This window comes from Streptomyces siamensis (genome assembly GCF_039543605.1).
Classification (GTDB): Bacteria; Actinomycetota; Actinomycetes; order Streptomycetales; family Streptomycetaceae; genus Streptomyces; species Streptomyces siamensis.
On sequence record NZ_BAABKB010000013.1, the window covers coordinates 1 to 369,467 of the forward strand.

General features: G+C 70.6%; 318 protein-coding genes, 3 tRNA genes, 8 pseudogenes and 1 riboswitch. Of the genes and pseudogenes, 129 read left to right on the forward strand and 200 right to left on the reverse strand.

Annotated features, from left to right (window positions below; translation table 11 throughout):
• From ABEB03_RS18695 to glgB (ABEB03_RS18705), 3 genes and pseudogenes are all read left to right on the forward strand, one after another.
• A pseudogene (locus tag ABEB03_RS18695) lies at positions 1-99 on the forward strand (alpha-glucosidase C-terminal domain-containing protein); the annotation flags it as partial.
• An 84-nt stretch (positions 100-183) separates the two neighbouring features.
• Positions 184-1,611 carry a maltokinase N-terminal cap-like domain-containing protein gene (locus ABEB03_RS18700; protein WP_345650008.1) on the forward strand — a complete coding sequence of 476 codons (1,428 nt, stop codon included), beginning with the start codon at positions 184-186 and terminating at the stop codon, positions 1,609-1,611.
• Between the two features lie 73 nt (positions 1,612-1,684).
• Complete coding sequence (gene glgB / locus ABEB03_RS18705) at positions 1,685-4,294, forward strand: 1,4-alpha-glucan branching enzyme (RefSeq protein WP_345650011.1); 2,610 nt, start codon at positions 1,685-1,687, stop codon at positions 4,292-4,294.
• Positions 4,295-4,352: 58 nt separating this feature from the next.
• Here the strand turns inward: glgB (ABEB03_RS18705) and ABEB03_RS18710 are convergent, their stop codons facing one another.
• The 4 genes from ABEB03_RS18710 to ABEB03_RS18725 form a co-directional block, all read right to left on the reverse strand.
• Complete coding sequence (locus ABEB03_RS18710) at positions 4,353-6,680, reverse strand: HelD family protein (RefSeq protein WP_345650846.1); 2,328 nt, start codon at positions 6,678-6,680, stop codon at positions 4,353-4,355.
• Positions 6,681-6,824: 144 nt separating this feature from the next.
• Complete coding sequence (gene trxA / locus ABEB03_RS18715; protein ID WP_345650849.1) at positions 6,825-7,157, reverse strand: thioredoxin; 333 nt, start codon at positions 7,155-7,157, stop codon at positions 6,825-6,827.
• Positions 7,154-7,582: a MerR family transcriptional regulator gene (locus ABEB03_RS18720; protein ID WP_345650014.1), complete on the reverse strand. Its 429-nt coding sequence runs from the start codon at positions 7,580-7,582 to the stop codon at positions 7,154-7,156. The genes trxA and ABEB03_RS18720 overlap by 4 nt, the downstream gene beginning before the upstream one ends.
• Before the next feature lie 90 nt (positions 7,583-7,672).
• The gene (locus tag ABEB03_RS18725; RefSeq protein WP_345650017.1) at positions 7,673-8,188 is read right to left on the reverse strand and encodes an Lrp/AsnC family transcriptional regulator; all 516 of its coding nucleotides are present in this window, start codon (positions 8,186-8,188) and stop codon (positions 7,673-7,675) included.
• Positions 8,189-8,308: 120 nt separating this feature from the next.
• On the opposite strand from ABEB03_RS18725, the gene ABEB03_RS18730 reads away from it, so the two are divergent.
• Complete coding sequence (locus tag ABEB03_RS18730; protein ID WP_345650020.1) at positions 8,309-9,214, forward strand: NAD-dependent epimerase/dehydratase family protein; 906 nt, start codon at positions 8,309-8,311, stop codon at positions 9,212-9,214.
• A gap of 1 nt (position 9,215) precedes the next feature.
• Positions 9,216-10,139, forward strand: a complete 924-nt coding sequence (locus tag ABEB03_RS18735; RefSeq protein WP_345650023.1) for an aldo/keto reductase — start codon at positions 9,216-9,218, stop codon at positions 10,137-10,139.
• 56 nt (positions 10,140-10,195) lie between these two features.
• On the opposite strand, the gene ABEB03_RS18740 is transcribed toward ABEB03_RS18735, so the two are convergent.
• Together ABEB03_RS18740 and ABEB03_RS18745 are read right to left on the reverse strand one after the other, a co-directional pair.
• Positions 10,196-10,969, reverse strand: a complete 774-nt coding sequence (locus ABEB03_RS18740) for a DUF2127 domain-containing protein (RefSeq protein WP_345650025.1) — start codon at positions 10,967-10,969, stop codon at positions 10,196-10,198.
• A gap of 122 nt (positions 10,970-11,091) precedes the next feature.
• A complete protein-coding gene (locus tag ABEB03_RS18745) occupies positions 11,092-12,900 on the reverse strand; it encodes an MFS transporter (RefSeq protein WP_345650852.1) in 1,809 nt (602 codons plus the stop codon).
• A 216-nt stretch (positions 12,901-13,116) separates the two neighbouring features.
• Between ABEB03_RS18745 and ABEB03_RS18750 the strand changes: the two genes are divergently transcribed.
• A complete protein-coding gene (locus ABEB03_RS18750) occupies positions 13,117-13,734 on the forward strand; it encodes a TetR/AcrR family transcriptional regulator (RefSeq protein WP_345650027.1) in 618 nt (205 codons plus the stop codon).
• Between the two features lie 132 nt (positions 13,735-13,866).
• On the opposite strand, the gene ABEB03_RS18755 is transcribed toward ABEB03_RS18750, so the two are convergent.
• A complete protein-coding gene (locus ABEB03_RS18755; protein WP_425589263.1) occupies positions 13,867-15,279 on the reverse strand; it encodes a cation:dicarboxylate symporter family transporter in 1,413 nt (470 codons plus the stop codon).
• 164 nt (positions 15,280-15,443) lie between these two features.
• Between ABEB03_RS18755 and ABEB03_RS18760 the strand changes: the two genes are divergently transcribed.
• Both ABEB03_RS18760 and ABEB03_RS18765 read left to right on the forward strand, forming a co-directional pair.
• On the forward strand, positions 15,444-17,129 hold the full coding sequence (locus ABEB03_RS18760) for a sensor histidine kinase (protein ID WP_345650033.1): 1,686 nt from the start codon (positions 15,444-15,446) through the stop codon (positions 17,127-17,129).
• Positions 17,126-17,803, forward strand: a complete 678-nt coding sequence (locus ABEB03_RS18765; RefSeq protein WP_345650036.1) for a response regulator — start codon at positions 17,126-17,128, stop codon at positions 17,801-17,803. The genes ABEB03_RS18760 and ABEB03_RS18765 overlap by 4 nt, the downstream gene beginning before the upstream one ends.
• Before the next feature lie 13 nt (positions 17,804-17,816).
• On the opposite strand, the gene ABEB03_RS18770 is transcribed toward ABEB03_RS18765, so the two are convergent.
• From ABEB03_RS18770 to ABEB03_RS18790, 5 genes are all read right to left on the reverse strand, one after another.
• Complete coding sequence (locus ABEB03_RS18770; RefSeq protein WP_345650040.1) at positions 17,817-18,857, reverse strand: NAD(P)-dependent alcohol dehydrogenase; 1,041 nt, start codon at positions 18,855-18,857, stop codon at positions 17,817-17,819.
• Between the two features lie 37 nt (positions 18,858-18,894).
• On the reverse strand, positions 18,895-19,686 hold the full coding sequence (locus tag ABEB03_RS18775) for an SDR family NAD(P)-dependent oxidoreductase (RefSeq protein WP_345650043.1): 792 nt from the start codon (positions 19,684-19,686) through the stop codon (positions 18,895-18,897).
• Positions 19,687-19,691: 5 nt separating this feature from the next.
• Positions 19,692-20,387 (reverse strand): TetR/AcrR family transcriptional regulator, encoded by a 696-nt coding sequence (locus ABEB03_RS18780; protein WP_345650046.1) that lies wholly within the window; start codon positions 20,385-20,387, stop codon positions 19,692-19,694.
• 75 nt (positions 20,388-20,462) lie between these two features.
• A complete protein-coding gene (locus tag ABEB03_RS18785; protein WP_345650049.1) occupies positions 20,463-20,885 on the reverse strand; it encodes a hypothetical protein in 423 nt (140 codons plus the stop codon).
• A gap of 39 nt (positions 20,886-20,924) precedes the next feature.
• Positions 20,925-21,485 carry a hypothetical protein gene (locus tag ABEB03_RS18790; protein WP_345650052.1) on the reverse strand — a complete coding sequence of 187 codons (561 nt, stop codon included), beginning with the start codon at positions 21,483-21,485 and terminating at the stop codon, positions 20,925-20,927.
• Between the two features lie 71 nt (positions 21,486-21,556).
• Here ABEB03_RS18790 and ABEB03_RS18795 point away from each other — a divergent pair.
• The 5 genes and pseudogenes from ABEB03_RS18795 to ABEB03_RS18815 all read left to right on the forward strand — a co-directional run.
• Positions 21,557-22,405 (forward strand): annotated as a pseudogene (locus ABEB03_RS18795) (5'-methylthioadenosine/S-adenosylhomocysteine nucleosidase family protein); the annotation flags it as partial.
• A 15-nt stretch (positions 22,406-22,420) separates the two neighbouring features.
• Positions 22,421-24,478 carry a tetratricopeptide repeat protein gene (locus ABEB03_RS18800; protein WP_345650855.1) on the forward strand — a complete coding sequence of 686 codons (2,058 nt, stop codon included), beginning with the start codon at positions 22,421-22,423 and terminating at the stop codon, positions 24,476-24,478.
• Positions 24,479-24,552: 74 nt separating this feature from the next.
• The gene (locus tag ABEB03_RS18805) at positions 24,553-25,923 is read left to right on the forward strand and encodes an extracellular solute-binding protein (RefSeq protein ID WP_345650055.1); all 1,371 of its coding nucleotides are present in this window, start codon (positions 24,553-24,555) and stop codon (positions 25,921-25,923) included.
• Positions 25,924-25,958: 35 nt separating this feature from the next.
• Positions 25,959-26,852 (forward strand): carbohydrate ABC transporter permease, encoded by an 894-nt coding sequence (locus ABEB03_RS18810; protein WP_425589269.1) that lies wholly within the window; start codon positions 25,959-25,961, stop codon positions 26,850-26,852.
• A 1-nt stretch (position 26,853) separates the two neighbouring features.
• On the forward strand, positions 26,854-27,741 hold the full coding sequence (locus tag ABEB03_RS18815) for a carbohydrate ABC transporter permease (RefSeq protein WP_345650058.1): 888 nt from the start codon (positions 26,854-26,856) through the stop codon (positions 27,739-27,741).
• Here ABEB03_RS18815 and ABEB03_RS18820 read toward each other — a convergent pair.
• Positions 27,658-29,943 carry a tetratricopeptide repeat protein gene (locus ABEB03_RS18820; RefSeq protein WP_345650061.1) on the reverse strand — a complete coding sequence of 762 codons (2,286 nt, stop codon included), beginning with the start codon at positions 29,941-29,943 and terminating at the stop codon, positions 27,658-27,660. The two genes, ABEB03_RS18815 and ABEB03_RS18820, sit on opposite strands and share 84 nt — an antisense overlap.
• Positions 29,944-30,268: 325 nt before the next feature.
• On the opposite strand from ABEB03_RS18820, the gene ABEB03_RS18825 reads away from it, so the two are divergent.
• Positions 30,269-30,898, forward strand: coding sequence for an XRE family transcriptional regulator (locus tag ABEB03_RS18825; protein WP_425589270.1), 630 nt, complete (start codon positions 30,269-30,271; stop codon positions 30,896-30,898).
• A 164-nt stretch (positions 30,899-31,062) separates the two neighbouring features.
• Here ABEB03_RS18825 and ABEB03_RS18830 read toward each other — a convergent pair whose 3' ends face one another.
• Positions 31,063-32,088 (reverse strand): ATP-dependent 6-phosphofructokinase, encoded by a 1,026-nt coding sequence (locus ABEB03_RS18830; RefSeq protein ID WP_028804276.1) that lies wholly within the window; start codon positions 32,086-32,088, stop codon positions 31,063-31,065.
• 288 nt (positions 32,089-32,376) lie between these two features.
• Here ABEB03_RS18830 and pta point away from each other — a divergent pair, with 288 nt between their 5' ends.
• The 3 genes from pta to pyk all read left to right on the forward strand — a co-directional run bounded on the left by pta (position 32,377) and on the right by pyk (position 37,266).
• A complete protein-coding gene (gene pta / locus ABEB03_RS18835) occupies positions 32,377-34,467 on the forward strand; it encodes a phosphate acetyltransferase (protein ID WP_345650069.1) in 2,091 nt (696 codons plus the stop codon).
• Positions 34,464-35,759, forward strand: coding sequence for an acetate kinase (locus tag ABEB03_RS18840; RefSeq protein WP_345650072.1), 1,296 nt, complete (start codon positions 34,464-34,466; stop codon positions 35,757-35,759). Before pta ends, ABEB03_RS18840 begins: the two co-directional genes overlap by 4 nt.
• A 73-nt stretch (positions 35,760-35,832) precedes the next feature.
• The gene (gene pyk, locus ABEB03_RS18845) at positions 35,833-37,266 is read left to right on the forward strand and encodes a pyruvate kinase (RefSeq protein ID WP_345650075.1); all 1,434 of its coding nucleotides are present in this window, start codon (positions 35,833-35,835) and stop codon (positions 37,264-37,266) included.
• A 92-nt stretch (positions 37,267-37,358) separates the two neighbouring features.
• On the opposite strand, the gene ABEB03_RS18850 is transcribed toward pyk, so the two are convergent.
• The 4 genes from ABEB03_RS18850 to ABEB03_RS18865 all read right to left on the reverse strand — a co-directional run bounded on the left by ABEB03_RS18850 (position 37,359) and on the right by ABEB03_RS18865 (position 41,579).
• Positions 37,359-38,669 carry a hypothetical protein gene (locus ABEB03_RS18850; RefSeq protein ID WP_345650078.1) on the reverse strand — a complete coding sequence of 437 codons (1,311 nt, stop codon included), beginning with the start codon at positions 38,667-38,669 and terminating at the stop codon, positions 37,359-37,361.
• Positions 38,659-39,228 carry a DUF6114 domain-containing protein gene (locus ABEB03_RS18855; protein ID WP_345650081.1) on the reverse strand — a complete coding sequence of 190 codons (570 nt, stop codon included), beginning with the start codon at positions 39,226-39,228 and terminating at the stop codon, positions 38,659-38,661. The genes ABEB03_RS18850 and ABEB03_RS18855 overlap by 11 nt, the downstream gene beginning before the upstream one ends.
• 119 nt (positions 39,229-39,347) lie before the next feature.
• On the reverse strand, positions 39,348-39,980 hold the full coding sequence (locus tag ABEB03_RS18860; protein WP_028804271.1) for a DUF6230 family protein: 633 nt from the start codon (positions 39,978-39,980) through the stop codon (positions 39,348-39,350).
• Positions 39,981-40,601: 621 nt separating this feature from the next.
• Positions 40,602-41,579 carry a tetratricopeptide repeat protein gene (locus ABEB03_RS18865; RefSeq protein ID WP_345650085.1) on the reverse strand — a complete coding sequence of 326 codons (978 nt, stop codon included), beginning with the start codon at positions 41,577-41,579 and terminating at the stop codon, positions 40,602-40,604.
• Positions 41,580-41,892: 313 nt separating this feature from the next.
• Here ABEB03_RS18865 and ABEB03_RS18870 point away from each other — a divergent pair, with 313 nt between their 5' ends.
• Positions 41,893-42,519 (forward strand): TetR/AcrR family transcriptional regulator, encoded by a 627-nt coding sequence (locus ABEB03_RS18870; protein WP_345650088.1) that lies wholly within the window; start codon positions 41,893-41,895, stop codon positions 42,517-42,519.
• Between the two features lie 104 nt (positions 42,520-42,623).
• Here ABEB03_RS18870 and ABEB03_RS18875 read toward each other — a convergent pair whose 3' ends face one another.
• The 4 genes from ABEB03_RS18875 to ABEB03_RS18890 form a co-directional block, all read right to left on the reverse strand.
• Positions 42,624-44,324, reverse strand: a complete 1,701-nt coding sequence (locus ABEB03_RS18875) for an acyl-CoA mutase large subunit family protein (protein ID WP_345650091.1) — start codon at positions 44,322-44,324, stop codon at positions 42,624-42,626.
• Positions 44,325-44,398: 74 nt separating this feature from the next.
• On the reverse strand, positions 44,399-44,737 hold the full coding sequence (locus tag ABEB03_RS18880; protein ID WP_345650094.1) for a DUF3817 domain-containing protein: 339 nt from the start codon (positions 44,735-44,737) through the stop codon (positions 44,399-44,401).
• 176 nt (positions 44,738-44,913) lie between these two features.
• Positions 44,914-45,423, reverse strand: coding sequence for a MarR family winged helix-turn-helix transcriptional regulator (locus ABEB03_RS18885; protein ID WP_028804266.1), 510 nt, complete (start codon positions 45,421-45,423; stop codon positions 44,914-44,916).
• A 102-nt stretch (positions 45,424-45,525) separates the two neighbouring features.
• Positions 45,526-46,896, reverse strand: coding sequence for an MFS transporter (locus ABEB03_RS18890; RefSeq protein ID WP_345650099.1), 1,371 nt, complete (start codon positions 46,894-46,896; stop codon positions 45,526-45,528).
• Between the two features lie 83 nt (positions 46,897-46,979).
• On the opposite strand from ABEB03_RS18890, the gene ABEB03_RS18895 reads away from it, so the two are divergent.
• Positions 46,980-47,963: an ArsR/SmtB family transcription factor gene (locus tag ABEB03_RS18895; protein ID WP_345650102.1), complete on the forward strand. Its 984-nt coding sequence runs from the start codon at positions 46,980-46,982 to the stop codon at positions 47,961-47,963.
• Between the two features lie 127 nt (positions 47,964-48,090).
• Here the strand turns inward: ABEB03_RS18895 and ABEB03_RS18900 are convergent, their stop codons facing one another.
• Both ABEB03_RS18900 and ABEB03_RS18905 read right to left on the reverse strand, forming a co-directional pair.
• Positions 48,091-48,384, reverse strand: coding sequence for an MTH1187 family thiamine-binding protein (locus ABEB03_RS18900; RefSeq protein ID WP_345650105.1), 294 nt, complete (start codon positions 48,382-48,384; stop codon positions 48,091-48,093).
• A complete protein-coding gene (locus ABEB03_RS18905) occupies positions 48,381-48,725 on the reverse strand; it encodes a DUF3817 domain-containing protein (protein WP_095936710.1) in 345 nt (114 codons plus the stop codon). The genes ABEB03_RS18900 and ABEB03_RS18905 overlap by 4 nt, the downstream gene beginning before the upstream one ends.
• Positions 48,726-48,948: 223 nt before the next feature.
• Here ABEB03_RS18905 and ABEB03_RS18910 point away from each other — a divergent pair, with 223 nt between their 5' ends.
• The 4 genes from ABEB03_RS18910 (at position 48,949) to ABEB03_RS18925 (ending at position 51,599) form a co-directional block, all read left to right on the forward strand.
• Positions 48,949-49,581 carry an AIM24 family protein gene (locus ABEB03_RS18910; RefSeq protein WP_345650863.1) on the forward strand — a complete coding sequence of 211 codons (633 nt, stop codon included), beginning with the start codon at positions 48,949-48,951 and terminating at the stop codon, positions 49,579-49,581.
• Between the two features lies 1 nt (position 49,582).
• Complete coding sequence (locus ABEB03_RS18915; RefSeq protein WP_345650112.1) at positions 49,583-50,233, forward strand: AIM24 family protein; 651 nt, start codon at positions 49,583-49,585, stop codon at positions 50,231-50,233.
• Positions 50,230-51,030 carry an AIM24 family protein gene (locus tag ABEB03_RS18920; protein ID WP_345650115.1) on the forward strand — a complete coding sequence of 267 codons (801 nt, stop codon included), beginning with the start codon at positions 50,230-50,232 and terminating at the stop codon, positions 51,028-51,030. Before ABEB03_RS18915 ends, ABEB03_RS18920 begins: the two co-directional genes overlap by 4 nt.
• A gap of 92 nt (positions 51,031-51,122) precedes the next feature.
• Positions 51,123-51,599: a MarR family winged helix-turn-helix transcriptional regulator gene (locus ABEB03_RS18925; RefSeq protein ID WP_028804259.1), complete on the forward strand. Its 477-nt coding sequence runs from the start codon at positions 51,123-51,125 to the stop codon at positions 51,597-51,599.
• 46 nt (positions 51,600-51,645) lie between these two features.
• Here the strand turns inward: ABEB03_RS18925 and ABEB03_RS18930 are convergent, their stop codons facing one another.
• The 3 genes from ABEB03_RS18930 to ABEB03_RS18940 form a co-directional block, all read right to left on the reverse strand.
• Positions 51,646-53,019 carry an MFS transporter gene (locus ABEB03_RS18930; RefSeq protein WP_345650119.1) on the reverse strand — a complete coding sequence of 458 codons (1,374 nt, stop codon included), beginning with the start codon at positions 53,017-53,019 and terminating at the stop codon, positions 51,646-51,648.
• Between the two features lie 553 nt (positions 53,020-53,572).
• A complete protein-coding gene (gene meaB, locus ABEB03_RS18935) occupies positions 53,573-54,529 on the reverse strand; it encodes a methylmalonyl Co-A mutase-associated GTPase MeaB (RefSeq protein ID WP_345650122.1) in 957 nt (318 codons plus the stop codon).
• A 40-nt stretch (positions 54,530-54,569) separates the two neighbouring features.
• On the reverse strand, positions 54,570-55,772 hold the full coding sequence (locus ABEB03_RS18940; RefSeq protein ID WP_345650125.1) for an acetyl-CoA C-acetyltransferase: 1,203 nt from the start codon (positions 55,770-55,772) through the stop codon (positions 54,570-54,572).
• A 146-nt stretch (positions 55,773-55,918) separates the two neighbouring features.
• Here ABEB03_RS18940 and mce point away from each other — a divergent pair, with 146 nt between their 5' ends.
• The 5 genes from mce (at position 55,919) to ABEB03_RS18965 (ending at position 63,425) form a co-directional block, all read left to right on the forward strand.
• Positions 55,919-56,359 carry a methylmalonyl-CoA epimerase gene (gene mce / locus ABEB03_RS18945; protein ID WP_095936705.1) on the forward strand — a complete coding sequence of 147 codons (441 nt, stop codon included), beginning with the start codon at positions 55,919-55,921 and terminating at the stop codon, positions 56,357-56,359.
• 243 nt (positions 56,360-56,602) lie between these two features.
• Entirely contained in the window at positions 56,603-60,451 is a 3,849-nt protein-coding gene (gene scy / locus ABEB03_RS18950; protein ID WP_345650129.1) for a polarized growth protein Scy, read from the forward strand.
• Between the two features lie 182 nt (positions 60,452-60,633).
• The gene (locus ABEB03_RS18955; RefSeq protein WP_028804254.1) at positions 60,634-61,569 is read left to right on the forward strand and encodes a coiled-coil domain-containing protein; all 936 of its coding nucleotides are present in this window, start codon (positions 60,634-60,636) and stop codon (positions 61,567-61,569) included.
• Between the two features lie 114 nt (positions 61,570-61,683).
• Complete coding sequence (locus ABEB03_RS18960; protein ID WP_345650133.1) at positions 61,684-62,652, forward strand: ABC transporter ATP-binding protein; 969 nt, start codon at positions 61,684-61,686, stop codon at positions 62,650-62,652.
• Between the two features lie 2 nt (positions 62,653-62,654).
• Positions 62,655-63,425, forward strand: a complete 771-nt coding sequence (locus tag ABEB03_RS18965) for an ABC transporter permease (RefSeq protein WP_345650136.1) — start codon at positions 62,655-62,657, stop codon at positions 63,423-63,425.
• 118 nt (positions 63,426-63,543) lie between these two features.
• Here the strand turns inward: ABEB03_RS18965 and ABEB03_RS18970 are convergent, their stop codons facing one another.
• Positions 63,544-64,548 carry a hypothetical protein gene (locus tag ABEB03_RS18970; RefSeq protein WP_345650138.1) on the reverse strand — a complete coding sequence of 335 codons (1,005 nt, stop codon included), beginning with the start codon at positions 64,546-64,548 and terminating at the stop codon, positions 63,544-63,546.
• A gap of 169 nt (positions 64,549-64,717) precedes the next feature.
• Here ABEB03_RS18970 and ABEB03_RS18975 point away from each other — a divergent pair, with 169 nt between their 5' ends.
• The 3 genes from ABEB03_RS18975 (at position 64,718) to ABEB03_RS18985 (ending at position 67,968) form a co-directional block, all read left to right on the forward strand.
• A complete protein-coding gene (locus ABEB03_RS18975; RefSeq protein WP_345650141.1) occupies positions 64,718-65,599 on the forward strand; it encodes a hypothetical protein in 882 nt (293 codons plus the stop codon).
• A gap of 258 nt (positions 65,600-65,857) precedes the next feature.
• On the forward strand, positions 65,858-67,126 hold the full coding sequence (locus ABEB03_RS18980; RefSeq protein WP_345650144.1) for an ABC transporter ATP-binding protein: 1,269 nt from the start codon (positions 65,858-65,860) through the stop codon (positions 67,124-67,126).
• On the forward strand, positions 67,123-67,968 hold the full coding sequence (locus ABEB03_RS18985; RefSeq protein WP_345650146.1) for an ABC transporter permease: 846 nt from the start codon (positions 67,123-67,125) through the stop codon (positions 67,966-67,968). Before ABEB03_RS18980 ends, ABEB03_RS18985 begins: the two co-directional genes overlap by 4 nt.
• 83 nt (positions 67,969-68,051) lie before the next feature.
• On the opposite strand, the gene ABEB03_RS18990 is transcribed toward ABEB03_RS18985, so the two are convergent.
• A complete protein-coding gene (locus ABEB03_RS18990; RefSeq protein WP_345650148.1) occupies positions 68,052-68,324 on the reverse strand; it encodes a hypothetical protein in 273 nt (90 codons plus the stop codon).
• Positions 68,325-68,458: 134 nt separating this feature from the next.
• On the reverse strand, positions 68,459-68,797 hold the full coding sequence (locus ABEB03_RS18995) for an ATP/GTP-binding protein (RefSeq protein WP_095936696.1): 339 nt from the start codon (positions 68,795-68,797) through the stop codon (positions 68,459-68,461).
• A gap of 221 nt (positions 68,798-69,018) precedes the next feature.
• On the opposite strand from ABEB03_RS18995, the gene ABEB03_RS19000 reads away from it, so the two are divergent.
• A complete protein-coding gene (locus tag ABEB03_RS19000) occupies positions 69,019-70,047 on the forward strand; it encodes an LLM class flavin-dependent oxidoreductase (protein WP_345650152.1) in 1,029 nt (342 codons plus the stop codon).
• A gap of 102 nt (positions 70,048-70,149) precedes the next feature.
• On the opposite strand, the gene ABEB03_RS19005 is transcribed toward ABEB03_RS19000, so the two are convergent.
• The gene (locus ABEB03_RS19005) at positions 70,150-70,542 is read right to left on the reverse strand and encodes an SCO5389 family protein (protein ID WP_028804246.1); all 393 of its coding nucleotides are present in this window, start codon (positions 70,540-70,542) and stop codon (positions 70,150-70,152) included.
• Positions 70,543-70,786: 244 nt separating this feature from the next.
• Between ABEB03_RS19005 and nucS the strand changes: the two genes are divergently transcribed.
• A complete protein-coding gene (gene nucS, locus ABEB03_RS19010) occupies positions 70,787-71,458 on the forward strand; it encodes an endonuclease NucS (RefSeq protein WP_095936694.1) in 672 nt (223 codons plus the stop codon).
• An 82-nt stretch (positions 71,459-71,540) separates the two neighbouring features.
• Here the strand turns inward: nucS and ABEB03_RS19015 are convergent, their stop codons facing one another.
• The 4 genes from ABEB03_RS19015 to ABEB03_RS19030 all read right to left on the reverse strand — a co-directional run bounded on the left by ABEB03_RS19015 (position 71,541) and on the right by ABEB03_RS19030 (position 76,536).
• The gene (locus tag ABEB03_RS19015) at positions 71,541-74,084 is read right to left on the reverse strand and encodes an ATP-binding protein (protein ID WP_345650162.1); all 2,544 of its coding nucleotides are present in this window, start codon (positions 74,082-74,084) and stop codon (positions 71,541-71,543) included.
• A 236-nt stretch (positions 74,085-74,320) separates the two neighbouring features.
• On the reverse strand, positions 74,321-74,644 hold the full coding sequence (locus ABEB03_RS19020) for an STAS domain-containing protein (RefSeq protein ID WP_028804243.1): 324 nt from the start codon (positions 74,642-74,644) through the stop codon (positions 74,321-74,323).
• Between the two features lie 191 nt (positions 74,645-74,835).
• On the reverse strand, positions 74,836-75,684 hold the full coding sequence (locus ABEB03_RS19025; protein ID WP_095936692.1) for a 3-hydroxyacyl-CoA dehydrogenase family protein: 849 nt from the start codon (positions 75,682-75,684) through the stop codon (positions 74,836-74,838).
• 210 nt (positions 75,685-75,894) lie between these two features.
• On the reverse strand, positions 75,895-76,536 hold the full coding sequence (locus ABEB03_RS19030; RefSeq protein WP_345650169.1) for a TetR/AcrR family transcriptional regulator: 642 nt from the start codon (positions 76,534-76,536) through the stop codon (positions 75,895-75,897).
• An 81-nt stretch (positions 76,537-76,617) separates the two neighbouring features.
• Between ABEB03_RS19030 and ABEB03_RS19035 the strand changes: the two genes are divergently transcribed.
• Genes ABEB03_RS19035 through ABEB03_RS19045 form a run of 3 tightly spaced genes read left to right on the forward strand, consistent with a single transcriptional unit; the run spans position 76,618 to position 78,746 of the window.
• Positions 76,618-77,400, forward strand: coding sequence for an ABC transporter ATP-binding protein (locus tag ABEB03_RS19035; protein WP_345650172.1), 783 nt, complete (start codon positions 76,618-76,620; stop codon positions 77,398-77,400).
• A 10-nt stretch (positions 77,401-77,410) separates the two neighbouring features.
• The gene (locus tag ABEB03_RS19040) at positions 77,411-78,160 is read left to right on the forward strand and encodes an ABC transporter permease (protein ID WP_345650175.1); all 750 of its coding nucleotides are present in this window, start codon (positions 77,411-77,413) and stop codon (positions 78,158-78,160) included.
• Positions 78,161-78,173: 13 nt separating this feature from the next.
• Positions 78,174-78,746: a cob(I)yrinic acid a,c-diamide adenosyltransferase gene (locus ABEB03_RS19045; RefSeq protein ID WP_345650178.1), complete on the forward strand. Its 573-nt coding sequence runs from the start codon at positions 78,174-78,176 to the stop codon at positions 78,744-78,746.
• 145 nt (positions 78,747-78,891) lie between these two features.
• Here ABEB03_RS19045 and ABEB03_RS19050 read toward each other — a convergent pair whose 3' ends face one another.
• Genes ABEB03_RS19050 through ABEB03_RS19070 form a run of 5 tightly spaced genes read right to left on the reverse strand, consistent with a single transcriptional unit; the run spans position 78,892 to position 82,258 of the window.
• Entirely contained in the window at positions 78,892-79,083 is a 192-nt protein-coding gene (locus tag ABEB03_RS19050) for a hypothetical protein (protein ID WP_345650181.1), read from the reverse strand.
• A complete protein-coding gene (locus ABEB03_RS19055; RefSeq protein ID WP_345650184.1) occupies positions 79,083-79,469 on the reverse strand; it encodes a hypothetical protein in 387 nt (128 codons plus the stop codon). Before ABEB03_RS19055 ends, ABEB03_RS19050 begins: the two co-directional genes overlap by 1 nt.
• Positions 79,470-79,520: 51 nt before the next feature.
• Positions 79,521-80,984, reverse strand: coding sequence for a HAMP domain-containing sensor histidine kinase (locus ABEB03_RS19060; protein ID WP_345650187.1), 1,464 nt, complete (start codon positions 80,982-80,984; stop codon positions 79,521-79,523).
• The gene (locus ABEB03_RS19065; RefSeq protein WP_345650190.1) at positions 80,981-81,661 is read right to left on the reverse strand and encodes a response regulator transcription factor; all 681 of its coding nucleotides are present in this window, start codon (positions 81,659-81,661) and stop codon (positions 80,981-80,983) included. Before ABEB03_RS19065 ends, ABEB03_RS19060 begins: the two co-directional genes overlap by 4 nt.
• Positions 81,662-81,676: 15 nt before the next feature.
• Entirely contained in the window at positions 81,677-82,258 is a 582-nt protein-coding gene (locus ABEB03_RS19070) for a hypothetical protein (RefSeq protein ID WP_345650193.1), read from the reverse strand.
• Positions 82,259-82,411: 153 nt separating this feature from the next.
• On the opposite strand from ABEB03_RS19070, the gene ABEB03_RS19075 reads away from it, so the two are divergent.
• The 3 genes from ABEB03_RS19075 to ABEB03_RS19085 all read left to right on the forward strand — a co-directional run bounded on the left by ABEB03_RS19075 (position 82,412) and on the right by ABEB03_RS19085 (position 86,216).
• The gene (locus ABEB03_RS19075) at positions 82,412-83,596 is read left to right on the forward strand and encodes a sensor histidine kinase (RefSeq protein ID WP_345650196.1); all 1,185 of its coding nucleotides are present in this window, start codon (positions 82,412-82,414) and stop codon (positions 83,594-83,596) included.
• Entirely contained in the window at positions 83,593-84,234 is a 642-nt protein-coding gene (locus ABEB03_RS19080; RefSeq protein WP_345650199.1) for a response regulator transcription factor, read from the forward strand. Before ABEB03_RS19075 ends, ABEB03_RS19080 begins: the two co-directional genes overlap by 4 nt.
• Positions 84,235-84,380: 146 nt before the next feature.
• Entirely contained in the window at positions 84,381-86,216 is a 1,836-nt protein-coding gene (locus tag ABEB03_RS19085; protein WP_345650202.1) for a glycoside hydrolase family 18 chitinase, read from the forward strand.
• A gap of 83 nt (positions 86,217-86,299) precedes the next feature.
• Here the strand turns inward: ABEB03_RS19085 and ABEB03_RS19090 are convergent, their stop codons facing one another.
• The 26 genes and pseudogenes from ABEB03_RS19090 to ABEB03_RS19215 form a co-directional block, all read right to left on the reverse strand.
• Positions 86,300-86,746, reverse strand: coding sequence for a DUF2550 domain-containing protein (locus ABEB03_RS19090; protein WP_095936681.1), 447 nt, complete (start codon positions 86,744-86,746; stop codon positions 86,300-86,302).
• Between the two features lie 138 nt (positions 86,747-86,884).
• Entirely contained in the window at positions 86,885-87,259 is a 375-nt protein-coding gene (locus ABEB03_RS19095; RefSeq protein ID WP_345650206.1) for a F0F1 ATP synthase subunit epsilon, read from the reverse strand.
• Between the two features lie 128 nt (positions 87,260-87,387).
• On the reverse strand, positions 87,388-88,824 hold the full coding sequence (gene atpD / locus ABEB03_RS19100) for a F0F1 ATP synthase subunit beta (RefSeq protein ID WP_345650208.1): 1,437 nt from the start codon (positions 88,822-88,824) through the stop codon (positions 87,388-87,390).
• Positions 88,824-89,738, reverse strand: a complete 915-nt coding sequence (locus ABEB03_RS19105) for a F0F1 ATP synthase subunit gamma (protein WP_345650210.1) — start codon at positions 89,736-89,738, stop codon at positions 88,824-88,826. Before ABEB03_RS19105 ends, atpD begins: the two co-directional genes overlap by 1 nt.
• A gap of 21 nt (positions 89,739-89,759) precedes the next feature.
• Complete coding sequence (gene atpA, locus ABEB03_RS19110; protein ID WP_345650213.1) at positions 89,760-91,349, reverse strand: F0F1 ATP synthase subunit alpha; 1,590 nt, start codon at positions 91,347-91,349, stop codon at positions 89,760-89,762.
• Positions 91,350-91,476: 127 nt separating this feature from the next.
• Complete coding sequence (locus ABEB03_RS19115) at positions 91,477-92,298, reverse strand: F0F1 ATP synthase subunit delta (RefSeq protein ID WP_345650216.1); 822 nt, start codon at positions 92,296-92,298, stop codon at positions 91,477-91,479.
• Complete coding sequence (locus tag ABEB03_RS19120) at positions 92,295-92,840, reverse strand: F0F1 ATP synthase subunit B (protein WP_345650219.1); 546 nt, start codon at positions 92,838-92,840, stop codon at positions 92,295-92,297. Before ABEB03_RS19120 ends, ABEB03_RS19115 begins: the two co-directional genes overlap by 4 nt.
• A gap of 41 nt (positions 92,841-92,881) precedes the next feature.
• On the reverse strand, positions 92,882-93,112 hold the full coding sequence (gene atpE / locus ABEB03_RS19125; protein WP_028804225.1) for an ATP synthase F0 subunit C: 231 nt from the start codon (positions 93,110-93,112) through the stop codon (positions 92,882-92,884).
• Positions 93,113-93,186: 74 nt separating this feature from the next.
• On the reverse strand, positions 93,187-94,023 hold the full coding sequence (atpB, locus tag ABEB03_RS19130) for a F0F1 ATP synthase subunit A (protein ID WP_179332583.1): 837 nt from the start codon (positions 94,021-94,023) through the stop codon (positions 93,187-93,189).
• Positions 94,024-94,233: 210 nt separating this feature from the next.
• A complete protein-coding gene (locus tag ABEB03_RS19135; protein WP_095936674.1) occupies positions 94,234-94,671 on the reverse strand; it encodes a hypothetical protein in 438 nt (145 codons plus the stop codon).
• Between the two features lie 293 nt (positions 94,672-94,964).
• Complete coding sequence (locus tag ABEB03_RS19140) at positions 94,965-96,323, reverse strand: MraY family glycosyltransferase (protein WP_345650225.1); 1,359 nt, start codon at positions 96,321-96,323, stop codon at positions 94,965-94,967.
• A gap of 129 nt (positions 96,324-96,452) precedes the next feature.
• A complete protein-coding gene (locus ABEB03_RS19145) occupies positions 96,453-97,691 on the reverse strand; it encodes a serine hydroxymethyltransferase (RefSeq protein WP_345650228.1) in 1,239 nt (412 codons plus the stop codon).
• A gap of 110 nt (positions 97,692-97,801) precedes the next feature.
• Positions 97,802-98,449, reverse strand: coding sequence for an arsenate reductase/protein-tyrosine-phosphatase family protein (locus ABEB03_RS19150; RefSeq protein ID WP_345650231.1), 648 nt, complete (start codon positions 98,447-98,449; stop codon positions 97,802-97,804).
• Between the two features lie 52 nt (positions 98,450-98,501).
• Positions 98,502-99,149, reverse strand: a complete 648-nt coding sequence (locus ABEB03_RS19155) for an L-threonylcarbamoyladenylate synthase (protein ID WP_345650234.1) — start codon at positions 99,147-99,149, stop codon at positions 98,502-98,504.
• Between the two features lie 53 nt (positions 99,150-99,202).
• Positions 99,203-100,048, reverse strand: a complete 846-nt coding sequence (gene prmC / locus ABEB03_RS19160) for a peptide chain release factor N(5)-glutamine methyltransferase (RefSeq protein WP_095936669.1) — start codon at positions 100,046-100,048, stop codon at positions 99,203-99,205.
• Between the two features lie 52 nt (positions 100,049-100,100).
• Positions 100,101-101,177, reverse strand: coding sequence for a peptide chain release factor 1 (prfA, locus tag ABEB03_RS19165; RefSeq protein WP_345650239.1), 1,077 nt, complete (start codon positions 101,175-101,177; stop codon positions 100,101-100,103).
• Positions 101,178-101,350: 173 nt separating this feature from the next.
• Positions 101,351-101,572 (reverse strand): 50S ribosomal protein L31, encoded by a 222-nt coding sequence (gene rpmE, locus ABEB03_RS19170; RefSeq protein ID WP_028804216.1) that lies wholly within the window; start codon positions 101,570-101,572, stop codon positions 101,351-101,353.
• Positions 101,573-101,889: 317 nt separating this feature from the next.
• Positions 101,890-103,026, reverse strand: coding sequence for an LCP family protein (locus ABEB03_RS19175; RefSeq protein WP_345650242.1), 1,137 nt, complete (start codon positions 103,024-103,026; stop codon positions 101,890-101,892).
• Positions 103,027-103,239: 213 nt separating this feature from the next.
• The gene (locus tag ABEB03_RS19180) at positions 103,240-105,051 is read right to left on the reverse strand and encodes a trypsin-like serine protease (RefSeq protein ID WP_345650245.1); all 1,812 of its coding nucleotides are present in this window, start codon (positions 105,049-105,051) and stop codon (positions 103,240-103,242) included.
• Between the two features lie 149 nt (positions 105,052-105,200).
• Positions 105,201-107,180, reverse strand: coding sequence for a transcription termination factor Rho (rho, locus tag ABEB03_RS19185; protein WP_345650248.1), 1,980 nt, complete (start codon positions 107,178-107,180; stop codon positions 105,201-105,203).
• Between the two features lie 388 nt (positions 107,181-107,568).
• A complete protein-coding gene (gene thrB, locus ABEB03_RS19190) occupies positions 107,569-108,498 on the reverse strand; it encodes a homoserine kinase (protein WP_345650251.1) in 930 nt (309 codons plus the stop codon).
• Positions 108,499-109,064: 566 nt separating this feature from the next.
• Positions 109,065-110,123 (reverse strand): threonine synthase, encoded by a 1,059-nt coding sequence (gene thrC, locus ABEB03_RS19195; protein WP_345650254.1) that lies wholly within the window; start codon positions 110,121-110,123, stop codon positions 109,065-109,067.
• A 6-nt stretch (positions 110,124-110,129) separates the two neighbouring features.
• The gene (locus tag ABEB03_RS19200) at positions 110,130-111,422 is read right to left on the reverse strand and encodes a homoserine dehydrogenase (RefSeq protein ID WP_345650257.1); all 1,293 of its coding nucleotides are present in this window, start codon (positions 111,420-111,422) and stop codon (positions 110,130-110,132) included.
• Between the two features lie 228 nt (positions 111,423-111,650).
• Positions 111,651-113,042 carry a diaminopimelate decarboxylase gene (gene lysA / locus ABEB03_RS19205; RefSeq protein ID WP_345650260.1) on the reverse strand — a complete coding sequence of 464 codons (1,392 nt, stop codon included), beginning with the start codon at positions 113,040-113,042 and terminating at the stop codon, positions 111,651-111,653.
• 34 nt (positions 113,043-113,076) lie between these two features.
• The gene (gene nrtL / locus ABEB03_RS19210; protein WP_345650263.1) at positions 113,077-114,252 is read right to left on the reverse strand and encodes an ArgS-related anticodon-binding protein NrtL; all 1,176 of its coding nucleotides are present in this window, start codon (positions 114,250-114,252) and stop codon (positions 113,077-113,079) included.
• A gap of 485 nt (positions 114,253-114,737) precedes the next feature.
• Positions 114,738-115,280, reverse strand: a pseudogene (locus ABEB03_RS19215) (response regulator); the annotation flags it as partial.
• Positions 115,281-115,400: 120 nt separating this feature from the next.
• Here ABEB03_RS19215 and ABEB03_RS19220 point away from each other — a divergent pair.
• Positions 115,401-115,472, forward strand: a tRNA-Arg gene (locus ABEB03_RS19220).
• 196 nt (positions 115,473-115,668) lie between these two features.
• Here the strand turns inward: ABEB03_RS19220 and ABEB03_RS19225 are convergent.
• The 15 genes from ABEB03_RS19225 to ABEB03_RS19295 form a co-directional block, all read right to left on the reverse strand.
• A complete protein-coding gene (locus ABEB03_RS19225; protein WP_345650266.1) occupies positions 115,669-116,523 on the reverse strand; it encodes a nuclease-related domain-containing protein in 855 nt (284 codons plus the stop codon).
• 107 nt (positions 116,524-116,630) lie between these two features.
• Positions 116,631-118,004 carry a tyrosine-type recombinase/integrase gene (locus ABEB03_RS19230; protein ID WP_345650269.1) on the reverse strand — a complete coding sequence of 458 codons (1,374 nt, stop codon included), beginning with the start codon at positions 118,002-118,004 and terminating at the stop codon, positions 116,631-116,633.
• On the reverse strand, positions 118,001-118,171 hold the full coding sequence (locus tag ABEB03_RS19235) for a helix-turn-helix transcriptional regulator (RefSeq protein WP_345650866.1): 171 nt from the start codon (positions 118,169-118,171) through the stop codon (positions 118,001-118,003). The genes ABEB03_RS19230 and ABEB03_RS19235 overlap by 4 nt, the downstream gene beginning before the upstream one ends.
• A 20-nt stretch (positions 118,172-118,191) precedes the next feature.
• Entirely contained in the window at positions 118,192-119,481 is a 1,290-nt protein-coding gene (locus ABEB03_RS19240) for a replication initiator (protein WP_345650272.1), read from the reverse strand.
• A 152-nt stretch (positions 119,482-119,633) separates the two neighbouring features.
• Positions 119,634-119,927, reverse strand: coding sequence for a SpdD protein (locus ABEB03_RS19245; protein ID WP_425589271.1), 294 nt, complete (start codon positions 119,925-119,927; stop codon positions 119,634-119,636).
• A 16-nt stretch (positions 119,928-119,943) separates the two neighbouring features.
• Positions 119,944-120,138, reverse strand: a complete 195-nt coding sequence (locus ABEB03_RS19250; protein WP_345650278.1) for a hypothetical protein — start codon at positions 120,136-120,138, stop codon at positions 119,944-119,946.
• A 10-nt stretch (positions 120,139-120,148) separates the two neighbouring features.
• Complete coding sequence (locus ABEB03_RS19255; RefSeq protein ID WP_345650281.1) at positions 120,149-120,340, reverse strand: mobile element transfer protein; 192 nt, start codon at positions 120,338-120,340, stop codon at positions 120,149-120,151.
• Positions 120,340-120,540, reverse strand: coding sequence for a hypothetical protein (locus tag ABEB03_RS19260; protein WP_345650284.1), 201 nt, complete (start codon positions 120,538-120,540; stop codon positions 120,340-120,342). The genes ABEB03_RS19255 and ABEB03_RS19260 overlap by 1 nt, the downstream gene beginning before the upstream one ends.
• A 20-nt stretch (positions 120,541-120,560) precedes the next feature.
• Entirely contained in the window at positions 120,561-121,265 is a 705-nt protein-coding gene (locus ABEB03_RS19265) for a DUF2637 domain-containing protein (protein ID WP_425589264.1), read from the reverse strand.
• A 54-nt stretch (positions 121,266-121,319) separates the two neighbouring features.
• Positions 121,320-122,681: an FtsK/SpoIIIE domain-containing protein gene (locus ABEB03_RS19270; RefSeq protein WP_425589272.1), complete on the reverse strand. Its 1,362-nt coding sequence runs from the start codon at positions 122,679-122,681 to the stop codon at positions 121,320-121,322.
• A gap of 16 nt (positions 122,682-122,697) precedes the next feature.
• The gene (locus ABEB03_RS19275; RefSeq protein ID WP_266616567.1) at positions 122,698-123,048 is read right to left on the reverse strand and encodes an SCO3933 family regulatory protein; all 351 of its coding nucleotides are present in this window, start codon (positions 123,046-123,048) and stop codon (positions 122,698-122,700) included.
• A 219-nt stretch (positions 123,049-123,267) separates the two neighbouring features.
• Positions 123,268-123,870 carry a hypothetical protein gene (locus ABEB03_RS19280; RefSeq protein ID WP_345650300.1) on the reverse strand — a complete coding sequence of 201 codons (603 nt, stop codon included), beginning with the start codon at positions 123,868-123,870 and terminating at the stop codon, positions 123,268-123,270.
• A gap of 83 nt (positions 123,871-123,953) precedes the next feature.
• A complete protein-coding gene (locus tag ABEB03_RS19285) occupies positions 123,954-124,682 on the reverse strand; it encodes a GntR family transcriptional regulator (RefSeq protein WP_345650303.1) in 729 nt (242 codons plus the stop codon).
• A 107-nt stretch (positions 124,683-124,789) separates the two neighbouring features.
• Positions 124,790-125,173, reverse strand: a complete 384-nt coding sequence (locus ABEB03_RS19290) for an ATP-binding protein (RefSeq protein WP_345650306.1) — start codon at positions 125,171-125,173, stop codon at positions 124,790-124,792.
• Between the two features lie 349 nt (positions 125,174-125,522).
• A complete protein-coding gene (locus ABEB03_RS19295) occupies positions 125,523-126,263 on the reverse strand; it encodes a GntR family transcriptional regulator (protein WP_345650309.1) in 741 nt (246 codons plus the stop codon).
• 133 nt (positions 126,264-126,396) lie between these two features.
• On the opposite strand from ABEB03_RS19295, the gene ABEB03_RS19300 reads away from it, so the two are divergent.
• From ABEB03_RS19300 to ABEB03_RS19310, 3 genes are all read left to right on the forward strand, one after another.
• On the forward strand, positions 126,397-127,443 hold the full coding sequence (locus ABEB03_RS19300) for a DUF1152 domain-containing protein (protein ID WP_425589273.1): 1,047 nt from the start codon (positions 126,397-126,399) through the stop codon (positions 127,441-127,443).
• Positions 127,444-127,879: 436 nt separating this feature from the next.
• Entirely contained in the window at positions 127,880-128,233 is a 354-nt protein-coding gene (locus ABEB03_RS19305; protein WP_345650315.1) for a hypothetical protein, read from the forward strand.
• 68 nt (positions 128,234-128,301) lie between these two features.
• Positions 128,302-130,239 (forward strand): NACHT domain-containing protein, encoded by a 1,938-nt coding sequence (locus ABEB03_RS19310; protein ID WP_345650317.1) that lies wholly within the window; start codon positions 128,302-128,304, stop codon positions 130,237-130,239.
• Positions 130,240-131,229: 990 nt separating this feature from the next.
• On the opposite strand, the gene ABEB03_RS19315 is transcribed toward ABEB03_RS19310, so the two are convergent.
• Positions 131,230-132,105: a hypothetical protein gene (locus ABEB03_RS19315; protein ID WP_345650319.1), complete on the reverse strand. Its 876-nt coding sequence runs from the start codon at positions 132,103-132,105 to the stop codon at positions 131,230-131,232.
• Positions 132,106-132,968: 863 nt separating this feature from the next.
• Between ABEB03_RS19315 and ABEB03_RS19320 the strand changes: the two genes are divergently transcribed.
• On the forward strand, positions 132,969-133,457 hold the full coding sequence (locus ABEB03_RS19320; protein WP_345650321.1) for a hypothetical protein: 489 nt from the start codon (positions 132,969-132,971) through the stop codon (positions 133,455-133,457).
• Positions 133,458-133,787: 330 nt separating this feature from the next.
• Entirely contained in the window at positions 133,788-134,477 is a 690-nt protein-coding gene (locus ABEB03_RS19325) for a hypothetical protein (protein WP_345650324.1), read from the forward strand.
• A 620-nt stretch (positions 134,478-135,097) separates the two neighbouring features.
• Here the strand turns inward: ABEB03_RS19325 and ABEB03_RS19330 are convergent.
• A complete protein-coding gene (locus tag ABEB03_RS19330) occupies positions 135,098-135,598 on the reverse strand; it encodes an SMI1/KNR4 family protein (protein WP_345650327.1) in 501 nt (166 codons plus the stop codon).
• A gap of 164 nt (positions 135,599-135,762) precedes the next feature.
• On the opposite strand from ABEB03_RS19330, the pseudogene ABEB03_RS19335 reads away from it, so the two are divergent.
• Positions 135,763-136,317 (forward strand): annotated as a pseudogene (locus ABEB03_RS19335) (IS701 family transposase); the annotation flags it as partial.
• A gap of 46 nt (positions 136,318-136,363) precedes the next feature.
• On the opposite strand, the gene ABEB03_RS19340 reads toward ABEB03_RS19335, so the two are convergent.
• The 4 genes and pseudogenes from ABEB03_RS19340 to ABEB03_RS19350 form a co-directional block, all read right to left on the reverse strand.
• Positions 136,364-139,198, reverse strand: a complete 2,835-nt coding sequence (locus ABEB03_RS19340) for a DNA methyltransferase (protein ID WP_345650330.1) — start codon at positions 139,196-139,198, stop codon at positions 136,364-136,366.
• 196 nt (positions 139,199-139,394) lie between these two features.
• Complete coding sequence (locus ABEB03_RS19345; protein ID WP_345650333.1) at positions 139,395-139,805, reverse strand: DUF4357 domain-containing protein; 411 nt, start codon at positions 139,803-139,805, stop codon at positions 139,395-139,397.
• A 666-nt stretch (positions 139,806-140,471) separates the two neighbouring features.
• Positions 140,472-140,678: pseudogene (locus ABEB03_RS45360) on the reverse strand (tyrosine-type recombinase/integrase); the annotation flags it as partial.
• Between the two features lie 244 nt (positions 140,679-140,922).
• Complete coding sequence (locus ABEB03_RS19350; protein ID WP_345650336.1) at positions 140,923-141,096, reverse strand: helix-turn-helix transcriptional regulator; 174 nt, start codon at positions 141,094-141,096, stop codon at positions 140,923-140,925.
• A 249-nt stretch (positions 141,097-141,345) separates the two neighbouring features.
• Here ABEB03_RS19350 and ABEB03_RS19355 point away from each other — a divergent pair, with 249 nt between their 5' ends.
• Complete coding sequence (locus tag ABEB03_RS19355) at positions 141,346-141,519, forward strand: hypothetical protein (RefSeq protein WP_345650339.1); 174 nt, start codon at positions 141,346-141,348, stop codon at positions 141,517-141,519.
• Between the two features lie 211 nt (positions 141,520-141,730).
• Here ABEB03_RS19355 and ABEB03_RS19360 read toward each other — a convergent pair whose 3' ends face one another.
• The gene (locus ABEB03_RS19360; RefSeq protein ID WP_345650341.1) at positions 141,731-143,176 is read right to left on the reverse strand and encodes an FG-GAP-like repeat-containing protein; all 1,446 of its coding nucleotides are present in this window, start codon (positions 143,174-143,176) and stop codon (positions 141,731-141,733) included.
• Positions 143,177-143,870: 694 nt separating this feature from the next.
• Between ABEB03_RS19360 and ABEB03_RS19365 the strand changes: the two genes are divergently transcribed.
• Complete coding sequence (locus tag ABEB03_RS19365) at positions 143,871-144,257, forward strand: hypothetical protein (RefSeq protein WP_345650344.1); 387 nt, start codon at positions 143,871-143,873, stop codon at positions 144,255-144,257.
• A gap of 157 nt (positions 144,258-144,414) precedes the next feature.
• On the opposite strand, the gene ABEB03_RS19370 is transcribed toward ABEB03_RS19365, so the two are convergent.
• On the reverse strand, positions 144,415-145,173 hold the full coding sequence (locus ABEB03_RS19370) for a DUF6928 family protein (protein ID WP_345650347.1): 759 nt from the start codon (positions 145,171-145,173) through the stop codon (positions 144,415-144,417).
• A gap of 326 nt (positions 145,174-145,499) precedes the next feature.
• Here ABEB03_RS19370 and ABEB03_RS19375 point away from each other — a divergent pair, with 326 nt between their 5' ends.
• The gene (locus ABEB03_RS19375; RefSeq protein ID WP_345650350.1) at positions 145,500-145,877 is read left to right on the forward strand and encodes a hypothetical protein; all 378 of its coding nucleotides are present in this window, start codon (positions 145,500-145,502) and stop codon (positions 145,875-145,877) included.
• Between the two features lie 601 nt (positions 145,878-146,478).
• On the opposite strand, the gene ABEB03_RS19380 is transcribed toward ABEB03_RS19375, so the two are convergent.
• From ABEB03_RS19380 to ABEB03_RS19410, 7 genes and pseudogenes are all read right to left on the reverse strand, one after another.
• Positions 146,479-146,739 carry a hypothetical protein gene (locus ABEB03_RS19380; RefSeq protein ID WP_345650353.1) on the reverse strand — a complete coding sequence of 87 codons (261 nt, stop codon included), beginning with the start codon at positions 146,737-146,739 and terminating at the stop codon, positions 146,479-146,481.
• Between the two features lie 411 nt (positions 146,740-147,150).
• Complete coding sequence (locus tag ABEB03_RS19385) at positions 147,151-147,780, reverse strand: hypothetical protein (RefSeq protein ID WP_345650356.1); 630 nt, start codon at positions 147,778-147,780, stop codon at positions 147,151-147,153.
• A gap of 292 nt (positions 147,781-148,072) precedes the next feature.
• Positions 148,073-149,680 (reverse strand): hypothetical protein, encoded by a 1,608-nt coding sequence (locus tag ABEB03_RS19390; RefSeq protein WP_345650359.1) that lies wholly within the window; start codon positions 149,678-149,680, stop codon positions 148,073-148,075.
• A 405-nt stretch (positions 149,681-150,085) separates the two neighbouring features.
• Positions 150,086-150,403 (reverse strand): annotated as a pseudogene (locus ABEB03_RS19395) (helix-turn-helix domain-containing protein); the annotation flags it as partial.
• 437 nt (positions 150,404-150,840) lie between these two features.
• Positions 150,841-151,725 carry a snapalysin gene (snpA, locus tag ABEB03_RS19400; RefSeq protein ID WP_345650362.1) on the reverse strand — a complete coding sequence of 295 codons (885 nt, stop codon included), beginning with the start codon at positions 151,723-151,725 and terminating at the stop codon, positions 150,841-150,843.
• A gap of 1,013 nt (positions 151,726-152,738) precedes the next feature.
• Positions 152,739-153,092: a VOC family protein gene (locus ABEB03_RS19405; RefSeq protein WP_345650365.1), complete on the reverse strand. Its 354-nt coding sequence runs from the start codon at positions 153,090-153,092 to the stop codon at positions 152,739-152,741.
• A 274-nt stretch (positions 153,093-153,366) separates the two neighbouring features.
• Entirely contained in the window at positions 153,367-154,131 is a 765-nt protein-coding gene (locus tag ABEB03_RS19410; protein ID WP_345650367.1) for a hypothetical protein, read from the reverse strand.
• A gap of 1,034 nt (positions 154,132-155,165) precedes the next feature.
• Between ABEB03_RS19410 and ABEB03_RS19415 the strand changes: the two genes are divergently transcribed.
• Entirely contained in the window at positions 155,166-156,932 is a 1,767-nt protein-coding gene (locus ABEB03_RS19415; RefSeq protein WP_345650370.1) for a beta-ketoacyl-[acyl-carrier-protein] synthase family protein, read from the forward strand.
• Positions 156,933-157,024: 92 nt separating this feature from the next.
• Here ABEB03_RS19415 and ku read toward each other — a convergent pair whose 3' ends face one another.
• Positions 157,025-158,173, reverse strand: a complete 1,149-nt coding sequence (gene ku, locus ABEB03_RS19420; protein ID WP_459115352.1) for a non-homologous end joining protein Ku — start codon at positions 158,171-158,173, stop codon at positions 157,025-157,027.
• 58 nt (positions 158,174-158,231) lie between these two features.
• Here ku and ligD point away from each other — a divergent pair, with 58 nt between their 5' ends.
• A complete protein-coding gene (gene ligD / locus ABEB03_RS19425; protein WP_345650375.1) occupies positions 158,232-159,113 on the forward strand; it encodes a non-homologous end-joining DNA ligase in 882 nt (293 codons plus the stop codon).
• Between the two features lie 50 nt (positions 159,114-159,163).
• Here the strand turns inward: ligD and ABEB03_RS19430 are convergent, their stop codons facing one another.
• Positions 159,164-159,967, reverse strand: coding sequence for a nuclease-related domain-containing protein (locus ABEB03_RS19430; RefSeq protein WP_345650378.1), 804 nt, complete (start codon positions 159,965-159,967; stop codon positions 159,164-159,166).
• Positions 159,968-160,065: 98 nt separating this feature from the next.
• Here ABEB03_RS19430 and ABEB03_RS19435 point away from each other — a divergent pair, with 98 nt between their 5' ends.
• The 7 genes from ABEB03_RS19435 to ABEB03_RS19465 all read left to right on the forward strand — a co-directional run bounded on the left by ABEB03_RS19435 (position 160,066) and on the right by ABEB03_RS19465 (position 167,106).
• On the forward strand, positions 160,066-160,575 hold the full coding sequence (locus ABEB03_RS19435; protein WP_095936628.1) for a protein-tyrosine phosphatase family protein: 510 nt from the start codon (positions 160,066-160,068) through the stop codon (positions 160,573-160,575).
• A 350-nt stretch (positions 160,576-160,925) separates the two neighbouring features.
• Positions 160,926-161,765, forward strand: coding sequence for a hypothetical protein (locus ABEB03_RS19440; RefSeq protein WP_345650383.1), 840 nt, complete (start codon positions 160,926-160,928; stop codon positions 161,763-161,765).
• Entirely contained in the window at positions 161,762-163,021 is a 1,260-nt protein-coding gene (locus ABEB03_RS19445; protein WP_345650385.1) for an ATP-binding protein, read from the forward strand. The genes ABEB03_RS19440 and ABEB03_RS19445 overlap by 4 nt, the downstream gene beginning before the upstream one ends.
• A gap of 110 nt (positions 163,022-163,131) precedes the next feature.
• Entirely contained in the window at positions 163,132-163,632 is a 501-nt protein-coding gene (locus ABEB03_RS19450; protein WP_345650388.1) for an SH3 domain-containing protein, read from the forward strand.
• A gap of 114 nt (positions 163,633-163,746) precedes the next feature.
• The gene (locus tag ABEB03_RS19455) at positions 163,747-165,123 is read left to right on the forward strand and encodes an FtsW/RodA/SpoVE family cell cycle protein (RefSeq protein WP_345650391.1); all 1,377 of its coding nucleotides are present in this window, start codon (positions 163,747-163,749) and stop codon (positions 165,121-165,123) included.
• Between the two features lie 19 nt (positions 165,124-165,142).
• The gene (locus ABEB03_RS19460; RefSeq protein ID WP_345650393.1) at positions 165,143-166,600 is read left to right on the forward strand and encodes a penicillin-binding transpeptidase domain-containing protein; all 1,458 of its coding nucleotides are present in this window, start codon (positions 165,143-165,145) and stop codon (positions 166,598-166,600) included.
• A 44-nt stretch (positions 166,601-166,644) separates the two neighbouring features.
• Positions 166,645-167,106 (forward strand): DUF3291 domain-containing protein, encoded by a 462-nt coding sequence (locus ABEB03_RS19465; RefSeq protein ID WP_345650395.1) that lies wholly within the window; start codon positions 166,645-166,647, stop codon positions 167,104-167,106.
• Positions 167,107-167,154: 48 nt separating this feature from the next.
• Here the strand turns inward: ABEB03_RS19465 and ABEB03_RS19470 are convergent, their stop codons facing one another.
• Positions 167,155-168,261, reverse strand: coding sequence for a ferritin-like domain-containing protein (locus ABEB03_RS19470; protein WP_345650397.1), 1,107 nt, complete (start codon positions 168,259-168,261; stop codon positions 167,155-167,157).
• Between the two features lie 138 nt (positions 168,262-168,399).
• Here ABEB03_RS19470 and ABEB03_RS19475 point away from each other — a divergent pair, with 138 nt between their 5' ends.
• From ABEB03_RS19475 to ABEB03_RS19495, 5 genes are all read left to right on the forward strand, one after another.
• A complete protein-coding gene (locus ABEB03_RS19475) occupies positions 168,400-169,335 on the forward strand; it encodes an AurF N-oxygenase family protein (protein WP_345650399.1) in 936 nt (311 codons plus the stop codon).
• A 178-nt stretch (positions 169,336-169,513) separates the two neighbouring features.
• The gene (locus ABEB03_RS19480) at positions 169,514-170,239 is read left to right on the forward strand and encodes a TetR/AcrR family transcriptional regulator (RefSeq protein WP_345650401.1); all 726 of its coding nucleotides are present in this window, start codon (positions 169,514-169,516) and stop codon (positions 170,237-170,239) included.
• A gap of 28 nt (positions 170,240-170,267) precedes the next feature.
• A complete protein-coding gene (locus ABEB03_RS19485; protein WP_425589265.1) occupies positions 170,268-170,651 on the forward strand; it encodes a hypothetical protein in 384 nt (127 codons plus the stop codon).
• A 102-nt stretch (positions 170,652-170,753) separates the two neighbouring features.
• Positions 170,754-171,917: a C40 family peptidase gene (locus ABEB03_RS19490; protein ID WP_345650405.1), complete on the forward strand. Its 1,164-nt coding sequence runs from the start codon at positions 170,754-170,756 to the stop codon at positions 171,915-171,917.
• A 598-nt stretch (positions 171,918-172,515) separates the two neighbouring features.
• Positions 172,516-172,911, forward strand: a complete 396-nt coding sequence (locus ABEB03_RS19495; protein WP_345650407.1) for a hypothetical protein — start codon at positions 172,516-172,518, stop codon at positions 172,909-172,911.
• A gap of 135 nt (positions 172,912-173,046) precedes the next feature.
• On the opposite strand, the gene ABEB03_RS19500 is transcribed toward ABEB03_RS19495, so the two are convergent.
• The 5 genes from ABEB03_RS19500 to ABEB03_RS19520 are packed head-to-tail and all read right to left on the reverse strand — an operon-like array spanning position 173,047 to position 179,055.
• The gene (locus tag ABEB03_RS19500; RefSeq protein ID WP_345650408.1) at positions 173,047-174,300 is read right to left on the reverse strand and encodes a styrene monooxygenase/indole monooxygenase family protein; all 1,254 of its coding nucleotides are present in this window, start codon (positions 174,298-174,300) and stop codon (positions 173,047-173,049) included.
• A gap of 31 nt (positions 174,301-174,331) precedes the next feature.
• Positions 174,332-174,970, reverse strand: a complete 639-nt coding sequence (locus ABEB03_RS19505) for a GTP-binding protein (protein WP_095936613.1) — start codon at positions 174,968-174,970, stop codon at positions 174,332-174,334.
• Entirely contained in the window at positions 174,951-175,370 is a 420-nt protein-coding gene (locus tag ABEB03_RS19510; RefSeq protein ID WP_028802135.1) for a DUF742 domain-containing protein, read from the reverse strand. Before ABEB03_RS19510 ends, ABEB03_RS19505 begins: the two co-directional genes overlap by 20 nt.
• Complete coding sequence (locus tag ABEB03_RS19515; protein ID WP_345650414.1) at positions 175,367-175,870, reverse strand: roadblock/LC7 domain-containing protein; 504 nt, start codon at positions 175,868-175,870, stop codon at positions 175,367-175,369. The genes ABEB03_RS19510 and ABEB03_RS19515 overlap by 4 nt, the downstream gene beginning before the upstream one ends.
• The gene (locus ABEB03_RS19520) at positions 175,867-179,055 is read right to left on the reverse strand and encodes a sensor histidine kinase (RefSeq protein ID WP_345650417.1); all 3,189 of its coding nucleotides are present in this window, start codon (positions 179,053-179,055) and stop codon (positions 175,867-175,869) included. The genes ABEB03_RS19515 and ABEB03_RS19520 overlap by 4 nt, the downstream gene beginning before the upstream one ends.
• A gap of 355 nt (positions 179,056-179,410) precedes the next feature.
• Here ABEB03_RS19520 and ABEB03_RS19525 point away from each other — a divergent pair, with 355 nt between their 5' ends.
• Positions 179,411-180,199: a protein phosphatase 2C domain-containing protein gene (locus tag ABEB03_RS19525; protein ID WP_345650420.1), complete on the forward strand. Its 789-nt coding sequence runs from the start codon at positions 179,411-179,413 to the stop codon at positions 180,197-180,199.
• Between the two features lie 180 nt (positions 180,200-180,379).
• On the opposite strand, the gene ABEB03_RS19530 is transcribed toward ABEB03_RS19525, so the two are convergent.
• Positions 180,380-180,874, reverse strand: coding sequence for a MarR family winged helix-turn-helix transcriptional regulator (locus ABEB03_RS19530; RefSeq protein ID WP_345650423.1), 495 nt, complete (start codon positions 180,872-180,874; stop codon positions 180,380-180,382).
• Positions 180,875-181,150: 276 nt separating this feature from the next.
• On the opposite strand from ABEB03_RS19530, the gene ABEB03_RS19535 reads away from it, so the two are divergent.
• Positions 181,151-181,969: a lysozyme gene (locus tag ABEB03_RS19535; RefSeq protein ID WP_345650425.1), complete on the forward strand. Its 819-nt coding sequence runs from the start codon at positions 181,151-181,153 to the stop codon at positions 181,967-181,969.
• A gap of 106 nt (positions 181,970-182,075) precedes the next feature.
• Here ABEB03_RS19535 and lon read toward each other — a convergent pair whose 3' ends face one another.
• Positions 182,076-184,490, reverse strand: a complete 2,415-nt coding sequence (gene lon / locus ABEB03_RS19540) for an endopeptidase La (RefSeq protein ID WP_345650427.1) — start codon at positions 184,488-184,490, stop codon at positions 182,076-182,078.
• Positions 184,491-184,726: 236 nt separating this feature from the next.
• Entirely contained in the window at positions 184,727-185,569 is an 843-nt protein-coding gene (locus ABEB03_RS19545) for a rhomboid-like protein (RefSeq protein WP_345650430.1), read from the reverse strand.
• 357 nt (positions 185,570-185,926) lie between these two features.
• On the opposite strand from ABEB03_RS19545, the gene ABEB03_RS19550 reads away from it, so the two are divergent.
• The 7 genes from ABEB03_RS19550 to glgX all read left to right on the forward strand — a co-directional run bounded on the left by ABEB03_RS19550 (position 185,927) and on the right by glgX (position 196,994).
• Complete coding sequence (locus tag ABEB03_RS19550) at positions 185,927-186,604, forward strand: spermine/spermidine synthase domain-containing protein (protein ID WP_345650433.1); 678 nt, start codon at positions 185,927-185,929, stop codon at positions 186,602-186,604.
• A gap of 113 nt (positions 186,605-186,717) precedes the next feature.
• Positions 186,718-187,455, forward strand: a complete 738-nt coding sequence (locus tag ABEB03_RS19555; protein WP_028802127.1) for a response regulator transcription factor — start codon at positions 186,718-186,720, stop codon at positions 187,453-187,455.
• A gap of 35 nt (positions 187,456-187,490) precedes the next feature.
• Positions 187,491-188,636, forward strand: coding sequence for a HAMP domain-containing sensor histidine kinase (locus tag ABEB03_RS19560; RefSeq protein ID WP_345650439.1), 1,146 nt, complete (start codon positions 187,491-187,493; stop codon positions 188,634-188,636).
• 281 nt (positions 188,637-188,917) lie between these two features.
• Positions 188,918-192,712 (forward strand): multifunctional oxoglutarate decarboxylase/oxoglutarate dehydrogenase thiamine pyrophosphate-binding subunit/dihydrolipoyllysine-residue succinyltransferase subunit, encoded by a 3,795-nt coding sequence (locus ABEB03_RS19565; protein ID WP_345650443.1) that lies wholly within the window; start codon positions 188,918-188,920, stop codon positions 192,710-192,712.
• Positions 192,713-192,948: 236 nt separating this feature from the next.
• Complete coding sequence (locus ABEB03_RS19570) at positions 192,949-194,289, forward strand: NDP-sugar synthase (RefSeq protein WP_345650446.1); 1,341 nt, start codon at positions 192,949-192,951, stop codon at positions 194,287-194,289.
• Between the two features lie 20 nt (positions 194,290-194,309).
• Complete coding sequence (locus tag ABEB03_RS19575) at positions 194,310-194,765, forward strand: NAD(P)H-binding protein (protein WP_345650449.1); 456 nt, start codon at positions 194,310-194,312, stop codon at positions 194,763-194,765.
• 123 nt (positions 194,766-194,888) lie between these two features.
• Positions 194,889-196,994 carry a glycogen debranching protein GlgX gene (glgX, locus tag ABEB03_RS19580; RefSeq protein WP_345650452.1) on the forward strand — a complete coding sequence of 702 codons (2,106 nt, stop codon included), beginning with the start codon at positions 194,889-194,891 and terminating at the stop codon, positions 196,992-196,994.
• A 32-nt stretch (positions 196,995-197,026) separates the two neighbouring features.
• Here glgX and ABEB03_RS19585 read toward each other — a convergent pair whose 3' ends face one another.
• A complete protein-coding gene (locus ABEB03_RS19585; RefSeq protein WP_345650454.1) occupies positions 197,027-198,733 on the reverse strand; it encodes an ABC transporter family substrate-binding protein in 1,707 nt (568 codons plus the stop codon).
• A 126-nt stretch (positions 198,734-198,859) separates the two neighbouring features.
• On the opposite strand from ABEB03_RS19585, the gene ABEB03_RS19590 reads away from it, so the two are divergent.
• Genes ABEB03_RS19590 through ABEB03_RS19600 form a run of 3 tightly spaced genes read left to right on the forward strand, consistent with a single transcriptional unit; the run spans position 198,860 to position 202,901 of the window.
• On the forward strand, positions 198,860-199,843 hold the full coding sequence (locus ABEB03_RS19590) for an ABC transporter permease (RefSeq protein WP_345650456.1): 984 nt from the start codon (positions 198,860-198,862) through the stop codon (positions 199,841-199,843).
• Complete coding sequence (locus tag ABEB03_RS19595; RefSeq protein WP_345650459.1) at positions 199,840-200,688, forward strand: ABC transporter permease; 849 nt, start codon at positions 199,840-199,842, stop codon at positions 200,686-200,688. The genes ABEB03_RS19590 and ABEB03_RS19595 overlap by 4 nt, the downstream gene beginning before the upstream one ends.
• Complete coding sequence (locus tag ABEB03_RS19600) at positions 200,685-202,901, forward strand: ABC transporter ATP-binding protein (RefSeq protein WP_345650462.1); 2,217 nt, start codon at positions 200,685-200,687, stop codon at positions 202,899-202,901. Before ABEB03_RS19595 ends, ABEB03_RS19600 begins: the two co-directional genes overlap by 4 nt.
• A 34-nt stretch (positions 202,902-202,935) precedes the next feature.
• Here the strand turns inward: ABEB03_RS19600 and glgA are convergent, their stop codons facing one another.
• A complete protein-coding gene (gene glgA, locus ABEB03_RS19605) occupies positions 202,936-204,153 on the reverse strand; it encodes a glycogen synthase (RefSeq protein WP_345650465.1) in 1,218 nt (405 codons plus the stop codon).
• A 413-nt stretch (positions 204,154-204,566) separates the two neighbouring features.
• On the opposite strand from glgA, the gene ABEB03_RS19610 reads away from it, so the two are divergent.
• Positions 204,567-205,922 carry a helix-turn-helix domain-containing protein gene (locus ABEB03_RS19610; RefSeq protein ID WP_345650467.1) on the forward strand — a complete coding sequence of 452 codons (1,356 nt, stop codon included), beginning with the start codon at positions 204,567-204,569 and terminating at the stop codon, positions 205,920-205,922.
• 36 nt (positions 205,923-205,958) lie between these two features.
• Here ABEB03_RS19610 and glgB (ABEB03_RS19615) read toward each other — a convergent pair whose 3' ends face one another.
• The 6 genes from glgB (ABEB03_RS19615) to ABEB03_RS19640 all read right to left on the reverse strand — a co-directional run bounded on the left by glgB (ABEB03_RS19615) (position 205,959) and on the right by ABEB03_RS19640 (position 215,042).
• Complete coding sequence (gene glgB, locus ABEB03_RS19615) at positions 205,959-208,220, reverse strand: 1,4-alpha-glucan branching protein GlgB (protein WP_425589266.1); 2,262 nt, start codon at positions 208,218-208,220, stop codon at positions 205,959-205,961.
• Between the two features lie 160 nt (positions 208,221-208,380).
• A complete protein-coding gene (locus ABEB03_RS19620) occupies positions 208,381-209,814 on the reverse strand; it encodes a maltokinase N-terminal cap-like domain-containing protein (protein ID WP_345650470.1) in 1,434 nt (477 codons plus the stop codon).
• Positions 209,811-211,841, reverse strand: a complete 2,031-nt coding sequence (locus ABEB03_RS19625) for an alpha-1,4-glucan--maltose-1-phosphate maltosyltransferase (RefSeq protein ID WP_345650473.1) — start codon at positions 211,839-211,841, stop codon at positions 209,811-209,813. The genes ABEB03_RS19620 and ABEB03_RS19625 overlap by 4 nt, the downstream gene beginning before the upstream one ends.
• Positions 211,838-212,455 carry a DJ-1/PfpI family protein gene (locus ABEB03_RS19630; RefSeq protein ID WP_051370795.1) on the reverse strand — a complete coding sequence of 206 codons (618 nt, stop codon included), beginning with the start codon at positions 212,453-212,455 and terminating at the stop codon, positions 211,838-211,840. Before ABEB03_RS19630 ends, ABEB03_RS19625 begins: the two co-directional genes overlap by 4 nt.
• A gap of 2 nt (positions 212,456-212,457) precedes the next feature.
• Positions 212,458-214,134 carry a thiamine pyrophosphate-binding protein gene (locus tag ABEB03_RS19635; RefSeq protein ID WP_345650476.1) on the reverse strand — a complete coding sequence of 559 codons (1,677 nt, stop codon included), beginning with the start codon at positions 214,132-214,134 and terminating at the stop codon, positions 212,458-212,460.
• A 68-nt stretch (positions 214,135-214,202) separates the two neighbouring features.
• Entirely contained in the window at positions 214,203-215,042 is an 840-nt protein-coding gene (locus ABEB03_RS19640; protein WP_028802113.1) for a type 1 glutamine amidotransferase domain-containing protein, read from the reverse strand.
• 488 nt (positions 215,043-215,530) lie between these two features.
• Between ABEB03_RS19640 and ABEB03_RS19645 the strand changes: the two genes are divergently transcribed.
• A complete protein-coding gene (locus tag ABEB03_RS19645; protein WP_345650481.1) occupies positions 215,531-215,989 on the forward strand; it encodes a nuclear transport factor 2 family protein in 459 nt (152 codons plus the stop codon).
• Positions 215,990-216,324: 335 nt separating this feature from the next.
• On the opposite strand, the gene ABEB03_RS19650 is transcribed toward ABEB03_RS19645, so the two are convergent.
• Both ABEB03_RS19650 and ABEB03_RS19655 read right to left on the reverse strand, forming a co-directional pair.
• Positions 216,325-217,794, reverse strand: a complete 1,470-nt coding sequence (locus tag ABEB03_RS19650) for an MFS transporter (RefSeq protein WP_345650484.1) — start codon at positions 217,792-217,794, stop codon at positions 216,325-216,327.
• A gap of 59 nt (positions 217,795-217,853) precedes the next feature.
• Positions 217,854-218,543, reverse strand: coding sequence for an NADPH-dependent F420 reductase (locus ABEB03_RS19655; protein ID WP_345650487.1), 690 nt, complete (start codon positions 218,541-218,543; stop codon positions 217,854-217,856).
• A gap of 299 nt (positions 218,544-218,842) precedes the next feature.
• Between ABEB03_RS19655 and ABEB03_RS19660 the strand changes: the two genes are divergently transcribed.
• On the forward strand, positions 218,843-219,868 hold the full coding sequence (locus ABEB03_RS19660; protein WP_345650490.1) for an aldo/keto reductase: 1,026 nt from the start codon (positions 218,843-218,845) through the stop codon (positions 219,866-219,868).
• Between the two features lie 116 nt (positions 219,869-219,984).
• On the opposite strand, the gene ABEB03_RS19665 is transcribed toward ABEB03_RS19660, so the two are convergent.
• The 10 genes from ABEB03_RS19665 to ABEB03_RS19710 form a co-directional block, all read right to left on the reverse strand.
• Positions 219,985-220,617: a nuclear transport factor 2 family protein gene (locus ABEB03_RS19665; protein WP_051370789.1), complete on the reverse strand. Its 633-nt coding sequence runs from the start codon at positions 220,615-220,617 to the stop codon at positions 219,985-219,987.
• Between the two features lie 42 nt (positions 220,618-220,659).
• Positions 220,660-221,106, reverse strand: coding sequence for a nuclear transport factor 2 family protein (locus tag ABEB03_RS19670; protein ID WP_051370787.1), 447 nt, complete (start codon positions 221,104-221,106; stop codon positions 220,660-220,662).
• A 185-nt stretch (positions 221,107-221,291) separates the two neighbouring features.
• Complete coding sequence (gene fxsT / locus ABEB03_RS19675; protein WP_345650498.1) at positions 221,292-224,303, reverse strand: FxSxx-COOH system tetratricopeptide repeat protein; 3,012 nt, start codon at positions 224,301-224,303, stop codon at positions 221,292-221,294.
• Positions 224,304-224,441: 138 nt separating this feature from the next.
• Positions 224,442-226,178 carry an aKG-HExxH-type peptide beta-hydroxylase gene (locus ABEB03_RS19680; RefSeq protein WP_345650872.1) on the reverse strand — a complete coding sequence of 579 codons (1,737 nt, stop codon included), beginning with the start codon at positions 226,176-226,178 and terminating at the stop codon, positions 224,442-224,444.
• Positions 226,178-227,341 (reverse strand): FxsB family cyclophane-forming radical SAM/SPASM peptide maturase, encoded by a 1,164-nt coding sequence (locus tag ABEB03_RS19685; protein ID WP_345650500.1) that lies wholly within the window; start codon positions 227,339-227,341, stop codon positions 226,178-226,180. Before ABEB03_RS19685 ends, ABEB03_RS19680 begins: the two co-directional genes overlap by 1 nt.
• Positions 227,342-227,811: 470 nt before the next feature.
• On the reverse strand, positions 227,812-228,033 hold the full coding sequence (gene fxsA, locus ABEB03_RS19690) for an FxSxx-COOH cyclophane-containing RiPP peptide (protein ID WP_345650502.1): 222 nt from the start codon (positions 228,031-228,033) through the stop codon (positions 227,812-227,814).
• 50 nt (positions 228,034-228,083) lie between these two features.
• On the reverse strand, positions 228,084-231,569 hold the full coding sequence (locus ABEB03_RS19695; protein ID WP_425589267.1) for an SAV_2336 N-terminal domain-related protein: 3,486 nt from the start codon (positions 231,567-231,569) through the stop codon (positions 228,084-228,086).
• Positions 231,570-231,576: 7 nt separating this feature from the next.
• On the reverse strand, positions 231,577-232,605 hold the full coding sequence (locus ABEB03_RS19700) for an AAA family ATPase (protein ID WP_095936584.1): 1,029 nt from the start codon (positions 232,603-232,605) through the stop codon (positions 231,577-231,579).
• A gap of 148 nt (positions 232,606-232,753) precedes the next feature.
• Complete coding sequence (locus ABEB03_RS19705) at positions 232,754-234,877, reverse strand: VMAP-C domain-containing protein (protein ID WP_345650509.1); 2,124 nt, start codon at positions 234,875-234,877, stop codon at positions 232,754-232,756.
• Positions 234,874-235,374, reverse strand: coding sequence for a CU044_2847 family protein (locus ABEB03_RS19710; RefSeq protein ID WP_345650511.1), 501 nt, complete (start codon positions 235,372-235,374; stop codon positions 234,874-234,876). The genes ABEB03_RS19705 and ABEB03_RS19710 overlap by 4 nt, the downstream gene beginning before the upstream one ends.
• Positions 235,375-235,526: 152 nt before the next feature.
• Between ABEB03_RS19710 and ABEB03_RS19715 the strand changes: the two genes are divergently transcribed.
• Positions 235,527-235,709 (forward strand): DUF6104 family protein, encoded by a 183-nt coding sequence (locus ABEB03_RS19715; protein ID WP_005312030.1) that lies wholly within the window; start codon positions 235,527-235,529, stop codon positions 235,707-235,709.
• Positions 235,710-235,926: 217 nt separating this feature from the next.
• On the opposite strand, the gene ABEB03_RS19720 is transcribed toward ABEB03_RS19715, so the two are convergent.
• Positions 235,927-236,754, reverse strand: coding sequence for a hypothetical protein (locus ABEB03_RS19720; protein ID WP_345650513.1), 828 nt, complete (start codon positions 236,752-236,754; stop codon positions 235,927-235,929).
• Positions 236,755-236,920: 166 nt separating this feature from the next.
• On the opposite strand from ABEB03_RS19720, the gene ABEB03_RS19725 reads away from it, so the two are divergent.
• Positions 236,921-237,985: a DUF4097 family beta strand repeat-containing protein gene (locus ABEB03_RS19725; RefSeq protein ID WP_345650516.1), complete on the forward strand. Its 1,065-nt coding sequence runs from the start codon at positions 236,921-236,923 to the stop codon at positions 237,983-237,985.
• A gap of 1 nt (position 237,986) precedes the next feature.
• On the forward strand, positions 237,987-239,051 hold the full coding sequence (locus ABEB03_RS19730; protein ID WP_345650519.1) for a helix-turn-helix transcriptional regulator: 1,065 nt from the start codon (positions 237,987-237,989) through the stop codon (positions 239,049-239,051).
• A gap of 151 nt (positions 239,052-239,202) precedes the next feature.
• Here ABEB03_RS19730 and ABEB03_RS19735 read toward each other — a convergent pair whose 3' ends face one another.
• The 4 genes from ABEB03_RS19735 to ABEB03_RS19750 all read right to left on the reverse strand — a co-directional run bounded on the left by ABEB03_RS19735 (position 239,203) and on the right by ABEB03_RS19750 (position 242,784).
• Positions 239,203-239,784, reverse strand: a complete 582-nt coding sequence (locus tag ABEB03_RS19735; RefSeq protein ID WP_345650522.1) for a Clp protease N-terminal domain-containing protein — start codon at positions 239,782-239,784, stop codon at positions 239,203-239,205.
• A complete protein-coding gene (locus ABEB03_RS19740; protein WP_010984411.1) occupies positions 239,784-239,993 on the reverse strand; it encodes a helix-turn-helix domain-containing protein in 210 nt (69 codons plus the stop codon). The genes ABEB03_RS19735 and ABEB03_RS19740 overlap by 1 nt, the downstream gene beginning before the upstream one ends.
• A gap of 112 nt (positions 239,994-240,105) precedes the next feature.
• A complete protein-coding gene (locus ABEB03_RS19745; protein WP_345650525.1) occupies positions 240,106-241,071 on the reverse strand; it encodes a zinc-binding dehydrogenase in 966 nt (321 codons plus the stop codon).
• Between the two features lie 489 nt (positions 241,072-241,560).
• On the reverse strand, positions 241,561-242,784 hold the full coding sequence (locus tag ABEB03_RS19750) for an NAD(P)-dependent malic enzyme (RefSeq protein ID WP_345650527.1): 1,224 nt from the start codon (positions 242,782-242,784) through the stop codon (positions 241,561-241,563).
• 539 nt (positions 242,785-243,323) lie between these two features.
• Here ABEB03_RS19750 and ABEB03_RS19755 point away from each other — a divergent pair.
• From ABEB03_RS19755 to ABEB03_RS19765, 3 genes are read left to right on the forward strand one after another with little or no spacing between them, the layout of a single operon-like run.
• Positions 243,324-244,280 carry an ABC transporter substrate-binding protein gene (locus tag ABEB03_RS19755; RefSeq protein WP_345650529.1) on the forward strand — a complete coding sequence of 319 codons (957 nt, stop codon included), beginning with the start codon at positions 243,324-243,326 and terminating at the stop codon, positions 244,278-244,280.
• 28 nt (positions 244,281-244,308) lie between these two features.
• Positions 244,309-245,274, forward strand: coding sequence for an amino acid ABC transporter permease (locus tag ABEB03_RS19760; RefSeq protein WP_345650532.1), 966 nt, complete (start codon positions 244,309-244,311; stop codon positions 245,272-245,274).
• A complete protein-coding gene (locus ABEB03_RS19765; RefSeq protein WP_345650536.1) occupies positions 245,274-246,035 on the forward strand; it encodes an amino acid ABC transporter ATP-binding protein in 762 nt (253 codons plus the stop codon). Before ABEB03_RS19760 ends, ABEB03_RS19765 begins: the two co-directional genes overlap by 1 nt.
• Positions 246,036-246,149: 114 nt before the next feature.
• Here ABEB03_RS19765 and ABEB03_RS19770 read toward each other — a convergent pair whose 3' ends face one another.
• The 3 genes from ABEB03_RS19770 to ABEB03_RS19780 all read right to left on the reverse strand — a co-directional run bounded on the left by ABEB03_RS19770 (position 246,150) and on the right by ABEB03_RS19780 (position 248,315).
• A complete protein-coding gene (locus tag ABEB03_RS19770; protein WP_345650540.1) occupies positions 246,150-246,932 on the reverse strand; it encodes a hypothetical protein in 783 nt (260 codons plus the stop codon).
• Positions 246,929-247,417 carry a sigma-70 family RNA polymerase sigma factor gene (locus ABEB03_RS19775; RefSeq protein ID WP_345650543.1) on the reverse strand — a complete coding sequence of 163 codons (489 nt, stop codon included), beginning with the start codon at positions 247,415-247,417 and terminating at the stop codon, positions 246,929-246,931. Before ABEB03_RS19775 ends, ABEB03_RS19770 begins: the two co-directional genes overlap by 4 nt.
• Positions 247,418-247,544: 127 nt before the next feature.
• On the reverse strand, positions 247,545-248,315 hold the full coding sequence (locus ABEB03_RS19780; protein WP_345650546.1) for a class I SAM-dependent methyltransferase: 771 nt from the start codon (positions 248,313-248,315) through the stop codon (positions 247,545-247,547).
• A 100-nt stretch (positions 248,316-248,415) separates the two neighbouring features.
• Here ABEB03_RS19780 and ABEB03_RS19785 point away from each other — a divergent pair, with 100 nt between their 5' ends.
• On the forward strand, positions 248,416-249,045 hold the full coding sequence (locus ABEB03_RS19785; protein WP_028802091.1) for a CGNR zinc finger domain-containing protein: 630 nt from the start codon (positions 248,416-248,418) through the stop codon (positions 249,043-249,045).
• Here the strand turns inward: ABEB03_RS19785 and sodX are convergent.
• Complete coding sequence (gene sodX, locus ABEB03_RS19790) at positions 248,949-249,383, reverse strand: nickel-type superoxide dismutase maturation protease (RefSeq protein WP_345650877.1); 435 nt, start codon at positions 249,381-249,383, stop codon at positions 248,949-248,951. The genes ABEB03_RS19785 and sodX overlap by 97 nt on opposite strands.
• 145 nt (positions 249,384-249,528) lie before the next feature.
• Here sodX and sodN point away from each other — a divergent pair, with 145 nt between their 5' ends.
• The gene (gene sodN, locus ABEB03_RS19795) at positions 249,529-249,924 is read left to right on the forward strand and encodes a superoxide dismutase, Ni (protein ID WP_023546844.1); all 396 of its coding nucleotides are present in this window, start codon (positions 249,529-249,531) and stop codon (positions 249,922-249,924) included.
• 116 nt (positions 249,925-250,040) lie between these two features.
• On the opposite strand, the gene ABEB03_RS19800 is transcribed toward sodN, so the two are convergent.
• Entirely contained in the window at positions 250,041-250,967 is a 927-nt protein-coding gene (locus ABEB03_RS19800) for a hypothetical protein (protein ID WP_345650556.1), read from the reverse strand.
• A gap of 68 nt (positions 250,968-251,035) precedes the next feature.
• On the opposite strand from ABEB03_RS19800, the gene ABEB03_RS19805 reads away from it, so the two are divergent.
• From ABEB03_RS19805 to ABEB03_RS19815, 3 genes are all read left to right on the forward strand, one after another.
• Positions 251,036-251,683: a hypothetical protein gene (locus ABEB03_RS19805; protein ID WP_345650559.1), complete on the forward strand. Its 648-nt coding sequence runs from the start codon at positions 251,036-251,038 to the stop codon at positions 251,681-251,683.
• Between the two features lie 109 nt (positions 251,684-251,792).
• The gene (locus tag ABEB03_RS19810) at positions 251,793-252,665 is read left to right on the forward strand and encodes an ATP-grasp domain-containing protein (protein ID WP_345650562.1); all 873 of its coding nucleotides are present in this window, start codon (positions 251,793-251,795) and stop codon (positions 252,663-252,665) included.
• Positions 252,662-253,414 (forward strand): VOC family protein, encoded by a 753-nt coding sequence (locus ABEB03_RS19815; RefSeq protein WP_345650565.1) that lies wholly within the window; start codon positions 252,662-252,664, stop codon positions 253,412-253,414. Before ABEB03_RS19810 ends, ABEB03_RS19815 begins: the two co-directional genes overlap by 4 nt.
• Here ABEB03_RS19815 and ABEB03_RS19820 read toward each other — a convergent pair.
• From ABEB03_RS19820 to ABEB03_RS19830, 3 genes are read right to left on the reverse strand one after another with little or no spacing between them, the layout of a single operon-like run.
• Positions 253,411-253,749 carry a DUF952 domain-containing protein gene (locus ABEB03_RS19820; RefSeq protein WP_345650567.1) on the reverse strand — a complete coding sequence of 113 codons (339 nt, stop codon included), beginning with the start codon at positions 253,747-253,749 and terminating at the stop codon, positions 253,411-253,413. The genes ABEB03_RS19815 and ABEB03_RS19820 overlap by 4 nt on opposite strands.
• Before the next feature lie 54 nt (positions 253,750-253,803).
• Positions 253,804-254,097 (reverse strand): hypothetical protein, encoded by a 294-nt coding sequence (locus ABEB03_RS19825; RefSeq protein ID WP_345650570.1) that lies wholly within the window; start codon positions 254,095-254,097, stop codon positions 253,804-253,806.
• A 26-nt stretch (positions 254,098-254,123) separates the two neighbouring features.
• Positions 254,124-254,708 (reverse strand): dihydrofolate reductase family protein, encoded by a 585-nt coding sequence (locus ABEB03_RS19830; protein ID WP_345650575.1) that lies wholly within the window; start codon positions 254,706-254,708, stop codon positions 254,124-254,126.
• A gap of 115 nt (positions 254,709-254,823) precedes the next feature.
• On the opposite strand from ABEB03_RS19830, the gene ABEB03_RS19835 reads away from it, so the two are divergent.
• Positions 254,824-255,414, forward strand: coding sequence for a TetR/AcrR family transcriptional regulator (locus tag ABEB03_RS19835; RefSeq protein WP_345650579.1), 591 nt, complete (start codon positions 254,824-254,826; stop codon positions 255,412-255,414).
• A 4-nt stretch (positions 255,415-255,418) separates the two neighbouring features.
• On the opposite strand, the gene ABEB03_RS19840 is transcribed toward ABEB03_RS19835, so the two are convergent.
• From ABEB03_RS19840 to ABEB03_RS19850, 3 genes are all read right to left on the reverse strand, one after another.
• Complete coding sequence (locus tag ABEB03_RS19840; protein WP_345650582.1) at positions 255,419-256,021, reverse strand: GNAT family N-acetyltransferase; 603 nt, start codon at positions 256,019-256,021, stop codon at positions 255,419-255,421.
• A 253-nt stretch (positions 256,022-256,274) separates the two neighbouring features.
• Positions 256,275-257,405, reverse strand: coding sequence for a family 2 encapsulin nanocompartment cargo protein polyprenyl transferase (locus ABEB03_RS19845; RefSeq protein WP_345650585.1), 1,131 nt, complete (start codon positions 257,403-257,405; stop codon positions 256,275-256,277).
• A 112-nt stretch (positions 257,406-257,517) separates the two neighbouring features.
• Positions 257,518-258,924, reverse strand: coding sequence for a family 2B encapsulin nanocompartment shell protein (locus tag ABEB03_RS19850; RefSeq protein WP_345650587.1), 1,407 nt, complete (start codon positions 258,922-258,924; stop codon positions 257,518-257,520).
• A gap of 187 nt (positions 258,925-259,111) precedes the next feature.
• Here ABEB03_RS19850 and ABEB03_RS19855 point away from each other — a divergent pair, with 187 nt between their 5' ends.
• From ABEB03_RS19855 to ABEB03_RS19865, 3 genes are all read left to right on the forward strand, one after another.
• Complete coding sequence (locus ABEB03_RS19855) at positions 259,112-259,345, forward strand: hypothetical protein (RefSeq protein ID WP_345650590.1); 234 nt, start codon at positions 259,112-259,114, stop codon at positions 259,343-259,345.
• A 240-nt stretch (positions 259,346-259,585) separates the two neighbouring features.
• Positions 259,586-260,176: an N-acetylmuramoyl-L-alanine amidase gene (locus ABEB03_RS19860; protein ID WP_345650593.1), complete on the forward strand. Its 591-nt coding sequence runs from the start codon at positions 259,586-259,588 to the stop codon at positions 260,174-260,176.
• A gap of 774 nt (positions 260,177-260,950) precedes the next feature.
• A complete protein-coding gene (locus ABEB03_RS19865; RefSeq protein ID WP_345650596.1) occupies positions 260,951-261,901 on the forward strand; it encodes a 1-aminocyclopropane-1-carboxylate deaminase/D-cysteine desulfhydrase in 951 nt (316 codons plus the stop codon).
• Positions 261,902-261,940: 39 nt separating this feature from the next.
• Here ABEB03_RS19865 and ABEB03_RS19870 read toward each other — a convergent pair whose 3' ends face one another.
• Positions 261,941-263,536 carry a Na+/H+ antiporter gene (locus tag ABEB03_RS19870; RefSeq protein ID WP_345650599.1) on the reverse strand — a complete coding sequence of 532 codons (1,596 nt, stop codon included), beginning with the start codon at positions 263,534-263,536 and terminating at the stop codon, positions 261,941-261,943.
• A 62-nt stretch (positions 263,537-263,598) separates the two neighbouring features.
• Here ABEB03_RS19870 and ABEB03_RS19875 point away from each other — a divergent pair, with 62 nt between their 5' ends.
• From ABEB03_RS19875 to ABEB03_RS19885, 3 genes are all read left to right on the forward strand, one after another.
• Positions 263,599-263,859, forward strand: a complete 261-nt coding sequence (locus ABEB03_RS19875; protein WP_028802067.1) for a UBP-type zinc finger domain-containing protein — start codon at positions 263,599-263,601, stop codon at positions 263,857-263,859.
• A gap of 297 nt (positions 263,860-264,156) precedes the next feature.
• Positions 264,157-264,570 (forward strand): ATP-binding protein, encoded by a 414-nt coding sequence (locus tag ABEB03_RS19880; protein ID WP_028802066.1) that lies wholly within the window; start codon positions 264,157-264,159, stop codon positions 264,568-264,570.
• Positions 264,567-265,715, forward strand: coding sequence for an RNA polymerase sigma factor SigF (locus ABEB03_RS19885; RefSeq protein WP_345650605.1), 1,149 nt, complete (start codon positions 264,567-264,569; stop codon positions 265,713-265,715). The genes ABEB03_RS19880 and ABEB03_RS19885 overlap by 4 nt, the downstream gene beginning before the upstream one ends.
• Before the next feature lie 473 nt (positions 265,716-266,188).
• Here the strand turns inward: ABEB03_RS19885 and ABEB03_RS19890 are convergent, their stop codons facing one another.
• Positions 266,189-266,644, reverse strand: a complete 456-nt coding sequence (locus ABEB03_RS19890) for a hypothetical protein (protein WP_345650608.1) — start codon at positions 266,642-266,644, stop codon at positions 266,189-266,191.
• A gap of 149 nt (positions 266,645-266,793) precedes the next feature.
• On the opposite strand from ABEB03_RS19890, the gene ABEB03_RS19895 reads away from it, so the two are divergent.
• Positions 266,794-267,762 (forward strand): diacylglycerol/lipid kinase family protein, encoded by a 969-nt coding sequence (locus tag ABEB03_RS19895; protein ID WP_345650611.1) that lies wholly within the window; start codon positions 266,794-266,796, stop codon positions 267,760-267,762.
• A gap of 318 nt (positions 267,763-268,080) precedes the next feature.
• Entirely contained in the window at positions 268,081-268,338 is a 258-nt protein-coding gene (locus ABEB03_RS19900) for a WhiB family transcriptional regulator (protein ID WP_016639615.1), read from the forward strand.
• 214 nt (positions 268,339-268,552) lie between these two features.
• Here ABEB03_RS19900 and ABEB03_RS19905 read toward each other — a convergent pair whose 3' ends face one another.
• Complete coding sequence (locus ABEB03_RS19905; RefSeq protein WP_345650881.1) at positions 268,553-270,019, reverse strand: sensor histidine kinase; 1,467 nt, start codon at positions 270,017-270,019, stop codon at positions 268,553-268,555.
• Positions 270,020-270,425: 406 nt separating this feature from the next.
• Positions 270,426-271,112 (reverse strand): TetR/AcrR family transcriptional regulator, encoded by a 687-nt coding sequence (locus tag ABEB03_RS19910; protein ID WP_345650616.1) that lies wholly within the window; start codon positions 271,110-271,112, stop codon positions 270,426-270,428.
• 97 nt (positions 271,113-271,209) lie between these two features.
• Between ABEB03_RS19910 and ABEB03_RS19915 the strand changes: the two are divergent.
• A pseudogene (locus ABEB03_RS19915) lies at positions 271,210-271,981 on the forward strand (SDR family oxidoreductase).
• Positions 271,982-272,045: 64 nt separating this feature from the next.
• On the opposite strand, the gene ABEB03_RS19920 reads toward ABEB03_RS19915, so the two are convergent.
• The gene (locus ABEB03_RS19920; protein WP_345650619.1) at positions 272,046-273,116 is read right to left on the reverse strand and encodes an SIS domain-containing protein; all 1,071 of its coding nucleotides are present in this window, start codon (positions 273,114-273,116) and stop codon (positions 272,046-272,048) included.
• 244 nt (positions 273,117-273,360) lie between these two features.
• Between ABEB03_RS19920 and nagB the strand changes: the two genes are divergently transcribed.
• Entirely contained in the window at positions 273,361-274,146 is a 786-nt protein-coding gene (gene nagB, locus ABEB03_RS19925) for a glucosamine-6-phosphate deaminase (RefSeq protein WP_345650622.1), read from the forward strand.
• A gap of 404 nt (positions 274,147-274,550) precedes the next feature.
• Here the strand turns inward: nagB and ABEB03_RS19930 are convergent, their stop codons facing one another.
• The 4 genes from ABEB03_RS19930 to ABEB03_RS19945 form a co-directional block, all read right to left on the reverse strand.
• Positions 274,551-276,065 carry a glycoside hydrolase family 3 protein gene (locus ABEB03_RS19930; RefSeq protein ID WP_345650625.1) on the reverse strand — a complete coding sequence of 505 codons (1,515 nt, stop codon included), beginning with the start codon at positions 276,063-276,065 and terminating at the stop codon, positions 274,551-274,553.
• Between the two features lie 9 nt (positions 276,066-276,074).
• Entirely contained in the window at positions 276,075-276,959 is an 885-nt protein-coding gene (locus ABEB03_RS19935) for a carbohydrate ABC transporter permease (protein WP_345650628.1), read from the reverse strand.
• The gene (locus ABEB03_RS19940; RefSeq protein WP_345650631.1) at positions 276,956-277,942 is read right to left on the reverse strand and encodes a carbohydrate ABC transporter permease; all 987 of its coding nucleotides are present in this window, start codon (positions 277,940-277,942) and stop codon (positions 276,956-276,958) included. Before ABEB03_RS19940 ends, ABEB03_RS19935 begins: the two co-directional genes overlap by 4 nt.
• A 119-nt stretch (positions 277,943-278,061) precedes the next feature.
• Positions 278,062-279,348: an extracellular solute-binding protein gene (locus tag ABEB03_RS19945; protein ID WP_345650634.1), complete on the reverse strand. Its 1,287-nt coding sequence runs from the start codon at positions 279,346-279,348 to the stop codon at positions 278,062-278,064.
• Positions 279,349-279,784: 436 nt separating this feature from the next.
• Between ABEB03_RS19945 and ABEB03_RS19950 the strand changes: the two genes are divergently transcribed.
• The 7 genes from ABEB03_RS19950 (at position 279,785) to ABEB03_RS19980 (ending at position 287,808) form a co-directional block, all read left to right on the forward strand.
• Positions 279,785-280,549, forward strand: a complete 765-nt coding sequence (locus ABEB03_RS19950) for a GntR family transcriptional regulator (protein ID WP_345650637.1) — start codon at positions 279,785-279,787, stop codon at positions 280,547-280,549.
• A 205-nt stretch (positions 280,550-280,754) separates the two neighbouring features.
• Positions 280,755-281,078 carry a DUF3311 domain-containing protein gene (locus ABEB03_RS19955; protein WP_345650640.1) on the forward strand — a complete coding sequence of 108 codons (324 nt, stop codon included), beginning with the start codon at positions 280,755-280,757 and terminating at the stop codon, positions 281,076-281,078.
• Positions 281,075-282,673: a monocarboxylate uptake permease MctP gene (gene mctP / locus ABEB03_RS19960; RefSeq protein ID WP_345650645.1), complete on the forward strand. Its 1,599-nt coding sequence runs from the start codon at positions 281,075-281,077 to the stop codon at positions 282,671-282,673. The genes ABEB03_RS19955 and mctP overlap by 4 nt, the downstream gene beginning before the upstream one ends.
• A 146-nt stretch (positions 282,674-282,819) precedes the next feature.
• Positions 282,820-283,344, forward strand: coding sequence for a GNAT family N-acetyltransferase (locus ABEB03_RS19965; protein WP_345650649.1), 525 nt, complete (start codon positions 282,820-282,822; stop codon positions 283,342-283,344).
• Between the two features lie 74 nt (positions 283,345-283,418).
• Positions 283,419-283,557: riboswitch (cobalamin riboswitch) on the forward strand.
• A gap of 135 nt (positions 283,558-283,692) precedes the next feature.
• Complete coding sequence (locus ABEB03_RS19970) at positions 283,693-286,074, forward strand: ribonucleoside-diphosphate reductase subunit alpha (protein WP_345650652.1); 2,382 nt, start codon at positions 283,693-283,695, stop codon at positions 286,072-286,074.
• A 62-nt stretch (positions 286,075-286,136) separates the two neighbouring features.
• Positions 286,137-287,093, forward strand: coding sequence for a ribonucleotide-diphosphate reductase subunit beta (locus ABEB03_RS19975; RefSeq protein WP_425589274.1), 957 nt, complete (start codon positions 286,137-286,139; stop codon positions 287,091-287,093).
• Positions 287,094-287,352: 259 nt separating this feature from the next.
• Positions 287,353-287,808, forward strand: coding sequence for a hypothetical protein (locus ABEB03_RS19980; RefSeq protein ID WP_345650658.1), 456 nt, complete (start codon positions 287,353-287,355; stop codon positions 287,806-287,808).
• On the opposite strand, the gene ABEB03_RS19985 is transcribed toward ABEB03_RS19980, so the two are convergent.
• The gene (locus ABEB03_RS19985; RefSeq protein WP_345650661.1) at positions 287,769-288,008 is read right to left on the reverse strand and encodes a hypothetical protein; all 240 of its coding nucleotides are present in this window, start codon (positions 288,006-288,008) and stop codon (positions 287,769-287,771) included. The genes ABEB03_RS19980 and ABEB03_RS19985 overlap by 40 nt on opposite strands.
• A 94-nt stretch (positions 288,009-288,102) precedes the next feature.
• On the opposite strand from ABEB03_RS19985, the gene ABEB03_RS19990 reads away from it, so the two are divergent.
• Positions 288,103-289,068 (forward strand): helix-turn-helix domain-containing protein, encoded by a 966-nt coding sequence (locus ABEB03_RS19990; RefSeq protein WP_345650664.1) that lies wholly within the window; start codon positions 288,103-288,105, stop codon positions 289,066-289,068.
• Positions 289,069-289,092: 24 nt separating this feature from the next.
• Here ABEB03_RS19990 and ABEB03_RS19995 read toward each other — a convergent pair whose 3' ends face one another.
• The 10 genes and pseudogenes from ABEB03_RS19995 to ABEB03_RS20040 form a co-directional block, all read right to left on the reverse strand.
• A complete protein-coding gene (locus tag ABEB03_RS19995; protein ID WP_345650668.1) occupies positions 289,093-290,502 on the reverse strand; it encodes a bifunctional albaflavenone monooxygenase/terpene synthase in 1,410 nt (469 codons plus the stop codon).
• The gene (cyc1, locus tag ABEB03_RS20000; RefSeq protein ID WP_345650671.1) at positions 290,499-291,584 is read right to left on the reverse strand and encodes an epi-isozizaene synthase; all 1,086 of its coding nucleotides are present in this window, start codon (positions 291,582-291,584) and stop codon (positions 290,499-290,501) included. The genes ABEB03_RS19995 and cyc1 overlap by 4 nt, the downstream gene beginning before the upstream one ends.
• Positions 291,585-291,953: 369 nt before the next feature.
• On the reverse strand, positions 291,954-292,604 hold the full coding sequence (gene def, locus ABEB03_RS20005; protein WP_095936535.1) for a peptide deformylase: 651 nt from the start codon (positions 292,602-292,604) through the stop codon (positions 291,954-291,956).
• A 133-nt stretch (positions 292,605-292,737) separates the two neighbouring features.
• Entirely contained in the window at positions 292,738-293,718 is a 981-nt protein-coding gene (locus ABEB03_RS20010; protein ID WP_095936534.1) for a tetratricopeptide repeat protein, read from the reverse strand.
• Between the two features lie 219 nt (positions 293,719-293,937).
• Positions 293,938-295,206: an HD-GYP domain-containing protein gene (locus ABEB03_RS20015; RefSeq protein WP_345650685.1), complete on the reverse strand. Its 1,269-nt coding sequence runs from the start codon at positions 295,204-295,206 to the stop codon at positions 293,938-293,940.
• Positions 295,207-295,559: 353 nt separating this feature from the next.
• A pseudogene (locus ABEB03_RS20020) lies at positions 295,560-296,936 on the reverse strand (HD-GYP domain-containing protein); the annotation flags it as partial.
• 157 nt (positions 296,937-297,093) lie between these two features.
• Positions 297,094-297,396: a mycothiol system anti-sigma-R factor gene (gene rsrA, locus ABEB03_RS20025; protein ID WP_028802045.1), complete on the reverse strand. Its 303-nt coding sequence runs from the start codon at positions 297,394-297,396 to the stop codon at positions 297,094-297,096.
• Entirely contained in the window at positions 297,393-298,076 is a 684-nt protein-coding gene (gene sigR / locus ABEB03_RS20030; RefSeq protein ID WP_028802044.1) for an RNA polymerase sigma factor SigR, read from the reverse strand. The genes rsrA and sigR overlap by 4 nt, the downstream gene beginning before the upstream one ends.
• A 254-nt stretch (positions 298,077-298,330) precedes the next feature.
• Positions 298,331-298,960, reverse strand: a complete 630-nt coding sequence (locus ABEB03_RS20035; RefSeq protein ID WP_345650885.1) for an alpha/beta hydrolase family protein — start codon at positions 298,958-298,960, stop codon at positions 298,331-298,333.
• A gap of 52 nt (positions 298,961-299,012) precedes the next feature.
• Positions 299,013-299,828 carry an SOS response-associated peptidase gene (locus ABEB03_RS20040; RefSeq protein WP_345650695.1) on the reverse strand — a complete coding sequence of 272 codons (816 nt, stop codon included), beginning with the start codon at positions 299,826-299,828 and terminating at the stop codon, positions 299,013-299,015.
• 50 nt (positions 299,829-299,878) lie between these two features.
• Here ABEB03_RS20040 and ABEB03_RS20045 point away from each other — a divergent pair, with 50 nt between their 5' ends.
• The 4 genes from ABEB03_RS20045 to ABEB03_RS20060 all read left to right on the forward strand — a co-directional run bounded on the left by ABEB03_RS20045 (position 299,879) and on the right by ABEB03_RS20060 (position 304,018).
• Complete coding sequence (locus ABEB03_RS20045) at positions 299,879-300,601, forward strand: M50 family metallopeptidase (RefSeq protein ID WP_345650698.1); 723 nt, start codon at positions 299,879-299,881, stop codon at positions 300,599-300,601.
• A 490-nt stretch (positions 300,602-301,091) separates the two neighbouring features.
• The gene (gene aroA, locus ABEB03_RS20050; RefSeq protein WP_345650701.1) at positions 301,092-302,432 is read left to right on the forward strand and encodes a 3-phosphoshikimate 1-carboxyvinyltransferase; all 1,341 of its coding nucleotides are present in this window, start codon (positions 301,092-301,094) and stop codon (positions 302,430-302,432) included.
• 16 nt (positions 302,433-302,448) lie between these two features.
• Positions 302,449-303,459 (forward strand): ribosome small subunit-dependent GTPase A, encoded by a 1,011-nt coding sequence (rsgA, locus tag ABEB03_RS20055; protein ID WP_345650704.1) that lies wholly within the window; start codon positions 302,449-302,451, stop codon positions 303,457-303,459.
• Between the two features lie 235 nt (positions 303,460-303,694).
• Positions 303,695-304,018, forward strand: a complete 324-nt coding sequence (locus tag ABEB03_RS20060) for a DMT family transporter (protein ID WP_028802038.1) — start codon at positions 303,695-303,697, stop codon at positions 304,016-304,018.
• Positions 304,019-304,295: 277 nt separating this feature from the next.
• Here ABEB03_RS20060 and ABEB03_RS20065 read toward each other — a convergent pair whose 3' ends face one another.
• Positions 304,296-304,901 carry a TetR/AcrR family transcriptional regulator gene (locus ABEB03_RS20065; RefSeq protein WP_095936745.1) on the reverse strand — a complete coding sequence of 202 codons (606 nt, stop codon included), beginning with the start codon at positions 304,899-304,901 and terminating at the stop codon, positions 304,296-304,298.
• Between the two features lie 262 nt (positions 304,902-305,163).
• Between ABEB03_RS20065 and hisN the strand changes: the two genes are divergently transcribed.
• Positions 305,164-305,964 carry a histidinol-phosphatase gene (hisN, locus tag ABEB03_RS20070; protein ID WP_345650711.1) on the forward strand — a complete coding sequence of 267 codons (801 nt, stop codon included), beginning with the start codon at positions 305,164-305,166 and terminating at the stop codon, positions 305,962-305,964.
• Positions 305,965-306,120: 156 nt separating this feature from the next.
• The gene (locus tag ABEB03_RS20075; RefSeq protein WP_028802035.1) at positions 306,121-306,513 is read left to right on the forward strand and encodes a CBS domain-containing protein; all 393 of its coding nucleotides are present in this window, start codon (positions 306,121-306,123) and stop codon (positions 306,511-306,513) included.
• Positions 306,514-306,613: 100 nt separating this feature from the next.
• On the opposite strand, the gene ABEB03_RS20080 is transcribed toward ABEB03_RS20075, so the two are convergent.
• Positions 306,614-308,137 (reverse strand): catalase, encoded by a 1,524-nt coding sequence (locus tag ABEB03_RS20080; protein WP_345650718.1) that lies wholly within the window; start codon positions 308,135-308,137, stop codon positions 306,614-306,616.
• A 72-nt stretch (positions 308,138-308,209) separates the two neighbouring features.
• Between ABEB03_RS20080 and ABEB03_RS20085 the strand changes: the two genes are divergently transcribed.
• Complete coding sequence (locus tag ABEB03_RS20085; protein WP_028802033.1) at positions 308,210-308,626, forward strand: Fur family transcriptional regulator; 417 nt, start codon at positions 308,210-308,212, stop codon at positions 308,624-308,626.
• Positions 308,627-308,795: 169 nt separating this feature from the next.
• Here ABEB03_RS20085 and ABEB03_RS20090 read toward each other — a convergent pair.
• The 4 genes from ABEB03_RS20090 to ABEB03_RS20105 form a co-directional block, all read right to left on the reverse strand.
• A tRNA-Met gene (locus ABEB03_RS20090) sits at positions 308,796-308,869 on the reverse strand.
• A gap of 326 nt (positions 308,870-309,195) precedes the next feature.
• On the reverse strand, positions 309,196-311,055 hold the full coding sequence (locus ABEB03_RS20095; protein WP_345650722.1) for a tetratricopeptide repeat protein: 1,860 nt from the start codon (positions 311,053-311,055) through the stop codon (positions 309,196-309,198).
• Positions 311,056-311,283: 228 nt separating this feature from the next.
• Positions 311,284-311,357, reverse strand: a tRNA-Met gene (locus ABEB03_RS20100).
• Between the two features lie 43 nt (positions 311,358-311,400).
• A complete protein-coding gene (locus ABEB03_RS20105) occupies positions 311,401-314,340 on the reverse strand; it encodes a UPF0182 family membrane protein (RefSeq protein ID WP_345650890.1) in 2,940 nt (979 codons plus the stop codon).
• A 163-nt stretch (positions 314,341-314,503) separates the two neighbouring features.
• Between ABEB03_RS20105 and ABEB03_RS20110 the strand changes: the two genes are divergently transcribed.
• Entirely contained in the window at positions 314,504-315,049 is a 546-nt protein-coding gene (locus ABEB03_RS20110) for a PPA1309 family protein (RefSeq protein WP_345650725.1), read from the forward strand.
• Positions 315,050-315,143: 94 nt separating this feature from the next.
• Here ABEB03_RS20110 and ABEB03_RS20115 read toward each other — a convergent pair whose 3' ends face one another.
• The 4 genes from ABEB03_RS20115 to ABEB03_RS20130 form a co-directional block, all read right to left on the reverse strand.
• The gene (locus ABEB03_RS20115) at positions 315,144-316,241 is read right to left on the reverse strand and encodes a YlbL family protein (RefSeq protein ID WP_345650728.1); all 1,098 of its coding nucleotides are present in this window, start codon (positions 316,239-316,241) and stop codon (positions 315,144-315,146) included.
• Between the two features lie 72 nt (positions 316,242-316,313).
• Positions 316,314-316,511, reverse strand: coding sequence for a hypothetical protein (locus tag ABEB03_RS20120; protein ID WP_095936520.1), 198 nt, complete (start codon positions 316,509-316,511; stop codon positions 316,314-316,316).
• A gap of 125 nt (positions 316,512-316,636) precedes the next feature.
• Positions 316,637-317,098, reverse strand: a complete 462-nt coding sequence (locus tag ABEB03_RS20125) for a molybdenum cofactor biosynthesis protein MoaE (RefSeq protein ID WP_345650732.1) — start codon at positions 317,096-317,098, stop codon at positions 316,637-316,639.
• Positions 317,099-317,544: 446 nt separating this feature from the next.
• A complete protein-coding gene (locus tag ABEB03_RS20130; protein ID WP_345650735.1) occupies positions 317,545-318,657 on the reverse strand; it encodes an SDR family oxidoreductase in 1,113 nt (370 codons plus the stop codon).
• A gap of 190 nt (positions 318,658-318,847) precedes the next feature.
• On the opposite strand from ABEB03_RS20130, the gene ABEB03_RS20135 reads away from it, so the two are divergent.
• Together ABEB03_RS20135 and ABEB03_RS20140 are read left to right on the forward strand one after the other, a co-directional pair.
• Positions 318,848-320,278 carry a zinc-dependent metalloprotease gene (locus ABEB03_RS20135; RefSeq protein WP_345650738.1) on the forward strand — a complete coding sequence of 477 codons (1,431 nt, stop codon included), beginning with the start codon at positions 318,848-318,850 and terminating at the stop codon, positions 320,276-320,278.
• Positions 320,275-320,790 carry an NUDIX hydrolase gene (locus tag ABEB03_RS20140; RefSeq protein ID WP_345650741.1) on the forward strand — a complete coding sequence of 172 codons (516 nt, stop codon included), beginning with the start codon at positions 320,275-320,277 and terminating at the stop codon, positions 320,788-320,790. Before ABEB03_RS20135 ends, ABEB03_RS20140 begins: the two co-directional genes overlap by 4 nt.
• Positions 320,791-321,041: 251 nt before the next feature.
• Here ABEB03_RS20140 and ABEB03_RS20145 read toward each other — a convergent pair whose 3' ends face one another.
• The 4 genes from ABEB03_RS20145 to ABEB03_RS20160 form a co-directional block, all read right to left on the reverse strand.
• Positions 321,042-321,797, reverse strand: a complete 756-nt coding sequence (locus ABEB03_RS20145) for an AIM24 family protein (RefSeq protein WP_028802024.1) — start codon at positions 321,795-321,797, stop codon at positions 321,042-321,044.
• Between the two features lie 16 nt (positions 321,798-321,813).
• Complete coding sequence (locus tag ABEB03_RS20150; protein ID WP_345650745.1) at positions 321,814-322,494, reverse strand: AIM24 family protein; 681 nt, start codon at positions 322,492-322,494, stop codon at positions 321,814-321,816.
• 11 nt (positions 322,495-322,505) lie between these two features.
• Positions 322,506-324,215, reverse strand: a complete 1,710-nt coding sequence (locus ABEB03_RS20155; RefSeq protein ID WP_345650748.1) for a TerD family protein — start codon at positions 324,213-324,215, stop codon at positions 322,506-322,508.
• A gap of 126 nt (positions 324,216-324,341) precedes the next feature.
• A complete protein-coding gene (locus ABEB03_RS20160; protein WP_095936515.1) occupies positions 324,342-324,938 on the reverse strand; it encodes a M48 metallopeptidase family protein in 597 nt (198 codons plus the stop codon).
• A gap of 220 nt (positions 324,939-325,158) precedes the next feature.
• Here ABEB03_RS20160 and ABEB03_RS20165 point away from each other — a divergent pair, with 220 nt between their 5' ends.
• Positions 325,159-326,379, forward strand: coding sequence for a ThiF family adenylyltransferase (locus tag ABEB03_RS20165; protein ID WP_345650756.1), 1,221 nt, complete (start codon positions 325,159-325,161; stop codon positions 326,377-326,379).
• A complete protein-coding gene (locus tag ABEB03_RS20170; RefSeq protein WP_345650759.1) occupies positions 326,372-327,760 on the forward strand; it encodes an ABC1 kinase family protein in 1,389 nt (462 codons plus the stop codon). The genes ABEB03_RS20165 and ABEB03_RS20170 overlap by 8 nt, the downstream gene beginning before the upstream one ends.
• Before the next feature lie 58 nt (positions 327,761-327,818).
• Here the strand turns inward: ABEB03_RS20170 and ABEB03_RS20175 are convergent, their stop codons facing one another.
• The 5 genes from ABEB03_RS20175 to ABEB03_RS20195 all read right to left on the reverse strand — a co-directional run bounded on the left by ABEB03_RS20175 (position 327,819) and on the right by ABEB03_RS20195 (position 331,785).
• Positions 327,819-328,043, reverse strand: a complete 225-nt coding sequence (locus tag ABEB03_RS20175; RefSeq protein WP_345650762.1) for a hypothetical protein — start codon at positions 328,041-328,043, stop codon at positions 327,819-327,821.
• 109 nt (positions 328,044-328,152) lie between these two features.
• Positions 328,153-328,476, reverse strand: coding sequence for a hypothetical protein (locus tag ABEB03_RS20180; RefSeq protein WP_095936511.1), 324 nt, complete (start codon positions 328,474-328,476; stop codon positions 328,153-328,155).
• Entirely contained in the window at positions 328,473-328,841 is a 369-nt protein-coding gene (locus ABEB03_RS20185) for a WhiB family transcriptional regulator (protein WP_028802016.1), read from the reverse strand. Before ABEB03_RS20185 ends, ABEB03_RS20180 begins: the two co-directional genes overlap by 4 nt.
• Before the next feature lie 174 nt (positions 328,842-329,015).
• Positions 329,016-329,339 (reverse strand): hypothetical protein, encoded by a 324-nt coding sequence (locus tag ABEB03_RS20190; RefSeq protein ID WP_345650767.1) that lies wholly within the window; start codon positions 329,337-329,339, stop codon positions 329,016-329,018.
• Between the two features lie 163 nt (positions 329,340-329,502).
• Entirely contained in the window at positions 329,503-331,785 is a 2,283-nt protein-coding gene (locus tag ABEB03_RS20195; protein ID WP_345650770.1) for an ATP-dependent DNA helicase UvrD2, read from the reverse strand.
• A 131-nt stretch (positions 331,786-331,916) separates the two neighbouring features.
• On the opposite strand from ABEB03_RS20195, the gene ABEB03_RS20200 reads away from it, so the two are divergent.
• Positions 331,917-332,159 (forward strand): mycoredoxin, encoded by a 243-nt coding sequence (locus tag ABEB03_RS20200; protein WP_095936509.1) that lies wholly within the window; start codon positions 331,917-331,919, stop codon positions 332,157-332,159.
• Between the two features lie 6 nt (positions 332,160-332,165).
• Here the strand turns inward: ABEB03_RS20200 and nudC are convergent, their stop codons facing one another.
• From nudC to ABEB03_RS20225, 5 genes are all read right to left on the reverse strand, one after another.
• Positions 332,166-333,110, reverse strand: a complete 945-nt coding sequence (gene nudC / locus ABEB03_RS20205; RefSeq protein ID WP_345650779.1) for an NAD(+) diphosphatase — start codon at positions 333,108-333,110, stop codon at positions 332,166-332,168.
• A 95-nt stretch (positions 333,111-333,205) separates the two neighbouring features.
• The gene (locus ABEB03_RS20210; RefSeq protein WP_345650782.1) at positions 333,206-334,618 is read right to left on the reverse strand and encodes a dipeptidase; all 1,413 of its coding nucleotides are present in this window, start codon (positions 334,616-334,618) and stop codon (positions 333,206-333,208) included.
• A 10-nt stretch (positions 334,619-334,628) separates the two neighbouring features.
• Positions 334,629-338,333, reverse strand: coding sequence for an ATP-dependent DNA helicase (locus ABEB03_RS20215; protein ID WP_345650785.1), 3,705 nt, complete (start codon positions 338,331-338,333; stop codon positions 334,629-334,631).
• A 182-nt stretch (positions 338,334-338,515) separates the two neighbouring features.
• Complete coding sequence (locus tag ABEB03_RS20220) at positions 338,516-342,082, reverse strand: ATP-dependent helicase (protein ID WP_345650789.1); 3,567 nt, start codon at positions 342,080-342,082, stop codon at positions 338,516-338,518.
• Positions 342,083-342,393: 311 nt separating this feature from the next.
• Entirely contained in the window at positions 342,394-342,759 is a 366-nt protein-coding gene (locus tag ABEB03_RS20225) for an MGMT family protein (protein WP_257004945.1), read from the reverse strand.
• Positions 342,760-342,945: 186 nt separating this feature from the next.
• Here ABEB03_RS20225 and ABEB03_RS20230 point away from each other — a divergent pair, with 186 nt between their 5' ends.
• The 3 genes from ABEB03_RS20230 (at position 342,946) to ABEB03_RS20240 (ending at position 349,177) form a co-directional block, all read left to right on the forward strand.
• A complete protein-coding gene (locus tag ABEB03_RS20230) occupies positions 342,946-345,738 on the forward strand; it encodes a lysylphosphatidylglycerol synthase domain-containing protein (RefSeq protein WP_345650794.1) in 2,793 nt (930 codons plus the stop codon).
• Positions 345,739-345,949: 211 nt separating this feature from the next.
• Complete coding sequence (locus ABEB03_RS20235; RefSeq protein WP_345650797.1) at positions 345,950-347,506, forward strand: alpha/beta hydrolase; 1,557 nt, start codon at positions 345,950-345,952, stop codon at positions 347,504-347,506.
• Positions 347,507-347,620: 114 nt separating this feature from the next.
• Positions 347,621-349,177, forward strand: coding sequence for an alpha/beta hydrolase (locus ABEB03_RS20240; protein ID WP_345650800.1), 1,557 nt, complete (start codon positions 347,621-347,623; stop codon positions 349,175-349,177).
• A 98-nt stretch (positions 349,178-349,275) separates the two neighbouring features.
• Here the strand turns inward: ABEB03_RS20240 and moeZ are convergent, their stop codons facing one another.
• From moeZ to ABEB03_RS20300, 12 genes are all read right to left on the reverse strand, one after another.
• Positions 349,276-350,454, reverse strand: coding sequence for an adenylyltransferase/sulfurtransferase MoeZ (gene moeZ / locus ABEB03_RS20245; protein ID WP_095936501.1), 1,179 nt, complete (start codon positions 350,452-350,454; stop codon positions 349,276-349,278).
• Between the two features lie 63 nt (positions 350,455-350,517).
• Entirely contained in the window at positions 350,518-351,267 is a 750-nt protein-coding gene (locus ABEB03_RS20250; protein WP_345650804.1) for a spherulation-specific family 4 protein, read from the reverse strand.
• Positions 351,255-352,214 (reverse strand): NAD-dependent epimerase/dehydratase family protein, encoded by a 960-nt coding sequence (locus ABEB03_RS20255; RefSeq protein ID WP_095936499.1) that lies wholly within the window; start codon positions 352,212-352,214, stop codon positions 351,255-351,257. The genes ABEB03_RS20250 and ABEB03_RS20255 overlap by 13 nt, the downstream gene beginning before the upstream one ends.
• A 149-nt stretch (positions 352,215-352,363) precedes the next feature.
• Positions 352,364-353,785 (reverse strand): hypothetical protein, encoded by a 1,422-nt coding sequence (locus tag ABEB03_RS20260; protein ID WP_345650807.1) that lies wholly within the window; start codon positions 353,783-353,785, stop codon positions 352,364-352,366.
• The gene (locus tag ABEB03_RS20265) at positions 353,782-355,536 is read right to left on the reverse strand and encodes a DUF3492 domain-containing protein (protein WP_345650809.1); all 1,755 of its coding nucleotides are present in this window, start codon (positions 355,534-355,536) and stop codon (positions 353,782-353,784) included. Before ABEB03_RS20265 ends, ABEB03_RS20260 begins: the two co-directional genes overlap by 4 nt.
• Positions 355,537-355,796: 260 nt before the next feature.
• Positions 355,797-357,362 carry an ABC transporter ATP-binding protein gene (locus ABEB03_RS20270; protein ID WP_345650893.1) on the reverse strand — a complete coding sequence of 522 codons (1,566 nt, stop codon included), beginning with the start codon at positions 357,360-357,362 and terminating at the stop codon, positions 355,797-355,799.
• 215 nt (positions 357,363-357,577) lie between these two features.
• A complete protein-coding gene (locus ABEB03_RS20275; RefSeq protein WP_345650812.1) occupies positions 357,578-358,606 on the reverse strand; it encodes an ABC transporter permease in 1,029 nt (342 codons plus the stop codon).
• Positions 358,603-359,595: an ABC transporter permease gene (locus ABEB03_RS20280; protein ID WP_345650815.1), complete on the reverse strand. Its 993-nt coding sequence runs from the start codon at positions 359,593-359,595 to the stop codon at positions 358,603-358,605. The genes ABEB03_RS20275 and ABEB03_RS20280 overlap by 4 nt, the downstream gene beginning before the upstream one ends.
• A 4-nt stretch (positions 359,596-359,599) precedes the next feature.
• Positions 359,600-361,318, reverse strand: coding sequence for an ABC transporter substrate-binding protein (locus tag ABEB03_RS20285; protein ID WP_345650818.1), 1,719 nt, complete (start codon positions 361,316-361,318; stop codon positions 359,600-359,602).
• 174 nt (positions 361,319-361,492) lie between these two features.
• A complete protein-coding gene (locus ABEB03_RS20290; protein ID WP_324608112.1) occupies positions 361,493-361,585 on the reverse strand; it encodes an Ms4533A family Cys-rich leader peptide in 93 nt (30 codons plus the stop codon).
• Between the two features lie 56 nt (positions 361,586-361,641).
• A complete protein-coding gene (locus tag ABEB03_RS20295) occupies positions 361,642-363,114 on the reverse strand; it encodes a DUF3152 domain-containing protein (protein ID WP_425589268.1) in 1,473 nt (490 codons plus the stop codon).
• Positions 363,115-363,122: 8 nt separating this feature from the next.
• Entirely contained in the window at positions 363,123-364,112 is a 990-nt protein-coding gene (locus ABEB03_RS20300) for an alpha/beta fold hydrolase (protein WP_345650831.1), read from the reverse strand.
• A gap of 159 nt (positions 364,113-364,271) precedes the next feature.
• Between ABEB03_RS20300 and ABEB03_RS20305 the strand changes: the two genes are divergently transcribed.
• The 4 genes from ABEB03_RS20305 to ABEB03_RS20320 all read left to right on the forward strand — a co-directional run bounded on the left by ABEB03_RS20305 (position 364,272) and on the right by ABEB03_RS20320 (position 366,201).
• Positions 364,272-364,487, forward strand: a complete 216-nt coding sequence (locus ABEB03_RS20305) for a hypothetical protein (RefSeq protein WP_345650834.1) — start codon at positions 364,272-364,274, stop codon at positions 364,485-364,487.
• Positions 364,488-364,673: 186 nt separating this feature from the next.
• A complete protein-coding gene (locus ABEB03_RS20310) occupies positions 364,674-365,315 on the forward strand; it encodes a TetR/AcrR family transcriptional regulator (RefSeq protein ID WP_095936492.1) in 642 nt (213 codons plus the stop codon).
• A 135-nt stretch (positions 365,316-365,450) separates the two neighbouring features.
• Positions 365,451-365,678, forward strand: a complete 228-nt coding sequence (locus tag ABEB03_RS20315; RefSeq protein ID WP_028801993.1) for a DUF3107 domain-containing protein — start codon at positions 365,451-365,453, stop codon at positions 365,676-365,678.
• Between the two features lie 253 nt (positions 365,679-365,931).
• The gene (locus tag ABEB03_RS20320; protein ID WP_028801992.1) at positions 365,932-366,201 is read left to right on the forward strand and encodes a hypothetical protein; all 270 of its coding nucleotides are present in this window, start codon (positions 365,932-365,934) and stop codon (positions 366,199-366,201) included.
• A 125-nt stretch (positions 366,202-366,326) separates the two neighbouring features.
• On the opposite strand, the gene ABEB03_RS20325 is transcribed toward ABEB03_RS20320, so the two are convergent.
• Positions 366,327-367,094, reverse strand: coding sequence for a ferritin-like fold-containing protein (locus tag ABEB03_RS20325; RefSeq protein ID WP_095936491.1), 768 nt, complete (start codon positions 367,092-367,094; stop codon positions 366,327-366,329).
• Between the two features lie 268 nt (positions 367,095-367,362).
• Between ABEB03_RS20325 and ABEB03_RS20330 the strand changes: the two genes are divergently transcribed.
• On the forward strand, positions 367,363-369,467 hold a 2,105-nt coding region (locus ABEB03_RS20330; protein ID WP_345650843.1), incomplete at its 3' end, for a DEAD/DEAH box helicase.

Genomic DNA, 369,467 nt, shown 5'->3' on the forward strand with positions numbered 1-369,467 from the left:
GGCGGCGTGCGATTCCCGGCCATCGGAGAACTCCCCTACCTGCTCACCCTCGCCGGACACGGCTTCTACTGGTTCCGGCTCCGCAAGGACGCCCTCTAGGACCCGGGCGGCGGGGCGGTTTCCCCCGCCCCGCCCTGGGCACGCATCAGTAACACCCCGACTCCGGGGAAAGGACGCGACGCCATGTCGGAAGCCGCAACCCATTCTGCAACGGCCCCCGTCGCACGCCCCGAGCTTCTCGCGTCCCTCGATCCACTGCTGCGGGAGTGGCTGCCGCGGCAGCGCTGGTTCGCGGGCAAGGGGCGTCCGGTGACCGGATTCACGCTGGTCTCGGCGGTGGAACTGCTGCCGCCCGGGGCGAAGGCGGGCCTGCTCCACCTCCTCTTACGGGCACATCAGCCGCTCACTCCGGCGCAGGGGGCCGCCCCGCAGCCGGGCGACTGCTACCAACTGCTCGTCGGTGTGCGGGAGGCGCTGCCGCCACGGCTCGCGCCCGCGCTGATCGGGCATCCGGACGAGGGGCCGCTGGCCGGGCGCACCGTGTACGAGGCGCTGTACGACCCGCGCCCCGCCGGGCTGCTGCTGGAGGCGCTGCGCAGCCGGGCCCGGGTCGGCGAGCTGCGCTTCGAACGGGACATGCGCCAGGAGATCCGCGGGGACCTGGTGCCGCGCCTGATGACGGCGGAGCAGTCCAACTCGTCGATCGTCTACGGAGATACGTTCATTCTCAAGCTGTTGCGCCGGATCGTGCCGGGCACCAATCCCGATCTGGAGCTGCCGCTGGCGCTGTCCCGGGCGGGCTGTGCGCGTGTGCCGGCCCCCGCGGCGTGGATGCTCGCGGACCTGGGCGGGCAGACGTCCGTTCTCGGTGTGCTCCAGCCGTTCGTCCAGGGCGCGTCGGACGGCTGGGAGCTGGCGCTGCGCGAACTGGCCAAGGGCGAGGACTTCGCCGGTGAGGCGCGGGCGCTGGGCCGGGCCACCGCCGAGGTGCACACGGCGCTCGCCCGCACGCTGCCCACGGTGACGCTGGGCCGCGCGCAGATGGAGCTGCTCGTCGACGGCATGGCCGGGCGTCTGGAGGCGGCGGCGCAGGCGGTGCCCGCCCTGCGTCCGTACGCGCCCGGCCTGCTCACCGCGTTCGAGGCGCTGGCCGATCTGGCCGCCGAGGGACACACCTGGACCGCGCAGCGCATCCACGGCGATCTGCACCTGGGGCAGTGTCTGCGCTCCCCCACCGGACAGTGGTCGCTCATCGACTTCGAGGGCGAGCCGTCGAAGCCGCTCGCCGAGCGCCGGATGCCGCAGCCCGTGGCGCGTGACATCGCGGGCATGCTCCGTTCGTTCGACTACGCCGCCCACTCGGTCCCCGGCGCCCCGGGCGACGCCGACGCGCCCGCCCCTCTGATACCCGGCTGGGTCGACGCCTGCCGCGCCGCGTACTGCACCGGCTACGCGGAGGCCGCCGGCGTCGACCCGCGCACCGACCCCGTCCTGCTGCGGGCGTACGAGACGGAGAAGGCGGTCTACGAAGTGCTGTACGAGGCCCGGCACCGGCCCGACTGGCTGCCGGTGCCGATGGCGGCGGTACGCCGGCTGGCCGCGTCGCCCTGAACCCCGATCCCCTGGTCCCTTCGATTCACCTGGTCCCGCGATGTCACCCGATCCTGCCGAGGAGGCCCTGCCCGTGACGCCCCGCCCTCCGTCCGACGACAGTCCGAAGAAGACCGGCGCGAAGAAGTCCGGCACGAAGAAGTCGGCTGCCGCCAAGAAGACGGCGGCCGGCCCGGCGGCGGCCGGGAAGACCCCCAAGGCTTCGGGGACGGCGAAGGGCGCGGCGGGGGCTGCCGAGCCGGCCGCGGCCAAGGACGCGAACGGGAAGACCGCGGCCGAGAAGGGCACGGCCGGGAAGTCCCCGGCCCGGGCGGCGGCCGGGAAGCCCGCCGCGGGCAAGGCGCCGAAGACCGCGAAGACGCGGAAGTCCACGAGTTCCGCGAAGGTCCCCAGGCAGCTTCCCCGCCCGGAGGGGACCGCGGACCCGTCACCGGTCCCGGAGCAGGCCCGCATCCCGGAGCAGGCGCCGGGACCCGTGGCCGACCCCGCGCCCTGCTTCCCGGGCGTCGGCCCCGGTGACCGGGAACGGCTGCTCGACGGCACCCACCACGATCCGCACGGCGTGCTCGGAGCCCATCCGGTGCCGGACGGCGTGGCCTTCCGCGTCTTCCGTCCGTACGCGCTCGGGGTCACCGTCGTGACGGATCAGCTGCGCGCCGAACTGCACGACGACGGGGACGGTTTCTTCTCGGGACTGCTGCCGCTGCGTGAGGTCCCCGCGTCGTACCGGCTGCTCGTGGCGTACGAGGAGACGGTCCAGGAGACCGAGGACGCGTACCGCTTCCTGCCCGCGCTGGGCGAACTCGACCTGCACCTGATCGGCGAGGGCCGGCACGAGGAGCTGTGGCGGGCCCTCGGCGCGCAGCCGATGGTCCACCAGGGCGTGACCGGCACCCGGTTCACCGTGTGGGCACCCAACGCACGCGGTGTGCGTCTCGCCGCCGGCTTCAACTTCTGGGACGGCACGGGTCATCCGATGCGATCGCTCGGCTCCTCCGGGGTGTGGGAGCTGTTCGTGCCCGCGATCGGCGAGGGCGAGCTCTACAAGTTCGAGATCACCCGCCCGGACGGGACGCGCACGCTGCGGGCGGACCCGATGGCCCGGCGCACCGAGACCCCGCCCCGCACCTCGTCGATCGTCCACGCCTCCCACCACGAGTGGCGGGACGCGGAGTGGATGTCGCGCAGGGGGCTGCGGGCTACGCACGAGGCGCCGTTCTCCGTGTACGAGGTGCACCTGCCGTCCTGGCGCCCCGGTCTCACCTACCGCCAGCTCGCCGACCAGCTCCCCGCCTACGTGTCGGACCTGGGCTTCACGCATGTGGAACTGATGCCGGTGGCGGAGCATCCCTTCGGCGGATCGTGGGGCTATCAGGTGACCGGCTTCTACGCCCCCACCGCACGGCTGGGCACCCCCGACGACTTCAAGTACCTCGTCGACGCCCTGCACCGGGCCGGCATCGGCGTGCTGATGGACTGGGTGCCCGCACACTTCCCCCGCGACGACTGGGCCCTCGCCGAATTCGACGGGCGTCCGCTGTACGAGCACGCCGACCCGCTGCGTGCCGCCCACCCGGACTGGGGCACCCTCGAGTTCGACTACGGACGGCACGAGGTCCGCAACTTCCTCGTCGCCAACGCCGTGTACTGGTGCGAGGAGTTCCACATCGACGGCCTGCGCGTCGACGCGGTCGCCTCCATGCTCTACCTCGACTACTCCCGCGAACCCGGGCAGTGGGTCCCCAACGAGCACGGCGGACGCGAGAACCTGGACGCGGTCGCCTTCCTCCAGGAGATGAACGCCACCGTCTACCGCCGCAACCCCGGCGTCGTCACCATCGCCGAGGAGTCCACGGCCTGGGACGGTGTCACCCGTGCCACCCACCACAACGGTCCGGGCGGATTCGGCGGGCTGGGCTTCGGGCTGAAGTGGAACATGGGCTGGATGCACGACTCGCTGGGCTACGTGGCCCACGATCCGGTGCACCGCAGGTACCACCACGACGAGATGACCTTCTCGATGGTGTACGCCTACAGCGAGAACTACGTCCTGCCCATCTCGCACGACGAGGTCGTCCACGGCAAGGGCTCACTGGTCTCCAAGATGCCCGGGGACTGGTGGCAGCAGCGTGCCACGACCCGCGCCTACCTCGGCTTCATGTGGGCCCACCCCGGCAAGCAACTCCTGTTCATGGGACAGGAGTTCGCCCAGGGTGCCGAATGGTCCGAGGCGCACGGCCCCGACTGGTGGCTCCTCGACCCCGCCTACCCCGCCGAACCCGACCATCGCGGTGTCCGCGACCTCGTCCGCGATCTGAACGCGGTCTATCACCGCGAGCCCGCGCTGTGGCAGCGCGACACCGAACCCTCCGGGTTCAGCTGGATCGCCGGTGACGCCGCCGAGGACAATGTGCTCGCCTTCCTGCGGTACGACGCCGACGGCACCCCGCTGCTCGCCGTCTCGCACTTCTCCCCCGTCGTGCGGCACGGCTACCGCATCGGCGTCCCCGAGGACATCCCCGCCTGGCACGAAGTCCTCAACACCGACGCCGGCCGCTACGGCGGCAGCGATGTCCTGAACCCCGATCCCGTCAAACCCGAACCCCACCCGGCGCACGGCCGCCCGGCCGGCATCCGGCTGACCCTGCCCCCGCTCGCCACGATCTGGCTCCGGCCCGCGTAGCCGGATCGAGCGCCGGACGGCCTGGTTCAGGGCGTCCGGCGCTCGACGACGCGGCCGCTCAGGCCGGTTCGGGTGCGCTCAGGGACCGGGGCAGCGTCCCCGTGTGGAGCACGCCCAGCGACTGGGTGGCGCGGGTCAGCGCGACGTACAGGTCGCTCGTGCCGTACGACGCCGGGTCGACGACGAGCACGGAGTCGAACTCCAGCCCCTTGGCCTGGCGCGGATCGAGCAGCACCACGTCCCGTGTCAGGTCGGGCTCGGCCCCCGCGGTGACCCCGTCCAGCCGCTCGGCCAGCGCGCCGTGCAACGGGCGCGGCGCGATCACCGCGAGCCGCCCCTCGGCCGGGGTCAGTTCGGCCACCGCCTTGGACACGGCTCCGGGCAGATCGGCGCCGGCGTCCCGCACCCAGGGCCGTTCCCCGGTCGACCGCACGGACCGCGGCGGCTCGAAGCCGGGCTGCTCGGCCCGGACCACGGCCGCGGCGAGTTCCATGATCTCCGACGGGGTCCGGTAGTTGACGGCGAGCCGTGTGTGCTCCCAGCGGTCCTCCACGTAGGGGGCCAGGATCTCCTCCCAGGAGCCCACCCCGGCCGACTCCGCGGTCTGTGCCGGGTCGCCGACGAGGGTCATCGACCGGGTGGGGTTGCGGCGCATCAGCAACCGCCAGGCCATCGGGCTCAGTTCCTGCGCCTCGTCGACGATGATGTGGCCGAAGGCCCAGGTCCGGTCGGCGGCGGCCCGCTCGGCGGCGCTGCGGTGGTCGTCCTCCTCGTGTCGTTCCGCCATCCGTTCGGCGTCGATGATGTCGTGCGCGGAGAGGATCTCGGAGTCCTCCTCGTCCTTGTCCTCGAACTCGTACGTCCGCGAGGCGTACGACACGTCGAGCACGCCCTGCGCGTAGGCGACCTGGGTGCGGCGCTCCTGGTCGGCGAGGGCGCGGGCGACACGGTCGTCCTCGCCGAGCAGTTCGGCGGCCTCGTCGAGGAGGGGGACGTCCGCGGTGGTCCATTCCCGGGTGACGGGGCGGCGGACGGCGGCGGCGTCCCGTTCGCCGAGGTGGGTCTCGGGTGCGGCGAGGAAGTCCGCGACGACGCGCTGCGGTGTCAGCCGCGGCCACAACTGGTCGACCGCGGACCAGACCTCGGGGTTCTCGGCCAGCTCGTCGCGGATCTGCGTGATGTCGCTGGGGTCGAGGAGGTTGGACCCGTCGAACGGGTCCGTGCCGATGCGTTCGGCGAGCATGTCGGTGAGGGTGTTGAGGATGTGTCCCTCGAAGTGCTCGCGCGCCACGTTGTGCGGCAGCCCTGCCTCGCGGGTGCGTTCGCGGGCGACCTGCACGAGGCCCGCGTCGAGCATCAGGACGTCCCGGTCGTGCTCGATCGCGATGACCGGATCGGGCAGCGCCTGACGGTCGCGGACGACCGCGGCGAGGACGTCGGCCATGTCGGCGCGGCCCTTCACGGCGGCGGCCTCGGGGGTGTCGCCGGCCGTGGCGTGCACACCGGGGAACAGTTCGCCGACGGTCGCGAGCAGGACGCCCGTCTCGCCGAGCGCGGGCAGCACCTCGCCGATGTAGCCGAGGAAGGCCGGGTTGGGGCCGACGATGAGGACCGCGCGCTTGGCCAGCAGTTCGCGGTGCTCGTAGAGCAGGTAGGCGGCGCGGTGCAGGGCCACGGCGGTCTTGCCGGTGCCGGGCCCGCCCTCGACGACGAGCACACCCCGGTGCGGCGCGCGGATGATCCGGTCCTGCTCGGCCTGGATGGTCTGCACGATGTCGCTCATGCGGCCGGTACGGGCCGCGTTGAGCGCGGCGAGCAGTACGGCGTCGCCGGTGGGGTCCTCGTGTCCGGTGCGTTCCCGGTCGCCCAGGTCGAGGATCTCGTCGTGCAGGTCGGTGACGCGCCGCCCCTCGGTCGTGATGTGCCGGCGGCGGCGCAGGCCCATGGGGGTGTGGCCGGTGGCCAGGTAGAAGGGGCGGGCGACGGGGGCCCGCCAGTCGATGAGGATCGGTGTGTGCTCGGTGTCGTCGGCGCGGATGCCGATGCGGCCGATGTGGTGGCTGACCCCTGACGGGGGCTCCCCCTGCCCGGACGAGGAGGAGGGGTCGGGGGCGAGGTCGATGCGGCCGAAGCAGAGCGATCCGTCGACGGCGTTCAGCGCGGCGAGCAGGCCGGAGCGCTCGGCGACCAGCACGTCCCGTTCGAGCCGGGCCTGCATGGGCGTGTTGCCCTGGGCGAGGGCGTCCTCGACGGACGCCTCGGTGACCCCGCGCAGGGCGTCCACGCGCGCGTACAGCCCGTCGATGAATTCCTGCTCTCTCCGCAATTCATCGTCGGGAAATTCTGTGTGTGAGCCCCTGTTTGACAATTCCGCTCCCGCCCGGATATACTGTGGCCAGTGAACTTCTCCGCGACCCAATTCTCTTGAAGTCGCGAACCATCGAATATACGCAAAGAAATCCCCCGAGCGCAATCGCCAGGGGGATTTCTCGTATATCGGCCCGGACGCGGGCTCGTTCGCCGGGTGTGGTCAGAGCACGTCGGCGAGCTCTTCCAGCAGCCGTCGCTTGGGCCGGGCGCCCACCATCGACTTCACCGGCTCCCCATCGCGGAACACCATGAGCGTGGGCGTCGAGAGCACGCCGTACGCGATGGTCGTCCCGGGGTTCCTGTCCACGTCCAGCTGGACGATCTTGATCCGGTCGCCCTCCTCGAAGGCGATGTCCCCGAGCACCGGGGCGAGCTGCCTGCACGGCCCGCACCAGTCGGCCGTGAACTGCACGAGCACGGGCAGGTCCGCCCCGATCACCTCCGCCTCGAAGTCCGCGTCCGTCACCTCGGCCACACCCGCCGCCTTGATCACCACGTCTGCCCTCCCAGTTCGCATTCCGGTTCCGGGCCGCCCGGAACCCGCGACTCGGCCGCCAGCTCGTCGCGCGCCTGCTCCGCCCGCACCAGCTGCCCGGCGACCTGCGCGCGCACCGACCGCAGCTCATCGATCAGCGTGTCGAGCTCACCGAGCTTGCGGCGGTAGACCGCGAGCGACGCGGGACACGAGTCGCCCTCGGGATGCCCGGCCCGCAGACACTCCACGAAGGGGCGCGTCTCCTCCAGGTCGAACCCGAAGTCCTGCAGCGTCCTGATCTGCCGCAGCAGCCGCAGGTCGTGCTCGTCGTAGGTGCGGTACCCGTTCTCGCCGCGCCGCGCGGGCAGCAGCCCCCGCGACTCGTAGTAGCGCAGGGTCCGGGTGGTCGTCCCGGCGCGTGCCGCCAGCTCGCCGATTCGCATGCCTGCGACGGTAGTCCTTGACGCCGACGTCAAGGCAAACCCTCCGGGCGCCGGGCCGGCCGTCCGGTGCCGGCCCGGCCGCCGCGGGGTTCAGGCCGGCGGCAGCAGCGGCTTCCGCTCCACCGGGGAGGACAGCACGATCGACGTCGTCGTACGCCCCAGCGCGGAGGTCTGCTCCAGGATCTCCTCCAGGTGGATGGTGTCCTCGACGGCCACCTTGAGGATCCAGCAGTCCTCGCCGACGACGTGGTGGACCTCCACGACCTCGGGTCGCTCCAGCAGCTCCAGCGTCCTCGGGTGCTTGAGGGTGTAGCCGCCGTGCGGATTGACCCGGATGAAGGCCTGGATGCCGTAGCCGAGGCGGGGCGGCGAGACATGGGCGCCGTAGCCGGTGATGGCGCCGGCCGACTCCAGGCGGCGTACGCGTTCGGCGACGGCCGCCGGGCTCAGCCGGACGCGGCGGCCGAGCTCGCTGAGCTTGATCCGGCCGTCGCTCTGGAGCTGCTCCAGGATCTGCCGGTCGAGCGCGTCGAAGGCCACCGACGTTTCGTCGGCGGCTGCGCGCAGATGCCGTGGTTCCTTCTGTGCCGCGGCCTGATCTCCCATGACTCCCCCTTCAGACCTCCTGCGTACGACGGGAGAATTATCACCACAAGGACCGGCGCGCCGAAGGCTTCGAAGCACGCCGGGTTCCACGGAATACGAAACGGATCGGGGGCGTTCGTCATGCGCGAGATATGCGTCATCGGCGGAAACCGGTATTTCGGAAAGCGTCTGATAGCCCGGCTGCTGGCCGCGGGAGACCGGGTCACCGTGATCAACCGGGGGTCGTCGGCACCGCCCGCGGGGGCAATTCATCTCGTCGCGGACCGCAATGACGAGAAGTCCCTGGAGAACGCGCTGGGTTCGCGGACGTTCGACGTCGTGATCGACCAGGTCTGCTACACGCCGCGGCAGGCCCGGATCGCGCGGCGCGTCTTCGCGGACCGCACCCGGCGCTATGTGATGACGTCGACCGTGGAGGTCTACGAGTACGAGGACTCGGCGGACCTCGTGGGCGAGGACGCCGTGGATCCCCGTACCGTCGCCGTCGACCTCACGCTGCCCTGGGACGACCCGGAGTTCCTGGAGACGCACTACGGCGAGGGCAAGCGGCAGGCCGAGGCGGTCCTCGCGGCCGGTCCGGCCTTCCCGTACGTGGCTGTCCGCGTCGCCCATGTGCTGGGCGGCGACGACGACTTCACCGGGCGCCTCGACCACTACGCGGACCGCATCCGCACGGGCGATCCGATCGCCGTGCCCGCCGTGAACCGCCCGGCCACCTACGTCCATGTCGAGGAGATCGCGGACTTCCTCGTCTGGGCGGCGGGCCAGGACTTCACCGGCCCGGTGAACGCCGCCTCCCACGGGGTGCTCACCACCGAGGAGCTGTGCGCGGCGGTGGCGGTCCACGTCCCCGGGGGCAGGACCGTCTTCCGCGGCGTCGAGGTCGGGGAGGTCTCCCCGTTCTCGTTCGCCCGCTCCTACGGCATGGACAACTCCCGGGCCACGAAGCTCGGTTTCACCTTCGGCGGGACGGACGAGTGGCTGCCGCGCGCGGTCGCCGAGACACTCGGAAAGGAGAACGGCTGACATGCGCCAGCGCACTCTGGGAGAGGTGAGCGTCGGCGCGATCGGGCTCGGCGCGATGCCCCTGTCCATCGAGGGCCGCCCGGACGAGGCGCGGGCCCTGGCCACGGTGCACGCCGCTCTGGACGCGGGGGTGACCCTGCTCGACACGGCCGACTCCTACCACCTGCCGGGCGCCGAACCCGGCCACAACGAGCAGCTGGTGGCCCGCGCGCTGGCGACGTACGGCGGCGACACGGGCGACGTGCTGGTGACCACGAAGGGCGGCCGCGGCAGACCCGCCGACGGCAGCTGGACGGTGACGGGCTCGCCGCGCCATCTGAAGTCGGCCGCGCGGGCCTCGCTGAAGCGGCTCGGAGTGGACGCCATCGGCCTCTACCAGCTGCACAAGCCCGACCCGTCCGTGCCGTTCGAGGAGTCCGTCGGCGCCCTGCGCGAACTCCTCGACGAGGGCACGGTCCGGCTGGCCGGCGTCTCCAACACCACCACCGCCCAGATCCGCGCCGCCCACGCGATCCTCGGCGACCGGCTGGTCTCGGTGCAGAACCAGTACTCGCCCGCGGTCCGGGACAGTGAGGACGCGCTGCGGCTCTGCGCGGAGCTGGGCATCGCCTTCCTGCCGTGGAGCCCGCTGGGCGGGATCTCGCGCAGTTCCCTGGACGGCCCGTCCGGGGCGCGGCCCGCGTCGGGTGCCGCACCGGGGACCGGGCCGGAGTCCGGCCCCTTCGGGGCCTTCCACGCGGTGGCCCGCGAGCGCGGGGTCAGCCCCCAGCAGGTCTGCCTGGCCTGGTTGCTGGCGCGGTCGCCGGCCGTGATCCCGATCCCGGGCGCAAGCCGCCCCGAGACCATCCGGGACTCGGCCGCGGCGGCCGACCTGGTCCTGACCCCGCAGGAGCTGGTCCGCCTCGACGCCACGACGGGCCGGTAGGGGACGCCGGGGCGCGTCGCCCTGCCGGTCACCCCCGGACGACCTTCCCGGGGCCGCTACGAGTGGGCGGGTTCGAGGCCCGCCGACTCCTCCACCTCCAGCAGCGAGGCGCTGTGCCGCTCCGCCTCGAACGCCCGGTGGCCGCCGCGCAGTCCGAACAGCCGCTTGGCCAGGGCGATGTAGAGCACCGCGAGGATGTTGAGGACCAGTGTGGCGATCTTCAACCAGCTGACGTGCTCGGTGAGTTCGTAGATCTCCAGCGGGAGGAAGGCGGCGGTGGCGACGACCGTGAGGTATTCCGCCCAGCGCTTGGCGTACCAGAGGCCGACCGCCTCGACGAGCTCGATCGCGGCGTACACCAGGAGCAGCACGGCCACCAGCACCAGGGTGGAGTGCCGGTAGCCGAAGGTCTTCTGGACGGTGCCGACCACGGGTGAGTGGTCGAGGTCGTAGTGGAAGTGCCGGAAGACCGGACGGAAGACGTCGAGGTACTCGTCGAAGAGCCTGCGCACCGCGTCCTGGCTGTTGCTGAACTTCCACACGGCCGCCGCGACCAGCACGATGAACACCCCGCGCACGGCCCGCTCGACGGCGAGGAAGCGCAGGATGAACAGGTCGCGCAGGACCTTGCCGCGCGGTACGAGCGGGGCCTCGTCGGCGGGCCCGGAGCCGTGCGGGTCGCCGAGCGCGAAGTCGCCGCAGCGCAGACAGCGCCAGGCCTCGCCGAGACCCGTCTCGGCGCGCAGCCGCTCGCGCAGGGCCCGCTCGTCGGGGGCGTACGTGACGTGACCGCGCCGGGCGCAGGTGCGCCGGTCCCAGTCGATCTTCATGCTCCGTGTCCTTTGCCGAACGTGCCGTGCCGTGCCGGTCCGACCGGCACGGCACGGTGATGCATGTCCTACGAGACGGCGGCCCTCAGGGTCACGGTTCCGAACGGATGTTCAAGAAAGGGTCAGTGACGGGCTCCGCTCGCGGGCTCGGGAGCGTCCTTCTCCTCGGCCGCACCGTCGGGCGCGTCCTGCGCGGCATCGCCATCGGTCTCGGGCTCGGCCTCGGTCTCGGCTCCGGCTCCAACGCCGGCTCCGGCCTCGGCTTCGACTTCGGCTTCGGCTTCGGCTTCGGCTTCGGAACCCTCGGCCCCCGTACGCGCCTTCCGGGGCAGGAGGAAAGCGACGAGCACCGTGCCCACGCCCAGGATCACCGCTCCGACGAGGCTGGTGTGTGCCACCGCGTCCGAGAAGGACGAGCCCACCGCGTCCGCCATCTGCCGTGCGCCCACGGCGAGTTGATCGGCCTGGGCCTTCAGCTGCGCGGCCTGCTCGGGACTGCCCGCGTGGGCGGCCTGTTCACCGGCCTGGCGGGCCTTGTCCCCGATGCCCTGGGCGACGGCGTATCCGGCGCCGACCGAATCCTGCGCGGTGGACAGGGCGTTCGCCGGGAGCTTGCTGCCCGCCGTCGCGTCCGACAGGTGCGAGGAGTACGCACTCGACAGGACCGAGCCGAGGATGGCGATGCCGAGCGAGCCGCCGAGTTCCAGCGAGGTGTCGTTGACCGCGCCGCCGACGCCCAGCTCGGACTCGGGGAACGCGCCCATGATGGCGTCCGTGCAGGGCGACAGGGCGAGCCCGATCGCGAGTCCCAGGACCACGAGGGGCACGACGAGATCGCCGTACGACGATGCCGCGTCGACCCGGGTGAGCAGGGCGAGCGCCGCGGTGCCGCCGACCATGCCCGCGGTGACCGTGACCTTCATGCCGACGCGCGGGGTGAGGTAGCCGGTGAGCGCCGAGCCGACGAAGACGGCTCCGGCGAGCGGCAGCATGCGTACCCCGGTGTCCAGCGCGTCGTAGCCGAGGACGAACTGGAGGTGCTGGGTGAGGTAGTAGAAGGCGCCGAAGACGGCCAGGAAGAAGAGCGCGACGGCGAGGTTCGAGCCCGCGAAGCCACGACGGGCGAAACGGCGCACGTCGACCACCGGACGCGGGTGGCGCAGTTCCCACACCACGAACAGCGCGAGGCCGACGCCCGCGACGACCGCGGCGGTGACGGCGTTGACGCCCCAGCCGAAGTGCGGACCCTCGATGATCATGTAGACCAGCGAGCCGATCCAGACCACCGACAGCAGGCCGCCCACGTAGTCGATGCGATGCCGGTGCGCCGCCCTGGACGGCGGTACGAGGACGAGGGCGCCGACGATCGCGACCGCGGCGATCGGCACGTTGATGAGGAACGTGGACGACCAGCCGTGGTGCTCCAGAAGCGCCCCGGCGACCAGCGGGCCCGCCGCGATGGCGAGTCCGGCGGTGGCGGTCCACAGGGTGATCGCCTTGGCCCGCTCCGCGCGAGGGAAGGTCGCGGCGAGCAGGGAGAGGGTCGCGGGCATGATCAGCGCGGCTCCGACGCCCATCACGGCGCGGGTCGCGATCACCCCGGTGGAGTCGTCCACGAGCGACCCGGCGACGGCTCCGCCGCCGAAGACGACGAGCCCGAGGACGAGGGCGCCGCGACGGCTGTACTTGTCGCCGATCGCGCCGAGCAGCAGCATCAGCGCGGCGTACGGGACGGTGTAGCCGTCGATCACCCATTGCAGATCGGCGCTGGACAGGCCCAGGTCCTGGGTCATGTCGGGTGCCGCGACCGTGAGGGCGGTGTTCGCCATCACGATGATCAGCAGGCTCAGGCAGAGCACCAGCAGCGCCCACCAGCGCCGGGCGTAGGGACGCTCCATCCTCTCGACGGGTTCGTTCATGACGAGACGCATGGGCACGGGTCGCCCTTTCCTCGGTCGACGCGCACGGCGGTCGGCCGGCGCGGACGCGTGTACAGCGAGATCTACTTGCACAGCACTGTGCATTTGCTCAACGATGTGCAATGTACGGCGTTGCACAGGACTGTGCAAATCAAGGAGGTGGAGGCCTTGTGCCCGAGGACAGGAGGTCGGCGCACGACGGACGGGAGGCGGCGAAGGGCAGGCAGAATGGCAGTCATGACCACGGGTAACCTCAGCCGCGCGGACGTCAACCGCCGCCGCATCCTCGACGTCGCCCTCGCCGAGCTGCTGCGCGACCCCGACGCGTCCATGGACCAGATCGCACGGGCCGCGGGCGTCGTACGGCGCACGGTGTACGGGCACTTCCAGAACCGTGAGGCCCTGATCAGCGACCTCGTCGACGAGGCGGTGGACTCGGTGGCGGCGGCGCACGCGGCCGGCCGCGAAGGCGTCACCGACCCGGCCGAGTCGCTCGTCCGCTCCACGCTCGCCGTCTGGGAGATCGCCGACCGCTACCGGCTGCTCGTCGCCCTCGCCCAGCGCAGCGTCACCATGCAGGGCATCCGGGACCGCCTCACCCCCGTCCGCGAATCCTGCGCGGACATCCTGCGACGAGGCCTGGACCAAGGTGTCTTCGAGTCGCCGCTGCCGCCGTACGCACTGGCCTACGTGCACGAACAGACACTGTTCGCCCTGATGGAGGCGGTGAACGACGGACTGCTGCCCACGCAGGAGGCGGGCCGCTCCGCCGCGGTCACCATCCTGACCACGGCCGGCGTGCCCGCCTCGCGCGCCACCGAGCTGGTGGCCGAACTGAGCGCCTGACACACCGAGCGGCCGGGACCACGGGGGAAGAACCCGGCCGCTCGGCGACCTCGGGGGCGCACCCGATCGGACGGACGCCCCCGTCGGCAGGGCGCGCCTCGTTCAGGAAGGCACGCCCTGTTCACGGAAGTCCTACGCCTTCGCCAGCTCCTTCTCGCCGCCCTGCTCGGGCAGCTCGCTCCGGCCGGCACTGTCGTCGTCCAGCAACGTCCGCTCGTCGAAGGGCAGTTCACCGGCGAGGACACGGGTGACGCGGTCCTTGTCGACCTCACCCGTCCAGGTGCCGATGAGCAGCGTCGCCACCGCGTTGCCCGCGAAGTTGGTGACGGCGCGGGCCTCGCTCATGAAGCGGTCGATACCGATGATCAGACCGACACCGTCCACCAGGGCGGGCTTGTGCGACTGGAGACCGCTGGCCAGGACGGCGATACCGGAGCCCGAGACACCGGCCGCGCCCTTGGAGGCGACCATCATGAAGAGCAGCAACCCGATCTGCTGGCCGATGCTCATCGACTGGTCCATCGCGTCGGCGATGAACAGCGAGGCCATGGTCAGGTAGATCATCGTGCCGTCGAGGTTGAAGGAGTAGCCGGTCGGCACGGTGATGCCGACGACGGGGCGGCTGACGCCCAGGTGCTCCATCTTCGCGATGAGCCGCGGCAGCGCGGACTCGGACGACGACGTGGACACGATCAGCAGGAACTCACGGCCCAGGTACTTCAGCAGCTGGAAGAGGCTGACCCTGGCCACCAGCTTCGTCAGCGTGCCGAGCACGATCACGACGAAGAGGAAGCAGGTGATGTAGAAGCCGAACATGATGGTGGCCAGCGCCTTGAGCGCGTCCATGCCGGTCTCGCCGATGACCGCGGCCATCGCGCCGAAGGCACCGACGGGCGCCGCCCACATGATCATGCCGAGGACGCGGAAGACCAGCTTCTGGATGTGCTCGACGCCCCGCAGCACCGGCTCGCCCTGGCGCCCCATGGCCTGCAGGGCGAAGCCGACGAGCAGCGCGACGAGCAGCGTCTGGAGCACCTGACCCTCGGTGAAGGCCGACACGAACGTGGTCGGAATGATCCCGAGCAGGAAGTCGACCGGCCCCTCGGCCGCGGCCTCGGCCTGGGTGTGCCCGACGCCCTTCACGGCCTCGGTCAGGTGCATCCCGCTGCCCGGGTGGACGATGTTGCCCACGACCAGGCCGATGGCCAGCGCCACGAAGGACATGGCGATGAAGTAGCCGAGCGCGAGCCCGCCGACCTTGCCGACCCTGGCGGCCTTCCGTACCGAGCCGACGCCGAGCACGATCGTGCAGAAGATGATCGGCGAGATCATCATCTTGATCAGGTTGACGAAGCCCGTGCCGAGCGGCTTGAGCTCCACGGCGAAGTCCGGCGCGGCGAACCCGACGGCGATGCCGAGGCCCACCGCGGCGATCACGGCGATGTAGAGGTAGTGCGTACGGTCCCGCTTCACAGCGGGTGCGTCAGGTGCCGTTGGGGATGTACTGGCCACGGCTGCCCTCCTTGACGACGTCGTCGGCATCATCCGGCGTGCGGCTCACGTCCGGCGGAACCCGGCGTGCGGCTCACGTCCGGGGAATCCGGGAGGCGTGGACTCCCGGGCGATGCGGTGACTATCTCCCGGCCTGTGAGGGCGGTCACCCTTGCGTACATTTAGTTCACGCTTATAAGGCGAGGCAGACTGACGGCATGCGTTTCCTCCGCGCCCCGCGCCCCCGCAGCCTGGCGGGGCAGCTCTTCGCGATGCAGGCCGTGCTGATCGCGGTGCTCGTCGCCGGGTACGCGCTGTTCACCTATGTCAGCGACCGCAGCCAGGCCGAGGAGTCGGCGGGCCGGCAGGCCATGGGCGTGGCGCGCTCCGTGGCGGACGCGCCCTCGGTGCACGCGGCGATCCGCACGGAGGACCCCTCGAAGGACCTCCAGCCGTACGCGCTGCGGGTGCAGCGGCACACCGGCGTCGACTTCGTCACGATCATGGACCCGCGGGGCATCCGCTGGACCCATCCCGACGAGAACCGGATAGGCCAGCACTTCCTCGGCCACACGGGTCCCGCGTTGGCGGGCCGGTCGTTCACCGAGACCTACACCGGTACGCTCGGCCCGTCCGTCCGCGCCGTCACCCCGATCCGGGACGACGGCCGCATCGTGGGGCTCGTCAGCGCCGGCATCAAGGTCGAGGCGATCACCAAGCGGGTGCAGGACCAGGTCACCGCCCTCGTCGGGGTCGCGGCGGGCGCCCTGGCGCTCGGCGGCATCGGCACGTACGTCATCAACGCCCGGCTGCGCCGCTCCACCCACGGCATGAACGCCGCCGAGCTGAGCCGCATGCACGACTACCACCAGGCCGCGCTGCACGCCGTGCGCGAGGGACTGCTGATGCTGGACGGGCAGTTCCGGGTGGCGCTGATGAACGACGGCGGGCGGGAGCTGCTCGGGGTGGGTGACGACGCGGTCGGCCGTTCGGTGGCGGACCTCGGGCTGCCCGCCCCGCTGACCGGCGCGCTGCTGTCCGCGCAGCCGCGCGTCGACGAGGTGCACCTGACCGCGTCGCGCGTGCTGGTCGTCAACACGTCCCCGGTCTCCGGTGGTGAACGCCGTGGCACGGTGGTCACCCTGCGCGACGTGACCGAGCTCCAGGCCCTGACGGGTGAACTGGATTCGGAGCGTGGCTTCACCCAGGCTCTGCGGTCCCAGGCGCACGAGGCCGCGAACCGCCTGCACACCGTGGTGTCGCTGATCGAGCTGGGCCGTGCCGATGAGGCCGTCGACTTCGCCACGGCGGAGCTGGAGCTGGCGCAGGCGCTGACCGACCAGGTGGTGGCGGCGGTCAGTGAGCCGGTCCTCGCGGCGCTGCTGCTCGGCAAGGCGGCGCAGGCGAACGAGCGGGGTGTGGAGCTGGTGGTGTCGGACGACAGCGCCATCGACGACGGTCTCCTCCCGGATTCCCTGCCCTCCCGGGACCTGGTCACCGTCCTGGGCAATCTGATCGACAACGCGGTGGACGCGGCGCAGGGGACGACCGGCGCCCGGGTCACGGTGACGGCGTTCACCGACGAGTCCGTGCTGGTGATGCGGGTCGCCGACACCGGTGCCGGGGTGGATCCGGCGCACACCGAACAGCTCTTCCAGCGCGGCTGGACCACGAAGCCGGCCGGGCCGGGCGGACGCGGTCTGGGTCTGGCGCTCGTACGGCAGACCGTGGAGCGTCACGCGGGCAGGCTGACGGTGTGCGAGGCGGCCGGGGGCGGGGCGGAGTTCGAGGTGCGGTTGCCGTTGCCCGCGGTGCCGCCGGCCGAGCGGTCCACGATGTCCACCGTGCCCGGGCCCGCGCGGCCCGTGGCCGTCGAGCCCGCTCTGCCCGGAGGCGACGCATGACCGACCCGATCCGCGTGCTCGTCGTCGAGGACGACCCGGTCGCCGCCGACGCGCACGTCATGTACGTCGGGCGGGTGCCCGGGTTCACCGCGGTCGGCAAGGCCCACACGGGCGCGGAGGCCCGTCGCGCGCTGGAGCGGACTCCGGTGGACCTGCTCCTGCTGGATCTGCATCTGCCGGACGTGCACGGGCTGCAACTGGCCCGCTCGCTGCGCGCCGCCGGCCACCACGCGGACGTGATAGCGGTGACGTCCGCCAGGGACCTGGCCGTCGTGCGCGAGGGGGTGTCGCTCGGTGTGGTGCAGTACGTGCTGAAGCCGTTCACCTTCGCCACCCTGCGCGACCGGCTGGTCCGTTACGCGGAGTTCCACGCGGCGGCCGGCGAGGCGAGCGGCCAGGACGAGGTGGACCGCGCCCTGGCCACCCTGCGCGCTCCCGGTCCGGCCGCGCTTCCCAAGGGGTTGAGCGCCCCGACCCTGGAGCGTGTCTCCGTGGTCCTCCGGGACTGCGCCGACGGTCTGACGGCGGCCGGGGTCGCCGAGGCCGTCGGGATCTCACGGATCACGGCCCGGCGCTATCTGGAGCACCTGGTCGAGGCCGGGCGGGCGGCACGTGCTCCGCAGTACGGTCAGGTGGGGCGGCCGGAGCTGCAGTACCGCTGGGTCAAGGGCTGACCGGGCGGCGGGTTCAGCCGTTGGGGAGGATGACGGCTCGGCCGTTGACCTTGCCCGCGTGCAGGCGCTCGTAGGCGAGGGGGGCCTCGTCGAGGGAGTACGTCTCGGTGTGGACGGAGACGGCACCGGCACGCGCGAGGTCGAGGACCTCGATCAGTTCGCCGCGGGAACCCCAGTAGGGCGCGCTGACGGACACCTCGAAGGGCAGGGCCCCGAAACCGACGGGCAGGGCGCCGCCGCCGATGCCCACGATGCTGATGTCGCCCTCGACGGCGGCGACGGCCCCGGCGGTCCGTACGGTCGGCTCCGCGCCGACGAAGTCGAAGACCGCCTGGGCTCCGACGCCTGCGGTCAGTTCCCGGACCTTCGCCGCCGCGTCGGCGTCGGACAGGACGGTTTCATGGGCGCCGACCTGCCGTGCGAGGGCGAGCTTGTCCTCGCTGACGTCGAGGGCGATCACGCGGGCCGCCGTCATGGCGCGCAGGAGCTGGATGGCGACGTGGCCGAGGCCGCCGGTGCCGATGACCACGGCGGTCGAGCCGGGCAGCAGCCGGGGCAGTGCGCGCTTGATCGCGTGGTACGGCGTCAGTCCCGCGTCCGTCAGCGGCACCGCGGCGACCGGGTCGAGACCGTCGAGGGGCACGAGATGCCGGGGGTCGTCGACGAGGAGGTACTCGGCCATGGATCCGGGCGCGCCGAGTCCCGGGGGGCGGATGCCGAGTTCGTCGGCGCGCAGGCAGTAGTTCTCCTTGCCCTCCGCGCACTTGGCGCAGATCCCGCAGCCCCACGGCCCGTACACGGCGACCGCGTCTCCCTCGCCCAGTCCGCTCACGCCGGCGCCGAGTGCGGCGACGGTGCCGACCCCCTCGTGCCCGAGGGTCAGCGGCAGCGGGTACGGGAAGCTCTCGGCGGGCCAGCTCATCACCGCGATGTCGGAGTGGCACACGCCGGCGGCGGTGACCTTCAACAGGACCTGTCCGGGGCCGGGTTCGGGGTCGGGGACGGTGACGACCTCGGGGGCGGCGCCGATGGTGCGGTACTGAAGTGCCTTCATGATGGTGCTCCTTGCGGGGTTTCCTACGGCGGGCGGCTCAAACGGCGGTGTAGGCGCCGTCGACGAGGTGGTAGCTGCCGTGGACGAACGAGGCGCGCTCGGAGAGCAGGAAGGCGATCAGTTCGGCGACCTCCTCGGCGCGGCCGAGGCGGCCGGCCGGGTGCAGGGCGACCAGCCCGTCGTACTGGGTGCGGTCCATCCCCTTCAGCAGGGGGGTGTCGATGAAGCCGGGGCCGACCGCGTTGACCCTGATGCCCTTGGGGGCGTACTCGGCGGCGACCGTCTTGGTCAGGCCGACGACGCCGTGCTTCGCGGCGACGTACGCTGACGATCCCGCGGAGGCGACCGAGCCGAGGATGGAGGCGACGTTGACGACGGCTCCGCCCGTGCCGGCCGCCTCGATGGCCGGGAGTTCGTGGCGCAGCGAGTGGAAGACGCCGTCGAGGTTGGTGCGTACGACGCGGTTGTAGGCGTCGATGTCGTAGTCGCCGGTGGGGGCGACCGGGCCGCCGATGCCGGCGTTGTTCACGGCGAGGTGGAGCCCGCCGAAGGTGTCGACGGCGAATCGCACGGCTGCCTCGACCGACTCGGGGCGGGTCACGTCGACGGCGACGGCGGACGCGAGGATCCCTTCGGCCCGGAGTTCGGCGGCGGCCTTCTCGGCGCCCTCGGCGTCGTGGTCGGCGATGACGACGTTCGCGCCGCCGTGGCCGAGGCGGTGGGCGGTGGCCAGGCCGATGCCGGAGGCGGCGCCGGTGACGAGGGCGGTCCTGCCGGAGAACTCGGTGGAGTAGTCGGTGACGGGGGCGGCGGGTGCGGTGGTGCTCATGCTGGTCACTTTCCTGCTGTGCGATGGGTGCCGGGCGAGGCGGCGAGTTCCGCCTCGTCCATCAGGGCGTCGTAGGCCCGTTCCACGAGGGCGGCGAGGTCCGCGGCGGCGGAGTCGTCGGCGTGGTCGCGTGTGCCGCGCGCCCACAGGCGCAGTGCGGCGGTGAGCACGCCGGCGGCCGCGCCGACGACGACGGCTGGGCGTACGTCCTGGGCGTCGTCGGTGCCGAGCCGGTCGGCGATGATGCGGATCGACTCCTCCTGGGCGTCGACACGGATGCGCTCGTAGGCGGCGAACAGCGCGGGTTCGCTGTCGACGAGGGCGAGCAGTCTGCGCATGTCGGGGCGCAGGTGCCAGGCCGGGTTCTCCCGGTCTGCGAGCCAGTCGCGCACGGCCCGCCGGTAGGCGAGGAGCGGGGGCTCGTCGGCGGGCCGGTCCCGCAGGCAGGCGTTGATGCGGGCGCCGTCGCCCCGGACGAAGTCGAGGGCGGCGTCCTCCTTGCCCACGAAATGGCGGCTGAACGTGCGGCGGGTGACGTCGGCGCGCTCGGCGACGGCGGAGACGGTCACGTCCTCCAGGCCGTGCTCCAGGATCAGGTCGAGCGCCGCGGCGGCCAGCGCGTTGCGCGTCAGCCGCGCCTTGCGCGCTCTGCGGTCCTCGACGACGCCGTCGGCGAGCTCGGTGGGCTCGTTCGCCTTCATGGATCCGACCGTACACCCGAAGATGTCCCAGTGGGACATGAGGCTCACTGAGACATGAGTCCCATCGGGACATGACTACGGGCGTGCGGTTTCTCGGCGGTCGGGCAGGCGGGTGACCGCCGCGAAGGCGGCGAGGGCGACCAGGCTCCCGGCGGCGAGGGCGGGACAGTCGGCCCAGTCGGGATCGGCCGGGGCGGAGGTCGTCGCCCGCACGAGGACCACGGTTCCCCAGCCTGCCGCCAGACCGACGGCGAAGCCCGGCCACCGGTGCCGCACGCCCTTGAGCACGTCGTCGGCCATCGCGTACACGGGGCCGAGCGCCATCAGCACCACCTGGTCACCCCACCCGAGGGCGGCGATGCCCGCCCCCGCGGCAACGCTGAAAAGCCCCACGCGGGCCAGCGGCACGGCCGGCGCGGGACCTCGCGGGACCTCGCGCGGCCACCGGAAGAAACGGCGCACGCTCCCGGCGAACCCTCGCCCCTCGTCGTCCGGCATGAAGTCTCCCCCCAGACGCGCGAAACGGACCAATGGCCGTCAACTCACAGAAGATGGACTCGCCGCCGCGGCGAAAGGTTGTGCGTACAGCACCACTTGGACTCCGAGACCCGCGACCGCCAGCGCCTCGGCCACCGACAGCACCACCAGCCCGGCGGAGACCTGACCGCTCGCCCAGTACACGACCAGCCCCGCGAGCGGAACGAGGCAGAACGCGAGCAGGTCGACGCCGCACTGGATGACCTTGCGCGACGCCCTGCGCGCGTCGCCGCGATGGGCGGTCTCCCACCTGAAGGCGGCCTCGGCGCCGGTGAGTTCGGCGAGCCGCGGACCCAACTCGCCCCTGACGTACGCCCCGATCGCGGAGATCTTCTCGTCGTTGACCAGGTAGGTCCACCCGAGGACGACACAGACGGGCGGCAGCGCCAGCAGCATGGCCGCCTGCCTGGCCTGCGCGGACGCGGCGACGACGGCGGCCACCACCGCGAGCGTCACGTACAGCAGATTGTCCCGGAACCCGATCCGCGCCCGCTGCTCGTCCTTCACGCTCTGGTACTCGGCGAGCAGCAACTGCCCCCCGTTGACGCCCTGCTCCGACACGTGCGCCTCCCCCTTCTCCTCCGAGCACCAACACGCCCTCTGGGCAGGCGACTTGGCAGTACCTTAAGAGTGTGCCGGAGACAGAACCCACCGTCGTGGTCCTCACCGCACTCCCGTCCGAGTACGAGGCCGTGCGCCGTCGGCTCTCGGACGCGGAGGAACTGGAACATCCCGCGGGGACGCGGGTGGAGCGGGGCCGGCTCGCCGACACCCCTTGGTACGTGGCCGTGGCGGAACTGGGCGAGGGCGCCCTGAACGCGGCCGTGCTCACCGAGCGGATCGTGGCCTGGCTGCGCCCCGAGGCGCTGCTCTTCGTGGGCGTGGCGGGCGGCCTCAAGGACGACATCGAGATCGGCGACGTCGTGGTGGGCACGAAGGTGTACGGCATCCACGGCGGCAAACAGACCGACAAGGGATTCCACGTCCGCCCCGAGGCCTGGCGTTCCTCCCACCGCCTGGAACAGGCCGCCCGGTTCGCCCTGCGCGGCAAGGTGCACCTCAAACCGATCGCCGTCGGCGATGTCGTGCTGGCGGACGCGAAGTCCGACGTCGCCGAGCATCTCAGGGCCCACTACAACGACGCCGCCGCCATCGAGATGGAGGGCTCGGGGGTCGCCCACGCGGCGCACCTCAGCGATCGGCTGGACGCGCTCGTGATCCGCGGGATCAGCGACTACGCCGACGTGGGGAAGGCGGCGGCCGACGCGTCGGGGTCGCAGCCGCGCGCCGCCGACGAGGCCGCGGCGGCGATGGTCGCGATCCTGCGCAAGCACCGGCCCCTGCGCGACCGCACGGCCCGCCCGGGCACTCCGGACGACTCCGGCCCCCAGGAGGGCCCCTTTCCCCCTTCCGAGTACGGCGGCGACCACCTCGATTTCCGGGGCAGCACGTTCCACGGACCGTTCGTGGCAAAGTCGGTGGGAGGGCGAGCACCGATGCCTCCCGCCTCCCGCGACCCGGGGGCGCCGGATCGTGGCACCGGGCATGCCCATGGCCCGGTTCCGGTCGCGACTGCAGACCTCCCTGCCGCTCCCGCCGGATTCACCGGCCGCGAGGACGACCTGGCCCGACTCCTCCCCGCCCTGGACCCCACGGCCGACACGGACATCCCTGTCGTGATCTGCGCGGTCTCCGGCCTGGGCGGCATCGGCAAGACGTCGCTCGCTCTGTACGCGGCGCACAAGGCGGTCCGCGACGGATGGTTTCCCGGCGGGACCCTGTTCGTCGATCTGCGAGGTTACGACGACAACCCAGTCACTGCCGAGCAGGCATTGCTGGCGCTGCTCGACGCACTGGGCGTGCGCGGAACGGACCTGCCCCAGACCACATCCGCCCAGTACGCCCTGTACCGCACCTTGCTCGCACGACGTCCACCGATGCTGGTGATCCTGGACAACGCCTCCGACCCGAGACAGCTCACCCCGCTCGTCCCCGGTACCGAGGGACACCGCGTGCTGGTCACCTCTCGCGACCTGCTCACCGAACTGCCCGCCCGCCTGCTGTCCCTGGACACCCTGACACCGCAGGCCGCGGCCGACCTCATCACCCATGCACTACTGCTGAGCGACGACAGCGACGACCGCCCCAGACGTGAACCCGAGGCCCTGCGCGATCTGGCAGCGGTCTGTGGCCACCATCCACTCGCCCTGCACATCGCGGCAGCGATCCTGCGCAAGCGCCGGCATCGCTCGATCGCCGACTGCGCCGGCGAGGTGCTCGCCCGGATCAAGGCGTCCGACGCCCCGTCGCTCCGTCCGATCTTCGACATCGCCTACGGTCGCCTCCCCGCAGAGCAACAGCGACTGCTGCGTCTCGTCTCGCTGGCGCCCACGGCCGATTTCTCCACCGAAGTGGCGGCAGCCCTGGCCGGGCTTTCCCGGGACCGCGTTCTCACACTGCTGGAGGACCTGTCCTCCGCGCACCTCGTCACTCCCGTCACCTCAGCCGGCTCGGTCCGCTGGCGACTGCACGACTTGGTGCGCGCCCATGCCGCAGACCTGACCGCAAGCGAGCCCGGACCGGCCGAGGAGGTCGGGAGCGCACGGGGACGGGTGCTCGACCACTACCTCCAGTACGCGAGATCCGCCGATGCCCAGCTGGGCAGGTACCAACGGCATCCGGCCCCCGACCTCTTCACGAACAGAGCGGAGGCTCTTGCCTGGCTGAACGCTGAGCGCGCGAGCATTGTCGCCTCGTTCAAGTGGGAGGTGGACAGGTCTCACGCCGAGACGACCGTCCACTTGGCCAGAGCCTTGGACGGCTACTACCTGAACTGGCGTCATCACTACGACGACTGGCTCACGATCGGGACCACTGCTCGCGACGCCGCCTACCTCGTCGGGGACCCCGCCGAGGAGGCCGCCAGTCTGAACAGCCTCGGTTATGCCATGCGCATGCTGGGCGATGTCGAGGCCGCGGTCGACGCCCACACCAAGGCCCGCAGTTTGTACCGGACGACTCAGGATCCGTACGGCGAGGGTCAATCGTGGAACAACCTCGGCACGGCGCTGAAGGACCTCGGGAACCTTGCGGCATCGATCGATGCCCACACGCGCGCCCGCGACCTTCATCAGGCCTCGGGTTACGTGCATGGCGAAGCCATCGCGTGGGAGAACCTGGGCACGGCCTTGGAAGCCGCTGACAGCGTCACGGAGGCGATCGACGCCTACACCCGGGCTCGCGACCTGTATCGAGCGACCGACAACCTGGCCGGTGAGGCAAAGGTGTGGAGCTGCCTCGGTCACGCCCTGCAGGGGGCGAACCGGCCCGGCGAGGCGACAGAGGCGTACATCAAGGCGCTGTACATGCACCTGGAGTTCGAGTCCTGGCACGAGGCCGGCCGCATCGCGCACGAACTGGCCCTCATCCACAAGGCCGCCGACCGCCGCATCGAAGCGCGCACCTACTTCGAGAAGGCCGCCGACGTCTTCGCCCGGGCCGACGCCGACGACGAAGCCGCCCAAGCCCGAGCCGCCGCAAGGTCATTGACCTGACATACGCACACCTCCTAAGTTCACCGAGCAGACAACTCGGCTCGCCCGACAACGATGTCGGTCTGTAGGAGGTCGTGCCCGTGCGCCCCACCGCCGCCCCACTTCTGCTCGCGACAGTGCTCGCCGCCACCACACTCACCGCATGCGGATCCGGGTCGGGGAGTGACCCCGACACCGTGAAGATCTCCTTCAAACAGTCGACCGACAACTCGGTCCGGGTGATGGACACCTACCTGGCCGACATGAAGAAGCAGTTCGAGAAGGCCAACCCGGGCAAGAAGGTCGAGCTCGTCCCGATCAAGGCCCCGGACTCGGAGTACTACACCAAGCTCCAGCAGATGCTCAGGTCGCCCAAGACGGCCCCCGACCTGGTCTACGAGGACACCTTCCTCATCAACTCCGACATCACGAGCGGGTACTTGAAGCCCCTCGACCCCTATCTCGACAAGTGGTCGGGCTGGGGCCAGTTCATCGACACCGCGAAGGCGGCGGCGAAGGCGCAGGACGGGAAGACGTACGGCGTCCCGGACGGCACGGACACCCGCGGCCTCTGGTTCGACAAGGGGATATTCAAGAAGGCGGGCCTGCCCGAGGACTGGCAGCCGAAGACGTGGGACGACGTCCTCTCCGCCGCGCGCACCATCAAGAAGAAGGTCCCCGGCGTCACGCCCCTGAACGTCTACACCGGCAAACCCGCCGGTGAGGCCGCCACCATGCAGGGCTTCGAGATGCTGCTGTACGGGACGGGCGACGGACAGTCCGACCCCCTGTACGACTCCGCCTCGAAGAAGTGGATCGCCTCCGGCCAGGCCTTCAAGGACTCCCTCGGGTTCGTGGAGACCGTCTACAAGGAGAAGCTCGGCCTCGACGTCCCCGACGCCCTGGACCCCAACATCCAGACCCGGATCCGCGGCGAGCTGCTGCCCGAGGGCAAGCTCGGCATCAATCTCGACGGCAGCTGGCTCCCGCAGGACTGGCTGAAGGGGGCCGGGCACGAGTGGCCCGAGTGGTCCCAGAAGCTCGGCCTCGCGTACATGCCCACCCAGCACGGCCAGGCACCGGGCAAGGTGAGCATGTCGGGCGGCTGGACCTGGTCGATCCCGGCCAAGGCGGCCAACCCCGACCTGGCCTTCAAGTTCATCGAGACGATGCAGACCAAGGCCAACGCCCAGAAGTGGTACATCGCCAACTCCGGTATCGCGGTGCGCAAGGACGTCGCCGCCGACCCCGCCTACGTGCAGGCGCAGCCCGGTATCAAGTTCTTCACCGACCTGGTCGCGAGCACGCACTACCGGCCCGCTTACCCGGCGTACCCGAAGGTCTCGACCGCCATCCAGGAGGCCATGGAGAGCGTCACCACGGGTGACAGTTCGGTCGACAAGGCGGCGAGCGGCTACGACGAGGAACTGAAGGCTGCCACCGACAACCAAGTGATCGAGAAGTGAGCGTCGATGCGCACACGGCATCCCCGGTCGGCACGGTGGGCAAGACGTCCGCCCCCGTGCGCCGGGGAGGTCGGCTGCGCTCCCTGACCCGCGCCCTGCCGCTCGCCCCGGCCGTCGTCCTGCTGCTGCTCTTCCTCGCCGGCCCGATCGCCTACTGCGCGTACATCGCCTTCACCGACCTCCAGCTCACCGGCCAGGCCCAGTCGTCCTTCGTCGGCCTGGAGAACTTCCGTGCGGCGTTCCGGGACGACGCGTTCCGCAACGCCGTCTGGCTGACGCTGGTGTTCACGGTGGTGTCGTCGCTGCTCGGCCAGAACACGCTGGGTCTGGCGCTCGCCTCGCTCATGCAGCGTGCGTCCAAGCCCGTCCGCACCGTGGTCGGGGGGATCGTCATCACGGCCTGGGTGCTGCCGGAGGTGGTGGCGGGATTCCTGCTGTACGCCTTCTTCCGCCGCGAGGGGACACTGAACGCCATTCTGGACTGGCTCCATCTGCCCACCCAGAACTGGATGTTCACCCTGCCGATCCTCGCGGTGTCCTTCGCCAACGTGTGGCGCGGGACGGCCTTCTCGATGCTGGTCTACTCGGCCGCCCTGAACGAGATCCCGAAGGAGATCACGGAGGCGGCCGAGGTCGACGGGGCCGGTGGCTGGCGGCGCCTGTGGCACATCACCCTGCCGATGATCCGTCGCTCCATCGGCACGAACCTGATGCTCAACACCCTGCAGACGCTGTCCGTCTTCGGTCTGATCTGGGTGATGACGCGCGGTGGCCCGGGCAACCGCAGCCAGACCCTCCCGTTGTTCATGTACGAGCAGGCCTTCCAGAAGAGCATGATCGGGTACGGGACGGCGGTGGCGCTGCTGCTCCTGGTGGTGGGCTCGCTGTTCTCGCTGGTCTACATGCGTCTGCTGCGGACGGAGGTGTGAGATGGCCGTACCGACTCGCGGGACGACGCTCAAGTCGCGTCGCACCGGGCGGGGTGTGACCCTCAAGTCGCGCCGGACGGGCAGGAGGCTGGCCGCGGACGCCGGGCTCCTCGTCGTGGCGGCGGCGTTCTCGCTGCCGCTGGCCTGGGTGGTCCTGTCCTCGCTGGACGCGCACGCCGATCTGCGGGTGAAGGCGCCGGACGGCCTCACCCTGTCCAACTTCGACGCCGTCCTGAAACCGGACATCACCTTCACCCCCCTGCTCAACAGCCTGATCCTGTGCGGCGGAGGCACCCTGCTCACCGTGGTGTGCGCGGCGCTGGCGGCCTACCCGCTGTCGCGTTTCCGCTCGCGTCTGAACCGCCCGTTCCTCCTGACGATCCTCTTCGCGACGAGCCTGCCGATCACGGCGATCATGGTGCCGGTGTACGCGCTGTTCGTGCAGGTGAATCTGATCGACACCATGCAGGGCACGATCTACTTCTTCGCCGCGTCCCAACTGCCCTTCGCCATCTGGCTGATGAAGAACTTCATGGACGGGGTGCCGAAGGAGCTGGAGGAGGCGGCCTGGACGGACGGGGCGTCCTCCCTCCAGTCCCTGGTGCGGATCGTGCTGCCGCTGATGGGGCCGGGCGTGGCCGTCGTGACGGTCTTCTCCTTCGTCATGATGTGGGGGAACTTCTTCGTCCCCTTCATGTTGCTGCTGACACCGGACCAGATGCCGGCGTCCGTGAGCATCAACGAGTTCTTCGGCAACCGCGGCATGGTGGTGTACGGGCAGCTGGCGGCGTTCTCGATCATCTACTCAACGCCGGTCCTGCTCCTGTACGTACTGGTCGCCCGCCGCCTCGGCGGAGGATTCGCGCTGGGAGGTGCGGTCAAGGGCTGAGACGCCCGGAAAGCCGGGGAGCTGCGGACCGGGCCCGTGCGGGTATCCCCAGCCGGATTCGGCCGGTACGGGCGGTGCGGGCGGTGCGGGCGCCGGCACCTCCGCCTCGGCGAGAGCCCGCGCGGCCCGGTCGGGGGCGTCGGCCTCGGCGAAGGCCCGGGCGGCCCGGAGCCAGCAGTCGCGTGCCTGGTGCGGGACGCCGGCCGCTCCATGGGCCCGCGCGAGGTTCTCCAGGGCCCGGCCGGTGCGGTACCAGTCCTCGAACTCCTGGTAGATCCCCACGGCTCTGCGGTACGACTCGATCGCCTCCCGCACGCGTCCCGCCTGCATCAGCGCACTGCCGAGGTTGTTGCAGGCGATGCCCTCGCGGTGGCGGTCCCCGGTCGCCCTGAACAGTCCCTGGCTGCGGGTGTGGGCGTTGATGGCCGCCTCCGCGCGGCCGTCCTGGGCCAGCGCGAGACCGAGGGTGGTCCAGGCGATCGCCTCGCGGTGCCGGTCCCCGGCCGTGAGCTGGTACAGCGCGAGAGCGCTGTTGAGTGCGTCGATCGCGTCCGCGGGCCGGCCCTCGTCGCGCAGGGCCGCGCCGAGACTGCTCAGGGCGATCGCCTCGCCGTGCCGGTCGCCGGCCAGCTGATAGCGCTGCCGGGCGTGGGTGAGGGCCTCGATGGCGTCCGCCGCCCGGCCCGCGCCGCCGAGGGCGTTGCCCAGATTGCTCCAGGCGGCGGCCTCGCTGCGGTGTTCCCCGGCGTGTTCCGCGGCCTGCTGGGCGGCGCTGCTCACCACGATCAGGTCGTCGAAGTGGCGCCGCCAGTCCAGGTAGACGGCCAGCAGTTCGGCCAGCCGTACCGCCGCGGCGGCGTACCGCTCCTCCTGTGCCCACTGCACGGCCGCCACCAGTCCGGCCCGCTGCTCGTCCAGCCACTCCAGCGCCGCCGCCCGGTCGGCGAACAGCTCGGGCTGCGGCATTCCGTCCAGCCAGCGCAGCCGGGCGTCCGCGGCCTCCGTCCACCGGCAGAAGAACGCGAGCACCCGCGAGCGGGCCGCTTCTCCCTCCTCCGCGAGCGCCGGGTCCCGTCTCACCATGTCGATCCCGAACGCCTTCACGAGGTCGTGCAGCCGCCATCGGCCGCGCTGGGTGCCCCGTTCGACGAGATGGGCGCGAGCCAGTGCCTCCAGGGTCCGCACCGGTGGGCTCTCGGCGCCGATCAGCGCGTTGACGACCTGTGTGGTGACTTCGGGTCCGGGTGCGAGCGCGAGCAGTCCGAGGAGGCGGGTCTGTTCGGGCGACAGCCGGCGGTAGGACAGTTCGAAGGCGGCGCGGACGCTGCGCTCGCCGTCGTCGAGGGCGAGCGGGTCCCGTAACGCGGTCAGTTCGGCCGTGAGTTCGGCGACCGGCTTCGACCGGTCCAGTGCCAGGCGGGCGGCCGCGATCTGGAGGGCGAGCGGCAGGTGCTTGCAGAGGGAGGCGAGCTTCTCGGCGGCCCACGTCTCGTGACGGATCCGGTGGTCGTGGGGATCCGCCAGCCTCAGGGCCCGGTCGAGGAGGTCGAACGCGGCCCGGGGGGTCAGCTCGTCCAGGGGCAGGAGTCTGGCCCCGTGCTGGGGCAGGCGTTCGCGGGAGGTCACCAGGAGGCGGTGGTTGACGCCGCCGCCGGGAAGGAGGAACCGCACCTGCTCCGACAGGCCGACGTTGTCGGCCAGGATCAGCATCGGGCCCCGCTCGCGGGCCCGCTCGGCCAGCGCCGAGCGGTATAGCGCGGCCCGCTCTTCCGCCCTGCTCGGGATGTGCTGGGACGCGGTGCCCAGGGCCCGCAGCAGAGCCTCCAGGGCCTGTTCGGCGCTGACGGATTCCTCGTTGTAGTCGTATCCGTGCAGGTCGATGAAGAGCACACCGCCGGGAAACCAGCCCCGCTCGCACGCCTGGTGCGCCGCCTCCACCGCGAGCGCCGTCTTGCCGATGCCACCGAGCCCCGACACGGCGGTGACGACGACCGTCGCGGGACCGCCGGACGCGGACGGGGCCAGCACGTCCAGCAGCACCCGCAGCTCGCTGTCCCGGCCGGTGAAGCCGCCGACCCGCATGGGCAGCGCGTCCAGCGCGGTGGGCGCCGGCCCGTGCTCGTGGAATTCGGCCTTCGCCGTGAAAGGACCCGTGAAGTTCCCGCCCCGGAAGTCGAGATGGTCCCCGTCGTACTCGGTCATCGTGCTGTCCCCCGTGCCGCCCCCGAACCTCGCCCGACATCACAGTACGCCGCACCGGCCGACCCAACACCCGTGCTGGACAGGCGACTTGGCGATACCGTATGGAGCGCGCCACGACGGAACCGCCGCAGCGGCACCGGGGGGCTTCGGCCGACCCGACGACGGCCGGAACCGTATGTTCCTACAATCCGTGATTGTGGCCGAACAGCCCGTAGTCACCGCTGCACCGTACCCATACTTTGTGCGCGTGCAGCTACCGCAGGCCCATCAGCCCACCCCGCCCTTCAACGCCCCCGCCGCCCGCAGACTGCGGGCGGCGCTCGGCATGGGGCCCGAGCACGTCGCCTACGGCATGCGGGCCTCGTACGGACTGCCGTACGTCACTCCCGACCTGGTCACGGCCTGGGAGCGCGGGATCGCCGCCCCGAGCTCGCCCGAACTCACCGCGCTCGCGGGGGTGCTGTGGTGCTCGCCGGGCGAACTGATCGGGGCGCCGCGCACCCTGCGCGAGCACCGGGTCGCACGGGGGCTGGCGCAGGAGGACGTGGCCCGCGCGGCCGGTCTGGAACTCCTCGCGTACCAGCGGATGGAGGAGTCCGACGCGTGGCGCGGCAACGAGCGGCAGTCGGCCGCGCTCGCCGACATCCTCGAGCTGTCGCTGCCCGACTTCATCACCGTGACGGGGCGCGACGAAAAGCTCGCGGACCTGCTGCGCAGTGCCATGACGACGCGCTGGCAGGCCTATGTGCGACCGGTCGGGAAGATGGTGCCGCTGGACCGGCACCTCCTGGAGGTCGTCCTGGAGAAGATGCACACGGACTATCAGGGGCAGATGGTCGCCACCCTGAGCTGGGGCGGCGGTTCGGCCGCGGCCGACTCCAGCGAGTCGGGACGCGACTTCCTCGACCGGATCGTCGATCGTTTCTGGACGATGGTCCAGGGCACCACCGACTGACACACGCGCCCGCCGCCCCGTGACCGTCACAGCACGGGAACGCCGGAGCCGCGACCGTCAGGACATCGGGCTCACGGCCCGTTCCTCGGCCGCCGGCTCCCGGCTCAAGGTCCCCCGCTCACGGCTCAAGGCACCCCGGCTCCCGGCTCCCGGCTCCCGGACGATCAGAAGACCGACTCGGCCTCGTCCATGCGGTCCTTCGGCACGGTCTTCAGCTCGGTGATCGCCTCGGCGAGCGGCACCATCACGACCTCCGTGCCGCGCAGTGCCGTCATCCTGCCGAAGTCGCCCCGGTGCGCGGCCTCGACGGCGTGCCAGCCGAAGCGGGTGGCGAGGACACGGTCGTACGCGGTCGGCGTGCCACCGCGCTGGATGTGGCCGAGAATGACCGGCTTGGCCTCCTTGCCGAGGCGGCGCTCCAGTTCGCGGGCGAGGGCGGTGCCGATGCCCTGGAAGCGCTCGTGACCGAACTGGTCGATCTCGCCGTGGCCGTAGTCCATGGTGCCCTCGACGGGGTGGGCGCCCTCGGCGACGCAGACGACGGCGAACTTCTTGCCGCGCGAGAAGCGCTCCTCGACCATCGCCACCAGGTGGGCGGGGTCGAAGGCACGCTCGGGCAAGCAGATGCCGTGGGCGCCGGCCGCCATGCCGGACTCCAGGGCGATCCAGCCGGCGTGCCGGCCCATGACCTCGACGACCATCACGCGCTGGTGCGACTCGGCGGTCGTCTTGAGACGGTCCATGGCCTCCGTGGCCACGCCGACGGCGGTGTCGAAGCCGAAGGTGCGGTCCGTCGACGAGATGTCGTTGTCGATCGTCTTCGGGACGCCGACGACCGGCAGGCCGGCGTCCGCCAGCATGCGGGCGGCGGTCAGCGTGCCCTCTCCGCCGATCGGGATGAGGACGTCGATACCGAATTCGCGGGCCATGTCCTGCGCGTTGTCGCAGGCCTCGCGGAGCCGGTCGCGCTGCAGACGCGAGGAGCCGAGGATGGTGCCGCCGAGAGCGAGGATGCCGCCGACCGCGTCGAGGTCGAGGGTGCGGAAGCGGCCTTCGAGCAGGCCGGCGTACCCGTCCTCGAAGCCGATGACCTCGTCGCCGAAGTTGGTGACCGCTCGGTGCACGACCGACCGGATCACTGCGTTCAGCCCCGGGCAGTCGCCGCCTGCGGTGAGAACTCCGATGCGCATCGTGCTGTGTCTCCTGCTCGCTGTTGATGCCGGTGAGCCGATCCGATTGTTTCACGGCTCCCCGGCAGCGTCGCTTCCGTCCTGTGCATCCCGGTCTGCACCTCGTGACCTCGGGTCCGGCGGGCGCCTTATCCAGCCGCGGGGGTATTGTCAAGAGGGTTCTGCTCACCCCGGCGGGCCATTTTTCCGCGCCGTGAAGCGGGCAGGGTCGCGGAGAGCACAGACCGCGAAGGCCGCGAAGACCACGAAGCCCCGAAGTGCACGATCGGGATGAAACGGAGAGCACGCGTGACGCGCAGCGTGTACGTGACCGGAATCGACCGCGGTGACGGCCGCCAGGTCGTCGAGCTGGGGGTCATGGAGATCCTGACCCGCCAGGTCGACCGGGTGGGGGTGTTCCGTCCGCTTGTGCACGACGGCCCGGACCGGCTCTTCGAGCTGCTGCGCTCCCGCTACCGGCTGTCCCAGGACCCGGCGACGGTGTACGGCATGGACTACCACGAGGCGTCCGCGCTCCAGGCCGAGCAGGGCACCGACGAACTGGTGTCGACGCTCGTCGACCGTTTCCACGCCGTCGCCCGCGAGTACGACGTCGTCCTCGTCCTCGGCACCGACTTCGCCGCCACCCAGCTCCCCGACGAGCTGGCCCTCAACGCGCGGCTCGCCAACGAGTTCGCCGCCTCCGTGATCCCGGTCGTCGGCGGTCGCGGGCAGAACGCCGAGTCGGTCCGCGCCGAGACGCGCAACGCCTACCGCGCCTACGACGGGCTGGGCTGCGACGTGCTCGCCATGGTCGTGAACCGGGTGGCGCCCGAGGACCGCGCCGAGATCCTCGAACGGCTCGACTCCCGCCTGCCCGTGCCCTGTTACGTGCTGCCCGACGAGCCGGCGCTCTCCGCCCCCACCGTCGCGCAGATCACCCAAGCCCTCGACGGCAAGGTGCTCCTCGGCGACGACGCCGGGCTGGCCCGCGACGCGCTCGACTTCGTCTTCGGCGGCGCGATGCTGCCGAACTTCCTGCGCGCCCTGACCCCGGGCTGCCTCGTGGTCACCCCGGGCGACCGCGCCGACCTCGTCGTCGGCTCGCTCGCCGCGCACAGCGCCGGCACTCCCCCGATAGCCGGCGTGCTGCTCACCCTGAACGAGCGGCCCAGCGACGAGATCCTCACCCTGGCGGCACGTCTCGCGCCCGGCACCCCGGTCGTCTCGGTGGCCGGGACCTCCTTCCCGACCGCGGCGGAGCTCTTCTCCCTGGAGGGGAAGCTGAACGCCGCCACACCCCGCAAGGCGGAGACCGCGCTCGGCCTCTTCGAGCGGTACGTGGACACGAGCGATCTGCTGAAGCGGGTCTCCGCCCCGAGCAGCGACCGGCTCACGCCGATGATGTTCGAGCACAAGCTGCTGGAGCAGGCCCGCTCCGACAAGCGGCGCGTCGTCCTCCCCGAGGGCACCGAGGAGCGCGTGCTGCACGCCGCCGAGGTGCTGCTGCGCCGCGGGGTGTGCGAGCTGACGCTGCTCGGGCCCGTCGACCAGATCCGCAAGAAGGCCGCCGACCTCGGCATCGACCTCGGCGGATGCCAGATCGTCGATCCGCAGACCTCCGAGCTGCGGGACGTCTTCGCGATGAAGTACGCCCGGCTGCGGGCCCACAAGGGCGTCACCGTGGAGCTGGCGCACGACGTGGTCGCCGACGTGAACTACTTCGGCACGCTGATGGTCGAGGAGGGTCTCGCCGACGGCATGGTCTCCGGCTCGGTGCACTCCACGGCCGCCACCATCCGGCCCGCCTTCGAGATCATCAAGACCAAGGCGGACTCCAAGATCGTGTCGTCGGTCTTCTTCATGTGTCTCGCCGACAAGGTCCTGGTCTACGGGGACTGCGCGGTGAACCCCGACCCGAACGCCGAGCAGCTCAGCGACATCGCCATCCAGTCGGCGGCCACCGCCGAGCAGTTCGGTGTGGAGCCGAGGATCGCGATGCTGTCGTACTCGACGGGCACCTCCGGCTCCGGAGCCGACGTCGACAAGGTGCGCGAGGCGACCGAGCTGGTGCGGCTGCGCCGCACCGATCTGAGCGTCGAGGGGCCGATCCAGTACGACGCCGCCGTCGAACCGTCGGTGGCCGCGACGAAGCTGCCGGAGTCGGAGGTCGCCGGGCAGGCGTCCGTGCTGATCTTCCCGGACCTCAACACCGGCAACAACACCTACAAGGCCGTGCAGCGCTCGGCCGGCGCGATCGCCGTCGGGCCGGTCCTCCAGGGGCTGCGCAAGCCCGTCAACGACCTCTCCCGCGGCGCGCTCGTCCAGGACATCGTCAACACCGTCGCCATCACGGCGATCCAGGCCCAGACCCCCGACCAGAAGGCTTCCCAGCAGTGAGCTCCCATCCGTCGCCCACGACCGCCGCGTCCGGCGGGCCGCGCCCGGCCACCCGTGCCTCGCGCGTCCTCGTCCTCAACTCCGGCTCCTCGTCGGTGAAGTACCAGCTGCTCGACATGCGCGACAGCTCGCGACTGGCGGTCGGCCTGGTGGAGCGGATCGGCGAGGAGACCTCCCGGCTCAAGCACACTCCGCTGACCGGCGGCCGGACCCGCGAGCAGGTCGGCCCCATCGCCGACCACGACGCCGCGCTGAAGGCCGTCGCCACGGAGCTGGCCGCGGACGGGCTCGGTCTGGACTCCGCCGAGCTGGCCGCGATCGGCCACCGGGTGGTGCACGGCGGGCAGCGGTTCACCGAGCCGACGGTCGTCGACGACGCCGTGCTCGCGGAGATCGAGCGGCTCATCCCGGTCGCGCCGCTGCACAATCCGGCGAACCTCACCGGCATCCGCACCGCCATGGCGCTGCGCCCGGACCTGCCCCAGGTCGCCGTCTTCGACACCGCGTTCCACACGACGATGCCGGAGTCGGCGGCGCGCTACGCGATCGACGTGCGGACCGCGGACGAGCACCGCATCCGCCGCTACGGCTTCCACGGGACCTCGCACGCCTACGTGTCCCGCGAGACCGCGAGGCTGCTCGGCAAGGCGCCCGAGGACGTGAACGTCATCGTGCTGCACCTGGGCAACGGCGCCTCCGCGTCGGCCGTGCGGGGCGGCAGGTGCGTCGACACCTCCATGGGGCTCACACCGCTGGAGGGGCTCGTGATGGGTACGCGCTCCGGTGACGTGGATCCGGCCGTCATCTTCCATTTGCAGCGTGTTGGCGGGATGTCCACGGACGAGATCGACACTCTTCTCAACAAGAGGAGCGGTCTGATCGGTCTGTGCGGCGACAACGACATGCGGGAGATACGCCGCCGCGTCGACGAGGGCGACGAGCAGGCCCGCCTCGCCTTCGACATCTACATCCACCGCCTGAAGAAGTACATCGGCGCCTACTACGCGGTCCTCGGCCGGGTGGACGCCGTCGCCTTCACGGCCGGGGTCGGCGAGAACGCCGCGCCGGTGCGCGAGGCGGCCGTCGCCGGGCTGGAGCAGCTGGGCCTCGTGGTCGACGGCGACCTGAACGCGGTCCGCAGCGGTGAGCCGCGGCTCATCTCGCCGCGGGACGCGCGGGTCGCCGTCGCCGTGGTGCCGACGGACGAGGAACTGGAGATCGCCACACAGACGTATGCGCTGGTCGGGGAGAGCGGTGGGAGCGGCGCCGGACTCGGAGAGGGCAACGCCTGAGCGGCCGTCCGCCCATTTGTATCTTCCGCCAGACGGAATATTCCGTAGCGAAACAAACCGATAGGATCGCCCCATGCGCCGTTCGAAAATCGTCTGTACTCTCGGCCCCGCGGTCGACTCCCAAGAGAAGCTGGTCGCGCTGATCGAAGCCGGCATGAATGTGGCCCGCTTCAACTTCAGCCACGGCACGCACGAGGAGCACCAGGGGCGGTACGACCGCGTCCGGGCCGCCTCGGCCGAGACCGGCAAGGCCATCGGGGTCCTCGCCGACCTCCAGGGCCCGAAGATCCGGCTGGAGACCTTCGCCGAGGGTCCCGTCGAGCTGGAGCGTGGTGACGAGTTCACCATCACCGTCGAGGACGTGCCCGGCGACAAGCACATCTGCGGCACGACCTACAAGGGCCTGCCCGGCGACGTGGCCAAGGGCGACCAGGTCCTCATCAACGACGGCAACGTCGAGCTGCGGGTCGTCGAGGTCGACGGCACCCGGGTCAAGACGGTCGTCATCGAGGGCGGCGTGATCTCGGACCACAAGGGCATCAACCTGCCCGGCGCGGCCGTGAACGTGCCGGCGCTCTCCGAGAAGGACGTCGAGGACCTGCGCTTCGCGCTGCGGATGGGCTGCGACATGGTGGCCCTGTCCTTCGTGCGCGACGCCAACGACGTCAACGACGTGCACAAGGTGATGGACGAGGAGGGCCGCCGGGTCCCCGTCATCGCCAAGGTGGAGAAGCCGCAGGCGGTCGAGAACATGGAGGGCGTCGTCGCCGCGTTCGACGCGGTGATGGTGGCCCGTGGCGACCTGGCGGTGGAGTACCCGCTGGAGAAGGTCCCGATGGTGCAGAAGCGCCTCGTGGAGATGTGCCGCCGCAACGCCAAGCCGGTGATCGTCGCGACCCAGATGATGGAGTCGATGATCACCAACTCCCGTCCGACGCGCGCCGAGGCCTCCGACGTGGCCAACGCGATCCTGGACGGCGCGGACGCGGTCATGCTGTCGGCGGAGTCGAGCGTGGGCGCGTACCCGATCGAGACCGTGAAGACGATGTCGAAGATCGTCGTCGCGGCCGAGCAGGAGCTCCTGTCCAAGGGCCTCCAGCCGCTCGTGCCGGGCAAGAAGCCGCGCACGCAGGGTGGTTCGGTCGCCCGTGCCGCGTGCGAGATCGCGGACTTCCTCGGTGGCAAGGGCCTGGTGGCCTTCACCAAGTCCGGTGACACGGCCCGCCGGCTGTCCCGCTACCGCGCGGCCCAGCCGATCCTCGCCTTCACCACGGACGAGGGCACCCGCAACCAGCTCACGCTGAGCTGGGGCGTCGAGTCGCACATCGTGCCGTTCGTGCAGAGCACCGACGAGATGGTCGACCTCGTGGACCAGCAGCTGCAGCAGCTCAAGCGGTTCAACGACGGCGACATCGTCGTGATGACCGCCGGCTCGCCGCCCGGCGTCCCCGGCACCACCAACATGGTCCGGGTGCACCACCTGGGCGAGGGCGGCCACCACGGCTGACCGCCGGGCCCCGTACGCCGCTGAGGGCGCCCCCTGTGACAGGGGGCGCCCTCAGCGTCTTCTGCGGCTCCCGGAAGGGCTCTCGGCGGCGCTCAGTCGGTCGTGTACTGGTGCAGCCCCGGCACGGTCAGCGTGCCGCCGAACTGACCTGCCTGCACGACCTTCACCTTGGTGAAGTAGATGAGCGGGATGTTCAGCGGCGGCGGGTTGTCCGGGTCGAACGTGATCGGGATCAGACCGAGCAGGTTGCCGGAGATGCTCTCCGTGTACATGATCGTCTTGCCGTCGCGGATGGTGGACGTCGAGCCCTTGGCGGCCTGCACGTGGTAGGTCTTGCCGGACTGCTTGTCGTTCACCGTCTGGTGCAGGTCCCCGATGTCCGTGCCGTCGGAGATGACGTACTTCAGGACCCTCTTGGTGCCGCCGTTGGCCGTCTTCACCTTGACGATGCCCTTGTAGTCGGCACCCTTGAGCAGCAGCGAACTGGCGTTCAGGTACCAGGGGTCGTCCGGCAGGGCCACCGGGTTGTCGACACCGCCCTCGTCGTCGGTCGCGACCGGGCAGTCCGAGGCGTCGGTGCTCTCGCTCGCGGACGGGCTGGGCGAGGCGGTCGCCGCGTCGGCGGCCTCCTGCACCTTCTCCGTGGCGTCCGAAGCCGCCTTGGAGGCCGTGTCGGTGGTGTCCTTCACCGTGTCCTCGACCGTCTTGGTGACCTTGTCGGTCGTGTCCTTGACGGTGTCCGAGACGCTCTTGTCGTCCGACGCGGAGGAGTCCTTGCCCGCGCTCGCCGACGCGGACGGCGTGGGGGTGGGGCTCGCCGTGTCGTCGGGCGTGAGGAGGTCCTTGAGGGCGTCGCCGACACCCAGCGGGTCGAGCGGGTTCTTGCTGCTCTCGGACGCGGACGGGGCCGTCGTGGACGCGGCTCCGTCCGAGGAGTTCTGCGAGGCGCTCGCGGAGGACGAGGAGGCGGACGGCGTCGGCTCGGCCTTGTCGTCGGAACCTGAATCCGACGAAGAGGTCGTGTCCGAGGAGTCCGAACTCGACGAGGGCTTCGGTGTCGCCTGGTCCGCGGACTCGCTCGCGCTCGGCGAGGAGGAGGCGGAGGGCGACGCCGTGTCCGACGCGTCCTTGCCGTCCTCGGAGCCCGTCACGGCCTCGACGCACTTCTGGTACTCGTCGGCCGTCAGGCTCTTCGCGGTCGGGTGGTCCTCGGCCTGGGCCAGCGTGGGGGTGAGGCCCATTCCCATGAGGACAGCCGTGGGCATGGCCGCCAGCGCGATCGCCTTGCCGGCCGGCATGTGGAACCTGGTGAACAGCGGCTTCCTTGGGGCCGCGTGGCGCGGCCCGGTTCTCACACGGGACTCGTCCACCTCAGTCCCGTGGGTCACCTCGTCAGCCGGCACTGTGCCTCCCGTTCGCCCCGTTGGTCGGGCTCGTTCCTGACAGATCGTTCGGCTCACCCACACCGTTCGCGGCGATCGCGGGCTCGGCGTCCACGCCCTCCGGGCCGTCCCCCTTGGCGAGGGAGGCCGACGCGGGCCGCTCCTCGGCGGGAGGTGCGCCCGGGGCCCAGGAGACCGCCATCGCGCCGCCGATCATGGCGAACAGGAAGCCGATCAGGAAGCCGCCCAGGTTGGACACCGGGATGGACACCAGGGCCAGCAGGATCGCCGCCACACCAGCGAAGGTGCGGACGTGCTTCTGGAACCAGAGGCTGATGCCCAGCACGACGAGCAGAACGCCGATGATCAGGGAGCCCGCGCCGGCGGTGGTCGCCATCGCGAGCGTCAGGTGACCGATCTGGAGGTTCGCGTACGGGAAGTAGGCGATCGGGAAACCGCCGAGCAGGACGAACAGGCCGGCCCAGAAGGGACGGTCGCCCCTCCAGGTACGGAAGTTCCGCCGGAAGACCCGGAGGTAGTGCTCGTTGTGTCCGGGCGCGGCAGGGGTCTCGGCGCTCATGGAAAACAGCTCCCTGGAACAGCTTTGCTGTGAGAAGTACGCGTGAGTGGTCCGCGTACGGCGGTGCGGAGCGGGGCGGGCGAGGCTGCCGGAGCCTCCTCACCCGCCCCAGGGAGTGCCTAGTAGCACTCCTTGACGCCCTTGGACAGCGACATCTTCAGGCCGCTGAGCTTGAACGTGCCGGCGGTGGTCGCCCACGCCGTCTGCTTGACGTCGGTCAGCGTGGCCGAGTCGGCCTGCTGAGCGAAGCCGTAGGGGTTCGCCGTGTCGCCCTTGGCGATGCCCGGACCCTTGCTGGCGTCCTTGGCCGCAACACCGATGTCGATGCCGCGGAAGGTCGCGTTGGCCTCGAGGTCCTCGACGTCGATGTACAGGTTCTCGGCCTCGACCGGGGTGTCGCCACCGCCGGCCTTGAGCACGAGGCTGACGGACCCGAGCAGCGGGATGTCCGGGGTGACCACGGACTGGCACATGCCCTTGATCGTCGCGGACTTGAACGCCGAGACGGCGACGGGGTGAGCCGTCTTCTTGCCGTCCAGGGTGTAGCCCGAGTCGATGGCTCCGTACTGCGAGAAGCCCGTACCGTCGAGTCGGTCCGCCGTCACCTTGAACGACTGACCGGAAACGCTGAACGACGCGGCGAGAGCACCCTGCGCGAGGGCGACACCTATCGCTGCCGTGGCGGCCACGCTGGGCACCATCACGACCGCGAACCGCTTCCATCTGGTCCCGCCACGCACCTGGGACTCCATATTTCCTCCTTCTCGGACGTACATCTCCTGGCCCTGACTGCCCCGAAGTCGGCGGCTCAGCCGGGCAGGGATGGGAGAAGTGCTACGTCCTCGGGAAGGAGAGCGCCCGTACTCGGAGGTGCGTACAGCACCCGAATCACCGGCGATCACCCCCGAGCGACAACCACTGGTCGCGCCTGACACACATCACGCACAACCTGCTGGACAGGCTCCGCCGAACGGCAGAGACCCCCCTGTCCAAGAGCCGGCGCCACTGCCGTCGGCTCTACTCGGTGGGGACCCAGAAAATCCGTTGACCCGATTGGTTGTCGGGGTACGGGAATGGACCGAGCGTCGCCGATCGTGGTGCATTCTCGCCGCCCGCACAAGGGGGTTCGTTACTCGCTAGTAACGGCCGGATAACCGAACAACGACCCGTCGGTATCGGGCGACGACGCAGGGTGGCATCAGGTGGGGTGACACAACGGTTGATTAGTGGACGGAATCCGACAGATCAACGGCCCTGACTTACTCCAAGTAACAGCGGCCGCGTTTACCAAGATTTGGTAAAGCGCGGCCACGTGTCGACCTGTCGGCCAATCTTTCACCTGGGCATCACAAGCCCCGGCGTTTAGAGACTGGTCAGAACAGAGCCCTGGCCAACGCCCGGCGCGCCGCCACGACCCGCGGATCGTCGGCCCCGACCACCTCGAACAGTTCGAGCAGCCGCAGCCGTACGGCGTCACGGTCGTCACCCGCCGTGCGCTGCACCGTGTCGATCAGCCGCCCGAAGGCGTCCTCCACGTGCCCGCCCACCAGGTCCAGGTCGGCGGCGGCGATCTGCGCCTGCACGTCGCCGGGCTTGTCGGCGGCGTCCTTGCGCACCTGCTGCGGGTCGACGCTCTGCACGCGCTGGAGCAATTCGGCCTGGGCGAGACCCAGTTTGGCCTCCATGTTGGCCGGGTCGTCGCTCAGCACGTTCTTGTACGCCTGGACGGCACCCGCCAAGTCGCCCGCGTCCAGGGCCTGCACAGCGGCTTCGAGGAGCGCGTCGTACGGACCGGCGGGCACCTCGGGCGCGGCCTGGACGTCGCCGGGCGCGGCGTCCGGGTCGACCGTCAGGCCGGTGAGCCCGAAGCGCTGCTCGGCGACCTGGACGAGCTGGTCGAGGGTCCCCCGGATCTGTGCCTCTCCGGCGGCCCCCTGGAAGAGCGGCAGGGCCTGTCCCGCGACCACCGCGAAGACGGCCGGGATCCCCTGGACCCCGAACTGCTGCATCAGCATCTGGTTGGCGTCGACGTCGATCTTGGCCAGGACGAAGCGTCCGGCGTATTCGAGGGCCAGGCGTTCGAGCACCGGGCTGAGTTGCTTGCACGGCTCGCACCACTCGGCCCAGAAGTCGATGACGACGGGCACCTCGGTGGACCGCTGCAGGACATCGCGCTCGAAGCCCGCCTCGTCGACGTCGATGACGAGGCTGGCGGGGGACACGGCCCCTGTTCCGCCGCCCTGCCTGGCCGCTTCCGCGCGCGCCTGCTCCGCCTTCGTCTTGGCCTCCTGGGCCGCCTTCACCGCGGCGAGGTCGACGACTCCGCTCATGGACATGTTCCGTGGCTGCATGAGTACATCCTCCCCCTTCCGCGCGCACGTGTGAAAAGCGTGGTGAAAGCCAGACCTGTTACGTCTTGATCGGGTCCGCTCGGCTACGTCTTGATCGGGTCCGCTCGGCGCCGGGTCCCCACCTGGCGCCAGTGGTGTGTTGGTGTGTCACTGTGGTCGTCGCTCATGCGTGATCATGCTGTGCACGCTTTCGCTACGAGTCGTAGCGTAACTGTCCCGGGGCGCCGCTGTGCACCCTCCCCCGGTGATCTCCCTCACGGCTTCACACAACCGCCGGATTCGGCCATCGAGATTGCCGGATATGGTCACTGACATGCAGAGTCGCACTTCAGCCACTCGTACGGGGCGCCCGCGCAGCGCCGCCGCGGACGCCGCGATCCTGGAGGCGACGCGCGCGGCGCTGGTCGAACTGGGCTGGTCCAAGATGACGTTGGGGGATGTGGCGACGCGCGCGGGGGTCGCCAAGACGACGCTCTACCGCCGCTGGGCCGGCAAGAACGAGCTCGTCGTCGACGCGGTGGCGGTCCTCTTCGACGAGCTGGAGCTCCCCGACCGGGGCAGTCTCGCCGCCGACATCGAGGGTGTGGTGCTCCAGTTCGCGGCGATCCTGGACCGCCCGGAGACGAAGACCGCGCTGATGGCGGTGGTGGCCGAGTCCACCCGCGACGAGCCCCTGCGCGAGCGCATCCGCACCTCGATCGTGGACCGCCAGAAGCGGCTGGTTCTGGAGGGGCGCGCCCGCGCCACCGCGCGCGGGGAACTGCCCCCGGAGACCGACGCGGCCACCGCCGCCCGCACGGCCGACCTGATCTTCGACGTGGTCGCGGGTGCCGTGGTGCACCGCACCCTCGTCAGCGCGGAGCCCGCGGACGAGGAGTGGGTGCACAGCTTCACCCGGGTGCTGCTGCTGGGCCTCGCGGGCGCGTCGGCCCAGCCCTGAGGACTTCCCCGGAAACGGAGCAGGGGTGGCCGGGGGCCGAGCGAACGGCCCCCGGCCACCCCGGGGAAGGGAACCCCCGGCCGGGCCGGGGAGCGAAGAGTGGGTCAGAAGCCCGCCGGCTCCGTGTAGATGCCCCACTCGTCCCGCAGGGCGTCGCAGATCTCGCCCAGCGTGGCCTCCGCCCGGACGGCCTCCAGCATGGGGGCGATCATGTTCGACCCGTCGCGCGCGGCCGCGAGCATCGCGTCCAGCGCCCCGCGCACGGCCGCCTCGTCGCGTGCGGCCTTGCGCCCGCCGAGCACGCGCACCTGCTCGCGCTCCACCTCGTGGCTGACCCGGAGGATCTCCAGGTCGCCGGTGACGGAGCCGTGGTGGACGTTGACGCCGACGACGCGCTTGTCGCCCTTCTCCAGGGCCCGCTGGTACTGGAAGGCGGACTCGGCGATCTCGCCGGTGAACCAGCCGTCCTCGATGCCCCGCAGGATTCCGGAGGTGATAGGTCCGATCGGGTGCTGCCCGTCGGGGTGCGCCCGCAGGCCCCGCTCCTTGATCTGCTCGAAGATCTTCTCGGCGTCGGCCTCGATCCGGTCGGTGAGCTGCTCGACGTACCAGGAACCGCCCAGCGGGTCGGCCACGTTGGCGACGCCGGTCTCCTCCATCAGCACCTGCTGCGTGCGCAGGGCGATCTCGGCGGCCTGCTCGGACGGCAGGGCGAGGGTCTCGTCGAGGGCGTTGGTGTGCAGCGAGTTGGTCCCGCCGAGCACCGCCGCGAGCGCCTCCACGGCCGTGCGCACCACGTTGTTGTACGGCTGCTGGGCGGTCAGCGAGACTCCGGCCGTCTGCGTGTGGAAGCGCAGCCACTGCGCCTTCTCCGACTTCGCGCCGTACACGTCGCGCATCCAGCGGGCCCAGATCCGCCGGGCCGCACGGAACTTGGCGATCTCCTCGAAGAAGTCGACGTGCGCGTCGAAGAAGAAGCTGAGGCCCGGGGCGAAGACGTCCACGTCGAGACCGCGGGACAGGCCCAGCTCGACGTATCCGAAGCCGTCGGCCAGCGTGTAGGCCAGCTCCTGCGCGGCCGTGGCCCCCGCCTCCCGGATGTGGTACCCGGACACGGAGAGGGGCTTGTACGCGGGGATCGAGGAGGCGCAGTGCTCCATGAGGTCCCCGATGAGGCGCAGATGCGGCTCGGGCTGGAAGAGCCACTCCTTCTGCGCGATGTACTCCTTGAAGATGTCGGTCTGCAGGGTGCCGTTCAGGACGGCCGGGTCGATGCCCTGCCGCTCGGCCGCGACCAGGTACATGCAGAAGACCGGCACGGCGGGTCCGCTGATGGTCATCGACGTCGTGACGTCGCCCAGCGGGATGTCCTTGAACAGGACCTCCATGTCGGCGGCCGAGTCGATCGCGACACCGCAGTGCCCGACCTCGCCGAGCGAGCGCGGGTCGTCGGAGTCGCGGCCCATGAGCGTGGGCATGTCGAAGGCCACGGACAGGCCTCCGCCGCCGTTGGCCAGGATCATCTTGTAGCGCTCGTTGGTCTGCTCGGCGTTGCCGAACCCGGCGAACTGCCGGATGGTCCACGTACGCCCTCGGTAGCCGGTCGGATAGAGACCGCGGGTGAAGGGATACTCACCGGGCCATCCGATCCGCTCGAAGCCCTCATATGTGTCCCCGGGCCGGGGACCGTACACCGGCTCCACGGGGTCGCCGGAGAGCGTGGTGAAGTCGGCCTCGCGCTTGCGCGAGGCGTCGTAGCGGGCCTGCCAGCGGCGGCGGCCTTCCTCGATGGCGTCAGCGTCCATGTCTTCGAATTTACTAGGACGTCCTAGTAAATGTCGATGGGGAACCGCCGTACGGTGTCGTACGGCGGTGTGAACTATGCCTCGGCGACCGCGGGAGCGTCGTCCGCGACCCGCGACTCCAGCTCGCGCGAGATCCTGCGCTCCACGAAGAAGGCGGCCGTGGGGATCGTCCCCGCCAGCAGCACCCACAGCTGCTTGCCGACCGGCCACTTCGCCTTGGAGCCGAGGTCGAAGGCGAAGACCAGGTAGACGACGTAGAGCCAGCCGTGGGCGATACCGACGACGCGCGTGAAGTCCGCGGCACCGTCCATGTCGAGCACGTACTTGGCGATCACACCGAGGGTCAGCAGGACCAGCAGCACACCGGTGACGTAGGCCATCACGCGGTACCTGGTCAGCACGCTCTTCTTCATGGGTACGAGCGTAACCACCCCATTTGCGCGATCTTCGCGCGCCCCCGCCCCGTCCACCGGACGGGTGCCCCGCCACGCGCCCGCGGTGCCGTGCGCGCCCGCGCGGCCCCCATCGCTCCCCGTGCCGTACGCGGCGGTCCCGCTCGTCCCGCGGTGCCGTGCGCGCCGGTGCGGTCCTACTCGTCCGCGAAGTCGTGCGCCGCGACCCGCAGCGGCCGCAGCATCGCGAAGATCTCCGCGCACTCCTCCGCGTCGTACACCCCGAGGCCGAAGTCCATCGCCATCAGGTCGCGGGTGGCCGCGTCGCAGACCTCGCGGCCCTTCGCGGTGATGGAGGCGAGCGTGCCCCGCCCGTCGTTGGGGTTGGGCCGCTTGTCGACGAGCCCCGACCGCACCAGCCGGTCCACGGTGTTCGTGACGGAGGTCGGGTGCACCATCAGCCGCTCGCCGATCTTGGACATCGGCAGCTCGCCCGCCTTCGAGAAGGTGAGCAGCACCAGTGCCTCGTACCGCGCGAAGGTCAGTTCGTACGGCTTGACGACGGCGTCCACCTCGGCGAGCAGGATCTGGTGCGCGCGCATGATCGATGTGATCGCGGCCATGGACGGAACCGATCCCCAGCGCTGCTTCCAGTGTTCGTCGGCGCGGGCGATCGGATCGAAGGCAAGACTGAGGGGCTTCGGCACGCCAAAGACCTTACCGGCCGGTCACATCGTGGTCAGCCCCGTCTCGCCTTTCGGTCGCCGACCCCGGTACGACGGGGATTCCGGCCTCTCCGGCACGGGCCGTCACCGCTCTCCCGCGCTCCGCGCGACCTCCCGGTCCGCGCTCCGCACCCGCGCCGATTCCGCCCGCCGCGCCTCCACCACCAGCACGACGCAGCAGACGGTGCCCAGCACACCCGCGCCCGCGACCGCCGCCCGCACCCCGGCGAACTCCGCGGCGACGCCCGCCAGCGCCATCCCGAGCCCCTGGACGGTCATCAGCCCCGCCGTGTTCAGGGTCATGGCCCGCCCCCGCAGCTCCTCCGGAACGGCCCGCACGAACCACTGGTCGAGGCCGAGCGTGTAGGCCGAGCCGGCGCCCGCGAGCAGCAGCAGGACCAGCGACCAGCCGAGTCCGGGCCGCAGGGCGTAGCCCACGTAGGGAAGCACGGTGACGCAGACGAGCGGGAGGGCGAGCCGGGTACGGGTGGCAGGCCGCAGCCTCGCTCCGGCGTACAGCTCCCCCGCGATCGTGCCGACCGGCAGCGCGCACATCAGCAGACCGAGCCCGGCCGGACCGGCGCCCAGCCCGTCGGCGTACGGAGCGGCCAGCGCCTCGGGCGCCACGGCGAACATCGGTGGCACCCAGAACAGCAGGAGCAGCGCGCGCACACGCCGGTCGGCGAGCACGAGCCGGGTGCCGCGCAGCGAGTCCCGCACCAGGGCCCCCGACTGCCGGGCCCGCGCCGGGCGCCGCCGGGTGCCCAGACGCAGCAGTGCGGCGGACGCCAGGAACGTGCACACGGTGACGACGAGGGCGTGCCGCGGCGTGACGACGGTCAGCAACAGGCCGCCGGCCGCGAATCCGGCGAGCAGCGCGCTCTGCGAGACGATCCGCAGCAGGGAACGGCCGAGCACGAACAGGTCCCCGTCGCCGAGCACGTCGGCGAGGGTCGCCGTCCGCGTGCCCTGGAAGACCGGCGAGACCACGGCGAGCGCGCACCGCATCGCGAGCAGTACGGCCGTGGGCGCGCCCGGCGTCACCATCACGGCCACGCACCCCGCGCACAGCAGGTCGCACACCACCAGCACCCGCCGGGCCGGGAAGCGGTCGGCGACGCCCGCGAGCAGGGTTCCGCCGACGAGGTACGGCAGGAAGCCGAGCGCGAAGGTGAGGGAGCTCAGCAACGGTGAGCCCGTCAGGTCGTAGACCAGGACCGACAGGGCGATCTCGCTGACCACGAGCCCGAGCAACGACAGGGCGTGCGCGGCGAAGACGGCCCTGAACTCCCGTACCGCGAAGACACGGCCGTAGCCCGTGACGTCGGAGCCGGCGTCCGCGGCGGTCGGCACCGGGCTGCCCGCAGGTCCTGTCGGCCCCGTTCCCCCGGTGTCCTGCGCTTCCGTGTCCTGTGCTTCCGTGTCCTGTGCTTCCGTGTCCTGTGCTTCCCGCATGGGCAGCAGCGTGCCCGCACGCCGGCCGGAGCCGTAGAGTTTCGGCGTCAGCCGAATCTTCGAGATCCCGCGCGGGAGGCGCCGTGCCGTCCCTGCTGCACTTCGGGGAGGACGACCTCCTCAACTGCCGCTTCGCGGTGTCCCCGCTGTGGGAGACCCTGGAGGCGGTGCGGACCCTGAACCGTCCCGCGCGCCAGGGCTACCACGCGCACTGGCTGCGCCGGATCCGTGCCGCGGCGGCGGGGCTCGACCTCGCGCCCCTGTGGATGCTCATGCCGCACCGCGGCTACTCCCCCGACTGGCTCGGACGGCCGCCGATCGGTCCGGCCGCCGGATTCGAGGAGGAGATCGCCGCGGTCCGCGCGGCCGACCCCGAGGCGGCCCGCGAGGAGACCGCACGGTCACTCGCCGACACCCCCGGCGCCCTCGCGTCCGCCCGCGGGCGGGCCCTGCTGGAGGACCCGGTCCGCATGGTCGGGGAACTGGCCGACCTGGTGGAGGCGGCCTGGCACACCCTTCTCGAACCGGACTGGCCGCGGCTGCGGGCCCTGCTGGAGGCGGACGTCTCGTTCCACTCACGGCGGCTCGCGGAGGTCGGACTCGGCGGGCTGCTGCCGGAGATCGACCCGCGGTTCGGCTGGCGCGCCCGGACGCTGGCCGTCGAGTGGAAGGGGCTCCACGAGCGGGACCTCGCGGGCCAGGGGCTCGTCCTGATGCCCAGCGTCTTCATCTGGCCCGACGTGGTCAGCTCCTACGACCCGCCCTGGCAGCCCACGCTCGTCTATCCGGCGCGGGGCATCGGCGGTCTGTGGGCCGAACCGTCGGACCGGGCGCCCGACCCGCTCGTACGGCTGCTCGGGCGGGGTCGGGCCGCCGTCCTCACCGCACTGGCCGAGCCCGCCACCACGACGGATCTGGCGCGGCGTCTCGGGCTCGCGCCGTCCTCCGTGTCGGCCCACCTCGCGACGCTCCGCGACGCGGGCCTGCTCACCTCCCGCCGCTACGGCCACCAGGTCCTCTACGAGCACACACCCCTGGGCCTGGCGCTGGCGTCCGCAGCGGGGTGACCGCCTCCGCGCCCACGGGCGCAGGCCGGAGCGCGCCGGCCCGCGCGGGCCACCGGGACGAAGAAACCCCGGCCCATGGGCCGGGGTTCGACAAGGGACCCGTACGGAGGATCCAGGGGGCGCGGGCCTATGCGGACAGGTGCCGCTCCACCGTCTCCACCTTGGAGGTCAGACCGTCCGTGACGCCGGGGCGGATGTCCGCCTTGAGGACGACCGAGACGCGCGGCGCGCGTTCCTCGACCACGGCGACGGCGCGCTTGACGACGTCCATCACCTCGTCCCACTCGCCCTCGACGGAGGTGAACATCGCGTCGGTGCGGTTCGGCAGCCCCGACTCGCGGACGACCCGGACGGCGTCGGCGACGTACTCCCCCACGTCCTCGCCGACGCCCAGCGGCGTCACGGAGAAGGCGACGATCATGCGTTCACGATCCCTTCCTTGCGGGCGCGGGACGCGATCACCGCGTCCTCGGCCTCGCGCTTGAGCTTGCGCTCGGCGAAGAAGCCGCCGGTCGGCAGGACGGAGAGGACGAAGTAGAGGATGCCGGTCCCCGCGCTCCACTTGGCGCGGTTCCAGGCGTCCGCCCAGAAGATCACGTACAGGATGAACAGGACACCGTGGAGGGCGCCCATGACGGGCACCGCGTTGAAGTCCGTGGTCCGCTTGAGCACCGAGCAGACGAGCAGCAGCAGGAAGGAGACGGCCTCGGGGGCCGAGACCAGGCGGAGGCGGCGGAGGGCGGAGGCGGTCTTTATGTCCACGGTTCACCTTCGGTGAGAGATTCGCTGTCGACTTGATCGTCGCGTGGTGGTCGTGCGGGCGGCGCCGGGGCTCGCTTTGTGAACGCAAGCACAAGCGTCGGTCCATTGTGGCACCCGGACTCCGGACGCCCCGGCAGGGGGGTGTCGGGGTGTCCTCGGGGTCGGGATCCTCCCCGAGGACCTGTCGGCCGCCGCACCCTGCGGCTACCTTCACAGCGTGGCGATGTTCCGACTTCAAGGCAGCAAGGTGCTGGCCGTCGACATGACCGGGGACGCCGTGAAGGCGAAGAACGGCTCGATGGTCGCGTACGACGGCCAGATGGCGTTCAAGAAGCTGAGCGGGGGTGGTGAGGGGGTACGGGGGATGGTGACCCGGCGCCTCACCGGTGAGCAGATGACGGTGATGGAGGTGAAGGGGCACGGGACCTGCTGGTTCGCGGACCGGGCCTCCGAGATCAACCTCGTGAGTCTCCAGGGGGACAAGCTGTACGTGGAGTCGAGCAATCTGCTCGCGACCGACGCGGGGCTGCGGACCGGCACGACCTTCACCGGGCTGCGCGGCGCCTCGCAGGGCAACGGGCTGTTCACGACCACGGTCGAGGGGCACGGGCAGGCGGCGATCACGTCGGACGGGCCGGCGGTGGTGCTGCGGGTGAGCTCCCAGTACCCGCTGACGGTCGACCCGGGCGCGTACATCGCGCACCAGGGCAATGTGCGGCAGTCGTTCCAGTCCGGCGTGACGTTTCGCACACTGCTCGGTGAGGGCGGCGGCGAGGCGTTCCAGATCCGCTTCGAGGGCGACGGTCTGGTCTATGTGCAGCCCAGTGAGCGCAACACGATCGCGGGGGACGTGTGACATGCCGTTCCGTGAGGTGAACTCGAAGATGGTCGAGGCCACGGTGCTGCCGGGCCAACGGATGTTCAGTCAGCGCGGCGCGATGCTCGCCTACCGCGGCGAGGTCTCCTTCACCCCCAACATCCAGGGCGGTCAGGGCGGTGTGATGTCGATGATCGGCCGCCGCCTGGCCAACGAGGCGACCCCGCTCATGACCGTGGAGGGCTCGGGCACCGTGCTCTTCGGGCACGGCGGCCACCACGTCCAGGTGATCGAGCTCACCGGGGACACCCTGTACGTGGAGGCGGACCGGCTGCTCGCCTTCGACGGCACGCTCCAGCAGGGGACGATGTTCCTCGGCTCGCAGGGCGGCGTCATGGGCATGGTGCGCGGCCAGGTCACCGGCCAGGGCCTGTTCACGACGACGCTCAAGGGGCACGGCGCGGTCGCCGTCATGGCGCACGGCGGCGTCTTCGAGGTCCCGATCACCCCGCAGCGCCCGGTGCACGTGGACCCGCAGGCGTACGTGGCGCACCACGGGGACGTACGCAACAAGCTGTCGACGGCGCTGGGCTGGCGCGACATGGTCGGACGCGGCTCGGGCGAGGCCTTCCAGCTGGAGTTGAGCGGCAACGGCGCGGTGTACGTCCAGGCCTCGGAGGAGAAGCTGTGAGCGCGTACGGGACCCCGGGCGGCCCGGTCATCCACGACCCGATGACCCTGCCGGTCGACGACAACGTGAACAACTACACCTTCTGCGTGGAGCTCAAGGGGAGCCAGTGGTTCCTGCAGAAGGGGAAGATGATCGCCTACTACGGCTCGATGGAGTTCAACGGCGTCGGACACGGCCGGCTGGACCGTCTGGTGCGAACGTCCTTCCATTCGCCTCTGCACGCGAGCGACTGGGTCGTGGCGGAGGGCTCGGGCAAGATGCTCCTCGCCGACCGGGCCTTCGACGTGAATTCGTACGACCTCGACGAGGGCAATCTGACCATTCGCTCGGGCAACCTGCTCGCTTTTCAGCCAAGTCTCGCCCTCAAGCAGTCGATCGTGCCGGGGTTTCTGACCCTGATCGGAACCGGAAAGTTCGTGGCCGCATCCAACGGTCCGGTGGTGTTCATGGAACCCCCGATCCGAGTGGACCCGCAGGCCCTGGTCGGCTGGGCCGACTGCCCGTCCCCCTGCCACCACTACGACCATGGGTACATGACAGGTGTAATGGGCGGTCTACGTGCGATGACGGGCCTCGGCGGGGCCTCCGGAGAGGAGCACCAGTTCGAGTTCGTCGGGGCCGGCACGGTGCTGCTCCAGTCCACCGAAACCCTCATGGCCGAGCAGGCCACGGGGGTGGTTCCGCAGCAGGCCGGAGTGCCGGGCGCGGGCGGGGTGCCGGGTCAGCACGGGGCGCAAGCCGGCGCACCGCGTCTTCCCGGACAGCTGGGGGACCTCCAGCGTCGCTTCGGGCTGTGAGCGGTAGTCTGCGGAGTGTGACATCGAACGCGTGCGCACCGTCACACCACCGTCACTAGTTCGCCTTTCAACATTTTAGGTAGACTTCATTCATGGAGACCGAGACGGCCACGCGCTGGCTGACCGATGCGGAGCAGTGCGCCTGGCGCACCCACCTGGAGGTCAACAGGCTGTTGACGTACCAGCTCGAGAGGGACCTCCAGCCGTTCGGGCTGACGATGAACGACTACGAGATCCTGGTGAACCTCTCCGAGTCGGAGGGCGTACGGATGCGGATGAGCGACCTCGCGTCCGCCACCCTCCAGTCCAAGAGCCGGCTCTCGCACCAGATCACCCGTATGGAGAACGCGGACCTGGTGCGCCGCGAGAACTGCGAGTCCGACCGCCGGGGACTGTATGCCGTCCTGACCCCGCACGGCATGGAGACGATGAAGAAGGTCGCGCCCCATCATGTGGCGTCCGTGCGCAAGCACTTCATCGACCTGCTGTCCCCCGAGGCGCTGGAAGACCTCCACAAGTCGCTGCGGCCGATCGCCGAGCATCTGCGCGGACAACGCGGAAAGCCCTGACGGAGCGGGCGGACGGCGGGAACACCGTCCCGCCGCCCGCCGCTTCTCATCGGGACGAGGACCCCGCCGAGCCGCCGTTCGCGGAAGACGGCGCCGGACCCTGCGCGGCCGACGGTGCACCGGACGGCACGGCGGGCCGAGAGCGCCGTCCGCGGCCCGGCTCCGCCTGCCCGTCCCCCTCGCTCACCGGGCCCACGACGGGCCCCGCCCCCTCCGCCGCGGCCCGGCCGCCCCAGCCGGAGACCAGCGCGGCAAGCAGGGCCACGGCTCCCGAGATCGCGAAGCACACACTCAGCGGCAGCCACCCGACCAGCAGGCCGATCGCCGCCGTACCTCCCGAACTGCCCGCGTTCACGGCCGTGTTGACCCAGGCACCCGCCTGGGTCCGGGAACCCTCCGGAGCCGTCTCGTCCGCCAGCAGATACGCCGTGGTGAGCGCCGGAGCCACGAAGAAGCCCGCGCAGGCCACCGCGGCCGCCAGCGTGCCGAGGCCGGGGGCGAGTCCGGCGGCGGCCAGGGCCAGGCCCAGTCCGACGGCCAGCAGCGGCAGTCGGACGCGGGCGCCGGTCCGCCAGTCGACGGCGCCGTTCAGCAGGCCGCCGACCGCGCTGCCGGCCGACAGCGACGCGAGCACCCAGGCGACCACGTCGTCGCCGTGGTGCCGTTCCCCGGCGCAGGCCAGGACCAGCAGGTCGACCGCGCCGAGGGACAGCCCGACCCCGGCGGCGACGACGACGGGCCGCACCAGCGCCCGCGCTGCGCTCGGCCGGGCGGCGCCCCGCCCCGGCTTCCGCGCACCGGACGGCCGTACGTCGCGGACGGCCGGCGACGCGACGAACGCGAGCGTCCCGGCGCCCACCAGCAGCCCGCTGAGCGCGACGCCGGCCGCCGGGGGCGCGATCTGCACCAGCGCGCCGACCAGCAGCGGGCCGGAGACGAACAGCACTTCCTCGGCGACACCGTCCAGACTGTAGGCGCGCTGCAACAGCAGCCGGTCGTCGGCGAGTTCACCCCAGACCGCGCGCATCGTGGGGCCGAGCGGAGGTGTGCAGGAACCCGCCGCGACCGCGACGGCGCCGAGCACCACCGGGGGCGCGCCGGGCCGCCAGCTCGCCGCCGCGAGCGTGCCGAGGAGCGCGGCGTAGAGCAGGGCCATGGGGAGCAGAGCGGCGCGCGGACCGTGCCGGTCGACCAGGGCCGCACGCGCCGGGGACAGGAAGACGCTGGTGGCGCCGAACAGCGCCATCACCGTGCCGGCGACGGTGTACGACCCGGTGGCCCGGGTCACGGCCAGCATCACGGAGAGGGAGACGATCCCGTACGACAGGCGGCCCAGCAGGGCGGCGCCGAAGGTACGGCGGGCGTACGGGATCCGCAGTACGGCGGCATACGAGGGCCGCCCGATGGAAGGCGTGGACATGCTCGTGATTCCTCTGTCGAGGCGAAAAGGGGACACCGAGGGACCGCGACGCCGCAGCCTGCGTGCTGCCGACCGATCGCGGACCTGGGCGGGCCCTACGCACAGAGGAGGAACATGCGCCCTAACTTAACAGCGCACACGACGAGTTGACCACCAGGCCCACCACCCCTCGATCACCGCCTCGTCCGGCGCCCCTGAGAACGGGGGGCGCGCCTCAGCCCGTCCGGCACCCCTTGAGAACCGGGGGCACGCCTCAGCCCGTCCGGCACCCCTTGAGAACCGGGGGCGCGCCTCAGCCCGTCCGGCGCTTGAGGACGAGGCCGTCCAGGCCGATCCGGGGGTCTGGGGGCGGAGCCCCCAGGAACAAGGGACGGGCAGGGGCGGAGGGGGCGAAACACGTCGGCCCCGGATGCCGCTGGACAGCGGATTCCGGGGCCGGACAGGAACGGAGCAGGAGGGTGCACCCTCGGGCGGCCGTCCCACGCAGGAGGGGTCACCCCTCGGTCGGCCGACCCGCGCAGAACCTCGGTCGGCCCTTCCGCACAGGAAGAGGTCAGCCCTCGGTGAGCCCCTCCACCAGCGTGTCCGCGGCCCGGTACGGGTCGAGCTCCCCCGCCACGATCCGCTCCGCGAGCGCCCCGAGCCGCCGGTCCCCGTGCAGGTCACCGATCCGCTGCCGCAACGCGGTGACGGCGATCGTCTCGACCTCCTGCGCGGCCCGCGCCCGGCGCCGCTCGGCGAGCACCCCGTGCTCCTCCATCCACGCCCGGTGCTTCTCCAGCGCCTCGACGACCTCGTCGACCCCCTCGCCACGGGCGGCGACCGTCTTCACGATCGGGGGCCGCCAGTCCCCCGGCGCCCGCGACTCCCCGAGCCCCAGCATGTGATTGAGCTCGCGGGCGGTGGCGTCGGCGCCGTCCCGGTCGGCCTTGTTGACGACGTAGACGTCGCCGATCTCCAGGATTCCGGCCTTCGCGGCCTGGATGCCGTCACCCATCCCGGGCGCCAGCAGGACCACCGAGGTGTCCGCCTGGGAGGCGATCTCGACCTCGGACTGCCCGACTCCGACGGTCTCGACGAGGATCACGTCGCAGCCCGCCGCGTCCAGCACCCGAATCGCCTGGGGGGCCGCCCAGGCGAGTCCGCCGAGGTGGCCGCGGGTCGCCATCGAGCGGATGTACACACCGGGGTCCGAGGCGTGCTCGGACATGCGTACGCGGTCGCCGAGCAGCGCTCCGCCGCTGAACGGGGAGGACGGGTCGACGGCCAGCACTCCGACCCGCCTGCCCTGCTTCCGGTAGGCCGTGACCAGCGCCGACGTGGACGTCGACTTGCCGACGCCCGGCGAGCCGGTCAGCCCGACCACGTAGGCGTTGCCGGTGAGCGGCGCGAGCGCCGCCATGACCTCGCGGAGCTGCGGTGCCGCCCCCTCCACCAGGGAGATCAGCCGGGCCACGGCCCGCGGCCGGCCTTCCCTGGCCTGGGCCACCAGCGAGGAGACGTCCTGCATCACAGCTCCGTTCACGAGGGTTCTACGAGGAAAACGCGTGTCAGGCCTTGGGTACCCGCACGATGAGCGCGTCACCCTGACCGCCACCGCCGCACAGCGCGGCCGCGCCGACACCGCCACCGCGCCGCTTCAGCTCCAGCGCGAGGTGCAGCACGAGCCGCGCGCCGGACATCCCGATCGGGTGACCGAGGGCGATGGCACCGCCGTTGACGTTCACCTTTTCCGTGGACACGCCGAGGTCCTTCATTGACTGGACGGCGACCGCGGCGAAGGCCTCGTTGATCTCGATGAGGTCGAGGTCCTCGACCTCCAGGCCCTCCTTCTTCAGCGCGTGCAGGATGGCGTTGGAGGGCTGCGACTGGAGAGAGTTGTCCGGGCCGGCCACGTTGCCGTGGGCGCCGATCTCCGCGATCCACTCCAGGCCCAGCTCCTGCGCCTTGGCCTTGCTCATCACGACCACGGCGGCGGCGCCGTCGGAGATCTGCGACGAGGTGCCCGCGGTGATCGTGCCGTCGCGGGTGAAGGCGGGGCGCAGCTTGCCGAGGGACTCGGCGGTGGTCTCGCCGCGGATGCCCTCGTCCTTGCTGAAGACGACGGGCTCGCCCTTGCGCTGCGGGATCTCGACCGGGGTGATCTCCGCCTCGAAGATGCCGTTCTTCTGGGCGGCGGCGGCGCGCTGGTGCGAGAGAGCCGCGATCTCGTCCTGCTCCGGACGGGCGATGCCGAGGCGTCCGTTGTGCTTCTCGGTGGACTCGCCCATGGCGATGCCCTCGAAGGCGTCGGTGAGTCCGTCGTGCGCCATGGCGTCGAGCATCGCGATCGCGCCGTACTTGTAGCCCTCACGGGACTTGGGCAGCAGGTGCGGCGCGTTCGTCATCGACTCCTGGCCGCCCGCGACCACCACGTCGAACTCACCCGCGCGGATGAGCTGGTCGGCCAGCGCGATGGCGTCGAGGCCGGACAGACACACCTTGTTGATGGTGAGCGCCGGGACGCCCATCGGGATGCCCGCCTTGACGGCGGCCTGGCGGGCCGGGATCTGGCCCGCGCCGGCCTGGAGCACCTGCCCCATGATCACGTACTGCACCTGGTCGCCGCCGATCCCCGCACGGTCGAGGGCGGCCTTGATCGCGAAGCCTCCGAGCTCGGCTCCGGAGAAGGACTTCAGGGAGCCCAGCAACCGTCCCATCGGGGTGCGGGCACCCGCGACGATCACGGAAGTCGTGCTGTTCGTTCCAGACATGAGGTGCGATCCCCTTCCAGCTTGCACAGCTGAGGAGTGAACGAGGGTTTACTCGAATGTACTGAGCGGTAAGCCACGCGTCATCCGGCCCGCGGTGTGATCGCGCGCACGTTGCGTAACCACTCGCGGAGCGCTGCACTGACTCCATGCTGACGCGAATCGACCACATTGGGATCGCCTGTTTCGACCTCGACAAGACTGTCGAGTTCTACCGGGCCACGTACGGCTTCGAAGTCTTCCACTCCGAGGTCAACGAGGAGCAGGGCGTGCGCGAGGCCATGCTCAAGATCAACGAGACGTCCGACGGCGGCGCCTCCTACCTCCAGCTGCTCGAACCCACCCGCGAGGACTCCGCCGTCGGGAAGTGGCTGGCCAAGAACGGCGAGGGCGTGCACCACATCGCCTTCGGCACGGCGGACGTGGACGGCGACGCCGCCGACATCCGCGGCAAGGGCGTACGGGTGCTCTACGACGAGCCGCGGATCGGGTCCATGGGGTCCCGGATCACCTTCTTGCACCCCAAGGATTGCCACGGTGTCCTGACAGAACTGGTCACTTCGGCGGCTGTTGAGTCACCTGAGCACTGACCTCCGTATATCTGGGCCGGTAGGGTTGGGGGCGGCCGTCGCCTCAGTGCGGTGACGGCCGAGGTCCTGCCGCATTCCAGCGAGCAGGACCGAGGGCCGGGGTCCAGGTTTCGGGGGTCGAGCGTCGGGGCAGCAGCCCATGCTCCGCCGTTGATCTGACACCATTCCCCGGGGGCCCCGTTCGGAGGATGGACGGAGCTCGTTCGGAAAGACTTGCGACCAGGGGACGGATGGGACCGCGCAGTGCGGGGCTACGAACGCCAGGAGCGAGAGCCGGCGGCTGACGTCGACCACCTCTCTCGGTTCGAGGCCGAGATGGAGCGGCTGAAGACCGAGCGGGAGAAGGCGGTCCAGCACGCCGAGGACCTCGGCTATCAGGTCGAGGTGCTGCGCGCCAAGCTGCACGAGGCGCGGCGCAGTCTGGCGACCCGTCCTGCCTACGACGGCGCCGACATCGGCTATCAGGCCGAGCAGCTGCTCCGTAATGCGCAGATCCAGGCCGATCAGCTGCGCTCGGACGCCGAGCGCGAACTCAGCCAGGCCCGCGCGCAGACCCAGCGCATCCTTCAGGAGCACGCCGAGCAGGCCGCCCGGCTCCAGGCCGAGCTGCACCAGGAGGCGGTCAACCGCCGCCAGCAGCTCGACCAGGAGCTGGCCGAGCGCCGTCAGACCGTCGAGTCGCACGTCAACGAGAACGTGGCGTGGGCGGAGCAGCTGCGCGCTCGCAGCGAGTCGCAGGCCCGCCGTCTCCTCGACGAGTCGCGCGCCGAGGCCGAGCAGGCGCTGGCCACCGCTCGCGCCGAGGCCGAGCGGATCGCCGGCGAGGCCCGCCAGCGGCTCACCAACGACGCCGAGTCGGCCCGCGCGGAGGCCGAGGCGCTGCTGCGCCGGGCCCGCACCGACGCCGAGCGGCTGTTGAACGCCGCGTCCACGCAGGCCCAGGAGGCCACCGACCACGCCGAGCAGCTGCGCAGCTCCACGGCTACCGAGTCGGACACCGCCCGTCGCCAGGCCTCGGAGCTGAGCCGGGCCGCCGAGCAGCGCATGTCGGAGGCCGACACGGCGCTGCGCGAGGCCCGCACGGAGGCCGACAAGGTCGTCGCCGAGGCGAAGGATGCCGCGGCCAAGGCCCTGGCGAGCGCCGAGTCGACGAACGAGCAGCGCACACGGACCGCGAAGGAGCAGGTCGCCCGCCTGGTCAGCGAGGCCACCAAGGAGGCCGAGAACACCAAGTCCGAGGCCGAGCAGCTCGTCGCCGACGCCCGTACCGAGGCCGAGAGCATCATCGCGACGGCCAGCGAGAAGGCCCGCAGCCTCACGGCGGAGGAGACCGCCTCCCAGCTCTCCAAGGCGGCCCGTACCGCCGAGGACGTGCTGAACAAGGCGTCCGAGGACGCCAAGAAGACGACGAAGGCCGCGTCCGACGAGGCCGAGCGGATCCGTTCCGAGGCGGAGGCCGAGGCCGACCGGCTGCGCGGCCAGGCGCACGACATCGCCGAGGAGCTCAAGGGCGCCGCCAAGGACGACACCAAGGAATACCGCGCCAAGACCGTCGAGCTCCAGGAGGAGGCCCGTCGGCTGCGTGGCGAGGCCGAGCAGCTGCGTGCCGACGCGGTCGCCGAGGGTGAGCGCATCCGTGCGGAGGCGCGGCGCGAGGCCGTCCAGCAGATCGAGGAGGCGGCCAGGACCGCCGAGGAGCTGCTCGCCAAGGCGAAGGCGGACGCGGACGAGCTGCGGACGACGGCCACGGCGGACAGCGAGAAGGTCCGCACCGAGGCCATCGAGCGCGCCACCACGCTGCGCCGGCAGGCCGAGGAGACGCTGGAGCGCACCCGGGCCGAGGCCGAACGGCACCGCGCGGAGGTCGTCGAGCAGTCCGAGACGATCAAGGCGGATGCCGAGCGGGCCGCCGAGGGGCTGCGCGAGGAGACCGAGCGGGCCATAGCGGCACGGCAGGCCGAGGCCGCCGAGGGGCTGACCCGGCAGCACACGGAGGCCGAGGAGCGTCTCGCCGCCGCCGAGCAGGCGCTGACGGACGCGCGTGCGGAGGCCGAGCGGATCCGGCGCGAGGCCGCCGAGGAGGCGGACCGGCTGCGGTCGGAGGCCGCCGAGCGGATCCGTACGCTCCAGGCGCAGGCCGAGACCGAGGCCGAGCGGCTGCGCACCGAGGCGGCGGCGGACGCGTCCGCCTCCCGGGCCGAGGGCGAGGCCATCGCCGTACGGCTGCGGTCGGACGCCGCCGCGGAGGCCGAGCGGCTGAAGTCGGAGGCGCAGGACACCGCGGACCGCGTGCGGGCCGAGGCGCAGGCCGCGGCCGAGCGGCTGGCGACCGAGGGCGCCGAGACGCTGGCCGCCGCGCAGGAGGAGGCCGCCCGTCGGCGGCGCGAGGCGGAGGAACTCCTCGGCTCCGCGCGCCAGGAGGCCGACCAGGAGCGCGAGCGGGCCCGCGAGCAGAGCGAGGAACTCCTCGCGTCCGCCCGCAACCGTGTCGAGGAGGCCCAGGCCGAGGCGGTTCGCCTGGTCGAGGAGGCCGACCGGCGCGCCACCGAGATGGTCTCGAACGCGGAGCAGACCGCCCAGCAGGTGCGCGACTCCGTGTCCGGGCTGCACGAGCAGGCCCAGGAGGAGATCACCGGGCTGCGGTCGGCGGCCGAGCACGCGGCGGACCGTACGCGCGGCGAGGCGCAGGAGGAGGCGGACCGGGTCCGCGCCGACGCCTACGCGGAGCGCGAGCGGGCCTCCGAGGACGCGGCGCGCCTGCGCCGTGAGGCGGCCGAGGAGACGGAGGCCGCCAAGTCCCTCGCCGAGCGCACGATGTCCGAGGCGGTCGCCGAGTCGGAGCGGCTGCGTTCGGACGCCGCCGAGCACGCCCAGCGCGTACGCACCGAGGCGTCGGACACCATCGCGGGCGCCGACCAGGACGCCTCGCGCACCCGCGCCGACGCCCGTGAGGACGCGAACCGGATCCGTTCGGACGCGGCCACGCAGGCCGACACCCTGATCACCGAGGCGGTGTCGGAGGCCGAGCGGCTGGCGACCGAGACCGCCGCCGAGGCCGAGCGGGTCCGCGCCGAGTCCGTGGCGAAGGCCGAGAAGCTCATCGCGGACGCGACGGGCGACGCGGAGCGGCTGCGCGCCGAGGCCGCCGAGACGGTCGGGTCCGCGCAGCAGCACGCCGAGCGGACCCGGGCCGAGGCGGAGCGCGTCAAGGCGCGGGCCGAGGAGGAGGCCGAGCGGCTCACCTCGTCGGCGCGCGAGGAGGCCGAGCGGACACTGGACGAGGCGCGCCAGGACGCCAACAAGCGGCGCTCGGAGGCCGCCGAGCAGGTCGACACGCTCATCTCGGAGACGGCGTCCGAGGCGGACAAGCTGCTCGCCGAGGCGCAGCAGAGCGCGCAGAAGACCACGGCGGACGCCGAGTCGCAGGCCGACACGATGGTCGGCGTCGCGCGGGGCGAGGCGGAGCGCCTGGTCTCCGAGGCGACCGTCGAGGGCAACACCCTGGTGGAGCGGGCCCGCACGGACGCGGACGAGCTGCTGGTCGGCGCGCGCCGGGACGCGACGGCGATCCGGGAGCGCGCGGAGGAGCTGCGCGACCGGATCACCTCGGAGATCGAGGACCTGCACGAGCGGGCGCGCCGCGAGTCGGCCGAGGCGATGAAGACGGCCGGCGAGCGCTGCGACACGCTGGTGAAGGCCGCCGAGGACCAGCTCGCCGAGGCCGAGGCGAAGGCGAAGGACCTGGTCTCGGAGGCCAATTCCGAGGCGAGCAAGGTGCGCATCGCCGCCGTGAAGAAGGCGGAGGGTCTCCTCAAGGAGGCCGAGCAGAAGAAGAACTCGGTCGTCGCCGAGGCGGAGAAGATCAGGTCCGAGGCCATCCAGGAGGCCAAGGCGGCCGTCGAGGAGGGCAAGCGCGACCTGGAGGTCCTGGTGCGGCGCCGTGAGGACATCAACGCGGAGATCTCCCGCGTCCAGGACGTCCTGGAGGCGCTGGAGTCCTTCGAGGCGCCGTCCGGCGGCAAGGACAGCGGGGTCAAGGCGGGTGCCGCCGCCGGCGCAACCCGTTCGAGTGGCAAGACGTCAGAGGGCTAGCCAGAAGCACCGATTCCGTGCTTTGCCGGGACCTTTCCCACAGGCTCTGGCAAGCCCTCCGACAGCTAGCCACCCAAAAGGAGTGTCATTCTCCAGATCAAACACGTATCCGCTCGATGACACACCGCTTTGGCCCCTAGGATTCCCCTATCACCTCACCGGTCTCATTCGACAGGAACCCCATGAGCGACACTTCCCCCTACGGCTTCGAGCTTGTGCGGCGTGGGTACGACCGCGCGCAGGTGGACGAACGCATCTCGAAGCTCGTCTCCGACCGTGACAGCGCTCTGGCCCGCATCACTGCTCTGGAAAAGCGCATCGAGGAGCTCCACCTCGAAACGCAGAACGCCCAGGCCCAGGTCACCGACGCAGAGCCGTCGTACGCGGGTCTCGGCGCGCGGGTCGAGAAGATCCTCCGCCTCGCCGAGGAGGAGGCGAAGGACCTGCGCGAGGAGGCCCGTCGCGCTTCCGAGCAGCACCGCGAGCTCGCCGAGTCGGCGGCCCAGCAGGTGCGCAACGACGCAGAATCGTTCGCCGCGGACCGCAAGGCCAAGGCGGAGGACGAGGGCGTCCGGATCGTCGAGAAGGCCAAGAGCGACGCCTCCCAGCTGCGCTCCGACGCGCAGAAGGACGCGCAGTCCAAGCGTGAGGAGGCGGACGCCCTCTTCGAGGAGACCCGCGCCAAGGCCGCGCAGGCCGCCGCGGACTTCGAGACGAACCTCGCCAAGCGCCGCGAGCAGTCGGAGCGGGACCTGGCCTCGCGTCAGGCCAAGGCCGAGAAGCGTCTCGCGGAGATCGAGCACCGCGCCGAGCAGCTCCGCCTGGAGGCCGAGAAGCTGCGCACGGACGCCGAGCGCCGCGCCCGCCAGACGGTGGAGACGGCTCAGCGCCAGGCCGAGGACATCGTGGCCGACGCGAACGCCAAGGCCGACCGGATCCGTTCGGAATCCGAGCGCGAGCTCGCGGCCCTCACCAACCGCCGCGACTCGATCAACGCCCAGCTCACCAACGTCCGCGAGATGCTCGCGACGCTCACGGGCGCCGCGGTGGCCGCTGCCGGCACGCCGGCCGAGGACGAGCCGATCTCCCGTGGTGTTCCGGCCCAGCAGTCCCGGTAACCGCAGGACCGGCTGACGACGCCGCAGGCCCGCACCCTCTCCTCGGGGGTGCGGGCCTTCGTCGTGCCGGGAGCTCAAGTGGCAGGCCCCTGCACCCCGTCTTAGCGTGGCCGCATGATCGAACTCGTGGGGCTGACCAAGCGGTACGGCGAGAAGGTGGCGGTCAACAACCTCACCTTCACCGTCAGACCGGGCATCGTGACGGGCTTCCTCGGCCCGAACGGCGCCGGCAAGTCCACCACGATGCGGATGGTGCTCGGGCTCGACCACCCCACCACGGGCGACGTACGGATCGACGGCCGCCACTACGACCATCTCAAGGACCCGCTCAAGTACATCGGCGCCCTGCTGGACGCGAAGGCCATGCACGGCGGGCGCAGCGCCCTCAACCACCTGCTGTGCCTGGCCCAGAGCAACGGCATCCCGAGGGCGCGGGTGCACGAGGTCCTCGACACGGTGGGGCTCACCGCGGTGGCGAGGAAGAAGGCGAAGGGCTTCTCGCTCGGCATGGGCCAGCGGCTCGGCATCGCGGGCGCGCTGCTCGGTGACCCGCGGATCCTGATGTTCGACGAACCGGTCAACGGCCTCGACCCCGAGGGCATCCACTGGATCCGCAACCTGATGAAGTCCCTCGCCGCCCAGGGGCGTACGGTCTTCGTCTCCTCGCACCTGATGAGCGAGATGGCGCTGACCGCCGACCACCTGGTCGTCATCGGCCAGGGCCGGCTGCTCGCCGACACGTCCATGGCGGACTTCATCCAGCAGAACTCGCGGTCCTACGTGCGGATCCGCTCCCCGCAGCGCGAGCGGCTGCTCGACGTGCTGCACGGCGCGGGCATCACCGTCGTCGAGTCGGGCAGCGGCACGCTGGAGGTGGACGGCGGCAAACCGGAGCACATCGGGGAGCTGGCCGCCCAGCACCAGATCGTGCTGCACGAGCTCAGTCCGCAGCAGGCCTCCTTGGAGGAGGCCTTCATGCAGCTGACCGCGGAGTCGGTGGAGTACCACGCGCACGCGGACACCCCGCACGCACCGCCGGAGCCCCGCCGGGAGTGGGGCAGCGACTGGAAGAGGGGGGCCTGACCATGGCCGCGTCCCAGGTCCTACGGTCCGAGTGGACCAAGATCCGGTCGGTCTCGTCGACGGTGTGGACGCTGAGTCTCGCCGCGGTCGTCACGATCGCCCTGGGCATCCTGATCTCGCTGCTGTCGAAGAACGAGTTCGACCGGATGAGCGTGAAGGACCGGCTGTCCTTCGACCCCACGTTCATCAGCTTCGCCGGCATGAGCCTCGGGCAGCTCGCGATGATCGTGTTCGGGGTGCTGGTGGTGAGCAACGAGTACAGCACCGGCATGATCCGTACGTCGCTCGCCGCCGTGCCGCAGCGCGGCATGTTCCTGTCCGGCAAGATCACGGTCGCCGCGGTGCTCGCCCTCGTGGTCGGACTCGTCACCAGCTTCGTCGCCTTCTTCCTCGGTCAGGCCGCGCTCGGCCCGCACCGGGCGTCGATCGGTGACCCCGGTGTCCTGCGCGCGGTGATCGGCGGCGGGCTGTACATGACGCTGATCGCCGTGTTCTCGATGGGCGTCGCGACGATGCTGCGCAGTCCGATGCTCTCGCTGGGCATCCTGATGCCGTTCTTCTTCCTGATCTCCAACATCCTGGGCGCGGTCTCCGCGACCAAGAAGGTGGGCCGCTACCTGCCCGACCAGGCCGGCAGCAAGATCATGCAGGTGGTGACGCCGCTCGGCGACGACACCCCCTACGGGCCCTGGGGCGGCTTCGGGATCATGGTGCTGTGGGTGATCGCGGCGCTGCTCGGGGGGTACGCGCTGCTGAAGAAGCGGGACGCGTAGCGCTCACCCCGCGGCGGGCCGCACCGCCGCACGGGCGTACGGGTCCTCGCCGTCCTGGCGGGCTCCGGCGGGCCCCTCTCGGCCCTTCCGGTACTCGCCGTCCGGGCGGTCCCGGCCCTCAGTCCTCGGGATCCTGGCCGTCCGGGCGGGGCGCGTCAGGGTCCCGGCCGTCCGGGCGGGGCGCCAGCAGGCCGTCGAAGTCCGTCCACCCCTCCCAGCGCCAGACGTCCTTGTCGAGTTCGGGCTCGAGGGGCACGAAGCGGCCGAGCTCGAAGTCGCCGGCCTCCAGGTCGAACCAGCGCTCGTCGGCGACCTCGGTGCCCAGGCCCACGGTCCGCGCGGTCAGCCGCACGAGCAGTTTCACACCGCGGGAGTCCGACAGGTCCTTGCCCTGGATGTGCCGGAACGGCAGCTCGGACACCGGCGCCTGGACGGGTATCCACACGGTGAACGGCGCCCCGCGCTCGACCGCCAGCCAGTAGCGCTCGTCGGCCGGCTCGCCCTGCGCGTCCAGCACCTTCAGCCACTGTTTGTAGATCACGAGGCTGCCGTCGTGCGGGGACTCCTCCAGGTAGCGCAGGTGCGCCCGGGCCCGCAGGTCCACGACCGAGAGGTTGTCGAAGCGGTTGTAGAAGCGGACGGCGATGATCGCGTCGTCGCTGTGGGCGTGCCGACGCGAGTAGCCGGGGAAGTCCGCGGTCCAGGCCTGCGAGATGCTGGCCCGCTGCCGCCAGACGAAGGGCCGCAGCGCGAACAGCTTGATCAGGACGATGCCGAGGAGCACCGCGGGCGCCAGCGCGCCGGTGACGGAGGCGACCGTGGCGAGCAGCTGGTGCGCGGTGCTGTCCGGTTCGGGGTTGAGGTTGTCGGTGCCGACGCTGGCGCGCAGCACGGACAGGCTGAGGTCGAACAGCCGCTCGCCGTCCGAGAAGCGCTGCGCCATCGACCGCGCCGAGTGCTCGGTCAGGGTCCAGCCGACCGCGATGAGCACGGAGAGCCCGGCCAGCGCGCCGAGCGTCATGAGGACCAGGGCGTGGACCGTGCGGCCGGCGATCCACCAGCGAACGGACGTACGGAACCGCGGATGCGCCCGGCCTCGCCCCGAGCGCCTCAGTAAGCTCAACTCACATCCCCCGTAGCCGACTTGGTCCCACTCGTACAATGGGACGGCATCATTCCCGGTGTCCGTTCCGGCCAACCCCGTCCACGTGGGGAGACGAGCCCCCGCCCCGGGTACATCCCGCGTGGAAGGCTGTGCCCGTATCGCGCGACCACCCCCGAAGGGCGTCACCGTGACGACGAAGGACCGAAGCCTCGAGGCGCTGGGCCTGGACGACGTGCCCGCGAAGAAGCCGCTGACCTATCCCGGCCGCCCCACGACGGAGCCGTCCCTGCTGACCGGCGGGGAGCTGCTCCAGCTCGACGTACGGCCGCTGCGCCTGGGCGAGTGGTACGTGGAGGAGCGGCAGGAGCAGCAGCGGCTCGACGAGGCGCTCGCCGACCTCGGCCAGGTGGCCACGGGGCGCCGCCACCCGGTCATCGCCGTCGGCTCCAACGCCTCCCCCGGCCAGGTCGCCCACAAGCTGACCCGGCTCGGGATCCCCGCGACGGTGCCGATGGTCCCGGTGCGCGTGCACGGCATCGCGGTGGGCTGCTCGGGGCACATCAGCCCGGCGGGCTATGTGGCGGGGACGCCCTACGTGGACCGGGACGCCTCGGCCACGCTGGTGGTGACCTGGCTGGATTCGACGCAGCTGAAGGCGGTCGACGACACCGAGTTCCCCGACTACCGGCGGGCGATACTCCCGGGCGACGCGTTCGCGATGACGATGCCGTCCGGGGAGCGCCTCGGCGGCGCGTACATCTACTTCAGCGCGCACGGAGTGCTCGCCGACCCGGCCACCGGACGGCCGCGCGCGGGCGGCGGCGACCAGGCCGAGCTGCTCGCCCACCTGCTCGCGGACTCGGCGCGGCTGCGCGAGCTGCTCGGGCCCGACCCGGCCACCTGGGTGCGGCGCGCCGGCGCCGACCGGTCGCTGCGGGAGCGGGGCACGCGGATCTTCGGCGAGGAGGGCTGGGTCCTGCCGCAGACCGACTTCCTGCCCTACGTCGACGATTCGGCGGACCTGCGGCTGTACGACGACCTGCCGCCGTTGGGCGACTCGCTGCCGTAGCGCACGCCGGGCGAGGACCCAGGGGGCCGGCTTCCGCCGTGCCTCCGGGCCCTTCGGGACGTTGCCGGAACACGGCGGTTTCTGCCCCTCGGGGTTCCGTTTCGCCCCTGGCCTGCGAAGACGCGTACCTGACAACGCGAGCGTGTGACCTGCGTAGTTTTACTTTCCCTTGAGTGGAACCGTCAGCGCCCCGATATCCTCCTAACCCTTACGGGGGCGTGTGCCCCGACGTCCTGAACCTTTCGATGGGTGCGGAGCATGATCGAGGCAGTCGGCCTGACGAAGCGCTACGGCGCCAAGACGGCCGTGTACAACCTTTCCTTCCAGGTGCGGCCGGGCGCCGTCACCGGCTTCCTCGGGCCCAACGGCTCGGGCAAGTCGACCACCATGCGGATGATCCTCGGCCTGGACAACCCCACCTCGGGGCATGTGACCATCGGCGGCTTCCCCTACCGCAAGCTGCCGAACGCGCCCCGTCAGGTCGGCGCGCTGCTCGACGCCAAGGCCGTGCACGGTGGCCGCCACGCCCGTAACCACCTGCTGTGCCTGGCCCAGCTGTCCGGCATCCCCGCCCGCCGGGTGGACGAGGTGCTCGGTGTCGTCGGCCTCCAGGACGTCGCGAAGAAGCGCTCCAAGGGCTTCTCGCTCGGCATGGGGCAGCGGCTCGGCATCGCCGCCGCGCTCCTCGGCGACCCGCAGGTGCTGCTCTTCGACGAACCGGTCAACGGCCTCGACCCCGAGGGCATCCTCTGGGTCCGCAACCTGATGAAGTCCCTCGCGGCGGAGGGCCGGACGGTCTTCGTCTCCTCGCACCTGATGAGCGAGATGGCGCTGACCGCCGACCACCTGATCGTGATCGGCCGCGGCCAGCTGCTCGCCGACATGAACATCAAGGACTTCATCTCCCACAACTCGGCCGACTTCGCGCGGGTCCGCACCCCGGACACCGAGCCCCAGCAGCGCGAGAAGCTCACCGCCGCGCTGACGGAGGCCGGCGGCCAGGTGCTGCCCGAGCAGGACGGCGCCCTGCGGGTCACCGGTCTGCCGCTGCCCCGCATCAGCGACCTCGCACACTCCGCCGACGTGCGCCTCTGGGAGCTGTCGCCCCATCAGGCCTCGCTGGAGGAGGCGTACATGCGGATGACGCAGGGCGCCGTCGACTACCGCTCGACCATCGACCAGAAGGCCGGTCTCCAGCAGGAGCTGCCACCGGGCGCCGTGCCCCAGCCGCAGATGCCGGTCGCCGGCCAGGGCCAGCCGGGCTGGTACGCCCCGCCGCCGCCCCAGCAGGGCGGGCAGCCGTTCTCGATGCCGCAGGGGCAGCCCGGTCCCTACGGCGCCCCCGCGGGCGGCGCTCCGGGCCCGTACGGCGCTCCGTCCGCACCCGCGGGCGCGGACGCCAACCCGTACGCCCAGTCCGCGCCCCAGGCGCCCGCACAGGCCCCCGCGCAACCGCCCGCCGCACCGGCTGTTCCCGCCGCTCCCGCCGCCGCACCCGACCTGACCAAGCCCGAGGACGCCCGATGAGCACGCCCCAGCCCCCGATGCCGCAGCAGGCGGCCGCTGCCCCCAACTGGCAGGCGGCGCCCGGCGCTTCGTACACCTCGCCGATCCCGGTCACCCGTACCCACATCGGTCACGCGCTCACCTCCGAGTGGACGAAGATCAAGTCGGTGCGCTCCACGATGTGGACGCTCGGCATCTTCCTGCTTCTCGTGATCGGCATCGGCTTCCTGGTCGCCGCGCAGACCACGAACGAAGACTTCAGCGACGTCCCGTACACCATCCCGGCCTTCTTCGGCCTGATGCTCGGGCAGATCTGCCTGATCACCCTGGGCGTCCTGGTGGTCTCGTCCGAGTACGGGACGGGCATGATCCGTACGACCTTCACGGCCTCCCCGCAGCGTCACCGGGTGCTCGCCGCGAAGCTGATCATCTTCTTCGCGGTGGCGTTCGTCGTATCGGCCTTCTCGATCGCCCTGGTCGGCATGATGACCTCCGGGATGCACGGCGGCTCCTCGGGCGTCGGCTGGGGCGGTTCGGTGATCATGGGTGCGCTGTACGTCTCGCTGCTCGGCGCCCTCGCGCTCGCGGTCGGCTCGATGCTGCGCCACTCGGCCGGAGCGATCACCACCATGCTCGGTGTGGTGCTCGTGCCCGCGATCATGCCCGCGTTCCTGATGATGTCCGACAGCATGCGCACCATCGGCGAGAAGATGCAGGAGTACAACGCGCCCAACGCCCTCGCCCGGATCTTCCAGCTGGACACCGAGAGCGGTCACGGCGGGGCACAGCTCGGCCTGCTCGCCGGGGTCACGGCCGCGGCGATCGTCGGCGCGTTCGTGCTGCTGGAGCGCCGGGACGTGTGAGTCCGCCCCCGAAGAGGGGCGCGCGAAGGCGACGGGGCGAAGGTCGTGAAGACCTTCGCCCCGTCGCCTTTTCTCCGTGCCCGTCACACCCCGCCGTCGGTGGCACCCGCGTCCGCCCCGGCACGGCTGTCCGCGGGGGCCTGGTCGGCCGCACCTTGGTCGGTGGCGCCTTGGTCGCTCGCACCCTGGTCGGTCGCCGTCTGGTCGGTCGCGTCCTGCTCAGTGACGCCCTGCTCCTGACCCTGCTCCTGCTGCGCCGGGTCCGTGCCCTGCTGGCCGTCGGTTCCCTGCTGGCCGTCGCTTCCCTGCTGCGCCGCCTCCGGAGCCTCGGTCTTCCGGCGAGATCCGCACTTCAAGTAGGCCCGCATCCCGCGGCGGGGTCACGCTCCGAGGATTCGGGGCCCGACGGCACACGAGACCGCGGGTGAAAGCCGTGCCGACGACCCGCACGAGCCACCGGCACCTGCTTCGGCCGGGCTCTGGGGCCCCTCTAGAACCTGGGCGCGTTACGGGACCGCTGCACCCGCGAGGTACGGCGGTCCTTCGCGTTCCAGCAGGCCTTGTGCCAGTGGCGCCGCTCGTCGACGCCCGAGTGCTCCGGCCACGCCACCACATGCGGTACGCCCGAGGGGATCATCTGGTCGCAGCCGGGGCAGCGGTACGTCTTGCCCTCGGCGCTCGCGCCCGCGACGTGGCGCACGCTCCACTCCTCGCCCTGCCAGCTCTCCGTGGACTGCCAGCCGCCGTAGCGGTCGGCCCGGTCGTCCTCTGCGGACGCGCTGCGGCCAGGGCTGCCGGCGCCCTTCGAACGGTTGCGACGCGGGGACACGGAACACCTCACGGAGCTATACAGGGAGCAGCGGCCATGTCCAGCCTACGCGGCGCGCACAGGGGTACACGTACTCCTCCAACCCGCACAGATCCCCCACCGGGCGGCCCATTTCGCAGACAATCCGCAAATCTCTCCGCCAGGCCGTGACTTCGGCACGTGTCACGCGGTTATGCCGGGTGGGGGAGCTCCGTGTCGGAGCCGAGGAAGCAGGAAGTGCCATGCACGTTGGAAGTTTTGTACTGGCAGCGCAGTTCCCGGGACAGGGCCACGGGGAGGCCCTGCACCGCGCGGTGCGGTCCGCCGAGGCCGCGGAGGAGGCGGGCCTCGACTCGGTCTGGCTGGCCGAACACCACTTCGTGCCGTACGGCACGTGCCCGTCGGCCGTCACGCTCGCCGCGTATCTGCTCGGCCGCACCAGCCGGATCCGCGTCGGCACGGCGGTCAGTGTGCTGCCCACCGCACATCCCGTGGCGCTCGGCGAACAGGCCGCGCTGCTGCACCTCACGTCCGGCGGACGGTTCTCGCTGGGCGTCGGGCGCGGCGGCCCCTGGGTCGACCTGGAGGTCTTCGGCTCGGGTCTCGACGCGTACGAGAAGGGGTTCCCGGAATCACTCGATCTGCTGGTGCGCTGGCTGCGCGAGCCGGCCGTGGCGAGCGACTCCGGACGCTTCCGGTTTCGTGAAGTCCCCGTGGTTCCCCGGCCGTCGGAGGCGCTGAGCGGTGTCCCCGGTCCCGAGGTGGTCGTCGCCTGCACCTCTCCGGCGAGCGTGCGGCTCGCCGCGGAGCGCGGGCTGCCGATGCTCCTCGGCATGCATGTCGGGGACGAGGAGAAGGCCGAAATGGTGGCCCTGTGGCGGCAGTGCGCGCGTGTGGCGGGACGCCCGGCGGACGAGGTGTACGGGGCGGCCCATGTGTCCGCGGGTGTCTGCCAGATCGCGGACCGCCGTACCGACGCCGTCGAAACGCTCGTCAAGGCCATGCCGGGCTGGCTCAAGCACGGCCTGGAGGCCCATGTGACGGTCGACGGCCGCGCTCGCTCCATGCGCGACCCCCTGGCGTACACCGAACTGCTCTGCGGTCTCCACCCGGTGGGGACTCCACGCCTTTGCGCCGACCGGCTCGCGGCGACCTCGGAGCGCACCGGCATCACCCGCTTCGCCCTGCTGGTGGAAGGCTCGGGAGACCTCGCGGCGACCGAGGAGAACGTCCGCCGGCTCGGGGCCGAAGTACTGCCCCACCTCGGCTGACGTGACGCGGCCGGCCCCAAGGGCCGGACGTGCGGGGAGCTTGCCGCCCAGTACGAATGCACCTCCCGCGTACGGAGCGGCAAGCCATACGGCATCACCGTGTCAGCAGTCCCGGAACTCCGGGGACTGGTTCAGCACCTGACTGCGGACCGAGGTGAAGCGTGCCAGCGTGTCGTCCACCGAGGCGTCCAGCGGGAACACCGCCACCCGGTGGCAGTTCTGAAAGGCCAGCCGCACTCCGAAGTGCCGCTGCAGCGCGCCGCGAATCGCGTCACTCGCGAGCGCACGCAGCAGCTGCCCACGTGCCTGCTCGTCCGGCGGGGGCGTCTGGTTGTCGGCGAAGTTGCCGCCGTCCACCTTCAGCTGGGCCACCAGGGAGCTGATCATCTCCCACGCGTAGGGCAGGGAGGTCCGGACGCAGTCGACGAATTCAGCTTCGTCGACCTCGCCTCGCTCGGCCTGTTCGAGTAGGGCCGGTGAGACGTCGAGCGACATGGGTTCTCCTCTCGCACCCCCAGACCTCGGGGGTTGCCGGACAGGGACAGGGAATTCGCGATGTCGAACACGGTGAGTACACACACCGCGACCTCCCGTTTATACGGTAAGCAACGGACGGTGACGGCACCAGGAGAATGCGCACATAGCGAACTCCCAGTAGGCACACAATCAGCCACCGCGGAACATGCGCCTTCCAGGGCGAATCGCGTGCACCCGGGCCCGTCGAGTAGCGTTGCCGACCATGCGTCTCGTCATTGCCCGCTGTTCCGTGGACTACGCGGGCCGGCTCACCGCCCATCTCCCGTCGGCCCCCCGCCTCATCCTGGTGAAGGCGGACGGCAGCGTCTCGATCCATGCCGACGACCGGGCCTACAAGCCCCTCAACTGGATGTCGCCGCCCTGCACGCTGAAGGAGGGTTCCGGTGACGAGGAAGGCACCTGGACCGTCATCAACAAGGCGGGCGAGAAGCTCATCATCACGATGGAGGAAGTCCTCCACGACTCCTCGCACGAACTCGGCGTCGATCCCGGCCTGATCAAGGACGGCGTGGAAGCGCACCTCCAGGAGCTCCTCGCCGACCGCATCGAGACGCTCGGCGAGGGCTACACGCTCATCCGCCGCGAGTACATGACGGCCATCGGCCCGGTCGACATCCTGTGCCGGGACGCGGAGGGCCGGACCGTCGCCGTGGAGATCAAGCGGCGCGGCGAGATCGACGGCGTCGAGCAACTCACCCGCTATCTCGAGCTGTTGAACCGCGACCCGCACCTCGCGCCGGTGCGCGGTGTCTTCGCCGCCCAGGAGATCAAGCCGCAGGCCCGCGTCCTCGCCACCGACCGCGGCATCGGCTGCACGGTCCTGGACTACGACGCGCTGCGCGGCATCGAGGACGACAAGCTTCGGCTGTTCTGACCCCCTGAGGGTCCCGCCGGAGCATGGGAGAGGGCCCGCACCGTCCGTGGACGGTGCGGGCCCTCTCCCATGCCCTGTGCGGTCAGATCAGCGCGCCACCGGGCGACGCGGCGGTGCCGCTGCTCGCCGGCCCGCTGCTCTCGGGGGCGCTGGCCGTGGTGGTGGCCGGTGCGCTCGACGCGGGGCCGCTCGCGCTGTCCGACGTGGTCGGTGTCGTCGACGGCGTGGTGGTCGTCGGCGTCTCCGTCGGCGTCGGGGTCGAGGGCGTCGTCGGGGGCTTCGACGTGGACGTCGGAGGCTTCGAGGTGGACGACGGCGGCTTGGACGTGGACGACGGCGGCTTCGACGACGAGGACGGCGGCTTGGTCGACGGCTTCGAGCTGTGCGAACCGCTTGGTTCGTCGGACGGTTCACCGCTGTCGGTCGCCGACGGCGGCGTCGGGTCGTCCGACGTCCCGTAGGTGCCGTCGGGGCCCGGGTCGGTGGGCGTGGGCGCCGTCCCCGTGTCGGAGTCGCCGCCCTTCTTCGCCTTGTCCGCGCCCAGGCTGTCGTCGTCGCCGCCCTGGGTGGCCGAGGGGTTGACGCCGACCTTCTCGGACGGGGGGTTGTCCTCGTGGTTCGAGGTCGCGCCGAGCGTCACCACGGTGCCGAGCACCGCGACGAGGAGCGCGCCGGCCCCGGCCGCCACCAGATTGCGGCGGGTGCCGCTGACCAGACGGCCCGCGACGCCCATGGGCTTGCCCGCGGAACGGTCGGGCTCCACCCGGTGGGTGACCAGCGTGGTGGGTTCGGCGGGCGGCTCGGCGAGCACGAAGGCGGCCGGCACTCCGCCGGGCGGCGACGCCGACTCCTCGTAGCGCGCGCCGGACACCTCCTCCCCGGCAGCGGTGCTGGCGCCGGACCCGACGGTCCCGGAGCGGTCGGCGACCAGCGCGAGGGCGCGGCGGCCCGCGACGGTGCCGCGCTTGTCGGCGAGCGCGCCGCGCAGCCCGATGGACGCCTCCAGCTCGGCGCGGGCCCGGTCGAGCTGGCCCCCACAGAGCGCGAGAATGCCCAACTCGTGGTGGAAGTAGGCCTGTTCGGCGACCTCGCCGGAGAGCCGGGACGCCTCGGAGCCGGCCCGCAGCATGCGTTCCCAGGCGCTCCAGTGCAGGCCGGCGGCGAAGGCGGGCGCCGCGGTGCGGGCCAGCCGCACGCCCTGGTTCTCCTCGTCCTCGTCGTCGAGCGGAGCCGTGGAGAGCGGCACGAGCACGGTCAGGGCGGCGAGCAGGGCGTCGGCCTCGGCGCACACCCGTTCCGGGGTGACCGAGGGGTGGCCGGCCCACCAGGTGTAGTGCCGGGCGGCGGTGAGGGCGCGCTCCTCCAGGTCGTCCGTGTATCCGGCGGCCTCCAGCTGGGTGAGCACGCCGGCGGCGAGCCGGTAGCGGGAGCCGACCGGGGAGACCAGCGCGCAGTTCGCGAGCTCGGCGAGCGCGGCGTCGGCGTGGGTGTCGCCGACGAGTGCGGGCAGGTGTGCCTGGTGCGGGACCTCGCCGCCGAGCGCGACGGCGAAGCGCAGGGTGGAGCGCGCCGAGTCGCTCAGCCGGGACGCGAGCAGCGCGGCGGGCGCGGCCCCCTCGGCGAGCGAGGGCAGCGGTACGTCGTGGCCGTCGCCGGCCTCGAAGGGCGCGTCGACCGGCGCCTCCTGGAAGACGCCGAACTCGTCGAAGGCCTCCTCGCTGGCCCGCAGCCGGTCGCGCTGCCGCAGCAGCGCCCCGGCCTGCACGAAGCGCAGGGGCAGGCCCTCGGACTCGAACCAGAGGTCGCCCGCCCAGTTCGCCTCGTCCTCGGTCAGCTCGCGCCCCACGGCCCGTTGGAGCAGTTCCAGGCCGCCGCTGCGGTCGAGGCCGCCGAGGAGCACCTCTTCGAGGAGCGAGTCGGCGGTCGGCGCGGGGACGTCGGGGGTGGCGGCGATCAGGAAGGCGCACTCGGGAGTGGCGTCGAGCAGTTCGTCGAGCGCGCTGCCGCCGATCTCGGCGTCGTCGAGGACGACGACCGCGCCGATCTCGTGGACGTGCCGGAGCAGCTCTTCGTGCCCCGGGCGGTACAGGGGTGCGGAGTAGACGGCCGTGAAGAGGTCGTGCAGCAGGTCGGCCGCGGTGCGCCGGTGGCCGGAGAGGCGGACGACGCCGTCGGGGGCGAGATCCGCGCAGTCGTCGGCGACGGCGTCGAGCAGGCTTGTGCGGCCCGATCCCGACGGCCCGGTCAGACGCACCGAGCGTCCGCGCGCGAGGAGGCGTACGAGCCGCTCACGCTCCTCCTGGCGCTCCAGGAGCGGCAGCCGGGGCTGCGCCGGGCCGGGTGGCACCGGCGGCCGGCCGGCGCGGGCCGGCTCGGCCCGCTCGGCGGCGCTGAACTTCACCGGCGGCTGCGGCCGCTCGTTCGGCGGGCAGTTCTCTATCTCGCTGCCGTCGACGGGATTGACCGTGAGCAGGAAGTCGCCCGCGACGAGCTGGACGGTGCGGGCGAGTGCGGGCGAGTGCTGACCGAGGTCAGCGGTGAGCGGGTCACGAGGCGGGCGCGAACGAGGCGCCTGGCCGTCGTCTTCATGGCCGTACTCTTCGGGTCCCCGGTTGTTCGGGTCCATGTTCCAAGCCCCCCAAAAGCGTCGTGTGCCAAGCCCCTCCCGGCCTTGCTGCACACCGCGCTGTCGCTTCTGGTCCGGTGCCCGCTCTCAGGGTTTCGGGCGGCGGGCAGCCGAACCCTAAACCTTCGCACAGTATCTATGAACAGGCGGGGTACCGCGCCGTCCGAGACGTCACAGCTTCGTGAGGATTGTGCGCGTGGTGCCTTTGGTACGCCGGTCGGGACGGGTACGAGGGCTCACACCCGGGGCAGGGAGTCGACGCCGATGCCGCCCTCGATCGCCAGGATCCGGTGCAGCCGGGTGGCGACGAGCAGGCGTTGCATCTGTGGTGGCACGCCGCGCAGCACGAGCCGTCGCCCGCACCGCCCGGCCCGCCGGTGGGCTCCCATGATGACGCCGAGTCCGGTGGCGTCCCAGGAGTCCAGTTCGGACAGGTCCAGCACCAGGTCGCCGGCTCCGTCGTCGACGGCCGAGTGCAGGACGGTACGGGCGTCCGCCGCGCTGCGTACGTCGAGGCGGCCCCCGACGACCAGCTCGGCGTGGTCGCCCCTGATGTACATATGCGCTCCCCGAGAGTGCGTCTCGTACTCCGCGTTGTGTCTGTGTTGCATCGTCTGACTGGCTGAGGCCCGCAGAGGTTGCCGTCTGTAAGCGAACCGATACCGAATTCACCTCATGGAGTGATGCTCCAGAGGCTCGTGCGGATTCCGTGCCGGATGCGGCGCCCGGTGTCCGGACGCCGCGTGGTCGTTCAGTGCTTGTAGAAGCCCTGCCCGCTCTTGCGCCCGATGTCACCGGCGTCAACCATCCGGCGCATCAGCTCCGGCGGTGCGAACTTCTCGTCCTGGGTCTCGGTGTAGATGTTGCCGGTGGCGTGCAGCAGGATGTCGACGCCCGTCAGGTCGGCCGTGGCCAGCGGGCCCATGGCGTGTCCGAAGCCCAGCTTGCAGGCCAGGTCGATGTCCTCGGCGGTCGCCACGCCGGACTCGTACAGCTTCGTCGCCTCGACGACGAGGGCCGAGATGAGGCGCGTCGTGACGAAGCCGGCCACGTCACGGTTGACGACGATGCAGGTCTTGCCGACGGACTCGGCGAACTCCCGCGCGGTGGCGAGCGCTTCGTCGCTCGTCTTGTAGCCGCGGACCAGCTCGACGAGCTGCATCATCGGGACCGGCGAGAAGAAGTGCACGCCGACGACACGCTCCGGTCGCTCGGTGACCGCCGCGATCTTGGTGATCGGGATCGCGGAGGTGTTGGAGGCGAGGACGGCGTCGTCGCGGACGATCTTGTCGAGCGTCCGGAAGATCTCGTGCTTGACCTCGAGCTTCTCGAAGACGGCCTCGACGACGATGTCGGCGTCGGCGGCCGCGTCCAGGTCGGTGGTGGCGGTGATGCGCGCGAGCGCCGCGTCGGCGTCGGCCGCTTCCAGCTTGCCCTTGCTCACGAACTTGTCGTACGAGGCCTTGATGCCGTCGAGCCCACGGGTGAGGGCCTCGTCGGTGACATCGCGCAGGACGACGTCCCAGCCCGCCTGGGCGGAGACCTGGGCGATGCCGGACCCCATGAGTCCGGCTCCGATGACGGCAAGCTTCCGTGCCACTCCGACTCCCCTACTGCGTTTCCCCGGGGGACGCCCCCCGGACCCCCAGCCGAAAGAAAGGTCAGCTGGGTCGACCGGCGCTGACTTCGCAAGGCGACCCCGGGTAACCCTGAGTTGCCTCTCCGGCGGACCCTAGCGCTCGTGAGGGCCTGTGTGACCGGTAAGTAATGCGCGTCACGTCTCATCTGACGGACATCACACCGGCACGGGTCATTGCGCCCCCCGTACGGCGTAGTTGAGGACCTTCTCGCTCAAAAGGTCCTCCATGTCGTCGAGGAGGACGAGCACCTCGCGTGACACTTCGCCCGGATCGCGACCGGCCATCATCTTCCTGCCGATGACGGACATCACGGTCTGGTGGATCCAGTTGATCTGGCCGGCCACCAGACCGGGCAGCGGGTCGTCGTCGGGCACGCCGGTCTCCTCGCGCAGCGCCTCCTCCAGGTTGTCGAGGACCTCCTGGGAGATCGCCCACAACCGCGAGCGGAGCGCGGGGGCTTCATGGATGACATGCATGAAGCGGGCATATCCGGCCATCAGTCCGAGCCGGGGCGAGACGGCCTCCACCTCCTCGCGCAGTTCGCGCAGGACCGCCGCGGCGGCGGACTCACCCTTGTTCCGGCCGCGCACCCAGCGCGCCAGCCGGTCGACGACACCCTGGGAGCGGTCGAGGAAGAGGTCCTCCTTGGCCGGGAAGTAGTTGTAGACGGTGTTCACGGAGACGTTGGCCGCGTCCGCGACCTCCGCGACCGTGACCGCGTCGAAGCCCCGTTCCAGGAACAGCCCCGTGGCGACGTCCGAGATGTACTGCCTGGTCTGGCGCTTCTTCCGCTCCCTGAGCCCTTCAGCCATGCCCGCATCGTAACTTTCGCTGGAGCCGCTGAAACCTTGGAGTCATTGCAAAATTTCAGTGACTCTGTTTTTCTGGGCGGCATGGCAATCATCAGCACGGCCGGCCTGGCCCGTACCTTCCGGACGAAGAGCGGCCCCGTGGAGGCGGTGCGCGGCATCGACCTCACCGTGCGGCCGGGCGAGATCCTCGGATTCCTCGGCCCGAACGGCGCGGGCAAGACGACCACGCTCCGGATGCTCACCACCCTGCTCGCGCCGACGGGCGGCGCCGCCACCGTCGCGGGCCACGACCTGGCCACCGATCCGGCCGGGGTGCGCCGGGCCTGCGGCTACGTCGCGCAGTCGGGCGGCGTCGACGGGCAGATCACCGCGCGGGAGGAACTGATCACCCAGGGCCGCCTGTACCGCCTGCCGAAGGACCGAGCCGTGGCGCGCGCAGAGGAACTGGCCCACGACCTCGGCCTGACGGAGCTGCTGGACCGCAGGACGTCGGCGCTCTCCGGCGGGCAGCGGCGCCGCCTGGACATCGCGATGGCCCTCACGCACCGGCCCCTGGTGCTCTTCCTGGACGAGCCGACGACCGGTCTGGACCCGGGCAGCCGCGCCGACCTCTGGGACCTGATCCGCCGTCTGCGCGACGACCACGGCACGACGGTGTTCCTCACCACCCACTATCTGGACGAGGCCGACGCCCTCTCCGACCGCCTGGTGATCGTCGACCGGGGCGTGGTCGCCGCCGAGGGCACGCCGGACGCCTTGAAACTCGCGTACGCCGGCTCGGCCGACGCCTCGCTCCAGGACACCTTCCTCGCCGTCACCGGACGCGGGCCGGCCCCGGCCGACACCGCCCCCGTAGCCGTATAGGACCGCCCCGATGCTTCTTCACGACACCGCCCTCATCTACGGCCGCTACCTGCGCCAGTCGCTGCGCTCACGCTTCGCGCTGCTCTTCGGCGTGCTGATGCCCCTGCTCTACCTGCTGTTCTTCGGCCCTCTGCTCACCGGGCTGCCGCTGGGCGCGCGAGGCAGCTCGTGGCAGCTGCTCGTGCCCGGCCTGCTGCTCCAACTCGGTCTGTTCGGCGCCGCGTTCGCGGGCTTCTCCGTCATCATCGAGAACGGGCAGGGGGTGCTGGAGCGAATGCGGGTGACACCCGTCAGCCGGCTCGCCCTGCTGCTCGGCCGGGTGCTGCGCGACGCCACCGTCTTCGTCTTCCAGGCGGTGCTGCTGGTGCTGGCCGCGGTGGCGATGGGGCTGCGCGCCCCCCTGCCGGGCGTGCTCATCGGATTCGCGTTCGTCGCGCTGCTCACCGTCTCGCTGGGCTCGCTGTCGTACGCGATGGCGATGAAGGTCGCCACCCCGCAGGAGTTCGGCCCGGCGGTCAACGCCCTGACCATGCCGTCCATGCTCCTGTCCGGCCTGATGCTGCCGATGAGCCTCGCGCCGGGCTGGCTGGACGTGCTCTCCCACTTCGTCCCGTTCCGCTATCTGGTGGACGCGGTGCGCGACGCGTACGTGGGCTCGTACGCCACGGCCCACATGCTGTACGGCGTCGTCGTGGCCCTCGGCTTCACCGCGGTCTCCGTGACGGTGGGCACACGGGTCTTCCGGACGGCCGGAGCGTAACTACGCTGGTCCCATGGTCAATCTGACACGCATCTACACCAGGACCGGCGACCAGGGCACCACGGCCCTCGGCGACATGAGCAGGGTCGCCAAGACCGACCTGCGGATCTCGGCGTACGCCGACGCCAACGAGGCGAACGCGGTGATCGGCACGGCGATCGCGCTCGGCGGACTCGACGAGGAGATCATCACGGTCCTCACCCGTGTGCAGAACGACCTGTTCGACGTGGGCGCGGACCTGTCGACGCCGGTGGTCGAGAACCCGCAGTTCCCGCCGCTGCGGGTGGAGCAGTTCTACGTCGACAAGCTGGAGGCGGACTGCGACCGCTTCAACGAGCGGCTGGAGAAGCTGCGCTCCTTCATCCTGCCCGGCGGCACTCCCGGAGCGGCGCTGCTGCACCAGGCCTGCACGGTGGTCCGCCGTGCGGAGCGGTCCACGTGGGCCGCGCTGGAGGTGCACGGCGAGGCCATGAACCCGCTCACCGCGACCTACCTCAACAGGCTGTCCGACCTGCTGTTCATCCTCGCCCGCACGGCGAACGGCGAGGTCGGGGACGTGCTCTGGGTTCCGGGCGGCGAGCGCTAGCCTTCCGCGCCCGAAGTCATCGGGACGGCGAGGGGCGCCCCGGCCGGTCCGCGTCACGCGGACCGATAGGCCGTGGGCGCTCCTCGCCTTCTTCTTTCCCGCGCTCCTCGCCTTCTTCTTTCCCGCGGTCACCGGCCCGCGCCCGTCACCTGTCGGTGCGCGCGTCCCGGTCGGCCTCCGCCGCCGCCGACTCGGCGGCGTCCACCTTCTTCTGCATGTCGGCGTACCCCGAAGGGGTCGAGGACGGCGGCTCGTCCGCCGCCCCGTCGTGCGCCCCGCAGCCCACGGCGAGCCCCAGGGCGAGCAGAACCGCCGGCAGGACCCGCGGCGCCCGCATCAGCTCGCCCCGTTGTCGTGGTCAGCGCACCAGGTGCGGACGTCCTTCAGATCCTTCTGCCGCTGCTGAAGCGTCGTCACCAGCGACGTGCGGAAGGTCAGCCGGTCCTTCAGGTAGGTGGCGATCTCGTCGTGACCCGCCTTCTTGGCGTTGGCCACGCGCTGCTCCAGCCGGGCGACCGAGCCACGCCTGCCCGGGCCTGCCTGGAGGCGCTTGAGCGCCCGGTCGATCCGGTGGTCGATCTTCGGTGCCCGCTTGCACAGCGCCTGCGCCCCGTCGCCCGTCGGCCCCGCCGCGGGAGAGCTCTCCGCCGAGGCCGCGCCCGTGACACCCGCGAGCAGTGCCACCGTGGCCAGCCCCGCGATGAGCGGCCGTCGTACGTACATGTGCGTCTCCGTTCCCCGGACGGCCCCGTCGTCCGTCCGCCGCAGCGGAGGCTAGGAGGCGTCCTTGGGGAAACTCTGTGACCGGTTTGCCCCCACTGTGCCGATCAGCCAGTCCCTGCGTCCGGGCAGTTCGCCGCCCGCTCGCGGCAGCCGCACCTCGAAGCGCGCCCCGGTGCCGTCCGGGCCGTCGGCCACCGTGACGCTCCCCCGGTGCAGTGCCGTCTGCTGGGCGACCAGGGTCAGGCCGAGGCCGGAGCCGGTGCTGGCCGGGCCCCGCCGGAAGCGTTCGAAGATCTGGACACGGGCCTCGGGCGGCACCCCCGGTCCGCGGTCGTCCACCGTGATCACCACCTGTTCCCCCGCTCCCCGCACGGCCACCGTCACCTCGGCCGGCCGCTCCGCGTCCCGGCCGTGGGCGAGCGCGTTGGCGAGGAGGTTGTCGAGCAGCAGTCGCAGGCCCGGTTCCCAGCCGTGGACGGTGAGCCCGGGGGCCGCGTCCAGGGTGATCCGGGCTCCGGGGGCGCGCCGCCGGGCCTCGGCCACCGCGGCGTCGGCGGCCTCCGGCAGGTCGACGGTCCGCAGCGCCTCCGCCTCCACCAGGTCACCGCGCCCCAGTTCGCGCAGCATCACCAGCAGGCCGAGCAGCCGGGCGTGTTCGCGGCGCAGGTCGGTGAGGACCTCGGTGCGGTCCGGGTCGGGGAGGTCTGGATGGTCGGCGAGGATGTCGAGGTTGGTGCCCATGCTCATCAGCGGGGTGCGCAGTTCGTGCGAGGCCGCGGTGGCGAAGGAGCGCGCGGTGTCCAGGGCCTCACCGGTGCGCACGGCCTGGGCGTCGTAGCGGGCGAGGACCGTCTGCAGGGTGGCGGCCAGTTCGTCCACCTCGGTCAGCCCGGTCGGCTCGTGGTGCAGCCGCGCGGTGCTGGTCCGCGGGTCGAGGCCGGCGGCGCGACGGTTGAGGCGGCGCAGCGGGCGGCCCGCCCCGGCGGCGACACCCCACGCGAGCAGGCCGGAGAGCGGGGCCGCGAGCAGCGCGGTGGTGACCACGCGCCGGCGCACCAGATGGAGTTGGGCACGGTCGGCGGTGTCCTGCGCGAAGACCCACAGGGTGCCCGAGACACGGGCGCCCGCGACCGGCACGGACAGCGCCCGCCAGCTGTCGCCGTCGGCGCGGACGGTCACCGGAGCGGAAGCATGGTCCGGCAGCGGGACGGAGGGGTCCGGCTGCGGTCCGCCGCTGTACGTCGTCTCCGGTCCGACGACGCGTACGCCGACGTCGAGGGCGGCGCTGTAGAGCCGCCGTTCCCTGGTGTCGGCCGCCTTGGGGCGGTCGTTGGCGCCGGCCCGCAGCAGCGCGAGGGCGTCGGGGACGACGGCCGCGGCCCGCTTGCGCAGGTGGTCGTCCTCCACCCGGTGCAGGTCCCGGGAGACCAGCTGGAGCAGGAGCCAGCCGGAGGCCAGGACGAGCAGTGGCACGGTGAGCCCGACGGCGAGCCCGATGCGGGTCGAGAGCCTCACGCCTCCTCCCGCAGGACGAAGCCCACCCCGCGCACGGTGTGCACCAGCCGCCCTGCGCCGCCGGCCTCCAGTTTGCGGCGCAGATAGCTGACGAAGGTGTCCACGGTGTCGGTGCGCACATCGAAGTCGTAGCCCCACACGCGCTCCAGCAGCTGGTCGCGGGTGAGGACGAGCCCGGCGTTGCGGGCGAGCACCTCGAGGAGTTCGAATTCCCGCCGGGTCAGCTCCAGGGCTCTGCCGTCGCGCTCCGCGGTGCGGGCGGCCGGGTCGACGACCAGGCCCGCCACCCGCAGCACCTCGTGGCCCGTCGGGGGACGGCGGCGCAGCAGGGCGTGCAGCCGGAGCACGAGTTCCTGGAGGGCGAACGGCTTGACCAGGTAGTCGTCGCCGCCCGCCTGGAGTCCGGCGATGCGGTCGGCGGTCTCGTCGAGCGCGGAGAGCATGAGCACCGGCAGGTCCCGCCCGTCGTCGCGGAGCCGGGTGCACACCTCGATGCCGCTCATGCCGGGCATCGAGACGTCCAGGACGAGCACATCCGGCGGCTCTTCGCGGATCTCGTCGAGCGCCTCCGGGCCGCTGTCCGCGGTGCGGACCCGGAAGCCGCTCAGTCGCAGCCCGCGTTCCAGTGACCGTCGTATCGCCGCGTCGTCGTCGACGACCAGCACCGCACCACTCATGCGCCCCGCCCCTCCTCATCGCCCGGTCAGGGTACGGCCCTCCTTCTCGCGGGCGGCAGCGGTGGCCGTGCTCCTCTTGGGCCGGAGCAGGTAGGACAGGGCGATCAGCCCGTGGATCACGACGATCCGCAGGGCGACCCACTGCCAGGAGCGCAGCGGGCCGGTGTCGCCGAAGTCGCCCACGTACCAGACCGCGGACTGGAGCAGGGCGAGCGCGACGGCGGCGGCGGTCAGCGTGCGCAGCCAGAGCCGGCCCTCGTACCGGGCGCGGGCCGTCCCGTGGCGCGGCGGTCTCGGCGGGCGCGGGCCGCCGGCCAGCCGGTGGGCGGCGTGTCCGTCGAGCCATCGGACCGTGAAGTGTCCGTAGCCGACGGTGAAGCCGATGTAGAGCGCCGCCAGGCCGTGTTCCCAGCCCGGCTCGCCCCCGTTCCTGAGGTCGACGGCCGTCGCCACGAACAGCACCACCTCCAGCAGCGGCTCGCACAGCAGCAGCGCCGCGCCGGTGCGCCGCAGTCCCAGCAGGTAGCGGGCCACCAGGCCGGCGGCGAGCAGCACCCAGAAGCCCACCTCGCAGGCGATGACCAGTGCGACGATCACGGTTCGCTCCTCTCGCTCGTCGTTCCAGGCTCGTCGCTGCGGACGCGCGCATCGTCGTCGGCGGTGACGAAACGGCCGTACATCGAAAGATGCAGTCGGGGACCGTCCCCCGGGAGCACGCGGGCGGTCCGGCGGCCGTGTTGGATGGAGGGCATGGCCCAGACGCTCCCCCGCCCGCACCGCGACGACGTGCGCATCGCGGTCGGCGGGCTGCTCGGCGGGCTCACGCTGTGGGGCGTCGGTCTGCACAGCCGTGGCCCGAACGATCCGATGGCGCGCGTCGACCAGGGCTGGGCGGTCCTCGTCCCGCTGGTCGCCCTGGCCGGCTGTGAGCTGATGCGGCGCACCCGGCCGCGGACCGCCCTGCTCATCGGCACGGTCGCCCTCGCGGCGGATCTGCTGACGCGGGGCAACCTGGCCAGCGTGGTGATGTTCACCGACCTGGTGTACGCGGCGGTCCTGTACGGTTCGCCGGCCGCGGCCCGCCGCATTCCCTGGATCACGGGGCTGGTCACGGTGATCTCGACGGTGTGGCCGGTCGCCCTGTGGCGGAGGCCGGAGGGCCTGCTGATCGGGGCGTTCTGCGGTCTGGTGACCTTCACCCCGGCGGCCACCGGCTGGATCGTCCGCAATCACCGTGACACCGCCGTCGCGGAACGGCTGCGGGCCGAACAGACGGCGCTGCTGGCCGAGATGGACCGGGTCCAGGCGGTCACGGCCGAACGAGCCCGAATGGCAAGGGAGTTGCACGACATGGTCGCCAACCACCTGTCCGCCATCGCCATCCACTCCACGGCCGCGCTCTCGCTCCGCGATCCGAGGACGTCCGAGGACGCCCTCGCCGTCATCCGGGAGAACAGCGTCGAGGGGCTCGCCGAGATGCAGCGGCTGATCGGCATCCTGCGCGACGGCAGCGGGGACGACAGGCCGGCCGCGGCGCCCACCCTGGACGGGCTCGGCGCACTGGTGGACGGCGCCCGCGCCAACGGGCTGGACGTCGCGCTCAGCGCCGACCACGGCAAGGTGCCGGCGCCGGTCGAGCTCGCCGCGTACCGCATCGTCCAGGAGTCCCTGACCAACGCGCTCAAGCACGCCGGCTCCGGCCCGGTGACGGTCGCGCTGGCGCTGCGGGACGACTGGCTCACCACGCGGGTCACGAGTCCGTACGCCGACCGGGACCGTCCGCGGGCACCGGGCTCGGGAGCCGGCCTGGTCGGCATGCGGGAACGGGTGGCCCTGCTGCACGGCACGTTCGAGGCCGGTCCCGAGGACTCCCCCGCCGGGAGGGTCTGGACCGTTCGGGCCGCCCTGCCGCTGAACCGAGGAGAAGCCGCATGATCCGGGTGGTCGTCGCCGAGGACCAGTCCGCCGTGCGCGCCGGCCTCGTCCTCATCCTGCGCAGCGCGCCCGACATCGAGGTGGTCGGCGAGGCGGCGGACGGCGAGGAGGCGGTGCGGCAGGCTCGCCTGCTACGGCCGGACCTGGTTCTGATGGACGTGCAGATGCCCCGGCTGGACGGGGTGTCGGCCACCCGTCAGGTCGTCGCCGAGCGGCTCGCCGACGTCCTGGTGCTCACCACCTTCGACCTCGACGCGTACGTGTTCGGTGCGCTGCGCGCGGGCGCCGCCGGCTTCCTGCTGAAGAACACCGAGGCGCGGGACCTGCTGGCGGCGGTACGGACGGTGGCGCGCGGGGAGGGGATCGTCGCGCCGGCGGTCACGCGCCGGCTGATCGCGGAGTTCGCCGCCGGGCCGGTGCGCGAGCCGTCCGCCGATGCTGCCGTGCTGGACGTCCTGACCCGGCGGGAGCGCGAGGTGCTGTCCTGCCTCGGCGAGGGGCTGTCGAACGCGGAGATCGCGGCGCGCCTGGACATGGCGGAGGCGACGGCGAAGACCCACGTCAGCCGTCTGCTGGGGAAGCTTGAGATGCGGAACAGGGTGCAAGCGGCGGTACTGGCACAGGAGTTGGGCGTCTAGCGCGCCGTACTGACACCGCATCACTCTCACTGGTCCAGACCTATTGACCTATGGTCCAGACCTTTCTATTCTCGCCGCACTGCGCTTAGCCATGCCCACGACACCGCCTGCCCCCACAGGCGATCAGACTCAAGAGGAGAGGCATCATGCGCTTCCGGCAGAGAGCCCGACACAGAACCGTGGCAGGGCTCACCACCCTGCTCCTCCCCCTCGCCGCACTGGTCGGCCTCGCGGGCCCCGCCCACGCGGCCGCCGGCGCCAAGGCCACGTACACCAAGACCCAGGACTGGGGTACCGGCTTCGAAGGCAAATGGACGGTCACCAACACCGGGACCACCAGCATCAGTTCCTGGACCGTCGAGTGGGACTTCCCCTCCGGCACGTCGGTCACCTCGGCCTGGGACGCCGACGTCACCTCCTCCGGCAACCACTGGACCGCCAAGAACAAGTCCTACAACGGCACCCTCGCCGCGGGCGCCTCCATCTCCTTCGGCTTCAACGGCTCCGGCTCCGGCTCGCCCTCCAACTGCAAGCTCAACGGCGACAGTTGTGACGGCACCACCGTCCCCGGGGACGCGGCCCCCTCCGCTCCCGGCACCCCGACCGCCTCCGCGATCACCGACACCTCGGTGAAGCTGTCCTGGTCCGCGGCCACCGACGACAAGGGCGTCAAGAACTACGACGTCCTGCGCGACGGCGCCAAGGTCGCGACCGTGACCACGACCTCGTACTCGGACACCGGGCTGACCGCCGGCACCGACTACTCGTACACCGTCCAGGCCCGTGACACCGCCGACCAGACCGGACCGGTCAGCGGCGCGGTCGCCGTGCACACCACGGGCGGCACCACCGACCCGCCGCCCACCGGCGACAAGGTCAGGCTCGGCTACTTCACCGAGTGGGGCATCTACGGCCGCAACTACAACGTCAAGAACCTGGTGACGTCCGGCTCCGCCGCCAAGATCACGCACATCAACTACGCCTTCGGCAACGTCACGAACGGCCAGTGCGCCATCGGCGACTCCTACGCCGACTACGACAAGGCCTTCACCGCCGACCAGTCGGTCAGCGGCACCGCCGACACCTGGGACCAGCCGCTGCGCGGCAACTTCAACCAGCTGCGCCAGCTGAAGGCCAAGTACCCGAACATCAAGGTGCTGTGGTCCTTCGGCGGCTGGACCTGGTCCGGCGGCTTCGCGCAGGCGGCGGCCAACCCGACCGCCTTCGCCCAGTCCTGCTACAACCTGGTCGAGGACCCGCGCTGGGCCGACGTCTTCGACGGCATCGACATCGACTGGGAGTACCCCAACGCCTGTGGCCTGAGCTGCGACACCAGCGGGGCGGCGGCCTACAAGAACCTGATGCAGGCGCTGCGCGCCAAGTTCGGCTCGAACAACCTGGTCACCGCGGCCACCACCGCGGACGGCTCCTCCGGCGGCAAGATCGACGCCGCCGACTACGCGGGCGCCGCGCAGTACGTCGACTGGTACAACGTGATGACGTACGACTTCTTCGGTGCCTGGGCGGCCCAGGGCCCGACGGCCCCGCACTCCCCGCTCACCTCGTACAGCGGCATCCCGACGGCCGGCTTCACCACGGCCGACGCGATCGCCAAGTACAAGGCGAAGGGCGTGCCCGCGAGCAAGCTGCTGATCGGCATCGGCTTCTACGGGCGCGGCTGGACCGGCGTCACCCAGGACGCCCCCGGCGGCACCGCGACCGGACCCGCCGCCGGCACGTACGAGCAGGGCATCGAGGACTACAAGGTCCTCAAGACGTCCTGCCCCGCCACCGGCACCATCGCGGGAACGGCGTACGCGCACTGCGGCAGCAACTGGTGGAGCTACGACACCCCGGCCACCATCGGCACCAAGATGACCTGGGCCAAGAACCAGGGCCTGGGCGGCGCGTTCTTCTGGGAGTTCAGCGGAGACACCAGCAACGGTGAACTCGTCAGCGCCATCAACAGCGGCCTGTCGTAAGAAAGTCGGAACACCCGGGCGGCACTGACGCCCATCCCCGGACCCGGTCCGGGACATCTCACCCGGCGGGTGGACGTGACCTCTCAGGCCACGTTCACCCGCTGTCCGGGTGGAGCGGCCTCCAGCCACGCGAGGAATCCCGTCAGGGCGTCCTCGCTCATCGCCAGTTCGAGCCGTGTCCCGCGGTGCAGACAGGCGAGGATGATGGCGTCGGAGAGCAGGGCCAGCTCCTCCTCGCCCTCCGGGGCCCGGCGGCCGGCCACCTCGATCGCGGAACGCTCCAGCACACGACGCGGGCGCGGTGCGTAGGAGAAGACGCGGTACCACTCGATGCGGTCGCCGTTGTAGCGGGCCACCCCGTAGCTCCAGCCCTTGCCGCTGGGGTCACCGTCCTCCGGGACGTCCCACCGCAGGCTGCAGTCGAATGTGCCGCCGGAGCGCTGGATCAGCCGGCGACGGAGGCCGAAGACGAAAAGGCCCACGACCACGAGCGCCACTACCAACCCGCACACAGTCAGAGCGAGGACCATCGACACCGACCTCCTCGTCTCCTAGGTAAAGCAGGTAATGAAACGGAAAAAATCACCCGCATCGCCTCAGCCGCGGCCCGGTCTGGATGTCTCCAGTCCCGGCCGCGGCTGAGTCACGTCATTCCGTGCGCGCTGGGGTCAGCGCGCCGACACCGCCCGCAGGCGGACGTCCGCGCGACGCTCGGCGGAGGCATCGCCCTCCGCCTTCGCGCGCTCGAGCTCCCGCTCCGCACGCTGGACGTCGATCTCGTCCGACAGCTCGGCGATCTCGGCCAGCAGCGACAGCTTGTTGTCGGCGAACGAGATGAAACCGCCGTGCACCGCGGCGACGACCGTTCCACCATCACTCGTACGGATGGTCACCGGGCCCGACTCCAGCACACCGAGAAGCGGCTGGTGACCGGGCATGACGCCGATGTCGCCGGACGCGGTACGCGCGACGACCAGGGTGGCCTCGCCGGACCAGACACTACGGTCCGCGGCGACGAGCTCGACGTGCAGCTCAGCAGCCAAGGTGGGCTCCTCGGGTCACCACCCGGCGTTGCTGCCGGGTGTTGGGTCAAAGTCTAGTAGGCGTACGGAGGGGGACGGACCGCACCCCGCGAGGCGCGGCCGCGCCCCCCTCACTCAGAACACGAGGTTCAGGAGACGCCGAGCTCCTTGGCGTTGGCCTTGAGGTCCTCAATGCCACCGCACAGGAAGAACGCCTGCTCCGGGAAGTGGTCGTACTCACCGTCGATGATCGCGTTGAAGGCCGCGATCGACTCGTCCAGCGGGACGTCCGACCCGTCGACGCCGGTGAACTGCTTGGCGACGTGGGTGTTCTGGGACAGGAAGCGCTCCACGCGACGGGCACGGTGGACGGTGAGCTTGTCCTCTTCGCCCAGCTCGTCGATACCGAGGATCGCGATGATGTCCTGGAGGTCCTTGTACTTCTGCAGAACCGACTTCACCCGCATCGCAGCGGCGTAGTGGTCCGCGGCGATGTAACGCGGGTCCAGGATGCGGGACGTGGAGTCCAGCGGGTCCACGGCCGGGTAGATGCCCTTCTCGGAGATCGGACGGGAGAGAACCGTCGTCGCGTCGAGGTGGGCGAACGTGGTGGCCGGGGCCGGGTCGGTCAGGTCGTCCGCGGGGACGTAGATCGCCTGCATCGAGGTGATCGAGTGACCACGGGTCGAGGTGATGCGCTCCTGGAGGAGACCCATCTCGTCGGCCAGGTTCGGCTGGTAGCCCACCGCGGAGGGCATGCGGCCGAGCAGGGTCGAGACCTCGGAACCGGCCTGGGTGAAGCGGAAGATGTTGTCGATGAAGAACAGCACGTCCTGCTTCTGCACATCGCGGAAGTACTCCGCCATGGTCAGACCGGCCAGGGCCACGCGCAGACGGGTGCCCGGGGGCTCGTCCATCTGGCCGAAGACAAGGGCGGTCTTGTCGATGACGCCCGAGTCCGCCATCTCCTCGATGAGGTCGTTGCCCTCACGGGTGCGCTCGCCGACACCGGCGAACACGGAGACACCGTCGTGGTTGTTGGCGACGCGGTAGATCATCTCCTGGATGAGCACCGTCTTGCCGACGCCGGCACCACCGAACAGACCGATCTTTCCACCCTTGACGTACGGGGTGAGAAGGTCGATGACCTTGACGCCGGTCTCGAACATCTCGGTCTTCGACTCGAGCTCGTCGAAGCGCGGGGCCTTGCGGTGGATGGACCAGCGCTCGCCCTCGTACTTCTCGTCGACGTTCAGCACCTCGCCGAGGGTGTTGAACACCTTGCCCTTGGTGAAGTCGCCGACCGGGACCGTGATGCCGGTGCCGGTGTCGGTGACGGCGGCCTGGCGGACCAGACCGTCGGTGGGCTGCATGGAGATCGTGCGGACCAGGCCGTCACCCAGGTGCTGGGCGACTTCCAGGGTCAGCGTCTTCTTCTCGCCGGCGTTGGCCGGGTCGGCCACCTCGACGTGAAGGGCGTTGTAGATGTCCGGCATCGCGTCGACGGGGAACTCCACGTCGACGACCGGGCCGATGACCCGGGCGACGCGGCCCGTGGCAACGGCCGTCTCAGAAGTCGTCGTCATTACTTGTCACTCCCCGCGGTCGCGTCGGCAAGGGCTGCGGAGCCACCGACGATCTCGCTGATTTCCTGGGTGATTTCGGCCTGGCGGGCCGCATTGGCAAGTCGGGAGAGCGTGGTGATCAGGTCTCCCGCGTTGTCGGTCGCCGACTTCATCGCGCGGCGCGTGGCGGCGTGCTTGGAGGCAGCCGACTGGAGCAGCGCGTTGTAGATACGGCTCTCGACGTAGCGCGGCAGAAGAGCGTCAAGGACGTCCTCCGCCGACGGCTCGAACTCGAACAGCGGAAGGATCTCGCCCTTGGGCGCTTCCTCCGCGACCTCTTCGAGGCGAAGCGGCAGCAGCCGGCCGTCGATGGCCGTCTGCGTCATCATCGAGACGAACTCGGTGTAGACGATGTGGAGCTCGTCCACGCCGCCCACCGCCGTCTCCTTCTCGATGGCCTCGATGAGCGGACCCGCGACCTTCTTCGCGTCCGCGTAGGTGGGCTCATCGGTGAAACCCGACCACGAATCCACGACCTTGCGCTCGCGGAAGTTGTAGTGGGCCAGACCGCGGCGGCCGACGATGTACGTGTCGACCTCCTTGCCCTCGGCCTCGAGGCGCGCCGTCAGCTGCTCGGCGGCCTTGATGGCGTTGGAGTTGAAGGCGCCGGCCAGACCGCGGTCGCTCGTGAGGAGCAGCACCGCGGAACGGGTCGCCGTCTCCGCCTCCGTCGTCAGCGGGTGCTTGGTGTTCGAGCCGGTACCGACCGCCGTGACCGCGCGGGTGAGCTCGGTCGCGTACGGCGTGGAGGCCGCCACCTTGCGCTGCGCCTTGACGACACGCGAGGCGGCGATCATCTCCATCGCCTTGGTGATCTTCTTGGTCGCGGTGACGGATCGGATGCGACGCTTGTAGACCCGGAGCTGGGCTCCCATGAGTCAGGTCCCTTCCTTACGTCACTTGGCGGCGGCCGGAGCGTCCTCGCCGAGAAGCTTCCCGTCCGAGGTCTCGAACTGCTTCTTGAAGTCCGCGATGCCGTCCGCGATGGCGGTGAGGGTGTCGTCCGACATCTTGCCGCCCTCCTTGATGGAGGTCATGAGGCCCTGCTCCTTGCGGTGCAGGTACTCCAGGAGCTCCTTCTCGAAGCGGCGGATGTCGGCGACCGGCACGTCGTCCATCTTGCCGGTGGTGCCGGCCCACACGGAGACGACCTGGTCCTCGGTCGGCATCGGCTGGTACTGAGCCTGCTTGAGCAGCTCCACCAGGCGCTGACCGCGCTCCAGCTGCGACTTCGACGCGGCGTCCAGGTCGGAACCGAAGGCGGCGAAGGCCTCCAGCTCGCGGTACTGGGCGAGGTCGAGGCGGAGCCGGCCGGAGACCTGCTTCATCGCCTTGTGCTGGGCGGAGCCACCGACACGGGAGACCGAGATACCGACGTTCAGGGCCGGACGCTGACCGGCGTTGAACAGGTCGGACTCCAGGAAGCACTGGCCGTCGGTGATGGAGATGACGTTGGTCGGGATGAACGCCGACACGTCGTTCGCCTTGGTCTCGACGATCGGCAGACCCGTCATCGAACCGGCACCCAGGTCGTCGGAGAGCTTCGCGCAGCGCTCAAGCAGACGGGAGTGCAGGTAGAAGACGTCACCGGGGTAGGCCTCGCGCCCCGGCGGACGGCGGAGCAGCAGGGACACGGCGCGGTAGGCGTCGGCCTGCTTCGAGAGGTCGTCGAAGATGATGAGGACGTGCTTGCCCTCGTACATCCACTGCTGGCCGATGGCCGAGCCGGTGTACGGCGCCAGGTACTTGAAGCCGGCCGGGTCGGACGCCGGGGCGGCGACGATGGTCGTGTACTCCAGCGCGCCGGCCTCTTCGAGGGCGCCACGCACGGAGGCGATGGTCGAGCCCTTCTGACCGATGGCGACGTAGATGCAGCGGACCTGCTTCTTCGGGTCGCCGGTGCGCCAGTTGTCGCGCTGGTTGATGATCGTGTCGACGGCCAGCGCGGTCTTGCCGGTCTGACGGTCGCCGATGATCAGCTGACGCTGACCACGGCCGATCGGCGTCATCGCGTCGACGGCCTTGTAGCCGGTCTCCATCGGCTCGTGCACCGACTTACGGACCATGACGCCCGGGGCCTGCAGCTCGAGGGCGCGGCGGCCGGTGGTCTCGATCTCGCCGAGGCCGTCGATCGGGTTGCCGAGCGGGTCGACAACACGGCCGAGGTAGCCCTCGCCGACGGCGACGGACAGCACCTCACCGGTGCGCTGCACCGGCTGGCCCTCCTCGATGCCGCCGAACTCGCCGAGGACGACCGCACCGATCTCGCGCTCTTCCAGGTTCAGCGCGAGACCGAGGGTTCCGTCCTCGAACTTCAGCAGCTCGTTGGCCATGGCCGAGGGAAGGCCCTCGATCTTGGCGATACCGTCGCCGGCGACGGTGACCGTACCGACCTCCTCGCGCGAGGCCGCGTCCGGCTGGTACGACTGGACAAAGTTCTCCAGCGCGTCCCGGATCTCCTCCGGCCGGATCGTGAGCTCCGCCATCTGGGTTCCCTGCTCTCCTTGTTGGGCCCGAAGTTTCACTTTGGGGGGATGGGGACTCCCCCCTATGAGAGGTGAATCCTCTGCACGGCCCAACATGGGCCGTAATTGCGTACTGCTTATGGGGTTACTAGCTCGCCATGCGGCGGGCGGCGTCCTCGAGACGGTCCGCGAGGGAACCGTTGATGACTTCGTCGCCGACCTGCACCCGGATCCCGCCGAGGACATCGGGGTCCACGTCGAGGTTGAGGTGCATCGGACGGCCGTAGAGCTTCGCCAGAGCGGCGCCGAGGCGCTGCTTCTGTCCGTCACTCAGCGGCACCGCCGAGGTGACCACGGCCACCATGCGGTTGCGTCGCTCGGCGGCAAGCCTGGACAGGGACTCGAGTCCCGCTTCCAGGCTACGTCCGCGAGGCGCGGTCACAAGGCGCGTCACCAGACGCTCGGTCGTCACGTCGGCCCGGCCGCCGAGCAGGCTGCGCAGCAGCTGGCTCTTGGCTGCCTTGGCGGCGGCCCGGTCGGTCAGCGCGGCGCGCAGCTCGGTGTTCGAGGAGACGATCCGGCCGAAGCGGAACAGCTCGTCCTCGACGTTGTCGAGCGCACCCCTGCGCTGCGCCGCCGTGAGGTCGGCGGTTGCGGTGAGCTCCTCGAGGGCGTCCACCAGGTCACGAGGCTGCGACCAGCGAGAACGCACCATGCCGGACACCAGGTCGGCGGCGCTGCCGCCCACCTGGGCGCCGAGCAGGCGCTGGACCAGCTCGGCCTTGGCCTCGGCGGGCTGCGCCGGGTCGGTGAGGACCCGACGCAGCGACACCTCGCGGTCGAGCAGCGCGGTGACGGCGGCGAGCTCGTCGGCGAGCTGCGCCGCGTCCACGGACGCCGAGTCCGTCAGCGCGTCGAGACGCTCACGTGCGGCTGCGGTTGCCTCGCGGCTCGCTCCGTGCGCTGTCATCGAGCCGCCTCGGCCTTCTCCTCAAGCTCGGAGAGGAAACGGTCGATGACGCGGCTCTGCCGGGCGTGGTCCTCGAGGGACTCGCCGACGAGCTTGCCGGCCAGGTCGGTGGCCAGGTGGCCGACGTCCTGACGCAGTGCCTGAGCGGCGGCCTTGCGGTCGGCCTCGATCTGCGTGTGACCGGCGGCGACGATCTCCTCGCGCTGCCGCTGGCCTTCCGCGCGCATCTCGGCGATGAGCGTGGCGCCCTGCTCCTGTGCCTCCTGGCGCAGGCGCGCGGCCTCGTGACGGGCCTCGGCGAGCTGAGCCTTGTACTGCTCGAGAACGCTCTGGGCCTCGGTCTGAGCGGCCTCGGCCTTTTCGATACCGCCCTCGATGGCCTCGCGACGCTGCTCCAGAACCTTGTTGATGTTCGGGAGGAGCTTCCAGGCCAGGAAGCCGAAGACGATGACGAAGGCGATCAGGCCGATGACAAGCTCGGGGATCGGCGGAACGAGGGGGTTTTCCTTCTCCTCGGCCGCCAGAATGAGCAGGTGGCTCATTTCAGTGCCTTTCGTCTAGTGGGCTGTTGCTGATCGGTCGATCAGGTGCCGTAGACGAACGGCATGACCAGACCGATGAGGGCGAGCGCCTCACAGAAGGCGAAGCCGAGGATCTGGTTGGCGCGGATCAGACCGGCGGCCTCAGGCTGACGGGCGAGCGCCTGGGTGCCGTTACCGAAGATGATGCCGACGCCGACGCCGGGGCCGATGGCCGCGAGGCCGTAACCGATCGAGCCGAGCGAGCCGGAGACAGCGGCAAGGGTCTGGGACATGCCAGTTCTTCCTTTTCTTTACGGACCGGTGGGGGTTGGCCACCGGACGAGTGCGGGGTCGAGAGGGGCGGCGCTCAGTGGTGCTCGGCCAGCGCGCCCTGGATGAAGGTGCAGGTCAGCAGCACGAACACGTACGCCTGCAGGGCCTGGATGAACAGCTCGAAGGCCGTCATGACGAGCGTCATGATGAACGAGACACCCGCGTACGCGATGCCGATGCCGTTGAGCAGGTACCAGCTGGCGATCGTGAACAGCAGCAGCAGCGTGTGACCCGCGAACATGTTCGCGAAGAGTCGCACGGCGTGCGTGAACGGCCGGACGATCAGGTTCGAGAGGAACTCGATGAACATGGCCAGCGGGAGGACCGGGCCGAGCGACTTGTCGTAGCCGGTGAAGTTCTTGAGCGCACCGACGAAGCCGTGCCGCTTGAAGGTCAGCGAGACCCACAGGACGTAGACGATCAGTGCCAGAACGGCGGGGTACGCGATGATCGCGGTGACCGGGAACTGGGCGACCGGAATGATCGACCAGAGGTTCATCATCCAGATGAAGAAGAACAGCGAGACGATCAGCGGAACGTACTTCTCGCCTTCCTTCTTGCCGATCGTCTCGTAGACGACGCCGCGGCGGATGAAGTCGTAGCCCGCCTCGGCGACCATCTGCAGCTTGCCCGGGACGACCTTCGGCTTGCGGAAGGCGGCCCAGAAGAAGCCGATAACGATGATCGAGCCGAGCAGCGCCAGCAGCATCGTCTTGTTGAAGTACACGTTGCTGTCACCGTCGCCCCAGAGGGGCTCGAACAGGAACGAGTGCAGGCCGGGAGCCGGGAAGCCACAGCCGTCGAAGATGTGGCAGTCGGTCTCGAAGGCGAGCACCTGCGTCGGGTCAGCACTCACCGCGGGCTCCTTCAGCGTGGCGCATAGGTACGGCAACCTCGTTGTGTCGGCGCGGCGCGCAGCCGCGGTTCGGCACTGGACTGGTGTTACGGATGTGGGGGCGGCTGTGGGGCATCAAGCCTCGCGATTGAGCAGGCGTCAGCTCAGATGCCCGCGCCCGCGATGCCGCAGTTGGCACCGGACGATAGCAGGATCTCTTACGCGCACTTATCCCGGCCCTACCCCTCACGACGAGTGCCCCGACTTTTCGGGCTTGTCGCCCTTCGAAGAGTCGGGTTCGACGTAAAGGATCTTGGCCTTCATGTGGGCACGCGCCTGTGCGCCGATCCACACGAGCGTGGTGGCGACCAGGGTGAGTGCGAAGGCCTTGGGGTTGAACAGCGACGTGTTCTTGAACGCGGCGACGAAGACGAACAGCAGCAGGATCTGCGCCGTGTAGAGCAGCAGACCCATCGCCTGGAACAGGTGCGGAAGCGATTTGGCGGTGCGCTGCAGGACGTAGAGCCCGAGCCCCATGAAGAGGATCACGACCAGCGTCGCGACGACGGCCCCGATCGCTCCCTTGCCGCCGGCGACCACACCACTGACGACGGCGGCAACAGCGCCGACGGCAGCTGTGGGTACAGCGGCCTGTAGGAGGATCCGGGCGTCATTGGACGGCATGGCGGCAACTCCGCTTGTAAGGGGGGCGTGTCGTCATGGACGAGCGTAGTCCCGGGCTGAGAGAGAACCTCACGCCAAGGGACCGTCGCACTACGGTCCTTCGGCTCTATCCCGGGTTCTCGTGAACCGTATCACAAACTATTTGATGAGGTCTTTACCTGGTTGGTGTGCTCGCTGTCACACATGAGAGTGAACCTGCGCGTCTGTGCAAGAACAGCGTGGACTTGTCTGTTATTGGGGCGCTTTGCACCCCCACGACTTGGTCACGCGTTAGTCAGATTCTTACCTTCGCGTCAGCGCGACGACCCGGCGTTGCGCCCATCCAGGAAGCGCGAACGGGGGCCGATGGCCGTCGCTCCGTTGACTCCCGAGACACCTGCCACGACCGGCGCACGGTGCTCGCGCGCCTCGTCCGGCTCGTCGGCCTCCGCCGTCCCGTGCGTGACCTCCTGCCCCGCCTCGGCGGCGGCCGAGGAGGCCCCCCTGCGGCGCCGGTAGCGCGGCGGCACGAGACGCTCGGCCCACTGCGGGGCGCGCGGGGTGAAGCGCGGCAGCAGGAGCAGGACGAGGCCGACCGCGCTGAGCGCGGCGATGCCGAGCACGATCCACATGGACGCCGAGTTGACCGAGAAGGCGAGGGCGCCGAAGGCGATCAGCGCGGACCAGAAGTACATGATCAGGACCGCGCGGCTGTGCGAGTGCCCGACCTCGAGGAGACGGTGGTGCAGGTGCCCGCGGTCGGCGGCGAACGGGGACTGGCCGCGCCAGGTGCGCCGCACGATCGCCAGCACCAGGTCGGCGGCCGGCACCGCGATGATCGTCAGCGGGAGCAGCAGCGGGATGTAGACGGGCACCGTCTGGTGCACGGTGTTGCGCTCCGAACCGGAGAACAGGTTCATCGCGTCGGGGTCGATCTGCCCGGTGATGGAGATGGCGCCGGCCGCCAGCACGAGCCCGATGAGCATCGAGCCGGAGTCGCCCATGAAGATCCGCGCGGGATGCATGTTGTGCGGCAGGAAGCCGAGGCACATGCCCATGAGGATGGCCGCGAAGAGCGTCGCCGGGGCCGCGGCCTCGATGCCGTAGCTGTACCAGATGCGGTACGCGTACAGGAAGAACGCGGCGGAGGCGATGCACACCATGCCCGCGGCGAGACCGTCGAGGCCGTCCACGAAGTTCACGGCGTTGATCGTGATCACGACGAGGGCCACGGTCAGCAGCGTGCCCTGCCACTGGGTGAGCGCCACCAGGCCGACGCCGGGGATGGGCAGCCACAGGATCGTCAGACCTTGCACGACCATCACGCCCGCGGCGATCATCTGACCGCCGAGCTTGATCAACGCGTCGATCTCGAACTTGTCGTCGAGGACACCGATGAGCCAGATCAGCGCGGCACCGGACAGCAGTGCCCGCGGCTCGTTGGAGTTGGAGAAGACCGCGTTGAGGTTCTTCAGGTGGTCGGCGACCAGCAGTCCCGCGCACAGCCCGAAGAACATCGCGATCCCGCCGAGGCGCGGAGTGGGTTCCCGGTGCACGTCGCGCGCACGGATCTCCGGCATGGCTCCGGCCACGATCGCGAATTTCCGTACCGGTCCTGTCAGCAGGTACGTCACCGCGGCCGTGATGCAGAGCGTCAGCAGGTATTCACGCACGGGCTTCCCCACAGGTCTCGCTGGCCATCTCAGCCCCACACCCTAGCGATGCACGCATATGGTTGGGGACTTCCGGGTAGCGACGATGGTTGCACGAGTGGCTGTGCACGAGTGTGCGAGTACCCCCGCTCAGTCCGGATAGGGCGGAAATCTTCCGGTGAGCTCCCGCACATCTTCACGCGCGGTCCTGGCGTCGACGTCCTCGCGCAGCACCCCGGCGAACAGGTCCGCGATCCACACCATCTCCGCCTCGCCCATGCCCTGCGTGGTCAGGGCGGCCGTGCCCAGCCGCAGTCCGCGCGCGTCCCCGTGGGGAAGCGCACACGTGTCGAGGACCATGCCCGCCGCGGCCAGGCGTCCGCGCGCGGTACGTCCGTCGAGGCCGAGCGGCGCCGGGTCCGCGGCCAGCAGATGAGTGTCGGTACCGCCGGTGGTGATGTGCAGGCCCTGCGCCGCCAGCCGCTCCGCGAGCACTTTCGCGTTGGCGACCACCTGGTGGGCGTAGGCCGTGTAGGCCGGGGTCGCCGCCTCGCCGAACGCGACGGCCTTGGCGGCGATGGTGTGCATCTGCGCACCGCCCTGTGTGAACGGGAAGACCGCCCGGTCGACCCGCTCGGCCAGCTCCGCCCCGCACAGGATCATGCCGCCGCGAGGACCGCGCAGCACCTTGTGCGTCGTCGCGCACACGACATCGGCGTACGGCACCGGGTTGGGTGCGGCTCCCCCGGCCACGAGCCCGATGGGATGTGCGGCGTCGGCGATGAGATAGGCGCCCACCTCGTCGGCGATCTCGCGGAAGACGGCGTAGTCGATGTGGCGCGGGTAGGCGATCGAACCGCACACCAGGGCCTTGGGCCGGTGCGTCCTGGCGAGCGTGCGCACCTGCGCGTAGTCGATGAGCCCGCTGTCGGCCTCGACGCCGTATCCGACGAAGTCGAACCAGCGGCCGGAGAAGTTCGCGGGCGAACCGTGGGTGAGGTGGCCGCCGAAGGGCAGTCCCAGGGCGAGCACGGTGTCACCGGGCCGCAGCAGGGCGGCGTACGCGGCGAGGACCGCCGAAGACCCGGAGTGGGACTGCACGTTGGCGTGGGCGGACCCGAAGAGCGCCTTGGCGCGGTCCACGGCGAGACGCTCCGCGACGTCGACGATCTCGCACCCGCCGTGATGTCGGGCGCCGGGGTAGCCCTCGGCGTACTTGTTGGCGAGCGGCGAGCCGAGCGCGGCCAGCACGGCGGGCGAGGTGAAGTTCTCGGCCGCGATCAGCTGGAGCGTGGTGGACTGCCGGTCGAGCTCCCCGAGGATGATCTCGGCGAGCTCGGGGTCCTGGCGGCGCAGGACGTCCGCTTCGAGCGTTTGTGTGACCGGCATGGTGGACTCCGGACCTCGGCGGGGGGACGCTACGTCCCAATGTAGAACCGGGGCCGGTGGTGCGCCCGGTATCACCACCATTCGCACCGCGCGCGGTCGTTGCGTCAGGGCTAGGCCCGGGCCGGCACACCCGTCAGCGCGGTCACCACGGGGTCCAGCGCCTCGTTGATCTCGTCCCCGATCGACCGGAAGAACGGCAGCGGCGCCCCGTACGGGTCGTACACCTCGTCCGCCTCGGCGGTCGGGGCCAGCAGCCATCCGCGCAGCGCGGCGGCGGCCCGCACGAGGGCGCGGGCGCGTTCGACGACCCCGTCGTCCAGCGGCGGAAGCGTCGCCGGGTCTATCGCCCGTACGAGGCGGGTGAACTCCTTCAGGGTGAAGGTGCGCAGGCCCGCGGAGTGGCCCATCGAGATGACCTGGGCCCGGTGGTCACGGGTGGCGGTCAGGACCAGGTCGGCGCGGATGACGTGCTCGTCGAGGAGTTCCCGCCCGACGAAGCCGGAGGCGTCCGCACCGAAATCGGCGAGGACCGTCTCGGCGTTGGCCTCCATGGGCGCGCCCTCGTGGCCCCAGGTTCCGGCGCTCTCCACGATCAGGCCGCCCCACAGGGGGTCGCCGAGGCGGTCCGCCAGGGCATGCCGGGTCAGCCGCTCGGTGATCGGCGAACGGCACACGTTGCCGGTGCTGACGTGGAGGATGCGGAAGGACCCGCCGGAGAGCCCGCCGGCCTCCGTGATCCCCTCGCCTATGCCACGCATGGGGGTGCCCCCTGGTCGAGCGGAGCCGCGGGCCGGGAGGTGTCAGGGGCTGTCAATTCGCCACCTCGAGGTCGGGTACGACCTTCCGGAGCTCGTCCGCCGACAGTGCGCCCGCACGCAGCAGCACGGGCACCTTGCCCGTCACGTCGACGATCGAGGAGGGCACGTTGCCCGGGGTGGGGCCGCCGTCCAGGTAGACCGAGATGGAGTCGCCGAGCATCTCCTGCGCGGCGTCGCAGTCCTCCGGCGCCGGGTGGCCGGTGAGGTTCGCGGACGACACGGCCATCGGGCCGACCTCGGTGAGCAGTTCGATGGCGACCGGGTGCAGCGGCATGCGCACGGCGACGGTGCCACGGGTGTCCCCGAGGTCCCACTGGAGGGACGGCTGGTGCTTGGTGACGAGCGTCAGGGCGCCCGGCCAGAAGGCGTCGACGAGCTCCCAGGCCATCTCGGAGAAGTCCGTGACGAGGCCGTGCAGGGTGTTCGGGGAGCCGATGAGGACGGGGGTGGGCATGTTGCGGCCCCGGCCCTTGGCCTCCAGGAGGTCGGCGACGGCCTCCGAGGAGAACGCGTCGGCGCCCACGCCGTACACGGTGTCGGTCGGGAGGACCACCAGCTCGCCACGGCGGACGGCGGACGCTGCCTCACGCAGACCGGTGGTGCGGTCGGTCGCGTCGTTGGTGTCGTATCGCCGTGCCATTTAGCGGGCCTCCTCGTACACGTACTGCTGGCTGGGGAACGTGATGCGCGTGCTCACGGCATCGCCTTGCGGGCGGTCGCGAACCGCGGCCGGTTGTTGAGGTCCGGGTGGTCGGCCGCGTCGGCCCAGCCCCGCTCCTCGGTGAAGATCCACGGCACCTGTCCGCCCTGGGTGTCGGCGTGCTCGATGACGACGACGCCGCCGGGGCGCAGCAACCGGTGCGCGGTGCGCTCGATGCCGCGGATGAGGTCGAGTCCGTCCTCGCCGGAGAACAGGGCGAGTTCGGGATCGTAGTCCCGGGCCTCCGGAGCGACGTACTCCCACTCCGTCAGCGGGATGTACGGCGGGTTGGAGACCACCAGGTCCACCTGGCCGTCGAGGTCCGGGAAGGCCTCCAGTGCGTCTCCCTGGCGCAGGTCGACCCTGGACCCCTCGACGTTCTTGCGCGTCCACCGCAGGGCGTCCTCGGACAGCTCCACGGCGTGCACGCGGGAGCGCGGCACCTCCTGCGCCAGGGCGAGCGCGATGGCGCCCGAACCGGTGCACAGGTCCACGATCAGGGGTTCGACGACGTCCATCGCGCGGACGGCGTCTATGGCCCAGCCGACCACCGACTCGGTCTCCGGCCGGGGCACGAACACTCCGGGCCCGACCTGGAGTTCCAGATAGCGGAAGTAGGCCCGCCCGGTGATGTGCTGGAGCGGCTCGCGGGCCTCGCGGCGCGCGGTCACCTCCCAGTAACGGGCGTCGAAGTCCGCGTCCTTGACGGTGTGCAGCTCGCCCCGCTTGACGCCGTGCACGAAGGCCGCGAGCTCCTCCGCGTCGTTGCGCGGCGAGGGCACGCCGGCGTCGGCCAGCCGCTGGGTGGCCTGGGCCACTTCCGCGAGCAGCAGGTTCACGCTGGTCCTCCGGGGCTGAGCTGTTGTCGTGTGCTGGTTGCCGCCGCCGCTGTTACGCGGCGGCGAGCTTGGCCGCCGAGTCCGCGTCGACGCAGGCCTGGATCACCGAGTCGAGGTCGCCGTCGAGGACCTGGTCCAAGTTGTACGCCTTGAAGCCGACCCGGTGGTCCGAGATGCGATTCTCCGGGAAGTTGTACGTACGGATCTTCTCGGAGCGGTCGACGGTACGGACCTGGCTGCGGCGGGCGTCCGCGGCCTCCCGCTCCGCTTCCTCCTGCGCCGCCGCGAGGAGCCTGGAGCGCAGGATACGCATCGCCTGCTCCTTGTTCTGCAGCTGGCTCTTCTCGTTCTGGCAGGAAGCGACGACTCCGGTGGGAATGTGCGTGATGCGCACCGCCGAGTCGGTCGTGTTGACGGACTGGCCGCCGGGGCCCGACGAGCGGTACACGTCGATGCGCAGATCGTTCGCGTGGATCTCGACGTCGACCTCCTCGGCCTCCGGCGTGACCAGCACGCCCGCGGCGGAGGTGTGGATGCGGCCCTGCGACTCGGTCGACGGCACCCGCTGCACGCGGTGCACCCCGCCCTCGTACTTCAGACGGGCCCACACGCCCTGGCCGGGCTCGGTGGCGCCCTGGCCGCCCTTGGTCTTCACGGCGACCTGGACGTCCTTGTAGCCGCCGAGCTCCGACTCGGTGGAGTCGATGATCTCGGTCTTCCAGCCGACGCGCTCGGCGTACCGCAGGTACATGCGCAGCAGGTCGCCGGCGAACAGGGCGGACTCGTCGCCGCCCGCGCCCGCCTTGATCTCCAGGATCACGTCCTTGTCGTCGCTGGGGTCGCGCGGGACCAGCAGGAGGCGCAGCTTCTCGGTGAGCTCCTCGCGCTGCTTCTCCAGGTCCTTGACCTCGGCGGCGAAGTCGGGGTCGTCGGCGGCGAACTCCTTCGCCGTCTCGATGTCGTCCCCGGCCTGCTTCCAGGAGCGGTACGTCGCGACGATCGGGGTCAGCTCGGCGTAGCGCTTGTTGAGCTTGCGCGCGTTGGCCTGGTCGGCGTGCACCGACGGGTCAGCGAGCTTCTTCTCCAGGTCGGCGTGCTCGCCGATGAGTTCCTCGACCGCCTCGAACATCTCCGGCTCCAATGGACTGTCCCCAGCTCCATCATGGGCTCGGGACGTAGGTACGGCATGGGGGTCCCCCCTGCTCGGGCGTGTGCGCGAGCTCGGGGGAGGGGGCTGCACCGCAAAGCGCCGGTCCCGGCGCCCCCGTGCAGGGGACACCGGAGACCGGCGCTGTGGGCTCGCTACTTCTTGGCAGCGGCAGCCTTGCCGAAGCGGGCCTCGAAGCGGGCCACGCGGCCACCGGTGTCGAGGATCTTCTGCTTGCCCGTGTAGAACGGGTGGCACTCGGAGCAGACCTCGGCACGGATGGTGCCGGATTCGATCGTGCTACGCGTGGTGAACGACGCGCCACAGGTGCAGCTGACCTGCGTCTCGACGTACTCGGGGTGGATGTCGCGCTTCAAGGTGTCTCCTAGTTTCGGGAGGGCGCCGGGTCGCCGCCGCGGGATGCGGGAGCGTGAACCGGAGCCGACGTACCAGTCTGCCAGGACTGGGCGCATCCCCCAAAACCGGGGTGGTGGAGGATCTATTCCCGAGCCGTCCCGGGACCGCTTCCGAGCGCTCCCCGGACCGCTTCCGGGCGCTCCCCGGACCGCCCCCGGCCTTCCCCTGACCGCCCCCGGAACCCTTCGCGGCGCTTTCACGGGCCCCGGCGTACGCCTCGGGAGCCCGGCGGACCGCGGCGGACCGCCGGGGTCCGCAGGCGGGCGCCTCAGGAGCCTCAGGAGGTGACGACGCCCTTGGCGGTGCCCGTGGCGGTGCCCTTGGTGGCCGCCTTGGGGATCGCCCGGTCGTTCTTGAGGGCGTCCCACACCAGCTTCGACTTGGCCTTGTCGACGAGGACGCGGTTGGCGTCCGCGGCGTCGTACTGGACCGGCATCGTCACCATCGTCATGTGGGACGAGTTGATGCCCTTGAGGCCGTCGGCGAAGGACGCGAGCTCGGCGACCGAACCGATCTCGGAGTCGGTGGTGACGGTCTTGGTCGCGGTGTCGGCGAGGTCGTACAGCTTCTTCGGGCTGGTCAGCACGCCGACGTCCTTGACCTGCTGCACCAGGGCCTTGATGAAGGCCTGCTGGAGCTGGATGCGGCCGAGGTCGGAGCCGTCGCCGACGCCGTGCCGGGTGCGGACCAGGCCGAGTGCCTGCTCGCCGTCGAGCGTGTGCGGGCCGGCCTTCAGATGCAGGTGGCTGTCCGGGTCGGAGATGTCCTTGGTGGTGGTGATGTCCACCCCGCCCAGGTCGTCGATGAGCTTCTGGAAGCCGCTGAAGTCGACCTCGAGGTAGTGGTCCATGCGGATGCCGGTCATGGACTCGACGGTCTTGACCGCGCAGGCGGCGCCGCCGGTCGAGTAGGCCGAATTGAACATCACGCCGGAGGCCGCGTCGTGGGTGACGCCCTCGGGGTCGGTGCAGGAGGGCCGCTCGACGAGGGTGTCGCGGGGTATGGAGACGACGCTCGCCTTCTTGTGGCCCTTGTACACGTGCACGATCATCGCCGTGTCGGACCGGGCGCTGCCGTCGTCGGCGCCGCCGCCGAGCTTCTTGTTGCTGCCGGAGCGTGTGTCGGAGCCCAGGACGAGGATGTTCTCCGAGCCGTTGTCGACCTTCGTGGGCCGGTCCGTGCCGAGGGCGCCGTTGATGTCGACGTTCTTGAGGTTGCCGTTGAGCTTGAAGTACAGGATTCCCGCGCCGGTACCCCCCAGCACGACCACACCCGCGGCCGTCCAGGCCGTGATCAGGAGGGCCTTGCGCCGCGCGCTGCGCGTCTTGCGGCGTCGGCCCTTCCCGCGTTGACGCGGGGCGCTGGTGCCGGGCTCCCCCGGTATGCCGGGTTCCGGCGTGCTCTCGGCAGGCATGTGCTCCTCAGTCCTGTGTCTGCGGTCGGTTACCCCCTGCTTTCAGGGCCAAGCCCATCAGGTCGTGACTACGGGTACCGCTCCATGGTCACTCCGTACGGTCAGACGGGGAAACCCGGGAAAGGGTTGCACAACGCAATGTGCCCACCGCGTGGCGCGGTGGGCACGTTGCGTCACCGGCGAAAGCGGGCGAACCCGCGTTCACCTGCGATTTCAGCCGAAGATGTCGTACTGCTTGAAATCGGTGCCGACCGAGATTCTTGTGGCGAAGATCTCCGTGGTCGCCTTGCCGGTGCCCGGGTACAGGTAGAGCGTGCCGCCGGGCGTGCGGGCCAGGAAGTCGGCCTTGCCGTCGCCGGTCACGTCGCCGGGGGCGTCGAAGGCGTTGTAGCCGCTCCAGGTGCGCACCTTGATGCGGCTGGAGAAGGCCTCGCTGCCGGTCTTGCCGGTGCCCTTGTACAGGTACACGTACGAGCCGGTCTTGCTGCGCGCGATCAGGTCGGCCTTGCCGTCGCCGGTGAAGTCGCCGTGGCCGCGGATGGAGTTGTACTGGTTCCAGCCGGTGCGGACCTGGATGCGCGCGGAGAAGGTGCCGTTGCCCTTGCCCGGGTACTCCCACATCGCTCCGGCGGAGTCGACGGAGAGCATGTCGGGCAGGCCGTCGCCGGTGATGTCGCCGGGGGCGATGATCCGGGTGCGGGTGCCCCAGCTGCTGAAGATCTTGTCGGTGGACCAGCTCTCGCTCGCCGGGACGTAGTGCGACCAGTAGACGTTGCCGTTGCTGCTGTCGCGGACCACGAGGTCCTGGTAGCCGTCACGGTTCAGGTCGGTCTGGAGCACGACGTTGACGCCGTTCCAGTTCCCCCACGACTGACGGGCGGCGAACGAGGTGCCCTTGGAGTCCTTCTCGTACCCGGTCTTCGTGGAGGAGTTGCGCACCCAGAGGTCGGCCTTGTGGTCGCCGCTGAGGTTGGTGTCCTCCACCCGCGGCCAGGCCGCGCCCACGTACGTGCTCACCTTGGAGAAGACGCTGTACGCGCCCTTCTCGACACAGTCCTTCACACCCCAGGAGACGACGCCGACGATTCGGCCGCCGACGATCAGCGGGCCGCCGGAGTCGCCGTTGCACGCCGTGGTGGTCCCGGTGTCGCTGCCGGTCGCCGCGTCGCCCGCGCAGACCATGTGGCCCTTGACGAAGTCGCTGCCGTAGTAGCCGGCGCAGGTGGTGTCGGACTTGATGGGCAGCGTGGCCGTCTTCAGCGTCTCGGAGATGTCCTCGCTGGTGGAGCTGGTGCGGCCCCAGCCGTACAGCGTGGCCTTGGTGCCGGACGCGTACGAGGTGGTGTCACCGGACGTCGTCATGCGGATCGGCTTGGCCTTGACGGGGCTCGGCAGCGTGATGACCGCGATGTCGTTGTCGATGGTCGTCGAGCTGTACGAGGGGTGGTTCCACTGCCGCCAGACACCCGAGACGGTGCCGCCGTGCAGGTCGGTGTTGCCCGAGGAGTCGGTGGTCGGCAGCTGCGCGGTGCCCGTCACGACGGCGCCGTTGGCGTGCCAGTCGTAGCCCTTGACGCAGTGCGCGGCGGTGAGGATCTTCGTCGGCGACACGACGGAGCCGCCGCAGAAGAAGCCGAGGTCGTCGCTCTCGCTCGTGGTGCCCTTGTCGTCGTAGTACCAGAGCTGTGCCATCCACGGGGCGGTGGTGATGGTGGTCTGGCTGCCACCGATGATCTTCGGGTCGACGCTCGCGCTGTCGGTGCTCGCGCTCAGCGACGACTTCTTGGTCGTCTCGCCCGCGGTGTCGTCGCCCGCCACGGCTCCCGCGACCCGCTTCGTCAGCTCGCTCAGGGAGGGCGAGGACGTGCTGGGCTTGACGGTCGGCGTGGGCAGCGCCGTGGCGGCGTTCGCGGACGACATCAGGAGCGCGCCGGCGACCGCTGCCGCCAGGCCTGCCGCCGCGACGGGTATGGCGATGCGTATCCGACGTCTGTGACGACCCCGGCCGGATATGGATGTATCCACTCAAGTCCCCCCTGAGACAGGTGAATTCAATGCTGGAATTCAGTGAATGCTGAAAGAAGCGAGATCGTACACCTGCCCCAGGCAGCGCAAAGGGCCGCCCCCGTCACCTGCGTGACGGGGGCGGCCCTTGTCTTGCTTGTCCTACGGACTCAGTCGTTGCCGTTGCCCGGCATCGGCGTCGTCTTCTGGATCTGGAGCAGGAACTCGGCGTTCGACTTCGTCTGCTTCATCTTGTCGAGCAGCAGCTCGATCGCCTGCTGCTGGTCGAGCGCGTGCAGCACGCGGCGCAGCTTCCAGGTGATGGCGAGCTCGTCGCTGCCGAGCAGGATCTCTTCCTTACGGGTGCCGGACGCGTCGACGTCCACCGCCGGGAAGATGCGCTTGTCGGCGAGCTTCCGGTCGAGCTTGAGCTCGGCGTTGCCGGTGCCCTTGAACTCCTCGAAGATCACCTCGTCCATGCGGGAGCCGGTGTCGACGAGCGCGGTCGCCAGGATGGTCAGCGAGCCGCCGTCCTCGATGTTGCGCGCGGCACCGAAGAAGCGCTTCGGCGGGTAGAGGGCCGTCGAGTCGACACCACCGGACAGGATGCGGCCGGAGGCCGGCGCGGCGAGGTTGTACGCACGGCCCAGACGCGTGATCGAGTCGAGCAGCACGACGACGTCGTGGCCCAGCTCCACCAGGCGCTTGGCTCGCTCGATGGCGAGCTCGGCGACCGTGGTGTGGTCCTCGGCCGGGCGGTCGAAGGTCGAGGAGATGACCTCGCCCTTGACCGACCGCTGCATGTCGGTGACCTCTTCCGGACGCTCGTCGACGAGGACGACCATCAGGTGGCATTCGGGGTTGTTGTGGGTGATCGCGTTGGCGATCGCCTGCATGATCATGGTCTTGCCGGTCTTCGGCGGGGCCACGATCAGACCGCGCTGGCCCTTACCGATCGGCGCGACAAGGTCGATGATGCGGGTGGTCAGCACGCCCGGGTCGGTCTCCAGGCGGAGCCGGTCCTGCGGGTACAGCGGCGTCAGCTTGGTGAACTCCGGGCGGCCACGGCCGTGTTCGGGCGCCATGCCGTTGACGGAGTCGAGGCGGACCAGCGCGTTGAACTTCTCGCGGCGCTCGCCCTCCTTGGGCTGACGGACCGCGCCGGTGACGTGATCGCCCTTGCGCAGGCCGTTCTTGCGGACCTGGGCGAGGGAGACGTACACGTCGTTGGGACCCGGCAGGTAGCCCGACGTACGGATGAAGGCGTAGTTGTCGAGGATGTCGAGGATGCCCGCGACGGGGATCAGGACGTCGTCCTCGGCGAGCTGCGGCTCGGCGATCTCGTCACGGCCACGACGGCCACGACGGTCGCGGTAGCGCCCGCGCCGGCCGCGGCGGCCGCCCTCGAAGTCGTCGTCCTCGTCGACCCGCGGTCCGTTGTCGCGCTGCTGGCGGTCCTGGCGGCCACCGCCACCGCCCTGCTGCTGACGGTCCGGACGCTGCTGGCCGCCGCCCTGCTGCTCGTCGCCCTTGCCGCGGCGGTCACGGCCGCCCCGGTCGCGGTCACGACGGTCGCGACGGCCCTGACGGCCGTCGGTGCCCTCGGTGTCGGTCTTGGCCTCGCCCTGCGTCTCAGCCTTCGCCTCGGCCTTCGGCTCGCCCTTCGCCTCGGCGGTGACCGTCTCGGGGCTGCCGGCCTCGGCGGTGGCACGACGACGACGGCGCTCCACGGGAGCATCCTCGCTGGCGGGCTGGCCGGGAATCTCGATCTGCTGCTGAGCCACGGCCTTCTCGGCGGCGGGCTTCTCGGCCTTCTTCTCGGCCGGAGCGGCGTCCTCGCCCGTACGAGCCTTCGAGGTGGTCCGGCGCTTCGGCTTGGTCTCGGCGGCGGCCTCGGCCTTGGCTGCCGGAGCACCCCCGGCCTGCGCCTCCTTGATGACCTCGATCAGCTGGCTCTTGCGCATGCGCGCGGTGCCCCTGATGCCGAGGCCGGATGCGACCTGCTGCAGCTCGGCCAGCACCATGCCCTCGAGGCCGGTACCGCGGCGCCGCCGGGAGCCGGCACCGGTGGCAGGCGCGGAGGCGTCCGTGGCGGGCGCGGCAGCGGTCTCCTCGACACGTGCGCCCATCAGATCGGTGGTGTCGCTCACGAAGGGTCCTTCCCTGGAGCGGACGTCGGCCTGTCTGGCTCGGCGACCGGTTGTGCTGTCCGACGTTGGTCCTTGCTGTGTGGACCGTGCCGGGGCGGTGGTCCGCCAAAGCGGCGGAAGACATATCTGGTGATGACGATTCCGGGCCTGTGGCACTGAATTGCGGTGTCATCGGCTCGGTCACGCCGGTTCCGGAGCGTGCTCAGCACTGCTCAGCGCATAGCACCCAATGCATGGCACAAAGCAGTTTGGGAGGCTCCCGGAAGAATGGTTGTCCCGGACGGGGACACGAAGCACCTCGCCATGGTGGGGTCGGGTGCAGACTTGAGGTTAACACTACCGGATCCAACAAACATTCCCCCTCTCCAAATCCGGCAACCGTGCGCCGTCAATTGACCCCGACGGGTGCGAGCGGCAGCACGCTCGCCCCTTGGGCGTCGAGGTCCAGCCGGTTGGCGGCCCAGCCCTGACCTGCGAGATCGGCGACCTTGTCGGCCGACGCCCGGTCCGCCAGAGCGAGGACTGTGGGGCCCGCGCCGGAAATCACCGCGGGAATTCCGTCCGCGCGCAGACGCTCCACGAGGGCCGCGCTCTCCGGCATCGCCGGGGCCCGGTACTCCTGGTGCAGCCGGTCCTCGGTGGCGGGCAGCAGCAGCTCGGGGCGCCGGGTGAGGGCCTCGACGAGCAGCGCGGCACGGCCCGCGTTGGCGGCGGCGTCGACGTGCGGCACGGTGCGCGGCAGCAGTCCGCGCGCGGTCTCGGTGAGGACCGGCTTTCCCGGTACGAAAACCACCGGAACGATGGAATCGGCGGGATCCATCCTGATGGCACGGGCCGCGCCGGCCTCCATCCAGGAGAGCGTGAAGCCGCCCAGCAGACAGGCCGCGACGTTGTCGGGGTGTCCCTCGATCTCGGTGGCGAGCTCCAGGAGCGCGGTGTCGTCGAGCTTGGTGTCCCCTCCTATGGTCACCGCGCGCGCGGCGACGATGCCGGCGCAGATCGCGGCGGAGGAGGAGCCGAGGCCCCGTCCGTGCGGGATGCGATTGGCGCAGACGATCTCCAGTCCGCGCGGCTGTCCGCCCAGCAGGTCGAAGGCGGTGCGCAGGGAGCGTACGAGGAGGTGGCTCTCGTCGCGCGGCAGGGTGTCACTGCCCTCACCTGCGATGTCGATGTGCAGCCCGGAGTCGGCCACCCGGACGACCACGTCGTCGTAGAGCCCCAGTGACAGGCCGAGGGCGTCGAAACCCGGGCCGAGGTTGGCACTGGTGGCGGGGACGCGCACCCGGACGGCGGCGGCGCGGAACGCTGGACCGGCCATCGCTCGATGACTCTCCTTGAGCTGCGTGATGTGCGAGATTCTCGATGAACTGCGATACGTACCGAAGACCCGGAGGCCGCAATGACGGCGCGGCACCGCGGCATATGCGGCGGGCGGGTTCGGTACAGCCTATCGAAGGAAGGTTCTGTGGCGACATAGGGCGCACAGGAGGCGCACGATGCGTGTCGTAAGCCCCCTGTGCACCCCCTGTCGGGTTGCCACGGGGGTGACCCGTTCGTCGGGCGGTTTCCGTCGGCTTCTGGCGATTTTCCACCCGTGTCCGAGGGGATCCGCCCGTTTCCCGGGCCTGTCGGCGCCGTTCCGGCGACGACGTGGCGGCTTTACGCCAGGCGGCTTTCCGCCAAGTCGGGCCACGAGCGCTTTTCGGCCGGTGCACACACCCGCTTCCGTCCCGGTGCGTATCCCCGCTTCCACCCGGTGCGTGCCCCTGCTTCCGGCGGGTGCGCACACCCGCTGCGGCCCTGCGCCCGCACCCGACGGCCGGTACGGGCCGGACCGCGGCCGACGGGGGCGGACCGGGAAGGACCCGGCCCCCGCCGACGGTGTCATGCCAGGCCGAGCCGCTCCGCCGCCGTCGCCGCGTCCACGGGGACGGTGACCGGCTGCGGGGCGCCCGCGACGGCCCAGTCGGGGTCCTTGAGGCCGTTGCCGGTGACCGTGCAGACGATCGTCTGGCCCGGGTCGACCATGCCCTGCTCGGCGGCCTTCAGCAGACCGGCGACGGACGCGGCGGACGCGGGCTCCACGAAGACGCCCTCCTGCGCGGCCAACAGCCGGTAGGCGCGCAGGATCTCACGGTCCGTCACCTCGTCGATGAGGCCGCCCGACTCGTCCCGGGCCGCCAGCGCGAACTTCCACGAGGCGGGGTTGCCGATACGGATCGCGGTGGCGATGGTCGACGGGTCCTTGACCACCTCGCCGCGCACGATGGGCGCGGAACCGGAGGCCTGGAAACCCCACATGCGCGGGGTCCGCTTCGCGACGCCGTCGGCGGCGTACTCCGTGTACCCCTTCCAGTACGCGGTGATGTTGCCCGCGTTGCCCACCGGGAGCACATGGATGTCGGGCGCGTCACCGAGCATGTCCACGATCTCGAAGGCGGCGGTCTTCTGGCCCTCGATACGCACCGGGTTGACCGAATTGACCAGCGCCACCGCGTAGTTGTCGGACAGCGACCGGGCGAGCGTGAGGCAGTCGTCGAAGTTGCCGTCGACCTGGAGGATCTTCGCGCCGTGCACGAGGGCCTGGCCCATCTTGCCGAGCGCGATCTTGCCCTGCGGCACCAGGACGGCGGAGACCATCCCGGCGCGTACCGCGTAGGCCGCGGCGGAGGCGGACGTGTTGCCGGTGGAGGCGCAGATGACGGCCTTCGCGCCCTCCTCCTTGGCCTTCGTGATGGCCATGGTCATACCGCGGTCCTTGAAGGACCCGGTCGGGTTGGCGCCCTCCACCTTGAGGTGGACCTCGCAGCCCGTGCGCTCGGAGAGCACCTGCGCGGGCACGAGCGGCGTACCGCCCTCACGGAGCGTCACGACCGGCGTGCTGTCGGATACCGGCAGCCGGTCCCGGTACTCCTCGATGATTCCGCGCCACTGGTGGGTCATTGCTGGTTACTCTCCTTCAACCCGCATGATGCTGGCGACACCCCGCACGGTGTCGAGGCTGCGCAGCGCCTCGACGGTCCCGGTGAGGGACGCGTCGGACGCACGATGCGTGACGACGACGAGGGAGGCCTCGCCGTCCTTGCCCTGCTGGCGAACCGTATCGATCGACACACCGTGCTCGGCGAAGACGGTGGCGACCTGGGCGAGAACACCCGGCTTGTCGGCCACGTCGAGGCTGATGTGGTAGCGGGTGACGACGTCGCCCATGGGCGAGACCGGCAGCGCGGCGTACGCGGACTCACCCGGTCCGGTCGCGCCGTTGAGTTTGTTGCGGCACACGGCCACCAGGTCGCCGAGGACCGCGGAGGCCGTGGGGGCGCCGCCCGCGCCCGGCCCGTAGAACATGAGCTGCCCGGCCGCGTCGGACTCGACGAACACGGCGTTGTACGCGCCGCGCACGGAGGCGAGGGGGTGGCTCAGCGGAATCATCGCGGGGTGCACGCGCGCGGTGACCGACCCGCCGTCGGCGGCCCGCTCGCAGATGGCGAGCAGCTTGATGGTGCAGCCCATCTCCTTCGCCGAGGCGAAGTCCGCGGCGGTGACCTCGGTCATGCCCTCGCGGTAGACGTCGTCGAGGCGCACGCGCGTGTGGAAGGCGATCCCGGCGAGGATGGCGGCCTTGGCGGCCGCGTCGAACCCCTCGACGTCGGCGGTCGGGTCGGCCTCGGCGTACCCGAGCGCGGTGGCCTCGTCGAGGGCCTCCTGATAGCCGGCGCCGGTGGAGTCCATCTTGTCGAGGATGAAGTTCGTCGTTCCGTTGACGATGCCCATCACGCGGTTGATCTTGTCGCCGGCGAGGGACTCGCGCAGCGGGCGGATCAGCGGGATGGCGCCGGCGACGGCGGCCTCGTAGTAGAGGTCCCTGCCGTGCTCGTCGGCCGCGGCGTGCAGGGCCGCGCCGTCCTGGGCGAGGAGCGCCTTGTTCGCGGAGACGACGGAGGCGCCGTGCTCGAAGGCGGTGGTGATGAGCGTACGGGCGGGCTCGATGCCGCCGATGACCTCGACGACGACGTCGAGGTCGCCGCGTTTGACGAGCGCGGTGGCGTCCGTGGTGACCAGCTCGGGCGCGATGCCCTCCCGGACCTTCGAGGGGCGCCGGACGGCGACACCCGCGAGCTCGACCGGGGCTCCGATCCTGGCGGCGAGGTCGTCGGCGTGCGTCGTCATGATGCGCGCCACCTCTGAGCCGACAACCCCACAGCCCAGCAGCGCCACCTTCAGCGGACGCGTACGCATCATCCGACCTCGTTTCCTCATACCGTCATCGGTTCGACCAGTCTCACTCACCGGACTGGAGTTTCTAGCCTTCGTCCGGATCGTGAGACGTCTATTTCATTTTTCCGGCGGCGGACGACAGGAGATCTTCCGCCGCAGGTCAAGCTTCTCAGCCGGCGTCCCCCGGTGTCGGCCGAGTGAGTGGACAGGCCACCTCCCGGCCGACATCACCGACACCGGTTCGAACGCCGCTCAGCCCACGTCGAGGCGCAGCAGGTCCTCCTCCGTCTCGCGCCGGACGATCACCCGGGCCGCACCGTCCTGCACGGCGACGACCGGCGGGCGCAGCGCGTGGTTGTAGTTGCTGGCCATGGAACGGCAGTAGGCCCCGGTCGCCGGCACCGCGATGAGGTCGCCCGGGGCCAGGTCGGAGGGCAGGAAGGCGTCCTTCACGACGATGTCGCCGCTCTCGCAGTGCTTGCCGACGACACGGGCGAGCATCGGGTCGGCGTCCGAGGTCCGCGACACCAGCGCGACGCTGTACTCGGCGTCGTACAGCGCCGTACGGATGTTGTCGGACATGCCCCCGTCCACCGAGACGTACGTACGCAGCCCGTCGAGAGGCTTGATCGTGCCGACCTCGTAGAGCGTGAAGGCGGTCGGGCCCACGATCGCCCGGCCCGGCTCCACCGAGATCCGGGGCGTCCGCAGCCTGGCGGCCTCGCACTCCCGCGTCACGATCTCGCTCAGCGCCTTGGCGATCTCGTGCGGCTCGCGCGGGTCGTCCTCACTGGTGTAGGCGATACCGAGACCGCCGCCGAGGTCGATCTCGGGCAGCTCGACGCCGTGCTCGTCGCGGACGGCGGCGAGCAGCCCCACCACGCGCCGGGCCGCGACCTCGAAGCCCGCCATGTCGAAGATCTGCGAACCGATGTGGCTGTGGATCCCGACGAGTTCGAGCCCGTCCAGACTCAGGGCCCGGCGCACCGCCTCCGCGGCCTGCCCGTCGGCGAGCGCGATACCGAACTTCTGGTCCTCGTGCGCCGTGGCGATGAACTCATGCGTGTGCGCCTCGACGCCCACGGTGACGCGGATCTGCACACGCTGCCGCTTGCCGAGGGACTGCGCGATGTGCGCGACCCGCACGATCTCCTGGAAGGAGTCGAGGACGATGCGCCCGACCCCGGCCTCGATCGCCGCGCGGATCTCGGTCTCCGACTTGTTGTTGCCGTGGAACGCGATGCGGTCGGCGGGCATGCCGGCCGAGAGCGCTGTGGCCAGCTCGCCGCCCGAGCACACGTCGAGGTTGAGGCCCTCCTCGTGCAGCCAGCGCACGACGGCACGCGACAGGAAGGCCTTCCCCGCGTAGAAGACGTCGGCGTCGTGTCCGAACGCGGTGCGCCAGGCGCGGGCGCGCTCCCGGAAGTCGGCCTCGTCCATGAAGTAGGCGGGCGTGCCGAACTCCTCGGCGAGCCGGGTGACTTCCATGCCGCCGACACTGACGACGCCGTCGGCCGTACGGGTCACGGTGTGGGACCAGACCTTCGGGTCGAGGGCGTTGAGGTCGGCGGGCGGCGCGGTGTAGTGGCCCTCGGGAAGCACATCGGCGTGACGGGGCCCGGCGGGGTGTGCGGAACGGCTCATCTCAGGTGTCGGCTTTCTGCGGTGTCTGAGGCAGTCAGAGGTGGTCGGGTGCGCTGATGCCGAGCAGGGACAGGCCGCCGGCCAGCACCGTCCCGGCGGCGTCGGCGAGCGCGAGCCGGGCACGGTGGGCGGCCGAGGGTTTCTCGTCGCCGAGCGGCAGCACGGTGTGCTGGACGGCGAGCAGGGCATCGGCGGTGACGACGAGGTGCCGGGCGAGCCGGTCGGGGGTGCGGTCGGCCGCGGCGACGCGCAGGGCGTGCGGGTACTCGGCGAGGGCGCCGAGCAGCTCCCCGGCCCGGTCCAGGTCGCGTACGTCGCCGGGGGCGCCGGTGTAGCCGAGCGCCGCGGCGTTTCGAAGCAGGGCCCGGGTGCGGGCGTGGGCGTAACGGACCCGGAAGAGAGGGTTGCTCTCGCGCTGGACGAGGTGGTCCGCGCTGATCCGGGGCCGGTCGTGCGGTGCGGGGTGCAGCAGGGCCCAGCGGGCGGCGTCCGCGCCCAGTGGGGCGGGGTCCTCCGGGGCGGGCACGGGGCGCAGGTTCACCGGTTCGGGGTGCCCGGCCTCGGCGTGCCGCATCTCGGGGTGGCGGGGCTCGGGGTGCCCGGCCTCGGGGTGCCCGGCCACGGCGTGCCGCACCTCGGGGTGGCGGGGCTCGGGGTGGCGGGGCTCGGGGTGGGCGTCCTGGGGGCCGGCGACTCGTACCCCCCGATGCTCCGGTGCGAGCACCGACCGGGGATTCCCCGACTCGACGTGCCGGACCTCGGCGCGACCGCCCTGGGTGGCGACGATCCGTACCAACGCGTCGGCGACGACCTCGGCACGGGTGTCGTACGGCACGCGCAGCTCGACGACCTGTCCGGCGAGGGCGTCGCCGTGTCCGTACCCGGCGCCCTGTGCCAGCACGTCCGCCACGAGGGCGGCGGAGGCCTCGCGGCCGAGGCTGATGTTCAGGAAACCGGGCCCGGTGATCTCGACGCCCGCGACACCGGCGGCGCCGCCGATGTGCGGTAGCAGGATCTCGGCGACCTGCCGTGCGGGCCGCCCGGCGGGCCGCGCGAGCTGCAACGCGACGTTGGTCGCGTAGTCCCCGCACCCCCCGGGCCCCGGCACCGTCACCACGACCCGTGCGGGCACGGCCACATTCAGCTCCCCCGAATCGACAGCACGCCGCACCGCGCACAGCACGGTCCGGGAGAGCTCGACGGGGGTCACGGGACAAGCGTATGGGAGGAGGGGGGTGGGGATGCTAATGGGTTTGGGGTGCGGTCCGGGATGTGGACGGGGTGGGGTCCGGGGCCGGGCGGGTCCGAGGGTGGGTGTCGGGTGCGGTCCGGGGGTGAGGCTGGCTTGCGGCGGGGCGGAGCCGGGACCGGGGGCCGGATTCTTGGCCGTACGGGCAGCGTGGTGAGGCTGGGGCTCTGGGTGGTTGACGGGAGTCACGGGAGTCACCGGAGTCACCGGAGTCACCGGCGCTGATCGGGACGGCGGCGCTGATCAGAACAACCGGATATTGGAACCCTTGGAACCCTTGGAACCCTTGGTCAGTGCCCGGCGCGTCCGGCGCGCTCGGTTTCGTCGAGGCCGAGGCCGAGGCCGGCGTCGGGCCCGTTGCCCGCCTCGAAGGCGTCGTCGAAGGGACGCCCGCCGAAGGCATCCGCGTCGAAGGAGGACTCCTCGAAGGACGGGTCGGGTGAGCCGCCCTCACGACTACTGCCCGCACTCCCCTCGCGGCTCCCCACACTCAGGGCACGCTCACGGTCGGACTCACGCCGATCCATCAACTGCCGGACGAGCTGTACGAGTTCGGAGGGTTCGAACGGCTTCGCGAGAAAGGCGTCGACGCCGACGTCGAGGCCGCTGTCGACCTCGTGCTGGGTGCAGGCGCTGACGATGGCGAGGGGCACGTTCCGCGTGCGGGGGTCGGCGCGGAGGCGGGCGGCGGTCCGGAGCCCGTCGAGCCGGGGCATCACGACGTCGAGGGTGACGACGTCGGGCTGCACCTGATGAATGACGTCCAGGCATTCGGCACCGTCGGCCGCGGTCACGACCTCGAGACCCTCCAGTTCGAGGTTGACCCTGATCAGCTGCCGGATGACCTTGTTGTCGTCCACAACAAGCACTCGGCCGGACGCGCCTGGCACAACTCGAGAGTAGGTCCGCGCCCACTGCCGCGTCCGGGTTTTCCCGACTTCCGCCCCTGCGGCGCCCGCGCCTCTCCCCCGGCCGGCCCTCCAGGGCACCCCCGGCCTGCCCACCCCACCCCTCACAACACGACGCCTCCGACCACCAAAACCCGTGGCAATCACCCCGGAAAGAGCTGGTAGGGTTCTACCCGTCGCCGCGAACACCGCGCCCGACACGCCCCCGTAGCTCAGGGGATAGAGCAACGGCCTCCGGAGCCGTGTGCGCAGGTTCGAATCCTGCCGGGGGCACCCTGTATTAGGTGCCCAAGGACCCCGTCACCAGCGGAAACGCTGAGGCCGGGGTCTTCGCGTATGTGCAGGCGGATGCAGCCCGAAGCGGCTCCATGTCGAGGTCTGTGGACGAGGCGTGGACGGGATCTTGGGTCGTTGCCGCAGGTGAGGTCCGGGAAATGGCGTGAGTGCGCGCTCGCCCTGGCCCATCACCTCAAGCCCGGTTCCAAGCCTGGCGATGGCGAGCAACGCCGTACACCTGCTCGATCTGCTCGGCCGTCAGCACTCCTGAAAGGGGCGCCAGTGCCGCCACCTCACGCTCCCGGTACACACGCACGCTGAGCTGTGTGGCGACCACCTTGAGATCAGTCACGCCGACAAAGACGAGCACCGGCTGCACCGGTACAGGGAAGCCGCAATAGTGCTCAAGCACTTGGCCTACTCGCTTGGCCTCCGCCCGGCTCTTGCGCGCGTAGGGTGCCGGCTTTCCGTGATCAACCTTCACGGAGTCATCGCCGACCCACACAGCCCTTTTGTCGTGGTGCTTTGTATTGATGCTGAACACGCCGCCGGGCCCGATCAGCAAGTGATCGACATCCACCTTGTCGGCCAGAGGGATGGAGTGCAGAACGCGCCAGCCGTGGCGTGCCAAGCGGTTCAGCTCGGCTCCCACCCTCCGCTCCCCCGCCAGGCCCTTCCGCCAGGAGTCATACTCGCCGGGGCGCCGCAGAAGCTGTGAGACGACTCGCTTGATCAGGCCTGGCCCGGATTTGTCGAGCAGTGACTCCCCGGGACGGTTAGCGGACAGGTCATCGGCCGCTGTCAGAGGCGGCAGCAGAGGGGGCACCTCAGCCTCGGGCGTCCTAGACGTCTTCTGCGGCGGGACCGGTTCGGGGTTGTTCTGTAAGTGATCTGTCAGCACGGCGATCACGTCGTCGCGATACTCGGCGACCAAGACCGTGATGTCCCCCGTCTTCACATCCGCCCAGCCGACCGCCGTGCCATCAGGCAGGTTCGCGTACAGGCGATCATGTCCATACCGCTTCCAGCGGGTGACCTTCAGCTCCACGAGTCCCCCCTCGTCCGCTCCTGGCTCGAAGCGTCGCAGCAGGTCGGGCTCAAAACGAGAGAGGCCCCGGACAAGTTGCCCGGGGCCTCGGTGGGGTGCAGGGTGTCTCACTCGTACTCGCGCAGCAGGTCCTCGATCCGTCGGTTGGCGACGTCCTGTCGTCCGTCGAGACACTTCGCGTAGCGGGTCAGCAGGACCTCAACGCTGTTGCCGGCGCGCTCCGCCACTTCGGTCGGGTCGACACCGGCGTTCAGCCACGTCGACAGCGCCGAGTGCCGCAGGTCGTACGGCCGACTCGCGAGCGGCGAAGAGGCCACGGACGGCGGGAGCGCGAGGAGCCGGGCCTCCTGCCACACGCGGTAGTACGTCGAGGACGGGACCACCGAACCCTTCTCGCTGAAGAAGAGCCGTCCGTCGTCCGCCGTACCGAACGTCGCCAGGTGCTCGCGGAGTGCGGAAACGAGGTGGGGCGGGATCGGCACGCGCCGGACGTCCTCAACCGGCCGGTTCTTCAGACCGCGGTCGTCGTGGGTCTCCCCCGAGTCGGTCCACTGCTTGCCGACCGACGGACGAGTCCGGTGGAGCAGCGCCGACCCCCAGCCCTGTCCGGGGAGGTTCAGGTCCGTCTCGACAAGGCCGATCGCTTCAGCCGGCCGGAGACCGCCGAAGTACATCGCTGCGAAGAGACCCACCAGGCGCCGACCGCGGGCCCGCCGGTAGCCGCCCACGTAGGAGACGGCCGCCAGGAGATTCCGAGCCTGCTCGGGATTCGCGACGCCGCGAGGATCAACCTGGTTGGAGACCTTCGGCTTCTGCCAACGGACAGCTGTGATCGGGTTCTCACGCAGCTCGCCCAAGTCGACCGCATAGTTGGCAGCATTGACGAGGGTCCGCCGCTTACGCCGCACGGTCTCGGCTGCCGCGGCAGTGCCGTCAAGCTTGAGTTTCAGCGAGTCCAGCACTGCACGGGCCGTAGCCGGTTCAGCGAGATCGGCCAGCGGCCGCGATGCCTTCGACACCCAGTGGAGGACGTTCCGCACGTCGTCCGGGACGTCTCGGTCATCGGGCCCCGGCAGGACGAAGGCCCAGTTGCGGAGCGCCTGCCGGATGGCCTGATCGGACGGCCGCCCAGCCCGCTCGTCGAGGAGCTCCACGGTCACGCTGGTGAGCGATTCGTTGATGCTGTTGCGCGTATTGGGGGCAGCGTGGGGCCATTTCATAGCGAGGTACCGGAGAGCGAAGTCGTACCAGGACACAGCCGACTTCTTCGGTTCCAGCGAGTCCGGAAGCCCGGATGCCCTGTCGAACTCCTCGCCTTCACGCATCGCCCGCATCAACTTCGAGCGGTAGTGGTCAGCGAGCGCCTTGGTTCGGAACGAGTCGGAGAAGACGTTGCCCGCCACGGACCACCGAACGCCGTACGAGGGCGTCTTCGTATCACGCTTCCGAACGGCCCAGACCTTCACGTCGAGAGACTTCACGCCGCGGCCTCCAGCTCTCGCAGCCACGTGGAGAAGTCACTCCGCCACACCCGAAGCTCCCCATTGGGCAGCTTGAATGCGGTCGGCCCGTGCCCCAGCTCACGCCAGCGGTAGAACGTCCGGCGAGAGACCCCACCCAGCTCGTCCAGGACCTGGCGCACGGTCATCAGCTCGTCGCGCTGTGGGCTCACGTCGGTTCTCCTTCCGTACCGAGGGCGGGTTCGAGGGAGGCAGCGAGCCAGGCTTCAACGGCGGACAGACCGATTCCGGCAAAGACCCAGTGCGAAAGAACGAGAGTCGTATCCGGCTCGTCCTCGGTGGTCTCGACCGCTTGGGCACGGCGCCACTCGGCGCGAGCGTCACGGAGGGCGCCGAGGGTGGTCGAGTAGCGGCGGGACTTGGTGGAGAAGTGACCGCGGAAGCCGAGCATGTGGGCCCAGGCCCGGAGCCGAAGCTCTCCTAACTCCTTGCGTGCTCCAAGAGTCCAGGCCATTCGGATCAGTCGGCGCGCATGGTCGCTGACGTCGAGTTGGGCAAGTTCAGCGAGGAACTTGAGCGGGCGGTCGAGAGCTCCCGTGGCGGCCTCGGCGCCTTTGGTGGCGTACTTGGCGATGTACGAGGCGACAGCCCGCTCGGTCAGCTCTTGGCCACCGTCGAAGTCGGCAGAGCGAATCGCACGTACGTCGATTTGCTTGCCGAAGGCGAACGCGTGCGAGCGTCCATCGATGACGGGGCCACCGACGCGGGAGTGAGCAGCAGCGGCGCCAATCGCGTCGGTGAGCAGCTCGGCGGTTGCCCACGCCGGAGGCGGGGTTTCGCTGCCCTCGGGGCCGTCAATGCGGATGACGGCGTGGAAGTGGACGGCTCCGCGCTTCTGGTATTCGGCGACCTTGGCGAAGGAGACCCGGGCGAAGTCCGCGAAGTCCCGCTGAGTGAGGCCGGCCCGCTTGGCTATCTCTCGGCGGAGGTAGATGGAGAAGCGCTGCCAGAGCATTCCGGCGTGCGCGTTCCACAGGACGGCGCCCTCGTAGTCGTACGTCGCCGGGTCCAGGGGTGTGCCGAGCGAGTCGTCGTCGGCGTCGTGCAGGAGTCCGCAGCGACAGACGCGGACGGTACCGCTGCGGTCCGTGGGCCGGTTGTGGACGGGGCCGAAACCGGGAGCGGTGAAGGTGGCGAACACCTTCGGGTGACGGGTAACGCCGGTGGGAGTGCCCTTACCGCCCCGCAGTCCGGCGGTGATCAGATGGAAGGTGTCCCGGCGGTAGGTCTCCGCGCAGGCCGGACAGCGGGTCGCGCGGCGGTTGTTGCAGCGCACGAGGAGGTTGCCTGCCGGGAGTGAGGCCGAGTCGAGGCGGTGGAGAACGCGGCCTATCTCGCCGGTTCGGGTGTCGACCGCGTGCTCGACGCGGTGGCCGTCCAAGCGCACAGGCTGTGTACAACCACCGATGCCCCGGAGTTGTTTGACGAGGGTGGACATGCCACCCAGGGAGACGAGCGCGCCCAGTTCTTCGACTGGGGGCGGAACGCGTCCGGTAGTAATGGAACTGTCCTTTCGGTTTCGGTCGGGAGGTCCGCGCCTGCCGGGGCGGCGGGATGCTTGGCGGTATCGAGGCCGCCCCGGCAGGCTGGTCAGCGCTTGTGGGCGCTGTTGAGCAGGGAGCGCAGCACCAGGGCCGCGATGGAGACGGAGACGGCCGTGATGGCGACCGTGGCCAGGAGCGCGGTCAGCACGACGCCGACGACGAGGACCGCGGCAACGGCGCTCACCCCGCGTCCGACAAGGGGCGAGAGCGGGCGGCCGGCGGACGCCATGGGGGTGTGAGCACAGGAGCAGATCACCGGGGCGTGGTGGTGCTCGGCCGGTCGAGTCGGCGTCTGTGCGATCGATACCGGAGCCGCGTCGGGCATCTTCGGTCGGAGCAGCATGGGGTTTCTCCCTTCAGTGATGGGTGCCGTCGACGACGCCGACCCCGGAGTGGGTGCCGGACTCGATGGCGGGGGCGAGGAAGGTCTGAGAGAGCAGGAAGCCGAACAGGGCGATCACGACGGCCACCCACATCCGGACGCCGAGGAACTTGATCGCGGCCCAGGCGATGACGCCGAGGACGAAGACGAGAGGCAGGCTGAGGGTCACGGCGGTCTCCTCAGCGAGCCGAGCAGCGGTGGGTGCGGGCCGCCAGCTCGGCGGCGGCACGGCTGTCGTAGTCGGTCGAGAAGCCGCAGCGAGGGGCCGTGCAGGCGGCGGTGTGCTTCTCGCGGCCGCGGCCGTCGTAGTACGTGGCGACCTGGACAGGGCCGATGCGGATCACTCGGCGGAATCGGGGGTTGGCGGGCATCAGGGGAGCTCCTTCGGGTCCTCGTGGTTCTTGCCGGTGAAGTCGGCGACGTGGTCGAGCAGCCACCGCCGGATCTCCGCGCCCTCGATGTCGTCGGCGACGAGGATCACGGGTTCGGCGATGAGCAGTGCTTCGGTGAGGCGGTTCTGACGGGTCAGCTCGGCGGCCCGGTTGAGGGCGCGGAGCGTGGACGGGCGCATGGGCGGAAGGTCTCCTGGGGTCAGGTGAGTTGGGTGGCGATGGCTTCGGCGAGTGGGCCCGGCACACCGAGGCGGGCCCGCAGGGTGTCGGTGTCGATGGGCGCGCCGGTCCGCGTGCGGTGCTCGGCGGCCACCTTTCGGGCGTGGTCGACGAGCGCGGTCGGGAGCCGATCTGTCGGTGGAACGGCAGGCGCGGGACGCGAAGCAGGGGCAGCGGACCGGGACTCAGGCGCGGACGCAGGAAGTGATCCCTGTTGTGCCGCTTCGTTCATCGGCTCGTCGTTCTGTTCACGCGGGTCCGGGGCCGGATCGGCGGATCCGTGCGCGAGCAGCGTTCCGCCGAGGAAGGCGACCGCCGGCCAACCGGCCACGACGATGCGGAGCGAGGCAGGAACGTGATCAAGGTCGAGCAGCCCTGCCGTCGCGACGTTGGCGCCGAGACTGGCGGTGAGCGCGACCAGGAACCAGCACCATCCGGCCGCCTTGAACTCTCCCGACCTCAGCCGTCTCCAGGCCGCCACCAACAGCAGATCGACGCTGATCGGGTAGGCCCACGCCTTCCAGCCGTCCTGTCCCGCCGCGACGGCCAGATCGTGAAGATGGGCGAAGGACAGCGCGGCAGCGATGACCGCTTGAACGAGTACGGCGTCCACGCGGACCGGAAGGGCACGCGATGCAGGGCGCTGGGCCACGTCGCTCACGTCCTCTCGTTCGATTTCGGGCATGGCGGGGGTAGGGACTCGGCGCGAGGCGGTCGCGCCGGCCGGTGGGTTGGTGGGTCAGCCGGTCGCCGGGTGCGGCTTGGCCACACTGATCGGGATGTCCGCAGGCAAAGCCTGGACATGCGGCCGGAACGGCTTCAGGGCCGGTACGTCGGGGGCGAGCTCGGCAGTCTCGCGGCAGATCGCCGCAGCGTCGCCGAGGGACAAGTACGGAGTGCGCATGCGCCCCCAGCCGCCGGACGTATCGCCGGACACGGCCAAGCCCGGACGCTCAGCGGGAATGGTGGCAGCGACGCCCACCGCTTCGGGGGCGATGTCGCCGAGGGCCATCTTGGCCGAGGCCTCGTCGTTGACGCGGTGGCAGACGCGTCCGGTGAGTTGAGCGCGGAGCATGGTCGCGCCCTTGCCCAGCTCCGCACCGAAACGCTGGCCGCAAATCTCCAGGTAGATACCCGCGGCCCGCCCGAGCTGGGCGAGTCGGATCAGCTGGGTCACCATCTCATCGCGCCGCTCCTCGTCTTTGCGACTTGCCACGAGGAAGAGTTCGGCCACCTCATCGACGAACAGCACGATGGGCGGCGGCCGTTCGTCGTCCGGAAGGCCCCACACATCGGAGGTGATCTCCTCGTCGGGAGTGCCGGGCGCGATGCTCTGGCGTGCCTTGATCAGGTCGTAGCGGTCCTCCATTTCCTGGACGAGGACGGCCAGCAGCTCAGCAGCTTCATCGGAGTCGGTGGCCAACGCCGACAGTCGCGGAGCGAAGGGCGCCAGCTCGACGCCTCGCTTGCAGTCGATGCCGACCAGGGCGACCGGTTGAGCGGCCAGCCCTGTCAGCAGATTTCGGAGGAACATCGACTTCCCCGACAGGGTGGCGCCGAGGACGAGTTCATGAGGAACGGCCCGGTAGTCGCGGACGAACACGGTCGCGTCCTCCCGCAGAGCCACCGGCACGGCGAGGAGGTCGTGCCCAGCGCTGCGAGGCATTTTCACCTTTCGCAGCAAGTCGAACCCGACCAACCGCAGCTCGACCACGCCCGGCTTGATCTCGTGAACGTGGACCGCGTGAACGCCCCAGGCGTGCCGCAACCGCTCACACGAGGCGGCCACGTCCGCCGGCTCCTGGCCGGGAGCGAGCCGAAGCCGGACCCGCAGCCCCGTGGAGGTGGGACGGATCAGCCCTCGGCGCGGAGGCACCGGCCGGACCTCACGACGGGTGGTGGCCCGCACGGCCAGCGCCCGCAGCCGGGACGGCTGGACCGTCAGCCCGCAGGCGTCCATGGTCGAGCTGTACGAGCCGACCAGCCGGGCCACCGACGCAGGCAGCCCGACCGTGGCCCAATAGATCGCCGGATGCGCCTTCCGGGCGTAGATCGCCCCGCCTAATAAGGCGAGGGGTCCGCCCAGCTCGGCCATGGTCATCAGCTCGGACACGAGATCAGTTCTCCTGTCCGACGGGGAAGGCTCCCGGAACCACCGCGGCCGCCCGGTAGGCGATGCCGTGGCGGGCCTGCCCGCTGAAGACGCTCTCCCAGGGACGGGCGACGAGGCCGGGCAGGGAGACCGGGGCGCCGACGGCCAGGCCGTCCGTGATCCCGCTCTCCGGGACGGTCACCGCGATGAGCGACGACTCCCCCTCGTCGATGTAGACGACGCCGACCTTCATCAGCGCCTCCCCACTGACCGCGTCCTTGGCGATCTCGCCCGTCTGCCGGTCCTTGACCTTCGGCTCAGGCGCCTCGGTCAGCAGGATCGTCGCGGACGAGGTCTCAACTCGGATTGCACGCACAGAACTTCTCCTTCGTAGACACCCGCCAGACAACCTGACAGGTTGACTTAGCAAGTTCGAAGTTAAGGAAGCCAGGTTGACTTGTCAAGTGGCTTCGCTGTCGCTCCAGTTGAGGTTTCTGAGACGTCACCTGCTCAGCGCCAGCTCAGCCATTTTTCAGGATCCGAGCCAGGCCCTGCGGCGTTCAGCATTCAGTCGCCCCGCCATCGATGAAGCGGCTCACGCCGAGGACTCGAATCCGCCGGTCTCATCGCGATAGTGGTTGGTCATGGCTACTGCGTACCAGTCCGGGACAACGCCTCGGAACACTGGGGAGAGGTACGCCTCCAACGCCTCGTCGACCCCCAAGAACGGGCCGAACGCCGCACCCCAGGCGTCGCGGGCCGATGCGTCCGGGAAGCCTTGAAAGACCGCCACCTCCGGGTCACGCTCGCCCCAACACCCCCACATACCCGAGGGGCCCGTCACGGCGACGACGTTCGCCATGATGGTGATCGAGTCAAGGGCATCGCCATCCGGTGCGAAACCGATCGCGTCCCAGTAGTCGTCCTCAGAGGCCTCCACCGAAAGCGACAGTGCGGGCATGAGGGCCGTGCCGTCGCCGGCTTCGAGGACGAGCAGTTCGACGTGTCGATCTCCGTGCCACTGAGCCATCGCACAGAGCGCTGGCCACAAGTCCGGGGTGAGCAGGGCATCAAACTCACAGAACAACGTGTCGCCCTGGTTCGTCCGGAAGACCATCTCCGGGAGCCTGGCGTCGAGGTCGAAGACGGAGGCCCAGTGGGCACGGACGTCGCCGCTTTCAGGCAGTCGTTCTGACACGATCAGGTCCCTGTGGCTGGGTGCGAGGCCTCGTCGGACTATGCCCTCATACGAGTGATCCGAAAGAGAGGGCCGAGTCTGACTCAGCCAAGCCGATAAGTGTCTTCGAGTTCCTGCCGATCCGCTGGCAGGAGAACATCGGTGACCTGCAAGGCTTGTCCGGCAACATCACACGCGATGACCAAGACGCTCAGCACCGGCTCGCCTTGGGGCATCCCCAAGAGATCAGCTTCCTCCTGGCTCGGCAGACGGGCCGAGACGCGTTCGGTCACGTGATCAAAGCGCACCTTCTTACGTGCTTCCAGGTGTGCGCGCTGCCCCTCTCGCAGTGGAGACGAGGCAGAGAGTTCGGTCCCTTCGACCAGGCCGGCCGGAAAGTAGGACGAAGAGAGCTCGACCGGCTCACCGCCCTGCACCACCAAGAGCCGCCGAAGCAGGACCGTCGCCTTCTTGGGCACGCCGAGGAGGGAAGCAACCCTAGGCGGCACAGGAACCTGCTCGACCTGGACCAGACGACCTTGAACCGAGGATTCGTCACGCTCCAGCGCGTCGCGCCCCCGCCGATCCTTCTGCTCGACGACTTCCGGTCGCCCGCGGACGATGGTGCCGAACCCCTGCCGGGACTCCAGCCAGCCATCCCGCTTCAGCAGTTCCAGCGCGCGAACGACAGTGGGCCGGGACATCCCGAAGGCTTGGACCAGCTGATTTTCACTCGGGACCCGGCTCCCCGGAGGATACGTACCGTCCTCGATACGCCCCTGGAGCGTCTGCGCCAGCCGCACATACTTGGGTGCAGCCACCTCGTACGCCATAGCCCCGCCTAGTGAGAATCCGCCAAGTCAACCTGCCAACCAGCCTACTCACGTGAGTGGGTACTGAACAGCCGCGGACACACAGGCGCCACAGGCCGGGATCGACTTCACGGCTTCCAGGCTTCGTCGATCTGGAACCACACGACGGTTCCACCGAAGCGGCTGGGGCCGGCAGCCCAGGAGTCCGCCAGCGCGTTCACCAGACAGAGCCCGCGGCCGTGCGCATCGTTGGCCCTGGGGTTACGGAGCCGGACGTCCGCCGGGAAGCCCGGGTTGTGGACGTCGACCCGCAGGGACTCCCCCAGGCGCGACCACTCGACCCGGACCCGCCACGGTTCTTCGGCCTCCCCGTAAAGGATCGCGTTCGTCACCAGCTCGGAGAGCATCAGTACGCAGTCGTCGATCGGGCAGGCCAGGTTGTACGGGGTGGTGAACTTCCGGAACCATCGCCTGGCCCGAGCCACGGACTCGGGCACGGGATAGAGGGTCATACCCCCGATCGGCGTCGGTCCGGCAACCGCGGCTTCGAACTCTTCACGCGCATCCGCCATGAGCGCCACTACTCCCTACCGGTGCCGTCACAGTCGAGACAGCGCCGCTTGGACGTAGCACGGACGCGAGCATCAGCGACGGAGAGCGCCAGAGCGGAGCGGGAGCCGACGTGCTTCCACCCTCGCCCCCGACATCCACGGCAGACCGCTTCCCGCGAGACCTGCCGTAACTCCCCGTACTCCTGGCTCACGTCCGTGCCCCTTCCGGTCAAGTGGCCTTAGCCACTTACTGGATAGTGGCATTAGCCACTCGGAGTCACAAGCGATTCCCAGAGGGAAGGCCGATTTTCTAGCTGATCGGGTAGCCCTGCTCGAACGCCCAACGCCCAGGCGGGTACGTGGCCTCGGCGAACTCAAGAGGCCGATCCTGCAGGTCATAGACCACGTGATGCACGATCAAGACGGCTGCACCAGGCTCAAGTTCAAGGTCTGCAGCCTCATCCTCGGTCGCCAGACGGGCACACATCCGGTCTTCGGCATAGCTTCCTTGCCGCCCCGTGACGCTCTCGACGTACATGAGCGTCCCCTCCTGAATCCGGTCGGGATCACAGAGCTTGGGCGCCTGCTCGCCGACATCGGCGCCGAACCACGAGGTGGAGATGGTGATGGGACCCGACTCGTTCTTGGTGACGCGTTGGCGGTGAACGGCTCGACTTCCAGCCGCCAGACTCAGCGCCTCGGCCACGTAGTCGGGGGCTTCCAGCCAGCCGGCGGACGTGATGACCGCGTACTCACCCGGCGTGTAGATCTTGCCGGTCTGCTTGGCACGACCGTAGAGCTCCCTGGCACGCCGATTCACGGCAAGGCCCCGCACGTAAGTCCCCGAACCCTGGCGCTTCTCCACCAGACCTTGGTGACTCAGAGCCTCCAGCGACCGAGCAGCCGTGGGGCGGGAAACGTTCCAGTCTGCGGCCAGTTGGCGTTCCGACGGAACCTCGTCGCCAGGCCTCAAGTCGCCTCGCAAAATCTGATCGCGGATGTGGTGGGCGATCTGGAGGCACTTGGGCTGGGTCTCTTCGATCTGCGGCATCGGAGCCCCTCCCTAAGTGGCTATGACCAGTAGCCACTATAGGGTGAGTGGCCAGCAGGGGAACCCGTACGCTGCGAGGGTGACCCGCTTGATCGTGGCAGCAGGAGGAGGGGGCGACGCAGTCGCCGCCGCAATGCTCGACGCAGCCCTCTACGGGGGTGACGACCGTCCGGCGGTGATCCTCACGTACGCGTGGGACCGCCTCCTGATCGACCCGGTACCAGGCCCCCGAGGCCCGGAGAACTTCACGGGCCTACGTCCCCTCACGCGAAGCGTCTGGACCGTCCCGGCCAACGCGAAGCCCATCGCCCCCGCAGGCTCGACACTCCCCCGCCTGGCAGCCGAACTCCCCCACACCTTCGCCTTGATCGATCCCACACACGGCGCCGAGGGCATCACACGCCAGCTAGAAGAACTCATCGAGCATCTGGCCCCCGAGTCCATCGACCTCCTGGACGTGGGCGGCGACATCCTCGCCAAGGGCGACGAACCCACCCTGCGCAGCCCGCTCGGCGACGCCCTCACGCTGGCTGCATGCTGCCAAATCAACGCGCCTGTGCGGCTCTTGATTGCTGGCCCCGGCCTAGACGGAGAGCTCCCGGCCGAGCTTCTGGCCAACCGCATGGGCCCAGCAGCTCAGACACTCACGCCCGAGCACGTCGAACCAATCAGCTCAGTTCTTGAATGGCACCCCTCCGAAGCAACGGGGATGTTGGCAGCAACGGCCCGTGGAATCCGTGGCCTCTGCGAAGTCAGAGACGCCGGCCTCCCGGTCCCTCTCACCGACCAAGGCCCCACCGTCCACGAAGCCGACCTGGACGACGCCCTGAACCGCAACGAGCTCGCACGCGCCATCCTCGCAACGGAGACTCTCGCCGAGGCGGAGCAGTACAGCCGCGAGGTCTGCGGGTACTCGGAGATCGACTACGAGCGCAACAAGGCCAGTTGGCTCGGCAACCAGCCGGAACAGAAGCTCGACCAAGAAGCCACGCTGCGCCAGCTCGACCAGTTCGAGGCCCAGGCCCGCGACCGCGGCATCACTCACACGACGTTCCGCCGGATCACGGAAGCCCTCGGCCTCAACGGAAAACAGCGCCAGGACCTCAGAGCGCTACTGCTCAGCAGCCGTCCTGACCAGTACGAAGCCCCACTGTGGCGCATCCAGCCGAGGCCTGAGTAACAACCTTCTTTGCTGGTTCAAGGCCCGCGCACGGCGCGGGCGCGCGCCGCCTTGTCGGCGGGTCCGCCGCCCTGTCTTCGCCAGCGGCGGCCCCGCCCGGCGGCGCGCTAGCGAGCTGCGGGCGGGAAGTGGGGGACACCCTCTGCGGCTGGGGCGGTCGGCTCCACGGCTTTAGGCAGCCACTTTGGGGCGAGCCTCGAAGATCATGGCCCCAACGTCGTGCTCTACCGGGCAGGTCCACAGACTGCCCGACGCGCCGGAAGCTTACGGGGCCATGATCACTCGCCCCAAAGCAGCTCCAGCCCAAAGCCGCTACACCGCCCTCGTGCAACAGGAGAGCGCATCTCGTTGCTACGAAATCCTCTGAAACCACCTCACCGAATAACTCTCAGCCCTTAAGGTGTGATCAAATACTGGGCTCTATGGGGGAGGTCGCATGGATCTGGCCACTTTGGCCGATACCGCTACTACCGCCTACGTCACAGGCGTAGCTGGCCATGCAGCAGCGGGGGCCGACGGCGTAGTTCGCGCACAGTTCGCACGACTGAGGGCCTTCTTCGGTTCAAATTTGGCTGAGGAATCGGAGCTCGCGCCACTCACCTTTGATGAACTTTCCGCGCGCGTTCTCCGTTTCCTAGAAGAGAACCCCGACCAGGTCGAGTCCTTGGCGGGTCTGTTGGGGAAGGATTCCTCTGAAATTAAGATCGAGGGAGCAGGGACCGTGCACGGCAATGTTGAGTTGAAAGGTAAGTACGTTGCCGGCCGCGACATCAGGTTTGACGGCCGTTGAGCCTCACTAGCCTGATCCGAAAGATCCGCCGACCTTTCGGGGAAGCCGTTCGAACTACATTCGGAGATGTGAAGATCTCTGGATACTTCGCGGCGGGTAGAGATGTCAATATTGATAACTTCACCGTCTCGGATTCGGCGCTCAGTAAGCCAGAATTGCGACTGCGCAAGAAGTTGCTGAATAAGATCCTGCCGGCATGGCTGAATGAAGGCGAGTACTGGCAGGGAGGCGGCGAGATTAAGTTTCCCGTAAGGGCGTGCTTCAGTACAGACCACGTGAGCAATCCGCGAAGAGATGTCCATCCAGTACACACTGGATCCTTGTCTAGGGCGTGGAAAAGTGTCGACATCGATCAGGCACTCGAGGCGTCATCTGGGAAACTCTTGATTCTGGGAGAACCCGGTTCTGGAAAAACTCGTAATCTCTACGCCGTAATGAAAAGAGCCATAGATTCAGCCCTTGAAGATAAACATAGCCCAATTCCTTTTTACTTGCATTTATCTGAGCGGGTCGACTCGCATAAGGATATGGCGACATGGGTCACTCACTCCGCTAGGGAGAATTATGGAATACTTCCCAGCATGTTCACGAAATGGCTTCGCGGGGCAGACGTCATGGTCATCCTCGACGGTCTCGATGAATTGAAGCTACGAGAGCGGAAAAATTGCATCTCTGCAATAAATCGCTTTACCTCGGAGTTTCCCACTGTTCAGGTTGTGGTCGCGTGCCGATTCAATGAGTACCGCGACACAGGAAAAAAGATCAATCTGCGCGCCTCGCTCCTCTTGGAAGGTGTAGAAGACCGTGTGGTGCTAGACTTGGTCCGGGCGGGCGGTGAGGCGCTTCAGGAGCTTAGAACCCTGCTCACGAGGGACAAGAAGTTCAGGGAGCTGGTTCGGAATCCGCTGCTTCTGCAACTCGCAGTATCGCTCCATTCTGCGGGGGCCACTGTAGATATGGCCCGCGCTGCGGACAAGAGGGAGGGCCTGCTTTCGGCGTACGTCGAATATGCTGAGCGGCGGATGCAGCGAAGTGGAACGGAGTCGGGTTTATGGCTCCCGTTTATCGCGCGAGTCCTAAGGGATAAGCATAAAGTTATGTATTGTCCGGATAGGGCGCCGGTTGAATTCCTGCCGCTCGAATTTGCTAAGTCCGCCGAGCGAAGAACGCTTATGGCGGCTGCGGGGTGTGTAGCTGTAATCTCTCTGGTTTTACGTGGAGCGATGGTTTTGCTCGCGCCGGAGTCGCCGGCAAAACCGATCTATCTGATTACCACCATTGCAGTTCCGTTGACCTACGGGCATCTCGCCTGGCTCGTGACAAAGAAATCAGTCTGGGATCCTTTGACTTCTCGAAAAACTCAAGCCACGATGTCGCTATTGAGGTTCGCGAAGAGGGCCGTCATACTATCTTTGATTCAAACGGCTACCGTTTGGCTGTTTATGCGCATAGATATCGATAATGAGGCGATCGAAAGCTTTATAGTGGTAGCGCTCATAGGGTCAACGATTTGGCCTGCGCTCCAGATGACTCATGAATCTTCCCCGTCCGACCCCAGTGAAATTCCCAATCGGGTTGGAGGTGAGATTGCGAGCCTAATTAGGTCGACCGCAATAGTTGCAGCGCTTGTGTCGACCGCGATATATGTAACCCTGTCCGTCACGTTCTCTGCCCTTGAGCCAGCGATCCAGATCGGGAACGGATTGCTATATGACCCGCTGATCAATTCCCTATTCTTTGTTGCACCCGTCGCTCTAATTGCTGCCTTGAAAAACGGGGGAGCGGATCTACTTAGAAGAGATCAGTGCAGGCGCATAATGGTCAGGTATGGCTACTTGCCGAAGCGCCACGGAGTGGCTTTGGAGGAAATTCGGAAATCGTCGCTCGTAATCCCGAGGCGTGGTGCTTTTGAATTTCGGCACTCCCTTATTAGGGACTTTCTCGCGCGTCGACTTCCTGAGGATATGAGTGCAAGTGAGTTTGTTCCGGTCCGTAGCGCGCAATAGAGCGCGATGCCAATGATTAACTCCTAGGGCGAACTATGCGCTTGGCTTGCGAGGCGGCGCCCCCACCCGTCGGGTCTTCCAGAGCGGCGCTCAGGCGTGGGATCGGGACTGGAGACGAAGCCTTCGGACTGGTCCAGGTGGAACGGTGAGCTCGCATCCCCGCGTCCGGTAGCGTCCCTCCGGGGCCCGGTAGCGGCCGGAATGGCAGTCACTGACCGATCCGGCTGGAGCTACGGATCAGAAGGTTCTGACATCTACGGCTGACATCAACGACGCCGGATGGGGGCGTACACCGACAACCCTGTCCGGCCGTCGCGCCAGTGGAGTATGGCGTCCTGGGCGGGACTGGATCGAACATGTAAAGCGTGCGTCTGCTTCCGCGGCGGGTGCCGTGCTCGGTGCGCAGCCGGTGCTGGCAGGTCTCTCCATGGCCATCGACGAAGCCCGACCGTTGGTTAGGTCCCGGGTCGTACCCGGGCCGCCCCCAGACAGAGCCGGGGAGGCAGCTGCTCTACAGAGCTGGACACCTCGGAAGCCGGCCGCGCGACTGAGACCCTAGCCACGCCCACTGACAACGCGCCCGACGAGCCTGGCCTCTGACGTCTTGCAGCCTGCACTGGCTGCACCACAAGCGCACCAGATCGAGCGGGGCACAGCGGGGAACCACAGCGAAAGCGGCCGAGCCCAACGAGGCCGCACCGCAGCCGTTCGCCCAGGTCAGCGCCTGCACCACCCTCAAATGCCCGCAGCATCCCAAGCTGTTGTCTCCAACAGAAAACAAAGGGTCGAGCCAGCCGCCGTCACGGACGATAAGGGACGGGCCACCCCGATCACCGTCGACGTGCCGCTAACGAACATGGGGCCACGTCAGTGCAGCACGCCCCCAAGGTATCCCTGCCCAGCTAGCCCCACAGCCGCATCCTCGATCTCCAGTCGTCGATCGGAAATCGATGTGCTGGTGCACAAGGGGTCGGAGATCGTGATCAGCCGTTACTCCTCATCGGACGAATCCGAGTCTGTGCTCGGGTGGTGCTTGTCCCAGACCTTGGCAGCTGCGAGTCCCGCCTGCTGAGCAACAGGCAACGCACCACTTCCCATGAGGGCCATGACCTCCGCCGTGACCGGCAAGAGGATCAGGGCTTGAAGGCAGAGGGCAAACACAACGACTTGTACCCATGAGATCCAGAGCCGACGTGCCATCGCGGGGGGAAGGCCCTGAACTGCCCGTTCGAAACCGGACAGCGCTTCTTCGATTTCGTTGACAGTCTCGTGTGGGAGATCAATGGGCGCTGTCTCGCTGTCGTCAGCGTCCTGTACCAGGTCGTCAAACCCGTGCAGGCTCGTGTCGACAAGGTTCACGAGCGGCTGCTGGAAGTGGTCACGGAGCAGTGGTGAGACGGCCTGCATCTCTCGCATCCAGGACTGACTGGCTGCCGCTTGGAGGCGTTCGAGAGTGCCTTGACTGACAGAGATATGAGCCACGGCTTGGGCCAAGGTTGTCAGGGCGCCTGTGTCGAGGGCCCGCTGGGCCTGAGCCACCGTCTGCACGATGCCGGCCATGGAGCCTGTCAGGGCGCCTGTGTCGAGAGCCCGCTGGGCCTGAGCCACCGTCTGCACGATGCCGGCCATGGAGCCTGTCAGGGCGCCTGTGTCGAGGGCCCGCTGGGCCTGAGCCACCGTCTGCACGATGCCGGCCATGGAGCCTGTCAGGGCGCCTGTGTCGAGAGCCCGCTGGGCCTGAGCCACTGACTCCGCAAGCGCAGCTGCATTCTGTGCTGACGCGCCCAGATGTGCCCGGCTGGCCTGTGTCAACCCATTGGATGCAGTCTGATCTTCTTGCCCTGGTTCGGTCGCATCATCAGCCATGCAACGAGATTACGACCCACTTGCTTTGGGCACCGCCAGAAGTGCCCAGTTGGCGCTTGCAGTGCGCGCTCTTTATGGCTGCCCTGTGGGCACCAACAGGCTGTACAGATGAAGACGACGGACATGTAGCCATGTCCACCTGTGTGGATACCTTGCGGGGCGGGCCGTCGCTGGTCCGTCCGACGGGGACTTCACCGGTCGAGGGATGCGACCAGTCCGATCGACAGCCTCAAAGCGCGACAGCGACAACCCTCAGACCCGGCTCTCGTGAGCCGTGACCCATCTGGAAGCGCTGGGAGAAAATCTTCTCCCAGACTCGTCCGTGGACCGAGTCAGACCAACTCAGACCAAGGCTCTGGCCTGCGCATACCCTGGCCGCGGTAGGTTGAGACCTTGCCCTGCCCATATTCGGGACGAAGCAGTTCCCGCCCCAGGACGCCCAGCGCATCCAGCCCGCACGGAATGAGCTGCCCGGCCGCGGTCAGCGGAGGGCCCCCGCGACACAACTCCGACACACTGTTTCTCCCAGTCAGCACCATGATGGACTGATGGACTGGCTTGCGCACAGGGCAGAGGGGATGCATGGCTCCATCGCCGCATTCACTCCGGAGCTGTTCCTTCAGATCCGTACCCGGGCCAGGTTTTCCAAGTCGGGCTTCGTGAAACCGCGCAGAGAGTGATCCTGCCAATCGGCGGCCCACGCTGACGGGGCACGCAAAACGCATCCCGCGTGGACCAGGCCCCGCGCCCGAAGGCCGCAGCCCGGCGGCGCGAGGGCTCCCCCACACACAACTGCCGCCGATCGCCCCACCAGCGCCGCCACTCCGCGCTACGGTCTGCGCTGGACAAGCTTGGGGGGCAACATGAACACCAGACACGCGGTACTTGCCGCCACCGCCATCTGCGTACTCACCACCGCCGGCTGCGGAACCAGCCACTCCCAGAAACCCGCCCTGGCACCCCTAGCCACCAGCGGGCTGCCGCACACCCTCGTAGGCGAGGACTACAACTCCGTCACTCTCATCGAAACGACCATGCAAGACGACAAAATTACTGGCACCTTCGACACAACAGAGATCCGCCACAACAGCCCCAGACATCTGCGGGCCACCGTCACGGGAACTGCGACGGGCAGGCAGGTCGCCATGACGGTCAGCTCCGCTCTGGGCAGCACGGTCTTCAACGGCACGCTCGATGGCAACATCCTCACGCTCCAAGTGCCGCAGCAAAACGGTCAGATCGAGGACTATGTACTGAAGCCCGGCACCGTTGACGACTACAACCAGCGTGTCAGGCAACTCGGAACCGGCGGGAGCCCTAGCCCCACAGCTCAGCCGTCTAAGTTCTACTGAACCCGTTCACAGAGCAGACAGCGCCCGTCGGCCCACTGGGGGGAGTCTCAAGGCGCAGGGGGTCGGTGTGGCAGGTTCGCGGGTTGGTTCAAGCAACTTCCCCGGTCGCGCGGCGAACCGGAAGGCGGACTCCCGGTGAAGGCGCGGTGGTGTTGTCCTAGGAGAGCGCGTACGAAACACATGGCCGCTGGTCAACGCGTTGATCACGCCGAAAGGGCCACTATCTTCTAAGCACTTGGCCCCAGCCGACGAATCCGCTATCGGTAGGCTCCAGTCGACTGGTCTCTGCTGGCAGCTGCCCGTCACCAGCCAGTCGTGATACGAAGCCACATGCCCATCACGATGACCGTCAGAGGATTCTCGGTCCCAGGCAACGCCACCTGCGTTGTGTGTCAGCAGATCCACCCTGTCTGGCCCTATGAGGAACTGATCCCTCGCCTTCATGATCTCAACGAGGACCCGCATGCCTGGGGCATGGTTCTACGCATCTTGGCCGCAGCTGGTGATGGGTCTACTGACTGCAATCGACCGATGGTCTGGGTTGCCGTTGAGCACTACCGGCGCATGAGTGTTCACCTCAGCGACCGTAGGCGGCGCAAGCATTGGGAACGTCGGCGCGACGGCAAGTCGCCGCTGCTGATGCACGAGACGATGATCTACCTCTTCCACTCCCTAACGTTGGTATGGGCGCATGTACTGGCGGAGGCCCGCAGCGTCGGCTACATGACGGTCCTCGACGGATGGATCATCGCCGGCGCCAAACAACTCATCCACGACGTTCCGCAGGAGGCAGTCACCGTCACGGCGTCCACTCTCTTGCTCTGTGGCTCCGTGGCCAGTCCTAACGGCAGAAGCGCGGATGCAGGGCTCCTTCACACGCAAGCGCGCGGCGCAGGGATTGATCTCGAAGAGATCAGCGCGTACGTCCCAGGCGACGTCTACAACGCAGAGGTTGAACTCCTGATGGCAGCCGCAAGTTTCTCGATCTATGCCGGAGCCTTGGTCTCTCAGTTGGAATAACTGGCGCAGGCGTGCGGCTCTGCTGCCTCCGAGGACTTCCTGTGCGCTGCCGGCGACGTGGGGGGGGTGACATCACCACATGACATCAACGGCCTCAGATGACTGGACATCACAGCGCTCTCACAGAGACGCGCCGTGCGGAGAACAGCAGCGTCCGCAGGCGCCACAGCGCCAGGATCAAACTTACAAGGCGGCTGTCTCCCTCAACGCACGAGCGCCCTCCCGGGCCGTCCTGAGGCCGTGGAAGGGCGCTCGATGGTGACCAACGTCGACAGGTGCCGACAGTTCAGCAGCAGGTCAAAGCAGTGATCGATTGGATGGCCGCAAGTCACGGCCGCCGTAGATCAGTTGTGGCTGGACTGCGCCGCAGCGCAGACACGCCAGCAACGAGCCTGAGCGCTGCCCCGGCCAGCATGACGCAACCTGGCTGCTGTCGACCGCTGTCACGACGGCTCGTGGTACCGCAGGAGCCGTTCAGCATCGTCCGCCAAGTAGAAGGAGCTAACACTCCAGCTGTAGATCGGGATCTTGCTCGTTGTGCTGGTCGCTTCGGCTGTAAGGCGCGCAAGATACCTGGCAGAGTGGCCACCGAGATGCGGCCGCACAGCAGTGCCGCGGTTTCAGCAATCTGAGCAGTACGGACCAGCGGGCGCCTTCGGAAAGTCCGAGCATCCGTCCAGCCACCCGCAAAGCCGTTCGGTCAGTGTGAGGTCCTCGGGGAACAAAGCGTGTCCGTGTTCTGGGCATGCGGCGTTGGGATCCCAACCCCACATGCGGCCTTCCGGAGTGCTGTAGTCGACGAGGGACCAGATCGCACAGCCCCACGTCAGGAGCGGCACGACAGACAGCGGGTAGTTGGGGCGTCCGCGCCAGCCCAAGTACTCCTCCAGCAGCCGACGGCTGTCGCTGAAGCTGTAGGTCGTATCGGTAAGGGACAACGCCTCACCCCAGCGGCCGAACCCACCGTCGGCGACTTCGAGATAGATCCGCTTGAGGAGCGGCGGCATCGGATGCCCCACCGCTGCCTCAAGCTCGGCCACGGCCTCGGGCGGCGCAGGCTGCGGCAGCTCGCTGGCCGCATCCTGCTCTCGGATCCTGTGGATGATCTCGTCGTCGGTCATGCCGACATTCGTAGCAGCTACCACCGACAGCTTTGCCCGGGCTACCCGAGGCAACTGATTACGGCCACCATTGATCATCGAAGGTTGTGTGGACTGACGATGAGACGGTGGCCGCAGGCCACAACATAGATCCCAGCCGCTGGAAGAAAGCCTTCGACGGTCTGATGGGGCGTCTGGCGGGCCGGTTCGCGCGGGTCGAACCGCGTCGACGGGCGGCACGGCTGGTGCTCGGACTCTTGTCAGATCTGCAGCGAAAGAACTGCTGGACGATCGCGGAGTGGGCCGGCGAGGCCAGCCCGTACGGCATGCAGCACATGCTGTGCCGTGCTTCCTGGGACGCGGACGCCGTCCGGGACGACGTTCGCGACTACGTCGTGGAAAACCTCCACAACGACGAGGCAGTCCTGGTGGTCGACGAGACCGGCGACCTGAAGAAAGGGACCTCTACGGTCGGGGTCCATCGCCAGTACACCGGCACCGCCGGGCGGATCGAAAACGCGCAGGTCGCCGTCTACCTCGTCTACGCGGGCCGCCGCGGACACGCGGCGGTGGACCGCGAGCTGTACATCCCGCGCTCCTGGACGTGCGACCTGGACCACTGCCGGGCCGCTGCCCTGGGCGAGGACACCGTCTTCGCGACCAAGCCGGATCTGGCCGCCCGCATGATCGGCCGGTTCCTTGACGCTGGGCACCGCGTGGGCTGGGTTGCGGGTGACGAGGAACATTCATACCGCTTTGTATGTTCGATAGCCAGGCTTCCCGGGCTCATCCAATCGGAGGAAGGATCTTGTGATCCGTCAACCGGATATCTCGGAAGCCCATTGCTCCGGGACCACGCACGTCCTCCGCAGTCTCCGACAAATTCTTGTTGAGCGCGAAGAGCTGATCAAGATAGTCATCGGACTTGGTGAACCCGTAGGCCTTACGCACGACCTCGGTCAGCCTTTCATGCAAGCTTTTCAATTCGTTCTTACCGGGTCGCAGAAGGGAAGCATACTGGCGCTCTAGGGGAACCCCTTGATCGAGATACATTTGCCGCAATTCCAGGATTGCAGCAGCTGCTTTAGCTACCTCTCCAACTTGATCTTGCGATGGTGACTGCGGCCAGGGAAAGCTTTCCCAGACAGTCGTGGAGGTATACCGGGGATCGCCCTTTAGGTAAGAGCAGCGAGCCTTGACCCAAGCGCTGTGAAAATCACTACTCAACACGCCGAATGAGTAATCGTCATCTAGCGCAAAAACCGTCATGGAATCGCTTGGGCGAATCGCCGAGTCGACGAAGGAGAAAACTGTCGGGCGGTTCACACTGGCCACTCGAGAAGTGGCGAGGTATCTATCCAAGGGAATAATCGCGTCAAGCATGTCACTGCGTCGATACGACAGATTCCACCATTTGGCAAGAAAATTCGCGTGATGCTTGTTTACCTTGGCCTTGGGGTTAGCCTTGACGGCCTTCTCGTTTCTTTCCTTCTCTTTCTGTGCAGCCTTTTCGCGTTCCGGCAAAACCGAACTTGCGAGATGGCGCATGAGACCAGGATACCGAGACTCGGCCTTCAATAGATCTGCATCCGGGATATCAATGACCCAGCGCCCAATGGATGTGTCACGCAACATCTCTCGCCCACCCAAGAACGGATGAATCGCACCCTGAGCCTGCACATCACGTGTAAGTTCACGCCGAGCATTGCGGTCAATAACGAATCCCTTTGTAACGCCAGGCGTTTGCCCCTGGAAACAAACTTGAGGCTTCGCGTTCGCTCGCAAGTCCTGCGCATTACGAACATCGAAACCGGGCCGCAGAGTCGGTGAGATTTTGTCTACCTCAAGACGCAACTGCCCATCATTAAGCCAAAGCACCTTGGGCTCTACATCGACCCCCTTAGCCCAATTAACCAAGGAAACGTGAACAACCGCATCCCCTGACCAAGGCTGACTCGATACGGCATCGAAGATAGTTCCGTCATTATCTACGATGTAGTCCAGGCTCGACTTCCTAGAGTCGTTTTCCCGAATCGTCTTGGTAGCGACCATGCCGGCGCGTCCCCCCTGGGGCAAATGGTCATGCGCCAATGGGAACCAGTAGGTCACGAAGTCGGATACGCCTGCAACGTTTGGGTGCTCCCTCAGCAGTCGCTGACAGTATTCGGCACCGAGCTCCGCTACCATCTTCCTTCGGCCGAGATATGGAGGATTTCCAATGATCGCGTGAGCTTGAGGCCACTCGCAGAAAAGAGCATCTGCGGCGATGATGACATCATCAAGGTTGTCAAGCGGCAATACCTCTTGGTGATCATCCAATTCGACAGTCGAAAGCTTTTTGGCCAGCATCATGGTGACCTTGGCCACCTCGACGGCGAACGGGTTGACGTCTATGCCAAAGAAATGATCTGTCGGCACATATGAGATGGATTGCTGACCAGCATGGCGACCGCGTCGCCTTTCTGCGACGAGGGTCTGGATTTCATGCTCGATACGGCGCAGTTCACGATATGCGACGTACAAGAAGTTGCCTGATCCGCACGCTGGATCCAAAACTCGATAATGACTGAGCTCAATTAGCAGTCTTTCGAGTTCGGAGATAGTGCCAGCCTGGCTAATTTTTTCGCGCCAAGGATTGACTACGACAGGACCTACAATTTTCGCAATATCCGCCTGACTGGTGAAGTGGGCACCCTGAGCATGTCGCTCCCCTTCATCCATGGAGCCCTCAAAGAGAGTTCCGAAGATTTCTGGACGAACTGCCGACCAGTCGGTCTCGCAAGCGTGCCGCAAATCATTGAGCTCTTCAGTCGTAAGCTCCACAGGATACACCTCAGCGAACAGTCCGCCATTGAAGTACGGCGTCCCCTTATACCGCCCACTGGGAGTGGAGCCCGGCGTATTCATCTCACGAAATAGACCGAAGAGAAGATCGTAAGCTTCACTTCCTGTTGCGGAGTCATCAAGTGCCCTCGAAAAAGAATGCGTTGGCAGCATTCCTATATCTTCCGCGAACATCGCCATCACAGACTGCAGCGTGAACAGCTGAGCCTTAATTCGAGGGATGCCGCGACCGTGAATCTGCTTGAAAACTCGCGCGACATCGGAGGCGGCTTCTCGGGTTACAGCGACGAGATCATTGCGAAAGATGGGCCTTTCTTCGTACGGGAAGAGAAAGGCGAATGCGTCGGAACGTTGCGGGAGATCATTCAGGGCAACACGATCTACCGGCTCGTCTACCTGCTGATCAAAGTCATAGATCCAAAATTCGTCAAAATTACTGAGCACAACGTATCGCGGTCGATCTGGAACCGCCTGCACCCAATAGTCAAAGGCCTGCCGGTAATGCCGCTTGAGATTCGTCCCCACCTTCTTCATCTCGATCAGGCATCGAGGCTTCCACATCAAATCAGCAAAGGCAGTTCCCTTCTGGTCAATCTTTTTTATCCTCATCTCCAGGGTGGCCCCCGCTTCCCTGACTCCCTCGTGCCCGAAGGCTTGGAATAGGCGGTCTAGGAAGACCTGAGCCTCACCCTTCTCGTCCCCGGTCAAATGTTCCTTGCGGTACTTGACGAAGGCGTCGAGCTGCGCGCGCAGGGTCTCAGATCCACGGGTCACCATGGGAGCAGGTTAAGGGATGAACCGGGCAACTGGTGCTGCTCGGCGTCAAGTAATCCTCGCGCGCGAGACATGCGAGGACCCTCGTCTCCTGGCAGCCGCACCGGATCGCCGGCTGCCAGGAGACTCCTAAACCACGAGGGGATGATATGCGCAGGCTACACAGATTGCCCCTATACTACCGTTCTGTTATGAAATATCACTTCTGCGCCCTTCGCTTTAGAACCTTCCGAAGGTCGTCCAGCGTCTGACCGTCCTCAAGGTGCCAAAGCGTCCAACCATTAATCGGATTACCTGTCACGGCAGCGGCTGCATTGGACGGAGACGGAAAAGGCGTGGGGTGGCCGTCGACGATCAATTGACCGTCACCAGTAACGACCGCTCGGCCCCGCCGATCCACGCGCGGCTGGTGGAAGGTGAGAACCTCACCCGCCTTCAGCAAGTCGGTCTTCATGAGGTCCGCAAGGGGGCCACGAGGGGTAACCGGCTTAGGCGCGGCCACGGCTTCACTTCCACCCAAACTTACACTCAGGTGAATCGTGTCGTTGGCGGACACCTTCGCCAAGTGGGCGATGATCTCGGGCTCGAAGTGGATACTGAGCGTGGGCATGACTCCCCCTCTCGACGGGATTCCCCTAAATGGAATCCGCTTCTTGAATCTGAGCTTGTCAGCGTTCAAGGAGAACTGCAAGCGGTGACGCTGAAGAGAAGAAGATTCGGTTGGTTTGATTCAAGGGCTAATCAGAAGTGATCTATATCGGTCGGAGATTATCGGGTGGCACTGGCGACCAGTGCAGTCAAACGTCGTGGCAGGCTTGGGCGCGATACCGGGCTGCAGGAGGTGTGCCTTGGGCGTCTGAAGTAACTCACCACCGGCCCCCTGTTCAGGACATAGGTGCCTCGCTTAGCTGGCTGGCTGGCTGGCTGGCTGGCTGGCTGGCTGCAGCATCGAAGTCCACGTGGACCATCCGTGGACCAGAGCAGGTTCATCGACCACGCGCAGGGGCATTGACCAGCGGCGGTGCTAGAGAGACACGGGCCCTCCGGAGCCGTGTGCGCAGGTTCGAATCCTGCCGGGGGCACCCTGTATGAGGTGCCCAAAGACCCCGTCACCAGCGGAAACGCTGAGGCCGGGGTCTTCGCGTATCTACGGTTGTGTGCAGGCAGATGCCGACGAAAGCAGCCGTTTGCCAGTGATCACGTCGTCATGACGTGTTGATCTTGAAGGGCTTCGCGGCAGGTCAGTAGGCATGCGCCCCGCCTCCGGTCAGCGCTCCGAGGAGGCCGCGATCACGTTGCCCCGTTCGCTGGAGAACAGCCGGCCGTCCTTCGCCGTACCGAACTCTTGCAAGTGCTCGCACAGCAGCCTCACCAGCGGAGGCGGAATCGGTACGTTGCGCGCCTCGCCGTGGGCCCGCTGCTTCAGGCCTCGTCGGTCATGCGCCTCGCCGGAGTCGGTCCATGCCTTCCCCGCCGAGGGACGCGGCAAGGTCCAGGAAGGACAGGGCCGCCTTCCCTCCGCGCAGGGAGTCGAGGAGGCCCGTCACCGTGTCGAACGGCTCGCCCTTGTCGAGTGCCCGCACCAGCTTGGCCCGGAAGCGGTCGGCCAGTGCCTTGGTTGTGCGACTCGCTGAACGGTTGGCCTTCGACCACCCAACGCACCAGGTGCGTCGGCCTCTTGGTGGTCTTGTTGACCGACGGCTTCCAGACAGAGACCTTGTACGACTTCACGAGGCCACCCCCTCCGCCCGCTCCTCCAACCAGTCGTTGAGCACGTCACGCCGAACCCGCAGCTCACCGTTCGGCAGCCGTATGCAGGCCGGGGCGATACGGGGCTCCCGCCAGCGGTAGAAGGTGCGCCGGGAGATACCGCCGAGCTCATCAAGTGCGCGCGCGAGCACGGGCTGGCCCCTGGGGCCCGACCCCTCTGCGCCTTCGGCGCCGGGGTCGGCCACTGGGGCCGCAGCAAGTAACGGCCCATGAGAGAGACCTGGACGCGGAGTGCCCTGGTCAAAGACATGCCTCCGGCGGGGGCGCTCAGGCTGCCCGACGTACCGGGAGATTGCGGACCACGACCACTCGCTGAACAGTGGCCCCTGGCCAACATCACTACGCTGCTTGCGCTGTACAGTCCCGGGCCAGGAGGATCGGTGACTGAAAAAGACTCAGTGCAGGGCCGGCTTCAAAAGTCCAGGAGCAGCAGTCTGCGGTGGACGCTCGTGACGATTCTGATGATCGCCCTAGTGCTGCTGATCGTCCTCTACGGCACCCTGAGCTTGCTACTCCCATTCCTCATCCTCTTCAGCGGCGTCATTGACCACTGATCGGGCTTCGGCGGTCGACAGCGGCCCGCACCCCTCCCGTTCCCGGTCGACCGGGAACTGACGGGAACCGTGGTGATCGACGGGCTGCACACACGGCAACGGCCTCCGACCGGGTTCCCTGGTCAGGGGCCGTTCACCTGTGGTGGGTGTCGGATTTCAACCCACGGTGACTCTCGCGATGGGTGTGCGGAAGGCAGAACTGTGAGCCGCGTCAGTGCAGCATGTCGGCACCGAAGAATGGCGAACCGAAGGTGGAGATGCCTTCCGAGGCGGCTCCGAAGCTGACGGCGTTCTTGGTGGTCACGCCCGACGAGGAGCCGCGCAGGTTCCACAGGGCGCCGTCGCCGCCGTTCTCGGTCTCGGCCCCGACGGACAGGTCCGCGTGGTGGTCTCCGTTGAGGTCGGAGAGCCGTACGGACGAGCCGAAGTGGTCGTTGTCCTCGTTGGCGCCGGGGATGCCGGCGGTGTCCTGCTGGAACACCTTGGCGTCGGAGGCAGACAACCCGGCGGGTGTGCCCCGGAGCACCGTGACGCTGCCCGCGAGAGTGGCGTCGCCGATGCTTTCGTAGAACGCGGAGACAGCCGCGTCGGCAAGGCCATCACCGTCGATGTCGCCGAGGGAGATGGCGTAGCCGAAGTAGTCGCTCGACTCGTCGGCGCCGGGCACTCCAGGGGTGTCCTGGTCGATGGTTTGTCCGGCGTCGGTGTGAATGCCGTCGCTGCCGCCGAGGTAGGTGGTGATGGAGCCGCCGAGGTTGCCCGTGCTGCCGCCCCACCATTCGCTGGCGACCACGTCGTCGCGGCCGTCCCCGTTGATGTCGCCGACGGCGGCCTGCTTGTCGCTCTGGAGCACGGCGTCGAAGGCCAGGCCCGAGGAGGAACCCAGGTATACGAGGGTGCCGCTGTACTTGTCCGACGTGGTGAGGTAGGTGCCGTTGAGGATCAGATCGTCGGTGCCGTCGCCGTTGACGTCGCCCGCAAGCAGCGAGGCGGTGCCGTGGTCGGTGCCGGTCTGCAAGGGTGCGGTGAGTTCGTACCGGGAGGCGGCACCGGAGGACTTGGTGAAGCCGCCCTTGTGGATCCAGATGTCCTTGCCCGAGCTGCCCACGGCGAGGTCGGCCTTGCCGTCGCCGCTGAAGTCCCCGACGGTCAGGGACTGGCCGAACCAGTCGTGGACGGAGGGCTTGGGGTCGCTGATGGTGCGGGCACCGGAGAGGCCCGAGGCGCTACCCCAGATCACGACGGCGGTTCCGCCGTTGGTGTCGTCACCGACGTCTTCTCCCGGAGCTCCGACGACGAGATCGGCGTAGCCGTCGTTGTTCAGGTCGCCGGAGGCAAGAGCGGCACCGAAGGAGTCGTTGGACTCGGCAGTGCCGGGTATCCCGCTCGAGTTCTGGGTGATGACCGTGCGGCGGGAAGCGCTGATGCCGGATGCCGAGCCGTAGTTGACGACTACCGCCCCGGCGTTCTTCGCGCCCCCCACGATGGCGTTGGGGGCGGTTGTGGCGAGGTCTCGGTACCCGTCGCCGTTGAAGTCGTCCGCGTACTTGGCCGTGACCGCGGTCGCGGGACCGGCCGTCAGGGTGAGCAGTCCGCCGGCGAGGGCAACCGCCGTCGCGGCCGCGAGGGTGACTCGGAGGGGATCTCTCTTGTTCATATGCCTTCCGGTTTAAAGGCTCGCGAGGACGGCCCGCACTGAGGGGACAGGCTTCACAAACGGTGGGTGCCGTCAGGACGTGGGCAGTCGTCGAGCGTGGCGCGCCGGTGGGGGTACCGGCACGGCTGTGGTGTGCCGGTCGGATGACTTGTACAGGACACCGAAGGTTGTACAGGAGTTGATGAAACTTTTGAGGAGACCTGGGCGAAGCCATCTCCTGCTGGAGGCCACCCCTCGCCCAGCGCGAACAAGTCCGAAGCGAAATCCACCTCGCCAGAGTCACCAGCCACAGCAACCTTGCTGACGCCCGTCAACCAGCGAAGCTGTACAGCTCGGAAGTACAGCAACCTCAGCGACCGAGGCTGTATCTCAAGAGTCGTCAACAGCTGACTGAGCAGCCCGAGAACCATCAACGACCTACCCGCCGAGATTTCAGGACGAAGAGGTCGTGCCAGATGCGTGCCAGATGCGTGCCAGATCGTACGGGGAACCGCGGGGAACACCGGGGAACACCGGGGAACCGCGGGGAACCGCGGGGAACACCGGGGAACCAAGCCGGCTTTACCCCAGGCACCGATACCGCTCAGCAGCAGGTCAGCCTCGGAGCAAGCCCCAGGTCACCTCAGCTTCCCAAGCTGATGTCTCCAACAGAAAACAGAGGGTCGAGTCAGCCGCCGTCAGGGACGACGGCGGCATGCGCTGCTTCAACGGAACGGGCTGGCTCGCGATCTTCACCGGTACGGAGACGATGATCGGCCGGATCGTCGACGTGGACGCCTGGGACGCGGCAACAGGCGTTGCCCTCGTCGTCGATCCCCAGCGAGGAACCCGCCGGCCGGTGACGGACTACCCGGATTTCTCACACCTGGAGCGAGCCGACCAGGTGGTGGCCGCCATACCGGGAGGCGGCTGGCGCGCCTACTGGAAAGACGAAGGACCTGACAACGGGCCGTTGACCGAGCAGGTGCTTGCTTGGCTCGTCACCTCCAAGGGGCGGGCCACTCCGATCACCGTCGATGCGCACGGACATGTGGACGACGCAGAGAGCGCCGATCGCCTCCTTCCGCCGGACGAGGAGTGAAGGATCCTTCTGCCGGGTGAGTGTCTGACTGCGTGACAACACCGACGGACAGCGGCGGACAAGCGCGGACAGCCGTGCACGGTCGGAGCAGGTGAGAGGCACACCGACCCATGGTCGAGCGCTCGCCCAAGTGGCTTCGGGACGAAGAAGTGTCGAGCTAGAGGCCGTCGCGCTCGATGAGTGAGCCGTCAAGGCCCAGAGAGAAGAAGCGCGGCGGGCCCATGGCTTCCATGGCCCTTTGCAACGCCGCTTCCCGCTCCGCGGGATCAGGGCCGCGTGGGTCCCGGACCCGGAAGCCGTGCAGTCGGATGCTGTCCGTGTCGATGTCGTCCGGCTCGGGGTGGCCCTCCCGTACGAAGCCGCAGAGCGTGCGCAGTGCGTCTTCGCCCAGTTCCAAGGGGTGGAAGGGCAGTGGGTACGGCTCTTCATCCTCGTCCGGCCAGGGGATGACGTCGGCCGGGCGGTCTCCGGCCCAGTAGGGCAGCTCGAAGGAGAGTGGTTCGCCGATGTTCTCGATGATGCCGCTGTCCGGGGACAGGCTCAGAGAGCGGACGAGTCGGCCGTCCTCCCACACTGCGAATGCGAGCCAGTCCACGACGCTGTGCATGGCGTGCAGCACGAGCCGTCGGCCGGCGCTCGCCGCCACGAGTTGATCCGGGAGCTGGGAAGGGAAGTCGATCATCACCCTCTGGTCGCCGATGACTTCGATGCCGGGCCAACTCGCCGCGTACGCCGTCCCCTCCGGGGGGTATACGCCGTTCCAGAGAGTCGAGCCCGCGCTCTCCTCTATCTCCCAGCCCGGGTAAAGCAGCCGCATCATGCTGGCCGTGCGTGCGAGGTCTGCTGTGCCCGCTTCTCGCAGCAGCCCCGGTACGTCGCCGTCGGCGTACACCAGAAAGCCCGTCTTGGCTCCCAAAGCCCCTCCCCAAGGTGTGGCCCTCGTTGGCGCGTGCACAGTAGCCGCCCCCACTGACAACGCGAGATGACGAAACCCGAGGGCCCGGGGCTGGGCCGTCCCGGGCCGTCCGAGGTCGCTCGACAGTGGCCAAGGGCGACCAACGGCGACCACCAGGCGCAAGAGCCCACCGCTCCTGAGCAGGGAAAACGCAGGTCAGCAGATCCCCGGCAAGACTCAGGGCAAGAAGACAGGTCTTGAGACTCCACCGACCTTGATCCGCTGGAGCAGGAACGTCGTGCCACACTCGTGCGCACCTCAGTAGGTGCAGGTCGCGAGGGGGGACAGTGGCAGAGGGTGTGCAGGCAAGGCCAGCCTGGAAGTCGGGCCTGGCGTTTGTGGTGGTGGAGGCGGTCTGCATCGCCGTCGTTCTGGCGTATCCGGGCTGGATCATTCTGGCGGTCAGCACCGGTTGCATCGTTCCCGGCGAATTGCCGGAAACCTCCGAGGAGATGTTCGACCCCTTCAGAGTGATCGCCGGCATGGCCCTGGCCATCATCGGCGTGGTTTCGCTCGTACTCGCCTACCGGATACCCCTGCTACAGCCAGGGCCGAAGAAACGGCGGGCAGTTGCGGCCCTGAAAGGGCAGTTGGGGTTGACTCTCGTGATCATCGGGACGGCCATCGCCCTCCAAGATCCCCACCGCGTATACCAGTGCGGATGACCCTGGCGCCTGAAGCCGCCGCTGTTGCCGCACCGCAGTGAAGTACAGCAACCACCACACACGTGACCGACCTCCACCAGCCCCGGACGACCGGACGGCGTGCCCGGCAGACCTGAGCAACCGTCCGCCCACGGTTCGGGACAAAGCGGTCCCTGCCCCAGGGCGCTCAGCACGTCCAGCTCGCACGAGAAGAGCGGCCGGCGCAGGGCCTGGCTGCAGCCAAGTGCGGACTTCTGCGACACAGCTCCGACACACTGTGTGTCCTCGAACCACAATGGGCTGGCTCCCGTGCAGGCCAGAGGGGGTAGATCACTCCGGAGGGGCGCCCGCTGTCACGCATGGGTTGGATCTCGGCGGCCAGCACGGGCACGCCGCGTGCCTGTGTGCCACGGGCCCCAACCCGGCGAACCTATGCGGTCACACCACTAGCCGCTTCTCCAGGTAACGGAGGAGGCCAGCTGGGCGTGGTTTCCGGCACGCACAGGCCACAGAGAGCGGGTGCGACGCAATGAACCGGCCCCGGCGCGCCCTTTCGGGGGCGCCGGGGCCGGTTCGGATCGCTGGCCCCTCCTACGGGCCGGTGCCGGCGTCAGGTGCCGGGTCAGCGGTGGCAATCGCGGTGGACGGGGCGCCAGACGCGGGTCCAATGGCCGGGGTGCCAGCGGTGGTGCCGGTCCCGGAATGCGGGCTGCCAGTGGCGCGCCCATTGGCCCCGCTCCTCCTGGCAGTGGTGCGACGCCGCCGGCGTCCGGTGGTTCTGCGGCGCGGCCGACGCGGTGCCGACCATGCCGACGACCGCGCCCGTGGCCAGAGCCACCGTCGCCGCCCCCAGGGCCGCAGCCCTCTTCAACCGGTTGATCATGTTCAGACCTTTCCGTACGAACCGGGGCTGGCGCCCCGTCACTGCCCGAACCGTTCGGCCAGGCACGCCCTGATCCTTGCCCTTCGACACGGCCAAATCGCCAGAGAACACCGCCTGTTATGAAATACCAATCAATTTCTTATTGCTCTCAAATACTCATATAAATACTCCAATAGGGTGTATTGGGATGCTCAGCTGCCAGGAGTTGTGAGCGAGCCGCTCCGGCTGAGGGGCATTGCCGACTGAGCTGCACACGCCGCTTGACCATCCGGTCGACGCCGACGTCCAGGCGTTCAACCAGGTCAGCAACCAACCGGCCGCGAATGACCGGAGCTTCCCGAGCTGATGGCTTCTCTCTGATGACCTGCGCAAGGCGGCCAGCCTCGCCAGGCGTGCTGGTCTGCCCGACTGCTACCGGCCGCCGAGGCGGCCGACCTGCCAGTGCCCCCGGCCTGTGGCGTCAACGAACATCGGGTAGGCGGTCAACACGTCCAGAACAGCCGTCATCCGTCCGCTGTGGCTGGAGGCAGGAATGGCGTCACCGAGGCGCTCAACAATCGCCGTGCGAGTCAGGGGTTCCCGGGACGCGACCACCGTCCGGGCAACCCGGTGCAGCAGTGTGTCGCCGGGCGTCCCCAGCTCCGCCTGCTGCCACCGGTCCTCGCCGCGCCTGTGCCGCGCGACGCGTGCAGCCGTCTTCATCGAGACCTGCTCCAACAGCGCGGGGGTCACCGATTTCCGCTGCACCGGGACTTGATGACGCTTCCGGCGACGCTCCCGGAGCAGCGCCCCGCCCACGGCGACCAGGGCCGCCCTTGCGATCACCAGCTGCTTCCGGTCGCTGAGCTGCTTCACCACAGCTTCGATCACATGGCCGGTCACTCTGGCCGCGACGTCGAACGCCCACTCCAGGTCGGCCATCTCACCCTCCGTCACCCCTACGTCCCCCAGGGCCGAACGCAGCTCCCGCCAGTCCTTGGACGCGAGCCCGCTGGCGACCAGATCCTTGTCGGTCCCGATGATGACCACAGGAGCGATCACCCCAGCCAGCAGCTTGACAGCCCCCGCAGGCCATGCCCGAAAGGGCGGCACCCCCGCACAAGGGTGCAAAACCCTGACCAGGGGACTCCCGGGAACTGAGTGAGGCCGGCTCCGGGCGATGTGAAGCCGAGCGTGCTCCAGCCGTCGGGGACCACAGCCCCGATCCCGGTGCCGGACTGCATTGGGTCGGCGTAGAGCATGCCGTCGTGGGCGCGGCCTGCTGCTGCGACCATCACCGACGGCTTCCGTCCCTGCCCCATCCGGGGGCCCCTCCGGACCCCCGGACGACGGGTCAGTTCCAGCCGCGGGACCGTCGGGAGAGCGCTACGGCCACACCACCGGCCAGCAACAGCGCGCCGGCCGCCCAGACGATCCAGCCGCCGCCGAATCCGGTGTCGGCCAGCGGTCCGGACCCTGCGGAAGGGCCGCCCGAAACGGATCCGGACGCTCCGGCCGCGCCGCCGGAGCCGGACCCGCCGGACGTACCGCCGCCCCCGGACCCGCCGGACGTACCGCCGCCCCCGGACCCGCCGGACGTGCCCCCGCCCGCGGAGCCGCCCTGCGCCAGCCGCAGGGTCAGCGCCGCGCTGTCGTTGGAGGCGTCGGGGTCGAGCCCCTTCATGATCTCCAGCGTGCGGACCTGGCCCGTGGAGACGGCCGGGGTACGGGGGCCGATGGCGACGGTGAACGACAGGACGTGTCTGTCCCCCGGGGCGGGATCGCCGAAGTAGCACTGGTAGGAGGACCGGCCCATCCGGGGGCCGGGGTCCGACCCGTCGTCCGTGGGCGGCGGCTGGCAGTTGTCCGGGATCTTCGTGGCCTTCGTGCCCGGCGGCAGCTTGACGAGGACCGGGAGGAAGACGTCGTCGTCGAGGAGGTCCTGCACCACCGCCGGCCCCCGGTCGATCACCGTGGCGTGCAGCGTGGCGTGACCGCCGCGCCGCCCGGTGACGGTGTCCCCGGTGACGGCGAAGTCGGCGTGGTTGACGCTGTTGACGTAGGTGGTGAAGTACGGGTCGATGTTCCCGTCGGACGGCATCGCGCCCTTCGGGACCAGGGTCAGCGGGGTCCCGGGGCCGTTCGCCGGGGCGGCGTCGGTCAGCGGGGTGAATTCGTAGAAGATCTTGTCGCGCAGGGCCTCGTCGCCGACCTTGACGCGCAGTGGCGACGACAGCGCGTACTGCCGGCCGGGCTCCACCGGGGTGGGGAAGTCGCACAGGGTCTCGCGCACGATGTGCCCCCCGCGGTCGCCCGCGGGCACGTCGCGGCAGTTGGCCCAGGAGCCCTGGAGGTGCAGCCCGGCCGTGGTGTCGATCCGCAGCTGAACCCCCTTGGCCGCCGGGAGTTGGCCGTTGTTCCACACGTCGAGCGGAAAGGTCAGCATGTCGCCCGGCACCTGGTGCAGCTGCTCGGCGGACGCGCTCACCTTCAGCTGCGTCTTGCCGTTGGTCAGGGTGAGGTGGTCGCCGGTGACCGTGGCGTCCGACGCCGTGCCGGAGACGGTCACGGTGCCGCTGCTGCCGACCGCCGCACCGGGCTTCGGCACCAGCGTGATGGCGTGGAAGTCCGAGGTGGCGGACGCCAGGTCCAGCGTGCAGAGGTTGCCCTCGCAGTGCTCCGACGGTGCCGGCTCGGCGAAGTCGGCCACTCCGGACAGGTCGACGGTCAGGTGGACGTGGTGTGCCGTGCCCCCGCCGGCCACCTTCCACCGGTAGGACAGGTTCACGCTCGCCGGCTCCGTCCCGATGAAGAGCTCGTGCTCGGCGAACCGGACCGTCATCTCTCGTGCGGCGTCCGCCGTGTCGGCGCGTGCCGGACCCGTGCCGAACGCCCCCGCCACCAGCGCCACTGCGCCCGCCGCCGCCGTCGCGACCGCGCGTACCCGTGATCGTCGTGCCATCCGACCGAAACCTTCCCCTGTGCCGGGAGGTCCCGGCCCGCCGTGCTCCACAGGTGTGACCCGCGAGGTGCGGAAATGGTTGCGGCCGGCCAGACGGGCTCAGGTGTCCGCACTGCCGGGCACGATGTGACGTGACCCAGGAGGCCGGACACGGGATGATCACAGTCGTCGACCTGTCGCGCTCAGGCTCAACCGCCCACAACACCGTCGGTGACAACCAACCGTTGGCCGGGAGCCGATACCGAGGGCGGTTCGCTGCTCATCCCCTCGCTGCCTCTCGGGATCCGCCGCATCACTGCCGCAGCCCTCCCTCAGACTTCCGTGTCGCAGGCCCTGTCGGTCTGAGATCCAGGAGACCCGATCGAGAGGGGCCGCAGGTATGGAGTGGAAGACCCACGTCGAGCGTCGCTCGGTGACCAGGAGGGCTTGTGGCGTCTCCCGACCTCGACGGGCAAGACCAAGCACGTGCCCCGGAATGCGTAAGCCGTCCGCTATGCGCTCGATGACGTCCATATGCTGCAACTGGGGTTGGCCTGTGATCACTTCGCCGACACGGCTTGGCGTCAGGTCGCAGCGCCTGGCGATCATTGACGGGTAGATGCCTGCCCTGGTCTTCACCAACCGGAAGACTCTGGCGAAATCCCGTACCCGGCAGGCATTGATCATCTCGGGGTCAGCGAGCAGCCTGGCAGGCAGTTCCCGAGGCCGGTCGGCATCAGGCATTGGCGAGCCCCTACCGAGAGGGCTACGCATCGTAGCCGGTTTTCTACTTACGGCAATGTTGCCCAAGTCGGGTAATCAGCCTGGCCTTTGGCGGGGGTCCCCAGATCGCGATGCTCCTTTCCATGGCGAGCAACCAGCAGACCAGACCAGGCATCGGTGAACTGGCGAAGGACAGCGCCCGAGACCGGATCGGCGTCGTCATGGGTGCGGTCGGCGGTCGTGCGCAGAAAAGGCCGATCGGCGGCGGCACGGAATGGGTACTGGCCTGGAGGTGGCTGAACGAGCCTATTGATCCTTTTGCGCGAGGCCCCCTTCACTCGCTATTGCGTCTCCGGGGGGGTGCGAGGGTTGGCGGGTGCGAGTCAGTGGCGTGGGGACCAGAGCATCTCAGCACCCGCCGTCCTCGACAGCGAACTGCTTCCCGGTTGGGAACCCGATCAGTTCCAGAGCGTGCGGTGGTGCGAACGCCACGGACCGTGACCCGGCCCGCCGGGCCAACCCGGCCATGCAGCGCTCGGGCCGCCAGCGGACGGGTTCCCTGTGCCCGGGGCCACGGACGGTGCCGACGGTGCAGCACTCGGGCCACCACCGGACTGGCTCCCCGTACCCGGAGCCACGGACGGTGCCGACGGTGCAGCACTCGGACCGCCACCGGACTGGCTCCCCGTACCCGGAGACTGCGCGCCTCCGCCGGCCCACAGCTCGTCGACACGCGCACGCTCGGTGGCGTTCGGCTGGCGGTTGGTGCAGGACGGGCCAGGGCCGCCGCCCGACATCAGCTCACTGCACGGCCCGCTGTAGTCGTCCGGCAGGCCCAGCACGTGCCCGGTCTCGTGGGTGACGACGCGGATCGAGTCGTACTGCTGGCTCTGGGTGTAGTCGAGGAAGATCTGGCCGCCTCCGTGGCCGTCGGTGGAGGCGTGGGACCCGCGGGGATCGTTGCCCTCGGTGTAGGAGAAGTCGGCGCTGCTCGAACCGCTCGAAGCCTCCTCGAGCTTCACGTTGGACTCGGCGCTGTTCCAGATCTCGGCCGCGCTCGATATCTGCGAACGGAAGGTCGGTGCCTTGGAGGCGTCGTAGTGGAGGGTCACCGCCTGCCCGCTGGGCTGGGCGGCACTCTTCGCGGCGACCGACTTGAGCACAGCCTCGAAGAACGCCTTGTTGTTCGCGGCCTCCCCAGCCGACCCGTCGTACCCCGCCACGGAGGTATCGCCGGAATCGGAGGTAGTGGCGGCCGGCTGGGCGCTCGCCGGCACCGCCACGGCCAGCGCGCTGGAGGCCAGACCCAGGCCGAGAGCGAGGGCGAGGATTCTCGGAGACATTCGGGACGACTTCATGTGTGGGGGGCTCCTACTCACTCGGTGACGCCGAGCGCCACAGCGCGCGGTCGACTCGGCGTGAACACCGGTTCCGAACTGCAGCGACGTCCTGTGGGTCGACATTCTTAGAACGGCCCTACAAGGCACGCAATGGGTCCCACTACTACGTGGCTCCGTAGATCTCAGGACCTCGTCAGGACCGCGCGCGGGCCTCCGGTCCCCACAGGGCGACAGGAGGAAAAGCTGTCACAGCGTCAGAAGCCTTACAGCGCACGGCAGTGGGCGTGCGGGCAGGCTGGGCGGAATTCCCCACACACGCCGCAGGATCCACATCCAGGTCAAGACGGACAAATACTCAGATGTACGCCATGCCTCATCTACTAAGCGCACCGGTTGATTCGTAGAGCACTGTGACTGACGTCACGAAATAAATGGCTTCCGCTCCTTTTGCGCCCCCGTTGGCCCCGAGTCGCCCTCCCCAGGAAGTCACCCTCGACGGGGCAGAGCCCGTCACCACTGAGCCGCCACCGCTCAGCCCTGATCAGGACGGAAGCCGGGCCCGCCGTGCGGCACGGCGAGCGGCGCAGGAAGGGGTTGGTCGCCCCCCCGCCCGCCTCCACCAGCGTGTCCGCCGCACCCAGCAGCTTCGGAACGATGAGGGCCAGGCTGTCGTCAGCCAAACGAACGAGGCGCATGCCCGGGCGTAGGCAGTAGCCGGGCTGACGCCCGAAAGCGCCGCTAACCGCCGGGCTTGATGGCCGACGCCGAAAGTCCCCCGGACGTGGGCTCAGCTGCAAGGTCCGTCGACATCACGCTCAGTGGCGCCGCAGATGGAGCGAACCTCAGTTGATCAGAACCGGCTTCCGCCGCTACGGCAGTGCGCGAGCGTTTAGCCAGTGAACGCGCGGTGACGGGCTGTGATGGAAGTGGACTGGCCCAGGGCGCGCGAGGTGTCCACGTGACTGAAGGCGGAGGTGCCGGCGCATTACCGGCGGTGACGAGGTAGTGGCGGAGGTTCAGTCGAGGCTGTGCGCGACGGGGTGCAGCGGCTGGTAGAGGGGCAGTTCACTGCCGCTGGGGAGGCGTACGGCGGTGAGGCGTCCCCACCGCTCTTCGGTCACCTCGCCGGTGAGCTCCGCTCCGCGCTCTGCGAGCTGGGCGCATACGGCGTCCAGGTCATCGCACATCAGGTAGAACTCATGCTTCGGCGCGCCATCGGTGGGGTGCACGGCGACCTCGGCGGGCGGCAGCTTGAAGATCAGCCAGCCATGTCCCGCATCAACGTGGGCGAAGCCGAGGACGTCTTTGACAAAGGCCCGGTCGGCCTCGGCATCCTGGGAGTAGAGGATCACGTGTGCGCCTGTGAGCATGCCCCCGATGCTCGCATGCCCACCGTCAATGTCGATGGCACCGCGCCCGCGCCTGTCAGACGCACACAGCCAAGCCGATGCACCGGAGCGGTGACCGGCCTCATGGTCCGCACGGCGCGCTGGCTCACGTTGCGCTGAGGCCCGCGCACGGCTGCTCGCGGTCGGCCAGGACGCAAGGTGTCGGGTCCGCCGCGATCGCGGCGGACCCGACACCTTGACCGTCGCAGCCGCTACCGCCGCCTCGGTCCCCAGCAGCCCGCCGGCACCGCGGGCATCACTTCACCACGACGGTGTCCCCGGACGACGTCGACGGCCCGGTGGTGGTGTTGCCGTAGTACACCCAGCGCCACGTACCCGTCTTGGAGGCCTTCACGGTCGTCCTGAGATCACCCGAGCCGTTCGCGTACACCTTCTTCACCGTGGTGTAGGAGGCGGTGCCGGTGGGCTTGAACTGCAGGCTCACCAGGCGGCCTTCGTAGGAGGCGTACTTCCTGGTCTCCCAGTTGGCCCGCGTGACCTTTCCGGTCACGGTGATGGTCTTGTCCTTGGACACCGGTTCGGGCGAGGCGTTGACGGTCAGGCGGGAGTTGCGCTTGACGTGGACCGTCAGACCCTTGTCGTCGGTGTCACCACCGCCGCCCTCGAAGTACACCTCGGCGCCGACCTTCCAGGCCCCGGCCTCGCTGTTACGCATGTCCCACACGCTCGGGTCGAAGTACATCGTCTCGTTGAAGTCGCAGACGCCCGAGCTCACCTTGATGCAGTCGCTCGTCTCGACGGCGTGCCACAGCCGATCACCCGCACCACTGCGGTACAGGAACACCGCCGGCCACTTCCACTTGTGAGTGGTCGCCATCCGGAAGGAGGCGGGCACCGCGACCTCCTTCGACACCCCGATCACAATCGACTTGCCGCCGTTCACCTGGACACGGGTGAACGAGACCCCACCCTCGGCCGCTCCGGCCGGCACCGCGGCCACGGCCGTGAACATCGCCGCCGCTCCACCGGCCACGACGACTCTCCAGACCTGCTTCCCCACCTGATCCCCAATCTCCTTACGGAAAAGCACCAAAGGATCACCTCCAGCGCCTTACAGACAGCCGGCATCCACACGGGGTTGTACACCCGCGAATCACAATGGGGTATCAGACAATCTCCGCCTCCCGGGAGACGGAGAGGTCGGTGCGGTGCGGCAGGCGAAACACGCACCCCCAACAACGGATTCTGACGGCCACGCGGGATTCGCTCCGGATCCCCCCTGTTCTCCTGGAGCCCGGACAGCCGGATCCGTCCCTACGTCCGAGTGGCCCGCCGGGCCAGGGGGCTGGTTCGAGCGGGTCGATCCGGCGCCGCACATCGTGATCGTCGGCATTACCGGAGCCGGTAGGTCGTCCGCGCCCCGGGTGCCGGCCGCATGGGCCCCCGGCAACCCCCGGTCGTCGCTGGAGTCGTGGGACGGCAAGTGCGGCACCTGGGTGCGCGCCTCCCGGAGCAACGCGCCCCATGCTCGACACTCTGCCCGAAAGAATCGAGGCCCGGCTGAGGGACCTGGTGACCCGGGAGCTGCCTGCCCGCGCGCTGATGGCCGAGCCGCGGCTTCGTGTCCTCACCGTGACCGTGGTCGGGGCCTCGTGGTCGGTCGTTCGGTCGGGGCCGGCGGACTTCCTCAAGGTCAGCAACTGGCGCGTACATGCGCCGGGCGACCAACACGATGAACTATTCGGGGCGGGTGGCACTGGCGCAGGGTGTGGACTTCTCCCATCAGTCTCCAACTCCGGGTGCAATAGGTGGAGATGACGCTGTGTCCGTGAGTCGTACGGTGAGATGCCCCGACCGTACATAGCGGTGGTAATTCAGTTTCTGTGGGATCTGCGGGCAGGTGCGGAATTGCGGGCCGCTTGAACATATGTCATTGGCATATTCCATGCGGTACTTCGGCGTCCTTGGCGGTACGGGAATCGAGTTCGCGGCATTCGTGACGTTGCGCACTACCGGGCACGGAAACCTAGGCAACTGGCGAATTGTCGTCGACAGTTGATGCCGACATTCCCCCCATGCACCGAAGGCTCCGCCATGCGCGATTCGTTCGACGTCCCCGTACAGCCTCACGCCGTCACCGTCGCCGAAGTGATTCCCGGTGATCTCCTCGCCCTCTCGGAACAAGAAGTGGCAGAGGAAAAGTGGCATGTGGTCATGCACACACTTCCGGAAAGCCCGGACACCATTCGGCTCACGCTGCGGCCGCCCCTCGGGGGAATGGATCACGATCAGGCGCTCGAGCGCGGGCACCGGGTGACGGTGGCCTGTCGGCGCATGGACGTCTCCGGGATTCCGCGGATCGCGTCGGTCGATCTCACCGAGGTGGAGTTCCGTGACGGCGACCGCGTCACCTCGCTGCGCACCGTCGACCCCCGGGCCGTCGAGGAGTCGTACACCCGTCGGTGGGGCCGGTGGCACCAGGATCTGGAGAGCCGGGCCGAGGAGCCGGTGCCGGACGCCGTGCTGCGCGAGCGTCTCGACGCCGCCGCCCAGGACGGTTGTGTCGTACGGCACTTCCCCCGGCCGCGGCGCGACGCGGCGAGCGGGGCCGGCGCGCCCCGGCGGGTCGTCGTCACCGGCCTGGGTGCCGTCACGCCGCTCGGCATCGGCGTCGACGAGCTCTGGCAGGGGCTGGTGGAAGGCCGCTGCGGGATACGGGAGCTGGAGGGCGAGGAGTTCGCCGAACTGCCCGTGCGGGTGGCGGGCAGCGTCCCCGTCGACCCGGCCGGGCTGCTGCCGCGGCCGCAGGCGCGGCGGATGAACCGCGCCGCCCAGCTGGCGGTGCTCGCCGCGCGCGAGGCGTGGCAGAACGCCGGGTTCGACGTGGCCGGCACGGCCGAGAGCGGGCTGGACCCCGAGCGCGTCGGTGTGAGCGTCGGCGCCATCCTCGGCGACGCATCCGTGCTGGTCGGCGGCGACCGCAAGCTGCGCGACAAGGGGCCGCGTGCGGTGTCACCGCTGACCACGCCGATGACGGTGCCCTCGCAGGCCGCGTCCCAGGTGTCGCTCGCGCTGCGGATCACGGGCGAGGCCCGCACGGTGACCAGCGCGTGCGCGTCCGGCACCGAGGCCATCGGGCAGGCCATCGACCGCATCCGGTACGGGCACGTCGACGTGGCCCTCGCCGGTGGCGCCGAGGCCGTGGTCACCCCGGCGATCATGGCCTCGTTCGCGGCGATGCGCGCCCTGTCCACGCACGAGCTCGGTGTCATCAGCCCGTCGCGGCCCTTCGCCAAGGACCGTGACGGCTTCGTCAACGGCGAGGGGGCCGGCTTCCTGCTGCTGGAGTCCGAGGAGCACGCGCGGGCGCGGGGCGCGCGGATCTACTGCGAGGCCGCCGGCTGGGGGCTGTCGGCCGACGCGCACCACATGGCGGCGCCGGACCCGTCGGGCAGTGGTGTCGCGCTCGCGCTGCGCCGGGCGGTGCGGGACGCGGGCGCCCACGCGGTGGACGTCGTGCACGTCAACGCCCATGCCACCGCCACCACCGACGGCGACCTCGCCGAGGCGAGCGCTCTGCGTGCCGTACTGGGCGGGGACGTCCCGGTGACCGCGCTCAAGGGTCACCTCGGTCATCTCCAGGGCGCGGCGGGCGGGGTGGAGGCGGTGGCCACCGTCCTCACGCTCCATCACGGCCTGATCCCGCCGACCATCGGCTGCGAGGAGCAGGACGACGCCATCGAACTGGACGTGGTGACGAAGGCTCCCCGTGCCCTTCCGGCCCTCGGCGACCTGGCGCTCAGCAACTCCTTCGGCTTCGGCGGTCACAACGCGGTACTGGCCCTGCGCCGCACCGCCTGACCTCGGGCCCGTCGAACCGGCCGGACCCGTGTAGTCCGAGGGCGGGGCGCCCGCCGAGGCCGTCGAGGACGCCGCCCCCGTCGACCTCGCCCTCAGGCGGACGCCCGCTTGCGTCCCGTCGTCTTCTTCGCGGCCGTCTTCTTGGCGGCGGTCTTCTTGGCCGCCGCCTCCTTGCCGGTGCTCTTGGCGGTCTTGGACGTGCTCTTGGCCGTGCTCTTGGACGCCGTGCCGGACGCCGTCTTCTGGCCGGCCGTCTTCTGGGCCGTCGACTTGTGCGCCGCCGACTTCTGGGCCGTGGTCTTCCTGGCCGCCGTCCGCTTCGTCGACGTGGACTTCTTGCCGCCGACCTCCTTGGGGGCCGTACGGGCGGACTTGCGGCGGGCCGGGAGCGGGGTGACCTCCGCCTCGCCGCCCGCCTCCGCCGCACCCGCTCCCCCGCCCGTTTCCCCGCCGGCTGCCTCGCCCCGCGACTCCTTGGCCGCGCGCACGCTCTTCTCCAGCGCGGCCATCAGGTCCAGCACCTTGCCGCCGCCCGCCTCGCGCTCGGGCACGCTGGGTGCCTCCGCGCCGGACGCCTTGGCGGTGATGAGTTCCTCGACGGCCTCGCGGTAGTCGTCGTGCAGGTCTTCGAGGTCGACCTCGCCGAGGGTGTCCATCAGTGCGTCGGCGAGGTCCAGTTCCTGCTCGCGGACGGTGACACCGGTGTCCGGGGCGACCTCGTCCGTCGCGCGGATCTCGTCCGGCCAGAGCAGGCCGTGCATGGCGATGACGTCGTCGACGACCCGCAGCATGCCCAGCCGCTCGCGCCCGCGCAGGGCGAACTTGGCGATGGCGACCTTGTTGCTGCGCTTCAGGGCCTCGCGCAGCAGGGTGTACGGCTTGGCGGCGGGCACGCCGTTGGCGGAGAGGTAGTACGCGGTGTCCATCTGGAGCGGGTCGATCCGGTCGGCCGGCACGAAGGCGACGATCTCGATGGTCCTGGCGGTGGGGATCGGCAGTGAGGCCAGGTCCTCGTCCGTGATCGGGATGAGCGTGCCGTCGGCGTCCTCGTACGCCTTGCCGATCTCCGGGGTCGTGACCTCGCGGTCCTCCAGTTCGCAGACCTTGCGGTAGCGGATCCTGCCGCCGTCGTCGGTGTGGATCTGGCGGAAGGAGATCGAGTGGCTCTCCGTGGCGTTCACGAGCTTGATGGGGATGCTGACCAGGCCGAAGGAGATGGCGCCGTTCCAGATGGATCGCACGTGCGGCATCCTTCCGATCGATATCCGATATCAGCCGGTTTCGTGGGATTCTCATCGTATGACGCCGATCACGGAGGTGGAGGGGCGAAGGCTCGCGCTCAGCAACCTGGAGAAGGTCCTCTATCCCGCCACCGGCTTCACCAAGGGCGAGGCGCTGCACTACTGCGCGACAGTGGCGGACGCCCTGCTCCCCCACCTGCGCGACCGGCCGGTCTCCTTCCTGCGCTACCCGGACGGGCCCGGGGGCCAGGTCTTCTTCACCAAGAACGTGCCGCCGGGTACGCCCGGCTGGGTCACGACCGCCGAGGTGCCGCGCATGGAGGGGCCCGCCCGTATGGTCCTGGTCCAGGACCTCGCCTCATTGATGTGGGCGGCGAACCTGGTGGCCGAGTTCCACACGCCGCAGTGGACCATCGGCACGCCCGGGATCGCCGACCGGCTCGTCCTCGATCTGGACCCGGGGGCGCCGGCGACGGTGGTCGAGTGCTGCGAGGTGGCCCTGTGGCTGCGGGGGCGGCTGGGCGAGGACGGGATCGAGGCGTACGCGAAGACGTCCGGGGCGAAGGGGCTGCATCTGCTCGCCCCCGTCACGCCGACGCCGTCCGAGGACGTCAGCGCGTACGCGAAGGGACTCGCCGTCGAGGCCGAGCGGGCGATGCCGGGGCGGGTCACGCACCGCATGACGAAGAACCTGCGGCCGGGGAAGGTGTTCGTCGACTTCAGCCAGAACGCGGCGCGCAAGACCACGGCGACGCCGTACACGCTGCGGGCGCGGCCCGAGCCCACCGTGTCCACGCCGGTGACGTGGGACGAGGTCGCGTCCTGCACGCGGGCCTCACAGCTCGCCTTCCTCGCTCCGGACGTCGTGCCGAGGCTGGAGCGGTACGGGGATCTGCTGGCACCCCTGTTCGACGCGGGGCGGGCGGCCGCTCTGCCGTGACGGCCCGGGGCCCGCGGTGCCGTGACGGCCCGGGGCGGCGCTTCGCCGCCCTAGACCCTCAGCCAGGTGTGGCGGTCGCGGGCCATGGCGTGGAGGGCCTCGACGTCGGCCGGCTTCAGGACGCCGCCGAGTCGGGCCAGGTTCGGCAGGTCGACGTCCTGGAGGATGCGGATCTCCCGCGGTGGTGCCACGACGTCCAGGGTGGCGGGGCCCGCCACGGCCAGCACGGGGTGGACCTCGGCGGTCAGCGCGTACGCGGCGCGGTCGGCGTCCGCGCGGAGCCGGCGCAGCAGCGGACGGGGTTCGTGACGGCCGACGGTGACCATGGGGTCGGTGACGAGGACGCGCTGTTTGCGCGCGTAGAGGGTGCGCACGGCGAAGATGCCGGCCGGGCCGACGACCAGGTGGTGGATGCGTTCGCCGCCGGGCAGGGGCACGGAGTGGAGGGTGTGCCACCCCGCGCCCTCCATGCGGTCCAGGGCCTCGCCGACCGTCTGCTCGGCGGCGAGCGCGCGGCGCCGCGGGTCGGGCCGCAGGCGGCGCGGCGGGCCGGGGTCGCGGTCGAGGGCGACCACCAGCGCCTCGCCGGGCCGGTTGGGCGCGAGGTCGTCGTCGGGGTGCAGGGTCAGCCGGGCCAGCTCGGCCGGGGTCGGGACGGGCGGCGGGCCCACCGTCACGGGGCCGGCCAGGAACGGGCCGAGCGCGTCGAGCACGTCCTCGCGCCGGTCCTCGTCGAGCAGGTTGACCCGGGCCGTCTCGCGGTCGTACCAGGCGACGTTCCTGCCGTCCGTCAGGCACACGTACAGCCGCTCCTGACCGTGCCGCCAGGTCGGTACGACGCGCAGTCCTTTCATGCACCATCACCCCTTGACCATGGGAACAGGCGGGGTGCTCCAGGGGCAAGAACCCGGATACCTTTGTGGACAGCTGGGGAGTTGGGTGGGAGGCGCCGTTGCGGACCCGCAGGACACAACCCGATGTACCGGCTCCGGACAGCCCGTGGAGCGAGATCGTGCCCGGCCTGTGGATGGGCGGGCACGCGTTCGCGGGCCGCGCCGGGCAGCCGGAATTCGCCGTCGTGCACGACGAGTTCGACCTCGTGCTCACGCTGCTGCGGCTGCCGGGGCACGGGCCGGACCCGGGGATAGAGCACCATGTATGGCCGATTCCGGACGGCCCCCTCGACGGTACGCAGCTGGCGGGCGTGATCCGGCTCGCCCAGGCGGCGGACGACGCGCTGGAGGCGGGGCGCCGGGTCCTGGTCCGCTGCTACCACGGCTACAACCGTTCGGGCCTGGTCGTGGCGCACGCGCTCGTCCTGGCCGGGCACTCCACCGACGAGGCGATCCGGTTGATACGGAGCCGGCGCTCGCCCTGGGCGCTGCACAACGAGCTCTTCGAGGAGTACCTGCGCGCCGGGCTCGCCACCGCCCGGCTGCTGGAGGAGCTCGCTGAGCCGTGAGCCGACGGGAGGCTCGCCCGCGGCCGCGCCCACGGGACATCCACGAAGACCGCTCGTGGCCCGGCCGGCAGCGACCCCGATGCCGCCGTGGGACGGCCACACCACCCGGCAGCGGCGCACGGCCCACGAGCGGACGGGTGCGGCCCACGGGACGGCGGCACAGCCCAGCAAGTGAACAAAAAGGACTTCCATACGAATAAGGTGTATACGGCGACCGATCGTCCCGCGCCGCGTCCGCACACCCGTCGCGAACCGGTCGCGGACGGTCACCGCTTCGACGACATCGTTCTTCCACGCCGCCCCCGTGCCGGAGCGCCTGCGGGCCGGGGTGGCCCGGACGCGGGAGTGCAGTGATCCACAGCCGCCGTGCGCGCACAGCCCTCGGTGCCGCCGCCGCGAGCGCCCTGCTGGTGGCGGCGCTGGCGGGCTGCGGCGACTCCGGCGACCTGCGCGGCGCGGGCGCGACGCCCACCGCCGTCGGCCCGACCCGACTGTGGCCCGAGCTGCCGCCGGCCTCCACCCCCGCCATCGACTACGGGGAGGCCGACACCGAGACGGTCAAGGGCATCACGGCGCCCGGCGACGACATCCACAAGGTGGACCCGCTCGCCGTGGTGCGCGCGGAGGTCGCCGCGCACCCGGCCGAGTACAGCGGTCCGCACGCGACGTACGCGCAGACGGCCGACCGGCTGAAGGACTGCGGCAAGGAGGGCTCGACCGGCGAGAAGTGCCCGGTCCTCCAGGCGTACTACCGCGATCTGACCGGTGACGGCAAGGACGACATGGTGCTCGGCATCCGCTTCCCCGCGGACCAGCTCGCGGTGCGCGTCTACACGTTCCTGGACCACAGGCTGGTGCAGGTGATGGGGACCTCGGACAGGGTGGTCAGCGTGGAGCTCGCGGGCCGCGAGGTGATCATCCGCTCGCCGTCGACACTGCCGGGCTACGAGTTCCGCACGGTCTGGAGCTGGGATCCGCACCAGAACGCGATGCTGGCGACGCGCGACGAGATCCTCCGCGTCGGGCCTCCCACCGGGACCGCCACACCCACGCCCTCCGCCACGCCCTCCGCCACACCCTCGGCCCTTCCGTCCGCGTCGGCGCCGTCGTTCTCGCCGTCCGGATCGGCACGCCCGCCCGCGCCGTCCGCGGCGGCACGTACGTCCGCGCCCTCCGCGAGGGCCTCATGAGGCGGCCTCTCCTGCGTCTGCCGCGCTGGACCGCCACCCTCACCTGGAAGGCGGCCGCCTTCATCACGGTGATGTGCTGCGGCCTGGCCGCGCTCCTCGGGATCCTCGTGCACGTCTCGGTGACCAATCAGACGGTCGGCGAGGCACGCGGGCGCGCGCTCGACCGGCTCACGGACGTGACGGCCGCGTACGAGGCGGGTGACCGGCTGCCGGCCGGCGCGGGCGTCGACCCGCCCGGGCTGCCGGTCACGCTGCGCGCGCTGGCGGCGGGCGGGAAGCGCGGCACGATGGTCGCCGACCGGACGGCGCACCCCACCATGTGGGCGGCCGGGCCGGTGGACGGAGGACGCGCGCTCGCCGTCCAGTACGACTACGCGCAGGGCGCCCACACCATCGAGACGCTGGACCGGTCGATCGTGTGGTCGTCGGCGCTGGCGATCGGCGCGACGCTGCTGGTGGGCGCGTTCGCGGTGACGCGGGTGACACGGCGGCTGCACGCGACGGCGCTGGTGGCGCGGCGGATCAGCGCGGGCGATCTGGACGCCCGCGTGAACGACCCGTGCGCGCAGGACCCCACGCGCCCGCAGGACGAGGTGGCCGCCGTGGCGGGAGCCCTCGACACCATGGCGTCGTCGCTCCAGAGCAAGCTGCTGAGCGAGCAGCGCTTCACCGCCGACGTGGCGCACGAACTGCGCACCCCGCTGACCGGGTTGCACGCGGCGGCCGAACTGCTGCCGCCGGGACGGCCGACGGAGCTGGTGCGCGACCGGGTGGCGGCACTGCGCACGCTCACCGAGGACCTGCTGGAGATCTCCCGCCTGGACGCCCGCAGCGAACGTCTCGACCTGGACTCGGAGCAGCTCGCCCCGCTGGCCGAGCGGGTGGTCCGCGCGTCGGGGACGGACACCGAGGTCAGGGTCGTACGGGACGCGCGGGTGGAGACCGACCGGCGGCGGCTGGAGCGGGTGCTCGGCAATCTCGTGGCGAACGCGCACAACCACGGCGCGGGGCCGGTGGTGCTGACGGTGGACGGGCCGGTCGTCACGGTGCGGGACCACGGCGAGGGTTATCCGGACTACCTGCTGGAGCACGGGCCGCAGCGCTTCCGCACGGAGGGCGGGGCGAAGGGGCACGGGCTCGGGCTGACGATCGCGCTGGGCCAGTCCGAGGTGCTGGGCGCCCGGCTGCTGTTCGCCAACGCGCCCGACGGCGGCGCGGTGGCGACGCTGATGCTCCCTCAGTCCGGTCCCGCCTGAACGCCGTACCCGCGCCCGGCCCCGGCCCCGGCCCCGGCGGACGACCGTACGGAGCAGCCTGGTCCCCGATGGCGCAGCGTGACCTGCGTGCGCCCGACTCCGCTCCTAATGTGGCGATAAGTCAGATCCGCGCCTACTCGGAGGAGTCCCCCATGTTCCTGCGGTCCACGTGCAGCAGGCTCGGCATAGCGGTCGCCGCCGCGAGCCTCTTCGCCCTCGCCGGTGCCGGCCCCGCCCTCGCCGACGAGGCGACGGCCTCGGGGCTCGACGTCGACCGCAGCCTGGAGGCGGGCGCCGCCTTCGACACGGGCATCGGGCGCAGCATCGGCTTCGACGACGGGTTCGGCTTCGGGTTCACCGGCACCGACGCGGGGTTCTTGATCCGGGGCAGGGTCGACGCTCCCCGCGGGCTGGCGCTGCGCAGCGACCCGTTCCGCGGCGGGCGGCTGGTCCGTATCGCCCGGCACGGCGAGCCGGTCGGGATCTTCTGCAAGACCCATGGCGAGCCGGTCGACGGCGACACGATCTGGTACCTGCTCGCCGACGGCACCTGGTCCTGGGCCCCGGCCCGTTCCATCGAGACCTTCGGCGACACGCCCCCGTGGTGCTGATTTCCGGCTGACCGGTGTACCTCACCGGGACCGCACCCCCGTGAGGTACACCGGAACAGCCCGTTTATCACTACATAACGGGACATCAGGTTCACCGCTTGCTACGTTCCGGACATGATCCAGCCCGGACTGCCCGGAACGACCGTGGTGGCGGACCCGCCCGCCCCGGCCGTACGCCTGCCCCGGCGCCGTGGCATCGAGTTCACCCTCATCGTCGTCGCCGTCCTGCTCTGCGTGTGCGGCTACTGTGCGGTGGGTCTCGCACGGAACGGCACCGTCCCGCCCGGCGCCGCCGGATACGGCGCCGGGCTCGGCGTGCTCGCCCTCCTCGCGCACGTCGCCGTGCGGTTCCGGGCGCCGTACGCCGATCCTCTGCTGCTGCCCATCGCCGTCCTCCTCAACGGTCTCGGACTGGTCCTCATCTACCGGCTCGACCTCGACACCCCGGCGGACCAGGCCGCCCCCATCCAGCTGATCTGGTCGACGCTGGGCGTCGCGTTCTTCATCGCGGCCGTGCTCTTCCTGCGCGACCACCGGGTGCTCCAGCGGTACACGTACGTCTCCGTGGTCGCCGCGCTGGGCCTGCTGACCCTGCCGATCTTCTTCCCGGCGGTGAACGGCGCCCGCATCTGGATCAGGATCGCCGGATTCTCCATCCAGCCGGGCGAGTTCGCGAAGGTGCTGCTGGCGGTGTTCTTCGCCGGGTACCTCGCCGCCAACCGCAACGCGCTCGCCTACGCGGGCCGCCGGATCTGGCGGTTCGAGCGGCTCCAGCTGCCGACCGGCCGGGTGCTGGGACCGATCGTCGCGATCTGGCTGCTGAGCGTCGGCGTGCTGGTGCTGGAGCGGGACCTGGGGACGTCCCTGCTGTTCTTCGGGCTGTTCGTGATCCTGCTGTACGTCGCCACCGGCCGCACCGGCTGGATCGCCGTCGGTCTGCTGCTGGCCTGCGCGGGCGCGATGGCCGTCGGCCGCCTCGAACCGCATGTGCACGGCCGGGTGCAGGACTGGATGCACCCCTTCGCCTCCATCGAGGCGGGCCAGGGGCCCAACCAACTCGCCCAGTCCCTCTTCTCGTTCGCCGCCGGAGGGGTGACCGGCACCGGTCTGGGACTCGGCCACTCCATCCTCATCGGCTTCGCCGCCAAGTCGGACTTCATCCTGGCGACCGCGGGCGAGGAGCTGGGACTGGCCGGCCTGTCGGCGATCTTCCTGCTCTACGCCCTGCTCGTGGAGCGCGGCTACCGGGCGGGCCTCGCGCTGCGCGACCCGTTCGGACGGCTCCTCGCGATCGGTCTGGCGTCGATCGTCGCGCTCCAGGTGTTCGTGATCGCGGGCGGGGTGACCGGCCTGATCCCGCTGACCGGGATGGCGATGCCCTTCCTCGCGCAGGGCGGTTCGTCGGTCGTCACCAACTGGATCATCGTGGCGCTGCTGATCCGCATCAGCGACGTGGCCCGCAGCCAGTACGACGGGACGGCGGCGCCGTGAACGGCCGGGAGGTCGCGCCATGACCAAGTACATCCGCCGGGCCGCCGGGCTGTGTGCCGTGCTGCTCGTCGCGCTCCTCGTGAACGCCGCCCGCGTCCAGGTCTTCCTGGCCTCGTCCTACGACGACAACGTGGCGAACCGCCGTCAGGCGATCGCGCGCTACGAGCAGCCGCGCGGGGACATCCTCGTCGACGGCAGGACGGTCACCGGTTCCGCGGACACGGGCGAGCAACTGCGCTACGAACGGACGTACACGGACGGCCCGTTGTACGCGCCCGTCACCGGCTTCGCCTCCCAGCTGTACGGGACGACGTTCCTGGAGAACGCGGGCGACGAGATCCTCTCCGGCACCGACCCGATGCTCGCACCGCTCCCCCTGTGGAACGACGTCACCCGCGCCCAGAACCCCGGCGGAAAGATCGTCACCACCTTGAACTCGGCGGCCCAGCGGGCGGCGTACGACGGTCTCGCCGGGCGCCGGGGCGCGGTCGCCGCGGTCGAACCGGCCACGGGGAAGATCCTCGCGCTGGTGTCCACGCCGTCGTACGACCCCGCGGAGCTGTCCGGGACGGGCCCTGCGGCGACGCGGGCCTGGAACCGGCTGAACGACTCGCCGAGCAAGCCGATGCTCAACCGGGCGATCCGGCAGACGTATCCGCCCGGGTCGACGTTCAAGGTGGTGACCGCCGCCGCGGCGCTGGACGCGGGCGTGGTGAGGGATCTCGACGCGCCGACCGAGTCGCCCGACCCCTACCGGCTCCCCGGCACGACGACCTCGCTCACCAATGAGGTCGACGGCTGCGAGAACGCCTCCGTGCGGTACGCCTTCGAATGGTCCTGCAACTCGGTCTTCGCGAAGCTGGGAGTGGACATCGGCCTCGGCGACATGACGGCGGCGGCGGCGAACTTCGGCTTCAACGACCCGAAGCTGAAGATCCCGTTCTCCGTCTCGCCCAGCAATTTCGACCTGACGCTCGACAGGGCGCAGCTGGCGCTCTCCTCCATCGGGCAGTTCGACACCCGGGCGACTCCCCTCCAGATGGCGATGATCTCGTCGGCCGTCGCGGGCGGCGGCTCCGTCAAGGCGCCGTACCTGGTGGAGCGGACGACCACGCAGGGGGGCCGCACGATCGCCACGACCGGGCAGCGGACCCTGCACCAGGCGATGAGCCCGGCGACCGCGCAGCAGATGCGCGAGCTGATGACCGACGTCGTGCGCGAGGGCACCGGCAGGAACGCCGCCATCCGAGGCGCCACCGTCGGCGGCAAGACCGGCACCGCCCAGCACGGGATCGGCAACTCCGGGGTGCCCTACGCATGGTTCATCTCCTGGGCGCAGGCAGAGGACTCGCTGGAGCCGGCGGTGGCCGTCGCGGTCGTCGTCGAGGACGCGGCCGCCGACCGCGGGGAGATCAGCGGCGGCGGGAACGCGGGGCCGATCGCCAAGGCGGTGATGAGGGCGGTGCTCGGGTTCTGAGACGGGGGTGTCGCCCGGCGCCCACGCCGACCTAACGTTCGGTCATGACTCAGTCCCCTGCCGTGCACGAGCTCGCCCAGGTGAACATCGCCCGCCTCAAAGCCCCTTTGGACTCAGCTCGGTTGAAGGACTTCGTGGAGGCGCTCGACCCCGTGAACGCCGTCGCGGACGCGGCGGACGGCTTCGTCTGGCGGCTGCGGAGCGAGTCGGGCAACGCGACGGACGTCCCCGTGTTCGGGGACGACTGGCTGATCGTCAACATGTCCACCTGGCGCGACACGAACGCGCTGACCGCGTTCATGTACCAGGGGCAGCACCGTGAGCTGCTGGCCCGCCGCCGCGAGTGGTTCGAACGCCTCGACGAGGCGGTGACGGCGCTGTGGTGGGTCCCGGCGGGGCACCGGCCGACCGTGCGGGAGGCCGAGGACCGTCTCCTCCACCTGCGCGAGCACGGGCCGACGGCGCACGCGTTCACCCTGCGGACGTCGTTCCCTCCGCAGGGCTAGGGGGTTTCGTTCGGATCAGGCCGGCCGGGACCGGGCCGGTCCGGCCGGTCAGGACTGCGCGCCCTGCTCGACGGCGTCCGCCACCTCGGCGACGCGTTCCCTCTCCTCCTCGGCGAACCGTCGCGCGTCGAGTTGTTCGGCGATCTCCTCGTCCTGGGCCATCAGCAGGTCCAGGTTGGAGTCGCCCATCTCGAAGACGCCCATGCCGACGTAGGCCTGCTGGAGGCGCTTGCCCCACAGGCCGATGTCCTTGACGCAGGGGACGATGCGACTGAAGAGCAGCCGGCGGAACAGGTGCAGGAACTCGGACTGCTCGCTGAACTCCTCGGCCTCGGCCTTCGGGATGCCGAAGTTCTCCAGGACCTCGGTGCCGCGCAGCCGGTCCCGCATCAGGTAGCAGCCCTCGATGACGAACTCCTCGCGCTCGCGCAGTTCGGCGTCGGAGAGCTGCCGGTAGTGGTCGCGCAGGGCCATGCGGCCGAAGGCGACGTGGCGGGCCTCGTCCTGCATGACGTAGGCGAGGATCTGCTGCGGCAGGGGCTTGTCGGTGGTGTCGCGGATCATGCCGAAGGCGGCGAGGGCCAGCCCCTCGATCAGGACCTGCATCCCGAGGTACGGCATGTCCCAGCGGGAGTCGCGAAGGGTGTCGCCGAGGAGCGCCTGGAGGTTGTCGTTGATCGGGTAGAGCATGCCGATCTTCTCGTGCAGGAAGCGCGCGTAGATCTCCGCGTGCCGGGCCTCGTCCATCGTCTGCGTGGCCGAGTAGAACTTGGCGTCGAGGTCGGGGACCGATTCGACGATGCGCGCCGCACAGACCATCGCGCCCTGTTCGCCGTGCAGGAACTGACTGAACTGCCAGGAGGCGTAGTGCATGCGCAGTTCGCCCTTGTCCCGGTCGGTGAGCTTCGCCCAGTACGGGGTTCCGTACAGCGTCATCGACTCGTCGGGGGTGCCCAGCGGGTCGTGCGGGTCGACCTCCAGCGCCCAGTCGATGCGCTTCTGGCCGTCCCACTGCTTGTCCTTGCCCTTCTGGTAGAGGGCGAGCAGCCGGTCGCGACCGTCGTCGTACTCCCAGCTGAAACGTGCCGCCCCGGAGGCCGGAACCTCCCAGTGGGGATCCCCCGCGTCCTTCGCGTACAGCTCATGAGTGGACATACATCGCAGGCTCACACGGGGTAGACGCGTCGTCAACAAGTCGCGCGCAGGGGATTGACGAGCTTGCTGACAAGCAGTCTCATAAGGAGTGACCGCCGGTAACTCCTGTAGATCCCGTACGACGAGGTGGGAACAGTCATGACGACGGTGACGGAAGACGCACTCGATGGTCTCCGCGACGCGCTCGGTCGGCTCAAGGACCGGGAACAGGTGGCCGAGCGGCTGCTCGACTCTTCCGCCAAGCACTCCTTCGATCCGGACAAGGAGCTGGACTGGGAGGCGCCCTTCGAGGAGGGCAAGTGGTTCTGGCCCCCGGAGCTGGTGTCCCTGTACGACACCCCGCTGTGGCGGCGGATGAGCGAGGAGCAGCGGATCGCGCTCTCGCAGCACGAGGCGGCGGCCCTGGCCTCGCTGGGGATCTGGTTCGAGATCATCCTCATGCAGCTGCTGGTGCGGCACATCTACGACAAGGCGGCGACGAGCGCGCACGTGCGCTACGCGCTGACCGAGATCGAGGACGAGTGCCGGCACTCGAAGATGTTCGCCCGGCTGATCACCCGCGGCGGGACACCGTACTACCCGGTCAGCCGCGCCCATCAGAACCTCGGGCGGCTCTTCAAGACCATCTCGACCACGCCCGGCTCCTTCACGGCCACACTGCTCGGCGAGGAGATCCTCGACTGGATGCAGCGGCTGACCTTCCCGGACGAGCGGGTGCAGACCCTCGTCCGCGGCGTCACCCGCATCCACGTGGTGGAGGAGGCCCGGCACGTGCGCTACGCGCGGGAGGAGCTGCGGCGCCAGATGGTGACCGCCCCGCGCTGGTCCCAGGAGTTCACGCGGCTCACCTCCGGCGAGTTCGCGCGCGTCTTCTCGGTCGCCTTCGTCAATCCCGAGGTCTACACCAACGTCGGACTCGACAAGCGCGAGGCGTTGGCCCAGGTCAAGGCCAGTGGCCACCGCCGCGAGGTGATGCAGACCGGCGCCAAGCGGCTCACGGACTTCCTCGACGACATCGGCGTGCTGCGGGGCGCCGGGCGCCGGCTGTGGAAGTCGTCCGGCCTGCTGGCCTGACCCCCGCCCTCCCGACGCCCGGGCGCCCGCCCGGGCGGGGCCGGGCAGCGCGCGTCGGTGCCTCGGGCCGGGCGGTCCGGGAGGCGGGGTGGCCCCGGGCCTTCGTGCCGGCCCTCGGGCGCGGGGCGGTCGCGGGCGCGTGAGGGCCGTCCGTCGCCGTCCGGTTACGCTGCCGGACATGACCTCGCAGGCGCCCACCCCCGCATACCGTCGGCTCAGCGTCGAGGAACGGCGCAGCCAGCTCCTCGACGCGGCGCTGTCGCTGTTCGCCCAGCGAGCGCCCGAGGAGGTCTCGCTGGACGACGTGGCGGAGGCGGCCGGGGTGTCACGGCCCTTGGTGTACCGGTACTTCCCGGGCGGCAAGCAGCAGCTGTACGAGGCTGCCCTGCGGTCCGCCGCGGAGGAGCTCGAGCAGTGTTTCGCGGAGCCGCCGCAGGGGCCGCTCACCCAGCGGCTCGGGCGGGCTCTCGACCGCTATCTCGCCTTCGTCGACGAGCACGACGCCGGGTTCAGCGCCCTGCTCCAGGGCGGCAGCGTCGTGGAGACGTCGCGGACCACGGCCATCGTGGACGGGGTGCGCCGGGCCGCCGCCCAGCACATCCTCGATCATCTGGCCGTCCGCGACCCCGGGCCGCGGCTGCGCATGACCGTGCGGATGTGGATCACCGCCGTCGAGGCCGCCTCGCTGATCTGGCTCGACGAGGACAAGGAGCCGCCGCTCGACGAGCTGCGGGACTGGCTCGTGGAGCAGTTCGTCGCGACGCTCGCGGCGGGTGCGGGCAGGGACGCGCAGACCGCGGCGGTGGTGAAGGCGGCGCTGGCCATGGAGACGGCGGACGGGGCGGTGGGCTCGCTGGCCCGCCGCGTGGTCCCGGTGCTCGGGGACGCCGCGCACCTGCTGTGACCCGAGTGCCGCCGCGGCCGGGGCGCTCATGGGCCGGTGCGACCGAGGCGTTTGTGACACTGGGGGCGTGAAGAGCCAAGACACCCCCTTCGTGGGCGGCCCCCTCGACGGGCGGGTGCTGCCGATCCTGCTCGGGCCGACCGGACATCCGCCGAAGACCTACCGCGTCCCGGTGCCGGACAAGGACGGCGGCCCGCCCACCGTGCTCGTCTACCGGCGCGTGGAAGCGGGCCGCAGCAAGCGGCTCGGGCTGCACCAGGGCTGGAAGTACGAGTACGACCCCGAGGGGAAGCGGGGACGCCGGCCGGTCTGGCCGTGGTCCAAGAACAAGGGCGGGACCGCGACCGGGGCCGAGGGCGAGAGCGGGGAGACGGCCGGCGGCGCCACGCCGAGCCCCCATGCCGACGAGTGACCTTCTTGGGCCGAAGCGGCCAGTCTGCGCGCGATCGGGATGCGCTCGTCCCATCCTGCCGGTGCGAGGTGGAGGTACCACCCCGGCACCGGAGGTGATGACGTGTCAGGAAGGCTTCTGCGTCTGGTCTGTACGGCGGCGGTCGCGGCCGGGACGCTGCTCGCGCCCACGCCGGCGGCGGCCGTCCCGGATCCGGGCCCGGGTACGGGCACCCGGGCGGACACGTCCGCGGGTACCGCCGGACAGCGCTCCGTCGCCCAGCTGCTGACGGACCTTCAGCGGCTGTACCGGGACGCGGAACGCGCCACCGAGACGTACAACGCGACCGCCGACAAGCTGAAGAAGCAGCGCGCCGAGGTCACCCGGCTCGACTCCGACCTCGCGCAGGCCCGCCTGTCCCTGCACGACAGCCGCGGGGAGGCCGGCCGACTGGCCCGCCAGCAGTACCAGGGAAGCGACGAGATCTCCTCGTACGTGCGGCTGCTGCTCGCCCGCGATCCGCAGCACGCCCTCGACCAGGGCCACGTACTCGGACAGCTGTCGCTGGAACGCGCCGAGACGGTGCAGCGGGTGACGGGGAGCGAGAAGCGCACGGAGACGCTGGCGCTTGCGGCCCGTAAGGCGCTCGACACCCAACTCGGCCTCGCCGAACGGCAGAAGAAGGACCGGGACGATGTGAGCAAGCGGCTCGACGCGGTGCAGGACCTGCTGGCCTCGCTGACCGCCGATCAGCTCGCCGAGCTCGACAGGTTCGAGAAGTCGGGTGTGGCCGAGGCGCAGAAGAAGTTCCTGGCCTCGGGCTCGCTCAGCAGCGCGAAGCCGCCGTCGCGGGAGGGCGAGAAGGCGGTGCGGTACGCCGTGCGGCAGATCGGGAAGCCGTACGTGTGGGGTGCCGAGGGCCCGAAGTCCTACGACTGCTCGGGGCTGACCTCGCAGGCATGGGTCCACGCCGGGGATCCCATCCCCCGGACCAGCCAGGAGCAGTGGGCGCGGCTCCCGCGGATCCCGCTGAGCGAGCTGCGCCCCGGCGACCTGGTGATCTACTTCCCCGAGGCCACCCACGTCGCCCTCTACCTGGGCGACGGCATGGTGGTGCAGGCGCCGCGGCCGGGAACCAACGTGAAGGTGTCACCGATCGCGGCGAACCCGCTGCTCGGTGCGGTCCGCCCCGACCCCGCCGGGAAGCCCCTGCGGCACTACACCCCGCCGAAGCTCCCGGCACCGGCGACGAAGGGCTCGGACACGGGCAACAACAGGACGTCGTAGCCCGCGGCCGACGATCAGGCGGCCGACCCTGGCGACCGACGCCAGGCACGCCTCGGTCTTCTCCGGCCCGGAGCAGTGCGCCCACGGCCCTGTAGGCCGTTCACCCTGCAAGATGTCCCCCACACGAGGGCTCGTTGCGGGCCGTGGGCCGCCACGCGCATTCCGGTCCTTGCCGTGCACGGTTTCCTCCGGCGCCAGAAGCATCGACTTTCGAAATCAATCATTCCGACCGGCAGTCAGCGGTGCTGCCGCAGTGATTCAGCCGTCCATCACGCACGCCGAGACAAAAGTGGACGCGGCGCCCGCCCCTCGCTACGCTCGAATGGCGAACGCCACGCCCGAAGAAGTACTCGGCACGCAAGGAATTTGGCGCAGAAATCCGGAGTCAACCGGATCACCGATGACGATCGGCGCCGTCCAGCGCGACGCACGGCCGACCCCGCATGCGTGAATCAGCGGTCGGGTGCGGCCCTCAGCGGCAGGCGCACGGAGCCACAGGACGGCGCAGTCGAACATACGCGATGGAATCGCTGCGGCCTGCGTCCTACGCAGGCCGGCACTCTCGACAAAGCTGTCTGAAATCAATACGGAGTCTGAGATGCGGAATTTCGGCAGCACCAGGAGAAAGACACTCGGCCCCGTCGCGGTCATGGCCTCGCTGACGCTCGCCGCATCCTTGGCGACAATCGGCACAGCGCACGCCGCCGTGAAGGTCACTGTCATTGGAACCGTGAGCTGCGCCAAATTCCCCGATTCAGCACCGAAGACCGTGACGATAACCCCCAAGAAGGGGACCGCCGACTCGGACGAACCGCCCGGCGAGGCCAAGGTCGAGAAGTACAGCGTCAGTCTCGGAGGCATTCCGAAGGGCGGCACGACCGGCACCGCCAAGGTTGTCTGCGTCGACGACGACGGCGACACGAATACGTACAAGGTCGGCAACATCCCGATCAAGAAGCCCGCGAACGGCTCCCTGACCGTCAACCTCGCATGACGTGATCAAGACTCAGGGCCCCCGGACGTGGTGTCCGGGGGCCCTGGGTCTCGTACGTGACGGGTGACGCCGGCCGTCTGTCGGCCGTCCGGGGGCAACCGGCAGCGAACGGCCGGGGCGCCGGTCAGGCGGATGTCACGCCCCGGCGACCGACGCCACGTACGCCTCCGCCTTCTCCGGCTCGAAGAAGAAGTTCTCGAAGTCGGCCGGGTTGTCGAAGCCGTTGGCGAAACGGTCCGCCACGGGCTGGAGCTGGCCGGCCGCGCCGATCAGGTTCAGGACGTGCTCCGGCGGGACGCCCAGCATCGCGTTGGTCCACTTCGTGACGTGCTGGGCGGTGTCCCAGTAGCGGTCGAAGGTGGCCTGCATCCACTCCTCGTCGAAGGGCTTGTCGCCCTGTTCGACGATCGAGGCGAGGTACGCGGCCGCGCACTTGGAGGCCGAGTTGGAGCCCTGGCCGGTGATCGGGTCGTTCGCCACGACCACGTCGGCGACGCCGAGCACCAGGCCGCCGCCGGGCAGCCGGCCGATCGGGTTGCGGACGGTCGGGGCGTAGCGCCCGGACAGCGTGGCGTTCGCGTCGGTCAGTTCGACCTTGGTGGCCCGCGCGTACTCCCAGGGCGTGAACCGCTCCATGAGTTCCAGGGTCAGGGAGAGGTGCTCGGCGGGGTCCTTGACGCCGTTGAAGACGTCGAGCGGGCCACCGGGTATGCCCTCCCAGAAGAGGATGTCGGCGCGGCCCGAGGTGGTCAGGGTCGGCATCACGAAGAGCTCGCCGACGCCCGGGACCAGGTTGCAGCGGACCGCGTCGAAGTCCGGGTGCTCGGGGCGCGGGCCCAGGCCGTGGACGTAGGCGACGGCGAGGGCGCGCTGCGGCTCGCTGAACGGGGAGCGGGAGGCGTCGCGGCCGAACATCGACACCAGCTCGCCCTTGCCGGCCGAGACCAGCACCAGGTCGTAGGTGCGGGAGAAGTAGTCGAGGTCGGAGACCGCGGCGCCGTGGATGACCAGCTGGCCGCCGCGCTGGGCGAACGTCTCCATCCAGCCGGCCATCTTGACCCGCTGGTCGACCGACTGGGCGTACCCGTCGAGCTTGCCCACCCAGTCGATCGCGCGCTGCGAGGGGCCCGGGTCGAAGGAGCCGGGGGCGGCGACCGAGACGCCGAGCCCTTCGATCTTCGGGGCCTGGGACTCCCAGAAGTTCAGCTGGAGATCGCGCTCGTGCTGCAGGGCCGTGTCGAACATGCACTGCGTCGACATGACACGGCCGGTACGGATCTCGTCCGCCGTCCGGTTCGACATCAGGGTGACCTCGTACCCGTGCGACTGGAGGCCGAGGGCGAGCTGGAGTCCGGACTGACCGGCTCCGACGACGAGTATCTTCCGCATGCGGCTTGTTTCTCCTAGGACCTAGGCGTCCCTATTCGGGGCTTACTTCGAGCGCGTGGCCGACCAGGGCCAGCAGGGTCTCCACGACCGAGATCCGGCGACGCGCGTCCATGATCATGACAGGTATGTGCGGAGGCACTGTGAGGGCCTCGCGCACGTCCTCGGGCTCGAACCGCTCGCTGCCGTCGAAGTGGTTGACGGCGACGACGTACGGCAGTCCGCAGCTCTCGAAGTAGTCCAGTGCGGGGAAGCAGTCCGACAGGCGGCGGGTGTCGGCGAGGACCACCGCGCCGATCGCGCCGCGCACCAGGTCGTCCCACATGAACCAGAACCGCTGCTGACCCGGCGTACCGAACAGGTAGAGCACCAGGTCGTCGTCGAGCGTGATGCGGCCGAAGTCCATGGCCACGGTGGTGGTCAGTTTGTCCGGCGTACCGGTGAGGTCGTCGGTTTCCTCACTGGCCTGTGTCATCAGCGCCTCCGTCTGGAGGGGCTGGATCTCGGAGACCGCGGTGACCAGCGTGGTCTTGCCCACGCCGAAGCCGCCCGCGACGACGATCTTGGTGGCGATCGGGGCGCGGGTGCGGTCCGTCTGCCAGGCCTGCAGATTCTCCTCTTCGTCGAGGAGAGGGGCGACGCCAGGGGCGGCGTCAGAGACGACGGAGTCCACTCAGCACCCTTTCCAGCAGAGCGCGGTCCGGCTGTCCCGGGCCGTGACCTGTTCCGTACACGCGGATCTTTCCCTGGTCCGCCAGGTCGCTCAGGAGGACCCGGACCACGCCGAGCGGCATCCTGAGGAGGGCGGCGATCTCGGCCACCGTCCGCATCCGGCGGCAGAGTTCGACGATGGCGCGCATCTCGGGCATCACCCGGTACGCGGGCCGGCCGTCGGTGAGTTCCTTGCGCTCCTCGGGAGCTTCCAGCGCCGCCACGAACGTCTCGACGAGCAGGACGTGCCCGAAGCGGGTCCGGCCGCCCGTGAGCGAATAGGGCCGTACGCGGGCGGGCTTGCGATCGCCGCCGCGCACCGGGAGCCGAGCCGCGGCGGACGTACTGCTCGACGTACTCATCGGGTACTCCCCATCGAGTCGGACTCAAGGGATTTTCGGAGCTCACTGCGCAGTTCGGGGGTCAGCACATGTCCGGCACGGCCGACGAAGAGCGCCATGTGGTACGCCACCACGCTCATGTCGCAGTCCGGCGAACCGTGCACCCCGAGCAGCGAACCGTCGCTGATCGACATGACGAAGACGCTGCCCTCGTCCATCGCGACCATCGTCTGCTTCACCCCACCGGCGTCCATCAGCTTGGCGGCGCCGATGGTGAGGCTGCCGATGCCGGAGACGATGGTGGCGAGGTCCGCGGAGGATCCCTTGGGGCCGCTGGGGCGCTCCGTGTCCGCCGTCCGGGCCTCGGCGTTCCTGCCGGGGTCTGAGGAGAGCAGCAGCAGCCCGTCGGAGGAGACGACCGCGACCGACAGGAGTCCCGGCACCTCCTCGACGAGGTTCGTCAGCAGCCAGTGCAGATTGCGGGCCTCACTGCTCAGGCCGAAGGTACTGGACGCGGTCAACTGCTTGCCTCCTCGACGGTGCCCCCCGATGCTTCTGCGTCTCGCGCGTTGAGCGTCTGCGGCGCGTTGGTCTCCGTGGTGCGTTCGGCGATCTCCGCCTCCACGTCGCGGCGGCCCTCGACGGCACCCCGGTGGAAGCCGCCGAGCCTGCGCCGCAGTGCCTCCGCGTCCACACCGCCGGTGCGCGGGCGCGGGGCCGGGGCGGGCGCGGAGATCTTCGGCGTCCGCTTGGGCAGGCCCTTGTCGGTGATCCGCGGAGTCTCGTCCGGCACCCGCTCATGGGTGTCCGGGCCTATGGCGTACGGGTCGGGGGCCGCCTGGGCGGTTCCGTCCGCGTCCTGGGCGCTGCCGGCGGCGGGGCCGGAGAACCGGGGAGCCGCTCCCGTGGTCCGGGAGGTCTCCGCCCGGGGCTCGGACACCGGCCCGGACTCCGGCTCGGGTGCCACCGGGCCGCGCTCCGACGCGGGGGCCACCGGGCCGCGCTCCGGCGCGGGGGCCGCGGTCTCGGGTGCTCCGGTCCCGGACACGGCCGGTCCGGGCGCGGCCGGTCCGGACGTGGCCGGTTCCGGCGCCGTCGGTTCGGCCGGGGGGAACGGGAGCAGGAGCTCCATCGTGGTCTCGGGTGCCGACGTGTCCGCGAAGTCCGCCTCGGGCGCGGTCCGGGGCTCGGCCTCGCGCCGGGGTCCGGGCACGCGGTGCGGCTCGGCGGCGGCCGGCGCCTCGGGCGCCTGCTCCGGCGTCCGCTCCGGCTCCGGAGCGACGACGTCCTGCGGCCGGCCGGTGTCCTGCGACAGGCCGGCGTCCTGCGGCCGGTCGATGTCCTGCGGCCGGTCGGTGCCCTGGAGCTGATCGGTGTCCTCGGGCCGGGTTTCGGTGCCGGCCTCGCGGACGGCCGCCTGGGCCGCGGCGATCAGCGGGTCCTCGTCCCCGGCGGGGTCCGCCGCGGTGAGCGCCGCACGCCCGCGCAGGACGTTGGAGTTGGCCTCGGCGTCCGCTCCGGGGAGGGTCACCGAGGGCGCGCCCCCGACGTGCCGCGCGGTCGTCGGGACGGCCGCGGAGGGCGCGGCGGCGAGCAGTGCCTTCGGGAGGACGACCACGGCGGCGACGCCGCCCTGCTTCTGCTCGCGCAGCTGCACCCGCACACCGTGCCGGTGCGCGAGCCGCGCCACCACGTACAGGCCGAGGCCGAGGCCCTCGCCGCTCTCCTGGTCGTACGTGTCCTCGGGGTCGAAGGCGGCGAGGCGGTCGTTGAGCTGGGTCATCCGCTCCGACGTCATGCCGATGCCCTCGTCCTGCACGGAGAGCATCACCTCGCCGCTCTCCAGGAGCCAGCCGGAGACCTCGACGGGGAGGTCGGGCGGCGTGAACGACGTCGCGTTCTCCAGGAGTTCGGCCAGCAGGTGGCTCATGTCGTCGGCGGCGAAACCGGCGATGTGCGCGTGCGGCGGCAGCGCGGCGATCCGGACACGCTCGTAGCGCTCGATCTCGCTGACCGCGGCACGGACGACGTCGACGAGCGGGACCGGGCCGGCGTGGTGCTGGACGTGCTCGGCGCCCGCGAGGACCAGCAGGTTCTCGCTGTGCCGCCGCATGACGGTGGCGAAGTGGTCCAGCTTGAAGAGCGTGGCGAGACGGTCCGGGTCCTGCTCGCGGTCCTCCAGGCCCTCGATGACGCCGAGTTGACGCTCGACGAGGCCGAGCGTGCGCAGCGCGAGGTTGACGAAGGTGCCGTGGATGGTGCCGCGCACCTGCTCCAGGTGGGTGGCGGCCTCGGCGAGTTCACCGCGCAGCCGGTCGCGTTCGTCGGCCATCAGCTGGCGCTGGCCGATGAGGTGCTTGCGGTCGCCCTCGAGGGTGGCGAGCCGCTCGTGGAGTCCGGCCGCGTGCGCGTGCAGCGCGTTGACGGAACGGACCACCTGGGCGAACTCGTCGTTGCGGCCGGTGAACTTGACCGGCTCTTCGGTGCCGGGGTCGGCGGCGAGCCGGGCGGAGCCCAGACGCAGCACGGCCAGCGGGCGGGTGAGCGAGCGGGCCATGGCCATCGAGACGCCGACCGCGACGAGCAGCAGCGTGCCGATCAGGGCGATACGGATCTCCAGCGCGGTGACGTCGTCGTCACGCAGCTGTTCGAGGTCCTCGGTGCGGTGCTCGTTGAGGGAGGCCTCCGCGCCGCGCATCAGCTCGATACGGGCGGACAGCGCGGCGTCCAGCTTCTTCACGGACGTGTCGAGTTCGGCGCCGGAGAGCGTCGGCTGATCGGTCAGGCGCGCGAGGTACCGGTCGGCGGTGCCGACGTCGGGTCCGGTGACCGTGGAGTCGTAGGACGTCTTGGCGCTCTTGGGCGCCGTCTCCCGGAAGTCCGCGAGGGCCGCGTCCGAGCGGAGGCGGGCCTGCTGGGCCGCCGCGCTCAGCGCGTCCCGCTGCTTGGTGTCGGCGGCCGACGAACTTCTGGTCGTGGTCGGCAGACCGGTGGCCGGATCGATGACCGTCTGCGTGGAGCGCGGGACACCGAGGGCGGCGAGGAGCAGGCCCCGGGCGGCGGCGGACTGCTGGACCGCGGAGTCGAGTTCGGCGAGGGCGTGCGCGCCGGAGCCCGCGCGGGGCGGCAGCTGGTCCGCCAGGTCCTCGGCGAGGGCGTGGAGTTCGGTGATGGCGGCGGAGTACGCCTGGTGCGCTTCGAGGGCGGTGCTCTTGCCGGTGAGCGCGGACCTGCGCAGGGCGGAGATGCCGTCGAGGTCCTTCAGGAGGGTCGCCGGGGCGTCCTCGTCCGCCCGCAGCTCCTCGACCTGCCGGTCGACCCGGGCGCTGCGCTGCTCCGAGGGTGCCTTGTCCTTCGGCCGGCCCGCGGCGACGTAGGAGGTGACCTCGTCGCGCTCGTCGGCCAGCGAGTGCGCGAGGGTCAGCGCCTGCTGGGTCCGCTGGGCGAGCGTCACGAGGTTCTGGGAGTCGTTCAGTTGCTCGGAGGCGGCGAGCACGGTCGGGGCTCCCGCGCCGGCGATGGCAGCCGCGACGACCGCCACGGCGACGATCAGCCGGTTGCGTACGTGGGCGCGCCTCCCCCGGCCCGCCGAGTCGGCGCCGTCGCCGGTGGCGGCCCCTGCCAATGGGCCCGAGGGCCCGGAGGGCCCGGTGGCCGTCTGCTTGCCTGTGCGCCTCGGCCGCGTCTTCTGCACCGGTGCTCGCATTCCTGACTCGTTAACCCATGGGCCCGGGTGACTTCCCGTCAACTGCGGCGTCCGCCCGGTACGGCCCCGACCCTCCCAGTGCCGGTGGGCAGTGGTCCCGCATCATCTGACCCGCCACTCGAAGGAGTGAACCCCGGACGGGAGTTGGCGGGCAAGTTCCTCGGGCACCCGCCGACGCCCCGTACGGCGGGCCGGTTGGACGTCGGCGACGCCCTTTGGCAGTATTCGCCGCCACGCATTCCCGGAGTCGATCATTCCATGCCAAACCCGGCGCCTGAGCTGCTGGTCCGCAGGTGTTCGGCGACCGATGTCGCCCTTTCGTGGGCCTTGTGAAGGGCTCGTGCAGACTGGCTGGATGCGCACTGAACTCGTCTCGGAGCCGGGCGACCCGGGCCGCCCCAATGAGGACTTCGCATCGATCGGACTTCCCGCCTCGGGACAAGGGGGTTCACTGGTCGTCCTCGACGGGGTGACACCTCCACAGGGGGATTACGGCTGTCTGCATTCCGTCTCCTGGTTCTCCGCCCGGCTCGGCGGCGCCCTGACCGAACTGTCCGTTTCGCTCAGGGATTTGACCCTGACTGAGATCCTGTCGCGTGCCATTCGGAGGGTGGCCGAGACCCATGCCGGCACATGTGACCTTTCTCACCCGCGCACGCCCCAGGCAACCGTGGTCCTCGCCCGCTGGTCCGCGACCGAAGTGGAGTACCTGGTCCTGTCGGACTCGGCCCTGCTGGTGGAGTCCACCACCGGCGAGGTGACGGCGCTGCTGGACGACCGGCTGGCCCGCCTGCCGCGCGCCTCTCTCGCCACGGACGCCGTCGCCGACGCGACCGTGCGCAACAAGGAGGGCGGCTTCTTCACGGCGGCGGCGGATCCTTCGGTGGCCTCCCGCGCGGTGACGGGGACACTGCCGCGGGACTCGGTCCGCGCCCTGGCCGCGCTCACGGACGGCGCCACCCGCTGGACGGAGAAGTTCCGCGCGGGCGGCTGGTCCGAACTGCTCGCCCTCGTGCGGAAGGAGGGCGCGCAGGCCCTCGTCGACCGCGTACGGGCCCTGGAGGCCGCGGACGCGGAGGAGCGGGTGCATCTGCGCCGGAGCAAGACGCACGACGACGCGACGGTCGTGTACGTGGAGCTGTGAGCGGGGCCCGGCGGGGACGCGGGCGGGGTGCGGGCCCGGCGAGGACGTGGGGTGCGGGGCCCGGCAGGGACGCGGGCGGGGTGCGGGGCCCGGCGAGGACGTGGGGTGCGGGGCCCGGCAGGGACGTGGGCGGGGTACGAGGCCCGGCGGGGAGGTCCGGGCCGACCCCGACGGCGCCCCTTAGCGCTGTTCCATGCCCGTGTTCAGCTGGTGCAGCAGACGGGCGAGTTCGGCGACCTCGCGGGGGTCCCAGTCCGCGAGCTGGCGCACGTAGCGCGCCCGGCGGGCCTCGCGGACCTTGCGGAAGCGTTCCCGCCCCTCGTCGGTGAGGTGGACGAGCCATGCGCGGCCGTCGGCGGGATCCGGCTCGCGGCCGACCAGGCCGAGGTCTTCGAGGGCCCGGAGCTGCCGCGACATCGTGGCCTTGCCGACGCCGATGTACGCCGCGAGTTCCGTGGCGCGCTGCCGGCCGCACTCCTCCAGCCGGAACAGCAGCCCGTACGCCGAGGACTCCAGGTCGGGATGGACCTCCCGGGCCATCTCGCCGGAGGACGCGCGGGCGCGCCGCAGGAACACCGTCAACTCGCGTTCCAGTGCCGGGAATTCCTGGTCCACACCACTTCCCGACGCCGCGGATTCGACACGCTGCCCGCCGCCGTTTCCGTTGTCGTGCACGTCAGCACCCCTGACCCGGTTTCCCGATCCTGAAAGTTTCCGCCAGAACTCGCCATTGCCGCAGCTCCGTCAGTATTTCGCAGGCGTAGACCAACGGCAGCCTCCGACCCCTCTTCCCACGCCGCGCTCTACGTGCGTAGCTTCTTTACCAGGCACTTACTGGCATGCGCACGCCATTCCAGGTCGACGAAGACCTGTACTCCCCAGTGCCACGGCGGCGCGCATGCCCGCGCACTCCCCCCACCGAGCTCCACCGAGCCCTTCGGAGGCACGCACATGCCCGTGCACAGATCCGGAACGGCCCACCGCCTGCGTCTGCTCGCGGTAGGAATCCTGCTCGCCGCGTTCTCCTCGCTCAGCACGCTCCCGTCGTCCGCCGCCGACACCCCGGCGCGGGGCACCGCCCGTATGGGCATGGGTGTCGTCGCGCACGACGGCCAGGGCGGCACCCCCAACAGCGGCGACGCCACCCAGACCGAAGGCGTCGACGTCTCCGGCCACCAGGGCAACGTCGCCTGGTCGACCCTGTGGAACAGCGGGGTCAAGTGGGCCTACACCAAGGCGACCGAGGGGACGTACTACACGAACCCGTACTTCGCCCAGCAGTACAACGGCTCGTACAACATCGGCATGATCCGCGGCGCGTACCACTTCGCGACGCCCGACACGACGACCGGCGCCACACAGGCCAACTATTTCGTCGACCACGGCGGCGGCTGGTCCCGTGACGGCAAGACGCTCCCCGGTGTCCTCGACATCGAGTGGAACCCGTACGGCGCCGCCTGCTACGGCAAGACGCAGAGCGCGATGGTCAGCTGGATCAGCAGCTTCCTCGCCCAGTACAAGGCCCGCACCGGCCGGGACGCCGTGATCTACACGGCCACCAGCTGGTGGGTCGACTGCACGGGCAACTACGGCGGCTTCGCCGCGGCCAACCCGCTGTGGATCGCGCGCTACGCCTCCGCCCCGGGCACCCTGCCGGCCGGCTGGTCCTACTACACGATGTGGCAGTACACGTCGTCCGGACCGACGGTGGGCGACCACGACAAGTTCAACGGAGCCCTCGACCGGGTGCAGGCACTCGCCAACGGCTGACACCGCGGGCGGACATGGGGAAGGCCCGGGCTCCCTCACGGACCCGGGCCTTCCCGTACCGGACGCACCGGCGGCGGCCGTCACGCCACCACCGGTGCCTCCGGGGTCATGCCGCGAGCGGTACCCGCGGGCTCGCGCCGTTCGTCGCCGGGGCGAGGGCCAGTTCGAGGACCTGGCGGACGTCCGTGACGGCGTGGACGTCGAGCTTCTCCAGGACCTCGGCCGGGACGTCGTCCAGGTCGGCCTCGTTGCGCTTCGGGATGATCACCGTGGTGACACCCGCCCGGTGCGCGGCGAGCAGCTTCTGCTTCACGCCGCCGATCGGCAGCACCCGACCGGTCAGGGAGACCTCACCGGTCATCGCCACGTCCGTGCGGACCAGACGGCCCGACAGGAGGGACGCCAGCGCCGTCGTCATGGTGACGCCCGCGCTCGGCCCGTCCTTGGGGACCGCGCCCGCCGGGAAGTGGATGTGCACACCCCGGTCCTTCAGGTCGCCGACCGGCAGCTCCAGCTCGGCGCCGTGGCTGCGCAGGAAGGACAGCGCGATCTGCGCCGACTCCTTCATCACGTCGCCCAGCTGACCGGTCAGGGTCAGCCCGGCCGCGCCCGTCTCCGGGTCGGCGAGCGACGCCTCCACGAAGAGCACGTCGCCGCCGGCGCCCGTGACGGCCAGACCGGTCGCCACACCGGGCACCGCGGTGCGGCGCTCGGCCGGGTCCTGGGCGGACTCGGGCACGTGGTGCGGCCGTCCGATGAGACCGCGCAGGTCCGCCTCGGTCACCGTGAACGGCAGCTCGCGCTCACCCAGTTCGTGCTGGGCCGCGACCTTGCGCAGCAGTCGCGCGACGGCCCGCTCCATGTTGCGCACGCCCGCTTCCCGCGTGTACTCGCCGGCCAGCTTGCGCAGCGCACCCTCGTCGAGGGTGACCTCGTCCGGCTTGAGACCGGCCCGCTCCAGCTGACGCGGGAGCAGGTGGTCCCGGGCGATGACGACCTTCTCGTCCTCGGTGTAGCCGTCGAGGCGGACCAGCTCCATACGGTCGAGCAGGGCCTCCGGGATGGCTTCGAGCACGTTGGCCGTGGCCAGGAACACCACGTCGCTGAGGTCGAGTTCGACCTCCAGGTAGTGGTCGCGGAACGTGTGGTTCTGTGCCGGGTCGAGCACTTCGAGCAGCGCCGCGGCCGGGTCGCCGCGGAAGTCCGACCCCACCTTGTCGATCTCGTCCAGCAGGACCACCGGGTTCATGGACCCGGCCTCCTTGATGGCACGGACGACACGGCCGGGCAGCGCTCCGACGTAGGTACGCCGGTGGCCGCGGATCTCCGCCTCGTCCCGGACACCGCCGAGGGCGACGCGGACGAACTTGCGGCCCATCGCGTGCGCCACGGACTCGCCGAGCGAGGTCTTGCCGACGCCGGGCGGGCCGACGAGGGCGAGCACGGCACCGCCGCGACGTCCGCCGACCACTCCGAGACCGCGCTCGGAGCGGCGCTTGCGCACGGCGAGGTACTCGGTGATGCGCTCCTTCACGTCCTCCAGACCGGCGTGCTCGGCGTCCAGCAGCGCCTTCGCGCCCTGGATGTCGTACTGGTCCTCGGTCCGCTCGTTCCACGGCAGTTCGAGGACGGTGTCGAGCCAGGTCCTGATCCAGCTGCCCTCGGGCGACTGGTCACTGGACCGCTCCAGCTTCTCGACCTCCTTGAGCGCGGCCTCGCGGACGTTCTCCGGAAGATCGGCGGCCTCGACGCGGGCACGGTAGTCGTCGGACTCGTCCTCGGGGGACTCGCCCTTCAGATCGCGCAGCTCCTTGCGCACGGCCTCCAGCTGGCGCCGCAGCAGGAACTCGCGCTGCTGCTTGTCGACGCCCTCCTGCACGTCCTTGGCGATGGACTCGGCGACATCCTGCTCGGCGAGGTGCTCGCGGAGCTGCTCGGTGGCCAGCTTCAGCCGGGCCACCGGGTCGGCGGTCTCCAGCAGCTCCACCTTCTGCTCGATGGAGAGGAACGGGGAGTAACCGGAATTGTCGGCAAGGGCGGAAACATCGTCGATCTGCTGCACGCGGTCCACCACCTGCCAGGCACCGCGCTTGCGCAGCCAGCTGGTGGCGAGGGCCTTGTATTCCTTGACCAGGTCGGCGACCCGGCCGGGCAGGGGCTCGGGCAGGGTCTCGTCGACCCGGGTGCCCTCCACCCACAGTGCGGCACCGGGGCCCGTCGTCCCCGCGCCGACCTTCACACGCCCGCGCCCCCGGATCAGCGCGCCCGGGTCGCCGTCGGCCAGGCGGCCGACCTGCTCGACGGTGCCGAGCACGCCGGTGCCCGCGTACGTCCCGTCGATCCGTGGAACCAGCAGCACCTGCGGCTTGCCGGGCGTCGAACGGGCGGCGGCCTGGGCGGCCTCCACCGCGGCGCGTACATCGGTGTCGTTCAGGTCCAGCGGAACCACCATTCCGGGCAGCACGACCTCGTCATCGAGCGGCAGCACGGGCAAGGTGAGCGGTGTGGACGTCGAAGCCATGATCTCCCCTTCGGCAGTCAAGTTGAGCTATGCCGACTCAATGCTGGGCTGGCTTCGATTGTTCCCCGGGTTCCGTTCGCTGTGAGCGATCGCTCATTTCCGGGCCCGGCCCGGGGGCCCGCCGACGGCGGTTCGCCGGGGGAATGCCTGGTGAAGCCGATGGTCGGCGCCGGGCGAGGACCGTGGTCCGCGATCGGCCGAGGGCCTTGGTCGGCGGCGCCGGTCGACTCCGGTGCTCACGGTGCCGCCCGCGCCGCCCGCGCGCGCCGCACCAGGGGCCACGTGGAGATCCCCACGGCGAGGGCCATCAGGTGTCCCCACTCGGTCATGGGGTCGGTGAAGGAGAGCAGGTCCCCGACCAGCATCGCGCCGAAGCCGGTCAGGAGCGGCACGCGCAGCCACGGGGACAGCAGTCCGGCGAGCGCGCCGACGCTCGCGGCGACGCCGAAGCTGATGCCGTAGTCGAGGCGGTGCAGAGAGCTGCCGGGCAGGTGGCCGGCCAGGACCGCGAGACCGACGGGCATCTCGGTGGCCAGCGTGGCGGCCATGTGCCCGAGCAGGAAGACACCGGCCGCGCGCAGGCCGCCGGTCCGCCGCTCCAGCGCGGTGAGGACGAGGAGGAAGCCGATCGCGTACGGGGAGGTGACGCCCCCGGCGATCCACAGCGCGCTGGCGATCAGCACGAGCATCGGGTGGGCCGCGAGGTGTGCCACGTCCGTACTGGAGCCCTGGTGCAGCGCGTGCACGAGGGAGGGGTCCACGTGGCCGGCGGCGACCGAGACGGCCGCCAGGACGAGCGCGTAGGTGAAGGTGAAGGGCGTACCTGCGGGCGTGGGCAGCAGTTCCCGCAGGCGCCGGGCCGGGACCCGTGCCGCAGCCCCGTCGACTGCGGCCCCTGCCGTGGCCGCAGGCGGTGCCGTCGCCGGGTCCCGTCCGGGCACCCGGTCCGTGACCGGCGTGGACGCCGCACCGTGGCCGGCGCGCTGGCGGGGCACGCCGCCGAGCGCGTCGCCGAGGGGTGCACCCACCTCCGGGTGGGCAGGCGCGGTGTCGGCCCGCTCTGCTGTGCTGCGTTCCACGGCTGTGCTCCGGTCCACGGTGCGGCCTTGTGTCGCGCCCCACCCTTCGCGTCCCGGGCGCCACTGTCCATGCCCCTCGCCACGACCGTCGCCGCGCGCGGGCCCGCCACGGCACGTCCGCGGGGTCCGGTGCGGAGTCCCGGCCCGCGCGGCCACCGGGGCCGTCGGACCGGGCGGCCCGCGCCCCACCGGGACACGTTCGGATGAATACCCGGGCAGCCCCGGCCGGCCGTCGCGCCGGAGGCCGGCGACGGCATTCCCCGTCGCCGGGTCCGGCGCCGGGCGTCCCCCGCGGTCACCGCCCCGGATACCGAAAATTCGCAGGCCCGTCCCGGCGGAAGTGCCAGGATGAGGTCCATGGCCACCTCGTACGACACTCCTGTAGTCATCGACCGCAGCGAGGGCCCCTACGGCGAGGTCGTGCTGCGGCGACACGGAGCGCTGCTGCAGATCATCGCCAACGGGTGCTTCCTGATGGACACTTCCGACGGCCGCTCGGAGCGTCTGCTCGTCGACGCCGCGTACGACGCCCTGGACGGGCGCCCGGATCCCGACGTGCTCATCGGGGGTCTCGGGGTCGGGTTCTCGCTCGCACACGCCGCCGCCGATCCGCGCTGGGGGCGCATCACCGTCGTCGAGCGCGAGCCCGCCGTCATCGGCTGGCACCGGGCCGGCCCCCTGGGCGAGTTGTCCGCGGCGGCTCTCGCCGACCCGCGCACGGACATCGTCGAGGCCGACCTGCTCGCCTACGTCAATGAGACATCCGACACGTACGACGCGCTCTGCCTGGACATCGACAACGGACCCGACTGGACGGTCACCGAGAGCAACGACGGGCTGTACGCGAACGCCGGACTCGCAAGCTGCGCAAGGGTGTTGAGGCCCGGCGGAGTACTCGCGGTCTGGTCGGCCCAGCCCTCTCCGGAATTTGAAGGAACCTTGCGGAATGCCGGGTTCCAACGGGTGCGTACCGAAGAGATCCCGGTTGCCCGGGGCGTTCCGGACGTCGTGCATCTCGCGGTCAGGCCTGGATAGCCGCGGCACGGTGACTGCCCGTACTCTGCTTCCCTGACGCGGATCATTCAAGCGTCAAGCGCAGTCATGGGATCACCCCACGGATTCCGGAAAGCACACCTCAGGGGCGGGCGATGGAGCAGACACACACCTCCCAAAACGGCACGGCGGCGACTCCGGGCGCTCAGCGCCGGGTGCTGGTGGTCGAGGACGACCCGACGATCGTCGACGCCATCGCAGCCCGCCTGCGTGCCGAGGGATTCCTGGTGCAGACCGCGGGCGACGGCCCGGCGGCCGTCGACACCGCCGAGGCCTGGCAGCCCGACCTGCTGATCCTCGACATCATGCTGCCCGGCTTCGACGGCCTGGAGGTCTGCCGCCGCGTGCAGGCCCAGCGCCCGGTGCCGGTGCTGATGCTCACCGCGCGCGACGACGAGACCGACATGCTGGTCGGGCTCGGCGTCGGCGCCGACGACTACATGACGAAGCCGTTCTCGATGCGCGAGCTGGCCGCCCGCGTGCACGTCCTGCTGCGGCGGGTCGAGCGCGCCGTGGTCGCGGCGTCGACGCCGCGCAGCGGCATCCTGCGGCTCGGCGAGCTGGAGATCGACCACGCGCAGCGCCGGGTCCGGGTCCGTTCGGAGGACGTGCACCTGACGCCCACCGAGTTCGACCTCCTGGTCTGCCTGGCGAACACCCCGCGCGCGGTACTCTCGCGCGAGCAGCTGCTCGCCGAGGTGTGGGACTGGGCGGACGCTTCCGGGACCCGCACCGTGGACAGCCACATCAAGGCCCTGCGCCGGAAGATCGGCGCCGAGCGGATCCGCACGGTCCACGGTGTCGGCTACGCGCTGGAGACCCCGACTCCCTGAGCCGGGTCGTCGGGACCTTCGAGGGGGCTGATGTGATGAGCGGGCTCGGGGAGCGCGGAGGCGGCCGGCGCGAGTTCGGCCGGCACGAGTTCGAAGAGCGCAGGAGCGTGAGCCCCTGGGGCGGCCTGCGGCCCTTCTCGATCAAGACGAAGCTCGGCACGCTCGTCGTCGTCGCCGTGTTCATCACGACCGGGCTGTCGATGATCGCGGTGCACACCAAGACCGAGCTGCGCTTCATCACGGTCTTCTCGATGATCGCCACGCTGCTGATCACGCAGTTCGTGGCGCATTCGCTCACCGCCCCGCTGGACGAGATGAACGCGGTCGCCCGGTACATCTCGCACGGCGACTACACGCGCCGGGTGAGCGACAACCGCCGCGACGAGCTCGGCGACCTGGCCGAGACGATCAATCTCATGGCCGACGAGCTGGAGGCCCAGGACCGCCAGCGCAAGGAGCTCGTGGCGAATGTCTCGCACGAGCTGCGCACCCCCATCGCGGGTCTGCGCGCCGTCCTGGAGAACGTCGTGGACGGCGTCTCCGCCGCGGACCCCGAGACGATGCGTACGGCCCTGAAGCAGACGGAGCGGCTGGGGCGGCTCGTGGAGACGCTGCTGGACCTGTCGCGGCTGGACAACGGCGTGGTGCCGCTGCACAAGCGGCGCTTCGAGGTCTGGCCGTATCTGTCGGGCGTGCTCAAGGAGGCCAACATGGTGTCCTCCGCGCGCGGGGGCATCGCCTCGGGCTCCGGCAGCCACACGCGCACCGACGTGCATCTGCACCTCGACGTGTCGCCGCCCGAGCTGACCGCGCACGCGGACCCGGAGCGGATCCACCAGGTGGTGGCGAATCTCATCGACAACGCGGTCAAGCACAGCCCGCCGCACGGCCGGGTGACGGTCAAGGCACGGCGCGGCGACTACCCGGAGTCGCTGGCCCTGGAGATCCTGGACGAGGGTCCGGGCATCCCGAAGTCGGAGTGGCACCGCGTCTTCGAGCGGTTCAACCGGGGCGGGGTGCCCGCGCCGCACGGTCCGGGCAGCGACGGCGGCACCGGACTGGGCCTGGCGATCGCGCGCTGGGCGGTCGATCTGCACGGCGGCCGGATCGGTGTGGCCGAATCTCAGCGGGGTTGCCGGATTCAGGTCACCCTTCCGGGTCTCCCCTCTCTGCCAAGTTGACGTAAAGTTCGAACCGGAGCCACAAGATCCATCCGTGTCGGCGCTGGCGGACACGTGTGATCAGGCAGAGGGCCGCGTGAGGACTGCCGCGACCCTGAGTCGACGTACCCATTCCGCACCGGAACCTCGCTTGTTTCCCGCCATTTCCATGCCCGAAACACGCTTTCCGATGTGACTTACACGACGTTGGACGGGCCCGGCCTGACCTTCTCGGCCATGGGGGCGTAGCCTTTATTTCCGCTGTCCATCACCTTGTGAAGCGGAAGAGGGCGGTTGCCGCCGTGTCGCCACAGTCCCCCAGTAACTCGAGCATCTCCACCGACGACCAAGCCGGGAAGAACCCCGCTGCTGCGTTCGGTCCCAATGAGTGGCTCGTCGACGAGATCTATCAGCAGTACCTCCAGGACCCGAATTCGGTAGACCGTGCCTGGTGGGACTTCTTCGCCGACTACAAGCCGGGGGCGGCTGCCGCCTCGGCTCCGGCGGGTACTGCGGCCGCGGGGGCCGCAGGAACCACGATCACGCCGGCTCCGGCCGCGCCCGCGGCCCCTGCCGCGCCCGCCGCACCCGCGGCTCCGGCCAGGACCGCTCCGGCGGCTCCCGCGCCCGCTCCCGCGGCCCCGAAGCCCGCGGCCGCCGCCCCGGCTCCCGCGAAGGCCGCCCCGGCCGCCGCCAAGCCGAAGGCCGCCGAGGCCACCGCGGCCACCGGAGGCCCCGAGCTCGTCACGCTGCGCGGCCCCGCCGCCGCGGTCGCGAAGAACATGAACGCCTCCCTGGAGCTGCCCACGGCCACGTCCGTGCGCGCGGTCCCGGTGAAGCTGCTCTTCGACAACCGCATCGTGATCAACAACCACCTGAAGCGTGCCCGGGGCGGGAAGATCTCCTTCACCCACCTCATCGGCTACGCGATGGTGCAGGCCATCAAGGCCATGCCGTCGATGAACCACTCCTTCGCGGAGAAGGACGGCAAGCCGACCCTGGTCAAGCCGGAGCACGTCAACTTCGGTCTCGCCATCGACCTGGTGAAGCCCAACGGCGACCGCCAGCTCGTCGTCGCCGGCATCAAGAAGGCCGAGACGCTGAACTTCTTCGAGTTCTGGCAGGCCTACGAGGACATCGTCCGCCGCGCCCGTGACGGCAAGCTGACGATGGACGACTTCACCGGTGTCACGGTCTCCCTGACCAACCCCGGCGGCCTCGGCACCGTCCACTCCGTGCCGCGTCTGATGCCCGGCCAGTCGGTCATCATGGGCGTCGGCTCCATGGACTACCCGGCGGAGTTCCAGGGCACCTCCCAGGACACCCTGAACAAGCTCGGCATCTCGAAGGTCATGACGCTCACGTCGACCTACGACCACCGGGTGATCCAGGGCGCCGCCTCCGGCGAGTTCCTGCGCATCGTCGCGAACCTGCTGCTCGGCGAGAACGGCTTCTTCGACGAGATCTTCGAGTCGCTGCGGATCCCCTACGAGCCGGTCCGCTGGCTCAAGGACATCGACGCCAGCCACGACGACGACGTCACCAAGGCCGCCCGCGTCTTCGAGCTGATCCACTCCTACCGGGTCCGCGGCCACGTCATGGCCGACACCGACCCGCTGGAGTACAAGCAGCGCAAGCACCCCGACCTGGACATCACCGAGCACGGGCTCACCCTGTGGGACCTGGAGCGCGAGTTCGCGGTCGGCGGCTTCTCGGGCAAGTCCCTGATGAAGCTGCGCGACATCCTCGGCGTGCTGCGCGACTCGTACTGCCGCACCACCGGCATCGAGTTCATGCACATCCAGGACCCGAAGCAGCGCAAGTGGATCCAGGACCGCATCGAGCGCCCGCACTCCAAGCCGGAGCGCGAGGAGCAGCTGCGCATCCTGCGCCGGCTGAACTCCGCCGAGGCCTTCGAGACCTTCCTGCAGACGAAGTACGTCGGCCAGAAGCGCTTCTCCCTGGAGGGCGGCGAGTCCGTCATCCCGCTGCTCGACGCGGTGATCGACTCCGCGGCCGAGTCGCGCCTGGACGAGGTCGTCATCGGCATGGCCCACCGCGGCCGCCTGAACGTCCTCGCGAACATCGTCGGCAAGTCGTACGCGCAGATCTTCCGCGAGTTCGAGGGCAACCTCGACCCGAAGTCGATGCACGGCTCCGGCGACGTGAAGTACCACCTGGGCGCCCGGGGCACCTTCACCGGCCTGGACGGCGAGCAGATCGCCGTCTCGCTGGCCGCGAACCCGTCCCACCTGGAGACCGTCGACCCGGTCATCGAGGGCATCACCCGCGCCAAGCAGGACATCATCAACAAGGGCGGCACGGACTTCACGGTCCTGCCGGTCGCCCTGCACGGTGACGCGGCCTTCGCCGGCCAGGGTGTGGTGGCCGAGACGCTCAACATGTCGCAGCTGCGCGGCTACCGCACGGGCGGCACGGTCCACATCGTCATCAACAACCAGGTCGGCTTCACCGCCGCCCCGGAGTCGTCGCGCTCGTCCATGTACGCCACCGACGTGGCCCGCATGATCGAGGCGCCGATCTTCCACGTGAACGGCGACGACCCCGAGGCCGTCGTCCGCGTCGCTCGCCTGGCCTTCGAGTTCCGCCAGGCGTTCAACAAGGACGTCGTCATCGACCTGATCTGCTACCGCCGCCGCGGACACAACGAGTCCGACAACCCGGCGTTCACGCAGCCGCTGATGTACGACCTGATCGACAAGAAGCGCTCGGTGCGCAAGCTCTACACCGAGTCCCTGATCGGTCGCGGCGACATCACCCTGGAAGAGGCCGAGCAGGCGCTGCAGGACTTCCAGGGCCAGCTGGAGAAGGTCTTCACCGAGGTCCGCGAGGCGATCTCGGCCCCGGCCGAGGCGCACGTGCCCGACCCGCAGGCCGAGTTCCCGGTGGCCGTGCAGACCGCGGTCTCCCAGGAGATCGTGAAGCGGATCGCCGAGTCCCAGGTCAACATCCCCGACCACGTCACGGTCCACCCGCGTCTGCTGCCGCAGCTCCAGCGCCGGGCCGCGATGATCGAGGACGACACGATCGACTGGGGCATGGGCGAGACCCTCGCCATCGGTTCGCTGCTCCTGGAGGGCACCCCGGTCCGCCTGTCGGGCCAGGACTCCCGCCGCGGCACCTTCGGCCAGCGTCACGCGGTGCTGATCGACCGGGTCACGGGCGAGGACTTCACCCCGCTCCAGTACCTCTCGGACGAGCAGGCCCGTCTGAACGTCTACGACTCGCTGCTCTCCGAGTACGCGGTCATGGGCTTCGAGTACGGCTACTCGCTGGCCCGCCCGGACGCGCTGGTCATGTGGGAGGCGCAGTTCGGCGACTTCGTCAACGGCGCGCAGACCGTCGTCGACGAGTACATCTCGGCCGCCGAGCAGAAGTGGGGCCAGACGTCCGGCGTCACCCTGCTGCTCCCGCACGGCTACGAAGGCCAGGGCCCGGACCACTCCTCGGCCCGCATCGAGCGCTTCCTCCAGCTGTGCGCGCAGAACAACATGACGGTCGCCCAGCCGACCCTGCCGTCGAACTACTTCCACCTCCTGCGGTGGCAGGTGCACAACCCGCACCACAAGCCGCTGGTGGTCTTCACCCCGAAGTCGATGCTGCGTCTCAAGGCCGCCGCGTCGAAGACGGAGGAGTTCACCACGGGTGCCTTCCGCCCCGTCATCGGCGACGACTCGGTCGACGCCGCGGCGGTCCGCAAGGTCGTCTTCTGCGCCGGCAAGCTGTACTACGACCTCGAGGCCGAGCGGAAGAAGCGCGGTGTCACGGACACGGCGATCATCCGCATCGAGCGCCTCTACCCGCTGCCGGGTGCCGAGCTCCAGGCGGAGGTCAACAAGTACCCGAACGCCGAGAAGTACCTGTGGGCCCAGGAGGAGCCGGCGAACCAGGGTGCCTGGCCGTTCATCGCGCTCAACCTGATCGACCACCTCGACCTGGCGGTCGGCGCGGACGTCCCGCACGGCGAGCGCCTGCGCCGGATCTCGCGTCCGCACTCCTCCTCCCCCGCCGTCGGTTCCGCGAAGCGGCACCAGGCGGAGCAGGAGCAGCTGGTCCGTGAGGTGTACGAGGCCTAGTCCTCGGAGCACGACAGCCCGAAGGGCCCGGTGCCCGATCCCCGTCCGCGGGGTTCGGCACCGGGCCCTTCGGGCTTTGCGCGCGCGGCCCGGGCCACGGGCCGCCGGGCGTCCTGGGGAGCCGCCCCGGCACACATGCGGAAGCAGCCCACCCTCTTGACAAGAAACTTGACTGAGGATGACTGCGACTGTTGAAATTGCTGCATCGGGAAGTCGGTCGAGGAGACAGGACAGCGATGGGGGACGACAGCACAGTCGGCATCATCCTGGCCGGCGGCCGGGGGGAGAGGGCGAAGCCCATCACCCTGCAGTCCGCCGACTACATCCGCAGCAAGGCACTCATCCCGTTCGCCGGCAGACCGCTCATCGAGTGGATCGTCGAGTCCTGCCGTGACCAGGGCATCCGTTGCTTCTACGTGGTGGCGCAGGGAGCGGAGAACCGCAGTCAGATCAAGCTCGTCCTCGGCCACGGCGAGCGCTACGGCGTGGAGATCGACTACTCGCGGGCCCGCTTCGACCAGTACAACGTGGGCTCCGGGGCGGCCACGCTGCACAATCTGGAGCAATGGAACCTGACCGGCTCCGCGCTTGTCATGCCCGTTGACTCGCTGTTCGACTACTCGCTCGACGACCTGCGGGCCACCCACGAGGCGACCGACGCGGTGGTCACCGTGGCGGCCGTCCCCCGCACCCCGGAGGAGATCGCGGGGAAGTACGGCGTCATGCGGACCACCCGCGACGGCCTCGTCTCGGGGTTCCTGGAGAAGCCCCGACTGGGCCGTATCCACGAGGAGTTCGCCAGCACCGGACTTCCGTGGGCGTCGTCCACGCTGCCCACCAACGCCGGGATGTACCTGATCGACTGCGCCCGGCTGCGGCTCGCCGCGCGCACCCCCGAGCTGATCCGGCTCGCCCAGCAGCGTCTGGACTGGGGGCACGACCTGCTGCCCTGGCTGGTGGGTCACGATCAGCCGGTGGCGGTCGAACCCATCGCGCGCCTGGGCGACCTGGGCAGCATCGGCGACTACCTCGGCACGCTCGGCGAGGCCCTCAACGGCCTCTACCCGTACATGAACCGCGCGCTCGGCGCCCCGCTCAGCGAGAAGCCGCGCTACTGGATCCACGAGACGAGCCTGCGCACCAAGGACAGCGTGAGCGGCACGACCCTCGCCCAGAAGATCGCCGAGGGCAGCGTCGTCCTCGGCCCCGGGGTGCGTATCGGACGGCACGCCGAGATCGGCACCGGCGTCCACCTCCGGTACACGGACATCGGCGACGGTGTCGACGTCGCCGAAGGCGTACGGCTGGACCGGACCGTGATCGGCGACGGAGCCGTCATCGGCCCGCACGCGCACATCAGCGACTCGTACGTCGGCCCGATGGTCCAGGTGCAGTCGGACCGCCGTGCTCCGGTCCGGCTGGAACAGCACACCGCGGTCGGGGACGGCGCGCACCTGTGGCCGGGCACCCGGCTCTCCGGGGTCAGTGTCTATCCGCGGCTGCGCGTCCCCGCCCTGTCGGGGGTGCCCGCCGGCACCCAGCTCACCAGCTCGGACGACGTGTTGCAGTGGATATGAAGCCCGCTCAGGAGAGTCCCGTGAAGAGTCCCATCGCCGTCATCGGCGGCGCCGGCAGCGTGGCCCGGCTCGTCACACGCGAGCTGATGGCGCGGGGTGAGACCATCCGCGTCATCGGCCGCAGCACCCTGCGCGCCCACCGTCATCTGCCGCCGCTGGCCCAGTACTTCCTGGCCGACCTGCGGCGGCCCGAGACCCTGCGCACCCCGCTGCACGGCTGCGGGGCCGTCGTCTACGCCGTGGAGCCGGGCCCCGACGCCCCGGGGGACTCCATGGAGGCCGGGGTCGTCAACACGCTGGACGTGCTGCGGAGCGGGGCCGTCCCCGGGAAGCCGCGGTTCGTCCTGCTCAGCCGCGCGGACGAGGCCGCGGTGCGCGCGTCGGGGCTGCCCTGCACGGTGGTGCGGCCCGGCCGGCTCACCGAGCAGGACCTCGCCGAGGCCTGCGTCGAAGCCGTGTACCGCCCCACCGTCTGAGGGTTCCGACCGGCCCGGTTCACCCCGGGCGTCACGCGACCAGCGCGACCGACCATCCGCACATCAGCGAGGCAGATGACCAGGGGTGACTCGACATCCCTGTCATGAGACCGGGGAGAGATCATGACCGAGGCGCCGGACATCACAGCAGGACGTCCGCAGCCGCTGGGCAGCACCGTGGACGCGGACGGCGTCAACTTCTCCGTCTTCTCGGAGCACGCGACACGTGTCGACCTGCTGCTCTTCGACCACTGCGACGACCCCGAACCCTCCCGCACCGTACAGCTCCACGCGGAGACCCACCGCAGCTTCCACTTCTGGCACTGCCACGTCGGCGGCATCGGCGCGGGGCAGGTCTACGCGTACCGCATGGACGGCCCCCACGACACGAGCAGGTCGGGTACGCGGTTCGACCACCGCAAGGTGCTGCTGGACCCGTACGCCCGGGCCAACATCAACAGCCGCTGGGACCGCACCGCCGCCATCGGCCTGGAGGACAATGTCGCGCACTCCATGCGCAGTCTGGTCGTCGACCTCGACGACTACGACTGGGAGGGCGACCGGCCGCTGCGGCTCCCGATGGCGGAGACCGTCCTGTACGAGATGCACGTGCGCGGTCTGACCGCGTCGTCGACCTCGCGCGCGGCGAGCCCCGGCACCTTCTCCGCGGTGATCGAGAAGATTCCGTACCTGAAGGAACTGGGGATCACCGCCGTCGAGTTGCTGCCCGTCTTCGACTTCGACGAGACGCAGGTGCTGCGCGTCGGCCCGGACGGCGAGCGGCTGCCCAACTACTGGGGCTACGACCCCTACGGCTTCTTCGCGCCACACACCGGCTACTGCACCTCACCCCATCTGAACACGCACATCAGCGAGTTCAGGGACATGGTGAAGGCCTTCCACAAGGCGGGCATCGAGGTCATCCTCGACGTCGTCTTCAACCACACCAGCGAGGGCAACGAGTTCGGCCCGACCATCAGTTTCCGCGGCCAGGCCAACGAGGCGTACTACCACCTGTGGCCGCAGGACCGCAGCCACTACATGGACTTCACGGGCTGCGGCAACGCTGTCAACGCCAACCATCCCTTCGTCTCCAAGTTCATCGTCGAGTCCCTGGAGTACTGGGTCACCGAGCATCACGTCGACGGCTTCCGCTTCGACCTGGCCTCGGAACTGTCCCGCGGCGACAAGGGCTACGAGATGGCCGTGCCGCCCGTGCTGTGGGCGATCGAGCTGTCGAAGGTGCTCGCCGAGACGAAGATCATCGCGGAGCCCTGGGACGGCGGCGGGCTCTATCAGGTGGGCCGGTTCCCCGGAAAGCGCTGGTCCCAGTGGAACGGGCCGTTCCGCGACGACGTGCGCCGCTTCGTCCGCGGCGACGCCGGACTCGTCGGAGAGGTGGCCAAGCGGCTCGGCGGCTCGGAGGACCTCTTCGGCCCGCAGAACGAACTGCCCACCAACAGCATCAACTTCATCACCTGCCACGACGGCTTCACCCTCAACGACCTGGTGTCGTACGACCACAAGCACAACTACGCCAACGGAGAGGCCGAGGCCGACGGCGCGAACGAGAACTTCAGCTGGAACTGCGGGGTCGAGGGCCCCAGCGAGGAGCACGACGTCGAGCGGCTGCGGGTACGGCAGATCAAGAACCTGCTGTCCGTGCTGATGCTGAGCCGCGGTGTGCCGATGCTGCTGGCCGGCGACGAGTTCCGCAACAGCCAGGGCGGCAACAACAACGCCTACTGCCAGGACAACGCGACGTCCTGGCTGGACTGGGACCAGGCCGAGAAGGAGCAGGAGACCAAGGACTTCACCCGCCGGATCATCGAGCTGCGCCGGCGCTACCGCACCTTCCGCGAGGCCCGGTTCTTCAACGGGCACCTCAACGCGCGGCGGCTGCCCGACGTCACCTGGCACGGAACCCGGCTGGAGCAGCCCGGCTGGGAGGACACCAACGCCCGGGTGCTGGCCTGCACGCTCGGCGGGTTCGAGGGCGATCCCGACCTGCATATGATCCTGAACATGTACCACCTGGGGCTGGACTTCGAGCTGCCCCGGATACGCGGCCACCGGTGGCACCGCGTCCTCGACACGGCCTGCCGAGGACCGCACGACGTCCTCGCGGAGGGCCGGGAGGAGCCGGTCGACGGCCACTCCCTGCACGCGAACGGCCGCAGTGTGGTTCTCCTCGTGTCCCTGCCGGACGACACGGACGGCTCCCGGTGACGACCTGAGGGGGTGCCCTCGGCGGTGGTTCCTCAGCCGCCGGGGGCGCCCTTCACCCAGCCGACCTCGGCGAAGTCGATGTCGCCGAGTCCCGGGACGCCGAAGTTGGCGAGGCCCTTGCGCACGGCCATCACCTGGGGGCGCTGGTAGAGCTCGACGTCGTGGCCGAGCCGCCATATCTCGGCGTCCGCCTGGTTGTAGAGCTGAGTGGCGCGGGTCCGGTCGAGGGTGCCGGCGGCCTGCTTGAGCAGGTGGTCCAGCTTCGCGTCGGAGACCCGCCCGTAGTTCAGGTAGGCCTGGTCGCCCTTGGGCTGCTGGTAGATCGACACGGTGGAGCTGGGGTAGACGAGCCCGGTGAAGCGGAAGATCACCATGTCGAAGTTGCCGGTGAACAGGTATTTGGGCCCGTAGTCGTTGGCCGGCACCTTCGTGATGTCCACCATGATGCCCACTTGGGCGAGCATCTGCTGGACCAGCTGGGCGAGGTCGAGGCCGAGGCGGTTGGTCGCGTTGCTCAGCACGAACCGCAGCCGCAGTTCCTTGCCGTCCTTGACCCGTGGCCGGCCCTCGCCCCGGTTCTTCCAGCCCGCCCGGTCCAGGATCCGCCCGGCCTCCGCCAGGTCGTACTTGCCCCACGGTGCGGAGTGGTCGACGTAGCCGGGCTGGTTGGTCATGAAGATGTGGTTGCCGAGGAGCGGGACTCCGACGGGCAGTCCTTCGGCGGCGACGTCCGCGAGAGCCTGCCGGTTCACGGCCCGCTGGACCGCGTGCCGGACGTCGATGTCGGACAGCGGACCGCCGGCGCCGTTGAGGGACACATGGACCTCGTCCCAGGCCGAACCGATCCTGATGTCGCTGTTCTTGGCGCCCTTGAGCTTCCCGTAGTCCTCCGTGGTCGCCGCGTTGACCGCGTCGATCTCTCCGTTGAGGTAGGCCTGCTGGGCGGCGGCGGGCAGCAGCGTACGGAAGATGACCTTGTCGAGCCGCGGTGGCGTACCCCACCAGTGCGGATCGGGCACCGCGGTGACGGTCTGCTCCGTGCGGTCGATCGACGCGATCCTGAAGGGGCCCGCGGTGACCGGGATCCGGTTGACCCAGCCCTTGTTGAACTGCTCCGGGGTGCCGATGGCGGCGGCCGGGAAGAGCGGTGTGAACAGGCGCTGCCAGTCGGCGTACGGGGTGCGGAAGACCACCTTCACCTCGTGCGGCCCGGCTCCCTGCCGCACCTCCTCGATCCGGTCGTACCCGGAGGGATCGGCGATGTTGTACCGCTCGTCGCCGGTGCCGAGGGCCCGCCACTGGGCCTCGAAGTCCGTCGCGGACAGCGGCCTCCCGTCGGACCAGCGGGCCTTGGGGTTCAGCCGGTAGGTCACGGTCTGCGGTGAGCTGGAGGTGAGGGTCGCCGAAGCGAGGTAGTCCGGGTTGGCGTGCGGGACGCCCTTCGCGTCGAGGTGGAAGAGGACGGGTTCCACCAGGCTGTCGATCTGCGCGACCTGGTCGACGGCGCCGTCGGTCTGGTTGTAGTTGTACTGCGTGGCCCACTGCGGAGTCGCCAGCGTGAAGGTGCCGCCCTTGCGCAGCTCGCTCGCGGGACGGGCGTTGATGTCCTGTGTGCCGAACTCGACCGGCTTCGACGGGGTTCCTCCGTCGGGATGCGCGCCTCCGGAGGAGGTACATCCCGCCAGCAGGACCGTCATCGCCAGACCGAACCCGAGCCACACCCGACGCAAACGCCCCACACCAGCTCCTTCACTGACATTGAGGTGAACTGGGCGAACTGATCTACGATTTACGCGCGGAGACCATAGCATTGCCGAGTGTCACACCGGTGAAGCCCATGACCCCCACTGACCATGAGGAGTCGCATGGTCGGCCGCCTGTCCCAGCGTCTCATCCACAGCGCCATCCTGCTCGTGGTCTCGACCCTTCTGTCGTACCTCGTCAGTTCCGCCGCACTCGAACCGCGGGCGTACTTCGCGGACCGCCAACCGCCGCCTCCCGCGGCCTCCGTCGACCGCGAACTCGCCTCTTTGGGGCTCGACGAACGAGAGCCGGTCCTGCACCGGTTCGCGCACTGGTCCTGGCACGCGCTGCACGGCGACCTCGGACGCACCATCGACGGCGCCTCGGTCAACGACGAGTTCGGCCGCCGGGTGGGCGTCTCGGTGCGGCTGCTGCTCATCGGCACGCTCGTCGGCACCGGGCTCGGCGTCCTGGCGGGGGTGTGGGCCGCGGTGCGCAGAGGTCGGCTGCCGGACCGGATGCTGACGGTCTTCTCCTTCCTCGTGCTCTCGGTGCCCACCTTCGTACTGGCCCTGCTGCTCAAGGACGGAGCGCTGCAGCTGAACCAGGCCGTGGGCCACACGGTCATCCGCTACACGGGCGAGAGCACTCCGGGCCGCTCCGGCGGCCTGCTCTCCCATCTCCAGGACAGAGCAGGCCACTTGGTACTGCCGGCGGCCACGGTCGCACTCGGCTCGATCGCGTCCTACAGCCGCTACCAGCGCGGGGCCACCCTGGACGTGCTGGGCTCCGACCACCTGCGCACGGCCCAGGCCAAGGGACTCACCCCCGGCAGGGCCCTGCTGCGGCACGGGCTGCGGACCTCGCTCATCCCGATGACCACCTTCTTCTCCTTCGGGTTCCTCACCCTGTTCACCGGTTCGGTCTTCGCCGAGCAGATCTTCGGCTGGCCCGGCATGGGCAGCTGGTTCATGGACGCGGCGCAGAAGGGCGACGTCAACTCGGTCGTCGCGGTCAATCTGTTCGCGTCCGTGACGGTCCTGCTGGCGGGCCTCGTCGCCGACGTCCTGCTCGTCGTGCTCGACCCGAGGGTGCGGCGCGGGTGACGCCGGGACTGCGCGGCCTGGCCCGCTCACCGCGTGCCGTCGCCGGCGCGGTGCTGATCGTCGCCCTCTTCCTGCTCGCCTTCGTGGGTCCCCACCTCACCTCCTGGAGCCACACCGACGTGGACTACACCGCGCTGCGGTCCGCACCGAGCACCCGGCACTGGTTCGGCACCAGCCGGATCGGCCAGGACGTCTTCGCACAGACGGTCCGCGGTCTGCAGAAGTCCCTGCTCATCGGGCTGTTCGTCGCCCTGTTCAGTACGGGGCTGGCCGCGGCCGTCGGCACCTGCGCGGGGTACTTCGGCGGCTGGACGGACCGCCTGCTGATGTTCCTGGTCGACCTGCTCCTGGTGATACCCGGTTTCCTGGTCCTGGTCGTCGTGGCGCCGTCGCTGCGCGACGCGGGCTGGATGGCCTTCGTGGGGCTGCTCGCCGCGCTGGGCTGGATGCTCACGGCGCGGGCCGTGCGCGCCATGACGCTCTCGCTGAAGGAACGCCCCTACGTCGTCGCCGCACGGCACATGGGCGTCCGGCCCTTCCTGATCATCCGGCGCCATGTCGTGCCGCACATGGCGTCCTTCCTGATCACCCACGCGACCATCGCGGTGGCGGGCGCGGTGATCAGCGAGACGGGCCTTTCCTACTTCGGCTTCGGGGTGCAGCCGCCGGACGTCTCCCTGGGCACGCTGATCGCCGACAGCACGGACGTGGCCCTCACCTATCCGTGGATGTTCTTCTTCCCGACCGGTCTGCTGCTCTGCTTCGTCCTCGCCGTGAATCTCGTGGGCGAGGCGCTGCGTGACGCGCTCGACCCGGTGGCGGTTCGCGCGGAGGTACGCGCATGACGAGGAGCGCGATACTCGAAGTCCGCGACCTGCACGTCTCGTTGCCGGGCGGGCGCCGGTCCGCACCCGTTCCGGTCGTCCGCGGCGTGAGCCTCACCTTGCGCGCCGGCGAGGTCCTCGGCCTCGTCGGGGAATCGGGGGCGGGCAAGTCCATGACCGCGCTCTCGCTGCTCGGGCTCACCCCGCCCGGTGCCGTCGTCCGCGGCTCGGTCCGGCTGCTCGGCACCGAACTCGTCGGGCTCCCCGTACGGGAGCTGGCGCAGCAGCGCGGGCGTCGGATCGCCATGGTGTTCCAGGACCCGCTGACCGCCTTCACTCCGGTGCGGCGCATCGGGGACCAGATCGGCGAGGCACTCCGCATCCACCAACGGCCCCGCCCGACGCGGGAGTCGGCACTGCGCCGTGCCGTCGGGCTGCTGGAGAGCGTGGGCGTGCCCGAGCCGGACCGGGCCGCCCGCGCGTACCCGCACGAACTGTCCGGCGGTCTGCGCCAGCGGGCCATGATCGCGATGGCCGTCGCCAACCGCCCCGACGTCATCGTCGCGGACGAACCCACCAGCGCCCTCGACGTCACCGTGCAGGCGCAGGTGCTCGACGCCCTCGCGGTGGCCCGCAAGGCGACCGGCGCCGCACTGCTCCTGGTCAGTCACGACCTGGGCGTGATCGCCGGCGCGGCCGACCGGGTGGCGGTCATGTACGCCGGACGCATCGTGGAGTCGGCGCCGGTGGACGATCTGTTCTCCCGCCCCCGGATGCCGTACACCCTGGGCCTGATCGGCTCGGTCCCCCGGCTGGACGACGTGGGGACACTCACCCCGGTCCCGGGCACGCCCCCCGCGCCCGGGACCGCACCGCCGGGCTGTTCCTTCGCACCGAGGTGCCCGATCGCGGACGCGCACTGCGAGCAGGCGGAGCCTCCGCTGGCCCGCGTGTCCGGGGCGACCGCCGCGACGGTGCCGGGCGTCGGGGACCGCCATCTGGCCGCCTGCTTCCACACCGGCACGACCGCCAGGCACACCGCGCAGGAGCTGTTCCCCCCGTCGGTACCGGGCGAACGGTCCGGCGGGCCGGTCGCCGGGTCCGGGTCGGGGGCCGGCGCGGCCAAGGCGGCGGTCGCCGGGGCGAAGGCGACGGCCCCCGGACTGAGGCCGGGGGCGGACCAGGTGCTGCGGATCACCGGGCTCACCAAGAGCTACCCGCTCCCCCGCCGTTCCGGCCTCCGCCTGCGCCGCCGCCCCGTGGAGGCCCTGCACGCCGTGGAGGGGGCGGACCTGGACGTCCGGCGCGGGGAGACCGTCGCCCTGGTGGGCGAGTCGGGCGCCGGCAAGTCCACCACGCTGTCCGAGGTCATCGCGTTCGCGGCGCCCGAGGCCGGCCGCATCGAGATACTCGGCCACGACATGGCGCACCTGCGCCGGGCGGACGTACGGGGGCTGCGCGGTCGCGTCCAGCTGGTCCTTCAGGACCCCATGGCCGCCCTCGACCCGCGGATGACGGTGGGCGCCATCATCGCCGAACCGCTGCTCGCCCAGCGGACCGACAAGGCGCGGGCCGCCGCCCGCACACCGGAGCTGCTCCGGCAGGTCGGCCTCGACCCCTCCGCCGCCGGACGCTATCCCCACGAGTTCTCCGGCGGCCAGCGCCAGCGCATCGCCTTCGCCCGCGCCCTGGCCGTCGAGCCGGAACTGCTGCTCCTGGACGAGCCGGTCTCCGCGCTCGACGTCTCCGTGCAGGCCGGGATCCTGGAGTTGCTGCGCCGGCTCCAGCGGGATCTCGGCCCCGCCTGCCTCTTCGTCACGCACGACCTGGCGGTGGTGCGGCAGATCGCGGACCGGCTGGTGGTGATGTACGGAGGCCGGACCATCGAATCCGGGGGCGTCACCGAGGTGTTCGCCCGGCCCCGGCACCCGTACACCAAGGCCCTGTTGTCCGCGGTCCCGCTGCCCGACCCGCGTGCCGAGCGGGCCCGTGAGCGGATCATCCTGCCCGGTGACCCGCCCAGGGCCGGGGAACGCACGGCCGGCTGTCTGTTCCGTGCGCGCTGCCCGGTGTACCAGGGAGCGGCGCCCGAGGCGCGTGCCCTGTGCGAGCGGGAGACGCCCGAGCCGGCCGGCCGGAGCGCCGACGACCCGCACGTGGCGGCCTGCCATTTCCCCTACCCGGACGGCAAAGCGCCCCTTCGACACCGGCCGGCGTCGAAGGGGCAGCTCTGAAGCATCGAGCGGGACGCCTGGCCGGCGCCCTGGTTCACCGTGCGGAGAGGACGTCCTGATAGACGTCCATCGTCCGCTCGGCTGCGCGGTCCCACGAGAACTCCTCGACCGCCCGCGCCCGGCCCGCTGTCCCCAAGGCAGCGGCCCGTACGGGATCGTCGAGCAGTTCCCCGACCGCCGCGGCCAGTCCGGCCGCGAACTTCTCCGGATCCCGTGGCTCGCCCGAGGCATCGGAATGTGCCTCGAACCCGACCAGCGTTCCGGTCGTCCCGTCGTCGACGACCTCAGGGATCCCGCCGACCGCGGACGCCACCACGGGCGTACCGCACGCCATCGCCTCCAGGTTCACGATGCCCATCGGTTCGTACAGCGAAGGGCACACGAACACGGTTGCGTGGGTCAGCAGTTGTCGTACCGACGTCGTGTCCAGCATCCCGTCGATGCGGATCACTCCGTCCCGTTCCCTGCGCAGTTCCTCTACGAGCGCCGCCACCTCGGCGGCGATCTCGGGTGTGTCCGGCCGGCCGCAGCACAGCACGAGCTGGGCGTCCGGCGGCAGGTCGAACGCCGCGCGCAGCAGGTGCGGCAGTCCCTTCTGCCGGGTGACCCTGCCCACGAACAGCACGATCGGCCTGTCCTCGGCGATCCCGAAGCGGCGGAGCGCCTCGGTGCCGTGATCGGCTCTGTACTCCCTTGTGTCGATGCCGTTGTGGATCACCCGGACCCGCGCCGGCGACACCTCCGGGTAGACCCGGAGGATGTCCTCCCGCATCGCGGCGGAGACCGCGACGACCTGGTCGGCAGACTCGACGGCGGTGCGCTCCATCCAGCACGAGAGCGCGTACCCGCCTCCCAACTGCTCGGCCTTCCAGGGGCGTAGTGGTTCCAGGCTGTGCATCGTCACGACGTGCGGTACCCCGTGCAGCAGTCCCGCGAGATGGCCGGCCATGTTGGCGTACCACGTGTGGCTGTGCACGACTCCCGTACCGGCACAGTCACCCGCCATCGCCAGGTCGGCCCCGAGGAACTTCAGCGCCCCGTCGGCGTAGGCGAGTTCCTCGGGCGGTCGATACGCTTCCACGTCCGGTGCCGGCCTGGGGGCTCCCAGGCATCGCACCCTCACATCGGTGAGCCTGCGCAGGCTCCTGGTCAGTTCGGTGACGTGGACACCCGCTCCGCCGTATATTTCGGGCGGGTATTCGCGGGTGAGGATGTCTACACGGGGCGATGCGCCGCTGTCAGCAGCACACACAGCAGAGGGGTTTCACCGTCGCACTGGGTGCCCCGATAATCGCTGCGTTTGCGGACCCCTCGGAAGCCGAGGCGAATGCGCTGGAAGAAACACCGAGCGCACAGATCAGAGAAGCGGCGAACAGAAAGAAACGCCTTCTCATTACTTCACCTTTCAATCCACGGCGAATTGACTCCATGAGTCAAGTTCATCTGACTCAGTGAGTCAAGTTTTGATTTGGTAAAGGATGATCTTTAGTTGAAATCGGAATATCCGAATCCACTTTGAATGACCACCTCCAGCTTTGCTGCGCAAAGAGCGACATTGATTGACGCGTGCCACCGCGTCGAACGAGTTGACTTTTTGACAAACGTCGGTCAAACTGGTAACTTAGGTTTGTAATCTGGACTGTGACAGCTCCGGAAGGAGTCCAGGTGGACTACACCGAGGCGCACGCCCCCACAGGCCTTGGCGATCGCATAAGGACGCTCCGCACGAGGCATGGACTGAAGCAGCAGGATCTGGCTTCCCAGGACGTCTCGATCAGCTACATCTCCTTGATCGAGGCCGGGAAGCGCACCCCGTCGGACGCGGTGCTGGCCACGATCGCCACCAAGCTCGGAAGCTCCGTCGAATACCTCCGCACGGGACGGGACGGGCAGGAGCTCGGCGAGACCCAGCTCAAGGTGGCGTTCGGCGAGATGGCGCTGCGCAACGGCGCCAACGGTGAAGCCCTGCAGACCTTCAGCGAGGTCCTGGCCCGCCGATCGGCCCTGGACGCCGCGACGACACGCCGCGCCCTGGTCGGCCAGGCCACCGCGCTCGAGAAGCTGGACCGCCTGGAAGCCGCCATCCCGATCCTCGAGGACGTCTTCAACGACCCCACCCTCGCCGCCGGCTCGGACGACTGGTGCCGGATCGCCGTCGCCCTGTGCCGTTGCTACCGCAACGCCGGTGACATCACCGTCAGCATCGAGATCGGCGAGCGGGCCCTGGCGGAACTGGACTCGCTCGGGCTCGACGTGACGATGGACCACATCCAGTTGGGCTCCACCCTCATGGGGTCGTACCACATGAGGGGCGACCTGACCCGGGCGCACCTCCTCGGTGAACGGCTCATCCCGGCCTCCGAGGCGGAGGGCTCCTACGCCGCGCGCGGCGCCGTCTACTGGAACGCGGGGCTCGTCGCCAACTCCAGAGGCAAGCTGAACGAGGCGCTCGCCCTGGTCGAACGAGCCCTGGCCATGATGGCCGAGGGAGACAACCAGCGCCACGTCGCCATGCTCAAGCTGAACTTCAGCTATCTGCTGATGCAGAGCAGCATGCCCGACCCCGACCGGGCGAAGGAACTCCTCGAATCCGCCCAGCAGTCCCTGGCCGAGGTCGGCAACGCGGACGAGCTCGCCCACTGCGAGATCTCCCTCGCCGACGCGGAGAAGGCCCTCGGGCACTGGGACGAGGCCGTGGCCCACGCGGAGCGTGCGCTGGGGCTGCTCGGCACCGAGCCCCGGATCCAGTCCGTGACCGCCCGGGTGACCCTGGCCGAGATCTACTTCCTGAGGCAGGACCCCGACCGGGCACTGCAGTACCTGAAGGCGGCGACCCGGCACCTGCGGCACTTCCCGCCGTCCCGGGACACCACCCTCAACTGGCGCTACATCGGCGATCTGTGGCAGCGCCACGGCGGGGACGTCAAGGAGGCCCTCCAGGCCTATGACATGGCGCTCTCGGCGGCCGGTGTGGCCCGCACCCCGCACGTCCAGGCATCGCTCGCCGACGACCGGGGGTAGCGACGGTCCCGCGCCGGTACGCGACATCCCCGCCCGTCACCCCTCATCGCCCTCCGGAGAGGCGGGCGACAGCCAGCACACCCCGAGCGGCGGCAGCGTCAGCGCCGCGCTCCGCGCCTGCCCGTGCCAGGGCAGCGGCTCCGTCCCGATCACCCCGCCGTTGCGTACGCCCGTTCCGCCGTACGCGACGGCGTCGGTGTTGAGGACCTCCCGCCACGGGCCGGCCTCCGGCAGCCCGACGCGGTACCCGGTGCGCACCACCGGGGAGAAGTTGCAGACGGCCACCAGCGGGCGCCCCTCCGCGTCGCGGCGGACGAACGACAGGACGTTGGCCTCCGCGTGGGACCCGTCGATCCAGGCGAAGCCGTCCGGTGAGGTGTCCAGCTCCCACAGGGCGGGGGTCGCCGCGTAGACCCGGTTCAGGTCGCGGACCAGGGACCGGACGCCCCGGTGGTCGTCGTGCGCGGGCCAGCCCTCGTCCAGCAGCCACCACTGCGGGCCCGCGTCGTGGTCGAACTCGGCGCCCTGCCCGAACTCTTGTCCCATAAACAGGAGTTGCTTTCCGGGGTGGGCCCACATGAATGCCAGACAGGCCCGCAGATTCGCCCGCTGCTGCCACCAGTCCCCCGGCATCTTGGCCACCATGGCGCGTTTGCCGTGCACGACTTCGTCGTGGGAGAGCGGCAGCAGATACCGCTCGCTATAGGCATAGACCATTGCGAAGGTCATGTCGTCCTGGTGATGGACCCGGTGCACAGGGTCACGTTCCAGATAGCCGAGCGTGTCGTGCATCCAGCCGAGGTTCCATTTCAGATCGAAGCCGAGTCCGCCGAATCCGTCGGGCCCGACGTCGAAAGTGGGCCGGGTCACACCCGGCCAGGCGGTGGACTCCTCGGCGATCGTCAGGGCGCCCGGCACCCGGCGGCGGACGGTGTCGGTCAGCTCCTGGAGGAAGGCGACGGCGGCGAGATTCTCCCTGCCCCCGCGCTCGTTGGGGGCCCAGCCGCCCTCCGGGCGCGAGTAGTCGAGGTAGAGCATGGAGGCGACCGCGTCCACCCGCAGCGCGTCGATGTGGAACTCGGAACACCAGTAGACCGCGTTCGCCACAAGGAAATTACGGACCTCGCGGCGGCCGTAGTCGAATTCGAGGGTGCCCCAGTCCGGATGATTCGCGCGCCGCGGGTCGGAGGGTTCGTAGAGATGCTCTCCGTCGAAACGGGAGAGGGCGAAGTCGTCCCGGGGGAAATGCGCGGGGACCCAGTCGGCGACGACTCCGATTCCGGCTGTGTGAAGCGCATTCACCAGATGCCGAAAATCGTCGGGGCCGCCCATCCGCGCGGTGGGGGCGTAGAAACCGGAGACCTGATATCCCCAGGAGCCGCCGAAAGGGTGCTCCATCACGGGCATGAACTCGACATGGGTGAATCCCATGTCGGTGAGATAGGCGGGGAGTTCCTCGGCGAGCTGCCGGTAGGTGCGCCCTGGGCGCCAGGACGGCAGGTGGACCTCGTACACGGACATCGGGGTGAGCCGGCAGTCCTGCCCGCCGCGGCTCGCCATCCACTCCGCGTCCGTCCACTCGTACGTGGAGGTGTGCACCACGGACGCCGTGGCCGGCGGGCACTCGGTGGCGCGGGCCAGCGGATCGGCCTTCTGGATCAGCCGTCCGTCGCGGGTGCGGATCTCGTACTTGTACCGGGTGCCGGCGCCCACCGCGGGCACGAACAACTCCCAGACCCCGCTGGACCCGAGCGAGCGCATGGGATGGGCCACACCGTCCCAGCCGTTGAAGTCACCGACGACGCGCACCCCTTGGGCGTTCGGAGCCCAGACGGCGAAGGCGGTCCCCGTGACGCCGTCGAGGGTCCGCACCCGTGCGCCGAGGACACGCCACAGCTCCTCGTGGCGGCCCTCGGAGATGAGGTGCAGGTCGAGCTCGCCGAGGGTGGGCAGGAACCGGTAGCCGTCGTCGTGCGCCTCCTCGCCCTCCCCGTACGTCACCAGCAGGCGGTAGCGCGGGATCTCGTCGACCGGCAGCGTGCCGGTGAACAGCCCCGCAGACTGGTGGACCAGGTCGACCCGGGCGCCGCGGTCGGTGAGCACGGCGACGGCACCGGCGAGCGGACGGAGCACGCGTACGAAGACGCCGGAGCCGTCCTCGGCCCGGTGGGCGCCGAGGACCGCGTGCGGGGCGTGGTGCGCCCCGGCGAGCAGCCGGTCGAGCTCGGCGTCGGCCATCCGTGCCCCGGCGAGCCCGGATCCGGCGGTGAGGGCGTCGGCGTCCCGTGTCTGCAGCAACGGTGGGGGTCCTCTCGTTGTCGGTGGCTACCGGTACCGGTCGGCGCGTGGTGCCGGGCGAACCGTCGGATCGGCGTGACTTCCGTGCGGGGGGTCCTCCGTGCGGGGGTCCTCCGTGCGGGGGGTCCTCCGTGGCGGCCCGGGTCGGGCGACGCGGCACTCAGCCGCGCACCCCGGCCAGCCGGTGGACTGCGGTGAGCGGGATGCCGAGCCAGTCCGGGCGGTGCCGGGCCTCGTACACCGCCTCGTACACCGCCTTGTCGGCCTCGAACGCCCGCAGCGGCACCGGGTGGCAGCGCGGGTCGGCGCCCCCGGCACCGGCGTATCCGGCGATGAACGCCCGGCGGTTGCGGATCGCCCAGGCCTCCGCGCGGCGGGCGTGCCGCAGACGGAGCCCCGGGGTCCGGTCGGCGGACCGCTTCCGCACGGCGGCGAGACCGGTCTGCGCGGCGTAGTCGAAGGAACGCAGCATCCCGGCGACGTCCCGCAGGACGGGCTGGGGCTCGGCGCGCTCGGCGGCGGAGCGGTCCGGCTCGCCCTCGAAGTCGATCAGGCGCCAGCCGTCCGCCGTGGGCAGCACCTGCCCCAGGTGCAGATCGCCGTGGACGCGCTGGGCGAAGACGGGGCAGCCGCGTCCCGCGTGGCGTGCGTAGTCGTCGTAGAGCGCGCCGATCCGGCCTCGGTAGCGGTCGAGAGCGGGCACCTCGGCGGCGGCCAGCCTCAGCCGCCGCTTCATCAGCCGGGCCTCCTCGGCCACCTCCTCCGGCGTGACCCTGGTCCGCGGGAAGGCGTCGGCGAGCACGGCGTGCACCTCGGCGACGGCCTCGCCGAGGGCGCGGGCGTGCGCCGTGAAGCCGCCGGTGACGGGGGCCGCGCTGTCCCGCCCCTCCAGGCAGTCGCCGACCTGACGCAGGGCGCTCTGCCACCCGTCCGCCTCGACGGGCAGGAACTCCTCGAACATGCCGAGGACGAGGCGTTCGCCGCCGGGGGCGTCGGTGTACAGCGTGCCGTGCAGTGCGGGGGTACGGGCGCAGTGCCGCTCGGTGAGGGCGCGCAGGGCCTCCACCTCCAGGTGCGGTCCGGGCTCGGGACGCCGGTAGATCTTGAACAGCAGCCGGTCGCCGTACACCACCGCGCTGTTGCTCTGGTCGGCGGACAGCGGGCGGGGCACCAGACCGACGGGCAGCGGGTGCGCGGAGGTGCGCTCCAGGCGGGGGCCGTCGCGTCGGCCGCGGACGGCGAGGGAGCGCAGCAGCACCCCCATCAGCGCGGCGTCCTCCGTCGCCTCGTACAGCGTCCAGCCCTGCCAGCGGCCCTCGGGCACGGTGGCGATGGCCGCGCCCGCGAGGCGGGCCGGCAGCGCGCGGCGCAGGCCGAGGAAGAGCTGGTAGAGCTGTTCGGTGCCGTCCGGCCGCGGGACGCCGAGCACGGCGTGCACGAGGACGGGCGCCTCGTCGTGGACGACGGAGACCACGACGGGCCTCACGGAGTCCAGGGCCCCGCCGCCGGCGCCGAACCAGCGGCGGGTGCGCAGCCACGGCGTCAGCGCGGGCAGCAGGGGTTCGAGCACGGGCTCCGCGACGGCGACGGTCATGACGTCTCCCCCGAACCGGCGGGAACCAGCAGGTGGGCGGGCGTCAGCCCGGGTTCCAGGCGTACGTAGGTGTGGCGGCCCCAGCTGTGGATCTCGCCGGTGAGTTCGTCGCGCACCTTCAGCGAGCCGTCCTCGGGCAGGCCGAGCGCGGCGAGGTCCACGTCGACGGTGGTCTCGCACATGCGGTGCGGATCGAGGTTCACGACGGCGATCACGGTGTCGGTGTCGCCGTCGGGCCGCACCACCTGCTTGGAGTAGGCGATCACCTGGTCGTGGCCGGTGTGGTGGAAGCGCAGGTTGCGCAGTTCCTGGAGGGCGGGGTGGGCGCGGCGCAGCTGGTTGAGGCGGGTGATGAGCGGGGTGATGGTGCGTCCCCCGGCCTCGGCCGCGATCCAGTCGCGCGGGCGCAGTTCGTACTTCTCGGAATGCCGGTAGTCCTCGGTGCCGCCCTTCAGCACGTCGTTCTCGCACAGCTCGAACCCGGCGTAGACGCCCCAGGTGGGGGCGAGGGTCGCGGCGAGCACCGCGCGGGCCTCGAACGCGGGCCGGCCGCCGTCCTGGAGGTAGGCGTGCAGGATGTCCGGGGTGTTGACGAACAGGTTGGGGCGCAGGAAGTCGGAGCTCTCGTGGGCGAGTTCGCTCGCGTACGCGGTGAGCTCCCGCTTGTCGTTCTTCCACGTGAAGTAGGTGTACGACTGCTGGAATCCGGCCTGGGCGAGGGCGTGCACCATGGCCCGGCGGGTGAACGCCTCGGACAGGAACACCACGTCGGGGTCGGTCAACCCGATGTCGCCGATGACCCGTTCCCAGAAGGCGACCGGCTTGGTGTGCGGGTTGTCGACGCGGAAGATGCGCACGCCCTGGTCCATCCAGTGGCGCAGCAGCCGCAGGGTCTCCTCGACCAGCCCGTCGAAGTCCGTGTCGAAGGAGAGGGGGTGGATGTCCTCGTACTTCTTCGGCGGGTTCTCGGCCGGGGCGAGGGTGCCGTCCGCGCGCTGGGTGAACCACTCGGGGTGCTCGGTCAGCCAGGGATGGTCGGGCGAGCACTGCAACGCGAAGTCGAGGGCGACCTCCAGGCCCAGCTCCCCCGCCCGGGCGACGAACCGGCGGAAGTCGTCGAGGGTTCCGAGGTCCGGGTGCACGGCGTCGTGCCCGCCCCGGGCCGAGCCGATGGCCCAGGGCGAGCCCACGTCGTCGGGCCCGGCGGTGAGCGTGTTGTCCGGCCCCTTGCGGTGCGTGTGCCCGATGGGGTGGATGGGCGGCAGGTACACCACGTCGAAGCCCATGGCGGCGATCGCGGGCAGCCGCCGGGCCGCGGTCGCGAAGGTGCCGCTCACCGGGGGCGCGCCGGGCCTGAGCACGGCGCCCTCCGAGCGCGGGAACATCTCGTACCAGGAGCCGACCAGGGCGCGCCGCCGCTCGACGAGCAGGGGCAACGGCCGGGAGACGGTGACCAGTTCGCGCAGTGGGTGGCTCTCCAGCGCGGCGACCACCTCACGGCCGGTGGTCGCTTCGAGCCGGCGGGGGGAGGGGCTCGCTTCATCGCGGAGCGCTCCGGCCACTGCCGTCACCGCCTCCCGGCGGTCCTTGTCCGGGATGCCGAGGGCGGCCCGCTCGTGCAGCAGGGCCCCCTCCGCGAGCATCAGCTCGACGTCGACCCCGGCGGGAATCTTCAGATGCGCGTCGCGGCGCCATGTGGTGAGCGGGTCGGCCCAGGCCTCCACGGTGTACGTCCACAGTCCGGTGCGGCCCGCCCCGACGACGACCGTGGCCTCCCAGCGGTCGGAGTCGGCGTCCACGAGGGTCATCGGGGTCCAGGGGCCCCGGCGGCCGGCCGGGTCGTAGAGGACCACGTTGGCGCCGACCGCGCCGGCGCCCTCACGGAAGACGGTGGCGCTGATGGTCAGGGTCTCGCCGCGCACCGCCTTGGCGGGCACCAGCCCGCCGCGCACCTGGGGGCGGATGTCCCTGATCGGGATGCGTTCCCGAGTCGTCGGGTGGGCGTGCGAGGGCACGATGGCGGTCATGTCCCGCTCCTCACCGGTGTCCGGCGCCCCGGGACGCCCGGCCTCTCCTTGCTCGCGAGGAGGTCGATGATGGTGCGGGCGAACACGTGACAGTGCTGGCCGGTGCGCGCGGTGACCAGGTCGTCGTGGACGACGACGTCCTCGTCGACGTACTCGCCGCCCATGTTGCGCAGGTCGCCGAGAAGGTTGTTGTGGACGACGGCGCGCCGCCCGCGCACCAGGGAGGGCAGCGGCGCGGTGAGCCACATGCCGTGGCAGATGATGCCCTTGACGATGGCCGGGTCCTGGAAGGCGCGGCGCAGGAACGCGGACGCGGGAGGCAGTTTGTCCGGGTCCTCGGTGTAGCGGAGCCGGTCGGAGACCATCCCTGAGGGGACGATCACGGCGGAGAACTCCTTGAGGGCGAACTCGTCGATGTCCTCGAAGGACTCGGAGACCTCGAAGGGCATCCGGTGCTCGTGTCCCTGGAAGGTCATCGAGTCCTGGCCCCAGAGCCGGGACAGGAAGTGGACCTCGGCGCCCTCCTCCGGGAAGCGGAACTGGTAGTAGAGAATCTCGGGCTCGTAGAAGTCGCTCTCCATCAGGACGGCGATCTTGTGGCCGGAAAGCCGCACGGCTAGTCCCTCCCCCTGCCGGTGACCAGGTCGATCAGGAACGGCCCGTCGGTGCCCAGCGCCTCGGCGACGGCCGCCTCGACCTGGTCGGGCTTCTCGACACGCACGGCGGGTACGCCGAGCGAGCGGGCGAGTCCGACGAAGTCGATCGCGGGCTGCGAGAGGTCGAAGATCTCCGGCTGCTCGTGCGCGTCGATGGACTGCGACCTCCAGTACTCCTCGATGTTGAGTTCGAGGAGCTTGTAGCTGCTGTTGTTGCAGATCACGAACTTGGCGCCGATGCCGTGGCGGGCCGCCGTCCACAGCGCCTGGATGGTGTACATGGATCCGCCGTCGCCGGTGAAGCCCACGACCGTACGGTCCGGGTGCGCGAGCCGGGCGCCGAGCGCGCCGGGGATGCCCACGCCCAGGGAGCCGCCGCGGGTCTGGAACCAGTGGCCGGGGCGGTTGGGCGGCAGGTGCCGCGAGATGTCCGGCGAGGCGGTCAGCGCCTCGTCGAACACCATGGTGTCCTCGGGGAGCCGGCGGGCGAGTTCGCGCAGGAACGCCGTGGTCGGCAGGGCGGTGGGGGCCAGTTCGCCGTCGTCCGGGCGGCGGGCGTCCGCGATCTGCCGCTCCCGCTCGGCGGTCCTGCGGCGCAGCCACTCCCCGGCGCGTGCGCGGCTCGCGTCGTCCATGCGGGTGCCGAGCGCACGGGTGAGTCCCGCGAGGGTCCGCCGCGGGTCGGCCACCAGGCCGAGGTCGACGGGGAAGTTCTTCGCGATCGCGTCCGTGTCGAGGTCGATGTGGACGACCGGGGCGCCGTCGGCGAAGACCCCGTCGAGCAGCGGGTAGACCTCGGGCAGCGTGTATGTGCCGACGACGAGCACGGCGTCGGCGGCGGCGGTGACGCGCCTGCTGGACTCACCGAACATGTGGCCCAACTGGCCTGCGTAGGCGGGGTGTTCGGCCGGGAGGTTGACCTCGGCCCAGTCCGCGCCCCACACGTCGGCGCCCCATGTCTCGGCGAGGTCGCCGAGTTCCTTCTCGGCCCCGGCGAAGTGGACGCCGTCGCCGGCGATGACGATCGGCCGCTCCGCGCCGGCGAGCAGCCCCGCGGCCCGGTCGAGCGTCTCCGCGTCGGGGACGCTGTCCGTGACCGGGTACGACGTCGGTACGGCCGTCTCGGAGGTGTCGCGGTCCATCACGTCGGCGGGCAGCACGACGAGGACGGGCCCGTACGGGGGTGTGGCGGCCACCTTGAAGGCGCGGCGCAGGACACGCAGCGTGGACTCCGGGTCGACGACCCGGGTGGCCCACTTGGTGACCGGCTCCGCCATGCCGACCAGGTCGGCGGCCATCTGCGCCTCCATGGCCTCGTAGCGCAGGCCCGCCTCTCCGACGAGCACCACCAGCGGGGCGTGTCCGCGCATCGCCTGGTAGAGCATGCCGATGCCGTTGCCGAGGCCGACGCCGGTGTGCAGCTGGCAGACGGTGGGCGTGCGGGTGGCCCGTGCGTAGCCGTCCGCCATGCCGACGGCGGTGGCCTCCTGCAGCGCGAGGACGTATTCGAGCTCTGGGAAGTTGCGCAACTCGTCGAGGAAACCCTGCTCGACCGTGCCGGGGTTTCCGAACATGTACCGGACCCCGTCGGCCCGCAGCTGTTCGAGGATCGCGACCCGCGCGGGCCTGCTGACCATGATGCGTCCACCTCTCGATCGACTGTGCCTTTTGGGGGTCCCCCGGACCCCCGGCCGTGCCCGGTCCGTCAGCCGGCGGCCCTGAAACCCCACTGGCGCAGGCCGTTCTCCAGCACCTCGACGACCTTCTCGCCGGTCAGGTACGAGTCGGGCGTCGAACGGCCGGTGATGAACGGGTAGTCGACGATGACGGAGGTCGTCCTGCCGAAGTTGCCGTGGAAGGCGCCGTCGGGGCCGGTCGCGTCGCGCAGGATGTACTCCAGCGGGTACGGCGGCGGGCCGATCACGAAGTCGGTGCCCATGAAGCCGGTGCCGTCCTTGTAGTCGTACTCGATGCAGTGCCCGGTGACGTGCTTGCCGCGGATGATGGAGCGGCGGTCCTCCTGGTCGCGGGCGAAGGCCAGCGCGGCCACTCCGTAGCACTCGGCGGCGATCGGCAGGTCGAGGGCGTGGAAGGCGAGGATCAGGTCGTGGACCCGCCAGTTGTTGGCGAGGTCGACGATCGGGCCGCTGCCGCCGACGACGAGCAGCGCGTCGTAGCGGCCCGCGATCTGCTCGCGGATCTGCTCCAGGCGGGTGTTGTACGCCTCCCAGTCCCGCAGGAAGTACGGCTTGCTGCGGTAGGGGCGGTCGGGCAGCCAGGACGACAGGTCGAGCGGGTCGTCGAGGCGGGAGGAGCTGTCGATGGCCCGGACCTTCGCCGCCATCTCGGGCGTCGTGACCGAGCGGCCGAGGGGCGGGTCGATGTAGTCGGGGTCCATGCTCGGCGGCAGCGCCACGGGGCGCTTTCCGGTCGGCGTGGCGAAACTGACGTGGTACCCGGCCTTGTCGAAGGTCTCCAGAGGGCCGATCAACTCTTCGCCCCAGTAACCGTATTCGGACAGGACGACGAGGATGCGCTTGCTCATGGGGATGTCCTCTCGTTCGGTTCGGTCCGCGAACCGTCGAACTCATGTCTACGTTCCGCGGGTTCGGGCCGACCACGAGTGGCTGATGTGATGGGTCCATATCGGCAAGTGGCCGGAAACACTTCCGCACATCGGGCATTCCTCCGGTGCCTGCCGGGCGGGGGCACGGTCCCGAAAGCCGGCGGACCGGTGCCCGGAAGGGCGTCGACCGGTTCCTTCGCAGGTCGGGATGTGTTCCGGTGCGGGCCGGAGCGGCCTTCCGTGCGGGGCGCGGCCGGGTGCCGGCGGCGTATGACGTGCGGTCCGCGGGCGGCCCAGAGCCGAGGTCAGCCTGTCTCCGGCCCGACTTGGCGATGTACGCCCGCTGTCGCGCGGGAGCCCGGTCGCGCCGGTCCCCGGGGCCAAGGATGAGAGCCGGCTGTGCGCCGACGGACGAGGAGCGTCCGTGCGCCGCCCGAACCGTGCGCCGACCGAAAGGATCCCCAGCCATGCCCGACACCCCGAGCACGGACCTGAGCCCCCGCGAGGTCCTGGAGGCCTACCACCGAGCGATCGTCGCGGCGGACGCGGACGCCGTCGCCGAGCTCTACGCGGTCGACGCCGTCCACGAGTTCCCGTTCCTGTTCCCCGGGGTCACCGACTACCACGGCCGCGAAGAGGTCCGGGCCGGCTACCGGGCCGCCTGGGAGCAGAGCCCGGCGCGGACGGAGAAGGTCGTCGAGGTCGCCGTCCACGAGGGCAAGGACCACGAGCTCGTCATCGCGGAGCGCTTCTTCGAGGGGACGATCTCGACGACGGGCGAGTCCTTCCTCGTCCCCAGCATCCTGGTCCTGCGGGTCCGGGACGGCCGGATCGTCCACGCCCGCGACTACATGGACGGCCTCGGCACCGCCAAGGCCATGGGCGCCCTGGAGTACGTGGTGAGCGCGCTGGGCGCGAACGCCTGACGGTCACGCCTCCGCAGGACCCCGCACCGGGCGGCACCGGAAACACGCCGCCCGGTGCACGCGTGTGCGCGCCCTCCGGGGGCTCCGCCCCCGGACCTCCGATCGGCCTGGACGGCCTCGTCCTCAAGCGCCGGACGGGCTGAAACAGCCCCTCCGGCGTTTGAGGAGCGGGGTCCGGGGCGGAGCCCCGGGTACGGGACGGGCAGGGGCGGAGGGGGCGAGGAACGGCCGTACCCGGGCGGGCCGGTGCATGCGAAGGCCCCCGCCGTCGGGGGAGGAGATGACGGCGGGGGCAGGGGGGCGGCCACACTCGAACGGCGCGGGCCCGCGACTCGCTAGGAGGCGGCCCCCGAGGCGTGCTGCTCGTCGACCGCGGTCTCGATGACCCGCGCGGCAGGCGCACTCTGCGCGGCCGGCCGCGTACGCGTCGCCAGCCAGCCGATCAGCGCACCCACGATGATCATCGCGGCGGCCACGAGGAAGCCGAGCCGGAACCCGGCGGTGAGGGCGGAGTCGTCCACCGGCCCGTCCGCGATCCGGTCGCTCCGCCAGTTCGCCACGGAGGCGAGGATGGCAAGCCCCAGGGCACCACCGATCTGCTGGGACATGTTGATCATGCCGCCGGCGATACCGGAGCGCTCCGGGTCGACACCCGACACGGAGGACACCACGAGCGCCGTGAAGGCGAACCCGCTGCCGACCGCGAGCAGGAGCCCGGGGCCGAGGATGCTCCGGAGGAAGGAGCCGTCCGTCGACAGCTGGGCGAACCACAGGAAGGAGACGGCGGTCAGACCGAGCCCGATCACGAGGATGGTGAAGATGTGCAGCTTGCCCATGAGCCGGCCGACGACCACCTGGGAGGTGATCACCTGGCCCACCGCGATGGGCAGGAAGCACAGCCCGGCCGCGATCGGACCGTAGTCCAGCACGCGTTGGACGTAGATGGTGACGAAGAAGGTCATGGCCACGGCGCCGGCCGAGAACATCAGCATGATGACGTTCGCGGCGCTGAGCCCACGCACCCGGAAGATGCTGAAGTCGACCACGGGCTCCGGCACGTTGAGCTCGGTGACCACGAAGACGACGAGCAGGACCGCCGCGGCGGCCAGTGCCACACCCGCGCGCCCGTCCCAGCCGTGCTCACCGATCCGCACGAAGCCGTAGATCAGCGCGGACAGACCGGCCGTCACGCTGATCGCGCCGAGCAGGTCGAAGTGGCGGGCGTTGCCGCTGCGTTCGGCCTCGGTGAGCAGGCGTACGCCGACCAGCGCGCCGCCCAGCGTCAGGGGCACGTTGATCCAGAAGACCCACTCCCAGCCGAAGGCGTCGGTCAGCACACCACCGAGCACGACGCCGGCCGCGCCACCGGCGGCGGCGACGGCGCCCCACAGGGCCATCGCCCGGTTGCGCTCACGCTCCTCCGGGAAGGTCACGACGACCAGTGAGAGGGCCGCGGGCGACATCAGCGCACCGCCCAGACCCTGTGCCGCACGCGCCGCCACCAGCTGTCCGCTGGTGTCGGCGAAACCGCAGGCGAAGGAGGCGAGGCCGAACAGGGTCAGGCCGAGCAGGAAGATCCGCTTGCGGCCGAACAGGTCGGCCGCACGCCCGCCCAGGAGCAGGAAGCCGCCGAATGTCAGCATGTAGGCGTCGACAACCCACTGCAGACCGTCCTGGGTGAACCCCAGCGGGGCTTGCATCGACGGCAGTGCGATGTTGACGACGCTGATGTCCAGGATTACCACGAACTGCGCTATGGCCAGCAGGGTGAAGACACCCCAGCGCCGGTCGATTACCGATTTCACGGCTGTCATACGCTCCTCGAATTCTGAACTCTGCCCCGTGGGGACCGAGCCGCCTTCCGTCACACCCCTTCGGGCAGCAACGGCTCCACGTTCGGGTCCCAGACGACCGAGATGTTGAAGTGCAGGTGCCGGATCTTCAGGAACATCCGGGAATAGAGAGCGACGAACATCTCGGGACCCCGGGCCGTCGTGATGTCACCCAGGTCGAAAATGGTGTCCTCGCCCCAGCCGAACTGGCCGAGCAGGGAGGCGACTTCGTCCTTGGCGGCCTTGTCGTTGCCGCTCACGAAGACGTTGTGGTGTCCGGACAGCACCTTCGGATTCACCATGATGTCGCAGTTCATGGTGTTGAGCGTCTTCACCACCCGCGCCGTCGGGAAACGGCGCTGGATGCGCTCGCCGAGGCTGTCGTCGTTGAGAATGCCGAGCGAGGGCGGCTCCACCTCACTGGTGATGACCAGCGGGTTCGCCACATCCATGATGGTCTTGCCGGCGAGGTTCTCCTCGCCGGCCGCTTCCAGCACGTCGAGCGAGATGATGCCGCGGGTGGCGTTCACGACGACGGTGCCGAAGGCGGCGGCGTCGGCGAACGTACCGCCACTGGCCGACTCGCCGTTCTCCTCGACCCAGTTCAGCAGATTCTCGTTGTCCGAGGTCCGCGACCCCAGACGCACTTCATGTCCGACTTCCACAAGGCGAGAAGCTATGGCCTTTCCGACCATTCCGGTGCCCAATACGCCGATGCGCATGCGATGCATCCTTCCGGTTGTCCGGCATACGAAGGCGATATCGCCCGCTCTTATTGCTAGCACCGGAAATGCGGGCCCGTCCGCGGCCGTGGCCGCGGTGCGGGAACTGTGTCAAGTCGCCGCCGGTGCTTCGTGATGACGCCCTCCGCGGGCCGCGGCGCACCGCCCGCGATGGCGTGCCGCGCGGGGACCACCGGGCGCCGCGACCTGACGCAGTGCGGTCGCCCCGCGCGGTGCTACGCGTGTCACGGCAGCTCAGGCGTCTAGCATGCGGCCGAGTTCTACACAGGAGGACAGACATGCTCTATCAACTGCTGGGGCAGACGGGGCTACGGGTGTCTGAACTGTTCCTCGGCGCCATGACGTTCCACGGACGGGACCGCGACGGTAACGCGCACAAGGAATACGAACGTATCGTCGAAGCCTATGCGCAGGCCGGCGGAAATGTCATCGACACCGCGGTGAACTATGGCGAAGGGGAAAGCGAGGAAATTCTCGGGGAATTACTGAAGAAGGACCGGGACCGATTCGTTCTGTCCACCAAGTACACGCTCTACCGCGACGCCTCGGACCCCAACGCCTCCGGTAATCACCGGAAGAACCTGAGGCTGTCCCTCGAAACCAGTCTCCGCCGGCTGCGGACGGACTACATCGACCTCTACTGGGTGCACATCTGGGACCCGAACACGCCGATCGAGGAGACGATGCGTGCCCTCGACGACGTGGTGCGCTCGGGGAAGGTCCTCTACCTCGGCATCTCCGACACCCCCGCCTGGGTGGTGGCGCGGGCCAACACACTGGCGGAGCAGCACGGCTGGACCCCTTTCTCGGCCGTCCAGGTGCCGTACAACCTGCTCAACCGGGACGTCGAGCGCGAGGTGCTGCCGATGGCGGAGGCGACCGGGCTGTCCGTCGCGGGCTGGGGTCCGCTGGCCAGCGGCGCCCTGTCCGGCAAGTACACCCGGCCCGACCGCAGGCCGACCGGACCGACCCGCATGTCGGCGCAGGACATGAGTCCGCGCGACCGTGCCGTCGCGGAGGCCGTTGCCGAGGTCGCGGACGAACTGGACGCCACGCCCTCCCAGGTGGCGATCGCCTGGACGCGGGCGCGGTACAGGTCGGTGCACCCGATCCTGGGGGTCCGTACGCTCGACCAGCTCACCGACAACCTGGGCGCCGCCGGCCTGTCGCTCTCCGCGGAGCAGCTGACCCGGCTGGAGGCGCCGACGGAGTTCAGCCGCGGGTTCCCGCTCGACTTCATCGAGCAGACCGCCCAGTGGGTCTACGGCTCGGTGGGGCACCGGGTCGTCCCGCGCGGTCGCTGAACACCCGGGACAGCACGCGCAGTCGGCGCACGACGCGACGGTGGGCCGGGAGGCATCTGCCTCCCGGCCCACCGTCGTCCGGCCGCCGCCCGCGTCGCGGGCCGCGGCCGGGCAGCTCAGGCGAAGAACTCGTTGTACTCGGTGGTGCCGCTGCCGAAGATCGCGCCGCGACCCTCGACGATCTTGCCGTCGCGCCAGCGCATGACGTGCACCACGTCGATGTCGAGCTTGCGGGACGTGTCACCGGCGCGCGTGGCGGTGTTGTGCGTCAGGTCGACGCTGGTGTCGCCGAGCACGAGGGTGGCCGAACGCTCCATGACGAAGGAGTTGTCGGCGAGCGCGCCCACCTCGCCCATGAAGGAGAGGAAGTTGTCGAGGCCCTGCTTGAGGCCCGAGACCGGAGCCTCACCGGGAACCAGCCACGTCATGTCGGCATCCCAGTACTTGTCGATCTCGGCACGGTCGCCGCTCGCCAGCGCCGCGTAGGCGGCGACCACGCGCGCCTCGTCGAGCCGGTGGGCGATCTGCTCGTTGGAGATGGCCTTGCCGCCGGCCACCATCTCCGCGTCCGCGACGACACCGCCGATGGACCAGGAGCCGGGCTTCACTTCCCGGATGAGGGAGAAGATGTTCGGCTTGGTGATCTCGCCGAAGACGTCGACGACCACGTTGGCGAGCCGGGTGATGACATCCGACTTCTGGTCGTCGTCGGCGAATCCCTCGACCAGGGTGAGCTCGATGATGGGCATGTGTGTCTCCTGTCTGGGTTCCGACCTAAGGGTGCGGGCCTGCTACTTGGCCCACCTGTCCGGAATGGGGGCCAAGTCGTAAGCGGCCCAGAAGAAGTTGTCGGCCGCGTACTGGTCGCTCATGTAGACCTGGACTTCCGCGATGCGCCCGTCGCGAATGCGGTAGTGCGTGCAGTTCAGCGCGTCCAGCTCGGCGCCCCGGGATTCGCCGTATCCGCGGTGCACCTCGACCACGGTGTCGTCGCCCCAGGCGTCGATCTGAACGATGTCGACCTTGATTCCCGAATTGACGAGACCGCCGAAGAAGGCGATGACCTCGTCCGGTCCGTTCTTGACCCCACCGACCGGATTGCGTCCGGGCAGCGTCCATACGAGGTCCGCCGCGAAGACTTCTTCCTTCAGGAGGCTCAGGTCTCCGGTGTTGAAGAGCTCATACATCCGCTCGACCAGCGCCACATTCCGCTTGGCCGGCTCATCTTCGTGCGGCACAGCTTCTCCCTTCGGCACTGCGGTTTTCTCCCGTTCAGCAGTGAACTTCCGAAGGCGTCCGGTCCGCGACAACTTGAAAGTGCTTGCCCCACACTTCTGGGAGTCGACCTGGTATTCGACGGCGCGCACCACAAAGGCCCGCACCCCTCCAGGGGTACGGGCCTTCGGCGGGCGTGCGGCGACGCTCAGGTCGACTGGGGTTCGAAGTCCCAGTAGGGCCGGTTGCGGGAGCGCGCCGAAATGGTGTGGACGTGCTGGTCGCCGAGGGTGGCGGCCAGGTCGGCGAGTGCCTCCTGCTCGATCTTCTCGGCCTGCTGACGCTCCCTGAGGGCGCGCAGGTCGGCGGCGAGCGCGATGCGCGCGGACAGCGTCAGCGGGTGGGTGCGGCCGAGGGTCTCGCCGGCCTGGGTGACCGCGGTCTGGCTGAGCGCGGCGGCGCCCTCGGGGTCGCCCACGAGGTTGCGCAGCGCGGCGGCGTTGATGGCGCAGCCCAGCGTCCAGGGGTGGGCCTCCCCCACCGCGGCGGTCAGGTCGGCCAGCGACTGTTCGATGAGGACGTGGGCGTGGTCCCGCTCGCCGACACTGCGCAGCACCAGGGCGTGGTTGGCGCGCACCCCGGCGATGTAGGGGTGGCCCTCGGCGAGCATCACCTCGTAACGGGCGACGACGGACTCGCCGAGCTCCCGGGCCTGATCGATGTCGCCGTGCTCGCGGGCGAAGCAGCTGGTGGTGGTCGCGAAACGCAGTGTCTGCGGGTCGGTCTCGCCCAGGACGCGCTCGCAGCGCTCCAGGACCCGGCTGAGCATGGGTCCGGCGGTGGCGCGGTCGCCGCTGCGGTAGTGGCACAGGGCGAGGTTGTGCTCGGCGTCCAGGGTCTGCGGCCGGTCGGCGCCCATGACGATGCGGTTCTCCCGCATGTTCTTGGTCTGGATCGACGCGGCCTCGGCGTACCGGCCGAGCAGGCGCAGGTCGGTGGCGTACGAGTTCTCCGAGTTGAGCGTCCAGGGGTGGCGGGCGCGCAGCAGCAGTCTGCGTGCCTCCAGCGTCCGCCGGTCGGTGTCGAGTGCCTCCTGGTACCGGCCGAGCAGGCGCAGCGAGACCGCGAGGTTGTTCTGGGCGCCGAGGGTGCGGGAGTCCTGTTCGCCGAGGAGGTCCCGGTAGGTCGCCAGGAGCCTCTGGGAGAGCGTCAGGGCCTCGTCGTACCGGGCGAGGCCGCGCAGGTCGGCGGCGAGGCCGCTGACGGCGCGGGAGTGGTCGAGGTCCTGCTCGCCGCGCTGCTCGCGCAGATGGTCGACGGCGGCGCGCTCGATGGCCTCGGTGCGCTGGTAGTCGCCGACCGCGCGGAGCAGGTTGGCGTAGTGGTGGGTCAGCTCCCAGATCCTGGGGTGGTTCTCGCCGAGCAGTCTGCGCCAGGCCTTCAGGGCGCGTTCGCCGAGCTTGATGCCCGCGCGGTACTCGCCCGAGATGTACATGTAACGGAGGCAGTTGAAGACCAGCGTCTGCACGGCCGGGTCCTTGCTCTGCAGGACGTCCGCGTACTTCAGGTGCGGGACGATCTCCGCGTAGCCGGGCCACAGCCGCGTGTCGGTGGGCCGTCGGGGGTCGGCCGCGGCCAGGGCCCGCCGCACCACCTCGATGAACTCGGCACGGTCCTCGTCGGGCATGTCCTTGTGGACGATCTGGTGGACCATGCGGTGCAGGTAGAGGGACTCGCCGGAGGAGGAGGTCTCGTCGCCGGCCGACTCGTGGGACTCCAGGCGGACGACGGAGTACTGGCGGAGCTGGTTGATCGCCTTGTTCCACAGGAGAGGGTCGTTGAGGAGGCCGGCGATCTGTTCGGGGAGCTCGTCGTGCGGCATCTCCTTCAGCAGGCGCACGGGGATGAATCCGGGCGCGAAGAAGGTGCACAGGCGCAGCAGGTCCACGGACTCCGGGACGGTGTCGCGGAGCTTGTTCAGCAGTATCGACCAGGCGGTCTGGAAGGCGACCGGGAAGTCGGTCGAGATCTTGACGACGTCCTGGTCGATGCCGCCCTCGAGGAGGCCGATGTACTCCTCGACGGAGAGGGCCGAGTCGTTGAGCCAGCCGGCGGTCTGGTCGAGCAGGAGGGGCAGGTCCTCCAGTGCCTCGGCGAGCTGGTCGGCCTCGGCCTCCGAGAGCCGCGGGGCGCGCCGGCGGATGAAGGCGACCGACTCGTCGCGGTCGTAGACCGGGACCTCCAGCAGTCGGCTGTTGTGCTCGCTCCACTCGGGGTTGCGCGAGGTGATCAGGACGTGTCCGGGGCCGTTGGGCACCAGGTCCCAGATCTGGTCCGGTTCGTCCGCGCCGTCCAGGATGAGCAGCCAGCGCGCGTACGGGTCGCCGCGGCGCAGCGAGTCCCGCACGGCGCGCAGCCGCTCGCCGTACTCGGCGCCGGTGCTCAGCCCCAACTGGGGTGCCAGTTCCGCCAGTCGGCGCCGGTAGGTGACGCGCTTCTCGGCGTTGACCCACCACACGACGTCGTACTCGGAGCCGAATCGGTAGACGTACTCGGCCGCAAGCTGTGTCTTGCCCACGCCGGACATGCCGTGCAGGGTGACCACGCCCGCGCCCGGCTCGGCGCCCTGGAGCAGGTGGTAGGCGTCGTTCAGGAGCGGCTCACGGCCGGTGAAGCGGGTGTTGCGGCGCGGTACTCCGCCCCACACCTCGGGCATGGCCGCGGGGAAGCGGGGGCCCTGGCGGGCGCCGTCGGCGGGGACCGGGAGCGGGTCGGCGGGCAGGTCGAGACGGTCCAGGACGCGCCGTTCGGCCTCATCGGCACCCATGTTGTTCAGCTCCACCGCGCCGAGGACGGCGGCGGCGGCCGGCAGGGTGCTGTTGGTGACGGAGACGGCCGCGAACCGGGACGGATCGGGGGCGACGACCTCGCGCAGGGCGGTGTTCCACTCCTCGTGGGTGCGCGGGCCCAGCTGGAAGTACCACTCGCTGACGATGACGAGGATGCGGCCCTGGGCCAGCATCAGGTCGCGCAGCAGGTCCACGAGCGCGACTTCGGCCGGGGAGTCCCAGCGCTGGTACACGACGCGATGGCCGCGTCGCTCCAGGCGGTCCCCGATCCAGGCCGCCCAGGCCCGGTTGAACCCGGCGAAGCTGATCGTGACGGTCTGCTTCGCGGCCCCCCTCTCGGTTGGCCCGACCGGCGTACGAGCTCCAGACATGCAGCGGCCTCCCCGCGTGATTTTAGAACCTGAGCCCGGCAACAACCAGTGGCCTGCCACCAGTAGCTGCTGCCGTGGTTCGTTTCCTCAAACGCGACGATCTTCGCGCAAGGATCTTGAAACGGCTGGCATCCGGGATTATTCGGCGGGTGCATGGCGCTGCGTCCACAGGGCGCGTGCCGCCCGGACGTACGCCGCCGCCCGTGCGGCCTGGCCCCGGGGTGCCGGGCGCTCGGCCAGTCGTTCGTACACCCGGACCATCTGGTCCACGAACCTGCGCCCCGGCTCGGTGAGATCGCCCGACCCGACGAGCGTCGGCAGGGCGGCTCCGACCTGCTCCTGGTAGCGCGCGTGCTGGGCCCAGGCGGCGTCCCGGTCGGCCGGGCGGTCGGCGGAGAGGGCGCGGCGCTGGAAGAAGTCGGCCAGCGCGAGATGGGAGTAGGTGCCCTGCAACAGGCCGTCGTACGGCCGCGGGTCGGGTCGCCACGGCGCGAAGTAGCGTGCGGTCCCTTCTGCATGATGAAGCGTCAGCATGTCGGTGAGTGCGGCGAGTTTGGTGTGCTGGATCTCGTGGACGAGGGTGGCGGCCAGTGCGGTGGGCCCGGCCGGGGTGCTGCTGAGCACGGCGCCGAAGGCCTCGCGCCGGGTGACACTGCAACTGCCGCCGGGGCGGCCGCCGGGCAGCGAGCCGGGCGGAGCGGACAGCGGGACCAGACAGCGCAGCAGGGACACGGCCTCCGCGAGCCGCTGCGCGCCGCCGAGTCCGAGTTCGGACGCGGTACCCGACCAGGCGTGCAGCCAGTGCTTGCGTTCCTCGTCGTCGAGTGTCACCGGGCCGCTGAGGGTGTGGGGACGGGATCCGCCGCGTGCGGTGCGATAGGGGTCGAGGTCGTCCAGGGGGACGGGCGCCGAGCCCGGGAGCAGACCGGGGAGCGCGTGCGCCGGGGTCCAGGCGGTGGCGTCGGACCACGCTCCGACGCCGGTCTGGAGGTGCACGAGCACGTCCGCCGCGCCGGCCCTGCGGAACGTCAGGCGCCCGCGGCGGTGCACCACGTCCACCCGGGTGTCCCGCGAGGTGTGCGTGCGCAGCGCGCCGAGCGAGGGCAGGGTGAGCACGCCGTCGAGTGCGGTCAGGCGTACCGCGAAAGCGATGCCGGCCCGCGTCGCCGCGGCGGCGGCCAGTGCCCCGAAGTGGGCGAGACCGCAGGCGAGTTCGCGCGCGTCGCGTTCCGTGCGCGGCCCCGGCAGGGTACCCAGCCCGCTCAGGCAGTGCCGGGCCCACGGGCCCACGAACGGGTGCAGCAGGAGGGCTCGGACGGAGGACAACGGCGGGACGGCGAGGGCGGAGACGGCCTCGGCGGCGCCACGCACCGCGGGGTCCGCGTGCACGACGGGATCCGCGCATGCCACGGGGTCCGCGTGCGGCGCGGGGTGCGGGGGCGGCCCAGCGTCTCCGTACGCCCCGAAGGCGCCCCGTGTCCGGCGATCGCCGCGCGGACCGAGGTCCTCCCGCGTCCCGCGTTCGCCGTACGTCCCGAGGCCGTCCCGCGTCCCGAGGTCGTCCCGCGTGCCGAGGTCGCCGTGCAGTCCGGCGTACCCGCCCTCCGCCCGTACGGAGGACACCGGGCCCCGGTGCACCCGGCCCGGCCGTTCCACCCGGTCGGCCTCCTCCAGGAGCGCCCAGTCGTCCCGCAGCCGGGCCCGTGCCCCGGCGGAGCAGACTGCCGGGCCGGCCGCCTCCGCCGCGTCGAGCACCGCTCGCAGCAACAACAGCCGTCGCGTGTGCTGGTCGCGGACGAGGAGCCCCAGGGTCTCGGGGCCGCCTTCGGTGCGGCCGAGTTCGGTCAGGGCCCGCTCCGGGACCGCCGGCAGGATCACGGGGTGCCTCCTTCGCGAGAGGCGGGGACGGGCGCCGCCCCTGCGAGCCTCACCGCCACGTGGCGGATGAAGCGCTGGAGGTCGGCGCAGTAGACGGAGGGGTTGGCGAAGCCGTGGCCGGCCCGGTATCGATGCGCGTAGTGTCCGCCGCCGCAGACGGAGAGCAGCGGGCAGGCGCGGCAACTCGTGGCGAGCGCGGCGGAGCCGGCCTGCCGGGCCACCACACCGGGGTGACGCAGGGCGTCGTCGAAGCTGTGCCGGAAGACGTCGAGGCCGGTCTCGGCCGCTCCTTCGTAGCAGGACTTCAGCGAGTCGACCTGTTCGATCGACCCGTCGGTCTCCACCACCACGGCGTCGAAGGGGGCCAGGCCCAGCGACTCGGTGGCGGCGGGCAGCCCGAACAGCAGCGCGACGCATTCTTCGAAGAGACGTACCCGTGTCTCCCGGCGTCCGGCTCCCCACCAGCGGTCGAAGACCGCGCACAGCCAGTCCCCGTACGGGGTTCCGGTGCCGTCCCGGCCCGGTGGCGGGGCGGACCAGTTGCCGTGCGGCAGCAGCAGGTCCAGAGCCGGTGGCCGCAGGGCGAGCAGCGACTCGTAGACCTCGACGGGGTCGGTCGTGGGGTCCACTACGGTGAGGATGCCGGCGTACGCCTCGGGGTGGCGGTCGGCGATCAGGCGGGCGCCGCGCGCGGCGGCGGGCCAGGACGGGCGCCCGGCGCGGTCGGTGCGCAGCGCGTTGTGGGCGGGCAGGCCGCCGTCCAGGCTGATCCCGACACGGATGCCGTGCCGGGCGAGGACGGCGAGCCGTCGCTCGTCGAGCAGGGTGGCGTTCGTCTGGACGGTGGCGTGGACGGCACAGTCGCCGGGAACACGGGCCCGTACGAGACCGGTGAAGCGTGCGAGCGTGTCCGCGCCCGCGAGCAGCGGCTCGCCGCCGTGCAGCACCAGGGAGACAGCCGTGGCCCGGTGGGCGCGGGCGTGTTCGCCGATGCGTCCCGCGGTCCGCTCCAGCACGGCGGCCGAGGCGGCGGCGGGTCGGGTGCGCCAGCCGCGGTCGGGGCCTTCGTAGAGGTAGCAGTAGCGGCAGGCGAGGTTGCAGCGGCCGTGCATCTTCACGATGAACTGCCGGAAGGGGAACGGTGGTTCAGGGGTACTCACGCGCCCGCGCGGGACCGGGGAGCGCACCGGCGACCCGGCGGACGCCACCTGCGCCGTGACGACTGCGGGGGCCGGAGTACCGGCGGAAGCCGGAGTACCGGCGGAAGCCGGAGTACCGATGGGCGTCGGCATACCGGTGGGGTCCGGAGTCCCCGTGCGGGGCTCGGGCGCGGCAGGGGCCGGAGGGCTGGCGGGTGTCGTCGGGCTCACGGAGGTCACCTCGTCAGACACTCCGGCACCCCCATGCTGTCCGGCCCGCGGCTTCGACCGTACGGTCCGTGCCACGGGCCCCTGCCCGTACGGAGCGCCGTCCCCCGGCGGTCCGTACGGGGCGCCATTCCCTGGCAGGGGCCCGACACAAACGCGGCACGTCGGAACTTGTCCGGTTCAACGACAGCGCCGACCGGAACTGACGCTTAATGAGCGAAGATTGACCGCTTTCCGGTCGGATCACCGGCCTCGCTCGCCCGTCAGAACGCGTTGTTGAACCCCCACAGCATCTCGCTCGGCTGCCCGGCCCGGTCCCTCAGCTCCGTCAGCACCTCGGCCAGCACCGGGTGCTGGATCGTCCTGAGATCGGCGAGATCCAGCTCCAGCAGGTCCGGCAGTTCCTCCGGAGCCGGCAGGTCCGCCAGGCCGGGCAGCCGCTCCGCGACGACGTCGGAATCCAGTGCTTCGTCCCGTGCACCCATGTCCTCCCCCTCATCCTCACTCGCCCCGGCGGCCGCCGGTACGCGCTCCCTCACTCCAGCTCGGCCAGTCGCTGAGCCGTCTGCCGGGCCGTCGGCTCGCCCGTGCGCACGGCTCCGTCCGGCAGCCGGGACCACTCGCTCCTGGCGGCCCGGTAGGCCTCACGCGCGGCACGCGGACGCGCCGCCGCCTCGTAGGACATACCCCGCCAGTGGTGCGCCTGCGCACCCAGCTCCACGGCCTCCTGGCGCCGCCGGTCCGTCTCCGCGTCCGCCTCGGCCTCACGCGCCGACTCCGCCGCCGCGCGGAAGGCGTCGATGGCCTCGTCGAGCCGCGCCGGCCGGCCGAGGCTCTGGTACGCCTCGAACTGCGCCTGCCCGAGCTCCAGCCAGCAGCGCGCGGCCGTCAGCGGTTCGCCGGCCTCCAGAGCCGCGAGCCCGAAGAGGTGCTCGGCCTCCCTCAGGTCCACCCGGTCGCCGCGGACCCGGTAGCGCAGCATCAGGGCACGGCCCAGGAGCAGCAGGCGGTGCGCCAGTTCCGCGCTGCCCGCCGGGGTCTCGGTCCGGCAGTCCCGCAGCACCCGGATGGCCCGGGAGAGCGTCTCCCGGGTGCCGTCGCTGTCGTCCAGCACGGCACGGCGCAGCAGCGCCTCGCCCCATTCGGCGAGCACGTCCGCGTGCGCGAGGGCGTCCCGGGGCACGCCGCGCGCAGCGTGCTCGAACCGCTCCGCGGCGTCCTGGAGTTCACGCGGGTCGCCCGACTCGGCGTAGCGCGCGACCTTGATGCGCCCGGCGCGGACGGCCAGTTGTGCGCGCAGCCCCTGTTCACGGGTCAGGCCCAGCGCCTCGTCGACATGGGCCTGCGCGTCGTCGAGCGCGCCGCCCGATTTCAGGAGCGCGTCGACCAGGTCGAGGAGGACGCGGACGCGTTCGCGCGGGGTCTCGGCCCCGGCCGGCCGGTCGCCCTCGGGCTCCGCTTCCAGGGCGGCCCGCAGGGAGCGCGCGCCCTGCTCCGCGTACAGTCTGGCCTGTTCGTGGTCGGGCGTGGCCCGAGACAGGTGCAGCAGCACACGGCCGTGCGCCAGCGGGAGTTCGGGCGGCCGGTGGCGCCGGTCGGGCCAGGCGTCCGCGAACGCCTCCAGCATCCCGACCGCGCCCTGGAGCAACGCGCTGTCGCCGCCGAGGCGCCACTGGGCCTCCAGCGCCCGCACCCGCTCCAGGGTGAGCCGCAGCGCCTCCGCGGCGTCCAGACCGGGTGCCGCGCAGGCCACCGCGTACTCGCGGTCGGCGCGGCGCAGCAGGTCGAGCGCGCCGCGCCGGTCGCCGCGCCGCCTGCGGTCGGTGGCGGCGGCGTGCAGCACCCGCGCCAGTACGGCCCGCTCGCGCAGGGCCCGTGGGTGCGCGACGGCCCGCTCGGCGGCGGTCTCCGCCTCGCGCAGCAGCTCGGCGCCGCCCTGCACCTCCCACAGCCGCAGCAGACAGTTGGCGTACTCGGCCCACAGCTCCGGGTCGGCGCCGGCGGGCCGTTCGTGCTCGGTGGCGCCGCGCAGGAACTGCACGGCGTCGATGAGGTCCTGCACCATCCCGTCCGTGTCGAACTGCTCGACGAGGGTGCGGGCCCGGATCACCGCCGTGTGCGTGGGCCGCTCGTCGGTCAGGTCCGCGCGTCCCCGGCCGCCGTACAGCGCGAACTGCTCGGGCAGCGGCATGAACCGCTCCAGGACCCGGGCGGCGACCTCCGCGAAGGGCTGCGGGACCAGCGTGGCGCCGCCGTTGTCGCCGTTGTCCCCGTGGCCGCCCGGATATCCGGTGCCCGGCGCGTAGGGCCGCCCGGAGCCGGCGTCGCCGAGCTGCGCCAGCGCGAGGGCCGGGAAGTTCGGGCCGCCCTTGCCGAAGCGGTACTCGATGTACTCCGAGCAGTGCTTGAGCACCAGCATGGCCTCGTCGCGGCCCAGCGGCGACAGCAGTGCCTCCTGCACGCCGGGCGCGAACTCGTACCACTGGGTGCCGTCCGCGCCGTGCTCCTCGGCCTTGGCGCGCGACACCAGACCGCTGAGCAGCACCTCCGCCAGCTCGGACGGTCCGGAGTCGGGCAGCATGGTCCGCTGCACCAGTTGCATCACCGGCAGGCTGAGCGGCGCCGCGGCCAGATAGCCGGCGAGGCGTCCGGCCGCCTTCGAGGCGTTCGAGCGGAACCGGCTGACCAGTTCCAGGGCGGACAGCCGGCGGCCGGGGCGGGCGGCCCGGGCGGGCGGATGGTCGTGGCGCACCCAGCCGACGGCTCCGGCCACGGGACCCGCGCCCGCGCCGGACAGCAGGCGGGCCCAGGCTCCGAGCGCGGCGGGCTCGGGCGGCAGGACGGGCACGGGGAGCGCCCCTGCGCGAGCCTCCGGCGGGCTGCCGGCCGGCAGCCGGACTCTGAGCGTCGCCGCGCCGGCGAGGGCCTCGCCGCGCGTCAGGTCTCCGTACGAGACGGGCAGCCGGGTGCGGTTCCACATGCGCTGCGGCAGGGGCTGGAGCACGGCGGCGGGGCCCAGCCGGGACAGGTGGTGCAGCAGCCGGTGGGCGTGCCCGCTGTGCCACAGGGGGCCCGCGCAGTCACTGACCAGGAGGGTGATCCGGCGGCCGGTGGGGTCGCTGAGCCGGTCGGCGGAGTGCAGGGGGGCCGCGCCGGGCTCGGCGCTGCGGCTGACGGCGGGCTCGCCGTCCGGCCCCTGGTGCAGATGGCTGACCTCAATGTCCCAGAAGGCGCCCAACTGGCCGAAGACCTGCTCCAGTTCGGTGAACATCCGGTCCCACACACGCATCGACGAGGAGGCGTCCATCACCAGCTGGAGCGCCGCGTCGGCCCGGGTCACGCCGCGGAACACCGGCAGCACCAGTCCACCGGCCCGCGCGCTCAGCTCCGCCGTCGCCGTCTCGTCGAGGACCGTGCGCAGGGGCGGTGCCGCGGTGCGGTACCCCTGCAAGGGGCGTAATGCGCGCTGGAGTTCGAGCGGGGAGGGGAACGCGGGGGCCGCCGGGACCCCGACCGGGAGCACCGTCACCCGGCCCTGTCCGTACCCCCGGGGCGCGCCGTCCCGCGGCACCGGGTAGAGCGCGACGCGCCGGTCCGCGCTCTCGTCCTGCGGCGGTGGCGCGGGCCGGTCGTCCGTCACGGGCGGGGCGGCATCGCGCGGGTCCGCGCGTTCCGGCACCGGGTCGCGCCCCGCCCCCGGCGTCGTACCGGTGGACGCGCCGCCGCCCGCCGGTGGTTCGGCGTCGGTGGGACGCGCCCAGCGGGCGAGCCACAGCGTGTCGCAGAGCTGTCCGGCGTCCGGATCGAGGCCGATCTGCCGCATCCTGGCCACCAGTTCGGCGATCGGATCACCGCCGGAGCCCGTCGCGGGGCCGCCGGAACCGGACGGTCCGGCGGGACCGGACAGCGTGGCGGGTCCGGACGGACCGGCAGAGTCGGCGGGCCCGGACAGACCGTCGGGTCCGGGAGGTACGGCAGGTACGGCGGGCTCGGGCCCGTGGCGCGCCGCGGCATCGGGCATCAGCGCTTCACCTCGGACGGTCGAGTCGCTGGATGAGGAGATCCGCGAGCCGGTCACGACTGGGCGGTGCGGCCGCGTCGGTGAGGTAGATGGCGTTCAACAACTGGTCGGCTGCGACGAGTTCGCTGCGCGAGCGCTCCAGGAAGTGGGTGATGAGGTCGTCCCCGGCCCGCGCGGCCTCATCGCCCAGATGCGCGCGTACGAAGGTGGCGAGCCGCTTGTGGTCGGGCCGCCCCAGTTCGAGGTGGATGCAGCGGCGCATCAGCGGGGCGGGGAAATCGCGCTCGCCATTGCTGGTGAGCACCACGAAGGGGAAGGCGCGGCAGCGCACCCGGCCGTCGCGCACCTTCGCCTTGGTGCCGTCCGCGGTGAGCACCTCGGCCTCGCCGCCGGGCAGCCGGTCGGCGACGCGCTCCAACTCGGGGATGGCGAACTCGCCCTCCTCCAGCACGTTCAGAAGGTCGTTGGGCAGGTCGATGTCGCTCTTGTCGAGCTCGTCGATGAGCAGCACCCGCGGGGTGTCGGAGGGCAGCAGCGCGGTGCCGAGCGGGCCGAGGCGGATGTAGCTGCCGATGCCCTCGACGGAGCCGGGCGCGCCGGGAGTGGCCGGATCGCTGCCCAGCGGCGCGGCGATCTGGACGTCCTGGAGCCGGGCGATCGCGTCGTAGTGGTACAGCCCGTCCTGGAGGCTGGAGCGGCTGACGATCGGCCAGCGCAGCACGTTGCCCAGACCCAGTTCGTACGCCACCGAGTGCGCGAGCGTGCTCTTGCCCGCCCCGGGGCTGCCGGTGACCAGCAGCGGGCGGCGCAGGTAGAGCGCCGCGTTGATCATTTCGAGTTCCTCGGCGCCGGGCCGGTGCAGTTCGGCCAGGTGCCGGTGCGCACCGAGCCGGCGATCCTCGGAGCCGTCGCCGTCGCTCCCGGCCGTGTCCCGGCTCGCGAAGTCCCGCCACGGAGGCGGTGCGGGGAGACGGGCCAGGCCGTCATGGGGCTCGCCGGCGCCTCGGTAGATGAGCCACTCACTGGATTCGGTCATTGCCCAGCCCTCGTCGTCACTCGACCCCCCACGGCCGCCGTCGATCGTGCTTCACCGTATCGACCCTCGGTTTCCGCCGTAAGGGCCCGGAAGGGGCTCCTGACGGTGACTCGGCTCGGCCCTCCCCCGGTTCCTCCCGCGATCGCGGTCACGGCGCCTCCAACAGGTCACCGGTCCCCGGCAGAGGCCGGCGCGGATCGTCGTAGAACAGGGCGATTCCGTCGGCCCAGAAGGTCTCCGGCTTGCCCGCCCGCAGTCCGGCGCGCAGCGCGTGCACCAGCTCCGGGAGCCGGTCCGCGCTGCCCGCACCGGCCACGGTGTCCCCGGCCCTTCGGTGGAACTCCCCGCACACTGCGTCGGGTTGGCCCCGCCAGCGTCGCCAGAGCGCTACTCCGTACCCGCCGTGCACGATCCGCACGAGCGCCCCGGGGTCGCCCTCGAAGCGGTGGTCGCCGTAGCGGCACAGCACGGGGATCGTCCTGTGCGGCAGTCCGCGCAGCCACTCGCCGGGCGGCACGGGTACCCGCAACCCGTCCTCGCAGTCGAGGACTTCGGCCCGTGCGCCGTAGGCATGGATCCAGCGCCATCTGGCCTCCCGCTCGTCCTGCTCGTCGTCCGGGGCGAATTCCTTCCCGTCGACCGCGAAGAGGGCGTCTCCGTCGGGCAGTTGTTCGCGGTCGGCGCAGCGCACGACGACGGGCCGGTGGGCGCCGAGCGGAGGCTCGTCCGGCCCGAGCTCCCAGGCGTCGACGTCGAGACCGAGCAGCAGATGGGGCAGCGCGACCTGGAGGTCCGCGGGCCGCCCCGGTTCGTCGCACTGGCGGAACGCCTCCGCGAGCGGCTGGGCGAGGACACCGGGCAGGTCCTCCAGCGGGGCCCGCTCGCCGTCGCGCAGGCGCGCCACCTCACCGGTCGGATGCCCCACCGAGACGTGCCAGTCGCAGCGGCCGGGTTCCCAGCCGAGTTGCTCCAGTTCGAGCAGGACGAACATACGGGGCGCACGATCGGCCGCATGCGCCGCCGCGCGCGCCGCCCGTGCATCGGCCGGGGACGGGTCGCGCCGCGGCACCTGGAGCCGCTCGATCCACTGCTGGCTCAGCCGCCGCCGGTACGCCGGACCCGGGCGGCCCTCCGCGATCTGCCGCACCCACTCCCACAGCGCCCGCTCGGCGGCCTGGGTGCCCGGGGTGACGAAGGGACGCTCGGCGGACATGGCCCGCATCGCGTAGTCGAGGACGAGTTCCAGGGCGCCGTCCTGGCGCGAGCTCTCGTACAGCGCCCCCAGGGCGTCGCGCCAGCCGCGCGGCGCCGGATGCGGGATCGGGGCCCGGCCGCCGAGGAGCGATTCGAGCAGACCGAGCAGGGAGCGGGTGCTGACCGGGGGCGGCAGGTCGGCCAGCCGGCCGAGCAGCTGGGTCCGCTCCTCCGGGCTGAGCGCCCGTCCGGGCCGCGCGCCGAGCTCGTTCTGCACGTCGGCCCAGGTGCTGCGGGCGGTGTCGGGGTGCCGCTGCCGGTCGCGATGGTAGCGGTCGTGGGCGTGGAAGACGGCCTGATAGACGTCGTCGTGCTCGGCCAGCACCTCGTCCGCCGGCACGGGCAGGGACCGTAACTGCTCCACTCCCGTGCAGGTGCCGCCGAGGCCGCGGTCCGCCTGGGACTTCAGGACACCGACGACCTCCCCGCGCGCGAGATCGACGACCGGCCCGCCGGAGACACCGGGCGGCAGCACGTCGCCGCCCAGCCGGATCTGCTCGTCGTCCGACCAGCCGCCGAGGGTCCCCTGGACCTTGCACGTCCCGCTGAGCCGGCGCAGCTCGCCGCCGACCACGGACCAGCCCGAGTAGAGGACGACCGCCTCCTCGTAGTACGCGGCGGGCCGCTCGGTGACATAGGCGCAGTCGTGGTCCACGGGCTCGCGCAGCCGCACGAGCGCCAGGTCCGGGGCCGGCCACGTACCCCGGACGGGACGCTCGGCGTGCTCCGGGAGGGCGGCCGCGACCTCGCCCGCCACGGCGGACGTACCGCGGCCCGGCCCCGTCTCGTAGACCACCGTCACCTCGCCCCCCTCGCCGCTCCGAGCCACGTGCGCGCAGGTCAGAACCCAGTTCGGAGCGAGGAAGAAGCCGCTCCCGAGGAACGTGCCGGGTTCGTCCAGGGCATACCCGGAGCCCGCGCGATGGATGCGCACCGTGGCCGCCATGACGAGATCACGCAGCGCACGGTGAGCGTTCCCGGGGCCGCCCGGTGCGCCCGGGGCGTGCCCGTCCGTCATGCCCCGCCCCCGGCGGAGGAGCCACCGGGGCCGCCGTGCGCCGGGGCGCCGGGGGACGCGCCCGCGTGCGGGCCGGCCGTCCCGTCCGCCCGGACGTTCGCGTCGGCAGCGGCGGCGCGTGTGTCGTCCGCGGTGCCGTCGAGGTCCGGCGGGCCGCCGTTCCACGTGAGCGTCACCGTGATCCCGGCCTTGGCCTCCCCGTCGGCGAGCAGGCCGACGACCTTGCCGGCCTTCGCCGACAGTTCGATCCCGAACTCCACGCTGACCTCGTCCGGCCGCACGGCGCGCAGCGGCGCGGCCAGCGAACGCGCTACTCCCGTGATCACCGACTGGAGGCTCTCGACCTGCGCCTCGATCCGTTCGCCGAACCCGGTGTCCGTGAACGACAGCTCGCCCGAGGGGAGCTCCAGTTCCTCCTCCGCCCCCGAGATCCGTGCCCACACCGGTGTCCCGTCCGGCAACTCGATCCGTGCGATCCGGGTCACTGCGTCACCCATGGCATCCCCCGTTCCCCCACGCCCCCGTGGTACCGCCGACCTTGCAGGCTAGCCGCAGGGGAGCGCCCCCGACAGAGGACCTCCGCGCGCCGCCCGCCCCACCTATCCTTTTCCCAGCGTTGCACTTCACTTTCACCGACGGAGCACCATCCATGTACTTCACCGACCGTGGCATCGAGGAACTTGAGAAGCGGCGCGGCGAGGAAGAGGTCACCTTCGAGTGGCTCGCCGAGCAGCTGCGCACGTTCGTCGACCTCAACCCGGACTTCGAGGTGCCCGTGGAGCGGCTGGCGACCTGGCTGGCACGCCTGGACGACGAGGACGACGAGGAGTAGCCGGGAGGTTCCCCGGGTCCCTGACCCGGGCCGGGGACAGCGGTGCCGGACATGGCGCCCGCGGCCCCGCCTGCTGTGCCGCCTGTGCGAATGGGGTCCGTCGCCCGAAGGGACGGCGGACCCTGCCTTTCACCGCTGAGTCCACCGGACGAGCCCGGTGACCACGGCCACGCCGAGCGCCGAGCGCCGAGCGCGGACGTCGGGCCGCGGTCCCGCGTCAGTCGAAGGCGCGCAGCCGGTCGTAGGCCAGGCCGAGAGCGCCGTGGAGCGTCAGGAGCGCTCCCGCGGCGATCCACCCGGCGCTTCGCCGCCGCACACCCCAGACGGTGAGCGGGAGGCCGGCGCCGACTTCGGCGGAGGCCAGGACGCGTGCCCTCGTGCCGCGGAGCCAGGGCCCCAGGACTCCGTCCTCCGCCGTGCCGGGTTCCGCGCGCACGGCCGCGCTCCGACGGTCCCACTCCGTCTGCTCGGCACCGGGCAGGACGCGGGCCACCTCACGGAGCCGGTCCACGGGCACCCCTGGACCGAGCCCGGCGGGGACGACCATTCCCGTGCGTGCGAGGACGGCGAGCAGCGCCCGCACGCGCGCGTGCCCGTCGGCACCGGGGTCGGGCTTCGTCAGATGCTCCAGGTCCTGCACGTCGAGCACCGGGTCCAGGCCGAGCCGGGCGGCGAAGGTGCGCATCGCCTCGTCCTCGCCGACCGGGGTGCCGTCCGCCAGCCATTCGTAGCCGACGGGGCGGCGGAACCCCGAGGCCAGGGTGCAGCCGCTGCGGTCGGCGTCCCACCACAGGGCCAGTACGGGCCAGGGGGTGCCGACGGCCAGGGCCGCGGCCCACCCGGTGAGAACTCGGTCGACGGGTTCGGCGCCGTGCCGCCAGGGACCGCCCTCCGGGACCAGCACGCTCCACTCGGGTCCGGCGCCTGCGAGCAGCATCCGCTCGTGCAGCAGCCTGGCGGCGGGACCGACGGACGCGGGGTGCGCACGGCACAGGAGCAGGGCACCGGGATCTTGGGCCGAGGGCTCACCGGACGCAGTCGACATGGTCACACTTTAGGCCGATTCGCCCACTTCAAACCGCACTCGATCCCCAGAACGGGTGTCTTGACTTTCGCGATCCGCGATATATCGTGAATGACAGAAGACGCGATATGGCGCGTCATGTTCGGGCTCACGTGGGGGGTCCGGCCCGGTCGAGGAGGTCTGCACCATGTCCGAGTGGTCCGTCGCAGAGCCGCAGAAGCTCTCCTTCGACGACCCGGTGACGGCACTGCACGTGCGCATCGTCAACGGAACGGTGAACGTCGTGGGCACCGACGAGGGTTCCGCCCGCCTGGAGGTCTCCGACCTGGAGGGCCCGCCGATCCGGGTGACCCAGCAGGACGGCACCCTCACCGTGGCGTACGAGGACCTTCCCTGGAAGGGCTTCCTCAAGTGGCTCGACCGCCAGGGCTGGCGGCGTGACGTGGTGGTCTCGCTCGCCGTCCCCAGCGACACCCGGGTCGAGGTCGGGGTGGTGGGTGCGGCCGCCGTGGTCTCCGGGATGGACGGGCGCGTCGAGGTGAAGGGCGTCACCGGTGACACGACGCTGGTCCGCGTCGCCGGGCCCGTGCGCGTGGACACGGTGTCCGGGAATCTGGAGGCGCAGGCCGTCACGGGTGACCTCCGCTTCAATTCCGTCTCCGGCGACCTGACCGTGGTCGAGGGCTCCGGGACCTCCGTGCGGGCCGACTCGGTGAGCGGCTCGATGATCGTGGATCTCGACCCCACGGGCACCCCGACGAACGTCCAGCTGACGAACGTCTCGGGTGAGATCGCCATCCGCCTCCCGCATCCGGCGGACGCGGAGGTGGAGGCGAACACCGCGAGCGGCACCGTCTCCAACGCCTTCGAGGACCTCAGGGTCAGCGGACAGTGGGGCGCCAAGAAGATCACCGGCAGGCTCGGCGCGGGCAATGGCAGGCTGAAGGCGATCACGGCCTCCGGCTCCATCGCACTGCTGCGCAGGCCACCGGCGGAGGACGATCCGTACGACGACGGCCCGGAGCCGCTCGACGACACCCCGGTCGAGGCCCCCGCGGACACCGTGGCCCAGACCCCGGCCGGCGGAGCCGCCGGGACCGACGGCCCGGCCGACGACACCGCGGCCGACGACACGGCAGCCGATGACGCCGCTCCGACGGCCGGCTCCACCCCGTCCGACGCATCGACCGATGCATCGACCGACGCCTCGACTGCCGACAAGGACGCATCGACCGACAAGAAGGTGCTCTGACATGCCTCCCGTCTTCGCCCACGGCCGTCTGCGCCTCTACCTCCTCAAGCTGCTGGACGAGGCCCCGCGCCACGGGTACGAGGTGATCCGGCTCCTGGAGGAGCGCTTCCAGGGTCTGTACGCGCCGTCGGCCGGCACCGTGTATCCGCGGCTGGCCAAGCTGGAGGCGGAGGGGCTGGTCACCCACACCACCGAGGGCGGCCGCAAGGTGTACGCGATCACGGACGCCGGCCGCGCCGAGCTGGCCGACCGCAGCGGCGAACTGGCCGATCTGGAGCTGGAGATCCGCGAGTCGGTGGCGGAGCTCGCGGCGGAGATCCGTGCCGACGTCCGGGGCGCCGCGGGCGACCTGCGCCGCGAGATGCGGGCGGCGGCCACGGAGGCCAGGCGGGGCCCGAAGGGCGGCGGGGCGAAGGAGCGCGACGGCTCCGCGGGCGACTTCGGCGGCTTCGGCGACTTCCAGGACAAGGAGTCGTGGCGGGCCGCGAAGGAGGAGATGCGACGCGTCCGCCAGGAGTGGAAGGAACAGGCCCGCCGCGCCAAGGACGAGAGCCGCCGCGCCCGCGACGAGGCACAGCGCGCCCGCCGCCAGGCCAAGGAGGCCCAGGAGAAGGCCCGCGCACAGGCGCAGGAGGAGATGCAGCGCATGGCCAAGCGGGTCCAGGATCAGGTCCAGGACCATTTCGCCCGGGGCGACTGGCCCACGGGCGTTCGCGAGGGCCTGAGTGAACTGGCCAAGGAGTTCGGCGAGTTCGGCAAGAACTTCGGCAAGGACTTCGGCTTCGGCCGCACCCCGTCCGGGGCGCCCACGGATCCGGAGTACACGGACACCCCGAAGGACTTCCCCGCCGACTACGAGCCTTCGTGGGCCCACGAGGAGTCCACCGGCAACCCCGCCCGCGACCTCGACCGCCTGCTGGACCGCTTCCGCGACGACATCCGCGACGCCTCCCGCGACCACGGGGTCACGGAGGAGCAACTGCGGGAGGCCCGCCGCCACCTGTCGACGGCGGCGGCCCACATCGGTGCGGCACTGCGGGAGCCGCTCGCTTCCGACGAGCGCTGACCTCGGGGTCAGCGCCCCGCCCCTGCCCCCGACATCGCGGACCGCCGACCCCGGGGGCAGGGCCACCGACCCCAGGGCAGGCAGGGCGATCGACCCCAGGGCGGGCAGGGGCCACCGACCCCGAGGCGGGCAGGGCCGCCGACCCCGGGCCTCACCCCGCCTCGGCCGCGCCCCCGTCGCCGTACAGCACCCGCGTCACCGACTCGTAGGTCACCCCGTGGTCGGCGAGCACCTCCGTGGCGACACCGCCCCGCACGGTGAGTGCCATGAGCAGGTGCTCGTCACCGATGTGCCGGTCCCGGCGGGCATGGGCCATCCTCAGGGACTGCGCCAGCACCCCCTTGGCCTCCGGCGCGAAGGGCCGCCGCCGCGTCCGCCGCCCGTCCCCGGACTTCGCGCCCGCTCCGGATCCCGACCCCAACGCGCCTTCCCCGTGCGCCTCCTCGACCCGGGAGACGATTTCCGACAGATCGATTCCGAGCCCGGAGAGGGCCTCGGCGTCGGCACGGGACAGGCCACCGCGACGGCGCGCCTCGGCGAGGTCGTGCTCGACCGAGTCCCGGCGACCGGCGAGACCGAGCGCGGCCAGGGCGAAGGAGCCCCGGCTGCCCTCCCGGTCGAGGAGCGCGAGCAGCATGTGCTCCTCCGCCACGGTGCCGGCGCCCGTCCGCTCGGAATGCAGCACCGCCCCCTCGACGACGGCACGCGCATCCTTCGTGAACCGCTCGAACATCACTGCCTCCCGTACTTCTTGTGCACGGCCTGCCTGCTCACTCCGAGTTCCGCGGCGATCTCCTGCCAGGACCAGCCCTGATTGCGCGCACTGCGCACCTGTACCGCCTCCAGCTGCTCCAGCAGCCTCCGCAGCGCGGAGACGGCCCGCAGCCCGATCCGCGGATCGCGATCACCCGCGCGCTCGGCGAGATCCGTTGCTTCGGTCATGATGTCAACTTACGTTGACACGCCCGCTCATGTCAACCATGGTTGACACATGCCGACGGCCGGCCCGGGAACCCGGACCGGCCGTGAAGGAAGCTTGGGGGAAGAGGGAACGTCAGCCGTTCTTCAGCACGATCTTCCCGAACTGGTCGCCCGACTCGAGGCGTTCGAACCCCTCGCGGGCACGGTCGAGCGGAAGCACCTCGTCGATGACGGGACGCACACCGGTCGCGGCGCAGAAGGACAGCAGGTCCTCCAGCTCGTCCTTGGTGCCCATCGTGGAACCGACGACCTTGAGTTCGAGGAAGAAGATGCGCGTCAGCTCGGCGTGGGACGGCCGGTCGCCGCTGGTGGCGCCCGAGATGACCAGGCTGCCGCCGGGGCGCAGCGACTTCACCGAGTGCGACCAGGTGGCCGCGCCGACCGTCTCGATGACCGCGTCCACGCGCTGCGGCAGCCGCGCGCCGGACTCGAAGGCCTCGACGGCTCCCAGCTCGACGGCCCGCTTCCGCTTGGCCTCGTCCCGGCTGGTGGCGAACATCCGCAGCCCCGCGGCCTTCCCGAGGACGATCGCGGCGGTGGCCACACCGCCGCCCGCGCCCTGCACCAGCACGGAGTCGCCGGGCCGCACCCCGGCGTTGGTGAACAGCATGCGGTACGCCGTCAGCCAGGCGGTCGGCAGACAGGCGGCCTCCTCGAAGGACAGCTCCTTGGGCTTCGGGAGGACGTTCCACGTCGGGACGGAGACCTGCTCGGCGAACGTGCCCTGGTAGCGCTCGGTGAGGATGGAACGGGGCTCGTCGGGGCCGACGCCGTGTCCGCTCTGGCCGATGACGGAGTGCAGCACGACCTCGTTGCCGTCCTCGTCGACTCCGGCGGCGTCGCAGCCGAGGATCATCGGCAGCTTGTCCTCGGCCAGGCCGACCCCGCGCAGGGACCACAGGTCGTGGTGGTTCAGCGAGGCGGCCCGCACGTTCACGGTGGTCCAGCCCGGCCTCTTCTCCGGGGCCGGGCGCTCCCCCAACTCCAGGCCGCTCAGCGGCTGGTCACGGTCGATTCGGGCGGCATAGGCAGCGAACATGACCTTGACGATAGGCTCCGCCCCCGCCGCACGGAACCATGTCCCGGTGTGACACAGGTCCCGCCATGCCCGGCGGCCCGCCCTCCAGCGTCCTTCGCCCCCTCCGCCCCTGCCCGTCCCGTGTCCCTGGGGGCTCCGCCCCCAGACCCCCGATCGGCCTGAACGGCCTCGTCCTCGATCGTCGGACGGGCTGAAATCAGCCCCTCCGGCGTTTGAGGAGCGGGGTCCGGGGCGGAGCCCCGGGTACGGGACGGGCAGGGACGGCGGGGCGAAACACCACCCGCCCGGACCAACCCCCGGGCGAAGAGCCCAGCCGGACCGACCGCCCGGCGGGAAAAGCCCCGGTCCGACGGACCCCCCGGAAAGGCACCGGACCGACCGGCCCTGGGAGAGAAACCCGACCGACCGGCCCCGGGAATGGCAAGGGCCCCGCCGGGACAACCCGGCGGGGCCACAGCGCGCGCACCGCGTCAGCGGCGACGCGCCCCGTCAGCGTCGAGCCACACCCTCGGCCCGCGCGGCCGCGGCGACCGCCGCGGTGACCGCCGGAGTGACCCGCTCGTCGAACGGCGAGGGGATCACGTAGTCGGCGGAGAGGTCGTCCCCGACGACCGCGGCCAGCGCGTCGGCCGCGGCGATCTTCATTCCCTCGGTGATCCGGGACGCCCGCACCTGGAGCGCTCCGGCGAAGATGCCGGGGAAGGCCAGCACGTTGTTGATCTGGTTCGGGAAGTCCGACCGCCCGGTCGCGACGACGGCCGCGTACTTGTGGGCGATGTCGGGGTGGACCTCGGGATTCGGGTTGGCCATGGCGAAGACGAACGCGCCCTCGGCCATCGAGGCCACCGCCGGCTCCGGCACCGTACCGCCGGAGACGCCGATGAAGACGTCGGCGCCCGCCAGGGCGGACTCCAGCGACCCGCTGATCCCGGCCTTGTTGGTGATCTCCGCCAGCTCGCGCTTGACGTCCGTCAGGTCGTCCCGGTCGCGCGACACGACGCCCTTGCGGTCCGCGACGGCGACGTCGCCGAGCCCCGCCTCCAGCAGGAACTTGGCGATCGCGACCCCGGCCGCTCCGGCGCCGGAGATCACCGCGCGCAGGTCGCCGAGCGAGCGCCCGGTCAGCTTCGCGGCGTTCCGCAGGGCCGCGAGGGTGACCACCGCGGTCCCGTGCTGGTCGTCGTGGAAGACGGGAATGTCCAGGCGCTCCTGGAGCTTCCGCTCGATCTCGAAGCACCGCGGCGCCGAGATGTCCTCCAGGTTGACTCCGCCGAAGGAGGGCGCGAGCCGGGCCACGGTCTCGACGATCTCGTCGACGCCCGTGCAGTCCAGCGCGATCGGGACGGCGTCCACGCCGCCGAACTGCTTGAAAAGAATCGCCTTGCCCTCCATGACCGGGAGGGAGGCCTCGGGACCGATGTCCCCGAGACCCAGGACAGCCGTCCCGTCCGTCACCACGGCGACGACGGACGACTTCCAGGTGTAGTCATGGACGAGTTCGGGCTGCTCGGCGATCGCGCTGCACACTTTCGCGACGCCGGGCGTGTACGCCAGGGACAGGTCGTCCTTGTCACGGACGGGCACGGTGGCCTGCACGGCCATCTTGCCACCGCGGTGCAGCGCGAATGCGGGATCGAAGGAATCGAGGGGCTCGGCCCCTCCGTCCTGATCCGTATTGCTGTCGCTGCGAGGATTGACGATCTCCGCTGCCACTTTGTTTTACCCCTTAAATCTTCATGGGTTGAGGGTGACCACTCCTGGTTGAGGGGTGGGCGGGCACCGCGCAGACCCTGCCGCCGTGATTGCGTACGGGCCGTGCGCGACGGGCGCGCCGCACACGCGCCCTGAGCCCCGGATGAGGGGTGTAAAGAACCTTCTTACCCGACTGACAGTGCCGCCGACGAGTCCATAACGTGAAGGTCACACGACGGTGACATGACTCATGGCCAGATGCATTGACAAGTCCGGACATGCACTCATGTTGTCGCGAGCGCGGAGTAACGGTCGCCCGCATCGCGAGATGCGCCGAAGATCTTCCGGCCGGAATGAAAGATTCCCGCACAAGATCCGGCATCGCTGTACCGGTCGGTAGTGGTTCGGGGGTCACCCGTTATCCGATTTTGACATAGCGAGCTCCCTGAATCTCGCGGTCCGAATGGCAAGATGCGGTCATCACACGAGGTCGCGACACCCGAAGGTGTGTGTTCTCGTCGACCTATCGGCTACTCCCTCATCCGCCGGAGGAACCCACCATGACCGCAAGCTCCACCCGTCGTACGACCGCGAAGTCCCGGATAGCAGCGGTCGGTGCGATCGCGGTCGCTGGCGCCCTGATCCTCACCGGCTGCGGTGACCAGACCGACAAGGGCGGCAGCTCCTCGGAGACCGCCAAGTCGAACAGCGCTCCGCTGTTCTCCAAGCTGCCGAAGAAGATCCAGGACGCGGGCGTCATCAAGGTCGGCACGAACGCCGAGTACGCCCCCATGGAGTCGACGGAGGGCGGCAAGATCGTCGGTGTCGACCCCGACCTGGCGGACGCCCTGTCCAAGCAGCTCGGCGTGAAGTTCGAGTTCACCTCCGGCTCCTTCGACGGCCTGATCACGGCCGTCAACTCCGGCCGCTACGACATCGCGATGTCGTCCATCACGGACAACAAGCAGCGCCAGGAGGGCCTGGACGACAAGGGCAAGAAGCTCGGCGAGGGCGTCGACTTCGTCGACTACTTCGTCGCCGGTACGGCCATCTACGTGAAGAAGGGCAACCCGGAGAACATCCAGGGGCTCGAGGACCTGTGCGGCCGGACCGCCGCCGTCCAGCGGGGCACCACGTACGAGAAGGCCCTCCAGGACCAGTCCAAGAAGTGCAAGGACGCGGGCAAGAAGGCCATCAACATCGAGTCGTTCGAGAACGACACCGAGGCCCAGACCCGTGTGAAGTCCGGCGGTGCCGTGGCCGGCATCAACGACTACCCGGTCGCGGTCGACCTGGCCCGCAAGGCGGACGGCGGCAACGCCTTCGAGGTGATCAACAAGCAGTACGACGCCGGCCCGTTCGGCATCGTCCTCAGCAAGAAGAACACCGAGCTGCGCGACGTCCTGAAGGAAGCCGTCGACGCGATCATCAAGGACGGCTCGTACAAGAAGGTCCTCGAGAAGTGGGGCGCGCAGTCGGGCGCGATCGACCAGTCCGCGATCAACGGCGGCAAGTGAGCCGAGCGCACCACTGAAGGGCAGTCACGTGACTGACAATCTCGACAAGTCCCCCGCGGACACTCCGCCCTCGGGGCCGACGCTCTCCAAGACGTCGGTGCCCGCGGGCGGCCCGGAGGCCATCAAGGCGATCCCCGTGCGGCACTACGGCCGGTGGGCCAGCGCCGTCATCGTGGTCGCGCTCCTGGTGGCGCTCGGGTACGCGTTCTCGCAGGGCAACATCCAGTGGCACACGGTCGGCGACCAGCTCTTCGAGTCCAGCGTCGTCAAGGGCGCGGGCCGGACGCTGCTGATCAGCGTGCTCGCCATGATCGTGGGTGTGCTGCTGGGCATCCTCCTCGCGGTGATGCGGCTCTCGAAGAACCCGGTGACCAGCAGCGTCGCCTGGCTGTACATCTGGTTCTTCCGCGGCACCCCGGTCTATGTCCAGCTGCTGCTGTGGTTCAACCTGGCGCTGATCTTCCCGGTCCTCAATCTCGGTCCGATCTACAAGAACGAGATGACGGACGTCATGACCCCGTTCATGTGCGCCCTGCTGGGCCTCGGCCTGAACGAGGCCGCGTACATGGCCGAGATCTGCCGCGCCGGCCTGCTGGCCGTCGACGAGGGTCAGACGGAGGCCGCGCACGCGCTGGGCATGAGCCACGCCAAGACGCTGCGCCGGATCGTGATCCCGCAGGCCATGCGCGTGATCGTGCCGCCGACGGGCAACGAGTTCATCAACATGCTGAAGACCTCGTCGCTGGTGTACGCGGTGACCTACAACGAGCTGCTGCGTTCGACGTCCGCGATCGGTTCCACCAGTTACGCCGTGATGGAGATGCTCTTCGTGGCCTCCATCTGGTACCTGGCGATGACCAGCGTGTTCAGCGTCTTCCAGTACTACCTGGAGCGCTACTACGCCCGCGGTTCCAGCCGTAGCCTGCCGCCCACGGTCTTCCAGAAGATCCAGGCGAACCTGTTCTCGAAGGGCAGCCCGAGGGGAGCCGTGTGATGACCGCCATGGTGAAGGCCGAGGGCGTCCACAAGTCCTTCGGCCTGGTCGAAGTCCTCAAGGGCATCGACCTGGAGGTGAACTCCGGCGAGGTGTTCTGCCTCATCGGCCCGTCCGGGTCCGGCAAGTCGACCTTCCTCAGGTGCATCAACCACCTGGAGAAGATCAACGCCGGTCGCCTGTACGTCGACGGGGAGCTGGTCGGCTACCGCCAGAAGGGCGACAAGCTGTACGAGCTCAAGGACAGCGAGGTGGCCCTGAAGCGCCGGGACATCGGCATGGTCTTCCAGCGCTTCAACCTGTTCCCGCACATGACGGCCGTCGAGAACGTCATGGAGGCGCCCGTCCAGGTGAAGGGCGCCAAGAAGTCGGACTCGCACCACCGGGCGATGGAGCTCCTGGACCGGGTGGGTCTGTCCGACAAGGCGGGCAACTACCCCTCGCAGCTGTCCGGCGGACAGCAGCAGCGTGTGGCGATCGCCCGCGCGCTGGCGATGGACCCGAAGCTGATGCTGTTCGACGAGCCGACCTCGGCGCTCGACCCGGAGCTGGTCGGTGACGTCCTCGACGTCATGCGCGACCTCGCCGAGTCCGGCATGACGATGGTGGTCGTCACGCACGAGATGGGCTTCGCCCGTGAGGTCGGCGACTCGCTGGTCTTCATGGACGGCGGCGTGGTGGTCGAGTCCGGCCACCCGCGTGACGTCCTGACGGACCCGCAGCACGAGCGCACCAAGTCGTTCCTGTCGAAGGTGCTCTGACCTCGGCGTTCGATTCCGCGAGAGCATGAGAAGGGGCGGTACGGGACTCTCCCGCACCGCCCCTTCTCCACGTGTCCGCCCTGCCCGGGACCGCCCTTCTCCGGGTCCGCCCGGCTACGGCAGCAGCTTCGGGTTCAGCGTCAGCTTGCGCAGCTGGTCCCGGTCCAGCGGCGGTGTCCTCAGCAGCGGGCCGAGCTGGCCCTTGCCCTGGAAGCCGCCGTTGGCGCGCACGTGCAGGACCCCGCCGTCGGCGAGCCGGAGGGTCGCGACGAGCTCCGGACCCCAGGTCGGATAGGAGTAGCTGCCGGGATCCGGGGCGCCCGTCCGGTGGATGCCCAGCACGTTCCCGTTCGGGAGCTTCTCGCTGGTGCAGTCCACGGTGCCGTCGCGGGGCGAGTCCTTGCAGGGGTCCTGGAGCCCCAGGCCGCCCGTCTTGGCCTTGATCTCCTTGGCCGTGGACAGGTGGACGCTGATGTAGCCGACCCCGCCGTCCCGGCTGACGGCGTAGTCCCCGTCGTACGGTCCGACGGGCTTGGGCAGCGGGGCCTTCGGCACCTGTTTGACCAGCCGCAGCAGCGAGACCTCGCTGACCCTGCCGGTCCCGGCGGGCAGCAGCTTCGCGAACCGGCCCGCCTTGGAGGTGAACTCTCCGGCGGTGGGCCGGCCGGCCACGTTCGTCTCCCGGCCCCTGTCGTCGAGCAGTCCCGGTCCGAGGACCAGTGCCGCCGCCACGGCCGCCGCGGTGACGCCGGTCGTCGCCGCCCGGCGCCGCCACCGCAGTCGGGAGGCCTGTGCGAAGACGGCCTCGCTGCCGCGGCCGCGCGGTGTCCGGACGTCGTCCACGGCCCGGCCGAGCAGTTCCCGGACGCGCTCCGTCTCCATCTCCTGCACGTTCATACGTATTCCTCCCGCACCGCGGCCCGCAGCGCCGCGAGTCCCCTGGCCGTGTGGCTCTTGACCGTGCTCTCCCGCATCCCGAGCAGCCGGGCCGTGGCGGCCACGCTCAGGTCCTCCCAGTAGCGCAGCACCAGTACGGCGCGCTGCTTGGGCGCGAGCTGCGCGAGGGCGGCCCGCACCACGAGTCCGGTGTCGCTGTCGACCGACAGTTCCGCGACGTCCGGCACGTCGCCGTACGCCTGCTCGCGCCGCCAGAAGCGGCGGCGCGCGGAGATGAAGGTGTTGACCAACGTTCTGCGCGCATAGGCCTCGAGGTTGTCGAGGCGGCCGTGCCGGCGCGCACCGAGGACGACCTTCACCAGGGTCGTCTGGACGAGGTCCTCGGCCTCGTCCCGGTTTCCGCACAGCAGATAGGCGCTGCGGAACAGCGCCGTCCGTCTGCCCTCCACGAAGGCGTGCAGAGCGGCTTCCTCGCCGCGCGTCATCCCGCCCCCTTCCCCGGCCCGCGGTCGCGGGCCGTCCCACCCTTCCAGTGCGGTGGGCTCCTTCGGGGGTTGCAGAAGAGGCGGTACGGATTTTCCGTACCGCCTCCTGAGTGACGTACCGCGGCGGCTACTTGACCGCGAGGACCAGCGCGTCCGAGGGGGAGCGCCAGACCGTCCGGGCCTCCCCGAAGCCCTTCTCGCGCAGGACGCGCGCGTGCCAGTCGGCGGACGGGGTGTCGCCGTCGGCGTGCTCGCCGTAGATCTCGAAGCGCCGGGCGGTGGGGCCGGCGAGGACGGGGTCGGCGGCGGCCAGCTCCCACCATTCGGCCCAGTCGAGGGCGCCGTCCTTCTTGGCCTGATCCATGCGGGCGTGCCGCTGGGCGCGCTCTGCCGCGTTGATCCTGGGGGTCGTCTCGTCGATCATGTGGTCGGCGTTCATGAAGACACCGCCGTCGCGGACGAGTCCCGCGATCCGACCGTAGAGGGCCGCGAGGGGTTCGCTGTGCAGCCAGTGCAGGGCCGTCGCGGTCAGGACGGCGTCGTACGAGTCGTACGGCAGCAGGGACGCCCAGTCCGGGTCCTTGAGGTCGGCCGTGACGAAGGAGACCCGGTCGTCGCCGTCGAAGGTGCCCTCGGCGATGGCGAGCAGCGCGGGGTCGAGGTCGACTCCCGTGCTGACGGCCTTCGGGAAGCGGGCGAGCAGTCGGGCGGTGATGGTGCCGGTGCCACAGGCCAGGTCCAGGATGCGCGGCTCGGGACCGACGAGGGCCTCGACCATGTCGAGCATGACCCGGAAGCGCTCCTCGCGGTCCGGCATGTACCACTCCTGCTGCCGGTCCCAGCTCGTCTGCCAGGCTGCCCAGTCGGTTCCCTGTGTGGTTCCGGTCGTGGTGGTCATGGAGTCCCCTTCATCGCCGCACCTCGTAATACCCTGGAAGCACGATCAGCTGTTACCCGACCGCAGGCATGACGATAGAGCGCGCCCGTAAGGACTACAAGTGGAACTGGCCTATTACTCGGATTACGCCGTCCGTCTCGTCAACAGCGAGGAACCGGCCCGGGGCAAGGACGCGCTGACCTCGGTCGAGGCGGTCCGCGACCTCTTCGGCGGCAACTCCTCGGCCGCGCGCCGTGCCACGGACGCGGACGTCACCCGCTTCCGCTCCGTACGCGCGCGGCTGCGCGGAGTCTTCGAGGCGGCGGACGGCGGCGACGAGACCCTCGCCGTCGACCTGCTGAACTCACTCCTCCTGGAGTTCCCGGTGAGCCCCCAGATCTCCGGCCACGACCACCGGGACGACGACGGCCGCCCCCTGTGGCACATGCACTTGGCGGACCACCCGTCGAACGCGACCGCGGGCTACGCGGCGATCGCCGCGATGGGGCTCGCCTTCCACCTCACCGAGTACGGCGTCGACCGGCTGGGCCTGTGCGAGGCGGCGCCCTGCCGCAATGCCTACCTGGACACCTCGACCAACCGCTCGCGGCGCTACTGCTCGGACCGCTGCGCGACCCGTGCCAATGTCGCGGCCTACCGGGCCCGCAAGCGCCTGGAGGCGGACCGGTCCGACAGCACGGGCCTGGCCGCGCCGAACGCCCAGCGCGCCAGCGCGACCGGCGAGCGCTGACCCCGCTTCAGGGGCCGGTAGCGGAACCACACCTTCCCGAGGACGAGTTCCTCGGGGACGGTTCCGTAGTCCGTGCTGTCCCCGCCCGCGAAGGCGTTGTCCCCGAGCACCCACCAGCCGCCCTCGCGCCGCTCCGCGGCACGTTTGACGACCAGCAGGTCCTGCTGGAACGGATGGCGCAGGACGACGACGTCGCCGGCCCTGACCCGCGCCCCCCATTGCACGACGAGCCGGTCCCCGTGCTGGAGCGTGGGCACCATGGACGGTCCCGTCACCTCGGCCGCACCGAACGGCAAGACGGCCCTCCCACGCTCGGTCTCCTGCGACAGCTCCGGCATCACCGGCACCTCCCCGGTCCTATCCTCCACCAGTCCCAGTTTCACCCTGGACTTTTGTCCTAAGCCCATGGGGGCACTCGCGAAAACCCGTCTTCCACGGAGTAATGTCCCACCTGAGAAGACGATCACGAGGAAGGACAGCTCAATGCTCTCCCGCCTGTTTGCCCCCAAGGTCAAGGTCAGCGCACACTGCGACCTGCCCTGCGGTGTGTACGACCCGGCCCAGGCCCGCATCGAGGCGGAGTCGGTGAAGGCCGTCCAGGAAAAGATGGCCGGCAACGACGACCCGCACTTCCAGGCTCGCGCCACCGTCATCAAGGAGCAGCGCGCCGAGCTCGCCAAGCACCACGTGTCGGTGCTCTGGAGCGACTACTTCAAGCCCCCGCACTTCGAGAAGTACCCGGAGCTGCACCAGCTGGTCAACGACGCCCTGAAGGCCCTGTCGGCCGCCAAGGCGTCCACCGACCCGGCGACGGGCCAGAAGGCGCTGGACTACATCGCCCAGATCGACAAGATCTTCTGGGAGACCAAGAAGGCCTGATCTCTGATCACCTCCTTCTGCGCCGCGGTTCCGTCACCGCAGCGTCTCCCGACCGCACCCGGTCCGTACAGGGCGCCGAGCACGGCGTCCGCCACGGGCCGGGTGCGGTCGTCCTGTCACAGCCAGCCGCGCTCCTTGGCCCGCAGGGCGGCCTGGAAGCGGGTGGTGGCGCCGAGCGGGGTCATCAGAGCGGCCACGTGCGCGCGGTACTTGCGCAAGGACACGTTCAGCGCGCGGGCGGCGGTCTCGTCCTTGTCGTGCTCGGCCAGCGCGCGCAGGACCCGCGCCTCCGTCGCGCTGAGGTCGAGCCCGTCGAGATCCGCGGCCCGCTCCCACAGTTTCTCGAACAGCGCGACGAGCGCGGCCACGATCCCGGGCTGACGGATCATCAGCGCGTCGGTGTCCGACCGGCCCGGTTCGAGCAGCACGAAGGCGACCCGCCGGTCGATGACGAGCAGCGGCAGGAACGGCTCCGCCGTGACGCGGTGCAGGTCGCCCAGGCCGTGCAAGTGCCGGGCGTAGGCCAGCTCTTCGGGCAGGTCGAGGGCCGCGGCGCCGACCAGGGTCCGGCTGACCAGACCGTCGGCGAGCCGACGGCGGTAGCGGCGGGTGGCCTCCTCGGTGTGGTGCCGGCCGCGCGGCAGGGGCTTGGCGTTCATCGTCTCGGCCCGGTCGCGCATCGCGTCGACGCGTCGGTTCACGCCTGCGCTGTCCTCGATGCGTTCGACGAGTTCGACGGGGCGGCCCCGGCGCGCCTCCTCGGCCAGATCGCGCACCACGTCGAAGGCCGCGTCCAGGCGGGCCAGTTCGCGCGAGGTGCGCTCCACCTGGTGGCGGACGAGCAGGTCCACGGTGGCGGCGGGCGGCAACGGGACCAGAGAGCGGTCGATCACGCCCAGCGTCCGCAACTCGTCGAGGACCGTCGCGAGACGGGGCAGGTCGAGTTCCGCCCGGGCCTCGTCGGGGTCGGCGTGCGGTGTGCGCAGGAGATAGCGGTAGACCCGTTCCTGATCATGCGTCAGCCCGAGGCTCTCCAGGCTCATCGGTCCCCCCGTCCCGTGCAGCTTCCTGCACCGAGTCTTGCATCTTCTCCCCGTGCCGAGGCGCACATGTGACCGAGAAGCTGAGGGCCCCGGGTCCGACCGAACCCGGGTCGCACGAGCACTGGGGGACCCTCGTCATGGGCTACATCCGCAGCTTCGTCCCGTGGATCGCCGTGGCCGCGCTCACCGGCACGGTCGACATCCGCGTCGCCGCGCTCACCGGCCTCGTCCTGGCCGCCGGACTCGTCGCGGTCCAGCGCCGCGCGGGCCGCGACTGGGACGCCCAGGTGATCGAGGGCAGCGCCGTCGTGTTCTTCGCCGCCTACACCGTCGCCGCGTGCGTCGCGCCCGGCTCGTCCGCCGTCGTCCACTACGGCCCGCCGCTCTCCTCGCTCTGGCTCGCGGTCACCGCCTGGGGCTCGCTCGCGATCGGCCACCCCTTCACGCTCGGCATCGCCCGCACCCAGGTGCCCGAGAACCGGTGGAACAGCCCGCTCTTCCTGCACGTCAACCGTGTCATCACCGTCGTGTGGGCCACGGCGTTCACCCTCTGCGGCATCGGCGGGGCGCTGCTGTGGCACTACCGGCCGGAGGCGGACACGGCCCGCACCCTGCTCACCGTCGCCGCGTTCGTCCTCCCCGTGCTGTTCACGGTGCGCTTCCCCGAGATCGCACGCGCCCGTCACGCGGCGTCGCGCGACGCGGTCGCCGAGTGACCGATCCGGCCGGGCGCGTCCCGGCCGGCGGCCTCCCCCGCTTCACCGGACGCGGCGGTCCCTGAGAGAGTGCGTTCGAGAAAGCACGACGAACGCCGAGGAGTCCCCCATGCCGTCCGCGCGCCCCCGCGTCCTGTTCGTCAGTGACCTGGCCTACCCGGCCAAGGGCCGCCGCTACTGCGACGAGGACATCTTCCTCACCTCCCGGCTGCGGGAGGAGTTCGACGTCGCCCTGTGCCACCCGCTGGACGCGGAGCGGCTGATGCACGGCTTCGACGTGGTGGTCGTACGCAACAGCGGGCCGGTGCTGAACTACCAGGAGCAGTACGACGCGTTCCGCGCGCGGGCGGTGGCGGACGGTGTGCGCGTGTTCAACGAGCTCTCCGGCAAGGGGGACATGGCGGGCAAGCGGTACCTGCTCGATCTGACGGCCGCCGGGTATCCGGTCATCCCCACCGTCGACCGTGCCGAGGACCTGCGCCTGCTGCCCGAAGCCGGCCAGTACGTGGTGAAGCCCAAGCTGGGCGCGGACTCGATAGGCCTGGAGTTCATCTCGCGCGAGCAGCTCGCCGGGCGCGCGTACGGCGAGGTCCTCGTCCAGCCCCGTATCGACTTCCGCTACGAGGTGTCCTTCTACTTCGTCGACCGCACCTTCCAGTACGCCCTCTACGCTCCCGACCCGGACCGGCGGTGGGCCCTGGAGCCGTACGAGCCGACCGCGGCCGACCGTGCGTTCGCCCAGCGCTTCGTCGACTGGAACGACATCGACCACGGCATCCAGCGCGTGGACGCCTGCCGTGCCCCCGGCGGTGAACTGCTCCTCGTGGAGCTGGAGGACCTCAACCCGTACCTCTCCCTGGACGTCCTCTCGCCCGGCGTCCGGGACTCGTTCGTCGCGAGCGTGAAAACCTCGTTGCGCGGGCTGATCGCGCGGGAGACGGTACGAGCCGTACCGGCCGACCGACAGGGAGCACCCCGATGACCGAGCCGATCCGGTGGACCTACGCCTTCGTCGACCGGCCCCTGAAGGAGTCCGGCGCCGCCCACGACTTCTGGACCGCCGTCACGGGGACGCGGTTGTCCGAACCGCGCGGCGACCGGGACGAGTTCGTCACGCTGCTGCCGGGCGGAGCGGACGCGTGCGTGAAGGTGCAGGGCGTCGAGGACGGCGACGGTGGGGCGCACCTCGACCTGGTCGTCGAGGACGTGACCGCGCTGGTGCGGTCGGCGCGGCGCCTGGGTGCCGAGGTCGTCGCCGGGCACGAGGGATGGACCGTCCTGCGCTCGCCCGGCGGGCAGTCGTTCTGCGTGGTGCCCTGGCAGGGCGAGTCGACGCGCCCACCGGTGATCCAGGTCCCGGGCGGCGGTGCGACCAGCCGCCTCGACCAGGTGTGCCTGGACCTGGCGCCGTCCGTGTACGACGCGGAGGTGGCCTTCTGGGGCGAGCTGACCGGCTGGGCGTCCCGGCCCGGCGCGTTCCCGGAGTTCCACGTGGTCCGGCCGCCCGCGACGCTGCCGTTCCGCATCCTCCTGCAACGCCTGGACGACGAGCGTCCCGCGTCCGCGCACCACGACATCGCGTGCTCGGACGTCGACGCGGTCCGCGCCCACCACGAGAGTCTCGGTGCCACCCTCGTCGCGCGCGGCGCCCACTGGAACGTCATGCGGGACCCCGCCGGCGGCACGTACTGCCTGACCCCCCGGGATCCCGCGACGGGCAGCCTCCCCTAGAGGGTGTGCGGGTCCCAGGTCTCCACGTCCACGACGGCCTCCACCGGGATGGGGCCGTAGACGTGCGGGAACTCCTCGCCCCCCGGCTTCATCGCCTCGTAGCGCACCGGCGCACCGACCCGCTCGGCGTCGATGACGAGGACGACGAGCTCGTCGGGACCGGTGTAGGCGCCGTACAGGAAGGAGGCCACGCCCGGGAGTTGGCGGCGCGTGGAGCAGTGGACGAATCCCTCCTCGCCGAGGGTGCGGCCGCGCGTGGACATCTCGTACGTGCCGGACGCGCGGGCCGCGTCCCACAGGGAACGCTCGGTGATGTGCAGCAGAGGTTCAGGCATGCGCCCACGCTACGGTCCCCCGTCCGTGGCCCGCACACGGACGATGCGCGCTCCCTAGGCGTTCGGGCGCGCCGGCTCCTCGGGACGGTCACCCGGTCCTTGTTCGGGCCGGTCGCCGGCCGCTCCGTCCGTCCGCCCGCCCGCCGCGTCGTCCGGTGTGCGGCCAGGCGCGTCGTGCGGCTCGTGGACGGGGTGCCGGCCGGGCTCGGTGTGCCCGGCCTCGCACTCGGGGTTGCGGCAGGGTCCGGGGCCCCACACGGGGACCCAGGCGCCCAGGGTCTTGTGGCGTCGCACTACGGTGTCGACCGGCTGCCCGCAGGAGGGGCAGACGTGCTCGTCGGTGCCCATGACCCCAGGGTATTGCGGCGGCGCCCTCAGCGCTTCCTGCTGTACGTCCGCACGAGCACGCCGTTCTCGAAGCTGCGCACCGAGTCGAGCGCGAACTCGGCGACGTCGAATCCGGACCCGAACATCGGCATGCCCGAGCCGAGCACCACGGGGTAGGTCTTGATGACGAGCTCGTCGACCTCGTCGATCAGGGCTCCGGCGAGCTGCGAGCCGCCGCAGAGGTAGATCCCGAGTTCGCCGTCCTCGGCCTTGAGTTCGCGGACCTTCCCGAGGACGTCGTCCCCGACGACCGTCACGTTCGGGTCGGGCGACTCGTCGAGGCCGCGCGAGGCGACGTACTCGCGCAGATGGGCGTACGGGCTGGTCACGCCCATGTCCAGCGCCAGGTCGTAGCTGACGCGGCCCTGGATCACCGTGTCGAAGCGGCGGTTGGCCAGCTCGTCGATGCCGAGCGCCTGCCGGCCGTGGGTCGCCAGGGTCTCCGGGTACTCCGCCTTGAGGAAGTCGAGGTACTCCTCGTCGACGAACGGCATGAAGAACTGCCAGTCGCCCTTCGGGTCTGCGATGAAGCCGTCGATCGAGCAGGCGATGAAGTACGTGAGCTTGCGCAAGCGGGTCTCTTTTCGTGGACGACATGTTCGGGTGGTCCGGCCGTCCCGGCCGAACCACTCCAGTTATAGTGCTTCATCTGTAGTGGTTACAAGGGGATTCCCGGAGGACGTCCACATGGCAAGGAACCCGGAACGCAGGGCCGCCCTCGTCGACGCGGCCGTGGCGGTACTGGCACGCGAGGGGGCGCGCGGGCTGACGTTCCGCGCCGTGGACAGTGAGGCCGCCGTACCGGTGGGGACCGCGTCGAACTACTTCACCGACCGGGACGACCTGCTGAACCAGGTCGACGCCCACCTCCACACGCGCCTCGCCCCCGACCCGGCGGTGCTCGCCGAGCTGCTCACCAGACCGAAGGACCGCTCGCTGGTGCTGGAGTTCATGCGGGACCTGCTGGCCCGCGCCACCGGCGACCGCACGGGCTATCTGGCCCTGTTCGAGATGCGTCTGGAGGCCACCCGCCGTCCCGCCCTGCGGGCCTCGTACACCGAGTCGGTACGCGGCGACCTGGAGCAGGGCATGGCGTTCCACCGGGCGGCGGGGCTGCCCGGCGGCGACGAGACCGTGACGGTCCTCTACCTGGCCGTGCTCGGGCTGCTCCTGGAGCAGCTGACCCTGCCGGGTGTCCTGGACGGGGTGCTGCCTGGTGTCGCCGTCCCGGACGAACTGCTGGAACGGATCGTGGCGACGATCGTGCCCGAGGCCTGACGCCTCAGGCCTGCGGCTCGCGCCACATGGGCCACATCTGCGGCCCGTCCGGCAGGTCGAGCGGGCGGCCCTCGACGGCGAACCCGAGCCGCTCGTACAGCGCGCGGCTGCGCGCGCTGCTCGCCTCCAGATAGGCGGGCAGGCCCTCCCGGTCGCAGCGGTCGAGGACGGACCGGATGAGCGTCGTGCCGAGTCCCTCGCCCTGCCGCTCCGGCGCCACGGCGATCATCCACAGATACTCGTGGGCGCGGCCCGCGGGGTGGATGTCCGCCGTCAGCCGGCCGATCAGCTCGACGCGTTCGTTGCCCGGGTCGACGGCCTCGCGCAGCTGCGCCGGACCGTCCTCGTCCGCGTCTCCCCCGTCGTGGTCACCGGCGGGGACGGACAGCCACAGGGCGCACGCGGTGCCGTCGTCGGCCAGGTCCACCCGGCCCTCGGCCAGCACGGCGTCGAGAAAGGCGGCCATCAGCTTGTGGTGCGTCGCACGGCGGTCCGCCTCGTCCGGGAAGACCCAGCCGCTGACCGGATCGTCCTGGAAGGCCTCGTCCAGCAGCCGGACGACCAGCTCTCTGTCGCCCTCGTCCGCCGCCCGGATCGCCACGCCCATGCCCCGCCCCGCCCTTCGCCCCAACTCACCTTGATCGTATGGCCGTTGCAGCCTAGTCGGTCCCCGCGGAGGGCGGGCACCGGAGGTCACGCGCCGGGGACGACGAAAGGGGGGCGGAGCCCGCACACCGTGGGGATGTGCGGGACCCGCCCCGTCCGGGGCCCGGCGCCGTACGGAGGTCAGGTGCCGTACGGAACCGGGCCCCGGGGCCCGCGGCCGGCGCGCGGGTCGGGTGACCGGCGCGCCGCTCGGATCAGTTGCTGCGCCGCGTGACGAACTCCGCCAGCGCGAGGAGGCCGCCCGCCGCCTCCGGTTCGGGGATCGCCCGGGACAGCTCGTGCATCGCCCGGGCCATCCGGTCGGCCGCCTGGACCTGCGCCCAGTCACGGCCGCCCGCCCGCTCGACGGCCAGCACCGTGCGCTCCAGTTCCCCCGCGTCCCCTTCCCCGTACGGCACTCCGTACAACTCGGCCAGTTCGTCCGCCGCCGGGGTCCCCGAACCGAGCGCGGCGACCACGGGCAGGGACTTCTTGCGGGCGATGAGGTCCGCTCCGGCCGGTTTGCCGGTGCGGCTCGGGTCCCCCCAGATCCCGATCACGTCGTCGATCAGCTGGAAGGCGAGCCCGGCCGCACGGCCGAACGCGTCCAGCGCCGCGACGTCCTCGTCGTCCGCCCCCGCGTAGAGCGCGCCGACCGCGCAGGCGCAGCCGATCAGCGCTCCCGTCTTGGCCTCGGCCATGACCAGGCAGTCGTCGAGGGTGACCTCGCCCGGGCCCAGTTTCTCCATGGCCGTGTCCGCCTGCTGGCCCGCGCACAGCTCGACGACGCAGGCGGCGAGCCGGGCGGCGGCCGCCGAGGACGCCGGATGCGGGTCCTCGGCGAGCAGCTGCTGGGCCAGCGCCTGGAGCGCGTCGCCCGCGAGGATCGCGTCGGCGTCACCGAACACGGTCCACGCGGTGGGACGGTGCCGGCGGGTGGTGTCCCGGTCCATGACGTCGTCGTGCAGCAGCGTGAAGTTGTGGACCAGCTCCACGGCCGCCGCGGCCCGCACGGCCGCACCGTGCCGCCCGCCGAGCGCCCTGACCGCGGCCAGCACGAGCGCGGGCCGGATCGCCTTGCCCGCGTTGCCCGCCGCCGGGGTGCCGTCCGCGTGCTCCCAGCCGAAGTGGTACAGCGCGACCCGGCGCATGGAGCCGGGCAGTGTGTCGATCGCCCTGCGCAGCTCGGGGTCGACGGACGCCCGTGCGCGCTCCAGGATGCCCGCCGCCTCCTGCCCGTCGACCGGACCCGGCGGGGCCTGCCTGTCCATGGGCCTCCCGGTGGGGCTCCGCCTTTCCAGGATCTCGGTCGGGCCCTGCTTCGTGTCCGTCATGAACTCACCCATGGGACCGCCTCGGAGCGTCTGCGGACAGTGGCATCTCCACGGCTGCCGGGCGCGCACCCCCTCGTGTCCCCGCCCCGCGGGACGGGGACACGGCGCCCGGCGTGCGGTGACGTCACCGCCAGCGGCCGATCTCGACGTTCTCCAGGATGCCCAGCGCGTCCGGCACGAGGACGGCGGCGGAGTAGTACGCCGTCACCAGGTAGGAGATGACCGCCTGTTCGTTGATGCCCATGAAGCGCACCGACAGGCTCGGCTCGATCTCGTCCGGGATGCCCGACTGCTGGAGGCCGATCACGCCCTGCTCGGCCTCGCCCGTACGCATGGCGATGATCGAGGTCGTACGGGTGTCGCTGACCGGGATCTTGTTGCACGGGAAGATCGGTACCCCGCGCCAGGTCGGGATGCGGTTGCCCGCCATCTCGACGGTCTCCGGGACCAGACCGCGCTTGTTGAGCTCGCGTCCGAACGCGGAGATCGCGCGCGGGTGCGCGAGGAACAGCTTGGTGCCGCGCCGCCGGCTGAGCAGCTCGTCGAGGTCGTCGGGGCTGGGCACGCCGTCGTGCGGCTGCAACCGCTGGTCGTACTCGCAGTTGTTGAGCAGTCCGAACTCCCTGTTGTTGATGAGCTCGTGCTCCTGACGCTCCTTCAACGCCTCGACGGTGAGCCTGAGCTGCTGCTCCGTCTGGTTCATGGGCTGGTTGTAGAGGTCGGCCACACGCGTGTGCAGGCGCAGCACGGTCTGGGCGATGCTCAGTTCGTACTCGCGCGGCGCCGCCTCGTAGTCCACGAAGGTGCCGGGGATGTCCGGCTCGCCGGTGTGGCCCGCCGCGAGGTCGATCTCCTTCTCGCCGTACTTGTTGGTGCGCTGCGCCGGAATGGAACGCAGGCTCTGGAGATGGTCGCGCAGGGAGTCGGAGCGCTCCGCGACCTGTTCGAGATCCTGGCGGGGCAGGGTGAGCACGGTGACCGAGGTGACCGCGCGAGCCGTGTACTCCCAGATCGCGTCCGGGTCGATGAGCGCCTGCTCGCCGAAGTAGGCGCCGTCGGCGAGGACACCGAGGACCGCGTCGTCCCCGTAGGGGCCGGTGCCGATCTTCTCGACCCTGCCGTGCGCCAGCAGGAACACCTCGTCGGCCTGGCTGCCGAACGAGGCGAGCACCTCGCCCGGCGCGAATTCCCGCTGCCGGCAGCGCTGGGCGAGCTCGCCCAGTACTTCCTGGTCCTCGAACGACCTCAGCACGGACAGTTCGCCGAGCTCCGCCGGGATGACCTCGACCCGGTCACCGGTCTTCACGAACGTCACGCGGCCGTCGCCCACGGAGTAGCTGAGCCGCCGGTTGACTCGGTACGTGCCACCCTGCACGTTCACCCACGGAAGCATGCGCAGCAGCCAGCGGGAGCTGATCTCCTGCATCTGGGGTGCGGACTTGGTGGTGGTGGCCAGGTTCCGCGCGGCGGATGTGCCGAGGCTCTGCTGCGGCTTGCCCTGCTGCGCGCGGACCTCTTCGCCTACCGACATGAATTGCCCTCCCGGTCGTGCACTGATCTGCGCCGACCAGCCTTCCATCACGGAGCGTGCCGGTGCTATTACACGAATGAGGGGGAATGGATCACCGGCGAGTGGGCACTGGCCGCGATTCTGTCCAGGGAACTCCAAGATCCGGCCAACCGTTTGACCCGGCGACGGACAACGAAGGGAGACGGCAGTGGCAGGCTTCCTGGACCGCGCAAAGGAACAGGCGCAGCGCGGCCTCACACAGGGCAAGCAGAAGCTCGACGACGTGCAGGCGCAGCGCGCCGGCGGTGACCTCCTGAAGAAACTCGGCGCGGCGTATTACGCGGAGCGGCGCGGCAGCGGCACTCCCGAGGCGACCCAGCAGGCCCTCCAGGCCCTGGAGAGTCACATCGCCGCGCACGGGGACGCGTTCCTGCACTCCTGAGCGGCCCGGCCGGATTTCGCGGTCCCGGCGGCCACCGGCCCAGCCGTTCGGCGGTCCGCCGGGCCGGTGGGGCGGTCCACCCGGCCGCCCGATCCACCGGTTCCACCGCTTCCGTCCCGCATGTCCGGATCGGCTCGCACGCTGTGCGAACGAGTAGTACCGGCCACCCTGTTGCGGGTACAAGCTGCGGTACGAGACGGCCACGAAAGGTGGCCGCCGCGCAGCACGAAGGAGGCGGCCGTGGCCCCACCCATGTCCGCGCGTACTTTCCTGGACCGGCTCAGGGACGAAGGCGTCACCGTCGTCGAGGTCGGCGACTGGGAGCACCACAACCGCAACCACAAGGGCCCGTGGGGCCCGGTGCACGGCGTGATGATCCATCACACGGTGACCTCCGGCAGCGAGCGCACCGTCGAGATCTGCCGCAAGGGTCACTCGGAACTGCCCGGGCCGCTGTGCCACGGCGTCATCACCAAGGACGGCGTCGTCCACCTCGTCGGCTACGGACGCGCCAACCACGCGGGCCTGGGCGACGACGACGTCCTGCGTGCGGTGATCGCGGAGAAGGCGCTCCCCCATGACAACGAGGCGAACACCGACGGCAACCGCCACTTCTACGGCTTCGAGTGCGAGAACCTCGGCGACGGGAAGGACCCGTGGCCCGAGGCGCAGCTGGAGGCCGTCGAGCGCGTCTCCGCCGCGATCTGCCGCCACCACGGCTGGACGGAACGCTCGGTCATCGGCCATCTCGAATGGCAGCCGGGCAAGATCGACCCGCGGGGCTTCACGATGCGATCCATGCGGGAGCGCATCCGCGACCGCCTGAAGTGACGGGGCGACCGCCGCCCCGGACCCGCGATGGGCACGGGCGCCGACGCGTCGCCGGGTTCCGCCGACCACGCCTGGCGCCCGCCGCTCCGTCCGGTCCCCCGGGCGGCCGGGGCGGCCCAGAGCGGCCGGGGCCGAAGGGAGCCGGGGGTCCGGGCCGGGGGTCCGGGCCGGGGGCCGACGGAAGTTGCGACCGGCGTGCGGCGACAGCCCACGCGCCCGCCGGAGAGGAAACAACCGGCCCGCGTCGGCCGGAGGGCCGGGGACCAGCCGTAGTCATGACCGGCGTGCGGCGGCAGCCCGTTCGGACCGGGCGCGGGAACCGGCCTCCGGATCCGACAGCGGTGACCCGTCGCACCCGCCGGAGGCGAAACAGCTGCCCCTCCCCGCGTCGGCCCGGAGGGCCGGGAGCCGACGGCAGTCATGACCGGCGTACGGCGAAGGCCCGTTCGGACCGGGCGCGGGAACCGGCCTCCGGATCCGACAGCGATGACCCGTCGCACCCGCCGGCGGGGAAGCGGCCGCCCCACCCTGTGTCGGCCGGGGGAAACGGCAGGCCTACCCCGCCGCGGCCGGAGGGAGGACGACCGGCCGGCTCCGCGTCGGCCGGCGGGACCTGGCCGGCAGCGTGGACCCGGGCGGCGCCGTCTCCCCGGGGCGCCGAGACGGCCGCGCGCCACCGGGGGCACCGGAGCGGGCCGCGCATCCCCGAGGCGGTGGCGCCCCTCCGTGAACCCAGCCCGCGCCCGCTCCGGACACATGTCCGACAATGGGCGGATGACCAGCCCGGACCTCCAGGACACCGCCGGTGCCCCCGAGCCTCCCGCCGTCGGGGCGACCGACCCCGCCGCGCTGCGGCCGCGGCTGCCGTCGCCGCTGCTGGAGGCCGGGGACGAGCGGTTCGCGCGCCACGGCGTCCGGCTGCTGCTCAAGCGGGACGACCTGATCCATCCCGAGCTGGTCGGCAACAAGTGGCGCAAGCTGACCCCGAACCTGGAGGCGGCGGCGGGCCGCGCTGTGGTCACCTTCGGCGGGGCGTACTCGAACCATCTGCGGGCCACGGCCGCCGCCGGGCGTCTCCTCGGCATCCCGACGCTCGGCGTGGTCCGCGGCCAGGAGCTGGCCGAACACCCGCTCAACCCCTCGCTCGCCCGGTGCGCGGCCGACGGCATGCGCCTGCACTTCGTCGACAGACGGACGTACCGCGCCAAGGCGGAACCGGAGACGCTGGCAGGAATCCTGCGGGCGGTGGAGGCCGAGGACGCGTACGTGGTTCCCGAGGGCGGCAGCAACTCCCCGGCCGTGCGCGGATGCCGGGAGCTCGGTCGCGAACTGGGCGACGCGGCCGACGTCGTCGCCGTCGCCTGCGGCACCGGCGGGACCCTCGCGGGCCTGGCCGCCGGACTGGCCCCCGGCCGCCGCGCCCTCGGCATCCCGGTCCTGAAGGGCGGCTTCCTGGAGGCCGACGTACTGGCCCTCCAGCAGGCCGCGTTCGGCGCCCGCCGTGGCACGTGGTCGCTGGACGACCGCTTCCACTTCGGCGGCTACGCCCGCACCACCCCCGAACTCGACGCCTTCGCCGAGGACTTCGAGGACCGGCACGGGCTGCCCGTCGAACGTCTCTATGTCGCCAAGATGCTGTACGGACTTGTCACCCTGGCCGAGGAGGGCGCGTTCCCGCGCGGCACGACCGTGGCCGCGGTGATCACCGGGGCATCGCTTCCCTGACGGTGCGACCCGCCCGGACGGCTTCGGCGCCCCGGCGTCCTACGCCGTCTCGCGGTAGGCCGCCGCCTCCTCCAGGTCGAGCCGGCGCAGCAGCGTGCGCAGCATCTCGTCGTCGATGAAGCGGTGGTCCCGCAGCTTCACGAAGACCTCGCGCTCGGCGCCGATCATCTCCCGGGACAGCCGCCGGTAGGTGTCGTCGGCCGACTCGCCGGTCACCGGGTTGACCGCGCCGAGCCGCTCCCAGACCGCGTTGCGGCGGTGCTCCATGACTCCGCGCAGCCGGTCGGCGAGGGGTGGCGGCAGGGCGTTGCGTTCGTCGGTGAGCAGGTCGTCGAGCCGCTGCTCCGCGGCCCGGGACGCCTGCGCCTGCGCGTTGGCCTCGGCGAGCGTCTCGGCCTGGACGTCGCGGCCCGGCAGCTTCAGGAGGCGGATCAGCGGCGGCAGGGTCAGCCCCTGCACGACCAGCGTCCCGATGACCGTCGTGAAGGTCAGGAACAGGATCAGGTTGCGGTCGGGAAAGGCCTCGCCGCCGTGGACGGTGAGCGGGATCGAGAAGGCGATGGCGAGCGAGACCACGCCGCGCATGCCGGCCCAGCCGATGATGAAGGGGCCCTTCCAACTGGGGTTGTCCTCTCGCTTCCTGATCCGCGCGGACAACAGCCGCGGCAGGAACGTCGCCGGGTACACCCAGACGAACCGCGCCGCGACCACCACCAGGAAGAGGGCGACCGCGTACCAGGCCGCGCTCGTGCCCTCGTACTGCCCGAGCCCCTTGAGGACGACCTGCAGCTGGAGGCCGATGAGCGCGAACACCGCCGACTCCAGGACGAACGCGACCATCTTCCACACGGCCTCCTCCTGGAGCCGCGTCGCGAAGTCCACTTCCCAGGCACGATGCCCGAGGTAGAGGGCGACGACCACCACGGCGAGCACACCGGAGGCCTTCAGCTGCTCGGCGACCCCGTACGCGACGAAGGGGATCAGCAGGGACAGCGTGTTCTGGAGCAGCGCCTCCTTCATGTGGGTGCGCAGCCAGTGGATCGGGATCATCAGGACGAGACCGACGGCCACACCGCCGACCGCCGCGATCAGGAACTCGCGGATGCCGCCCGCCCACGTCGCGCCCTCGCCGATCGCGGCGGCGAGCGCCACCTTGTAGGCGGTGATCGCGGTCGCGTCGTTCACCAGGGACTCGCCCTGCAGGATGGTGGTGATCCGCGAGGGCAGGCCCACGCGCCGCGCCACCGCCGTCGCGGCGACCGCGTCCGGGGGCGCGACCACCGCGCCCAGGACGAGCGCCGCGGTCAGCGGCAGACTCGGCACGATCAGGTACGCGGCCCAGCCGACCACGAGGGTCGCGAAGAGGACGTAGCCGACGGACAGCAGCGCGACGGGCCGCAGTTGTGCCCTCAGGTCGAGGTACGAGCTGTCGGTGGCCGCCGTGTACAGGAGTGGGGGCAGCACCAGCGGCAGCACGACCTCGGGATCGAGTTCGTAGACGGGCACTCCCGGGATGTACGAGAAGACCAGGCCCGCCGCGACGAGCAGGAGCGGCGCGGGCACCGGTGTGCGGCGAGCCGCCCCGGCGACCGCGGCGCTTCCCGCGACCAGCAACAGCAGTGGCAAAACGTGCATCGTCTTTCCGCCCGCCCTCGTTTTCGCGCGACTTCCCGCACACCCGACGTAACCTGGCCATCATGAAACAGTGCACGCACGCCGAAGCGCTGCCGCACCCCGAACCCCAGCCCCTCAGCGAGACGTGCCTGGAGTGCCTCGCGGCCGGCACGCACCCGGTGCAGCTGCGCCTGTGCCTGGAGTGCGGGCACCTCGGCTGCTGCGACTCCTCTCCGCTGCAACACGCGACGGAGCACTTCAAGACCACCGGGCATTCGATCATGCGCACCTTCGAGCTCGGGGAGAACTGGCGTTGGTGCTTCGTCGACCACGTACTCGTATGACACGACGCAGGCATACTGGAACAGCCCGCGGATCGCATACGCGTGTGACCGGCGGTCCGGACGGTTCGACCGTCTGACGCCTGGGTACGTCAACCCGGCGCGCGCTCTTCCTAATTGGGCCCGCAGACCCCTAGCCACTGTCCGTACTCATAGGCTTACTATGAGTGACAGCAAGGGGCGGGGTCCCCAGGACAGGACACTTGGGTGCGCGGTAGCGTCACGGCTGAACGACATAGCGCGTTACCCGGGGGGCGACCCTCGGCCCCCGAAAGAGCTTGTACCACCATGGAGGTGAGGGTGTCCCAGATCGCAGGCGAGCCCGCGACGAAGGACTTCGTGGAAGTCCGGCTGCCGGCCGCGGGTGCCTACCTGTCGGTGCTGCGTACGGCCACGGCCGGACTCGCGGCCCGTTTGGACTTCACCCTCGACGAGATCGAGGACCTGCGCATCGCGGTGGACGAGGCCTGCGCGATCCTGCTGCAACAGGCCGTCCCCGGCTCGGTGCTCAGCTGTGTCTTCCGGCTCATCGACGACTCGCTGGAGGTGACGGTCTCCGCGCCGACCACCGACGGTCACGCTCCGTCACGGGACACCTTCGCCTGGACCGTCCTCTCGGCGCTCGCGGGCAAGGTCGACTCCTCCGTCGCCGAGGACAAGACCGTTTCGATCAGCCTCTACAAACAGCGCGGCGCGGGACCCGGGCCGGCGTGAGGAACGGGGACGGGCCGGTGCGGGACGAAGAGCGCGGCACACGGGAGCTTCCGTCCGGGCGCGTCGACGGCCTCGACGGGGCGCGGCGGACGGCTGACGGCGTCGACGGCATTCCCGAGCAGGCCCGGCCGCATCCGGAGGACGGCGCCTCACCGGTCCTCACGCAGGCCGCGGCCGAACCGCGGACCGACGAGGACGAACGGGAGGAGCTCTCCGGCCGGGGCGATGGACAACGGGATCCGGAGGGTGCCGCGCTGAGCACGTCCTCGGGAGGGCGGCGGCTGGTGACGGGCGGGACTATGAGCGAGCACGAGCGACACGACAAACCAGGGGCACAGAGCGTGCAGGGCGCGCAGCACGGGCCGAGCGCCCAGCACATCGAGCACGACCCTCACGACCGCAGCGGTGCACGGGCGATGTTCGTCGAGCTGCGCAAGCTCAAAGAGGGCAGCGCCGAGTACGCGGAGCTGCGCAACCAGCTCGTCCGCATGCACCTCCCGCTCGTGGAGCATCTCGCCCGCCGCTTCCGCAATCGCGGCGAGCCGCTGGACGACCTGACGCAGGTCGCCACCATCGGCCTGATCAAGTCGGTCGACCGTTTCGACCCCGAGCGCGGCGTCGAGTTCTCGACGTACGCGACGCCGACGGTCGTCGGCGAGATCAAGCGGCACTTCCGCGACAAGGGCTGGGCGGTCCGCGTCCCGCGCCGCCTCCAGGAGCTGCGGCTGGCGCTGACCACGGCGACCGCGGAGCTCTCGCAGCTGCACGGCCGCTCCCCCACGGTCCACGAGCTGGCCGAGAAGCTCGCGATCTCCGAGGAAGAGGTGCTGGAGGGCCTGGAGTCCGCCAACGCCTACTCGACTCTGTCGCTGGACGTGCCCGACACGGACGACGAGTCGCCGGCCGTCGCGGACACGCTGGGCGCCGAGGACGAGGCGCTGGAGGGCGTCGAGTACCGCGAGTCCCTCAAGCCGTTGCTCGAAGATCTGCCGCCGCGGGAGAAGCGCATCCTGCTCCTCCGTTTCTTCGGGAACATGACGCAGTCGCAGATCGCCCAGGAGGTCGGCATCTCGCAGATGCACGTGTCACGGCTGCTGGCCCGCACCCTGGCCCAGCTGCGGGAGAAGCTCCTCGTCGAGGAGTGAGCCGGCCCCGGCCGACCCTTCCGCCCTGCGCGACATCCCCGCGCCGGCCTCGTGGGAGACCTCCACGCCGCCGGCTCCGCGCGACACCTCCGCGCCACCGGCCTCGTGGGAGACCTCCACGCCGCCGGCTCTGCGGGGCGGCTCCGCATCGTCGACCCGGCGGGTCCGTTCCACGCCACCGGCCCCAGCGGGACCGCCCCGGGTCGCTGCCCCCGCGGGACCAGTCCACGCCGACCGGTCACCCCGGTCCGACGGGCACCTCCGCGGCCGCCCCGGCTCCACCGCGCACTTCAGCGCCCCACCGGGCGCTTCCGGTCCGCTCGGGTCCCACGCACCGACCGGTCACCTCCGGTCTCATCGGGACCCACCATCGGCCACTTCCGGTCCCACCGGGCCACCGCAGTCGGTCACGACCGGCCACGACCGGTCCGACCAGGTCGGCTACAGAGCCCGTCGGCAGGCGCCCCGGCCGGTCACTTCTGGTCGGGCACGTCGGCGCCGGGCCCTCGGATGCCGAGGGCCTTCGTCGTCTCCGGGTTCAGCAGCAGCACCAGGCCCACGACCGCGACGACCGCCAGCGCGATGCCGCCCGGGATCGCGACACTGTCGGCCTGGAGCAGGGTGTAGGCCACGGGCAGCGACAGGATCTGGGTGATGAGCGCCGGGCCCCTGCTCCAGGAGCGGCGCAGCAGCAGTCCGCGCGCCGCCAGCAGGGGCAGCAGCGCCAGCACGATGAGCGTGACGCCGCCGGTGATGGCCTGCCCCCGGCTGTCCGGGGTGCCCGTGAAACCCCGGACGAGCACGTACACGCCCCCCGCGACGAGGGCGAGGCCCTCCAGCGCGGCCAGGGCCGCCGCGGCGGTCAGCCGCGCGGGGCGGGGTTCCGCGGCGGGGTCGTGCGAAGTGGTGGGGTTCTGCTCAGCGCTCACCCCTGAAGGGTAGCCGTCGGCGATGCGGCGGCCGGGGCGCGGGGGCCGCGCCGGAGGGCGTCCGACGTGCGCAGGCTCACGTTGCGATCTCTTACCCGATCCCTACCTCGCTCTGGGCCCGGTACCCCCCAGTAGGTACGCTGCAACCCATGCGTGCACTTCTCGTCGTCAATCCGGCAGCAACCACCACGAGTGCGCGCACGCGCGACGTGTTGATCCACGCGCTCGCCAGCGAGATGAAGCTGGAGGCGGTCACCACCGAGTACCGCGGGCACGCCCGGGATCTCGGCCGGCAGGCCGCGGAGAGCGAGGACATAGATCTGGTCGTCGCCCTCGGCGGCGACGGCACGGTCAACGAGGTCGTGAACGGACTGCTCCACGACGGCCCCGCCCCGGACCGGCTGCCCGGCTTCGCGGTGGTCCCCGGCGGCTCCACCAACGTCTTCGCCCGGGCCCTCGGACTGCCCAACGACGCGGTGGAGGCGACCGGCGCCCTGCTGGACGCGCTGCGCGAGAACCGCGAGCGCACGGTCGGCCTGGGTCTCGCCTCGGGCACTCCCGGCACGGAGGACGAAGCCGTGCCGTCCCGCTGGTTCACCTTCTGCGCCGGGCTCGGTTTCGACGCGGGGGTGGTCGGGCGCGTCGAGCAGCAGCGCGAGCGCGGCAAGCGTTCCACCCATGCGCTGTATCTCCGCCAGGTGATGCGCCAGTTTCTGGACGAACCTCACCGCCGGCACGGAACGATCACGCTGGAGCGCCCCGGCGTGGACCCGGTGACCGATCTGGTCCTGTCCATCATCTGCAACACCTCGCCGTGGACGTTTCTCGGCAATCGTCCGGTGTACGCCTCGCCTAAGGCTTCGTTCGATACCGGGCTCGACGTACTCGGTCTCAGCCGCATGTCGACGGCCGCGGTTGCCCGGTATGCCACACAGTTGCTCACTTCGTCCCCCGAGCGCGGCCCCCATGGCAAGCACGCTGCCTCCCTGCACGACTTGACAGACTTCACCTTGCATTCGAAGGTCCCGCTGCCCCTCCAGATGGACGGTGACCACCTCGGGCTGCGAACAAGCGTGACGTTCACAGGCGTACGCCGTGCACTGCGTGTGATTGTGTGAGTAGAAGGGGCCAAAGTCCTTTCACTCGAACGTTTAGGCCAGGATCCACCCCATGGAAGTACGGCTGTGACCTAGTCGACACCGAGGAATCAAAAAAAACTTTCCGGAAGGGGTTGTATCCGCCGCTGAGGTTTGCGAGTCTCTACGTGGCGATCGGGACGGCCCGCAACATCGGCCCCACAGAGAGCCAGAACCCCTCCTCAAATCACAGGACCACGTCAGGCAACCTGGCAGTCGGCCCTTCACTTGTTGAGGGATTCGTGAAAGCGTTCACATTCACAAGCAACTTGCATGTAATACCAAGGAGAGGTAGCAGCCATGGACTGGCGTCACAACGCCGTTTGCCGCGAGGAAGACCCCGAGCTCTTCTTCCCCATCGGCAACACCGGTCCTGCGCTGCTGCAGATCGAGGAAGCCAAGGCCGTCTGCCGCCGCTGCCCCGTCATGGAGCAGTGCCTGCAGTGGGCGCTCGAGTCCGGCCAGGACTCCGGCGTCTGGGGTGGCCTCAGCGAGGACGAGCGCCGTGCCATGAAGCGTCGCGCCGCCCGCAACCGGGCCCGTCAGGCTTCCGCCTGACACCCCACCCCGCACGAGCCTGAGCTTGGCGGCGCGTACAGCGAGTACGCATCTCCCGCCCCCGAGCCGCAGCGCGCAGTACCCCCGATGCGCATTTGAGCAACGAGCTTTCGGCCCCGGATCACCTGGTGATCCGGGGCTCATTGCTGTTTGCGACCGCGTGGATTGCTCCACCGCCGCGCAGGCCGAACCGCTCCCGCCCGGCCGGGAGCGACTACTTGTTGCCCCGCACCGGGATGTCCAGGATCACCTGCGTGCCGCGCTCCGGGGCCGCCACCATGTCGAAGGTGCCGCCCAACTCGCCCTCCACCAGCGTCCGTACGATCTGCAGGCCGAGGTTGCCCGATCGGTGCGGGTCGAAGTCCTCGGGCAGACCCACCCCGTCGTCCTGGACCGTGACCAGCAGACGGGCCTCCTTGCTGGTGCCGCCGCGCACCGCTGAGACCTCGACGGTGCCCCGGTCTCCCTCGCGGAAGCCGTGCTCCAGCGCGTTCTGCAGGATCTCCGTGAGGACCATCGACAGCGGGGTCGCGACCTCGGCGTCCAGGATTCCGAAGCGGCCGGTGCGCCGTCCGGTGACCTTGCCGGGCGAGATCTCCGCGACCATGGCGAGCACCCGGTCCGCGATCTCGTCGAACTCCACGCGCTCGTCCAGATTCTGAGAGAGCGTCTCATGCACGATCGCAATCGAACCGACTCGGCGCACCGCCTCCTCCAGTGCCTCGCGGCCCCGGTCCGACTCGATGCGCCGGGCCTGCAGGCGCAGCAGCGCCGCCACGGTCTGGAGGTTGTTCTTCACCCGGTGGTGGATCTCCCGGATGGTCGCGTCCTTGGTGATCAACTCACGCTCGCGGCGCCGCAGTTCGGTGACGTCGCGGAGCAGGACGAGGGAGCCGACCCGGGTGCCCTTGGGCTTGAGCGGGATGGCGCGCAGCTGGATCACGCCGTCGTTGCTCTCGATCTCGAACTCGCGGGGCGCCCAGCCGCTGGCGACCTTGGACAGTGCCTCGTCCACCGGGCCGCGGGACGGAGCCAGTTCGGCGGTGGTGACGCCGAGGTTGTGTCCCACGAGGTCGGAGGCCAGGCCGAGGCGGTGGTAGGCCGACAGCGCGTTCGGTGAGGCGTACTGGACGATGCCGTCCGCGTCGAGCCTGATCAGCCCGTCGCCCACCCGCGGGGAGGCGTCCATGTCGACCTGCTGGTCGGGGAACGGGAACGTGCCCGCGGCGATCATCTGCGCCAGGTCGGAGGCGCTCTGGAGATACGTCAGCTCCAGCCGGCTCGGGGTGCGCACCGTGAGCAGGTTGGTGTTGCGGGCGATGACGCCGAGGACGCGCCCCTCACGCCGTACGGGGATGGACTCGACCCGAACCGGGACCTCTTCGCGCCACTCGGGGTCGCCCTCGCGCACGATCCGGCCCTCGTCGAGCGCGGCGTCCAGCATGGGCCGGCGGCCGCGCGGGACGAGATGGCCGACCATGTCGTCCTGGTACGAGGTGGGGCCGGTGTTGGGCCGCATCTGGGCGACGGAGACGTAGCGGGTGCCGTCACGCGTGGGAACCCACAGCACGAGGTCGGCGAAGGAGAGGTCGGAGAGCAACTGCCACTCCGAGACCAGCAGGTGCAGCCACTCGAGATCGGAGTCACCGAGGGCGGTGTGCTGGCGTACGAGGTCGTTCATGGAGGGCACGTGTGCGAGCGTACCCGGCGGATGCGGCAGGCCTCGAAAACGGCCGCCTCGGGGCTCGTACGGCGGCCTCGGAGGGCCCCGGAGACACCCGCGGGCCGCGGCGCCTGGGAGGGACCCTCAACCCTCCCGGCACCGCAGCCCGGAGCAACAACGGCCGCGGGGTGTGCGGTCCCGGTCGGCCGAAGAGAGGAGCCGGTGCAGTCAGGGCAGAGAGCGCCGGTTCCTCGGTCCGCCTTCCTGTGCGGGGAAGACGGAGGCTTGTTCAGTCGCACCATCATTGTGGACTAGACCATGCTGCCGCGTCCATGCTCCTGCGCCCGCATGCCTTCTGTCCATGCGTCGGCAGGTGTTCGCCGTTGTCCGTTTATCCAACATGCAGCACTGTCCATCACGCAGACTAACCCGCTTCGGTTCGTGAACGGGCCGGATTGGCCGATGAATCGGGCCAGACGGCCATGGCGAGCGCGGCGAGGGCCTCCAGCTGCTCCCTCGTGGCGCCGTCGCGGGCCTGCTGCGACATGCCCTGGACGATCGCGCCGGTGTGCCGGGCGAGCGCGGCGGCGTCGGTTCCGGCGGGCAGTTCGCCCGCGGCGATGCCCGCCTTCATACGACTCTCGAACGCGGCGATGTTCGCGTTGCGCCGCTCACGCAGGTCCTCCTCGACCTCCGGCGACGTGCAGTTGGTGGCGGCGTGGATGACCAGACAGCCGTGCGGGCGGCCCGGAGCGGTGTACTCCGCCGCGGCCTCGCGCAGCATCCGCTCGACCGCGGCACGGGCGGTGGGCTCCTCGGCCAGCGCGCGCTCGCCGAAGGACCCGTACCGCGTGCCGTACACGCGGACGACCTCGTCGAAGAGGGAGCGCTTGTCGCCGAAGGCCGCGTACAGGCTCGGGGCGCCGATGCCCATGACCCGGGTGAGGTCGGAGACGGACGTCGCCTCGTACCCGTGCTCCCAGAACGCCAGGATCGCCTTCTCCAGCGCGGTCTCCCGGTCGAAGGAGCGGGGCCGGCCGCGCTGCTTGGTCACGGCCTCGGCGCCCGTGCGCGCGGCGGTTCCGGGCTCGGTCTGCTGCCTGCTCACCATGGGGTGGATTTTATAGCGGGTACTAGAGAAATGTCGTCGGGTCGTTGTACGGTTTTTTGTGTAGCGATCACTAGTCAAATGCGGAGGGGGCGACGACATGGGTGTGCTCGAGGGCAGGACGGCACTGGTCACGGGTGGCGGCAGGGGCATCGGGCGGGGCATCGCCGAGCGGCTCGGGCGGGACGGTGCCCGTGTGGCCGTGCACTACGGCAGCAATGAGGCGGCGGCCGACGAGACGGTCGCGGCGATCGAGGGCTCGGGCGGCTCGGCGTTCACGATCGGCGTGGAGCTGGGGCCGGCGGGCGACGCCCAGGCGCTGTGGGAGGCCTTCGACCGGCAGGCGGACGGCCTGGACATCCTGGTGAACAACGCGGCGATCGGCACGTCGCGGCCCTTCGACGCGATCGACGAGCGGGAGTACGACCGGGTCTTCGCGGTGAACGTGCGAGCGCCCCACTTCATCACCAAGTACGGCGCCGCCCGCCTGCGGGACGGCGGCAGGGTCGTCAACATATCGTCGGGACTCGCTCGCAACGCGGTGATGCCGGACAAGATGGCGTACGCGATACAAGATGGCGTACGCGATGACGAAGAGCGCCCTGGACGTCTTCACCCGCGACCTGTCCAAGGTCCTCGGCCCCCGCGGCATCACCGTGAACTCGGTGGCGCCCGGCATCATCGACACCGACGTCAATGCCGACTGGCTGCGGGCCGACGACGCGGCCTGGGCGGGCGCCGCCGCGCTGTCCGCCCTCGGCAGGGTGGGCACCCCTGCCGATGTCGCGGACGTGGTGGCCTTCCTCGTCTCGGACGACGGGCGCTGGGTGACCGGGGCCTGGCTGGACGCGACAGGGGGTTCGCTGACCTAGCGCCGGGGCGAGGGCGCCGACCCGGTGCGACGACGGCAAGCCGTGCGGGTGCGGGGCGCCTTGGTCAGTGGGTCTCCGTCACCTTCGCCAGGGCACGCGGCGCGTCCGGGTCCTGGCCGCGGGCGATGGTGACCTCGTAGGCCAGCAGTTGGAGCGGGATGATCTCCAGCATCGGCTGCACCTCTTCGGCGACGCCCTCGGTGGGCAGCACGAAACCGGCCGAGGCCTGTTCCACCTGGGCCCGCGGGCCGACGACGACAAGGTCGGCGCCGCGTCCGCGCAGACGGTCGAGGACGGGCTGGAGCGCTTCGCCGCCGCGGCCGTCGGTGACCACCGCGATCACCGGGGAGATGTTGTCGACCATGGCGAGGGGGCCGTGCAGGAGGTCTGCACCGGAGTAGGACAGCGCGGGGATGTAGCTGGTCTCCATCAGCTTCAGGGCGGCTTCCTTGGCGGTGGGATAGCCGTAGCCGCGGGAGGTGATCACCATGCGGCCGGCGAATCGGTAGCGGGAGGCGAGGACCCTGACCTCGTCCTGACGGGCGAGCAGTCCCGCGGCCAGCTCGGGCAGCACCTTCGCGGCGGCGCCGTCCCCGCCGCGCAGGCCTTCGACGAAGAGATGGAGCGCGAGGAGGGAGGCCGTGTAGGTCTTGGTCGCCGGGAGGGCCTTCTCCGGCCCGGCCATGATGTCGATGTGGTACTCGGAGACGGCTGCGAGCGGCGAGTCCGGGTTGTTGGTCACCGCCAGGGTGATCGCGCCGGCCTCCCTGGCGGCCCGGGTCGAGGCGACGAGGTCGGGCGAGCCACCGGACTGACTGACGGTGATCACCAGGACGTCGCTGAGGTCGGGCCGTGCGCCGTACGCCGTGATCGTGGACATCGAGGTGAGTCCGCAGGGCATGCCGAGACGGATCTCCAGAAGGTACTTGGCGTACAGGGCCGCGTTGTCGGAGGTGCCGCGCGCGGCGAGCAGGACGAAGCGCGGCGAGCGGGAGGCGACCTGCCGGGCCACGTCCTGGATCCGCGGCGCGCCCGTCCCGAGGAGCCGGCGCATCACATCGGGCTGCTCGGCCATCTCACGGGCCATGATCCGGCCGGGACGGTCGCCCTGGGATTCCGGGGACGTGGCGGTCATGGTGCCTCCTCGTGAGTCGGTGTGCGGATTCCATTGCACTCCCGGGAGCGGGGGCACGCGCGTCCGGGCAGGGGTGGTGATGTGAACGGGAGCGGACATGTCCGGTTGAGGGCGGGGTGTCCGGTGGAGTTCTCCGGGGGCGACGTGAGGCGGGGCCTCTGCTAGATTGGTCTATACCACATGTGTCCCCTTTCGGGTTCCGGTTGAGTCCCCTGAGTCCCCTCTCCAGATCGGCAGGCCCAGCGTGGAAGTTGTCATCGTCCCGGACGCCAAGGCGGGCGGCGAGCTGATCGCCGAAGCCATGGCCGAGCTGCTCCGTCGCAAGCCCGGCGCCCTGCTCGGCGTGGCCACCGGCTCGACCCCGCTGCCCATCTACGAGGCGCTGGCGGCCAAGGTGGGCTCCGGTGCCGTGGACGCCTCGCGGGCGCGGATCGCTCAGCTCGACGAGTACGTGGGACTGCCTGCCGAGCACCCCGAGTCGTATCGTTCGGTGCTCCGCCGCGAGGTGCTGGAGCCGCTGGGTCTCGGCATGGACGCGTTCATGGGTCCGGACGGCACCGCCGCGGACGTGCAGGCCGCGTGCGAGGCGTACGACAAGGCTCTGGCATCGGCCGGCGGGGTCGACCTCCAGCTCCTCGGGATCGGCACGGACGGGCACATCGGGTTCAACGAGCCGTGTTCCTCGCTCGCCTCGCGGACCCGGATCAAGACGCTGACCGAGCAGACCCGGGTCGACAACGCCCGGTTCTTCGAGGGCGACATCGAGCAGGTCCCGCACCACGTGATCACCCAGGGCATCGGCACGATCCTGGAGGCACGGCACCTGGTGCTGCTCGCGACCGGCGAGGGCAAGGCGGACGCGGTGGCCGCGACGGTCGAGGGACCGGTGGCCGCGGTGTGCCCGGCGTCCGCGTTGCAGCTCCACCCGCACGCGACCGTCGTCGTGGACGAGGCGGCCGCCTCCAAGCTGAAGCTCGCGGACTACTTCCGGCACACCTTCGCCAACAAGCCCGACTGGCAGGGGATCTAGACTCCGCCGCCGAGCGGATCGCGCCGGACCACGGGGTCCGACACGCTCGCCTGCTCTCCGGTGCCCCCTGCTCTGCCGTTGCCGAGAGGTCTCCGGTCGCCACGCCGTCCGCCCGTGCCGGTGCCGTCGCCACGTGCCGTCGCCGGCGCCGCCGGTGCCGTCGCCAGATGCCCGCGCCGTCGCCGACGCCGCTGCCGTGCCGTCGCCACGTGCCGGTGCCGTCACCGACGCCGTACCGTCGCCAGATGCCCGCGCCGGCACCTCGCGGCCGGTCGGCGCCAGGACGACCGCACGGAAGCGTGCGCACCACACCGTCCCCGCGAAGGCGATCCCCCGCCGGCGTGCACACGAAGGCGCCGGGTGCTCCTCCCCCGAGGGCACCCGGCGCCTTCGCACGTCGTGGGTCACGCCCCGACGACGACCTCCGCCGCCGCCTGGCCGCACACCCGCGCCGCGCCGTGCGTGGCGATGTGCAGGGCGCCCCGGGGCGCGGCCTGGGGTACGCCCATCTCCACGACAACGGTGTCAGGGCGGGCGGCGAGCAGGGCGTCGAGAGCGCCCGCCATCCACGGGTGACGGTGTTCGTCGCGCACCACGGCGACGATGCGACGCGTTCCCGCGGCCTCGAGGGCGGCGGGGCCCGCGCCCTCACCGGTGAAGCTGCCCGTCTCGGTCCCGGGAAGCAGCCGCGCCAGCTCCGCGGCCACACCCCAGGGGGTCTCGTCACCGACGGCGATGTTCGCGACCGGGGTGAGAGCGGCGACGTACGGGGGCTCGGTCAGCGGGGCGTACGCCTCGGAGTGCGTGACCGTGAGCGCGCGACGGGCGGCGACCAGGCCGATCCCGGCCCGTTCCTCCGTGTCCGCGGCTGCCGCCTCGCGTGCGGCGGCGGCCGTCCAGCCGGCCAGCGCCCGCACCCGGGCGGCGGCGTCGGCGAGCCTCTCCTCGGGGAGGTCACCGCTGCGGACCGCCGCGACGAGGGCGTCGCGCAGGCGGCACACGGTCTCGTCGTCGGCGAGTCCCCCGCCGACGCAGATCGCGTCGGCGCCGGCGGCGATGGCGAGGACGCTGCCGCGTTCGATGCCGTACGTCGCGGCGATGGCCTGCATCTCCATGCCGTCGGTGACGATGAGGCCGTCGTAGCCGAGTTCCTCGCGGAGCAGGCCCGTGAGGATGCGGCGGGACAGGGTGGCGGGCCGGTCGGGGTCCAGCGCCGGGACGAGGATGTGCGCGCTCATCACGGCCCGGGTGCCCGCGGTGATCGCGGCGCGGAACGGGGCGAGTTCACGGGACTGGAGCACGTCGAGCCCGGCGTCGATGCGCGGCAGCGCGTGGTGCGAGTCGACGGCCGTGTCGCCGTGTCCCGGGAAGTGCTTGGTGCAGGCCGCGACGCCGGCGGACTGGAGTCCGGTGACGTAGGCGGCCGTGTGCCGGGACACCAGGTCGGTGTCGGCGCCGAAGGACCGTACGCCGATGACCGGGTTGTCCGGGTTGGAGTTGACGTCCGCGGACGGCGCCCAGTTGAGGTTCACCCCGCAGGCGGCCAGGCGGCGGCCGAGTTCGCGGGCGACGTCCCGGGTGAGCGCGACGTCGTCCACCGCCCCGAGTGCGTGGTTCCCGGGGAAGGAGGACCCGGTGCGCACCTCCAGGCGGGTGACGTCGCCGCCCTCCTCGTCGATGGCGACGAGGACGTCGTCGCGCTCCGTGCGCAACTGGGCGGTCAGGGCGGCCAGTTGCTCGGGCGAGGCGATGTTGCGGCCGAACAGGCCGACCGAGGCGAGGCCCTCGCCGAGGCGGCGGAGCAGCCAGTCGGGGGCCGTGGTGCCCGTGAAGCCGGGCTGGAGGACGGTCAGGGCGTCGCGTGTCGGACCGTCCTGGGCCGAATTGGACGCGGTGGTACCACTGGCGAGTGTCGTCATCGGGTGGCGTTATCCCTTCACGGCGCCCGCGGTCAGCCCCGCGGCCATCTTGCGCTGGACGATGAGGAACAGGACGACGATCGGCACGGCCATCATCGTGGAACCGGCCATCATCGGGGCGTATTCGGTGCCGTGCTTGGTGGTGAAGTTGCCGAGCCAGACGGTGGCCGTCTGGTTCTTCTGGCTCATCAGCATGAGGGCGTAGAGGTACTCGTTCCACGCCTGGATGAATCCGTACACGGACGTGGCGACCATGCCGGGGGCGAGGAGCGGGAAGACCACGCGGACGAAGGCGCCCGTGCGGCTGCAGCCGTCGACCATGGCCGCTTCCTCCAGCTCCTTCGGGATGTTGACGATGAAGCCGCGCAGCGTCCAGACCGTGAACGGGAGGATGAAGGTCAGGTACGTGATGATCAGGCCGGAGAGCTTGTCGTACTGATCGAGGTCGTTCAGCAGCAGGAAGACCGGGATGATCATGGCGACCAGCGGGACCATCTGGACGGCGAGGATGCCGACGATCACGATCTTCCGGCCGCGGAAGGCGAAGCGGGAGATGGCGAGTGCGGCGAGCAGGCCGACGGCGACGCCGATCACGACGACCGCCAGGGAGACGATCAGGCTGCGGCCCACCGGTCCCCAGAAGTCGGCGATGTCGAGGGCGCGGCGGAAGTTGTCGAGCGTGAGCCCGGTGGGCAGCAGGCTCGGATCGGGGTCGATGGCGTCCTTGGCGGGCTTGAACGCGGTGTTCAGCATCCAGTAGACGGGGAATCCCGCGATGACGAAGACGAGCAGTCCGAGCAGGTTCCAGCCGGCCTTGGACTTGCGGGCCTTGCTCGGCCCGGAGCCCTCGCGCTGCGGGGAGGACGTACGTCCCGGGGTGGCGACGGCGCTCATTCGACCTCTCCGATCTTCAGCATCTGACGCATGTACACGGCCACCACGCCGAGCAGGAGCAACACGGTGAGCAGGGCGATCGCCGATCCCTGCGCGTAGTCGTTGACGACGAACGCGCGGTCGTAGGAGTAGGTGGTGAGCAGCTGGAACTCGGCCTCCGGGTGGCCGCCGCGCATGACGAAGACCTGCGGGAAGACACCCATGTCCCAGATGACGGACAGCGTCGTGAGCATCACGACGATGGGCTTGAGGATCGGCAGCGTGACGTACCGGAAGACGCCCCAGGAGCCCGCCCCGTCGAGGCGTGCGGCCTCCTCCAGCTCCTTCGGCACCTGGGTGAGCCCCGCGCTGAGCGTGATGACGACGAACGGCACCGCGCCCCAGACCACCAGGAGCATGATCACGGCCAGCCCCTGCGGACCGCTCGCGAACCAGTTGTGGCCGATCATGTCGACGCCCGGCAGCTTGCTGAGGAGCGCGTTGAAGATGCCGTAGTCGGAGTCGAAGAGCCACTTGAAGACGGTGGTGGCCACGATGATCGGCATGCCCCAGCTGGCCACCAGCGCGATGTTGATGAGTGTCTTCACCCAGCCCGAGACCCGCTGGAGCAGCAGGGCGATCAGCATGCCGACGACCATCGTGAAGATGACGGACCCGGCCGCGAAGACGAGCGTCCGGACGACCACGGCCCAGAACTCGCCGTCCCCGAGCACCTTGCTGAAGTTGTCGAAGCCGACCGACTCGGCGGGCTGGAAGCCCCACAGCTGGGACTGCCCGAACTTCTGGAAGGACAGCGTGACCAGGCGGACGAGCGGATAGCCCAGGACGAGCGCGAGGATCAGCAGACAGGGCGCGAGCAGCATCCAGGGAAGCGCGACTCTACCCGGACTCCGCCGTGCGCGTGGTGCCTTCGGGACGGCTGGTGGCGGTGCCTGCCGCGGGGGCGGCACCTTGGCAGGGGTGGTCGTGTCTGCGGCACTCATCGCGCGCTCCTCAGCGGTCCCTCTGGTCGTACGTAAGCAGAGCCCCGCACGGCCGTGCCGTACGGAAGGCAGGGCCCCGCCCCTCCGTGGCGGAGGACCGACGGGGCCCTGCTCTCAGGTCACTTGGTGTTGATGACCTTGTCGATCGCGGCGTCCGCGTCCTTCGCGGCGGCCTCGACCGACTTCTTGCCGGTGCCGATGCTCTGCAGCATGGTCTGCAGGACCTGGGCCTTCTCGACCTGGCCCCAGCCCGGCGCCATCGGGACGAACCAGTTGGACTCGGCCGCGGTGGCCGGGACCTCCGTCTTCGGGTCGCTCTTCAGCGTCGCGAGGTCGGTCTTGTTGTTGGGCAGGTTGCCCTTGTCCATCAGGCCCTTCTGGCCCTTGGCGCCCGTGAAGGCGTTGATCCACTCGCCGGCGACGGCCTGCGCGTCGGACTTCACCGGCACGGCGAGGTCGGAGCCGCCGAGGAACACCGGGAGGTTCTTGCCGGACGGACCGGGCATCACGAAGTTCTCGAGGTTGCCCTTGAGCTTGCCGGTCTTGTCGTTCTTCGGGTCCTCGGAGGTCGCGCCCTCCCAGGCGGCGCCGAAGATCATGCCGGACTTGCCCTGGCCGTAGACGATGTAGCGGTCGGACTCGTCCTTGGTCTTGTCGCCGTGCATGTACTTGTCGACGACGTTCTTGAACTCGGTGAGGCCCTTGATCGACTCGGGCGAGGAGAGGTTGGCCTTCCACTGGCCGCCCTCCTCCTTGGCGATGGAGCCGCCGGCGTCGTAGACGAAGGACATCGCGGCGTACCAGTCACGGGTGGGCTGGTACCAGGCGTTGAACTTGTTGCCCTCCTTCTTCTGGATCTTGTCCAGGGCGGAGGTGAGGTCCTTGTACGTCTTCGGCGCGGTCTTCACGCCGACGGAGGCGGCGAGGTCCTTGCGCCAGTTGCCGACGCGGCCACCGGCGTAGTACGGCACGCCGTAGGTCTTGCCCTCGTACGTGACGGAGGCCTTGAGGCCGTCCAGCCAGGCGTCCGAGTTCTCGAACTTGCTCGCGTCCAGGGGAGCGAAGGCGCCCTTGACCATGTAGCCGAGCATCTCGGTGTTGCCCATCTCGACGACGTCGGGGGCCTTGTCGGTGGCCAGGACCGCGTCGAGCTTGGTGTTCTTGTCCGGCCAGCCGTAGTACTCGTGGTTGATCTTGATGCCGGGGTGCTTGGCCTTGACGGCCGCGTCGGCGGCCTTGACCAGCTCGGGCCAGTTGTTCTGCGCGTCGACGGTGAGCCAGACGGTCAGCTCCTTGGCGTCCGCGCCCTTGTCCGACCCCCCGGACTTGTTGTCACTGTCCCCGCATGCCGCGATGGAGACCATCATGCCCGCGATACCGATCGCGGCTATCAGCTTGCGCTTCACGCCACCCTCCTCAGGGATGCCACAAACCCCCCTGCCTCCCCGCGGTGACATACGCCGTACCGCCCGTGGGGCCGGGACTGGACCAATGGTGTAGACCAGTACGGGGAGCTTGGCCTAGACCTAGGGGGGTGTCAAGACATTCGCGGGCACCCCGACCGTCCGTTATGGGACCTACATATGCAGGGACCTTTAACTAGGTAATCCGCATATCGGGCAGGACTGTTCAAGCGTCCGGTCCGGTGCCCCGACCGGACGACCCGCGCGCGACGCACGGGCCATGCGTCCGTGATGGACTAGACCAACGGGTGAGCCGACGGTATATAGAGGGGATCACGGAAGGTGCGGGGGGTACTCGCACATGAAGCCGTGCCACGATGTGAGCCGTGGCCGATGCGTAGGTCGGCCGCTTCGGCATCCGGAGCCGGGAAGGCAGAGCATGAGCACCGACGTCAGCAGTGCGGAGAACGAGGGTGGCGTGCCCATCCGTACCGCGCGCGTGCCCAAGTACTACCGCCTGAAGAAGCACCTGCTCGACATGACGGAGACCCTGCCGCCCGGCACGCCGGTACCGCCCGAGCGCACCCTCGCCGCCGAGTTCGACACCTCGCGCACCACCGTGCGGCAGGCCCTTCAGGAACTGGTCGTCGAGGGCCGCCTCGAACGCATCCAGGGCAAGGGCACCTTCGTCGCCAAGCCGAAGGTCTCCCAGGCGCTCCAACTCACCTCGTACACCGAGGACATGCGCGCGCAGGGCCTCGAACCCACCTCGCAGCTCCTGGACATCGGCTACATCAGCGCCGACGAGACGCTCGCAGGACTGCTCGACATCTCGGCCGGCGGCCGGGTGCTGCGCATCGAGCGGCTGCGCCTGGCGAGCGGCGAGCCGATGGCGATCGAGACGACCCACCTGTCCGCGAAGCGCTTCCCCGCGCTGCGCAGGTCGCTCGTCAAGTACACCTCCCTCTACACGGCGCTCGCCGAGGTGTACGACGTCCATCTCGCCGAGGCCGAGGAGACCATCGAGACCTCGCTGGCCACCCCGCGCGAGGCAGGACTGCTCGGCACCGACGTCGGCCTGCCCATGCTGATGCTCTCCCGCCACTCGCTCGACAAGCAGGGCGAGCCGGTGGAGTGGGTGCGCTCGGTGTACCGGGGCGACCGGTACAAGTTCGTGGCCCGCCTCAAGCGCCCTCAGGACTAGCCCGCCACCCCAGGACCAGGGGGGTGCGCACCCCGTCGGGAGCGGCGTCCGGGACGCCGCTCCGGGCGCTGTCGAGTTGACGGGGCGTCGCGGTCTCATTGCTGTTGGGGACCGATATGCGGACGAGGGGTTCCGCTTTACTGACGCCGTCGCCTAGATTGCCTGCGCGTTACACAGGTGATCAGCGAGGGGACGGAGTCGCCGTATGTCAGATGTGCCTGAAGTGAAACCACCGGTGGTCACGCCGGTTCGCGTGGTGATCGCCCTGTGTCTGCTCGCGCCGTTCGTGGCGATGCTGTGGGTCGGCTCCTACGCCAAGGCCGACCCGGCCTTCATAGGCATCCCGTTCTTCTACTGGTACCAGATGGCGTGGGTGCTCATCTCGACGGCGCTCACGATGGTCGCGTACCAGCTGTGGCGGCGTGACCAGCGGGCCCGCGCCTCCGCCGCCACCCGCACTTCCACCAAGGGCGCCCCGGCCTTTGCCGAGGGTGCCGAAGCATCCGCCGAGGGGAGTGCCGGAGCATGAAGGACGGCGTCAACGGCGTCGCACTCGGCGTCTTCATCTTCTTCTTCCTGGCCGTCACGGTCGTAGGGTTCCTGGCCGCGCGCTGGCGCAAGGCCGACAACGAGCACAGCCTCGACGAATGGGGCCTGGGCGGAAGGTCGTTCGGAACCTGGATCACCTGGTTCCTGCTCGGCGGCGACCTGTACACCGCGTACACGTTCGTGGCCGTACCGGCCGCCATCTACGCGGCGGGCGCGGCCGGCTTCTTCGCCGTGCCGTACACGATCCTGGTCTACCCGCTGATCTTCACCTTCCTGCCGCGCCTGTGGTCGGTGTCCCACAAGCACGGATACGTGACGACGTCCGACTTCGTTCGCGGCCGCTTCGGCTCCAAGGGTCTGTCCCTGGCCGTGGCGATCACCGGCATCCTGGCGACCATGCCGTACATCGCGCTCCAGCTGGTCGGCATCCAGGCCGTCCTGGACGTGATGGGCGTGGGCGGCGGCGACAACACCAACTGGTTCGTCAAGGACCTTCCGCTGCTCATCGCCTTCGGTGTGCTGGCCGCCTACACCTACTCCTCGGGCCTGCGTGCCCCCGCCCTGATCGCGTTCGTGAAGGACACCCTGATCTACATCGTGATCGCGGTGGCCATCATCTACATCCCGATCAAGCTGGGCGGATTCGACGAGATCTTCAAGGCGGCGGGCGACAAGTACACCGCGGCCGGCGCGGGCGGGCTCGTGCCTCCCGAGGCGGGCCAGTGGACCTACGCCACGCTCGCGCTCGGCTCGGCACTCGCGCTGTTCATGTATCCGCACTCGATCACGGCGACGCTGTCCAGCCGCAGCCGCGAGGTGATCCGCCGCAACACCACGATCCTCCCGCTGTACTCGCTGATGCTGGGCCTGCTCGCGCTGCTCGGGTTCATGGCGATCGCGGCCGGGGTGAAGGTCACCAACGGCCAGCTCGCGATCCCGCAGCTGTTCGAGAACATGTTCCCGGACTGGTTCGCGGGTGTGGCCTTCGCGGCCATCGGCATCGGCGCGCTGGTCCCCGCGGCCATCATGTCGATCGCCGCCGCGAACCTCTTCACGCGCAACATCTACAAGGACTTCATCAAGCCGGACGCCACTCCGCAGCAGGAGACCAAGGTCTCCAAGCTGGTCTCCCTGCTGGTGAAGGTGGGCGCGCTGGTCTTCGTCCTCACCATGGACAAGACGGTCGCCATCAACTTCCAGCTCCTGGGCGGCATCTGGATCCTGCAGACCTTCCCGGCCCTGGTCGGCGGCCTGTTCACCCGCTGGTTCCACCGCTGGGCGCTCCTCGTCGGCTGGGCCGTGGGCATGCTCTACGGCACGATCGCCGCGTACGGGGTGGCCTCGCCGACGCAGAAGCACTTCGGCGGCAGCGCCAAGGAGATCCCCGGCATCGGGGAGATCGGCTACATCGGCTTCACGGCGTTCACCCTGAACGTGGTCGTGACGGTCGTCCTCACCTTCGCGCTGCGTGCGTTCAAGGCCCCGGACGGCGTCGACGAGACGTCCGCCGAGGACTACACGGCGGACGCGGGCGACCCGGGGGTCGAGGTGGAGCTGCCGGTGGCGGCCCACTGACCCGGCGGTTCCACACTCCGCGGCGCCCCTCGGTCAGGGGGGCGCCGCGGTCTTTTCGCGCCCGCGGTCCTGCCGTCGTACGGTGACAGGTCCCAGCCCCTGGGAATTCGGCGGCCCTCCCGCGCGATCTCCCACAGACTGTGCGCATGGACACAGTCATCCGCGTCGCGCGTCCCGAGGAGTACCCGGGCCTCGGCGAGATCACCGCCCAGGCCTATCTCGGCGACGGACTGCTCGACTTCGGGGAGAGCGACGCGTACCTCGGAGAGCTGCGGGACGTGGCCAAGCGCGCCGCCGCGGCCGACGTGCTCGTCGCGGTCGAACGCGACTCCACGCCCGGCACGCAGCGGCTGCTGGGTGGGGTGACCTTCGTGCCGCGCGGCGGCGCCATGGCCGACATCGCCCGCCCCGGCGAGGCCGAGATCCGCATGCTCGCGGTCGCCCGCGAGGCACGCGGCCGGGGTGCCGGGGAGGCACTCGTCCGCGCCTGCGTCGACCGCGCACGGGCCACGGAGGGCTGCGTACGCATCGTGCTGTCCACCCAGCACTCCATGCACGCCGCCCACCGGATCTACGAGCGCCTCGGCTTCACCCGCACCCCGGACCGCGACTGGAACCCGATCCCGGAGCTGGACGACATCAGGCTCCTCACCTACGAACTGACGCTCTGACAGCTCTCCTGCCACCCTCCGAAGCCGACACGACACAACATGTGGGGGTGGTCCCGCAGCCCGGCACAAGATGTATGCTCATGCTCGCTGTCGCCGCAGGGGAATCCGGTGCGAATCCGGAACTGTCCCGCAACGGTGTACTTGTGCGTGTTCGCGTATCCGCCTGCACGCGCTGGCTTCAGTCCGAGGACCTGCCGGCAGCGCACCCCGGCCGTCCGGCCCGGGTGCCGACGACGTCCGGGCCTCGCGGAATGGGCCGGTGGACGCGGTGCGCTGCCCTCCGGTCAGCGCCCCCGTGTGCCTCCGTGCCTCCCGACAGGCCCCGTGCCGAGCGAGGGAGAGCCCCACGTGACCATCGCGCCAGCCGATCCGGCTTCAGCGTCAGCGCAGCAGGCCCCGGTGGAGACGGACGGTCCCGGTACCGCGCTGCTGCGGATCCTGACCGATCTCACCGCCGACCTCCCCGACGCCGACCCCGGCCGGGTCGCTGCCGCCGCGCTGCGCGGCCGGTCCGCCCGGGCCGACGAGGCGGAGCTGCGTGAGCTGGCCACCGAGGCGGCGGCGGGACTCATCTCCGAGGACCCCGCGTACTCGCGGCTGGCCGCCCGGCTGCTGACGATCAGCATCGCGGCCGAGGCCGCCTCGCAGGGCGTCGCGTCCTTCTCCGAGTCGGTCGCCGTCGGCCACCGCGAAGGTCTTGTCGCGGACCGTACGGCGGAGTTCGTCCGCCTGCACACGGCCCGCCTCGACGCGCTCGTCGACGTCGAGGGCGACGACCGCTTCGGCTACTTCGGCCTGCGCACCCTGCACAGCCGCTATCTGCTCCGCCACCCGATCACCCGCCGGGTGATCGAGACGCCCCAGCACTTCATGCTCCGGGTGGCGTCGGGTCTCGCCGAGGACGACAGCGTCCGCTCCGTGGACGAAGTCTCCGCGCTCTACCGGCTGATGAGCCGCCTCGACTACCTGCCCTCCTCCCCGACGCTCTTCAACTCCGGTACGCGGCACCCGCAGATGTCGTCCTGCTACCTCCTCGACTCCCCGCTGGACGAGCTCGACTCCATCTACGACCGCTACCACCAGGTGGCCCGGCTCTCGAAGCACGCGGGCGGCATCGGGCTGTCGTACTCCCGCATCCGTTCGCGCGGTTCGCTGATCCGCGGCACGAACGGGCACTCCAACGGCATCGTCCCGTTCCTGAAGACCCTCGACGCCTCGGTCGCCGCGGTGAACCAGGGCGGCCGGCGCAAGGGCGCGGCGGCCGTCTACCTGGAGACCTGGCACTCCGACATCGAGGAGTTCCTGGAGCTGCGCGACAACACCGGTGAGGACGCCCGGCGCACGCACAACCTGAACCTGGCGCACTGGATCCCGGACGAGTTCATGCGCCGGGTGAACGAGAACGGCGACTGGTCGCTGTTCTCCCCGGCCGACGTGCCGGAGCTGGTCGACCTGTGGGGCGACGAGTTCGACGCCGCGTACCGCAAGGCGGAGGAGGCCGGGCTCGCCCGGAAGACCATCCCGGCCCGCGACCTGTACGGCCGGATGATGCGCACCCTCGCACAGACCGGCAACGGCTGGATGACCTTCAAGGACGCCGCCAACCGCGCCGCCAACCAGACCGCCGAGCCGGGCCACACCGTCCACTCCTCGAACCTGTGCACCGAGATCCTGGAGGTCACGGACGACGGGGAGACGGCGGTCTGCAACCTCGGTTCGGTCAACCTCGGTGCCTTCGTGAGCGACGGCGACATCGACTGGGAGCGGCTGGACGAGACCGTCCGCACGGCCGTGACGTTCCTGGACCGGGTCGTCGACATCAACTTCTACCCGACCGAGCAGGCGGGCCGCTCCAACGCCAGGTGGCGCCCGGTGGGCCTCGGCGCGATGGGCCTCCAGGACGTCTTCTTCAAGCTGCGGCTGCCCTTCGACTCGGCCGAGGCGAAGGCGCTGTCCACGCGGATCGCCGAGCGCATCATGCTCGCCGCGTACGAGGCCTCCGCGGACCTCGCCGAGCGCAACGGCCCGCTGCCGGCCTGGGAGAAGACCCGTACGGCCCGCGGTGTGCTGCACCCCGACCACTTCGACGCCGAGCTGACCTGGCCGGAGCGCTGGGCGGCACTGCGGGAACGCATCGCCGCGGTCGGCATGCGCAACGCGCTGCTGCTCGCCATCGCGCCCACCGCCACCATCGCGTCCATCGCGGGCGTGTACGAGTGCATCGAGCCGCAGGTCTCCAACCTGTTCAAGCGCGAGACGCTCTCCGGCGAGTTCCTCCAGGTCAACTCCTACCTGGTCGCCGACCTCAAGGAACTCGGCGTCTGGGACGCGCGCACCCGGGAGGCGCTGCGCGACTCCAGCGGCTCCGTGCAGGACTTCGCGTGGATCCCCGCCGAGGTCCGGGCGCTGTACCGCACTGCGTGGGAGATCCCGCAGCGCGGCCTGATCGACATGGCCGCGGCGCGCACCCCGTTCCTGGACCAGTCGCAGTCGCTGAACCTGTTCATGGAGACGCCGACGATCGGCAAGCTCTCCTCGATGTACGCGTACGCCTGGAAGCAGGGCCTGAAGACGACGTACTACCTGCGCTCGCGCCCGGCGACCCGCATCGCCCGCGCGGCCCAGGCGCAGGCGCAGCCCGAGAAGACCATCCCCGTCCAGCAGGTGGCCGACCCCGACGCCGTCGCCTGCTCCCTTGAGAACCCCGAGTCCTGCGAGGCCTGCCAGTGACGACCGCCCCGAACACCGAGAAGAACCTGCTCGACCCCGGCTTCGAGCTGACTCTGCGCCCCATGCGCTACCCCGACTTCTACGAGCGCTACCGGGACGCCATCAAGAACACCTGGACCGTCGAGGAGGTCGACCTCCACTCGGACGTCGCCGACCTCGCGAAGCTGTCCCCGGCGGAGCAGCACCTGATCGGCCGTCTGGTCGCCTTCTTCGCGACGGGCGACTCGATCGTGGCGAACAACCTGGTGCTGACGCTGTACAAGCACATCAACTCCCCGGAGGCGCGGCTCTACCTGAGCCGGCAGCTCTTCGAGGAGGCGGTCCACGTCCAGTTCTATCTGACGCTGCTGGACACCTATCTGCCCGACCCGGAGGACCGGACCGCCGCCTTCGCGGCCGTGGAGAACATCCCCTCCATCCGCGAGAAGGCCGAGTTCTGCTTCAAGTGGATGGACTCGGTCGAGAAGCTGGACCGACTGGAGAGCAGGGCGGACCGCCGCCGCTTCCTGCTCAACCTCATCTGCTTCGCGGCGTGCATCGAGGGGCTCTTCTTCTACGGCGCCTTCGCCTACGTCTACTGGTTCCGCAGCCGCGGCCTGCTGCACGGCCTCGCGACCGGCACCAACTGGGTGTTCCGCGACGAGACGATGCACATGTCGTTCGCCTTCGAGGTGGTCGACACGGTCCGCAAGGAGGAGCCGGACCTGTTCGACGACCAGTTGGAGCAGCAGGTGACGGACATGCTGCGGGAGGCAGTCGAGGCCGAGCTGCAGTTCGCCCGCGACCTGTGCGGTGACGGTCTGCCGGGCATGAACACCGACTCGATGCGTCAGTACCTGGAGTGCGTCGCCGACCAGCGGCTCTCGCGGCTGGGCTTCGCTCCTGTGTACGGCTCGGAGAACCCGTTCGCCTTCATGGAGCTCCAGGGTGTGCAGGAGCTGACCAACTTCTTCGAGCGGCGCCCGTCGGCGTACCAGGTCGCCGTGGAGGGCACCGTCGACCTCGACGAGGACTTCTGACGGATGTGCCGTGGGCGACGCCGGGCCGCTTGTGCGGCCCGGCGTCGTCGTGTCCCGGCCGCCCGCGGGGCGCAGCGGGGTCGGCGGGGGCCTCGCCACGGTGCCGTGTCCCGCGTGCGTCCGGGCCGGCCGGGGCCTTCGCCACGGTGCCGTGTCGTGCGTGCGGCGCGGCGGAAGATGCCTGGCCGCGGCACCGTGTCCGGGAGCGAGTGGATCCTGTGACGTGGGTGGCACGTCCAAGCGGCAAGGAGGTCATCTCATGCGCCGAACGACCCACCACCGGATACCGGCCCTCGCCGCGCTGGCACTGCTCCTCGCAGGCTGCGGCACACAGGGCGGGAGCGAAGCGGGCGGCAGCGGCACCGTGTCACCCGCCCCCACCACCCCGAAGGGCTGCGCCGCGGCACGGGCGGAGCTCGCCGCCACCGACACCGGCCGTACGTTCTGCCTGTCCGTGGGCGAAGTGATCCGGATCGGGCTGGACGGCACGTCCGCGCGACCGTGGGCGCCCGTCAAGGCCGGCGGCAGCGGTCTGGAGGCCACCAACAGCGGCATCGTTCTCCAGGCCGGTGACGCGTCCTCCGCGTTCAAGGCCGTATCGGCGGGTACGGTGCGGCTCACCTCGTCCCGCCCGCTGTGCCCGAGCGATCCGGCCCGGGTCTCGTGCGAGGGGCTTCAGGAGTGGGCGGTCACCGTGGTGGTGACGAAGCCGTGAGCCCGTGAGGAGCGCTCACCACCCGCGGGCGGCAGGGCCCCGCGCCCCGGGCGGTGGGCGTCCGCGCGGGAGCGTGCCTCCCTCAGCTGCCTGTCGACGCGCCGCTCGTGGGCGAGTCCGATCAGCGACGGGAGGGCCACCGCCACGAAGATCCCCAGGACGGTCAGGATTCCGACGAAGTTGTCCGTGAGTGCGTTCATGGACACTAGTGTCGCGCCGTTCACTCCTTACCGGCAGTGGCAGTACTGCCGCACACCCTCGAATTACTGCCACTTCCACGGCACACTGGGGCGCATGCTGAAGAACGTGGCCGCCATCCTGCTCGACGGTGTGCATCCCTTCGAACTCGGCGTGGTCTGCGAGGTGTTCGGGCTCGACCGCAGCGACGACGGTCTGCCCGTCTACGACTTCGCCGTCGCCTCGGCCGAGGGCCCGGACCTGGGTACGCACGTCGCGGGCCTCACCCTGTCCACCCCGTACGGCCTCGACCGGGTCGAGGAGGCCGACCTCGTCGTCGTCCCGGCCGGCGAGAACTTCGCCGGCCGGGAGTACCCGCCCGCACTGCTGGAGGCCCTGCGCCGGGCCGTCGGCCGCGGAGCCCGCGTCCTCAGCGTCTGCTCCGGGGTCTTCGCCCTCGGCGCGGCCGGGCTCCTCGACGGACGGCGGTGCAGCGCGCACTGGCGGCACGCGGAGGAGCTCGCCCGCCGCCATCCCCGGGCGATCGTCGAACCCGACGTGCTGTACGTCGACGAGGACCCGGTGCTCACCTCCGCCGGCACCGCCGCGGGCATCGACGCCTGTCTCCACCTGGTCCGCAAGGAGCAGGGCCCGGAGGTCGCCAACGCCATCGCCCGCCGGATGGTGGTGCCCCCGCACCGCGACGGGGGTCAGGCCCAGTACATCGAGCGCCCGCTGCCCCGCTCCCCCGGCGACACGATCGGCGATGTGCTGGCCTGGATGGAGCGGCACCTCGCCGAGGACGTGACCGTCGAACAGCTCGCGGCCCGTGCCCACTTGGCTCCGCGCACCTTCGCGCGCCGCTTCCAGCAGGAGACGGGCACCACCCCGTACCGCTGGATCCTGCGCCAACGGGTTCTGCTGGCACAGGAATTGCTGGAGGCCACGGACGAGACGATGGATGCGATCGCGAGCCGGACCGGGTTCGGCAACGCGGCGGCCCTGCGCCATCAGTTCGTCCGGAGCCTGGGCACCACCCCGCAGACGTACCGGCGCACCTTCAGGGGCCCGCGGGCCGCCTGAAGGTGCGCCGGTGGGTGCGCGGGATCAGCGCGGACGTGCCGTGAGCAGCAGCTTGTGCGGGCGCAGGGTGATGCCGACACGAGTCGTGTCATTGGACCCGGACACCTGCTCGTAGCGCCAGCGGGACGCCACGGTCGCGGTGATCAGGGTGAGCTGCGCCATCGAGAAGTGGTCGCTCGGGCACTTCCGGTTGCCCAGGCTGAACGGGCGCATCGCGTACTTCGGGATGTCCTTGGACCGTTCCGGAAGCCAGCGCTCGGGATCGAAATCCAGGTGCTGCCGGTACGAACGGGGGTCGCGCTGGATCGCGTACGGGCTGTAGACGATGTCGGCACCGGCCGGAATGCGATAGCCGCCGAGCTCGGTTTCGGTCACCGCCCGCCGTGTCAATATCCATACGGCGGGGCACAACCGCATCGCCTCGACGACGACATTGTTCGTGTGGGACAGCTTCCGGACGTCGTCGAATCCGACGGGCCGGTCCCCCACGACGGATTTGACCTCTGCGGCCACCTTGTCCGCCTGTTCCGGATGTTCCGCGAGGACCTGGAGGATCCACATGATCGTGGACGCGATGGTTTCGCTGCCGGGCGTGAGTATCGCGACGACTTGGTCGTGGATCTCCTGTTCGTCGATGAGGTCGCCGTTGTCGTCCTTCGCTTCCAGCAATGCCGTCAGCAAATCGTCCGGCTTTTGACCAGATGACCGTCGTTCGTCGATGATCTCGTCGACGAGGTCATGCAAATCGGCCAATGCGTGGTCGAATTTACGCAATGGGGGAAGGGGCAGCCGATAGAGCGGCCCCGCCGGGATGACCATGCGCCGGTACATGCCGCGGAACACGGTCGTGAGTGCGACGCTCAGCCGCTCCGCACGCTCGTCCATGAACTTGCCGCGCAAGAGGCAGCGGGCCGCGATCCGGACGGCGACACGGAACGACTCCGAGGTGCAGTCGACCGTCGCCCCCGGCTCCCAGCGGGCCGCGAACGCGCGCGCCTCCTCCTCCATGATCGGCCCGTACTCGTGGATGATGTCGGCCCGGAACGCCGGCTGTATGGTGCGCCGTTGGCGCCGGTGCTGCGGTCCGTTGGCGGTCGCGACGCCCTTCTTGCCCAGCAGTCCTTCGAGGGACTCCCACAGCGGGCCGCCGATCTCGTAGTCGGGGTCGAGCGCCAGCGCCCCGGTGAGCGCGGGAGTGGTGACGGCGTACACCGTCTTGGGGCCCAGCTTGAGCCGGACGACGTCGCCGTGGTCGCGCAGTTGGGCGAGGAAGCCCAGCGGGTCGCGGACCAGTTTCCAGCCGTGGCCGAGGCCCGGCACACCGCCGCCCGCGAGGGGCGGGACGGACAGCTCCGGCGCACGGGGGGCCGGAGTCCGCGGTGGTGCCGCCCGGTCGGGCGCGGCCGAGAGCTCGGGGGATGACTCGACGGTCATTTCTCACCTGCCGCTTCATTGTTGACGTACGGGGGTGTGGAGCGGTCGTCCCAGTTGTCGACCATGTACCGGCCCGACTCGTGGTGGAACCAGTACACGGAGCTGAACCAGTTCCGCATATTTCCGATGCACGCCCTGACGGCGACGCCCGTCGCCTTTTCCTCCACGGTGCCGTCCATGAGGGAGTCGGCGAGCCGTAATGCATCCCGTTCGGCCGCGAGGAATTCACTGATGCATTCCTCGACACGCCGCCTTATTTCCGTGACCGCCTCTTCGAGTGTCAGCCCGTCGTGATGAATGAGACTGATTCCGAGATTATGGACCTCGTCACCCGCTATTTCCTTGGGGAGCGAACACAGATCGTTGTACCAGGCGGCGAATTCCTGACTGAGCAGTGCCGCACGCTCATAGGCCGGGTGTTTCCTTACGGCGACGGGAAGTTCGCACTGTGCGCTGGGCTCCAGCAAGTCGGTCCAGATCCAGTGCGCGAATGTCAGTCGGCGTAGTTCCAGGTATGCGTCGACCGTGGGGACGGTGCCGGACGTACGGTTGCGGAATTCTCGGTCGTACGCCTCGATCACCGCATGGAAGTGGAGTGCGAACCGCTCGTTCCACTTCTTGCCGAGGAACGAGTACAGGCGCACCATGCTGTCCGCGAACCCCGCGACCAGGGGATCGGGGTGGTGCAGGTGATCCCCGGGGGAGTCGAGGGCCGCGTGGAGCCGGAACCTGAGCCTGCGCCAGGCGTCGGCCCGGCCGTGGATGACGTCCCGGTCGTGGCGGTCGTCCCAGACGAAGAACCAGGCGCTGTAGTCCGCTATCGCCTGCATGACGTCGTCGGGGGCACCTATGTAGTAGCCCGCCATGAGGTCCGTGTAGCACAAGCCGTCGGCATATTCCTCGACCTTGTCCGCCGGCATGAGCCGTTTTTCGAGGAGCCAGGTCCTGGTCTTCTCCTGGAGCCTGGGCCAATACGGGTGCAGTTGACGGGGAAACTCTGACTCGATCACCGGAAGAGAGAGCGCTGGTGGAACCGCGACCGCTGTCGGTGTCGATGAAGTGCCGTGTGAGAAAGCATGCACGAACAAACCCCTCTCAGCCGCCTGTTGGCGGTACGCCCCTCCCTGTGCCGGGCGTGCGCCGTTGCGTATCCCCGCACTTCCCATTCAGCACCACAACTGACCGTTCTGGGAACGGATTTGCTTCACTCACTACCCCACGATGCCGAGAATCTCCCCTTGTGTGACTGAATACGGATCACTAGAGGAGCACAAGGGATCGAACGTGCGACGCACACACGAACGGCGCCTGGTCAGGAAGGTTCCCTGACCAGGCGCCGTTCGAGAGGGCTCACGAGAGGTCGTGAGTCCCACCTGTCATTTTCTGTCTCAGTCGTTCGCGAGGGCGGGCACCGGGTGGCCCGGCCGCTCCCGGGACGGTCGCCGGACCGCTCAGTCGTTCGCCACGATCGGGTAGCGGGGCTCGTTCTCGGCCATCTGTCGCAGCGCGTCCTTGCGCTCACGCTTGGAGAGACGGTCGATGTACAGGTAGCCGTACAGGTGGTCCGTCTCGTGCTGGAGACAGCGGGCGAAGTAGCCGGTGCCCCGCACCTTGACCGGGTTGCCCTTCTCGTCCTGCCCGGTGACCTCGGCGTAGTCGGGACGGGCGAGCGGCGCGTAGGCGGTCGGCACCGAGAGGCAGCCCTCGTTGCTGTCGTCCAGACGGCGCAGCTCGGCGGGCAGTTCGACCAGCACGGGGTTGCAGACGACCCCGACGTGCCGCTTGCCCTCGTCGTCCATGCAGTCGTACACGAAGACCTTCAGGTCGACGCCGATCTGGTTCGCGGCCAGGCCGACGCCCTCGGCGGTGCGCTGGCTGGCGAACATGTCCGCGACCAGCTGGTCCAGCTCAGCGCCGAACTCCGTGACGTCCTTGCACTCCTTGTGCAGTACGGGATTCCCGACGACCGTGATCGGCCGCGAGGTCCCGCGCTCGCGGTAGGCCGTCTCGCGCTCCTCGCAGTCCTCGGTGTCGATGACGAAGCCGTCGTCGTCCACGGGGAGCACGCCCGCGTGCTGCTGATCGGTGTCCTGCTGCGCCATGACGACGTACGCCTTCCTCAAACCTTGGGAAATTCTGCGAGTACAGCCTACGGGGAGCGACCGGGTGACTTCCCGGCGATCCCGCGGGACGGACGCGGCCCGGCCGGCTTGCGCGGTCGTCGGACCAGCGCGCTCAGCAGACCTCTTCCAGGTCCCGCCAGTCCCGGGAGTCGGGGCTGTCGGCCACCCAGCCGTCCAGCAGACCGCGCACCAGCGCGGCCGGTGCCGCGAGACCGCACTCCCGCTCGGGCACCCACAGCTGCCCGTCGGTGCGGTGACCCAGCGGCCCCGGGTGGCCCGGTTCGCTGTGGTCGTGCGGGTCCAGGTGCTCGCCGTCACCCTCGTCGGACGGCATCCGCGACTCGGAACACATCCGGCACAGCAGCCGTACGGAGGACGACCAGTCCTCGGCGGCGAAACCCGCGTCCGCCGCGAGCTGCTCCAGCGCGTCGCGGTCGTCCTCGGTGGCGGCCTCCAGGAGGACCACCCAGGTGGGGACGGGCGAGGGCGCCCACAGCTCGATCTCGTCGAAGACCGGGTAGGCGTGTCCGGCGGCCGTGGTCCGCTCCCCGTGGGGCACCCCGTCGTGCAGCACGACCTCGCCCCAGCGCCGTCCGGAGGACGGCAGCGGAATGGACAGCACCTCCACCCGGGCGGGGTCGAGCCGCCGCCCCCACACCACCTCGGCCTCCCCCTCGGGGGACAGCCGTACGGCAGCGCTGCCGAGGTCCATGCCCACCGGCTCCCCGGAGACCGCGGCGCCGCCCGGCACCCGCAGGCCGTACGCCTGCCAGGCGCGCCGGGCCAGCGGCCAGTCCTGAAGGGCGGTGGCCGCGATGCCCACGTTCCACCAGTCGGGCGCCCCGGTCTCGCGGTCGAGCAGCGCGACGGCCCGCAGGCCCGCCGCCCGCGCCTGTTCCCAGTCGTGCCGGAACTTGTGCAGCAGAGCCAGGTTGAACCAGGACTCGGAGAGCCACGGCTCCAGGTCCGCGGCGCGTGTCAGCAGCGCGCCCGCGTCCTCGTACCGGCCGTCGCCGATCAGCGTGAACGCACGGTCGGTGGCCTGCCGCCATGAGGCGGAGGGCCGGTGCCGTCCCTTGCCGAAGATCCTCACGATTCCCGCCTGCCAGTTCCTTGCGTTTCCCGCCTGCTGGTCCTTCGAAGAGTCCCTTGAAGACAGTGCAGCCCCGGGCTGGCCCGTGCCCCCGAACACCCTCTTCCTCGCATCCAACCACGTACCGTCGGACGGGCGCTCATTACCCATGGGTTACCCCGCCCGGGGCGAGGTCAGACCGGCCGTCGGTGCCCGATCGCCGTCCCCGGTCCGAGGCTCTCACCCGTCGGCCCTGTTCTGCGACAGCACCCTGGCCAGCGATTCCACCACTTCCGGCTGGTAGTCGTGGGCCGTGGCCAGCCGGAGTCTCTCCAGCGCGGCCAGCGGCCCTCCGGGTCCTGCTTCCCGGGCCATCTCCTCGTATGCGTTCACGGTCCGGACGATCCGCGCGGTCATCGGCTGCTCCCGGTACGGGTCGGCCTGCCGCTCCACGACCACGGCGACCTCGGCGTCCACCCCGGTCTGGCGGACGACGGCCCCGCCCAGCAGTGCGATGCGCCGCTGCTCGTCCGAGGACAGCGCGGCGGTGGCCCCGGCGGGCACGGGGTCGACGAGGCTGAGCTGGCCGATGTCGTGCATGAGCGCCGCGTACTCCAGCACGACCAGGTCGGGCGCGGTGAGCCCCAGCTCCCGGCCGACGGCCCGGCTGAGGGCCGCCACCCGGCGTGCGTGCCCCACGGGCGTGTACCCGGCGATCTCGGTCGCCCGTGCCAGGGAGGCGATGGTCTGCCGGTAGGTGACCCGCACGGCCGCGTACCGGCGGAAGGAGAGCTGGGTGAGCAGCAGGGGGAGCGAGAAGACGGGCAGGGCCCACAGTCCGACCACGGCGACCGCCAGCGACATCACGGCCCCGGTCGCGCAGACGGCCGATCCGATGCCGAGCGTGGCCCGCAGTTCGTCCCGCAGCAGCGGCCCGAACGGCCACCGGGCGCGCGAGTGCGCCATCGCCGCCGTGAGGACGGCGTCGCACAGCGCGGTGAGCACCAGCAGGGCGACCAGGAGCACCGCGTACGCCGGACCGCCCCACTCCAGCAACCTGCCCTGGTTGTAAAGGGGTTGGAAGCAGACGGCGGCGAAGGCGACGGTCAGCACCCGCCGGGTGAGGTGATCCGTGGTGGGCGCGTGGCCACGGGCCACGTGCGGCACGCTGCCGAGCAGGGTGGCGGCCGACACCACCGCGACGACCTGGAGGGCACCGTGCTCGCTGGGCCGTCCCGCCTGCTCCCCGAGCAGGGCGTACGACAGGGCCGCGGCGGCACCGAGCGGCGCGGACTCGCGTTCCTCGGCGCCGCTCCAGCGGGTGAGTTCCCCGAGGGTCACGAGGAGGCCGAAGGCGAGAGCGGTGCCCCGGTCGTCCAGCCCGTTCCAGAGTGTGGAGGCGAGAGCGGCGAGCCCGAGCAGGGCGGCACCCGTGCGGGCGACGGCGCTGAACGAGGCTGTGCCCGAACGGGTGAGGGCGGGCGCCGGGAGCGGCCGGGACAGGCTCATGGGCCCCTCCCGATCCCGATGTCCTCGGGGCCACCCCGGACACCGTCCTCCTGCGACGCACCCTCGCCCGGCACGACGCCGGACGCCGCACCCTCGGCGACACGCGGGCCGCCGACCCGGGGTTCGGTGGCCCGCGGACGGTCCGACCCCGTCCCGTTCACCCGCGGACCGTCCGACCCCGTCCCGTTCACCCGCGGACCGTCCGACCCCGTCCCGTTCACCCGCGGACCGTCCGACCGGGTACCGGTCTCACGTGGACCGTCCGACCGGGTGTCGCTCGTGCGCGGACCGTCCGCCCGGAGGTCGGTCGCGCGTGTGGCGGCGGGGCCGTCGTCGGGTGCGGGCGGGCCGGGCCGGCGGGAGCCGTTCGGGCCGGGGCCGCCGGGCGCGGGGACCAGGTGACCTCCCGCTTCCCGCGGGCCCGCCGGGGCGCAGGCCGGCGACGTGCTGTCCGCCGTGACCACGGGATGCCAGCCGTGCCGGGAGAGCGCCCGGACGAGCGCCCGCACCATCCCGGGGTCGAACTGGGCTCCCGCGCACCGCTCCAGTTCCTCCAGCGCGGCGGGCACCGGCCGGGCCCGCCGGTAGGAGCGGGTGGACGTCATGGCGTCGAAGGCGTCCGCGACGGCCACGACCCGCGCGAACTCGGGAATCTGCGCCCCGACCAGGCCGTAGGGGTATCCGCTTCCGTCGAGCCGCTCGTGGTGGTGGAGGATCGCCGACCGGGCCTCCCCGAGGAACCCGATGCCCCGCACCATCTCGTGCCCGTACTCGGGATGGAGTTCGATCACCCGCCGCTCCTCGGGGGTGAGCGGGCCGTCCTTGCGCAACAGCCGCGTCGGGACGCCCAGTTTCCCGACGTCGTGAAGGATGCCGGCGAACCGGAGGACCTCGGCGCGCCGGTCGTCCATGTCCAGTTCGCGCGCGATCATCATGGCCGCCTGGCCCACCCGTTCGCTGTGCCCGCGGGTGTAGCCGTCCTTGATGTCGACGGCCTGGACGAGCGCGCGGATGGTGGCCTGATGGGCGGCCCGCTCCCGGTGGTACTGGGCGAACACCCAGCAGGACACGTACATCGGCAGCAGCACGAGCAGTGCGGCGACGGGCCCGTACGGGCTGCGCCACAGGACCGCCATCATCAGCCCCGCGAGCCCGTGCACGCCGACCGGTGCGAGGGAGCGAGCGAACAGCCCGCGCCAGGCGGTGCGCGCCGGCACCCGTTCGGCGAGCGCCAGGATGCCGCCGTCGAGGGCGGTCAGGACGAGGCAGAAGGTGAGTACCGCCGCCCCGGCGGGCAGCAGCGCGTACGGGAAGTCGGGCGCGAGGACGGCGTCCCGGCCGCCCAGCGCCCCGTGCACACGGGAGGCCGTCCAGACCGCGACGGCGAGTTGCGAGGCGCGCCAGACGCGGCGCAGCCACCGCGGGCGTTGTTCGACCCGGGTGAGCAGGGCGCCCGGCACGGCGACCAGCGCGGCGGCCGGGGGTGGCAGCAGAAAGGCCCCGGCCAGCAGCACGGGGAGGAACGTGCCCATCCCCGGCGGGGCATCGCGGCCTTGGGCGGTTCTGGAGGCGCGCCGGAGCGGGATCCGCTCGCACCCGGCGTAGAGCAGGGCCATCAGCGCGACGATCCACCACGGCGCGCGCAGGTCGGGCAGCGGTGCCAGACAGGCCAGGGCCGCGAGGGCGACACACGCCACGTAGACGCGGGCCCACGCCTGGACCGACCCCATCTCCTCGCCCCCTCCCCGGCTTCCGGCTCCGGAGCCTAGGACGGTGGGGAGTGCACGGGGACGCGTATGAACGAATCCGCGGGCTCGGAGCCCGCGGATTAGCACGTTCGGGTGATTGGTGGACGATCTCCGTGAGGAGGCGACGCCGCGCCGGGAGTCAGGACTCCTGCGGCGTCGCGGTCACGTCGTGCTCGGGCACAGCCTGCCCGGAGCGGATCAGGTCGATGCGGCCCATGACCTTGGCGCGCAGGTCCGTCGGCACGTCGTCATGGCCGCAGCACCGCTTGACCAGCTTCTTCACGGCCTGCTCGAGGCCGTACTTCTCCAGGCACGGGGAGCACTCCTCGAAGTGCACCTCGAACTTGGTGCAGTCCGCGTCCGGCATCTCATGGTCGAGGAACTCGTACAGATGGTCGAGTACCTCACTGCAATCCGTCTCGTGCGGCTCTCCGCAGCTCATGAGCCCGAGCCTTTCGCTTCGTTCGACTCTCCGGCGCCGGCCGGAACCAGCCCGCGGTCACGCGCGTAGTCCTCAAGCATGCCGCGCAATTGGCGACGGCCCCGGTGGAGCCGGGACATCACCGTACCGATGGGTGTCCCCATGATGTCCGCGATCTCCTTGTACGCAAAGCCCTCTACGTCGGCGAGATAGACGGCGATGCGGAATTCCTCGGGGATCGCCTGCAGCGCTGCCTTGACGTCCGAGTCGGGCAGGTGGTCCAGCGCCTGCGACTCGGCGGAGCGCAGTCCCGTCGACATGTGCGACTCGGCACGTGCGAGCTGCCAGTCCTCGATCTCCTCGGCCGCGCTGCGCTGAGGTTCGCGCTGCTTCTTGCGGTACGAGTTGATGAAGGTGTTGGTGAGAATGCGGTACAGCCACGCCTTGAGGTTGGTCCCCTCGCGGAACTGGTGGAAGGACGCGTACGCCTTCGCGTACGTCTCCTGCACCAGGTCCTCGGCGTCGGCCGGATTGCGCGTCATGCGCAGGGCGGCCGAATACATCTGGTCGAGGAATTCGAGCGCGTCCCGCTCGAAGCGCGCGGTGCGCTCGGCGGACGACTCCGTGCTCGTGCCCTGGCCCTCGGGCTGCTCCGCCTGGCCGTGTTCGGTCCCTGCGTCGGTCCCAGTGACCGGACCCACCTCCTCAAGCGATGTCGTGAGACCGAGACCGGTCCCACTGGAATCGGAGGATAGACGAACATCAGGCCCACCCGCCGCCCGAATAGGGGCGTTCTTACCCGCGTGCAGCACCGTCCAGTCCAGGTCAGCGCTGCTGCGACGGCTCGGGCAGATGGTCGAACCCATGCGGCGGACTTCCTCTCCTCGGAACGGTCAGCACGGTTCGTGCTGTCTGCTCCGCACAACAGTTGTCCGCCGCCCGGCATTCCCGTGCGTCACCCGAGTGACGCGGTCCACTTCGCGACACCGTCCGTGATGACCTTCAGCGCCTCGTCCTGGCCGAGCGGAGCCCGTTTCGGCACCGCGAAGCCGTGATCGCCGTACGGCACCTCGATCAGCTCGTACGGGCCCTCGGGGAACTCCTCCGGCTTCCCGAACGGATCGTTGCCGCCCTGGACGACGAGCGTGGGCACCCCGGCGCCGAGCAGTTCGTCGGCGCGGGACTTCTCCGGCTTGCCCGGCGGGTGCAGCGGGAAGCTGAGGGCCAGCACGGCGGCGGCGCCCAGTTCCGTCGCGGTCCGGCAGGCGACGCGGGCGCCGGCGCTGCGTCCCCCGGCGATCACCGGCAGGCCCGGCCGCACCAGCGCCGGCCACAGTCCGCGCCATCCCACGTCCAGCGTCTTCGGCGCGGGTGCCAGTTTCTTGCCCGCCACCCGCCAGGGCTGCTCGACGAGCGCGACGCTCACGCCGTGCGCGGGGAGCACCGCGGCCAGCGCACGGAGGTCGCGCGCCTCGATGCCGCCGCCCGCGCCGTGACTCGCGGCGAGGACGAGCCGGGCCTTCGCGGCCGGGTGCCAGGTGATCCGGGCCGTGCCGGCGTCGGTCTCGATCGTCTCGGTGGTCACGGTGTTCTCGTTCGTCCCGGTCGTCCCGGTCGTCCCAGTGGTCTCGGTCACGTCAGAAGAGTGTGCCCTCTTCGGGGCCCTCCAGCTCCTTCAGCAGCTCCGGCCCGTTGTTGCGGACGTTGCTGACGGCCGTGGAGACGGGGTAGGCGCGCATCAGTCCGGCGGGCGGCGGCGCGAGCAGTGCGCGGAGGTCCTCGGCGTCCGTGCGGGCGGGGTCGAGCCAGGAGTCCCAGCGGTCCGGGGTCAGCATCAGGGGCATCCGGGGGTGGATGTCCGCCAGCGCGTACGGCCCGTCGGCGGGGGCGACCGCCAGGGGCGTGGTCTCGGCCTCGGTCGTGATCACGGAGCACGTCACCCACCAGGCCTGCGGGTGGTCGTCGGGGAGCGTCCTGTCGCGCCAGAACTCGTACAGTCCGGCCATCGCGAAGACCGAACCGTCCGCCGGTGTGACGAAGTACGGCTGCTTACGAGGACGCTTCTTCTTGCCCTCGACCTCCAGCTCGCGCTCGGCCGCCGCGGTGACCCACTCGTAGTAGCCGTCGGCGGGGATGATGCAGCGCCTGGCCGCGAAGGCACGGCGGTACGAGGGCTTCTCGTGCACCGTCTCCGCGCGTGCGTTGATCATGCGGGCGCCGCCCTCGGGCGTCTTGGCCCAGGACGGCACGAGTCCCCACTTGAGCCGGCGCAGCTGACGAACCGGCTTCGGGCTGTCCGCGTCCTTGAGAGGACGGTCGAGAACCGCGTACACCTCCTTCGTCGGGGCGACGTTGTAGTCGGGGGCCAGGGTCTCCTCGGGCTCCCACTTCTCGACCTCAAAGATTCCTGCGAGATCCTCGGGCCTGCGACTCGCTGCATACCGTCCGCACATACGTGCCACACTGCCAGATTCCGCGACACCACAGGGAGCCACCGCAGACAATGGACAGCACCGCATCCACCTCGCTGGCGAGCCTCTGGGACCAGGTCTTCGGCAGTCAGCCGGACCCCGACCTGTGGGTGGTGATCGCCACTCTGGTCGCCGCCCTCGCGGTGATCGTCCCGCACGGCGTCTGGCGGGTGTCCCGTAACGCCGTCACCATCGCCCACGAGGGCGGCCACGGTCTGGTGGCCCTGCTCACGGGGCGCAGCCTCAGCGGTATCCGCCTGCACTCCGACACCAGCGGCCTGACCGTGAGCCGGGGCAAGCCCACGGGGCTGGGCATGATCCTCACCGCCGCCGCGGGCTACACCGCTCCCCCACTGCTCGGCCTGGGCGGCGCCGCGCTGCTCGCCGCGGGGCACATCACCGCGCTGCTGTGGCTGGCGACGGCCCTGCTCGTGGCCATGCTGGTGATGATCCGGAACGCGTACGGGGCGCTCACCGTGATCGCCACCGGCGGCACCTTCCTGCTGGTGTCCTGGCTGGCGGGGCCGCAGGTGCAGGCGGCGTTCGCGTACGCGGTGGTGTGGTTCCTGCTGCTCGGCGGTGTCCGGCCCGCCTTCGAGCTCCAGGCCAAGCGGCGCCGGGGCGGGGCGGGCGACTCCGACGCGGACCAGCTGTCGCGGCTCACGCACGTGCCGGCCGGGATGTGGCTGTTCCTCTTCCACGCGGTGTCGCTGTGCTCGCTGATAGGCGGCGGGCGGTGGCTGCTGGAGGTGTGACGGCCGGGCCACCGTCCGGGCGGGCTCCGGACCGGCCGGATCGGCTCCGGGCACACGGCCCGCGGGGACGCCGGGCAGGTCCGAGCGGGTATCGGGCAGCGGGTATCGGGCTGGTAGCGGGTATCGGGCGGGCCCCGAGAAGGCATCGGGCGGGTCCCGAGGGGCATCGGGCGAATTCTCGGCGGACTCCGAACGGGTCCTGAGCCGCCCCGGGCCGGGCCGTTCTGCGGCGCGTACCTGGCACCGCCTTCCGGAGCGCGGCCCGAGGGCGTGAGCGCGGGCCCGTGGGCGTACGCGCGGGCATGGAGCCGCGGAGGTCGCGGGACGTCGTACGACCAGGAAGTGCGCCACCTGCGCGCCCGAGTGGGCAAGAGGCGGAGCCGCACTTGACACAGCACGGGCACGCGCACGTATCCGAGGGCTGTTTCGCTCACGTTTCGCCGCTTTTGATCAAGATTTCCATCCATCGCCAGCCACTAAAGTGGGGCGCATGACCGTGAACCCCGCCCACACCGCCCTCTGGCCCGCCCCGCACGCGAGCGGAGCCGTCGACGCGACGGTCCACGTGCCGGGGTCCAAGTCGGTCACCAACCGCGCTCTCGTGCTGGCCGCGCTGGCCTCCGAGCCGGGCTGGCTGCGCCGCCCGCTGCGCTCCCGCGACACCTTGCTGATGGCGGGCGCCCTGCGCGCGATGGGCGTGGGCATCGAGGAGACGGTGGCCTCCAGTTCCACGGTCGCCGCGGGCCCGGACTCCTCCGGCGAGGCCTGGCGGGTCATCCCCTCGGGCCTGCGCGGCCCTGCCACGGTCGACGTCGGCAACGCGGGCACCGTGATGCGGTTCCTCCCGCCGGTCGCCGCACTCGCCGACGGCCCCATTCGTTTCGACGGCGACCCGCGGTCGTACGAGCGCCCGTTGAACGGCGTGATCGACGCCCTTCGCCTGCTCGGCGCCCGCATCGACGACGACGCGCGCGGCGCGCTGCCGCTGACCGTGTACGGCGGCGGCGCCCTGGACGGCGGCCCGGTGGAGATCGACGCCTCCTCCTCGTCGCAGTTCGTCTCCGCCCTGCTGCTCTCCGGCCCGCGCTTCAACCAGGGGGTGGAGGTGCGGCATGTCGGCTCCACCCTGCCCTCCATGCCGCACATCCGGATGACCGTGGACATGCTGCGCGCGGTCGGCGCCCAGGTGGACACCCCGGAGTCGGGCGGCGAGCCGAACGTCTGGCGGGTCACGCCGGGCGCACTGCTCGGCCGCGACCTGATCATCGAGCCGGACCTGTCGAACGCCCAGCCGTTCCTGGCCGCGGCCCTGGTGACCGGCGGCAAGGTCGTCGTCCCCGACTGGCCCACGCGCACCACCCAGCCGGGCGACCGGCTGCGGGAGATCTTCACCGAGATGGGCGGCTCCTGCGAACTGACCCACATCGGGCTCGAGTTCACCGGTTCGGGTGCGATCCACGGCATCGACGTGGACCTGGGCGAGGTCGGTGAGCTGACCCCCGGCATCGCGGCGGTCGCGGCACTCGCCGACTCGCCCTCCACGCTGCGCGGCGTCGCCCACCTGCGTCTGCACGAGACGGACCGTCTGGCCGCGCTCACCAAGGAGATCAACGAACTCGGCGGCGACGTCACCGAGACCGCCGACGGCCTCCACATCCGCCCGCGTCCACTGCACGGCGGCGTCTTCCACACCTACGACGACCACCGCATGGCCACCGCGGGCGCGATCATCGGTCTGGCGGTGGAAGGCGTGCGGATCGAGAACGTGGCGACGACGGCGAAGACCCTGCCGGACTTCCCCGAGCTGTGGACCGGGATGCTCGGGAACTGACGGGCGGACCAGGATCATGCGCCGTTACGGCAAGCACACCGACGAGGACGACATCCGCGCGCGCCCCAACCGCAAGGGCAACCGTCCGCGTACGAACATCCGCCCCAAGCACGAGGACGCGGCCGAGGGCATGGTCCTCACCGTCGACCGGGGGCGTCTCACCTGCCTCGTCGAGGACCGCGTGGTGCTGGCGATGAAGGCCCGCGAGCTGGGCCGCAAGGCCGCCGTCGTCGGTGACCGGGTCGCCCTGGTCGGCGACCTGTCCGGCAAGAAGGACACGCTCGCCCGCATCGTCCGCATCGAGCCGCGCGACTCGGTCCTGCGCCGCACGGCCGACGACGACGATCCGTACGAGCGGGTGGTCGTGGCCAACGCCGACCAGCTCGCCATCGTGACCGCGCTCGCCGACCCGGAACCGCGCCCCCGGCTGATCGACCGCTGTCTCGTCGCGGCGTTCGACGGTGGCCTGGAGCCGCTGCTGGTGATGACCAAGTCGGACCTCGCCCCGCCGGACGAACTCCTGGAACTGTACGGCGCGTTGGACATCCCGTACGTCGTCACCAGCCGTGAGGAGCTGGAGAGCGGCGACGCGGCGGACCGGGTGCGCGAACAGCTGGACGGCAGGATCACCGCCTTCGTGGGGCACTCCGGCGTCGGCAAGACGACCCTGGTGAACGCCCTCGTCCCGGCCGACCGGCGGCGTACGACAGGACACGTGAACGCGGTGACCGGCCGCGGCCGGCACACCACCACCTCCGCGCTGGCGCTGCCGCTCTCGGACGACGAGGGCTGGGTCATCGACACCCCGGGCGTCCGTTCCTTCGGTCTGCACCACGTCGACCCGTCCCGGGTCATCCACGCCTTCCCCGATCTCGAACCGGGCACCGAGGGCTGCCCGCGTGCGTGCAGCCACGACGAGCCGGACTGCGCGCTGGACCAGTGGGTGGCGGACGGCCACGCGGACCCGCAGCGGCTGTACTCCCTGCGCCGTCTGCTGGCGACGCGGGAGCGCCGCGAGGGAGACTGACCAGGAGGGTCGCGGCGGCCGTGGCCAGGTGTCCGAGGGGCGATCTGACCTCGGCGGTGTTTGCGTCCGCGGCTCGTCGGTAAGGGTTTGGCCGGTCGGCAAATGCATAATCACACCGAGCGACCCGGAGAGGTTCAGGCAAACCCCACGCCGCCCGGCACGCACCGCGTCCGGGGCCGCCGGCCGGGTCCGGCCCGGACGAAGCAGTCGACGTGCGGACGCGGGAGGAAAAGAAATGGCGTGGCTGCTGGTCGTTGTGGCGGGACTGCTCGAAACCGGCTTCGCCGTCTGTCTGAAGCTCTCGCACGGTTTCACCAGACTCTGGCCGACGGTGGCCTTCTGCGTCTTCGCGCTCGGCAGCTTCGGCCTGCTGACCCTCTCCCTGAAGAAGCTGGACGTCGGTCCGGCGTACGCGGTGTGGACCGGCATCGGCGCGGCGGGCACCGCGATCTACGGCATGATCTTCCTCGGCGACCTGGTGTCGACCCTCAAGATCGTCTCGATCAGCCTCGTCATCATCGGGGTCATCGGGCTGCAACTGTCCGGATCGGCCCACTAGCCACGCGCTCGCCCGCGGTGCCACCGGGCGGTGCGATACGGACGCGGCACGGTCCGCGACACGGTCGCAGGCCGCGAGCGCGTACGACCCCGGCGGTGCCGGTGGCTCGTCCGAGCCCGCCGTCCCGACGGGTCCCGTCAGTCCCGCGGACTCCGCCCGACCCCGTCGGTCCCGCGGGTCCCGCAGACTCCGCCCGACCCCGTCGGTCCCGCAGCCGGCCCGCGGGCTCCTGCCGATCCCCCCGTCCCCGCAGACGCTCCCCTCCCGTGCGGACCGCTCAGATGCCCAGCCGGTGGGACGGTGCCAGCGCGGTCTTCACCAGGTCGGTGACCCCGCCGTCCCCGGGCGGTGCCGCCACGCAGGACAGGGCCAGACGGACGACGAGTTCGCAGGAGCGGGCCACCTCGGCCGTGTCCGCCGGAGAGGCGGCGAGCGCCGCGACGGCACGGTCGCGCACCAGCGCCACGAAGTCCACGGGTGAGGGCAGCGGCCCGTCGGCCCGTCGCTGCGCAGGCACCGCGGACGACGAGGGCACCGCCGACAGCGTCGGCGCGGGCAGCCGTTCGCTCCAGCACCCCGTGAGCATCGCCCGCACGAGCGCGTTGCTCCGCGCGGCCGAAGCGGTCCACTCGGCGGTCGCGACGAGCCGGTCACGGGCGTCGGTGTGCCCCGCCAGCGCCCGTTCGACGCCGGCGAGATAGGCGTCCGCCTCCCGCCGTACGAGGGCCCGCGCGAGCCCCTCCTTGCTCCCGAACTCGTTGTACAGCGTCTGGCGCGACACCCCGGCCACGGCGGCCACATCGACCATCCGCACCGCGGACCATGCGCGACGCGCCAACGCCGTGTACGCGGCGTCCAAGAGGGAATCCCGCGCTGCAGGCATCATCGCCTCCCTGGGGCGAGCGAGTCTGCAGCTCAGATTTGACGCGCACAAAGGCACTGTCAAGGGTTCGCGGCGGCCCCGAGGGGCGCACAACGTCCGGCACGCGCACCGGCCGGGGCGCGCGAGCCGCACGGGTGCCGCAGCGACGGAGGCCGCCGACCGGTCGGGGCCGGCACGCGCCGGGTGCCCGCCCGTCGGCCGGTGCCGCAATGATCCTCGGGCCGTGTAGCCCCGGCCTGACGCGGGCAGATACGGTTCGGTCATGCCCGACTATCTCGATGACCTGCGTCTCGCCCATGTCCTCGCGGACGCCGCCGACGCCGCGACGATGGACCGGTTCAAAGCGCTCGACCTGAAGGTCGAGACCAAGCCGGACATGACGCCGGTGAGCGAGGCGGACAAGGCCGCCGAGGAGCTCATCCGTGGTCAGCTCCAGCGGGCGAGGCCACGCGACGCGGTCCTCGGCGAGGAGTACGGCATCGAGGGCACGGGCCCGCGCCGCTGGGTCGTCGACCCGATCGACGGCACCAAGAACTACGTGCGCGGCGTGCCCGTCTGGGCGACGCTGATCTCCCTGATGGAGGCGGGCGAGGGCGGCTTCCAGCCCGTCGTCGGCCTGGTCTCGGCGCCCGCGCTGGGCCGCCGCTGGTGGGGGGCGAAGGGGCACGGCGCGTTCACCGGCCGCAGCCTGTCCTCCGCGTCCCGGCTCCAGGTCTCCCGCGTCTCGCGCATGGCCGACGCCTCCTTCGCCTACTCGTCACTGAGCGGCTGGGAGGAGCAGGGCCGCCTCGACGGCTTCCTCGACCTCACCCGTGCGGTCTGGCGCACCCGCGGATACGGCGACTTCTGGCCGTACATGATGGTCGCCGAGGGCTCGGTGGACATCTGCGCCGAACCGGAGCTGTCGCTCTGGGACATGGCGGCGAACGCGATCATCGTGACCGAGGCGGGCGGCTCGTTCACCGGCCTCGACGGCCGTCCGGGCCCGCACAGCGGCAACGCGGCCGCGTCGAACGGCGTCCTGCACGACGAACTGCTGGGGTATGTGAACCAGCGGTACTGAACCGGGACACCTGCGCACACTCCCCTGGCGCCCCGAACTCGCCGCACGCGCCCTCTTGTTGACCCTCTCTTTAACTGCCACCCTGAGAATCCCCCCACTTGTGAATTTGTGAATCCGCTCGCAAGCGCGAGGGATTCGTAGGAGGTGGCTCCGTCCATGCTCGTCCGCGACGCCATGAGCACGGTGGTCCTCACCATCGGCCCGGCACATACCCTCCGCCAGGCGGCCCGCCTGATGTCCGCACGCCGCGTCGGCGCGGCCGTGGTCCTCGACGAGGACTCCTCCGGCCTCGGCATCCTCACCGAGCGCGACATCCTCAACTCCCTCGCCCACGACCAGAATCCGGACGCCGAGACCGCGGGCACCCACACCACCACCGACGTCGTCTTCGCCGCACCCGCCTGGACGCTGGAGGAGGCCGCGTCGGCGATGGCCCACGGCGGCTTCCGCCATCTGATCGTGCTGGACGACAGCGGCCCGGTCGGCATCGTCTCGGTCCGCGACATCATCCGCTGCTGGGCCCCGGCACGACAGCAGGTGCCCGCCTGACCCGCACCCCCCGTCCCCGCTCATACCGGCGGGCCGGATCTCCTCGGTGTACCGAGGAGATCCGGCCCGCCGCCCACGACAAGCGTTCCCTTGCTGGTGGTCAGCCGCGCAGGGCCTGGACCGCGGCCTCCAGCCGCTTGCCGAAGTCGCCGTCCGCCCGACGGAAGTTGTCGATCGCGCGCTCGGCGATGTCGTCGCGCGAGACCTTGGCGATGAAGCCGGCCAGGTTCTCGACGAGCCGGCCCTTCTCGTCCTCGGACATCAGCCGGTAGAGGTTGCCCGCCTGCACGAAGTCGTCGTCCTCGGCGTGCACGGGGGCGGCGTGGTTGCCGGTTCCGCCCGTCACCGGGGTGGACTGCCACAGCGGCCGGTCCGTCTGGAACGGCCCGCCGAAGCTGTTGGGCTCGTAGTTCTTCCCGCCGCCGTGGCGTCCGTCGTACAGGAAGCCGTCACGGGAGTTGGTCCGCGCCTCGGTGGCGTGCGGGCGGTTCACCGGCAGGTGGTCGGCGTTGATGCCGACGCGGTAGCGGTGGGCGTCGCCGTACGCGAACAGACGGCCCTGGAGCATCTTGTCGGGCGAGGGGCCGATGCCCGGCACGAAGTGCGCGGGGCTGAAGATCGACTGCTCCACCTCGGCGAAGACGTTCTGCGGGTTGTGGTTGAGCTCCAGCTTGCCGATCTCGATCGGCGGGTAGTCCTCGTGCGGCCACACCTTGGTGAGGTCGAACGGGTTGAAGCGGTACGTCGCCGCGTCCGCCGCCGGCATGATCTGCACCTGCACGGTCCAGGTCGGGAAGTCACCGCGCTCGATGGACTCGCGCAGGTCGCGCTGGTGCGAATCGGGGTCCTCGCCTGCGAGCCGGTTCGCCTCGGCCTGGGTGAGGTTCTTGATGCCCTGGTCGGTCTTGAAGTGGTACTTGACCCAGAAGACCTCGCCGGCCTCGTTGTTCCACTGGTACGTGTGCGAGCCGTAGCCGTTCATGTGACGGTAGGAGGCCGGGATGCCTCGGTCGCCGAACAGCCAGGTCACCTGGTGCGTGGACTCGGGGGACAGCCCCCAGAAGTCCCACACGTTGTCCGCCTCCTGCGAGCCCGTGTACGGGTCGCGCTTCTGCGTGTGGATGAAGTCGGGGAACTTGATGGCGTCCTTGATGAAGAACACCGGGGTGTTGTTGCCGACGAGGTCGTAGTTGCCCTCTTCGGTGTAGAACTTCAGCGCCCAGCCGCGCGGGTCGCGGACCGCGTCCGCCGCGCCCAGATTGCCGGCCACGGTCGAGAAGCGCAGGAAGGTCTCCGTCTGCTTGCCGACCTCGGAGAGGAACGCGGCACGCGTGTACCGGGTGACGTCGGCGGTGACCGTGAAGGTGCCGTAGGCGCCCGCGCCCCGGGCGTGCACGACGCGCTCCGGGATGCGCTCGCGGTTGAAGTGCGCGAGCTTCTCCAGCAGGAGCTGGTCCTGGACGAGGACCGGGCCGCCGACGCCCGCGGTCTCGCTGTTCTGGTTGTCGGCCACCGGCGCGCCGGCCTCCGTCGTAAGCGGTCCCTGCGTCACGTGCGCCTCCTGCGTCGTTCCAGGCCGATCCTGTCCATCGGCCGCCTTCGATCCCGACCCTACAATAGACATTGTCTAAGTCAAGCCAGCATCCAAAGTCACACCTATTCGTGAACTGGTCCTGTTGCTGATAAGCTGACTCACATGAGTGACCTGTTGGAACGGCTGCGCGGACGCGGATGGCGGATGACCGCGCAGCGACGTGTCGTGGCCGAGGTCCTCGACGGCGATCACGTCCATCTGACGGCCGACGAGGTTCATGCGCGGGCCGTGGCCAAGCTGCCCGAGATCTCCCGGGCGACCGTCTACAACACGCTGGGTGAGCTGGTCTCGCTCGGCGAGGTGCTGGAAGTCGCCACGGACAAGCGCGCCAAGCGGTACGACCCGAACGCGCACCGCCCGCACCACCACCTGGTCTGCGCCCGCTGCGGCGCGATCCGCGACGTGCATCCGGACGGCAATCCGCTCGCCGACCTTCCGGACTCGGAGCGCTTCGGCTTCACCGTCTCGGACGTCGAGGTGACGTACCGCGGCGTCTGCCCGAACTGCGCGGCGGCCTAGAACGCACACGAAGGCCCCGGCACCTGTGACAGGTGCCGGGGCCTTCGCCTTGCCTCCGTGCCGCCGGCCCCGCCCTGCGCCGCTCCTGCGGCACTGCGCGGTTCCTGCCGGCCCGGCCCCGAACACACCGAAGGCCCGGAACCATTGGTTCCGGGCCTTCGGCCTTCAGTAGCGGGGACAGGATTTGAACCTGCGACCTCTGGGTTATGAGCCCAGCGAGCTACCGAGCTGCTCCACCCCGCGTCGGTGAACTGAACATTACGTCAACCATGTGGACCAGCGCAAATCGCTTTGAACGCGCGCCACGAAGCCGCCCTCGCCGAGCGCCCCCGGTCCGTCCGGCGCGACACCCAGGCCGCCCGGCGCGACACCCAGCCCGTGCGGCGCTTGAGGACGAGGCCGTCCAGGCCGAAGCGGGGGTCCGGGGGCGGCAGCCCCCGATACGGGACGGGCAGGGGCGGCAGGGCGAGAACAGTCGCCCCTGCCCGCCCACGGCCGACAAGGGCGGCAGGTGGCCGAGAAGCAGCCCGCGGCTCCCTGGCACCGAGCCCACCCACGGCCCCGCGGCGTCAGGCGGACAGTTCCTCCCGCAGAGCGTCCCGCAACCGAGCGGCCCGCTCGGCCACCTCCGCCGGCCCGAGCGAAACCGCCCGGTCGGCCCACCGCTGCCCCTCGGCCAGCTCGCCGCGCCGCGCGTACACGAGGGCGAGCCGGAGCGCCGCCCGCCCGTGCCCCGCGTCGGCCGCCCGGGTCCACCACAGCGCGGCCTCCGGCTCGCTCCCCTCGCGGGCGAGCAGCAGCCCGAGGTTGAACGCGCCGTTGCGCGACCCGGCCTCCGCCGCGGACCGGTACCACCGGGCCGCCTCCACCACGTCCCCGCGCGCGGCGGCCAGCATGCCGACCCGCACCTGCGCCCGGCGGTGCCCCTGGGACGCCGCCCGCTCGTACCACTCCTCGCACTCGCTCTTCTCCTGCGCGGGCTCGCCCAGCTCGTGGGCGGGCGCCGGCGGCCGGCGCGCGTCGAGCACGGCGGCGAGCCGGTACGCGGCCTCCGCGCTGCCACCGCCCGCCGCGCACCGCAGGTGCCGTTCGGCGTCCTGCTCGTCGCCCTCCCGCAGCCGTGCGATGGCGACCTGGAGCGCGGCCTCGGTGTGGCCCGCGGCGGCGGCACGCTCGTACCAGCGCAGCGCGGCGGTGTCGTCGTCCTCCGTGTTCCGCCCGGCGTGCAGGATCCCGAGGTTGAACGCGGCGTCGACGCTGCCGGCCTCCGCGGCCTTGGAGAACCAGGGCTCGGCCCCCGCTGCGTCGCCGACCTGGAGCAACAGGATCGCCAGCGCGTTCGCCGCCTCGCGGTGACCCGCGTACGCGGCCCGTCGGTACCACTGCTCGGCCTGCCCGGTCCGGCCCTGCTCGGCGCAGAGCAGACCCAGGTTGTACGCCCCGTTCACGTCGCCCGCGTCCATGGCGGCGCGGTACCACCGCTCGGCGGTCTGCGTCTCGCCGCGCTCGGCGTGCAGCGCGCCGAGCGCGTTCGCGGCGTTGCCGTCGCCGTCCTGCGCGGCGCGCAGCCACCACACGGCGGCGCTCTCCGTGTCACCTGCGTCGCGGAGCAGGAAGCCGAGCGCGCAGGCGGCCCGCGCCTCGCCGTCCTTCGCGGACGTCAGGTACCAGCGCCCGGCCTCCTTGAGGTCGCCGCGCTTCTCCAGGATCGCTCCGAGGTGCAGCGCGGCCCGCCGGTGGCCGCGCGCGGCGGCCTGCCGGTACCACTGCTCGGCGTCCTCGCCTGCCGCGCCGATGACACCGATGACACCGTTGTCGGAGCCGTTCTCGCCCGCGTCGGCGGCCTTCCGGTCAAGCGTTCGAGCCAGTCGGTAGGCGGCCTCGCGGTGTCCTCGCTCGGCGGCGGCGCGCATCCACTGCTCGGCGCCGACGTCGCTGCGGTGCTCCAGCAGATCGGCGAGCGCGTACGCTCCGAGGGCGTGCCCCTGCTCGGCGGACTGACGCAGCCAGTACTCGGCCGCGGGCTCGTCGCCACGCTCGCGGTGGTGCCGGCCGAGCGCGTGCGCGGCGGCGGCGGACCCGGCGACGGCGGCGATCCGCCACCATCCGGCGGCCTCTTCGGGATATCCGCGCTGGTGCAGGAGGACGCCGAGGTTGTTGGCGGCGGCACGGTCACCGGCCGCGGTGGCGGCGCGCAGCTGAGGTTCGGCTCCGTCGAGGTCGCCGCGGCGCAGCAGCATCGCGCCGAGGACGCTCATCGCCTCGACGTCGCCGCTCTCGGCGGCGAGCCGTCGGCGCGCCTCCTCGGCGGCCTCGGCGGCCTCGTCCCGGTCGGAAGGCTGCGTGAGATCCGCAGGCTGCTCAAAGTCGGCAGGCTGCGCAAACCGCCCCGTATCCAACAGAGTTGCCTTGTCCCCCATAACGTCCATCGTCGCACCACCTGCAACCTGGGTACACCTGGTATACCGCAGCCAGTGAGGTCACTTCAGCGTTTTGTCGACATGCCCACAGAGAGACAAGTCAAACACAGTTTTCCCAACTCCCCACGCAGGAAGCAGCACTTCGCACGAGACACCAGGTCACCGTGGGTGCCTCGGCGTGGCGTGACACACGTCGAGGGCCCGGATCCTGATCAGGATCCGGGCCCTCGACTTCAGTAGCGGGGACAGGATTTGAACCTGCGACCTCTGGGTTATGAGCCCAGCGAGCTACCGAGCTGCTCCACCCCGCGCCGTTGTGGAACAACCGTATCACGGCGCGGGGTGGGCTTTCGGTCAGCCGCCGCCCGAGCTCTTGTCGCTGCTCTTGTCGGCGTTGTCGCTGGTCTTGTCCGCGTTGTTGCCGCTGCCGCCCGTGGTCTTGTCGGCCTTCGCCTGGGCGTCCTCGGCCCGCTTCAGCGCGTCCTCAAGATCCTTCTGCGCCTCGCCGTACGACTGCCAGTCGCCCTTCTTCAGGGCTTCCTGACCCTTGTCGAAGGCCTTCTGCGCGTCGTTCAACGCCTCCTGGACCGTCGGGTTGTTCGACGTGGGCGGTTTCGTGGTGCCCTCGTTCTCCGGTGGCACGGTCGAACTGCTGGCGCCGAAGACCTTGTTGAGGGCTTCACCGAGCGTGTTCTCGAAGGCGGTACTGCCTCCATAGGTGACCAGCACCTTGCGCAGCAATGGGTACTTGAGGTCACCACCGCGTACGTAGACGGGCTCCACATAGAGGAGTCCACCGTCGAGCGGAACGGTCAACAGATTGCCGTACTCGACTTCCGAGTCGCCGCCCTTGAGGAGTCTGATGGACTCGGCGATGGATGGCTCGGAGTTGAACTGACTCTGCACCCGCTTGGGTCCGTCGACGGTTCTTCCGGTGGGTAGTTTCAGGATGGTGATCTTGCCGTAATCGCCGGTGCCGGCCTCGGCGTTGACGGACATGAACGCGCTCAGGTTGTCCCGGCCGTTCGGTGTCATGGTCGTCGTCAGCGAGAAGGCCTGGGACGCCTGGCCCGGCAGCTTCATGCTCAGGTAGTACGGCGGCACGGCGTCGCCCGACTTGTTGGTCGGGTCGTCCGGGATCTGCCACACCTCGCTGCCACTGAGGAACGTCTGCGCGTCCTTCACGTGGTAGCGGGTGAGCAGTTCGCGCTGGACCTTGAACAGGTCCTGCGGGTAGCGCAGATGAGCCATCAGCGACGGCGAGATCGAGTCCTTGGACTCCACCGTGTTCGGGAACGCCTTCATCCAGGTCTTCAGGACCGGGTCCTTGGTGTCCCACTGGTAGAGCTTGACCTGACCGGTGTACGCGTCGACGGTCGCCTTCACCGAGTTGCGGATGTAGTTGACCTGGTTCTGCTGAGCTACCACCGCACGCTGGTTGTTGGCCGCCGTCAGCGAGTCCGCTGTCGTGTCACCGAGGGTGGTGCGGGAGGCGTACGGATAGCCGTTCGTGGTCGTGTACGCGTCGACGATCCACTGGATCTTCCCGTCGACGACCGCCGGGTAGGCGTCGCCGTCGATGGTCAGCCACGGGGCGACCGCCTCGACCCGCTCCTTGGGCGTGCGGTTGTAGAGGATCCGTGAACCGTCACCGATCGCGCCCGAGTAGAGGATCTGCGGCTCGCCGAACGCCACCGCGTACGCGGCGCGGTTGACCGGGCTGGACAGGCTGATCCCGCTCTTGCCCTTGTAGCTGGTGGTCTTCTCGCCGCTGTCGTCGGAGTAGTCGATCTCCTTCTGGGGACCGCCGACGATCGAGTACTGGGTCGTCTTCTCGCCGTAGTAGATCTGCTGCTGGTACTGACCCAGGTCTCCCCGGGACGGCAGGTTGTACTCGGTGAAGACGGGCCGGCCCTCGGAGTCGGCCTCGGTGCCCTTGGCCGCGACGACGCCGTAACCGTGCGTGTAGCGGAAGTGGTCGTTGATCCAGTTGCTCTTCGGGATGCCCTGGAGGTTGAGCTCGCGCAGCCCGATGACCGTGTCCTGGTCCTTGCCGTCCTTGCTGTAGCGGTCCACGTCCAGGTTGGACGGGAAGCCGTAGTAGTTCCGGACCTGCTGGAGCTGCTGGAAGGTCGGCGACACCACGTTCGGGTCCATGAGGCGGATGCTCGCGGCATTGTCCGCGTCGTCGCGCAGCTTGGTCTTGTCCTTGGTGGTGCTCGCGCCCGGGTAGTCGGTCACATCGGTGCCGTCGATCCCGTAGGCCTCACGCGTCGCCTTGAGGTTCTTCTCGACGTACGGCGCTTCCTTGGCCTGCTCGTTCGGCTGGACCTGGAACTTCTGGACGATCGCCGGGTACAGGCCGCCGATGAGGATCGCCGAGAGCACCATCAGGCCGAAGCCGATCACGGGCAGCTGCCAGGTGCGCCGCCACAGGGTGGCGAAGAAGAGCAGCGCGCAGATGACGGCGATGCAGAACAGGATCGTCTTGGCGGGCAGGTACGCGTTCGCGTCGACGTACCGGAGGCCCGTCCAGTTGCCCGTGGCCTTGAAGTCGCTGGACTTCACGGCCAGCCCGTACCGGTCGAGCCAGTAGGCGACGGCCTTCAGCGCGACGAAGATGCCGAGGAGCACGGACAGGTGCCCGGTCGCAGCGGCCGTGGCGCGCGCGCCCGGGCTGGTGATCCGCAGCCCGCCGTACAGGTAGTGCGTGAGCGCGGCCGCGATCAGCGAGAGCACGGCGGCGGCGAAGCCGAAGCCGAGCAGGAAGCGGTACCAGGGCAGGTCGAAGGCGTAGAAGGAGACGTCCAGGTGGAACTGGGGGTCCTTCTGGTTGAAGGGCACTCCGTTCACCCACATCAGCCAGGTGCGCCACTGGCCCGAGGCGGACGCGCCGGCGATCAGCCCGACCAGCGAGGTGATCGCGAGGAGCAGCCACCGCTTGTAGGGGGCGATGCCCATGCGGTAGCGGTCGAGGCTCTGCTGCTCCATCGACATGGCGCTCAGCGGCGGGCGCATCTTGTGCGCGAGCCAGATGTTCACCCCGACCGAGGCCGCCATCAGCAGGCCGAAGACGAAGAAGAGTCCGATCTTGGTCCACAGGGTGGTCGTGAAGACCGACGAGTAGTGAACCGACCGGTACCAGAGCCAGTCCGTCCAGAACCCCGCGAACATGACGAAGGCCATGGCCAGCACGGCCAGCACGCCCAGTGTCATGAGCAGGGTCCGGACACGCCGGGAGGGTCGGCCCACTCTGATCCGTGGCCCCGTCGGGCCTCCGCCGCGGTCCGGCATCTGGAAAGCCAAGGTGCGCACCTCGAAGTCGCTGTTGATCCGTCAGGCCCCCGTGATGGTGGACCGTCCGCAAGGCTCCGTGATCGTGGGGCCTCATCTATGCAACTTACTCACGCTTTACTCGGTTCCCGGATTCGGGTACGAACGAGGCAGGATTGTGACCATGTCCAACACTCCCATGGCAGCGACCCCCCTCACCCGGGCCGTACTCGAGATCGACGAGTACGCCTCGGGCCTCGGCTGGGACCAGCCCGCTCGCCTCTTCGCCCTCGTAGACACCGCACGGCTGCGGGCCCAGGAACCCGGCCTCGCCGCCCAGCTCGGCCTGGAGGACGAGCAGCAGGAGACCTCCGGTCTCACCCCGATCGAGCAGGACGAGATCCCTGCCGGCAAGCCGCTGGACGAGTTCCTCGGCACCATCGCGTGGCCGGACGCCGTCATCGGCTGCGCGCTCACCGTGGAGCGGCTGATGCTGCCGCCGTCGGCCGAGGCCTCCGTCCCGGAAGGCCTCAGCGAGAAGAAGCTCGCCCGCTGGGTCGCCGAGCACCCGGACCGCCAGGAGGTCCGGATGACCGTCGGCGTGCTGCGTGACGGCACCCGCGACTCCGCGCTGCGGCTGCGCGAGAAGGACGCCGCGACCGAGGTGCTCACGGGTTCGGACCTGGTGCCGGGGCTCGCGGAGGCACTCTCGGCGACGTTCGCGGACTGACCGTCGCGGCGGGGGCGGCCCGGCCGCGAGGTGCGCCCCCGTAGGGACGAGGGCGAGGTCCGCCCCCATCCGGGAACAAGGGGTCGTGGTCGGCTCAGCCCTTTGCGGAGCACTTCGGCAGGGCGGCGGTGTTGCCGGACTTGATGTCCTTGAGGGCGTTCAGCGCGTCGTCGATGGTGTCGACCTTGACGAGCGTGAGGCCCGAGGGGGTGTCCTTGGCGGCGGCCGCGCAGTTGTCCTTGGGCGTCAGGAAGTACTCGGCGCCCTTCTGGCGCGCGCCGACGGTCTTCATCTCGATGCCGCCGATCGGGCCGACCTTGCCGTTGTCCTCGATGGTGCCGGTGCCGGCCACGAACTTCCCGCCCGTGAGGTTGCCGGGGGTCAGCTTGTCGACGATGCCGAGCGAGAACATCAGGCCGGCGCTCGGTCCGCCGACGTCGGCGAGCTTGATGTCGATGGTGAACGGGAACGTGTGGTCGGTCCCGGCCGAGATCCCGACGATCGCGCGCTGCGTCCCGCCGTCGTCGGACTTGGCCGTGGTGATCGTCACGTCCTTCGTCCCCGTCGCCGTCCGGTTCTCCTTCTCGGCCGCGGCCTGCTCCTTGGCGGGCACGATCGTGAAGACGGCCTTCTCGCCGGGCTTGTGCTCGGTGACCAGCTTCGCGACGTCCTCGGGCGCCTTCACCGCGGTGCCGTCGACGGCCTTGATCACGTCACCGGCGTGCAGCCGGCCCTCGGCCGGGGAGCCCTTGAGGACGGTGGAGACGATCACCCAGGACTTCACCGGGATGCCCAGTTCCTTCAGGGCGGCCACCTTGGCGCTCTCCTGGGACTGGCTGAACTCCTCGGCGTTCTCCTGCGTCGACTGCTCCTCGGTCTTGCCGTCCGGGTAGAGCGTGTCGTGCGGCACGACCTTGTTGTCGTGCGCCAGCCAGCCGTAGACGGCCTCGACGAGGTTCATGTTGTAGTCGGCGCTGGTGACGCGGACCGTCGTCATGTTCAGGTGCCCGGTGGCCGGGTACGTCTTGTGACCGGAGATCTGCAGCACCGGCTCGCCGTCGTGCTCGCCCAGCGTGTTCACCGTCGGACCCGGGGACATCTCCGAGTACGGCACTTTGATGAACACCCCCGCGCACAGGAGCGCGATCAGGATCAGTGTCGAGGCGAGCATCGTCGCGGTGCGGCGTGGCATGGAACGACAGTACGGGACGGTGCTGTAAGCGCACCGTCGGGGCCGTCCGTCCGGGGGCGCGGAGCGGCGGGATCAGTGGGCGTCGGAGTGCGACTTCTCCTTGGCCTCGGCCCGGACCTCGGTCCGCTCCATGGCCTCGCGGAAGCGCGTGTATCCAGCGAGCTCGACACCGTCCCCGGCCGTCTTGCGATTCCGGCCGGCCCAACTGCCCCACAGTCCGGCACCGACCGCAGCCACAAGCGGAATCAGCAACCAGGCAAGCGCCGCCATGTCGACCTCCCAACCCCATGAGCGACCGCAACTGACTGATCAGCAGATTAACCATCCGCAGTGCTAACGCTCACGGCAGGGGGCGAGTTACGCAACCGGAGGCCCAGGGGCCACCCGGTCGGCCCTCAGCAGGCGCCGACCCACTCCTCGGTGCCGTCGGAGAACTTCTGGTGCTTCCAGATCGGCACGTCGTGCTTCAGGTCGTCGATGAGCTTGCGGCACGCCTCGAAGGCCTCGCCCCGGTGCGGGCAGGAGACGGCGACGACGACGGCGAGGTCGCCCACCTTCAGGTCCCCGACACGGTGGACGGCGGCCAGCGCCCGCACCGGATATTCGGCGACCACCTTCTCCGCGATCCGCCGCATCTCCGCCTCGGCGCTGGGATGACACGAATACCCCAGCTCGTCGACGTCGGCACCCCCGTCGTGATTCCGCACGGTCCCGACGAACAGCGCCGTCCCGCCGGCGGCGTCGTCCCCCACCGCCTTGAAGACCTCGTCCAGCGACAGCGGCGTCTCACGGATGGCGATCAGCCTGATCGCGTCCTGCGCCGCCTGCTCACCGGGATGGTCGCTCGTGGATGCCATGGGCCCATCGTGCCCCACACCACTGACAACAAGAAATAGACCATTCGCCCGGCACACGCGCGTGCCCCTTTGGAGCCTCCTACAGAACGGGCGAACCGCTTTCAGCCCGTCCGGCGTTTGAGGACGAGGCCGTCCAGGCCGATTTCCCTGGCCCGGTCCCGTCTTCATGGGGGCGGTACGTCCCAGCCCGTCCGGCGTTTGAGGACGAGGCCGTCCAGGCCGAAGCGGGGGTCTGGGGGCGGCAGCCCCCAGGACAACGGGACGGGCAGGGGCGGAGGGGACGAAGATCCGCGCCCTCGACACACCGCCGAAAGCCGAGCCGGGGCCCCGGCCGGACGGGAGCTCGCCGGAGGGCGACGGCTCCCCGGAGAAAACCCGGCGGGAACAGCCGCCCCTGATGGAAGCAGCCACCCGGTGGAAAGGGAGCCCTGCGCCCGAGGGCACCCTCAGATGCGCCGCCGAGCCTTCCGCGCCCGCCGCACCAACGCAGCCGTACCCAGCAGCGCAACCGTCGCACCCGCGGCCCCCGCCGCCGTCGCGTCCTTGCGCCCCAGCCGCCGCCCCGCCACGGTGTGCCGCCCGGAGACCTCCTCCAGCAGCTCCGCGAGGACCTCCTCGTTGGTCCACTGCGGCCGCCACCCGGCGTCGTGCAGCCGGCTCCCGCTGACCACCCACGGGTACATCGTGTACGCGAGGTCCCCGGCGGGCGAAGGAGTGAGCCCGATCCGGTGAAGTCGCGCGGCCGCCCCGAGCGCCACGGCGGACGGCAGCTCCATCCGCCGGATCCCGCTCAGCTCCTCGACCTCCTCCTGCTCCAGCCATCCGTCGCACCCGACGGCGAGCTCCCCCTCGACCTTCTCGACGACGGCGTACTCCAGTGCACTGCACAGGTCCTCGACGTGGCAGAACTGCCAGGCGGGCCGCGACCCGGCCACCACGAGCAGGCGCGGCGACTCGAAATACCTGGTCAGCGCGGTGTCGGTACCGCCGACGAGGACGGCGGGCCGCACCACCGTGACGTTGAGACCGGGATGCGCGCGCGGCGCCCGCCGGGCGAGCCGCTCGATCTCCAGGAGGTCGCCGACACCCGTGGCCTCGGCCGTCGCCCGCAGTTCCGCGTCCTCGGACAGGGGCAGCTCGTTGTCGGGCAGCGCCCCGTAGACCATCGCCGACGTGCACAGCACCACCCGGTGGACCCCGGCCGCCGCGGCGGCGGTCAGGACGGTCTGCGTCCCCCGGACGTTGTAGGCGGTCCGGGCGGCCGCGTCCGTCTCCAGATCGAGGTCGAGCGCCAGATGCACCACGACGTCGGCCCCGCGCAGCTTCTCGGCGATCGCCGGGTCCCGCACGTCGAGGATGTGCCACTGGGCCGCCGCGCACTCCCCGCGCCGCTCGTCGATCGCGATGACCTGCTTGATCTCCTCACTGGCGGCGAGCCGCTCGGTGAGCAGGGCTCCCACGCCGGCCGCGGCGCCGGTGACCGCGACGACGGGGCCGCGCGAGGCGGGGCTGGTTGAGTGGTTTCGCGCTGCGCGAACCTGCGGATCTGGGGAACTCACCGGGCGTCTCCAGCGGTTGTCTTCAGTAACGGACGCGCAGGACGCGTCCGTACCAGGTGGCATCCATCCTGCCGCAGGCCGAGAGTCGGCGAAGCACTGAGGCCCGATCGGGCTGTGGTGTCTACGCTGGGTGGTGTTGTGGGCAGCCGCCGTCGGGAAGAACCGGCGGCCTTACCAGCCGAGGAACCCCGTGAGTGACACCCCATTCGGATTCGGCCTTCCGCCGGAGGAGCCGGAGAACGGCGACGAGGGCAAGAAGAAGGACCAGCAGGGCGGCGGTGCTCAGGGACCGTTCGGCTTCGGGCTGCCCGGAGCCGGTGGCCCCGGCGCCGACAATCCGCTCGCAGCCATGTTCGGTTCCATGAACCCCAATGACCTGGGCGCCGCGTTCCAGCAGCTGGGCCAGATGCTCTCGTACGAGGGCGGCCCGGTGAACTGGGACATGGCCAAGCAGATCGCCCGCCAGACGGTCGCCCAGGGCACGTCCGACGGCACCAAGGACTCGAGCATCGGCCCCTCCGAGCGCTCCGCGGTCCAGGAGGCCGTGCGCCTCGCCGACCTGTGGCTGGACGACGCGACGTCCCTGCCCTCGGGCGCCGGGACGGCGGTGGCCTGGAGCCGCGCGGAGTGGGTCGAGGCGACCCTTCCGGTGTGGAAGGAGCTCGTCGACCCGGTCGCCGAGCGCGTCGGCGCGGCCATGGGCGACGTCCTGCCCGAGGAGATGCAGGCCATGGCGGGCCCGCTCATCGGCATGATGCGCTCCATGGGCGGCGCCATGTTCGGTACGCAGATCGGGCAGGCCGTGGGCGTGCTCGCGGGCGAGGTCGTCGGCTCGACGGACATCGGTCTGCCCCTCGGCCCGGCAGGCAAGGCCGCGCTGCTGCCGCTGAACATCGAATCGTTCGGCAAGGACCTGGGCATCCCCCAGGAGGAGGTACGCCTGTATCTCGCTCTGCGTGAGGCGGCCCACCAGCGTCTCTTCGCGCATGTGCCGTGGCTGCGCTCGCACCTGTTCGGCGCGGTCGAGGGCTACGCGCGCGGGATCAAGGTCGACACCGCCAAGCTGGAGGACGTGGTCGGCCAGTTCGACCCGCAGAACCCGGAGGAGCTGCAGCAGGCGCTCCAGCAGGGCATGTTCCAGCCGGAGGACACCCCGGAGCAGAAGGCCGCGCTGGCCCGCCTGGAGACGGCGCTGGCGCTGGTCGAGGGCTGGGTGGACGCGGTCGTGCACTCGGCCGCGAAGCCGCGCCTGTCGTCCGCGGACGCGCTGCGGGAGACCCTGCGCCGCCGCCGCGCCACCGGCGGTCCCGCGGAGCAGACCTTCGCCACGCTGATCGGTCTGGAGCTGCGTCCGCGCCGCCTGCGGGACGCCTCGCGGCTGTGGGCCTCGCTCACGGACGCGCGCGGCGTCGACGGCCGTGACGGCCTGTGGGCCCACCCGGACATGCTGCCCACCGCGTCCGACCTGGACGACCCGGACGGCTTCGTGCACCGCGAGCAGCTGGACTTCTCCGAGCTCGACAAGATGCTCGGCGAGGCGGCCGGCGGCTCCGAGAGCAAGACGGACCTCAGCAAGGACGACGCCCCCAAGGACGACGACAAGGGTGACGGCGCCGAGTGAACCTGCACGACGACGCGGTCCTCGTCCTGAAGGGGTACGAGGGCCAGGAAGAGCTGCGCCAGACCTACCTGGACCATCTCGCCGCGCATCCGGACGGAATGTGGAAGGCATGCCGGGACGGGCACGTCACGGCAAGTGCGCTGGTGATCGACCCGGAGCAGGGGCGTGTGCTGCTGACGCTCCACAAGAAGCTGCGCATGTGGCTCCAGATGGGCGGCCACTGCGAGCCGGTCGACGAGACCCTGGCGTCGGCCGCGCTGCGTGAGGGCACCGAGGAGTCGGGTGTCCCGGGACTGACGCTGCTGCCCGGCGGCCCCGTGCGCCTGGACCGGCATCACACGCCGTGCGCCTGGCACCTCGACGTGCAGTACGCGGCGCTCGCTCCGTCCGGGGCCGTGGAGGCGATCAGCGACGAGTCCCTGGACCTGCGCTGGTTCGCCTACGACGAGGTCGCGGACGTGGCCGACGAGTCGGTGGTCCGTCTGGTGGAGGCCACGCGCGCACGCCTGTGACCTCGAGCAACGTGTAAGGGGCGACCGCAGTGGCGGTCGCCCCTTACGTTTGCCTGCCGGACGGTCGAGGCCGCACCGTCGCCCGGACGGCCGAAGCCGCACCGTCGCCCGGACGGCCGAAGCCGAACCATCGCCGGGACGGCCGGATCCGGGTCCGTCGTACCGCACGGCCGGATCCCGAACCGGCGGCCCGGACGGTCGGATCCGGGCCCCTGACATGGGCGGTCGGATCAGCGACCGTCATCCGATGGTCAGCTCCAGGCGTTGCCCTGGTTCTGCGCGTGCGCGCCGTGCTGCCCCATGCCGTACTGGGCGCGCAGGCCCTGGCCGATCACGGCGTTCTGCGGCGGCAGCAGCTCACTGGGCTGCACCAGGGCGTACCCCTGCCCCATGAAGCTGAGCTCCCAGCCCTCACCGGTGTTGCCGCGACGCCGCCACACACCGGAGGAGTGCGTCTGCGCCTGCATCTGCACCCGCAGACCGGTGGACCACGCCACGATGGCGTCGGCGTCGCAGTTGACGTACCGGTCGGGCGTGACCTGCATCAGCAGCGGCATTCCCGAGGTCATCAGCGCGACCTTGCCGCGTCCCGTGATGTTGAGCTGGTACTTGCCGGAGCCGGAGATGCCGTACTGGCTGTCGACGGCGATGACCTCGTGGTGCAGCGAGGAGTCCATCGCGAGGACGTAGCTGCTGTCGACCGTGAGGCCTTCCTGGTCCACGTCCATGACGTGCACGTGCTGAGCGAGATTGGCCAGGTAGACCGTCCCCTGCCCGTGACAGCGCATCAGGTCCAGGCCCTCACCGGTGTAGGCGCGGGCCCGGTGCTGGCTGTTGTTCTGGTACTCGGCGTCGAACTCGACGAGCCCCTGGTACGCGACCATCGTGCCCTTGCGGGCGAGGATGTCGTCGTGGCCCTCCAGGACGACCCGCAGCATCTGCGAGTTCTGCAGGCTGTAGCGGTCCTGGGTCTGCTGCTCGTTGTAGCCGAAAAGCGAGCTCTGCATGGTGTCCTGCTCCCCCTCAGCCCCGGACTCGGAGGCGGTCGGTGCTGTCCTCGCTGGGCTGGACGACGACGATGCCCGTCCCGGAGAACGCCATCTGGTACGCCTCACCGCTGCCGCGTCCGATCAGCGACTGTGCCTTGAAGCTGCGCTTGCCCTTCACCTTGAGGTTCGGGGACCAGGCGACGAGGGCATCCGGGTCGACGTACGTCTCGTCCTCACCACCGCCGCAGTCGACGACGATCGGCTTGCCCCGGGAGGTCAGCGCGACCCAGCCCTGGCCGGAGATCTTGGTGTTCCACAGGCCCTGCCCGGCGAACTTGGCGAGCCCCTTCACCCGCTCCACACCCCACTGGAGGTGGGCGTCGAAGGCGAGCAGGTTCGTGGCGTTGACGGAGATCGCGTCCCCGTTGAGGTTGATGACGACCACGTTCGCCCCGTAGTCGGCGAGGTAGAGCAGGCCGTCACCCGAGCACTTCATGAGGGGTGCGCCCTCGCCGGTGACCCAGTCGCGCGCGATCTGGCGTACGGCGGGCGGATTGGGCTCGTACTGGACGAACCCTTCGTAGGCGACCATCGACCCCACGCGCGCGAGGAGGTCGTTTCCGGTCTGCATGGCGACCTTCAGCATGTGGTTGCCGTGGTTCTCCATGCGGGCGGACACAGGTGCAGGGGCGAAGCCCGCGAGTGGCTGGTTCATGACGGGCTCCCTCAGACCTCGTACGGCTGGACGACGATGAAATTGCCGGGCGCGCCGCGGAACTGGAGGTTCACGCTCTCGCCGGTGTCTCCGGGGTACGCGTTCCGGCGCATCCGCACCTGGCTGGAGACGACCACCTGGGAGGCAGCGGACCATGCGACGACAGCGTTGCAGTCGGCGAACGTCGTCGGTGTCACGGGCAGCACCACGGGGGCGCCATGCGTCTTCACGACGATCGTGCCGGTCCCCTGGAACTGCATCGTGAACAGCGCGCCACCGGGGATGCCGTGCCCCTCGATGCGGCGTACCTCGTACTGGAGGGCCTCGTCGAAGGCGAGGACGTTCTCCGCGGAGACGCAGATCGCGTCGCCCTGGAGCTCGATGGGGTGCAGCATCGTGGAGTTCTCGGCGAGGAACACCTGGCCCTGGCCGGTACAGCGCATCAGCTGCATCTCCTGGCCGGTCGCGTTGCCCACGATCCGGCCGGCGAACCCGGCGCCCTTGTAGCTGAAGTCGACCTTGCCCTGGTAGAGCACCATGCTGCCCTGGCGGGCGAGCACGGGCTGGCCGCCGACACCGAGGTCGACCCGGACGAGCTTCTTGTTCTGCTGCGTCCACCGCTGGCCGGTGGGCGTCTCCTTGAAGGCGCCGAGTGCGGCCGCCACACCGGCACCGCCCTGCGGGGCGCCCTGGGGCGCGCCGTACGGGGAGGGGGCCCCGGGCTGGCCCGGGTACTGGCCGGGCACCTGGCCGTACTGCGGCTGCTGGCCGTAGCCGGGCGGTGCGGTCGGGGCCTGCTGGCCGTAACCGGGAGGCGCGGAGGGCGGCTGCTGCCCGTAGCCGGGAGGCATCGGGGCCGTCTGACCGGGGGGCTGCTGGCCGTAGCCCGGGGGCGGGCCGGGCTGCCCAGGCGGCTGCGCGTACGGCGCCGGACCCGGCGGGTGCACGGTGCCGCCCGGCGGGGCGTTCAGGGGCGCGATGATGGTCGGCGCGGCGTGCACCGGAGGCGCGCTGGGTGTCGGTGCGGGGGGCGGCGTGGCTCCCGGCGGCGGTGCGAAGCCCGCGGCAGGCTGCGGCGCGGGGGCCGGAGCCGGGGCGGCCGGGGCGCCGAACGCGGGAGGCGCGGTGGCCTGGGCCGGCGGGGCGAAGGACGGAGCGGCCCCGCTCTGCGGCTGCGGCGCGGCGGGCTCCTCCTCGGCGACCTCGCCGCCGAAGTTCTTCAGCAGCGCGTCGAGGCCGCCGTCGAAGCCCTGGCCCACCGCGGCGAAGCGCCAGACGTCCTTCATGTAGAAGTCGCCCAGCATCACGGCACGCTCCGTGGAGAACTCCGCGCCGCTGAACGAGTACCGGGCCACCTCCTCGCCACCCGCGACGATTCGAAGGTATCCGGGGGCGATCTGCGACATCTGCCCGGAGCCGTCGATGGTCGCCGTGAAGGACAGCTTCTGGATCTGCGCCGGGATCCTGTCGAGGGTGACGCGGAAGGACTCGGTGTCGCCCGACTGGGCGCCCAGAAGCTGGATGGACTCCTCGGGGGACTTCGGCTGGTTGAAGAAGACGAAGTACCGGTCGTCCGAGAGCCGTTCGTCGGCGTCCAGACCGAAGCAACTGATGTCGAAGGTCAGTCCGGGGCCGGTGATCTGCACACCTACGTACAGATCGGTGCCCGCGGTGAGGTCACTGATCCTGGCCTTGTGGCCGCGTTGGAATTCCCTGGCCATGCGTAACGACCGTCCCCCATCCCGAATGCGAGTGCGTCGCGTCAGGCTAACGGCAAATTCCGGGAGTGGACGAAGCCGGTACAGACCCGGTACACAATCGCCCCTTGGGACGTGGGGGAACCGTCCCTACTCCTCGCGCGCGGCCGGCGAATGGGGCAGCCGGTCGGCGGCGACCACGCCTTCGAGGTATCCGCGGGCACGCTCGGTGCGCGGATAGGCCTCCAGCAGCCGCCAGAAGCGAGGTCCGTGTCCGGGTACGAGCAGATGGGCGAGCTCGTGGAGGAGGACGTAGTCGACGACGTACTCGGGCATGCCCTGGAGTCGGTGCGACAGGCGGATGCTGCCCTCGGACGGGGTGCACGAGCCCCAGCGGGTGTTCTGATTGGTGACCCAGCGCACCGACTTGGGACGGGCCCGGCCGTCGAAGTACTGCTCCGACAGGCGCTCGGCACGCTCGGCGAGCTCGGTGTCCCCGAGGAGCCGTTTGCTCTCCTGGGCGGCCAGCTTGTCGAGCATGACGGTCACCCAGCGCTGTTCCTCCGCCTCGGACATGCGGGCGGGGATGAGCACGACGGTGCGATCGCCCTCGCGGTACGCGGAGACCGTTCTGCGCCGTCGCGTGCTCCTTCGGACCTCGATCGCGCTCGCCACCGAGCCGCTCGGCGGCGGGCTCGTCGTGCTGCGCTGTGGTTTTCCGGCGCGGTGCAGTGGGTCGGCGGGCACGCCACGACGTTACCCGCTGCACATGGGGGAAGTCCCGCCCCCGGGACGGTTCGATGCTGATCCGCACCCCGAGCGCTTGATTTGTACGACTGACTCCGCCGCCTGTGGACAACTTTCGGCACGGTTCGTCACGGACGGGCATGCTGGCACTCGGTCGGCGGCGTGGGAAGCACACCGCCGCCGGCACACGAGGACGCTCTACGGGCTACGGGGGTAGGTCATGCATCCGATCGTGAAGCCCGCGCTGCGGCGCGGCTGGCGGGATCTCGACACCGTGCAGTTCGGGATGGCACCGGCGCACGCGATGGTGCTCGGCCCGATGGACACGGCGACGGCCGGCTTCCTCGATCTGCTGGACGGGACGCGCGGTCTGCCGCTCCTGCGTGAGCAGGGACGCGGCATGGGACTGCCCGAGGAGCGTGTGGACGAGTTGGTGGACCGGCTGGCCCGGTCCGGTCTGCTGGACGACGCGACCGGCGGCGGCCCTGCCGCGGACGCCCTGCGCGAGAAGAGGGACGTCCTGGACCGGTTGCGGCCGGACCTCGCTTCCCTGTCTCTCTTCTCACGGGATCCGGGTGACGCCATCAGGCGCCTCGCCACCCGTCGCTCCCAGCGAGTGCAGGTGCGGGGGGCCGGACGAGTGGGAGTGGTCCTCGCTTCCCTTCTCGCGGGCGCGGGCGTGGGCGAGGTCGAGGTGCGCGACGTCGGGTGCGTCGAGCCGTGGGACGTGGCGCCCGGCGGGCTGCCCGCCGACTCCGTCGGCGAGCGCCGCGAGGACGCCGCCCGCCGCGCCACGCGTCGAGCGGCACCCGACCGCCCGCCCCGGATGTCCGCCGAGCGGAAACAGAAGGAGCGGGAGAGAGCTAGGGGCACGGAGCCGGAGCGGGCCCCCGCGCTGGCCCTGGTCGTCCTCGCTCCGCGGGACGGCGTCGCCGTCCACGCCCCCGATCCCGCCGCGGCGGAACCGCTGATCGCCTCGGGAACACCTCATCTTTACGCGGGTGTCGTCGAAGGCACCGGGGTCGTCGGCCCCTTGGTGCTGCCCGGCGAGACTGCGTGCGCCGGCTGTCTCGACCAGGGGCGCGCGGACCGGGATCCGACCTGGCCCCGTATGGTCGCGCAGTGGCGCTCGGGGCCGTCACAGCGGGTGCCCGCCTGCGACCTGGCCCTGGCGGCCGGTGTCGCCGGACTGGCCGCGGGGCACGTACTCGCCTTCCTGGACGGGGAGTTGCCCTCCAGCGCGGGGGCGCGCTGGGAGGCGTCGATCCCCGGATTCGACTGGCACGCGAGGCCGGTCCGGGGGCATGCTGCATGCCCCTGCGGTGCCGGGGCGAAAGACGAGGGGGAGCGCCCCTCGGAGGACGCCGGGCCGCACGAGACAATGGCGGGGCAACAGCCGTACGCGGCACGGCCGTCTGGGACTTGGAGGGCGCATGTCTGATCTTCCCCGGAAGGCGGTCACCCGTACCGCCAAACTCGCCGCGCTACCGCTCGGCTTCGCCGGGCGGGCGACCTGGGGCCTCGGGAAACGGATCGGCGGGAAGTCGGCGGAGATCGTGGGCCGCGAGCTCCAGCAGCGCACGGCGGAGCAGTTGTTCCGTGTGCTCGGTGAGCTGAAGGGCGGCGCGATGAAATTCGGGCAGGCGCTGTCCGTCTTCGAGTCGGCGCTCCCCGAGGAGATCGCCGGGCCCTATCGCGCGGCACTGACCAAACTCCAGGAGGCGGCGCCTCCCATGCCGACCCGTACCGTGCACTCCGTGCTGGAGGAGCGGCTCGGCGAGGACTGGTCCGAGTTGTTCCTGGAGTTCGAGGACAAGCCGTCCGCGGCGGCCTCGATCGGCCAGGTGCACCGGGCCGTGTGGCACGACGGCCGCGAGGTCGCGGTCAAGGTCCAGTACCCCGGAGCGGGCGAGGCCCTGCTGTCCGATCTGACACAACTGAGCCGATTCGCCCGGCTTCTGGGCCCGCTGATCCCCGGCATGGACATCAAGCCGCTCATCGCGGAGCTGCGCGACCGGGTCTCCGAGGAGCTCGACTACGCCCTGGAGGCTCAGGCCCAGACGGCTCACGCGGAGGAGTTCGCGGACGACCCTGACGTCGTCGTGCCTGCTGTGGTCCACCAGTGCGACCAGATCCTGGTGACCGAATGGATCGACGGAACACCCCTGTCGGAGGTGATCGCCGACGGCAGTCAGGAGCAGCGGAACCGCGCCGGACAGTTGCTGGCACGCTTCCTCTTCTCGGGGCCCGCACGCACCGGCCTGCTGCACGCCGACCCGCACCCGGGGAACTTCCGTCTCCTCCCGGACGAGGAGAGCGGCTGGCGACTGGGCGTGCTCGACTTCGGCACGGTGGACCGGCTCCCCGGCGGGCTGCCCCTGCCCATCGGTCACTCCCTGCGCATGACCCTGGACGGCGAGGCCGAGTCGGTCTACGGACTGCTCTGCGAGGAAGGCTTCGTCAAGGAGTCCATAGAGCTCGACCCTGACGCGGTCCTGGACTATCTGCTGCCGATCATCGAGCCGGCCCAGGCCGACGAGTTCACCTTCACCCGAGGCTGGATGCGCAGTCAGGCCGCCCGCATCGCCGACCCGCGCTCCCCCGCCTACCAGCTGGGCAAACAGCTCAATCTGCCCCCGTCCTACCTGCTGATACACCGGGTGACGCTCAGCACCATCGGTGTCCTGTGCCAGTTGGGTGCGACGGTCCGTCTGCGCGACGAACTGGAGGAGTGGCTGCCGGGGTTCCTGACGGACGAGGAGGTCGCGGAGGACCTGGCCGAGGATCTGGCGGACGAGGAGGTGTCGGCGGCGGAGGCGTGAGCCCGCGACACCTGTGCCGAACGGTGAGGCGTCGGCGAGCGAGACGTGAGTCCGGCCGCTACCACCAGGCCGAGTCGAGCCGGCCCTCGATGGCCCTGAGGTTGCTGCGGGCGCAGCTGTCGCAGAAGTAGTGGCGGGCGCCGTTCTCCACGGAACAGGTCCATGTCGGCTGGGGACCGTCGGCCGGAGTCCCGCAGTGTGCGCACACGATGCGCTCGTCCGCACCGCCGTCGGACCGCGGTGCGGAGTCGGTGCCGTCACTGTCCCCGGGAAGACTCGTCACTCGGCGACGATATCCCCGCGACCGGTGCGCGGCCCGGCACAACGCACCGCGGGGGCCGGTCCCTTCGGACCGACCCCCGCGAGGAGTTGCTGACCGCGACTGCTTGGGCTTACTGCATGACCGCCATGGCCAGCGCGCGCCGGGCTCGCATCGAAGCGCGCTCGGCCCGACGCTGCATCCGGCGGGCAGTGGCCAGGCGCACGGCCCGGCGTTCCTGCTCGGCCTCGTGCAGTCGCTCGTGCATATGCGCACGAGCCAAGGCTTCTGGGATGAGTTGCATCTCTCGGGTCCTGTTCTGACGCGAGTCGTTCGCGCCGGTGGTGGTGAAGTCTGGGATGGCGGAGCCGGCGGGCTCGCTGGTGGACGGCTTCATCGGGGCCTGCTTCTTGGGGTCGTGCGTCAGGGGGCGATCAATGGTTCCGCGGATGTTCATGCCGCAACCGGGTTCTTGCGCGGGCGGCCACGCGGCCGCTTGCGGGCCACGACGACACCCTGGACGAAGAGCTCGCCACCCCAGACGCCCCAGGGCTCACGCCGCTCCTTGGCGCCGGCGAGGCAGGCCTCCATCAGCGGGCAGGTGCGGCAGAGGGACTTGGCGTACTCGACGTCGGCCGGCGACTCGGCGAAGAAGACCTCCGGGTCGTAGGAGCGGCACGGGACGGGTACGCCGAGGTTCTCGATGGCGTCGTCGAGCGCGGTGAGCGCGGTGAGCGGGATCAAGGTGGAGTCCTCCGTGAGGCCGGGCGGGGGGATCGTTTCGGAAGGCGGTACGGACGGGGCGTGCGCTTCGAGTTGCACGGTTCGTCTTCCTCGTCTGGTCGTGCCGGCCTGTTGGCCGGTTGGCGGCTGGTACCGGGTTCTTTTCTTGTCCCGAGGCCCCTTCGCTCTGCCGTCCCTGGTCGGGGACAAACAGAAGGGCCGCGGATCCCGGGTGGGGTTCCGCGGCCCTGAAGGCGCCGGCCTGATCGGGGATCAGGCTGGATCACTCCAGGGTTCAGGCCCACGGAAGGCCCACATCGTGTGGTGCTGCGTCGTCTGCTTCAGGGCTCCGGCACCGGCCGCCGCAAAGGCATAGGCCTGCGCCTCTGCCACTACTGCCGCTTCCAGTGCCTGGGTCGGTCGCTCATTGCGCTCACGGACGGGAAGGCCCGCGAGAGACAGGGAGGACGCCGGCCGGGCGGCACGAATGCCGGACAGACCGGTGCCCAGGTTCGAGACGCCGAGCATGCACGTGGAGACGACCGAGCGATCGGTCATTTTGACGGTGCTGATGGAGCTGGTGTTGATGCTGATCACTGGAATCGCCTCCTCTCGGCGTCTTGGGGGACCAGGGTGAGCCGGTCCGACGGTTATTAAGTACAGCACGGAGGCGGGGCCTTGGAGAAGGCCGCCGTTTCCGTGCTTAGAACCTATGGGGATTGCTGGGGCATGCGCAAACTATTTTTTCGACGAGTTTGCATCAGTCACCCTCGTCTTCCCTCTCGGGCTCCTGACCTGCGCAGATGGCCAGAACATCGGCTCCGAAGCGGTTGAGCTTGCGTACTCCGACGCCGGGGATCCTGGCCAGCTCTCCCTCGTCCTCGGGCACGGTCTCGGCGATCGCCATGAGCGTCTTGTCGGTGAAGACGCAGAACGCGGGCTGTCCGCTGCGCTCCGCCTGCACGGCACGCCACTCGCGCAACCGCTCGTAGAGGCCCTCGTCCATGTCGGAGGGGCAGTCCTCGCAGCGCATCAGCTTCATCTCACCGGCGTCGGTGAGGGTGCGGCCGCAGACCCGGCAGCGAGCCGGGGTCCGGCCGGTGCGCCGCACGGCCGGGCCGCCGCTGCTCCCGGCACCCCGCTCGATGCCTCCCGCACCGCCGAACCCGGAGCGGCCCGCGGTTCTGACGGAGCCGGGGCGCAGGCCGTCCAGAAATCGGCTGGGGCGCCGGCTGGGGCGTCCGCCGGGCGAGCGGGACAACGCCCAGGAGACGAAGAGGTGCTCTCTGGCGCGGGTGACACCCACATAGAGGAGGCGGCGTTCCTCCTCGATCTGCTCGTCGGTCTTTGCGTAGGTGATCGGCATCATGCCCTCGGCCACGCCGACCAGAAAGACTACGTCCCACTCCAGTCCCTTGGCGGAGTGGAGGGAGGCGAGGGTGACACCCTGCACGGTCGGAGCGTGCTGCGCGCTCGCCCGCTCGTCGAGCTCGGCGACGAGGTCGCCGAGCGTGGCGGCGGGCTTGGCCGCGGCGAAGTCCTGCGCGAGGTTCACCAGAGCGGCGAGCGACTCCCAGCGCTCCCTGACCGCGCCCGAACCGGCGGGCGGCCGGCTGGTCCAGCCCTCGCCCGACAACACGGCACGGACCTGCGAGGGCAGGTCGACGGTGTCGTCGAGCAGTGAGTCGTTGCCGCCGAACCGGGCCGCGGCGCGCAGCGCGGCACCCGCTTTGCGCACCTCGGGACGGTCGAAGAACCGCTCGGCACCACGCAGCTGATAGGGCACACCGGCGTCGGCGAGGGCCTGCTCGTAGATCTCCGACTGGGAGTTCGTACGGAAGAGGATCGCGATCTCGCCCGCGGGGACGCCGGAGGCGACGAGGTCGCGGATGCGGCGCGCGGCCCCTTCGGCCTCGGCGGGCTCGTCCGTGTACTCCGCGTACACGGGCTCGGGGCCGGGGGCGCGCTGCGAGATCAGTTCGAGCCGGTGTTCGGCGGCCCGGCCGCGGGCCTGGGCGAGCAGGCCGTTGGCCAGATGGACGACCTGGGGCGAGGAGCGGTAGTCGCGGACGAGCTTGACGACGGTGGCCGAGGGGTGGCGGGTGCGGAAGTCGAGAAGATGGTCGGGAGTTGCACCGGTGAACGAATAGATCGTCTGGCTGGCGTCGCCGACCACACAGAGGCTGTCCCGCTCGCCGAGCCACAGTTCGAGCAGGCGCTGCTGGAGCGGGCTGACGTCCTGGTACTCGTCGACCACGAAGTGCTGGTACTGGGAGCGGACCTGCTCGGCGATGTCGTGCCGGTCCTGAAGGATGGCGACCGTCAGCAGCAGGACGTCCTCGAAGTCGATGACCGCGCGGTCCCGCTTGAGGTCCTCGTACGCCGCGTAGAGCTGGGCGATCTCGGCCGGGTCGCGGGGTGCCTCACGTCCGGCCTTGGCGGCGGCGGCCGCGTAGTCGGCGGGGATGGTCTGGGTGACCTTGGACCATTCGATCTCGCCGGTGACGTCCCGCAGCTCACCTCGGTCGAGGCGGATGCGACAGGCGGCCGCCGCGTCCGCGACGAGCTGGATCTTGCGGTCGACGAGCCGGGGCAGGCCGCCACCGACCGCCTTGGGCCAGAAGTACTGGAGCTGGCGCAGGGCGGCGGAGTGGAAGGTGCGGGCCTGGACTCCCCCGGCGCCGAGCTGGCGCAGCCGGCCGCGCATCTCGCCGGCGGCGCGGTTGGTGAAGGTGACGGCCAGCACGCTGGAAGGGTGGAGTATCCCCGCCCGGACTCCGTAGGCGATGCGGTGGGTGATCGCCCGCGTCTTGCCGGTGCCCGCCCCCGCCAGCACACACACCGGACCGTGCAGCGCGGTGGCGACCTCGCGCTGCTCCGGGTCGAGCCCGTCGAGCACCGCGTCGGCCGTGTCCGGAACCTGCGGGAAGAGGGTGGAGTGCGTTGCTGCTGTCACCCCGCCATGCTGCCAGGTCGCCGGAGGCGGACGAGCCGGTTGTCCACAGGGAGGCGCCCGCAGTCGTACCAATGCGACAGGCGTCACGCTCCTGATCTGAACGGAGGGCCGGATCAGGAGCGACGTATCGCATACCCCCGGTGGGAATGCGGGGCAGGTCACTTGCGTTCCACTGGCAGCTACGACGCACCCCCGAGCCGTGAAGGAGCGCAAAAGACATGCAGGGCACTGTGACGATGTACAGCACCACGTGGTGCGGTTACTGCCGTCGGCTGAAGAGCCAGATGGACCGCGAGGGCATCGCGTACACGGAGATCAACATCGAGCAGGACCCGCAGTCCGCGGCGTTCGTGGAGAAGGCGAACGGCGGAAACCAGACGGTTCCCACCGTTCTCTTCCCGGACGGTTCGACGCTCACGAACCCTTCGCTGGCGCAGGTCAAGCAGAAGATCGGCGTCTGAGCCGGATCAAGCGACCGCCCGCGTGGGCAGGGGCTTGCCGTACCAGAGCTCGATGAGGCGGGCCGCGATCGAGATTCCGTAGGGAGGCAGCACCTCCCCGGACTCGAAAGCGGCCCGCAGCTCTTCCCGGGAGAACCAGCGGGCTTCGTGGATCTCCTCGCCGTCGACGTCGATCTCCGACGAGGTGGCACGGGCCATGAAGCCGAGCATGAGGCTGGAGGGGAAGGGCCAGGGCTGGCTGGCGACGTACTCGACCTCGCCGACCGTGACGCCCGCCTCCTCGAAGACCTCGCGGCGCACGGAATGCTCGATGGACTCACCGGGCTCCACGAAGCCGGCGAGCGTGGAGAAGCGCCCTTCGGGCCAGTGCACCTGGCGGCCGAGCAGGATGCGGTCGGCGTCGTCCGTCACCGCCATGATCACTGCCGGGTCGGTGCGGGGGTAGTGCTCGGCCCCGCAGGCGGGGCAGCGGCGGATGTGACCGGCGGCGGCGATGACCGTGCGTTCGCCGCAGCGCGAGCAGAAGCGGTGCAGTCGCTGCCAGTTCTCCAGGGCGACCGCGTGCACCATGAGGCCCGAGTCGCGCGGCGAGAGCAGAAGTCCGGCCTCGCGCAGTCCCGCCGGTCGCGCGGACTGGTCGATGCGGCCCGGCAGGGTGTCCTTCTGGAGTGCGAAGTAGCTCACACCGTCGTCGTCCGTGCCGAGGAAGTAGCGGTGCGCCTCGGTGAGCGGGGCTTCGAAGGCAGGCGTCATCACCAGTTCGGTGGTGCCGTCCGCGGTCTCGTCGATGAGTACCTGACCGCCCGAGACCACGAAGACACGGGTCGTGGGGTGGCTCCAGGCCGCCGCCAGCCAGGCCTCGTCGAGCCGGTGGTGGGCGGCGCGGTCGATGCCGCTCGGGGCGGTGAGCGAGATGGGACGGTCGGCGGTGCGGTCGGTCCAGGTGGTCACGGGTGCTTCCAACTCCCCCGGTGTAACGGTTGTTTCGGCGGGCGGTTCAGCAGGACGGGTGTGCGGGACGCCCTCCAGGGCGCGGATCGGCTCCTTCAGTGTGCCTCGCGCCAGTTCTCGGCCAGATCGCCCCACAGGTGGGCTGCCGTCTCGACGCCCTTCATGAGGAGATCGAGTTCGACCTTCTCGTTCGGGGCGTGCCAGCCGTCGGACGGGACGGAGATCCCGAGGAAGAGCACGGGGGCCCCGAGGACTTCCTGGAGGTCGGCCGCGGGCCCGGAGCCTCCCTCCCTGGTGAAGCGGATCGGCTGCTCGAAGGCGCGGCCCATGGCGCGTGCGACGGACTGGAGCGCCGGGTGGTCCAGGGGCGTGAGGCACGGGCGCGTGGCCGCGCCGAAGGTGATCTCGTACCGGATGCCGGCGGGCAGCTGCTCGGCGGCCCAGGCGCGTACCGCCTTCTCGATGTGGTCCGGGTCCTGCCCGGCGACCAGCCGGAAGGAGAGTTTGACCATGGCCGAGGACGGGATGATCGTCTTGCTGCCGGGGCCCTGGTAACCGCCGCCGATGCCGTTGACCTCGGCGGTCGGACGGGCCCAGATGCGCTCCAGGGTGGTGTGGCCGGCCTCGCCGTGGGTGGCCGTCGACCTGGCCGTGCGCAGCCAGGTCTCCTCGTCGAAGGGCAGCTCCGCGAAGAGCTCGCGCTCGCGGTCGGTGAGTGCGGTGATGCCGTCGTAGAAGCCGGGCACGGCCACGCGCGCGTGCTCGTCGTGCAGGGCGGCGACGAGCCGGGCGGCGGCGGTCGCAGGGTTGGGCACGGCGCCGCCGAAGGAGCCGGAGTGGATGTCCTGGTCGGGGCCGTGCAGCTCGATCTCGCACTCGGCGAGACCGCGCATTCCGGTGCACACCGTGGGGGTGTCCTCGGACCACATGCCGGTGTCGGAGACGATCACCGCGTCGGCGGCGAGCCGGTCCGCGTGCGCCTCGACGAGGTCGCGGAAGTGCGGGGAGCCGGACTCCTCCTCGCCCTCGATCAGGAGCTTGAGGTGGACGGCCGGGGTGGTGCGCCCGGTGGCGGCGAGGTGGGCGCGGACACCGAGTGTGTGGAAGAACACTTGGCCCTTGTCGTCGGCGGCCCCGCGCGCGTGGAGGCGGTTTCCGCGGATCACCGGCTCGAAGGGGTCGCTGTCCCAGCCGTCCTCGCGGGCGGCGGGCTGCACGTCGTGGTGCCCGTAGACGAGGACGGTGGGTGCCTCGGGGTCGTCGGAGGGCCACTCGGCGAAGACGGCCGGGGCGCCGGCGGTCGGCCAGACCTCCGCGGTGGTGAAACCGGTCTCCCGGAGCTTGGCGGCAAGCCAGTCGGCGCTGCGTGCCACGTCCGCGGCATGGTCGGGCTGGGCCGACACGGAGGGGATGCGCAGCCATTCCGCGAGGTCGTCGAGGAAGGCGGCTCGGTGGGTCTGGATGTACGCACGGACGGTGCTGACGGCGTTGTCAACGGGCTTGCTCATGCTCACGAGCCTATCCGCCCTCGGAGGCGTGTCCGCCCGGCGGTTCCCCAGGCGTCCCGTCCCGGACGCCCTGCTCGTCCCCCGGCGTCCCGTCCCGGGAGCCCGCCGGGTCCTCGACGATCAGCCGCTCCAGCGCGGCACGGTCCGGCAGCTCGGGCCGGACGACCTCGCCGCTGCGGACGTACAGGAAGGCGGCCGTGACGGATTCCGGGGGCACGCCCTGCTGTTCGGCCCAGGCGAGGCGGTAGAGCGCGAGCTGGAGCGGGTCGGCCGTGCGGGCGCGGCTGGTCTTCCAGTCGACGATCTCGTACGTCGCCGTTCGGCCGTCGCCCTCCTTGTAGACGGCGTCGATGCGGCCGCGCACGACGCGTCCGGCGATGGCGAGCTGGAAGGGCGCCTCGACGCGGTACGGGGTGCGCTGGGCGTACGGAGTGCGTTCGAAGGCTTCCTTGAGGGCCTCCAGGTCACGTTCGTCGGCGATCTCGGCGTCGGTGCCGGGCAGCTCCTCGGGCTCCAGCATCGGCAGTCGCAACTCCTCGAAGCGCGACTCCACCCAGGCGTGGAAGCGGGTGCCCCGGCGGGCCGCGGGCTGCGGGGGGCGCGGCATGGGGCGTGCCAGCTCCTGCGCGAAGCCGTCCGGGTCGGCGGCCAGCCGCAGCAGCTGCGACGCGGTGAGCGAAGCCGGCAGGGGGACGTCGGTGACCGTCGCGCGGGCACGCAGCAGTTCTCCGGCCAGCGCGTCCAGGTCGCGGTCCCAGGAGGCGAGGGTGCGGACTTCCTCGGGGGTGAGCTGCCCGCGGCCCTCGGGATGCGGACGGCTTCCCGGGCCGGCCGCCTGACGGGGAACCGTCGGCCGTCCGGCCGGGCGGTCCGTCGTCCACGATTCCCAGTCGGTCTGATCGCCCTCGGGGAGCGGACGGGCGCTGGAGTGCCGGTCACCGCCGTCGAGCCGGCCTCCGTCGGTGTGCTGATCGCCGTCGGAGAACTGATCGCCGTCGGGCACCGGGGCGTGGTCCAGGAACGGGTCGTCGTCGGAGAAGGGGTCGTCGTCGGCGAAGTCGCCCTCTTCGTAAGGCGGCTCGTCGGGCGGCCCGTAGAGGGACTCGTCGTCGTCCGGCGGGGGCGGCCAGTCGGGGTCGTCGTAGGACGCCGGGTCGTGCGCGGCCCGCGGCCCGGCCTGCCAGGTCCCGGGAGCGGCCTCCTCGTGCGACGCGACCCGCTCCAGGTGGGCGAGTACGGTCTCGGCGGCCGCGCGACGGCGGGCGAGTGCCGCGTCGTCGAGCGGGAGCGGCCACGCGTGGTCGGCGGCCGCCTCACGGAGGGCGGGATTCTCCTCGTCCTCGGCAGGCTCGTCGGCCCAGGCCTCGATCTCGCCGTGTCCGGCCGCGCAGTGCTCGTACAGGGCGTGCAGGAAGTCCGAGGGGCCGCGCGGCCGCTTCTGGGAGGGGCCCCACCAGTGGCCGGAACCGAGCAGGAGCGAGCGGGGGCGGGTGAAGGTGACGTAGCCGAGGCGGAGCTCCTCGGTGTGCTGGTGGTCCTTCATGGCCTCGTGGAAGCCCTTGAGGCCCTTGGCGTCCCAGGCCTCGACGTCGGGCAGTGTGTCGGCGTCGCCGCGCAGCTCGTGCGGCAGGACCTTGCCCTGGGCGGTCCACTTCTCCCGGCCCTGGCTGCTGGGGAAGGTGCCGGTGACGAGGCCGGGGACCGCGACGACGTCCCACTCCAGGCCCTTGGACTTGTGCGCGGTCAGCACCTTGACGGTGTTCTCGCCGCCCGGCAGGGCGTTGTCGAGGCCCTTCTCGTACTGCGCCGCGGTGCGCAGGAAGCCGAGGAAGGCCAGCAGGGTCGCCTCGCCGTCGCCGGCGGCGAAGGACGCGGCGATGTCCAGGAAGTTCGACAGGGTCTCGCGGCGGCGGGCGGCGAGGGCGTGCGGGGAGGCCGAGAGCTCGACCTCCAGGCCGGTGACGGCGAGTACCCGGTGCAGGACGTCCATCAGCGGGTCGGCGAGCGAGCGGCGCAGGTCGCGCAGTTCCGCCGCGAGCCGCGCGAACCGTACGCGGGCGTCCGGCGAGAACGGCAGCCCGTCGTCGTCCCCCTCGGCCTCGATGGGCAGCTCCAGGAACGTGTCGAGGGCGTCCGCGAGCGATATCACCTCGGACGGGTCGACGCCTTCGACGGCCGCGGCGAGCCGGCGCTCCGGATCGTCGTCGGCTCCCACGCGCGCGTGGGACACCAGCAGCCGGGCGCGCCGGCCCAGGAGAGCGAGGTCGCGGGGCCCGATGCGCCAGCGCGGACCGGTGAGCAGCCGTACCAGGGAGGCGTTGGCTCCGGGGTCTTGGAGCACCTCGCAGACGGCGACGAGGTCGGCGACCTCGGGCAGGTGCAGCAGGCCGGAGAGACCCACGACCTCGACGGGGATGTCGCGGGCGACGAGGGCGCCCTGGATCTCGGCGAAGTCCCCGGCCGTACGGCACAGGACCGCGATCTCGCCGGGTGCCTTGCCGGTGCGTACGAGATGGGCCAGGGAGTCGGCGAGCCAGTCGATCTCCTCGGCGTGGGTGCGCAGCAGTGCGCAGCGGACCAGGCCGTCGCGCTCGGCTCCGGGGGCGGGGCGCAGCGCCTCCACGCCCGCGTGCATGGCGCGCAGGGGCTCGGCCAGGCCGTTGGCGAGGTCGAGGAGGCGGCCGCCGCTGCGGCGGTTCTCGCTGAGCGCCTGACGGGTGGCGGGGCGGCCGTCGCGGTGGGCGAAGTGGTCGGGGAAGTCGTCGAGGTTGGCGACGGAGGCGCCGCGCCAGCCGTAGATCGCCTGGCAGGGGTCGCCGACCGCGGTGACGGGGTGTCCGGTGCCGCCGCCGAACAGTCCGGCGAGCAGGACGCGCTGGGCCACCGACGTGTCCTGGTACTCGTCCAGCAGGACGACGCGGAACTCGTCACGCAGGATCTCCCCCACCTCGGGGCGGGTGCGGGCGAGGGTGGCCGAGAGGGCGATCTGGTCGCCGAAGTCGAGGAGGTCGCGCTCGCGTTTGGCCGCGCGGTAGCGCCCGACCAGCTCGGCGAGTTCCCGCCGGGCGGCCGCCGCCTCGGGGACCTTGCGCAGGTCGGCGTTGGTGAGTCTGGCGCCGGCGAGCGCGCGCAGCAGCCCGGCGTCGTACGCGCGCAGGTCCTCGGGGCGTACGAGGTGTTCGGCGAGCTCGGAGTCGAGGGTGAGCAGGTCGCCGACCAGATCGGCGAACGAGCGGGTCAGTGCCGGGAACGGCCCCGGTGCCTCGCGCAGCACGCGCGCGGCGAGCTGGTAGCGCGTCGCGTCGGCCAGCAGCCGGGAGGTCGGTTCGAGTCCGATGCGCAGGCCGTGGTCGGTCAGCAGGCGGCCGGCGAAGGCGTGGTACGTGGAGATGACGGGCTCGCCCGGCGGGTTGTCCGGGTCGATGACGTCGGGGTCGGTGACGCCCGCCTTGACCAGTGCCTTGCGGACGCGCTCGGCGAGTTCGCCGGCCGCCTTGTTGGTGAAGGTCAGGCCGAGGACCTGCTCGGGGGCGACCTGGCCGGTGCCGACCAGCCACACCACGCGCGCGGCCATCACCGTGGTCTTGCCCGAGCCGGCTCCGGCCACGATCACCTGCGGGGCCGGCGGTGCCGTGATGCAGGCCGTCTGCTCCGGGGTGAACGGGATCCCGAGGAGCTCCTTGAGCTGCTCGGGATCGGTGATACGGGCGGACACGTCAGAGAGGCTAGCGGCGCCCACTGACAGCGGGGGCCACATCGGCCGTCGGGGTGGAAGAACCGCAGGTCAGCACGTGTGGTGCCGTACGTCACTCGCTGACGCGGTACGGGGGTGGCCCACTCGCTGACGCGGCCCTGGGGCGGCGGCTCGCTCGCTGACGCGGTCCCCGGGGCGGCGGCTCACTCGACGACGTGCTGCCCCTCCGGCCGGGCGCTGCAGGATGCCCGGAAGGCGCAGTGTGTGCAGTGCTGTCCGGCGGTCGGCGAGAACCGTTCGTCGAGGACCTTCCCGGCGGCGGTGGCCAGCAGGTCGCCGACCCACTCGCCCTCCAGCGGCTCCTGGGCCTGCACCTTGGGGAGCGTCTCCCCGCCGTTCTTCTTGGCGGCGCCCTGGCGCAGCTGGACCAGCTCGGCACCACCCGGCTCGGGACGCACGCCGTCGAAGACGTCGTCGACGGCGCCCTCCTGGACGGCGAGCTGGTAGACGGCGAGCTGCGGGTGGTGGGCCACCTCGGCGGCGGTCGGCGCCTGCTTGCCGGTCTTGAAGTCGACCACGTAGGCGCGGCCCTCGGTGTCCGCCTCGACGCGGTCCATGGAACCGCGGATGCGCACTTCGTAGGAGCCCGCGTCGAGCGTGACGTCGAAGTCGTGCTCGCTGGCCACCGGCGTACGGCCGGTGCGGTCCATGACGTGCCACTCCAGGAAGCGTTCGAGCGCCACGCGCGCGTGCTCCTTCTCCTGGGCGGACTTCCAGGGCGCGTCGAAGGCGAGCGCGTTCCACACGGAGTCGAGGCGCTCCATGAGGACGGCGAGGTCGGCGGGGGTGTGCCCGGAGGCGACCTCGTCGGCGAGGACGTGCACCACGTTCCCGAAGCCCTGGGCGGCGGTGGCGGGTGCGTCGGCCTTCACCTCGCGGCCCAGGAACCACTGGAGGGCGCAGGTGTTGGCGAGCTGGTCGAGGGCGCTGCCGGACAGCACGACGGGCTGGTCGCGGTCGCGCAGCGGCACCTTGCTCTCGGTCGGCTCGTACATGCCCCACCAGCGGTAGGGGTGCGCCGACGGGACCAGCGGGCGGCCGTCCTCGTCGGCGAGTGCGGCGAGCCGGGCGAGGCGCTGCGCCGCGGCCTGCCTGAGGGTGTCCGAGACGCGCGGGTCGACGGTCGTGGCGCGCAGTTCGGCGACGAGCGCGGCGACGGACAGCGGACGGCGCGGGCGGCCGGTCACGTCCTTCGGCTCCACGCCGAGCTCGGTCAGGAACCGGGAGGGCTGGTCGCCGTCGTCGGCGGGGGCCTTCACTGCGGTGACGACGAGGCGTTCACGCGCGCGCGTGGCGGCCACGTAGAACAGTCGCCGCTCCTCGGAGAGCAGGGCGCCGGGGGTGAGGGGTTCGGCGAGCCCGTCACGGCCGATGCGGTCCGCCTCCAGCAGCGAGCCACGGCGGCGCAGGTCGGGCCAGAGACCCTCCTGGACACCGGCCACGACGACCAGGCGCCATTCCAGGCCCTTGGAGCGGTGTGCGGTCATCAGCCGTACGGCGTCGGGGCGCACGGCCCTGCGGGTGAGGGTGTCGGCGGCGATGTCCTCGGCCTCGATCTCCTCCAGGAAGTTCAGGGCGCCCCGGCCGCCGGTGCGCTCCTCGGCGCGCGCCGCGGTCGCGAAGAGCGCGCAGACGGCGTCCAGGTCACGGTCGGCGTTGCGCCCGGCCGCCCCGCCGCGGCGGGCGGCCCGCTCCAGGCGCTGCGGCCACGGGGTGCCTTCCCACAGGTCCCAGAGCGCCTCCTCGGCGGTCCCGCCGCCTGCCAGGCGCTCACGCGCCTTGCGCAGCAAGGCGCCCAGCCGCTGTGCCCCGCGGGCGTACGCGGGGTCGTGCGCGACGAGCCGCTCCGGCTCGGCGAGCGCACGGGCGAGCAGTTCGTCGGACGGCGCCGGTACGAGATTCCCGGCGGCACGCTCCTCCTCGCGCAGCGCGCGGCCCAGGCGGCGCAGATCGGCGGCGTCCATGCTCGCCAGGGGGGAGGCGAGCAGGGCGAGCGCGGTCTCGGTGTCGAGCCAGGACGACACGGCCGCCGTCACGTCGTCGGTGCCTGCGTCACCGGCCTCCACGTCACCGCTGTCCGCGTCTCCGACCTCCGCATCACCGCTGTCTGCGTCTCCGGCAGTCGCGTCACCCTCCGGGTCGCCGGCCTGCACAGCATCGGTACCCGCGTCACCGCTGTCGACGTCACCTGCGTACGCGCCATCGGCATCAGGGTGATCGCTGTCGACGTCACCGGCCTCCGCACCGTCGGCACCGGCGCCCCCATCGGCCCCGGTGGTCTCGACGCCCGAGGGCGCGCCCTCCTCCGGGCCGGCGTCCTCCGCGCGGGCCACCGCCCGCAAGGCCGCGAGCAGGGGTGCGACGGCCGGTTCGTGCCGCAGCGGCAGGTCGTCGCCGTCGATGTCGAGGGGGACCCCCGCCGCCGTGAGGGCCCGCCGGATCGTCGGGATCGTGCGGGCACCCGCGCGCACCAGGACGGCCATCTCGCCCCAGGGGACGCCGTCCTCCAGGTGGGCACGGCGCAGCAGGTCCGCGATGTTGTCGAGTTCCGTGCCGGGCGTCGGGTACGTGTGGACCTCCACGCGCCCCCCGTCCCGGACCGGCGACAGCTCGCGATGGGCGCGCGCCTTCTCCGCCGGCAGGCGGGTCAGCGGCATGCGCTGGGTGAGCAGGCGGGTGGCCGAGAGCAGGGCCGCACCGGAGCGGCGGGACGTGCGCAGCACCTCGACCGGGGCCGGACGGCCGTCGGCGCTCGGGAAGGCGTCGGGGAAGTCCAGGATGCCGTTGACGTCGGCGCCGCGGAACGCGTAGATCGACTGGTCGGGGTCACCGAAGGCGACGAGGGTGCGTCCGCCGCCCGCGAGGGCGTGCAGCAGCCGTACCTGTGCGGGGTCGGTGTCCTGGTACTCGTCCACGTAGACCGCGTCGTACCGCGCGGCGAGATGCCGGGCGACCTCGGGGCGCCGGGCGAGGAGCACCGCGCGGTAGACCAGTTCCGCGTAGTCGAGCACCCCTTGCATGTCGAGTACGTCGAGGTACTCGGCGAGGAAGGCCGCCGCCGCGCCCCAGTCGGGACGGCCGATGCGGCGGGCGAAGGCCTCCAGGGCGTCGGGGCCGAGGCCCAGTTCACGGCTGCGGGCGAGGACGGCGCGGACCTCGTCGGCGAAGCCGCGCGTGGTGAGGCAGGCTCGCAGTTCGTCGGGCCAGCGCACATGCGCGAGGCCGAGCCGCTCCAGGTCGGGCTGCCCGGCGAGCAGCTCCCGCACGGCCACGTCCTGTTCGGGACCGGACAGCAGCCTCAGCGGCTCCACGAACAGGTCGCTGTCCTGCTGCGCGCGGACGAGGGCGTAACAGAAGGAGTGGAAGGTGGTGGCCTGGGGTGCTCGGGCGGCCCCTATGCGCAGCGCCATGCGGTCGCGCAGCTCGACGGCGGCCTTTCTGCTGAACGTCAGCACGAGCACCCGCTCCGGGTCGCCGTCGCGGGCGATCCGGGCGGCCACGGACTCGACGAGCGTGGTCGTCTTGCCGGTGCCCGGACCTGCGAGGACGAGCAGCGGACCGCTCCTGTGGTCAACCACCGCGCGCTGCCCCGCGTCCAGACGAGGGGGGTCCACCCGGACCGGCGGGGTACGCACCAGCCGGTACGCGCCGCGGGCCCCCTGACGCACCGGGGGGTGCGTCAGGCGCCTGGTGGAGGAAGAGGAGCTCACGTGGTTCGCCGGTCCTGGTGGTTGTGCGGTTCGTCACTGCCGGCGCGGAGCGCCGTCGTCGGGGGACGGTGGTCGGGAGACGGACGGGAGGACCGCCGCGCATGGGGCGCGGTGGCCGCGGGGTGAGGAAGGTGCGCGCCGAAGACGCTACGCCGGTGAGCTTCGCGGAAGCAGGGCTTCCCCTTCTTCCCTCACATCACCCGCGCCACCCACGCCCCCCGCACCACGAACGTACGGCATGTCACGGATGTGCCTCGTTTCCCTCGTACGGGCCACAGGCGCCCCGTCCGCCCCTCGAATGGCGGAAGCTGTCAGGTGTGACCTTCCGCGTGCTCGCCGCCGTCCCATCTCGCTCGTCTCATGTCGACGCGCGGCACATGCCCCTCGGAGGACCGGCCCGCCTCCCTCAGCGGCGTGCCCTCCTCGCGGTAGCGCGCGAGCGCCTCCAGCTCGTGGCCGGGCAGCAGCACGCCGTCGGCGCGTATGACACGCCACCACGGAACCGCTCCTCCGTAGAGGGCCATCACGCGGCCCACCTGGCGCGGCCCGCCCTCCTCCAGCCATTCCGCGACGTCGCCGTACGTCATCACACGTCCGGGCGGGATCGACTCGGCGACATCGAGGACCCGCTCCGCGTACTCCGGCAGCGCGTCCGCCGGAAGGCTCTCCTCGCTCATCCGTCCCATCCTGCCCCACCCCACCGACAGTGCGACGCGGCGACCACTGTGCGTACCGCTCGCCCCGGCCGCCGTGCTTCGGGCAGACTGTGCGCCCCCGTATTGCACCCTGATGCCCCCGTGTGTCGGTCGGGCATGCCACCATCGTCCGGGCGGTGACCGGTGATACGAGATCAAGAAGAGACCATGAGGCAGCAGAGCGTGCACCCCGAAGACGCAGAGGGCACCTCCGAGGCCTCGTCACGCCCGGACACCGGCGGCGCCGAGGTGAACGACGCGGGCAAGAAGAACCACGGATCCGTCCCCACGGCCGCCGACGAGACCACCGCTGAAGCACGCGAGAGCGCGGACGCGCAGGCCGAGGCGGGCACGGACGACGGTCACACGGACGAGGTCGAGGGCGACGAGCCCCTGCTCCCCGCGCGCGTGCACCGTCCGTCCGACCTGATGCGGCTTCTGGTCGGGGTCCTCGCGATCGTCGTGCTCCTCGCCATCGCCGCGTTCGCGCATGGCACCACCTCGGGGCTCGAACAGGACATCAACAAGGGCACCGGCCAGGCGCCCGACCTGCTCATCAAGATCGCGGGTCTGGCGTCGAGCATCGCGATCCTCCTGGTGCCGGTCGCCTTCGCGATCGAGCGGCTGATCAAACGGGACGGGCTGCGCATCGCCGACGGCGTGCTCGCCGCGGTCCTCGCGCACGGGGTGACACTCGCCACCGACCTGTGGGTGGCGAAGGCGGCGCCGGACTCCATCCAGGAAGCCCTCACCCAGCCGTCCCCCGGTGACATCCACGCCCTCACCGACCCGGTGCACGGCTATCTCGCACCCGTCATCGCGTACATGACGGCCGTCGGCATGTCCCGCAGACCGCGCTGGCGCGCGGTGCTCTGGGTGGTGCTCCTCCTGGACGCCTTCTCCATGCTGGTCACCGGCTACACGACGCCGTTCTCGATCATCCTGACCGTGCTCATCGGCTGGACCGTCGCCTACGGGACGCTGTACGCGGTCGGCTCGCCGAACGTGCGGCCCACCGGCCGGACGCTCATGGCGGGCCTGCGCCACGTCGGCTTCCACCCGGTGAGCGCGGCCCGCGAGGAAGCGCCGGACGCCACGGAGAACGGCGACCGCGGCAGGCGCTACTTCGTCACCCTGGAGGACGGCCGGCCCCTGGACGTCACGGTCGTCGACCGTGAGCAGCAGGCGCAGGGGTTCTTCTACCGTGTGTGGCGACGCCTGACCCTGCGCGGCATCACCACCCGCCGGAGCCTGCAGTCACTGCGCCAGGCACTGGAGCAGGAGGCGCTCCTCGCGTACGCGGCCATCGCGGCCGGCGCCAACGCGCCCAAGCTGATCGCGACCTCCGAGCTGGGCCCGGACGCCGTGATGCTCGTCTACGAGCACACCGGCGGGCGCACCCTCGACGCGGTTCCCGACGAGCTCATCACCGACGACCTGCTGCGTGACACGTGGCACCAGGTGCAGGCCCTGCAGTCCCGCCGCATCGCGCACCGCAGGCTCGCGGGCGACGCGATTCTGGTGGATCGTTCCGGCACGGTGATCCTCACCGATCTGCGCGGCGGCGAGATCGCGGCCGGCGACCTGCTGCTGCGCATGGACATCGCCCAGCTGGTCACCACGCTCGGACTGCGGGTGGGCGCCGAGCGCGCGGTGGCGTCGGCGGTCGGCGTGCTCGGCCCGGACGCGGTCGCGGACTGTCTGCCGATGCTCCAACCGATCGCCCTGACGCGCTCCACGCGCGCGACGCTGCGCAAGCTCGCCCGCGAGCGTGCGCACCGGGAGCGCGAGGCCGTCCTCGAGGCCTCCCGGCAGGACAAGCTCGCCCGGGCGGAGGAGGCCCGGCAGAACGCCACGTCCGTGCAGGAGAAGCCCGGCAAGAAGGCGGTGCGGGCCGAGCAGCGCGCCGAGAAGCGGGCGATGGACGAGGCCCTGGACGAGGCACGCGAGGAGGACCTGCTCACCCAGATCCGCCACCAGGTGCTGCTGATCAGGCCGCAGGCACCGGTCGAGCCCGCCCGCCTGGAACGGGTCAGACCGCGCACGCTGATCAGTTTCATCGCCGGAGCGATCGGCGCGTACTTCCTGCTGACGCAGCTCACCCACATCGAGTTCGGGACCCTCTTCGACAACGCCGAATGGGGCTGGGTCGCCGCGGCGGTGCTGTTCTCGGCGCTCAGCTACGTCGCGGCGGCGATGAGCCTGCTGGGTTTCGTGCCCGAGCGGGTGCCGTTCGCGCGGACCGTGGCGGCGCAGGTCGCCGGCTCGTTCGTGAAGATCGTGGCGCCCGCCGCGGTCGGCGGCGTGGCGCTCAACACGCGCTTCCTCCAGCGCGCCGGGGTACGGCCCGGTCTCGCGGTGGCGAGCGTCGGCGCCTCCCAGCTGTTCGGCCTCGGCTGCCACATCCTGATGCTGCTCTCCTTCGGCTATCTGACCGGCACCGAGAAGACGCCGTCCCTGTCGCCGTCCCGCACGGTCATCGCGGGCCTGCTGACGGTGGCGGTACTGGTCCTGGTGGTGACGTCGGTCCCGTTCCTGCGCAAGTTCGTCGTCACGCGCGTGCGGTCCCTGTTCGCCGGCGTGGTGCCGCGCATGCTCGACGTGCTCCAGAGGCCGCAGAAGCTGGTCACCGGCATCGGCGGCATGCTGCTGCTGACCGCCTGCTTCGTGATGTGCCTGGACGCGTCGATCCGGGCGTTCGGCCACGAGGAGTCGACCACGCTGAGCCTCGCCAGCGTCGCCGTCGTCTTCCTCGCCGGCAACGCGCTGGGATCGGCGGCGCCGACCCCCGGAGGCGTGGGCGCCGTCGAGGCCACCCTCACGGTCGGCCTGATCGCCGTCGGGCTCCCCAAGGAGGTCGCGGCGCCCGCGGTCCTGCTGTACCGGCTGCTGACGCTGTGGCTGCCCGTGCTGCCGGGCTGGCTGTTCTTCAACCACTTGACACGCAAGGGCGCGCTCTAGCCGGAAGGCGCGGGCGCGCACCCCCGCGCGCATCCCTCACGCACCGCCGCGCGCATCCCCCGCGTACTGCCGCGCACCGCCCCGCCGCCCTTGCAGTCGCCCGCACCGTCGTCGCGCGTATCGCTAAGCGCCTGGTCCGAGCGCTGCGGCGCACTCACCCACACGGCCCGCGCCCCGCGCGGACCGCCCCGTACGACCGCACGATGGGGACATGCCGAACCCTCCCCAGTCGCGCGCCGCTGCCCTGACCCTGACCGCCGTTGTGCTGATCTCCTTGCTCGCGGGTTGCAGCGACGGGTCGAAGGACAAGGACGGGGACGGGGACCTGACAGCTCAGAAGCTGAGCTGGAAGGAGTGCCCGGCACCCTCCGAGTCCGAGGGCGGGGGCAACGCCCCGTCACCTCTGCCGGGCGGCACGGAGTGGCAGTGCGCCACGATGAGAGCGCCCCTCGACTGGGCCGACCCCAAGGGCGACACGATCGGGCTGGCGCTGATCCGGGCGAAGACGAGCGGCGACCCGAGCAAGCGGATCGGCTCGCTCATCTTCAACTTCGGCGGACCGGGAGGCTCGGGCGTCACCACGCTCCCCGCCTTCGGTGAGGACTACGCCGCCCTGCGCACCCGCTACGACCTGGTGAGCTTCGACCCGCGCGGCGTGGGCCGCAGCGCGGGCGTGACATGCGAGGACGACCAGCAGCTCGACGAGTTCTTCCAGCAGGACGCCACGCCGGACGACGCCGCGGAGCAGAAGGAGCTCCTGCAGAACACCAGGAACTTCAACGGGGCCTGTGAGAAGAACTCCGGCACGATCCTCCCCCATGTGCGCACCACGGACGCGGCCCGCGACATGGACCTGATGCGCCAGGTCCTCGGCGACGCGAAGCTGCACTACTTCGGGATCTCCTACGGCACCGAACTGGGCGGCGTCTACGCCCACCTGTTCCCGAAGAACGTGGGACGGGCGGTGTTCGACGCGGTCGTCGACCCGACGCAGAACCCCGAGCAGAGTTCGCTCGGGCAGGCCAAGGGGTTCCAGCTCGCACTCGACAACTTCGCCAAGGACTGCACCTCCAAGGTCGAGGACTGCCCGATCGGCGATACGCCGCAGGACGTGAAGGACCGCATCGCCAAGCTGCTCAAGGACCTCGAAGTGAAGCCGATCCCCGGCGTCTTCCCCCGCGAGCTGACCCAGACCGCGGCGACCAGCGGCATCGCCCAGGCGCTGTACTCCAAGGACTTCTGGGAGTACCTGACCGAGGGTCTCGAGCAGGCCTACGACGGCGACGGCAAGGTGCTCATGCTGCTGTCGGACTCCATGAACGGACGCAACGCGAACGGCCAGTACAGCAATCTCGTCCCGGCGAACATCTCCATCAACTGCGCGGACGACAAGCCGCGCTACACCCCGGACTTCGTGGTGTCGAGGCTGCCCCAGTTCCGGGCCGCCTCACCGCTGTTCGGCGACTATCTGGCCTGGGGCATGGTCAGCTGCACGGACTGGGCCGTGGCGGGCGCCGCCGACCACCCGAACGTCGCCGCCGCCGGCGCGGCGCCCATCCTGGTCGTCGGCAACACCGGCGATCCCGCCACGCCGTACGAGGGCGCCCGGAAGATGGTGGAGGCGCTGGGCAAGGGGGTCGGGGTCGAGCTGACGTACAAGGGCCAGGGGCACGGTGCCTACGACAGCAAGAACAAGTGCGTGCAGGGCGCCGTGAACGGATATCTGCTGGAGGGAACCATCCCGCCCGCTGGAACCGTCTGTTCGTAGAAAACCGCAGGTCAGCGAGTTATCCACAGGCTGCGACGGCTTCGGACGCCGCCGCCTACTATTGCCTGCATGTGATCCGCGGATCGGGCGGACCACGGGTGAGGGGGGAAGCGCATGGCACGTTTCGCACGGTGGACGGCCGCGGCCGCCGCCGCGTTGCTGGTGGCCGGTTGCAGCAGTGGGTCGTCCGGTGAAGGCACGGACGAGGGGAAGGGCGGCGACAAGTCGTCGGCCACGGCGCCTTCTTCGGGCACACCGTCGGGGCTGCCCGGCGAACTCACCTCGCAGAAGCTCGACTGGGGTCGCTGCAAGGGCACGTCCGACTCCCCCGCGCCGGGCAGCGACTGGCAGTGCGCCACGCTCAAGGTCCCGCTGGACTACGCGAAGCCGGACGGCGAGACGATCGGTCTCGCGGTGATCCGCTCGAAGGCGACGGGCGGCTCGGGCAAGCGCATCGGCTCGCTCCTGTTCAACTTCGGCGGGCCCGGCGGCTCGGGCATCTCCACCATGCCGTCGTACGGCTCGATCGTCGGCTCCCTCCACGAGCGGTACGACCTGGTGAGCTGGGACCCGCGCGGCGTGGCGGCGAGCGAAGGGGTGCGCTGCCGCAGCGACAAGGACATCCAGGCGGCCGAGTCGGTGGACGCCACACCGGACGACGCCGCCGAGGAAGCCGCGTATTTCAAGGACGCCACGGACTTCGGCAAGGGCTGCGAGAAGGCCGCGGGCAAGCTCATGTCCCATGTGTCGACCACGGACACGGCACGCGACATGGATCTGATGCGCGAGGTCCTCGGCGACCGCACGATGCATTACTTCGGCATCTCGTACGGCACCGAACTGGGCGGGGTGTACGCCCACCTGTTCCCGAAGAACGTGGGACGCCTGGTGCTGGACGCCGTCGTCGACCCGAGTGCCGACACGGTCGGCCACGCCAAGAACCAGACGCTCGGCTTCCAGCGGGCCCTGGACGACTATCTGAAGTCCACCGGCCAGGACCCGAAGCAGGGCTCGCAGAAGATCGTGGACATGCTGAAGCGCATCGACGCCCGGCCGCTGCCCGCGTCGGGCGGACGCAAGCTCACCCAGACACTGGCCCTCACCGGCATCGTCCTGCCGCTGTACAGCAAGCAGGGCTGGCCCAGCCTCACCAGCGCGCTCAAGGCGGCCGAGGACGGGGACGGTTCGGAGCTGCTGACGCTCGCCGACGGTTACAACGAACGCGACGCCTCGGGGCGCTACGGCACGACGACGCACTCGCAGCGGGTCATATCGTGCCTGGACGACAAGCAGCGGCCGACTCCCGAGGAGACGAAGAAGCTGCTGCCCGAGTTCGAGAAGATCTCGCCCGTCTTCGGCGACTTCATGGGCTGGGACACGGCGGGCTGGTGCCACGACTGGCCGGTGGCGGGCCAGTTCGACAACCCGGAGGTCAGCGCACCGGGTGCGGAGCCGGTCCTGGTCGTCGGCAACACCGGCGACCCCGCGACACCGTACGAGGGCGCCCGCAGGATGGCCGACGAGCTGGGCAAGGACGTCGGTGTGGAGCTCACCTGGAAGGGCGAGGGCCATGGCGCGTACGGCAGCGGCAGCGACTGCGTGGACTCGACCGTGAACAGGTATCTGCTGGACGGGACCGTGCCGAAGGACGGCAAGGTCTGCGCCTCCTAGGCGGCGTGGTCCGAGGGCACCGGCTCGGGTGCCCTCGGACCACGGCAAGGGGCCCGGCACACATGGTGCCGGGCCCCACCTCCGAAGAGGGCGTATGCCTAGTAGACCGGCTTGTCGGGCTCGATCTGGTTGACCCAGCCGATCACGCCGCCGCCGACGTGGACCGCGTCGGAGAAGCCCGCGGACTTCAGGACGGCGAGGACTTCCGCACTGCGGACACCCGTCTTGCAGTGCAGCACGATCTTCTTGTCCTGCGGCAGGGACTCCAGGGCAGTGCCCATGAGGAACTCGTTCTTCGGGATCAGCTTGGCGCCGGGGATCGAGACGATCTCGTACTCGTTGATCTCACGGACGTCGATGATCTCGATGTTCTCGCCGTCGTCGATCCACTCCTTGAGCTGCTTGGGAGTGATCGTCGAACCGGCCGCCGCCTCCTGGGCCTCCTCGGACACGACGCCGCAGAAGGCTTCGTAGTCGATGAGCTCGGTGACGGTGGGGTTCTCGCCGCAGACGGCGCAGTTCGGGTCCTTGCGGACCTTGACCTGGCGGTACTGCATCTCCAGGGCGTCGTAGATCATCAGTCGGCCGACGAGGGGCTCGCCGGTGCCGGTGAGGACCTTGATCGCCTCGGTGACCTGGATGGAACCGATGGACGCGCACAGCACGCCCAGCACGCCACCCTCGGCGCAGGAGGGGACCATGCCCGGCGGCGGGGGCTCCGGGTAGAGGCAGCGGTAGCAGGGACCGTGCTCCGACCAGAAGACGGAGGCCTGGCCGTCGAACCGGTAGATCGAACCCCACACGTACGGCTTGTTGAGGAGCACGCACGCGTCGTTGACCAGGTAGCGGGTGGCGAAGTTGTCCGTGCCGTCGACGATGAGGTCGTACTGGCTGAAGATGTCCATCACGTTCTCGGCTTCGAGCCGCTCTTCGTGAAGGATCACGTTCACGTACGGGTTGATGCCCAGCACGGAGTCGCGGGCCGATTCGGCCTTGGAGCGGCCGATGTCCGCCTGGCTGTGGATGATCTGGCGCTGCAGGTTCGACTCGTCGACCTCGTCGAACTCCACGATGCCGAGCGTGCCCACGCCCGCCGCGGCCAGGTACATCAGCGCCGGCGATCCGAGGCCGCCGGCGCCGACACACAGCACCTTGGCGTTCTTCAGCCGCTTCTGCCCGTCCATGCCCACGTCGGGGATGATCAGGTGGCGGGAGTACCTGCGGACCTCGTCTACGGTGAGCTCGGAAGCCGGCTCGACCAGGGGTGGCAGCGACACGGGGGCTCCGTTGGTCGGTCTATCACTACAGTTGTTCTCCCCGTAACACTGCCACGCCCTTCTTCATTCCGAGACACCCGTTCCGATCCGCGAGACGATTTCGTCCCAGTAGCCGGGCATCGTCTCCCAGGGGTCGGCCCGCCCACCGAAATCGGTGCGGTCGGTGAAGTAGATCGTCGAGGCGCCCTGCCAGCGGGCGATGCGCAGCGCCTCGTCGAGATGACCGCGCGGCACGCCGTGCACCAAGTGGCAGAACCGCTCGGGCGGGTAGTCGGCGGTCCACTCGGCGACCTGGGACCAGCGGTAGTCGCTCCAGGAGCCGGAGAAGGTGACCAGTTGGTCGGCGTTCTCCGCGTAGCCGGGATACGGGTGGGCGCCGTGCCCGAGCACGATGTGTGCATCCTCACGGACCGTCCGGAGCGTGCCGACCGTGCGGCGGACCTCGGCGAGCGCGGTGCGTTCGGTGGGACAGCGGTCGAGGAGGTAGCCGTCGACCCGGTACCAGTCGAGATAGCGCTGGGCGTCGGAGACCAGTTCGCCGAAGGCCCGCGCGCCGTATGTGGCGTCCAGGCGCCCGAGCACGCGTACGCCCGCGTTGCGCAGCCGCCCGACGGCCTCCAGGCAGTGCGGGTCGGGACGGGTGCCGGGTCCGTTGGACACGTTCAGGGCGACCCAGTGCAAAGGGGCGCCGGGCCGGGTGAGTTCGGCCCACTCCAGCGGAGCGACGAGGGGGTGCGCATAGCCGGGGATGCCGAAGCCGACCTTGAGGTCGGTGCTCGCGGTGCCGGCTGCGGTGCTGGTCAGATACGGCATGCCGCCTCCATCCAGATGTCTGCCAGGGATTCCTCGAGGTTGATGCGGGGCCGCCAGCCGAGCCGGTCGCGTGCGGTGCGCACGTCGGCCTGCTGCCAGCTGCCGCAGCCGTCCGGGTACGGGTACGCGACCGGGGCCGCATGGTCCGGTTCGTTGCGGGGGTGGCCGATGGATGTCCTGAGGGGGCCGGGAGGGCCGTCGAGTTCGTGCAGGGCGCCGCCGTAGCCGGCGACCCGGGCGAGGACCGCTGCCGCGTCGCGGAGTCGTACGGCACGTCCCGAGCCGATGTTGATCACGCCCTGTGCGGCGGAGAGCGAGGCCGCGTGGACGGCACGGGCGACGTCGCGCACGTCGATGAAGTCGCGCTGGACGCCGAGTCCGCCGAGTTTGAGTTCGCCGTCGCCGGACTGCATGGCGCGGCGGAGGGCCTCGGCGAGGCGGCCGAGCGGGGATCCGGCGGGTGTGCCGGGTCCGGCGGGCGAGAAGACCCGAAGGACCACGGCGTCCAGGCCGGAGCCGAGGACCAGTTCGGTGGCGGCGAGCTTGCTGACGCCGTACGGGCCGCCGGGGCGCGGCACGGCGTCCTCGGCGGTGGAGGAGCCGGGCTGGCTGGGCCCGTACTCGGCGCCGCAGCCGATCTGGACGAGCCGCGCCCCGCAGCCGCTGCGGCGGAGGGCCTCGCAGACGGTGGCGACGGCGACGGTGTTGTGCCGGGTCAGTTCGCGGGCGCCTCCGCGGGTGGCGCCCGCGCAGTTGATGACGACTCCGGGGTGCACCGCGTCCAGGAAGCGGGTGAGTGCGCCGGGACTGCCCGAGGCGAGGTCGAATCGGACGTCGGCGTCGTCGCCCCGGCCGAGCGCGGTGAGCTGCACGGCCGGGTCGGCGAGCAGTCTGTCGGCCACGAAGCGGCCGAGGTATCCGTTGGCTCCGATCAGCAGGACCCTCATCGGGCGGCTCCCGGGGCGGATTCTCCGGTTCGGGAGGTGATCATCTGGCTTTCTCCTTCAGGTGATGCCGTGGGTCGGGAGAGGGCCCGCGGTGTCGGCCCCGCGGGAGAAATGGGTCCGTGCCCGGGTGCCGGGCGCGGAAGCACGGTTCACACCGCCTCGCTGGGCAGTGCGTGGGCGGAGGCCCTGGTCAGGGTGCGCGTCGAGTGGACGAGCAGGACGAAGGCCGCCGTGCCGCACACCAGAGCCGGTACGGCTCCGGGCCCCCAGGCGGCGACGACGGTCTCGACGGGCGTGGCGAGGAGGGAGCAGCCGGGCAGACGACCCGCGAAGACGGTGGCGAGCGCGACCGCTTCGGTGGCTCCGGCGCCGGCGACCATCACGGCGGGCGCGTGGGCGAAGCCGCGCGCCGTCAGCAGACGGGCGAGCAGGAGCAGGGCGCCGAGGGCGCCGGCCCCGAGGTAGGCGGGGGGCTCGTCGAGCACTGCCGCGCTCAGGGCGAGCAGCCCGCCGAGGGCGCACAGGAACAGGGTGAAGACGCCGAGGAGCAGGGGGCGGACGGTGGTGGCGAACTCGTCGAGGCCGCGGCTGGCGGTCAGCCTGCGGCGGGCGCTCACCACGAAGAGTTGCGCACACCAGGCCGCCGGCGCGCACGCGGTCGAGAGGGCCAGCACGGATGCCGTGGCGAGCGGCCAGGGGCCGTCGGGTCCGCCGTCGAGCGCGGCGCTGAGCAGTCCGTCACCGAGGAGGGCGTAGGCGACGAGCCAGCACATCCAGCCGCGGGTGGCGCCGGTCGTGCGCTGACCGGCGCTCAGGGGGCCGCGGCGCAGGGCGTACCGCAGACCGACGGTCACGGCGAGGACGCCGGCCGCGGCCACCGCGAGGCGCGGCCTGCCCTCGGTGACGCGCAGTCCGAGCGTGGCCGCCAGGCAGAGAACGCCGGGCAGCAGGGCGAGCACCGCCCAGTCGGCGCGCGCACCGGGGCGCTCCGGTTCCTCCGGACGCGGGGCGTGTTCGCCGTCGCGCGAGGCGCGGGCGTACATCTCCTCGGCGAGCGAGAACACGTCGCGGTGGCGGAATCGGGTGGCCGTCCGGTCGGTCACACCGTGGGCCTCCAGACCGGCGGCGATCTCCAGCGGGTCGACCGCGCGCTCGCAGAGTTCGCGGTGCCGGTGCATGAGCGCCTTCACGGGGTCCGCGGCGCCACGGCGCGCGACGGGCCTGCGCGCGCCGTCGATACGACTCGCACTCCCCTCACTGCCGGTCGCACCACCTTTGCGTTTTCGTTCACCGGAGCCGCCGCCGTCCCGGCCGGCAGCCTCACCGATGCGGCCCGCGCCGCCGGCGCCTCCCCCGCGCGCGCCACCCGCACCGCCCGAGTCCCGGCCGCTCGCGCCACCCGCGTCCCGGCCACCCGCGTCCCGGCCTCTCGCGCCACCCGAGTCCTCGACGTACTCGACGTCCTCGCTGCCCAGATCCCCGCCGCCCAAGGCGCCCAGCCCGGCCAGGTCGTCCAGCTCGTGCAGGGTGTGCGGTCCGCCCGGTGGGCGCGGTCCGGTCGTCTCGCTCATCGGGCTCCCTCCCCCGCGGGCACGGGAACCGTGGCGCGCACGGGCGCCCCCGCCGCCCAACGCGGCCGGCCCGCGGCCATGGGACGGACCTCGGTCCAGCGGCCCGGCACATGGGCCTCCGCGGGAACTCCGAAGGGCAACGGCTCTCCCTCGTCGTCCACGACCACCCGCCGGACCGGGGAGTGCGAGACGATCTCCAGGTAGATGCCGTGGAAGGCCGCGATGTTCTGCTCGACGGTGAACAGTTCGAGGGCGCGTGCGCGCGCGGCCGCGCCCAGGCGCTCACGGCGCTCGGGGTCACGCAGCAGCGTCACGCACGCCTCCGCGAGCGCCCGTGGATTGCGGGGCGGCACCACCAGCCCCGTACCGCCGATGACTTCGACGACCGCGCCCACGTCCGTGGAGACGGTCGCGCGACCGCAGAACATGGCCTCGACGAGACTGATCGGAAAGCCCTCGACGACGCTGGAGAGCACGACGACGGCTCCGGAGGCGTACGCCTCCGCCAGGCTGGGGACCTCGGGGCCGCCGATCTCCTCGAAGGACACCGGGTTGTCGCCGACCGCGTGCACGCCCTCCGCCTCGTCGGGGAAGAGCTGGGCGGCCAGGGCCCGGCAGTGGGCCAGATAGGTCGTGCCTTCGGGGCCGTCGGCGGGCGCGCCGACGATCCGCAGCCGCGTCTTCGGTTCCTCCTTGCGGATCTCCGCGAAGGAGTGCAGCAGCGAGATCAGATCCTTGGCGGGTTCGATGCGGCCGACCCACACCAGCGTGTCCGGGTCGGCGCATCCACTGCCCTCCGCGCTCTCCCCCACGTCCGCGAAGCGGGACGCCTCCATGCCGGGGTAGACGGTGCGCAGTTTGGCGCGGTCGGCGCCGCAGCGCTCCTGCCAGCGGCGGGCGTGTGTGTTGCCGGGCGTGATGAGCGCGGCGGCCCGGTAGACCTCGGCGGCGAGCCTGCCGTGGAACCCGGCGAGCAGCGCGCGTACGGCCGGGCTCTCGCCGACGGTGGCGGAGGCCAGGTAGTGCGCGCGCAGTTGCACCCCGTACTCGGTGACCAGCAGGGGAACGCCGGCGAAGTGCCGGGCGATCAGACCGGGCAGCGCCGCGGTGCCACCCGCCGTGGCGTGGCACAGGTCCACCGAGTCGAGGCCGTCACCCTCGTACCAGTCCAGCGACAAGGGCCGCAGGGCACGTTCGACATGGGAGGCGAAGGCGAGCAGGTCGGGCACACGCGCCGTGCGGGCGGTGCGCAGCGCGCCGGGCGCACGGCAGGCGCGTTCCAGCGCGCGCACGGCGCCCTCCGAACGCAGGGCACCGGCGAGACCGCCCTCGTCCCGGGCGAGCTCCGCGAGGGCGTAGAGCGCGCTGCCGAAACGGTCCGCCACAACACCGGCGGAGGCCGCCGGGTCGTCGTGGGCTCCCGCGCCGCCGCCGAGAGCCGCGCCGTCGAGAGCCCCCGGCCCCTCGCACACGGCCGCGGCCAGCTCTCCGTACGCGTCGGCGAAGCGTCGCCGCGCCCGGCGTCCGTACACCACCCCGTCGTCCTCGACGGTCCACAGAGGCGCCGTCCGTACCCTGCTGACCTGCGGCGGCAGCTGGATCCAGCCCTCGTCCTCCTGGCGCTCGCTGCGGCTGAGCGCGTAGATGTCGAACTCATGCTGCCCGAGCCCGCGTACGAGCCGGTCGCACCAGAGTCTGGCGTCACCGCTCACATACGGATAGCCACCCTCCGTAAGCAGTCCGATGCGCACGACCACACCCCCGATCTCCCATATGGGGAGCCGCCGTTGACCCGGCGGCTCGCAGCGGGAAGAACGTATGCGGACATGACGGTGGCGCGACGGACGGTTGTCCATCGCGCCACCAAAAGGGGTGAACGGTCGTAACTTTCCCGCACAGGCCGCGTTCTGTCGCGCTAAGAGATCATGCGACTACGCTTCGTCGTCACGCGGGCCTGGCCGTACGCACCGACGGCGCCACCCGACCGCACCGCGCATGCCGACCCCGCGGCTCAGGCCGTCGCCGGCTCCCCGCGGGCGGCACGGCGCCGTGCCGCGACCTCCGGGTCGAGCGCCGGTACGGCGGCGAGCAGTTGCTCGGTGTAGGGGTCCCGGGGGGACTCGTACACCTCGTCGGCGGGCCCGTACTCGACGATCCGGCCGCGCCGCATCACCGCCACCCGGTCGCTGACCTGGCGCACGACCGCGAGGTCGTGCGCCACGAAGACCAGCGCGAGCCCCAGTTCGCGCTGGAGCTCACCGAGCAGGGCGACCACTTGGGCCTGGGTGGTGACGTCGAGCGCGGAGACGGGTTCGTCGCACACGATGGCGCGCGGCTCCGCGGCGAGGGCCCGCGCGATGCCGACCCGCTGCCGCTGCCCGCCGCTGAACTCGTGCGGGTACCGGTCGTAGTGGTCCGGATCGAGCCCCACGCGTTCCAGCAGCTCCCGCACGCGCTCCTTGATGCGGCCCTCGTCGCGTTGGCCGCGGGCCCGCAGCGGGTCGGCGATCGACTCGCCCACACTGCGCCGGGGGTTGAGGGAGGACACCGGGTCCTGGAAGACCATCTGCACCGAAGGGCTCACGCCGGTCTGCTCGCGCCCTTCGTGGCGGACCGTGCCGGCGGTGGGCTCCAGGAGCCCGACCAGCATCCGTCCCAGCGTGGTCTTCCCGCTGCCGCTCTCGCCGACGACACCGAGGGTCTCGCCCCGGCGGACCGTCAGCGACACGTCGTCGACGGCGGCGAACCGCCGCTTCCCCGTGCCGAACTCGCGCCGCAGCCCCACCGCTTCGATGACGGTCTCGTCGCCGACGTCGCCCTCGGTGACGCGTGGTGCGTCCACCCGCGGGACGGCACCGAGCAGTTCACGCGTGTAGGTGTCGCGGGGTGCCCCGAGCACGGTTCCGACCGGGCCGTGCTCGACGGCGCGCCCGTGGCGCATGACGAGGATCTCGTCCACGCTCTCGGCCGCGACCCCGACGTCGTGCGTGACGAGCAGCAACCCCATGCCGGTCTCCTCGCGCAGGGTGTGCAGCAGGTCGAGGATCTGGGCCTGGACGGTCACGTCGAGGGCCGTGGTCGGCTCGTCGGCGATCAGCAGGTCGGGCCGGCAGGCCAGGGCCATGGCGATCAGGGTGCGCTGGCGCATGCCTCCGCTGAACTCGTGCGGACGCGAACGCGCGCGACGGGCCGCGTCGGGTATGCCGACACGGTCGAGCACCTCGACGGCACGCGCGCGTGCCGCTCGCCGTGACGCCCTGTTGTGCACGCGGTACACCTCGGCGATCTGGTCGCCGACCGCGTGGTACGGGTCGAGGGACGACAGCGGGTCCTGGAAGACCATGGCGGCCTTTCCGCCTCGCAGCCGCCGCAGTTCGTCGTCGGAGGCCGCCTGTACGTCCAGGCCGGCCACCCGCACCGTGCCGCCGACCCTCGCTCCGGTGCCACGGTGCAGCGCCAGCAGGGCCGACGCCACGGTGGACTTGCCGGACCCGGACTCGCCGACGAGTCCCAGCGCGGCCCCTCGCTCCAGCCGGAAGGAGAGCCCGTCGACGGCGCGCAGGTCCCCGAACGCCACGGAGAGGTCGGTGACCTCGACAAGGCTGCCGTCGGCCGGAGCGGCGGGACCGGATCCGTCACCGGCTTCGGCGAGACCGCCCCCGCCCGCACCACGGCCCTCACCGACAACACCCGGCACACCGTCACCGACAACACCCGGCACACCGTCACCGACGGCGCCCGCCACACCGTCACGGACGGCACGCAGCACGCCGTCGTCGGCTTCCGCAGGACTCACGACAGCACCACCCGTCGGTCGGCCACCGCGAACAGCACGTCCGCGACGGCATTGGCCAGGACCACGAAGAAGCCGGTGACCAGCACCATGCCGACCACCACCGGCAGATCGACGACGGTCACCGCGTGCACGAGTTCGCGCCCGAGCCCCGGAAGACCGAACAACGTCTCGGAGAGCACGGCACCGCCGATCGCCGACCCGAAGTCGTTGGCGCTCAGCGCGATGACCGGCGCCACGGCGCCCCGCAGGGCGTGCCGCCCGATGATCGAGCGCTCCCCCACTCCGTACGCACGGAAGGTGCGGACGTGGTCCTCCGCGAGCGTCTCCAGCATGGAGGCCCGGGTCAGACGGGCGTATTTCGCGGACTCGATCAGCGCCAGCGACAGCCAGGGCAGCAGCAGGTTCCACGCCCACTGCTCGGGGTCCTCGGTGAAGGGCACGTACTGCGGGAAGGGCAGCAGCTGCAACTGCCCGCAGACGACGATCATCAGCACGAGACCGATGACGAAGACGGGGGTGGCCGTGCCGGCGAGGGTGACGGCGGTCAGCGCCCGCTCGGTGAACCTGCCGCGCCGCCAGGCGGACAGCACACCGGTGCCGACGCCGAGGATCAGCCACAGCACCATCGCGCCGAGCACGAGCGAGAAGGTGACCGGCAGCTTCGTCCAGATCAGCTGGGTGACCTGCTGGCCGCTCTGGTAGGAGACGCCGAGGCAGGGCGCGCCGCAGTGCTGCACGGACGTGCCGGTCGAGTAGTCCTGGCCGACGAAGACGCCCTGGAGGAAGTGCCAGTAGCGCACGTACAGCGGGTCGTCGAGCCTCAACTGCTCGGCGACCTGGTGCACCTGGGCGGGCGAGCAGCGCGGGCCGCAGGTGATCTGCGCGACGTCGCCGGGCGCGACGTAGAAGACGAGGTAGATGATCACGGAGATCGCGAACAGGGTGACGACGGCTCCGACCAGGCGCCGCAGCGCGAAGCCCGGGAACCCGGCGAGCGAACCGCTCAGCCCTTTGCGGGCGCTCATGCCTTGGCCTCCCGCCTGCGTCCCGTCCCGATGCGCAGCCGCGAGGCGGCGCGCGGATCGAGTGCGGTGCGCACTCCGTCGCCGAGCACGGTCAGCGCGAGCACGGTGACGAACAGCGCGCCGGCCGGCAGCAGCAGGTACTGAGGGGCCGCCTGGTACCAGATGTCGGCCGCGGTGAGCATCTGCCCCCAGGACGGCGTCGGCGGCTTCACGCCGACGCCGAGGAAGCTGAGCGCCGCCTCGACGGTGATGTTCGTGGGGACGAGGAGTGCGGCGTACGTGATGACGGGCGCGGCCAGCGCGGGCAGCAGCTCGCGGCGGGCGACGCGCCAGGCGCCCCAGCCGCTGAGCCGGGCGGCGGCCACGTAGTCGAGCTCCTTGAGGGTCAGCGTGTGGGCGCGGACGATCTTCGCGATCGAACCCCACGCCACCAGGCCGATGATGAGCGCGACGAGCACGGGCCGCGGGAAGCTGCTGGGGACGATCGCGAGCAGCGCGAGGGACATGATCATCAGCGGCATGGCGATGATGACGTCCGTGGCCCGGCTGAGCAACTGGTCGACCCACCGGTTCCCCAGGCCGGCCGCGACCCCCACCACGATGCCGATGAGGACCTGGACGAGCGTGGCCGCGAGCGCGACGCCGAGCGAGACGCGGGCGCCGTACACGAGGCGGGCGAAGAGGTCGCGGCCCGTCTGCGGTTCGACGCCGAGCCAGTGGTCGGCGCCGATGCCGCCGAGCGGGCCGACGGGCACACCGCCGCGCGCGGAGTCCACGAGTGAGGGGTGATAGGTGGTCGGGTCCTGGCCCTCGATCGCGGTGAGCAGCGGCGCGGCGAGCGCGATCAGGACGAGCAGCGCGACGACTCCCGCCGCGACGAGGGCGGCGCGCTGCGCTCGCAGCCGCCGCCAGAACTGACGGGCCCCCGAGGCCCCCGGGACGGAGGAGTCCGTCCCGGGGGCCTGAGAGGCGACAAGTGCCTCGCTCACGGTGCTACTTCACCGCGACCTGGGAGATGTCCAGCACGCCGGTCCAGTCGCTGATCACGATGTTCTTGACGTCCTTGCCGTACAGGCGCTTGTAGACGGGGTGGAACAGCGGCACGGTGAGCGCCTGCTCGCCGATCTTCTTGTCCAGGGCACCCCAGCGCTGGGCGGCCTGGTCGAGGTCGGTCAGCTTGTTGATCGCGTCGATCTCGGCGTTGACCGACTTGTCGTCGAGGAAGCCGGTGTTGAAGTTGGCGCCGTCCTTGACGATCTGCCGGCCGTCGAAGATGGGGGCCAGGAAGGGACCGCCCGAGGGCCAGTCGGCGCCCCAGTGGGCGAGGAAGAGGCCGGGCTCGGTCTTGGCGCTGTGGATCTTGTCGCTGTAGTCGTTGTCCTCGAGGCCCTGGAGCTTGACGGTGATCCCGGCCTTCTTCAGGGCGTCCTGGAGGGCCGTGGCGATCTCGGGGCTGGTCTCGAAGTCCTTGCTGTTGGAGTGCGTGAGCGTGATGGTCAGGCCGTTCTTGTAGCCCGCCTCCTTCAGCAGCTCCTCGGCCTTGGCCGGGTTGCCGGACTTGCCCGCCGGGAAGTGGTCGTACGGCGTGTAGCCGAAGGACTTCTGGTCGGGCAGGTAGGTGGTCGCGGGCTCGGCGAGCGACGAGCCGCCGGCCGCGTTGATCACCGAGGTGCGGTCGACGGCGTACGAGATCGCCTGGCGGACCTTCGGGTTGTCGAACGGCTTCACCTTCGGGTTGAAGGCGAGGTAGTTGGTGTAGCCGAAGTGACCGGTGCCGACGCGCGCGGCGAGGGCCTTGTCGCCGGACACCTTGGCGAGCTCGGCGGGGCCGAGGTTGGTGTCCGTGGTGACGGCGGCGGCGTCCGCTCCCTGAGACGCGGAGAGCCGCTGGTTGATCACGGACGAGTCCAGGCCGGACCGTACGTCGATCTTGTCGGGGTAGGCCTTGCGCTCGGCGTCGGTCGACGCGGACCAGTGGGTGTTGCGCTCCAGGACGAGCCGCTCGCCGTCGTTCTCGTTCTTGACGACCTTGTACGGGCCGGAGGAGACGGGGTGCTCCTCGTACTTCGTGCCGGTGTCCTTGGCCTTCGGCACGGGCGTGAACTGCGTCTGCGTGGCGAGGTAGGGGAACTCGCCCTCGGGCTTGTTCAGGTGGAAGACGATCGTCAGGTCGTCGGGCGTCTCGATCGAGTCGAGGCCCTTCTTGTCCTTGTAGGGGCCCTGGTAGTCGGCGCCGCCGATCAGCCAGTCCCGCAGGTAGGGGGCGCCGCCGGAGAGTTCGGCGGCGAAAGAGCGCTCGATGCCGTACTTGATGTCGGCCGAGGTGATGGGCGTGCCGTCCTCGTACTTGAGGCCCTTCTTCAGGGTGTACGTCCACACGGTCGCGTTCTTGCTCGGGCGACCGGTGTCGGTGGCGAGGTCGGGGACGACCTGGGCGCCGGCCGCACCGTTCTCGCGGTTGCGTGTGGTGAGCGTGCGGAAGACGAGCGAGGGGACGTTGCCGCCGCCGGAGGTGTAGAGCCGCGCCGGGTCGAAGTCTTCCTGCGGGTTGGCGTTCAGGACGGTGAGGGTGCCGCCCTTCTGCGGCTTGGAGTCGGCACCGGCGCTGGTGGCATCGTTGTCCTTCGGCCCGCACGCGGCGGCGCCCGCTGCCACGACCAGGCTGACGGATGCCGCGGCCACGCGGCGCGCTATGACGGACGGATGACGCATCGGAAGACGACCTCTCGAATGATGAGACTGATTGACGCAATGTGAGACGGAAGAGCGCAGAGCTCACCCAGGGCGTCAGGCGTCGGCATCCGACCGGACCGCGCACGTCACAGAAGACGGCACACGGAGAAGGAGTAACGAGAAGAAGAGCGACGCACGCGCCGGGGGCGGGCGTCAGCGACAGTGAATGTCGGCCACGCAGAGAGCGGTCACGCCGATCAGCGCCAGCTCAATGGCGGCGCGGGCGGAGACGTGACGAGGCGACATGCGGAGAAATATGAACGAACTTTCGCCGCATGTCAATGTGACCTGTGGGCCTGCTGTCAACTCCCGGGATACGCCCAGGGATTGGCCTTGCAGTGGATCCCGTCGTGGTCGAGGAACTTGGTCTGCTGCTGCATCACGGGGGCGAGTTCGCCGTCCTTGTCGCAGCTCACATGGCCGTATCCGAGCCGATGGCCGACCTCGTGGTTGATCAGCATCTGCCGGTAGGAGTGAATTCGATCACCATAGGTCTCGGAGCCCTGCGCCCAGCGGTAGGCGTTGATCATGACCCGCTCGGTCGAGGCCGAGTCGCACGACACGTTGTCCTCGGTCGTGTCGAGCCCGGACTTCGCGCACCACGTGGCGGTGGTGCCCGGGCTCGCGAGCGTGATGACGAAGTCGGGCTTCCCGGACGAGATCCGCTCGAAGGTGCGGGCGCCTCCGTGGGCCCAACTCCGTTTGTCGTTCAGGGTCTTCTGCACGGCCTGCGCGAAGAGCGCGGCATCCAGTCCGAGGCCCCGCTCGACGTCGACGCGATAGGTGTACTTGCGTCCCTTGCCCGGCGCCTTGTCGAAGCCGGGGACGGTGTCGAACTTCCCCGAGCCCTTGAGCGTCGCGCCGAGCGCATACCTCTTGGCCATCTTCTGGTCGTAGGTCAGCGTCACCGCGCTCGGCACCGCGGCCGGGGTCGGCCGGTCGTCACCGCGCGAGGCGGAGTCGTGCGTCTGGCGGTCGCCACCGGTGGACCGGGCGTGCGCACTGGCGTCCTGCCGCCCGGAGACGACCTGTCCGGCCACCACGACGGCCAGCACGGTGGTCACGGCCGCCGCCGCGATCCCGGTGAACGCGCGCCCCTTGCCACCCTTGCCCTGCCCCTTCTCCTCGGTGTCCGGCGGCGGGCTCTCGCCGGTCTCCGCGTCCCGTGCGTCCCAGTCGGTGACGGAGCCGTACGGGTCGGCGCGGTGGGCTTCCTCGCCACGGGTCGCGAAGGTGCCGGCGCGCGGTGCGAAGACGTCGCGGTCCTCGCCCTCGTCGGCGTCGAACGCGTCGATGTACGCCTGGCGGGGCATGGAGCCCGGCTCCTGACGCTGACGGGGGATCCGGGGACCCGCGGAACCGGGCGGCGCGCCGTGGGGCGCACTCCGCGGTGCCCCGCCCGGGGCACCGGACGTCCCGGCGCTCCCGAACTCGCCCCAGCCACCGCCGGCTTCACGCTGCTCGGGATGGCCACCGCGCACCCGGGGGACACCGTGGGCGGGGGTCCCGTCCGAGAACCGCGGCACACCCTGCGCAGGCGTCCCGTCCATCGGGGGCCGCGGGCCCGGTGCCCCTTGCGGCGGAATCGACCCGCGCCGGGCGGACGGGAAACCGGTACCCGGGGCTTGGCCCGCGGCCGGGGCCGGTGCGGCCCCCGGGGCAGCCCGCCGTGCGCGACCCGCCTCCTGCGCGGGAACCGCGGGTATCGCGGGTATCGCGGGTATCTCGGAGGTGTCGGTCTTGCCGTTCCGCCCCCGGCGACTGTGACGTCCCACGACCCGCCTCAGCCTTCCGCGCCGGCGCCGGACGGGGAGGGCTGCTCGCCCGCGTCGGCGAGAAGTTCGCGGAACGCGGTGGCCACCGTCTCCGGGTACTCCATCATCGCCACGTGCCCCGCCTCCGGCAGGGACAGCAGCCGGGAGTCGCGGAAGGAGCGGGCCGCGCGCTGTGCCATGCGGTAGCCGACGAGCTGGTCCCGACCTCCGTAGACGAGGAGGGTCGGCGCGAGCACCCGCTCGGCCTGACGCCACAGGCCGTGCTGGCCACCGAGCGTGTACGCGTTCACGAGCCCGCGGGACGAGCGGGCCATGGCGTCCCAGAAATAAGGGAGGGCGAGTCGCCGCTCCATCTCCTCCACCGCGTGCCGGAACCCCTCCGGCGTCACGATGCCGGGGTCGCCGTAGCAGAGGGCCATCACCCCCCGGACGCGCTGCTCGGCGCTCCAGTCCTTGGTGAGCCTGGTGAAGAGCCCCGCCACTCCGGGCAGGGCCAGCAGCGCGGTCGGCCACGCGGTGCGCTGTGCGCGGATCTCCGGCAGCGCGGGCGAGACCAGGGTGAGCGTGCGGACGAGGTCGGGGCGTACGGCCGCGACGCGCGTCGTGACGGCGCCGCCGAGCGAGTTGCCGAAGAGGTGCACGGGGCCCCGCTCGGCGGCGTCCAGATAGCGGATCACGGCGCGTGCGTGCGCCGTGACCGAGTAGTTCCCGTCGTCGGGCGGCGGGGAGTCGCCGAACCCGGGCAGGTCGAGGGCCTCGCTGTCCACGAGCCCGTCGAGGAGCGGCATCAGCGCCGACCAGTTCTGCGAGGAACCGCCGAGGCCGTGCACGTACAGCGCGGGAGGCAGGCCCTTGCGTGACGCCGGTCTCGACCGCACGGTCAGGGTGATGCCCGGAAGGCCGACCGATCGCAGCCGCTCCCCGTCTCCGACCCTGACGGCGCCGACCCGGGGCGTGACGGTGGTGGCCAGCGCTGGCGGCAGCTCGGTCGAAGACATGCGGGCAATGTTACGAGACGATCACGCAGTGGTTCATGTGTTCGCCGTCACAGATGGCGTGCGGATCGCATAGCGTCCGGATCTCGTGTCTCCTAGGCTTCAGTCGAGGGCACTCGTACGCGTACGGCAACGCACGCGCACCGTTCGGGAAGAGGAATCATGACAGTCGACCCGACAGACCCCGGGACGTTCGACGACCAGTTCCGGGAGATCCTCGACGAGGAAGCCCCGGAGGCCGACACCGCCGAGCAGCGCACCGAGCTGGACCCTGTGGAAGAGGTGGCCGTACCACCGGGCGACCCCCTCAACGCCAACGAGGCGGATCTCGCCGAACAGGCCAGGGTCGTACAGCTGAACGAGGACGAGTACCGGTGACGGGACGCCGCTGACCAGGCAAGTCGCGGTGAGATGGAGTGCATCTCACCCGATTCGGGCCGTTCTGCGCGCCATCGGTGGCGTCCGGTCCGTGAAATTCTGCGCTCGCACCGCGCACAGCACGGTTACCGAAAAGTACGATGGCCGCGCGGCGCACACCGCATGTGGACGATTTTGGGAGGCGGCGTGACAGCCATCGAGCAGACAGAGGCGGCACGCCCGCGGGGCACTCGGCTGCCGCGCCGGGCACGGCGCAACCAGCTCCTCGGCGCCGCCCAGGAAGTGTTCGTTGCGCAGGGGTACCACTCGGCCGCCATGGACGACATCGCCGAGCGCGCGGGCGTCAGCAAGCCGGTCCTCTACCAGCACTTCCCGGGCAAGCTCGACCTTTACCTCGCTCTGCTGGACCAGCACTGCGAGTCGCTGCTCCAGGCCGTGCGGACGGCGCTCGCGTCGACGACGGACAACAAGCTGCGCGTGCGCGCCACGATGGACGCCTACTTCGCGTACGTCGAGGACGACGGCGGCGCCTTCCGGCTGGTCTTCGAGTCGGACCTGACCAACGAGCCCGCGGTCCGCGAGCGCGTGGACAAGGTGACGCACGAGTGCGCGGAGGCGATCTGCGAGGTCATCGCCGAGGACACCGGTCTCTCGCGCGCCGAGTCGATGCTCCTCGCCTCGGGGCTCGGCGGACTCGCCCAGGTGGTGGCCCGCTCCTGGCTGCACAGTGACCGCAGTGTTCCGCGCGACCAGGCGGTACAGCTGCTCACCTCGCTGGCCTGGCGGGGCATCGCGGGCTTCCCGCTGCACGGCACGGATCATCACTGACCGCCACTTTGTTCCCGTCCCCTGTTCGCTCCTGGCGTTCTCGGGCGGAGCGTGTACGTCCCCTCACCGGGCTAATGTGTGCTGCGTACGGCGCGTACGGACGCGCACATCACTGACCGTCGGAGGGACAAAGCCGTGGAGGTCAAGATCGGCGTGCAGCACGCGCCCCGCGAGATCGTTCTGGAGAGCGGTCAGACCCCGGAAGAGGTCGAGCGCGCGGTGTCCGAGGCGCTGGCCGGCAAGTCGCAGCTGCTCAGCCTCGTGGACGACCACGGCCGCAAGGTCCTGGTTCCGGCCGACCGCCTCGCGTACGTGGAGCTCGGCGAGCCCACCCAGCGCAAGGTGGGATTCAGCGCGCTGTAGTTCGGCGAGCGGAAGCACGAAGGGCCCGGTGACGACGTCACCGGGCCCTTGCTCGTGCCGCCGGACCCGTTCCGCCGGCTCCGCTCCGCCGACGACGCCGTGGCCGCGACGGGTGCGCGCGGTGCTGCCGGCACGGTCGTGAGCGCCCCGCTCGAAGCACGGATCGATCATTGGGGAGGATTGCATTCCGCACGTCACGGGTAAGACCGCCTACGACCGATTTGCACCCGGCCGTGCGGGAGGGACCCCCACCATGCTGTTGGAGACGCTCGGCTCCGCGTTGCTCGGTTTCGCACTGGCGTGGGCGGCCGCGTACCGCCTGCCGCACCGGCTGCCCGCCCGCAGTCTGGTGCTCTCGACCGGAGTGGCAGGAGCCCTGTTCGGTGCCTTCCTGACGCACACCGCTCTGGGCGCCGGCCACTTCCTGGTGATCCTGCTCGGCGCGGCCGCCGTCTCGGCGGCCCTGCTGTCCCTGCTGCTCCGTCCGGCGGAAAGATTTCGACGCCGCTCGGCGACGGCGTGACCCCCTGCGCAAGGCACTGAGCGACGCGCTGGGCCACGCCCGGGACCGGGCACACCACCGACCGCACGACCACAGTTGACCGGGGCCGCGCAGGCGGCCCCGGGCCATGACTCGTCCGACGAGCCCTAGGCGGCCAGGCCCAACGCCGCCATCCGCTTCGTGTGCGCCTCGGTGATCCGCGAGAACATCCGGCCGACCTCGGCGAGGTCGAAGCCGTCCGCGACACCGCCCACGAGCATCGTCGACAGCGCGTCCCGGTCGGCGACCACACGCTGCGACTGGGACAGCGCCTCGCCCATCAGCCGGCGGGCCCACAGCGCGAGCCGGCCGCCCACGCGCGGGTCGGCGTCGATCGCGGCGCGCACCTTCTCGATGGCGAACCCGGCGTGGCCGGTGTCGTCGAGGACGGCGAGGACGAGACCGCGGGTGTCCGAGTCGAGGCGCGCGGCGACCTCACGGTAGAAGTCGCTGGCGATCGAGTCGCCGACGTACGCCTTGACGAGCCCTTCCAGCCAGTCGGAGGGCGCCGTCTGCTTGTGGAAACCGTCGAGGGCGGCGACGAAGGGCTCCATCGCCTGCGTCGGCTCGGCGCCGATCGCCGCGAGCCGGTCGCGCAGCTGCTCGAAGTGGTGGAACTCGGCGGAGGCCATCTTCGCCAGCTCGGCCTTGTCGCTCAGCGTGGGCGCCAGCTTGGCGTCCTCGGCGAGCCGCTCGAACGCCGCGAGCTCGCCGTACGCGAGCGCTCCGAGCAGGTCCACGACCGCGGCGCGGTACTGAGGGTCGGCGGAGGCCGTGTCCCAGTCCTGGGCGGCGACTCCGGTTGCCGCCGGGGCGGCGTCGGTGGCCTCGGCGGGCTTCTCAGCGGCGTTGTCAGGCGTCGTCATGAAGCGCACAATAGCCCGCTCACCGCAGGACGGAAGTCCCTGGTCAACCAGTGTGACGCCGACGACGTGACCGAATCGGCCATCGCATGTGCGCGATTCCAGGGTATGGTAGTAATGCGCCCGGCGAGTATTCGACGGGCCGCACGAATGAGGATGCCCGGTCGGTGGCCCGATCGGCTCCGACCCGACAGCCCTCCTCGTCCGTACGGCACTGTGCGTACGACATCCGGAGGGACACCCTCAGCGGTACGAGCGCTAGAGCGTCGGCAGTGGTCCCATGCCACTCGGCCCGCCTGACAAGCGGCTGACGTCCCCGGCACGGTCCGACACGACCCCCGCGCTCGCCTCGCACCGCGCACACAGAAGAGGCAGCACCCTGACTACGACTTTCCGAGAGCTCGGAATCCTTCCCGAGACGGCCGAGGCCCTGGAGGCCGTCGGCATCATCAACCCCTTCCCCATCCAGGAGATGACGCTCCCCGTCGCCCTCTCGGGCACCGACGTCATCGGCCAGGCCAAGACCGGCACCGGCAAGACGCTGGGCTTCGGCCTTCCGCTCCTCGAGCGCGTCACCGTCCCCGCGGACGTCGAGGCGGGCCGGGCCCAGCCCGAGCAGCTCACCGACGCACCGCAGGCCCTCGTCGTCGTCCCGACGCGCGAGCTGTGCACCCAGGTGACCAACGACCTGCTCACCGCGGGCAAGGTCCGCAACGTACGCGTCCTCGCCATCTACGGCGGCCGTGCCTACGAGCCCCAGGTCGAGGCCCTCAAGAAGGGCGTCGACGTCATCGTCGGCACCCCCGGGCGTCTGCTGGACCTCGCGGGCCAGAAGAAGCTCAATCTCAAGCACATCAAGGCGCTCGTCCTCGACGAGGCCGACGAGATGCTCGACCTGGGCTTCCTGCCCGACGTCGAGAAGATCATCAACATGCTTCCGGCGCGCCGCCAGACGATGCTGTTCTCGGCGACCATGCCGGGCGCGGTCATCGGCCTCGCCCGCCGGTACATGTCGCAGCCCACGCACATCCGCGCCACCGCGCCGGACGACGAGGGCGTGACGGTCGCGAACATCTCGCAGCACGTCTACCGCGCGCACAACATGGACAAGGCCGAGATGGTCGCGCGCATACTGCAGGCCGAGGGCCGCGGTCTGGCGATGATCTTCTGCCGCACCAAGCGGACGGCGGCGGACCTCGCCGACCAGCTTCAGCAGCGCGGCTTCGCCTCCGGCGCGGTCCACGGCGACCTCGGCCAGGGCGCCCGCGAGCAGGCGCTGCGCGCCTTCCGAAACGGCAAGGTCGACGTCCTCGTCTGCACCGACGTCGCCGCGCGCGGCATCGACGTCGAGGGCGTCACCCACGTCATCAACTACCAGTCCCCCGAGGACGAGAAGACGTACCTGCACCGCATCGGCCGCACGGGCCGCGCCGGTGCCTCCGGTACGGCGATCACACTCGTCGACTGGGACGACATCCCGCGCTGGCAGCTGATCAACAAGGCGCTGGAGCTCAAGTTCAACGACCCGCCGGAGACGTACTCCACGTCCCCGCACCTCTTCGAGGAACTCAGCATCCCGGCCGGCACCAAGGGTGTCCTGCCGCGCTCCGAGCGCACCCGCGCCGGGCTCGCGGCCGAGGAGGTCGAGGACCTCGGTGAGACCGGTGGCCGCGGGGCGCGCGGTCGCGGTGGGCGCTCCTCCGGGCCGTCGTCCGCCGAGCGTGAGCGCCCGGCGCGCACGCCGCGCCGTCGTCGGCGCACGCGCAACGGCGCGCCGCTGGACGAGGCGACCGCCTCCCCCGTGACTCCGGCGGCCACGCCGGAGTCCGCTCCCGCGGACGCCGAGGTCTCCGAGTCCCGCACACCGCGCCGTCGTCGGCGTACGCGTGGCGGTGCCACGGAGCCGGTCGCGGCGGCCACGCCCGCGGCGACCTTCGTGGAGCCCGCGGCGACCGAGGCCGCTCAGGCTGCCGTGACGACCGCCGAGAGCGTCGCCGCGGAGACCGCCAAGCCCCGTCGTCGGCGGACCCGCAAGGCCGCCGAATCCGTCACGGCCGTGGAGTCCGCGGTCGTGAAGACGGCGCCGGCGGCCGAGGCCGTCGTCGAGACCGTCGCCGCGGAGGTCACCGAGGCTCCCGCCAAGCCCGTCCGGCGCCGGACGCGCAAGGCTGCGACCGCTGCCGTCGAGACGGCCGAGGCCGTTGCCGAGGCTTCGGCCGCACCGGTCAAGGCGCGGCGCACCCGCAAGGCCACGGAGACCGCCGTCGACACGGTCGAGGCCGCTTCGGCCGAGACCGCGGGCGAGGTCGCCGAGGCCAAGCCGCGGCGCACCCGGGCCAAGGCCACGACCACCGCCGCCGCCGAGGCCGCCGTGGACACCGCCGA

Coding starts and splice junctions, on each gene's coding strand:
- ABEB03_RS18700 (WP_345650008.1), top strand. CDS start 184: ATGTCGGAAGCCGCAACCCATTCTGCAACGGCCCCCGTCGCACGCCCC.
- ABEB03_RS18720 (WP_345650014.1), bottom strand. CDS start 7,582: ATGCGAATCGGCGAGCTGGCGGCACGCGCCGGGACGACCACCCGGACC.
- ABEB03_RS18725 (WP_345650017.1), bottom strand. CDS start 8,188: ATGGGAGATCAGGCCGCGGCACAGAAGGAACCACGGCATCTGCGCGCA.
- ABEB03_RS18730 (WP_345650020.1), top strand. CDS start 8,309: ATGCGCGAGATATGCGTCATCGGCGGAAACCGGTATTTCGGAAAGCGT.
- ABEB03_RS18735 (WP_345650023.1), top strand. CDS start 9,216: ATGCGCCAGCGCACTCTGGGAGAGGTGAGCGTCGGCGCGATCGGGCTC.
- ABEB03_RS18740 (WP_345650025.1), bottom strand. CDS start 10,969: ATGAAGATCGACTGGGACCGGCGCACCTGCGCCCGGCGCGGTCACGTC.
- ABEB03_RS18745 (WP_345650852.1), bottom strand. CDS start 12,900: ATGCGTCTCGTCATGAACGAACCCGTCGAGAGGATGGAGCGTCCCTAC.
- ABEB03_RS18750 (WP_345650027.1), top strand. CDS start 13,117: ATGGCAGTCATGACCACGGGTAACCTCAGCCGCGCGGACGTCAACCGC.
- ABEB03_RS18755 (WP_425589263.1), bottom strand. CDS start 15,279: ATGATGCCGACGACGTCGTCAAGGAGGGCAGCCGTGGCCAGTACATCC.
- ABEB03_RS18760 (WP_345650033.1), top strand. CDS start 15,444: ATGCGTTTCCTCCGCGCCCCGCGCCCCCGCAGCCTGGCGGGGCAGCTC.
- ABEB03_RS18765 (WP_345650036.1), top strand. CDS start 17,126: ATGACCGACCCGATCCGCGTGCTCGTCGTCGAGGACGACCCGGTCGCC.
- ABEB03_RS18770 (WP_345650040.1), bottom strand. CDS start 18,857: ATGAAGGCACTTCAGTACCGCACCATCGGCGCCGCCCCCGAGGTCGTC.
- ABEB03_RS18775 (WP_345650043.1), bottom strand. CDS start 19,686: ATGAGCACCACCGCACCCGCCGCCCCCGTCACCGACTACTCCACCGAG.
- ABEB03_RS18780 (WP_345650046.1), bottom strand. CDS start 20,387: ATGAAGGCGAACGAGCCCACCGAGCTCGCCGACGGCGTCGTCGAGGAC.
- ABEB03_RS18785 (WP_345650049.1), bottom strand. CDS start 20,885: ATGCCGGACGACGAGGGGCGAGGGTTCGCCGGGAGCGTGCGCCGTTTC.
- ABEB03_RS18800 (WP_345650855.1), top strand. CDS start 22,421: ATGCCTCCCGCCTCCCGCGACCCGGGGGCGCCGGATCGTGGCACCGGG.
- ABEB03_RS18815 (WP_345650058.1), top strand. CDS start 26,854: ATGGCCGTACCGACTCGCGGGACGACGCTCAAGTCGCGTCGCACCGGG.
- ABEB03_RS18820 (WP_345650061.1), bottom strand. CDS start 29,943: ATGACCGAGTACGACGGGGACCATCTCGACTTCCGGGGCGGGAACTTC.
- ABEB03_RS18825 (WP_425589270.1), top strand. CDS start 30,269: ATGGGGCCCGAGCACGTCGCCTACGGCATGCGGGCCTCGTACGGACTG.
- ABEB03_RS18830 (WP_028804276.1), bottom strand. CDS start 32,088: ATGCGCATCGGAGTTCTCACCGCAGGCGGCGACTGCCCGGGGCTGAAC.
- pyk (WP_345650075.1), top strand. CDS start 35,833: ATGCGCCGTTCGAAAATCGTCTGTACTCTCGGCCCCGCGGTCGACTCC.
- ABEB03_RS18855 (WP_345650081.1), bottom strand. CDS start 39,228: ATGAGCGCCGAGACCCCTGCCGCGCCCGGACACAACGAGCACTACCTC.
- ABEB03_RS18860 (WP_028804271.1), bottom strand. CDS start 39,980: ATGGAGTCCCAGGTGCGTGGCGGGACCAGATGGAAGCGGTTCGCGGTC.
- ABEB03_RS18865 (WP_345650085.1), bottom strand. CDS start 41,579: ATGCAGCCACGGAACATGTCCATGAGCGGAGTCGTCGACCTCGCCGCG.
- ABEB03_RS18870 (WP_345650088.1), top strand. CDS start 41,893: ATGCAGAGTCGCACTTCAGCCACTCGTACGGGGCGCCCGCGCAGCGCC.
- ABEB03_RS18875 (WP_345650091.1), bottom strand. CDS start 44,324: ATGGACGCTGACGCCATCGAGGAAGGCCGCCGCCGCTGGCAGGCCCGC.
- ABEB03_RS18880 (WP_345650094.1), bottom strand. CDS start 44,737: ATGAAGAAGAGCGTGCTGACCAGGTACCGCGTGATGGCCTACGTCACC.
- ABEB03_RS18890 (WP_345650099.1), bottom strand. CDS start 46,896: ATGCGGGAAGCACAGGACACGGAAGCACAGGACACGGAAGCACAGGAC.
- ABEB03_RS18900 (WP_345650105.1), bottom strand. CDS start 48,384: ATGATCGTCGCCTTCTCCGTGACGCCGCTGGGCGTCGGCGAGGACGTG.
- ABEB03_RS18910 (WP_345650863.1), top strand. CDS start 48,949: ATGTTCCGACTTCAAGGCAGCAAGGTGCTGGCCGTCGACATGACCGGG.
- ABEB03_RS18915 (WP_345650112.1), top strand. CDS start 49,583: ATGCCGTTCCGTGAGGTGAACTCGAAGATGGTCGAGGCCACGGTGCTG.
- ABEB03_RS18925 (WP_028804259.1), top strand. CDS start 51,123: ATGGAGACCGAGACGGCCACGCGCTGGCTGACCGATGCGGAGCAGTGC.
- ABEB03_RS18930 (WP_345650119.1), bottom strand. CDS start 53,019: ATGTCCACGCCTTCCATCGGGCGGCCCTCGTATGCCGCCGTACTGCGG.
- meaB (WP_345650122.1), bottom strand. CDS start 54,529: ATGCAGGACGTCTCCTCGCTGGTGGCCCAGGCCAGGGAAGGCCGGCCG.
- ABEB03_RS18940 (WP_345650125.1), bottom strand. CDS start 55,772: ATGTCTGGAACGAACAGCACGACTTCCGTGATCGTCGCGGGTGCCCGC.
- mce (WP_095936705.1), top strand. CDS start 55,919: ATGCTGACGCGAATCGACCACATTGGGATCGCCTGTTTCGACCTCGAC.
- ABEB03_RS18955 (WP_028804254.1), top strand. CDS start 60,634: ATGAGCGACACTTCCCCCTACGGCTTCGAGCTTGTGCGGCGTGGGTAC.
- ABEB03_RS18960 (WP_345650133.1), top strand. CDS start 61,684: ATGATCGAACTCGTGGGGCTGACCAAGCGGTACGGCGAGAAGGTGGCG.
- ABEB03_RS18965 (WP_345650136.1), top strand. CDS start 62,655: ATGGCCGCGTCCCAGGTCCTACGGTCCGAGTGGACCAAGATCCGGTCG.
- ABEB03_RS18980 (WP_345650144.1), top strand. CDS start 65,858: ATGATCGAGGCAGTCGGCCTGACGAAGCGCTACGGCGCCAAGACGGCC.
- ABEB03_RS18985 (WP_345650146.1), top strand. CDS start 67,123: ATGAGCACGCCCCAGCCCCCGATGCCGCAGCAGGCGGCCGCTGCCCCC.
- ABEB03_RS19000 (WP_345650152.1), top strand. CDS start 69,019: ATGCACGTTGGAAGTTTTGTACTGGCAGCGCAGTTCCCGGGACAGGGC.
- ABEB03_RS19005 (WP_028804246.1), bottom strand. CDS start 70,542: ATGTCGCTCGACGTCTCACCGGCCCTACTCGAACAGGCCGAGCGAGGC.
- nucS (WP_095936694.1), top strand. CDS start 70,787: ATGCGTCTCGTCATTGCCCGCTGTTCCGTGGACTACGCGGGCCGGCTC.
- ABEB03_RS19015 (WP_345650162.1), bottom strand. CDS start 74,084: ATGGACCCGAACAACCGGGGACCCGAAGAGTACGGCCATGAAGACGAC.
- ABEB03_RS19020 (WP_028804243.1), bottom strand. CDS start 74,644: ATGTACATCAGGGGCGACCACGCCGAGCTGGTCGTCGGGGGCCGCCTC.
- ABEB03_RS19030 (WP_345650169.1), bottom strand. CDS start 76,536: ATGGCTGAAGGGCTCAGGGAGCGGAAGAAGCGCCAGACCAGGCAGTAC.
- ABEB03_RS19035 (WP_345650172.1), top strand. CDS start 76,618: ATGGCAATCATCAGCACGGCCGGCCTGGCCCGTACCTTCCGGACGAAG.
- ABEB03_RS19040 (WP_345650175.1), top strand. CDS start 77,411: ATGCTTCTTCACGACACCGCCCTCATCTACGGCCGCTACCTGCGCCAG.
- ABEB03_RS19045 (WP_345650178.1), top strand. CDS start 78,174: ATGGTCAATCTGACACGCATCTACACCAGGACCGGCGACCAGGGCACC.
- ABEB03_RS19050 (WP_345650181.1), bottom strand. CDS start 79,083: ATGCGGGCGCCGCGGGTCCTGCCGGCGGTTCTGCTCGCCCTGGGGCTC.
- ABEB03_RS19055 (WP_345650184.1), bottom strand. CDS start 79,469: ATGTACGTACGACGGCCGCTCATCGCGGGGCTGGCCACGGTGGCACTG.
- ABEB03_RS19065 (WP_345650190.1), bottom strand. CDS start 81,661: ATGAGTGGTGCGGTGCTGGTCGTCGACGACGACGCGGCGATACGACGG.
- ABEB03_RS19075 (WP_345650196.1), top strand. CDS start 82,412: ATGGCCCAGACGCTCCCCCGCCCGCACCGCGACGACGTGCGCATCGCG.
- ABEB03_RS19080 (WP_345650199.1), top strand. CDS start 83,593: ATGATCCGGGTGGTCGTCGCCGAGGACCAGTCCGCCGTGCGCGCCGGC.
- ABEB03_RS19085 (WP_345650202.1), top strand. CDS start 84,381: ATGCGCTTCCGGCAGAGAGCCCGACACAGAACCGTGGCAGGGCTCACC.
- ABEB03_RS19090 (WP_095936681.1), bottom strand. CDS start 86,746: ATGGTCCTCGCTCTGACTGTGTGCGGGTTGGTAGTGGCGCTCGTGGTC.
- atpD (WP_345650208.1), bottom strand. CDS start 88,824: ATGACGACGACTTCTGAGACGGCCGTTGCCACGGGCCGCGTCGCCCGG.
- ABEB03_RS19105 (WP_345650210.1), bottom strand. CDS start 89,738: ATGGGAGCCCAGCTCCGGGTCTACAAGCGTCGCATCCGATCCGTCACC.
- atpA (WP_345650213.1), bottom strand. CDS start 91,349: ATGGCGGAGCTCACGATCCGGCCGGAGGAGATCCGGGACGCGCTGGAG.
- ABEB03_RS19115 (WP_345650216.1), bottom strand. CDS start 92,298: ATGACAGCGCACGGAGCGAGCCGCGAGGCAACCGCAGCCGCACGTGAG.
- ABEB03_RS19120 (WP_345650219.1), bottom strand. CDS start 92,840: ATGAGCCACCTGCTCATTCTGGCGGCCGAGGAGAAGGAAAACCCCCTC.
- atpE (WP_028804225.1), bottom strand. CDS start 93,112: ATGTCCCAGACCCTTGCCGCTGTCTCCGGCTCGCTCGGCTCGATCGGT.
- ABEB03_RS19135 (WP_095936674.1), bottom strand. CDS start 94,671: ATGCCGTCCAATGACGCCCGGATCCTCCTACAGGCCGCTGTACCCACA.
- ABEB03_RS19145 (WP_345650228.1), bottom strand. CDS start 97,691: ATGCCGGTCACACAAACGCTCGAAGCGGACGTCCTGCGCCGCCAGGAC.
- ABEB03_RS19150 (WP_345650231.1), bottom strand. CDS start 98,449: ATGCGTGGCATAGGCGAGGGGATCACGGAGGCCGGCGGGCTCTCCGGC.
- ABEB03_RS19155 (WP_345650234.1), bottom strand. CDS start 99,149: ATGGCACGGCGATACGACACCAACGACGCGACCGACCGCACCACCGGT.
- prfA (WP_345650239.1), bottom strand. CDS start 101,177: ATGTTCGAGGCGGTCGAGGAACTCATCGGCGAGCACGCCGACCTGGAG.
- ABEB03_RS19175 (WP_345650242.1), bottom strand. CDS start 103,026: ATGCCTGCCGAGAGCACGCCGGAACCCGGCATACCGGGGGAGCCCGGC.
- thrB (WP_345650251.1), bottom strand. CDS start 108,498: ATGGCCGGTCCAGCGTTCCGCGCCGCCGCCGTCCGGGTGCGCGTCCCC.
- thrC (WP_345650254.1), bottom strand. CDS start 110,123: ATGACCCACCAGTGGCGCGGAATCATCGAGGAGTACCGGGACCGGCTG.
- ABEB03_RS19200 (WP_345650257.1), bottom strand. CDS start 111,422: ATGATGCGTACGCGTCCGCTGAAGGTGGCGCTGCTGGGCTGTGGGGTT.
- lysA (WP_345650260.1), bottom strand. CDS start 113,042: ATGAGCCGTTCCGCACACCCCGCCGGGCCCCGTCACGCCGATGTGCTT.
- ABEB03_RS19235 (WP_345650866.1), bottom strand. CDS start 118,171: ATGACCGTGCGCCAGGTCCTGGACGAGCTGGGTGGGGTCTCTCGCCGG.
- ABEB03_RS19240 (WP_345650272.1), bottom strand. CDS start 119,481: ATGTCCACCCTCGTCAAACAACTCCGGGGCATCGGTGGTTGTACACAG.
- ABEB03_RS19255 (WP_345650281.1), bottom strand. CDS start 120,340: ATGCCCGCCAACCCCCGATTCCGCCGAGTGATCCGCATCGGCCCTGTC.
- ABEB03_RS19260 (WP_345650284.1), bottom strand. CDS start 120,540: ATGCGCCCGTCCACGCTCCGCGCCCTCAACCGGGCCGCCGAGCTGACC.
- ABEB03_RS19265 (WP_425589264.1), bottom strand. CDS start 121,265: ATGCCCGAAATCGAACGAGAGGACGTGAGCGACGTGGCCCAGCGCCCT.
- ABEB03_RS19270 (WP_425589272.1), bottom strand. CDS start 122,681: ATGACCATGGCCGAGCTGGGCGGACCCCTCGCCTTATTAGGCGGGGCG.
- ABEB03_RS19285 (WP_345650303.1), bottom strand. CDS start 124,682: ATGGCGTACGAGGTGGCTGCACCCAAGTATGTGCGGCTGGCGCAGACG.
- ABEB03_RS19290 (WP_345650306.1), bottom strand. CDS start 125,173: ATGACCCTCTATCCCGTGCCCGAGTCCGTGGCTCGGGCCAGGCGATGG.
- ABEB03_RS19295 (WP_345650309.1), bottom strand. CDS start 126,263: ATGCCGCAGATCGAAGAGACCCAGCCCAAGTGCCTCCAGATCGCCCAC.
- ABEB03_RS19300 (WP_425589273.1), top strand. CDS start 126,397: ATGCTCGACGCAGCCCTCTACGGGGGTGACGACCGTCCGGCGGTGATC.
- ABEB03_RS19305 (WP_345650315.1), top strand. CDS start 127,880: ATGGATCTGGCCACTTTGGCCGATACCGCTACTACCGCCTACGTCACA.
- ABEB03_RS19315 (WP_345650319.1), bottom strand. CDS start 132,105: ATGGCTGATGATGCGACCGAACCAGGGCAAGAAGATCAGACTGCATCC.
- ABEB03_RS19320 (WP_345650321.1), top strand. CDS start 132,969: ATGAACACCAGACACGCGGTACTTGCCGCCACCGCCATCTGCGTACTC.
- ABEB03_RS19325 (WP_345650324.1), top strand. CDS start 133,788: ATGCCCATCACGATGACCGTCAGAGGATTCTCGGTCCCAGGCAACGCC.
- ABEB03_RS19330 (WP_345650327.1), bottom strand. CDS start 135,598: ATGACCGACGACGAGATCATCCACAGGATCCGAGAGCAGGATGCGGCC.
- ABEB03_RS19340 (WP_345650330.1), bottom strand. CDS start 139,198: ATGGTGACCCGTGGATCTGAGACCCTGCGCGCGCAGCTCGACGCCTTC.
- ABEB03_RS19345 (WP_345650333.1), bottom strand. CDS start 139,805: ATGCCCACGCTCAGTATCCACTTCGAGCCCGAGATCATCGCCCACTTG.
- ABEB03_RS19360 (WP_345650341.1), bottom strand. CDS start 143,176: ATGAACAAGAGAGATCCCCTCCGAGTCACCCTCGCGGCCGCGACGGCG.
- ABEB03_RS19365 (WP_345650344.1), top strand. CDS start 143,871: ATGCGCTGCTTCAACGGAACGGGCTGGCTCGCGATCTTCACCGGTACG.
- ABEB03_RS19380 (WP_345650353.1), bottom strand. CDS start 146,739: ATGATCAACCGGTTGAAGAGGGCTGCGGCCCTGGGGGCGGCGACGGTG.
- ABEB03_RS19390 (WP_345650359.1), bottom strand. CDS start 149,680: ATGGCACGACGATCACGGGTACGCGCGGTCGCGACGGCGGCGGCGGGC.
- snpA (WP_345650362.1), bottom strand. CDS start 151,725: ATGTCTCCGAGAATCCTCGCCCTCGCTCTCGGCCTGGGTCTGGCCTCC.
- ABEB03_RS19405 (WP_345650365.1), bottom strand. CDS start 153,092: ATGCTCACAGGCGCACACGTGATCCTCTACTCCCAGGATGCCGAGGCC.
- ABEB03_RS19415 (WP_345650370.1), top strand. CDS start 155,166: ATGCGCGATTCGTTCGACGTCCCCGTACAGCCTCACGCCGTCACCGTC.
- ligD (WP_345650375.1), top strand. CDS start 158,232: ATGACGCCGATCACGGAGGTGGAGGGGCGAAGGCTCGCGCTCAGCAAC.
- ABEB03_RS19430 (WP_345650378.1), bottom strand. CDS start 159,967: ATGAAAGGACTGCGCGTCGTACCGACCTGGCGGCACGGTCAGGAGCGG.
- ABEB03_RS19445 (WP_345650385.1), top strand. CDS start 161,762: ATGAGGCGGCCTCTCCTGCGTCTGCCGCGCTGGACCGCCACCCTCACC.
- ABEB03_RS19455 (WP_345650391.1), top strand. CDS start 163,747: ATGATCCAGCCCGGACTGCCCGGAACGACCGTGGTGGCGGACCCGCCC.
- ABEB03_RS19460 (WP_345650393.1), top strand. CDS start 165,143: ATGACCAAGTACATCCGCCGGGCCGCCGGGCTGTGTGCCGTGCTGCTC.
- ABEB03_RS19465 (WP_345650395.1), top strand. CDS start 166,645: ATGACTCAGTCCCCTGCCGTGCACGAGCTCGCCCAGGTGAACATCGCC.
- ABEB03_RS19470 (WP_345650397.1), bottom strand. CDS start 168,261: ATGTCCACTCATGAGCTGTACGCGAAGGACGCGGGGGATCCCCACTGG.
- ABEB03_RS19475 (WP_345650399.1), top strand. CDS start 168,400: ATGACGACGGTGACGGAAGACGCACTCGATGGTCTCCGCGACGCGCTC.
- ABEB03_RS19480 (WP_345650401.1), top strand. CDS start 169,514: ATGACCTCGCAGGCGCCCACCCCCGCATACCGTCGGCTCAGCGTCGAG.
- ABEB03_RS19485 (WP_425589265.1), top strand. CDS start 170,268: ATGGGCCGGTGCGACCGAGGCGTTTGTGACACTGGGGGCGTGAAGAGC.
- ABEB03_RS19495 (WP_345650407.1), top strand. CDS start 172,516: ATGCGGAATTTCGGCAGCACCAGGAGAAAGACACTCGGCCCCGTCGCG.
- ABEB03_RS19500 (WP_345650408.1), bottom strand. CDS start 174,300: ATGCGGAAGATACTCGTCGTCGGAGCCGGTCAGTCCGGACTCCAGCTC.
- ABEB03_RS19510 (WP_028802135.1), bottom strand. CDS start 175,370: ATGAGTACGTCGAGCAGTACGTCCGCCGCGGCTCGGCTCCCGGTGCGC.
- ABEB03_RS19520 (WP_345650417.1), bottom strand. CDS start 179,055: ATGCGAGCACCGGTGCAGAAGACGCGGCCGAGGCGCACAGGCAAGCAG.
- ABEB03_RS19525 (WP_345650420.1), top strand. CDS start 179,411: ATGCGCACTGAACTCGTCTCGGAGCCGGGCGACCCGGGCCGCCCCAAT.
- ABEB03_RS19535 (WP_345650425.1), top strand. CDS start 181,151: ATGCCCGTGCACAGATCCGGAACGGCCCACCGCCTGCGTCTGCTCGCG.
- lon (WP_345650427.1), bottom strand. CDS start 184,490: ATGGCTTCGACGTCCACACCGCTCACCTTGCCCGTGCTGCCGCTCGAT.
- ABEB03_RS19550 (WP_345650433.1), top strand. CDS start 185,927: ATGGCCACCTCGTACGACACTCCTGTAGTCATCGACCGCAGCGAGGGC.
- ABEB03_RS19555 (WP_028802127.1), top strand. CDS start 186,718: ATGGAGCAGACACACACCTCCCAAAACGGCACGGCGGCGACTCCGGGC.
- ABEB03_RS19560 (WP_345650439.1), top strand. CDS start 187,491: ATGAGCGGGCTCGGGGAGCGCGGAGGCGGCCGGCGCGAGTTCGGCCGG.
- ABEB03_RS19570 (WP_345650446.1), top strand. CDS start 192,949: ATGGGGGACGACAGCACAGTCGGCATCATCCTGGCCGGCGGCCGGGGG.
- glgX (WP_345650452.1), top strand. CDS start 194,889: ATGACCGAGGCGCCGGACATCACAGCAGGACGTCCGCAGCCGCTGGGC.
- ABEB03_RS19590 (WP_345650456.1), top strand. CDS start 198,860: ATGGTCGGCCGCCTGTCCCAGCGTCTCATCCACAGCGCCATCCTGCTC.
- ABEB03_RS19600 (WP_345650462.1), top strand. CDS start 200,685: ATGACGAGGAGCGCGATACTCGAAGTCCGCGACCTGCACGTCTCGTTG.
- ABEB03_RS19620 (WP_345650470.1), bottom strand. CDS start 209,814: ATGACCGTCGCCGTCGCGGAGCCCGTGCTCGAACCCCTGCTGCCCGCG.
- ABEB03_RS19625 (WP_345650473.1), bottom strand. CDS start 211,841: ATGACCGCCATCGTGCCCTCGCACGCCCACCCGACGACTCGGGAACGC.
- ABEB03_RS19635 (WP_345650476.1), bottom strand. CDS start 214,134: ATGGTCAGCAGGCCCGCGCGGGTCGCGATCCTCGAACAGCTGCGGGCC.
- ABEB03_RS19640 (WP_028802113.1), bottom strand. CDS start 215,042: ATGAGCAAGCGCATCCTCGTCGTCCTGTCCGAATACGGTTACTGGGGC.
- ABEB03_RS19645 (WP_345650481.1), top strand. CDS start 215,531: ATGCCCGACACCCCGAGCACGGACCTGAGCCCCCGCGAGGTCCTGGAG.
- ABEB03_RS19655 (WP_345650487.1), bottom strand. CDS start 218,543: ATGCGCATCGGCGTATTGGGCACCGGAATGGTCGGAAAGGCCATAGCT.
- ABEB03_RS19660 (WP_345650490.1), top strand. CDS start 218,843: ATGCTCTATCAACTGCTGGGGCAGACGGGGCTACGGGTGTCTGAACTG.
- ABEB03_RS19665 (WP_051370789.1), bottom strand. CDS start 220,617: ATGCCCATCATCGAGCTCACCCTGGTCGAGGGATTCGCCGACGACGAC.
- fxsT (WP_345650498.1), bottom strand. CDS start 224,303: ATGTCTGGAGCTCGTACGCCGGTCGGGCCAACCGAGAGGGGGGCCGCG.
- fxsA (WP_345650502.1), bottom strand. CDS start 228,033: ATGGGTGCACGGGACGAAGCACTGGATTCCGACGTCGTCGCGGAGCGG.
- ABEB03_RS19695 (WP_425589267.1), bottom strand. CDS start 231,569: ATGCCCGATGCCGCGGCGCGCCACGGGCCCGAGCCCGCCGTACCTGCC.
- ABEB03_RS19700 (WP_095936584.1), bottom strand. CDS start 232,605: ATGACCGAATCCAGTGAGTGGCTCATCTACCGAGGCGCCGGCGAGCCC.
- ABEB03_RS19705 (WP_345650509.1), bottom strand. CDS start 234,877: ATGACGGACGGGCACGCCCCGGGCGCACCGGGCGGCCCCGGGAACGCT.
- ABEB03_RS19710 (WP_345650511.1), bottom strand. CDS start 235,374: ATGGGTGACGCAGTGACCCGGATCGCACGGATCGAGTTGCCGGACGGG.
- ABEB03_RS19715 (WP_005312030.1), top strand. CDS start 235,527: ATGTACTTCACCGACCGTGGCATCGAGGAACTTGAGAAGCGGCGCGGC.
- ABEB03_RS19720 (WP_345650513.1), bottom strand. CDS start 236,754: ATGTCGACTGCGTCCGGTGAGCCCTCGGCCCAAGATCCCGGTGCCCTG.
- ABEB03_RS19725 (WP_345650516.1), top strand. CDS start 236,921: ATGTCCGAGTGGTCCGTCGCAGAGCCGCAGAAGCTCTCCTTCGACGAC.
- ABEB03_RS19730 (WP_345650519.1), top strand. CDS start 237,987: ATGCCTCCCGTCTTCGCCCACGGCCGTCTGCGCCTCTACCTCCTCAAG.
- ABEB03_RS19735 (WP_345650522.1), bottom strand. CDS start 239,784: ATGTTCGAGCGGTTCACGAAGGATGCGCGTGCCGTCGTCGAGGGGGCG.
- ABEB03_RS19740 (WP_010984411.1), bottom strand. CDS start 239,993: ATGACCGAAGCAACGGATCTCGCCGAGCGCGCGGGTGATCGCGATCCG.
- ABEB03_RS19745 (WP_345650525.1), bottom strand. CDS start 241,071: ATGTTCGCTGCCTATGCCGCCCGAATCGACCGTGACCAGCCGCTGAGC.
- ABEB03_RS19755 (WP_345650529.1), top strand. CDS start 243,324: ATGACCGCAAGCTCCACCCGTCGTACGACCGCGAAGTCCCGGATAGCA.
- ABEB03_RS19765 (WP_345650536.1), top strand. CDS start 245,274: ATGACCGCCATGGTGAAGGCCGAGGGCGTCCACAAGTCCTTCGGCCTG.
- ABEB03_RS19770 (WP_345650540.1), bottom strand. CDS start 246,932: ATGAACGTGCAGGAGATGGAGACGGAGCGCGTCCGGGAACTGCTCGGC.
- ABEB03_RS19775 (WP_345650543.1), bottom strand. CDS start 247,417: ATGACGCGCGGCGAGGAAGCCGCTCTGCACGCCTTCGTGGAGGGCAGA.
- ABEB03_RS19780 (WP_345650546.1), bottom strand. CDS start 248,315: ATGACCACCACGACCGGAACCACACAGGGAACCGACTGGGCAGCCTGG.
- sodX (WP_345650877.1), bottom strand. CDS start 249,383: ATGCCGGAGCTGTCGCAGGAGACCGAGCGTGGGAGGGCCGTCTTGCCG.
- sodN (WP_023546844.1), top strand. CDS start 249,529: ATGCTCTCCCGCCTGTTTGCCCCCAAGGTCAAGGTCAGCGCACACTGC.
- ABEB03_RS19800 (WP_345650556.1), bottom strand. CDS start 250,967: ATGAGCCTGGAGAGCCTCGGGCTGACGCATGATCAGGAACGGGTCTAC.
- ABEB03_RS19810 (WP_345650562.1), top strand. CDS start 251,793: ATGCCGTCCGCGCGCCCCCGCGTCCTGTTCGTCAGTGACCTGGCCTAC.
- ABEB03_RS19815 (WP_345650565.1), top strand. CDS start 252,662: ATGACCGAGCCGATCCGGTGGACCTACGCCTTCGTCGACCGGCCCCTG.
- ABEB03_RS19820 (WP_345650567.1), bottom strand. CDS start 253,749: ATGCCTGAACCTCTGCTGCACATCACCGAGCGTTCCCTGTGGGACGCG.
- ABEB03_RS19825 (WP_345650570.1), bottom strand. CDS start 254,097: ATGGGCACCGACGAGCACGTCTGCCCCTCCTGCGGGCAGCCGGTCGAC.
- ABEB03_RS19835 (WP_345650579.1), top strand. CDS start 254,824: ATGGCAAGGAACCCGGAACGCAGGGCCGCCCTCGTCGACGCGGCCGTG.
- ABEB03_RS19840 (WP_345650582.1), bottom strand. CDS start 256,021: ATGGGCGTGGCGATCCGGGCGGCGGACGAGGGCGACAGAGAGCTGGTC.
- ABEB03_RS19845 (WP_345650585.1), bottom strand. CDS start 257,405: ATGGGTGAGTTCATGACGGACACGAAGCAGGGCCCGACCGAGATCCTG.
- ABEB03_RS19850 (WP_345650587.1), bottom strand. CDS start 258,924: ATGTCGGTAGGCGAAGAGGTCCGCGCGCAGCAGGGCAAGCCGCAGCAG.
- ABEB03_RS19865 (WP_345650596.1), top strand. CDS start 260,951: ATGACCAGCCCGGACCTCCAGGACACCGCCGGTGCCCCCGAGCCTCCC.
- ABEB03_RS19870 (WP_345650599.1), bottom strand. CDS start 263,536: ATGCACGTTTTGCCACTGCTGTTGCTGGTCGCGGGAAGCGCCGCGGTC.
- ABEB03_RS19875 (WP_028802067.1), top strand. CDS start 263,599: ATGAAACAGTGCACGCACGCCGAAGCGCTGCCGCACCCCGAACCCCAG.
- ABEB03_RS19895 (WP_345650611.1), top strand. CDS start 266,794: ATGCGTGCACTTCTCGTCGTCAATCCGGCAGCAACCACCACGAGTGCG.
- ABEB03_RS19900 (WP_016639615.1), top strand. CDS start 268,081: ATGGACTGGCGTCACAACGCCGTTTGCCGCGAGGAAGACCCCGAGCTC.
- ABEB03_RS19905 (WP_345650881.1), bottom strand. CDS start 270,019: ATGAACGACCTCGTACGCCAGCACACCGCCCTCGGTGACTCCGATCTC.
- ABEB03_RS19910 (WP_345650616.1), bottom strand. CDS start 271,112: ATGGTGAGCAGGCAGCAGACCGAGCCCGGAACCGCCGCGCGCACGGGC.
- ABEB03_RS19920 (WP_345650619.1), bottom strand. CDS start 273,116: ATGACCGCCACGTCCCCGGAATCCCAGGGCGACCGTCCCGGCCGGATC.
- ABEB03_RS19930 (WP_345650625.1), bottom strand. CDS start 276,065: ATGACGACACTCGCCAGTGGTACCACCGCGTCCAATTCGGCCCAGGAC.
- ABEB03_RS19935 (WP_345650628.1), bottom strand. CDS start 276,959: ATGAGCGCCGTCGCCACCCCGGGACGTACGTCCTCCCCGCAGCGCGAG.
- ABEB03_RS19940 (WP_345650631.1), bottom strand. CDS start 277,942: ATGAGTGCCGCAGACACGACCACCCCTGCCAAGGTGCCGCCCCCGCGG.
- ABEB03_RS19950 (WP_345650637.1), top strand. CDS start 279,785: ATGAGCACCGACGTCAGCAGTGCGGAGAACGAGGGTGGCGTGCCCATC.
- ABEB03_RS19955 (WP_345650640.1), top strand. CDS start 280,755: ATGTCAGATGTGCCTGAAGTGAAACCACCGGTGGTCACGCCGGTTCGC.
- mctP (WP_345650645.1), top strand. CDS start 281,075: ATGAAGGACGGCGTCAACGGCGTCGCACTCGGCGTCTTCATCTTCTTC.
- ABEB03_RS19965 (WP_345650649.1), top strand. CDS start 282,820: ATGGACACAGTCATCCGCGTCGCGCGTCCCGAGGAGTACCCGGGCCTC.
- ABEB03_RS19975 (WP_425589274.1), top strand. CDS start 286,137: ATGCGCTACCCCGACTTCTACGAGCGCTACCGGGACGCCATCAAGAAC.
- ABEB03_RS19980 (WP_345650658.1), top strand. CDS start 287,353: ATGCGCCGAACGACCCACCACCGGATACCGGCCCTCGCCGCGCTGGCA.
- ABEB03_RS19985 (WP_345650661.1), bottom strand. CDS start 288,008: ATGAACGCACTCACGGACAACTTCGTCGGAATCCTGACCGTCCTGGGG.
- ABEB03_RS19990 (WP_345650664.1), top strand. CDS start 288,103: ATGCTGAAGAACGTGGCCGCCATCCTGCTCGACGGTGTGCATCCCTTC.
- ABEB03_RS19995 (WP_345650668.1), bottom strand. CDS start 290,502: ATGACCGTCGAGTCATCCCCCGAGCTCTCGGCCGCGCCCGACCGGGCG.
- def (WP_095936535.1), bottom strand. CDS start 292,604: ATGGCGCAGCAGGACACCGATCAGCAGCACGCGGGCGTGCTCCCCGTG.
- ABEB03_RS20015 (WP_345650685.1), bottom strand. CDS start 295,206: ATGAGCCTGTCCCGGCCGCTCCCGGCGCCCGCCCTCACCCGTTCGGGC.
- rsrA (WP_028802045.1), bottom strand. CDS start 297,396: ATGAGCTGCGGAGAGCCGCACGAGACGGATTGCAGTGAGGTACTCGAC.
- ABEB03_RS20040 (WP_345650695.1), bottom strand. CDS start 299,828: ATGTGCGGACGGTATGCAGCGAGTCGCAGGCCCGAGGATCTCGCAGGA.
- ABEB03_RS20045 (WP_345650698.1), top strand. CDS start 299,879: ATGGACAGCACCGCATCCACCTCGCTGGCGAGCCTCTGGGACCAGGTC.
- aroA (WP_345650701.1), top strand. CDS start 301,092: ATGACCGTGAACCCCGCCCACACCGCCCTCTGGCCCGCCCCGCACGCG.
- rsgA (WP_345650704.1), top strand. CDS start 302,449: ATGCGCCGTTACGGCAAGCACACCGACGAGGACGACATCCGCGCGCGC.
- ABEB03_RS20060 (WP_028802038.1), top strand. CDS start 303,695: ATGGCGTGGCTGCTGGTCGTTGTGGCGGGACTGCTCGAAACCGGCTTC.
- ABEB03_RS20065 (WP_095936745.1), bottom strand. CDS start 304,901: ATGCCTGCAGCGCGGGATTCCCTCTTGGACGCCGCGTACACGGCGTTG.
- hisN (WP_345650711.1), top strand. CDS start 305,164: ATGCCCGACTATCTCGATGACCTGCGTCTCGCCCATGTCCTCGCGGAC.
- ABEB03_RS20075 (WP_028802035.1), top strand. CDS start 306,121: ATGCTCGTCCGCGACGCCATGAGCACGGTGGTCCTCACCATCGGCCCG.
- ABEB03_RS20080 (WP_345650718.1), bottom strand. CDS start 308,137: ATGTCTATTGTAGGGTCGGGATCGAAGGCGGCCGATGGACAGGATCGG.
- ABEB03_RS20085 (WP_028802033.1), top strand. CDS start 308,210: ATGAGTGACCTGTTGGAACGGCTGCGCGGACGCGGATGGCGGATGACC.
- ABEB03_RS20095 (WP_345650722.1), bottom strand. CDS start 311,055: ATGGACGTTATGGGGGACAAGGCAACTCTGTTGGATACGGGGCGGTTT.
- ABEB03_RS20105 (WP_345650890.1), bottom strand. CDS start 314,340: ATGCCGGACCGCGGCGGAGGCCCGACGGGGCCACGGATCAGAGTGGGC.
- ABEB03_RS20110 (WP_345650725.1), top strand. CDS start 314,504: ATGTCCAACACTCCCATGGCAGCGACCCCCCTCACCCGGGCCGTACTC.
- ABEB03_RS20115 (WP_345650728.1), bottom strand. CDS start 316,241: ATGCCACGCCGCACCGCGACGATGCTCGCCTCGACACTGATCCTGATC.
- ABEB03_RS20120 (WP_095936520.1), bottom strand. CDS start 316,511: ATGGCGGCGCTTGCCTGGTTGCTGATTCCGCTTGTGGCTGCGGTCGGT.
- ABEB03_RS20125 (WP_345650732.1), bottom strand. CDS start 317,098: ATGGCATCCACGAGCGACCATCCCGGTGAGCAGGCGGCGCAGGACGCG.
- ABEB03_RS20145 (WP_028802024.1), bottom strand. CDS start 321,797: ATGCAGAGCTCGCTTTTCGGCTACAACGAGCAGCAGACCCAGGACCGC.
- ABEB03_RS20150 (WP_345650745.1), bottom strand. CDS start 322,494: ATGAACCAGCCACTCGCGGGCTTCGCCCCTGCACCTGTGTCCGCCCGC.
- ABEB03_RS20155 (WP_345650748.1), bottom strand. CDS start 324,215: ATGGCCAGGGAATTCCAACGCGGCCACAAGGCCAGGATCAGTGACCTC.
- ABEB03_RS20165 (WP_345650756.1), top strand. CDS start 325,159: ATGCATCCGATCGTGAAGCCCGCGCTGCGGCGCGGCTGGCGGGATCTC.
- ABEB03_RS20170 (WP_345650759.1), top strand. CDS start 326,372: ATGTCTGATCTTCCCCGGAAGGCGGTCACCCGTACCGCCAAACTCGCC.
- ABEB03_RS20180 (WP_095936511.1), bottom strand. CDS start 328,476: ATGAACATCCGCGGAACCATTGATCGCCCCCTGACGCACGACCCCAAG.
- ABEB03_RS20200 (WP_095936509.1), top strand. CDS start 331,917: ATGCAGGGCACTGTGACGATGTACAGCACCACGTGGTGCGGTTACTGC.
- ABEB03_RS20210 (WP_345650782.1), bottom strand. CDS start 334,618: ATGAGCAAGCCCGTTGACAACGCCGTCAGCACCGTCCGTGCGTACATC.
- ABEB03_RS20225 (WP_257004945.1), bottom strand. CDS start 342,759: ATGAGCGAGGAGAGCCTTCCGGCGGACGCGCTGCCGGAGTACGCGGAG.
- ABEB03_RS20230 (WP_345650794.1), top strand. CDS start 342,946: ATGAGGCAGCAGAGCGTGCACCCCGAAGACGCAGAGGGCACCTCCGAG.
- ABEB03_RS20235 (WP_345650797.1), top strand. CDS start 345,950: ATGCCGAACCCTCCCCAGTCGCGCGCCGCTGCCCTGACCCTGACCGCC.
- ABEB03_RS20240 (WP_345650800.1), top strand. CDS start 347,621: ATGGCACGTTTCGCACGGTGGACGGCCGCGGCCGCCGCCGCGTTGCTG.
- ABEB03_RS20250 (WP_345650804.1), bottom strand. CDS start 351,267: ATGCCGTATCTGACCAGCACCGCAGCCGGCACCGCGAGCACCGACCTC.
- ABEB03_RS20255 (WP_095936499.1), bottom strand. CDS start 352,214: ATGAGGGTCCTGCTGATCGGAGCCAACGGATACCTCGGCCGCTTCGTG.
- ABEB03_RS20260 (WP_345650807.1), bottom strand. CDS start 353,785: ATGAGCGAGACGACCGGACCGCGCCCACCGGGCGGACCGCACACCCTG.
- ABEB03_RS20275 (WP_345650812.1), bottom strand. CDS start 358,606: ATGAGCGCCCGCAAAGGGCTGAGCGGTTCGCTCGCCGGGTTCCCGGGC.
- ABEB03_RS20285 (WP_345650818.1), bottom strand. CDS start 361,318: ATGCGTCATCCGTCCGTCATAGCGCGCCGCGTGGCCGCGGCATCCGTC.
- ABEB03_RS20290 (WP_324608112.1), bottom strand. CDS start 361,585: ATGTCGCCTCGTCACGTCTCCGCCCGCGCCGCCATTGAGCTGGCGCTG.
- ABEB03_RS20300 (WP_345650831.1), bottom strand. CDS start 364,112: ATGTCTTCGACCGAGCTGCCGCCAGCGCTGGCCACCACCGTCACGCCC.
- ABEB03_RS20305 (WP_345650834.1), top strand. CDS start 364,272: ATGACAGTCGACCCGACAGACCCCGGGACGTTCGACGACCAGTTCCGG.
- ABEB03_RS20320 (WP_028801992.1), top strand. CDS start 365,932: ATGCTGTTGGAGACGCTCGGCTCCGCGTTGCTCGGTTTCGCACTGGCG.